Consider the following 449708-nt stretch of genomic DNA (forward strand, 5'->3'; position numbering starts at 1 on the left):
CAAATCCCCACCCATAATAAACAACACCCCCCAAAAAACCTTAACCACCCAGTGCCGCCCCTGACCCCCCACCCCATCGCGTCCGCTGACTGGCACGACTCTGAGATGAGAAGGTCCCCACCGCGCCCAGCGGGACACGACGAGCCCGCTGAGTGCGGCGAACCTGCCGCGGCGGCTCAGGCGCGCAGGGAACGGAAGACCTGTGTGAGCGGATGGCCTCGCCTGCCGCCTGACGCCCCCTCGTGGGATACTCTGCTCGGGAATCATCCTTCCGGCATGCGGATAACTCGCGCCCGGATCACAGCCGAGAGGATCCGCATGGCCGCTGAGGGCTCTACGGGCGTCAAGTCCGTCTCCCGCGTCTTCGACCTGCTCGAGCTCATCGCGGACGCGGGCGGCGACGCCACGATCAGCCAGCTCGCGGCCGCCGCGGAGCTGCCGCTGCCCACGATCCACCGCCTGCTGCGCACCCTGGTCTCCCAGGGGTATGCGCGCCAACTGGCCAACCGCCGCTACGCACTCGGCCCCAAGCTCGTGCGCCTGGGCGAGGTCGCGAACCGCCAGTTCGGCCAGATGGCGATGCCGCAGTTGAAGTCCCTCGTGGACCGACTCGGCGAGACCGCGAACCTGGCCACGATCGACGGCGACAACGTCGTCTACGTCTCGCAGGCGCCGTCGCCGCACGCCATGCGCATGTTCACCGAGGTGGGCGGGCGCGCGCATCTGCACTCCACGAGCGTGGGCAAGGCGATCCTCGCGCAGCTCGGCGACGACCAGGTCCGCGACATCATCGCCCGCACCGGACTGCCGCACTCCACGGACCGCTCCCTCGGCACCGTCGACGAGCTGCTCGCCGATCTCGCCGCCAGCCGGGAGCGCGGATACGCGATCGACGACGGTGAGCACGAGGTGGGCGTGCGCTGCTTCGCGATGGCGGTGCCGGACATGCCCGTGCTGACGGCCGTCTCGGTCTCCGGCCCCATGTCCCGCGTCGGCGAGGACTTCGCCGAGCGGGCGATCCCGGTGCTGCGGGACGTCGTCGCCGAGATCTCGGCCGCGACGAACGCCCGCTGAGCCCGAAGCCGACGGATCCCTCCTCACGAGCGCCGCTCGCTCCACGAACGCGGTCGGCAGGCTCCACGAACGCAGTCGGCAGGCTCCGCGGATGCGGTCCTGAGGATGTGAACCACGCTCATCTGCGGGGCTTTCGAGAGCAATGACCCGCAGCACTTGACCTGCACCGACCCGCCGCTTTACGATTTCCATGCTCCAGAACCACTATTCCGAATCTCGGAAACTTCTGGATCGCTGAAGGCGAGGAGAGGCGATGATGCCGAACCGTGCGAATCGTCGCGCCCCGCGCGATGCCCGACAGGACGTGCCCTCCATCCGCACCCGCGCCGATCCCGGCGCGCGCGACCTCCGCACCACCCGGCCGCACGGGTCCGGCGCCTTCCCCGCACGCCCCTTGTCCTGACCCTGCCCACGCGGCACGATCGCCTTAGGACAAGCGATCGAACGTGTCGCCGGATCCGAGGAGACCCATGCCTGACATCGCCGTCACCGTCAACGGACAACAGCGCCCGCTCGTGGGGACACCCGCGCACGCCACCGCCCTGGACTGGCTGCGCGACAGCGGCCTCTCCGGCAGCAAGGAGGGGTGCGCGGAGGGCGAGTGCGGCGCCTGCGCCATGCTGCTCGCCACGCCGACGGCGGACGGCGGCACCGCGTGGACGCCGGTGAACGCGTGCCTCGTGCCGGTGTATGCGCTCGATGGCCAGGAGGTCGTCACGGCCGAGGGTCTCGGCTCTCCGGAGGATCTGCACCCCGTGCAGGAGAAGCTCGCCGAGGCCGGCGGATCCCAGTGCGGCTACTGCACCCCCGGCTTCGCCTGCAGCATGGCCGGCGAGTACTACCGTGCCGACCGGGCACCGATCGAAGCAACCGATGCGGCGGACGGTCCGTGTCCCGTCCACGATCCGGAGCACGGACCGAACGGCTTCGACCTCCACGCGCTGAGCGGCAACCTGTGCCGCTGCACCGGATACCGTCCCATCCGCGACGCCGCCTACACGCTCGGCTCGCCCGAGGCGGACGACCCGCTGCAGCAGCGGCTCGCGCAGCCCGCCCCTGAGCCGGTGGCGACCGATGCCGAGGTCGACGGGGCGCGCTTCGTCCGCCCCGCGTCGCTCGTGGAGGCCCTGCGGATCCTGCAGGACGAGAAGGACGCGCTGCTCGTCGCCGGATCCACCGACTGGGGCGTCGAGGTGAACATCCGCGGGCGTCGCGCCCCGCTCGTCGTCGCGATCGAGCAGCTGCCCGAGCTGCGCACCCTGACCGTCGGCGACGAGGTCGTCGAGATCGGCGCCGCGCTCCCGCTCTCCGAGGTGGAGAAGCGCCTGGACGGACGGATCCCCCTGCTCGCGCAGCTGTTCCCGCAGTTCGCCTCGCGCCTCATCCGCAACCGCGGCACGTTCGGCGGCAACCTCGGCACCGGCTCCCCGATCGGCGACACCCCGCCGGCTCTGCTCGCCCTGCGTGCGAGCGTCGTGCTCGCCTCTCTGGCGGAGGGCGGATCCGGCGTCGTGCTGCGCGAGGTCGACCTCGCCGACTACTTCACCGGCTACCGGCAGACCGTCAAGCGCCCCGATGAACTCATCAAGGCCATCCGGATCCCGCTGCCGCTCGCGACCACGACCGCCTTCCACAAGATCGCCAAGCGCCGCTTCGACGACATCTCCAGCGTCGCCGTCGCGTTCGCGCTCGACATCGACGGCGGCATCGTGACCGGTGCGACCATCGGGCTGGGCGGCGTCGCCGCCACCCCGCTGCGCGCCCGTGCTACCGAGGACGCGCTGATCGGAAAGCCCTGGAACATCGCCACCGTGAAGGCGGCCGCCGAGATCCTCCGCGGCGAGGGCACCCCGATGTCCGACCACCGCGCCAGCAGCGAATACCGCTCGCTCATGCTCAACACCGCGCTGCTCAAGCTGTACAGCGCGACCGTCATCGAGTCGAAGGAGGTGTCGGCATGAGCACTCTCGCCGACCGCCCGGAGAACCCCGTCGTCGGCCTGCGGGCCGCGCACGAGAGCGCCGCCCTGCACGTCACGGGTGCGGCGATGTACACCGACGACATCGCGGAGCAGACCGCGGGCGTGCTCACCGCCTGGCCCGTGCAGTCCACGAACGCGCACGCGAGGGTCACGATCGACGTGTCCGGCGCCTACGAGGTGCCCGGCGTCGTGCGCGTGCTCACCGCCGAGGACGTCCCGGGTCTCAACGATGCGGGCATCCGCAACGACGAGCCGCTGTTCCCGAGCGAGGCGATGTTCTACGGGCACGCCCTGGTCTGGGTGCTCGGCGAGACGCAGGAGGCCGCGCGCCTCGGCGCGGAGCGCGTCACGGTCGAGTACGAGCCGCTGCCCTCGCTCATCACGGTGCAGGACGCGCTCGACGCGCAGTCGTTCCAGGGCACCCCGCGCACGGTGCAGCGCGGCGACGCCGCCGCGGGCCTCGCAGCCTCGGCGCACGTCTTCGAGGGCGTGACCGAGTTCGGCGGCCAGGAGCACTTCTACCTGGAGACGCATGCGTCGTTCGCGATCCGCGACTCCGAGGGGCAGTACTTCATCCAGTGCTCCACGCAGCACCCCACCGAGACCCAGGATCTGGTCTCGCACGTGCTCGGGATCCCGGCGAACGAGATCACCGTGCAGTGCCTGCGCATGGGCGGCGGATTCGGCGGCAAGGAGATGCAGCCGCACGGGTTCGCGGCGATCGCGGCCCTGGGCGCCAAGCTCACCGGCCGTCCGGTGCGGCTGCGCCTGAACCGCACGCAGGACATCACGATGACCGGCAAGCGGCACCCGTTCCACATCGCGTGGAAGGTCGGGTTCGACGAGAACGGGCTGCTGCAGGCGCTCGACACGACCCTCACCTGCGACGGCGGCTGGTCGATCGACCTTTCCGAGCCGGTGCTGGGCCGGGCGCTCTGCCACCTGGACAACTCCTACTGGATCCCCAACGTGCACGCCTACGGGCAGATCGTGAAGACCAACAAGACGTCGAACACCGCCTACCGCGGGTTCGGCGGCCCGCAGGGCGTCTTCCTCATCGAGGACATCCTGGGCCGGATCGCCCCCCAGCTGGGGATCGATCCGCTCGAGCTGCGGCGTCGCAACTTCTACAAGCCCGGCCAGAGCACGCCGTACGGCCAGCTCGTGAAGGACGCCGATCGGCTCGAGACGATCTGGGGCCAGCTCTCGGACGAGGCCGAGGTGGACGCGCGCCGCGAGGAGATCCGGACGTTCAACGCCTCGAGCCCGCACGTGAAGCGCGCCCTGTCGATGACGCCGATCAAGTTCGGCATCTCGTTCAACTTCGCCGCGTTCAACCAGGCCGGTGCGCTCGTGCACGTCTACAAGGACGGCTCGATCCTCGTGAATCACGGCGGCACCGAGATGGGCCAGGGTCTGCACACGAAGATGCTGCAGGTCGCCGCGACCGCGCTCGGCGTCGAGCTGCACCAGGTGCGCCTCGCGCCGACCCGCACCGACAAGGTGCCGAACACCTCGGCGACGGCGGCGTCGTCCGGCGCCGACCTCAACGGCGGCGCGGTGAAGAACGCGTGCGAGCAGATCCGCGAGCGGCTCGCGAAGGTCGCGGGACGCCTGCTCGGCGTCGACGAGCGCGACGTGCGCTTCGGCGGCGGCTTCGTGACCGCGCTCGGCGCACCGGTGAACCGCGTCTCCTGGGGCGAGGTCGTCAAGGCCGCGTACTTCCAGCGCGTGCAGCTGTTCGCCGCGGGCTACTACCGCACCGAGGGCCTGCACTGGAACCCGGAGATCATGCAGGGATCCCCGTTCAAGTACTTCGCCTACGGCGCCGCGGCGACCGAGGTCGAGGTGGACGAGTTCACGGGCGCCTACCGGGTGCGCCGCGTCGACATCGTGCACGACGTGGGCGACTCGCTCTCGCCGATGCTCGACATCGGCCAGATCGAGGGCGCGTACGTGCAGGGCGTGGGCTGGCTGACCCTCGAGGAGCTGCGCTGGGACACCAGCGACGGCCCGCACCGCGGTCGGCTGCAGACCCAGTCGGCATCGACGTACAAGCTGCCGAGCTTCTCCGAGATGCCGGAGGAGTTCCACGTGCGCCTCTTCGAGAACGCGCGCGAGGAGGGAGCCGTCTACGGATCCAAGGCCGTGGGCGAGCCGCCGTTCATGCTCGCGTTCAGCGCCCGCGAGGCGCTCCGCGACGCCGTGGCGGCGTTCGGTCCTGCCGGGCACTCGGTCGACCTGGGCTCCCCGGCGACCCCCGAGGCCGTGTTCTGGGCCGTCCGCGCCGCTCAGGAGGCCGCCTCCTCGTCGGGCGCCGCCTCGACCGACACGGTCGCCGGCGCCGGCGCGGGCACCAGCACCGGCGCCCCCGCGGGCTCACCCGGATCCGACCGCCCGCTCGTCTCCACCGCCGGCGACTGACCCCCTACTTCCGAGTCGTCCCCGTCAGCGCACGCCATGGGGTCCGCTGATGGGGACGACTCGAAAGTAGAAGAAGAGCAAGACCAGCAAGAAGAGCAGGAACAGCACGAAGAGCAGGAAGAAGAGGAGCATCGTGGACTGGCTGGACGCGCTGCAGGATCTGCGGACGCGGCGGATCCCCGCCGTGATCGTGACCCTGGCGACCGTCCGCGGCCACGCCCCGCGCAACGGCGGCGCGAAGATGGTCGTCGCCCCGGCCTCGGTGCACGGCACGGTCGGCGGGGGCAACCTCGAACAGACCGCGATCGAGCAGGCGCGGCGGATGCTCGCCGACGGGTCCGCCGAACCCGAGCTGCTCGCGCTCACGCTGAGCGACAAGGCCGTCACCGAGTACGGCGTGCAGTGCTGCGGAGGAGAGGTCACCATGCTGCTCGAGCCGATCAGGGTCACCCCGGCCGTCGCCGTGTTCGGGCTCGGTCACGTCGGCCTCGAGCTCGCGCGCATCCTCGCCCGGCACGAGCTCGACCTGGTGCTCGTGGACTCGCGCGAGGAGATGCTCGCGGAGGACCGGATCGGGATCCCGGGACAGCGCGGCCCGCTCGGCGATGCGGTGGCGCGCGTGCGCGTCGTGCATGCGCCCGTCCCCGAGGCGGCGCTCCTGGAGCTGACCCCCGGCACGCACGTGCTGGTCATGACGCACGACCACGTCGAGGATCTCGCGATCGTCGATCAGGCGCTGCGCACCGCGGATCTCGGATCCATCGGCCTGATCGGATCCGCCTCGAAGTGGGCGCGCTTCCGCAAGAAGCTGCACGAGCTGGGCCAGACCGACGACGATCTCGCCCGGGTGACGACCCCGATCGGGATCCCCGAGGTCGCCGGCAAGCAGCCGGCCGTGATCGCGGTGAGCGTCGCGGCGCGAATCCTGCAGCTCATCGACGAAGCAGCACCCGCCGAGTAGACGGCTCCGCCCGGCCGTCGCCCGCCGGCCGGAGGGAAGCTCCGTCGAAGTTTATTGAACATGTTCAGTTTATCCGCTATCGTCATCCCATGACCGATCTCATGCCCCGACCGGCCGTCGCGAACGCATCCGCCGAGGCCACCGCCGCGCTCTACGGCGCCGACCACGTGCGAGACCTTTTCGACCGCATGGCGACCTCGTACGACCGGATGAACATCACCCTCTCGCTGGGCTTCGCCGTGCTGTGGCGCCGGCAGCTGCTCCGCCTCATCGGCGCGACCGGATCCCCCCGCCGTGTGCTCGACCTGATGAGCGGGCGGGGAGAGACCTGGGCGGAGATCGAACGCCGCCTGCCGCAGGCCGAGATCACCGCGGTCGACTTCTCCGCGCAGATGATGGCGCACGCCGAGACGCGCAGCCGCACCCGCTTCGGCGGACGGGTGCGGCTGCGCCAGGAGGACGCGCTGAACGGAACGGCCGCGCGCGCGTCCTTCGACGTCGTCGTCAGCGCCTACGGGCTGAAGACGTTCGACGCCCCGCAGCTGGAGCGCCTCGCGTCCGAGGTCGCGCGGGTGCTGCGCCCCGGCGGATCCTTCGCGTTCATCGACGTCACCGAGCCCACCTGCGGAGCGCTGCGGATCGCCTACCTCGCCTACCTGCGATGGATCGTGCCGCTGGCGGGCGTCCTGCTGCTCTCCGAGACGACCGAGTACCGGATGCTGCACCGCTATCTCGAGGGCTTCGGCGACGGATCCCGCGCCGTCGAGGCGTTCCGCGCCCAGCCCGGCCTGCAGGTCGAGGTGCGACGGCACTTCTTCGGCTGCGCGACGAGCATCAGCGGCCGGCGGGCCTGACCGCCGGCCGGACCGCCGGCCTGACCGCGTGCCGGAGCTCCGATGTCGGCGGCCCTTCGCATACTTGTCGGATGACGCGCGACCGCTTCCTGCCGATCCATGACCCGGAGCACCTCGCGGCCGGCGAGCGCGTGCTGGGCGCGGAGTTCCGCGCGATGAGCGAGCGCGTGCTCGCGGTGAGCGCGCTGACCTCCCGCCTCAACCTGCTGCCCTTCGACGACGAGGCGGGGCGCGCGACTCTCCTCGAGCAGATCCTCGGGCGCCCCCTTCCACCGCGCCTCACGATCTATCCGCCGTTCTACACGGACCACGGACTCCGGCTCGAACTCGGCGAGCGCGTCTTCATCAACCAGGGCTGCACATTCCTCGACTTCGCCGGCATCCGGCTGGGCGACGGCGTGATGGTGGGCCCGAAGGCGACATTCATCACGGTCGGACACCCCGTCGACCCCGAGGAGCGGCGGCAGTACCTCTCCGGCGCGCCGATCCTCGTCGGGGACAACGCGTGGATCGGCGCGGGCGCGACGATCCTGCCGGGCGTCACGATCGGCAGGGACGCCGTGATCGCGGCGGGCGCGATCGTGGCCGACGATGTCCCCGCACGCTCGCTGGTTGCCGGGCCGAAGGCGACCGTGCTCCGGAGCTGGTGACGGACCCCCGCGCCCTCACCGCTGACCGCTGACCGCTGACCGCTGACCGCTGACCGCTGACCGCCGACCGCTCACGATCTCCGCACAGCGGAAATCAAGATCCGCCTGACGGACTTCATTCTTGTGCGTGCGGCCGAACCGCCGTAGAATCGTCGCAGGCCTAGGCGGGTTGCGACAGCAGAACCATCTACCGGGCATCCCAGGCGGTGACGCCGTGGATTGTGACCCGGGGTTCCTCCCTCGCCACAGGCCCGATGCACCGCCCTTGATCAGGCGCCGATGGCCGGCACCTGGATGAGGAAGGTGCCCCATGCTGGATCGCATCCACGAGTACGCCGAATGCCTCGCCGACCCGGATCGGTGGGCGATCGCGACGATCGTCGAGGTGTCCGGATCCGTCCCCCGCCCCGCCGGCACGTCGATGGCGGTGCGCGACGACGGGCGCACGATCGGATCCGTCTCGGGAGGCTGCGTCGAGGGCGCGGTCGTCGACGCCGCGCTCGCGTGCCTCGAGTCCGGCGCGACCGAGCTGCACTCCTTCGGCTACGCCGACGACGACGGCATCTCGATCGGCCTGATGTGCGGAGGCGATGTGCGCGTGCTGGTGCAGCCCCTGCGCACCCTCGGGGCTGCCGAGCCCGCGACCCGCGCGCACCTCGTGCGCGACCTCCCGCTGCACGACACGACGGCCGGGTCCCTCCTCACGGCGGAGGGCCTCGGGATCGCGCTCCGCGCGGACGCGCTCTGCGCGGCGTTCGACGGGGACGAGCTGCCCGACGAGCTCGCGCGCGCGGCCGGGCACGCCAGAGATCGGATCCGCGCGGCGCTGCGCGCGGGCGGCACGCACGTGGTCGACGTGACGGACCGTGCCGCGCCGGAGTGCCCTGTCGTACGGCGCCTGCTGATCGAGTCGACGACCGCGCCCGCGCGACTCGTCATCTACGGCGCGAACGACTTCTCCGCGGCGCTCGCGCAGGCAGCCGCTGCGCTGGGGCGGCACGTCACCGTGTGCGACGCGCGGCCCGTGTTCGCCACCCGTGCCCGCCACCCCGGCGCACATGAGGTCGTGCTGATGCACCCGGCCGAGCACTTCGCCCAGGAGCTCGCCGCCGGCCGCATCGACGGCCGGACCGCGATCGTGATGCTCACCCACGACCCGCGCTTCGATCTGCCGGTGCTCGACGCCGCGCTGCGCCGCGAGGTCGCCTATGTCGGCGCGATGGGATCCCGCGTCACCCACGACAAGCGCGTCCAGGAGCTGCGTGCCGGAGGGCTCTCCGCCGCGCACCTCGGCCGGCTGCACTCCCCGATCGGCCTGGATCTGGGGGCGCGCACCCCGGCCGAGGTCGCGGTGTCGATCCTGGCCGAGCTGATCCTCGTCGAGTCGTCCACACGGGCCGGATCCGGCGACGCTCCTGCGGCCGCGCGACGCCCCGCATCGCCCGCACGGCTGCGGGACACTGCCGGCGATGTGCACGACGACGCGCGGCGGAACGCCGCACGCACGTTCTGCGCCGCCGCCCCGGCGACGATGGCGGCGCCCGCAACCGCGACGGCGACGCTGCGACGCACGACGGCGACGGCGACGGCGACCAAGGAGGCTCTGGCATGGATGTGACGAGCGTCGATGAGGTGCTGATGTGCGCGGATCCGCGGCAGTGGCGTCAGGGGGATTCCTGGCTCGCCGGCGGCACCGTCCTCTACTCCTACGGCACCGACATCACCCGCGGCGCCCCCACCCGGCTCCTCGACATCACCGGCGCCGGCTGGCCCCCGCTCACGTGGCATCACCCACCTTCGAGTCGTCCCTATGAGCGCACCCCAGAGGGTCCGCTGACAGGGACGACGCGAGAAGTGGAGGGGGCGCCGGCGTTGGAGATCGCGGCGACCTGCCGGATCGCGGAGCTGCGCGCGCTCGCCGACGAGCCGTTCCCGGGGGGCGTGCCGCGAGCGACACTGCCGGGGCTCGACCTGATCCCGCCCGCGTGCGACGCCTTCGTCGCATCCTGGAAGATCTGGAACGTCTCGACCGTGGGCGGCAATGTCGCGACGGGCCTCCCCGCCGGTCCGATGATCTCGCTGCTGAGCGGCTGGGACGCGACCGCGGTGATCCTCTGCCCGGACGGCACCGAGCGGCGCACGCCCGTGGCCGAGCTCATCGTCGGCCCCGCCCGCACCAGGCTCGCCGACGGCGAGCTGATCCGCAGCTTCCTCGTGCCGGGCGACGCCCTCGCGCAGACCCCGGCGTTCCGCCGCATCTCGCTCACCGAGCGCGGGCGCTCCGCGGCCCTGCTGATCGGCCGGCGCACCTCGGCGTCGTCGCTGCGCCTCACCGTGACGGCCTCGACGTTCCACCCGATCCTGCTCGACGTGACCGCGGATCCGGGTGCCGTCACGGCCGCGGGAGCCGCCGCGCGCGCCGTCCGCACCGACCCGGCGCGCGCCGGCCGCACCGACCCCGCGCGCACCGTCCGCGCCGACGGCGCCGCCTGGCGCGACGCGATCGACGCCGTGGTCGCCCGCACGCGCGGCTGGTACGACGACATCCACGGCGAGCCGGCCTGGCGGCGGCTGATGACGCACCGCCTCGGCGAGGAGATCCTCGCCGAACTGCTGCCGGAGTCCGCGACCGGCATCGACGACGCGATCGGGCGGGTCACGGGCGACCTGCGCATCGAGAGGAGCACGCTGTGAGCGGTATTCCGACGACCCGCATGGATCATGAGACATCGGATCCGACACGAGACACCACGGCTGCCGTGGTGTCTCCCGCAGAAAGTGACGTCTCGCGAGCGCCCCACGCCTGCGGCCCGCACGCGACCCTGGACGAGCGCACGGTCGCCGTCGACCCCGAACCGGGGCAGTGCCTGCGCACCTGGCTGCGCGATCAGGGCTCCTACGGCGTGAAGAAGGGGTGCGACGGCGGCGACTGCGGCGCCTGCACCGTGATCGTCGACGGCGATCCCGTGCACAGCTGCGTGTATCCCGCCCACCGCGCCGCCGGCCGCGACATCGTCACCGTCCAGGGCCTCGGCACCCCCGAGGATCCGCATCCGGTGCAGGAGCGGTTCCGCCGCGCCGCCGGCTTCCAGTGCGGGTTCTGCACCGCGGGCATGGTCTGCACGGTCGCCTCGATGCCGCAGGGCGCCGAGGAGGACCTCGGCCGCACGCTCAAGGGCAACATCTGCCGGTGCACCGGCTACCGCGCGATCGAGGACGCGGTGCGCGGCGCCGTGAACATCGACGACCGCGCCGGCGGGGTGGGCCGTGCGACGGGCGCCCCCGCCGCGACCGGGGTCGTCACCGGCACCGTCCGTTACACGATGGACATCGACCCCGCAGAGCTCCCCGCGCCGCTGCTGTACGCCGCCGTGGTGCGCAGCCCCCACGCGCACGCCCGCGTGGTCGGGATCGATGCGACCCGCGCCCTCTCCGCCGACGGCGTCGTGCGCGTGCTCAGCCGCGACGACGCCCCGACGACCGTCTTCTCCACGGCGCAGCACGAGATCGAGGCCGACGACCCCTACGACACCCGCGTGTTCGACGAGTACGTGCGCTTCACCGGGCAGAGGGTCGCCCTGGTCGTGGCGGAGTCGCAGCGCGCGGCGGACCGCGCCGCGCGCCTCGTCGACGTCGAGTACGAGGTCCTGCCCGCGAACACGGATCCGGAGCTGGCCGATCACCCGGACACGGTCGCGCTGCACGGTGCGGCCTCCCCCGCCGGGCGGCGCGCGCGGGCGCAGGGCGGATCCGTGCCCGATCCCGAGGGCGTCGCCCGCGCCGAGGCCAACATCGTCATGGAGATGAGCTCCGAAGTCGGCGACCTCGCGGCCGCGCTCGCCGCCAGCGACGTCGTCGAGGAGCGCACCTTCCACACCCACCGCGTCTCGCACACGGCGCTGGAGACCCACGGATCCCTCGCCTGGCAGGATCCGGACGGCCGCTTCGTGGTGCGCAGCAGCACCCAGGTGCCGTTCCTCGCCCGGCGCACCCTGGCCCGGATCTTCGGCATCGAGAAGGAGCGGCTGCGCGTCTACTCCGCCCGCGTCGGCGGCGGCTTCGGCGGCAAGCAGGAGGTGTTCACCGAGGATCTGGCCCTGCTCGCGACGATGGCGACCGGCCGCCCGGTGCGCGTCGAGTTCTCCCGCAAGGAGGTGCTGACGGCGACGAGCGTGCGGCATCCGTTCCGCATCCGCGTGCGCATGGGCGCGACCGCGGACGGCCGGATCACGGGCATCGGCGTCGACGTGCGCTCCAACACGGGCGCCTACGGCAACCACGGCCCCGGCGTGATGTTCCACGGCGTGGGCGAATCGATCGCGGTCTACCGCGCGGCGGCGAAGAAGATCGACGCCGACGTCGTCTACACGAACACCGTGCCCTCCGGCGCGTTCCGCGGCTACGGCCTCAGCCAGATGATCTTCGCGATCGAGTCGACCGTCGACGAGCTCGCCCGCCGGCTGGGCAGGGATCCGCTCGCGTTCCGCGCCGCGAACCTCATCGGGCAGGACGACGCCATGATCGCCGCGCACGAGGAGCCCGACCTCATCATCGGCAGCTACGGCCTCGACGAGTGCGTCCGGATCGTGCGCGACGGGCTCGCGCGCGACCGGGAGGACGACCGTGCCGCGCTCGCGCCCGGATGGCGGCTCGGGGATGGATCCGCGGTCGCGATGATCGCCACGGTCCCGCCGCGCGGGCACCACTCGCACACCGTGATCCGGCTCGAAGCCGATGGGGCGTTCGGCCTCGACGTCGGCACGGCGGAGTTCGGCAACGGCACCTCCACCGTGCACCAGCAGATCGCCGCGACTGTGCTGCAGACCACGACCCGCGCCGTGCGGCTGCGCCAGTCCGACTCGGATCTGGTGCCGCACGACACCGGCGCGTTCGGCTCGACCGGAACCGTCGTCGCGGGGCGGGCCACGCACGCGGCCGCGACCGCGCTGGCCGAGCGCATCCGCGCCCGTGCCGCCGAGCTGCTGGACGCGCCGGTCGCCGAGTGCGTTCTTACGGGAGACCGCGTGATCCGGGGGGAGCAGTCGATCACGCTGGCCGACCTCGCCGCCGACGCGGAGCGCCGCGAGGAGATGCTCGAAGAGAAGGGGTACTGGGGCGGCACGCCGCGCTCGGTCGCGTTCAACGTGCAGGGGTTCCGCGTCGCGATCGACGAGGCCACGGGTGAGCTGCGGATCCTGCGGTCGATCCACGCCGCCGATGCGGGCGTCGTGGTCAACCCCGAACAGTGCCGGGGTCAGGTCGAGGGCGGCATCGCGCAGGGCATCGGCGCCGCGCTGCACGAGATCGTGCGGCTGGACGAGAACGGCACCGTGGTGTCGGACATCCTGCGGCAGTACCACGTGCCCACGTTCGCCGACATCCCGCGGTCCGAGGTGCACTTCGCGCAGACCTCCGACGTGCTGGGCCCCCTCGGCGCCAAGTCGATGAGCGAGTCGCCGTTCAACCCCATCGCCCCGGCGCTGGCGGCGGCGATCCGCGACGCGACGGGGATCCGGATGACCGCGACCCCTTTCACGCGCGACCGGATCCACGCCGCGGTCCTCGAGCGGGATGCGGCGGAGGCCGGCCGATGACCACGCGCTCCCGTCACGCGATCGTGCTCGCCGCCGGACGCGGCACCCGCCTCGGCCGCGGGCCCAAGGCGCTGCTCCCCTGGAACGGCGAGGTGCTCGTCACCAGGGCCGCCCGCGCGGCGGCGGAGGCCGGCTGCAGCGTCACGGTCGCGGTGGGCCCCGCCGCCCGCACGGCGCGCAGCTGGCTCCGCGCCCGCTGCCCGGCCGCGCACGTGGTCGAGGTGCACGACGCGCAGCTGGGCATGTCCGCGTCCCTGCGCGCCGCGGTGCTGCCCCTCGTGGTGACCGATGCCCCGCCGCACGCCGTGGTCGTGCTGCTCGTGGATCAGCCCGGCGTCGACGCGTCTGTGATCCGGCGGCTGTTCACGGCCCACGTGCCGGGACGCGTGACCCGTGCGACGTGGCACGGCGTACCGGGCAATCCGGTGGTGTTCGGCACGGGCGAGCTGTGCTCCGCCGCGGCCCTCGCCGAGGGCGACGCCGCGGCCCGGGCGTGGATCACCAGGAACCGTCACCTCGTGGACGACGTGGAGTGCGCCGATCTGGGCCGCGGCGACGACATCGACGAGCCGGCCGACCTCGCGTCCTGGCCGGAGCTGCGCATCCCCCGCTGACCGCCGCGCGACCCTGTCGCACCCGAGGCCGAAGCCTCACCCGGCGGTGTGCACGCCGAAGCCCCCGGCCCGCGCAGGCGGATCGGGGGCTTCGGACGAGTCCTCAGTGGCTGAGGATCTGCTCCACCGGCCCGCGCACGAAGTAGAGCGCGAACCCGGCGGCGACGACCCACATCAGCCAGTGCACCTTCTTCGCCCGCCCGGACAGCACGTTGATGAGCGCCCAGGAGATGCAGCCGACGCCGATGCCGTTGGCGATCGAGTAGGTCAGCGGCATCGTCACGATCGTGAGGAAGGCCGGGAGAGCGACCGCGAAGTTGGTGAACTTGATCTCGCGGATCTGTCCCATCATCATCGCGCCGACGATGACGAGCGCGGCGGACCCGACCTCGATCGGCACCACGAGCGTGAGCGGCGTCAGGAACATCGAGAGCAGGAACAGCACGCCGACCACGAGCGAGGCGAGACCCGTGCGGGCGCCCTCGCCGATACCGGAGGCACTGTCGACGTAGACCGTGTTCGACGAGGTCGAGGTCATGCCTCCCGCGACCGCGCCGAAGCCCTCGACCACGAATGCGGAGCGCAGCCGCGGGAACGTGCCGTCCTTGTAGGCGAGGCCCGCGTTCTTGGCGAGACCGGTCATCGTGCCCATCGCGTCGAAGAAGTTCGAGAACACCAGGGTGAACACGAGCATCGTCGCCGACAGCGCACCGACGCGGCCGAAGGCGCCGAACAGGTCGAACTGTCCGACCAGGCTGAAGTCCGGGATCGTGACGAGCGAGCTCGGCAGCTCGGGGATCGTCATGTGCCAGCCGTTCGGGTCCTTGAAGGAGGGACCGAGCTGCAGCACCGCCTGGGCGATGAGCGCGACGATCGTGGTCGCGACGATGCCGATCAGGATGCCGCCCGGCACCTTCCGCGCCACCAGGATGCCGATGACGACGAGACCCAGCAGGAAGATGAGGGTCGGGACCGAGGTGATGGATCCGTCGTTGCCGAGCTGCACCGGCGGACCGCCGGGGCCTGCGGTGCGGTTCACGAAACCGGAATCGACGAAGCCGATGAAGGCGATGAACAGGCCGATGCCGACGGTGATCGCCGCCTTGAGCGGCTGCGGCACGGCGTGGAAGATCGCGGTCCGGATGCCGGTGGCTCCGAACAGCACGATCAGGATGCCGTTGATGACCACGAGACCCATGGCCTCGGCCCAGGTGACCTGGCCGACGACCGCGACCGCGAGGAAGGAGTTGATCCCGAGGCCCGCCGCGAGCGCGAAGGGCAGTCGGGCGATCACGCCGAACAGGATCGTCATGACACCGGCGGTGAGGCCGGTCGCCGCGCCGATCTGCGCCGCGTCCAGGGCGTGGCCCGCGACGTCCTTGGTGCCGCCGAGGATCAGCGGGTTCAGGATGACGATGTAGGCCATCGTGACGAAGGTCACGATGCCGCCGCGGATCTCACGACCGACGGTCGAACCGCGGCGGGTGATGCTGAAGAACCGGTCGAAACCGTTCTTGGGCTCGGCCTCGATCGTCGAGGTGGCGCCGGTCTTCAAGGGAGGAAGTGCTTCCTCCTGACGGGAGAACAGCGCGGTGGCCTCGTTCTCGGGTGTTCCCTCGGCTTCGGGGGTGGGAGTGGGGGACGTCATTGTCTTCTCCTGGATTCGTCGGGTCGGGTCAGTACTCGATACGGGTGGTGGTGAGGCTCCACTCGGTAAAGGGTGCGATGCGCTCCTCCGCAGGCAGGGCGATGTCGGAGACGGGCATGAGCGCCTTATCCTCGGGCCCTCCCTCGAAATAGCGGTAGAACACCGCGTCGTCGAAGCCGGCGTCGGCGGCGTCGTCGCGGTTGGCCGCGAAGTACACGCGGTCGACGCGCGCCCACAGCGACGTGGCGAGGCACATCGGGCACGGCTCGCAGCTCGTGTAGAGGGTGGCGCCGGAGAGGTCGAACGTGCCGAGCTGCTGGCACGCGTTGCGGATCGCGGTCACTTCGGCGTGCGCCGAGGGATCGAGGTTCGCGGTGACCCGGTTGACGCCTTCGAAGACCCGGCCGTCGGCCGAGACGATGAGGGCGCCGAACGGACCTCCGGCGTTTCGGACATTGTCCGTGGCGAGGGCGACGGCCTGAGCCAGATACTCGGCGGGCGTCGCCTGCGCAGCGGACGAGGGCACACGGGTGCTGTTCATGGAGAGCTTCCTTGCTGTCGTCGCAGTGATACGGCTTCCGGTCGGGCCCTTCGTCGGGCCCTTCCTCGAGATAAGTACGTCGAACCGCTAGGTTGTCATCCCGCCTCCGGCCGTGGGTACGGCCTCGGGCTGGAATGACACTAACAGCGTTCCCCTGCCGCGTCTATCACTTTTTGGAACCTGGATTCCACATCGTGATATTCCGTGTTGCTTCTCCGCATTCGCGGCGCTATGGTCATCGCCATGACGCATTTTCGGATCCGCGAGGCAGCCGGTCTTCTGGGAGTCAGCGACGACACCGTGCGCCGCTGGGCCGCGGACGGCATCCTGACCCTGTCCACCGACGCGAGGGGGCACCAGGTCGTGCCCGGCGCCGAGCTCGCCGAACGCGCCCAGGCGCTGGCGAGCGAGCCGGATCCGGGCGACAACGTCCTGCGCAGTGCGCGCAACCGGTTCGTGGGGCTCGTCACAGCCGTGCGCGTCGAGGGGCTGATGGCGCAGATCGAGCTGCAGAGCGGTCCGCACCGCATCGTTTCGCTCATGAGCGCCGAGGCCGCTTCCGAGCTCGGACTCGAGGTCGGGAGCAAGGCCGTCGCCGTCACCAAAGCCACCATGATGATCATCGAAACCGAAAGGACCGAGTCCCGATGACCCGATCCCCGCTCCCGTTCCGCCTCTCCGCGATCGCCGCCACGGCTCTTGCCGCGGCCCTCGCCCTGACTGCGTGCTCCGGCTCCTCCCCCGCCGCGACTCCGACGCCGACGAGCACCGCCGCGGCCTCGACCGTGAGCGGTGAGCTCACCGTCTTCGCCGCCGCGTCGCTGAGCCAGGCGTTCGACCAGATCACGACCGCCTTCGAGGCGGAGAACCCGAAGGTGCACGTCAACCCGATCACGTACGACGGCTCCTCGACGCTCGCGACGCAGATCATCGAGGGCGCATCGGTCGACGTGTTCGCCTCGGCCGATCAGAAGAACATGGACAAGGTCACCCAGGCGGGTCTCGCCGGCGACGCCCCCGTCTTCACGACGAACGTGCTGCAGATCGCGGTCGCCCCCGGCAATCCGCTCAAGGTCAAGGACCTCGCCTCGCTCGCGGATCCGGGGCTGAAGCTCGTGCTGTGCGCCCCCGCCGTCCCCTGCGGCAACGCCGCGAAGACGCTGCTCGACGCGGCGAGCGTGACCGTGACGCCCGCCAGCGAGGAGCAGAACGTGACCGCGGTGCTCGCCAAGGTCAAGGCCGGCGAGGCCGATGCGGGGCTCGTGTACTCGACCGACGTCAAGGCCGCCGGATCCGCCGTGACCGGCATCGCGATCGCGGGCGCCGAGAAGGCGACCAACAAGTACCCGATCGCGGTGCTCAAGGCGTCGAAGAACGCCGAGGCCGCCACCGCGTTCCAGGCCTTCGTGCAGTCGGACAAGGGCCAGAAGATCCTCAAGGATCTGGGGTTCGGCGGCGCATGAGGACGGAGGGCCGGAGGGAACCGCGCGCGGCCGGGTCGTCGATGACGGCGGCCGCGCGCGGCGACTCCCCGACCCCGGATGCCGCACCCGTGCTCCCCGCGCCCGTCCTGCGACGGCGCGGGGAGCACCTGCCCGCCTGGCTGCTGGTCCCGGCGATCATCGCCGTGCTGCTGCTCGTGCTGCCCTTCATCGCCCTGCTGGTGCGGCTGGACTGGGCGACGGTTCCGGCGGCGATCACCTCTCCCGCAGCGCTGCAGGCGCTCGGGCTCTCCCTGTCCACGGCCGCGATCGCGACCGTGATCTGCGCGATCCTCGGGGTGCCGCTCGCGGTCGCGATGGCGCGCAGCCCCGGCTGGCTCGCCTCGGTGCTGCGCACGCTGACCACCCTGCCGCTCGTGCTGCCCCCGCTCGTCGGGGGCATCGCGCTGCTCGCCCTGCTCGGACGCAACGGCCTGCTCGGCGGAGCACTGGCCGTCGCGGGGATCAGGATCCCGTTCACGACCGCGGCCGTGGTGATCGCGCAGGCTTTCGTGGCGCTACCGTTCCTGGTGATCTCGATCGAGGGCGCGCTGCGCGCGATCGGCACCGAGCACGAGCGGGTGGCAGCGGGCCTCGGCGCGAGCCGCTTCACGGTCTTCCGCCGGGTGACGCTGCCGCTCGCGACCCCCGGGCTGATCGCCGGCACGGTGCTGTGCTTCGCGCGGGCGCTCGGCGAGTTCGGCGCGACCGCGCTGTTCGCCGGCAACGCCGCCGGGGTCACCCGCACCATGCCGCTCGCGATCTACACGGCCTTCAACGGCGCCGGGGTCGAGGAGGACACCGCGATCGCGCTGTCGCTCCTGCTGATCATCGTCGCCCTCGCGGTGCTCGTGCTGGTGCGCGGCTGGCGGGCGGGGGCCGTGCGATGAAGGTCGATCTGCGCGCGCGTCGCGGCGGTTTCGCGATGTCCGCGGCGTTCGAGGCGCAGCCGGGCGAGATCCTCGCCGTCATCGGACCGAACGGATCCGGCAAGTCGACGCTGCTCGACGCGATCGCCGGCCTCCTCCCCGTCTCCGGATCCGTCGCGGTCGGCGATCGCGTGCTCGACGCGCCCGCCCGGTCCGGCACGGCGCGCGGGATCCATGTCCCTCCGGCGCGCCGGCGCATCGCGCTGCTCGGGCAGCGCCCGCTGCTGTTCCCGCACCTGTCCGTGCGCGAGAACGTGGCCTTCGGGCCGCGCGCGCAGGGCGTCCCGCGCGCCGAGGCCCGTCGTCGCGCCGACCGGCGGCTGGAGGAGGTGGGGCTCGGCGGCCTCGCCGCGCGCCGCCCCGCCGAGCTCTCCGGCGGGCAGCAGCAGCGCGCCGCGATCGCACGCGCCCTCGCCTCCGAGCCCGACGCACTGCTGCTGGACGAGCCGTTCGCCGCGCTCGACGCGCAGTCCGCCGCGCAGGCCAGGCGCCTCATCGCCGCGCAGCACAGCGAGAGCCCCGCGATCCCGATCGTGCTCGTCACGCACGACCCGATGGACGCACTGATCCTCGCCGCCCGCACGCTCGTGATGCACGACGGAACGGTGGTGCAGGGCGGCAGCACCGCCGAGGTGCTGGGGCATCCGCGCTCCGAGTTCGTGGCAGCGCTCGCCGGCGTGAACCGCCTCGAGGCGGTCGGCGCCGGCGACGGCGTCGTCTCTGCGGGCGGGCTCCTGCTCCGCGGGCACAGCGATGCGCTGCGGGCCGGCGAGACGGGGAGCGCCGTGTTCGCGCCGGGATCCGTGCGCGTGGATCCGCTCGACGAATCCGGAGGCCTCGGCCGCACCGCGACCCCCGAATCCGCCCCGTCGCCGAACCGCTGGACCGGCCGCGTCGCACAGCTCGACCCGATCCCCGGCGGGATCAGGCTGCACACCGCGGAGCACCCCCGCGTCGCCGTGGACTGCCCCTCGACGCACGCCGTGAACCTCGGCCTGCGCCCCGGTCAGCACCTGTCGTTCCGCATCGAAGAGGCCGATGTCTCGATCCGCTCCGACCTCGGCTGAGCCTCGCGTCGGTCCCTGAGCGAGCGGAGCGAGACGAAGGGCGTCCCGCCGCCTCGCGTTGCGCCTCGCGGATCCCGCTCCCTCTCAGCGGTGCTACGGTTGCCCATCGAAAGGGGGCCGACCGATGACGATCTCGCCGCGATCACTCGAGACCGATGCCGCTCCGGCGCGTGCTGGCTCCCTCCTCGCCGTCCCCCGGGGTGCTCGGCGGCTGCCGTCGACCGGCGTCCTCGACGCCAGGGACCGCCCTCTGCGCGACCTGCGGATCTCCGTCACGGACCGGTGCAACTTCCGCTGCGTCTATTGCATGCCGCGGGAGGTGTTCGGCCGGGACTATGCATTCCTGGAACGGCATGAACTGCTCACCTTCGAGGAGATCGAGCGGATCGCCCGCGCCGCTCTCGCGAACGGCGTCCGCAAACTGCGCCTCACCGGAGGCGAGCCGCTGCTGCGCCGCGGCATCGAGGATCTGGTCGCGCGGCTCGCGGCCCTGCGCACGCTCGACGGCACGAAGCCCGAGATCGCGCTGACGACGAACGGATCCGCTCTCGCCGTCAAGGCCGAAGCGCTCAAGGCGGCGGGCGTCGACCGCGTCACGGTGTCCATCGATTCCCTCGACGATCAGCTGTTCCGTCGCATGAACGACGTGGAGTTCCCCGTCGCGCGCGTGCTGCAGGGCATCGACGCCGCACAGGCCGCGGGAATGCCCGTGAAGCTCAACACGGTCGTCAAGCGCGGGCTCAACGACGGCGAGATACTGAGCCTCGCGGAGCACTTCCGCGGGACGGGACACGTGCTTCGCTTCATCGAGTACATGGACGTCGGCGCGACCAACGGCTGGACCCTGGACGAGGTCGTCCCCTCCGCGGAGATCGTCGCGACGATCGACTCCCGCTTCCCGCTCGAGCCCGTCGCCCCCGCCGCCACCGGCGAGACCGCGAAGCGCTGGCGCTACGCCGACGGATCCGGGGAGATCGGCGTGATCTCGTCCGTCACGAACGCGTTCTGCGGCCCCTGCAACCGCGCCCGCCTGTCCACCGAGGGGCGCCTGTTCACGTGCCTGTTCGCCACAGAGGGGCACGACCTGCGCGCGCTGCTGCGCGGCGGCGCGGACGATGCCGAGCTCACCGCCACGCTCGCCCGGATCTGGGGCGTCCGCGACGACCGCTACTCGGAGATCCGGTCGAGCCTCACCCCCGAGCTGCGCGCCGCCCGCGACCGCATCGAGATGAGCTACATCGGCGGCTGAGGCGGGGACGCTTCAACGTCGGCCCTCCTTAGTTCGGCCTTCTTCCGTCGACGCCCCCTCTGCGTATCCACGCCCCCGCTGAGATACGTCCCTGCGAGGGGGCGTCGGTCATCAGAGGGGGCGTCGAGGCAGGTGGGGCAGCCGAGCCGTCAGAGCCCGACCCACTCCGAGACGCCGTCGGCGTAGTGCTGGCGCTTCCAGATCGGCACGCCGCGCTTGATCTCCTCGACCAGGCGCTCGCACGCTTCGAACGCCTCCTTGCGGTGCCCCGCGGATGCGGCCGCGAACAGGGCGACATCGCCGATCCGGAGGTCGCCGACGCGGTGCGCCGCCGCGACGAGCAGCCCGGTCTCGGCCGTCACGCGATCGACGATCTCCTCGAGGAACCGCTCCGCGTCGGGGTGGGCGCGGTAGTCCAGGGAACGCACGGCCTGCCCGCCGTCGTGGTCGCGCACGACGCCGCAGAACATCACGGTCGCACCGTGCGCCGCGTCGCCGACCGCCCCGCGGATGACCGACTCGTCCAGGGGCTGGTCGCTGATGATCGCGCGCTCGCTCATTCCGACTCCGTCCGCTCGCTCGGTGCAGCCGCTGCGCCCGTGCCCTCGGTCTCTCCGCCGACCGCCGCGAAAGCGCTGATCCCGCCGGCGAGATAGCGCGCGTCGACGCCGCGCTCGCGCAGCACGCGCACCGCACGCTGCGAACGCGGATCCTTCTCGCAGAAGACCACGACCGGGCCGTCGCCGAGAGTCTCGGGAAGCGGAGCGCCGCCTTCCAGCGCACCGAGCGGCAGCGCTGCCGCCCCCGGGATGCCTCGCAGCAGGGTCTCGTGCGGCTCGCGCACGTCGAGGAGCCGCACCTCGTCCTCCCGCCGCAGCCGCAGCACCTCGGCGGCCGACAGCGCGGAGGCGTCGCCGGCGGCAGCCGTGCCGCAGAACAGCTCGTAGTCGACCAGCTCGGTCACGGGCGGCGCGTCCGCGGCGCGCTCGAAGCCGATCTCGCGGGTGCTCGCCGTGAGCGCGTCGTAGAACAGTACGCGGCCGACGAGCGGCTCGCCGATCCCGGTGACGAGCTTGACGACCTCGGTCGCCATGAAGGATCCGATCGCGGTGCACAGGCTCGCGAGCACTCCGCCGAGCTCGCACGAGAGCACCTCGTCGGCGGCGGGCGGCACGGGGAAGAGGTCTCGGAACCCGACGTCCGGCACCGCGACGCCGACCTGCCCCTGGAAGCGCAGGATGGATCCCCAGACCAGGGGCTTCCCGGCGAGGCGCGCCGCGTCGTCGGCGAGGTAGCGGGTGGGGAAGTTGTCGCTGCCGTCGACGAGGAGGTCGTATTCGGCGAGGATTCCCGGCAGGGTCTCGGCCGTCGCACGCTCGCGATAGGGACGCACCAGGATCCCCGGATCGATGTCGCGCACGGTGTCGGCGAGGGAGCCGACCTTGGACCGACCGATGTCGTCCATGCCGTGGCTGAGCTGGCGGTGCAGGTTGGACAGCTCGACCACGTCGTCGTCGATCACGCCGATCGTGCCGACGCCGCTGCCGGCGAGCGCGGGGACGAGGGCGCTGCCGAGGCCGCCCGCGCCGATCACGAGCACCCTGGCCGCGCGCAGGCGCCGCTGCGCGGTCTCACCGAAGCCGGGCAGCATGAGCTGGCGGCTGTACCGGGCGATGTGTTCGGGCGGCAGTTCCGGCCCCGGCTCGACGAGCGCGATCATAGGATCGAGTGTACGCGGGGAATGGCCCGCGAGACGGTCAGATTTCCATGATGCGGATGCTGATTTCCGCAATACGGGCTAGATTGAGGACATGGCCACCATCACCGTGCGGTACTTCGCCGCAGCCGCCGAGGCCGCTGGACGCGATCAGGAGCAGCTGATCGTGGACGGCCCCGATGCCGTGTCTACGGTGGGAGCCCTGCGCGCAGAGCTGCTCGGACGCTACGGTGCGCCGATGGCGAAGGTGCTGAAGTCGGGATCCTTCCTCGTCGACGGCACGGTCAGCCGCGACGACGCCCGGCCGCTGGGATCGACCGTCGACATCCTGCCGCCCTTCGCCGGCGGTTGAGCAGGCACGAGTCTGGAGACGTGATGAGCGAGCTGACGCACCTGCGGGCCGACGGATCCGCGCACATGGTGGACGTGACCGACAAGGCCGTGACCCGGCGCGAGGCGCGCGCGCAGGCGGTGCTGCAGACGACCGCCGCCGTCGTGGCGCAGATCGCCGACGGATCGCTGCCCAAGGGCGAGGCGCTCGGCACCGCACGCATCGCCGGGATCATGGGCGCGAAGCAGACCTCGGCGCTCATCCCGCTCTGTCATCCGCTGCCGCTGAGCCGGGTCGAGATCGACCTCGTCCCCGAGGGCGACCGCGTGCGCATCGTCGCCACCGCCGTCACGAAGGGCGTGACCGGTGTCGAGATGGAGGCCCTCACGGCCGCGAGCATCGCGGCGCTCACGCTCTACGACATGATCAAGGCGGTCGACAAGCACGCCGTGATCGGCGACATCCGGGTGCTCGCGAAGTCCGGCGGCAAGAGCGGCGACTGGACCGCCGAGTGACCGCGGAGCCGTCGTCCGTCCGCTCCGCGACCGTGCTCGTGGTGTCCACGCGCGCCTCTGCGGGCGTCTACGCCGACGAGACGGGTCCGCTCATCCGCGCGTGGCTCGCCGAGCGCGGGTTCGCTACCGCGGATCCGGTCGTCGTCGCCGACGCCTCCGTCGCGGACGCCCTCGCGAACGCCCTCGACAGCGCCCCGGACCTGCTGCTCACGACCGGAGGCACCGGGCTCTCCCCCGACGACCGCACGCCCGAGGCGACCGCGGCGCTCCTCGACCGCGAGATCCCCGGCCTCATGGAGGAGCTGCGCCGCCGCGGCCTCGCGGCGACCCCGATGGCGCTGCTGACCCGCGGCGTGGCCGGAGTCGCCGGCCGCACGGTCGTGATGAACCTGCCCGGCTCACGGGGCGGGGTGCGCGACGGGCTCGCCGTGCTGGATCCGATCCTCGACCACCTGCTCGCCCAGCTCCGCGGCGCCGGCGACCACGGACGCGCCCCGTAGGCTGAGACGCCTATGGCTATCGGGGCGACGATCCACACCTTCGACGTGCAGCTGGCGGACACCGACCGCGGCGTCTACGAGGACTACTCGCTGCGCGTCGCGCGGCATCCCTCGGAGACCGACGCGTACATGCTGACCCGCCTCCTCGCCTACGGCCTGGAGTTCACCGAGGGCGTGGCGTTCAGCGAGGGGCTGTCGTCCACCGAGGAGCCCGCCGTCGTCGTGCGCGATCTCACCGGCCGCACCACGGTCTGGATCGAGGTCGGCGCCCCCGATGCCGAGCGCCTGCATTACGGCAGCCGCCTCGCCGACCGCACCGTCGTCTACACCCACCGCGACCCGGCCAAGGTCATGGCGCCGTGGGAGGGCAAGCGGATCCACCGCGCGGAGGACATCCGCGTCTACAGCTTCGACCCCGGCTTCATCGAGTCGGTCGTGCCGCTGCTCGAGCGGCGCAACACCGTGACGATGACCGTCACCGAGCGCGTGCTCTACCTCGACCTCAACGGCACGACGCTGACGACGACGATCCACGAGCACGAACTCGGCTGACCGTTCGGGGGCACGAGCGAGCGCGGCGGCCCCGAACGCGGTGCCGTCGCGGAATTCCTCCCGCGAGGGCACCGCGTTTCGTCTCAGTCGCCTGCGGCGTCTTCGCTCAACGACCCCTGGGGAGACCCTGCGGCGTCTACGCTCGACGGCCCCGTGGGGACATCGGGCTGACCGTGCTCGCGCAGTTCGCGGCGGGTCGGGTGGTGCGGCGGCATCGAAGCGCCGTCCGCGGAAGACGCCTCGGCCGAGGCCTCTCCGGCGAGCACCGCGCCCGCTCCGACTCCGGCCAGCACCGCGCCTGCCCCGTCAGCCTCCCCGGCCTTCGCCGCGCGCTTGGCGGCCCGGCGCTCCCTCGCCCCCTCGACGAGGTTGTAGAGCGTGGGCAGCACGAGCAGCGTCAGCACGGTCGACGACACCAGGCCGCCGATCACGACGATCGCGAGCGGCTGCGAGATGAAGCCGCCGTGCCCGGTGATGCCGAGGGCCATCGGGGTGAGCGCGAAGATCGTGGCGAGCGCGGTCATCAGGATCGGCCGGAGACGCCGGGATCCACCCGCGATCGTCGCATCGTGCGCGTTCATGCCCTTCTCGCGGTACTGGTTCACGAGATCCACGAGCACGATCGCGTTCGTCACCACGATGCCGATCAGCATCAGCACGCCGATGAGTGATGCGACGCCGAGCGGCACGCCGGTCGCGATCTGCAGCAGGATCGCGCCGGTCGCCGCGAACGGCACCGAGCTCAGCAGCAGGATCGGCTGGCGCAGCGACTTGAACGTCGCGACCATCACGATGTAGACGATGAGGATCGCCGCGAGCATCGCGAGCCCGAGCTGGCCGAACGCGTCCTGCTGCTGCGTGACCACGCCGCCGAGCGACGCATCGGCCCCGGACGGCAGCTTCGCGTTCGTGATCGCCTTCGACACCGAGGTCGAGGCGCTCGCGAGGTCGTTGCCCGCAGGCGACACCGAGACGGTCGCGGTGCGCTGACCGCGCTGGGTCGTGACCGAGGCCGGGCTCTCGCTCTGCTGCACGGTCGCGATCTGGTCCAGGCGGATCAGCCCGGCACGGCTCGGGATCGTGAGGGCCTTCAGCTCGTCCACCGTGGTCGGCGGGTTCGCGCTCTGCAGGTAGACCGTGAGCGAGGATCCGTCGATCTCCACGGATCCGATCTGCTGCGGCCGCATCGCCTGGGAGACGATGCCGCCGACCGCGACCTCGCTGAGACCGTGCTGCGCGGCGGCCGCGCGGTCGACCTGCACCGAGATGTACGGCAGCGAGGCCGAGAGGTTGCTCGTGACCTGGTTGACGCCGGCCGAGCCCTTGAGCTCCTTCACGAGCGCGTCGGTCGCGTCGGTCAGCGTCTTCTCGTCGGGCGCGGTGATCTTCACCTGGATGTCGCTGGATCCGAACCCCTGCGAGGCGGCGATCGTGATGTCGCCGACGCCGTCGAGCTTCTTCACCGCCGCACGCACGTCGGCCTGGACGGTGTCCTGGTTCGCCGACGGATCCGTCGTGATCGAGTAGGTGATGCCGGCGCCGCCGCCGGAGAACGCGTCGCGGAGGGCGGATCCGCTCGAGCCGATCGAGACCTGCACGGTCTTGATGCCCTTGATCCCCTTGATCGCCTCCTCGACCTTCTGCGCGGCCTTGTCCTCGGCGTCGAGGCTGGGCGCCTGGCCCAGCGACTGCGTCATGGTGAACGTGTTCTGCCCGCTGGATCCGAGGAAGTTCACCTTCATGAGCGGGGCGGCCGCCATCGTGCCGATGAGCACGACGACCGCGAGCACGAGCGTGATCCAGGAGTGCCGGAGGGTCCAGCGCAGGATCGGCAGGTACGCCTTCTGCAGCCGCGTCGGCGGGGCGTCCTCGTGCTCGGGGTCGATCGCGTGGCCGTCCGCGCCGATCAGCGGCTTGCCGGGGCGCAGGAACCAGTACGCGAGCACCGGAACGATCGTGAGCGCGACGAGCAGCGAGGCCGTCATCGCGATCGTCACGGTGAGCGCGAACGGCCGGAAGAGCTCCCCGGTCATGTCACCGACGAAGGCGATCGGCAGGAAGACCGCGACGGTCGTGATCGTCGAGGCGGTGACCGCCATCGCGACCTCGCGCACGGCGCTGATGATCGCGGCCTTCTTGTCGGCACCCTGCACGTAGTGCCGCTTGATGTTCTCGATCACGACGATCGAGTCGTCCACGACGCGGCCGATCGCGATCGTGAGCGCGCCGAGCGTGAGGATGTTCAGCGAGTACCCGAACGCCTGGATCCCGATGAAGGTGATGAGGACGCTGGTGGGGATCGAGATCGCCGTGACGAGCGTCGAGCGCACCGACAGCAGGAAGATCAGGATCACGATCACCGCGAAGACGAGGCCGAGCAGGCCCTCCTGCGCGAGCGACTCGATCGACTGCTGGATGAACGGCGCTTGGTCGAACACCGTCGTGAAGGTCGCACCCGGCAGATCCTTCTTGAGCTGCGGGATGAGATCGGTCACGGCCTTGGACACGTCCACCGTGTTCGCGGACGGCAGCTTGGTCACCGCGATCGTGAGGGCGGTCTTGCCGTCGACGCGCGAGAGCGAGGTGACCGGATCCCCGTCGATCTCGACCTTCGCGACGGATCCGACCGTGGCACCGGGCACCGTCGCGCCGATCAGCGGGATCGCCTGCACCTGCTCGACGCTCGTGAGCTTCTCACCGGTCTGCACCGTGAGCGTGTTGTCGTTCTCGGTGATGGATCCGCCGGGGAACAGCGTGCCGTTCTGCTGCAGCGCATCCTTGATCGCGCTCGAGGAGAGCCCCGCCGCCAGCAGGGCGGTGTTGTCGGGCGTGATCGTGAGGCGCTTGCCCTGTCCGCCGACGAGCGAGGCGGCGTTCACGCCCTTGAGCCGCTCGATCTTCGGGATGATCGTGTTCGTGAGGCGCTGCTGCGCCGCCTCCGCATCGGAGAACCCGGTGACGGCGAGCTGGATCACCGGGAAGTCGTCGATCGACGCGGTGATGACCTGCGGATCGACCCCGTCCGGCAGCTGCGACTTGATCCGCCCGATCGCCTGGTTGATCTTCTGCTCGGCGGTCGCGAGGTTGGTGCCGTAGGCGAAGGACGCCTGGATCACGGAGGAGTTGGTCGTGCTCGTCGCGGTGGACGTGTCGAGCCCGGGCACGCCCTGGATCGCCGTCTCGATCGGAGTCGACACGTCGTGCTCGACGACCTCGGGCGAGGCGCCGGGGTAGCTCGCGACGATCGCGAGCTGCGGGAACTCGATCGACGGGATCAGCTCCTGCTTCAGGTTCGTGAGCGCGAGGCCGCCGAACACCGCGGCGACGATCGTGATGAGCGCGATCAGGGCGCGGTTGCGCAGGCTCAGGACGGCGAGCTTCGACACGGGTCCCCCTTCGTACCCCGGTGCGGAGGATCGGGCGTACAGGCCAGATTCTAGAACGCCCGGGTATCGCCCTCGTCACAGGATCCCGGTTCGACGATCTGCACGGCAGGGGACGGTTCGCACACGTGGCGACGTGGATCCGTGTGCCGATCGTCGCACCGTGCGCTGATCGTCGCACCACGGGTTCCCGGCACCGAGGCTCAGGCGGTGAGGGCGGTGCCGAGCGCGAGCCCGGCGATGGCCGCGAGCACGCCGAGGATCAGCATCCCCACGGCGTTGAAGACGGCCGCGCGGGAGGATCCGTCCCGCCACAGCGCGACCGTGTCGAGCATGGCCGTGCTGAACGTGGTGTAGCCCCCGAGGAGGCCTGCTCCGACGATGAACGCCGCCCCGGGGAAGCCCCCCGTGACCACGCCGAGCGCGAAGGATCCGGTGAGGTTGATCACGAGCACGCCCCACGGGTACCGGGTGCCGACCAGCCGCGCGACGCCGAGGTCGACGAGGTAGCGCAGCCCCGCGCCGACGCCCCCGGCGAGCGCGGCGTACAGGAAGACCAGCGGGCTCATCCGTGCGCCTGCGTGTGCGAGGAGCGGGGACGCGCGAGGTCGAGACCGAGGGCCGCGGCGCCGAGGCCGAGCACGAGGCTGCCGATCGCGTAGGCCGCGGCGAGCCAGGGCTGCGCGTGCCAGAGCGAGACGCTTCCGACGGCGAACGCGCTGTAGGTCGTGAAGCCGCCGAGCACCCCGGTGCCGAGGAGGATCCGGACCCCGCTCGACGAGGGCAGCCGCGCGGCGAGCACCCCGATGAGGAACGCCCCCACGATGTTCGCGATGAGGGTTGCCCAGGGCACGGCGCCGAGGCCGCTCCCGCCGGGGGCCGGCAGCGCGAGCCCCAGTGCGAGCCGCGCGGCGGATCCGACCACACCGCCCGCGACGACCAGCGCGAGGCGGAGCGGCACGGGCGAGGTCACGTCCGCCAGCCTAGACCCGGGGCTTTCGGGCCGCGGCCGGGGCTGCCCCGCTGCGTTCTGGGGCGCATTTCCCGGTTTTGGGGCGCGCCCCGCCACGAAATCCCGGCCACACGCGCCCCAAAACGGAGAGGTGCGCCCCGAAACGGAAGAGTGCGCCCGGAACCCGGCCGAACCCGGCCCGACCTCGCACGGAAGGCCCCGGATCCGGACCGGGCACATCGGGGTTACGTAGACTCGGCCGGGTGGCGGGCGACCCGACCCGAGGGGCCGTCGAACAGCCCCGGCCGAGGAGGACGACGCGCGAGTGACCATGAGGATGGCCTTCGGCTGGTCGCGCCTGCTCACCGCGGGCGTGTGCGGAGTCGCCCTCGTGGACCGGCTGTTCTGGGGGCTGGGCTCGCAGACCATCGCCGGCCAGAACTACCTCGCGTACCTCACGATCGAGTCGAACATCGTGTTCGCGGTCCTCGCCCTCATCGCAGGGATCATCGCCCTGCGCACCCCGGAGGATCCGACCTGGCTCACCACCGCCAGGGCCGTCGTGCTCAGCTGGACCATCACGGCCGGCCTCGCATTCGCGCTGATCGTGTGGCAGGCGGGCCTGCACGGCATCCCCATCTGGGTGCCGTGGTCGGATGTCGTGCTGCACTTCGTGCTTCCTGCGTGGACGATCGTCGCCTGGGTGTTCGGCCCCGGCCGGCGTGCCGCGTCCTGGCGGATCGTGCCGTACGTGCTGCTGTACCCGGCCGTCTGGGGCGTGTTCACGATCTGGCGGGGCGGCGTCGTCGGCTGGTACCCGTACTACTTCCTGGATCCACGGCAGGTCTCCGGGACCCCCGAGATGGTCGTGACGTGCGCGATCGCCCTCGCGATCTTCGCGGCCGTCGCGAGCGGCCTGGTCGCGCTCAGCCGGCTGCACACCACCGCCAGGACGGATCTGCGCACGGCGCCGAGGGCAGCCCCGGAGGAGCCGGATCCGGCCTGAGCTCAGGGCGTGGGCGTCGCCGAGACGAAGAACCGGAGCGACTCCCGCACGGCCGCCTCCGCATCGCCGTCTCCGAGTTTCGCGAACGCCTCGGCATCCGGCCCGCCGACCAGGCCGACGAGCACGGGCCTGCCGGTCACCGGCTGCAGGTTCAGCCAGGTGCGGATGGGACCGTCGCCGCCGACGATGTGCCAGAGGTCGGCGTCGACCTTCCAGAACGCCTCGTCGAACTGCGCCCACACGGTCTCGACGTAACCGGAGGCGAGCGCGGCGATCGCACCCCGGTGGCCGAACGGCAGCGGAGGCGCGAACTCGATCGCCTGATGCTGCAGCACGCCGAGCGGCGCGGTCACGACGACGCGATCGAAGGAGAGCGACTCGCCCGTGCCCAGACGCAGACTCACCCCCGAATCGTCGTACGCGACGCGCGTCACGGGCGAGGCGAGAGTGACCTTGATGCCGTCGAGCGGCGAGTCCACCAGCACGCCGACATCGCCGTCGGCGCCGACGAGGGCGTCGGGGGCGAATGCGGGCGGGAACCAGCTCGACGCCTTCGCGACGTCGGCGCCCGTGGTCGCCTGCACCCAGGCGAGAGCTGCGGCGAGCGCGGGATCGGCGGGATCCGCGCCGGCGGCCGTGAGCGAGGCGTCGATCGAGACATCGGAGGGAGCGTTCGCCGCCTTGTCGACGGCGTTCCGCAGCGCTCCCGCGTCGATCGCCGGCGCCGCGCCGTCCTTCGACCAGCCGGTGGCCCTGTCGAACGTCACCCGGTGCACGCCCTGTGCGGCGAGCTCGCCGCCGAGGGTTCCCGCCCCCTCGCCCGCCGAGAGCCACGCGCCGAGCTGCACCGGGACCGGCCAGGCCTTGTCGGCGACCGAGCGGATCCGACCGCCGGTGCGCTCGCGCGCCTCGAGCACGGTCACCGTGCGCCCGGCAGCGGTGAGGGCGCGGGCGGCGGCGGCTCCGGCGGCGCCGGCGCCGACCACGGCGATGCGCTCGCCGCTCGCCGAGGCGGCGATGAGCTGGGCGGCGGCGCGCTGCCCGGAGTCGATCGCACCGGGAACCGTTCCGGGATGATCCGGATCCGTGGCCTCTCCGGCGAGGAACACGCGGGTGCCGATCGGCACGGCGAGATCCTTGCGCAGCTGGGGCGTCGCCCCGGCGGGCAGATAGCTCATCGCCCCGCGGGAGTACGCGTCCGTCGACCAGGTGCTGCGCATCCAGGCGGTCGGCTCCGGTGCGGCGCCCGGCGTCACGGTCGGCGTCGGGGAGGGCGGGGCGGTCGTCGGCGTCTTCGTGGGCTGCGGCTCCGGCGTGCAGGCCGCGAGCAGCACCGCGACGGCACCGGTCCCGGCGCCGACGAGCAGGGTTCGCCGCGAGATGCCCATCGTGGTGCCAGCCTATCCCGGCGCCGCGAGGGGGCATCGAGCGAGGCCACGCACGGTCAGACCGTGCATGGCCTCGCTCGATCCGCATCCGGATCCGGCCGACCTGCCGACCGGCGCGGCCTAGAGGTTGCCCTCCGCGTAGATGCGCAGGGCGTCGCGGACGAACTCCGCACCCGCGGTGCCGGCCGTTCCCGTTGCCGCCGCCGCAGCGCGGTCGGCGTCCGTGGCGTAGTTCGCCCCGAAGCGCGGATCCGCGACATACATCTCGCCGAGGCCGATGACGTAGGCCTTGCGATCTCCGGCCGCGCCGTAGGCGGGGGTGCCGGGGATGCCGGTGAGCCAGTCGACGTGGCGGCGTGCCACGTCCTGCGCCTCCGGCGATGCCGGATCCGTACCCGCCTCGGCGAGCGCGATCCAGCTCCGGTTGAGGTCGGCGACGACCGCCTTCCACGCGTTCTGCCCCTCGGCGCCGAGCCCGCGCCACCAGCGGTCGCTGTCGGCGTAGGCCTTGGTGCCCCAGCGGGACTCGACCTCGTCCTTGTACTGGGTGTGATCGAAGCCGTCGAACATGTCGTCAGGCATGAGTGCTCCTCCTTCTCTGAGTGTGGTGATGGTGTTCTCGACCGACGCGATCTGCCGCGTCAGCCTGGTCTGCTCCGCGCGCAGCAGCGCGAGGTGCTTCTCCAGGGCCGCCGCCTCGATCTCAGCGCTGGCCCTCCGGCCCGGCCCCGACGCAACGGCCGTGTCGGCCGTCTCGGCCGTCTCGGCTCCCGGACCCGGCGATCGGCCGGATCCCGGTGCCCCGACGACCTCGGCGATCGCCGGCAGGCCCAGCCCCAGCTCGCGCAGCAGCAGGATGCGCTGCAGGCGCAGGAGCGCGCCCTGGTCGTAGTGCCGGTAGCCGTTCGAGGCGACCCGCGTCGGCGGCAGCAGACCGATGTCGTCGTAGTGCCGCAGGGTGCGGCTCGTGGTGCCGGTCAGCCGCGCGATCTCCTGGATCGACCAGTCCCGATGCGTCATGGGATCCTCCTTCCGTCGTCGATAAGACCACCGTAGAAGTTGACGTTGCGTTAAGGTCAAGAAGATCGGGAGGATGCGATGGATCCCTGCGGTACGTTCGTCGCGTGACCTCCTCCGATGCCACCGCCCCGCACCCGCCCGTTCCCGCTCTCGAGCTTCCGCCGACCGTCGACGGCTTCACCGCGCAGTTCCTGCGCAACCTGAATTTCGAGGGCGGCGTGACGCTCGCCGATGCCAGCACGAACGACCGCTACCTCGCCCTCGCGCGCACCGTGCGCGACTATCTGATGCTGCACGCGCTGGCCGATCAGCACCGCCAGTCCGAGGCGCAGGCCAAGGCGGTCTGCTACCTGTCCGCGGAGTACCTGCTCGGCAACCAGCTCGACAACGACCTGCTGGCCGGAGACCTCGCCGGGATCGCGGCGGACGCCATGGCCGCGTGCGGCATCGACCTCGACGACCTGCGCCGGCACGAGATCGAGCCGGGTCTCGGCAACGGCGGCCTCGGGCGCCTCGCCGCCTGCTTCATCGACTCGCTCGCCACGCTCGGCGTGCCGAGCATCGGCTACGGGATCCGCTACGAGTACGGCATCTTCCGCCAGACGTTCGAGGGCGGCCAGCAGGTCGAGCAGCCCGACGCCTGGCTCACCCTCGGCGCCCCCTGGGAGCAGCCCCGCCCCGAGGCGGCGCAGACCGTATCTTTCGGCGGCCGCACCGAGACGGTCGACGACGACGGGACCGTCCGGTCGCGGTGGATCCCGGGATGGGACGTCAGCGCCGTGCCCTACGACTATCTCGTGCCGGGATTCCGGAACGGCCGCGTGAACACCCTGCGGCTGTGGCGCGCGAAGGCGACGGACGCCTTCGACCTGCGCATCTTCAACTCCGGCGACTACGAGCAGGCCGTGCGCGCGCAGACCTTCGCCGAGAACATCTCCAAGGTGCTCTACCCCGAGGACTCCACCCCGCAGGGCAAGGAGCTGCGCCTGCAGCAGCAGTACTTCTTCGTCGCCGCATCGATCCGCGACTTCCTCGACCGGCTGCCGGAGGACTTCGATCCCGCACGGCTGCCCGAGCGGGTGATCTTCCAGCTCAACGACACCCACCCGGTGATCGCCGTGCCCGAGCTCATGCGCGTGCTCGTCGACGAGCGGGGCATGGACTGGGACGCGGCCTGGGCGGTCACGCAGCAGTGCTTCGCCTACACCTGCCACACGCTCCTGCCGGAGGCGCTCGAGGTGTGGCCGGTCGAGCTGCTCGGCCGCCTGCTGCCGCGGCATCTGGAGATCGTCTACCGGATCAACGAGGAGTTCCTGGAGGCCGTGCGTGCGCGGTTCGGCGACGACGAGATGCGGATCCGCGACATGTCGATCATCGCGGAGTTCCCGGTGCGCGCCGTGCGCATGGCGTATCTCGCGACCGTCGCCGGCAGCAGGGTCAACGGCGTGGCCGAGCTGCACTCGCAGCTGCTGCGCGACAAGGTGCTGCCCGCGTTCGCGGAGTTCTTCCCGGAGAAGTTCACCAACGTCACCAACGGCGTCACGCCGCGCCGGTTCCTCCGGCTCGCGAACCCCGGCCTGTCCGGGCTCATCAGCGACGCGATCGGAGACGGCTGGGTCACCGATCTGGAGCGCCTGCGCGAACTCGAGCCCTTCGCCGAGGACGCCGCGTTCCGCGCGTCGTTCGCCGCGGTCAAGGCCGGCAACAAGCGCCGCCTGAACGAGGTGCTGCAGGCGCGCGACGGGATGCGGGTCGGCGACGGCCATCTCGTCGACGTGATGGTCAAGCGGCTGCACGAGTACAAGCGGCAGCTGCTCAAGGTGCTGCATGTGGTGAGTGAGTACGAGGGCGTCGTGTCGGGCCGCATCCCGCTCGCGGATCTGCAGCCGCGCACCGTGCTCTTCGGCGCGAAGGCCGCCCCCGGGTACGCGATGGCCAAGCGGATCATCCATCTGATCAACGCGGTCGGATCCGTCGTCAACACGGATCCGCGCCTCGACGGCCGCCTCCAGGTGCTGTTCCCGCCGAACTACAACGTCACTCTCGCGGAGAGCGTGATCCCCGCGGCGGATCTCAGCGAGCAGATCTCGCTGGCGGGCAAGGAGGCCTCGGGGACGGGCAACATGAAGTTCGCGCTCAACGGCGCGCTCACGATCGGCACCGACGACGGCGCGAACGTCGAGATCCGCGAACTCGTCGGCGACGACAACTTCTTCCTGTTCGGGATGACCGAGCCCGAGGTCTCGGAGCTCGCCCGCTCCGGCTATCAGCCGGCCGCGTTCTACCAGGCGGATGCGGGCCTCCGCCGCGCGATCGACCTCATCGCGTCCGGGGCGTTCTCCGGCGGCGACCGCTCGGTCTTCGAGCCCGTGGTCTCGAACCTCCTCTACGAGGACCGCTTCATGGTGCTCGCCGACTACTCCGCCTACATCGCCGCGCAGCAGCGCGTGGACGCGGCCTACGCCGATCAGGACGGCTGGACCCGCGCCGCGATCCTCAACGTCGCCCGCTGCGGCTTCTTCTCCTCCGACCGCTCGATCCGCGACTACATCGACCGGATCTGGCACACCCCGCCGACCGCCTGACGGCCTTCACCGGTCGTCGAGCGAGGACGCGCGCAGCGCGACCGAGACGAAACGGCGTCCTGTCGCGAGCGGTCTCGTTGGGGCCGTGGATCTCTCCATGCAGTTGCATCGACACCGGCCACCGGGTAGTAGTGGAGATCCGTGAAGAGCGGTGCTCGGCTGATCCGAGTCGCTCGTCATCGGCGCCCGGACGCCGATGACGAGGTGACGACCGAGGACCCCTATGGAGAGCATCGGAATACCCAGGCAACAGCGAACGGCCGAACTGCTTCGGCGCTTCGGATGGCGGCCCCGAGGCGGTGCCCCCCTCGAAGGATCGTGGATCGTCGACGGCATCACCCGCCCGGATTTCGGAATCGCCCGGGTGTGGGCGCCCTCGCTGGACATCGAGATGCTCGCTCCTGCCGAGATGCTGTATCTGAACGTCAACATCGACGGCGTCGGACTCTTCCGCGCTGAAAGCGGTGACCGCCCCGTCGCCCCGGGCGAACTCCTCATGACCCGCGGCGGCCACGACCTGACCGCGAGGACCACGCAGCCGTTCGCGAGCAACGCGTGGTACCTGCGGCCCCGGCTGCTCGCCGCCCCCGCGTTCGAAAGACTGCATCAGGAGCCGCTTCCGATCTCACGCGGATCGCTGCAGCTGCTCACGTCCGTCGTGAACACGATCGTGAACGACCGCCGAGGACGCGCCCGGCGTGGTGACCTCCATCCGCTGCTCGAGCACCTGCTCATCTCGGCGCTGGTGGACCGGGAGAAGTTCCAGCCCCTTGCTCGGGGCGGCAGGTCCGGCCATCTGCTGGATGACGCTCAAGCGCTCATCGAGAGCAGGTTCCGGGATCCTGCCTTCGACGTGGAGCAGATGGTGCGGACGCTGCGCACATCCCGCAGCGCCCTCTCCCGCGCCTATCGAGTGCTCGGCACGACGCCGTCCCGTGAGCTGGCCCTCCGTCGCCTGCGGGAAGCGGACCTCCTCCGTGGCGGCGGCCTCGGCGCCGGGAAGGTCTCGGCCTCCGAGCTCGCCACGATGTCGGGGTTCCGCTCCGCCCGGCACCTGCGCGACACGATCGCACGGCACGAGGACGGGACCGGATAGAGACCCGCCGGGCGACGTGTTTTCGCCGATCTGCGACGAGGATGTGCCACCGCCGCGGGGGCGCCGCAGCGCGCCGCCCAGAGTGGGAGCTTCCTGGGGGAACACGACCCCAGGTCGCCGCCCGCTTCCTCAGCCCTCGCGCATGCCGGGGCACCCCTGGAGACACACATGAGCACTGCAGACGCCCGCGATGACGACTCCGTCAGGCCGAGTTCGATGATCCGCCGACGCACACTGGTGAAGGGCGCGGCCTGGTCGATTCCCGTCATCGCCGTCGCCGTCGCCACGCCCGCGCAGGCGGCGAGCAACGTGCCACCGCCCGCCAACTACGCACAGGTCACGGCGATCACGAACCCGAAGGCCGGATCCAACCCGACCTTCAAGGCCACCGGTCAGGTCTACGACGGGGAGAACTACGGCGACGGCACCCTGAAGTCGGGAGAGCTGTTCACGATCGCCTTCGCCAACGGCGCGACCGCGGCGTCCATCACCAACCTGGTCGGCCTCACCTACGTGAGCGGGGACCCCGCGACCGGCGGCCCCGTCATCTACCAGGTGACGACGGACACGGCAGGGGTCGTGAGCCTGCGCTGCAACAACGTCCAGCCGGTCGGAGGCGCGATCACGGCCACGATTCTCGGCGGATCCGGCGGCTCGCAGATCAGCGCCTAGCCCAGGGCCGCACGCCTCGATCCGTGCGGCCCGACACGCCCCACTCGCGCGACGTCATCCGAGGACCACCGCGAGGCCGTGCGGGGAATCACTCTTCCCGGTCCCTGCGCAGCCTGCCGCTGGGGACGGCAGGACAAGACCCGGGAGAGCGCTCCATGCCTCTCCCGGGTCGCTCCTTTCCCTCCCGTCACGAACTGCCCGCACGGCGGGGGCGGCAGCAGGGATGCAGCCAGGTGCGCACTGCGAACTCCCAGGAAAGAAGTCTTGACGCGATCGAGATATATCGTGTTATTCTCTCAATCACGATATATCTCGATCAGCGGATCGGGATCACTGGACTCAGGAGAACAGACATGACCGAGAAGTGGCTCATCGCCCCCGGGCAGGAGCGCGTGATCGACATCGAGCGCGCGTCGAAGCTCAAGATCGGACTCGTCGGCGGACAGGTCGACGTCATCGCGCACGACGAACCGGGAATCCGGATCGAGGTGCACAACGTCACCATCAAGGACCTGCGCGTCGAGTCCGACGGCACCCAGATCGAGATCGACCACCCGCAGATCGGCTGGGACAACTTCCTCGAGGTGTTCCGCAACTTCGGCGCCGGCGGCCCCAAGGCCGAGATCAGCGTCGCCGTCCCCCGCGACATCGCCCTCAACCTGGGCGTCGTGAGCGCGGGAGCCCTCGTCTCCGGCCTCACCGAGGACGCCCGCCTGAACACGGTCTCCGGCGACCTCATCGTCGACACCCACACGGGCGACCTCAACGTCAACACCGTCTCGGGCGACGTGCAGGTGCGCGGCCTGTCCGGATCCGCCATGGCGAACACGGTCTCCGGCAGCGTCGCGCTGACCGGCGAGGTGCGCAAGGCGACGGTCGACAGCGTGTCCGGTGCGATGCTCATCGACGCGACCGGCCCCGTCAACACCGTCTCGCTCAACAGCGTCTCGGGCGATGCGACCGTCCGCCTCGACGAGAACCTGGCCGCGAACTACGTCGCCCGGGCGCTGAGCGGCCGGATCACGATCGACGGCGTGCCGCGCGGATCCTCCGGCCCCTCGAACTTCACGGGATCCCGGGGGGAGCTGTCCGGATCCTTCGCCGACGTGCGGGTGAACACCGTCTCCGGCGACATCACGGTGCTGCGCCGCGACGCCGCAGAGGCTCCCGTGTCGTTCACCTCCGACGGAGAGGATCTGCTGTGAGCCCCGCGGTCTTCTCCCACGGCGATCTGCGCCTGTACCTGCTCGCGCTGCTGGCCGAATCGCCGCAGCACGGGTACGGCATCATCCAGGCGCTGACCGACCGCACGGGAGGCACGTACACGCCGAGCGCCGGCACGATCTACCCCCGCCTCGCGAAGCTCGAGGAGGAGGGCCTCGTCACCAAGACCGTCGACGGCCGCACCACGATCTACGCGATCACCGAGGCCGGCCGCGCCGAGCTCGCCGCCCGCGAGGGCGACCTGCAGGGGATCGAGGCGGGGCTCAACGACTCGGTCCGTCTCATCGCGAACGAGGTGCGCCAGAGCGTGCAGGAGGCGATGAAGAGCCTCCGTGCGGATCTGGCGGCTGCCGCCCGCGAGGAGAAGAAGGGCGCCGCGTCCTCGTCCTACCGGGAGGCCTCCGCACGCGCCGACGAGCGGATCGCGAGCCGCGAGGAGCTGCGCCGCGCCGATGCCTCGATCAACGAGTTCCGCGCCAGGGTGCGCGCCGACCTGCGCACGCATGTCGCGAAGGGCGGCCTGCTGCCCTCCCACGTCGTGAGCGAGCTCGACACGGCTCTCGACACGGCGGCGCACGCCGTCACTGCGGCCCTCGCCGCCGCGGGGCTCGCCAACGGTCGTTGAGCGAGGCCGTTTCGGGGCGCGCGATGCCCGTTCGGGGCGCACCACGCCGGTGATCTGCGGCGGGAGGCGCCCCAAAACCACATCCCACCATCGCCCGGAAGGATCCCTGGGTCGTCACTCGGCCCAGGGATCCTTCTTGTCGTCCGGGATCGGCTCCTCGAGCGGGACGACGAGGATGGGCCGGGACTGGCGGTGCGAGAGGCGGGCCGCGACGGATCCGGTGAAGAACTCGCGGATCGACTCGCCGATCCCCCGGCTGCGGGTGCCGACCACGATGAGCTGCGCATCCAGCGCGCCGGCGAGGTGCTTGATCGCGAGAGCCGGGTCGCCGACGAGCTGGCGGGCCGTCCAGGTGAGACCGGACCCGGCCAGCACCTTCTCGACCTCACGGCGCAGCTCCGCGAACTCCTCCGCCCCGGTGTCGATGTTGAGGTCGATGGGCGCCGAGTGCACCATCCCGTCCGGATCCTCGAAGGTCACGAACCGGGTGACGTCGACGTGCACGACCACGAGCGCCGCCGAGAGCAGGCCCGCATAGCGGATGGCTTCCGAGAGCACGCGCGGGGGCTGCCCCGGACGCAGCGCCACGATCACGGCCTTCTGCAGCTGCGGATCCTGCAGCTCCTGATCCTCGGGGGTGGAGGCGGTGTCGCTCATCTCGTCGTTCCCTTCGGTGCGGCGGTATCGGGGACCCGTCACGGCGAGGTGAGGTGGCCCGCGTGCTATCCTGGATGCTACTCTTACCGGCCGCGAGCCGGTGCCGGAAATAGACAGCGAGCCCGTTTCGCCCGCTGCTTACAGTAAGGGGGTCTCGCGCATGGGCCGTGGCCGTCAGAAGGCAAAGCACACCAAGATTGCCCGCGAACTGAAGTCCTATAGTCCGTCGGTGAACTACTCCGCGCTGGAGCGCGAGCTGGGGCACCCGGAGAACGAGGACCAGTACGTCGACAAGTGGGCGGATCAGTACGCCGACGAAGACGAGGACGAGCTCGAAAAGGCCTGAGCCTCGTCGTTCGAAACCCCGCCCGAGTCCGCTCGCGGCGGGGTTCGTCGTTGATCTTCCGGCGCGGACGGTGGCTCCTGCTCTCGATCAGGGGACCGCTTCCGCGCCTTCGTAGTACCCGGCGAGGTTGAGCATGTCGACGGCATCGCCTCGGTTGACGACGCCGAGCTTGCGGTAGATCGAGGAGGCCTGGGACTTGACCGTTCCCGTCGACACATGCAGCCGCCGCGCGATCTCCGGAAACGAGAGCCGGCTCGACAGCATCCCCGCGATCTTCTGCTCTCGTTTCGTCAAGCGCGGCAGGCCCGGTGACGTCTTCGAGTCGAGAGCCGACCGCGAAACCTGAACACGATAGATCGCGGTCTGGCGCCGAAGGAGCGGAAACACGCGGTCGCTGGCGTCGAGCAGAGGACCGACGTCATGCAGAGGAACGATCCTCAGCGCGGCCGAGAAATGCTCGATGCCTCCGCCGACGAAGGCCGCACCGCCCTCGCGCAGTGCCGCCGCCGGGTTTCCGAGGCGAAGATGCGCGCATGCACGTACGAGGAGTATCAGAGGGAGACTCCATCGGCTATGGCGGGCTCTGCCGCGAATGCACTCGCTCGATACCGCCAGCACTTCTCGATAGTCCTGCCGCTGAAGAGCCGCCACCGCGAGAATGACATTCGGGCACAGCAGATGATTCCCCAGGACCGACTTGCCTCGCACGATCCCTTCGGCCCGCACCGGTTCCCTTTCGCACAGATAGAGATACCCCAGCAGATACCAGGCGAATTCCCGCACCAGTTCGGTCCCGATCAGCAGTGGAATGCCCTGGGCCGTCCTCGTCGCAAGGTCGATCGCGTGCGCGTTCTCCCCCTGCATCGCCAGCGCGACCGATTCCGCGAGATCCCCCAGCGGAGCAGCGACGGGCTCGGTATCGGCCAGACTCCGCAATTGCACCGCGATGCTCCGCGCTCGCTGCCCGTCCGTGCAGGCGAAGGCGAGGAGAAGCCCTGCCACGGCCTCCGAGTAGCCCGTGTCCTGCGGGCTCCAGCCCCTCTGCGCGGCGAGCTCTGAGCGCCGGGCCAGAAGATCCTCCGCGATCGCCCATTCCCCGTTGAGGGCGTTCGCCGCCGCGCCCACTCCGAGCACCCGGAGCTGCCATCGCGGATCCGGCACCTCCTCCGAGAGCCTCATCGCAAGGCTGGCGTATTCCAGGGCGTGCAGGGTCTCGGCGAAAGCCGCATAGGCCTCGGAGAGGGCGACGAACCGTGCGAGCGGAATCTCGGGCGCGAGGCCCCGATCCCTCGCGTCCGGCCAGGATGCCCTCATCTCGTCCGCCAGACGGCGAGCGTCGCCCTGACGATTCATCCGGACCATGCTCATCAGCCTCGCCGTATCGACCTCCTGGCGTGAGGCGTAGGCCAGCTCGCTCAGTTGTGCGGGACCGACCGCCAGCAGCGCGGGGCCGTCCAGCACAGCCGCCGCGGAACCGCCGCGGAGTGAGGACTCGATGACGCGTCGAGCGACCGCGAGCAATGACATGTTCCCTCCGCCCTCGGCGCGCACGGCGCGGCGATCCCGGTTCACAATCGCCGAGACTGCATCTCCATCGCCGGGATCCATGGCCGTCTCGATTGCTGACATTCTGGCGCGATCACAGCGTGCTGTCGCCCCGCGCTGGTTGGAAAACGGTTGAACTTCTCGGCCGCGGTTGAAGAGCGGTTGATTTCTCAGCGAACCGACGTTTCTGCACCATTTCGCCCCCGACCATAAGTCGAAAGCAGGCTTCGAGCGCCCCGAGGGAGAGCGACATGAATGGGACGGAATTGCACGCGAGAGGTGCGGACGCGGAGAGGATCGACCGCCGCATGTCACGGCGGACCATTGTCAAGGGGGCGGCGTGGAGCCTCCCGGTGATCGCCGCGGCCACGGCGCTGCCGGGTGCCGCGGCGAGCGGGCCGATCATCTCGGTGACGTGTTTCGATTCCCAGTGGACGACGATTCGGCCGGCAATGGCGTTCCCCTGGTCGACCGCCGCGCTCAGCAACGGCGACGGCACGTTCTCCACGGTGCTCGTGGCCTACACCTCGATCAACATGTCCTGTCCGGTCCCCGCCGGGGCGACGTTCGTGATCTATTCGTTCGAACCGGTCGTCTCCGGCGTCGTGGGGAACGCCTCGATCACGGTCCAGACCAGTGATCGTGGCACGGTGTCGGGACAGTGGAAGCCGAACGGCACGGTGCCGCCTGGTACGACCGTCCAGGCGCCTGTGGCAGGAGTCAAATATGCGGACCCTCTTCTGGCGGCATCGAACGTGAACGCCGTCGCCGCCCAGGTCATCTACCTGGACTACAGCTGGAGTCCGACGCCTGCCGACGCCTTCACCGGACCCGATGCGAGCCACCACATCACGGGCGTCACCGTCACCTACACCATGACGGTGACGCCGTACGGTCCCATGGGAGCCATGGCGCCCATCGCGTACCCGGTCACGATCACGCAGACGTTCGACCGCCCGCTCCTCGGATACGACCTCTACCAGAACGTGAACTATCTGTACTGGTATGCCGGATACCCCGGCACCGCCCAACTGCTTCCCGGAGCATGAGCTCGCGACCGCCGATGCGCCGCTTCCGTGCACGAGAGCACCCGCGAATGCCCCTCGCGAGAAGGTCGAGGAACCGCGACCCCTATTGGACCCCGTGGCTCCTCCGGGAGTATCGCGGCGCCCCGGTATGGGGCGCTGTGCTCTTCCTCGTCGTCATCCTGAGCATCGGGGTGCTGGCACTGACCGTGCGCTGAGCGCCCGCGCGGCCCTGCGAGGATGGATCCATGCCTCACGTCGTCGCGCTCTACCGCCACCCGGTCAAGGGGTTCACGCCCGAGAAGCTGCCCGCCCTCACGGTGCAGGCGGACGGACGGATCGCCGGCGACCGCGTGCTCGCGTTCCGCTTCGCGGATGCGGCGACGCCCGAGGAGCGCGACGGACTGGACCACTGGCCGAAGTCGAAGGGGCTCGCGCTGGAGACCTTCCCCGGGCTCGCCGCGCTGCGGCTGGAGTTCGACGAGACGGCGCAGCGCATCCGGATCGATCATGCCGGGGCGACGCTCGTGGAGGCGGGCCTCGACGAGGACGGCCGCGCCACGCTCGTCGAGGCGATGACGGCCTTCGTGCTCGACTCCCCCGACGGCAAGCGCCTGCAGCGCCCAGGGCGACTGCCGCTGGCCCTCGTCGGCGACGGCGAGAGCTCTCGCTTCCAGGACCGCGGCCGCGGCTACGTGTCCCTGCACAGCGAGGCCAGCGTCGCCGCGCTCGGGGCGGCGCTCGCGCAGGACGTCGATGACCGCCGGTTCCGCTCGAACGTCGTGATCGGCGGCGTCGACGCGTGGGACGAGCTGGACTGGCAGGGCGAGGTCACGATCGGGGATGTGCGGCTCAGGACAGCGGGCCCGATCGTGCGTTGCCTCGCGACGCACGCGAACCCGGACACCGGCGAGCGCGATGCGAGCGTGCTGAAGACGCTCACCGGATCCTTCGGGCAGGACGAGCCGACGCTCGGCCGGCTGCTGATCCTCCCCGGCGTGAGCGGCGCCGTCGGCGAAGACGCGGGCGTCGGCGGCACGATCCGCGTGGGCGACGAGGTCGTCGTGGGCTGACCCGCCGCCGGATCCTCCGATCCTCCCCGGCGGCGGGCGCGGACGTCAGTCCAGGGCCGTCGCGCGCAGGATCAGCGCCGTCTCCGGATGCACGGACGGCATCACCAGGCCGACGCGCGCGAGCATCCGCCCCGTCAGCACGATGCCGTCCTTCTGCCACGGCGCCGGATTGCCGTGCAATCCGCGCAGGCTGAGCGGCTCGATCTCGACCCGGTAGCGGCGCTCGTCCTCGAGGCCCGGCAGTCGGAACCGGCCCGAGCTCGCCGTCGTCGCGGCGGTGAGCGCCGTGCACAGATAGAGCGCCCTGCTCCGGTCCTCCGCGACGACGCCCTGCATCGCGAACGCAGGATCCGGCACGTCCACACGCACCATCGTGCCGCCGTGCAACAGATCCCGTTCGCGCTTGTGGAGGGCGATCCAGTCCGCGAGCTGCGCACGCTCGTCCTCGGTCCAGCCGCGGATGTCGGCCTCGACGCCCAGATGGCCGAAGAGTGCGACGGACGCACGGAAGGACAGCGTGTGCGAGCGGCCCGTGACATGCGACGGCGCCGAGGCGATGTGCGCGCCGATGAGCTCGGGCGGGATCAGCTGCGCGGTCCACGCATTGATCCGCTGCCGCTCGAGCGGGTCGTTGTCGTCGGATCCCCAGACGCGGTCGGTGCGCTCCAGCACCCCGAGGTCCACCCGTCCGCCGCCCGAGGAGCAGGACTCGATCTCGAGCCCGGGGTGGCGCTGCTTGAGCTCGTCGACGAGCCGGTAGAACGCAGCGGTCTGGCCATGCACCCCCGGCGTGCGGCGGGGCCCGGTGCCCGCCTCGACGAGATCCCGGTTGTGATCCCACTTGAGGTAGGCGATGTCGTACTCGTCGAGGAGCGCGAGCAGGGCGTTCCTGATGTGGGCGTAGCAGTCGGGGTTCGCCAGATCGAGCACCTGCTGGTTGCGGCCCGTGAGCGGCCATTCCCCGCGGGCCGACATGATCCACTCCGGATGCGCCCGGGCGAGGTCGGAGTCGGGGTTCACCATCTCCGGCTCGACCCACAGCCCGAACTGCATGCCGAGTCCGCGCACATGATCGACGAGCGGATGCAGTCCCTGCGGCCAGACATCGGCCGACACCGTCCAGTCGCCGAGACCCGCGTGGTCGTCGCGACGCGCGCCGAACCAGCCGTCGTCGAGCACGAAGCGCTCCACGCCGACCGCCGCGGCCGCGTCGGCGAGCTCGATGAGGTCCTTCGCGTTCTGCGCGAAGTAGACCGCCTCCCAGACATTGAGCGTGACGGGGCGCACCGTGCGGGGATGCTGCGGGCGGGCACGCATCATCCGGTGCGACTGCACCGCGAGCGCATCGAGTCCCCACCCGTAGAACCCGTACAGCCACGGGCTCGTGTACTCCTCGCCCGGTGCGAGGCGCCCCTCGCCCGGCAGCAGCAGCTCCCCGCCGGCGAGCACCTGCCTCCCCTCGGCGACCCGCTCGACCTGGTGCACATGATTGCCGGACCAGCCGACGTGGATCCCCCAGACCTCGCCCGAGGAGAAGTCGAAGCCGTGTCGGCCCACGATCAGGGCCATCGCCGCGCCGAGCCCCGTACGCCCCCGGCGGTTCTCCCGACGGTGCGCGCCGACGCCCAGTCGACGACGCTGCGGAACCCGCTCCACGGCCCAGCGCCCCGCGAAGTCGAGGGCTTCATCCGCCTCCAGCGGCACGGGGAGCGACGGCAGGAGCTCGTCGACCCGATACACGTCGCCGGCGGCGTTGCGCACGGCGGCGCGCATGCGGACGACCCCGGATCCGGTCAACTCGATCTCCAGCACGAGGACGAGCCCCGCCTCGGCATCGGCGGCCTCGACGCGCACGGCTGCCGGACCCGCCGAAAGGACCCGCCCTCGCCGGCCGGCGGAAGACCCCGCCGCATCGACCCCGTCGATCGCGACGGCCGTCACCCGGAACAGCGGGGACCAGTGCGCCCCGTCCCGGGATCCGCTGATCCCCGGGGTCCCGTTCCAGCCGCGGGCGAGTTCCGGGAGCACCGACACGGGCACGACCGCGTCCACCTCGCTGCCCGCGTCCGGGAAGACCCCCGCGAGCGCGAGCGCCTCGAACGAGGCGTCGTCGAGCGGTCCGCACGGGGCGCCCCAGTGCACGACGACGGGAAGCCCCCCGTCCCGGATGTCGAGGACCAGGGCGACGCCGCCGGCCTCCAGCGCGATGCCGAGATCCACGGATCCGGCGCTCACCGCGTCACCGGCAGTCATTGACGACATGATTCCTCTTCCTGAGCGGTTCGAGTATTGTTTACGTTGCCATGCAAGGGATCAACGTGCAAAGGATCAAGGACGGCGCGCCGCGCGCCTCGATCAAGGACGTCGCCCTCCGCGCGGGGGTGTCCCCGCAGACCGTCTCGCGCGTCGCGAACGGCTACGCGCACGTGCGGCCGGAGAAGCGCGAGAAGGTGCTCGAGGCGATGCGCGAGCTCGGGTACCGGCCGAACAGCGCCGCGCGCAATCTGAAGTCGGGCCGCTTCCGCAGCCTGGGCGTCGTCGCCTTCAACATCACGACGCTCGGCAATGAGCGGACTCTGGAGGCCGTCGCCGAAGCGGGCGCCGAGGCCGGATACACGACGACGTTGATCCCGGTCGCGGATCCGACGCGCCTGAACGTCGCGGGGGCCTTCGGGCGCCTCGAGGAGCAGGCCGTGGACGGCATCATCCTCATCATGTCGGCGGAGTTCGGCTCCCCCGACGACTACGCGCTCACCGCGGGGCTGCCGCTCGTGATCGTCGACTCGACCGCGACCGCGGAGCACACGCTCGTCGACACCGACCAGGAGCAGGGCGCCCGCACGGCCATGCAGCACCTGCTCGATCTCGGGCACCGGCGCATCGCGCACGTCGCCGGCCCGCTCAAGTCCTTCTCCGCACGCCGACGCGAGGACGCGTACGCGCGCGTCTGCCAGGAGCACGCCCTCGATCCCACCGGCCGGCACCGCGGCAACTGGACCGCGGACTCCGGCTACGCGGCCGGCCGCGAGATCCTCGCCGAGCAGCCGCGTCCCACGGCGGTCTTCGCCGCGAACGACCAGATGGCCCTGGGCGTGATGCGCGCCGCGCACGAGGCCGGCCTGCGGATCCCGGAGGACCTCAGCGTGATCGGCTTCGACGACAGCGATGACAGCGGGAGCTACTGGCCGCCGCTGTCCACGATCCACCAGCACTTCGACGTCGTCGGGCAGCGCGCGACCGAGCTGCTCATCGCGATGATCGACGGGGAGCCGCTGCCCGAGAATCCGCTGATCCCGACCCGGTTGGTCGTGCGGGAGAGCACGGGCCCCGCACCCGCCACGGCGTGAGCCCACGTCAGAACTCGGTCGGGCCGAGCCGGGGCTCCGCGGCGAACCGGGCCGTGAGGCGCTCCGAGCCGCGCAGCTCGAGCACGAGGATCTCGTTCCCCTCCTCGCGCAGCACGGGTGCGGGGACGTACAGGGTCTCCTGCGGCCCCCGGGCGGAGTAGCGGCCGAGCGCGAAGCCGTTGATCCAGACCATGCCCGACCCCCAGCCGCGCACGTCGAGGTGAAGGTCGCCCGAGGGATCGGCCTCGAAGCGGCCGCCGAGAAGGACCGGTCCGCCGAGGGGGGCGCCCGCCGGCAGCGCGGTCCCCCGCGCGTCGAGCGCCTCGCGGATCTCGTCCGCCGTCAGCTCGAGAGGCGCCGCACGCCAGCCGCGCAGCTCCTCGCCGTCCAGGCGCACAGGGCCGATCAGCCCCTTGGCCTCGCCGATCCGGGGGCCGTAGTTCACGCCGCCCAGGTGCTCGACGAGGATCGAGAGCTCTCCGGCCGCGGGCAGCGCGAGCACACGGTCGTGCGCCTCGCGATCCAGGACGCCGACCGGACGCCCGTCGAGCAGCAGGTGCGCCCGATCGCGCACCTCCCCCACGGTGAGCGCGCCGCCGTGCGGGATGTCGACGGAGTACCGCGAGAACCCGCGCGGAGAGCCGAGCGCCGTCGCCGCAGGAGCCGTGTCGTACGCGCCCCAGCGCTCCAGCCCGGCATCGACGAGCCCCAGGGCGCGCACGAGCGGCGTTTCGAGGATGCGGGACGGGATGCGCGCCGCAGGACGTTCGTCGGGCACGGGGGCGTGCGCCGCGATCACGTCGCGGAACGCCCAGTACTTCTCCGTGGGCGTGCCGTCCTCCGCGATCGGCGCGTCGTAGTCGTAGGAGGTGGCGATCGGCCGATAGACGCCCTTGTCATTGGCGCCGGCCGTGTAGCCGAAGTTGGTGCCGCCGTGCACCATGTAGATGTTCACGCTCGCCCCCGCCGCGAGGATCGCCGCCAGCTCGGCCGCACTGTCCGCCGCGGAGGTCGTGTGGTGGGGCTCCCCCCAGCTGTCGAACCAGCCGCACCAGAACTCGGCGCACATGAGCGGGCCGGACGGCTGGTGCCGGCGCAGCGCGGCGAGGCGCTCCTCGGCGCGCGATCCGAACGAGGCGGTGCTCAGGAGCTCGGGGAGAGTTCCGTCGTCGAGCATCGCGTCGGTGGGCTGGTCGACCGTGGTCAGGGGCACCGTGATGCCGGCCGCCCTGGTCATGTCCGTGAGGGCGCGGAGATAGGCCTCGTCCGCACCGTAGGCGCCGTACTCGTTCTCGATCTGGACCAGGATCATGCTGCCGCCCTGATCGATCTGCCGCGGCCGGACGATCTCGTAGACCGCGCCCAGATAGCGCTCGACCTCGGCGAGATAGCGCGGATCCCGGGAGCGCACCGCGATCGTGCCGTCCTCGATGAGCCACTCCGGGAGTCCGCCGTTGTGCCACTCCGCGCAGATGTAGGGCCCGGGGCGGACGATGGCGTGCAGGCCCGCGGCCTGCACCAGATCGAGGAAGCGCCCGAGATCGAGCCCGCCTGCGGCGGAGAACCCGCCCCGCTGCGGTTCGTGCGCGTTCCACGGCACGTACGTCTCGATCGTGTTCAGCCCCATCAGACGAGCCGTGCGGATCCGGTCCTCCCACTGGTCCGGGTGGATGCGGAAGTAGTGCATCGCTCCGGAGATCACCTGATACGGGGCGCCGTCGAGAAGGAAGTCGGTCTCGCCGATGGCGAAGGAGGGCATGAGGACTCCGGGAGCAGGTCGAGGGGTCGGAAGAAGGGGGTCGGCGGAAGGAGGTCGGCGGAAGGAGAGTGCAGGAGGGAGCGGATCCGGCCCGCGAGAATGATGCGGGCCGGATCCGTCGGTGTCACTTGTTGACCTGGAAACCCTGCTGGTTGCCGTAGTCGACGAGCGTCTTCTGCCACTCCACGAGGCCCGCGTTCAGATCGCCCTTGGCGCCGATCTGCTTGCCGACCGAGTCGCCGAAGACGTTGTTCGCGTAGCCCTGGTAGGGCAGGTACTGCCAGCCCGACATCACCGACTTGGCGGAGGCGGCGCCCACGCGGTTCGCCTTCTCGTCGCCGTAGGCCTTGAACGTGGCGTCGGCCCATGCCGGGTCGTCGAAGGTCTTGACCGTGGACGGGAAGCCGCCCTTGTTGATCAGGTCGCGGCCCTTGCCCTCGGTCATCCACTGCAGGACGCCCGCGGCGAGCGCCTTGTTCTTGCTCTGCGCGGTGACGCTCAGGCCGCTGCCGCCGTTCTCGGCGGAGCCGGGGGTGCCGTCCCAGGTCGGCATCGGAGCGACCTGCCACTTGCCCGCACCGTGGTCGTCCATGCCGCCGATCATCCAGGAGCCCATCATCAGGCTCGCGAGCTTGTCCTGGTTCAGCGCCTTGTTCCACTCGTCCGACCAGGTGGACAGCGGGGAGAGCTCGCCGCGCTGCAGCAGTCCGCCCCACATGTCGGCGAACTTCTTGCTGCCCTCGTCCTGCAGGTCGATCGTGACCTTCTCACCGTCCACGGTGAAGGGGTGACCGCCCGAGGCCCAGATCATGCTCGTGAAGAACCCGGCGTCGCCGCCGTTGGCGATGTACGCGTTCGGGTCCTTGGCGTGGATCGCCGCGCTGTCCTTGACGAAGTCGTCCCAGGTCTTGGGCGCCTCGGTGATGCCGGCGGCCGCGTAGAGGTCCTTGTTGTAGATGAACACCATGGGACCGGAGTCCATCGGGATGCCCACGAGCTTGCCGTTCACGTTGACCGCGTTCCAGGTCGACGCGGTGAACTGGTCCTTGTAGCCGTCGAAGCCGAACGAGGTCATGTCGGCGAGAGCGCCGGCCATGGTCAGCTGCGGCATGGTCTGGTACTCGACGGGCACGATGTCGGGAGCGCCGGAGCCGGCCTTCACGGCGTTCTGCAGCTTGGTCACGGCCGCGTCGGGATTGTCGAGCTTCACGACCTTGATGGTGACCTTCGGGTTCTCCTTCATGAAGGCGTCCGCCTGCTCCTGCGTGGAGTCGCTCCACGTCCACCAGGTGAGTTCGCCGCCCTTGTCGAGCGCGGCCTTGATGTCGCTCTTGGATCCGCCCGAGGCGGCGTCGCTGCCGCTCTGGCACCCGGCGAGGGCGCCGATCATGAGCGAGGTGGCGCCGACGACGACGGCGGCGCGCATCCAGATGTTCTTCTTCACTGCGGGTTTCCTTTCGGGAGGGTGATGCAGAGGTGTCTTGCGGGATCGGTGGGAGAGGGGGAAGGAACGAACGTGAGCGTCTATTTGACGGCGCCGGTCGCGAGGCCGGACTGCCAGTAGCGCTGCAGGTAGAGGAAGGCCGCGGAGATCGGCAGCACGGTCAGCAGGGATCCGGTGATGACCAGCTGCGGGATCGGCTGCGTGCCGATCGACGCCGAGGCGGACGCCCACTGGCTGAGCCCGACGGTGAGCGGGTACCACTCCGGGCTGGAGAGCATGATGAGCGGCAGGAAGTAGTTGTTCCAGGTGGCGACGACGGCGAACATCAGCACCGTGATGAAGGCCGGGGCGAGCTGGCGCAGCGAGATGGAGAAGAAGATCCGCAGCTCGCCGGCCCCGTCCAGGCGCGCGGCCTCGATGAGCTCGTCGGGGATCGCCTCGGCCGCGTAGACCCACACCAGGTACAGGCCGAACGCGCTCACGAGCGAGGGGACGATGACCGCGACGGGCGTGTTGGTGAGACCCAGCTTGCTGAACAGCAGGAACTGCGGCACGGCGAGCACGGATCCGGGGATCGCGAGCGCCCCCAGGATGATCGCGAACACCGCGCGTCGCCCGGGGAACCGGTACTTCGCGAGGCCGTAGCCCGCGAGCGTGGCGAGGAGCGTGGCGCCGCCCGCACCCACCACGACATAGAGCACCGTGTTGAGGAACCAGCGCAGGAAGACCCCGTCGCTGTAGCTGAAGACGTCCGCGATGTTCGTGAACAGCGAGAAGTTCGGTCCGAACCACAGCCCCGACGTGTCGTACAGGTCCTGACGGGACTTCGTGGAGTTCACGACGAGCCAGAACAGCGGACCCAGGCTGTAGATCAGCATCAGGGTCATCACGATCATCAGGGTGATCGAGGTGCGGGTGCGCCGCGCCGGGCGGCGGGCGCCGCGGCGGGACGGGCGGCTCTGGATCCGGCCGCTCGCGAGGCGGCTCGGGCGCCGTCCGGTGACGACGGCTTCGGTGTTCAGCTGCTCCGCGCTGTTCGAGACGACGACGCTCATCACTTCTGCTCCTTCGAGCCCATGGACTGCGCGAAGAACGCGATGATCATGGTGATCACGCCGGAGATGATCGCGATCGCGGCCGCATAGTTGAACTGGGATCCGGCGAACGACAGGTTGAACGCGTACATGTTCGGCGTGAAGTAGCTGGAGATCGCGTTCGGGGCGATCTTCTGCAGCACCGCGGGCTCGTTGAAGAGCTGAAAGCTGCCGATGATGGAGAAGATCGTCGCCACGACGATCGCACCGCGGATGGCGGGGAGCTTGATGCTGAAGACCGTGCGCAGGGCACCCGCCCCGTCGATCTCCGCGGCCTCGTACTGCTCCTGCGGCACCGCCTGCAGCGCCGAGAAGAAGATCAGCATGTTGTAGCCCACGAACTCCCAGGTCACGATGTTGCCGATCGCGGGCAGGATGAAGCTCTCCGAGAGGGGCGAGGGCACGATGTCGCCCAGCCAGCGGTTGAGGTCGGCCACGAGTCCGAACTGATCGCCGTACATGTAGCCCCAGATCATGACGGCCACGACACCCGGCACGGCATACGGGAGGAAGATGCTCAGCCGGTACAGCGGCACGAACCGTAGCCGCGCGCTGTCGAGGGCGAGCGCCGCCACGAGTGCGAGGGCCAGCATGATCGGCACCTGCACGCACAGGAACAGGACCACGCGCCCCGTCGCGTCCCAGAACTTCGGATCCACGAGCGCGGTCGCGTAGTTCTCCAGCCCGACGAAGCGCGTGCCGCCGATCAGGGAGTCGCGGAACAGGCTGAGATAGATCGCGTAGAGCAGCGGTGCGATGAGCACCAGCGCGAACACGAGCATGAAGGGACCGACGAACCACCACCCCGCCCAGGACCGGCGGGAGCGTCGGAGCCGCGTCATCGCGATCGACATCCGTGTCTCACTTCCTCGTGATTGTTTGCGTTATCAATTCACTATAGGCACACTATGGTTACGTAAACAACTCACGATTCCGCAACGGTCGTGTTTACGTCGCCAAGCCGCTTCCGGCCTGACCCGCGGGTGGGCCGGAAGCGACGGCGAGGCCGCATCCGATGGAGAGAGAACGAAGGAGTTTGATCCATGCAACGACGACGATGGACGAGGCTGATCACGGCGCTCGGCGCCGGCGCGCTGGCCGCAGGGCTGCTCGCACCCGCCCCCGCGGCCGCGCAGACGCGCCCCGCACTCATCCCGGCCCTCACCGGCGCCGAGCTCGCCGGATCCTGGGCGGCGCCCCTGAGCACCCGAGGACGATACGTCGTCGACGCCGACGGCGACCGCTTCAAGCTGATGTCCGCGAACTGGGACGGCGCACAGGGGCACTGGAACGGGAGCGGATCCAAGGACGATCCCGCCACGCACAACAGCGGGGACAGCTACGACATCCCCATGGGGCTCGACCGGGTCGCGCTGCCGTCCCTGCTCAGCGACTTCCACGGTCTCGGGATCAACAGCATCCGCCTGCCCTTCTCGAACGAGATGCTCGGCATGACAGCCCCCGTACCGGATGCGGCCGTCGCCGCGAACCCGCAGCTGCGGGGGAAGACGCCGCTCCAGGTGTTCGACGCCGTGATCGCAGCGCTCACCGCCGACGGGTTCGCGGTGATCCTGAACAACCACACCACGACATCGCGCTGGTGCTGCAGCCATGACGACGGCAACACCAAGTGGTACAGCAGCCAGACGACCGAGAAGTGGATCTCGGACTGGGTCGCGCTCACCGAGCGCTACCGGACGAACCCGCGGGTCGTCGGCATGGATCTGCGCAACGAGGTGCGTCGCGACCTGATGGACGATGCGAACTGGGGCGGCGGCGACGGCAACGACCTCTACAAGGCGTATCAGCAGGCGGCGATCGCGATCCAGCGCGCGAACCCCGACGTCCTGGTGATCATGGAGGGCATCAACTGGCAGGGCGTGCCGCTGGACGGCGTGTACCACGACCGGCCCATGCTGAAGCCGGTCGCGAACATCTCGAACACGATCCTGCGCCCCGACAAGCTCCTCTACGCGGCGCATGTCTACGGATTCACCGGCCCCCAGCACACCGGGGCGACGGGCCTGGGCGAGACGCACGACCTGCGGTACCGCGACATGACGGCGACCCAGCTCGCGGACGCGGTGCGCCAGGAGGCCCTGTTCGTCACGACGCCGGGTCAGCACTACACCGCCCCGGTGTGGATGAGCGAGTTCGGCACCCGCGGCGCCGGTCAGACCGATCAGAAGGAGATCGCCTGGTGGAACAGCTTCACCGATCTCCTGGTCGCGAACGACACCGACTTCGCCGCCTGGCCGCTGGTCACCCAGGCCGATGCGTCAGGGGCGTTCGCCGACACCTTCGCGCTCCTCGGCTATCGTCCGGACGGCAGCCGGATCAGCATCGCCGACGACTGGCGGTACGCCGGCTGGCAGAAGCTCGTGACGAGCGCCGGCAGAACCGGGCAGGTGCCCGTCGAGACGCGCTGGAACATGCTCGGCAGCAACAGCTACCTCCCCGACACGAACGCCTCCGCCCTCATGCAGACCCGGCCCGACTGGGACTCCGGGCAGTGGAAGGGCGTCTGCCCCGACACCGAACGCCTGCAGGGGGTGTCGCGCAGCATCAACCGCGGGCTGTGCACCGATGCCGCGCAGCCCGGCCTCACGGCCGAGCGCACTGTCGTCTCGAACGAGGCGAACGTGCAGCAGGACTGGGCCGGCGGTTACAGCAAACTGCAGTGCGCACCGGGGCAGATGGCCGTCGGCTTCAGCCTGACGATCGGAACGACCAATCGCTGGGCCGCCTCGAAGCTGCTGTGCGCGCCGAGCACGAGTGCGCTCCCGACGAGCCAGGGACGCACGCTCTGGTTCGATCAGGGCGACAACCGCCCCGCGAGCGGCGGATCCACCGCGAGCGACTGGGCTCCGGGGCACTTCAAGGGGCAGTGCGCTGATGGCGAGTACATCGCCGGAATCGCCTACACCTACCAGCGCCTCCAGGGCGGCGTGCCGAGCGCGCTGCTCTGCAAGCCCCTGCAGTGACCATCGTGCGGGCGGCGGTCCTCGCCGCCCGCACGATCCGCCCGCACCGCGCACGACCGCACAGCCCACGACCGCACCCGCACGACCGCAGAAGGAACCCCCGTGATCGACACGATCCATGTCGTCTTCAAGACCCACCTCGACATCGGCTTCACCGCCCTCGCCCGCGACGTGGTCGACGGCTACGTCGAGCAGTACCTCCCCCGGGCGATCGACCTGGCCGAGGAGCTCGAACGCCGCGACGGACCCGCCAGCTTCGTCTGGACGACCGGATCCTGGCTCATCGACCACGTGCTGCGCCACGGATCGCCGGATCAGCGCGAGCGACTCGACGCCGCCCTGCGCGCGGGGCGGATCCGCTGGCACGGCCTGCCGCTCACGACGCACACCGAGCTCATGGACCCCTCCCTCGCGGCCTTCGCCGCATCGCTGTCGCGGGGGCTCGACGCGCGCTACGGCCGCCGCACGATCGCCGCGAAGATGACCGACGTACCGGGTCACACGATCGGACTCGTGCCGGTGCTGGCCGAGGCCGGGATCGAGTACCTGCACCTCGGGGTGAACGGGGCCTCGGCCGTGCCCGAGGTGCCGGAGTTCTTCGTGTGGCGCGCTCCCGGCGGCGCGGAGGTCGTCGTGAACTACGCGCGCTCCTACGGCTCGGAGGGCCTCGACCTCGCCGTCGTGCCCGGCGGCTCCGATGCGCTGCACCTCGCGCACACCGGGGACAACAACGGACCTCCCTCCGCCGCCGAGGTCGAGGAGCTGTTCGCGGACCTCGCCGCCGCGCATCCCGGAGCGCGGATCGTCGCTTCGGGCCTGGACGACTTCGCGCGTGCGCTGCTCGCGCACCGGGATGCGCTGCCCGTGCTGACCGAGGAGATCGGCGACACCTGGATCCACGGCGCGGGCGCGGATCCCCTGATCACCGCCGGACTGGGCGTGCTGCAGCGGCTGCGGACGGCGTGGCTGCGGGACGGGGCTCTTGATCCCTCATCGGCCGAGCATCACGATCTCGGCGTCGCACTCCTGCGCATCGCCGAGCACACCTGGGGCGAGGACCTGAAGACCTACCTCCCGGACTACGTGAACTACGCGAAGGCCGACTTCGCGGCGGCCCGCTCACGGGATGTCGTGGATCCCTCGGCGAACCCCGCGGACACCCGCGTCTACGACTGGGCGTGGGCGGAGCATCCGGCACCGCACCCGCTGACCTACTCCGGGTTCGAGGCGTCCTGGGCCGAGCAGCGCGCGCATCTCGACACCGCGCTCGCCGCCCTGTCCCCCGAGCGGGCCGCCGAGGCCCGCGTCGCGCTGGCGGAGCTGCGCCCGGCCGCCGGCTCTGACGTCGCACCAACCGTGTCCCACTTTCGGCCCCATCATGTCCCCATTCCGGCGGCAGAACAGACCCGGGAAGAGCCAGAAGTGGGACGCGGTAGTTTCATGGTCGGCGAGGAGGTGACGCTCGGACGGTTCGCCGTGCGGTTCGGCGCGGATGGGGCCATCGTCGGACTGCGCGATGAGCGCGGCGCCGTGTGGGCCGACGCCGAGCACACTCTCGGTTCGTTCCGGCATCAGACCTTCGACGAGCGGGACGAGCAGCGCTGGCTGCAGCAGTACTGCCGCGACCTCGCGCACACGGGCGTCTGGGCGATCCCCGACCAGGCGAGCCCCGGGCTCGCGATCGCGGAGACGCTGCCCGCCCGCGTCACCGTCCCCGAGGTTCAGAACCTGCGCACCGGCGCAGGTGACGACGGCGCCGACACCGCGATCGTCGAGCTGACTCTCCCGGAGGAGCTCGTCGCCGAGACGGGCGCTCCGGCGCGGATCATGGTCGAGTACCTGTTCCCTCAGGGCCCGGGGCCGATCCGGATCGTGCTCGACGTGTGCGGGCGCGAGGCGTCCCGCCTGCCGGAGGCGAGCTGGTTCGGCTTCCGGCCGGCCCCCGGCGACACGGCGGCCGACGGCGAGTGGACGCTGCAGAAGCTCGGCGTCGCGATCGACCCGCGCCGCGTGGTGAGCCGCGGCAACCGCACGCTGCACGCGGCGACGAGCGCGGACCGCGCCGGGACGCGTCCGGTGCGCATCCGCACGCTCGACGCCCCGCTGGTCGCGGTCGGATCCCCTGCCCTGTTGCGCTTCGAGGACGCGCTGCCGGATCCCGCCGACGGCTTCGCCGTCAACCTGCACAACAATGTGTGGGGGACGAACTTCCGGATGTGGTTCGATGACGACCTGCGCTATCGGTTCGAGCTGGACCTCGGCAGCGCCTCCGCCCCCGACGAGGAGACCCGATGACCGAATCACGTCCGAGCGCCGCAGACGAGCCTCTCGTCACGAGCCCGCTCGTGATCATGGCGTTGCGCCCCGACGGCTTCGAGGCGGTGTGGGCGGTCTCGCGCCTCGCCAGGGGAACGCTCGAGTGGCGCACCGGCGACGCGCGCGGTGAAGCCAGGATGGACGCGTTCGGCATGACGCCGCAGAGCGAGCGCGTCCTGCGCGTGCGGGCCGACGGCCTTCCCGCCGGCGCCGAGGTGCAGGTGCGCGCGGTGACGGTCGCGGTCGCGCACCCCGGGGCGCGGCATGCGAGCGCATGGAAGACCGTGCGCCTGCCGGACGGATCCGCCGAGAGCGCGAGGATCGCCGTCTGGAACGACACCCACCAGCACGACGACACGATCCGCGCCCTCGACGATCAGACGCCGCCTGTCGACCTGCTGGTGTGGAACGGCGACCTCTGCAACGACTGGACCACGCCAGACCGGTTCGCGGACACCGTGCTCGCGCCGGCGCAGCGCGACATCAGCGCGGACCGGCCCCTCGAGGTGCTGATCGGGAACCACGACGTGCGCGGCGACTGGGCGTTCCGGCTGCAGGAGTACGTCGCGACCCGCGATGCGCGGCCCTTCTCCGCCGCACGGATCGGCCCCGTGGCCTGCATCTTCCTGCACACCGGCGAGGACAAGCCCGATGCGCACCCGACGTTCCGCGGCCGGGTCGCATTCGAGCCGCTGCGCGCCGAGCAGGCGCAGTGGCTGCGGGAGGCGACGGCGCGGCCCGAGATCCGCGACGCACCGTACCGGCTCGTGTTCTGCCACATCCCGCTGCGCTGGGTCGACGAGACCCCGGCGGACTACGACGACGAGGGCTACGACTGGTTCAGCCGGATGAGCCGCGATGCCTGGCACGACGCTCTGGCCGCCTGGGGCGCGCAGCTCATCGTCTCCGGCCACACGCACGAGCCCGCCCTGATCCCGGCCGACCGGGAGTTCCCCTACGCGCAGGTCGTCGCCGGCGGCCCCGACCTCGACGCGTCCTCCGCAGAGGCGGCGACCTGGATCGACATCCAGGCGGATCGGGGATCCCTGCGGCTCACGATGCGCACGCTCGACGGCGCGGTGCGCTTCGCCGAGACGCTCGCGCCGCTCTGAGGGCGTCCGGGGGTGCGCCTACCGGCGCCTTACCAGCGTCGGCCGTTGCGGCGCTCCCACGCGGCCTCGACCGTGCGCGGGCGCCCGACGACGACGCCCGCGGGGATCGACAGCACGAGCATGATCGCGAGCACCCAGAGCGGCACCTGCCAGCCGCCGGTCGTGGTGTGCAGGACGCCCAGCAGCACCGGGAAGACGGCCGCGACGGTGTAGCCGAGGCTCTGCACGAAGCCGCTCAGCGCCACCGCCGTCTCCGGCTCCCGCGCGCGGATGCTGATGAGCACGAGGGCGAGGGGGAACAGCAGGCCGACCAGCCCGAACAGGGTCACCCAGAGCCACGCCAGCTCCGGCCGGTTCCAGAGGATGAGCCCGAGCGCACCGATCAGACCGCCGAGCGCACCGACGATGTAGAGCGGCGTCGTGGCGCGGAACCGCACCACGAGCAGCGGGACGACCAGCGACGCGGGCAGGCCGATGAAGGCGAACAGCGACAGCAGCGGTCCCGCCGCCTGCGCGCTCACGCCCTCGTACTGCACGAGGATCGTGGGCAGCCAGGCGAAGGCGGCGTACGCCATGGTCGAGGAGGTCGCGAACACGGCCGCGAGCGCCCAGGCCAGCGGGATCCTCGGCATCCGCGCGAAGATGCGCCCGTTCGAGGGGGCCACGACGATCGGCCCGGTCGCGGCGGCGACCGCGTCCTCGAGCGAGACGTCGCGGCCTTCGCGGATCCGCTCCTCCTGCTCCGGCTGCTCCGTCGCGGGTTCCGGATCCGCGGCGGTCGCATCCCGCGATGCGCCGATCCGATCGCGCACGAGCATGACGATCCACGGGATCGTGCCGGCCAGCGCGAACACGGCCCACATCGAGAGCGAGGTGCGCCATCCCGCGGTCTCCGCGATCGGCACGGCGACGAGCGGCGGGAGGAAGGTCGAGAAGGCCATGACCGTCGTGTAGACCGTCATCATCAGACCCATGCGGTCCGCGAAGTACTTCTTCACGAGCGGCGGCATGAGGATGTTCGCCATGCCCACGCCGGCGAAGACGAGCGCGGTCGCGATCACGAGCGTCACCGCGTTCACCGCGACGCCCCGCGCGATGAGCCCGAGCGTCACGGCGCTCAGCGCGATGACCGCGACCCGCTCCAGGCCGAGCCGGCGCTCGAAGAGCGGGGTCAGCAGGCCGAACAGCGCGAAGCACACGGGAGGGGCCGTGCCGATCAGGCCGATGATCGCCGGGGAGAGCGGGAAGTCCCGCCCGATCAGGTCGACGACCGGGGACAGCGAGGCCACCGCGGAGCGCAGCGAGAACGCGCACAGCACGATCCCGAGCACCGCCAGGGTGCGCCCCTGCCAGAGCGGACGGGTCTGCAGTCCGCCCGCCGTCACGAGGTCTGCGACCCCTCGAGCCAGCCCAGATACTCCTCCGTGACGGTTCCGGTGACGTACCGGCCGTCGAACGGGCTCATGTCGAGGTCCGTGAGCGCGGAACCCTCGGTGATCGCCGCCTTGAGGTCTTCGACCTCCTGGTACACGAGACGGTCGGCGCCCAGGACCTCGGCGATCTCGGGGATCGTCCGGCCGTGCGCGATGAGCTCGTGCTTCGACGGCATGTTGATGCCGTACACGTGCGGGTGACGGATCGGCGGAGCCGCGGAGGCGAAGATCACGGACTTCGCGCCCGCGTCGCGCGCCATCTGGATGATCTGCTTCGAGGTGGTGCCGCGCACGATCGAGTCGTCGATGAGCAGCACGTTCTTGCCCTTGAACTCGGTCGACATCGCGTTCAGCTTCTGCCGCACGCTCTTCTTGCGCACCGCCTGGCCGGGCATGATGAACGTCCGGCCCACGTAGCGGTTCTTGTAGAAGCCCTCGCGATACTCGATGCCGAGCTTGCGGGCGACCTCCATCGCGGCGGGCCGCGAGGAGTCGGGGATCGGCATGACCACGTCGATCTCGTCGAGCGGCACGTGCGTCGCGATCGTGTCCGCGAGGCGCTCGCCCATGCGCAGGCGCGACTCGTAGACCGAGATGCCGTTCATGACCGAGTCGGGTCGGGCCAGGTACACGTACTCGAACGCGCAGGGCGCGAGGACCGGGGCCTTCGCGCACTGCTTGGAGAACAGCGTGCCCTCGTTCGTGATGAAGACGGCCTCGCCGGGCTCGACCTCGCGGACGACCTCGTAGTCGCCGTTCTCGAGCACGAGCGACTCGCTCGCGACGACCCACTCCTCCTTGCCGTCCCTGACGCGCTTGCCGAGGATCAGCGGGCGGATCCCGAACGGATCCCGGAAGGCGAGCAGTCCGTAGCCGGCGAGGATCGCGATGACGGCGTAGGCGCCCTCGATCCGCTCATGCGTGCGCGCGACGGCCTCGAAGATGCGCTCGGAGTCGAGGTCGACGGTCGAGGTCGTGGTCTGCAGCTCGTGCGCGAGCACGTTCAGCAGCAGCTCGGTGTCGCTCGAGGAGTTCAGATGACGGCGATCGCGGTGCGCCATGTCGGCGGTGAGCTCACGCGTGTTGGTGAGGTTGCCGTTGTGGATGAGGACGATGCCGTAGGGCGCGTTCACGTAGAACGGCTGGGCCTCCTCCTCGCTCGACGCGGTGCCCTTCGTGGCGTAGCGGACGTGGCCGAGGCCGACGTTTCCGAGCAGCGAGCGCATGTCGCGGGTGCGGAACGCCTCGCGCACCATGCCCTCCGCCTTGGCCATGTGCATGACGCCGCCGGGCTCGGCCGTGGCGATGCCGGTCGCGTCCTGTCCGCGGTGCTGCAGCAGGAGGAGCGCGTCGTAGATGTCCTGGTTGACCGGGCTGTGCCCGACCATTCCGACGATGCCGCACATGGGTGTCAGTTCGCTCCGTCCGCGTAGGCGCCGACCAGGCGCACGGCACCGCCGTCGACGCCCTTGGCGCCCTGTTCGAAGTCTCCGGCCGGGCGCGCGGCGACGGCGTCGAGCCGCACCGTCCCGACCTGCCAGGTGTCGATGCCGCCGGCCGTGAGGGCCTCGCCGATCGCGGGGGCGGAGGCGGCGTCGACGACCGCGAGGAAGCCGATGCCGAGGTTCCAGGTGCCCTCGCTGGACTCCAGCGTGGTGCCCGCCAGGTCGCTCAGCACGCGGAACACCGGAGCGGGCGACCACGTGGAGCGGTCGACCTCGGCCCAGGATCCCTGCGGCAGGACGCGCGCGAGGTTGGCCGCGATACCGCCGCCCGTGACGTGGCTGAGGGAGTGCACCGCGCCGTCGAACTGCTCCGCGATGCCGAGCAGCGGGGTCGTGTAGAGGCGGGTCGGGGTCAGCAGCGCCTCGCCCCAGGTGCTGCCCAGGTCGGCGGCGCGGTCGCCGTAGCCGATCCCGGCCTTCGCGAGGATGTGCCGCACGAGCGAGTAGCCGTTCGAGTGCAGGCCGCTGGAGGCGAGGGCGAGGACGACGTCGCCGTCCTGCACGCGCTCGGATCCGAGGATCCGGTCCGCCTCGACGATGCCGGTCGCCGCGCCCGCGACGTCGTAGTCGTCGACGCCCAGCAGACCCGGGTGCTCGGCCGTCTCGCCGCCGACGAGGGCGGTGCCAGTGAGCTCGCACGCCTCGGCGATGCCGCGCACGATATCGGCGATGCGCTCGGGGAAGACCTTGCCGCAGGCGATGTAGTCGGTCATGAACAGCGGCTTCGCGCCGACCACGACGATGTCGTCCACGACCATGCCGACCAGGTCGTGCCCGATCGTGTCGTGCTTGTCGATCGCCTGCGCGATCGCGACCTTGGTGCCGACGCCGTCGGTGCTCGACGCGAGCAGCGGCCGGCGGTAGCCGAGCAGGGCGGAGGCGTCGAAAAGCCCGGCGAATCCGCCGACCCCGCCGAGCACCTCGGGTCCGTGCGTGGCACGGACGGCGGACTTCATGAGTTCGACGGCTCGATCGCCGGCTGCCGTATCGACGCCGGCCTCAGCATAGGTGCGGGAGGACACCCGACAATCCTACCGGCGGGCGGCTGTGCGGTCGCCCGCCGGCCGGGGCCCGCGGAGGCGGACCGGCGCCCGGGATCCGCGTCCTCGATCGTGACCCGCAATCGGGCCCCGCGCGGCCCGGAAATCCGTACGATGGGCGCATGGTCGACAAGCCGCAGTGGCTGGTGCGCGAGGAGGCCGGGATCCCGGTGCTCATCGCGCTCGCGCTGCGCCAGCGGCTGGGGATCCGGATCCCGGCGGAGCTGCCGACGTTGAGGGACCACCCGCTGCGCGCCTTCGACGACGGCGGGGTGGACGACGCGCTCGAGCGGCAATGGCGGGCCTACTGGGACATGACGGTCGAACCCGAGTCGCATCCGTCCCGGTCTCCGCTCGAGCTCATCGACGGCTTCGACACGATCGTCGCGCTCCCCGCCGTGGGGGCGGAGCGGCTGCGCGCGGCGATCGCGCCGCTCGCGGCCGAGGTGGTGCGCTACGCGAACGAGGCCCAGAAGCGCTATTCGCGCTCGGTCTCCGGAACCGGCGACCCGTACCGCGCCTATGCCGCCGCGCTCGCCGAGTTCGAGCGCGACACCGGACGCCGCGCGCACTCCTTCGAGCTCAACGTGCACGTCCTGCCGCTCGCGCAGCGCGGGATCTGGCGCATCGGCGCCTTCAGCATCGCGGTGACCGACAGCCTCCGGCACGACCCCGTGGACTTCGACAGCGCGATCCGCCCCGTGATCGCCGAGGTGGCGTGACGGGATCCCCGGGTTTGGGGCGCGTCTGCTCCGTTCGGGGCGCGTCACCGCCGTCGAGCGCGGTCTGCTGCGCCCCAAAACGGGATGGTGTGCCCCGAAACTTGCGAACGGCGGGACGGCGCCCGGATCCCGGGCCCGGCGGATTACTCCGCGACGGTCTCGCGATCGACGCGCACCACTCGCTCGCTGCGGCGCGCGGCGCGCTCGAGGATGAGCGCGAGGACGCCGAGGAGGGCGATGCCGACCGGCACCGTCCACAGCAGCAGGAAGCCGAACACCTGACCGAACGGGTAGGCGACCTGCGTCGCCTCCGACGCGTCGAAGTTGCCGAACACGGTCAGCACGAAGGCGAGGACCACGCCCACGCCCACGCCGATGCCGAGGAAGACGCCCCAGCGCGGCGCACGACGGACGCGCGCCTCGACGATCTCGGGCGTGCGGTCCGGCTGCGGCGTGCTCATGCCTCCATTCTCCCACGCGCACCTGTGGGCCGCTCCGCGCGAGAGCGACCTTGCCGCGCGGTCAGGGGCGCAGCGGCAGCAGATCGGTGAGATCCGCGCGGGTGCCGGAGGCGTGGATCCGGCCCGCGTCGAGCGCGGACGCCCAGCTCTCGGATCCGGTCGCGACCGCGATCCACGTGGCCGGATCCAGCTCGACGACGTTCGGCGGGGTCCCGCGCGTGTGCCGCGGCCCCCGCACCACCTGCACGGCGCCGAACGGCGGCACGCGCACCTCGACGCTGTTGCCCGGCGCCTTCTCGTCCAGCAGCTGCAGCAGATACCGCACGGCCGTGGCGTAGTCGGAGCGGGCGGGCTTCCCGCCGGCGGCGAGCGCCGCACGGGCGGCATCGAGCGCTGCGCGCCCCGCGGTGGTGTCGATCCTGCTCGCCATAGGTCCATGCTAGGCACCACGGGCATAGGCTCGGCACGATGACTTCCTCCGCCGAGACACCCGCCACGGACACCGCCGGGGCGCGCGCCGACCTGCTCGCGGCGGCGGCGAAGGGCGCGCTCGGCCTCGGACGCTTCCCCGGGGTCGATGACGACGCGCACGCCGCGTCCGTGCTGATCCTGTTCGGACGCCTCGACGACGAGCCGTCCGACGCGGATGCGGTCACGGTGCCGGCCGATCTCGACGTGCTGCTGCAGCGCCGTGCGGCGACGCTCTCCTCGCATCCTGGTCAGGTCTCCTTCCCGGGCGGTCGCCGCGAGGACGAGGATCCGGATCCCGCCGCGACGGCTCTCCGCGAGGCGCAGGAGGAGACCGGGCTGGATCCCGCCGGCGTCGAGATCCTCGCGACACTCCCCGAGATCCCCCTCGCCGCCAGCAATCACCTCGTCACGCCGGTGCTGGGCTGGTGGCGCGAGCCGTCACGGGTCGTCGCGGTGGATCACGCCGAGACCGTGCAGGTGTTCCGCGTGCCGGTCGCGACGCTGCTGGATCCGGCGACCCGGTTCACCTCGACCCTCACCCGGATGGGGCAGACCTTCCGCGGGCCCGCCTTCGACGTCGACGGCACGATCGTGTGGGGCTTCACGGCGATGGTGCTCGACGGCGTCTTCGAGGCCGCCGGCTGGACCCTGCCGTGGGACCGCGCCGACGAGCGGCCCATCCGTCTCGAACTGTGACCGTCGCACGGCTTCACGACGGTCATCGACGGGCGGCCGCTCGGTAGGCTGACGGGGTGAAGATCCTCGTCCTCGGTTCCGGTGCCCGTGAGCACGCGATCATCCTCGCCCTGCGCGCCGAGCGGAAGGGCCACGAGATCCTCTGCGCCCCGGGCAACGCCGGGATCGCGCAGGACGCGACGCTGGTCGAGGTGGATCCGATGGACGGCTCGGCCGTCCGTGCCTTCGCCGACGAGCACGGCGTCGACCTCGTCGTCATCGGCCCGGAGGCGCCGCTCGTCGCGGGCGTCGCCGACGTGGTGCGCGCGCACGGGATCCCGGTGTTCGGACCCGGCCGCGCCGCAGCGCAGCTGGAGGGATCGAAGGCGTTCGCGAAGCGGATCATGGAGGCGGCCTCGGTGCCGACCGGCCGCGCCGTGCGCGCCGCGACCGCCGCCGAGGTCGAGGCGGCGTTCGACGACCTCGGCGCCCCCTACGTCGTGAAGGCCGACGGACTCGCCGCGGGCAAGGGCGTCATCGTCACCCCCGACCGCGCCGCCGCGCTCGCCCACGCCGAGCAGTACCTTCCGCACGGTCCCGTGCTCATCGAGGAGTTCCTGACGGGCCCCGAGGTCTCACTGTTCTTCCTCAGCGACGGCGACACGGTGCGCGCGCTGAGCCCCGCGCAGGACTTCAAGCGCGCCTTCGACGGCGACGAGGGCCCGAACACCGGCGGCATGGGCGCCTACTCGCCCCTGCCGTGGCTCGACGAGCAGTTCGGCAGCGAGGCGGCCTTCGTCGAGGAGGTCACCCGCACCGTCGCCCTCCCGGTCGTGAAGCAGCTCGACGCCGAGGGCACGCCGTTCATCGGCCTGCTCTACGCCGGCCTCATCCTCACGCCGAACGGCGTGCGCGTGATCGAGTTCAACGCGCGCTTCGGCGATCCGGAGACCCAGGTGGTGCTGCCGCGCCTGCGCACTCCGCTCTCGCAGTTGCTGCTCGCCGCCGCCACCGGCACGCTCGAGGACGAGCCGCAGCCCGAGTTCCGCGACGACGTCGCGATCACCGTGGTGCTCGCGAGCGAGGGCTACCCCGAGGCGCCGCAGACCGGCCGTCCGATCGAGGGCCTGGCCGAGGCCGCGGCCGTCGAGGGCGTCGGCATCGTGCACGCGGCGACCGCGGGTCCGGACGCACCGGGGGGCAACCTCATCGCGACCGGCGGCCGCGTGCTCAACGTCGTCGCGACCGGATCCGACTTCGCCGACGCCCGCTCCCGCGCCTATGAGGCCCTCGGCCGGATCCGCCTCGACGGCGCGCACCACCGCACCGACATCGCCGCCCGCGTCGCGCAGTAGTCCGCGGCGGCAGCCCGGGCGCGCGGCTCCCCCGCTCCGTGACGGGCCCGCGCACGCCGACGCCGCTCCGTGGGTGCACCCTTACGCGTCGACGCCCCCTCTGAGCATCCGCGCCCCCTCGTATTGACGTACATACGAGGGGGCGTCGGTGCTCAGAGGGGGCGTCGGCGCTCAGAGGGGGCGTCGGCGAGACTGCCGGCCGCGCGAGACTGCCGCGTGAGACAGCATCAACGAGGCTGCCGCCGCGTCAGCGCTTCACGAGGTGCGCCGGGCGCTGCATGAACAGGATCCCGATCACGCCGAGGAGCAGGACGGCGGCGGGCAGGATCATCGACTGCGCCATGGCCGTGGAGAATCCGGTCACGACGAACTCCGGCAGCTTGCCCGTGCCGAAGTCGCCGCCGTGGCTGGCGGCCCCCGGAAGGTTCGCCTCCAGACGGCCCTGCATGAGCGCGGCGATCGCGGCCGAGCCGAGCACCGAACCGATCGTCCGGGTGGTGTTGTAGATGCCCGCTCCCGCGCCCGCCTGGCGCGGCTCGAGGTTGCGCGTGGCCGTGGTGGCCAGCGGTCCCCACATGCCGGCCTGGCCGATGCCCATGAGCGCCGAGGGCAGCAGGAACATCCAGATCGGGGTGTCCGGGTTCATCAGCAGGCCGTACCAGATCAGGGCGACCGTGGTGAGGCCGAGGCCCGGCACGAGCAGGACGCGCGGATCGACGCGGTCGAGGATGCGGCCCGCGATCGGGGCGAGCACGCCCGACAGCACCGCCATCGGGATCAGCAGCAGCGCCGCCTCGGTCGGCGTGAGACCGCGGGCGAGCTGGTAGAAGAACATCATCGGCAGCGACATCGAGGTCACGGTGAACCCGACCGTGGCGATCCCGAAGTTCGCGACCGAGAAGTTGCGGTCCCGGAACAGTCCGAGCGGCACGAGCGGCTCGCTGCGGGTCTTCGCCTGCTGCCAGATGAAGACGGCCATCACCACGATGCCTGCCGCGATCATCGCCCAGATCCAGCCGGCCCAGTCGTAGTGCTGGCCCTCCTGCAGGCCGAAGACGATGAGGAACAGGCCGAGAGCGCTGAGAACGACGCCGACCATGTCGAAGCGGTGCTCGTGGGTCTTCAGGTGCGGGACGAGGATCCAGGCGAGCACGAAGCCGATCACGCCGACCGGCAGGTTGATGAAGAAGATCCACTCCCAGCCGAAGCCGTCCACGAGCAGACCGCCGGCGAGCGGGCCGACGAGCGTCGCCACGCCGGCCGTCGCACCCCACAGGCCCATCGCGGCGCCGCGGCGCTCGGCCGGGAAGGTGCGCGTGATGACCGCCATGGTCTGCGGAGTCATCAGCGCGGCACCGAGGCCCTGCACGGCGCGGAACGCGATCAGCATCCCGAGGGAGTTGGAGAGGCCGCAGCCGAGCGAGGCCAGCGTGAAGATCGTCAGACCGATCAGGTACATGTTCTTCGGGCCGAACCGGTCGCCGAGGCGTCCGGTGATCAGCAGCGGCACGGCGTAGGCGAGCAGGTAGGCGCTCGTCACCCACACCACGTTGTCGAGGTTGTTCGTGGACGGGTCGAGCGCCGCCTTGATCGCGGGGTTCGCGACCGAGACGATCGTGGTGTCCACGAGGATCATGAAGAAGCCGATGACCAGCGCCCAGAGGGCGGGCCAGGGGCTCTTCGGCTTGTGGCCGACGGCGTAGGCGCCGGTCGACGTACCGATGGTTTCAGCCATTCTGGTGTGCCTTTCGCTTGGCAAGAAGGTGGTCCGGATCCGGCCCCCACGCGAAGTCGGGGGATGAGATCCGGGGGATCAGGGTGCCGAGCCAGTCGATCTCCGCCTGCAGCATCAGGCGGTGCCGGATCGGCTCGAGGAGGTACTGCTCCGGCACGTCGCGGGTTCCGGCGCCGTCGAGCGCGGCGCCGATCGTCGCCAGCTCTTCGCGCAACAGCGCGAGCCGCTGCGTGAGCAGGTCGACCGCCTCGTCCCGGTCGAGGTTGTGCGCCTCGGCCAGGGCCACGCGGAACGGGGTCTGCCGCCGGCTGCCGCCGAGTTCGCGGCGCACCCATTCGCGCACCGCGTCCGCGCCGGCCGGCGTGACCGCGTACGTCGTGCGCTCGGGGCGGTTGCCGTCGCGATCGACGCCGACCTCCTCGAGCAGGCCCTGCCCGTTCAGGCGGGAGACGGTGTGGTACAGCGTGCCGTTGGAGATCGGGATGATCCGGTCGTCGCGTCGGGCGCGCAGCAGCCGCGCCATCTCGTACGGGTGCATGTCGCCCTCGCTGAGCAGCGCGAGCACCATCACCCCCAGAGAGGTGAGCGCCGGATCCTTCACCATCACTCCATCCCGACTAGTCCATGTGGACTAATCCGCTCACGACTATACGCCGCACCGGAGCCCCGCGCCAGCGTTTCTCGTGCCGGAGCACTCATCGCAGCGCCGCCGTGAGCTGGGCGGATGTCAGCGCGCGATCGGCGTAGACGAGGCGGAGGACCGCCGGATCCGGGTTGCCCAGATCCGGCGCGCGGTGCACGAGGCGGAGCCCGACCCTCTCCGCCACGGCGGCGGAGGCCCGGTTGTGCTCGACGAGGTAGGCGATGACCGGGACCTCGGGGGCGACCTGTGCGGCAGCCTCGACCGCGGCGCGGGCGACCTCCGTCGCGTAGCCGCGGCCGTGGTGGTCGGCGGAGATCCGGTAGCCGAGGTTCCACACCCGGGCGGGACCGTCCGGGCCGGCGTCCGGCGCGTCGGCGCCGAGCATCGTGCTGCCGCCGTTGCCGATGACCTCGCCGGTCTCGCGCAGCCGCACGATCCAGGATCCGAGTCCATGGGCCCGCCAGCTCGACTCCCAGCGCTCGATCATGGCGGCGACGCGTTCCGGCTCGGTCGGCCGCAGGCTCGGGAAGTGCGTCCACACGCGGGGATCGCTGTTGACGGCGAAGACGGCGTCGAGGTCGCCCGGCTCGGGGCGACGCAGGCTGAGTCGGTCGGTCAGGATCTCACGGGGGAAGTCGGCGCTCACCCGAGCACACTAGGCGGGACCTCGGACATCGCCGCCCGCTCCGTGCCCGAGCCGGCGGGACGCCCGCGATAATGGACGCGTGAGCACACCCCTCGAACTCTCCGGCTGGCGTCACCTCTACTCCGGCAAGGTCCGCGATCTGTACGCGCCGGAGGATCCGGCGGACAAGCGGCTGCTGGTCGTGGCGAGCGATCGGGTCAGCGCGTTCGACTTCGCGCTCGAGCCGCCGATCCCGGAGAAGGGCGCGCTGCTCACGGGCCTCAGCCGCTGGTGGTTCGACCGGCTCGCGGAGGGCGCGGATCCGATCCCCAACCACCTGGTGGACGGCGACGTGCCCGCCGAGGTCGCCGACCGCGCGATGCTGGCCCGGTCGCTCGAGATGCTGCCGATCGAGTGCGTGGTGCGCGGCTACCTGACCGGATCCGGCTGGCTCGAGTACCAGCAGAGCGGGACGGTCTGCGGGATCCCGCTGCCCGCCGGACTGCAGAACGGCGACCGGCTGCCCGAGCCGCTGTTCACGCCCGCGTACAAGGCGCCGATGGGCGAGCACGACGAGAACATCACCTTCGAGCGCACCGCTGAGATCGTGGGCGCCGAGCGCGCCGCCGAACTCCGCGACCTGTCGCTCGCGATCTACCGACGCGCCGCCGCGGTGGCGGAGGAGCGCGGCCTCATCCTCGCCGACACCAAGTTCGAATTCGGCGTCGACGCCGACGGCGTCCTCCGCCTCGCCGACGAGGTGCTGACCAGCGACTCCTCCCGGTACTGGGACGCCGCGTCGTGGCGGACCGGATCCACCCCCGCCGAGCGGATGGCGAGCTTCGACAAGCAGATCGTGCGGGACTGGCTGAGCGCGCACTGGGACAAGCAGGGCACCCCGCCCGTGCTTCCCGAGGAGGTCGTCGCGCAGACCGCCGCCCGCTATGCGGAGCTGCTCGGCCGCCTGACGGCCTGACCCGGCGGGGTGGCCCGGGGGCCGGTTCAGAACCGTGTCCCACTTTCGGCTGCAAAACAGGCCGTCTCGCCGCCGAATTCGGGACACGGCGCCACCAGAAGTGGGACACGGTCTGCAAGAACGGGGACACGGTCCGTCGCCACGACGCGAGCTCCCAGGGAACGCCCAGGATAGGGTTTCTCCAGCCCCCTCCCCCGATCCCGAGGAGTCCGCATGTCCCTGTGGAAGATCCACGGCGACGGACGCACCGTCGAACCCGGCGCCGTCGTCCGCCCCGATGAGCGCCTGAACTGGCCCGCCACGATCGCGATCGGCGTGCAGCACGTCGTGGCGATGTTCGGCGCGACGTTCCTGGTGCCGATCCTCACCGGCTTCCCGGTGCCGACGACCCTCCTGTTCAGCGGTGTGGGCACGATCCTGTTCCTGCTGATCACGCGGAACAAGCTGCCCAGCTACCTCGGATCCTCGTTCGCGTTCATCGCCCCCGTGACCGCCGCGACGGCCGCTCACGCCGCGGGCGGCGACAGCGGGATCGGCGCGGCCCTCGCGGGCATCGTCGCGGTCGGCGTGCTGCTCGCGATCATCGGCGTCGTCGTGCACGTCGCCGGCGTGAAGTGGGTGGACCGGTTCCTGCCGCCCGTGCTGGCGGGCACGATCGTCGCGCTGATCGGGTTCAACCTCGCCGGCGCCGCCTACGGCAACTTCGCCAAGGCGCCCGTCACGGCGACCTTCACCCTCGCGATCACGATCGTGTTCGCGGTGCTGTTCCGCGGCTTCCTGGGCCGGATCTCGATCTTCCTCGGCGTGATCGCGGGCTACATCTTCGCCGCCTTCCGCGGCGAGCTCGACTTCTCCGCGGTCGACAAGGCGGCCTGGGTCGGCCTGCCCACGTTCCACTTCCCCGACTTCGGAACGCCGAGCGTGTGGAGCGGGATCGCGATGTTCCTGCCGGTCGTGCTCGTGCTCATCGCCGAGAACGTCGGTCACGTCCGCGGCGTCGCGACCATGGTCGAGGATCCGGAGATCAACGCGCAGACCGGGAAGGCGCTCATCGCCGACGGCGTCTCGACCACGATCGCCGGCCTCTTCGGCGGATCCGGGACCACCACCTATGGCGAGAACATCGGCGTGATGGCGTCGACCAGGGTGTACTCGACCGCGGCCTACTGGGTCGCCGGCATCGCCGCGATCCTGCTCAGCCTCTCGCCGAAGTTCGGTGCGATCATCAACTCGGTGCCCCCGGGCGTGCTCGGCGGGATCACGACCGGGCTCTACGGCCTCATCGGCGTGATCGGCATCAAGATCTGGGTGGACAACCGCGTCGACTTCTCGCGCCCCGTGAACCAGTTCACCGCCGCGGTCGCACTGGTCATCGCGGTCGGCGGCTTCTCGATCGCGATCAAGGACTCGGGCTTCGTGCTCGGCGGCATCGTCATCGCGACGGTGGCCGCGATCGTGATCTACCACGGCGGCAACGCGATCGCCCGGCTGCGCAAGTCCGGGGCGGACGACCCCCGCCCGCTCGAGGCCGTCGGCCCGATGGGCGGCGACCCCGCCTGATCGGCGCCCCGATCAGCGCGAAGCCCGCGCGCGCGGCTCGGATCCCGAGCCCGGCGCGGGCTTCGTCATGCCGGGAAGGGGCGCCGCGGGCTCCGGCAGACCGTAGCGGCGGTGCACCCAGCGGCGCGCCTCCTCGAGCGGATACGAGTCGCCGTAGACGATGCACTGCCCGACGATCCCGTCGAGCGTGCTGCGGAGCATGATCTCCTCGAGCGCCGGATCCGCATCGCCGCGGTCGCGGAAGATCGATCGCACGGCGTCCTCCGCCGCGACGACCCCCGCCATGTGCCGCCGCTCCCCCTCCGCGAACAGCGCCCGCGTGGTGGGCTGCTGCTGCAGCGCGACCACCACCCGCTGCAGCGGGAGGGCGACCGCGGTCATGCCGAGTGCGGTGTCGATGATGGCGGCGAGCCGCACCTCGGGGGGAAGCGACGCCGCGGACGGCGGCAGGGCCTGCTCCTCGAGCGCGCGGCCCGGCACGGGCGGCGGCCCGCTGTGCGCGATGCCGAGCAGCATGTCGAACCAGCGGTCGATCACGGCCTGGACGAGTTGCTCCTTGCCGCCGAAGTAGTAGTTGACGAGGCCCTGCGCGACGCCCGCGCGCCCGGTGATGTCGGCGATCGTGGCGCCGTCGATCCCGCGCTCGGCGAAGACCCCGATCGCCGCCTCGAGCAGGCTCTCGCGCGAGCGCTCCCGGGCGATGCGGTTCTGCTCCGGGGAGCGAGCCATGCGCCGTGCCTTCCGGATCCGTTTTCCGGGTGACGGGTCCTTTCGCTACATTAATCACTGAATATTCATTCAACCTACAAATCCCCCCACACCGGAGGACCCTCATGCACGGCAGCGCCCGCGTCGATCTGAACGACCTCGGCAGCCTCATCGGCTGGCTCTTCGCGCAGTGGTGGGTATGGGTCATCGTGGGCGTCGTCGTCCTGTTCTTCCTGGTGATCTGGATCATGCCGGCCGCGAAGGTCAAGCCCTCGGAGGCGTACTCGACGGACGACCGCGAGGCGAACGAGATCGCCCTGGGCTTCCTGCAGATCGTGAACCAGCCCTCGGGCCCGTGGAACGACCCGACCGCGTCCGCGCTGAGCGCGGGCGAGAAGAAGCGGCTCGTCGAGATGTGGGGCGTGGCGACCCGTGAGGAATGGCTCGCCGGCATCGAGCGGCTCGTCACGGTCCGGCGCCGCCGCGATGTGTGGGTGACGTGCCTCGCCATCCGCGCGGAGCTCGCGGGACGCCTCGGCCGCGTGCCGAAGTCCAAGGAATGGACGTCCGCGATCATCGAGGCCGGGGGCGACAAGCGCGACGCCCGCACCTTCGTCGCCGCGATCGAGGGCGTCGAGGCGCAGGTGCGCAAGCTCGTCGGCAAGGACATCGTGACGCCCGACGTCTACGTCCGCACGCTCGACGGCTATGCGCTCGGCCAGGCCGTCGCCCTCGCCACCTGGGGCGTCGCCCTGGGTCACGCCGACGTGCCGGAGGCGCGCGCGATCATCCACCGCATCAACGAGGAGGGCCGCCCCGCGTTCTCCTCCTGGGCCGACTTCGGCCTGAGCTACATCACGGGCCGCGTGATGCACTGGAGCGACGGCGTGATCGGCGAGAAGACCTTCGACAAGTTCGGCGACGGCTGGTCCGAATTCCGGGCGGCGTCCACCGCGAAGCGCAACGGGCCGTGGGCGTCTCTGCCCTGGCGAGTCGGGTGAGCGACGGTCGCAGGAGCACGGATCCGCGCGCCGCGGATCCGATCCGGGTCGATCTCTCGGCTCTGCGGACCCCGCCGGGCATGCGCACGCTCCTCGCCTACGAGCGCGCGGCGCGCATCCCCCTGCACCGGCGCTTCTTCGCCGTGCTCGCCGGGGTGCTGCTGCTCACGGCGGCGATCGTGGCGGCGCTCTGGTGGCTGGGTTCGATCGGGATGCTCGCGCGCGTGCCGCTGCTCGCCGTGTTCGGCGTCTTCTACGGGGTGATGGGCGCAGCGGGCTTCGTCTGGTACGCCGTGGGCCTCTCCCGTCGCGCGCGCCTGGCGATGTTCGCGGGGGCCAACGGCTGGGCCTATGCGGATCTGCTGCAGGGCACCCGGCGCCCTGGTTCGGCGTTCACGCGCATGCGCCGTTCGGTCGAGCGCGGCGTGGTCGCCTCGGAGGATCCGCGCATCCCGTTCGAGCTGGGCCTCGCGCGCTCGGTCGGCGGCCGGGACGAGGCCGCGACCGTGCAGCGGCCCTTCGCCTTCATCGAGCTGCCGCTGCCCGCGAAGGTGCCGCACATCGTGCTGCGCAACCGCCGTCGCAGCATCGTGCCCACCCTGGGGCTGGGCGGCGCGCGGATGGACCTGGAGGGGCACTTCGCATCGACCTTCCAGCTGCTCGTGCCCGAGGGCTATCAGCGCGACGCCCTCTACATCTTCACGCCCGACCTCATGGCGCGGGTCCTGGACCTCGGCGCCGGCGCCGAGCTCGAACTGGTCGAGGACCGCGCCTACGTGTATCTGCCCGGCAGCACCCGGTTCGACCGACCGGACGTGATGCAGGGCACCGTGCAGCTCGCCGAAGAGCTGCACCGACGCTTCGCGGCGCGCACGGGCCCGTACCGCGACGAGAACACCGGCCCGATCGCACGACCGGAGGGCGTGGCGATCGGGCTGGGCGGACAGCGCCTCGGCGGACAGGGCGTGTCCCTGCTCGCCGTGGCCGGCGTATCGGCGGCGGTGATCCTGTCCGCAGGGATCACGGCGTTCGCGCTGTTCGGCGGGGCGATCCTGCGATCAGGGGGTTGACCGCAGGCGCCGGTCTCTTGGGGGGACCGGCGACCGACGCCCCGTCTCCTGCGCTGTGCACGGCAGGGAGGCGGGGCGCTTCGGCGTCTGCGGCGGTGGCTTCGGTCGCGGTCGGGGCTCCGCGGGGGCGCGCCGTTCGTGCGTCCTGCTCGCACCCGGGTCAGCGCCGGATGATCCGCTGCTCGATCGCGGCGGCGACGGCGCCCGCCCTGGTGTCGACCCCGAGCTTGGCGTAGATGTGCGAGAGGTGCGACTTCACGGTCGCCTCGGAGACGAAGAGCGCCTTCGCGAGCTCGCGGTTGACGAGTCCGTCCGCGAGCAGCTCGAGCACCTCGACCTCCCGCTCGGTCATGCGCGGCTCCGGTGAGGCGGCGCGCCGCATGAGCACGGCGGCGACCGAGGGGGCGAGCGCCGGCTCGCCCCGGTGCACCGCCCGGATTCCGGCGAAGAGCTGCTCCGGCGGAGCGTCCTTGAGGAGGTAGCCGGCCGCCCCGGCGTCCAGGGCGCGCAGGATGTCCGACTCGCTGTCGTACGTGGTCAGCACGAGCACGGCCGGCGGATCCGGCAGCGCGCGGATGCGCCCCGTCGCGACGATCCCGCCCTCGCCGTCGCCCAGGCTGAGGTCCATGAGCACCACATCCGGCCGGGCCGTCTCGGCCGCCAGGACGGCATCGGCGGCGTTCGACGCCTCTCCCACGACCACGAGGCCGTCCGTCGACTCGAGCAGGGCGCGCACGCCCGCACGGACGACGGGGTGGTCGTCCACCAGCACGATCCGCAGGGTCATCGGCTCTCCCCCTGCCCAGCCGGAGCGGATCCATCCTGCCCAGCCGGAGCGGATCCGTCCTGCTCCCGCGGATCCGACCCCGACCCGTCCCGGGCGAGGGGGAACACGAGCGACAGCGTGGTGCCCTCCCCCGGGGCGCTCTCGACCTGCAGCGCCCCGCCGAGCTGCGCGATCCGCTCCGCCATCCCCGGGATGCCCTGACCGCGGCCGGCCGTGCGGCGCTGCGCCGCCCTGGCCGACATCGCCGCGGGCCGGGCGTCGAAGCCGACGCCGTCGTCGCGGATGTCGAGACGCAGCTCATCGGGCTGCGCGGTGAGGCTCACCACGGCCCGGCTCGCGCGGGCGTGCTCCGCGACGTTCGCGAGTGCCCCGCGCACGGTCCGGATGATGGCCGACGCCACGGGAAGGGGCACCTCGGCGGCGGTGCCGTGACTGCGGAACTGCACGTCGACGCCGCGCCCCGAGGCCTCCTCGACCACGCGCGCGAGGGCGGCGGGAAGGGATCCGGCCGCGCCCTCGAGCTCACCGGGGGCGAGGTCGCGCACCACGCGGCGCACCTCGTCGAGCGCCGACCGCGCCGCGCCCGCCGCGGCGCGCACCTGCTCCCTGGCGGCCTCGGGACGGCGCTCCCACCCCTGTTCCGAGGCCTGCAGCAGGAGGTTGATGCTGGACAGGTCCTGTCCGACCGAATCGTGGATCTCGCGCGACAGCCTCGCCCGCTCGGCGAGCGCGCCGGCGCGATGCTGCGCGGCCGAGAGGTCGGCCTGCGTCGCGGTGAGCTCGTCGAGCAGCTGCTGGCGGGCGCGCGCCTCGCGATCCAGCGCGCGATAAGCGACGATCGTGGCGAACGCGATCCCGATCGGACCGGCGACGAGCGTCGGATCGAACAGCGCGGACAGGCGCAGCTCCGCGATGATCACGACGGCCGTCATCGCCGTGATCGCGGCGGTCGCCGGCCAGAACGGGAGGATCTGCAGCACCGCGAAGGCGAGCGGGACGGCGCACCATCCGAACGACGGGGCCACGAGCGTCAGGGCCGCCCAGAGCACGCACACCACGAGCGCCCAGGTCGCGGGCCACGCGCCGCGACGGGGGACGAGCCCCTGCAGCACGGCCGCCACGGCCAGCGCCGCGGCCCCGGCGAGGACCGGGACCGCGTTCTCGCCCTCGCCGTGCCGGAGCAGGTATCGGATCGCGCTCACGACGATCAGCGCGATGAGCACGACCTGAAGAGCGCGTCCGAACCGCACCGGCGCGAGGATCCCGCGCACGCCGTCGCCGAGGGACGCCTCGTGCTGCTGCACCTCCGACCGCGGCTCCATGGGCTCAGCCTACGAACGCCGCGGCCCGATCCGCATCAGCCGATCGGCTATCACCCGCCTGCCGCCGACCGCTCTCGCACCGCCCCGTTCGGCCTCAGGCCGAGCCCCGCACCACGAGCTCGGTGCCGAGGGTGGTGCGGCGCGGAGGGGCTGCTCCGGTGAGCCGGTCGATCAGCACGCCCGCGAGCTCCTCGCCCTGCGCGTGCATGGGCTGGCGGATCGTCGTGAGCGGCGGATCCGTCGAGAGTGCGACGGGCGAGTCGTCGAAGCCGATGATCGCGACGTCCTCCGGGATCCGCACGCCCGCGCCGCGGAGCGTGCGCAGCACGCCCCGGGCCATGAGGTCGCTCGCCGCGAAGACCGCATCCGGCAGCGCCCCTCCGGGTTCGGCGGCGCGCTCGAGCAGCTCCTGTGCCGCTCGCGCCCCGCTGGCCTCGGAGTAGTCGCCGGCGATCTCGGCGAACGGCTCGAGCCCGTCCTCGGCGAGCCGCGCGCGGAACCCGGCGAGCCGGTCCACGGCGCCCGCCATCGAGAGCGGCCCGGTCACGGTGGCGATCCGCCGCCGCCCGATGTCCCGCAGATGCTCGACGGCCTGTCTGCCGCCCGTGACGTTGTCGACGTCCACGTACCAGTCGTCCTCGGCACCGTTCGTACGTCGTCCGCCGAACACGACCGGGACCGCCTCGACGATGCGATCGACGAAGGCGTCGCTGTTGTGATGGGACAGGATGATGGCGCCGTCCACTCCGCCGTTGCGCACGAAGCCCGTCATCCGGCCGCCCGGATCGTCGCTCGCGATCAGCAGGTTCAGGATGTAGTCCGAGCGCGCGATCCGGTCGCTGATCCCCGCGACGACGGCGCCGAAGTAGGGGTCGCCGAAGAAGCGGCGGGTGTCCTCCGGCACGACGAGCGCGATCGCGTGCGTCTGCCGCAGGGCAAGCGAGCGCGCCGCCCGGTTGGGGACGTAGCCGAGGCGCGCGATCGCGTCCTGCACCGCCGCGAGCGCGTGCGGGCTCACCGCGGTCGACCCGTTCACGACCCGGGACACGGTCGACCGGGAGACGCCCGCCGCGGCGGCGACCTCCTCGATCGTGGCGCGCCCGACGCCGGACTCCATCCCCCCGACCATGTCTCAGACCGCCCTGGCCGCGATGATCCTGGCGTACTCGCGCCCGGAATCCTTCACGATCCGCTCCTGCGTGTCGTAGTCGACCCGCACGATCCCGAACCGCTTGCCATAGCCCCAGGACCACTCGTAGTTGTCCAGGAGCGACCACGCGAAGTAGCCGCGCACATCGACGCCCTCCTCGATCGCGTCGTAGGTCGCCGCGACGTGCTCCCGCAGGAACATGGCCCGCTCGGAGTCATGGACGACCCCGCCGGTCGTGGCCCCCGTCGCAGGGTCCGTCACGCGAGCGCCCTCGAGCTCGTCATCGTACGCCGCACCGTTCTCGGTCACGTAGAGCGGCAGCCCCGGCGCGTACTCCGTGCCGAGCCGGCGCAGCAGCCGGGTGAGCCCTTCGGGCTGCACCTCCCAGCCCATGCCCGTCCGGGGCAGCCCGCGCTCGACCCAGTGCACGTCGTCCGCGGCGGGGAACGGAGAGCGCGTGCGCCGCGCGTTCTCGCCCTCGACGCCGCCGTCGTGCGGCGTGCCCTCGCTGCCGGACTGCGGCGTCCCGGAGAGCAGCTCGCCGTGGTAGTAGTTGACGCCCAGGCAGTCCAGCGGCGCGGCGATCGTGTCGAGGTCGCCCTCGTGGATCGCGGCGGCCCAGCGGCGCACGGCGACCGGATCCACCTCGCGGATGTCGGAGACGACGTCTGCGGGATAGGCGCCGCGGAGCACCGGATCCAGGAACCAGCGGTTGAACTGCCCGTCGATGCGGCGCGCGGCGTCGACGTCGGCGGGATCACGAGCGTCGGCGGGATCGGCGACCGTGAGGTTGAGCGTGATCCCGAGGTCGAGCTGCGGATCCCGCTCCCGCAGCGCCCTGACGGTGCGGCCGTGCGCCAGCAGCAGGTGGTGCGCGGCGAGCATGCCGTCCTCGATGCCGACCCGGCCCGGCGCGTGCACACCCGCGGTGTAGGACAGGAACGAGGAGCACCACGGCTCGTTCAGCGTGGTCCAGTGCTGCACGCGGTCTCCGAGAGCGTCATGCACGCTGAGCGCGTACTCGACGAAGCGCTCCGCCGTGTCGCGGGAGGTCCAGCCGCCCTTCTCCTCGAGCGCCTGGGGCAGGTCCCAGTGGTACAGCGTGAGCCAGGGCACGATGCCGCCCGCGAGCAGCTCGTCGACGAGGCGGTCGTAGAACGCGAGGCCGGCGGGGTTCACCGCACCGCCGTCCGGGCGCACGCGCGCCCAGGAGGTGGAGAAGCGATAGGCCTGCAGACCCAGCTCGCCCATGAGCCGCACGTCATCGGCGTAGCGGTGATAGTGGTCGCACGCGACGTCGCCGTTCTCGCCGTTCAGAACGGCACCGGGTTCGCGGGCGAAGGCATCCCAGATCGACGCGGTGCGGCCGTCCTCGAAGGCGGCGCCCTCGATCTGGTAGGCGGCGGTGGCGGCTCCGAACAGGAAGCCGTCGGGGAAGCGGCGGACGGACGTGTTCAAGGGCGCTCCTTCGCTGGTGCGTCGTCGGGGCGGCGCGGTGGTGGATTCGCGGCGGGATTCACGGCGGGGCGCTCATCACGGACGCTCGTGCCGCATGAGGGCCTTCCCCGGCGATCCGGATCAGGCTATGGGAGCGCTCCCACGATGTCAACAGGCGGGGCGGACACCCACTCCCGCGTACCCTGGACCGGTGACCTCCTCGCCCGCGCTCGTCCGTGCCGAATCGCTCATCCGCTCGATCCCGGACCACCCGGAGCCGGGCATCCTGTTCCGCGACATCACGCCGCTGCTGGCCGACCGCGAGGCGCTGCAGGCGACGACCGAGGCGCTCGTCGCGCCGTTCCGCGGATCCTTCGACGTCGTCGCCGGGATCGAGGCGCGCGGCTTCATCCTCGCCGGGGCCGCCGCGATCGAGGCCGGGACCGGATTCGTCCCGATCCGCAAGGCGGGCAAGCTGCCCCTGCCTGCCGCGTCCGTGGACTATGCCCTCGAATACGGCACCGCCACGATCGAGATGCACGACGACCTGCCCGCCGGATCCCGGATCCTGCTGATCGACGACGTGCTCGCGACCGGCGGCACCCTGGCCGCGGGCCGGCGGATCGTCGAGCAGCTCGGCTATCACGTCGCCGGGATCTCGGTGCTCTTCGAGATCGACGGCCTGGGCGGCCGCGACGTCGTCGGCGACGTGCACACGGTGTTCCGCAGCTGACCGCGGTCCGGCCTCTCGCCGGACGGTAGACTTGACGCGCCCTCCCGCCCGCGACATCTCGGAGCCTCCAATGCCCACCATCGTCGTCGACGTCATGCCCAAGTCCGAACTGCTCGACCCGCAGGGGAAGGCCGTCTCCGGAGCGTTCGCCCGCACCGGCGTGACCGCGTTCAGCGACGTCCGCATCGGGAAGCGCTTCGAGCTCACGGTCGACGGCGAGGTCACCGACGAGGTGCTCGCCGAGGCCCGGCGGATCGCCGAAGAGGTGCTCTCCAACTCCGTGATCGAGGACGTCGTGGGCGTCGAGGTCGCCGAATGACGGTGCGGATCGGGGTCGTCACGTTCCCCGGTTCCCTCGATGACCGCGACGCCCAGCGCGCCGTGCGCATCGCCGGCGCCGAGCCCGTCGCGCTCTGGCACGGGGCGCACGACCTCGACGGCGTCGACGCCGTGATCCTGCCCGGCGGCTTCAGCTACGGCGACTACCTGCGCTCCGGCGCGATCGCCGCGCTCTCGCCGATCATGACCGAGGTCAAGGACGCCGCCGCCAAGGGCATGCCGATCCTCGGGATCTGCAACGGCTTCCAGATGCTCGTCGAGGCGCACCTGCTGCCCGGCGGCCTGATCCGCAACGACCACCAGCACTTCGTGCGCCGCGACCAGAAGCTCACGGTCGAGAACGCCGACACGGCCTGGACCCACGAGTTCGCGCGCGGCCAGGAGATCATCATCCCGCTCAAGAACGCCGAGGGCGGCTACATCGCCTCCGACGAGACGCTCGACCGCATCGAGGGCGAGGGGCTCGTCGCCTTCCGCTACGCGGGTGTGAACCCGAACGGATCCCTCCGCGACATCGCCGGCCTCACCAACCCCGGCGGCAACGTCGTGGGCCTGATGCCGCACCCCGAGCACGCGACCGAGCCCGGCTTCGGCCCCGACACCTCCGTCGCCATGCGCAGCGGCGTCGACGGCCTGCCCTTCTTCACGAGCGCGATCGCCGCGATCGCCCGCGTCGCCGCCTGACCCGCGTCGCCGCCTTAGCTTCTACTTCCGAGTCGTCCCCGTCAGCGGATCCCCTGAGGTCCGCTCACGGGGACGACTCCGTTGGTGAGGGTCACCACGAGGGGGCGTTGCGCCTGCGGAGGGCCGGGGTTAGCGTCGAGAGCGTCCCCGACGATGGGAGAGGCGCATGGCCGGCCGGTTCGTTTACTGGATGAACGTGTCCCTCGATCTGCGGATCGAAGCCGCTCCGGGCGAGGACGGCGACGGCGACTGGATGCGGATCGACGAGCCGCTGCATCGCGAGTTCAACCGCCGCGCCGCGGACCTCGCACTCATGGTGCAGGGCCGGCGGGTGTTCGAGATCATGGAGTCGTTCTGGCCCGCCGCGCGCGACGACGCCTCGCTGCCCGCGTTCATGCGGGAGTACGGCGCGATCTGGACCGACAAGCCGAAGATCCTCGTCTCGCGCACCCGCGCCGAGGCCCCTTTCCACACGCGGGTCATCGGCGAGGACGCCGTCTCGCGGCTCGCGGAGGTCCGCGCCGAGACCGAGGGCAGCATCGGCGTCGGCGGGGCGACGCTCGCCACGGCACTGCTCGAGGCGGGGCTGCTCGACGAGCTCCTGCTGTTCACGCATCCGGCGATCCTCGGACCCGGCCGCCCGTTGTTCGACGATCCGCGCCCCGGCGAGACGAGGCCCCCGGTGATCCTCGACCTGCTCGAGCAGGCCTCCTACGACCAGGGCGTCACCCTGCACCGCTACGCCATCCGCCGCTGACGCCCCCTCCGCAGCACTGCTGCGCTCGCCCCCTCCCTCTCGCTCGCGCCCCCTCGCTCTCGCCCCTCTGGGTGCCCCCATATCGCGGTCGTAGTGGATGGGACGCCAGAGGGGGCAAGCCGAATCGAGGGGCGGTGGAGAGGGAGCGATCAGCCGGCGCGGCGGCAGCCGAGGACGGCGCGGCGATCAGCCGAGGGCCGGGGGCCAGACGCCGATCAGGACGGCCATCACCACGACCGTGACGAGTTCGTGCGCGATGTTCAGGACGGTCAGCGAACTCGGGCGCCCCTCGAAGGCGTCGTGCGTGATGAACCGCGCCGCCGTGAATCCCATCCACAGCGTGATCGCGGTGACGAGCGCTGAGAGGAAGAAGGATCCGCCGTAGAAGTGCCAGGCGATCGCCGTGGCCCCGGCGAGCACCCAGGCCGTGAGGAAGCTCACGATCACGGTCGCGATGATGGCGAGCACCGGACTGCCCTTGGGGTTGTCGAGGTCGACCCCCGCGAGGCGGGCCCAGCGGGTTCCGAGCACGCCGCGGGCGTACCAGATGGATCCGACGACCATGCTCGACGCGGTCGCCAGCAGCACGGCCCAGTAGTTGATCTCGGGAACCATGACAGCCTCCTCGGTCGGTGCCGGACGCGGTCGGCGCCCCGGTGCGCTCAGAGTACCGCCGCGGATCCCCGGCTCGATGCCGGCCCGCCGAAGCGGTGCGCCCCTACGGGCCTCCCCACCTTGGAGTCGTCCCCATCAGCGGCGCCTATGGGCTCCGCTGACGGGGACGACGCGAAAGTGGGAGAAGCTGGAGAGGGGCGGGCGCCGCGGGCGCGCTCACCAGGGGCTGGGCTCGTAGTCCTTCAGGAACACGCCGTGGACGTCCTCGCCGGCCTCGCCGCGCACGATCGGGTCGTACACGCGGGCCGCGCCGTCGACGAGGTCGAGCGGGGCGTGGAAGCCCTCCTCAGCGAGGCGCACCTTCGTGTAATGCGGACGCTCGTCGGTGATCCACCCCGTGTCGACCGCGGTCATCAGGATCCCGTCGGTCTCCAGCATCTCGCCCGCGCTCGTGCGGGTGAGCATGTTCAGCGCGGCCTTCGCCATGTTCGTGTGCGGGTGCCCCGGCCCCTTGTACCGACGGGAGAACTGGCCCTCCATCGCCGAGACGTTCACGATGTGCTTGCGCCGCGCGGGCGAGGCGGCCATCGCCGGACGCAGCCGGCTGATGAGCAGGAACGGCGCTGTCGTGTTGCAGAGCTGCACCTCGAGCATCTCGAGCGGATCCACCTGGTCCACGCTCTGCACCCAGCTGTTCACCCGGTTCACGTCGGGCACGAGGCCGCCCGCGTCGATCGCCGTGCCGTCCGCGTGCTTCGCGAGGGAGGAGGATCCGGGCGCCATCGCGAGCCGGGCCAGCTCGTCGGCGGTGAGCGCCTGGCCGCCCTGCTCCGCGATCGTGCCGCCGAGCGACGCGATCGACAGCAGAGGGTGCGCGTCGACCGAGGCCTGCAGCGCCTCGGGGTGCGGATCCGCGGTGTGTCCGAAGGTCTCCATCTCGGGCAGCGGCCCGTTCGGGAGCGGCTGCAGCTCGGCGTCGGCGAGCAGCGAGTACGCACCGGGCGAGCGCCGCACGGTCTGCGCGGCGTTGTTGATGAGGATGTCGAGCGGCCCCTGCGCCGCGACCGAGTCGGCGAGGGCGATCACCTGGGCGGGATCGCGCAGGTCGATGCCGACCACGCGCAGCCGGTGCAGCCAGTCGGCCGAATCGGGCAGCGCCGCGAACCGGCGCACCGCGTCGCGCGGGAACCGCGTGGTGATCGTGGTGTGCGCGCCATCCCGGAGCAGCCGCAGCGCGATGTGCATGCCGATCTTGGCGCGACCTCCGGTGAGGAGCGCGCGCTTGCCGTCGAGGTCGGTGCGGGCGTTGCGCTTGCCGTGGCTGAACCGCGCGCAGTCGGGGCAGAGCTGGTGGTAGAACGCGTCGACCGTGGTGTACAGCTGCTTGCAGATGTAGCAGTTGCGGGGCTTCAGCAGCTCGCCCGCGGTCGCCGCATCCGTCACGCTGCTCGCGAGGTCGAGACCGCGCGTCTCGTCGTCGATCCGGTCGGGAGCACCCGTCGCGGTCGCCGCGATGACGGCCCGGTCGGCCTCGGCGATCGCATCGCGGATCTCCCGCCGGCGCACGCGCTTGGCGGCCTTGAACATGGCCGAGGTCGCACGCCGGACGGCGATGAAGTCGGGGTGGTCCTGATCGAGCCCGTGCAACTCGGCCAGCACCCGGAGGGTGGTCGCGAGGTCGGCCGGATCGATGCCGGATCCGACGGCGTCGCCGCCTGTCGTGGCGCTGCGGTCGCTCGGCGTCGACGGGGCGTCGGAGGGGGCGTCGGTCATTGTCACGATTTTACGCGAGCCGCCTGGATGGGAGCCCGGATGCGGGGGCACCCGGGCTCCCCGCCGAATGCACGGGACGTTGCCGAAGGCACCGGGCCTTCGCGTGAAGACGCCGTGCGCTCGGCGCGAAGCCGTGCGCTCGGCGCGAACCCGTGCGCTCGGCGCGATCCGCCTGACAGGATGCGGCGACCGGACTCAGGCGATGCCGCCGCCATCGACGACGAGGGCGGATCCGGTCACGTACGACGACTCGTCGCTCGCGAGCCAGACGACGGCCGCGGCGATCTCGGAGGGCTGCCCCATCCGGTTCAGCGGGCGCTCGGCGGCCTCGGCGAGGAAGCCGGCCTGGTCCTGACCGAGCTGGCGGGCCTCGTCGCGCAGCATCCCGGTGTCGACGTCGCCGGGGTTCACCGAGTTGACGCGGATCCCCTGCGGGCCGTGGTCGATCGCGAGCGCGCGGGTCATGTTGACGACCGCCCCCTTCGACGCGCAGTACGAGATCGCCTGCCCGCCACCCTTGAGGCCCCAGCCGGATCCAGTGTTGACGATGGATCCGCCGCCGTTCGCCGCCATGATCGGCACGACGTGCTTGCACATCAGGAAGATCGCCCGCACGTTCACGCCGAACACCCGGTCCCACTCCTCGACCGTGGTCTCGACCGCCGTGGTGCGCCGGATGATGCCGGCGTTGTTGAAGACCACGTCGACGCCGCCGAAGCCGTCGACGACCGCGGCGACGACGCGCTCGATCTCGGCCTCGCTCGAGACGTCGGCGCCGATCGCGACCGCGGATCCGCCGGCGGCGCGGATCTCCTCGGCCACCGCCTCGGCGGCCTCCGCGTTCAGGTCGACGACGGCGACGTTGGCGCCCTCGGCGGCGAAGGCGAGGGACGTGGCGCGGCCGATGCCGCCGGCGCCTCCGGTGACGATGGCGTTCTTGTTCTGCAGACGCATGGGGTGCTCCTTGCGGGTCGGGATGCGGTCGGGGTGGGTTCGGGATCCGGTCCTGTCGCGAAGCTCGGGACCGGCGGGACGGATCAGGTGACGAGGGCTTCGGGTGCGGCGACAGCGTAGAACGCGGAGGCCTCGGCGCCGGTGATGACGCGGATGTGTCCGGCGAGGGAGGCGTCGACGTCGGGATCGCCGGTGTCGACGAGGAGCGGGCGCCCGCCGAGGTCGACGAGCTTCTGCTCGGGGGCGACGACGAGGAGCGGATCCGCCCCGAGAGCGCGGATCACCCTCGGGGACAGCTGCTGGTTGCCGCGGCCGAGCAGGAACCCCTGCCCGCCGATCACCGTGATCACGGCCTGCGCCGGGCCGGCGGCGGCCTCGGCGAGCAGCCGTTGTTCGTCCGCTCCCGCGGCCACGAGGCGTCCGTCGAGCACGACGTCCACGCCGAGCGGGGTCTTCGCGAGGCCGAGCTGGGCGGCGATCTGCGCCGTGGTGCCGCCGGGGCCGAGCAGGTACCGGACGCCCGGTCGCATCGCCCGGACGGCTCCCTGCGAGGCGGCGGCGACCGCCTCCTGCTCCGAGACCGGCGTCGGCGCCTTGCGCGCCTGGGTGCGTCCGAGCCGCTGCGGCACGCGCAGGCTGCCGTAGAGCACGGGCTCGACCCTGGCCCGGCGAAGCGCCGCCTCGTCGACGTCGAGCACCTCGCGCACGGCAGTCGGCACGGTCTCGGATCCCAGCCAGTCCACGGCGAGGGCGCCCGCCGCGACGGGGCTCACGGCGAACACCGGCGAGTACATCTTCACGCCGGCCGGGATCCCGAGTACGGCCGGCTCGACACGTGCGCGGCGCACGGCCGATTCGGGGCGCAGATCCACGTTTTGGGGCGCGTCACGACCGTCAGCGCCGGCGTACGGCGCCCCAAACGGCACAGGTGCGCCCCAAACCGGACCCACCGGACCGACCGGACCCACCGGACCGACCGGACCGACCGGATCCACCGGCTCACCCGACCCCGAGAGGGAGGCCAGCCCCCGCACGGCGTCGCGCAGGGTCCCGTCGCCGCCGGCCACCAGCACGAGCGATGCTCCGGCGGCGGCCACGGCGGCGACCGCGGCGGAGGTGTCGTCGGGCGTGGTCGCGACCGAGGACGGGGTGAAGACCACGACCGGCTCGAGCCCGGCCTCCGTCACGACGGCGGCGCCCATGGCTCCGGCGGCGGTGAGGATCCGCGCCCCGGGGTGCGAGCGCGCGAGGACCGTCAGCGCCTGCCGGGCGCGGTCGTGCGCGCGCGGCACGGAGCCGTGCTCCGCCGCCTGCGCCTGCACGGCCGCGCCGTCGGAGCCGGCGAGGCCCGCGGGCCCGCCGACCCCGGCGACAGGGTTGACGATCAGACCGATCACGCGATCAGGCTCCGACCGCGACGGTCTCGGCGAGCGCGGGATCCGCGTCGCCGTTCCGCGGCAGCTCGCTCGCGGCGGGACCGGCCGGCACCTCTCCGAAGTACTTCCGGCGGTAGGCGCGCCAGGTGATCGCCCAGCGCTCGGGATCGTCCAGGTCGTCGTGGTGCGTGTGGTGCACGGTCTGGTTGTGCGGCGCCGTGCGCACGAGCTCCGGGTTCTCCCTGGCCTCCTGCGCGACCTGCGCCAACGCCGCCACGTACTCGTCGATCTCGGCCTTCGAGTAGCACTCGGTGGGTTCGAGCGTGAAGGGCTGCGGCACGACGTAGGGGTGGTGGCTCGTCCAGTAGTGGAAGCCGTAGTCGGCCATCCGGATGCCGATCTCCTCCGAGGTGATTCCGGTCTCCTCGAACAGCTCCTGCCACGAGTACCGCACCTGCTCGATGCGGCGGCGCCCCGTCGCATAGGGCGCGGACGCGCCCGGGATCTCGAGCACCTTCTTGAGCAGGTAGTTGTTGTTCAGCACCGCGACCTGCGAGGCCGCGAGCATGCCCTCGGCGCCGAGCGCCATGATCCAGGCGTACGCCCGCACCACGTGCAGGATGACGCCGTGAGCCGGCGCGACGTGCCCGATCGACAGGTCGCCGGGCTCGCGGACCACGAAGCGCCCCTCGACCTTCTCCACGCGCGGTCCTGGCAGGAACGGCGCGAGCGCCGCGCTCACCGCATTGGCCGCGGCACCGGGGCCTCCGCTGCCGTGCGGGGCGGAGAACGTCTTGTGCAGGTTGAACTGGCACACGTCGAATCCGGCGTCGCGGGCGCGCGTGATGCCCAGGATCCCCGCGGCGTTGGCCTGGTCGTAGGAGGCGAGCGCGCCGACCTCGTGCGCGGCATCGACCCACTCCTTGATCGCAGGGTTGTAGATGCCGGTGTCCTCGGGGTTGGTCACCATGATCGCCGCCGTGCGCTCGGAGAGCGCGGCCTTGAGCGCGCCGAGGTCGGGGTAGCCGTCCGCGTCGGGGTAGATCGTGATGACCTTGTATCCCGCGACCTTGGCGGCGGCCGCGTTGGACGGGTGGCTGAAGATCGTCGTGATGACCTCATCGCGCTGAGCCGCCTCGCCCCGCGACGCGTGATACGCCCGGATCATCGCGATGTTGGTCCAGATGCCGGCGGATCCGCCGGGCGAGGCGAGCGACACCGCGTCCATGCCGGAGATCTCGGCCATGAGCCGCTCGAGGCGCCAGATCGTCTCAAGAGCGCCCTGCGTGTCGGCCGGATCCTGCGCAGGGTGCAGCGCCCGCAGCTGCGGCACCTCGATGAGCTGATCGTTGATCTTCGGCGAGTACTTGATGGTGCACGTGCCCTGGCCGATGTCGACGTTGAGGTCGGATCCGAGGTTCTCCTGGGACAGGCGCAGGTAATGCTTGAGCACCCGCATCTGCGCGATCTCCGGCAGCGCGGGCGGGGTCGGACGGCGCATGCCCTCGGGGAGTGCGGCGACGACGTCGCCGACGGCCTCCCGCACGGCCGGCTCGACCGGCGTCACGAGGACGCCTCTCTCGCCGGGTGCGGACAGCTCGAAGACGATCGGCTCGTCCCAGCTGGCCTGCTGGAATCGGCGGGGGCTCTGCTTCGGGGCGACGGGAAGGCTCACTTCGTCTCCTCCTTGCCGTCGTCGCTCAGTGCGTCGCACGCGTGCTGCTCCTCGGTGTCGATGGCCGTCGCGAGCGCGACGGCGAGGCGGTCGATGTCGGATGCGGAGGTGGCCTCGGTCACGCAGACGAGCAGCGTGTGCTCGTCCACGACCACGCCGGGCTCAATGCCCTCTGCGCGCAGCGCCGTGACGAGGTCCGCCGCGCGGATCGCGTCGACGCGGATCGTGAACTCGCGCAGATGCAGCGCGTCGTCCCCGAGGGTCACCCCCGGGATCGCGGCGAGCCGCTGCTGCGCGTAGGCGGTGCGGGCGAGCAGCAGCTCGCCGAGGTCCGCCATGCCCTGCGGTCCCATGAGCGCGAGGTGCACGCCGGCGGCGATGCCCCACAGGGCGGCGGCCGTGCCGACCCACTCCTTCCCGTCCTCGCGGTGCGCGAACGACGTGCGGTCGTAGGCGACGTCGCCGAAGCCGTACTCGCCGGGCACATCGGTGGACTCCAGGCCGAACAGTCGGGAGGGCATCTCCGAGACGTACCGCGGCTCGTCGTGCACGGCGATGAAACCGGCATGCGCTCCGCCGAACCACTGGTGCAGCCCGAGCGACTGGATGTCTCCCGTGACGATGTCGGCGCCCTGCAGGGCGGGCGGGGTCAGCACCCCGTATCCGATCGGGTCGGTGCCCACGACGACGACCGCGCCGACGGCGTGCGCCGCGTCCGCGATCTCGCGCAGCCGCGTCTCGACGGCGCCGGTGAAGCTCGGCGTCTCGACCCACACGGCCGCGACGTCGCCGGCGAGCCTGGCCCGCAGCGCCGCGAGATCCGCGATGCCGCCCACGGCGGGGATCCGCTCGATCTCGAGCCCCGCGCGCGTGTAGTCGTGCACCTTCGAGTCCTTCTCCGGCAGCACGTCGCTCACGGCGAGCACGACACCGCGGCCGGTGAGCCTGCCCGCCATCGCGAGGCCCGTCGCCGCGGCCTGGTACCCATCGTAGGTCGGCACGTTCACGACATCCATCGCGAGCAGCTCGGCCATGAGCGACTGGTACTCGAACAGCGCCTGGAACCGGCCGTGGTCCTCGTACGGCTCACCGGCGTAGGCGGTGAGGAACTCGCTGCGGCGGATGACCTCGTCCACGACCGCGGGCACGTAGTGGTTGTAGGTGCCGGCCCCGAGGAAGCTCAGGCGCTCCTCGGTGGTGCGGTTCTGCGCGAGGATCCCGCGCACGTGGCGGGCGAGGTCCTGCTCGGCCGGCAGCGGCGCCGGCACGTCCAGCGCACGGCGCAGGCGCAGCTCCTCCGGCACGTCGGCGTAGAAGTCCTCGATCGAGGCGGCGCCGACGGCGGCGAGCATCTCGGCGTAGGTCTCCGGCGCCGTGTTCGGGATGTAGGGATGCACGAACGTCTGCGTCATGCCAGCTCCTTCGACGGGGTGGCCTGGGTGGGCCGGGGGTTATGGGCGAGGGTGAGGAAAGGGATGCGGTCGGTGCTCGGCGAGGCGATGACGGCGACGCCGTAGGCGCCCAGCGCGAGCTCTCCCGCGGCCTCGGATCCGGTGAGCAGATCCCGGCCGGAGATGGGCAGCCGGAAGGTCACGGGTTCGGCCGCGTGGTTCAGGAGGAAGGTGTAGTCGGTCGTCCCGTCCGAGCGCGTGACGGCCTCGGCGGCGACCGAGACCTCGTCGCGCGCGGGCAGACCCGCCGTGCGGACGATGTCGCGGAACACCGCGACCAGCCCCTCGGGCTGCAGCATCGCACTGACGTACCAGGCGGATCCCGCGGCGTGCGCGCGCCGGGTGACGGCGGGGCGACCGGCGAGCTCGCCGCTGGAGTACGCCCCGCGGATCTCGACATCGGGGTCGGCTTCGATCCACTCGCCCCAGTGCGGCACCGCGAGCTCGTCGTCGCCGTAGGAGAGGTGCTCCACGACGCCGTCCGCGATCGGCCACTGCTCGTCGACCTCGATGCCGAGCAGGTCGCGGAGCGGCCCTGGTGCACCGCCGTCGTGCACCTTCTCCGTGCTGTCCACGACGCCGGAGAACGGGCCGACCACGAGGGTTCCGCCGCGAGCGACGAAGGCGCGCAGCGCCGCCGTCTGCGACTCCTCGAGGATGTACAGGTTCGGCGCCACGATCACGTCGTAGCGGTCGAACGGAGTCCCGCTCGCCTCGCCGCCCACGCGCACGGCGTCGACCGCGTGGCCCAGCGTGTAGAGGGCGCGGTGCCAGGCACGGGCCTGCTGCGCCCACTGCAGCCGCTGCGAGGGCAGCGACTCGGCGGCGCTGGATCCCCACCACGAGTCCCAGTCCACGACCAGGCCCACGCGCGAGCGGACCCGGGTGCCGCGCACGGGTTCGAGCTTCTTCAGCTCGAGTCCCAGCGCCTTGGTCTCCTGGAAGCTGCGCGAACGCTCGCCGCGATGGCCGAGCATCGACGAGTGGAACTTCTCCTGGCCGTACTTGGCCTGGCGCCACTGGAAGAACATGACGGCGTCGGATCCGTGCGCCACGGCCTGCAGGCTCTCCACCCGGATCCTGCCGGGCGCCTTCGGCACGTTCACGTCGCGCCAGCTGGTCGCGCTCGCCGACGACTCCAGGAGCAGCCAGGGGCGCCCGCCCTTGAGCGCGCGCATGAGCCCGTAGTTGAGCGCGGCGCCCACGTGCGAGGTCGGATCCATCGGATCCGGATACGCGTCGTCGGTCACCACGTCCTCGCGCTCGGCGAAGCGCCAGTAGTCGAGGTCGCGGAACATGCTCATGAAGTTCGTGGTCACGGCGATGTCGGGGGTGACCTCGCGCAGCACGTCGATCTCGACCTGGAAGAGCTCGAGCATCGCGTCCGAGGAGAACCGCTCGAAGTCGAGCAGCTTGGTGGGGTTGATCGGCCCCGGCGCCTTCTTCGGCGTCTCGATGTGCTCCCACGACGTGTAGCGCTGACCCCAGACGTTGACGCCCCATGCCTCGTTGAGCCCGTCGAGGTCGCCGTAGCGGTCCTGCAGCCAGCGGCGGAAGTGCCGCGCCGACTCCGGGCACCAGCAGCGCGAGACGTGGTCGCCGTACTCGTTCGAGATGTGCCACATCGCGAGGCCGGGGTGCTCGCCGTAGCGCTCGGCGATCGCGCGGGTCATGCGTGCGACGTTCTCGCGCCAGATCGGCGAGGACGGGCAGTACGTCTGCCGGGAGCCGAACTCCAGGCGGTGGCCATCGGAGTCCCACGGCGCCATCTCGGGGTGCGCCCGCAGCAGCCAGGACGGTGGAGTGGCCGTCGCCGTGGCGAGGTCGATGCGGATGCCCGCTTCGTGCAGCAGCTCCACGATCCGATCCAGCCAGCTCCAGTCGTAGACGCCGGGCTCCGGCTCGAGCTGCGGCCAGCTGAAGATCGGCAGGCTCACCATGTTGACGCCCGCGTCGAGCATCAGCCGGATGTCCTCGCGCCACACGTCCTCGGACCACTGGTCGGGGTTGTAGTCGCCGCCGAACGCCAGGGCGTCGATGCGGACCTCGCGGATCCGCTCGTCGTCGAGATGCTGGGCCACGAAGGCTCCTCCCTGAGTCTTTTCGTGCACGTTCCGTGCGGATGACGACGATTCCCGCCGTCAGGTGTATTTTGTATACATAACACTATGGCGGGATCATGATCACGTCAACAGCCCGAGCCTTGAGCACTGTCGCTAAGGTTCCACTGGAGGGGAAAGATGGCCATCGAACGCAAGAACCTCCGTTCACAGGTGCGCGAGGAGCTTCTCGCGCGCATGCGCACGGGGAACGTCCGGCCCGGCGAGGGCATCAACGAGGTGCAGCTCGCCGCCGAGCTCGGCGTCAGCCGCACTCCGCTGCGCGAGGCGCTGATCGCCCTCGAGTCCGAGGGGCAGATCTCCAGCGAGAACGGCAAGGGCTTCCGCTTCGTGCCGCTCAGCGCCGGCGAGTTCGAGGACCTGGCGCCCGTCATGGCGACCCTGGAGAGCCTCGCGCTCGAGCTCAGCCCCGTCGACGAGCTGAAGGCCGTGGGCGCGCGGCTCGTCGAGCTCGCCGCGGCGTTCACGGACGAGCACGTCGAGCACTCCCTCGTGATGACGAAGGACGACGAGTGGCACACCGTCATGCTGTCGGCCTGCCCGAACCGGCGACTGCTCGACGTGATCGAGAGCGTGCGGGGATCCTTCCACCGCTACGAGGCCCTGCTCGTCGCCGAGGATGTGAAGATCGACCGCGTCGCCGCGGAGCACGCCGCGATCGCCCGCGCCCTCGCGGCCGGCGACGTGCCGACCGCGATCGAGGCGCTCAAGGTCAACTGGCTGCACGGCATGCGCCGGATCCTCGACAACTCGTCGAGCGCGTACTTCTCGGCCTGAGCCCTGCTCGGGCGCCGCGCACGCCTGCACGATCCGGGAACGGATGCACGACGGATCCTGCGATCGGATCGTGCATCCGTGACCGGGTCCTGCAAACGGCACGCAGGCACGGATCCGCCGTCACCCCTTGACGGCTCCGCCGAGCAGGCCCGCCACGAACTGCTTCTGGAACACCAGGAACAGCACGAAGAGCGGAAGCGTCGCGAGCAGGGATCCGAGCATCAGCCCGGAGTAGTCGACGCGGCTGAGACCGATCATGGTGTTGAGCGCGACGGGGACCGTGTACCTGTCCTCGGTGTTCAGCATGAGCAGCGGCCAGATGAACGAGTTCCACTGGCTGATGAACGTGTAGATCACGAGCGCCGCGATCTGCGGGCGGGCGACCGGGAGCACGATCCGGTAGAACGTGCGCAGCTCGCTCGCGCCGTCGATCCGCGCCGCCTCGACGAGCGTCACAGGGAAGTCCAGGAATCCCTGCCGCATGAGGAAGATGCCGAACGCGTTCGCGAGGAACGGCACGATGAGCGCCTGGTAGGTGTCGATCCATCCGGCGCTCGCCATCATCTGGAACAGCGGCACCAGCAGCACCTGCATCGGGATCATCATCGTGACGAGGATCACGCCCAGCAGCACGCCGCGGCCGCGGAACCGGTAGGTGGCGAGGCCGTAGCCGCACATGATGCTGATCAGCGAGCTGAACAGCGTGTAGACCACGGCGACGCCCACGCTGTTGAGCATCACCTGACCGAAGCCGATGCTCTCCTGCAGCCGGCCGAGGTTCTGCCAGAACTCCCCGCCGGGCAGGAGCGGCAGCGGCGTGACGAACAGGTCGCTGGTCTTGTGCGTGGACGCGATCACCATCCAGAGGAACGGGACGAGCGCGAGGACGCTCGCCACGACCATGACCGCATAGACCGGAGCCCGCAGCACGACCCGGCGCACGAGCGGCTCCCCGGATCGGGTCGAGGGCTGCCCGCTGCGCCGGCCCCGGCCGGTCGTGATCAGCTGGGTCGTCATGGCTTCTCCCTCATGATGCGGAACTGGATCACGGCGATGATCCCGGTGAGGATCACGAGCATCCACGCGATCGCACTGGCGTAGCCGAAGTCGAACTGCTGGAACCCGATCTTGTACAGGTACAGCACCGGCGTCAGGGTCGCGTTGTTCGGACCGCCCCCGGTGAGGATGAAGTTCTCGTCGAAGAGCTGCAACGCGCCGATCGTCGACGTCACGCTGGTGAAGATCAGCACGGGCCGCAGCTGCGGGACGACGATGTGCCGGAAGATCTGCCAGCGCCCTGCGCCGTCGATGCGCGCGGCCTCGTAGAGCTCGGGCGGGATCGCCTGGAGTCCCGCGAGGATGATGACCATGTTGTAGCCGGTCCAGCGCCAGGTGATCGAGGCGATCACGGCCACCCGCGCCCACCATTCGTTGTTCAGCCAGTCGATAGGCCCGGCGCCGAACAGCGCGAGGAACTGGTTCAGCAGGCCGCCGTCCGTCGTCATGATCACTCGGAACACGACCGAGTAGGCCACGAGCGTCGTGATGGCGGGCAGGAAGGTGAGCAGGCGGAACCCCGCCCGGAAGCGCAGCCACGCCTGGTTCAGCAGGTACGCGAGACCGACCGCGAGCGCCATCATGATCGGCACCTGCACGACGAGGATGAGCAGCGCGTTGCCGAGACTCTTGAGCACGAGCGGATCCCGGAACATCCGCGCGTACTGCTCGAACCCGACGAAGGTGCTCACGCCGCCCGAGGTGCGGAAGAGGCTCTGCAGCAGCGACACCGCGAGCGGGTATGCGAAGAACAGGGCGAGCAGCGCGGCCGCGGGCAGCGCGAACCACATCCCAGGACGCTGCATGCGCGCGGCGAGACGACGACCCGTGCGGGGGGAGCCGCGACGACTCTCGTCGCGGCTCCCCTCCGCCGGAGGACGCCGCACAGTGGCGACCGTCACGTCAGCCCGCGATCTTGCGGCCGGTCGAGTTCGCGATCTGGGCGGCCGCGTCGTCCAGCGCCTTCTTCGGATCCTCGCCGTTCAGCACCGCGGCGCCGACGGCGTTCGTCACGGCGTCGCTCGCGACCGACTGGTCCGAGGTGAAGGTGATGGAGGGGATCTTCGGCGTCAGCCCGGCGAAGGTCTGGAACACCTTCTGTCCGCCGAAGTAGTCGTTCGGCTGCTCGAAGAAGTCGGCCTTGAGCGCCGGCAGGTAGGCCGGGAAGAGCCCTTCCTTCTGCATCATGCTCGACTGATTGGCGCTGTTCGCCAGCACGTAGGCCATGAAATCGGCGGCGAGCTGCGGGTTCTTCGCCTGTGCGGGGATCGCGAGACCGGATCCGCCGTTGTTCGACGTGGGCGCGCTGCTGCCGTCGAAGACGGGGAGGTCCCGCACGGCGTACTTCCCGCTCAGCTCCGGGGCCTCGCCCTCGAGCGTCCCGATCCACCACACGGCCTCGGGCGTGACGGCGGAGTCGCCGTCCTTCGCGCTCGTGACGCTCGCGTCCCAGCCCTTGGCGTTCTTGATGAGCCCCTTCTGCTGCATGGTCTGCAGCAGGGTGAGCGCCCGCACGGCGTCGGGCGAGTTCACCGTGATGTCGCCCTTCTCGTCGAAGTATCCCGCACCCTGCTGCTGGAGGTACATCGAGAGGGATCCGCCCGAGGAGAGATCCGCGGTGAGCAGCGTGTGCCCGGTCGCGGCCTTGATCTTCTCCCCCGCCGCGACGAGGTCGTCCCAGGTCTTCACGGCGGAGGCGTCGACCCCCGCGGCCTGGAAGTAGTCCGTGCGGTAGTACAGGCCGACGGTGCCGGAGTCCCACGGCGCCATGCGCAGCGCGCCGTCCTTGCCGGTGCCGGTCGCCCACTTGAACGGGTCGAAGTCGGCCTTCTTGTCGCCGAGCACGGGCGAGAGGTCGGTGAAGCCCTTCGGGAACTGCGTGAGATAGCTCTGGTTGTGATCCGTCTCGAGCGTGATCATGTCGGGAAGCCCGGTGCCGGCCTGCAGGCCGACCGAGATCTTGTCGTAGGCGTTGTCGTAGCCGATGTCGACGACCTTGATCGTGGTGCCCTTGTGCGCCTTCTCGTAGTCGGCGCCGAGCCGCTTGAGCGCGGTCGCCGCGACGTCCCACGACCAGATGGTGATCGTGCCGGTGGCCGCCCCATCCGCCTTCAACGCCTCACCGCTCGTCGGCGCCCCGCCGCCGAACGCGCACCCGGACAGGGCGATGGTCGCCACCGCTCCCGTCGCCAGCGCGAGCATGCCGCGTCGCTTCATCATGACCTCCTCGTCAGAATTGGATATTGCATACAGTACACGCGTGGTTACGCAAACACCAGGGTTGTCGAGGCCGGCTCCACGGCCGCCCGCACCGACGCCGCAAGACGCCGAGACCCCCACAGAGAGTCGAGGCCCCCTCCTGATTGCGTACCTGGGAGGGGGCGTCGACTCTCTGTGGGGGTCTCGCGCGTCAGCGGCTGAGTTCGACCGCCAGATCGATGAACAGCGCCGCCGACCAGCCGAAGGCCGTCGTCGCGCGCTCGGCCTTCCGGCCCGTGAGCGGGTTGAAGTACTCCTGCGGGCCGCCGCCGTGGATCACCAGGCGCACGGTCTGCTCGCGCAGCGCCCTGGCGCGCTCCGGGTGGCCGGCGGCGTCCATGCCCTCCGCGATGAGCGCGCTGGTGTTGATCCAGATCGGACCGCGCCACATCCTCTCCGGGGAGAAGTCCGGATCCGCTGCCGACACGGTCGGCAGCCCCCACTCCAGGGCGTACCGTCGCGGGTCGTCGATCGCTTCGAGAAGGGCGGTCCGGGCGTCCTCGGGGAGCCCCTCGATGCGCAGCGGCATGAGCCCCACCACGGTGTCGCTGGCGATCCGGGTCCCGCCGGGGCCGCGGGCGAGGAAGCGCCGCTCGGCCGGATCCCACAGCCGCTCCAGGAGGAGCTGGGTGGTGCGCTCGGCACGGGCGAGGTGCGGCGCGACGGGGTGCTCCGGCAGATAGCGCGCGGCGAGCGCGGCGATCTCGCGGTCCTGCTGCACGAGGTAGGCCGCCAGATCGGGGGCCGTCGTGGGGATCGGCCCGTCGAACACCGGGCTGTCGTCGAGCCCGGAGGAGTACGGATGGCCGTACTCCGGGAGCCCGTCGCCGTCGAGATCGGATCCGTGCCGCTCCGGTCCCGCGAACCACCAGTCCTGGGAGCGGATCACCCGCTCGAGTTGTGTCGCGGCCCACTCCGGCGCATCCTCGATCTCGAGCACCTTGCGCAGCGCCCAGGCGGCGAGCGGAGGCTTGGTGAGCGGCACGGGAGCGTCCGGGTCCGCGACCTGCGATCCCGCGCGACGCAGCGTCGCGCGGTCGGACTCCGGCAGGTCGTCGCTCGTGGCGAGCACGCCCTGCTCGTGCACGACGTCGGGCAGCTGACCGTTCTCGCTCGGGAACCGGAACGCGAGCTCGAGCTGCTCCCTGGCGAGCTCGGGGTCGCCGTGACGCACGCCGACCGCGATGAAGTAGGCGTCCCACTGCCAGAGCCCGACGTAGCCGATCTTCGAGGGGACGATCGCCCGCGCGCCCTCGAGCGCGGGAAGCTCCACGATGTTCGCGCCGAGCACCCACCAGCAGAACGCGGCCATGTCCTGCAGATCCTCGCGGACGTGCGGGCAGCGGGCGAACCACTCCTCCCACAGCGCCCGCAGCGCCTCCTCGGTCGCGTCGTGGGCGCCGCGGCCCTGGACGGAGACCGCGACGCTCCGATCAGCGGCGACGTCGATGCGGATCCCGGATCCGATCCCCTGCTGGGCTGCGCCGCCGTCCGGACGCACGAGGCGCACGGAGGCCGCGGGGTCGCCGCCGATGCTGAGCGTGCGCAGTCCGTCGAACGTGAGCGTCACGGCGCCGAAGGAGATCCGGTGCGGCTGCACGTCGACGACCGGGAGGATCCGGCCGGACGCGTCGTGCACGACGAGCGCGTCCAGCACGCGGCACTCGTCGAGGCCCCGCTCGTACTCGGACGTGTGCACCCGCACGCCGTCGCCCTCGCGGAACACGAGCAGGCGCGAGCGCGGCATCGTGAACGGCGCGGTGACCAGGTCGAGATGCCGCCCCGCGGCGAGCGCGAGCTCCGCGGCGGACATGGCCTCGCGGGCCGCGATGGGATCCGTCACGTCAGCGCCCTCCGAGACCCGAGGCGGCCATGCTGTTCAGGATCCGCCGCTGCCCGATCACGAACACGATCAGCATCGGCACGGTCGAGATCGCCGAGGCGGCCATCACCAGCCCATAGTTCACCGAGCCGAACTGTCCCTGGAAGGACTGCAGCAGCAGCGGCACGGTGAACAGGTCCGGCGTGTTCAGCAGCACGAGGGGGAACAGGAAGGAGTTCCAGACGTCGAGCGCGACGATGATGCTGAGCGCGGCGAGGCCCGGCTTCAGGTTCGGCAGGATCACCTGGAAGAACGTGCGGATCCGGCCCGCCCCGTCCACGAGCGCGGCCTCCTCGAGCTCCCGGGGCAGCGACAGCACGAACTGGCGCATGAGGAAGACGGCGAAGGGGTTCGCGATCATCCCGGGGATGATCAGCGCGAGGTGGGAATCCACCCATCCCAGCTGCGACATCAGCAGGTAGAACGGGATGAGCGTGACCTGCTTGGGGATCATCTGGGTGGCGAGGAAGACGATGAAGAGCACCTTCGACCCGCGGAAGCGGATCCGCGCGAACGCGTAGCCGGCCATCGAGGCGGTGATGAGCGTGCCCACGACGACCAGCACCGCGATGTAGGCGCTGTTCAGGTAGGCCTGCGCGAAGGGCACCGCGTTCCACGCCTGGACATAGTTGTCGAACGTCCACGGGCTCGGCAGCACCGAGAGCGGGTTCTTCAGCAGCTGCGGCAGCGTCTTGAACGAGGTCAGCAGCATCCAGATGAACGGGAACACCATCGCGAGGCCTGCGACGACCAGCACGACGTGCAGGATCGTCGCGGACAGGCGACGGCGCCCCTTGCCTGCGACGCGCGGACGGATCCGCCGGCCGGGTGCGACGAGGGCGATCGTGGAATCGGTGGCGGGTGCGTGGCCGCCGGTCGTGATGCGCGTGGTGTCGACGCTCATGCGGGGTCATCCTCGTAGTGGACGAACTTCTTCTGCGCGGCGAACTGGATCCCCGTGATGACGAGGGTCAGCAGCAGCAGGATGATGCTCGCGGCCGATGAGAGGCCGAAGTTGAACTGCTTCATGCCGAGGTCGTAGATGTGGTAGACGATCGTCCGCGTCGCGTTGTCCGGCCCGGCGTTCTTGACCAGGACGTAGACCGTGTCGAAGGTCTGCAGCGATGAGATGAAGGCGATCACCGAGGAGAAGAAGACGATCGGCGACAGCAGCGGGAGCCGGATCGCGGTGAACAGCCGCCAGGCGCCCGCGCCGTCGATCCGGGCGGCCTCGATCACCGACGGCGAGATGTTCTGCAGGCCCGCGAGGAAGATGATGACGTTGAGGCCCAGGGACGACCAGATCGTCACGATGCACACGGCGATCAGAGCGAGCCGCGGATCCTGCAGCCAGTCCGGCGGTGCGACCCCGAAGACCTTCGAGATCGCCGAGGACAGCACCCCGTCCGCGCGGAACATCTGCTGCCACATCATCGCGACGGCCACGGTCGACGTGACCACCGGCGCGAAGAAGAGCACCAGATAGAGCGTGCGGGTCTTCAGCTTCTCGAGCGCGACCGCGATGATCACGGCCAGGGCGAGCCCGATCGGCACTGTGATGATCGCGATGAGGAGCGTGTTCAGGATCGCGCGGCCGAAGAGGGGATCCGTGAGCTCCGTGCCGAAGTTCTCGAAGCCCACCCAGCTGAGGTCGGTCAGGCCGTCCCAGTGCGCGAAGGCGAGCACGAGGCTCGCGAGGAACGGCACGACCACGAAGAGCCCCATGCCCACCAGCTGCGGGCCCACGAACGCGTAGCCCCAGCGTCGATCCCGGCGCCGCCAGGCGGCCTCGCGCCGCCACTCGGGCGCCGTGGTCGACGGCGCCCGAGTGCTGACAGCCTGCGTGCTCATCGTCACTTGCCGTCCTGGACCAGCTTGCCGACGGCGTCGAGCGTGGCCTGGGCGTCCTGCTTGCCCTGGTAGAGCGCGAGGAACTGGTCGCCGATGCCGCCGCGGATGCCGGGCAGGCGCGCCTCGGTCGGGTAGTTGACGAAGCCGATGTCACGCATGTCGAGGAACGTCTGCGCGTGCGCGGGGTAGCCGTCCAGCACGACCTTGTCCGCACCCTTGATCGACGGAACCGCGTTTCCGCCGCCCTGCAGGCGGAGGGTCTGCCCCTCGGCGGAGAGGAACTCGGTCCAGAACGTGAACGCCGCGTCCTTGACCTTGGTGCTCTTGTTGATCGCGAGGAAGGAGGTGGCGACGCCGGTGGGCGCGGCCTTGCCGTCGGGCGTCGGCCACGGGGCGATGTCGTAGGAGTCCTTGGATCCGGCCGCCTCGACGGTCCCGATCGTGTACCGGCCCTGGACGAAGAAGCCGGCCTTGTGCGAGACGAAGAGGCTGTCGGCGCCCGCGCCGTCGGGCAGGGTGTCGGCGACGAGGAACGTCTTGTCCTGGAACAGGGATCCGAGCTGATCCAGCGCCTTGACGGCGCCCGCGTCCTTGTTCGCGACGAACTTCCCGCTCTTGTCGTAGGGCGCGGAGACGCCCTGCGAGCTCAGCCAGCTCCACTGCGTGGACCAGTAGTTCCAGAACATCGTGCCGGTGAGCCCCGCGTCGCGGAGCTTCTTGTTCATGTCGAGGAACGCGCTCGTGGTCCACTTGCCCTCGCCGGCGAGGGTCGCCGGGTCCTCGGTGATGCCGGCGGCCTTGAGCGCCTCCTTGTCGTACCAGAACACGTCGGGGTTCGAGTCGTTCGGGGCGGCGTAGATCTCGCCGTCCTTCTCCGCCGCGCCGAACAGGCCGGGCGAGAAGTCGTCGACCTTGCTCTGGCTCTGCGATCCGTTCATGAGGTTCTTGAGCGGCATCAGTCGGTTGGACCCGACGAACTGCCCGATCATGTCGTCGCCGACGTAGAAGACGTCGGGCGCCGTGTTGCTGGTCAGCTGTGCGAGAAGCTTGGAGTGGTAGTCGTCGTAGCCGGCGACGGGCTGCAGCTTGACCGTGATGTCGGGGTGCCGCTTCATGAACTCCTTGTCGAAGTCCTGATAGCGCTTGAGCTCGTCGGCGCTGCCCCAGGTCGACCAGACCACGGTGGACTTGCCGCCGGCTGCGCTGCCGCCGCCGGAGGCGCCGCCGCTGCACGCGGCGAGGCCGAGCATCAGCGCACCGGCGGAGACCGCGGCGAGAGTGCGCAGGAGTCGAGGGTTCGTGCGGGGCATGACGCCACCTCTTTCGTCGTTGAAGGGCCCTTCGGGAGTGCGGGACGCACTCAGTATTATGTATACAGAGCGCGATCCTGTCAACGAGGCGAGCGTGAACAGGGCGGGCGCTGCGCGCAGCGCCGGTGCCTGCGGCTGGAGTGCACGGTCGGGTCCGCCGAGCCACATGCCGGCTCCCCCACCCCTGCCGCGTGACTGCACGGCTTGCCGTCGAACGCACGACTTGTTTGCGTCAAGAACCGCGCGCTCGGCAGGATCCCGTGCACTGGCCGGATCCACCCGGCAGGATCCCGTGCACCCGGCAGGATCCCGTGCGCTCACGACCCGGCCACGGCGTGTTCCCGTGCGCTCGCGACCCGGCCACGGCGTGTTCCCGTGCGCTCGCGACCCGGCCTCGGCAGGATCCCATGCACTCGCGGCTCCGCCGCAGCTCGGCGAGGTCCGCCCGGTGCGCCGGGGGCATACGCTCGAGGGGTGAGCCTGCTCGTCACCGTCCCCACCGCCGAACTCGCCGCCGACATCGCCGCCCAGGGCCCGCTGCCCGACGGCGTGGAGGTGCAGGTCTGGGACATGGCCGCGCCCGCGCCCGCATCGCGGATCGACATCGTCGTGCCGTCGTACCTCGGACGGCAGCGCTTCTCGGCCCTGGACGGCGTCGAGGTGGGTCTCGTGCAGGGGCAGATGATCGGCTACGAGGCCGTGATCGACCGCGTGCCCGCGGGGGTGCCGTTCGCGAACGCCGCCAGCGTGCACGAGCCGGCCACCGCGGAGCTCGCCCTCGCACTGACCCTCGCGGCGCAGCGCCAGCTGCCGCGATTCGTGCGCGCGCAGGATGCGGGCGTGTGGGACCGGGCGTTCACGTCGAGCCTCGCGGACCGGCGCGTGCTGCTGGTCGGCATCGGCGGCGTCGGCAAGGCCGTGGCCCGCCGACTCGCCGGCTTCGAGACCACGATCACCGCGGTCGCCCAGACCCCCCGCACCGAGACGATCGACGGCGTCGGCGCGATCGCCGTGCACGCGCTCGCCGACCTGCCCGACCTCCTGCCCGATGCGGAGATCGTCATCCTGTCGCTGCCCGGCGGATCCGCCACACACCGGCTCTTCGACGCGGCCATGCTCGCGCGCATGGCGGACGGCGCGCTGCTCGTCAACGTCGGCCGTGGCACGCTCGTCGACACGGACGCGCTGGTCGCCGAGAACGGCCGGATCCGCGCCGCCCTCGACGTCATGGATCCGGAGCCGCTGCCGGCGGGCCACCCGCTGTGGACCGCCCCCGGGGTGCTGTTCACCCCGCACGTCGGCGGCGCCTCGACCGCCATGAGCCCGCGCATCGCCGCGCTCGTGCGGACCCAGATCGACCGCCTGCTCGCAGGCCAGGATCCGGTGAACCTCATCCCGCGCTGAAATCCAACGGCGGGCCCCCACGAAGTCGCCGCGTTTCGTCTCGGTCGCCTCCGGCCTGTCCCTGAGTCTGTCGAAGGGCGCTCGACGACCGAGCCGCCCCGCTCGAACCGATTCGATCCCTGCGTTTCCGGGATCCGGCGGCGTCCCGGTACCCTGATCGCATGGCCGAGATCGAGCAGCAGTCCGCCCCCGGATCCGAGTGGTGGCGCACCGCCGTCATCTACCAGATCTACCCCCGCTCCTTCGCCGACGCGAACGGCGACGGCATCGGCGACCTGCCGGGCATCACCTCCCGTCTCGACGCGCTGCAGGAGCTCGGCGTCGACGCGATCTGGCTGAGCCCGTTCATGCCCAGCCCGCAGAAGGACGCGGGCTACGACGTCTCCGACTACCGCGGCGTCGATGCGCTGTTCGGCACCCTCGACGACTTCGACGCGATGCTCGCCGCCGCGCATGACCGCAGCATCCGCGTGATCGTCGACCTGGTGCCCAACCACTCCTCCGACCAGCACCGCTGGTTCCAGGAGGCGCTGAAGGCCGCCCCCGGCAGCCCGGAGCGCGCGCGGTACATCTTCCGCGACGGCAAGGGCGAGCACGGCGAGCTGCCGCCGAACAACTGGCAGAGCGTGTTCGGCGGCGGCATGTGGACGCGGATCACGGAGCCCGACGGCGCACCCGGCCAGTGGTACCTGCACATCTTCGACCCGAGCCAGCCCGACTTCGACTGGACGAACGAAGAGGTGCGCGAGGAGTTCCGCGGCGTGCTGCGCTTCTGGCTCGACCGCGGCGTCGACGGCTTCCGGGTGGACGTCGCCCACGGCATGATCAAGAAGGCCGGGCTGCCCGACTACACGCCCGACGACGGCGCGGACTCGATGGGCGGCGACCAGGAGGACGTGCCGTACTGGGGTCAGCCCGGCGTGCACGAGATCTACCGCGACTGGCATGACGTGCTCGCCGCGTACGACGGCGACCGCGCCCTGTGCGCCGAGGCGTGGCTGCCCACGCTGGACCAGATCGCGCTGTGGGTGCGCCCCGACGAGATGAACCAGGCGTTCAACTTCAACTACCTCATGACGCCGTGGAACGCGGAGGAGCTGCGCGCGGTGATCCGCGACTCCCTCGACGCGTTCGGGGCCGTCGGCGCGCCCAGCACCTGGGTGCTCTCCAACCACGACGTCGTGCGGCACGCCTCGCGCCTGGCCCTCACGTGGGACAACCCGCAGGGCGACGGCATCGGCCCGAGGGACGAACCCAAGCCCGACCGCGCTCTTGGCCTCGCGCGCGCCCGCGCCGCGACCACGGTGATGCTCTCGCTGCCCGGATCCGCCTACCTGTACCAGGGCGAGGAGCTGGGACTGCCGGAGGCGATGGAGATCCCGGACGAGTACCGGCAGGATCCCACCTGGTTCCGCACGAACGGCGAGCGCTACGGACGCGACGGCTGCCGCGTGCCGCTGCCGTGGAGCGGCACCGCGCCGTCCTACGGCTTCAACGACACCGGTGCCTCGTGGCTGCCGCAGCCCGCCGAATGGGCCGAGCACGCTCGCGCGCTCGAGGAGGGCGCGGACGGCTCCACCCTGGAGCTGTACAAGACGCTGCTGCGGCTGCGCAGCGAGCGCGGCCTCGGATCCGGATCGCTCGTCTGGGAGGACCTGGGATCCGACGCGGTCGCGTTCCGGCGCGGCGACCTGCACGTCGCGGCGAACCTCGGCGAGACGCCGCTGCCGCTGCCGGCGGGGGCCGCCGTCGTGGTGCACAGCGCCCCCGAGGCCGGGACCGTGCTGCCGGCGAACTCCGCCGCCTGGTACACGATCGGCTGATGCCTGTCCGGTCGTCGCACGGGGACGTGCGACGACCGGGACGAAACGCGGCGCGCTCTGAAGGACCGGCCCGGGCTCACGCCGGGTCGAGCGCCCCCACGGGCGGCTCGCCGGCGTCGATCGGCGCGATCGCCGCCGCGCGCCGACGGTGCGTCGCCGCGGTGACGAGCTGCACCCCGAGCGTCACCGCGAGCACGACGCCCGAGAGCAGCAGCAGCTGGTCCGGCGCGGCGCCCCCGGCGAGCGCGACACCGCCGAGCGCGCTGCCGAGCGCGCTGCCCAGCATCATGGCGCTGTTGTTGAGCGCGAGCACGAGGGCGGCCACCGCGGGCGGCACCATCGTGGCGAGCCGCGTCTGTGCCGCCACGCCGGATCCGCCGTTGAAGAAGGCGCACACCAGGAACCAGAGGAGTCCCGCCACGGCCCCGGCGATGCCGGGGAGCATGAGACCCGCCCAGCCGAGCAGGGCGGCGGCGAGCACGGTGGCGACGATGACCGTGAGCACGGCGACCGGGCCACGACGGTCGGTCACGCGCCCCGACACGATGTTGCCGGCGAGACTCACGATGCCGTAGCCGAACAGGGCGCCGATGATCGGGTACCCCTCGCCGATGCGCGGACCCAGGATGAGCGTCGCGTAGGTGAAGCAGAAGTAGCTCGCGCACATGAGGCCCATCGGCACGAGCAGCACCGCCAGGATCGCCGGGCGCGTGAGCGGGCTCAGGGCCTCGCGCAGAGACAGCGGTGGCAGGCGCAGCGGGCGCACCTTCCACAGGATGCCGACGAGCGCCGCCGTGCCGACGCCCACCACGAGGAACAGCGGGATCCGCCAGTCCGCCTGTCCGATCACGAGTCCGACCGGGACGCCGAGCGCGGTCGCGAACAGGAAGCCGCCCATCACGAGCGAGAGCGCCCTGCCGCGGTAGTGCTCCGGGGTGCGCGCGATCACGTAGGAGCCGATCACGGCGTTCAGCAGCGCCCCGCCGAGGGCGGACACCACCCGGCCGCTCATCGCCCAGAAGTAGGTGGGCGCGAGGCCCACCATGAGGTTGCCGAGCACGAAGACGCCGAGGGCCAGCACGATCGTCGACTTGCGCTCCCAGCGCCCGGTGAGGGCGCCGAGCACGGGACCTGCGATCGCGCCGGTCGCCGCGAACACGCTCATGAGCTGTCCGGCGGCGGCCGCGTCGACGTCCAGGTCCGTGGCGATCTGGGGCAGCAGCCCCGCCAGGACGTAGCCGTCGATCCCCATCGAGAAGGTCGCGACGGCGAGCCAGATCAGCGCTCCGGGCCGGAAGCCGGTGTCGTCAGCAGTCGTTCGCACCAGGTCATCCAACCAGAGCGGATCCGCTCCGCGCTCCCCTTTTGCGAGGATTCCGGACGAATCGTCGGACCCGCGGTCAGCCGACCACCTCGAAAGCCGCCGAGAGCAGCATCTCGTCGCGCGACGACGGCCCCACGAGCAGCTCGAACGCACCCGGCTCGACCCGGCGCACCCCGGCCGCATCGACGATCGTGCAGTCGGCGACCGGGAGGTCGAGCCGCACCCGGGCGGACTCCCCCGGCGCGAGCTCGACCTGTCGATACGCCTTGAGCTCCTTGTCGGTCCAGCTCGCGCTCGTGACGACGTCGCGGACGTACACCTGCACCGTCTCCCGGACGGGGCGCGCGCCGCGGTTCGCCACCGTGACCTCGGCGACGATCGTGTCATCCGCGGCGAGCGCCGAGGACACGAGCGCCAGCGCCGAGTACTCCACCGTCGTGAACGACAGCCCGTCGCCGAACGCCCAGGCCGGAGCCTGCGTGAGGTCCGCGTAGCGGGTGCCGTGCTGGCCCCGGATCTGGTTGTAGTACGTCGGCTGCTGGCCGACGTGCCGCGCGAACGAGATCGGGAGGCGTCCCGACGGCTCGATCGCTCCCGTGATGAGCTCGGCGATCGCGCGCCCGCCCTGCATGCCGGGGTTGGCGGCCCAGATCACCGCGGCGGCCTTCGCCGCCGAGGGCGGGAGGACGAGCGGCTTGGAGGCGAGGAGCACGAGCACCACGGGCGTGCCGGACGCGATCAGGGCGTCGATGAGGGCGTTCTGAGCGCCGATGAGCTCCAGGGTCGCCGTCGATCGGCCCTCGCCGACGAGCTCGATCCTGTCCCCGACCACCGCGACCACGACGTCCGCCGCATCGGCCGCGCTGACCGCCTCCGCGAGCAGCCGCGGGTCCGAGGCGGCCGGCACCACGACCGGCGGCCGGGGCTGCCCGTCCGGGAAGGTCGCGCCGAGCGGATCGTCCTCGAGGGTGAGGATGTCGGCACCGTGCGCGTGCCGCACGGCGAGGCCCTCGACCGCGCGCAGGCCGTCGAGCACGGTCGTGATCATCTCGCGGGGCTGCCCGTCGAGCCAGCCGGCCTGGCCCGATCCGCCGGCCCAGTCGCCGAGCTGCGTCTGCGCGTCGTCCGCGAGGGGTCCCACCACCGCGACGCGGACCGGATCCGTCTCCGCGAGCGGCGCGCCCCCGCCCAGCGGCAGCACCCCGTCGTTCTCCAGCAGCACGATCGAACGCCGGGCCGCCTCGAGGTTGAGGGCGGAGTGCGCGGCGCTGCCCACCACGGCCTCCAGCCCGGGCGACGGAAGACGCGGATCCTCGAACAGGCCGAGGTCGAACTTCAGCGTGAGGATGCGGGCCACGGCGGCGTCGAACGCCTCCGGCCCGAGCATGCCCTGCTGCACGGCCTCGAGCGCACCCTCATAGAAGTGCGGGGTGGTCATGACCATGTCGTTGCCCGCCGTGACCGCGGCCGCGGCGGCGTGCGCGTAGTCGGGCTGCACGCGCTGCTCCCAGACCATCCGGCCGACGTTGTCCCAGTCCGTGATGAGGGTTCCCGTGTAGCCCCACTCGCCGCGCAGCACGTCGCTGAGCAGCCAGTCGTTCACGGTGATCGGCACCCCGTCCGTGGTCTGGTAACCGAGCATGAACGTGCGGCAGCCCTCGCGTGCGACCCGCTCGAAAGGCGGCAGGAACCAGCTGCGCAGCTTCCGGCGCGAGATGTCCGCCTCGCTCGCGTCCCGCCCGCCCTGGGTCTCGGAATAGCCGGCGAAGTGCTTCGCGGTCGCCAGGATCGCGGTCGGATCCTCGAGCCCCTCGCCCTGGTAGCCGCGCACCATCGCGCTCGCGAGCTCGCCGATGAGGAACGGATCCTCGCCGAAGGTCTCGCTGATGCGTCCCCACCGCAGATCGCGCGCGATGCACAGCACGGGCGAGAACGTCCAGTGGATCCCGGTCGCGGCGACCTCCTCGGCCGTGGCGCGGGCGACGCGTTCGATCAGGGCCGGATCCCAGGTCGCGGCCAGGCCGAGCTGCGTCGGGTAGATCGTCGCCCCCGGCCAGAACGAGTGGCCGTGGATGCAGTCCTCGCCGACCAGCAGCGGGATGCGCAGGCGCGTCTCGGCGGTGAGCCGGTTGGCCTCAAGGATGCGCTCCGGCGAGGTGTGCAGGATCGAGCCGACGTGCCGCCGCCGCACGTGATCGTGCAGGTCGTCGCGCGCGTCGAGCTGCAGCATCTGACCGACCTTCTCCTCCACCGTCATGCGGCCGAGGAGGTCGGCGACGCGCTCGGCCGTGCCGAGGCTCGGGTCGCGGAAGGGCAGGGGGTCGCTCATGCAGGGGTGCTCTCTGGATCGGCGGCCGCTCCGGCCGCGGTGGTCGACGCCGGGGAGGCGACGGTGCGCACCGTGGTCACGGCGGCGTTCTGGTCGATGCCGCGCTTCTTGAGGGCGCGGGCGCGCTCTCCGGCGGAGCGCAGGCGGGGGTTGACGTACTCGTCGATGCCGAAGTTGATGAGCGACAGCGCGACGCCCAGCAGGGCGATGCAGAGCCCGGCGGGGACGTACCACCACCAGTAGTCCGGGAACGCGTTGTTCTGCTGCGCCCAGAACAGGATCGTTCCCCAGTTCAGGTTCGATACGGGGATGACGCCGATGAACGCGAGCGTCGTGAGCCCGAGCACGGCGGCGGTCATGGTGCCGACGAAGCTCGATGCGATGATCGCCATCAGGTTGGGGAGCATCTCGACCAGGATGATCCGGTGCAGCGGTTCGCCGTTCGCGCGCGCGGCCTGGATGAAGTCGCGGTTGCGCAGCGACATCGTCTGCGCGCGCAGCACCCTCGCACCCCAGGCCCAGCCGGTCAGCCCCAGCACCGCGGCGATGATCCACAGCGGCGGATCCTGGAACTGCGAGGCGACGATGATGATGAGCGGCAGTGCCGGCAGCACCAGGAAGACGTTCGCGAGGGCCGACAGGGCCTCGCTCTTCCAGCCGCGCAGATACCCGGCCGTGACCCCGATGACGATCGCCACGACCGTCGCCATGATCGTCGCCAGGAAGCCGACGATGAGCACGCCGCGGGTGCCGTAGACGAGCTGGCTGAACACGTCCTCGCCGATGTGCGTCGTGCCCAGCAGGTGCTGGAGCGACGGCGCCTCGAGCGTCTGATCCAGGTGCTGCGCGGTCGGCGGATACGGGGCGATCCACGGCGCGAAGAGCGCGACGAGCACGAACACCCCGAGGATGATGAGCCCGGTCGCCGACTTGGGGTTGCCGAACATGGCGAGCGAGGCGCGCAGCTGCGACCGGAAGGTGCGCCGGGATCCGGATCCGGCGCCGGCGGTCAGCACGGCGACGGTCTCGGGAGAGCCCGCGCCGGCGGCAGGGACGATGAGTTCTTGCTTCGTGGCGGGAGCGTTCATGCTCAGCCCTCCGTCTGTCGGGTGCGCGGGTCGAGGATGGCGTAGACGATGTCGGCGATGATGTTCGCCACGAGCACCGCCATCACCAGGACCAGGAAGATGCCCTGCATCAGGGCGTAGTCCTTGGCGTTGGTCGCGTTGAGCAGGAGCAGGCCGATCCCGGGGTAGGAGAAGACCATCTCCATCACGATCGTGCCTCCCACGATGAAGCCCAGCGAGAGCGCGAAGCTCTGGATCTGCGGCAGCACCGCGTTGCGCGCGGCGTACTTCCAGAGCACCCGCCGGTTCGGCATGCCCTTCGCCTGGGCCACCGTGATGTAGTCCTCGTCGAGCACCGTGAGCATCATGTTGCGCATGCCGAGCACCCAGCCGCCCAGCGACGCGATCACGATCGTCAGCACGGGCAGCGCGGCGTGCGAGAGCACCTGGCCGACGAACTCGGCGTTCCACCCCGGATCCACCCCGACCTCGTAGGCGTGCCCGGCGGGGAACCAGCCCAGGGTCGAGGAGAAGAGCGCGATGAAGACGAGCCCGAACCAGAAGTACGGCACCGTGCCGAGGAAGGTGGTCACCGGCACGAGGGCGTCGAGCGCGCTGCCGCGCCGCCAGCCGATCACGGCGCCGACACTCGTGCCGACCGCGAAGGAGATCACCGTGGCGACGCCGACCAGGCCGAGGGTCCACGGCAGGGCGGAGGCGATCGCCTCGCTCACCGGCGCCATGCCGGTCGAGATCGAGACGCCGAGGTCTCCGCGCAGCAGCATCCCCCAGTAGTCGAGGTACTGCTGCCAGAGCGGCACCGAGGAGTCGAGTCCGAACATCAGGCGCAGGGCCTTCTCCGCAGCGGGCGTGAGCTGGCCCTGGCTGCGGGCCATGAACGAGTCGACCGCGTCGCCCTTCATCATGCGCGGGATGAAGAAGTTGATCGTGATGGCGGCCCACGCGGTGAACAGGTAGAACGCAGCACGGCTCAGGATGAACCGCCACGGCACACGGATCCCTCCGCGTTCGGCGCGGGTCGCGGTCGTGCCGACGAGCGTCGGGTCGACGGCGGGGGCTGTCGTCGGTTCGGCGCTCACAGCGCACCTCCTGCCACGGGCACCGCGGCTCTGCCGAAGTGCTTCTCGGGATCGGGCGACGCGGCGCGCAGCTCGCGGGTGTACGGATCCTGCGGGTTCAGGATCACGTCATCGGCGGGACCGCGTTCGACGACGCGGCCCTGGTTGAGCACCATGATCTCGTCGCTGAAGTGGCGGGCGGTCGCGAGGTCGTGCGTGATGTAGAGCACGCCCAGCCCCTCCTCCCGCTGCAGCTCGGCGAGGAGGTTCAGCACTCCGAGCCGGATCGACACGTCGAGCATCGAGACCGGCTCGTCGGCGATCAGCAGATCCGGACGGGAGGCGAGCGCCCGGGCGATCGCCACGCGCTGGCGCTGTCCGCCGGAGAGCTCGTGCGGACGACGGTCGATCACGGCGCCGGGCTCCAGCCGGACGCGATCGAGCAGGCGACGCACTTCGGCGTCGACATCCTTCCGCGGGACGATCCGGTCCAGCAGCAGCGGGCGCTCGATGTGGTGCCGGATCGAGTGGGACGGATTCAGCGACGCGAACGGATCCTGGAACACCATCCGCAGCCGTTGCCGGTAGCGGCGCAGACCCGCGCCCCGGCGCGGGATCGCCTCGCCGTCCAGCAGCACCTCGCCGTGCGTGGGCGCCTCGAGCTGGGTGAGGATCTTCGCGATCGTGGACTTGCCGCTCCCCGACTGCCCGACCAGGCCGATGGTCTGGCGCGCGCCGAGCGTGAAGCTCACGTCGTCGAGCGCCTTGATCCGGCCGGCTCCGCGGACGTTGTAGATCTTCGTGACGTTCTTGACCTCGAGCGTCGTCATCGCCGCACCATCCCTCTCTCCCCCGTGAGCCTCGGGAACGAGCTCAGGAGGGTCCGCGTGTACTCGTGCTGCGGATCGGTCCAGATCTGCTCGGCCGTGGCCAGCTCGACGATCTCCCCGGCGCGCATGATCGCGATGCGGTCGCTGATCTCCAGCAGCAGCGGCAGGTCATGGGTGATGAACACGACCGAGAAGCCGAACTCGCGGCGCAGCTGCGAGATCTGGCTGAGGATCTCGCGCTGCACCAGCACGTCCAGCGCGGTGGTCGGCTCGTCCATGACCATGAGCTGGGGCCGCAGCGCGAGCGCCATCGCGATCATCACGCGCTGACGCATCCCGCCGGAGAGCTCGTGCGGGTAGGAGCGCCGACGCTGCCCGCCCACCTTCACGATCTCCAGCAGCTCGACGACCGCGTCGCGGCGCTCCGCACGGCTCATCGCCGGCCGGTGCACCCGGAACACGTCGTCCAGCTGGGCGCCGATCGTGGCGACGGGGTTGAGCGCGTTCATCGCGCCCTGGAAGACCATCGAGATCCGATCCCAGCGGAACCGGCGCATCTGCTCGACGTCGAGCGCGTTGACGTCGACGTCCTCGCCGGAGGCGTCGTGGAAGGTGACGCTGCCGCTGGTGATGACGGCCGGCGGCTTGAGCAGTCGCTGCACGCCGTAGGCGAGGGTCGTCTTGCCGCAGCCGCTCTCGCCGGCCAGGCCGACGATCTCGCCGCGGCCGATCTCGAGGGTGACGTTCTTGACCGCCGCGACGGGCGGATCCACGTCGTACACGACCGAGAAGTCGCGCACGGTGAGAAGGGTGTCTGTCATGGGGGCATGCTCCTGTCGCGGTCGTCGAGCGAGGCCGCGCACAGCGCGTCGCTCGCCCGACGACCGAGAGGGTCGGACGATTACTTGCCCGCAGGCTTCAGCTTCAGCACGACCTGGACCGCGGAGGGCTGGGTCGGGTCGGCCGTGGCGTACTGCTCGTCCTCGCTCGGCCACCCGGTGTACTTCCGGGTGTTGTACTCGCCCAGCTGCGGGTGCGTGCCGATCGGGATCGCCGGCACGTCCTCCACGAAGATCTTCTGCAGCTTGTTCAGGGCATCCGTGCGGGTCGCGTCGTCCGATGCCTGCGCGTACTGCGCCAGGAGCGCGGTCGCCTCGGGGTTGTCGTAGCGCCCGAAGTTGTCGGAGACCTTGCCGCCGGCCGCCTGCTCCAGGTACGCGCCGTTCATGACGTCGTCGTAGATGTGCCAGGGGTTCGTGCCCGAGCCCGTCCAGTGCAGCGCGGCGTCGAAGTTGCCGGTCGCGACGTTGCTCAGCCAGGTGTCCGCATCGGGGGTGGCGACCTTCGCGTCGGCGCCCAGCGTGCTCTTGACCTGCGTGGCGACGAGCTGGATCCCCGTGACGTAGTCGTTCCAGCCCTGCGGATCCTGCAGCGTGAACGAGACGGGAGTGCCGGACGGATCGATCAGCGCGTCCTTGTTCCAGGTGTAGCCCGCGTCCGTCAGCACCTTCTTGGCGCCGTCGACGTCGATCGAGAAGGTCTTGCCCTTGTACTCGGGGGCGATGTACTGGTCGCCCGTCGGCTGCGGGATGCCCGTCACGCTCGTCAGCTCGGGCCCGGCGTTGCTGCGCGCCTTCTCGGCGTGCGCCTTGCGGTCGATGACCATGTTCACGGCCTTGCGGAACGCGGGGTCGTTGAACGGCGCCTTCGTCGTGTTCACCAGGATCATGTCGGGGCTCAGCACGTTGGCGGCCCAGAACACGTTGTGCTTCGGATCCTTGTCGACCTAGTTCTTCTGGTAGTCGGTGATGAAGATCTGCGCCCAGTCGGTCTCACCGTTCTGCAGGCCGCGGAGCAGTCCGGTGTTGTCGTTGTACTCGAGGTACTTGAGCTGCGGGACGGGCACGTCGCCGCCCCAGTAGTCCTTGCGGGAGGAGAGCACGACACCCTGCGAGGAGAAGCTCTTGATCGTGTAGGGACCGGTGCCGACGGCCTCCTTCACCGGGTCCTTGGTCGGGTCGGCGATGTCCTTCCACTGGTGCTCCGGGACGATCCCGACCTGCAGCACGTCGCCCTGCTTGACGAACTTCGACTCGCTGAAGCTCAGCACGACGTTGTCCGCGTCCTTCTTGATGTCGGCGAGCTTGAGCCCGCCGAGATCCAGTGCCGGGGTGTTCTTGATCAGCGTGTAGGTGAAGACGATGTCATCGGCGGTGAACGGCTTCCCGTCGCTCCACTTCACCCCGGCCCGCGGGGTGACGGTCAGTTGCGTGTAGTCGGCGTTCCACTCGACCTTCGAGGCGAGCCAGGGCGTGGTCTCGTTCTTCCCGACGGGGTTCACCATCGCGAGGGGTTCGTAGATCATGCGGTCGTAGCCGAGCGACATGCCGGATCCGGTGCTGATGAAGGGGTTGTTGATCTGGGTGGCCAGCACGGCGGCCCCGTCGGGCTTCGCGATCGTGAGCGAGCCGCCGCCCGATCCCGAGGCGCTGCCGCCGCCCGTTGAACAGCCGGTCAGCGCCACTGCGCCGATCGCCGCGAACGCCGTCACCGCGATCAAGGTCTTCCTGAGCCTCATTGCTTCTCCTTCTGGTGGGGCACGGCCGTCGTGCGCCCATCTGGTGCGGGGTCCCGCTTCCTGGGGAATTTACTTACTAGCGGGAAAGTAAGTAAAGGTGAGGTTACCGATCAGTAAGCTGGATGACAAGCAGAGGAGGGGACACGAGATGGTCACGACCGCATCGAGCCGCGTGAAGTCGCGGCCGGAGACCGAGCGCAAGCGGACCGAGATCCTCAAGGCCGCGATCGAGATCTTCGGCGCCAAGGGATCCGCCAACGGCACCCTGGCCGACATCGCGGAGCAGGTCGGCATGACCCACGCCGGGGTGCTGCATCACTTCGGCTCGAAGCAGAAGCTGCTGCTCGAGGTGCTCGCCTACCGCGATGAGAGCGATGTCGCCGGACTCGCCGAGAAGCACATCCCCGACGGCCCCGCCCTCTTCCTGCACCTGGTCAAGACCGCGCTCGCGAACGAGCTGCGGCCGGGCATCGTGCAGGTCTACACCGTGCTCTCCAGCGAGTCGGTGACCGACGGCCATCCCGCGCGCGGGTTCTTCGAGCACCGGTACGCGAAGCTCCGCGAGGAGGTGTCCGCCGCCTTCCGGGAACTCTGCGCCCAGGAGGGCGTGACGGATACCGCGGCGATCTCGACCGCGTCCGCCTCGATCCTCGCCGTCATGGACGGCCTGCAGCTGCAGTGGCTGCTGGATCCCTCCGCCGTCGAGCTCGCCGAGGCCAGCTCGTTCGCGATACGGGCGATCGTGAACGGCGTGCTCCATCCGGGTCCTCCGCTCGAGACCTACGCTCCCCGCACGTCCGCCGAGCGACCGATCGCCCGACGGGTCCGCCGGAGCGCCGGATCCGCGTAGGCTCGGCGCTATGACGATCGACCTCGAAGCGCTCTTCATCGACCTGCACCGCAACCCCGAGCTCTCGTTCCAGGAGACGCGCACCGCCGCGATCGCCGCCGGGCACCTGCGCGACCTCGGGCTGGAGGTCACCGAGGGCGTGGGAAGGACCGGCGTGATCGGGGTGCTCGCGAACGGGGAGGGTCCCGTCGTGTGGGCGCGCGCCGACATGGACGCGCTGCCCGTGACCGAGCAGACGGGCCTGGACTACGCCAGCACCGCGACCGGCATCGACCCCGAGGGCCACGAGGTGGGCATCATGCACGCCTGCGGCCACGACATGCACGTGACCGCGATGATCGGCGCCGTCGAGGAGCTCGTCCGCACGAGGGATGACTGGGCCGGCACGCTCGTCGTCGTCATCCAGCCCGCCGAGGAGTACGGCGCCGGTGCCCGCGCGATGCTCGACGACGGCGCCCTGGACCGTTTCCCGCGCCCCGACGTCGTCATCGGCCAGCACGTCACGCCCTTCCCCGCCGGGATGATCGGCGTCCGCCCCGGCCCGCAGATGTCGGCCTCGGACGGCCTGCACGTCGTGCTGCACGGCCGTGGAGGGCACGGCTCCCGCCCGCACTCCACGATCGACCCCGTCGTCATGGCCGCCGCGACCGTCATGCGCCTGCAGACCGTGGTCTCGCGCGAGGTGGATCCGCACGACCTCGCCGTGGTCACCGTCGGCGCGATCCACGCCGGCACCAAGAACAACATCATCCCGGCCGAGGCCACGCTCGACCTCAGCCTGCGCTACCCCGACGAAGCACTGCGCGAGAAGGTGCTGGAGAAGGTCGAGCGGGTCATCAAGGCCGAGGCGATGGCGTCCGGAGCCCTCGAGGATCCGACCATCGAGACGCTGCACACCCTGCCGGCGACGATCAACGACGCCTCGGCCACCGAGCGGGCCACGGCCGCGTTCCGGGCCGCCTTCGGCGACGCGAACGTCATCGACCCCGGCCTGTTCACCGGCAGCGAGGACGTGTCCTGGTTCGCCCGCGACGCCGGCGTCCCGCTCGTGTTCTGGTTCTGGGGCGGGATCGACCCGGCCCGGTACGCGGCCGCCGTCGCGAACGACACGGTCGACAGCGAGATCGCCACGAACCACTCGCCGTTCTTCGCGGTCGAGATCCACCCGACGATCGAGATCGGCGTGCAGGCCCTGACGGTCGCCGCCCGCGAATTCCTGGACTGACAGCCGCCCGGATTCGCACGACGAACGGCAAACGCCGGACATTCTCATAGCCGGCTGATAGCACCCGGTGGAACGCTGAGCCCATTCCGAAGGGGTGGGCCATGACATCTCCGGCAGACCGCTCGCAGACCGTTCCCGGCGCAGCGGGCGAGAGCGTGCTCCGCGTCGACGACCTCGTCGTGAAATACGGATCCCGCACGGCGGTCGACGGGGTCGGCTTCGCGATCGCGCGCGGCGAGATCCTGGGCCTGCTCGGTCCGAACGGCGCCGGCAAGACGACGACGCTGAGCGTCATCGAGGGGCTGCGGCGCCCGGCGAGCGGATCCGTGACCGTCGACGGGATCGACGCGCTCCGCCATCCGATCGATGCCAGGGCCCGGCTGGGTGTGCAGCTGCAGAGCTCGGGATTCCAGCCCGAGCTGAGCATCGAACAGCTGCTGCGCCTGTACGCGGGGCTCTACGGCGTGCGGATGTCGCGCGCCGACGCCCGCGCCGCCCTGGATGACGCGGGGCTCGGGCAGGAGGCCTCCAAGCGGCTCAAGGGCCTCTCCGGCGGCCAGGGACAACGGTTCTCCCTCCTCATCGCCACGCTCCACGATCCGCTCCTGCTGCTGCTCGACGAGCCGACGAGCGGGCTGGATCCGCAATCACGGCGCAGCCTCTGGCAGCGCATCGAGGCCTCGCGCCGCCGCGGCGGCAGCATCCTGCTCACGACGCACTCGATGGAGGAGGCGCAGGCGGTGTGCGATCGCATCGTGATCATCGATCACGGCCGGATCGTCACGACGGGAAGCCCGGCCGAGCTCATCGCCACCCATCGGGAGGATCCGCGCGTGCTTGCGATCGCGCACGGCGAGCCGACCCTCGAAGACGTCTTCATCGCCCTGACGGGAAGTGATCTCCGTGACTGACACCGCCATCGCCCGCCCTCCGATCGGGCTGACCCTGCGCTCCCTGGTCGGCGCCGACCTGGCCGTGATCCTGCGCAGCCGGCAGACCCTGATCCTGAACCTCGCCGTGCCGATCATCATCCTGATCATCACGAACCAGGCCACGCACCGTGCCGGAAGCGCGATCGGAGCGGCCGGGCCGAGCCTGATGATCGCGATGGCGCTGACCTACGGCCTGCTCTCCTCCGCGCTCCTGGGCTACTCGATCACGGTCGCCCGCGACCGCGAAGCGGGCGTGTTCCAGCGGCTCCGCGTCACGCCGACGCCGACCTGGGCGATCATGCTGAGCCGGCTGATCGTGCAGTTCGCGGCCGCGATCGCGACGGCGATCGTCGTGATCGTCGTCGGCGGCATCATGCACGGCCTCAGCTACGACGCCGGCACCTATCTGCTCATCTTCGCCGTCGCGATCTACGGCGCCGCGATGTTCCTCGGGATCGGGCAGGCGGTCGTCGGGCTGATCCGCTCGTCCGGCGCGGTCAACGCGGTCGGGCGCGTGCTCTACATCGTGCTGATCCTGCTGGGCATCCTCGGCGTCTCCGGCGTGCTCGGCGACACCTTCACGAACATCGCGAAGTGGACGCCGGTCGGCGCCCTGATGACGCTGTTCACCGCAGTGCAGAGCACGGCGGCGTGGACGAGCGACGACGGCTGGGCCATCGTCGCGATCGGCGCCTACCTGGTCGTGTTCGCCGGGATCGGGATCCGCTGGTTCCAGTGGGAGGCGCGCTGAGCGGATCCGCGCTGGTCGTCGCGGATCCGTCCTCAGACGTCGACGCGGACGGGCGGCAGCGCGGCGAGCGGGGCGTGCGCCTCGTGGTGCAGCCGCTCCATGCGCTCGTCGAGCTCGCTCGCGGCGTCCGCCGCCGCGGTGAGGTCGTCCACGAGATGGGCCGGCACCTGCCCCTGGAACTTGTAGTGGATCTTGTGCTCGAGGCTCGCCCAGAAGTCCATCGCGATCGTGCGGAACTGCACCTCGACCGGCACCATGATGGGCCCGGAGGAGAGGAACACCGGCACCTCGAGGATCGCGTGCAGGCTGCGGTAGCCGTTGGCCTTCGGCGTCGCGATGTAGTCCTTCACGATGCGGACCGTGATGTCGTCCTGCGCGGCGAGCAGGTCGAAAAGCCGGTACACGTCGGCGACGAAGCTGCACGTCACGCGCACACCGGCGATGTCGGTGATGTTCGCGCGGATCGTGTCGAAGTCGGGCTCGATCCCCCGGCGCGCCACCTTCTCCACGATGCTGTCGGGCGTCTTGACCCGGCTCTTCACGTGCTCGATCGGGTTGTAGGAGTGGTGATGGGTGAACTCGTCGCGCAGGATCGAGATCTTCGTCTCGATCTCGCGCATCCCGAACTCGTACTCGTGCAGGAACCGCTGGAACTCGTCGCGCAGCTCGCGCGCCTCGGACAGGGTCTGGTTCAGCGCATCGTCGTCCAGGGGGGCCATGCTCATGTCAGAGACGCTACGCAAAAGGAGTTCGGATCTCCTGTGTGTTCGTTCTGAGCGCACCCCCGAGTCGAGGAGAGCGCTCTCCGCACCCGCGCGAATACCGGCTCCGGACACGCCCGGGATCGGATCCGGGCAAAGAGTGATGGAACAGTGATGCAACAACCCGCGTGCGAAATTGCATCCGCCCCGTTCCAGGCGTAATTTAGCCGCTCGTGGCAAATGACAGCCGTGAGAGCGCCGACGCCCCGCAGGTAGCCAAACGCATCCTGCTCGGGGAGCCGCTCAGCACAGAGAAGGCGAACGAACAGCTCCTCCCGAAACGGATGGCGCTGCCGATCTTCGCATCCGACGCACTCTCCTCCGTGGCCTACGGCCCGCAGGAGATGCTGATGACCCTGGGGCTCGGCGGCCTGGCGTTCCTGACCTTCGCCCCCTGGGTCGCCGCGGCGGTCGTGCTGCTGCTGATCGTGATCGTGCTGAGCTACCGCAAGCTCATCCAGGCCTACCCCTCGGGCGGCGGCGACTACGAGGTCGCCTCGAAGAACCTCGGCGAGATCCCCGGCGTCGTCGTGGCCGCGGCCCTCCTCGTCGACTACATCCTCACCGTCTCGGTGTCGATCGCCTCGGGCGTGGACAACATCATCTCCGCCGTGCCGCAGCTCGACCCCTGGCGCGTCGAGCTCGCGGTCGGCTTCGTCATCCTCATCGTGGTCGTGAACCTGCGCGGCGTGCGCGAGGCGTCCACCTTCTTCGCGATCCCGACGTACGTGTTCGTCGGATCCGTCGGCGTCATGATCGTCACGGGCCTGGTGCGCACCTTCCTCGGCGACGCCCCGGTCGCCGAGAGCGCGCAGTACGCGATGCACGGCGACCAGCTCGCGAACGCGGCGGTCATCCTCCTCGTGCTGCGCGCGTTCTCCAGCGGCTGTTCCGCCCTGACCGGCGTCGAGGCCGTCTCGAACGGCGTGCAGGCGTTCCGGATCCCGAAGATCGGCAACGCGCAGGCGACGCTCGCGATGATGGGCGGGATCGCGATCCTGCTGTTCACCGGCCTCACCGCGCTCGGCCTGATCACCCAGGTGCACTACGCGGAGAACCCGTGCCGCGATCTCGTCGGCTTCAACTGCGCGCTCCCCCAGCAGTCCCTCATGGCGCAGATCGCGTCGGCCGTGTTCGGCGGCGGGTCCCTGCCGTTCTTCATCATCCAGGCGGCCACCGCCTGCGTGCTGCTGCTCGCGGCCAACACCGCGTTCAACGGCTTCCCGCTGCTCGGCGCGGTGCTCGCCCGCGACGGCTACGCGCCCAAGGCGCTCAACACCCGCGGCGACCGCCTCGTGTTCTCGAACGGCATGATCCTGCTCGGCATCGCCGCGATCGGCGTGCTGGTGCTGTTCCAGGCCAACCTGACGAACCTGATCCAGCTCTACATCATCGGTGTGTTCGTGTCGTTCTCGCTCGGTCAGGTCGGCATGGTGCGGCATTGGCGGCGCCTGCTCGCCGGCACGAAGGTCATGAGCGTGAAGGATGCGCAGCCGGTGCGCCGCACGGCGTATACGGGCCTCGCGATCAACTCCCTCGGCGCGTCCATGACGATCGCCGTGCTCGTGATCGTCACGATCACCAAGTTCACGCACGGCGCCTGGATGGTGTTCATCGCGATCCCGCTCCTCGCTCTGCTCATGATGGGCGTCAAGCGGTACTACCGCGACGTCGAGCACGAGATCTCGATCGACGACACGACCCACTTCGGATCCGAGGGCGACGTCGCGATCATCCTCGTGAACCGGCTGCAAAAGCCGGTGATCAAGGCGATCGACTACGCGATCGCCGCCAAGCATCAGAAGACGATCGCGCTGCACGTCGCCGCGAACCCCGAGGACGGCGTGCAGCTGCAGAAGGACTGGCAGCAGCACCGGATCCCGATCCCGCTCGTGATCGTCGAGTCGCCGTTCCGCCACTACGCGGCGCCGGTCGAGGCATACATCAACAAGTACCGGCAGAAGCACGGCCCCGCGGTGGTCACCGTGTACCTGCCGCAGTACATCGTCGGGCACTGGTGGGAATCGATCCTGCACAACCGCCGCGCCCGCCGCGTGGCCAACCAGCTGATGCTGGTGCACGGCGTCACGATCACGCTCGTGCCGTGGCTGCTCGACTCCTCCGAGCTCATCTACGGACGCCGCTCCCGGCCCGTGCCCGGCCAGCAGCGCGCCGGGCGCCCCCTGTACGGCGACGCGAACGCCCAGCCCGGCCGCCGGGTGCAGCGCCCCGCCGGTCCGCCCGAGAAGGTCTGACCCGAGTTCGTCCGTCGCGTTCCGAAGCCAGATCCTTGGCGGGTCCTTGGTGACGCCTTCCTAGCGTCGAAGCATGACGACGACGAGCACCGCGCGCGCGGCGACCGCGGGACGCCTGCTGAACAAGGTCCCCGAGGTCACGATCTGGTTCTGGATCATCAAGATCCTGTGCACCACGGTCGGCGAGAGCTTCGCGGACTGGATCAACCTCACGCTCGGCGTCGGGCTCACGAACACGGCCTGGATCTTCACCGCGGTGCTCGCCGTCGTGCTGGCCGTGCAGATCAGCCTCCGGCGCTACTCGCCGTTCCCGTACTGGCTGACGGTCGTGGTCGTATCGATCACCGGCACGCTCTACACCGACATCCTCACCGACCAGCTCAACGTGCCGTTGTGGATCTCCTCGGCGGTGTTCGCCGCGCTGCTCGGGGTGGTGTTCTGGATCTGGTGGGCGCGCGAGCGCACGCTGTCGATCCACGCGATTGACACCCGCCCCCGTGAGGGCTTCTACTGGCTCACCGTTCTCGTCACGTTCGCCCTCGGCACCGCGACCGGGGACTGGACGCTGGAGCTGACCGGGTGGAGCCCCGGCGTCGCCGTGCTGCTCCCGCTCGGGCTGATCCTCGCGATCACCGCTCTGTGGCGCGGCGGCGCGAACCCGGTGCTGTCGTTCTGGCTGGCCTACATCCTCACCCGGCCGCTCGGTGCCAACATCGGCGACTTCCTCGGCTCCCCCACGCAGCCCGCGAACCCGGGCGACCCCGTCGGCCTGGGTCTCGGCACCTTCGCGACCAGCATGATCTTCCTCGGCCTGATCCTCGCCACGGTGATCTACCTCGCCGTCACCCGCCGCGACGTCGTGGAGACCTACGACGCCGCGCACGCCTCCCGGATCATCACGAGTCCTGGCCGCGAACGGGCGGGGCTCATCGGGTTCGTCGCCCTCGGCGTCCTCACGGCCGCGATCCTCACGATCGCCGCGCTCCTGCCGCACCAGACCGCGTCCGCGCAGGACGACGGCGCATCGAGCGGGCCTGTGACGCAGCTCACTCCGCAGCAGGTCACCGCGCATCTGCCGAAGGACGCGGTCGCCAAGTACGTGAGCCTCGCGCAGACCGCCGCACAGCAGGACAGGAGCGGGGACACGGCCGGATCCCACGCGACCGTGCAGAAGATGCGCGACGCCTGGGACGCCGACCAGAGCACGCTGCAGGCGGCGGACTCCACGGCGTGGACGTTCCTGGATCACGAGATGGACGCCGTGCTGCAGGTCTACGCGATCGATCACCCCGGAGTGAAGGCGGCCGCACCCGCGGCGCAGGAGGCCGAGCTCGCGGTGCTGCTGAAGGATCTCGGCGCCTGAGCCGGAGGACGACATCGTGAACCTTCTCGCCTCCGCCCTGGCCCCGGCCGGTCTCCTCCCGGACGCCTCCTCGATGCTGCACGCGTTCGGACCGTGGGTCCTCGCGGGCGTCGCCCTGCTGATCTTCATCGAGTCCGGGGTGCTGTTCCCGTTCCTCCCCGGCGACTCCCTGCTCGTCACGGCGGCGATCCTGGCCGGCCCCCTCGGGATCCAGCCGTGGCAGGTGATCCTGGTCGGCATCCCGGCGGCCGTGCTCGGCGACCAGGTCGGATACGTCCTGGGCAAACGCTACGGCCGGCGGCTGTTCCGCGACGACGCCCGCGTGTTGCGCACCAGCCGCCTGGTGGAGACCGAGCGCTTCTTCGAGCGCTACGGCCCGCTGTCCCTCGTGCTCGGCCGGTTCGTGCCGATCGTGCGGACCTACGTGCCGCTCGTCGCGGGCACCGCACGCCTGCCGTACCGCCGGTTCCTGCTGTGGAACGCGATCGGGGCCGTGGCGTGGGTGTGCGGGATGACGGCGATCGGCCTGCTGCTCGGCGGAATCCCGGGCATCGTCGACAACATCGACCTGCTCATGATCGCGATCATCGCCGTTTCGGTGGTCCCGGTCGTGATCGGCGGGGTGCGCGGGATGGTCCGCACCCGGCGGCAGCGGGAGGACGCGGCCGAGGTCTCGGAGAGGGACCCCGCGCAGACGTCGGCCGATCCCGATCAGGCCGGAGTGCCCAGCCGGTAGCCGGATCCGCGCACCGTCTGGATGAGGTCCCGATCGGTCTTGCGGCGGAGATAGTGCACGTAGGTCTCCACCGTGGTCGGGCTCTCCCCGCGCGCGAACACCGCCTCGAGCAGGTACTCGCGGGAGAAGGTGCGCTCGGGCTCGGAGGCGAGCACGGCCAGGAACGCCGATTCGGCCTCGGTGAGCAGGATCCGGCCGGCGTACGGCGAATCGATGCTGTGGTCGTCGGGATGGAACGTCCAGCTGCCGATCACGATCCCGGCGACGGGCGCCGCGTAATCGCGCGTGAGAGCGCGCAGCCGGGCGCTCAGCTCCTCGAACTCGAACGGCTTCACCAGGTAGTCGTTGGCTCCCGCATCGAGGCCCTGAACGCGGTCGCGCAGCTCCCCGAGCGCCGTGAGCATGAGGATCGGGGTGCCCACCCGGCGCCCGCGCAGCTCGCGCACCAGCTCCTCGCCGCTCATCCCGGGCAGCCTCCGATCGACGACGATCGCGTCGAAGCCGCGCGCCAGCACGGCCTCCAGCCCCTGCTCCGCCGCATCGCACAGCTGCACCGTCCACTCGGCCGAGAGCACGTCGCGCATGATCGGGCCGAGGCGGGGGTCGTCCTCGACGATCAGCAGCCGGCCGCTCATCGATCCGCCCCCTCGTCGGCGAACGGGAGCACGAGTTCGAACACCGTGCCGTCCGGGCCGGTCCGCGCCACGCGCACCGTGCCGCCGTGACGCTCGGCGAGCTCGGCGACGAGCGCGAGGCCGATGCCGAATCGGGTGCGGGATCCTCCTGCTCCTGCTCCTGCTCCTGCTCCTGCACCTGCTCCGCCGAGCCCGTCTCCGAGCCGCTCTCCTCCCACGGGCGATCCGTGCGCGAAGCGGTCGAACACCCGGCTCGGATCGATTCCGGTGATCCCGGACCCGTGGTCGGCCACGGCGACGCGAGCGGTGGCGCGCTCGGCGACGGCCGTCACGGACACGGTGCTGCCGGACGGCGCGTGGTCGATGGCGTTGTCGATCAGTGCGACCAGGCAGCGTCGCAGGTCGGCGGCGGGGAGCGCGACCTCCCTGGTCACAGGCGACGTGGAGATCCGCACCCCGCGGCCCTCCGCGAGCAGCGTCATGTCGGCGACCGCGGCGGCCATGACCTCGGTGAGCGCGCAGCTGCCGCGCTGCGGCGCCGTCCCGGTCGCGGCGGCGAGCATGTCGTCGACGATCCCGGACATGATCCCCGCATCCTCGCGCAGCGCACCGACGATCTCGCGCCTCGGGTCGTCCGCGGGGGTGCGCAGCGCGAGCTGCTGCAGGCGCGCGTTGAGCACCGCGAGAGGCGTGCGCAGTTCATGACTCGCGTCGGCGACGAAGCGCTCCTGGATCCGGGCGGCCTCCTCGAGGGGCCGCACCGCCCGCCGGGCGATGAGCCACGCGGCGGCACCCGCGCACACGATCGCCCCCAGTCCGACCACGACCCCGCCGAGCACCAGATCCGCCGGGTCCAGGAACACGCGCACGGAGCCCGGCTCCGGCGGCCCGTTCACCTCGGCCGGCCGGGTCTGCCAGAACATGTACGCGAGGGCGAGGCCTGCGCCCAGCAGCACCAGCGCGGCGCACACCGCCGCGACCTGCCAGCCGATCGCCCTGCTCGACCGCCGAAACTCCGCCTGCGTCTCCACGATCCCATCCTCGCGCCTGGGACGTGAGAATCGGCCTTCCGCGCGGGTTGTCATCCGGGTGGTGCGAGGGCGTGGGCGGGGGTGCGGGTGGGTCGGGGAGTGCCGTGGTGGGTGCGGGGTCGGTGCCAGCCGCGGTAGGGGTCCCACCAGTGGGGGCCTCGGATCTCGGGCACCCCGTGACGCATGCGGACCTGCCAGCCGGACACATCGAGGGTGCGGTGGTGGTGCCAGCACAGCGCCACACCATTGCTCGTATGCGTGGGCCCACCGCGCGCGTGCTCTTGGACGTGATGGATCTCGCACCAGGTCGCGGGCACATGGCAGCCGGGGATCACGCACTCCCGGTCGCGGAGGACGATCGCACGACGCTGCACCGCCGTGAAGACGCGAGCGGTCGTCCCGATCGACACGATCTGGCCCCGCTCATCGAACAGCACCCGCTGGACCCCACCCGCACACGCCGTATGCCGGGCAACAGAGACCGGCACATCCCCGCCGGTGCCCTCCAGGCGTGCCCGCCCGGTCCCGGAGACATAGTCCTCCGCGGTCACCGAGACCACCAGGGTCGGGGCGGCACCGCCGAGGTCGGGGAGACCCCCGGACGCGGCGGCCGCGTGCAAGATCATCGCGAGGTTGTCGTGGTTCCGTTGCGCGGGAGTACGGATGTCGTCCGGGACGGGAAGCCCGTCTACCGTGTCGGGCTCAGCATCGGTACGCTCACCCATCTCATCGCGCGTGATGCCGTCGGTGCTGAACGACACCGCGGCGCGCGCCGAACCTGACACCGACGATGGTGCCGCCCGCGACGGTGATCCGTTCGCCGCCGGATTGTTGAGCGCATCGTTCAGACGCTGCAACTGCGCGGCGACCTCGGGCAGCAGCCCGCCCGAGACCGGATGCACCCCATCCCGGAGCGCACCGACCCGCAACGCCCTGTTCCGTTCCCCCGCACGATCCTCCGGCTCCGCCCCGTCCGGATCCAACCGCAACATCAACACCCTAGAGAAATCCGCCAACTCCCCCGTCGACGGGGCGGGCCCCGGACGGCCCTGCTCATCCGGCAGATCCTCCCCCCGCGCCGTGCGCGCGAGCAACCCGTCCACCACCTCCCGCTCCTCCGCGGTGATCCGGTTCCCCGCCCGCTGCACCGGCCCGACCGCGGCCAGCAACCCCGCCACCGAGACCACCCCGTCCCGCAACACCTCCGCCATCGCCGGGAACGCCGCCGGACCCAGCACACCACTGGACAACATCACCTCCCGGTGCGTGACCCTAGCCGCACGCACAAACCCCCGCGCCGTGCCCACATCCGTCCGCAACGCCCGCCGCAACAACTCCGTCACATCCCGACACCCCGCCGCCGGCGACACCCGCTCCACCGCCAGCCGCCGATCCCGATCCGCGACCTGCCCGACCAGCCCCGTCAGCACCGCATCCACCCGCCGCCGCACCGACCCCGCCGTGATCACCGCCGACACCAGCCCCGTCGCGTCCACCCCGTCGAACCCCGCACCCGCCTCCGCCGACGCGCACAACCCCGCCAGCAGGTCATCCACCTGCCGCAGAACCTCCGCCGGACTCGATCGCACACCCCCATCCAACCCGGCACCACCGACATCCGAACCCCCAGATCAGCCCCCGATTCCGAACTGTGCAGAACTCCCCAGAAACGCGGCCTGTGGAGGACGAAACAACCACCTCGGCACCCCCTCACACAGGCCCCGCGCACGGCCCGGCGCCCTCCGAAGCCCCTTCACATCCGGCCCCGACCGGTCGGCCAGGCCGTTCCCCAGCCGGGCCGACGACATGGCTGAATGAGCATTCAGTTCACGGTATCCTGCGTTCGTGGACGATGAGACCGGGATCCTGATCTTCCTCGGCGCAGGCGTGCTGGTGCTCATCGGCATCATCGTGTTCGGTGTGCTGAGCACACGGCGGAAGCGCGTCGCCACACGGCGCACCTTCACCGTGCGCCAGGCGTCGATCGGCGGCCAGCCGTTCCTCGAGAGCTCCGACCTCGAGGCCTCGGACAAGCGCCAGGAGGAGCTGTTCCGGGCCGCCTATCCCGTCGGCGGAAGTCTCGTGCTGGCGTGGGCCGGGGTCGGCGGCGACCGGATCGAGCAGGAGGTCCACGTCTCGCGGATCTCGCGGAGCCTCCGCGCGGGGTGGCCGCAGGCGAAGCTCGGTCTCTCGGTCTACTTCCGGGAATGGGAGGGCAGCGAGTTCCCCGCTCGCTTCACGGTGAAGGGGCGCGGCACGGTAACGAGCGTCGAGCTCGACGCGACCGGCGTGCGTGCCGTCGACGCCGCCGGGAATCTCGTGTGGTCGGCCCCGTGGGAGAGGCTGCTCGTCTCGAACGGAACCGACATCGTGCTCGCGGACGGTGCGTCGAAGACGATCCGATTCGAGCTCGTGGAGGACGAACCCGAGCTGGAGGAGATCCTCATCAAGTACGGCACGATGAAGCAGATGCACTTCTGACGCGCCCGACGCGGATCCTGCCCGCCGTGTGTGGGACCCGCATGGGTTCCCGGTGCGGGGCGTGAGCAAAGCGTGAGGAACCCCCGCCGGCGGTGACGGAGCCGGTTCGATCGGATCCGTGCTCGACATCATCTACGCAGCCCTCATGCTCGCCGTGTTCGCCCTCGTCGCGCTGATCGCGAAGGGGGTGGAGAAGCTGTGATCGTCGTGGAGATCGTGGCCGCCGTCCTCGCCGTCGCCGCGATCGGCTACCTCGTGGTGGCCCTCGTCGCCCCGGAGAAGTTCTGATGGGCGCCGCGGACATCTGGCTCGGCGTGCTGCAGGCCGCCACCCTCATCGCCGTCCTCGTGCTGCTGTACCGCCCGCTCGGCGACTACATGGCCCGCGTCTACACCGGTGCGAAGGACCTGCGCGTGGAGCGCGGGATCTACCGCCTGATCGGCGTGGACGCCTCCTCCGAGCAGACCTGGCGCGCGTACGCCCGCAGCGTGCTCGCGTTCTCCGTGGTCGGCCTGCTGCTGCTCTATCTGCTGCAGCGCGTGCAGCAGATCCTGCCGCTCTCGCTGGGGCTGCCCGCGGTGCCGGAGGGGCTGGCGTTCAACACGGCCGCCTCGTTCGTCGCCAACACCAACTGGCAGTCCTACTCGCCCGAGCAGACCATGGGCCACCTGGTGCAGCTCGCCGGTCTCGCCGTGCAGAACTTCACCTCGGCCGCGGTCGGGATCGCGATCGCGATCGCCCTCGTGCGCGGCTTCGCCCGTCGCGGCAGCGCCACGATCGGCAACTTCTGGGTCGACCTCATCCGCGGCCTCATCCGGCTGCTGCTGCCCCTCGCCGTGCTCTCGGCGCTCGCCCTCATCGCGGGGGGCGTGGCGCAGAACCTCTCCGGCTTCACCGACCTGCACACGGTCGCGGGTGCCGCGCAGTCGCTCCCCGGCGGACCCGTCGCCTCGCAGGAGGCCATCAAGCTCCTCGGCACGAACGGCGGCGGCTTCTACAACGCCAACTCCGCGCACCCCTTCGAGAACCCGACCGCGTGGACCAACCTCCTCGAGATCCTGCTGATCCTGGCGATCCCGTTCGCGCTGCCCCGCACGTTCGGGCGGATCGTCGGCGACCACCGTCAGGGCTACGCGATCGCCGCCGTGATGGGCACGATCTTCCTCGCCTCCCTGGTCGCGCTGAGCGCCTTCGAGGTGAACGGCCAGGGCGCGGCGCCGCAGCTGGCCGGAGCCGCGATGGAGGGCAAGGAGCAGCGGTTCGGGATCCTCGGCTCCACGCTCTTCGGCACCGCATCCACGCTCACCTCCACCGGCGCCGTGAACTCGATGCACGACTCCTACACCGCTCTCGGCGGCATGATGCCGATGATCAACATGATGCTCGGAGAGGTCGCCCCCGGTGGCGTCGGATCGGGCCTCTACGGCATGCTCATCCTCGCCGTGATCGCGGTGTTCGTGGGCGGCCTGCTCGTCGGCCGCACCCCCGAGTACCTCGGCAAGCGCCTCGGCCCGCGCGAGATCAAGCTCGCGAGCCTCTACATCCTGGTGACGCCGACCCTCGTGCTCGCCGGCACCGCGCTGAGCTTCGCGATCCCGCCGATCCGCGCCGACGTCGAGAAGACCTCGATCCTCAACCCCGGTCCGCACGGACTCAGCGAGGTGCTGTACGCCTTCACGTCGGCGGCGAACAACAACGGATCCGCCTTCGCCGGCCTCACCGCGAACACCCCCTGGCTGAACACCGCACTGGGCGTCGCGATGCTGCTCGGCAGGTTCGTCCCGATCGTGTTCGTGCTGGCCCTCGCCGGATCCCTCGCCCAGCAGCAGCACGTGCCGGAGACGGCGGGAACGCTGCCCACGCACCGCCCGCAGTTCGTCGGGCTCCTCATCGCGGTCTCCGTCGTGGTCACCGCCCTCACCTACTTCCCCGTGCTCACGCTCGGGCCGCTCGCAGAAGGACTCGTCCGATGACCATCGTCGACACCCCGCTCACCCACCCGGCTCCGGAGCCGCTCCCCGGGTCCGGATCCCCGAAGCGCGCGCAGCGCGCGTTCGGCTGGTCCCAGCTCGTGCGGGCGCTCCCCGGCGCGCTGCGCCGGCTCAACCCCGCGACACTGCTGCGCAACCCCGTGATCCTGCTGGTCTGGGCGGGAGCCGCGCTCACCACCGTCCTGGCGATCGTCGAGCCGTTCCTCGGATCCGGTGCCGCCGAATCCGGCGGCACGCGCGTGCCGAACGGCTTCACCTGGTCGATCGCGGTCTGGCTGTGGCTCACCGTCCTGTTCGCGAACGTCGCGGAGTCGGTCGCCGAGGGTCGCGGCAAGGCGCAGGCCGCCACGCTCCGCAAGACCCGCACGAGCACGATGGCCCGCCGCGTGCTCCGCTACGACGACGCGACGGACTCCGCCGCCGAGCGCGCGGCGACCGAGGAGGTCTCCTCCTCCGACCTGCGCCGCGACGACGTGGTGATCGTGGTCGCGGGGGAGCCGATCCCCGGCGACGGCGACATCATCGCGGGCATCGCGACCGTCGACGAGTCGGCGATCACCGGCGAGAGCGCACCCGTGGTGCGCGAATCGGGCGGCGACCGCAGCGCCGTCACCGGCGGCACCCGCGTGCTGTCGGACCGGATCGTGGTGCGGATCACGTCGAAGCCCGGCGAGACCTTCGTCGACCGCATGATCGCGCTCGTCGAGGGCGCAGACCGGCAGCGCACGCCCAACGAGATCGCGCTCAACATCCTGCTCGCGAGCCTGTCGATCGTGTTCCTCGTGGTGGTGCTCGCGCTCAACCCGATCGCGTCCTACTCGGCGTCGCCGGTGAGCATCCCGGTGCTGATCGCCCTGCTCGTGTGCCTCATCCCGACCACGATCGGTGCGCTGCTCAGCGCGATCGGCATCGCCGGAATGGACCGCCTCGTGCAGCGCAACGTGCTCGCGATGTCGGGCCGCGCTGTCGAGGCCGCGGGCGACGTCACCACCCTGCTGCTCGACAAGACCGGAACGATCACCTACGGCAACCGCCGCGCCACCGACGTGCTGCCGGTCGACGGGGTCTCCGCGGAGGAGCTGCTGCACGCCGCGGCACTGTCCTCGCTCGCCGACCCCACGCCCGAGGGCGCCTCGATCGTCGAGCTCGCCGCCGCGCGCGGCATCACGGCCGCCGCCCCTGCGGGCGCGGAGACCGTGCCCTTCACGGCGCAGACGCGCATGAGCGGCGTGGACCTCGCCGACGGATCGCAGATCCGCAAGGGAGCAGGATCCGCGATCCGCACCTGGATCGAGACGTCCGGATCCGGCGCCGGCGCCGACGAGGCGGCCCGCTTCGCCGACGAGATCGCCGCCTCGGGCGGCACCCCGCTCGTCGTGGCCGTGGTCCCTTCGGGGGGAGAAGCCCGGATCCTCGGCGTCGTGCATCTCAAGGACGTCGTCAAGGAGGGCCTGTCCGAGCGGTTCCAGGAGCTGCGCAGCATGGGCATCCGCACCGTGATGATCACGGGGGACAACCCGCTCACCGCGAAGGCGATCGCGGCCGAGGCCGGGGTCGACGACTACCTCGCCGAGGCCACCCCGGAGGACAAGCTCGCCCTCATCCGCCGCGAGCAGGAGGGCGGCCGCCTCGTCGCGATGACCGGGGACGGCACCAACGACGCGCCCGCGCTCGCGCAGGCCGACGTCGGCGTCGCGATGAACACGGGCACCTCGGCCGCCAAGGAGGCCGGGAACATGGTCGATCTCGATTCGGATCCGACCAAGCTCATCGACATCGTCCGCATCGGCAAGCAGCTGCTCATCACCCGCGGCGCGCTCACCACGTTCTCGCTCGCGAACGACATCGCGAAGTACTTCGCGATCATCCCGGCGATGTTCATGGGCGCGTTCCCCGGGCTCGCAGCGCTCAACATCATGCAGCTGCACTCGCCCGCGTCCGCGGTCACGAGCGCGATCATCTTCAACGCGATCGTGATCGTGTTCCTCATCCCGCTCGCCCTGCGCGGCGTGACCTACAAGCCGGCGAGCGCCTCGCAGATCCTGCAGCGGAACCTCCTGATCTATGGCGTCGGCGGCGTCATCGCCCCGTTCCTCGGCATCAAGCTCATCGACCTCGTGGTCGCCCTGATCCCCGGCTTCTGACGCGCGCACGGCGTTTCGTCTCGGTCGCTGCGCGTCCTCGCTCAACGACCCCGCTCATCCCGAAAGGCACACCATGTCGAACCTCCGCGGCACCGTCCGCATCACCGGCGTCGCCGTCCGCGCGATGCTCGTGCTGACCCTCCTCCTCGGCGTCGGCTACACGCTCGCCCTCACCGGCGTCGGCCAGCTCGTGCTGCCGTGGCAGTCCAACGGATCCCTCGTCGACGCGAAGGGGAACGCCACGGGCGGCTGGACCGGCGGCGACGCCCCGGTCGGCAGCGCCCTCATCGGCCAGTCCTTCACCGACGCGAAGGGCGACGCCCTGCCGCAGTACTTCCAGCTCCGTCCGTCCGCCGCGGGCGAGAAGGGCTACGACCCCACCGCATCCGGCGGCAGCAACCTCGGCCCGAACAACCCCGACCTCGTGAAGGCGATCGCCGAACGCCGTGCCACGATCGCCGCCCGCGAGCACGTCGCCGAGTCCGCCGTGCCCGCCGACGCCGTCACCGCCTCGGCATCGGGCCTGGATCCGCACATCAGCCCGGAGTATGCGCTGCTCCAGGTGAACCGCGTCGCCGAGGCGCGCGGCCTGGAGGCGTCCGCCGTGCGGGCGCTCGTGGAGTCTAGGATTCAAACGCGCGATGCAGGCTTCCTCGGCGAGGAACGGGTGAACGTGCTCGCGCTGAACCAGGCCCTCGACGCCCTGCCGCGGTGAGACGCGACGACGAGAGGGCACCTGCAGTGAGCGAGGCGATGATGGGCGCGAGGCGCGAGGGCGGATCCGGAGCCCGCGGCCGGCTGCGCGTGCTGCTCGGCGCCGCGCCGGGCGTGGGCAAGACCTACGAGATGCTCGGCGAAGGGCGCCGGCTCGCCGAGGCCGGGCGCGACGTGGTCATCGGGATCGTGGAGACGCACGGCCGCGAGGCGACGCTCGCGCAGACCAGGGGCATCGAGCAGGTGGCACGCCGGACGGTGGCGCACCGCGGGGTGCAGCTCGACGAGCTCGACCTCGACGCGGTACTCGCCCGCCGGCCCGCCCTCGCGCTCATCGACGAGATGGCGCACACCAACGCGCCAGGATCCCGCAACGCGAAGCGCTGGCAGGACGTGCAGGAACTGCTGGACGCCGGCATCGACGTCATCACGACCGTGAACGTGCAGCACATCGAATCGCTCAACGCGGTGGTCGAGAAGATCACCGGGGTCGTGCAGCAGGAGACCGTGCCGGATGCGGTGATCCGCGGCGCCGACGAGGTGGAGGTCGTGGATCTCGCCCCGCAGACCCTGCGCGACCGCCTCTCGGCCGGTCAGGTGTATCCGGCCGAGCGGATCGACGCCGCCCTGTCGAACTACTTCCGCCTCGGCAACCTCACGGCCCTCCGCGAGCTGGCGCTGCTGTGGCTGGCCGACGAGGTGGACAGCGCCCTGCGCAGCTACCGCACCCAGCACGGCATCGACAGCGCCTGGCAGGCCCGCGAGCGCGTGGTCGTCGCCCTCACCGGCGGGCCGGAGGGCGAGACGCTGCTGCGCCGCGGCGCGCGGATCGCCGCACGATCGGCCGGCGGCGAGCTGCTGGCCGTGCACGTCACGACGCAGGACGGCCTGCGTGGAGACCGCCCCGGCGCGCTCAGCGCGCAGCGCGGCCTCGTCGAATCGCTCGGCGGCAGCTACCACCAGCTCGTCGGCGACGACGTGCCGGGCACGCTCGTAGAGTTCGCGCAGTCGGTCGATGCGAGCCAGCTCGTGATCGGCGTGAGCCGGCGCTCCCGCCTCTCCGCGGCGCTCACCGGACCGGGCATCGGCGCGGAGATCATCCGCCGCTCGGGCGACATCGACGTGCACATCGTCACGCATGCCGCGGCCGGGCGGCGGGGACCGCTCCCGTCGATCAGCGGCGGAGCCCTCGGGTGGCGGCGCCAGCTCATCGGCTTCGCCGTGGCCCTGGTCGGCGGGCCTCTCCTGTCGTGGCTGCTGTTCACGCTCAAGGCGCCGGGATCCATCACGAGCGACGTGCTGAGCTACCAGTTGCTGGTCGTCGTGGTCGCGCTCATCGGCGGGCTCAGGCCCGCCCTGTTCGCCGCCGTGCTGAGCGGGATCACGCTCGACTTCCTCTTCGTCGAACCGCTGTTCACGGTGACGATCGCGGATCCGCTGCACGCCCTCGCGCTCGTGCTGTACGTCGTGATCGCGGTGCTCGTGAGCATCGTGGTGGACCAGGCCGCCCGGCGCGCCCGCGCCGCCCAGCGCGCGGCCGGCGAGGCCGAGCTGCTCGCCGCGGTGGCCGGCAACGTGCTGCGCGGGGACAGCGCCCCCACGGCTCTCGTCGCCCGAGCGCGCGAGGCGTTCGGGCTGAGCGGCATCCGGCTGCTCTCCCCCGACGGCACGGTCATCGCCGCGGACGGCGAGCCGCTCGCCGGGCACGTCGACGGGAGGGATCCGGCCGACTCCGCCCCCGGCGGATCCGCGTCGACACGAGCGGGGTCTGCCGCGATGACAGGCCCCGAGGTGGAGACCGTGCCGGTCGGCGTGGGCGCGGACGGCCGCCCTCGCGCGGTCCTGGAGCTGCACGGCGCCGATCTCGACGCCGCCGGTCGTCGCCTGCTCGACGCGATCGTCGCGCAGCTCGCCGCGGCGATCGAGCATACCGACCTGCGCGAGACCGCGAGCCAGGCCGCGGTCCTCGCCGAAACGGATCAGGTGCGCAGCGCCCTGCTCTCCGCGCTCAGCCACGATCTGCGCCGGCCGCTCGCCGCCGCGGTCGCTGCGGTCGGCGGGCTCCGCAGCGCGCACCGGCTGTCCGCCGAGGACCGCGCCGAGCTCGTGGAGACCGCGGACGAGAGCCTCGCCACACTGTCGCGACTGGTGACGGATCTGCTCGACGTGAGCCGCGTGCAGGCGGGCGTGCTCGCCGTGTCGCTGGGCAGGGTGGACGCGGCCGGAGGCGTGGTCTCGGCGCTCGACGAACTGTCGCTCGGTCCCGCCGACGTCGAGCTCGCTCTGGATCCCGCACTGCCCGGCCTCCGCGCGGATCCGGTGCTCCTGCAGCGCGTGCTCGTGAACCTGCTCACCAACGCCGTGCGGCACTCGCCCGCAGGCGAGCGGGTGATCGTGTCGACGAGCCGCCTCGGCGAGCGCGCGGAGATCCGCGTGGCCGACCGCGGAGAGGGCATCCCCGAGGATCAGCGCGAGAGCGCGTTCCTGCCGTTCCAGCGGCACGGCGACACCGACAACACGACGGGCCTGGGTCTCGGCCTCGCCCTGTCCCGGGGTTTCGCCGAGGGCATGGGCGGTACGCTGACGGCCGAGGACACCCCCGGCGGCGGCCTCACCATGGTGGTGTCGCTGCCGCTCGAGACGACCCCGGCCGAGGAGGACCCGCGATGAAACTGCTCGTCGCCGACGACGATCCGCAGCTCGTGCGCGCCCTGCGGATCACGCTCGCCGCACACGGCTACGACGTGATCGCCGCCCCCGACGGCGCGGCGGCCATCGCGATGGCCGCGCAGGCGCACCCCGACATCGTGCTGCTCGACCTCGGCATGCCGAAGCTCGACGGGATCGCCGTGATCGAGGCGCTGCGCGGCTGGAGCGACGTGCCGATCCTGGTCGTGTCGGGACGGACCGGATCCGCGGACAAGGTCGAGGCGCTCGATGCGGGCGCCGACGACTACGTCACGAAGCCGTTCCAGGTCGACGAGCTGCTCGCGCGGCTGCGCGCCCTCGCCCGCCGTCGCGGCGGGGCTCCCGCGGAGTCGTCGGTCTCCTTCGGCGAGGTGGAGGTGGATCTGGCCGCCAAGGCCGTGACGCGCGGCGGATCCCGCGTGCACCTCACGCCGACGGAGTGGCAGATCCTGGAGCACCTGGCCCGGCATCCCGGCGCTCTCGTGACGCGGCAGGAGCTGCTGCGCGAGATCTGGGGCACCGAGCAGATCACCGACACCGGTTACCTGCGGCTGTACCTGTCGCAGCTGCGCAAGAAGCTCGAGCGCACCCCCAGCGCTCCCGAGCACCTGCTCACCGAGCAGGGCATGGGCTACCGCCTGGTCCTGGATCCGGCCTGACCCCCGGGTCGTTGCGCGAGGACGGCGGAGCCGGGCTCTTCCCCGGGATCGTTGAGCGAGGACGGCGGAGCCGACCGAGACGAAACGCGGTGCTCTCCCGAGCGCGCCGCGTTTCGTCTCGCGGAGACCCGCACTGAGCGAGCGCAGCGAGTCGAAGTGTCGCTCAACGACCCCGGGGTTTGGCCGGAGGCAGTGGTCCTCACACGTCGCGGGAGCGCCAGAGGAGCCAGACGAAGTACGGGGCGCCGAGCACCGCGACCACGAGTCCCGCGGGCAGCTGCGCCGGTGCGATGACCGTGCGGCCCACGGCATCCGCGAGGCCGACCAGCACCGCCCCCAGGAGCACGGCGACCGGGACCACGCGGGCGTGGCGGCCGCCGACCAGGGCGCGCGCCGCGTGCGGCGCGACCAGACCGACGAAGCCGATCACCCCGACCGCCACCACACTGAACGCCGCGAGCAGCGCCGCGACCGCGAGGATCAGCAGGCGCGAGCGCTCGAGCTTCACGCCGAGCACGCGCGGGGTGTCCTCGTCGAGCGCGAGCAGGTCGAGCTCGCGGCGGCGCAGCAGCACCACCGGCAGCGCGATCAGCAGCACCACGGCCAGCGGCACGACCTGGTCCCAGATCCGGCCGTAGGTCGTGCCGCTCAGCCAGGTGTAGATCCTCGGGGTGTCGAACGGGCTCGACCGCAGCAGCACGAACGACGTCAGCGCGACCGCGGCCGAGGAGACGCCGATCCCGATGAGGATGAACCGGTCCGCGCTGAGCCCGCCGCGCCAGGCCAGCAGGTAGACGAGCGCGAACGCCGCGATCGCGCCGACCACCGCCGCCACGAGCATGCCGAACGTCGAGGCCGCGGCGCTCGTGACGACGAGCACGGCGCCGAGCCCCGCCCCGCCGGTGATCCCGAGGAGGCCCGGATCCGCGAGCGGATTGCGGCTGACGGCCTGCGTGAGGCATCCGGCGAGCGCGAGCGCGGCCCCCGCGGTGACGGCGGCGATCACCCGCGGCGCCCGCTCGTCCAGCGCGAACGCGATCTGCGGTGGCGCCTGCCCCTGCAGCCAGAGCAGCACGTCCCCGGTGAGCAGCGGCGTCGCGCCGAGCAGCAGGCCGCCGACGACGACGGCGACCACCAGCAGGGCCGAGATCGTGAGCACGAGCCGGAAGCGCACCGGCCCTCGCGCCCCGAACCGGATCGACGGCGGGCGTCGCGTGGGTCCGGAATCGCGGAGCCTCCGCGCCATCACCACGAGCACGACGGATCCGAGCACGGTCGTCGCCACCCCGGTGGGCACGGTGATCGCCCCCGCGGCCCCGATGGCGAACCGCAGCAGGGCGTCGGCGAGGATCACCACGAGCGCGCCGATGAGCCCGGACGCGGGAAGCAGCAGCGCGTGCCGGCCGAGACCAGGCACGATCCGCACGAGCAGCCGCGCGAGCACCGGTGCACAGAGCCCGACGAAGCCGAGCGGCCCGGCGAGCGTGACGGCGGTCGCGGTCAGCACCACCGCCAGCAGGATCCCGAGGACGCGCGTCGAGCGGATCCGCACGCCGAGGGAGGCGGCCAGGTCGTCGCCGAGCGCGAGCACGTCCAGGCGGCGGGCGAGGAGCAGCGCCAGCAGTCCGGCGACCACGACGACCGGAGCCGCGCGCAGGAACGCCTCGAGGCCGAGCTGCGACAGGCTGCCGCTCCCCCACGCGAGCAGACCCTTGGTCTGCTCGCTGAACAGGATCAGCAGGGCGGAGGTCGCCGCCTGGAACGCCAGGGCGAGGGCGGACCCGGCCAGCACGAGCCGGGTCGTCGAGGACCCGGCCCCTCCCGCGAGTCCCAGCACGATCACCGCGGCCACGAGTCCGCCCGCGAAGGCGACGATCCCCGACGCCCAGAACGGGATCGAGATCCCGAAGGCGGCGACCGCGGTGATCGCGAGATACGCACCGGCCGTGACGCCGAGGGTGTCGGGCGAGGCGAGCGCGTTGCGCGCGAGGGACTGCATGAGCAGACCGGCCACGCCGAGCGCGACGCCGACCGCGACACCCGCCGCGAGCCGGGGCAGCCGCGCCCCGAGCAGGATGTCCGGATCGGCCCAGCCCGCACCGCTCGTCCCCTGCGTGAGGTGCCAGCCCGCGGCGGCGACGAGCACGAGCAGGAGGAGGACCAGCACCCCGACGGCGCCGAGGCGGGCGCGGACCCCGGTCGGCGGGGTCGTCGAGCGCGCCGACGTCTCGCTCGACGACCCCATGGGAGAGCTCTCGATCCGGCTGCGGCTCACTTGCGGAACGCGGCGACGTACGCGTCCGCGATCTTCTCGGCCGAACGGGGTCCGCCGAAGGTCCAGATGCCGGCCGGGAACGCGTGGATCCGCTTCTCGGCGACCGCCGGGATCGAGGCCCAGGCCGGGTTCTTCTCCGCCGCCGTGATGAAGCTGTCGCTCTGGGGGTCGTCGGTGCCGGTGTAGAGCAGCGTCGCGGAGCCGACGGTCGTCATGCCCTCGATGTCGGTGCTGCCGAGCCCGTACGCGGGATCGGTCTCGCCCTTCCACACGTTCGTGAGGCCCAGCTCGCCGCCGATCGCGCCGATGAGCGAGCCGGTGCCGAACGGACGCAGCGAGACGGTGCCTCCGTCGACCCAGCCGTCGAAGTAGACGAAGTCGGTGCTCTCCGGCTTCGCTGCGGCGAGGGTCTTCTTCGCCTCCACGAGGTGGTTCCTCATCTCGGTCGTGACGACCTCGGCGCGCTCGGTGCGGCCCGTGGCCTGCGCGATGAGGTCGAAGGTCGCGAGCAGCTGCTTCACCGGATCCTTGGCATCGGCGCCGACCGTCACGAGCACGGGCACCCCGTACTTCTCGAGCTGGCCGATGATCGCATCATCGCGGGTCTTCGCCTCGACGACCACGAGGTCGGGCTTGGTCTGGAACAGCGCGTCGAGGTTCGGCTCCTGTCGGGTGCCGAGGTCCTTGACACCCTCGGGCAGCGCCTCCGCCTTGTCCCACTGGCGATAGCCGGCGGCGTCCGCGACGGCGACGGGCGTCACGCACAGGGAGAGCGCATCCTCGACCTGCTGCCACTCCAGCACGGCGACGCGCTCCGCGGGCTTGTCGAGCTTCACGGTGCGCCCGAGGGCGTCGGTCACGCTGACCGGCCCGGTGGCCGTGGCCGTGGCGTCCTTGGCGCACTCCGCGCTGGCCGCCGGCGCGGCGCTGTCGGTGGGCGTCGCGACGGAGGTCGTTCCGCAGCCGGCGAGGGCGAGGGTGGTCGCCGCGAGCAGCGAGAGGACGACGAGGGGCTTGCGCATGGTTCTCCAGGGTGGGTGGGTCGGGGAGTATGAGGTCTGCATCGGGGATCGCGGATCCGGCCGAGCCGGCCTCGCGGGACGCCGTGGTGCGGTGAGTCCGCGGCAGCGCGGTGCGGACGGTGCCGTTCGGCGGTCAGGCGAGCTGCGGTTCTCGGGCGGGACGGCGGGCGGTGTGGCGGCCGCGCGGGATCACCCGTACCCGCCCGTCGTCGTCGAGCGTGGTGTCGATGTGCAGCCCGTAGGCCGCGGACAGGTTCTCGCCGGTGAGCACCTCGGCCGGAGTGCCGTCGGCCCGTACGCGACCGTCGTGGAGGAGCACGATGCGGTCGGCGACCGCGGCGGCGTGGTCGAGGTCGTGCAGCACGACGCCCAGGGCGGTGCCGGCGTCGGCGAGGTCGCGGATGAGGTCGAGCGTCTCGATCTGATAGCGCAGATCGAGGTGGTTGGTCGGCTCGTCGAGCAGCAGGATCGGCGTGGTCTGCGCGAGTGCGGTCGCGAGCCAGACCCGCTGCAGCTCCCCTCCGGAGAGTTCATCCACCGGACGCGCGGCCATCGCCCCGAGGCCGGTGAGGGCGAGCGCCCGGTCGATCGCGGCGCGGTCCTCGTCGCGGAGGCCCGAGAAGCGGCCGCGATGCGGGTGCCGGCCGAATCCGACGACGTCGCGCACCTCCAGGCCGGAGGGATGCGGCCGCGACTGCGACAGCATCGCCACGGTGCGCGCGAACTCCTTCGCGTCCAGCGCCGCGGCGTCGCGATCGGCGCCGTCGGCGTCGATGCGCACGGATCCGGCGTGGATGCGGTGCAGCCGGGCGATGGCCCGCAGCGCGGTGGATTTGCCGCTGCCGTTCGGGCCGATCAGCGCCGTGACGGACCCGGGCCGCAGCGTCAGCGCGACGTCGTGCACCACCGGTGTACGGCCGTAGTGCAGCGCCAAGCCTTCGGCCGCGAGCCCGGCCTGCGGGAGGGAGCCGGAGGAATCCCGATTCGTCATGTTAGGGGAGCCTAACCTATCCTTGTGAACGTGTCACATCATCCCTACCGGACCTACCGCACCACCGTCGCGCGTCGCGAGCAGCTGTCTCCGAACTTCCTGCGCATGACGCTGACCGGTCCCGATCTGGTGCATTTCGGCACCGCGGGCCTGGATCAGCGGATCAAACTCGTGCTGCCGCTGCCCGACGGATCCTTCACCGACGTCGGCCAGTTCGATGAATCGGTCGGCATGATGGAGTGGTATCGCCGGTGGCGGGAACTGCCCGATGAGACGCGCAATCCGATCCGCACGTACACGATCCGCGCCGTCCGTCCGGAGTCTCGCGAGATCGACGTCGACTTCGTGCTCCACGGCACCGAGGGCCCCGCGTCGGCCTGGGCCTCCGCCGCCGCCCCCGGGGCGCCGCTGGTCGTGATCGGCCCCGATGCGCGCGCCGACGAGACCGGCGGGCTGGAGTGGAACCCGGGCGATGCCGGCTCGGTCCTCATCGCCGGAGACGAGACCGCGGTGCCGGCGATCTGCGCCATCGTCGAGTCGCTGCCCGCGCACGTGACCGGATCCGTCTACATCGAGGTCCCCACCGAGGCCGATGCGCTGCCGCTCACTGCACCCGAGGGCGTGTCGGTCCGGTGGCTGGCGCGCGGAAGCGCCGCGCACGGGCTGCGGTTGAGCGCCGCTGTGCACGCCTGGGGCGAGACGCGGATCGCCGACGAGGAGCCTGCCACCACGACCGATGCCGCGCCGGGCTCCGCCGAGCTCGCGGACCCGCACGAGGACGAGGTGCTCTGGGAGGTGCCGGAGTCGTCGGTCGGATCCTGCTACGCGTGGCTGGCCGGCGAGGCGAGCACGATCACCGCGCTGCGCCGCCACCTGGTGCGCGGCCTCGGCATCGACCGCCGCTCCGTGGCGTTCATGGGGTACTGGCGCCGAGGAAGGGCCGAAGCGGCCTGACCGCGATGCCCAGGAGCCGCCCGCGTACCGCAAGCGGCCGGCTCAGTGCCCGTCGATGCCGGATCCGATCATCGCGACGCCCGCGAGGAGGAACACGACCGTCATGATCCCGGCGCCGTGCGCCAGCAGCACGCGCCGCAGGCGGTCGAGCGCACGGGCGGCTCCGCGGGGGAAGAAGCAGGCCGCGACGACGATCACCGCCATCACGCTGCACGACACCGCGACGAAGAGCGAACCCTCCGCGAGCATGGCGGTCGGCGATTCGGCGCCGGCGAGCAGAGTGCCCGCCACGACCACGATGGCGAGGTTCTTGACATTGACGATCGAGAACGCGGCACCGACGAGGACCGCATGACCGGGGCGCAGCTGTTCGATCCGGCCCATCATCCGTTCGAGGCGCCCCGACGTCGATCGGGAGCGCTGCATCCACGTCACGCCGCCGAGCACGATCAGCGTCAGGCCGAGCAGGACGCGCATCACCCCGAGGGCCGGGTTCTCCCCCGCGTCCGGTCCCTGCGGGATCGAGAGGGCGAATCCGGTCGCCGCGGCGGCGAGCCCTGCGATCGCAAAGGCGGATCCCGCGACGAAGCCGATGCCGTTCACCGTGCGGCGGCGGGAGAGGAGCACGATGATCAGCGCGAGGAGCGGCGTGAGGCCGAGCGCCACTGCCACTCCCAGCGGAAGCAGCGATCCGATGGCGTCGATCGCACCAGAATATCGGTTGCGGTGGGCCGCTGATCCTCCGCGACCGCGGCGGAAGGAGCGACGAGCATCATCGGATGCTCACCGCTCCCTCCACCGCTCAGCGCTCGTTCACCTCAGGGGAAGACGTACATGGCGCTGGTCTGGACGACGCCATTGGGTCCGTAGACCGTCGAGTAGAGGTTGTACCCCGTGTTGACCGCGGTGCCGGCCGCTACGCCGACCTGCAGGTATGCGACCCCGACGTCGCCGCTGCTGCAATTCGGCCGCAGGATCCCGTTCCAGGTGAGGGTCCAGCGCGTGTAGCCCGCGTGGTCCGGGCTGGCGCCCCACCATGCGAATGCGAAGCGGCCATCGCTTCCGGAGGCCAGCGACGGGGTCCACCCGTTCGGGAGGTCGACGTAGACGGTCTGAGGTCCGTTGAAGGGCGTGTTCCCGGGGTTGATCACCTGGTAGTACATCTGGAACGCGTCGGCCAGCAGGGTGCTCCCCGAGATCTGGTCGTAGTCCATCACGTGCTCGTTGGGGTAGTTGGTCACGCCCACTGGCCAGATCGTCGGGGCGTTGGGGCTCGTCGCCAACGTCAGCGCCGCCGCCGCACTGCTGGAGCCGTATCCGTACAGCGTCGCATTCGCGTAACCGGAGGGCGCGGGTACGGCGCAGTACGCCGTGTACTGCCCGAGCGTGACGCAGACCTCCTGGCCAGGGGCGAGGTCTGCGGCATACGTGAGCGGAATCTGCATGCGCCCGCCGGGGGTCGACTGGTACGACCCCATCACCCAGCCCGCGCCGTTCTGCAGGACCGTCGTCGACGTGTTGATGAGGCCATCCGCATAGTCGACCCACACGACGTTGTCCGCGGCGGGGGCCGTGGCAGTGCCCTGGTTCTTGATGCAGACCTGGGTGGTGAACCAGGAGTCGCGGTTCACCGTCGCCGCACTGGGCGCGATGCGCGTGACCACGACCTTGGGACCCGCCACCGACGCCGATGACGCGGGCACGGCGACCGCCGCCGCGACCACCGGCAACGACCACGCCGCACCTTTCACCAGCGTCCGGCGCGTGACGTTCTTGTGCTCGCTCATACTCGCTCTCCCCCCACGAGTCCGGCAACGGCCCCGCGGCATCGGTGTGTTCGCGAACGACCGGAGGGCGCCGCGGAAGATGTCCAGGCGGTAGTCCGTCGCATCCGTTGCACGGGCCTGACGCGCTCGACGTTACCGGCGCGATGGGCGCCGATCCGGGCCGAAGCGGGTGATCCTGAGGCTGAGAAATGAGGGTGAGGAGTGAGGGTGAGCTGCCCGCAGAATGTCTGTTCAGCGGGTGATTCGGGCCCCGATGGCAGCATGCGCCCGTCCGTCGGCATCGACGCCCCTCCCTTCCTCGCCGCGGCTACCACTCACCACGGCGTCGATGTAACGGCCCCGTCTCGACGCACATCGGACACCTGCGGGATCCGACTCCCGCGACGTGACGCGTCGGGGTCCTGGGAACCGGCAGACTGGGATATCACGTGACGGCACGGCGCCGCACCCGAAGCGCGCCGCAAAGAAGGGATTCCGCGTGGGCGTGTTGGATCCGCTGCGCGCGCTGCTCGCGCAGGAGCAACTCGACGAGTTCGTCGACCTCTCGGTCGAACGGTTCACGGCAATCTACAACGGGCCCTGGCGCGAGTATGCCGACCTGGTCGCGACCATCGATCGCGACGACCTCGCGCGCTTCCCCGAGATCATGGTCATCTCGTCCGCCGCCTCCTCCTGGTTCGAGCCGCACACGGCGCTCGGATGGGCACGCGTCGAGCACGCGGTCGACCTCATGAAGGCGATCGAGGTCATGCGCACGCACGCGGCAGAGGAGACGGATCCGCGCCGTCGTCTCCGCTCGGCCGGGGTGGAACTCGGCGCGCACCGGATTCTGAGCCGCTCGGCGGATGCCGCGCTCGCGGCGGAGCGGTGGGAGGCCCTGGTCGACGAACTGCCGGCGAAGGCGCTCCTCGCCTCCACCGAGACGGTGCACGTCCTCGGCACGCAGGTCGTCGCCGCCTACGCCCAGGAGGGCCGCTTCCCCGACGCGATCCGCGCTGCGGTGCGCATGCACGACGACACCAGCGTCTGGCGCCGGATGCACGTGCAGAGCATGGTGGCGATGTCGCAGGCCTTCTTCGGAGACGTCCCTTCGGCGCGCCGCACGCTGGACCGCATGGAGCACGAGCTCGAGGGCCTCGACGTCCGCTCCCGATACGGCGCGACAGGCCGGAGCATCGCGGCGGCACTGGTCGCCGTCGAGGACGGCGACGGCGCACGAGCGCACTCCCTGCTCGACGAGATCGATGAGCGGCTGTCGGCGGTGGACCACTGGGCGTACGCCCTGGCCGCCCGCGGTCGCGCGCTGCAGTTGACGCACCCGGCGGACGAGGCGGCCGACATCCTCCGCGAACTCACGACCGAGCACCGAGGACGCCGTGCGAGCGAGTACGCCCTCGACCTGCTCCGGAGCGTCTCCGGTGATCTGCTGGTCGCCTCCGGTCAGACGGAGCGCGCCCGGAAGCTGTTGCAGGACGCCCCCGAGACCGGGCCGAGCGCGCTCGCGGATTCACGCGCCCTGCTGCGGCACGACGTCCCGGCCGCCCGCCGCCGGGCCGCGGTCACGCTGGCCCAGCACGAGACGAGCCCGCGGCTGATCGCGGAGGCGCTCTTGACGATGGTGATCGCAGCGAATCGTCTCGGGCTCGCCGATGAGGCGCGACGGATGATGTCCCGGCTCGCCTCCTCCCTGAAGCGCAGAGGCAACATCTCGATCCTCCGGCACGCACCGCGATCCGAGCTGCTCCCGCTGATCCCGCCCGAGCACTCGGAGATGATCACGCTGGTACAGGCGCTGCCCGAGGATCACGACGCCGGCATCGGAAGGCCCATCGCGCTCACCGCCGCTGAACTCCGCGTCCTCGGCGCCCTCCTCGACGAGCCCGGCGCACGCGCGCTCGCCGAGCGGCTGTACCTGTCGCACAACACGGTCAAGACTCACCTGCGGAACGCCTATCGGAAGCTCGGCGCCACCGACCGTGCGTCCGCGATCGCGATCGCGACCCGGCAGGGTCTCCTGGACTGAGGCCGCGCGGCACTTCGGCGCCGTGCCGGGGTCGGTGCTCCGCGCTGTCCCGTGCGCGGAGCACCGTACCGGACCCCAGAACGGCCTCAGGGACGATTCCATCCGCACCGCGAGCGCGCCGGGGGGTGCACGCACTCAGCGCGGCGATCGCCATCCCCGGCGTACCGGGGGCGAGGCACGACGAAGCGTGTCCGGGCACGCCTCATTCTCAGTCAAGCAGACCCGAGGAGCACCGAGGCCGGATCCCGCCTCATCTCACCCCGCATTTCACCCGGACCCGGGGCCCGGGTTCGCATCAGGCGAGCATGCCCGTCGTCGGCGCAAGCGCCCAGTCCAGGGCGAGATCCGCGACGGCCTCCCAGCCGGGCTCGCCGCACGTGTAGTGGCTGCGGCCGGGGAACTCCCTGTACGCGGTGACCGCCGTTGAGTGCTTGACCCAGCGCTCGTAGTTCTCGCGCTGCACGACCGGGGGCAGGATGTGATCGTTTCCGCCGGAGAGGAACAGCAGCGGCGCCCGGTCGCCGTTCGCGAAGTCGACCGTCGTCGTGGCGTTCGGCGTGAAGTTCGCGAGCCCTCCCTGGAACAGCATCCGCCCTGATACCGGAACCGAGTAGCGGTCGTAGACCGCCTTCGACTCCTCGTCAGTCAGGTTGTTCGTGAAGGCGTAGTGGAACTCCTTCTCGGTGATGGGTACCGCGCGGTTCTTGTTGCCGGGGTTCCCCAGCACCGGCAGGGTCGCCTTGATTTCACTGAGGGGCAGCGCCTTGACGCCCTTGACTGCGGCGCCGTCGATCGAGACGCCCGCGGATCCGTACCCGGCGTCGAGCAGCAGCTGTACGAAAGCCCCGCCGAAAGAGTGACCCATGATGATCGGCTTCTCGTCGAGCTTCTCGATCTCCTGGGCGAGGTGGTCGAACACCTCGCGCACCCCGAGGCCGGCGAGCGGCGACGGATCCTCCCGCAGCGCCGCCACTCCGGATTCACCCTGCGGGATGCCCGGGTATCCGGGGGTGACCACGGTCATGCCACGAGCCTCGTAGCGCGGCACCCAGCGCTCCCACGACAGCGGGGTCATCCACAGTCCATGAATGAGGACCACCGTCTTCGTGCTCGTCTCGTCGCTCATGATCCGCTCCATTCCTCTCTCGGCGGCGGATCCGGGTGCCCGTCGCATCGTCGAGAAGAACGCTACGTGGACGCCGGGGCAAGGAGAATGTCTCGAACGCCGGAAGACTATGCCGGAACGCTTGCAGGAGGAAACGCGGATCTGTCGCTCCCCTGCCGCGCGGCCCGCCAGTCGCGCGGCGGCATCCCGTACCTGCGCGCGAATGCACGGGAGAAGGCCGCCTCCGAGACGTACCCCACTGAGGAGCTGATCAGGCCGATGGGATCCCTGGTCGCCGCGAGCTTCTCCGCGGCTCTCGCCAGCCGCAGCCGCACCAGATAGCGCCCCGGCGGTTCCCCCATGAACCGCGCGAACCGGGCCGAGAAGGCGGCGCGCGACAGCGCGGAGAGTCGTGCGAGTTCCTCGATCTCCCACCCTCGCTCCGGCTCGCGGTGCATCGCGCTGAGGGCGGGGCCGAGCGTGCGGTCGAGGGCGGCCGTGAGCCAGCCCGGTCGCGCGGCATCGTCACGGGCGCCCCAGACGCGGAGCGCCCGGACGAAGAGCAGATCGAGGATCCGCGACACCATCACCATCGACCCTGCGCTCGGACTGTCGAACTCCTCGGCGAGCAGGAACGCGCCCATCGGGATGATGTCTTGACCGACCTCGCTCGCGGGGATGACGACGACCGGCGGAAGCACGGCGAGCAGCGACCCGGCCATGGCCTCGTCGACGCGGAACCGGCCACTGAGCCAGGAGCTCTCCGGCGGCGCGAGCAGCCGGTGCGCGGATCCGGTCGCGAACAGAACGAGGTCTCCGGATCCGAACCGGTGCCGTTCGCCGCTCGGCAGGAAGAGCTCGACCGGACCGCGCTCGATGATGTGCAGCATCCGGACGCCGTCAGGGTGCCGCACCTCCACACCGGCGGTCGCGACGACGCGGCTCAGCTCACCGCCCTGCAGCCGCACCTGTTCGAGCACGTCGGAGAGGGCGTCCGCCGAGGCGTCAAGGGCAACCGTCGCATCGTCCATGCCGTTCTCCGTCCTCCCGATCCGGGACGAGATGACATTACTCCGCGGGCCCACGCCGGACCGGGCCTCCTTGCCGGTGCGCAGCGTCGCCCGAGGCCGACGCCCCGTCCGATTCCCGCCAGAACCGCGCCCGTGATCGGACGAGGCTGGACGCATGTCCGCCCCTTCCCGCTCCGCTCTCCTCACCGCATCGGCGTATCTTGCGCTGGCGCTCACCTGGGGATCGAGCTTCCTGCTGATGAAGGTCTCGCTCGACTCCTTCACGCCCGGGCAGATCGCGATCGGCCGCATCCTGATCGGCGCGCTCACCCTGGGCGGCCTGATGGCGCTCACGCACCGCCGCTGGCCTCGGGAACGACGGATCTGGGGGCACATGACCGTCGTCGCCGTATTCCTGTGCGTCCTGCCGTTCCTGCTCTTCGCCTGGGCGGAGACGCTGCTGCCCTCCGGCATCGCCGCCGTGATCAACGCGACCACGCCGATCTGGACGGCGATCGCGACGGCCTTCACCGTGCGCGGCGCGCGCCTGCACGCCGGACAGATCGTCGGAATCCTGCTGGGCTTCTGCGGCGTGGCCCTCGCGATGGGAGCCTGGCAGGTCGTGAGCGATCCGGCCTTCCTCGCCTCGTTCCCGGCGCAGCTCGCGTGCCTCGGTGCAACCGCCTCCTACGGGATCGCGTTCACGTGGATGCAGCGCTTCGTCGCGGGCCGCCACGATCACGACGCCCTCACGATCGCCGCCGTGCAGTTGACCGCGGCCGCGGTGATCGGCCTCCTCCTCGCGCCGTTCCTCGCCCTCGGCCCGATCCGCGGCGGTTTCGCGCCTGCTCCGGTGCTCGCGCTCGCGGCGCTCGGAATGCTGGGCACCGGGCTGGCCTACATCTGGAACACGCGGGTGCTCGCCGCCTGGGGCGCCATCGCCGCCGCGAGCGTCACGTACCTCACCCCGCTCGTCGGCATCGCGCTGGGCGTGATCCTGCTCGCGGAGCCCCTCACCTGGTACGAGCCCGCGGGCGCCGCGGTGATCATCCTCAGCGTGCTGCTCGTGCAGCGCAGGCTGGATGGGATCCTTCCCGGCCGTCGGCCCCGCTCGCGGGAAGCAGCGGCCGTGTGACCGGCCGACGCGTCGTGCGGCTCGCTCCGGTGCGGAGTTCCGCACCGTGCGCTGCCTCTCAGCCGCTGATGCCCATGCCGCGCTGGATGAGGCGGTCGAAGACGCGGGCCGGCAGGATCCGGTGCGCGAAGACGAGAGGCTTCGCGCCGAACCCGATGCGATAGCGGGCGCGCGGGCGGCGGGCGGTCGCGGCCGCCGTGATCGCCCGGGCGACGACCTCCGGAGAGGACGTCATCCGCGCGCCCGGCTGCGAGCTGTTGCCGAGAGCGGTCGCGACGGCCTCCGCCTGCGCCCGATACGGGCCGCGGGCGGACGTCTCCCGCACGTTGGCCGCGGCGATCGCGCCCCATTCCGTGCGGATGGATCCGGGCTCGACGACGACCACCTGGATGCCGAACGGCGCCAGCTCCATGCGCAGAGCGTCGCTGATCGCCTCGACCGCGTACTTGCTCGCGTGGTACCACGCACCCAGCGGGGTCGTGAAGTTGCCACCCATCGAGGAGATGTTGATGATCGTCCCGCTGCGCTGCGCGCGGAGCTGCGGCAGCACCAGCTGGGCCATCCGGGCGAGGCCGAGCACGTTCACGTCGAGCTGCGCCTGCGCCTCCGACAGCGGCACGTCCTCGAGCGCGCCATAGGATCCGTACCCGGCATTGTTCACGAGGACGTCGATCCGCCCCTGCTCCGCGAGGATCTGCGCGACCGCGGCCCGCGCCGAGGCGTCGTCCGTCACATCGAGGGCGAGCGTGTGCACGCCCGCGTCCCGGAGCCCCGCCATCCGGTCCACGCGGCGCGCGGCGGCGTAGACCGTGAAGCCCGCGTCCTTGAGGTGACGCGCGGCGGACTCTCCGATACCGGAGGATGCCCCGGTGACGAGTGCGACCTTCGTGGCCATGACGATCTCTCCTCCTGCTCCTGACGTCCGAAGCATTATCGGACCAATGGTCTTTAATCTAAAGAACCATCGGTCCGTTGTCAAGAGACCGCCAGTCTGTAGAATCGGAGCGTGACCACGTTCCAGCGCGCACGCAGTGAAGAGCAGCGGGAGATCCGCCGCCGGGCGATCCTCGAGACCACTGCCGCGATGCTGGCCGAGATGCCCCTGGCCGACATCAGCCTCAACGAGCTCAGTCGTCGCGTGGGTCTGGCGAAGTCCAACGTGCTGCGCTACTTCGAGTCGCGCGAAGCGATCCTGCTCGACCTGCTCTCCCAGCTCGCTCAGGACCTGTACGTCGAGGTGAGCGAGGGGATCCCCGCCGCGGTCGACGCCGAGGCCGGGGTCCGGCAGCGCGTCGCAAGCACCGCCGAGGCGCTCGCCGCCGCGTTCGCCCGGCACGGCATGCTCTGCGAGCTGCTCGCCGCCCAGGCCGGCGTCCTGGAGCGCAACGTCTCGACCGAGACGATCGCCCGGTACAAGCGCGAGGGATACGAGTCCCTGGCCCGGTTCAGCGCGCTGCTGAGGCAGGCCGTGCCCGAGCTGTCCGCGGCACAGGCGCAGGAGGCGGCGCGCGCTGTCCTGATCGCCGTCGGCGCGTACTGGACGCATGCGCATCCGCCCCGGGCCGTCCTCGATGCGTATGCGCTCGACCCGTCGCTGGTCTTCCTCCCGGAGCAGTTCCAGGGCGCCCTCGCCCGGGTCGTCGACGTGCTGTTCCTCGGCGTCCTCGCGGCCTGAGCCGCGGTGGCGGCATCGGTTCGGCGAGCGTGGTCGGTTCGGCGAGCGTGGTCGGCTCATCGCGCCGGGTCAGCTCGGCGGGCCGATCGGCTCAGCGGGCGGGGTCGGCTCAGCGGGCGCGCTGGGCGACCGCAGCCTCGGTGCGGGACGAGACGCCGAGCTTGCGCAGGATCGCCGAGACGTGCACGCTCGCGGTCTTCCCGCTGATGAACAGACGCTCACCGATCTGCCGGTTGCTGAGTCCCTCCGCGATGAGGTCGAGCACCTGCTGCTCACGCGCGGTGAGCTCGACGCCCTCCGCCGCGTGCGCCGCACGGGATCCCGCACGATGAAGACCCGCCGCATCGATGAACTCCGCGGTGCGACGGCGCAGCCGGTCGTGACCGAGCGCCTCCGCGGAGGCGGCGGCCTCGGCGGCCATGTCGATCGCCGAGCCTCTGTCGCCGTCCGCGACGAGCACCCGCGCCCGCTCCAGCCGGACGAGCGGCCGGAACACCGCCGGCACGTCGTCGCCGTCGGCGACGGCGATCGCCGCGTCGAGCTGCTCTCCGTCCGCGTCGAGCAGAGCGGTCAGCACGGCCGCCCAGTGCGGGTGCTGCAGCTCGTCGGGCAGCGAGGACCACGCGGAGCGCACGATCCCGGTCATCTCCGCGGCGAGCGCGGCGTGACCGTCGGCGCGCAGATCCGCGACCACCCGACCGCCTTCGAGCAGGATCCGAGCCAGCAGCGCGAGCCGCTGCCCCGGATCCTCGATCGTCTCGCGCAGCCCCGCCGCAGCACGGACCGGATCCCGGAGGCCGAGCGCGATGAGGATCTCGACGTCGTGCAGCGAGTACCAGACCTGTCGTTCGACGCCGGCGACGGCCTCCGCGGTCGTGCGCCACTCGCGCAGCAGCTGCGCGGCCTCGTCCATGCCGCCGCGCCAGACCAGCGTGCGGATCCGCGACATCGTCGAGTACATCCGGAAGACCTGCAGCGTGCGCATGGTCATGTCGTGCGCGGTCGCCTCCTCGGCGCGCGCGATCTCACCGAGCTCGATGAGCGGCTCGACCATGTTGTGGGACAGGATCGAGCCGGTCGCACGTTCGACGCCCAGCCGGCGGGAGTGCGCGACTCCGGCCTCGGCGACCTCGACCGCTTCGCGGAAGCGGCCGATCATGTTCAGCGTGTCGGCGTAATTGACCCGGTAGCGCAGCTGCGCGTCGTGGTCGGTCGCATGCTGCCAGGAGAGGCGGAAGTCGTCGAGCCCCGCCGCGACCTGCCCCAGGTGCACGCGGGCGCAGCCGCGGAGATTCCCCGCGACCGACATCGCTCCGTCGAAGCCGATCCGCTCGGCGACCCGGTACGCCTCATCCGCGGTGCTCACCGCCAGCTCCAGCTGCCCTCCCACGAGGTAGCGCCCGGCCAGGTAGCCGAGCAGGGTCGCCCGCAGGCGCTCCTCGCCCTCACGCCCCTCGATCACGGAGAGCGCCTGGGTCAGCAGCTCCACGGATCCATGCCGGCCGAGGTTCTGCAGATAGAGGCCCTTGTCGCGCAGCAGCCGGGCGTGCACCGCCGGCTCGACCTCGGCGGGGTCGATCTCGTCGAGCGCGAGCGAGACGACCGCGAGCGCCCGCTCGCCGTCGCCGCCGTTGCGCAGGATCGACCCGAACTGCGCGAGCAGCGGGATCCGTCCGATGCCGGCGACCTCCTGCGCATCCGGCACCTGATCCCAGAGCTCGAGCGCGAGTTCGCCGAAGCGCGCGGAGGTCGAGAACGCGTAGCTGTTCTTGGCCTGCAGCATCGCCGTGACCGCGGCGGCCAGCGCCCGCGGCGAGTCGTGCGACTGATGCCAGTGGAAGGCGAGGGCGGACGCGGATCCTCCCGCGGCCTCGAGGGCGTCGGCGTAGGCCCAGTGCAGGCGGGCGCGCTCACCCGGAAGCAGGTCGTCGTGCACCGCCTCGCGCAGCAGCGCGTGCCGGAAGCCGTATCCCGAGTCGCCGCGCACGGCGAGCACGCCCGCCGCCATCGCCTCACGCAGGGCGTCGTCGAGCCGCTCGCCGTCGAAGCCCGCGAGCGTGGTGAGGAGGTCGTGCGAGATCGGATCGTCGGATCCGGACGCCAGCCGCACGATGCGCTTCGCGTCATCGCCGAGCGCGTCGAAGCGCGAGAGCAGCACGTCGCGCAGGGTGTCCGGCATGGGGCCCTGCACGTTGCAGAGCAGTTCCTCGATGAAGAAGGGCACGCCCTCGCTGCGCTCCATGAGACGCGCGAGCCCCGCGTCGTCGACCGCGCCGCGCAGGCGCTGCACCAGGTCGCGCACCTCGATGGCGTCGAGCCGCTTCAGGGTGACCCGGTCGAGCAGCCTGGCGCGCTCCGCCTCGGCGAGGAAGGTGCGCACCCCTCCCCCGCGGCGCACCTCGTCGATGCGGCAGGTGAGCAGGAACAGCACGGGGCGGCCCGCGAGCGCGCGGAGCAGGAAGGAGAGCATCGACAGCGTCGCGGCGTCGGCCCAGTGCAGGTCTTCGATCACGACCACCACGGGCCGGGTCGCGGAGGCCGCCTCGAGGAGGTTCGCGATCGTCTCGCGCAGCCCCTCGGGACGGATCGCGGCCCGGTCCACCGGGCCGGTCGCGCGCTCGGGCAGCAGCAGCTGCAGGGCGTCGCGGCCTGGGCCTGCCGCCTCGTCGGCGCGGTCGCCGAGCTCGTCGAGCAGGCCGCGCAGGATCGCCGGGAGGGGCCCGAACGGCGCGGGCGTGGATCCATAGTCGAGGCACCAGCCCGTCAACACGGTGACCTCGTCCGCCACGCGGCGGCGGAACTCCGCAGTCAGCCGGGACTTGCCGATGCCCGCTTCCCCGCCCACGAGCACGGAAGCGGACTCGCCGGCACCGGCACGGCGCAGAGCGTCGTCGAGGAGCGCGAGTTCGGCATCGCGTCCGACCATGGCGGCCGACGTGGTGGCGAGGGACATGTCTTCATCGTGCCACCAGCCACGGACATCGGGCGCCGCGGCGGGCACGGCGCCGCTCTCGGCAGAACCGGCCGCCGAGTCGGCGAACGAGGAAGAGCCTCCCGACGGCCGCGGATCCGGGGTCGGATCCTTCGTCGGGAGGCTCTCTCTGTCGAGGTCGGGCGCGTTCTGCGCCGCGGCGGGTGCGGTGGTCGCGGTGCCGGGCGCCGACGCGGACGCCGGGGCGCTCATGCCGCGTGCGAGCCGCAGCCGACCAGCTCGCTCGCGCGGGCGTCGTCCTCGGCCGGCGCGGATGCGGCGGGCACGAGCGCGGCGATCGGCGCGGCGGGTGCGGACTCCGCGATCGGCGCGGGGGCAACGGGCTCCGCGATCGCCGCGGGGGCAGCGCTCGCGGGGGCGGCGCTCGCAGGGCTCGCGGTCGCCGGCGCGGCGGGCGCGACGGCCGTTTGCGCGGGCACGGCCTCGGCGCGGCGGGTCTGCAGACGACGGATCATCCGACGCAGGATCCCGTCGCGGCGCACGATCATGTCGGCGTGCTCCGCGGCCATCCTGGCGCGCTCGGCACGGATCGCGGCCTGCTCGATCTCCAGCGTGGTGATGCGGTAGCTCATCGCGTAGTTCAGTTCCATGATGTCTCCTTCTCCGGTACTCATACGCTCGTCGCTAAGGCCCCCTCCCCCCATCGGTCAGATGCCTTAACTTCCGCCCCCGACACCTCAGATCTGATCCGCGAGACTGCAACTGGGCGACGAGACAGCGCTCCAGAGGCGCAGTCTCGTCGCGGAGATGGAGTCTCGCGGTCGAGGAGGGCGGAGCGCGGAGCGCGGAGCAGCCGCAGCCGCAGCCGCAACCGCAAGCGCGACCCGGCCGCGGCGGCACAGGGTCGCGGACTAGCGTGGGAGCATGCGACCGCTCGCCGCCCTCCGCGCCGCCCGACGCGCGCCGCTGCTGCAGGTGGCGAAGTCGGCGGCGGCGACGATCGCGGCCTGGCTGATCGCGGGCTGGCTCGTTCCCGGGCACCTGCCCGTGTTCGCCGCGATCGCCGCGCTGCTGGTGGTGCAGCCGAGCGTGAACCAGTCCTTCGCGAAGGCCGTCGAGCGCAGCATCGGAGTGATCGCGGGCGTCGTGATCGCGGTGCTGCTGAGCCTCGCCCTCGGCGGGCTCAGCTGGGTCGTGCTGCTCGCGGTCGTGGTGGCGATGGTCGTGGCGTGGTCGTTCAAGGCCACACCGGGCACCGCGAATCAGGTCGCGATCTCGGCGATGCTCGTGCTTGCGCTCGGATCCGCCAGCCCCGACTACGCGGTCGACCGGATCCTGGAGACCCTGATCGGCGCGGCGATCGGCTTCGTGGTGAACGTCGCCGTGGTGCCGCCCGTGCTCGTCGCACCGGTGCGGCGCGACCTGGCCCTCCTCGGCGGGGAGCTCGCCGCGACCCTCGACCGCCTGGGCGATGCGATCATCGACGCGCAGAGCCCCGCGCGACTGCAGGAGCTCATGCTCGAAGCACGGCTGCTGCGTCCGATGAAGGACGCCGCCGACGCCTCGCTCACCGCGGGCGAGGAGTCGCTCACGCTGAACCCCCGCGGGTCCCGCCATCGTTCGGAGCTCGTCGCGATGCGCGCACTGCTCGAGCGTCTCGGCCCGATCGTGACGCAGGTGATCGGCATGACCCGCGCCTTCGTCGATCAGTACGACGACACGCTCCCCGCGGAGCCCTCGGTCGCCGCGATCGCCGAGCAGCTGCACCGCGCCGGCCACGACGTGCGGCTCGCCGTCCAGCTGGCCGAGGTGGTCCCGGAGCCCGAGGCGCTGACCTCGGCGATCCCGGCGCTGACCTCGCCGCTCGACATCCGCCCGCCCTCGTCGCGCAACTGGGTGCTGATCGGATCCCTCACCGAGGATCTGCGCCGCATCCGCGCCGGCCTGCGCGACGAGGACTGAACCGAGAGCCCCCCATCGGGGTCGTTGAGCGCCCTTCGTCTCGCTGCGCTCGCTCAGGGGCCGAACACAGACCGGTCCCTGAGCGAGGAGCGCAGCGACGAGACGAGGGGCGTCTCGCCTGCGGCTCGCTCAACGGCCCCGAGCGCGATGCGAGCCTCAGGCCCCGATGAACTCCTCGACCGGGCCGAAGTCGGGCTCCTCGCGGATCTCGACGACGGATCCGAGCGCGTCGGTGTCGAGCACGCGGATCTCGTTCCGCCCTGCGCGCCAGAGCGGCGCCGGGGCGTACAGGGTGACCTGCGGACCGACCGCACGATAGCGGCCGAGCAGGAACCCGTTCAGCCAGACCATGCCGTTCTCGCCGCCGGGGAACGCGAGCCAGGCGTCGGCGGGATCCGCGACGTCGAACACCGCCGCGGCGAGACCGTCGGCAGGGCCAGCGGTCGGCCCGGCAGCGACCGCAGCCCCCGCCGCGGCCCCGACTCGGCTCGGAGCGGCAGCAGCGGGATCCGCCGGCGCGTCCTGCGGAAGGACCCGGTGCGTCCAGCCGTGCGCGAAGCGGCGGCCGATCCGCACGCCCGCCAGGATGCCCTTGCCCTCACCGGTGTGCGGCCCGTAGTTGACCCGCCCCTGGCTCTCGACCACGAGTACGAGCAGTCCGGATCCGCCCGCCGCGGGAAGGTCGAGAGAGCGCACCCCGTCGCGCTCGAGCACGCCGAGGCGCACGCCGTCGAGGAAGACGACCGCGCGGTCGTGCAGCACGTCGACCGTCAGAGCGGCCCCCGGGGCGTAGGTGATCTCGGCCTCGTACGCGACCAGTCCGTCCTCGGCGCCGAGCTCCTCGAAGGAGAGCGGCATCGGTGCGGTGGCGCCCGACGGAATCGCCCGCGCGACGTCGAGCAGAGACACGACCGGGACCAGCGGCGCCGACGCGGCCGCCTGACGACGCGGGGCCTCCGGAACCGGCGGGAGGTCGCCGTTGTGGAACGGCGCGAACGCGGCGCGCAACGCGTGGAACTTGTCGTTCAGGGTTCCGTCCTCGCCGATCGGCGCGTCCGAGTCGTAGGAGGTGACCGTCGGCTGCAGCACGCCGTCGTGGTTCGCCCCCGCCCAGAGCCCGAAGTTCGTGCCGCCATGCGCCATGTAGAGGCTCACGGATCCGCCCGCGGCCAGCAGCTCCTCGACCGTGCCGATCATGCTCGCGGCGGACCGCACGTGATGCTGCTCGCCCCAGTGATCGAACCAGCCGCCCCAGAGCTCGGCGCAGAGGAGCGCCTGATCCGGAACGTGCAGGCGCTGCGCCTCGGCCACGCCGGTGCCGAACGTGAACGACCCCATCGCGCCCTCGACGCTGCCGTTGCGGACCATGTCGGCGGTCGTCCCGTCGGCCGTCGTGAGCAGCTCGACGATCCCGCGGGCGCGCAGTCCGTCGCGCAGGTGCACGAGGTAGTCGTGGTCGCTGCCGAAGGATCCGTACTCGTTCTCGATCTGCACGGCCGTGATCGGCCCTCCGTGCGACGCCTGCAGCAGCGCGAGCCGGGGGATCAGCTCGTCGTACCAGGCGTCGACCGCGGCGAGGAAGACGGGGTCGCTCGTGCGCAGGGAGCGGGTGCGGCCGCTCAGCCAGAACGGGATCCCGCCGTTCGCCCACTCCGCGCAGATGTAAGGGCTGGGGCGGACGAACACGTCGAGCCCCACCTCGCCCGCGAGCCGGATGAACCGCTCGGCGTCGCGCCAGCCCTCGAAGTCGACGACGCCCTCGACCCGCTCATGGAAGTTCCACGGGATGTAGGTGTCGACCGTGTTCGCCCCCATCGCGGCGAGGCGGCGCAGCCGGTCCTCCCACTGGTCGGGGTGGATCCGGAAGTAGTGCACCGCGCCGGAGAGCATCCGGAACCCACGGCCGTGGCGCCGCAGCGCGCCGTCCTCGTAGGTGAGCGCGGGGGACGTGGGCTCGGTCATTGCTCTCCTCGGGGCGCGGCACGATGTTTGCGTCACCATTGTCGCATCCCGGGCGCGCTCCGCACCCGCGATCTAGGCTGGCTGCATGTCCACGACCCTCGCCGAAGCCCTCGCCGACCTGGCCGCGCTGGAGGATCCGAAGTCCCGCGCCGTCAATGAACGGCACGGCGACGCGCACGGTGTCAACCTGTCCCGGATGCGCACTCTCGCGAAGCGGATCGGCCCGGATCCGGAGCTCGCCCGCGAGCTGTGGGCCTCGGGCGACGTGGCGGGGCAGCTGCTCGGGATCCTCGTGGCGAAGCCCCGCGCCCTGGACGCCGCCGACCTCGATCGGATGGTGCGGGAGACGCTGAGCGCCAAGGCGCACGACTGGCTGGTCGCGTATCTCGTGAAGAAGTCGCCCCACGCGGAGGAGCTGGGCACGCGCTGGCTGGACGATGCGGATCCCGACGCGCGCGCCGCGGCCTGGTCCCTCACCTCCGCACGGGTCGCGAAGAGCCCGGAAGGCCTCGACCTCGACGCGCTCCTGGACCGGATCGAGCGCGAGCTCGCGGGCGCCCCGGCGCGCGAGCAGTGGGCGATGAACGAGACGCTCGCCTACCTCGGCATCCACCATCCGGCGCTGCGCGACCGCGCGATCGAGATCGGGGAACGGCTGCAGGTGCTCGCCGACTACCCCACCCCGCCGAACTGCACCTCGCCCTTCGCGCCGCTGTGGATCGCGGAGATGGTGCGCCGCCAGGGCTGAGGCGCCACGGCTCGGCGCGCCCGACGCTCCGGGAGGTCACAGAGCCCGGGGCGCGCGCCGCTCAGCTCCGAGGGGTTCTCGGACGCCGATCGACCGGATCCGGCGCGGACGATCCGGAGCGCCTGCGGATCGTCCGGCCGGCGAGGTGCCCCACCCACGCCGCCAGGGCTCCGCAGCACAGTCCGAATGCGGCGGGGATCAGGATCACGAGGGCGAGCTGCACGAGTCGCGCGCCGGAGGGCAGCGCGCGATCGTCGAACCAGAGGAACGCGTACGCCGCGACGAAGCCGAACACCGCGCCGACCGCGAGCGCTGCCCTCGTGCTGCGGCAGGTGGCACCGAGGAGGAGCGCGGCGACACCCCAGGGGATCGTGACGAACGCGGTCCCCTGCGGCAGCCAGAGCGCGCTGCCGAGTCCGAGCGCAGCCGCGAGAGCGACCGCAGCGGCCAGGCGCCACAGAGTCGACGCGCGGGAATCCGCCTGCGTCGCACCCCCGGGGGCGCCGGTCATCGAATCATGCTTCATACCTAGACAGACTAGGTATGAAGCGCGAGCATTTCAAGGACACCGGCGAACCTCCTCGATACCCTGAGCGCATGAGCACCCACATCGCCGCCGCGCCCGGCCAGATCGCCCCCGTCGTCCTGTTCCCCGGGGATCCGCTGCGCGCGCGATGGATCGCCGAGACCTTCCTCGACGACGCGGAGTGCTACTCCGAGGTGCGCGGCATGCTCGGCTTCACCGGCACCTGGAACGGCCACCGCGTCTCCGTGCAGGGATCCGGAATGGGACAGCCGTCGATGTCGATCTACGCGAACGAGCTGTTCCGCGAGTACGACGTGCAGACGATCGTGCGGGTGGGCTCCTGCGGCGCGCTCACCGAGAAGGTCGGCATGCGCGACATCATCGTCGCGAACGGCGCATGCACCGACTCAGGGATCAACCGGATCCGCTTCCACGGCCAGGACTACGCGCCCGTGGCCGACTTCTCCCTGCTGCGCCGCGCCGTCGAGGCGAGCGAGCGGATGGACCTCGACCACGCCGTGCACGTCGGCCTGCTCTTCTCGAGCGACCAGTTCTACAGCACCCGCCCCGAGCTCACCGAGTCGCTCGTGCAGCACGGCGCGCTCGCCGTCGAGATGGAGACCAGTGCGCTCTACACGCTCGCCGCGTACTACGGTCGCCGTGCGCTCAGCATCTGCACCGTGTCCGACCACCTCGTCACGCATGAGGAGACCACGGCCCGGGAGCGCGAGCAGAGCTTCGGCGACATGGTCCGCATCGCGCTCGAGGCCGCCCTCGACGCCTGACCCCTCCTCCTTGACCGCGAGACTCCATCTGGGCGACGAGACTGCGCGCCTAGAGCGCAGTCTCGTCGCGGAGTTGCAGTCTCGCGGTCAGGGAGGGACGCCCGGAGCGAGGCGAGGGCGCCCACGGCGGGGCACCGGGGCGCGAGGCGGTCAGCCGCGCTTGTCGTCGTACATCGCCCGGTCGGCGCGGGCCAGCACGCTCTCGACCGTGTCCTCGGGGCCGACCTGCGCGACGCCCCATGACCACGGATGCCCCGCGAACTCCCGCAGCCGGACCATCCGCGCCCGCGCCTGATCGAAGCTCGTCTCCGGCATCAGCATGGCGAACTCATCTCCGCCGAGGCGCCCGACGATGTCCGTGCTGCGCGAGAGGGACATCCACTGCGAAGTGAGCGACTTGAGGATGTCGTCCCCTGCCGCATGACCCGCGCCGTCGTTGATCGACTTGAACTTGTCGAGATCGAGCACCGCGATGCTGAGCGGACGGCCGTGCCGGATGGCGCGGCGCAGCTCCATCTGCGTCTTCGCCATGAAGCCCCGACGGTTGAGGGCGCCCGTCAGCTCATCGGAGTGCGCCTCCAGGCGAACGCGATGCCGCATGAAGATCCCGGCTTCCAGGCACAGCCAGGCGAAGAGCGCCGCACCGAGCAGGTTGACCGGCCCGAACAGCCCCTCATCTCCCGTGAACGGCCCGACGATCGCCGCGACGCCGATCCCCACCAGGATGATCAGCATCCCGACGCGGGCCTTGCGTGCCGGGTAGAACCAGGAGAAGTACATCGCCATGATGGGCAGCTCCTGCAGCGCGGCGATCGCGTTCTGGCGTTCATCCGAGAACCCCAGGTAGTACCCCGAAACCATCGCGTGCACGATGAGCATCGCGATGCCCACCCACAGCGGGAGCTCGATGCCGAAGCCGGCGACGAGCACGAAGATCACGACGCACACGACGACGGTCGAGTACGAGAGGATCCGCTCGAAGAGAGTGATGTCGTCCTCGAGGACTTCGAGGATCCCGAGGATCCCGAAGAACAGCAGCAGCGTCGCCGTGACCACCGAGTACGTCGAGGTGCGCTCCCGCACCGACCTCAGCCAGGAGAACTGCAGCCAGCGGAGGTCCTCGGCATCGGCGGCACGGATGTCCTGGACGACCATGCGACCTCCCCCGCCTCGATATCCCAGTATCCCGTCTCACCCTACGACGTCCGCGCCCTGCAGGGCACGCGTGGATCACGGCGCTAAGGTGAACCGTGATGAACCCCGGGCACGACGACGCTGCCGAGATCCTCGACGCCTTCCGAAGCGCTTCGATCGTGTTCCAGCCGATCGTGGAGCTGCAGGGCTGGCGCGTCACAGGGTTCGAAGCTCTGGCCCGGATGACCGACGGAACGCCCCCGCCGCCGTGGCTCGACCGCGCAGAAGCGGCCGGCATACGGGAGCAGGCGGAGATCGTGCTGATCGACGCCGCTCTCCGCGCAGCCGCAGCCCTGCCCGCAGGCCTCTCGGTGACCTACAACGCGTCGGGCGCCACGATCCTGCTGCCCGCGCTGCACGACCTGTTCGCGTCGACGGACCGCCCCTGGGGGCTCGAGCTCTACGAAGGATCCACCGCGGCCGATCTCGGCGAGGTGCGGGCCGCCGTGACGCGCCTGGGCGGGCAGCTCCTGGTCGACGACGCGGGCGCGGCGAGCGCGGACGAGACGCGGATCACCACCCTGCGCCCCGATGTCGTCAAGATCGACCGCGCGCTGTTCTGGCAGATCTCCGAGGATGCCGATGCCCTGCGGCATCTGGAGCGGCTGCTCGTCGCCGCCCGCGCGACGGGTGCGAAGGTGCTCGTCGAGGGCGTCTCGGATCCGGAGCAGGTCGAACGCGCCCGCGAGCTCGGCGCCGACTACCTGCAGGGGTTCCATCTCGGCATGCCCACGCCCGCCGCAGGGATGCCCGCGCTGCTCGCCGACCTACAGCGGCGCGTCGGGGTGGATGCTCCGGGTCTCTGACCGTCTGCTCGCGCCCGAGTGCCGGCGGCGGATGCGGAACTTCGGCACGATCTTGATGACGCCCAGCACGACGTAGATCAGCGTGTTGATCGCGACGAAGGTGGCGAGCACGCTGAACCAGTCGCTCGCCAGCAGCGATTCGGGCAGCAGCAGCCCCGCCTCGACGGGATCCGCGGACAGAGGTCCGTCCAGCAGTGATGCACTCATGATGCCGCCGCCTTCACGGCGCCGTGCTCGACGTGCTTCCAGGTCGCACGACGGCCGAACGCGATCTCGAAGACCCCCTTGAGGAAGGCGAGGTCGAGGAAGCAGTCGTAGATGAGCTCCGGGAAGATGAGCAGCGCCACCACGCGCGCCCGCCAGCCGCCGCGCCAGGCCGTCACCGTGCGCTCCAGGGCGAAGAGGAGTCCGATCGCGAGCCAGAACGGGAACCACACCCAGGTGTCCATCGCGAGGATCATCAGCAGGATCAGCGCGAAGTAGCTGAACAGCGCCAGCACCCCGTAGCCGATCGCGACCTGCTGAGACCAGTACCGCAGCGTCTGCGGGGTGAGCCCGTAGGCGCCGAGATTCTCGAGCGCGCCGCGCTGCCACCGCAGACGCTGCGCCCAGAGCATCCGCCACGTCGGCATGAGCTCGGTCACCACCGAGCATCGTGTGGGCGAGATGGTCAGCGCGCCCAGCGACTTGAGGGCGATCGTGAGCTCGTTGTCCTCCGTCAGGGCGAAGGTGTCGTACACCTCGCCCTTGCGTCCGGGCAGTTCCCCGCCCCGGGCATCGGCCACCGCACGGAGGGCTGCCGCGCGGAAGACGGACGCGGTGCCGGTCAGCACGAAGACGCGCCCACGGCGGCGCCGGATCTCGCGCTGATAGCGGATGTACTCGTTGCGCTGGAACTGCCCGAGGATCCCGTGCCCCTCTTCGCCCTCGAAGAGCCCGCCGACCGCCATGAGCGCCCGGTCATCGGTGAAGCGCCGGACCGCCTCGGTCAGGAAGTCGTCGCCGATCTGACTGTCGGCATCCATCACCATGACGGTGTCGTTGTCGCCCAGCTGCGGCAGCAGATCCTCGAGGGCCTGGTTGAGCGCTCCGCCCTTCTTGTGCGTGTTGCCGACCGTCTCGAAGACGTCGGCGCCGTGCGCCCGCGCGACCGCGACCGTGCGATCGGTGCAGTTGTCGGCCACGACGAGCACGCGGTCGGGCGGTGTGCTCTGGTGCTGCAGGGAGATCAGCGTCGCGGGCAGCGACGCCTCCTCGTTGTGCGCCGGGATCAGCACCGTCACGGTGACCTCGCCGGCGAACACGCCGCTGGTCCGCTCCATGACCGCGCGCGGCGCGAGGGGCAGCTTCGTGACCTCCGATCCCGCCCGCCGATACCGTCCCGCGACGACGCGTTCGCTGATCACCACGAAGAGCACCATGAACATCGCGATGCCGAGTGCGACCGCGAGCACGCCGAGGTTCGGCAGCTCAGCGCTATAGAGCACGCGCCAGACGCCGGCGAGGGTCGCATGCGCGGGATCCCACAGCGTGGGCGGATCCGTCACGGCGATGCCCCACCACAGGAGCCCGGCCGCGAGCAGCACGATGAGGATCACCGCCAGCCCGACCGTGCGCTGGAAGAACCTGTTCACCACACCCTCCGTGTCCTGTCCTGCCCCAGCGCCCCGCCTGCAACGATGCCATGCGCCGCGCCGCGTGGCCAACCCTCGCGCTCGCTCGCCCCGCCGCCCGGCTCCCCGCCCCTCCTTGACCGCGAGACTCCATCTGGGCGACGAGACTGCACCTCTGGAGCGCAGTCTCGTCGCGGAGTTGCAGTCTCGCGGTCAAGAAGGGATGCCCGGGGGAGCGGGTCCGCGAGGTGGGATGATCGATGCATCATGTCTGCGCGCCTTGATCCGTCCGTCGTCCGCCCCGCCGAGGGGGATCCGGATCCGGATGCCGTCTACCTGGCCTTCGTGGAATGGGCCGAGTCGACGGGGATCTCGCTCTACCCGGCTCAGGACGAGGCGGTCATCGAGATCGTGTCGGGGCAGAACCTGATCCTCAGCACGCCGACCGGGACGGGCAAGTCGCTCGTCGCCGTCGCCGCCCATTTCGCGGCCCTCGCCGATGGGCGCCGCAGCTACTACACCGCCCCGATCAAGGCCCTGGTCAGCGAGAAGTTCTTCAGCCTGGTCGAGGTCTTCGGCGCCGAGAACGTCGGCATGGTCACCGGCGACTCCGCCGTCAACGCGGACGCGCCGATCGTGTGCTGCACGGCCGAGATCCTGGCGAATCTGGCTCTCCGCGAGGGACCGGACGCCGAGGTCGGCCAGGTCGTCATGGACGAGTTCCACTTCTACGGCGACCCGGATCGCGGCTGGGCCTGGCAGGTGCCGCTGCTGACCCTGCCGCAGGCGCAGTTCATCCTCATGTCGGCCACGCTCGGCGATGTGACCGAGCTCGCCGCCGACCTCACCCGCCGCACCGGCCGCGAGACCGCCGTCGTCACCGGCGTGGAGCGGCCGGTCCCGCTGCACTTCTTCTACGAGACCACCCCGATCCACGAGACGATCGAGGACCTGCTGCACACGGACCGCGCACCGGTCTACATCGTGCACTTCTCCCAGGCCGCCGCCATGGAGCGCGCCCAGGCGCTCGCGAGCGCGAAGGTCGCCACCCGCGAGCAGCGCGACGAGATCGCCGAGCTCATCGGCGGCTTCCGCTTCACGACCTCGTTCGGCAAGACGCTCGCCCGCCTGCTCCGGCTCGGCATCGGCGTGCACCACGCCGGCATGCTGCCGAAGTACCGCCGCCTCGTCGAACAGCTCGCGCAGCGCGGGCTCCTGCGCGTGATCTGCGGCACCGACACCCTCGGCGTCGGCATCAACGTGCCCATCCGCACGGTGCTGCTCACGGCGCTCACGAAGTTCGACGGCACCCGGATGCGCCAGCTCAACGCGCGCGAGTTCCATCAGATCGCCGGGCGCGCGGGCCGGGCCGGCTTCGACACGGCGGGCACGGTCGTCGCACAGGCGCCGGAGCACGAGAGCGAGAATATCGCCGCGATCCGCAAGGCGGGCGACGATCCGAAGAAGAAGCGCAAGATCATCCGCAAGAAGGCGCCGGACGGATTCGTTTCGTGGGGCGAGCCGTCGTTCCAGAAGCTCATCGCCGCGGAGCCCGAGACGCTGACCTCGCACATGCAGATCACGAGCGCGATGATGCTCAACGTGATCGGACGCGGCGGCGATGTCTTCGCGAATATGCGTGCGCTGGTATATGACAACCACGAACCGCGGGCGAAGCAGCGGATCCTGGCGATCAGGGCGCTCGGGATCTACCGGACGCTGCGGGAGTCGGGGATCGTCGAGCGCGACCCCGACGGCACGGTGCGGCTCACCGTCGATCTGCAGCCGAACTTCGCGCTGAACCAGCCCCTCTCCCCCTTCGCCCTGGCGGCGTTCGAGCTTCTGGACCCTTCCGCAGACTCAGGGACCGACGGATCCGCTCCCGCGGCTCCGCATTCCTCGACGTTCGCGCTCGACATGCTCTCGATCGTCGAGGCCACCCTCGACGATCCCCGCGCGATCCTCAGTCAGCAGGAGTTCGTCGCCCGCGGCGAGGCGGTCGCCGCCATGAAGCGCGAGGGCATGGAGTACGAGGAGCGCATGGAGGCGCTCGAGGAGATCACCTACCCGAAGCCGCTCGAGGAGCTGCTGTCCGCGGCGTTCGAGACGTTCAGTGCCGCGCAGCCCTGGATCCGCGACTTCGAGCTGCATCCCAAATCGGTCGTGCGCGACATGTACGAGCGGGCTATGTCGTTCGGGGAATATGTCGCGCTCTACAAGGTCGCGCGCTCCGAGGGCGTCGTGCTGCGCTACCTCTCGGACGCCTACCGGGCGGCCTCCCAGACGATCCCGGAGCACCTCAAGAGCGAAGAGCTGCGCGACCTCATCGAATGGCTGGGCGAGCTCGTCCGGCAGGTCGACTCCTCGCTGCTGGACGAGTGGGAGGAGCTCATCTCGGGCCACCCCGTCTCGCACGCCGACGAGCCCGTGGTGCCGCCCGCGCCGAAGCGTCTCACGACGAATGTGCGCGCCTTCCGGATCCTGGTGCGCAACGAGCTGTTCCGCCGCGTGCAGCTCGCCGCACGGGAGGACCTGGACGCCCTCGCCGAGCTGGATCCGGAGTTCGGCGCCGACGGCTGGGACGCGGCCCTCGATGCCTACTTCGCCGAGCACGACGAGATCCGCACGGGGCCCGATGCGCGCAGCGCCGCCCTGCTCATCATCGACGAGACGGGCGGGCCGGATCACGAGCGCCCCGCGCGGGCCTGGGCCGTGCAGCAGATCCTCGACGACCCGGCCGGGGATCACGACTGGCGGATCTCCGCGATGGTCGATCTGGATGCCTCCGACGAGGCGGGCGAGGCCGTCATCGCCGTGACCGGGGTGGCTCGGCTCTAGCCCTGCGGCGCCTCCGCGCCCTGCTCCCGCGGGTTCCCCGCGCTCCCGTGACGATGTCCGATGCCCGGCGTATCGTCGAAGACACGGGAGCGGAACGGAGGGCGTCATGACGATTCACGAAGGCCGCGGGGGGCCGCGGACACCGGCGCACCGGGCGAGCGCACGGCAGGCGAGCCAAGCGCGGCCCCATCAGGGCAAGGCGCTCCATCAAGGCATCGTGCCCTCGTATCTGCTGGCGAAGCTGGCCGAGTCCGAGCGCTACGCCCAGGCCGCCGAGGCGGCACGACAGACCCTGATCGCCCCGGCACCCGCCGAGCACCGCGCACAGCTGAGGCTGTCGATCGACGAGAACGGCTCGCTCGTGGCCACGGTCGAGGCGGCACCGGACCGCACGATCAGCGACGCGCACGGCACCGAGACGCTTCCCGGCGCCGTGGTGCGCACCGAAGATGAGCCGACGGTCGCCGACATCGCCGTGAACCAGGCGTACGACGGGCTCGGCGCGACCTTCCAGATGCTGCTCGACGCCTTCCAGCGCAACTCGATCGACGGGAACGGCCTGCCCCTGGACGCGACGGTGCACTACGGATCCGGATACGACAACGCGTTCTGGAACGGCGAGCGCATGGTCTTCGGCGATGGCGACGGTCAGGTCTTCCAGGGCTTCACCGGCTCGACCACGGTCATCGGCCACGAGCTCGGGCACGGCGTCATCCAGTACACCGCGGGCCTCGACTACGAGGGGCAGCCCGGCGCGCTCAACGAGTCCCTCGCCGACGTGTTCGGCGCCCTCACCGAGCAGCACCTGCTCGGCCAGACCGCCGACCAGGCGACCTGGCTCATCGGGGCCGGCATCTTCACCCCGACCGTCCACGGCAAGGCGCTGCGGTCGATGCTGCATCCGGGCACGGCGTACGACGACCCCGAGCTCGGCAAGGATCCGCAGCCGGCCGACATGAGCGGCTATGTGAAGACCACCGACGACAACGGCGGCGTGCACCTCAATTCGGGCATCCCGAACCGAGCCTTCGCACTGTTCGCGGTCGAGCTCGGCGGCTACGCGTGGGAGGCGGCCGGATCCGTCTGGTACCGCGCGCTGACCGGCGGGCTGCCGGCGTCCGCGACGTTCGCGCAGTTCGCGAAGGCGACGATCGCCGAGGCGGATGCGGTGAGCCCGTCCACAGGCGATGCCGCGCGCACCGCCTGGGCGTCGGTCGGCGTGATCAAGGCGACGGGCGATGAGCGAGCCGCCGGCTGATCCGCCCGTCGGGATCCCCGCCGACTCCGACGCCGCCGGTGACGACGGCGCCGGTGACGACGGCGTCGCGATCCGCGTGGCGCGCAGCGGCGGCATCGCTGGCATGACCCGGCGATGGAGCGTGCAGCCGTCCGGCGGCGAGGCCGCGCACTGGATCGTCCTCGTCGAGCAGTGCCCCTGGGATGAGAAGGTCCCGCGCGGCACCGGCGCGGATCGCTACTCGTGGCGGATCGAGGTGCGGATCCGCCGGGAACGCCACGAGCAGGTGATCCCGGAGGAGCACCTGCTCGGCCCCTGGCGCGCCCTCGTGGACGCGGTGCAGGAGGCGGATTCCGGCACGGCTCCGGGCTGATCCGCGCACGGTGGCATCGGGAGGACGCGCATCCGCGCCGGGTCTGCCTCCTGACGACGGCCGCCTACGACCTGCGCGACGTCACCCAACGGCGGCGGAGCCTGTGCAGCAGCGGCATGATCCCGTAGATCACGATCGGCACGGCGATCGTCACGGTGATGATCGTGCGCGGCGCCACGGGGATCCCCGCCATCAGCGGTCCCAGCAGCAGGTTGATCGCCAGCAGGGTGGGGGTCACGGCGATCCAGATCATCAACGCGAGCGTGTGCTGGCTCGGCGGAGCCGGAACCCGGACTGCAGCCGGAGCCGCCGTCCCCGGACCAGCCGCCGGGGCCGTAGCCGTGGCCGGCGCCGATCCGTCCGGAGCTGCAGAGTCGGATGCGCGGTTCATGCGGTTCGGCTCTCTGCGCGGCGCGAAGCGAGGAGTTCGCCGCGGACGTCGTCCTCGACGAGATCCGCGTTCACGTCCATCGCGACCGCGTTGGCGTGGCCGGCGGCGGTGATCACCTGCGCGCGCGGGTCCACGAGGTTCCCCGTGACCCATACCCCCGGCACGGAGGTGCGACCCGACGCGTCGAGCTGCGCGAACCCCGCAGCGTCGACGGTGCCGCCGAGGGCGGCGACCAGCTCGGTGCGGGGACGGGACTCCGGCCGGAGGAACACCGCCTCGACCGGGACCGCCTCTCCGCTCTCGAGCCGCACTCCGACGAACCGCTCCCCGTCGAGGAGCAGTTCGACGATCCGCCCCTCGTAGATCCGGATGTCTCGGGCACGGAGCAGCTGCGCATCCTCCTCCTCGACCGGACTCCCGTTCGCGAGGTAGGTGAGGTCCGACGACCATTGCCGGAGCAGGAGCGCGTGCTTCACGGCGCCCGGAACGCCGCCGAAGACGGCCAGGGGTCGATCCCGGACCTCGTAGCCGTGGCAGTACGGGCAGTGCAGGAGGAAGCGGCCCCAGGCCTCGCGGGCGCCGGGGATCGCCGGAAGCACATCCTCGACGCCGGTCGCGAGGATGATCCGGCGGGCGGCGATCTCCTCCCCCTCCACGGTCGTGAGCACGAATCCCGCCTCGGCATCGCCCGAGGCCGCGGCCACCGGCTGCGGAACCAGACGCGCCCCGTAGGAGGCGATCTCCTCGCGTCCGATCTCCAGCAGGCGAGAGGGCGGGAAGCCGTCGCGCGAGAGGAAGCCGTGCATGTGCGCGGCGGGGGCGTTGCGCGGCGCGCCGCCGTCCAGGATCACGACGGAACGGCGGGAGCGGGCGAGGACGAGCGCGGCGCTCAGCCCGGCGGCTCCGCCTCCGATGATCGCGGTGTCGAACAGTTCTCTGGTCATGCATCCAGGCTCTCAGCCGACATCGCGAATCGGCAATCCAGCTTGCGGAAACCGCAAGCGTCTGATGTTCTGGATCCATGAACACGAACGCCGATCTCGCGGCCGCGCTGGATGGCATCGGCCCCCGCCTGCAGCGGATCCGGACGGGCCGCGGCCTCACCCTCGCCGAGGTCGCCGAGCTCGCCGGCACGTCCGCCAGCACCGTGTCCCGGTTGGAGAGCGGCCTGCGCAGGCCCAGCCTCGAGCTGCTCTTCCCCCTCGCCCGCGCCTACGGGATGACCCTCGACGACCTCGTCGGCGCGCCGGAGTTCGGCGATCCGCGCGTGCAGCTGCGTCCGAGGCGCAGGAACGGGCGGATCGTGATCCCGCTCAGCCGTAACCCCGGCGGCGTACAGGCGTGGAAGGTCGTGATGCCCGTCGAGCACGGTCCCGGCCCGCTGCGCACGCATGACGGATCCGAGTGGATCTACGTCCTGAGCGGGCAGATCCGCCTCGTGGTCGGCAAGAGGGATCTCGTGCTCGGCCAGGGCGAGGTCGCCGACTTCGACACCCGCACCCCGCACTGGTTCGGCGCCACGGGCGATGCCCCCGCCGAGATCCTCAGCCTCTTCGACCGCAACGGTGCGCGCGTGCACATCCCCGAGGCGAACGACGCGGGCGAAGGGGCGACCGCGCGACCGTGACGTGCCCTGCGCTCAGGACTCGGGCTCGGCCTCGGCCTCGGCCTCAGCCGGCATCGGGATCGCGACGGTCGTCGCGGAGGTCGGCGCGCCCAGCCCCAGCCCGAGCGGATCCGCGACCGGGGCCTCCGGCAGGTCGGTCGCCTCGTCCCGGTCCAACGGCTCCCCGGGCAGCGCGGCCCAGGTGGCCTTCTCCTCCGGCTTCTGTGTGAACATGCCCATGCGTCCATTGTGCGCCCGGTATACGGGCGCGGCTTCGCGAGACACCGGATCCTGTGCGAGACACCAGCCCTGACGTGGCGTCTCGTGCAGGATCTGGTGTCTCGCCGTTCGCGACGCGTGCCCCCCTCACGCCCGCCAGAGCGTCGCCCTGGCCGACACCCGCGGAGCGTCCGGCACCAGCACGGCGAGCACGCGGACGAAAGTGGTCATCCACACCAGGCCCAGCCCGACCGCGATCGCCTCGAGTCCGGTCGAGGAGTACAGGCCGACCGGAACGTGGAGCAGCACGGCCACCACCAGCAGGACGCCGAGTCCGATCGTCGCGACCAGCAGCGCACGCGGCGGGCCGGGCAGCGCCTTCGTCGACATGGCCGCGGCGAGGGCGAACAGCACGAGCGTTCCGATCGCCGCGATCCAGTGCACGACCCGGTTGAGCTCGATCGGCACGAAGCCCACGACGGCCAGCGCGAGCCCGGTGGCGCCCCAGAGCGCGACCACCACGGCGATCCCGCGCAGGGCGCGGTCCCCGCGCAGCCGGTGCAGGTCGCGGCCGATGTAGGCGCCGACCGTCGCGAACAGCAGCCCCGCCACGACGAGCGTGCCGTTGAACGCCCAGCCGCGGGCGCCGAGGCCGAGCTGCGAGAAGTTCCGCTGCCACCACAGCGGATCCGCCGCGGTCGCCATCGCGAACAGCGTGCCGATCGTGAGGAAGCCGAACAGCAGCGCCGCCAGATCCCTCGTGCGGATGCCCACGCCCGCCGTGTAGGCGAAGCGGCCGCCGATCGCCGACGCGGCCCCGGCGATGAGCGCGCCGCCCAGTGCCGGCGCCGTGAAGTCGCGGAGCCCTGCGCCGAAGACGAGCCCGCCCAGCAGCACACCGAACGCGGTCACCGCCGCGAAGACCACGGTCAGCGCGACCGCCGAAGCGTGCGAGATCGCCGTCTGCCACGGCGGCATCCCCTGCGTCTCGCCGCGGCGGTGCTGCACCGTGCTGACGACGAAGGCGGCCGCCGCGACGATCCCGGCGATCACCGCGACCGGCTGGCTCAGCGATCCTGGTCCGGTCAGCGCGCGGGGCGGACCCTGCAGCACGACGAGGCCGACCACGGTGCCGAGGGCGAGGCAGAGCGCCGTCGCCCACACCGTCTGCGTCTCGTCCCGCAGCCGACGCGTGGTATCCATGCCGTCATCGAACCACGCCCCGCCGACACTTCGCCCCGCCCGCTCCGTGCAACCCGCCCCACCGAGCCTTCCCTCCCGCCTCCCCACTTGCGAGTCGTCCCCGTCAGCGGACGCCATAGGGTCCGCTGACGGGGACGACCGCACAGAGTGAAGAGGGCGCGGAAAGGGGGGCGGCGTCAGCGGGCGGGGCCTGACCCGCCGTGCAGCTCGCCGCGGAGGGGCCAGCGCCCGTTTCGCTGCCGGAACTCGTTCGCGCGCAGCAGCGGCGAGACGTCGAAAAGGCGCGGATTCAGCCGCAGCCGCGGGCCCGACGAGCCGCGCACGGTGAGCCGGAACTGCCCGCCCGAGGCCTGCACCGAGAAGTCGGTGATGTCGGCGTAGGCGATCACGGCCTCACGACCCCAGATCGTACGGAACGCGATCTCGTCGACCCGGGGCTCGACGTAGAAGTTCCGGTACATCAGGAGGAAGGCGGCGCCGGCGAGGGCGATCGCGATGGACGCGATCCGCAGCGGCCAGAGCATGCCGTCGGCGTTGTTCTCCGTGAAGGCGGCGAGGCCCATCAGGCCGCCGACCGCCACGAACAGAGCGCCCACGAGCGGGACGAACACCGGCATCCGCTGCCGCACGGGTCCGACCGAACGGCGCCCGCGCATCCTCGACACCGCTGCCGCCACGAGGATCAGGACGGCCAGCACGACGAGGACCTTCACCACGACCGCGGACACCCCTCGAAGGTACCGCCTCGCGGACCCGCCGACGTCCGCGCCCTCGAGCCCGCCCGCGCGGGACCTGGGAACCGCGGGGAGCAGGCGGGCGCCCCGCTCGGAACCCCGCAGGAGCGCGGAACGCAGGAGATCCCGGCCGGATCCGCTCCCGAGGCGGGAGGGACGGCCGGGATCTCCTGCGCGGCGACGACCCGTCAGGCCAGGACCAGATCCTCCATGCGGGCGTACGAGGCCTCCATGCCGTCGGCCATGCCCGTCGCGAGGATCATGTCGCGGGTCTCGAGGTCGGGGTACTCGATGAGGAGCGTGATCAGCGTCGCGCCGTCCTCCTCATAGAGGTTGAGGTCGTTGAGCGTGACCGGCCCGTCGGTGCCCTGCATCTTCTCGGTCGTGACCGCGCGGCGCGGGGCGTCGACGAGAAGCGCTTCGCCCTCGAACCCGAACGCCTGCCCCGGGGTGTCCCCGACCGGGGCCCAGGAACTGCGGTAGGTCTGACCGGGCTCGGTCGCGACCATGCACTCCGTCATCTCCCATCCGTCGGGTCCGAGCAGCCACTGCCTCATGAGCTCCGGCTCGTAGTGCGCGCGCCAGACGAGGTCGCGCGGCCCCTCGACCAGCCGCGTGATGCGCACGTGGGTGTCGTCGAGCAGTTCGACGCGGGTGCCCTTGCCCTGGGCGTAGTCGCGCAGATCCTGCAGGACCGCGTCGAGCTGGCTCATCGCCATCTTCGTGCCCTCGATCACGCCCATCGCGACGACCTGCTCGAGCGCCTCGGCGGAGTCGAAGTGGCTCGTGCCGACCATGCGGGTGCCCTCGGCGCTCGGCGAGAACTCGAGCGTCATCCGCATGGCCGCGAAGCCCTCGAGCGGCTCGCCCGCGTCGTCGACGAACGAGTCGAGCACCTCGAACAGCGAGGGCGCCTCGATCCGGGTGAACTCCCACCGCCCCGACGACTTCTCACCGCGCGGGCCGTCGAGCCGGTACTGCGCGATGCCGCCGACCGTGTGGTCGAAGGCGGTGAAGGTCGCGGGCCATCCGGGCGGGCCCCAGAAGCGCTCGAGCTGGCGCGGGTCGGAGTACGCCGCCCACACGCGCTCCACCGGGGCGGCGAAGTCGGCGTGGATCGTCAGCGTCAGGTTCTCGGGATCGGTGGTCACGTCGGTGACAGGCATGTCACCCTCCTTCTGTGTCGGTCAGGTGGTGGTGGATCCGCGCGGCGCGGATCCGGGATCGGAGTCGGTTTCGTCGGTGGCGGAGTCCTCGGCGAGCAGGTCGTCGAGGCGGGAGATGCGGCTCCGCCACAGGTCCTCGTAGCGGGCGAGCAGTGCCCGGGCACGCGCGATCATCTCGGGATTCGCGCGGACCAGCCGCTCGCGTCCCTCGGCGCGCTTGACGATGAGCTCGGCCGCCTCGAGCACGGCGACGTGCTTCTGCACCGCCGCGAACGACATGTCGTAGTCGCGGGCGAGCTCGGAGACCGATCGCTCGGCTTCGATCGTGCGGCGCAGGATGTCGCGCCGCGTGCTCGCCGCGAGGGCCTGGAACACACGGTCGATCTGTTCATCGCTGAGTTCATTTCGTACAACCATTTGGTTGTAGATTACGACGACCGGATCCCGGTGTCAAGAGGTGCGGGACGGAATCGCGACGCAGTCACAAGGACGCCCCTCGGCCGGTCATTCCTGACAGCGGCGGGCCCGCCGCACTCAGGACACGCGGAAGGCTCCCCCATGACCGAATCCACCGAGACGGCATCCGCCGATCTCACGACCCTGCACAGCGCGCTGGCGACCGAGCAGATGGTGCTCCAGTCCGTCGCGACCGCGACCATCGGCGAGGCCGGCGGGAGATCCACGATCTACCTCTCGACGCTTTCGAGCGGCCTCGTCGCGCTCGGGTTCTCCGCCTCGACCCCGGGACTCCTCGCCACGCTGACGTTCACGCTGCTGCCGACGATCTTCATGCTCGGCTGGTTCACGGTCGTGCGCCTCGTCGACAACACCGTCGAGAACATCGCGGTGCGGCACAGGATGGAGAACATCCGAGCGCACTTCGCCGGACTCCACCCTTCCGGTCCGGCTCTGCTCGTCAGCGGCGACGCCCGCACGGGCGAGTACGGCGTGCGCTACGGGCGCAGCTCCTTCCTGTTCACGATGGCCAGCATGGTCGCCGCCGTGAACTGCGTGCTCGGCGGCGCGCTGATCGCCCTCGCGCTGTCGGTGGGACTCGGCCTGCCCGCGCTCTCCGCGCAGCTGGCTGGAGCCGCGGTCGGCTTCGCCCTCCTCGTCGCGACCCTCGCCTACGAACGCCGCCGGATCCGCGGGGCGAGTCTGCCTCACGGCCCGGTCGGGCGCTAGGACGCCGACGGGCGGGGAGCGCCGCATCCGGCACACCCCGCCCGCGGCGGAATCGGCGCTACGCGCGCGGCGGGTTCAGCGGCAGCCACTCCTCGAGGGTGGTCGCGAAGAGGCGTGCTCCATCGATCGGGATCAGAGTCCGCTCCTCGATCTGCGCGCCGTAGTAGGGCGCGGCGTCGTCGCGGACGACGTGTCGCGGATCGTGACGGAACGCGAGGGCGCGGCGGGCGAACTCGTCCATGCCGAAGGCCTCCGGACCCGCGATCTCGATGTCGCCGACGGGCTCGCCGGCCGCGGCCTGCGCGACGGCGGTCGCGACGTCCTCGGCGGCGATCGGCTGGATCAGGGCGCCGGGGAGCGTGACCGTGTCGCCTTCTGTGGAGATGTCGGCGATGCTGCCGACGAACTCGAAGAACTGCGTGGCGTGCACGAGCGAATACCGGATGCCCGACTCCCGGATCAGCTGCTCCTGAGCCGTCTTCGCCGCGAAGTACGGGATGTTCTGCGGACGGTTCGTCCCGACGATCGTCAGCGCGACGTGATGGCCGGCGCCGGCCGCAGCCTCCGCGGCGAGCAGGTTCCGCGTGGAGACCGTGAAGAACTCCCGCACGTCGGCGGGGGCGAATGAGGGCGAGTTCGAGACGTCGACGACGACGTCCGCGCCCTCCAGCGCCGCGGCGACGCCCTCCCCCGTGACGGAGTTCACGCCGGTGTTGGGAGAAGCGGCGATGGCCTCGTGGCCGTGCGCGCTGAGCTTCGCGACGACCTTCGAGCCGATGAGGCCCGTGCCTCCGATGACGACGATCCTTGCCATGTCCAAGCCTTTCGTGCGGGGATGAGACGCCGGTTCCAGCGCCTGAAGGGATGACAGGACAGCCGGGCCGGCTGTGACATCCGCTCGATCCGTCACGGATCCGGGCGCTGCCCGGTCAGACCTGATGGGACCCGGCATTGCCGGAGACCGTCCCCGCAGAGGAGAGTGAGAACGTGGTGACGAGCGTCGAGGCCGAAGACCTGCGGATGGCCGCCGAGGTCTTCACCGGGCAACGGCGCCGCCTGTTCGGCATCGCCTATCGGATGGTGGGCACGGTCGCGGATGCGGAGGACATCGTCCAGGAGACGTGGATCCGCTGGCAGGGCGCCGACCGCGCTTCCGTGCACGAGCCCGCCGCCTTCCTCACGACCGTCGCCACGAGACTCTCGATCAACGCGCTGCAGTCGGCACGGACGAAGCGGGAGACCTACATCGGCCCCTGGCTGCCCGAACCGGTGAACACGGACGACGATCCCGCGCTGGGCGCGGAGCGCGCCGAGGCGCTGCAGTTCGCGATCATGCTGACGCTGGAGAAGCTCACCCCGACCGAGCGCGCCGCGTACATCCTGCGCGAGGCGTTCGACTACCCGTATCCGCGGATCGCCGAGATCATCTCCTCGAGCGTGGTCAGCGCGCGCCAGCTGGTCAGCCGCGCGCGCTCCCACCTCGCATCGGATCGACAGGCCGCCGTGGAGCCGGGGCACCAGCGCCGACTGCTCGAGGCCTTCCTGGTCGCCGCTCGGAACGGCGATGCGCAGGAGCTCGAGAGGCTGTTCGCCGACGACGTGATCAGCTACACCGACGGCAACGGCGTCAAGCTCGCCGCTCGGATCCCGGTGATCGGCCGCGGCCGGGTCGCGAAGTTCGTGGCCGCGTTCGCGCATCACTTCTGGATCGGCAAGTCCATCGGATGGGTCGAGGTCAACGGGCAGCCCGCTGCGGCGCTCGTGCAGGACGGCGAAGTCACCACGCTCGTGACCGTGACGACCTCGGCCGCCGGTATCGCGCAGCTGCTGTGGGTGATGAGCCCCGACAAGCTCGGCGCCGTGACCGCGGCCATCGCATGAGCGACGGCCGCCGCCCTGCCTGGTCGCGTCGACGCGGACGCGGCGCCGCAGACCGGGATCTCATGGACGAGCTCGCGACCGCGCTCCTGAACCGTTCCGAATCCACCGCGCGAGCGCTGCTGCACCGCGATGTCGCGATGCTCGTCGACAGCGGCGGGATCGCACCGGTGGCGGATCCGCTCCGCGGACCGGGCGAAGTGGCGGCGGCCTTGCGGACGCTGACGACCGAGACCTCGATCACCGCAGCGTCCATCAATGGAGCACCCGGGTTCGTGCTGGCCCGTGACGGCGTCGTGATCGGGGTCGTCACGGCCGAGATGCGCCGCCGGCTGCTGACGAACATCTGGGTGGTGTGCAGCCCGGAGAAGCTGCGGCACTGGAACCGTCGGTGACAGGAGCGCAGACCCGACGACGGCTCAGGCTCCCGGCGAGCTCAGCACGGCGTCGAGCAGGCCGGGGAACCTCGCGTCGAGGTCTTCCCGGCGCAGAGTGAGGAGGCGGCGCCTGCCGTGGGGCTCGTTGCGGATCACGCCCGCCTCGCGCAGCACCTTCATGAAGTGCGACTTGGTCGACTTCGGCAGGTTCGGATCCGTCGCGTGGCACGCGGCCATGTCGAGCGGGCCATCGATCAGCTGGCGGGCGATGGACAGACGTTCCGGATCGCTGAGCGCGAAGAGCACCGCGGTCAGCTCGATCTCGGAGCGCTCCGGATGCGGGAGGTCGGTGGCGCCTGGCATGGTTCGATAATACTTGTACCTTCCACGTGAGGCGAGTAGTCTGCTCAACGTTCGAGAATTCTCGAACGGATGAGGAGCAGCCGATGACCACCCAGCCGATCGCCGTGCCGCGGATCCCCGACCCCGGCGCGCTGCCCGCACGGTCCGCCCGCGCCCGCTTCGGCTTCGTCCTCGCGATCGTGGCCCAGGTCCTCATGATGGCGGGGGCCAGCGCGCCGTCGCCGTTCTATCCGGTGCTCGCGCAGCACCTCGGCTTCGACGCGATCGTGATCACCGCGGTGTTCGCCGTCTACGCCGTGGCTCTGCTCCTCACACTGCTCACCGCCGGGTCGCTCTCGGACCACATCGGACGGCGCCCGGTGATCGCCGTCGGCCTCGTCCTGCTCGCGGCCAGCATGGTGCTGTTCGGGAACGTCGGATCCGTGATGCTCCTCGTGCTCGCCCGGATCCTGCAGGGCGTCGCGAGCGGACTCCTCATCGCGTCGCTCTCGGCGACCGTCCTCGACCTCGCACCGCCCGCACGCCCCGCGACGGCGGCGCTCTGGAACGCGCTGAGCCCCGGGGTCGGCCTCGCCGCGGGCGCGTTGATCGCCGCACTCGCGCTGGACGCGACGACCGACGCCCTGCGCGACGTGTTCCTCCCGCTCGCCGTCGTCTACCTCGTGCTCGCCGCGCTGGTCGCGATCGCCCCGGAGACCGCGCCGCGGCTGCCCGGCGCCTGGGCCTCGCTGCGCTTCCGGCTCTCGGTGTCCTCGGGCATCCGTGCCGAGTTCTGGCGCGCCGCACCGGCGGTCATCGCCGGCTGGGCGACCGGCGGGCTGTTCCTCTCCCTCGGCGCCACGATCGTCCGCAGCGAACTGGGCGGAACCGCGCACCTCTGGCAGGGGCTCGCGGTCGCCCTCCTGGCAGGCGTCGGCGCCGTCACGGCGTTCGCGATCCGCCGCCGCAGCGCCCGGACGATCGTGCTCTTCGGCACCGCCGCACTCGCTGCCGGCACCGCGCTCTCACTGCTCGCGCTCGGACTCGGCTCCCTGCCCGCCTACCTGGTGGCGGCGTCCGTGACGGGCATGGGCTTCGGCACGGCGTTCTTCGGGGTCGTCGGATCCCTCGCTCCGCGCATCCCCGCGACCCAGCGCGCAGACGCCTTCGCCGTGCTGTACGTGCTCGCGTATCTCGCCTTCGGCGTTCCCGCGGTCGCTGCCGGGGTGCTGGTGGCGCCACTGGGGCTCGGGACGGTGTGCCTCGCCTACGGGGTCGTCGTCATCGCGCTGTCGCTGATCGCGCTCGTGCTCCGCGCCCGTCGACGCGCCTGAGCCGCGGATGCCGGCCGGGCGACCCGCCCGGCCGCGGATGCGCCCATCGACGCGCCGGAACCGCGGATGCGGGCCCGCGAACCGCCCGGCCGCACGAGTCACCGACTGTTCATCCGCGGGCAACCCGGTGTCCGCCTGGGGTGGCCAGTGTCGAATCGGATCCCGCGCGCGGACGGTCGACGTCCGGATCGAGGATCCGCACCCGCCCACGCATCCCCTGGAGACCCCCGTGCCCCTGCTCCCCCCGCGTCGCACGCTCGCCGTCGCGCTCGCCTCATTCCTCGCCCTCGGCGGATCCGTCGTCTCGGCGCTTCCCGCCGCGGCCGCCGACAGCCCCACCGATGTCAAGGACGCCTCCTGCGTCGCCGGAGACGCCCGCGCCCTGTGCGCGCCCGTGGGCGAGCTGCTCGACGTGCGCGTCGGCGATGTGCACCCGACGCAGCCCTCGCTCGGCTACGACGAGGTCTACTACAAGCTCGGCCGCTACGACACCGAGCTGTCGAAGGACGCCGTCAACAAGAAGTTCGCGGACTGGTGCGAGGCCAACGGCCAGCAGGACGCCGCGAGCGCGCAGCCGAACGCGACCCTCCTGGATCCGTCCTCCTTCACCTGCACGGTGCCGGTCGGCAGCGAGACGGCCGACACGATCGCCCCCATGAAGACCGTGGTGATCGGCCCGCAGGGCGTGCTGTACCTCACCGACGGGCACCACACCCTCACCTCGTTCCAGGAGAACAGCGGCCCCGACGTGCACGTGCGGCTGCGCGTGCTCGGCAACCTGTCCGGCCTCTCGGACGCCGACTTCTGGGCCGCGATGCAGGCGAACAAGTGGACCTGGCTGCGCGACGTGAACGGCGACGCGATCACGCCCGCCCAGCTGCCGTCGAACGTCGGACTGTCGAAGTTCGAGGACGACCGCTTCCGCAGCATCCTCTACTTCGCGCGCGACATCGGCTACTCCGCCGACGGCGCCGTGCCGTTCCAGGAGTTCTACTGGGGCACCTGGCTGCGCACCCGCACGGACATCCCCGTCGCGGGCTGGAACCAGGACGACTGGGCCGGATCCCTCGCGCTCGTGAAGCAGCTCACCCAGGCGCAGGTCGCGCTCGGCGCCGGCACCGTCGTCGATCCGCAGTCCGGCTACACCGCGGGCGACCTCAGCGTGCTCGGCGCCTGGAACGACGGCAAGGCCGAGTCGAAGGGCGAGTGGGCCAAGCTCGCGAAGCCCTACTCCGACGCCAAGCCCGGCAAGCTCGCCTACATGACCGAGTACCGGCTGCGTCACGTGACGCCCGCGCCGACCGCGCCTGCGGCGCCGGCCGCGCCCGCCGCGGTCGTCTCCGGCGCCTCGCCCGCCGGCTCCCACGTCGCGACGAGCTGGTCGGCGCCCGCCGACGGCGGCTCGGCGATCACCGGCTACACGGTGTCCCTCGGTGCCGGCCTGTCGTCCGAGGTCGACGCCCGCAGCACGTCGTTCACGTTCGACGCAGTGCCCCCCGGGTCCTATTCGCTGACGGTCACCGCCCACAACGCGATCGGATCCACCGCCTCCGCCGCGACGCCCGTGACGGTCGCCGACCCCGCCGCCGTGCAGGGATCCGTCGCCATCTCGGGCGACCTGCGCCCGGGCGGATCCGTCACCGTCACCGCGAACGGCCTCGCCGCCGACGTGGCGGGCTTCGCGGTCGAGGTGCACTCGGACCCGGTCTCGCTCGGCACCGGATCCACGGACGCGTCCGGCACGTTCGCGCTGCAGGCAGCGCTGCCCGCGTCCCTGCCCGCAGGGGCGCACACGGTCACCGTCTCCTTCCACGGGACCACGGTCGCCTCGGCCGCGTTCACGGTCGCGGGCGCGGGCGGATCCGGCACCGGTCCCGGTTCGGGTTCCGGTTCTGGTTCGGGTGGCTCGGGTTCGGGTTCGGGTGGCTCCGGTTCGGGCGCGCTCGCGACGACCGGATCCGCCGCGCCGATCGGCCTCGGCATCGCCGGCGCGGTCGTCGTGGCCGCGGGCGTGCTGCTGCTCGCCCGTCGCAGGGCCGGTGTCGCGCAGGACTGACGCACCACCGCGCCGCGCTGAACAGACCTGAACAGTGCCACGAGGGCGCACGGCCGGATCCGGTCGTGCGCCCTCGTGGTTCGGTCGTGGTTCCCTCGTGGTTCCCTCGTGGTTCCCGTCGCGGCCGGTTCGGGGCGCACTTCCCCGTTTTGGGGCGCCCCACACCCGTCACCACGCTCGTGACGCGCCCCAATCCGCCGAACACGCCCCAAAACCGAGGGCACAAGCCCGGAACGTTCAGACCGGGAACTGCCACCTCATCGGCGCAGCCCGGCACTCAAACCCCGTTCGGGGCGCACCCTCCCGTTTTGGGGCGCCCCACGCCAGGATCCACGGACGTGACGCGCCCCAAAACGACGGAACACGCCCCAAACCGGGGGGGCACAAGCCCGGAACGTTCAGACCGGGAACTGCCACCTCGTCGGCGCAGCCCGGCACTCAAACCCCGTTCGGGGCGCACCCTCCCGTTTTGGGGCGCCCCGCGCCAGGATCCAAGGACGTGGTGCGCCCCAAACCGACGGAACACGCCCCAAAACAGGCCGAGCCCGCCACATGACAGGCCGAGCCCGCCACGAGCACGGACCCAGCCCGAGGGCGTCAGCGCGGGCCGCGGCGGAAGAGCCCCGCGAACAGGGTGTGCAGCAGCGGCAGCACGGAGACGCTCATCAGCACCGTGCCCAGCACCGGGTTCGCCGCGAGCACGAGTGCGCCGCCGATGAGCAGCGCCGCGAAGAGCAGGCCCGAGACGCCGCGGCGGATGAGGCCGTCGATGCGGTCCAGGCGTCGCTCGATGCGCGAAGTGTCGAACGTGACGGATCCCTCGTCGACGCGCGTGACGAGGTCGTCGATCCGCTTCGGCAGCCGCCACAGGATGCCCGCGTTCGAGACGGCCTGCCGCGCGAAGTCCTGCACGAGGTTGCCGCTCTCGTCAGCCAGCAGCCTGGTCGCGTAGGGCTCGATGGACTCCCAGATGTTGAACTTCGGATCCAGCCCGCTGCACATTCCGGAGGTGAGCGAGACGGCGCGGATGAGCAGCAGCAGCCCCTCCGGCAGCTGCACCGGCAGCGACCGCATCGTGTCGCCGAACTCGACGGCGAAGCCCTGGAACTCCCGGGGATCCACGTCGCGCAGCTCGGCGAAGCCCATTCCGCCGAAGCGCGCGAACAGCGCGGAGAGCGCCCGCTCCAGCTCGCGGTTCTCGGCCGAGGGCATGAGCACGCCGATCTCCTGCGCGGCGGCGACCATGCCCTTCCCGTCGCGGGACGCGGCCGCGATGAACAGCGTCCGCAGCCCGTGCCGGATCCCTTCCGGCACCTCCGCCATCATCCCGAAGTCGATGAAGGTGAGCCGCCAGGCGGGGTGGACAGCGCCCGGCGTGTGGGCAGCGCCCGGCGTCGAGGACCCCGAAGCGGAGGAGGACGCCGAGGACGCGCCCGGCATCCCCGCTCCGCCCGCACGGTGCGGGGTCACGAAGATGTTCCCGGGGTGGGGATCCGCGTGCACGAATCCGTGCGTGAAGAGCTGATCGAACATGACCTCGGCGAACACGCGGGCCACGTCCGCGGGGTCGATCCCGGCCGCGCGCAGGGCGTCGACGTCGTTGATCTTGATCGCCGTGACGTCGGAGAGCGTGAGCACGCGGCGCGTGGTCCGTTCCCAGGCGACCCGGGGCGCGTCGACCCTCGGGTCGTGCGCGAAGTTTTCGGCGAACCGCTCGGCGGCAGCAGCCTCGTGCAGGTAGTCGATCTCCTCGAGGCTGGTCTGCGCGAACTCCTCGACGAGGGCAGGGGCGTCCACGCGATCGGCGATGAACCGGATGCGCCGCAGCCATCCCGCGACCCGGCGGAGCGCCGCGAGGTCGGTTGCGACGACCTGGTCGATCCCCGGCCGCTGCACCTTGACCACGACCTCATCGAATCCCGCGTCGGCGGCATCCGCCTCGGACAGCCGCGCCCGATGCGCCTGACCGAGCGAGGCCGCGGCGAGCGGGGTGTCGTCGAAGGAGGCGAACGCGCGCGAGAGCGGAACCCCCAGCTCGGCTTCGGCGAGCGCGCGGATCTCCGCGATCGGGACGGGTGGGACCTCGTCCTGCAGGCCGGCGAGCTCGGTCGTGATCTCGGGCGGCAGCACGTCGAGGCGCGAGGACATGAACTGGCCGACCTTGATCATCAGGCCGCCGAGTTCGACCGCGAGCACGTGGAAGCGCTGCGCGAGCACACGCATCCGACGCTCGCGGGAACTCTCCGCGACGCGCGTGAAGCCGATCCGCGGCAGCACGAGCTCGAACCACCAGGTCTGCATGAGCACGCGCGCGGCGAATCCCAGGATCCGCCGGTAGCGGGCCCGCAGCGGAGGGCCCTGATCCTCGGCCGCGCTCGGGCGCATCGCCGGCGACGCCGGATTCCGATCGTTGACCATGACGATGTGCCTCCTATCCCATCTTCCTGCGCCGGATCCGGCCGAGCGACCCCCACGCGACCGCCGCGCCGAGCACGAGGCACAGGGGCCGGTAGACGAGGCGATCGAGATCGCGGAAGCGCGCACTCGGATCCGGGAGCCGGAGGACCCGCGTCGCCACGACACCACCGGCGAGTCCTCGAGCTAGTAGCGCGGCGGCGGCGCCCGCGCGGATCAGCCGTGCGACCGGCCGGTCGCCGCCCGCACCGCTGACGATTGCGGCACCGCCGAGAGCCAGCGCCGCCACTCCCGCCGTGGGGCCGGCGGCCGGGACGTGCGCGGATCCCACGACCGCGTCGGCCAGCGCATCCGCATCCCGCGCCGGCCACGAACTGCCGGCGGCCCAGAGGACATGAAGGAGGCCGACGGCGGCGAGCCCGGCCGCACCGACGACCCGACCCGCGATCCCGGACGCGCCGAGCGCGCCGATCACCGGTTGCGGGGACAAGGCCGCGGAGTCAGCCCCGGCCCCGAGTTCTGCTGACTCCGCCGAACCGGCCGCCATCAGTCGGCGAGGATCGCGTACAGACGGCGGCGCGCTTCGTCGAGCACGTCGATCGCCTGCTGCACCTGCTCCGGAGTGCCGGTGCGCGCGACCTGCGCCGCCGCGCCCGCGAGGTCGACCCCCGCCTTCGGCAGCGCGCCGAACGATGCGGCGCCCGCACGGGCGCCGGAGCTCTCCCACGGCGGCGTGCCCGCCTCATCGGCGACGGCACGACCGGCCTCGGTGAGCGAGTAGGTCTTGCGTCCGCCCTGCTCGGCAGCCTCGATCAGTCCCTCGTCCGCGAGCAACTGCAGCGTCGGGTACACGGATCCGGCGCTCGGCTTCCACGAGCCGCCGCTGCGCTCCTCGATCTCCTGGATGATCTGGTAGCCGTGCATCGGCTGCTCGGCGAGCAGGGCGAGCACCGCGGCCCGCACGTCGCCGCGCGCCATGCGCGGGGCCTGAGGGCGCTGGTCGAAGGCGGAGCGCAGGTGCTCCATCGCCTCCCAGAGGCCTGCGGTCGGGTTCATCCCCGGGCGTCCGCCGAAGCCGCGTCCCCCGCCGGGTCCGAACCCCGACCCACCGAATCCACGCGGTCCGAATGTGTTGTCCATGACGACCTCCTCGATTCCTGCTCGTCCCGAGCGATAGTTAACGATATGTCGCTATGTATCGGAAGGGAAGAGCGGATCCGGATCCGTTCGCACGATGCTGGGCGAGGAGAATCACCTCGCGCGTCGACCGGGCCCCCACGTGTGGACGCACTCTCAGCAGATCGATAGGATTCGGGCACCCGATGCCGACAGACCCGAACGGCGACTGCAATGACTGATGCCCCTCCTCCTTCGTGGTACCCCGATCCTCAGGACAGCGCGCTTCTGCGCTGGTGGGACGGCGCTGCGTGGACCGCGCAGACTGCTCCCGCCAACGCCACCGCCGACCCCGCGACGGCGAAGACACCGCCCCGGCGTCATCCCTGGTGGGTCATCGCACTCGTGCTGGTGGGCGTCATCCTGTTCGGTGGCGTGCTGGCACGGGTCACGCCGGTGCTACTTGCTCTCGCGGTTCTGGGAGCGATCGGCCTCGCTGTCTACGTCTTCATCCGCGGCGGTGCACCGCGACTCTTTCTGCGTTCCCGCACCTCCGGCCTTCTTGCGCTGGGAGCGGCACTGCTCCTGATGATCGGCGGCGGCGCCGCCAACGGGGCCACTCGGCCGGCGACGGAGACCGCCGCGGTCTCGACGACCGAGACACCGCACGCGTTCGCGGCTTCGAAGGCGACGCCCACTCCCACCCCGACCGCATTCGAGGAGATAGACGTCGCGACAGCGATCCCGTTCGAGCGTTCGACCGTGGACGACGCCACGCGCGACCTCGGCACCACCGAAGTCGTCACCGCGGGCGTCGACGGTACGAAGGTAACGACCTACCGCGTGACGAAGGTCGGCGGGAAAGAGACAGGGCGGACCCCAGTTCGGGAAGCCGTCACCGTCGCGCCGATCACCGAGGTCACCGCCCGCGGCACGCGCGAACAGCAGGCTGCGGCGCCGGCACCCCTCGTCGCGCAGGAGCCTTCGAGGGACTGCGACCCGAACTATGCCGGCGCGTGCGTTCCCATCGCCAGCGACGTCGACTGCGCCGGAGGCAGCGGCAATGGTCCGGCTTACGTCAGAGGGCCCGTACGTGTGATCGGCACGGACATCTACGACCTCGACCGCGACGGAGACGGTATCGGCTGCGACAAGTAGCGCCACGCCCGGCCCTCGTCCCGCCACGCCCTACGGTGGAAGCATGACGATCACCGCCGCGGCAGACGGTTCCGCCCTGGGCAATCCCGGACCCAACGGCTGGGCCTGGTACATCGACGACGACAACTGGGCCGCCGGCGGATCCCCCCACGGCACGAACAACCAGGGCGAGCTGCGCGCCGTGCTCGAGCTGCTGCTCGCGACCGCGGACGCCGCGGACGAGAAGCTCGTGATCGAGTGCGACAGCCGGTACGTGATCGACTCCGTGACGAAGTGGATGCCGGGGTGGAAGCGCAAGGGCTGGCGCAAGTCCGACGGCGGTCCCGTGCTCAACCGCGATCTGCTCGAGGGCATCGACGAGGCGCTCCGGGGGCGCGACGTGTCGTTCACGTGGGTCAAGGGCCACGCCGGGCATCCCCTGAACGAGGCCGCCGACCACCGCGCGAACGCTGCGGCGACCGCGTATCAGAAGAAGCGGGATCCGGACCGGGGTCCGGGCTTCTCGCGCGGCGCTGCGGCGGCAGCCGCTTCGGCGCCTGCCCCCGCCACGGCTGCGACCTCGGACGCCGTCGCGGCGCCTTCCGCCGGATCCTTCGCCCTCCCGGTCGTGGCGCCCTCCGCCGCCCCTGCACCGGCGCTCTGGGCCGAGGCCTCCGACCTGCTCGACGGCCTCGATCTTCCTGCCGACACGGCCCCGACCGAGCTGCGCGTGACGCTCAGCGCCGAGGAGCACGCCCGACTCCGCGACCGCGCCGACGCGCAGGGCGTGCCCCTGGAGGAGGCGCTTCGTCGCCTAATCTGACTAGAGGTAGCGGCGAACGGCTTCTCTGATGCTCTCGGAATAGGCATAGATACCGTCAACGTCCTCGATCGGATGACGAGTTTCTACCTTGTCCTCATCGAGAAGTCCCAAGTACTTCTGTTTCCCATTGAAGTGAAGCCGCGCGATCGGCTTGCGGTTGTTGTCGTCGAGAAGGATCGCGAAGTAGCTCTTCGAGTCACGCTGAGCGATCCGGTGGGGCTTCACCTCGCCGCACGCAATCGCCTTGACGATCTGGTATCCCTCTAGCTCTTCCAGAGTCGTGACCACATCTGTGTCCCGATCCAAGTCCCGGTCGGAAGCTTGCTCACTCATCGACTGAGGTGGGCTTGCCGGCACCGCACCTCCGCCGACAACAAGCGCAGTCTTTAGGCGATCGTTGACCCGTTCCGTCAGGAATTGCTGTGCCGCTTTGCCAACCAGTCCGGTGAACTGCTGCCGCACTCTTTGAGTGAACGCCCCCTCGTAGACGCGGGACGTGAAGAACTTCACCCACTCATCACTCGGTTCACGGAACTGGGCAGCAATCTCGCGTTTGAGGGCACCAACGTACTTCAGTTCCTCGGCTGCGTTCACAATCGATTCGACATCAAAGCTTTCCTTGCTGAGCTTCTGAATCTCAGGGATGAGCGTCTCGTCAATATCGAGCATGTCAAGCACAAGGAATGGCTTGGCATCCATCCGGTTGGGCGCATCCAAATCAGTGTAGAAGTGCCACTCGATTCCGTTGGTCAGCACAGCGATCCGCGCGTTCGTAACGGCGAAGTATCGGAAGAGTTGCGAAGCGTGCTCAAGCCGGAGAGCGCCGGTCGAAACCTTGCACTCGATTAGGATCTGCGCTTCGTTCCCGCGAACGATCGCGTAGTCAATCTTCTCGCCGCGCTTTACGCCAACGTCGGCGGTGAACTCGGGAACCACCTCCATGGGGTCGAAGACGTCATAGCCCAAGATGGCGGAGATGAAGGGCATCACGAAAGCGTTCTTCGCCGCTTCCTCGGTCTGGATGACCCCCGCTTGATTCTTGATCTTCGCTGCCAGCGAATCGAGGCGCTCACTGAAGTCCATGATTCCCATTCCGATCGTCATTGATCCGACATGTGCATCCGAGATTAGCGGAACCTCCGCAGTCGACCGCAAGCAGGCCGAACCGGCACGACAGAGAGGACTGATGATGGTTCCCTCGTCCGTTTTGGGGCGTGTCCCACCGTTTTGGGGCGCCCTAGACCACGGATTCGTGGCGGGACGCGCCCCAAAACCGGGAGGTGCGCCCCAAACGAGGCTTACACCCCAGGCCGCACCCCGATCCCGGAGCTACCGCCCCGCGAGCAGATCGCGCAGCCGCGCGGCCTCGTCCGCGGGCATCGAGTACGCGTGCTCCGGAGCCGGATACACGTGCTCGCGCACTTCGTCGGCATAGGCGGTCACACCGTCGATCGCGGCGGATCGCAGGTCGGCGTAGCGCTTGACGAACTTGGCCGCGCCTCCGTCGTAGATCCCGAGCAGGTCGTGGAAGACGAGCACCTGGCCGTCCGTGGCGGATCCGGCGCCGATCCCGATCACCGGGATGTCGAGCAGCGGCATGAGCGCCGCCGTGACCTCGCTCGGCACCGCCTCGACGACGAGCAGCGAGCATCCCGCGTCCTGCAGCGCGATCGCGCTGTCGATCACCGCGAGGGCGGCCTCGGCCGTGCGGCCCTGGGAGCGGTATCCGCCGAGCGAGGTCGCCGTCTGCGGGGTGAGGCCCACGTGGCCGACGACGGGGATCCCCGCGGCGACGAGCGCCCGCGCCCGGTCGACCGAGGTGCCGCCGCGCTCGATCTTGACGAGGTCGCAGCCGGTCTCCTTGATGAAGCGCTGGGCCGTGGCGAGGGCCTGCGCGTCCGAGGTCTCGTAGGATCCGAACGGCAGATCCGCCACCAGCAGGGGCTTCGTGAGTCCGCGGCGCACGGCCTTCGTGAGCATGATCATCTCGTCGACCGACACCGGCACCGTACTGTCGTAGCCGAGCACGGTCATCGCGGCGGAATCGCCGACCAGCACCATGTCGACGCCGGCCGCCTCGACGATCTGCGCGCCGGGGTGGTCGTACGCGGTGACCATCACGATCGGCTCGCCCGCGGCCTTCTTCGCCGCGAGGTCGCCGAGCGTGAGCCGGCGCGTGGGGGCGGCGTGCGCGCTCATGCGAGGGCCTCCGTCAGCAGCACATCGACGGCGTCGTCGACCTGGAGGATGGCGTTCGACCGGTCGACATGCACCACGGTCGGCGCATAGTCGGCGAGGTCCGCGGGCGAGTAGTCGGCATAGGAGATGACGATCACCGTGTCGCCGGTGTGCACGAGGCGGGCGGCGGCGCCGTTGACCTGGATCACGCCGGATCCCCGCCGTCCGGCGATCGTGTAGGTCTCGAACCGGGATCCGTTGTCCACGTCGACCACGTGCACCTGCTCGTGGGGGAGGATGTCGGCCGCCTCGAGCAGGTCGGGGTCGATCGTGATGGATCCCACATAGTGCAGGTCGGATCCGGTGATCGTCGCGCGGTGGATCTTCGACTTCAGCATGGTGCGTCGCATCAGGCGTCGCCTCTCCCGTCGGCAGAACGAAGGATGTGGTTGTCGATCAGTCGTGCGGCACCCACGCGGGCGGCGACGGCGAGCAGCGCTTCGCCGTCGAGCCGGGTGACGACCTGCAGGTTCTCCGCGTCGCGGAGTTCGAGGTACTCGGGGGCGATGCCGGCGTCGGCGAGGACGGCGCGGGCGGCGGCGATGAGGGCATCGGCGTCGCGCTCCCCCGCGTCGGCGAGCTCCTGCGCGGCATCGAGCGCCCGGTTGAGCGCCGTCGCCTGGGCCCTGGCCTCGGCGTCGAGGTAGATGTTGCGCGAGCTCATCGCGAGACCGTCGTCCTCGCGGACGATCGGGCACGCCTCGATGCGCACGTCGAGGTTCAGGTCACGCACGAGCCGGCGGACCACGAGCACCTGCTGCGCATCCTTCTGCCCGAAGTAGGCGACGTCGGGCGCGACGATGCCGAACAGCTTCGCGACGACCGTGGCGACGCCGTCGAAGTGGTGCGCGCCGCGGCTCGCTCCGTCGAGCACGTCCGTGATGCCGGCGATGTGGATCGTCGTGGCGAAGCCGTCCGGGTAGATCTCGGAAGGCTCCGGGGCGAAGAGGATGTCGACACCGCTCTGCTCGGCGAGGGCGGCGTCGCGCTCCTCGTCCCGCGGGTAGCTGCTGAGATCCTCGTTCGCACCGAACTGGGTGGGGTTGACGAAAAGCGACACCACGACGAGGTCGTTGTTCGCCCTGGCCTGCTCCATGAGCGACAGGTGACCGGCATGGAAGGCGCCCATGGTCGGCACGAGACCCACGGTCTTATCCTGTCGCTTCGCGTCACGGACGATCCCACGGAGTTCGGCGATCGTGCGGATGATCCTCATGCGCGGTTCCTCTCGGAGTCGGTCGTCGGCCCCGGGGTCGTTGAGCGAGCGAAGCGAGACGAAACGCGATCGCCCGCCTCCGCCTCATCCGGGGTCGTTGAGCGAGCGAAGCGAGACGAAACGCGGTCACCGGCGGTCGCGGCAAGCGCACGGGTCCGGTCCGTCAGCGCGTCGAAGAGCGGCGCAAGCTCAGGCACGCCCTCCACGACGGCGGCGCGCTGCCGGGCGACGGTCTCCTCGTCCCCTCGGGCGATCGGCCCGGTGAGCGCTCGAGCCGCGCCGACCCCGACCCAGTTCTCGACGGTCTGCCGCACGAGCGGGGCGAGGATCGTGCGCGCCTCCGCCGAGGGGATCCCCGCCGATCCGGCGACCTGCTCGGCCGCGTCGAGCACAGCGAGCAGCAGATTCGAGGCGATCGACGCAGACGCGTGATAACCCGCACGATGCGCGTCATCGACCCGGAACGGGTGCGCTCCGAGCGCTCGCGCGATGCCCTCCGCGGCGGCGAGCGCTTCCGCCGTGCGCCCGTCGATCGCCGCGCCGATGCCGTGGAAGACGTCCGGCGCCTCAGATCCTGTGAACGTCTGCAGCGGATGGATGCTGAAGTCGACGTCGTCGAGACCCGTCGCTCCCGAGACGTGGCCGATCAGCCGCGCATGCGGGCGGGCGGCCGATGCCGCGTCGTGGATCGCCGCATCGGGGACGCAAAGGATCACGACGTCGACGGCGGGGATCTCGTCACCCCGCCCGAACGGGCCGCGCACCTCGAATCCCGCTTCGCCGAGCGCACGCGCGAGCACACCACCGAGCCGGCCGGCACCGACGACGGCGATGCTGCGGTCCGGAGCGGACGACGTGGAAGAGACGGCTTCGTTCATTGTTGGACCCGGTCGGGATCGACGTCCGGGACGGGTCGAGTATCCGCCCACGGACGGATCCGCGCCAAATCAGAGAGCAATCAGACAACCATTTGTGTAATTTGAGCGTGCATTGTGTAGCAAGATTGCGTCCTCTGATCTCCGTTACGACCTGCGGGGTTCGACACACGCTACCGGATCGGGTGACCTGCATGCATACTGTAAGCATGCCGAACGTGCTTATTCGCGACCTCGACCCGGCGGTGCACTCCGTTCTGTCGGCGCGCGCGGAAGCGCGCGGACAGTCCCTTCAGCAATACCTGACCGCGGAGCTCACGCACCTGGCCGAGCGGCCGACGCTGACGGAAGCGCTCACAGAGCTGAGTCAGCGCCCGCCCCGGCACGTCCCTCGCGAAGCGATCCTCAAGGCGATTCGGGACGGCCGGCGCGGTCGATGATCGTCATCGACGCCTCGACGGTCGTCGAACTGCTCGTCGATCACGGATCCGCTCCGCGATTGCTCGACCTCCTCGTGGGCGAGACGCTCATCGCCCCCGATGTCCTGCCCATCGAGGCCGCCTCGGCGCTCCGCGGGTTGAATTTCGGAGGACATCTCGACAGTCACGACCTCGACGTCGCGTGCAGCGATCTTCTGCGCCTCCCCATCGACCTTCACCCCACCCTGCCGTTGGTCCCGAGAGTGCTGGCGCTTCGAAGCAACTTCTCCACCTACGACGCGAGCTACGTCGCACTCGCAGAGGCGTTCCGATGCCCCCTGCTGACGCTCGACCGGCGGTTGGCGAAGGCAGTCCGACTGCACTGCGATGTGGAAGCGGTGGAGTGGTGACGCCCCGGCCGCCCGCACCCGATGCGCGAGTATGGATCCATGACTGCTCGAACCGTCCTGCTGCATGTGTCGGATCGGCCGGAGGATATCACGCGCGCGATCGGCATGGCCGGGATCCTGCACGGGCATCGCCCTGAGACGCGGATCCGGATCATCGTGAACGGGCCGGCGATCCCCGGCGTCGCCGCCGACGCCGCGCCGCTGCCGACGACGGACGTCGCCACGGTCGAGGCCTGCGAGGGCGGCCTGCGCAGCCATCGGATCTCGGTCGATGCGCTCCAGCCCGGCGTCATCACGGTTCCGGCCGCCGTCGTCGCACTGAGCGACGCCCAGTTCGAGGGTGCGGCCTACGTGCGCGTCTGACGCGCGCACCGCCCGGGTGCATCTCACCGACTCCTGGCGTCGTTTGCAGATCTGCAACAGGACTCGCACAGAGTGCTTCCGGCGTGGTTCGTTGTCGGCATGAACACCGCATACGACGCGATCATCGTCGGCGCCGGCCCGGCCGGGCTCAGCGCCGCCCACATGCTCGGAAGGGCCCGCCGCTCCGTCCTCGTCATCGACGGCGGCGAGCCGCGCAACAGATTCGCGAGCGCCATGCACGGCGTCCTCGGCATCGACAACCTGCCGCCCGCGGAGCTGCGCGCCCGGGGACGCGCCGAGCTCGAACCCTACGACGTCACCTTCCTCGATGGACAGGTCGACCGGGTCACCGCATCGGACGACGCCGTCACCGCCCACCTGACTCACCGCACGTTCACCGCCCGCGCGCTGATCGCCGCCACGGGCGTGACCGACGGCCTCCCCGACATCCCCGGCCTCGCCGAACACTGGGGCACCCGCGTCCTGCACTGCCCCTACTGCCACGGCTGGGAGGTGCGGGGGCAGCGGCTCGCGGTCATCGCGACGAGCACCATGAGCCCGTTCCAAGCGCAGCTCGTCCGGCAGTGGAGCGACCGGATCACCGCCTTCACCGCCGCCGCGGAGCCGCTCGACGCCGAGACCGCACAGCGGCTCAGCGCCCGCGGCACCGCGATCGTCTCCTCGCCTGTGACATCCGTGACGGTCTCCGACGACGACGAGCTCCTCCTCCGCACCGCGGACGGCGCCACGACCGCCGCGGACGCGATCTTCCTCGGAACCGCCCTCCACCCGCGCGACGGATTCCTCCCGGGAGACCTCGTCCGCGTCGACACCGAGCACGGCCCCCTCCTCCGCACCGACCCGTCGGGCCGTACCAGTCACCCGCGGATCTGGGCCGCGGGCAACATCACCAACCTCGCCGCCAACGTCCCGATGTCCATGGGCGCCGGCTCGGCGGTCGGCGGGGCCGTCAACGCCTCGCTCATGTTCGAGGACACCCAGCGCGCCATCGCCGACCAGCGCTGACGATCGGAAAATCGGATCCGTCCGGCGCGCAGTCGGCTGCCGGGAAATGTCCGCCGCGCCTGATTGGCTGGACCGATGGAGACATCCGCCCTCGCCCTGATCGTCACCGCCGCGGTCCTCTTCGTCGCCCTCGTCGTCACCACGTGGGTGATGAGCCGGCGCACCCGGCGCGCCAAGGACGAGCTCGCCGCGGTGCGCCAGGAGCATTCCTCGGAGGAGGGTGCGCTCACCGCTCGGCACGCCGGTGAGAAGCGAGAGCTCCAGGAGCAGCACGACGCGACACTCGCCGAACTGACCGTCCGGAACGATTCCCAGGCGCAGCAGCTCCTGGCCGCGCACGCGACCGAGATCTCCCGCCTGCAGGCCGAGCGCGATGCCGCGGTCAAGGCCGGGACCGAGTCCCAGCAGCTCGCGGGTCAGGGCATGCGGTGGGAGCTCGCCTCGCGCGAACTGCTCGTCGACGCGTGCACCGCCGCAGGGCTCGACGCGATCATCGCGACGAACATCGTGTTCTCCCCGCACGACGACGAGGCGACTGCCCCGTACTGCGTGCAGCTCGACCATCTGGTGATCACCGAGAAAGCCGTGGTCCTGGTCGACAGCAAGAACTGGAAGGGGCTCATCTTCGACGGCAAGAAGCCGTCATCGATGGCCGGCGCGCTGTCCATCCTGTTCGACGAAGCCGTCCTGCCGACGTCGTACGCAATCGCACTGAAGCGCGACAGCGCCGGATCCGTCTCCGTGCGTTCGAAGCTCGAGGGCGAGTCGCCGGCGTTCCAGGTGCGGCGGCAGGCCCGGCGGTTCCACGGTCACCTCGCGACCCGGCACGGATCGGCCCCGTACGTGCAGACGTGCGTCTTCTACTCGCATCCGGACGCGCGGGTCTGGACGAACGGACTCGACGAGGGCGAGCGCGGCCGGGCGACGCGGATCGCCTCGGCCCGCACGATCCAGAAGGCGCTCATCGATGTGCAGGCGAACGGATCCGCAGCACCGACGTCGCATCAGCTCACCCAGCTGGTCGCGACCGTCCGCGAGCTCGGCGCCGACCTGCACGGCACGGGCCGGTTCGCCTCCGAGTTCTCCAGCCCGGTGCCGCTCACGTTCCGGGTGCCGCCGCGGTCGGCGCGGACGACCGATTCCGCACCGACGCCGACGCAGGACGGACCGCGGATGGCGGCCCGTCGGCGCGCGGTGGCCTGACCGGCCGCGTCGCGCTTAAGCCGCGCCGCGCTTACAGCCCGTCGTCGAAGACCTGCGCCGACGTGTCCTTGGTGGCGTCGGTCTTCGCGAGCCGCTCACCGCGGAAGAACGCCGGATCCGCCTTGGCCTGCACGAACATCAGGATCACGCCGATCCCGAGGACGGTCACGCCGATGATCCCGACCAGCCCCACTCCGGCGATGTTGCTGCCGGATCCGGCGGACGGGTCCATCGCGTCGATCGTCGTCTTCACGAACACGATGAGCAGCAGGATCCCGCCGATGCCGGGAAGGACGATCTTCGAGATGACGGATCCCAGGCCCTCGCGGAACGCCGACTTGCGGAAGTACCAGGGACTCGCGAGCGCCGTGATGCCGTAGTAGAAGCAGACCATCATGCCGAGCGCGGTGATCGTGTCCCACAGCACGTCTTCGCTGATGAAGCGCATCACCGCGTAGAACACGGACGCGACCAGCGACGAGAGCAGCAGGGCGACGTGCGGCGACTTGTACTTCGGGTGGACCTTCTTGATCGCCGGCGGCAGCGCCCCGTAGTGCGACATCGCGAGCAGCGTGCGGGCGGGCGAGATCGCCGTGGAGTTGATCGACGCCATCGCGCTCACCAGGATCGCGAGCGAGAGCAGGATCGCCGCCGGCCCCATGACCGGGTGCGCGAGCGCCGCGAAGACGTTCTCGATGATCTCCGGGTTGCCGAGGCCGGTCGGCCCGTCGCCGAGCCCGGCGAAGGCGACGGTGGCCGTCGCGGTGCCGACGTAGAGGACGACGAGGATCCCGACCAGGATCATGGCCGCCTTGCTCTCGGTCGACAGGCGCCCCTTGGACGGCTTCGTCTCCTCGCCCATGGTCAGCACGGTGTCCCAGCCCCAGTAGACGAAGATCGAGACCGCGATGCCCGCCGCGAAGGCGCTGAAGCTCGACACTTCGAACGGGTTGAACCAGCTCAGCTCCGGCATCTTGGCCTGCTTGTTGGCGGGGTCTCCCGCGCCCACGAACATCGCGACGACGAACCAGACCATGACGGCCATCTGGAAGATCACGGTGATGTACTGGAAGATCTTCGTCGACGTCATGCCACGGTACGAGATCAGCGTCGCGAGCGCCATGAAGGCGAGGCAGACGAGGATGTTGATGAACTTGTTCGCCGCCAGATCGGCGATCGACGGATCCCCGACGAGGATGCTGATCGACTGGAACAGGAACTCCACCGCGATGCCGGCGAGGTTCGAGAGCACGAGCACCGTGGCGGCGACGAGGCCCCATCCGGCCATCCAGCCGACCCACGGCCCGAACGCCCGGGTGGCCCAGGTGAAGGACGTTCCCGAGTCGGGCATCGCGGAGTTGAGCGCGCGGTAGCCGAGCGCGACGAGCAGCATCGGGATGAAGCCCATGAGGAAGATGGCGGGTGTCTGGTAGCCGACCTCGCTCGCCGCGGGGCCGACCGCGGCCGTCAGGGTGTAGGCGGGCGCGCAGGTCGAGATGCCGATCACGAGCGCACCGAGCACGCCGACGGTTCCCGTCGGAAGGCCCTTCTTGCTGATCCCGGTGACCGAGTCGAGGGTTCGCGTCGCCGGATCCGATGTGGCCTGGTCGTACTTCTCTGCCATGAGAGTCCTGCTTTCCTGCGTGGGTAGCGCGTGTGCGGCGGCGGTGAGCGGATCGGGAGCTCGTGACCGCGTGCCGCGATGTAACGACCTTATGGGTTGGCTGAATGGTTGTGGAATCCACTTTCAACAGCCGGGCGCCGATGGGCGCTCCTGACAGGTACCCAGCACGAGTGCCGTGTGCGCCTTGACGACACGGATCTCCTGGCCCGCGGGCGGACCGTCCAGCGTGCCGCGGATCGGGATCCAGCCACTGCCGAGATCGACGTCCGCGGCGTAGGTGACGGTGACCGTGACGGTGTATCGGCCCGCCTCCTTGTAGACGTGGCTCGTGCTGGTGGGTGTGAACTGCGCCTGGCGGTTGGCATCCCACGCAGTGCCGGGCCCTGCGCTGTCTCGGCGTTCTCCGTCGCCGTAGTCGAAGGCGTAGTTCACCGGAGTGAAGCGGATGCTCAGCGCCCGGCCGAGAATCGTGCCAGGGATGGTCTCGGTCCTCGCACCGCTGAGGAAGTTCGCCGGCAGGCCGACGACCGCGACGTTGCCGGGCTCACCGCCGACCGTGGCGGCGGACGGGACGAATCGGGCGAGATCGGTGATGGTGACGCTCCAGCTGCGGCCGCCGGGTATCCGTACGGCGTCCACTGCACCCACGGGCCTGAGCGAGCGGCAATAGGCGCTCGGCGGCCCTGGGGTTGCCGCGCAGGCTTCCTGCGGGGACGGTGTTGGAGTGTCACCACCCGGGTTGGCGTCGCCACCCCCGTTCGTTTGGGTCTCGCTGTCGTCAGTCTCGGAACCTCCGACGATGACATCGCCTCCGCCAGCGACACAATCACCGTGGAGGATCTCCTCGTACGTGCAGACCCGACCCTGCACGACAGAAGGGACATCGACGGTGCAGATTGCTAGGACGGACAACACACTGAGGAGCGCCCCTACATGCGCCGTGCCCGACTTGATGGTCCGACCGAATGTCATGTGCATGGCACAGCACCCGGGGACATCGCGATGATCTTCAGATCGATCCCCACGGAGAGGAACCGGACATCGAGACTGACAAGAGTAGGCCTGGAGCCGGGTGTGATGTCCTCCCCTTGAGAGCTAAGAATCTTGGTTGTCGAAACGTCTAGACACACTGCAGCACGAACAGCCCCGTTGGCGAGTCCAGCGCTTTCCCCAGTGAATCTGGCTATCTTCGTTGCACCTTCAACCTTGGTTCCGTTGGCCTTTGAGGCGCGCTTCGACTCGATATCTCGACTGAGGGCGTCGCCAGTCAGATACAGCTCGGGCTTCGCGGACTGGTCGCCGCCCTGCAGCGCATTCTCGGCTGTGACGTAGTCGCGAAACACCCGCTCCGCCGCCTTGAACGCTTCCGCTTCGCTTGCGAACAGCGGGGTTGGTGTCGGTTCGGGAGCCGGGACGGGCGTGCAGGCCGAGAGCCCGATCACGCCCGCGACGACGGCCGTGGTGAGGAGAGCACTGCGCCGGGGAATCATCCCGACACCGTAGCCAGATCCGCCGGAGCGCCGCAGAAGTTATCCACTGGCCGGGCGAAGGACGGGATTCAGCGCACCGCGAGCCCGTGCATCACCAGATCCACGAGTGCATCCACGCGGTCCGCGGAGAGCGGGCGACCGAGCAGCGCGGCGTACGACGTCGCCGCGACGAACTGGTCTGCGACGGCGGCGGGGTCCGCGTCGGCGCGCACCGCGCCCTCCTCCTGCGCGCGGAGGATCCGGGCGACGATCCACGACACGATCGGATCCGCGAACCGATGGTTCAGGGCCGCGCCCAGTTCCGGATCCGTCGCGGTCACGGCGATCAGCGCTCGGGCGAGCTCCACGTTCTCGGACCGGGAGAGGTGCTCACCCGCGGTGGCGAACCACGCGCGCAGATCCGCGGCGAGGTCTGCCGAGAACGGCAGGGCGACGTCCGCTCCCGGGAGCGATCCTTCGAGCAGCGCCTCGCCGAGGATCGCCGCCTTCGACCCCCACCACCGGTAGATCGTCTGTTTAGAGACCCCCGCCTCGGCGGCCAGCCCCTCGATCGTCACGGCGTCGTAGCCGTCAGCGGCGAGCGCGCCACGCATCGCCGCCAGCACGGACTGGCGGGCATTCTCACTGCGCGGACGAGGCACCCTCCGAGGGTAGCGAGGTGTACGCTCATGAATAAGTGGACGCGCCGTTGCGAAACTCGATCGCAGCCGGACCGACCGGATCCACGAGCGAACGAAGGAGACACCCATGGCCCTGACCGCGAATTCCTCCATCGGCGACTGGCTGGCCGATGCGACCGGCGGTGAACTGATCCGCGGGCTGCTCGCGCAGTCCGGTGCGAGCGCCGACTCGCTCACCCCCGTGCTCGGCCTGCCGCTGCAGCAGCTCGTCGTGATGAGCCAGGGCGCCATGCCGCAGTCCGTGGTCGACGATCTCGTGCGCGCGGCGAACGGCGGAGTGATCCCCGAGGACGCCGCCCCGCAGGGCTGGACCGAGCAGGTCACGCCCGGACGCTTCGCCGGAAAGACCGTGATCGTGACGGGCGCCGCATCGGGCATCGGCAAGGCCACCGCCTCGCGCATCGCCCGGGAGGGCGGTCGCGTCATCGCCTGCGACATCGCGGCGGACAAGCTCGACGCCCTGAGCGCGGAGCTGCCCGGCATCGTGACCGTGGCGGGCGACCTCACCCAGCAGGATGCGATCGACCGCGTCGTCGCCGCGGCGGGCGACCGCATCGACGGCCTCGCCAATGTCGCCGGCATCAACGACGACTTCTCCCCGGCCGGCGAGACGCCCGACGCCGTCTGGGACCGTGTGATCGCGATCAACCTCACCGCGCCGTTCAAACTCATGCGCGCGGTGCTGCCCTTCATGGAGGCGGCGGGACGCGGATCCGTCCTCAACGTCTCGAGCGAGGCCGGCCTGCGCGGCAACGCGTCCGGCAACGCCTACACGGCCAGCAAGCACGGCATCATCGGCGTGACCAAGTCGGCGGCCTTCATGTACGGCCCCAAGGGGATCCGCGTGAACTCCGTCGCCCCCGGCGGCGTCGCGACCGGGATCCCGATGCCGCCGCACATGTCCGAGTACGGTTCCGGCCGGCTCGCGCCGTTCCAGCAGGCGATCCCCACAGTGGCCACGGCCGAGCACCTCGCCGCGTCGATCACGTTCCTGCTCTCGGACGATGCCGTGAACATCAACGGCGCGATCCTCGCCTCGGACGGCGGGTGGTCGGTGCAGTAGTCCGTCGCAACCGCCGCACGGGCTGGCACCGGGACACCTGCACGACGCGGGAACACCTGCAGGGCTGGATCGCCGGATCCATCGTGCAGGTGTGTCGCGATCATGCCGGTGTCACCCGGCGGGCAGGGCCCGGGGCGCAGGTGAGCGAGGCTCGCTACTTCCGGCGGCGCACCACGAGCACGATGAACAGCGCGACGAAGACGGCGACGAGCGCTCCTGCGGTGATCCCCATGGTTCCTCCCCCGGGCGATGCGGCCCGGCCCGGGCCGCGGGCTTGGATTGTCGCACACGGACTTCGGCGCGAGCACGACCGCCCCGCTCGGCGGATCCGGCCTCGCAAGGCGCGACGATCCGCACACCGTGGCACGATCTGCACACGATTCGGCCGGATCCGTGTGCGGATCGTCGCGATGTGTGCGGATCGTCGCGGCGGGACGAGGACGGTCGGCCCCCGAACGGGCGGCGGACCGACCAGCCCCACCGCACGTAGACTGGATCCTGCCCCGCCTCCCCTCGCTCCAGGAGCCCGCGTGACCTCTCCGAACACCCCCACCGACCACGTCCCCGACTCGGTCGCCAACGCAGAAGCGACCCCGGAGAAGGAGCAGCCGTACGCGGCGCTCGGCCTCAAGGACGACGAATACGCGCGGATCCGCGAGATCCTGGGCCGCCGTCCCACGTCGGGCGAGCTGGCGATGTACTCGGTCATGTGGAGCGAGCACTGCTCCTACAAGTCCTCGAAGAACTACCTGCGCCGGTTCGGCCAGAAGGTCTCGGATGAGATGAAGAAGCGCCTCATGGTCGGCATGGGTCAGAACGCGGGCGTCATCGACGTCGGCGAGGGCTGGGCGGTCACGTTCAAGGCCGAGTCGCACAATCACCCGTCCTTCATCGAGCCGTTCCAGGGCGCCGCGACCGGCGTCGGCGGCATCGTCCGCGACATCATTTCGATGGGCGCCCGCCCGGTCGCGGTCATGGATGCGCTGCGCTTCGGCGCGATCGACGACCCCGACACGGCCCGCGTCGTGCACGGCGTCACCGCCGGCATCAGCTTCTACGGCAACTGCCTCGGCCTGCCGAACATCGGCGGCGAGACGGTCTTCGACGCCGTCTACCAGGCGAACCCGCTCGTGAACGCGCTCGCCGTCGGCGTGCTGCGCCACGAGGACCTCAAGCTCGCGAACGCCACCGGCGTCGGCAACAAGGTCGTGCTCTTCGGCGCCCGCACCGGCGGCGACGGCATCGGCGGCGCGTCGATCCTGGCCTCCGACTCGTTCGACTCGACCGGCCCGACCAAGCGCCCCGCCGTGCAGGTCGGGGACCCGTTCGCCGAGAAGGTGCTCATCGAGTGCTGCCTCGAGCTGTACCGCGAGGAGCTCGTCGAGGCGATCCAGGACCTCGGCGCGGCCGGCATCTCCTGCGCCACGAGCGAGCTGGCCGCCAACGGCAACAGCGGCATGCACGTCTCGCTCGACAACGTGCTGCTGCGCGACCCCACGCTGACCGCTGAGGAGATCCTCATGTCGGAGTCGCAGGAGCGCATGATGGCGATCGTCGCCCCCGAGAAGCTCGACGCGTTCCTCGCCGTCGTGAAGAAGTGGGACGTGGAGACCTCTGTCCTCGGCGAGGTCACGGGCGACGGCCGCCTCATCATCGACTGGCAGGGCGAGCGCATCGTCGACGTGGATCCCTCCACCGTCGCCGTCGATGGCCCGGTCTACGACCGCCCCGTCGCGTACCCGACCTGGATCGACGCGCTGCAGGCCGACGCCGCGGAGCTGCTCCCCCGCGACAACGACCCCGAGGCGCTCAAGCAGCAGTTCCTCGCGCTGCTGGAGAGCCCGAACCTCGCCGACACCCGCTGGATCACGAACCAGTACGACTACTACGTGCTCGGCAACACCGCCCTCGCCTTCCCCGATGACGCCGGCATGATCCGCGTCGACGAGGAGTCCGGCCTCGGCTTCTCGATCGCGACCGACGCGAACGGCCGCTACAGCCAGCTCGACCCCTACGCGGGCGCCCAGCTCGCCCTCGCCGAGGCGTACCGCAACGTCGCCGTCACGGGCGCGGAGCCCACGGCCATCACCGACTGCCTGAACTTCGGATCCCCCGAGAACCCCGAGGTCATGTGGCAGTTCGGCCAGACGGTCGACGGACTCGCGGACGGCTGCTTCGAGCTCGGGACGCCGGTCACCGGCGGCAACGTCTCGTTCTACAACCAGACCGGCGACGTGCCGATCCACCCGACCCCGCTGGTCGGCGTGCTCGGCATCATCGACGACGTCTCGCGCCGGATCCCGTCCGGCTGGCAGGACGAGGGCCAGAACATCTACCTGCTCGGCACCACCTCGACCGAGCTTTCCGGATCCGCCTGGGCCGACGTCGTCCACGGCCACCTCGGCGGTCTGCCTCCCAAGGTCGATCTCGCGGGCGAGAAGCGCCTGGCCGGCCTGATCGGCGCGGCGCGCGACGAGTGGCTGATCTCCTCGGCGCACGACCTGAGCGAGGGCGGCCTCGGCCAGACGCTCGCGGAGGGCGTCATGCGGTTCGGCGTCGGCGCCCGCGTGTGGCTGACCGAGCTGATGGAGCGCGACGGCGTGGACGCCACGACGGCGCTCTTCTCCGAGTCGGCCGGCCGCGTGATCGTGACCGTGCCCCGCGAGGACGACGTGAAGTTCCAGGGCCTCTGCGAAGGCCGCGGCTACCCGGTGCTGCGCATCGGCGTGACCGACAGCGCTCCGCAGCTCGAGGTGCAGGACGTCTTCACCGTCTCCGTCGACGAGCTGCGCGCGACCGCCCAGGCGACCCTGCCGGCCGCATTCGGCCCGACCGTGGCGGAGCCCGTCGGGGCCTGACCGCTCCGCGAGGAAGCTCATGAACAGCACCCCTGACGAGACCGAGGACCTCTCGATCTACAGCACCCGGCGGCAGCGCCGGATCCGCATCACCGCGTGGGTCGTGATCGTCGCTCTCATCCTGGTGGGCGGCGGATCCACCGTGCTCGCGGTTCTGCTCGGCTGAGACGCCGCCCGTGCAGGGCGCCGGGGTTCACCCCGGGCGCCCTGCGGCGTACCCTCGGGCAGGGAACGGAGGCGCCATGACCGTCCAGCCCATCGACATCGCCCTCGATGCGAGCATCGAGGGATTCCTCATCGGATCCCCGGTGAGCATCATCCGCGAGTACGCATCGACGCCCGGATCCGGACCGCGACTGCACCGGCATCCCTACGTCGAGACGTTCGTGATCCACCGCGGCCGCGCCCTGTTCACCGTCGGCGAGGAGCAGGTCGTGGGCGCGGGCGGGCAGATCCTCGTGGTGCCGGCGCTCGTCGCGCACCGGTTCGAGGTGCTCGACGGCGGCACCTACGAGGCCACGCACGTGCACGCGAACGACCGGTTCGTGACGGAGTGGCTCGAGTAGCGGTCCGCGGATGTCGGATCCGGCGGCTACCGTGACGGCATGACCGCCGACGCCCGCGCGCTGCTCGAAGAGCTCCGCGTGCGCGCCGCGGCACGGTCGGCCTCCGCCTCGCACGCCCTCGACGAGCTCGTGCACGACCGGGAGGGCTCGAACGATGACGACGAACACGACCCCGAGGGCGTGACGCTGTCATCCGAGTGGTCGCGGCTGTCCGCGCTGGCGGAGGACGCCGCCGCTCAGCTGCAGCAGGTCGATGACGCTCTCGCCCGTCTGGAGGCGGGCGGCTACGGCGTCTGCACCTCCTGCGGGCGACCGATCCCCCTTGCGCGGCTCGAGGTGCGCCCTTTCGCCGAGCACTGCGTCGCCTGCGCCGAGCGGCTGGGGCGCTGAGGGCGATACCCTGCCGCGCTCTCGCGGGACCCGCCGGCGGGATTCTCAGCGCTCGCCGTCGTCCAGGAGGCCCTGCGCGCGTCCGACCGCGATCGCGTCCTCCCTGTTCGTCACTCCGAGCTTGCGATAGATGCTTCTGACCTGGGACTTGACGGTGTTGGACGAGACGTAGAGGGTGGACGCCACGGCTCTGATCGATGACGTGCGGACCAGCTCGCCGAGCACGACCGCTTCGCGCTCGGTCAGGTTCGCCCCGGTCTCGCCATGGAGCAGGAGCGATCGCGCCGGAACGCTCTGGGCGATGTCGGCGCGACCGGCGTCCGCAAGCGCCCTCCTGACCCTTTCCAGGTCGGATGACGGGATCAGCACGAGTGCCAGACGTTGACCGCTGTGCTCCAGGACGGCGGCGAGCTGGCGCGCGAGCCCCGAGGTCCGGGCCGACGGCGCGGCGCGGAGAAGAGCGGCCAGCTCGATCGTCAGGCGTTCGGCCTCCGAGCGGGCGGAGAGCCCTGCGCCGACGGCGCGCCTCGATTCGCTGAGAACCGTGTCGATCCGCCCGAGCACCAGAGCCACACGCGCGCGCTGCACGTGCGCGTCGGCGCCGACGCCCAGATCGCGGCGGAGGGCCACCGAGGCGGCGTGAGGGTCGCCGAGCGCGAGATGGATCACTCCGCGGATCCCCGCGAGCCGGTGCCGGGCGTCGACGGATCGCCCTTCGGCGCCCCGCCTCGCGACGAAGGCGTCGAGCCGCGCGATCGCCTCTCCCGCTCGCCCGTCGACGAGCTCCGTCCACGCTTCGACGATCGCGATCTCCGCCCAGAACTCGATCGTGTCGCGATCGTTGACCATGCTCGCCAGCTGCGCGCGCGCCGCGGCGGTGTCGAAGCGCTCGAGGGCGATCATCGCTTCGGCCAGTCGGTAGAAGGTGCCGGAGTACATCGATCTCTGGACATCCGTCCAGAGGCCGTCGCGCGCGAGCTCGGCGTATCGCGCGGCCTGCCCCATCTCGCCGCGGAGGGCATGGATGCCCGCCAGCATCGAGATGTTCCCGAACCCGTTGTGCGGGCGTTCGGGCGCCGCTTCGGCGTAGCCCTTCGCCAGCGTTCCGAGCGCCTCCTCGACGTTTCCGGCGTAGTAGAACGACGTCCCGATCTGGCTGTAGATCCGAGGGATGTCGCCGACCTCGTCGCGCCGGTCATCGCTCAGGCCGTCGAGCGCGCGCACCGCCGCTCGCGCGGAGCGGATCCCGAGGCGAGGACGGCCGAGGAGGCGATACGCGACCGCTTCACTGGCCCGGATGAGGGCGCGATCGATCGCGGGGAGTTCGCGCTTCTTGCCGTGCGCCGCCCGCAGGACGAGGAGGAGGAGGCGCGCGGACCGGAGGCGGTGGTGCGGGAGGCCGTAGAAAGACAGGCCGTACACGAAGCCGAGAAGCGGACGGCTCTGGAGATCGGACGGCGGCAGGTCGCGGAGAAGTTCGCGGAGATCGTCCGAATGGGCGGCGATCAGCGCGAACCATTCGGCGCGGAGCAGCTCCATGACGGCGTCGTAGTCCTCGATCGCGACGGCGTCCGAGATCTCCTGCACGGTCGCCGGCACGGCCAGCTCGGGAGGGTTCCGGAAAGGGGTTCCTCCGCTGTGTGCGTCGGTCTTCTGTCCGTCTCCCAGAGCCGGCATGCTCTCCATATCCGATATTCTGCCGGAGCCGTCACCTCCCGATCGACCGCGGGTACGGCCATGCTCCGGGGAGCCGATGCGCCCGCCCGGTCACCCCGCCGGGAGAAGGCGGGCACTCCGGATGAGAGGCCGTCATGACGCATGTCGCGGGAGACCCGATGCCCCGTGATCGCCAGGACGCCCCCGCCGCCGACACGCGATTTCTGGGCCTGAAGGCGAACCTCGCGAAGTTCTTCCTGCTCGCCGCCCTCGTTCCTCCGGCGACCGTGGCGATCGCCCGACGGGCGTCGGAGGTCGAGGGCGCCGACGCGGCGGCGGGCTGGACCACGGCCGGCATCGCCGTCGGCTCCGGCAGCGCGATCGTGGGCGCCCTGGTGGCGGGGTGGGCCGCCGACCTCGGGACGCGGTCGCTGCGCAGCCGCTGGTGGGTCCTCTTCGGGGGCACCGCACTGGGAGTCCTCGCGCTCGTGTGGATGAGCCTCGCCCGTTCCGGATGGGAGCTCGCCGCGGGCTGGGGCCTGGCACAGGCAGGCATGTCGGGAGCGATCGCCGTGTCCCGGGCCCTGCTGACGCACGTGCCGGCCGTGCGGCGGGAGCGCAGCGCGGTCGTCATGATCGCGGTGTCATCGGTGGGACTGCTGGTGCCCATCGCGATGCTGATGCTGCTTCCCGGATCCGCATGGGGGACGTCGATCTGCCTCGCGCTGTGCGCGGCGGCCGTGCCCGCGATCGCACTCGCGCGCACCTCTCGGCGGGCGGCGGATCCCGGCAGCACACAGACCCCCGAGCCCGCGGCCGAAGCGGACCGCGCGGCGCCGCGGATGTCGTGGGCCGCGGTTCTCGTGCTCGGCTTCAGTTCGCAGGTCGCGCTGTCGGCCTATCTGACGTACCACCCGCTGGATATCGTGGCGCGTCTCGGCCTCGACTGGGATCGGGCGACGCAGGCGGGAACCCTCGTCCTCGCCGTGGCGCTCCTCGGTCTCGTCGGGGCGGCCGCCGTCATGCTGATCCTCCCCCGCGTGCTCGGACGCACGCTTCCCCTTCTCTCCCTCGCGGGCGTGCTGCTGGTGGCGGGCTTGATCCTCCGGGCGACGACGGCCTCCCTCGCGATGCTGGCGGTCGCAGGCCTTCTCAGCGGGATCGCGATCGGCATCAGCACCACCCTGCTCTTCACCGCGGCACTGGCGCTCACGACCTCGGAACGAGCCGGCCGGAGGCTGGGCGCGTACAGCGCCGTCATCGGCATCGGCCAGCTCCTCGGCCCGTCGCTCGTCCTCGGGGCCGTGATCGCGATCAGAGGCGTCCCGGACTACTCCGCGCTCTTCCTGCTGCTCGCCCTCATCCCGCTCGGCTGGATCATCATCGCGGTCGTGTCGATGCTCCGTCAGCGGCGCAGGGATGCGCTGCGGTCCTGCTGACCGGCCCGAGGCTCCCTCGGCGCGCGTCAGCGGCGCGATGTCCCGTTTCACCCCCGTTTCACCCCGGAATCGATCGCATCCTCCCGACCGCTCGGACAGGCTGTTGGGTATCCGATACCTGCCCGGCGCGGAGAGCGGAGCAGCGCTCCGCCGGCGCGAAGGCGGGACACCGGACCTGGCTGCGACACGCGACCTTCGCGGCCGTCACCCGCGCCTTGACGCTGTATCCAGCGCATGACCACGAAGGAGACACACCACGATGCTGCAAGGACGCCCGGCCGAATCACCGGAGGCCACGGAGGGCGGCGACGCCGTTCGGAACGACCGGGTCAGCCGACGCACGGTGGTCCAGGGCGCGGTATGGAGCCTCCCCATCATCGCGGCGGCGGCGGCGACACCGCTGGCCGCCGCGTCCGTGGCTGCACCGGCCCTGAAGTTCGTCAACGGCCCGTACACGGCGACCGGATGCGGGCCCCTGGGTGATGTGGTTCTGAATCTCACGTCGAACGGCACGACACCCGACGCCGGGAAGACCGTGACCGTCTCACTGCCCGCCGGACTGCGGTGGGCGGATGGGTCGACCGCCCCCAAGTCCTTCTCCCCGACGGACACGACCGGCCGCATCACGATTCCTTCCGGACAGATCCTCGGCGTGACCGCCACCAGCGCGGTGCTGACCGCGACATCCAGCACGGGTGCCACGGCGACCGCCCCGGTGGTCGTGACACCGAATCTGGTCGCCCGCGATTGGCGGGCCGGCGACGGGGTGATCCTGACCTTCACGCCTCCTGCAAGGAGGTCGGTGGGCTGGAACTTCTTCCTCGGCGCCGACGGTGGGCTGTACCACGGCGACAATCTCATCGCTCCGAACGTCACCAGCGCCGTCGGCGATACGCAGATGAACAGCGCAGGCACCACGCTCGACGGTGTCGCGTACATCGATGAGAACGGCGTCGCGAAGACCTGGCTGTGGGATCCCGCCACGAATGGCACCGCGGCGACGTCTTCCGCCGTCCCTGCCGGGGCGACGGCCGTGGGCTGGAACTTCTTCCTCGCCTCGAGCGGCGACCTGTACCACGGCAACGATCTGGTCGACACCGGTGTCACGAGCGCCGTCGGCGAACAGATCAGCGGCCAGGCCGAATCCGTCACGTATGTGTCCAACGGGCAGGCCAAGGTCTACGTCGTCAACCCGGCGGATCCCGCGAATCCCGCGCGCGGAGACTTCACCGCCGTGCCGACCGGCGTGCGGGCAGTCGGGCACAACTTCCTCCTGGCACCGAACGGTGACCTGTACCACGGCAGCGGGCTCCTCATCGCCAGCGGTGTGACCGCTGCTGTCGGAGACCAGCTGAAAACGGGTGTCGCGGTGACGGACGGAGTCTCGTTCATTCAGGGTGGTGTCGCGAACACGTACGAGTGGTCCGCCGACGGCACGATCCGTCAGCTGACGACGTACTCGACGGTTCCCGCAGGCGCGACCCCTGTGGGCTGGAACTTCTTCCTCGCGCCGGACGGCGGGCTCTATCACGGCAACGACCTGATCGCCTCGAACGTCTCCAGCGCGGTCGGAGGCGAATTCACTCCCGGCGTGGACGGCGTCACCTACATCGAAGCCGTCGCCTGTTGATGCCCGCGAGACGGTGACAGCCGAAGCGTCTGTCAACCGCACGAAGGATCCCCGTTCGGTCGGACCGGGATCCTTCGTCGCCGAGAAGGCGAAGCCAAAGAGATCGAAAACGAAAGGACACATCGAATGGTGCAAGGACGCGCAGGGGGAGAGACTCAGGGGCCGAGCGCGCCGGAGGGCAGACCGTCGACGGTCGCGGCGAGACGGATCAGCCGCCGCACGATCGTTCGAGGCGCGGCGTGGAGCGTGCCCGTGATCGCGACGGCCGCGGCCATGCCGCTGGCGGCAGCGTCCGTGGGCGCTCCGACGCTGGCGTTCATCAACGGCCCCTACTCCGTGGGCGGCTGCAGCGATCTGACCGGCGTGACTCTCGCCGCGACGACGAACGGCACGACCCCCGCGGCGAGCACGACGGTGAGCGTCGTCCTGCCGAGCGGCCTCACCTGGGCGGACGGGTTCACCGGCCCCCGCAGCTTCACCACCGACCCGAACGGCAAGGTCGTCCTGCCCGCGATCACCGCGAAGCCCAACGCGGCCTCCACCCCGTCGATGGGTGCGTCGATGACCGGGGCGAACGCAACGGCACCGGTGGTCGTGACGGCTCAGGTCGGCGCGAAGATCTATGACGTCGTCTCCAGCGGGAACCCGCCCGCGACCGGGATCCCGCTCGGATCGGTCGCCGTCGGCCACGGAACCTTCCTCAACCCCGACGGCAGCCTCGTGTACTTCAACACCGTCGCGGGGAAGGCGATGCCGCTCGCGACGAACGTCACCAGCGGCACCACCGTCCTCATCGGCGGCACCCAGTCGTACTCCACGTACGTGTCGGGCGGGGTCGCCACGGTTCAGGATGTCGCGACGGGCACCACGATCACGGCTGTCGGCGTGCCGAACGGATCCACCGCGGTCGGCCACGCGACCTTCCTCGCACCCAACGGAGACCTGTACTACTTCAACTCCGCGACCAACACGTCCGTCCTCGTCGCCTCCGGGGTGTCGAGCGCGAAGGTGTCGCTCTTCAGCGGCACGCAGCCCGTGCTGACCTTCGTCGCGGGCGGCGTCGCGAGGGCGTACAACGCCACGACCGGGAGCTACGTCACCGCGACCGGCGTCCCCGCCGGCACCACCGCCGTCGGCCATTCCACGTACCTCGCGCCCGACGGCCTCCTCTATTACTACCGGGTCGCCGACGGCACGGCGGTCGTCGTCAGCTCCGGGGTGTCCAGCGCGACGACGGCGCTCTACGGCGGCACCGACCCCTACGTGACGTATGTGACCACCGGCATCCCCGCGGTCTACGGCGTCACCAACGGGACCTACCAGACGGCGACCGGCGTTCCGGCGAATTCGGTCGTCGTCGGCCACGCGACCTATCTCGCCCCGGACGGCCGGCTGGTCTACTACAACGCGGGAGCGAACGCCCCGATCGTCCTCGACACGGGCGTGACGAGCGCCGTCGTCCACCTCTACGGCGGCACCGACCCGATCGCGACCTACACGCACAACCTCGTCTGCTGACGCGCCGACGGAATGGCGGCACGCACGCGTACGCCGCCATTCCGTCGGCGCCCGGTCGGGCGGCGAGGCGCCTCGCCAACCGTCTGGGGAACGGCCAGCCGTCTGGGGAACGGCCACTGAAGGTCGAGGCGCCCCGCCCGGCCACAGTCCTGCTGGGCCGATCGGAGCCGTGCACTGCTCCGTCCGATGATCATGCAACCGATATACCAGCAGGACAACCCCGTCGTGCCAGATGGTCGCTTCGCGAACGGGCGCCCGAAGCGCCCGGCAGAATGGATCCATGACCGCCGACGCCGACGTCCTCGCCCGCGCCCTCTCCGCCGACACCCCGCTCACCTGGGTGCTCACGGGGGATTCGATCACTCATGGGCTCGTGCACACGCAGGGCGGGCGCACCTACGCGGAGCACCTGCACGAGATCGTCCGCGGCGAGCTCGGCCGGGTGCACGACGCGGTCATCGACACGGCGATCAGCGGCTGGCGGATCGTGCAGATCCTGGAGGACTTCGACCGGCGGGTCGCGACCTGGCGCCCGCAGGTGGTCACGCTCATGATCGGCACGAACGACTGCTCCGACGGGGGCGTGTTCCCCGTGATCGGCCCGGCGGACTTCGCGCTCTCGCTCAGAGAGTTCGTGCAGCGCGTCCGCGCCCTCGGCGCGATCCCGGTGCTGCAGACGCCGCCCGCGGTGGACGTGCCGAACGCTCCGGAGCGCGGCCGCATCGCCGCCTTCGCCCAGGCCGTCCGCGATGTCGCCGCGGCCGAGGACGTGATCCTCGTCGACCAGTTCGCGCGCTACGACGAGCTCGGCGGCGGCGGGGTGCCGTGGGGGCTCATGAACGACCCGTTCCACCCCAACGCCGCGGGGCACGAGGCCCTCGCCCTCGAACTCGCCACCGTGCTCGGACTGGATCCGGCCGGATCCCGCGTGCTCCCGAAGCTCCGCGCCGACGTCGCCGCCGCGCGACTCGACTGAGCCGCACAGCACTCGCGGTGCGCTGTCCGATTTCCGCCAGAACCATGGAGCGGATCCGCGAAGACTGAGGGCATGGACTTCCTCACGGCGCTCGACCCGCACACGACGATCTCCCCGGCGATCCTGTACTTCGGCACCCCCGTGTCGCTGCTGTCGACCGTCGACGATCAGGGGCACGCGAATCTCGCGCCGAACTCATCGCTGTGGTGGCTCGGCCAGAACGCGGTGATCGGCATCGGATCCCGCAGCCAGACGGCGCAGAACCTGCTCGCGACGGGCGAGGTCGTGATCAACCTGCCCTCCGAGCGCGAGGTCGACCACGTGGACCGGCTCGCGCTGACCACCGGACGCCCGGAGGTCTCGGCTCGGCGGCAGGCGGCCGGCTACCGGCACGTGCGCGACAAGTTCACCGAAGCGCGGGTCACGCCGCTCGATTCCGAGACCGTCGCCCCGCCGCGCATCGCGGAGTTCCCGGTGCACGTCGAGGGCGTCGTCGCGAAGGTGCATCCGCTGGGCGGCGCCACGAGTCCCGTCGAAGCCGACCTGCTCGCGGTCGAGATCGCCGTCACGCGCGTGCACGTGCGCGAGTCGCTGCGGCTCGCGGGACATGCCAACCGCATCGATCCGGAGCGGTGGGAACCGCTCATGCTGAGCTTCCAGCGCTTCTTCGGACTGGGCGCCGAGACGCGGCCCTCGCGCCTGGCCACGATCGACGAGGAATGGTACCGGGGGTCATCGGCACCGGCGACCGCGAGCTGAGGCGCGCGGCGGCGCTGACGAGAGTGCTGTGACTGCCTCCCGGCCGATGACGAGGCGGTTCCGACCGGCATAGGCTGAGGGTCATCATGGACGCTCTCAACCAGATCTTCACGTGGTTCGGTGGCCACTGGTGGATCATCTTCCCCCTCATGGGCGTGGGTGGCGCCATCGTCGGGCGACTGCAGGCCCTCTCCCGTCAGCACCACAAGCAGAAGCTGGAGACGCTGCGGGTGAAGGGCGAGATCAAGGCCGCCCAGCTCGCCGCGAGGGGCCAGATCGCGCCGACGATGTCCCCGCGCGAGGCCGCGCGACAGCAGGCGAACTCCTCCAAGGAGCTGCTCGAGCGCCTGTTCGCCGAGCACGACGAGGTCACCGCCCGCTGGCTCGACTACGAGCTCGACGTGGCGAAGATGATCGCGTTCCCCGCCATGAGCGACGGGCGCCAGCCGCTGACCGCCGCGTTCCTGCGTGCGAAGAAGACCGCCGACGCGCTGCGTCCGAGCACCGCCGACGCGAAGATCACCGAGCAGCAGGTCACCGAGTACCTCGACGCGGTCGGCAACTACGCCGTCGCGTTCGAGATCGCGGAGAAGGACGCCCGCCGCCTGCGCGACTCGACCTTCACGGACGACGAGCGCAAGCGCCTCGAACGCGCGCAGCACATGCTCAAGGTCGCCGTCGACCAGTCCGCCACGCCCGCCGAGCGGCAGACCGCGTACCGTCGCGTGCGCGAGGAGCTGGACGGCCTCATCGACCTCTCGGACGCCGCCGTCGAGAACCTCGAGAAGAAGGTCGCCCTGCAGCTCGAACAGGGTCGCGCGCCAGAGCCCGCGACGACGACGGATCCGTCTGCCGCTGCGGATCCGGTCGCCGCGACCCCGGCTCCGCAGCCGGTCGCGGATCCGCTCCCGGCGCGGGATCCTCTCGCGAAGGCCGATCCGCTGCGGCAGACCGCGCCGTTGCACAACCCGGAGCGCTGAGCCCGTGACCGCCGAGGGCGCGCCGCGCGTCGGGCTGATCGGCGCGGGCGCCATCGCTGCCGCGCACCTAGACGCCTGGCAGGCGCTCGGCGCGGAGTGCGTGATCTCGTCGCGCACCCGCCCGACCGCGCTCGCGGAGCGGTTCGGCGTGGAGATCGCGGACGACGCGGACGCGCTCATCGACCGGGTCGACATCGTGGGCATCCTCGCTCCCACGCCGACGCACCTCGACCTCGCTCTGCGCGCGATGGCCCGCGGACGCCACGTCGTGTGCGAGAAGCCACTCGCCCTGACGGCACACGACGCGCAGCGCCTGGCCGATGCGGCGGATGCGGCCGGTGTCCGCATGTTCCCGGCGCACGTGGTGCGGTACTTCGCGGCCTACCGGCGGATCCAGCAGGCCGTGGTCGCCGGCGGGATCGGGGCGCTACAGACGCTGCGCCTGAGCCGTGCCGGCGCAGGTCCGACGACCGCGTGGTTCTACGACGAGAACGCCGGCGGCGGGCTCATCCGCGACCTGCTCATCCACGACCTCGACCAGGCGCTCTGGCTCGCCGGGCCCGTGACCACGGTGAGCGCGAGACAGGATCCGCCCAGCGTCGGCGGGCGACTGTCCGCCCCCGTGACGGCGGCCGTCGAGCTGACCCATGCGAGCGGCGTCACCTCCCGGATCGACGGCGGCTGGCTGGGCGAGGGCGTGCCGTTCCGCACCACGATCGAGGCGGTCGGCACCGCCGGCGCACTCGCGCACGACAGCCTCGCGCACGACAGCGCCGCGGCGACGGCCGGCGCGTCCGGCGACTCGGCGTCCGACGCGGCTCCCGCCGACCCCGGCTACCTCCCGCCGCAGACCGACGACCATCCCTACCGCGCTCAGATCGCCGACTTCGCGGAGGCGATCCGCACGGGGCGGGACGCACGGGTGACGCCCGCCGACGGCGTCGCCGCGGTCGCCGTCGTGGACGCCGCCTACGCCTCGCTCGCGGCGGACGGAGCACCCGTCTCCGTCTAGGGCACCGCGATCGCGCCGTCGGGGCCGACGCGCACCGCGGCCTCGCGGAAGTCACGGTGCCCGCGCTGATCCATGAGCCGAGCGGCGGCGCCCTCGGGATCCGGCATCGGAATCCCCTCGGGATCGTCGAATCGCACGGACTGCACCCTGCCCGCGACCACGGTCCCGTCGGCGCGCAGCCGCACCGAGAGGTAGGCGCCGTAGCGCGTGGCCGGATCCTTGCCGAAGACGCCGCCACCGCCGAAGTTGCCCAGGCTGTAGGCGATCAGCCGGCCGTGGTACCACTCCATCCCGCGCAGCACGTGCGGCCCATGGCCGAGCACCAGATCCGCCCCGGCATCGATCGCGGCGTGGGAGAACGCGACGGGATCCCCGCGGTCCTCGCCGTACATGGTCTCGGTGCCGGGGGCGACCGCATCGGCGTTCGGCCCCTCGGCGCCCATGTGCGCCTGCACGATCACGACATCGGCGTGCGCCGCGGCGGTCCGCACGATCGCGCGCACGCGCCGCAGGTCGGTGACCCGGTTGAACTCGCCGTAGGGCGCGAAGCCGATCATCGCCACGGTGATCCCGCCGATCCGCGTGTAGACGATCTCGTCTCGCCCGCCCACCGCGCGGATCCCCGCCCCGGCGAGCGCGGCCCTGGTCTCGTCATAGCCGGCCTGTCCGAAGTCGCGGCTGTGGTTGTTCGCGAGGTTGAGGATGTCGAACCCCGCGAGACCCGCGACGGAGTCGGGATCGCTGCGGAAGGCGAGGCACTCCGCGTCCTTCCCGCATTTGTCGTGTCCGGTGTCGGGCGAGATCGCCTGCTCGAGGTTGCCGGTGACGAGATCCTGCGTGAACCAGGGGCGCACCCGGTCGAAGTGTCCTGCGGCGTGGTCCGCGGGCACCGTCCGGCTCGCGTCGTAGAGCAGGATGTCGCCGGTCGCGCCGATGCTGACCTCCCCGGCGTGCTGCGCGGACTGCTGCGGGATCCGCGCCGGCGTCGCGGGGAGCGCCGCGGCCCCGGTCGCGGCGAGGCCGACCGCCGCGAGCGTGACGACCGCGACCGGGGTGCGCCAGGGGATGCGACGACGGGCGCCGACGGGCGTGCGCCGACGGGGCAGATCGAACAGCCAGGACAGCCGGTCGCGCGTGATGAGTTCGCCGATCGCCAGGCTGACCGCGATCACGATGGCCGTGAGGACGACCGGGAGCACCACGGCGGCGACCAGCTGCACCGCCCTCCCGGCGTCCGACACCCACCCCGCCACGAGGGCGTCGGCGAGCGCGAGCACAGGCATGTGGATCACGTAGATCTGCAGCGTGCGCGCACCGAGCTGGCTCAGACCGGTGCCGAGCCGCGGCGTCCTCGCCAGCAGTGGCGCCACGGCGATCCCCGCCCCGAGCCCGGTCAGGGCGAGGGCGGGCCACACCCCCGGGATCTCCTCGGCCCCGGTGGCCCTCACGGCCGCGAACGCGGCCAGGTACAGCACGACCCACCCCGTCGCGAGCAGAGGGCGCGGCCGGGCGGCGAACCCGATGATCTGCCGGGAGAAGGACGTGCCGAGGAGGAAGTAGAGCAGGTTGGCCAGCAGCGATCCGCGGTTGCTCACGACGTCGACGAGTCCCGCTCCGACGGCGGTCGTCAGCGCGGCGGCGGCCGCCAGCGGGATCCAGACGGGCAACCGGCGCAGCCCCTTGGCGACGAGGAAGTAGAGCGCGAGGGCGTACAGGTACCAGGCGTTCGGAGGGCTGATCGTGATCGCTTCGACGAACTCCGCGACGGATCTCGGCACGAGCGTCGGGAAGTCGGGGAACGCCCACATCGTCGCCATGTGGATGAGCGTCCAGAGCAGATACAGATACAGGAAGCGCAGGACACGGCTGCGGAACACGACGGCCCACGGCCGCGCGACCGCGTTCGCGGCGAAGCATCCGGAGATGAGGAAGAACAGCGGCATCCGCACCGGGTAGGCGAGGTCGGAGATCAGGCCCCAGGCGCCGGGGATCGGCAGGCCGATGCGCCAGTCGATCGTGAGGTAGCTCTTCATCACCACGTGCCAGAACACGACGAGGACGATCAGCAGCCCCTTGGCGGCGTCCGCCCAGGCCAGCCGGGTCTTCGGTGCGGGCTCGGCGACCGTCATGCGGTCGCCCCGGTCCGCTGCGGCGCCTCCTCCTGGGCAGGCGACAGCACCGCGTCGAGGAGCTCCGCGACCAGGCCGGTGTAGTCGAGACCGATCGCCGCGTACATCAGCGGCACCTGCGAGCGCTCGGTCATCCCGGGCGCCGTGTTCACCTCGTTGAGCACGGGACCGTCCGCGGTCACGAAGAAGTCGAAGCGGGCGACTCCCGCGCATCCCAGCGCCGTGTAGAGCCGCACCGCCGCCGAGCGGACGGCCGCGCCCTCGGCGTCGCCGATCCGGGCGGGCACCGTGAACACGGCGCTGCCGTCGTACTTCTCCGTCGCGCCGAACACGCCGCCGGACGACACTCCGATCTCGAGCGCGGCGCCGAGGCACAGCGCTCCGTGCCGATCGCGGAAGACGGCGACGTCCACCTCCCGCCCCGCGACGTACTCCTCGATCAGGACCGGATCCCCGAACGCCCTGGCGCGCTCGACCGCGCCGGCGACGCCGTCGAGGTCGGAGACGAGGAAGACCCCGTTGCTGGATCCGCCGCTCGCGGGCTTCACGACGAGGGGCGGCGTCAGGCCTGTGGTCACCGCCTCGGATCCGGACGCGACGAGACGCCCGCTCGCCGTCGCGATGCCCAGCGATGCGGCGACCAGCTTCGTCGCCTGCTTGTCCATCCCCAGCGCGCCCGCGCGCACCGGGGAGCCGGCGGAGGGCACTCCGCAGAGCTCCAGCAGACCGGCGATCGCGCCGTCCTCGCCCCGGACGCCGTGCAGCATCGGGATCGCCGCATCGCAGCCCGTCAGCAGCTCGATCGCGCGATGGGCGGGCAGCACCGTGCCGCGCTCGTCCTGCCACGCGCCGTCCTCGCCGATCGTGAGGGGGACCGCGGTGTGGCTCAGCGCGCGGACAGCGTGCGCGACGGCGGCCGCAGAGGCGAGGGAGACCGTGTGCTCGTCGTTCGCGCCACCTCCGATGACGGCGATCCGGCGGGTGTGCTGAGGCATGCGGTCTCTCCAGGGAGCGAGGTCGTGGGGTGGTTCGAGGTATCGAGGGCGCGGTGGATCCGGGAGCTCCGGGAGCCGACCGCGGTGACGATCTCGTGCTCGATCGTGTGCGACCAGGCCGCCCAGTCGGCGACCGTCGGCTCGCCGTCCCTGCCCGGGCCGAAGACCGTGACGCGCTCCCCCGGTCGCAGGAGCATGTCCCCGGTGTCGACGACGACCATGTCCATCGAGAACCTGCCCACGAGCGGCCGGCGCGTGCCGCGCACGAGCACCTCCGCCCGTCCGGACGCCGCACGGGGCAGCCCGTCGGCGTAGCCGAGCGGCAGCAGCGCGAGGTGCGTGCGCTCCGGGGTGACGAAGTCGTGACCGTATCCGACGCCGGTGCCCGCCGGCGCCTCGCGGGACGAGACGACGGTCGAGGTCAGGGTCAGCGCGGGCCGCAGCACCTCCGTCGTGTGCGAAGGGTCGATGCCGAACAGCCCGGCCCCGATCCGGTGCGGGCCATACCCGGCACCCGCGCCCGTGATCGTCGCGGCCGTGGCCGCGAGATGCAGGAGGTGCGGGCGCAGACCGCGACGACGCGCCGTGCGGATCGCGTTCTCGAACACCAGGCGCTCGCGCACGTTCTGCCCGCTCCCGGGGTCGTCGGCGCAGGACATGTGCCCCATCACCCCGACCACGCGGATCGCGCCCGCCGCCTCCTGCGCGCGGGCGAGCGCGCACAGGGTCGCCCAGTCCGGCGGCGGGCAGCCGTCGCGGCCGGTGCCGACATCGATGTGCAGGTGCACGCAGGCGACCCTCCCCGCGGCCCGCGCGGCGCAGGCGATCTCGAAGAGCAGCTCGAGGCTGGGGACGGCGAGGTCGATGCGCTCGCGGACCGCCGTCTCGAAGTCGGCGCCCGGCGGGTTGAGCCAGCTCAGGATCGGCGCGTCGACGTCCGCCTGGCGCAGCGCGAGCGCCTCGTCGACGCTCGTCACCCCGATGGACTCCGCCCCCGACTCGAGCACCGCGGAGGCGACGTCCCCATGGCCGAACGCGTCCGCCTTGAGGACGGCCATCAGCCTTCCGCCGGACAGCGCTCGCAGGCGAGCGGTGTTCTCGCGGAGCGCGTCCTCGTGGACGACGAGTTCCGAGGCGGGTGTTCGCATGGGATCGAGTCAAGCGAGCGCCGGGTTGCCGGAGCGTATCCGGATTTCGATACGGGCACGATATGGACGGATTCCGGTGCCTGCGCGGCGGCGGCCTTTGCCAGGATGGGATCCATGCCCGCCACTCCGCACCGCAGCACCGGGATGAACGTCGAGAACGTGACCGGCCCCGTCGCGCACCACGCGGAGGGCCCTGTCTGGTGGCCGGGATGGGGCGGGCTGCGCTGGGTCGACGGCGAGGCGGGCGACCTGCTGACGCTGTCCGACGAGGGCGTGCATCGGATGCACGTGGACGACGGGTATCTCGCGTTCCTGCGCCCGCGGAGGAACGGCGGATTCGTGGCCGTCGGCGCGCACGACCTGTATCTCGCGGGGGCCCCGGAGGAGACCCCGCGCCCCGTCGCGCGCCTCGTCGGCGATCCCGCGGTGCGGATGAACGACGGAGGCTGCGATCCACAGGGACGTCTGCTCGCCGGATCCATGGCGTACGACGCCTCCCCCGGAGCCGGCGCCCTGCTCCGCGTCGACGCCGATCTCGCGGTGGCACCGCTGCTGCCCTCGGTCACCGTCTCCAACGGCATCGCGTTCTCTCCCGGCGGCGAGCGCGCGTACTACGTCGACAGCATGTCTCACCGCGTCGACGTGCTCGAGTTCGAGGACGGGGAGCTGGTCGAGCGCCGCGTGCTCGCCGAGGTGCCGGCGTCGGACGGCGTTCCGGACGGACTCACGGTCGCCGCCGACGGCAGCGTCTGGGTGGCGGTCTGGGGCGCGGGCCGGGTGATCGGCCTCGACGCCTCCGGTGCCGAGATCGCCCGCATCACCCTTCCCGTCCCCCAGGTGAGCGCGTGCACGTTCGGCGGGGACGACCTCGGCACGCTCTTCATCACGACCTCGGCCCAGGGGCTGGCCTCGGGCCACGGGACCGAGGCGGGGAGCGTCTATGCCGCGCGCCCCGGCGTGCACGGACTGCCTGTCCTCCCGTTCGCAGGATGACCGGGGCGGGATCCGCTCAGCCCTCCCGCGCCCGCAGGACGCGCTGCCGCTGGGACCCCAGCCCGTCGATCTCGATCCGCATCTCGTCGCCCTCGCGCAGGTAGGGGAACCGGCCCGAGAGCGCCACCCCCTGAGGCGTGCCGGTGTTGATCACGTCTCCGGGCTCCAGCACCATGAACCGGCTGATCTCGTGGACGAGCCGCAGCACGGGGAAGATCATGTCGGCCGTGGACGAGTCCTGCCGGGGTTCGCCGTTCACGAACGAGCGGAGCCGCAGAGCCTGCGGCTCGACCTCCTCGGCGGGCACGAGCACCGGCCCCAGCGGGTTGAAGGTCTCCGCGCACTTGCCCTTCGACCATTGCCCGCCGGATACGTCGAGCTGATAGGCGCGCTCGGAGACGTCGTTCGAGACCGCGTATCCGGCGATCACGGCGCGCGCTTCCTCGGGCGAGGAGAGGTATCGCGCCGTGCGCCCGATGACGACGGCGAGCTCGACCTCCCAGTCGACCTTCTCCGCGCCGGGCGGGAGCAGCACCACGTCGTCGGGCCCGACGATCGTGTTCGGGTGCTTGAAGAACAGCACCGGATCCGACGGCGGCAGGGATCCCGACTCCGCGGCGTGCGCGGCGTAGTTCTGCCCGACGCAGATCACCGCGGTCGGCCGCGCGACCGGAGCCCCGACGCGGAGACCGCTCACGTCGACCGCCGCGAGCGTGCCGGCGGCGAGGGCGGCGCGCACGCGGGGGATCCCCTCCGCGGCGAGGAAGGCGCCGTCGATGTCGGCCGTGAGCGAGGAGAGGTCGCGCACGACGCCCTCGTCATCGCGGACGAACGGCCGCTCGGCTCCCGGTGCTCCGAGGCGCATCAGCTCCATGAGGGTCCTCTCCGTTCTCCGGCGCGTCAGCGCGCCGCGTAGGCACGGTCGACGATGGCGGGCACGTCGTCCCCGGCGAGGAAGCGGATCACGTTGTCGGCGGCGTGCACCGGAAGGTCCTCCAGCGCCTCCGGCGAGTACCAGGCGGCGTGCGGGCTGAGCAGCACATGCGGTGCGGCGCGCAACGGGGAGTCCGCCCCCAGCGGCTCGCTCTCGAAGACGTCCAGCGCCGCGGCTCCGACCTGGCCCGACCTCAGCGCGTCGACCAGGGCCGCCTCGTCGATCAGCGGCCCGCGGCAGGTATTCACCACGACGGCTCCCTCCTTCATGCGCGCGAGCGCAGCGGCGTCGATCAGATGCCTCGTCTCCTCCGTGAGCGGAACGTGCAGCGTGAGGATGTCGGCGGCGGCGATCGCGTCATCGAGAGACACCGGCTCGCAGCCCGCGTCCCGGACGGCCTCGGACGGGGCGTACGGGTCGGCCACCAGGACGCGGAAGCCGAGACCCCGCAGGCCCCGCGCGACCAGCGATCCGATCCGGCCGAATCCGAGCACCGACACCGTGGTCTGCGATGGGCGCACCGCGAACGGCCGGGCGTCGACCGGCTTCCAGACGCCCGCACGCAGCGCCTGGTCGTACGCGGGCAGCCCTCGCCCCTGCGCCATGATCATGGCGACCGTGTGCGCGGCGACCTCCTCGATGCAGTATCCGGGAGTGTTCGCGACCGCGATCCCGCGCTCGGTCGCGGCAGCGACGTCGATCATGTCGTATCCGATGCCGAGCCTGCTGATGACGCGCAGCCGGGGCATCCGATCCATCAGCGCGCCGTCGATGCGGCGCCACTGCACGATCAGGGCCTCGGCGTCGGCGCCGAGCGCCGCAAGCGCATCGTCGCTCGTATCGGTCGCGCGGACCGCGCTGATTCCGGCGGAACGCAGCGTCCGCTCCGCGGCGTCACCGGGCAGGTCGCAGTCGGTGATGAGGGTCAGGGGCTGAGTCATGTCGTGAATGCTATAGCATCTAGCAATCGCCGAGCCAGAGTTTCTTCACGCACAGATTTGCTATAGCGTTTTCCCATGACTGCTCGCCGTGCCCTCATCACCGGCGCGAGCTCCGGCATCGGAGCCGCGGCCGCCCTCGAACTCGCCCGCGCCGGAGACGCGATCTGGATCACCTACGCCGGACGTGCGGCGGAGGCTTCGAGGATCGCGGAGGAGTGCCGCGCCGCCGGTTCCCCCGACGTGCACGTCTCGCGCCTGGACCTGCGGGATCCGTCGTCGATCGAGGAGCTGATCTCTGAGATCGAGGAGTCCTGGGGTGCGCTCGAGGTCCTCGTCAACAACGGCGGCGTCTGCCCCTACATCCCGTTCGAGGACATCGAGATCGACGACTGGGATCTGGTGCTCGAGACCAACGCGCGCGGCACGTTCCTGCTGACCCGCGCCGCCCTCCCGCTGCTGCGAGCCACGGGCGGCGACAGATCCGTCGTCAACATCTCCTCGATCGCCGGGCAGGTCGGCGCCCTGCAGACCGGCATGCACTACGCCGCGAGCAAGGGGGCCCTGCTCGCGATCACTCGCAGCTTCGCCCGTCTGCTGGCCGGCGAGGGGATCCGGGTGAACGCGGTGACGCCCGGCCCCGTCGCGAGCGCGATCACCGATCAGCTCCAGGGCGAGGGCCGCGAGAAGCTCGCCGGATCCATCCCTCTCGGCGACTTCGGCGAGCCGCAGGACGTCGCCTGGATCATCGCCTCACTCGCCTCGGAGCGCGCCCGTTTCATCACCGGCGCCACCTACGACGTCAACGGAGGAGTTCGCATTGACTGACCGCATCCGCACGGCCCTGGACACCGTCCACGCCCAGCTCGACGCCTTCAACGCGCACGACCTGGACGCCTTCGTCGCGACCTATGCGGCCGATGCCGTCATCGTCGGCGTCGCGCCGGAGCCGATCATCGGGGCCGCGGCCATCCGCGCCTTCTACGAGCCTCGGCTGCGAAACCCCGAGCTCTCCTGCACGATCGACGACAGCGTCCTGTTCGGCACGCGCTGGGTCGTCGCCCAGGAGCAGGTCGTCAACGCGGGCGTCGCCACCGAGACGATCGCGACCTTCGACGTCGTGGACGGCCTGATCTCCCGGGCCTCGATGCTGAAGGCCTGACCCCGCCCCTCAGCGCCCCCTGCCGAAGCGGGCCCGCAGCGCGGGGTCGACGGAGACGTCGCCGAACGACGACGTCCATCCGCCGTCGACCGCGATCGACTGTCCGGTGAGGTACGGGACCTCATCGGACAGCAGGAACGCGGTCAGCGCCGCCACCTCCTCCGCGCGGGCGATCCGCGCCATCGGCGGGCCCTCGGCGAGCGCCCGCTCGGCCGCATCGGGGTCGGTGGACGCGGCGATCTGCGCCTCCAGATGCGGAGTGCGCACGCCGCCGGGGGCCACGGTGTTGGCCCGGATGCCCAGCCCGCCGTAGCTGACGGCGATGCTGCGGGTGAGCGCGTCGATCCCGCCCTTGGTGAACTCGTACGCGGCGTGATCGGGGTGGCTCGCCCGCCCGTGGATCGACCCGATGTTGACGATCGCGCCGGCGACCCCCTGATCGACGAACGCGGAGACCGCCGTGCTGCAGCCCCATACGTAGCCGAAGCCGTTGATCCCGAGGATCTCGCGCACGACGTCCTCGTCGAGCTCGTGCAGCCTGGTCCGCTTCGTGATCCCGGCGTTGTTGACCCAGCCGGCCAGCGGTGCACGCGCGAGCGCGGCCTCCGCGGCCCGTCGGTGCGCGTCTCGTTCGGCGGCGTCTCCGAGCACGACCTCGGTGCAGGCGCCGGCCTCGACGCTCCCGGATCCGGCGGAGCGCTCCAGGCCGATGACGATCCAGCCGTCCGCCGTGAGCCGCTCGGCGACGGCTCTGCCGATGCCCTTGCCGCTGCCCGTCACGACGACGCTGCGTGCAGTGCTGAGACTCATGGCGTGCTCCTGTCGAAGTCGAAGACCTGCGGATCGAGGCCGAAGCCCAGCCCCGGATCCCGGCTCGGGGCGATCCGCGCCGCGTAGTCCGGGCCGCCGAGGATGAAGGCCGGTGCGGGATCGTACGGGTTGCCGTCGCGCGCGAACGTCTCGACCCCGATGCCGAGATGCGCCGTGACCTCCGAGTAGACATGCCCCGAGACGGGCACGCCGCGCTCGCCGGCCCACGCGATGATCTCGAGCGCCGGGGTCACTCCGCCGATCGCGACCACGTCGAGGCGCAGCACGTCGACCGCGTCCTCCTCGACGAGCGCGCGCAGCACGGCGGGATCCGTGACCTCGTCTCCGGCCGAGAGCGGCAGACCCGACTCCCGGCGGATCCGCGCGCAGCCCGCGACGTCCTCCGGCAGCAGCGGATCCTCGAGCCACGCGAGCCGCGGGTCGCCCCACTGCGCGATCTCGGCGAGCGCCTCGTCGGCGTCCCGCCAGCCGAAGCCGACATCCACGACGAGGCCCGTGGCGTCCGGAAGCTCGCGGTTCAGGATCCCGATGAGCTCGCGCATGTAGGACGGATCGGGCAGCCGGGAGATCTTGACCTGGGCCCACCCGTCCGCCTGCGCGAGCACCTCGTCGGCGACGGCGCGCGGGGTGCGATCCGGCGTCGGATAGGCCGCGACGAGCATCGAGGCCCGCGGTGCGTCCCCGGTTCCGAGCAGCCGCCAGAGCGGCTGAGCGGCGCGGCGGGCCGCGATGTCCCAGAGCGCGATGTCGACGAGCCCGATCGCACGGCGCACGAGCCCGACCCTCCCGACGATCGCGCTGCCGCGCAGCATCCGCTCCCAGGTCGCGGCCGGATCGTCCGGATCGGCGCCGACGGCGTGGTCGGCCACGAGACGTCGCACGATCTCCGCCATCGGCGCCTCCCGCGACAGGCAATAGGCGACGCCCTGCGTGCCGTCCGACGCGACGGCGCGCACGGCGCTGTACTCCCGCCGGGTCACGGTCATGGCCCCCAGCCGCAGCGGCGCGGGCAGGGGCAGCACGGCCGTGGCCGTGTCGATGTGCGCGATCCTGGTCATTCGGGCTTCTTCGCGAGGGGGACGCCGTAGTCGACCATGAAGCCGCCGTCGACGTAGAGCGTCTGGCCGTTCATGTACGACGCCTGATCGGACACCAGGAAGCTCACGGCGGCACCGATCTCGCTCGCATCGGCGAGGCGCTTCGCGGGGATGCGGGAGAGGATCGTGTCGAGGCTGAGCGTGCCGGCCTCGACGCCCTGCCGGAACACGCCGGTGTCGACATAGCCCGGCGCCACGGCGTTGACGCGCACGCCGCGCGCGGCCCACTCGGCTCCCGCGGTGGCGGTGAGTCCGATCACGGCCGCCTTGGTCGTCGCGTAGGGCGCACGCCCGGCCGAGCCGCGGGAGGAGACGGACGAGATGTTGACGATCCGTCCCTCTCCGCGCGCGAGCATCCGGCGGCCGGCCGCCTGCAGGCAGGCGAAGACGCCGTGCAGGTTCACGTCGACGACGGCGGTCCACTCGTCCCAGGCGAGGTCCTCGATGCCGCGATGGCGCTGGATCCCGGCGTTGTTGACGAGCACCGCGATCGGGCCGAGCTCGGCCTCGATCGCCGAGAAGACGCGATCGACCGCCTCGTGGTCCGTGACGTCGAGCTCGCGCCAGAGTATCCCGGCGGGGTTGTCCCCCGCGGCGAGCGCGGGCACGCGATCGACGGCGACGACGAGGTGGCCGTCGGCCGCGAGGCGCTGTCCGATCTCCCAGCCGATGCCGGCTGCTCCTCCGGTCACCACGGCGACGGGTCTCTGAGCGTTCATGGTTCTCCTCATGTCGGGGGACTGCGACGTCGGGGCGGGCCGCATCAGCGGCCGAGCAGCTCGGCGACCACGCGGGACGCGTGCTCCTCGAGCAGGTCGAGGGCGCCGGGCGCGAGCGGCGTCTGCCAGGCCTGGTACGCGCCGCGGTCATAGGCCTCGCGCGTGGGCAGATAGACGAACCCCGGTCCGTTCGTGAGGTTCATCACGACGATCGGGACGCCCGGGAACCTCGCGCGCAGGGTGCGCTGGAGTCGCGAGTAGGCCTCACCCGGATGGCCGAGGAGCACCGCGTCGCCGACCCGCCACGCCCACACCGGGTGCCGGACGGTCGGGCCGTCGATGTAGCCCTCGCGGAGATTGCGCGCGCGTCCGAGCCGCTCCTCGCGCGAGCGGGGATCGATGTCCTTCCACTCCTCCGCGAGTTCGTCGAGGGTGGGCAGATCGCGCAGGGGCAGATCCACGCTCGTCGTCGTGCCGGAGGCGGAGCCGTCGGCCTCGGCGGGGCGTCCCGCCCAGATCGCGAGCGGAGCCCCCGACTCGACCACGCCGTCGAGGGTGACCTCGTCGCCGGGCGCGGGCAGCGCGTCGAGCGCGGCGAGCACCGCATGTCCGAGCGAACGTCCGTGCCGGTCGGCCACCGACACGTCGCCCGTGTACTGCTCGCGCGGCGCGAGCTCGCCGGAGGCGCCCTGCACGAACAGGCATGGCGCATCCGTGGCGCTCTCGACGATCTCACACATCGCACCCACGTAGTCGGGCGAGACCTCGCGGCTCTGCCAGGCGAGCGTCGTCGGGTGGCAGGCGTAGTTCACCAGGGTGGCGCGCACGCGGCCGCCCACGCTGATCCGCCCGATCACGACCGTGTCGTCGGCGTCGCCCGCGGGGTTGAAACCGACGAGGGCGCGCCCGTCCAGGACCAGTTCACGATCCGCGGCCAGCGCGCATCGTCCCTGCGCCCACTCGATCAGCCCCGGCTCCGCGCCGTCCAGCGCCTCCCGGCCGGCGGCGATGCCCGCGGCGGCGAGCGCCTCGAGGTATCCGGGGATGAGCTCGCCCCCCGGCAGGTGTGCATCGGCCGCGCACAGCACTGCGCCGGCGTGCGTGTGCGAGAGGGACAGCATGAGCTGATCCGGTTCGAGTCCCAGACCGTCGAGGATCGCTCCGCGCACGCCCTGCTCGTCGGCGACGCGGCGCCACCATGTGCCGTCCACGGCGAGCAGCAGGCGTGGACGACCGTCGTCGCCGATCAGCGCGAGAGCCGTGAGCGCGAACGGGCGATGCACGCCCTCGGAGCGCTCCCAGTCCGCCGGACCCCAGTTCTTCGCCCGGATTCCGACCGGAGGGGTGATGTCGCGCCGCGAGACGCCGACCGTGGTGCGGGTGCGCGGCACGCGGATGCGATCCCCGATCATGGTGCCCACGGGTGCGGCCTGCTGAGCCATTCTTCCGTCTCCTCCATTGCTATAGCAAAACCCTACCCTCGCGCGAGGGTCAGTCCCCCGCTCCGATCGGCACCGGCTTCGAGAACTCGGGCCGGCGGCTGAGCACGAACCCGATCGCCGCGCCCATCACGGTGAGGGCCGCGACCGGAAGCAGGCCCCACACCGCCGATCCCGTGCTCTCGGTGATCCATCCGATCGCGTACGGCCCGGCGAACCCCGCGAGGTTCCCGACGGAGTTGATGAAGGCGAGCCCTGCGGCTGCCGCCGTGCCCGTCAGCACCATCGGCGGCAGGCTCCAGAACAGCGGCGTCGTCGCGAACAGCGCCGACATGCCCACGCACAGGGCGGCGAGCGCGAGAACCGGCACATCCCTGGCCGCCACCGCCGCGAGCAGCGACAGCGCCGTGATCGACAGCGTGATGCCGACCTGCAACGGGATGTTGCCCTGCTTGCGGGCGGCCCGCTCCCACGGCAGCATCAGCAGCGCCGCGCAGATGTTCGGCACGGCGACGAGCCAGCCGATCGTGGCGGTGGAGAAGTCGCCCATGCCCTTCACGATCGTCGGCAGCCAGAGGCCCAGGCCGTAAGCCCCGAACACCACCCCGAAGAACAGCAGGATCAGCAGCCACAGCCGTCCGTTCCCGAAGACGGCGGCGAGCCGGACGCGTCCGTGCGCCCGCTCCGTGGCCGCGGTCTCCTCGGCGACCGTGTCGGAGATCCATCGCTGCTCCGCCGCGGTCAGCCAGCGGGCGTCCTGCGGGCGGTCCGGCAGCCAGAAGAACACGACGAAGGCGAGCAGCACGGCGGGGACGCCCTCGAGCAGGAAGACCAGCTGCCACCCCTCCATGCCGAGGAATCCGTGCAGGCCCATGATCCACCCGGACAGCGGTGCCGCGATCGCGTTCGCCAGCGGGTTCGACAGCGCGAACACCGCGAGCACCTGCGTGCGGTACTGCCGCGGGAACCAGAGCGTGAGGTAGAGCAGGACGCCGGGGAAGAATCCGGCTTCGGCGATGCCGAGCAGGAATCGCGCGATCGCGAACTGCGTCGCATCCTGCACGAAGGCGGTCAGCACCGCGACGATCCCCCAGGTGATCATGATCCGCGCGATCCACTTGCGCGCACCGAACCTCTCGAGCAGCAGATTGCTCGGCACCTCGAAGAGCAGGTACCCGATGAAGAAGATCCCTGCCGCGAGACCGAAGGCGGCCTCGGTCATCTGCAGCGCCTGGGTCATCTCGAGCTTGGCGAATCCGGCGTTGTTCCGGTCGATGTATGCGACGAGGTACAGCAGGCCGAGGAACGGACCGAGCCGCCAGATGGCCTTCTTCATCGCGCTCGCGCCGACGTCGGACGAGGTGCGGGCGAGGTGGGCGGGGGACGACATGATTCTCCTTCGACGGCGTTTCGGGATGTTCGGGGTGCGGGACGGCGTCCCGTCAGGGGGCGCCGACGGCGGCCTTCGGCGTGCCGGCAGATTCCCAGAGCGCGGCGGCCTCGGCCCTGCGCCGACGTTCGGCGACCGGATCCGCGATCGGGATCGCCGCCATGAGACCCCGCGTGTACTCGTGCTGCGGGTTCGCGAAGAGCTGGTCGCGCGCCGCCATCTCGACGATCCGACCCTGCTGCATGACCGCCACGGTCGAGGACATGTACCGGATCACGGCGAGATCGTGACTGATGAACAGATAGGTCAGGCCGAGCTGGGACTGCAGGTCACGCAGCAGGTTGAGCACCTGGGCCTGGATGGACACATCCAGGGCCGAGACGGACTCGTCCAGCACCAGGAACTCCGGCTCGAGCACGAGCGAACGCGCGATGGACACGCGCTGGCACTGCCCGCCCGACATCGACCGGGGCAGCCGCGACGCGAACTCCCCGTCGAGTCTGACCCGGTGCATCGCCTCCCGCACCTTCTCCGCCCGGGTCGCGCGGGTGCCGATGCCGTGGGCGCGCAACGGCGCCTCGATGATCTCGGCGACCGTCTGCCTCCGGTTGAGCGCGGAGAACGGGTCCTGGAAGACCATCTGCATCCGGCGCCGCAGCCGGCGCAGCGGCTCCGCCCGCAGCTCGTGCGGGCGGACGCCGTCGAAGACGACGGATCCACCGTCGATGCCGCCCAGGGCCAGCACGGCCTTGGAGACCGTGGACTTCCCCGATCCCGACTCCCCGACGAGGCCGAAGGTCTCGCCGCGTCGGATCTGGAACGAGACGTCGTCGACCGCGGTGACCCGCCGGCCCGATCCGAGGGCGAAGACCTTCCGCAGGTCGCGGACGTCGAGAAGGACATCGCCCGACTGTCGCGCCCTGTCCACGGCGCCGGCGCCTCCGCCCCCCTCCTCGGGAGCAGCGGGACGTTCGAGCACCTCCCCCGTCGTCCGGATCGGCCGGTGCACGTCCACGGTGAGGTCGACGACGGCGCCCAGCAGCGCACGGGTGTACGGATGCTGCGGCTCCGCGTAGAGCCGTTCGACCGGAGCCTCCTCGATGATCCGGCCCTGCCGCATGACGTGGATGCGCTCGCAGAAACCCGCCGCGACGCCGAGGTCGTGCGTGATCAGCACGACCGCCGTGCCATGCTCCTCGGCCAGCCGATCGAGGAGGTCGATGATGCGGGACTGGGTGGTGACATCGAGCGCGGTGGTCGGCTCATCGGCGATGAGCACCTTCGGGCGCGACGACATCGCCATCGCGATCATCACGCGCTGGCGCATGCCGCCGGAGAACTCGTGCGGATACTGGGAGAGGCGCTCCTCCGGGAACGGCACGCCGACTTCGGTGAGCAGTTCGACAGCACGCTCACGGGCGGCCTCCTTCGGCATGCGCTCATGCAGGCGGATGGCTTCGACCAGCTGATGGCCGATCGTGCGCACGGGGTTGAGCGAGCTCATCGGATCCTGGTAGACCATCGCGATCTCACCGCCGCGCACGCGCGTCATCTCGCGCTCGCTGAGGTCGAGGAGCTCGCGGCCCTCGAGCCGGATGCTGCCGCCGAGGCGGGCGCCCTCCGCGAGCCGCATGATCGACAGCGCGGTGAGCGACTTGCCGGATCCGGACTCGCCGACCAGGCCGATCCGCTCTCCCGGCCGCACGGCGAAGCCGATGCCCTTGACCGGCGTCGCCTCTCCATAGGCGACGGTCAGGTCGCGCACCTCGAGCACGGCGTCCTCCGCAACCGACGTCATCGGCGCATCCCCTTCCTGTCGCCGCCGAACTGGTCGGCGAGCACGTTGAGCAGCCAGATCGTCACGAAGATGAACAGTGCAGGGAACAGCACGTATCCGATGGACTGGTACATCTTCTGGTACCCCTGTTGCATGAGCGTGCCCCAGGTCGCCTGGGGCGGGGCGATGCCCAGTCCGACGAAGCTCATCGACGCCTCCAGCAGGATGGCGTTGGCGGCGTTGATCGCCGTCTGCACGATGATCGACCCGCGGGCATTGGGCAGCACCTCGGCGAAGAGCAGCCTGCGGCGCGTGGACCCGAAGGCCACCGCTGCGGTGAAGTAGTCCTCCTGCAGCTCGCTCAGCACCGCCGAGCGCACGAGGCGCGCCGTGGTCGGGGTGAGCAGCACGCCCACGATCACGGCGAGCTTGACGGGGTCGGCTCCGAACGCCGAGATGAACACCAGCGCGAAGAGGATCTGCGGGATCGCCATGACGGTGTCGGCGAGACGCATGAGCAGTTCGTCGACGACGCCGCGCCGGAAGGCCGCCGTCATCCCCCACGCGATGCCGAGCACCATCGCCACGAGCGTCGCGCCGCCGGCGATGAAGACCGTGAGCTGACCGCCGTACAGCACCCGGCTGAAGAGGTCGCGCCCCAGTTCGTCGGTGCCGAAGAGATGCGCGCCCGAAGGCGGGGCGAATCGCTGGGGCGACTGCGCCGCGGGATCGTAGGGCGAGAGCACCGGCGCGAGGACGCAGGCGAGCACGATCAGCGCGATGACGCCGACCGAGAGGACCGACGCGGGGGATGCCCGGCGCGCACGGGTGCGCGGCGGCGTCACGAGGGTCGACGTCGGATCAGCCATGGATCCTCCTGGTGCGAAGGCGCGGGTCGAGGACGCCGTAGAGCAGATCGACCACGAGCGTCGTGAGGATGAACAGCGCGGAGATCAGCAGCACGACCGACTGCAGCACCGCGTAGTCGCGCTTGAACACCGCGTCGATCGCGAGGGAGCCGAGTCCCGGGATGCCGAAGACGTACTCCACGATCACCACGCCGCCGAGCGTGTAGCCCACGATCAGCCCGAGCATGGTCAGGCCGGGGATGAGGGCGTTGCGCAGCGCATGACCGAGGACGACGCCCGACCCCGACTGCCCCTTGCCCTTCGCGGTGCGGATGTACGGAGCGTCCAGCACCTCGATCATGGATGCCCGCAGGAACCGCATCAGCAGCGGCGCCGCGGCGAACGCGAGGGTGAGCGACGGCAGGATCATGCGCACCAGGTTCGACGCCGGATCATCGGCGAACGGCGTGAATCCACGGGCAGGGAGGATTCTCAGCTGCACCGCGAACACGACGATCAGCACGATGCCGATGAGGAATTGCGGCAGCGCCATCCCCGCCGTGGAGATCGCGGTGAGGATCCGGTCCACCGCGCCGAGCGGCCGGAGCGAGGCGATGACCGCGGTCGGGACGGCGATGATGATCGCCAGCACGATGCCGATGAGGGTGAGCTCGACGGTCGCCGGGAACCGCTGCGCGATGAGCTCGGTGACGGAGAACTGGTTGAAGTAGGACTGCCCGAAGTCACCGGTGAAGATCCCTCCCATCCAGCGGAGGTACTGCTCGATGATCGGCGCGTCGAGGCCGGCCTCCTCGCGGAGGCGCTTGATCGTCTCGGCATCGACGCCGGGCGTGGAGCCGAGCCGGGTGATCACCGGATCCCCCGGGAGCAGCCGCAGGACCACGAAGACGAGGATCGAGGTGGCGATCAGCATCGCGATGCTGATCGCCACCCGTCGAAGGAGGGAGAGCGCCACGTCAGCCCTTCAGCCGCGCGCCCTCGAGGTGCAGCTGGCCGCCGCCCTCGACCCACACCCCCGACACCTTGGTGCTGGTCGCGGAGACGACCGTGGACTGCAGCGGGACGATGAGCGGCACCTCGCGGTTGATGATCTCCTCCGCCTTGCCCCACTTCTCCTTGCGCGCCTTCTCGTCGGGCTCGGCGATCGCCGCCGCGAAGGCCGCGGTGAACTCCGGATCCTGCCAGTTGCACTCGCAGCGGCCCGGCAGGTAGAAGTTCAGCGAATACGCGGGCTCGGGCGGGGTGGACTGGAAGTTCGGCACGATGTAGCCGGGGTAGCTCTTGCCCGCGGGGTAGAAGGAGTTCACCCAGGTCCCGATGTCGTTGTTGTCGATCTTCAGGGTGATCCCGATCTTCTTCAGACTCGCCTGCAGGATCTCGCCGCTCGTGTTCCACTCCGGATACTGCCCGGCGACGCCCCACCAGGTCAGCGTGCTGCCCTCGGTGACCCCCGCCTCGGCGAACAGCTTCTTCGCCTTGTCGAGGTCGTAGGAGTAGTCGGTCAGATCGCCCGCGAACCACGGGTTCTTCGCGCCGAGGGCGTTGTTGGTCGGCGAGACCTGCCCCTGACCGGAATAGGCGGCGTCGAGGATCGCCTTCCGGTCGGTGGCATAGGCGAGCGCCTGGCGCGCGCGGACGTCGTTGAACGGCGCGGAGGTCGTGTCGACCTCCCAGGACGGCCACTGGCTGGGGCTGTCCGGACGCACCAGGGAGATGTCTCCGCCCTCGAGGCCCGCGACGTCGCCCTGCGGCACCGACCACAGCACGTCGATGTCGCCCGATCGCAGACCCGTCACCGCGGCGGTCGACTCGGCCGCCTTGACGACCTTGATCTCGCTCAGGCCCGGGGCCTTGCCGAAGAACTTCTTGTTGGGAACCAGCGTGACCGAGTCGTCGGGGGTGAACTTCTGCACGACATAGGGGCCCGTGCCGATCGGCTGCTTGTCGATCGAGCCCAGCGCGTCGACGTCGATCATCTTGACCCACACGATGCCGGCCGGGAAGGTGGCGATCGGCTCGGAGAGCGTGATCACGACCGTCTTGTCATCCGGTGCGGAGACATCGGTGACCATCGAGATCTTGTTCTTCTCCTGGGTCGCCGTCTTGTCGTCGAGGTAGTACCGGAAGGCCGCCACGGCGGATGCCGCGGTGAAGGGATCGCCGTTCGAGAACGTGACGCCCTGCTTCAGCGTGAAGGTCCAGGTCTTCTGATCGGCCGACGCATCCCAGCGTTCCGCGAGGTCGCCGACGACCTTTCCGGACGCATCCGTCTTGGTCAGCCCGTTCCAGAGCAGGGGGAACAGCACCTCCTCCCAGGCGAAGGTGCGAATCGCAGGGTTGAGCTGAGGGATGCCCTGCGCAGCCGCGACCGTCAGGGTCCCGCTCTGTTGAGCGCTTCCGCCGGGCTTCGCCGCGGAACCGCAGCCGCTGATGATCAGTGCGGCCGCGACGAGCGCCGCTCCGCTCAGCCAAGCACGTCGTCGTGACATGGTGCCTCCTCCATCGGGTGCATCGGGTAGGTCATTCGCTATAGCATCTAGCAAAATCAGGATTTCGTCCAGCCCTTTCCTCTCGATCGGATGCCATAGCATCGGAGGACGGTGCGCGGAAGCCGCGACCCGCGAGAGGGAGCCATGCGCACGGTGACGGACCAGAACATCGCCGAACAGGTGGCAGACGAGCTGCGCGCCGCGATCCACTCGGGCGAGCTGATGCCCGGTGAGCGCCTCGTCGAACGGCGTCTCGCGGCGTCGCTCGGCGTCAGTCACATCCCGGTCAGGGAGGCGCTCACCCGCCTCGCCGAGGAGCGGCTGGTCGTCCGCGAGCCGCGGCGCGGAGCCCGCGTCGCCGAGCTCACGGCCCGGGATCTCGAGGAGATCTCGAGTCTGCGCATCGTGCTCGAGCAGTTCATGGCGATCCGCGTGCAGCAGCGCTGGAACGAGGCGTCCGCACTCCGGCTGCAGGGGATCCTGGCGGCGATGGACGCGGCCCCGATCGGCGACATGGCCGAGGTGCTGCGGCAGGACCGCGCCTTCCACGAGGCCCTCGCCGAGCTGTCGGAGCACCGGTTCGTGACCGAGCTGAACGCCCAGTTGCGCGGACGCATCGCCGGGTTCATCCATGCCGCCAATGCGGCGCTCCCCCCGGCCGAGCAGGCCGAGCACGTCCGCAGCCACCGGCTCATCTACGAGGCGATCGCCGGAGGCGACCCCGAGGCCGTGCGGGACGTCATCGCCGCACACGTCACCCAGGCGGTCGACCGGATCGCCCCGCTCACGGGCGGCCGTCCGGAGGCGGGCACCGCGGCGGAGTGACGCGCAGCCCTCAGAAGTAGTCGGCCGCCCCGAAATGCCGCACACCGGTGAGGCGAGGCGCCCGTCCGACCGCTCGGGTCATCCCGGTCGTGTCGGGCACGGGTGCCGCCCCGGGCGCGAACTCCTGCATGATCGCGAGGTCCGCGAGGCGCGCCGGCACGGCGATCTCGCACCGGTCGACGCCGGCGGCCCGCCAGTCCTCGGCGACCGCGTCCAGCAGCGCCGTGCGGATCCGATCCGGAGCGGCGGAGGGCACGGCGAACTCCACGAGCTCGCCGCGGCCTCCGCGCACCTCCGCGACGGCGTAGCCGAGCACGGATCCCTCCCGCTCCACGGTGAAGGTACGCAGGCCCGCGAGCCGCACCTCTGCCATGATCCAGTCGATCTCGGAACGCACCGGGGCGAGGGCGACGCCCTCGCGGGAGTCCTCGTAGACGCGCCGCCAGAGCGTGCTCGCGCCCGGACGGACCGTGCCGCGGCGCACGTCCGCACCGCCGGTCGCGCCCTGCGCCTGCCACGGGCCCGCAAGGACCCGCGCCATCGCGAAGGTCTCGAATCCCCTGGAGCGGTAGACGCCGGGGGTCCCGGTGAACAGCAGCGCCCAGTCCGCGCCGGAACGCCGCGCGGCCGAGAGCGTCGCGGACACCAGGCGCCGGGCGACGCCGTGCCCGCGCGCCCGGTCGGCGACGGCGACGCTGCCGATGGCGTGCACCTGCGCGAGGCCGCCCGCCTCCTCGCGCAGGTGCTTGATCCGTCCATGAATCGAGCCGACCAGACCCGACGCGTCCTCCGCGACGATCGTGTGCGCGAACCGCTCGGGATCCGCCTCCCACTGATCGGGCGCGAGCGGGGGCGTGAACGCGTGCGCCCAGAGCGCGGCGAGCGCCGCGGCATCCCCGGGCGCAGCGGTGCGGATGGTCGGCCCGGCGGTCATACGACGACGTTCCCGGAGAGCACCACGTTCGCGGCCTCCTGCGGCATCGTGCGCTTCACACCGCTCTCGACGTTGCCCGAGTGCAGCAGCGTGCTCTTGTCCCCGAAGCCGTCGGCCGGGAGCTCGAGCGCACCGCCGACGAACCGGCAGCCCGTCGCCCGGTAGTGATTGACACCGGATCCGAGCGACACGTGCGTGCCGTCGCCGGTGAAGGTGCTGTCGCCGAGGAGGACCGTGAGATCGCCGGCGCCGCTGCGCGAGAGTCCCGCCCCCTTCGTCGTCGACAGCACGGTTCCGCCGAGGACCTCGACGGCCTGCGGATCCTTGCCCGCCGCGTCGATCCGCACGTCGTCGAGATCGGTCCCGTCGATGCGGAGCCGTGCGGAGAGCGTGCCGAAGGCGGCGTCGCGGTCTCCCCCGACGAGCCGTCCGCCGCGGAACGTCACCGCGCCGGCGCCGCCGATCCGCATCCCGTTCACGCCGGAGAGGACGGTGTCGACGAACGTGACCGGAACCGTGACGGAGGCGTTCGTGAGGTCCCCCGCCGCGGCGAACGCGAAGTCCGACGCCTCGATCACGGTCGGACGCTTCGACGCGCTCGAGGACTGCGTGATGACGAGGGTGTCGGTCGCGGAGCAGCCGCGCAGCTGGGCGCCGTCCGCGTTGATCCAGAGCATCCCGGATCCGTCCAGCCCCTTCTTGCCGATCACGCGGACGTCCTCGAGGGTGAGGTCGGTGACCTTGACCCGCGCCACGAACCACGAGCAGACGTGCTTGCGGACGGTGATGCGCTTGGCGGCGGATCCCCAGGCCGCGCCCGAGTTCGCGAAGGTCATCAGACCCGAGTTGCCCACATAGGTCAGGTCGTGCTCGTACTGGCCGTGCGTCACGAACGGCCCCTGGTCGTCGCCGTCGCCGTGACAGTTCTCGACCAGGCAGTACGCGCTCGCGGTGAAGTCGTTCAGGTGCCGCGCGTTCGAGGTGTGGCTGTTCGCGACGTATCCGTAGAGGCAGTAGATCTGCTGGGTCAGATAGCCCGCGCCGCCCCAGGTGACCGACGTGGGGTTCTTCAGGGAGCAGCTCTCCGTCGTGTACGACGTGTTCCAGCGGCGCATGATGAGCGGCCAGAACGTCGCGGTGCCGTCGATGTGGTCGACGTCGCAGCGCACCGCGTACTCGAAGGCCAGCGGATGGGATCCGGTGAACTCGTCCGTGCCCTTCCCGAGGAACCGGAGGCGCGAGACGACCACGTCCTGCACCGGCTTGATGTGCCGCCACGTGATCGAGCGGTCGGATCCGAGCGGCCAGCCGATCTGGTAGTTGATGCGCACATGGGATCCGTCCACGATCTGCGTCACCTGGACGAGCTTCTGCAGCTCGCGCTCCCAGCGGCCGGAGCGCGCGTTCACCTCGGCCGCGTACCACTCGCCGACGGCGAAGAACGAGGAGTCGCCCACCGGCAGCACGTCGGCGAGGTCGGGGACGTCCTCGCCGAGCGCGGCCGTGTGCTCCTCCCCCGTGACCTCGCCGCAGAAGTACATGACCGCCGCGAATGGATCGTCCTTGCCGGCGTTCTCGATCCCCTCCGTCGTCATCAGATGGTCGCCGAAGTCGAAGGCGATGCCGGAGCGGCCGAACTTGTGCCTGCGCACGAAGTTGAGATCGGTGTGCGCCTCGATGCGCACCACCGCGGCGTCGCCGACCAGGGCGTCGAGCGCGTCGTCGGCCGGCGTCTCGGGGCCGAAGATCCCGAAGGCCCGGAAATCGACCGTGCCGGCGTGGACGCGCGCCCACACGGCACCGCCCTTGCCCGGCACGACCGTGCCGCCGTTCGCCGCCGGCGGATCCGCGGTGATGCAGCGGAAGAGACCGCCGCCGCCATCGCCCGGGCGGGCGTAGCCGGCCACGGCGACGATGTCATCGGCCTTGGCGTTCAACGATGCGAGCGCCGCGACGGTCGCGGCCGACGCCGCATCCCGTGCCGTCGGCACCGTCACGGCGTTCGCCGGGGCGGCGGCTGCGACGGCGGTCAGGCCGCCCAGCGCGGCGGCCCCGAATCCTGCGAGCACGAGACGGCGGGACCGTCCCTCGGCCCTCTGCGCGCTGTCCTGCGGAATCGTGTCGGTCATGTCGTCTCACTTCCGGCGTCATCGCCATCGGTGCGGGCGTGCCCGCGTGGAAGGCGCGGTTCTGCGCCCGTCTCTCTCCCCAGGAATCCTTCGTCTCGGCGGGCGGCCTCGGCGGCGGCGATCGCGTTGCGGTACACGGCGGAGGTGCGCGACGGATCGACCGGCACGACACCGCGGGCCAGGGCGCACACGGCGTCGGCCGTGGCTCCGTAGCCGAGACCGTCCGCGTCATCCGGCAGGACCAGCTCCCGCGTGCCCCGGTCCGTCCAGACCCGCACGGCGTAGCGGTCGGCGCCGCCGACGCCCGCGATCGTCACCGACACGGGGACCCCGTCGACCACGGCGTGCACGGAACCCAGCACCTCGGAGGCGGTCCGCGAATCCCCCGTCGTGCGCACGGCGGAGCGGATCTCCGCCCGCCCGCCGGGGAGGACGACGTCGAGCATCTCCCAGGCGTGCACGCCGATGTTGACGAGCGTCCCGCCCGCCCCGGACGGCTCGTCCTGCCAGCGCCGGTCGGCGGAGAGGAAGCCCGCGATGTCATGCTGCGCGTGCACCTCGACGGCATGCACGCGCTCGCCACGGAGGGTCGTCGCGAACGTCCCGAGACCCGGCGCGAAGCGCAGCACCGAGGAGGTGAACCGCGCTCCGGCCGGCAGCGCGTCCCAGCGCGCGAGTCCGGCGGCGTCGGCGGCGATCGTCTTGTTCGCGAAGACCGGGATCCCCGCCGCGGCGCACGCCCCGGCGACCTCGGCGGCGCGCGCCGTGCGCGGCGTCGCCACCACGACGTCGGGGTTCAGCGCGAGCAGATCCGCGAGTCCGGGGAGCTCCGGTGCTCCGAACCGGGCGGAGAAGTCCCTGCGGCGCTCCGGATCGTCCCGGTCCCAGACGCCCGTGATCTCGGCGCCACGGGCGACGAGCCCCGCGGCGTCGGAGAACGGGTGCGAATGCGCGACCCCGGCGAACGCGACCCGCATGGGTCAGGCCATCAGGGCGAGCTGGTCGCGCGTGACGCCGTGCTGCAGCGGCCGCCCTGCCGCGAACGCCTCGACCTCGTCGGCGACGATCCTGCCCTGCTCCAGCCGGCCTTCGACCGTTCCCGCCGCCCGATGCGGGGTCAGCAGGGCGTTCGGAAGGGTGCGCAGCATGTCGGCCGCCGGAAGCGGCTCCTCGTCGAAGACGTCCAGCGCCGCGGAGATCCTGCCCGTGCGGAGCTCGGCCTCGAGGGCGGCTCCGTCGACCAGCCACGAGCGTGCGGTGTTGACCAGGCCGGCCCCGTCCGGCATGAGTGCGAGCTCGCGGGCGCCGATCATCCGGTGCGTCTCGGGAAGGGTCGGCGCGTGCAGAGCGACGATCCTGGCGCGGCGGAGCGCGTCGTCGAGCTCGGCCTTCTCCGCCCCCAGCGCCTCCGCGTCGGCGGCGCCGACCGTCGGGTCGACGAGCAGCGGGCAGGCGCCGAGCGCGCGGATCAGCGTGAGGTAGGCGCGTCCCGTGCGGGAGGCCCCGATCACGGCGATCGGCGCCCCCAGGATCTGATGCTGCGCGCCCACGGCCGGGTCGTACCAGCCGCTCCGCTCGCGGAGTGCGAGCGACATCTCCGGGATCCGGTGCAGGAGGGCGAGCGTGAAGGCCAGCGAGACCTCCGCCACGGGACGGGCCATCGCCTCGCCGGCCTGCGTGATCCTGACCCCGCGGGCGAACAGCTCATCGGTGACGAAGGGCTTGACCGTGGCGCCGGTGTGCGCCACCAGCCCGAGCCGCGGCATCCGGTCCAGCACGGCGGCGTCGAAGGGGGGCGCGCCCCAGCTGGTGACGACGATCCGCGTGCCGCTCGGATCGGGGACGTCGACGAGCCGGTCCACGCGGAGGTACTCGCCGCCGAGAGCCGCCGCCGTCGCCCGCAGCCGCGCCTCGTCCTCCACGGAGAAGAACTCCGCCATCAGGTCGGTGCCGACCACCGCCACGAGGATCGGGGAGGTCATCGCAGCCACTCCTCACGATGGGCCGCGATGAACGCGTCGTCGTTGAGCTCCGGGTAGTCCCGGCGCACGCGGGCGATCTCCTCGGCCTGGCCCGGCGAGAGCCCTTCCGCGGGGTCCAGGCACCAGATGCCCTCCAGCAGCCCCTGCTGGCGCAGCATCTCGTGCACGCCGGCGATGACGCCGTGGAAGTCGTTCCCCGGGTCGAACACCGCCTGGTTCACGTCGACGAGATCCGATGCCATCCGGCCGAGCGCGGCGTAGGCCGCGACGTCTCCGCCGGCCGCCTCCCGCGACAGGTCCAGCACCGAGACCGCCGCGCGCGTGCCGACCGCCCACTGGCCGAGCAGCCCCCCGACGAATCGCAGCGTGCGCGGCCCGTCCGGCGAGGCGACGTGGAACTCCGAGAGCAGATCCGCGACGATCGCATCGTCGTTCCCGGTGTACAGCGCGATCTCGTCCGCCCGCCCTGAGGCGGCGACGCCCCGCACCAGTTCGAGGGTGCGGTAGCGGTCGAACGGGGCCGCCTTGACCGCCACGACCGAGGGGATGGATGCGAACTCGCGCCAGAACGCGCGGTCGAGCACGGGCCCGCCGATCGCCGTCTGCAGGTAGAAGCCGACCACGGGGAGCACCTCGCCGACCGCCCGCGCCCGCTCCAGCAGCGCGCGCTCGTCGGCGCCGGCGACCCGCGGGCTGACCAGCACGGCGTCGTAGCCGAGGGACCGGGCGAGCTCGGCCTCGGCGACCGCCTGCCCCGTACCGCCCGCGACCCCGGCGATCCGGACCACGTCGGGATCCCCGTGCGCGTCGAGCTCCTCGGCGGCGAGCGCGAGCACCGGCTCGAACAGCGCATGCTCGGGATCGCGGATCTCGAACTGGGTCGTGTGCACGCCGACCGCGACACCGCCGGCGCCTGCGGCGAGGTAGTAGCGGGTGAGCGCGCGCTGACGCCGCTCATCGAGCCGGCGGGTGGCGGTCAGCGCGAGCGGATGAGCGGGGATCACGGCGCCGCGTGCGAGCGTGCGGGCCGCCTCCTCACGCAGCGCGGGGACGGCCGCCATCAGAAGCGCCCGTCCCGGACGGCCCATTTGGTGGGCTTCGCCGACATCGGGTGCCCGGCCTCGATCCAGGCCGCCTGCAGCTCGATGAGCCTGTCGGCCGAGACCGACGGGTAGCCGAACAGCGCCATGCAGCGCCGGGAGTCGTTCAGCAGCGCGGTCGGCTGCGGATCGTCGACGAGGTGCACCTCGCGTCCGAGGAGCGCGCCGAACCGCTGAGCGACCGCGGCGACGCTGAGCGTCTCGGGGCCGGTGAGGTTCACCGTGAACACGTCGGAGGAGGCATGGCCGAGACTGCGCAGCACCACCTCGTTGGCGTAGCCCTGCCAGATCACGTTGACGTTCGCGGTCGCGACCGAGACCGGCTGCCCGGCGTGCACGGCGCTCCCGACGTCGGCGAGCACTCCGTAGCGGAGATCGATCGCGTAGTTCAGCCGGACGATGGAGATCCGCGTCCCGCGCTCCTGCGCGCCGAACTCGAACACGCGCTCGCGCCCGAGACAGGACTGCGCGTACTCCCCGATCGGCGCCGGTGCGACGTCTTCCGTGGCGCCGCCGGACGACGCAGGCAGGAACGGGTAGACGTTGCCGGTCGACATCACGGCGATCGCGCTGTCCCGGTAGCGCCGCGCCACCCGGTCGGGGAGCGCGGCGTTCACCTCCCATGCCCAGGACGGGCTGGTGGCGGCGCCGAACTTCGCCCCGACCATGAACACGACGTGGGGCGCGTCGGGGAGCCCGGCGAAGTCGTCGTTCTCGATGAGGTCGAAGGGCACGACCCGCACGCCGGCATCCTCGAGCCGGCGGCGGACCGCGGCGTCGCCGAAGCGCGAGACCGCGTGCACCTGATCCCCGGTGCGTCCGGCGGCGTCGAGTCCGCGCCGCGCGAGCACGGCGAGCGTCGGACCCATCTTGCCGCCGGCGCCGAGGATGACCAGATCGCCGGCCCCCTTCGCGAGATCGGCCACGAGGGCCGGGCTCGGGGTGGTGAGCGCGTCTTCCAGCTCGGTCTCGCCGGAGAATGCCTGAGGTGTCACGTGTGTGCGTCCTTTCCGAGGTATGTGGGTGCGGGCCGGTCAGCCCTTGATGCCCGTGCCGGTCACGCCTTCCTGCACGTAGCGCTGAGCGATCAGGTACGCGAGGAAGATGGGCGCGAGGGCGACGACGCTGCCGGCGAGCATGGTGCTGAGCGGCACGTTCTGCTGCTGGAGCGACGAGATGCCGACGGTGAGGGTGAACATCGCGTTGGACTTGCCGATGATGAGCGGCCAGAGGAAGTCGTTCCAGTGCCAGAGGAACACGAAGATGCCGAGCGTGGCGAGGATGGGCTTGCACAGCGGCAGCACGATCCGCAGGAAGATCCGGAACTCTCCCGCGCCGTCGATCCTGGCCGCCTCGAACAGGTCGTCCGGGAGCCCCTGGATGAACTGCCTCATGAGGAACACCGCCTGGGCGTTGGCGAGCGTCGGCAGGATCAGGCCCCAGTAGGTGTCCACCCCGCCGAGCGTCGCCATGAGGAGGAACGTCGGGATGAGCGTCACGTGGAAGGGCACCATGACCATGGCCAGGAAGGACCAGAACATGACCTCCTTCCCGGCGAACCGCTTCTTCGCGAACGCGTATCCGGCGAGCGCGGAGAGGAACAGCACGGCGACCACGGAGACGAGGGAGTAGATCAGGGTGTTGCCGAGCCAGCCGAGGATGTTCTGCCCCGAGAGGACCTTCGTGTAGGCGTCGAAGGAGATGTCCGTCCACGGCAGCAGGGATCCGGGCAGCTCGACGACCTTGCCGGGTTTCAGACTCAGCACGATCATCGCGTAGAACGGGAAGAAGCTGAAGATGCCCGCGATGGTCAGCCAGATCCACCGCAGCACGACGCCGAGCCCCGTGGGCTCGAGTGCCCGGTATGAACGGCGGCCTCTCGCCGGGGCCGCACCCTGCGTGCGGGACTGCGTCACAGCGGTCATTTCTGCTTTCCGATCACGAGGCGCTGGATGAGCGCGACGACGAGGGTCATCACGAACAGGGCGACGCCGACGGCGGCCGCGTAGCCGTAGTCGAAGTACTTGAAGCCCTGGTCGTACAGCAGGTACACGAGCGAGTAGCTGGCGTTGGCCGGACCGCCCTGCGTCATCACGTAGATCACGTCGAAGACCTGGAAGGCGGCGGTGGTCTCGATGACCGCGAGGAAGAAGACGGTGGGGCGCAGGTACGGGAGGATGATCCATCGGAAGCGCTGCCAGGCGTTCGCGCCGTCCATCAGCGCGGCCTCCTCCAGCTCGCGGGGGATGTCCTGCATCGCCGCGATCATGATCATCATCCCGTAGCCGAACCGGGACCAGACCCCGACGACGATGATCGCGGGGATCACCAGGATCGTGCTGCCCAGCCACGAGCCGCCGAGGCCCAGCGGCGCCATGAGCTTCGACCACGGGCCGTCGCCGGAGAAGATCCACACGAAGATCGATCCGGCGAGGACCAGCGAGGTGATCACGGGCAGGAAGAAGATCGAGCGGAAGAACCGCGAGCCGCGGAACGCCCGGCGCACGCCGAGCGCCATGACCGTGGACAGGACGAGCGAGATCGGCACGGCGAAGACGGTGTAGATCACGGTCGTCCCGAGCGCCCGCCAGAACAGCGGATCCGCCACGAGGCGCTGGAAGTTGTCGAGTCCGCGCCACGCCACGTCGCCGGAGATGTCGTACTGGAAGAAGCTCAGCGCGACGCCGACGAGGCTGGGCCCGAACCGGAAGGCGAGGAAGAGCAGGAACGCGGGCAGCACGAAGAGGAGCGCCACCCTGGCCTCTCGCCGGGCCAGAACGCGGCCCACGCGGCCGGGGGACCGGCGGGTCTGAGTCGTCGTCATCGCATCGCACCTCAGGGTGGGGCGGGGGTGCGCGGTCGAGGTCCGCGCACCCCCGGGGGCTTACTTCTTCAGGAGGGGTGCCGCCGCGTCCGCGGCCGACTTGAGCGCGTCGGCCGGGGCCTTCTGCCCCAGCAGCGCGGCCTGGATCTCCGGCGCGAGCACGCCCATCAGCGCACGCGAGCTGGTGGCGAGCTGGCCGACGGTCGTGTCGGGCACGTACTTCTCGACCTCGCCGAGCAGCGGGTCGTCGGCGTACAGCGATCCGGTGCCGCTGAGGGCGGAGAAGTAGCCCGCCTCCTTCAGGTAGGGCTTCACGACGTCGGCGCTGGTGGCGTACTCGGCGAACTCCGCCGCGGCCTGCGGGGCCTTCGACCCCTTGAGCACGGACAGGGATCCGACGGTGCCGTAGGCGACGGACTTCTTCTCCGTGAGCGGCGGAAGCACCTTCACGTTGTCCTTGCCCCAGAACGGCTCGACCTCGGTCACCGCGTTGTTCCAGGTGCAGCCGACCTTGCCCTGGGCGATCGCGGTCTGCTCGAGCGGCACGTTGGTCGTCAGCGCCTCCGGGTCGAGCGCCTTCTCCTTCGCGAGGTCGCTGAGGAAGGTGAGCGCCTTGGTCCCGGCGGCGCTGTCGAAGCCGACGCCGCCGGACTTGTCGTAGACCGCGCCGCCCGCCTGCCACAGCAGCGGATAGAAGGTGAGGTTCAGGGTGTTCTCGGCCGACGCGGGGTAGTTCAGGACGTACATGCCCTTGGCGGCGAACGCCGGGGCGAGCTTCTTGATGTCGTCCCACGTCTTCGGGTAGTCCGTCACGCCGGCCGCCTTGAACGCGGCGGCGTTGCAGATCAGCGGCTGGGCGCTGGTGAGGATCGGGGCGCCGAGCAGGTGGCCGTCGAGAGTGACGGAGCTCTTGACGTTCGGGAGGATCTGCTTCTGCCGGTCCTTGCTGAGCAGGTCGTCCAGCGACTGGATCGACTTCTGGTAGGCCGCGAGCTGGTCGGGGATGAGGTAGACGACGTCCGGCCCCTTCCCCGCGGCGATCGCCGTCTGCAGCGACTGATCGCGGTTCGCCCACGGGAAGATCTCGTACGAGACCTTGATGTTCTTGTGGTCCTTCTCGAACGCGGCGACCGTCGAGTCCCAGAACTGCTTGTGCTTGGTCTCGTCGGCGACGACCGGGTAGAGCCAGACCGTGACCTTCTGCTCGCCGCCCGCGGAGGCGGCGGCGCCTCCCGACCCGGCGGAACAGCCTGCCAGGGCGGCGATCGCGGCGATCCCCGCCGCGATCGAGGCGAACTTTCTGACGCGCATGGTGCTCCTTTGCTAAAACCGTGCAGGGTAGTGGCCCTATTATGACATCACGATGTGATAATTAGTCAAGCGGCACTTCACGAAGAATCACGAGAACCAAGATCATGGTCTGCGACCATCTCGACGGAACTTCTGAATTTCGTGAGGACGTTGTGCTATTTTGATCGCTACCACCGGCGCCGAGGACGAGAGGAAGCAGAGTGACCACTCCTGCACCGTCGTCGATCATCGCCCGCTCCGCGCTCCAGCTGAGAGACAGCGGCCCCGCGACGGTCAACGACCTCACGCTCACCCTCGGCCTGTCCCGCACCTCCGTCGAGAATGCCGTGACGGCTCTCGGCGATGCCGGCCTGATCGTCGAGGCGCCGGCCGCCGCTGGGCGCGGCGCGGGTCGCCCCGCCCGCCGTTACGCGTTCGACGCGAACGCCGGGGCGGTCGTCGGCGTCGACATCGGCGTCGCGAGCGTGCGCGTCATCATCGCCGACCTCGCGGGGGCGGTGACCCTGCAGCGCACGTTCCCCGGCATCAGGGACGAGCAGGACGGCGCCTCCAAGCTCGCGGCGGTCATCGCCGACATGAACACGACGCTCGCCGATGCGCGGATCCCGATCGCCCGCGTGCGCGCGATCGGGATCGCCCTGCCCGGAATCGTCGACGATCAGGGGCGGGTCACCGCCTCGGTCGTCATCCCCGAGTGGTCGGGCATCGACATCGGATCCCACATCCGCCAGGTGTTCGACTGCCCCGTCGCCGTGGACAACGGCGTGCGCCTCGCCGCCGTCGCCGAGCATCATCTGGGCGTCGCGCAGCTCGTCGACGACGTGCTGTACCTGTCGGTGGGCAACCGCATCGCCATGGGCCTGCTCCTGGGCGGACGACCGCGCCGCGGCATCCACAACGCGGCCGGCGACATCGGCAGGCACGCGTTCCGCGGGCTCGGATCCGAGACCGGGCAGATCACCTGGCGGACCGGGCAGACCGCCGCAGAGGTGTTCGGGCGCGCCAGAGACGGCGACGACGAGGCGCAGCAGGAGATCGGCCGCTTCGTGACCGAGCTCGCACACGGCATCGCGACCCTCGTGATGACGGTCGACCCGGCGATGATCGTGATCGGCGGCGGGCTCTCCGCCGCACACGGCCAGCTCCTGGATCCGCTGCGGGAGAAGCTCGCGCAGCACATCGCGCTGCCGTTCACGGTCCCGATCGCGGAGGCGAGGATGGGCGCGGAGGCCGCGGCGCACGGCGCCCTGGTGCACGCCTTCCGCCGGCACGCGACCGCCGTCTACGGCATCGAGGGCCTCGCGGTGCCGTCGATCACCCCGCTCCCCCATGACGGATCCGCCGCTCCGGCCGATCCCCGACTCCCCGAGGAGGAACAGTGAGCACGCTCCGTGTCGGACTGATCGGCGCCGGCGGCATCTCCCGCGTGCATGCGGACGCCTGGCGCGCCCTCGGCGCCGAGGGCAGCGTGACCTCCCTGGTGGGCGCGGCCGCGATCGCCCAGGAGTACGGCTTCCGCGAGATCGCGGACGTCGACGAGCTCATCGACGCGGTCGACATCGTCGACATCGTCACGCCGAGCAGCACGCATGCGGACCTCGCCCTGCGGGCGATCGCCCGCGGACGCACGGTGATCTGCGAGAAGCCGCTCGCCGCGACCGCCGCGGAGGCCCGCGTGGTCGTCGCCGCGGCCGAGGCCGCAGGCGTGCGACTGTTCCCCGCGCACGTCGTCCGCTACTTCGGCGAGTACGCGCGGATCAAGCAGGCCATCGACAGCGGCCGTCTCGGCACGATCGCCGTGCAGCGCTTCAGCCGCGCCGGGTCCGCCCCGCAGACGCCCTGGTTCTTCCGCGAGAGCACCGGGGGCGGCCTCATCCGGGATCTGATGATCCACGACATCGATCAGGCCATCTGGTTCGCCGGTCCTGTCGCGTCCGTGTTCGCGGTGCAGAACCCGCCGACGGTCGACGATGTGGTCCCCTCACCGGTCACCTCGCATGTCGTCCTGACCCACCGCAACGGCGTGATCAGCCAGTTGCACGCGAGCTGGGTCGCACCGGGCATGCCGTTCCGGACGAGCGTCGAGGTCTCCGGATCCGAGGGGCGGATGCGGCACGACAGCGCGGAGGACCGCACGACCAGGACCGACGCGGTCCTCACCGATGCGGCGACCGACTACCTGCCGCCGATGTCGCCGCAGGAGAGCCCCTACTTCGCCGAGATCGCGGACTTCCTGGACGCGCTCGCGACGGGAGGGCCGAGCAGGATCCCGCCGGCCGACGGCGTCGAAGCCGTGGCCGTCGCCGAGGCCGCCTATGCATCCATCGCGACCGGCTCCCCCGTCGCGCTCACCGACCAGGAGGTCACCCGATGACCGGCGCCGCCCCGCTCCGCATCGCCGTGCTGTCGTTCGCGCACACCCACGCGCTGAGCTATGTGCACGCGCTGCGCGCCATGCCGGGCGTGGAGGTCATCGCGACCGACCCCGACGGCGCGTCCGCACCGGACGACGCGCCCCGGGGCGCCGCCCTCGCCGCCGAGCTCGGCGTCGCGTACGTGGACGACTACGAGGAGGCGTTCGCCTGGAAGCCGGATGCGGTCGTGATCGCCTCCGAGAACTCCCGCCATCGTGCGCTGGTCGAGCGGGCCGCGGCCGCCGGCGCGCACGTGCTGTGCGAGAAGCCCCTCGCCACGTCCGTCGAGGATGCGACCGCCATGCGCGCGGCCTGCGAGGCGGCCGGCGTCACCCTGATGGTCGCCTACCCCGTGCGCTTCGCCCCGTCCTACCGGGACGCCCTGGCGCAGCTGCGCAGCGGCCGCCTCGGCGCCGTGCTCGGCGTCGTCGGCGCCAACAACGGCAAGCTCCCGCAGGACCGCGCGTGGTTCACGGATCCGGTCCTCGCCGGCGGCGGCGCGCTCGTCGACCACGTCGTGCACTGCGCCGACCTGCTGGACGAGCTCCTCGGCGAGCGTCCGCGCACGGTGCGCGCGGTCGCCAACCAGGCGCTCTACGGCGATCGGGGCCTCGCGGTGGAGACCGGCGGCATGGTGACCCTGCAGTACCCGAGCGGCGTGATCGCGAGCATCGACTGCTCGTGGAGCTGGCCCGTCTCGTCCCCGACCTGGGGCGGGCTGACGCTGCAGATCGTCGCCGAGCGCGGGACGATCACCGTGAGCCCGTTCGCGCAGGGGGTCGCCGGCCACGACGCGCTGGGCGAGACCTGGGATGCGGTGGGCGCCGACCTCGACGCGCTGCTGCTGACCGAGTTCGTCGCGGCGATCCGGGAGGGGCGCCGCCCGCAGCCCGACGGCGACGTCGGCGTGCGCACGGTCGAGATCGTCACGGCCGCTCAGGCGTCCGCGGCACGCGGCGGCGAGGTCGTCGCTCTGGCCTGAGCCCGATCACCCGCCGGCGTCCGGCGCGCGCAGACCATCGCCCAGCGACAGCGGACGCACCACCACTCTGCGACCGTCGCGGATCCAGACGCGTCCGCTCTCCCGATGCTGGGCGCGCGTCGTGAACCGGTAGCGGTAGGCGACGGCCCGCACCTGGCGCGGCCGCTCCCCCGCGAAGGGGTCGTGGCGCAGCAGCCGCAGCGTGGGCGCGTCCGCCTCGAGCAGCCGGACGAGGAGCATCGCGAACCAGTCCTCGTGGATCCGCCCCAGCGGCAGGAACCACATCAGCCAGTCCAGACGCAGGTGGTACGGCGCGAAGAGGCCGGGTACGCGGCGCAGCTCGCCCGGCTTGCCTCGGAAGCCGTACTCGCGCCACTCGCCCGCGAGCGGATCCGGGTCCGCGTCCTGCTGCATCGATCCCTCCACGACGATCTCGATCCGCTCCTTCGTGACGGTTCCGAAGGCGCCGTACGCGTTCGCGAGCTGCCAGCGGTTGAACGACGCGTTCATCGCCTGGTTGCGCGAGAACAGGTTCCGCACCGCCGGCACCGAGAGCCATAGGGAGAGCACGGCCACGGCCGAGGTCACGACGAACCAGGGCAGGGGCAGGCCGTCGATCGTCCAGGGCAGGACTGTCGAAGGGGGATGCGGTGCGCCCGTCGGGATCCCGACCGCGGAGAAGGCGATCACGATGGTCGCCCAGTTCAGCCAGGCGAAGTTGCCGGTGAGGACGAGCCAGAGCTGGGTGGCGATGACCACGGCTGCGCCCGCGGCCCCCACGATCGCCGGCCAGGTCGCCGAGCCGGGCGCGGCGCCGGGGATCCACAGACCCAGGATCGGCGCGAGCAGGAGCCAGGGCGCTCCGAGCTGCGCGATGTGGTTCCCGATCACCTCGAGGCGGTGGAACCACCGCGGCAGCAGGTGCGCCTGCCGGCTGAGCGGTCCCGGCATGGGCTGCGTCTCGTGGTGGTACATGAGCGCGGTGAGGTCTTGCCACTCGCGACCGCCGCGGATCTTGATCATCCCCGCACCGAACTCGAGCCGGATCAGGAGCCACCAGAACAGCACGATGATCAGGGTCGGCGGCGGCTGCGACGCGGATCCCAGGAACGCGGCGAGGAACCCCGCCTCGAGCAGCAGCATCTCCCAGCCGAAGCCGTAGAAGGCCTGCCCGATCGAGGAGATCGACATGTAGCCGAGCCACAGCAGCAGGAAGCACGCCATCGGCACCCACGGCGGCGCGAGCTGCGGCAGGCCGGCCACGAGCGCGGCCGAGACGACGATCCCCGCGATGCACAGGGCCGCGAGCCGTCGATCCGTGTACCGGACGCGCAGGAACAGCGTCGGCCGCAGGAGCCGGCGGGCGCGCGAGGAGGATCCGGCCCAGGCGAGGAGCTCGGGCGCCGGCAGCAGGCCGTGCTCGCCGAGCAGCGCGCGGAACTGGTTCAGCGTGCTGACGAAGGCGACCAGGTACAGCGCCGCGATGCCCCGCTGGAGCACCTCACGCGCGAAGCCGAAGTCGACCGCCGCGAAGCCGTCCATACCGGAAGGCTACGCGCGGCTCCCGGATCCGACCAGCCGCTCTCCCCCTGTCCTTCGGCCCTCCGCCACCCACTTTCGAGTCGTCCCCATGAGCGCACCCCACGGGCTCCGCTGACGGGGACGACCCGAAAGTGAGGGGCGCTGAGACCGGGATGGCGCAGCCCGATCTCCGGCTCGTCCCCAGGAGCGGATCCCAGAGGCTCCGCTGATGCGGACGACCCGAAGGTGGAGGACGGACTCGAACGCGGGGACGCCGCGCACCGAGCCCGGGCGGCCCGGGTCAGAGCGTGGCGAGCAGGCTCTTCATCTCGGCGATCTCGGTGGTCTGGGCGTTGATGATCGTGGTCGCGAGGGTGAGGGCCAGCGAATCGACACCGTCCTTCTTCTCGGTGCGGGCCATCGCGACCGCGCCCTCGTGGTGCACGATCATCTGCTGCAGGAACAGCTTCCCCGCCTCGGCACCAGGGGCCGCCTCGAGCGCCGCCATGTCGGCCTCGCTCATCATGCCGTCGCCGTGACCCATGGATCCGGCCGAGGCGGACGGCACGCCCCAGTCGGCGAGCCAGCCGCGCATCTTCGCGATCTCGGGCGCCTGGGCGTCCTTGATCCTGGTCGCGAGGTCGATGACGCGCGGATCCACGCCGGTCTTGGCGAGGAGCGTGTCGCTCATGTCGATCGCCTGCTGGTGATGATCGATCATCATGGTCGCGAACATCGCGTCGGCGTCGTTCGCGGATCCCTGGGCGGACCCGGTCGCGGGGGCGGTCGCGCCGTGCGACATCCCGGGCATCCCGGAGTGGTCGGTCGTGGGCGCGCAGGCGGTGAGGACGGCCCCGGCGAGGGCGATGGTCCCGATCGCGAGGGCGCGGTGGAGGGTGCGGATGGTCATGTCGTTCTCTGCTTTCGTCGTCGATGACGCGCACCGCCGGACGGCGGGGCGCGGAGCCTTCCGATGCGTCCGCCCGCGAGCGGGCTGCGGGACGCACCGGGCGTCGGCTCATCTGCGGCTGATGCAGAGCTCGGAGATGCGGGGAGGGCGCGGATCCGCCGGATCGTTCGCCGCGGAGGCGGCGGCCCAGGAGCCGATCGCAGGGCGGAGATCCTCGGCGGGCGGCCCCGGCAGCACGGCGGGCGCGGCCGGGGCGAGTACGCAGGCCTCGGCCATCGCGGCGTGCTCGGCGCAGTCCGCACACCCGTGGCCGGGACCGGCATCGTCGTCCGTCCTGGCCGGGAGCACGGCCGCACCGGCCCCGCGCACGGTCGCATCCACCGCGAGCATGGTCGCCTCGGCGGGGAGCACGGCCGCATCGACAGTCATCCCCGCCATCGGCGCCCCGGGCATCGCGGCATGAGACGCCGGATCCGCTCCCGCGGCCGGGGACCCGTGCCCGTCGAGCACGTGCATCCCGAGGAGTCCGGCGATCAGCGCCGCGACGAGGAGCAGGATCGCCCGCGACCGCGTCGACGACGCCCCCGCGACTCGGATCCGATACCCCATGGGGGTACAGCATACCGGCCCCGGTCCGGGAAGGACCGAGGCCGGTGGCAGCGGGCGGAGGTGCTCGCTCGGGTTACTTCTGCACCCAGTCGAAGTCGCCGCCGTGCTCCTTGATCCATTCGTCGATCGCCTGGGGCTCCTTGCCCTCGCCGTACCGGTTGACGACCATGTCCTCGAGCGAGCCGTACTGCGCGTCGTCGAGCTTGATCTTCCCGATCATCTCGGCGACGTCCGGATGCTTCTCGGCGAAGCCCTTCGCGCCGAGGAAGTGCAGCCCCTCCGGCTTGCCCATCGCGCCCTTCGGGTCCTTGAGGTCCTTCACGGGGAACGCGCTGTTGGCCCAGAACGGACGCCACAGGGTGACCGCGATGTCCTGCTTCTTCTCGGTCGCCGACTTCAGCTCGGTGAGCATCGCGGCGGTGGACGAGGTGACCAGCTGGTACTCGCCGTTCAGGCCGTACTCCGGCATCATCTTCTGGGTCTGGGCGGTGAGGCCGGCGCCGGGCTCGATGCCGATGATCTTGCCGCCGAACTCGCCGGCGCTGCCCTTGAGCTGGTCGATCGAGTCGATGTCGGAGTAGGTCGGCACGGCGATCGTGAGACGGGCGTTCCCGTAGTAGGTTCCGAGGTCCTCGATCGAGCCCTTGTACTGGTCCATGTACGCCTTCTGCGTGACCTCGGGCCACGCCGACGGGAAGATGTCGACGTCTCCCTGCGAGAGCCCCGCGTACAGCGGGCCCGCGTCGGAGAGCGTCTGCATCTTGACGTCGTAGCCCATCTTGCCGAGCTGGTCCTGCAGCAGGTACGCGGTGCTCAGCCCGTCGGTCCAGCTGGGCAGGAAGCCGATCGTGATCGATCCCTTGTCTCCGGATCCGGCATTGTTCGACGGAGCCTTGCCCGCCATCTCGAGAGTGCCGCCGGCGCCGTCGCTCGCGCATCCGGCCAGGGTGAGGACGGCCGCGACGCCGAGCGCCGCGAGGGCGGTGATCCTGCTCTTACGCATTCTGCAGCTCCTTCTCTTCGACGGACGGTTCCGGGGTGGTGACGGCGGCGGCCGTGGTCGCCGCGAGGCGCCGCGCGGTGCGCCGGCGCGCCATCATCCCCAGCAGCGAGGCCGGGTGCTCTCCGAGCGACCCGAGCGAGGCGGTGACCCGGTCCAGGAAGACCGCGATCAGCACGACGCCGAGACCGGCCTCGACGCCCTTGGCGATGTTGACGGTCGAGATCGCCTCGACCACGAGCTTTCCGAGCCCGTCGGCACCGGCCATTCCGGCGATGACGGCCATCGACAGCGAGAGCATGATCACCTGGTTGACGCCGGCGAGGATCGTCGGCATCGCGAGCGGCAGCTGGATCCCGCGCAGGATCTGGCCCGGCGTGGCGCCGAACGACTGCCCGGCCTCGACCGTCTCGGCGTCGACGCCGCGGATGCCGAGCTCGGTGAAGCGCACGCCGGGGGGCAGCGCGAAGATGACCGTGGCCACGAGGCCCGGCACGACGCCGATGCTGAAGAACACGATCGCGGGGATGAGGTAGACGAAGGCGGGCATCGTCTGCATGAAGTCCAGCGCGGGCTTGAGCACCGCGCGCACGGTGGCGTTGCGGGCGGACCAGATGCCGAGCGGGATCGCGATCAGCACCGCGACAGCGCCGGCCACGAGCACCAGCGCGAGAGTCTGCATCGCGGCGACCCACAGGCCCATCGCGACGATCAGCCCGAACGAGATCACGGTGCCGATCGCCAGGCGCCAGGACCGCACGAGCCAGGCGATGAGCGCGGCGATGATGATGACGACGTAGAACCACGGCATCAGCAGCACGAAGCTCAGGCCGTCGACGAGGAACGACACCACGGTCGAGATGACGTGCAGCAGGCCGTCGAGGTTGGCCTTGATCCAGTCGACCGCGACGGAGACCCAGGATCCGATGGGAAGGACGTTCATCGGGTGACCTCCTCGGTCGACGCATCCGGCTCGGCCGGCGAGGTGACGGCCGCGGGCTCGGCGGTCCAGCCGTCGTCGAGGACGGCGTCGACCTCCGCTTGCGGCAGCGGCAGCACCGGCAGGTTGATCTCGCCCGTGGCGCCGGGACCGGGGCCGAGGGCCGCGAGCAGGGTGATGCGCGGGATGACGCCGACGAGGCGGCCCTCCGCGTCTGCCACGGCGAGCGGCAGCGGCGACTCGACCGCCGGGATGAACAGGTTCATCAGGATCTCGTCCTCGTCGACCACCTGGGCCGCGGGCTTGAGCACCGACGTCAGGGTGCTCTCGCCGCGGCGGATCAGCTTGACGACGTCGCGATCGGTGACGATGCCGATGAGCTTGCGGTCGCGGCCGACGACGTACGTCGCGGACATGAACGCGTCGCGCATCTGCTTGAGCGCGGTGCGGGGGCCCGCGTTCTCGGAGACGACCGGACGCGGACGCTCCATGACGTTCGCGGCGGTGAGCACGCGGGCGCGATCGACGTCCTGCACGAACTGCTCGACATAGCTGTTGGCCGGGTCGGTGAGGATGTCCTCCGGCGTGCCGATCTGCACGATGCGGCCGTCGCGCATCACGGCGATGCGATCGCCGAGGAACATGGCCTCGTTCAGATCATGCGTGATGAACACGATGGTCTTCTGCAGCTTCTGCTGCAGCTCGAGCAGCTGCTCCTGCATCTCCCGGCGGATGAGGGGATCGAGCGCGCTGAACGCCTCGTCCATCAACAGGATGTCGGTGTCGGCGGCGAGCGCACGGGCGATGCCGACGCGCTGCTGCATGCCGCCGGAGAGCTCGGAGGGCAGCTTCTCGCCCTGGCCCTCCAGACCGACGAGGCCCAGGATCTCCTCGGCCTTGGCCAGGCGCTCGGCGCGGCCCGTGCCCTTGAGCTCGAGCGGGTACGCCACGTTCGCGGCGACGGTGCGGTGCGGCAGCAGGGCGAAGTGCTGGAACACCATCGAGACCCGATCGCGACGGATCTCGCGGAGCCGGGACGCCGGAATGCCGGTGATCGGATCCCCCGCGACGAGGACGGAGCCGTCGGTCGCCTCGTGCAGGCCGTTGAGCATGCGGATGATGGTGGACTTGCCGGATCCGGACAGTCCCATGATGACGAAGATCTCGCCGCGGTTGACGGTGAAGCTCGCGTCGATGACGGCGGCGGTGCCGGCGTCGGCGACGGCGGATCGGCTCTCGCCGGCCTTCAGCCGGCGGATGGCCTGGTTCGGGTTCTTCCCGAACACCTTGAACAGATGACGCGCTTCCAGAGCGGTTTCGGACACGTTTCCCCCGCGGCCTCACCCCGGTGGGGAGGCCTGCATCGGTCTCGCCCGGGTGATGATCACAGGGCCGTTTCGAAGGTCGCAATGCGGCGGCGCAGGAGGAGGATTTCGGATCCTCGACAGAGATCATCGACCGTACGCCCACGCCTCTTCGTGCACAGCAGAATCGAAAGAAGGACGCGGCCGCGGACTGGTCTTGGGGCCGTCGGGCCCGCATTCCAACGTAACGAGAACCTGATCCCGTGGCAAATCCGAGGGCGATGGCCTAGGGTGTGCGGGCTCGGTATCCGCCCCGTGGCCGCGGCATAGAGTGAGCGCATGAGCACCGTGCGCGTGTGGTTGTCGGGGTGGGAATGGTCCTGCTGCGGGGATCCGTTCACCGTGGGTGAGACAGTCTCCTTCACGTGCCGCCCGCCGCGGGGGACGTGGCTCGTCGATCAGTTCGGTGCGGAGTTCGCGGCCTCGATCGCATTCGTCGAGGAGCACCACGACGAAGGAGACGACGACCGGCCCGCGCAGACCGTCGCGGGGACCGTGCGCGCCATCCACGACGTGACCGTGCGGGAGAGAGTCGTCCGCGTCCCGAGACCGCCGCGGCCCGCACCGGAGCCGATCGATCTCGGCGGCGGCGTGTCGCTGGGAACGGGGCCCGTGCCGCCGTACCTGCTCACGTCCGAGCCCGTCCCCGGCACCGTGCGGCTGCGGAGCGCGCCGCGCGTGCCCGCGATACAGGCGCGCGAGCGGATCGGCTCCGCGGAGCCCGGTCCACGCGCGGATCCCGGTCCACGGCAGGATCCTGGTCCACGGCAGGGTCCGGATCCGACGCAGGATCCCGAGGACGGCGCGGTCGTCACCCGCTGCCCAGGGTGGGTCGTCGATGTCGAGGTCTGACATCCGGATCGCGTGACCTTCAGAGCTCTCCGCGTGCCACCCTGTCCCGCGCCGGCTGTGAACGGAGCGGGTTCTGGGACCGTGCGGGTCGCGGCTGGCTCGTTCGTCGCGGGTCGTGGCGGGCGCGATTCGGGGCGGGTCGCGGCGGGCTCGATTCGCGGCGGGTCGCGGCGGGCTCGATTCGCGGCGGCGTTCGGGCTGCTGCGCTCAGCGCCGGACGGACCGCGTCACCGTGAACTTCGGGGTGCGCGCGAGCTGTTCCGTCACGCCGACGGAGGCGGCGAGCGCGCGGCGGTGATCGAGGTGCGAGTTGAACACGGTCCAGACCTCGCCGCCGGGGCGGAGGATCCTCGCGGCCGCGTCGATGAGGCGGCGCCCCGCCCCCTCGTGCACGCTCGCGCCGAGGTGGAACGGCGGGTTGAGCAGCACGAGGTCGACGGATCCGTCGGGGATCTCGGATCCGGCGTCGTCGAGCATCACGGTCACCCGGTCGGCGATCCCGTTCGCGACCATCGTGGCGCGTGCCGAGCGCACCGCGGCGGCGGAACGGTCGGTCGCGATGACGCGGGCATCGGGAATCGCGAGCGCGAGGGATGCGGCGAGCGCACCCGTGCCGCAGCCCAGATCCACGGCCGTGAAGCCGTCGCGCCGGGAGAGGGCGGCGAGTTCGGCGGCGCGATCGCGCAGCATGTCGAGCAGTACGCGCGTTCCGATGTCGATGCGGTCGCCGGCGAACGCCCCTCCGTGCGCGCACAGTGTGAGACCGTACTCGGGATGCGCCGTCGACACCGGGAAGGGCGGATCCTGCGGCACGGGCAGCGGATCCGTCGCGACGATGAGGCGCGACTTCCGCTCGGCGCGCTGCGGCTGCACCTGGCCGAAGCGCGCCCCGAGCAGGTCGTTCTGGGCCAGGGTCATGTGCTTCACGCGTCCGCCCGCGAGCAGCACGACATCGGGCGCCGCCGCGCGCGCGACCGCGTCTGCGATCTCCTCGAGCTCGGCGAGGCCCTTCGGAAGCTGCAGCAGCACGAGCCGCGCCCCGCGCAGCAGCTCGGCATCGAGCTCGTGCTCGGCGAAGCCCGTCACCCCGAGCCCTGCCGTGACCCCGAGCTCTGCCGTGACCCCGAGCTCTGCGGCGTTGCGGGCGAGCGCCCGCCGTCCGGTCACGAGGTCCTGGTGCACGCGCACGCCGGCGAGGCCGGCCGCGGCCAGGGGCAGGGTGAGTGCGCCGTATCCGTCGCCGATGACCGCGATCTCGGATCCGTCGATCCCGTGCTCGGCCGCGATCGTGAGCGCCCGCGCGACGAGCAGCTCGTCCGTCGCGTCCCACGCCTGCAAGTTCGGCGCCTCCACGTCCGGGAACCGGCGCAGTCGCGCATACGGGAACTCGGGCACCCGCCCAGCGTACGCGGCTCCACCCCTCCCCCCTCTCCGGGTCGTCCCCATGAGCGCACGCCAGGGGCTCCGCTGACCGGGACGACTCGGAAGTGCGGGAAGGGCAATTCCGGGTCGTCCCCATGAGCGCACGCCATGGCGTCCGCTGGCGGGGACGACTCGGGGATGAGCGGGCAGCTCGGGTCCGCGCTCGGCCCCGGGCCGGCGGCCCCGCTACTCCCGGTCGTCCCCTTAAGCGCACGCCAGAGGCTCCGCTGACAGGGACGACTCGAAGATGAGGGAACGGCGGATCCGGGTCGTCCCCGTGAGCGCACGCCAGAGGCTCCGCTGACAGGGACGACCCGAAGATGGGGCGAGGACGGGGACGGCCCGAAGATGGGGCAAGGACAGGCACGACCCGAAGACGGGGACGAACCGAAGACGGGGGAACGCTGGATCCGCGGGAGGGGGTTACCGGGGCACAGGCGGAGCGGGGATACTGGTCCACGATGAGCGCAACGTTGACCGTCACCCAGGTCGTCCTCCCCACCGCCCCCGTCGGATCCTCGAACCCCCTCCCCGCGATCGCGGCGATGCCGCAGGCGCCGTACGAGGCCGCCACGGAGGGCCTTCCCGCCGAGATGGCGGCGAACATCCGCTACGGGCAGGTCACGTCGATCCATCCGTACCTGCTCCAGGACGGCTATGACCGCGAGCGCACTCCGGCGCCGATGCGCGTCGCCGTGCTGGAGAACGAGCAGCTGCGCGCGGAGTTCGCCCTCGACCTCGGCGGGCGCCTCGTCCGCCTCTTCGACAAGACGACGGGGCGCGACCTCGTGTACCGCAACGCGATCCAGCAGCCGGCGAACCTGGCCCTCCGCGACGCCTGGTTCTCCGGCGGGGCGGAGTGGAACATCGGCATGCGCGGGCACTGGCCGCTGACCTGCTCCCCGCTGTACGCCGCTGAGATCACCGGTGCCGATGGCGAGCCGATCCTGCGGATGTGGGAGTACGAGCGCGTGCGCGGGCTGATCCTGCAGATCGACGCGACGCTCGACGGCGCCGCCCTGCACGTGCGGGTTCGGGTGCGCAACCCCCGCGAGCGCGAGACCGGGATGTACTGGTGGACCAACATCGCCGTCGCGCAGACCGAGGGCAGCAGGGTGTTCGCCCCGGCGACGCACGCGTACATGACCGGCTACGACGGCACCCTCGGCCGGGTGGATCTGACCGAGACGGATCCGCGCCTCCCCGCGTCGGCACCCGCCGCCGCCGACTACTTCTTCGACCTCGCTCCGGGGCTCGCGGCCGGCGCCGCCGACGCCGCCACCGGCACGGCGCCGTCGCCGCGCCCCTGGATCGCCGCCGTCGACGCGGAGGGATCCGGCCTCGCGCATGTCTCGACCGCACGTCTGCTCGGCCGCAAGCTCTTCGTCTGGGGCGACACGGCCGGCGGGAGGAACTGGTGCGACTGGCTCGGCGGGGAGACCGGCGCCTACTTCGAGATCCAGGCCGGGCTCGCCGCCACGCAGTACGAGCACCTGCGCATGCCGGGAGGGGCGACGTGGGAGTGGACCGAGACGTTCCTGCCGCTGCAGCTCGCGGATCCGCGCCTCGACGGGGCCTGGACCGAGGACGTCGCGGTGGTCGGCGCCCAGGTGCTGCAGGCCGCGGATGCCGCCGGGTCTGCGGGCATCGAGCGGCTCGAGGCCGCCGCGGACCTCGCCCCGGACGCGCTGCTCTCGGTCGGCTCCCCCTGGGGCGCGCTCGAGCAGCAGCTCGCCGCGCGGACGGGCTCGGCGTTCGCACCTCTCGCCGGTGTGCGGTTCGTCCGCGACGGCGAGGAGGGCGCGTACTGGGCGGCGCTCCTCGACGGTGCACCGGGTGCTCCCGACGCGCCCGCGGGTGTCGCCGAGCCCGATGCGTCCGAGGCCCCGGTCTCCTATGTCACAGGAGACGAGTGGGATCACCTGCTCGCCGAGGTCCCTGCCACCTGGCTGACGCACTACCACCGCGCCGTCGCCGCTCAGGCGCGGGGAGAGCACGGCACCGCGATCTCGCACTACGAGGCGTCGCTCCGCCATCGTCGCAACGCCTGGGCTCTGCGCGGGCTCGCCCTCGCGCTGCGCGAGTCCGACGGCGGCGGCACCGCGGCGCAGGAGCAGGGCGTCAGCCGCCTCGCCGAGGCGCGCGAGCTGGCCCCCGACCTCGTGCCGCTCACCCTCGAGCTCGCCGAGGCGCTGCTCGCCGACGGACGGGCGGACGAGGTCCGCACCCTGCTCGGGACCCTTCCCACGGAGATGCGCGAGCTCGGACGGTTCCGGGTCGTCGAGATCCGCGCCGCCCTCGCCGCCGGGGACCGGGAGACGGCGGGCCGGATCCTCGAAGGCCGCTTCGAGGTGCCCAACCTCCGCGAGGGCGAGCTGAGCATGTCGGCGCTGTGGCACGAGGCCTTCCCCGGGCGCCCGGTGCCGGCCTGGTACGACTTCGAGATGGCCCCGGAGGGCTGAGCCGCAAGCCGTCCGACGAGCCAGATCGCGGCGCCAACTGGCTCCGGCCTGAATCCCGACCCCGGCGTCAGCCCCGGTCGAGATCCCGGTCGAGGTCGTCCAGCAGCTGCACTGCGGCCTCGGCGTACGCGCCGATCCAGCGATCGTGGATCCGCTTGATCGGCAGCGGCGCGAGCCTGAGGTGCCGCTCCCTGCCCTCGCGCCGGCCGATCACGAGCTCGGCCCGCTCCAGCACCTTGAGGTGCTGGAGCACCGTGGTGCGGTCGAGTTCGGGGAAGCGCGCGCACAGCTCGCCCGTGGTGCGCGGCGCCTCGCGAAGGGCGTCGAGCATCCGGCGGCGGATGGGGGCGGCGAGCGCCTTGAAGACGAGATCGTCATCGCCGGTTCCCTCCGCCGAATTCATGTTGTAATCTTACAACATGTCTCAGATCGAAATCGCTGCGGACATGGCTCCGCTCACCGAACTGTCCTTCTCCGTCTCGGGTCGCGTCTCGCGCCCGCAGGCGGAGGTCTACGAGGCCGTCGCCGATCCGGCGCAGCTCTCCCGCTACTTCACCACCGGCGGCGCCCGGGGGCGCCTCGAACCCGACACCGACGTCAGCTGGGACTTCGCGGACTTCCCCGGGCGCTTCCCGGTCGTCGTGATCGAGGCGAAGGCGCCGGAGCGCATCGTGATCGAGTGGGCGGCCGCGCCGGGCAGCAACGACAGCGGCACCACGCGCACGGTGTTCGAATTCGCCTCGATCGACGACGGAGCGCGCACGCTCGTCACCATCACCGAGTCCACCTGGCGGGCGACCGCGGGCGGTGCGAAGAGCGCCTTCGGCAACTGCGAGGGGTGGACCGGCATGCTCGCGGCCCTCAAGGCCTGGCTCGAGCACGGCATCAACCTGCGCGACGGCTTCTACAAGTAGCGGCTCCGGCAGACCGCGCCGGCCCGCGCAGTCAGCCCTTCATCCGCGGATCCTCGGTCGGATCGCGGAACATCGGCGGGCAGCCCTGGTCGATCGCGGAGGGGCTCAGCTCGAAGTGCCAGGCCTCGTTGTCGTAGGTGCGGCAGAGCCCGAACTGCGCTCCGTGGCGGTTCAGCCAGTCCGCCGCATCGTACGGTCCGATGTCGACCGCCTGCCCCTTGACGTGCAGCGAGGTTTCGGGCGTGCCGACCCAGCGCGCGGCCTCCGCCTCCGATCCGTAGGTGCGCACGGCATCGCGCAGCAGCCACGCCTGATACGCCTTCGACCGCCAGCCGCTCGCGACGCGCAGCTCGAGCCCGTCCTCCTCGGCCGCCGCGAGCGCCTGCCCCAGGGCGTCACGCAGCGCGGGGTCCAGCTGCGTCACCGCCGGCACCGGATCCGACAGCGGCACCGATGCGCCGTCCGCGAGGAAGCCGTCCTCGACGGTCGGCATCCCGCCACCGCGCGCTGACGCTGATCCGTCGCCCCCGGCCGCCGCGACGGGCCCCGGATAGTCCGGCCGCGACGCGACGGCCGCCGTGATCACCGCGGCCGCGGTGCCGGCGCCCAGCGTGGCGAGGACCGTGAGCGTCACGGCGATCCGGAACAGGCGGGGCCGCCGTCGAGGCTTCGCGTGCTGCGGTCCAGGGGCGGGCACCGCGGTGCGGGCCCGATCGCCGTCCGCATCCCGGTGCAGGATCCATTCCGGCGCGGAGCCGGGTCGCAGCGGAGCAGTGGTGTTCGTGTCCATGCCTCCACTCCATCGAGGGCGACGTTGCCGGGCCGTACGAGATTTCGCATACGCCCGCGATATGCCGGTGTGCTTAGGCTTCTGGCATGCGCGTGCTGATCGTGGAGGACGAACCCGCCCTGGCCGGAGCGGTCCGTGATGGACTGCGTCTCGCGGCGATCGCCGCGGACACCGCCGGAGACGGGCACGTCGCCCTGGAGATGCTGGACATCAACACCTACGACGTGGCGGTGCTCGACCGGGACATCCCCGGGCCCAGCGGCGATGCGATCGCACAGGCGATCGTCGCCTCCGGATCCGGCCTGCCGATCCTCATGCTCACGGCCGCCGATCGCCTCGACGACAAGGCGAGCGGTTTCGAGCTCGGCGCCGACGACTACCTGACGAAGCCCTTCGAGATGCGCGAGCTGATCCTGCGGATCAGGGCGCTCGCGCGGCGCGCGCCCAGGTCGACACCGCCGGTGCACGAACTGGCGGGGATCCGGCTCGACCCGTTCCGCCGTGAGGTCTACCGCGACGGACGCTACGTCGCCCTCACACGCAAGCAGTTCGCCGTGCTGCAGGTGCTCGTCGAGGCCGGCGGCGGGGTGATCAGCGCCGAGGAGCTGCTCGAGCGCGCCTGGGACGAGAACGCGGATCCGTTCACGAACGCGGTGCGCATCACCGTGTCGTCGCTGCGCAAGCGGCTCGGCGAGCCCTGGGTGATCCTCACGGTGCCGGGCGTCGGCTACCGGATCGGCACCGAGGCAGCGCCCGGCGACGACGGCGCCGGCGACGACGACGAGATCGCGGCCGAGGACGCGACGATGCCGGGGCGTGCGGGGAATGCCTGACGCGTCGCGGCTCCCCGCCGTCCCGCCGAGACCGGCGCTCCCCTCGGCCCCTGCGCTCCCGCCGCGCCCCGCCCGCCCCATCGGCTTGTCGGTGCGCTGGCGCCTCACCCTCAGCTACGTCGCGCTCGTCGCGGTGGCGGGCGCCGTGATGCTCGGCGTCGTCGCGCTGTGGCTGCTGCGCTATGTGCCGGAGGGAACGGTCTACAGCACCGACCCGATCGCCGGCACCACCTGGGAGCCGAACCGCACGGACATCATCCGCGCGTTCGTGCCTCCTGCCACCTGGGCGCTCATCGGGCTCATCGCGCTCGGGGTGCTCGGCGGCTGGTTCCTCGCCGGCCGGGTGCTGCGCCCCCTCACCGTGATCGGCGCGACGGCACAGGCCGTCGGCGACGGCGACCTCGACGCGCGGATCTCCCTGCCGGGTCGCGACGACGAGTTCCGCCGCCTGGCCGACGTGTTCGACGGGATGCTCGACCGGATCCAGCACGACCTGGAGCGCGAGCGCCGGTTCGCGGCCAACGCGTCGCACGAGCTGCGCACGCCGCTCGCCATCACCCGCGCCGTGCTCGACGTCGCCGCAGCGGATCCGGACCCGGATGTGCCGCAGCTGCTCGCGCGCCTGCGCGCCGCGAACGAACGGGCCATCGCGCTCACCGAGGCGCTCCTGCTGCTCACGCGGCTGGACGCGCGCCCGCCGGCGCTCGCCCCGGTCGACCTCTCGCTCGCCGCGGAGGGCGCGGTCGAGCTGCTGCACGAGGTCGCGGCCTCCCACGATGTGCGGCTCGACGTGGTCGGCGATCCGGTCATCGTGCACGGGGATGCGGCGCTGCTCGACCAGCTCGCCCTGAACCTCGTGCAGAACGCGCTCGTGCACAACCTGCCCTCCGGCGGATCCGCGACCGTGCGCACGGTCAGCCTCGGCGGCCAGGGCGCGCTCGTCGTGGAGAACACTGGAGACCGGCTCGACCCCGCGGTCGTCGCGACCCTGGTCGAGCCCTTCCAGCGCGGCGCCGGCCGCACGCGTGACGGGGCGCACGGCGGATCCGGTCTCGGCCTCGCGATCGCGGGCTCGATCGTCGAGGTGCTGGGCGGATCCCTCGTCCTGACCGCACGACCGGAGGGCGGCCTGCGCGTCGAGGCGACGTTCCCGCTCGCGTGAAGGACCGCGTCAGCGCCCTTCGGCCGCCGCCGGGAACCTCTCCGCGCCGATCACGGACAGCAGTTGCAGCTTCTGCCAGCCCTCCGTGCGCGGCGGGGCGGTGAGCACGAGGAGGGCCTGCGACTGGTCCTCGGTGAAGAGCGCCTGGCAGTCGAGCTCGATCGGCCCGAGCTCAGGGTGCACCAGGGTCTTGTGATCCTCGAAGCGGACGGCGACCTCGTGCCGCTCCCAGAGCTCGGCGAACTCGGGGCTCTCGGCCTGCAGCGCGCGCACGAGCTCGCCCGCCCGCGACCGCGCTCCCCTCGCGCCGTAGGCGGCGCGCAGTCCCGCGACCTGGGCACGGGCGTGCCGCTCGTGGTCCGCCTCCGGATACACCGCGCGGGCGGCGGGATCCGTGAACCAGCGGTAGACGTCGCTGCGGGCGAGTCCGGTGCGCTCGGACGGGTCGCCGAGCAGCGCCTGCGCCATCCGGTTGGACACGAGCGTCTCGCCGAGGTTCGACAGGACGAGCGCCGGGGTGTCCTCGAGGCGGTCGAGCACTCTGAGCAGGGCGGGGGCGACGTGCGGCAGTGTGCTGTGCCGATCGGGCGCCGAGTGTCCCGCCGTGCGGAACAGGTAGTCGCGCTCGTCGGCGGTGAGCCGCAGGGCGCGGGCGAGAGCGGCGAGCATCTGCTCGCTCGGCTGGGGTCCTCGTCGCTGCTCCAGGCGCGTGTAGTAGTCGACGGACATGCCGGTGAGCTGGGCGACCTCCTCCCTGCGGAGGCCCGGAGCGCGGCGGCGCGCGCCCTCGTGCAGGCCGACGTCGCCGGGGCGCAGCGCCTCCCGGCGGCGGCGCAGGAAGTCGGCGAGCGCGATGCGGTCCATGGATCCATTGTCCGGCGGGAGCGGATCCGCAACCAGGGATCGCGGATCCCCCGATCACCCGGTCTCTTATCGTCGGCTCGGATCCCGCCGAGCCTGGAGCCATGAACATCTCCGGAAACACCGTCTTCATCCCCGGCGCGACGAGCGGCATCGGCCTCGCCCTGGCGCTGCGCCTGCAGTCCGCGGGCAACACCGTGGTCATCGGAGGGCGCCGCGCCGAGCTCCTCGACCGGCTCGCCGCCGAGCACGGCTTCGGCACCGTGCGCATCGACACCGCCGATCCCGAGAGCATCCGTGCGGCCACCGCCGAGGTCGTCTCGTCGTACCCCGCACTCGACGTCCTCGTCGCGATGGCCGGCATCATGCGCGTCGAGGACTGGCGCGGCGACGGGTTCCTCGCCGACGCCGAGGAGATCGTGACGACCAACCTGCTCGGCCCGATCCGGCTCATCGCGGCGCTCATCGGGCATCTGCAGAGCCGCCCGGCCGCGACCATCGTCACGGTCTCGAGCGGGCTGGCGCACACGCCGCTCCGCGTCACGCCGACCTACAACGCGACCAAGGCCGCGATCCACATGCTGTCCGAGTCGATCCGGCTGCAGCTCGACGGCACGAGCGTCTCGGTGCTCGAACTCGTCCCGCCCGCCGTCGCGACCGAGCTCATGCCCGGCCAGAGCGAGAGCCCGTTCGCGATGCCGCTCGACGACTTCGTGGATGAGACGATGGCTCTCATCGAAGCCCAGCCCGACGCGCACGAGATCCTCGTGGAGAACGTGAAGCTGCTCCGTTTCGGCGAGGTGCGCGGCGACTACCCGCAGACCGTCGCGACCCTCAACCGGCTGGATCCGCACGGCGACGCCTGAGTTCGCCCCGACCCGCGTTCGATCCGGTCAGGCGATCGTGCGGGCCACGGCGTCGAACGCCTTGACGGTCCACAGCAGGCGCTCCGCATCCTGCGGCGTCGGCCAGCTCGAGAGCTTGGCGGCGACGACGCCCGCCGCCCGGTTCACGTAGACCATCTGGCCGTGGATGCCGAGGGCGAGGAAGACGTCGGAGCCGGGGTACGGGAACCAGAAGCCGTTGCGGTACATCCCGCCCGGCATGAGCGTGGGCTCCGCGGCGTTCGCGAACGCCGCGCGGGAGTCCGGACCGCCTGCGACGGTCTCCGCGATCCAGGCCGGAGGCAGCACCTGACGCCCGTCCATCGCCGCACCGTCGCGCAGGAACAGGGTGCCGAAGCGCAGCAGATCGCGCAGCGACGCCGAGACGCCACCGTCGAACATGCCCGCGCCGACCGCGTCCACGCCGACGTTGGCGCTGAACTCGGCGCCCATCGGCGCCCACAGCCGCTCGGACATGAGATCGGCTGCGTGGACCCCTGTCGCGCCCTCGATCACGAACGCGAGCGCGTCCGTCTCGCAGGACTTGTAGTCGAACCGGCCGCCGTGCGGGCCGTTCGCGCCGAGGGTCGCGAGGAAGTCGCGAAGGGTGCCGGGGGTATCAGGGTGCCGGCGCGGCGCCCAGCCGATGGCCTCCTCGAGCAGGCGCACCTCGGCGTTCTCATCGAGATACGCCTCCGAGAAGCGCACGCCGGTGCGCATGTCGAGCAGGTCGCGGACGCGCGCGCCGTCGTAGCCGGATCCGATCAGGGCAGGGACGTAGGCGGTGACCTGCGCCCCGGCGTCGAGCGCGCCGGCGCCCATGAGCGTTCCGGCGACCGCCGTCGTCAGGGACTTGCTCACCGACATCAGCAGGTGCAGCACACCGGGCGACATCGTGCCGAGGTACTGCTCGCCCATCACCGCTCCGTCGCGCGCGACGATCCAGCCGTCGGTGTAGGTCGAGGCCATGACATCCTCGAACGGCGCCGAGCGCGGCTCCCACGGATGGGGGACGTCGATGTGGCCGAGGTCGGCGGGCACCGAGGGCAGCGCGAGCGTGCGTCCCAGGGAGGAGATCTGGTGCACGGGCAGGAAGTCCGCCATGTGCTGCATCGACCAGCGCAGGTTGGGCTCCTGCTGCCAGGCTTCGAGCGGAGGGACGAAGCCGTCGAGTCGCCGCGGGCCCTCGGGCGCACCGCCCGTCGCCGGGCCGGTGCTGTTCCAGGTGCTGGTCGACGGAGGTGTCACATCACCGCTCATGGTGCCGGTTCGGTTCCGATCTGCTCGTACTGATCGATCTCCGCCGCGGGCGGCAGCGGCGTGGCCGCGTACATCGCCCGGATGGACTCGATGAGATGCTTCGCGCGGATGGACAGTCGCCCCGTGGGCGTCTGCAGCCGGCCCTTGGTGACCAGGATCCCCAGATCCGCGCCCTTCCAACGGTAGTCGCCCGGGCCGTAGATCCGCAGGAAGAACGATTCCGACTCGCTGCCGAGCAGGTGCCAGTCCAGGTCGCCCTGCGAGAACGCGAGGCGTCCGTAGGCGTCGAGCACGTACCGTCCCGTGGGAGGGGCGACGTCGATGTGCTCCACGACCGCATCCGTGTGCTTGATGATCATGTGGCTCCACTGGTCGGCGGCGGCCAGCTCCTCCCAGCGGTCGTTGATCTCGTCGACGTCGAGTTCGAAGTCGACTCCCGCGTATTCGAGCAGGTGGAACACGAACAGCGGCACGTCGGCGTAGGCTCCGGCGGTCACGTTCGTGATGGCCGACGCACCCGAGATGCGCGGGTTCAGCTCGCCCAGGTAGACGTCGCCGGTGTCCGTGTCCAGCAGCACGTCCACCTCGAAGAACCCGCGGTACCCCTCCGCCCCGAGCCGGTCGCCGAGGGTGCGCACGAGCCGCGTCGCGGTGCGGCGGGTGACGTCGTCGAGCACGTCGGGGAACATCTCGTTGCCGGCCCAGCCGCCGCGGTACGGCGTGAGCTCCTTGTGCCCGGTGATCTCGGTCATGAACGGGCCGACGATGGTGCCGTGGCGCGTGAGCACGGCCTCGACGGCGATCGGACGGTTGTTGATCCGCTTCATGACCTTGAGCTCGTGCCCGACGATGTCGTCCCTGTTCTTCGCGAACGAGGAGGCGTCGGCGACGAAGTAGGTGGTCTTGCCGGAGTCGCCGTATGCGGTCTGCACGACCAGGTCGGATCCGAGCCCCGCCTTCTCCGCCTGTTCCTGAAGATCCTCGTAGGAGTCCACGGTCGTGATCACGTTGGGGACGCTCGGGACGCCGACCGACTCGGCGATCCGGGTGGTGACCATCTTGGAGTCCAGGTGTTCGCGGAGTGCCGCGGCGGGGAGGATCAGCTCGTAGCCGAGCTCCTCGCAGATCGCCTCCGTCTCCTCGTCGAAGAACACCATCGCGATCTTCGGGCGCTCGCCGGCCGGAGTGAGACGGGCGATGTGCGCGCGCACCTCGTGGTGGCGCAGCAGCCAGTTGTTGATCTCCTCGCCGCTCTGCCACTCGATGTAGGGCTTGTGGATCGGGCTGAACACGCGCGGATGCGCGCCCTGCCAGCTGTCGTAGTACGTGATGTAGGAGAATCCGCGCACCCAGCGGTCAAGACCCAGCAGGTTGAAGGCGGAGGCGCCGACGAAGAAGATCGGGGTGCGGTTGGTGCGGAAGTAGTGCCGGATCTCCGACATGTTCCGCAGACCGTGCCGGCGGGCAGGGCGCTCGCCGGACGCGATCTCGGGGTCCAGGGTCGGTGCGGCCACGGGGAGCGGTCCGGTGTTCGCGGTCGTGGCGGGTCTCGGCACGGGCTTGCGCGCACGGGATCGGGCCGTGCTCGCGGCCTTGACCGCGGGCTTCACCGGGTCGCCGTTCACGGCAGGCGGATTCGCTGATCGGCGCCGGGACGACGGCTTCGCGGTCGCGGTGGTGTCGCGGTCCGGATCCTGCGCGGATCCCTTGTCCTTCTGAGTGCGTGCCACGATGGTCCTCTCCATTCACGGTCGTGCGGCGCCTTCGCCGTGCGATCTCAGTTGCGCAGTGGTTCGTTCTCTCGTCGGTGCGCGGCGGTCACCGCGTCACCTCGTCGTCGTACTCCCCGTCCTCGAGGACGTCGACGGCGTCCGTGGGCACCTTGTTGTAGCCGGTGACGGCGTCGTTCTCGTCGAACGAGGCGACCTTGCGGCGGAACCCCCTGGTCAGCACGAGCAGATAGACGATGCCGAGAAGGGTCCACACGGATCCGCCGATGAGAGCGTCCGCGCTCAGGTTCACCCAGAGCAGCCCGGTGAGAGCCATGCCGATGAGCGGCATCACGATGTAGCGGAACACATCGCGCGGGGTGTGCCGGAGACCCTTGCGCCACGCGAACCAGGCGATGACGGAGATGTTCACGAAGGTGAACGCGATCAGCGCGCCGAAGTTGATGAACGAGGCGATGAGATCCAGGCTGAACGACATCGCGAGCAGGCAGATCGCGCCGACGAGGACGACGTTGAACGTCGGGGTGTGCGTGCGCGGGTTGATGTAGCCGAACATGCGCTTCGGCAGCACATCGTTGCGCCCCATCACGAGCAGCATCCGGGACACGGACGCGTGCGAGGCGAGGCCTGAGGCGAGGGTCGCGGCGAAGCCGGCGGAGGTCAGGATGATCTGGAAGGTGCGCCCGCCGACCACGTCGCCGATCTGAGTGAGCGAACTGTCCGTGAGCGACGCGTCGTTGAACTGATGCCAGTCGGGGAACCGCAGCTGGGTGAAGTAGCTGGAGACGAGGAAGATCGCCCCGCCGAGGATCACGGTGTAGAGGATGGCCTTCGGCATGATGCTCGGGTGCTTGGCCTCCTCCGCATACATCGTCACGGCGTCGAAGCCGATGAAGGAGAAGCACACCACGGTGGCGCCGGCCAGGACGGCGCCGAAGGCGACGCCGTCGTGGAAGAACGGGGTGACCGAGACCACGGTGCCCGCGCCCTCGCCGCGGACCAGCTGCACCCAGACCAGCACCACGAACACGAGGATGACGATCCCGGCGAACACGATCAGCACCATGTTGAGATTCGACGTGCCCCGCATCGTCAGGTAGATGATCGAGGTCACGATCACGCAGTAGAGGATCACCCAGACCCCGGGCCAGATGCCGGGGATCAGCTGCTCGAGGTAGTTGCGGATGATGAGGCAGTTCACCATCGGCAGCAGGATGTAGTCGATCAGCGAGGTCCAGCCGACCATGAAGCCGAGGTTGGGGTGGATCGACTCCCGCACGTACGTGTACGCGGATCCCGCGCTCGGGATGGCGCCGGCGATCTTGCCGTAGCTGATCGCCGTGAACATCATCACGACGAGGGCGAGCACATAGGCGAGCGGCACGACGTTGTTCGTCTGATGCGACACGATGCCGAAGGTGTCGAACACGATGGTCGGGGTCATGTACCCGAGGCCGAGGCCGACGATCGCCCACAGTCCCAAGTTGCGCTTCAGCGTGCCGCCGCCTTGCGCGAGCGGCTGGATCTTGGGTGCCACGATTCACTCCTTCGGGAACATCAGCGTTCTTTCAGGATCGGGGGGAGTCAAGTAATACCAGGTCCGCAATCGATGCGCCAGAACATTTCCTCATCGGGCGCCCGTTCTCCGCTCGATCGATGAGTTGACAGCGTGGAAACGCTCTAGTAATTAAATTACTATTCATTATTAACTCGACGAGGAGTGACATGAAGGCCTTGAGAACCCTGACCGCGGCGAGCGCGGGAGCCGTCGTCGCCGGCGCCTTGCTCTGGGCACCGGCTGCGGCGTTCGCCGTCACCGGCACGACGTACTACGTCGATCCGGGCGGCAGCGACTCCGCGGACGGCCTGTCGCCGTCCACCGCGTGGAAGAGCCTCGCGAAGGTGAACGCGCAGACGCTCTCCCCCGGCGACGCCGTGCTGTTCGAGGCGGGCGGGCAGTGGTCCGGCCAGCTCGCCCCGCACGGCTCGGGCGCCACCGGCTCCCCGATCACGATCGGCGCCTACGGATCCGGCGCGAAGCCGCGCATCGACGGCGGCGGCACGGTCGACGCGGCGGTGAAGATCGCGAACCAGCACGACGTCACGGTGTCGGGTCTGGAGGTGACCAACACCGGATCCGGCGCGACCCCGCGGATCGGCATCCAGGTCACGGCGAGCGACTACGGCCCGGTGGACCGGATCTCGGTCACGGGCACGTATGTGCACGACATCCAGGGTGCGACGAGCGGCAACGACAGCTCGAACCCCTCGGTCGGCGGGATCGTCGTCTCGGCCCTGGGCGGCACCACCCCGACCTACTACCGGGATCTGTCGATCACGGACAACGAGGTCGCGAACTCCCGCTCGTACGGCATCGTGACGTGGTCGTCGTGGATGCAGCGCGAGGGCTGGACCAGCCTCTGGGACTTCATGCCCGTCCCGGCCGGCGGCTACCGCGCCTGGACGCCGAGCACCGGCGTCGTCGTCAGCGGCAACAACGTGCACGACATCTCGGCGGGCGGGATCACGGTCATGCAGGCGCAGGGCGCCCGCATCGACCACAACCGCGTCGACAAGACCGCGCAGAACCACGGCAACGTCGGCATCTGGTGGGCCGGCGCCGACGACACCGTCGTCGAGTACAACGAGGTGTCCGGCACGAAGTACTGGGGGCTCTCCAGCGACGGCAACGGCTTCGACGCGGACGCCTCGGTGCACCGCAGCCTCATCCAGTACAACTACAGCCACGACAACGAGGGCGGCTTCTTCATCGCCGTCTCCACAGGCACCGGGCCCGCGGAGGCCACGATCCGGTACAACGTGAGCCAGGGCGACGGGAACCAGATCTTCGCGCTATCCACGAACGCGAAGAACATCGACGTGTACAACAACACGATCTGGACGCCGCTCACCCCGTTCATCGCCAACAACCCCGATCGGGCCAGCTTCAGCCTGGTCAAGGTGTGGAACACCTCGGTGTCGAACGTGTCGTTCCGCAACAACATCATCTACAACGGCGCCGGCCTCGCCTACCGCGACAGCGCCGCCGTGAGCTACGACCGGAACCTGTACTTCTCCGGCCCCGTGCCGAGCAAGGACGCGGCGGCGATCGTCACGGATCCGCAGCTCACCGCCCCGGGGGCGGCGGCGGGCATCGGCGACCTCGGCGGGTACCTGCCGACCGCCGCGTCGCCCGCGATCGCCGCGGGACTCACCATCCCGCTCAACGGCGGCAAGGACGCGGTCGGCACGCCGCTGCCGTCGGGGATGCCCGACCTCGGCGCCCTGCAGCGCACCGCGGGTCAGGGGCGTAACGAGGCGGCACCCGTCGTCACGGCCTCGCTCGGCAACGGCCAGTCGACGGTCCCGGCGAGCATCGCGGACGGGCGGGACAGCACCCCGTGGGCGAGCCCGTCCAGCGGTGTCACGTTCCCGCAGACGATCACGCTCGAGTTCCCCAGCGACCGCGTGGTGTCGGGTATCGAGTTCGCGACCACGTTCGGCACCGGTCAGGGGATCAAGACCCTCGACGTGCAGGCCTGGCAGAACGGGGCCTGGGCGACCGTCCTGACCGGCGGCTCGCTCACCTGGACGGGCAGCAGCGCGACGGTCGAGCGCCGCGCACTGAGCCTGCCCGCCGCCGTGACGACGGCGAAGCTGCGGATCGTGGTGAAGTCGGCGAACCTCACCTGGGGCAACATCGCGGTGAGCGAGATCTCCACCCGATGACCACTCTGCCGGGGCGGTGTGAGGGCCGCCCCGGCAGGGTTCCGGAGTCTCCTCGTCGCGGTCAGCCCCGCGGCGAGATCTCGACGATGAGCGGCTCATGATCGGACGGGGTGGGCACGAGCGAGCCGACGCGCGCGCTCGCGATCGCCGCACCGCGGACGAGCACGTGGTCGATGCGCGCGCCGCTCCCCGATTCCGGATCCAGGAAGGTGCGCCCTGGCCCGGTGCCGGCGATCACCCAGGCGTCCGCGAAGCCGGCATCCAGGAGCACCCGATGACCGCCGCGCCCGGGCTCGGCGTTCAGATCGCCGAGCACGACCTCGGGCGCCTCGGGCGCGGCCTCGTCGGCCGCCAGCCGTCGAAGCACCTCCTCGGCCTGTCGGACGGAGACGGCGTCGTCGCCGTCGTGGAGATGCACGCCGGCGACCCGGATCGGGACCCCTCGTACATCGATCAGCGCCACCTGCACGCCCCGGGGCTCCGCGCCGAGAGGGACCGGCAGGGGATGGTGCGCCGCTCGGAGGATCGGATGCCGCGTGAGCAGGACGGTGCCGTACTCCCGCACCGCGCCGCGAGAACCCCGCACCGCGCCGCCCCGAGCCGGATCGTCCTCCGCGGGGAGGCGCAGGTTCGCGGCGAACAGCGCCGTGCCGCCGAGTCCTTCGGCGTAGCGGGCGGGTTGATCGGCGAAGCCGCTGCGCCGCCACCCCCGATCCACCTCCTGGAGCGCGATCACATCCGGGGCGAGGTCGTCGAGCAGCCGGAGGCACGCGTCCAGAGCCGGGCGCCCATCGGGAGCGGTGCCGTGGTGCGTGTTGAAGGTCGCGACCCGCACGGACGCCGCCGACTGTTCGCGGAGGGTCACGCCTGCCACTCGACGTAGTCCGTGACCGGTCCGAGATCGGCACGATCGCGGATCCCGACGGCATCGCCGCGGTGCGCGGCCTCGAGCAGCAGGATCTCGTTCTCCCCCTGACGCCACAGCCCGGCCGGTGCGTAGTAGGTGCGCTGGGGCCCGGCCTCGTCGTAGCGGCCGAGCAGGAAGCCGTTCAGCCACAGCAGGCCCCTTCCCCAGCCGGGCAGCTCCAGGTGCGCGTCGAGCGGTTCGCCGATCACGGCCACCGCGCGGGAGAGGCCGGTCGGACCCGGATCGCCGAACGGCGTGAACGACGGCGCCGCCTCGGCATTCGGGTCGAGCCCTCGATGCTCCCATCCGAAGACCGACCGGATGACGCCGTGCGCCTCGATGCCGACGCCGCCGAGGATGCCCTTCCCCTCCCCGAGCAGCGGACCGTAGTTGATCCGGCCGAGGCTCTCCACGGCGAGCACGAGGCGGCGCGAGGAGCCGTCGCCGTCCAGGGCGATGGTCGCGTCGGGGTCGTTGCGGTGCAGCACGCCGCGGTGCTCCCCGTCGACGAAGACCTCGGCCCGGTCCGCGAGGCCGCGGACCCGCAGCGCGGCTCCGCCCTGCGGGATGCGCACGGACGTCTCGTAGAGGACGATGCCGGAGCTCTGCCCCAGCTCCTCGAAGCTGAGCGGTCGCGGCGCGGTCACCGGTGCTCCCGCGAGTCCCTCGAGAGTCTTCAGGAGCCCCGCACCGTGTTCGACGGCAAGGTCGCGCGGCGTCTGCCGCCGCGGCGGCGCGGGCTCCGGTCGCGGCTCGGCGCCGGCCGCGGCGAACACCGTGCGGAACGCGGCGAACTTCTCCGTCAGCGTTCCGTCCTCCGCGATCGCGGCATCGGAGTCGTAGGAGGTCACCGTCGGGTGCAGGCGCTCCTCGTAGTGGTTCGCGCCGGCCCAGAGCCCGAAGTTCGTCCCGCCGTGCGCCATGTAGATGTTGATCGAGCCCCCGGCCTCGACGATCTCGCGAAGCGGATCCGCCGCGCTCGCCCCGGAGCGGCGATGATGCTGCTCGCCCCAGTGATCGAACCAGCCGGCCCAGAACTCCCCGCCGAAGAAGGGCGTGGCGGGGAAGCGCTGCTCCAGGAACGCGCGCGTGGCAGCGGCGCGGCTCCCGAAGTTCATCGTCGGCGTGACGCCCGGCAGCGTCCCGGCGTCGACCATGAGGTCGGTCGCTCCATCCGAGGTGAAGAGCGGCACGGTGATGCCCCCGGCCCGCAGTCGCCGCTCGAGCCAGGCGAGATACTCCGCGTCGTCGCCGAAGGAGCCGTACTCGTTCTCGACCTGCACGGCGATGACGGGTCCGCCGCGGTCCGCCTGCAGAGGCGCCAGGCGCGGCAGCAGCGCGGCGAACCACTCGTCGACCGGGGCGAGGAAGGCGGGATCCGAGGTGCGCAGGCCGATCGGCCCGTCGAACTGGAGCCAGGCGGGAAGACCTCCGGCGTCCCACTCCGCGCAGATGTACGGCCCTGGACGGACGATCGCGTCCAGCCCCGCCTCGGCGGCGAGCTCCAGGAACCGCGGCAGGTCGCGCCACCCGTCGAACCGGTGCTCTCCGCGTCGGTACTCGTGGAAGTTCCACGGCACGTACGTCTCGACCGCGGTGAGGCCCATCGCGGCGAGCCGCGCCAGCCGGTCCGCCCAGTGCTCCGGGTGCACGCGGAAGTAGTGCATCGCGCCGGCGAACACCTGGCCCTCGTCGATCCAGCGGCCGCGCGGGGCGGGCGTCATTTTCCGATCCCCGCGGTCATGCCGTCCACGATCCTCCGGCCCACCCACAGGTAGAGCACGATCATCGGGTACACGAGGATCACGATCCCCGCGAACAGCCCGCCCCAGTCCGCGCTGTACCGCATCGCCGACTGCAGATTCAGCAGCGCGACCGGCAGGGTGCGCTGGGACGGATCCGAGATGATCAGCATGACCAGCAGCGCGGAGTTCCACAGGCCGATGACGTTCAGCACGAACACGGTCATGATCCCGGGCCGCGCGAGCGGGAGCACGACGGAGCGGAACAGCCGCACCGGACGGGCTCCGTCGATCTCGGCCGCCTCCTCGACCTCGGTCGGCAGTGAGCGGAAGAACCCGGTGAGCACGAACACCGCGAACGGCAGGGAGAGCACGACCTCGGCGACGAGCAGCGTGATCCGGTCGTCCCACCAGCCGGTGACCCAGTCGACCATGAAGCTGCTGACGCCGAGCTTGGCCACGACGATCGGCACGGCGAGCGTCTGCAGCGGGATCGACAGGCCCATGGCGAAGAAGCCGATCAGCGGGCTCGCGATCCGCCGGGTGGAGCGGGCGAGCGCATAGGCGGCGGGCGCGGCGAGGGCGACGATGAGGACGGCGCCGAGCACGGTGATGACGACGCTGTTCAGGGCGGCCTGGGCGAACTGGCCGACCCGCCACACGGTGTCGTAGTTCTGCCACTGCGGCGAGGAGGGCAGGCCGAACGGGTTCTGAACGATGTCCTTCGACGTCTTCAGCGACTGGAGGCCGATCCACGCCACGAACGCCAGGTTGAAGATCACCCAGATCCAGAGCAGGGCGACTGTGACCGAGGGGAGGAAGACGCTCCCGAGGACGTCGCGGACGCGTTTCATGACAGCTCCACTCGGTCGCGCCGGGTGATCCGGCGCACGAGGACGATGAGGATCACGGTGAGCACCGTGACGATGATGCCCATGGCGGCACCCGAGCCGAGGTCCGGGACGCCGCCGGTGACGACGGCGTTGTACTGCTGCACCGCGACCGTCCTGGCTTGGATGGGCGGGACGCCGGCGGCTCCTCCCGTGGTGAACGCGATCACGATCTCGAACACCTTGAGGCTGTTCACGACCCAGAGCACGGCGGCGACCGCGAACACGTCCCACGACAGCGGCAGGGTGATGTGCCGGAACTTCTGCCACCGGTTCGCGCCGGCGAGGTCGGCGGCCTCGTACAGCGTGTCCGGGATCGCGTCCATGGCGGAGAGCATGAGGGCGATGTAGAGCCCGGTGGACGACCACACGACTCCGCCGATGATGCAGCCGAACACCAGATCGGGCCCGAGGAATCCGATCGGCGCGATGCCGAAGACACCGAGGATCTTGTTGACGACGCCGTCCGGGTTGAGCAGGAACCCGACCGCCGCCCCGACCGCGATCGGCGAGACGATGACGGGGAGGAACACGACGGACTGGATGAACGCGCGCCCCTTCAGACCGCGCAGCGCCATCATGCTGAGGAACGTGACGCCGAACACGAGCAGGCCGCTCACGGAGGCGAGCACGAAGGTGTTGCCGAACGAGCGCAGGAACGCCTCGTTGTGGAACAGCGAGACGTAGTTGGCGACGCCTCGCCAGGACATGTCCGACCCGGGACCCGCCCAGCGGGTGAAGCTCACCCACAGACCGAACAGCGAAGGCAGTACGAACAGCAGCGCGTACAGCGCGAGAGCCGGCGTGAGGAACGCCCAGAACACGCGCTCCCGGGACGGGCGCAGCCCCGTGCGGGGCCGGCCCGTCGCGGGGTCGGTCGGGGCGACCCGGGTGGTCCGGGTCGCCCCTTCCGCGGGAGCCGTGAGGGTCACTTCTGGCTCGCCAGGTATTGCGCCGTCTTGTCCTTGCCCTGGCTGAGGAACTCGTCGGCGGAGATCTGCCCGCTCAGCAGCTGGTCGTCCAGCGGCAGGAACAGGTCGTTCCACCAGGCCTTCACACCCGCTGCCGCGTCGTACGTGAGATGCACGCTCTTCGCGCCGGCAAGGCTCTTCTGCAGGCCCGCGAGCGCGTCCGGGGCGGGCACGTCGCTGCGGGCGGGGATGTTCTTCGCCTCGGAGCCGATCAGTTCCTGGTACTTCTTCTGCTCGAAGAACGCGAGGAACTTCTTGGCCAGCTCGATGTGCTTGCCCTTCGCGTTCACGCCCAGCCCGAGGGCCCCGGCCTCGATCGACTGCTCACCGCCGACCGGCAATTGGAACGAACGGATCTCAGCCCCCGCCGGCGTCGCGGGCGCGACCTCGCTCGCGAGCCAGGTGCCGTTGATGTTCAGGTCGCACTTCCCGGCGATCCAGTCGTTCTGCGCGGCCGGGTACTTCGTGGCCATGAAGTTCGACTCGAAGTAGCCGCCCTTGGCGAGCTGCGCCACCTGCTCGGCCGCCGTGCGGATGTCCGCGCCGTCCCACGCCTTCGCGTCCTTCTGCAGGGCGAGCAGCGACCCGGCGCCGTTCGCGTTCACGATCGCCGAGGAGAGCCAGTACACGTTGTAGAAGGGGATCGTGCCGTCCTGGCAGATCGGCACCCGGCCAGCCGACTTGGCGGAGTCGAGGTAGGCGATGAACTCGTCCCAGGTCTTCGGCGGGTTCGCCTGCAGCTCCGGGTGCGCCTTGGCGTCGAACCAGACGGCGGTGGAGATCGCGGTGTGCGGCAGGAACCCGAGGCCCTTGTCGTCGGACGCCGCGGTGATCACCGCCTTCGGGATGACATCGCCGACGGTCGTGCCCTTCTCTCCCGGCACCTCCATCTTCAGGACGTCGTCGATGGGGGCGGCGAGGTTCTGCGCGCGCCAGGCCGGAAGGTTGTCCGAACCGGCGTCGAACAGGTCGGGCCCCTGGCCTGCGGCCATCTCGGTGGTCAGCGCGTCGCCGCCGGAGCGGCCCAGGAACTTCACGTCGACCTTGACGCTGTTCTCCTTCGCGAAGTCGTCGAGGGCGGCCTGCAGGATCTTCGCCTGCGGCTCCTCGGCGCTCCAGATGGACCGGTAGACCAGGGTGTCCCCGGTCGACGCGGATCCGCCGCCGTTCTTCTGCCCGCAGCCGGCGAGCCCGGCGGCGATGAGTCCTGCGGCGAGTCCGACGGTGACGACACGGATGGTCGTGCGCTTCATTGCTGTGTTCCTCTCAGGGGATGGTCACGACGACGCCGTCGCGACGGGAGTCCTCGGCTGCCCACACCACACGGTGCGTGTCGAGGCTGTCGTGGCCGCTGGTGAGGACCTTCGTGGGGTCCCCGTCCCGGATCGCGGCGAAGAATGCACGGGCGAGCTCTCCGTCGGCGCCGCCATGGCCGCCGGCCATGGATGCGTCATCGCCCAGCCCGGTGTCGACCTCGGTGATCGTGTCGGTCGTGAAGTCGTGGATCCGCAGCATGCGCCCGTCGCCCTCGATCGATCCGCGGGTGCCGAACAGGCGCGTCTTGCGGTGCTCGAGCGCGGCGAACGCGGTCACGGTGACGGTGGCGGTCGCACCGTCGTCGAACTCCATGGAGACGACCTGGGTGTCGACGACGTCGTTGTCGGAGGCGTACACGCAGCGGCCGTAGGGGCCTTCGCGCAGCGCCTTCTCCACGCCCGCCTCCGTCGCGTCGGTGGTGACGGCGGACAGAGGCCAGAACTCCTTCTCAGGGTCCCCCAGGCAGTCGAGGTAGATGCGGCGGGCCGAATACGGGCAGGAAGCCCGCACCGGGCACTCCCAGCAGCGATCGGCGGCGCCCTCGGGGCGCTCCTCGGCCCGGAAGTGGTTGAGCGAGCCGAACGACGACACCCGGGTGGGGATCCGCCCCATCATGTACGACACCCAGTCGATGTCGTGACAGGCCTTGGCCAGGAGCATCGTGGTGGACTCGTCCTCGCGACGCCAGTTGCCGCGGACGAAGGAGTGGGCGAAATGCCACCAGCCGACCTGCTCGAGGTGCTGGATGTCGACCACCCGCCCGATCGCGCCCTCGCGGATCAGGCGCAGCAGGTGCTGCGTGTAGGGCGAATACCTCATCACGTGGCAGACCGCGAGGATCACCTCGTTGCGCTCCGCGGCCTCGACGATCCGCGTCGCCGCCTCCTCGGTGGGCGCGATCGGCTTCTCGAGAAGGATGTGGTAGCCGCGCTCGGCGGCGGCGACGGCGGGGTCGAGATGCAGGTGGTCCTGGGTGCCGATGATCACCGCGTCGGCGAGGCGCTCCTGCGCGAGCAGATCCCGCCAGTCCTCGAAGAGGCCCTCCTCGGGGATCCCGTGCCGCACTCGGAACGCCTCGCGCCGGGCCGGATCCGGCTCGGCCACGGCGACTATCCGCGCCATCGACGTGCCGGTAGCCTCGGACGCATAGACCGAGCTGCGCAGCCCCGCCCCGATCACCGCGATCGTCGGCACCCGCTCCTGCATCCCTGCTCCCTCACCATTGAGTAATAAAAGAATATTTCATTAATATAATCGTGAGAGCTCGGTTGTCAAACGGACTCGGGGCCGAAGGTGGAAAGGACGTCAGGATGCGCTCAGGCGACACCTCACTGCTGCGCCGGCAGAACACGGTCGCGGTCATGACGCTGCTGCGCGACGGCGATCCGAGGAGCCTGACCGATCTCGCCGCCGAGGCGGGCCTCTCCCGTCCGACGGTCGAGGGCATCGTCGAATCCCTCGACGCCGCCGGGTGGATCACGAGCGTCGCGGCCCCCGCGGGGCAGCCCGGCCGCCCCGGCCGCCTCTACGGGTTCCGCGACGACGGAGGGCACGTCCTCGGCATCGACATCGGCTCCGCCACGATCCGCGCCGCGGTGGCCGATCTCTCCGGCCGGATCGTCGGCGAGACCACCCGAGCCGTCTCCCCCGAAGACGGCAGGGCGGCGCGCCTGTCGGCGATGCACAAGACCGCGCGGGCGGCGCTGCGAAAGGCCGGGGTGACCGCCGACCGCATCGGCGCCGTGTGCGTCGGAACCACCGGCACCGTCGATGCGGACGGGACGGTCGGCCTCTCCGATGCGCTGCCGGACTGGTCCGGGGTGGATCTCGCCGGCGCCATCCGCGAACAGTACGACGGCGCGGTCGTCATCGAGAACGACTGCCACCTCGCCGCGACCGCCGAGGCCTGGAAGGGCGTCGCCACCGGGCTCGGGAACGTCGTCTACATCCACTGCGGGCACCGCACCGGCGCGGGGATCCTCATCGACGGACGCCTCTACCGGGGCGCGCACGGCATGTCCGGCGAGATCGGCGCGCTCCCGGTGATCGGGTGGCATCGCGCCGCGGCACACCTCACCGAGTACGGCCGGGCCACGGGGGCCAAGGGCTTCGACGCGAAGGCCGTGTTCGCGGCGGCCGCCGCCGGCGACGCCGATGCGGAGCGGGCCGTCACCCGGTACGCGGCCGACCTCGCCGAGGGCGTCGCCGCGCTCGTGCTGACACTCGATCCGCATCTCGTCGTGCTGGGCGGCGGCGTCTCCGCTGCGCAGGACGACCTCGTCCGACCGCTCGCGGCAGCGCTGAAGCCGCTCTGCCTGCGCGTGCCGGAGCTCGCGATCTCCACCCTGGGCGAACGCACCGTGCTCGTCGGCGCCCTCAAGCACGCCCTCGACACCTTCGACGCGGAGCTTTACCGCCTCGACGAGCCGCTCGCCCGCCCTCGGGGATGACCGCCCTGCGCAGCCTGCGCATCGCCGGCGGACGGGTCGAGGTCGATCCGCGTTCGGGCGCCCCGCTGGCGTTCCTGAGCGACGCGGATCCCGGGATCCGGTACCTCCTGCGCGAGGGACTCGATGCCTGGCACACCGCGGAGCATCGCTGGGGCACCGGGTTCGTCATCGGCTCCGTGTCGGCCCGATGGGCCGCCCCGGACACGATCGAGGCGACGGAGCGCGGATCCCGCTCGACCACCCTGCTCGGCTCCCGCCTCGGGGTGGAGATCGTGCGGGATGCGGCCGAGGAGTTCCGTGAGCGGTATGTCTTCACGAACCGCTCGGCCGAGCCGCTGACCATCGCGTCCCTGGGTGTGGTCACCCCGTTCCGGGACGTGTACGACGACGCCGCGACCTCGCTGGCGCACGGGGTGCACGCCCACGTCTGGACCGGCGGGCGGAACTCCTGGGTGCTGGGGCAGCCGATGTCGGGCCGCGGCCCGGTGCTCACGCTCCAGCTGACGGAGGGGCGTCTGGACGCGTACTCGGTCGAGTCGCGGAACCAGAGCACGTCGTCGAACGTGCGCGGCCACCTCGTGCTGCATCCGACCGACGCCGGGCGCAGCCCCGCCGCGTTCGGCGGGCAGACGCCGATCGTGCTCGCTCCCGGCGAGGAGTTCGCGCTCGCCTGGTCCGTGCGCTGGCACGACTCGACCGACGACGCGCGCACGGCGGTGCGGGCGGGGTGGGAGCCCGCGTCGCTCTCCGGTCCGGCCGGCGAGGGGATCATGCTCCCCGGCCTCCGCGCGACCGAGGTCGAGGCCGAAGAGAACGCCATCGTCGAGGCGTCGGCCGGGGGAGCCGTGGTGCGCGCGGACCGGCATGGGATCGTGCACGTGCGCGTCGGCGAGGATCGCACGGCCCTGTTCTTCCACGCACCCGTCGAGGCCCTGACCAGGGCGCGCACGCGCTTCATCCTGGATCGGCAGCGCACCGGCTACCGGGGCGGAGCGGACGCGCACGCGTTCGTGCCGTTCGACACCCGCACCGGGCTGCCGCAGCTGACGAGCGGCTGGCCGGACTGGTCCGACGGCGCCGAGCGCGTGGCGATGCCGACCCTGCTGCAGCAGGCGCGGATCCGCGGGTGGATCGGCGCCGAGGCGGATCGGCCGCTGGCCGACTGGGCGCGGTTCGCCCGCGCACGGCTGCTCGACGACACGGGAGCCCCGCGCTGGGGCAGCGTCACCGCCGTCTCCACGCCTCGGCTCTACAACTCCCCCTGGCTCGCGCAGTTCTTCGCCGACCAGTTCGGGCTCTCCGGCGCCGATGCGGATCTCGAGCTCGCCGCCACGATCCTCGAGCGCAGCTACGAGCTCGGGGCCACCCGGCATCTCTCGATCGGACAGCCCGAGGCCGCCCTCCACATCGCCGCGCTGCTGGACGACGCGGGGCAGGCGCACCGTGCCGATCGCCTCCGGCGGGCGCTGCTCGAGACCGCCCGGCACTTCGCCGCGCTCGGACCGGACCTGCCCGGCCACGAGGTGAACTACGAGCAGTCGATGGTCGCACCCCTCGTCTCCCTCTACGCGCTGGCCGACCGGCTCGAGCCCGGGGCGTTCGACGAACCGCTGCGCACGAGCGTGCGCTGGCTGCGCGCGTTCGCCGGTCCGCAGCCACACGCGCGGATGCGGCACATCGGGATCCGCCACTGGGACGGATTCTGGTTCGGCGCCCTGCGCCGCTGGGGCGATGTCTTCCCGCACCACTGGAGCGTGCTCAGCGCGGTCGCCCTGACGCAGCTGCCCGACCGCCTGCGCACGGCCGAGATGGATGCGGAGGCCGAGGAGATCTTCCGCGCGAACCTGGTGAGCTTCCACCCCGACGGATCCGCGACGAGCGCGTTCGTGCTCCCGAGCGCGGTCGACGGAAACCCCGCGTACAGCGAGGATCCGCTCGCGAACGACCAGGACTGGGTCCTCACCCTGCTGCTGCGCACCGGCGCGGCCGTCGTCGACCCGGCGTAGCCCCGATCCGCGCGCCTGCGCGCCGCGCGGGCCGGGACTCGTAGGTTCCGGCGGAGGCGCTCGACAGAGTCCGGGACGGTTGGCGGCCGTTGACTTCACCTTTGGTTCAAGTTCTACGCTCTCCCGAAGTAGCCGGAAAGCCCCGCGGAAGCTCTTGTCGCGACCGAGGACTCGGCACACGAGAGTGGAAGGAGAGGCAACCACGCTCGAACTCGAGGCCGCATCGTCGACGATGACCTCGAAACGGTGCCGCCACCGCCTCGAGACCGCGCGGCGGAACCAGACGATGACAAGTCCATCGTCTCCGGCTGGATCGATGGTCCGCTCGGCCGACAATGCCGCGAATCCGGACATGGTGTCGTCTCGGATTCGCGGTCGCCGACGTCGCACCGCCCGCATCACCGAACAATCTGAGGGGGACGGATCACCATGCTCACCACACTGCGCAAGCGCCGACAGCCGACCATGGCTCTGGCCGTCAGTGCGCTCCTGTGCGCACTGACGGCCACCGCGGGTTGCGCACCTCAGCCCGTGAAACGTGACGACAGACCGCTTGTCGCCCAGAAGATCAGCGAGTACACGGATCGCCTGACGCAGCTTCATCTCATCGACGGCGCCGAGAAGCCGTCGTTCAGCGCTTGCTCCAACGGTCAGGGGTATCTGCATTCGTGGACGGTCAGGATCATTCCCCCCACCGGCGCGACCGACACGGAGATCACCTTCCTCGTACTCAACGATGCCCAGAGCAAGGATTCGCCGTTGCAGCTCGACAATCACAAGGAGATCCCTTCCGGTGCAGGGGACGCTCCCATCGTCTTCTTCAACACGAGCGACGGGAGAACCACCCTTGCCCTCACGGTCCGCAGCAGCCGGACGATTCAGATCACGGGAAACGTGGCGTGCTGACCACCCGACCGGATCTACGCCGCCTTCTCTCGTGAGAACGATCATCCTGACGTGCCGCCTGTCAGCCGGCGTTGACTTCACCTTTGGTTCACGTCCTACCATCCCGATGTCATCGGGCAGTCCCACGGGTTCGGTTGTCCGGGGCCTCATCATTCGGCAAGCGGAAAGGAGCGCACTGTGGAGATAGAACGTATCCAGCGCACGGTGCAACAGGCGTGGAGTCGGCAGCATTGGGATGATTGGCGCGCCACCTGTGATGACTCGTATCAGTTTCGACTCACCTCGACGATGCACCTCGATCTGGGCCAGACGCTGGAATGGAGCCGGGCCTGGTTCGCTGCTTTCCCTGACTACACCGAGGAAGTTCGGGGCGTGTACGTCTCAGCCGGGTCTGTGGCGTACGAAGTAACCGGCCGGGGCACCTCTTCGGCTGATCTCACGTTCTCCGGCCGCACACTCATTCCCCTTGCGCGAGGCCGGACTTTCACTGTGGACTACGCCAAAGTGCTCGTCGCGAACGCTGCAGGCAAAGTCACACATGACCGTCAGTACTTCGACGCTGACGCGCTGCGGCGCCAACTCCTCTCATGACAGCTCTTCTGGACGCCACCGCCCAGGTCTTGGGCGCGAGCACAGCGACCGCACCCGCAAGGGCTGGGGCTCAGCGATGACGGACGTCAGCCGGCCTCACTCCCTCCACCCCTGGGTGGTTCGGACTATCGCCGGGTGCGTCGCAGGGGTCGCCGTGCTGCTGCTTCCGATGTGGTATCTGGCCGGAGTCGGTGTCGCGATGTGTACTGACGCGGGAACCACCGCGCAATGCGAAACCGTCACCGCATGGTGGGGTTTCAGCGGGCTCACACTGGCCGTTACCGCACTTTGCGCATTGGCACTGTTTCTGACGGCCGCTCGACCTGGCATTCTCCAACAGGTCGCCACGTGGTGCACCGCTCTGTCGACCTTGGGCACGATTGTCGTCATCACTGTCTTCATCGGCACCGTGGCCAAAGTGACCTGAACCCTGGACTGGCGCCGCTCTCCACTGCCGACCGTGCTCTGCTCTGCACCGTCAGGCCTCTCCGTGCCGACGACTCACCCCGCCACCGCGCAATAGCCCTCATCACCTGCGCTGACTTCGCGAGGGCAGTTCACAGAGCATCCGCCCGGAGGCGATCTCCTGAAGCGTCGTCTCAAGTCGCGCGATGCGGGTGCGGGCGTCGACGATCAACGCGGTCGCGATGACCCGCCAGTCCTCCGGGGTGGGTTCAACAGGCAGGGCGACGAACAGCTCAGCGATCTCGCGGACCGTGAGCCCTACCTGTTGGGCGACTTTCGCGACGAGGATCCGGCACGCCGCGGAGTCCGTGAAACGTCGTTGATTGCCGTACGACCTCTCGCTGTCGATGAGGCCGTGACGTTCATAGAACCTCACGGCGGAAGGCGTAACGCCTGCCCGTTCAGCGACCTCCCCGACGGTCAGAACTGCAGACCCATGTGTCGACGTGGAAGATCCGACCCCGCTCATGTCGTCACGTGTCACTTTGGACCTCCCCAAGCCCGCTTGGAAGAACGTATCCGACCCGCGTCCCCTCGCAAGGCCCACATGACGACATTTGCCGCGTAGTCAGTGCGCAGCTGGGGCATCATCCTGGGTTCCTTCGAACGACAACACGGTCTCTGCTGAGACGGCCCGCCTCGGCAAACCCAGCGCTGAGGAACGTAGGAAGCACGCCAGGAAAACGGTTCTGCGTTGCTCCGTCCACACCGGGGTCGATCGGGTATGCCTCCACCACCTCACCATGCTCCTCGCCCCAGCGCCCGGCAAAGTCCACCAGGGCACCCATCACTCCTGTCCCTCGCGCAACGCGCGCAGTGAAGAAGCAGGAGAGCGACCAAGGATCATCCGCACTGAAGCCGTAGCGGGGGAATCGCTTAGGCAGCCATGACAGCGCAGAACGCGGCGTAAGTCGTGCCCATCCCACCGGCTTACCGTGACGGTACGCGATCAAACCAGCCCGCTGAGCATGTACTTGCGCCCCGAAGTCACGACGATTCCCCGCACGATCACGGCGATGGTACTCGGCGCCGAGCAGCCAATACTGGCACCAACACCCATTCGAAGCGCCCGACGCACCGAAGAGCTCCTCAACATCGCTCCACGACTCTGCGGCGGCAAACCGGACCTGCACATCCGCGCTACCGTCGCCGCTCACTGTTCCCCCATGTCCTGTCACTGAAGCCTCCTCAGCCGATCGGACGAGCCACACGGATCATCGGCGCTCGACCATGTCGCTCAGCCTTTCCAGGTCGTCGGCGACCGCTGCGCAATCCCGTTCGAACTCATCGTCGGTGAGCTCGATCTGCCGCACCGTGAACACGACTTCACTCCCGTTCGGGTGAGCCAATACGCGGAGTGGATTGTTCACTGTGGTTCCCGACGGCAGAGTCACGTCATGGTCGGCGATTCGATACGGATTCCGTGGGACGAAATGAACTCGCACCTCCCCCATCGGAGAATCGACGAGGAGGTCGGCTCCGTCTCGCCGGACCTCAGAGCTCGCGAGGCCTCGAGCCCACTCGGGTAGATTGCCGGGATCCGCCAGCACGTCATAGACGTCGTCGGGTGCAGCGTCGATCACGCGGCTGACGTGCCGGCTCTGGATGTGCGAGTTAGTGTTCATTGTCAGTGCTTCCCTTCATTGGAGCTTTGCAAGCCGTGTTCGAAGAATGGCTGGATGCGCGGACCGGCCTGACCGTGTGGGTGTCCGCCGGCTCCGGTGAGACGCGGGTCCTTCCTGATCTGGCGTCCGACGTGATGTTGTGGCGAGGCGCCATCTTCCTGGCCGGATTCGACACCGCAGCACAGCACTTTGACCGCCGCGCAGGCAGCACGACGATCGGTGTACGCCTTCCGCCGGGGACCTTGGCTTCCTTGGCCGGGGACTCGGCATCGCTGATGCTGAACCAGCGAAGAGAACTGGGGCCGGCCCCGGAAGAGCTCATCCTCTCCGCCCAGCACAAGCCTGTGTTCGCCGCCACGTATCTCGCCGCCTGGACTCGTCTCCGGCTCGCGAGCCTCACTCCCGACAAGCACGGTCGCCTGGCTGCACAGACGGTGCTGCGCCGCGCCCTGGCCGGTGAGCGAATCGACCTCATGGCCCGACAGCTTGGATGGTCTCCCCGCAAGCTGCAACGCTTCACAGTCGAGCAGTTCGGGATGCCGCCCGTGCAACTCCGATCGATTGCGCGGTTCCACAAGGCCAGCGCGCTCGTCGCCGCCGGCGCGCCGCTGGCGGACGCCGCCGCGAAGGCCGGCTACTCCGACCAGGCCCACTTCACTCGCGCGGTCCACCAGATCGCCGACACGACACCTCGGCTCCTTCACAATGCTCATCGTGTCGCGACAGCAAGCCGCGTGGATTGAAGCAATCGGCCACAGGTCCCGGTCTCTGCCCGAGTACCGCCGGACGCCCGAGTCAGCGAGTGGCGGGCTCACCGGAAATCTTCCGCATGATCGATCGTCCAGCGCCGGAAGTCGCGTGCGGCCCGTCCTGTGATGTCGAAGAAGTCGTCGGTCGGAACCTCCGGATTGTCGATCGTGTGGGCCCAGGCCCGCAAAGCGCCGTCCGCCATGGCTCGTGACCACCCGGAAGCCATCAGCCTGTCGCGCGCATCATCGATCGGAACTTCGAACCACGTGACCGGCCGACCGATGGCACTGCCGATCTGGGCAGCCTGCTCTCGCTGCGTCAGGACGGACGATCCCGTGATCTGGGGCGCGGCGCCGATGAGACGGTCGGTCACCAAGGCGGTCTCCGCGATCTCTGCGAGATCCGCTTCGTGGGTCAACGCACGCGCTGCGTCCCCATAGACCCAGCGCACGGTCGACGACGCGCGCACTTGACCGGCCCAGCCGAGCGTGTTCGTGGCCATCCCACCCGACCTCACGAACGTCCATTCCATCTGTGTCGCCCGAAGGGTCCGTTCGATGTCGGTGTGGAACTGAAGAATCGGATCCGGCGCCTCGGCGCTGTCGTCCCGGACTCCGATCGCTGAAAGGTAGACAACGCGTCGGACGCTTCGGGCGATCACGCTCACGACGGCGTCCGCGGACTCGGCGTTCCCCAGCGGCCAGATGAGGAAGACACGGCCGACACCGGCGAGCGCCGCCTCCAGGCTGTCGAGATCTGTGAGGTCGCCGGCGACGACCTCGACGCCCGCCGAAAATTTCGCCGCGGAGGGGCGACGCACCAGCGCCCGCAGCGGCGACTGGTTCACGCTCTTGCCGAGACGATCGATCAGCGCTCTTCCGATGTGCCCCGTCGCGCCGATCACCAGGATCTTGTCATCGTTGTTCTCCATGAGGCTGATCGTGCAACTTCGAGTCGACGCGAAGTCAACGTGTCTTCTCCGCATACGCGGGGCTACCCTCGTCCCATGGATGCCGGTCAGCACGATCAGCGGTCGGAGATGAGCGTCGGCGAGCTCGCCATGCAGGGCGGAGTCAAAGCCTCCTCGGTGCGCTTCTGGGATGATCAGGGACTGCTGACGAGCCACCGTTCAGCAGGGAACCAGCGGCGCTTCACCCCTCTCGCGCTGGCTCAGGTGCGATTCATCCGCTGGTCGCAGGAGTTCGGAGCATCGCTGCCGACGATTCGCGACGTTCTCCAGCAACTGCCCGAAGGAACCGCTCCCGGCGATGCCGTCATGATCCGCGCCGCGCAATGCTGGCGCCGGATCCTCGATCAACAGTCTCGAGAACTGGGGAACCGCTACGTGCTTCTGTCCGAGACGGTTCCCGTGCCCCGAATCTCCGCGGACTTCACCGGGGTCTGTTCAGGAGCTCCGATGCCCGAGCAGAACGGCATCACGGAGGAGGATCACGTCGCAGAAGGGATCGCACGCGAACTCTAGGCCGCACCGCTCCCGGCTCAGAGGTTCTTCGCCATGAAGACGCGCGAAACGCCGTCCGGTCCGCTCGAGATCGTTCCGAACCCCTCGTATCCCCGCTCCTGAGAGGACTCCGGAGCTTGGACCGCGCTTGACACTTCCCAGGTTCAGTGGTTACTTAGTCAAGTAACTAACCAACTGACCACAGCGAGGACATCCGTGATCGACGAAGGCCGTCCGCTCTTCCTCCAGATCGCCGAGGCGATCGAGGACTCCATCGTCGACGGCACGCTCTCCGAAGACGCGCAGGCTCCGTCCACGAACGAGCTCGCCGCCTTCTACCGGATCAACCCCGCGACCGCCGCGAAGGGAGTGGCCATGCTCACCGACAAGGGAGTGCTCATCAAGCGCCGCGGCATCGGCATGTTCGTCGCCGTCGGCGCCCGCGACATCCTGCTCCGCGAACGCCGCACCGTGTTCGCCGACCGCTTCATCGACCCGCTCCTCGCCGAGGCCCGCACGCTCGGGCTCGACGCCGACGACCTCGCCGCTCTGCTGCGCGAACGCGCCGCGAACGGCGCACCGACCGCACTCACCGAAGGGAACCGCGCATGACCGCCGTCATCGAGGTGTCGAACCTCGTCAAGCGCTACCGCGACAAGCTCGCACTCGACCAGGTCTCGCTCGAGATCGAGGCCGACACCATCTACGGTCTGCTGGGCCGCAACGGCGCCGGCAAGACCACGCTCATGTCGATCCTCACGGCGCAGAACTTCGCGACCTCGGGCGAGGTGCGCGTGTTCGGCGAGGATCCGTACGAGAACGCGCACGTGCTGAGCCGCGTGTGCTTCGTGCGGGAGAGCCAGAAGTACCCCGACGACGCCGCACCGATCCACGCGCTCGGCGCCGCCAAGCTGTTCTTCCCGAACTGGAACCAGGAGCTGGCCGATCGGCTGGTCGCCGAGTTCCAGCTGCCGATGAAGCGCCGGATCAAGAAGCTGTCCCGCGGGCAGCTCTCGGCGGTCGGCGTGATCATCGGCCTCGCCTCGCGGGCGGAGATCACGTTCTTCGACGAGCCGTATCTCGGGCTCGACGCCGTCGCCCGGCAGATCTTCTACGATCGGCTCCTCGAGGACTACGTCGAGCACCCGCGCACGATCATCCTCTCCTCGCACCTGATCGACGAGGTCTCGAACCTCATCGAGCGCGTGCTCGTGATCGACGACGGACGCATCCTCCTCGACGAGGAGACCGACGCCGTGCGCGAGCGCGCGTCGACCGTGGTCGGCGATGCGACGGCCGTGGACGACTGGGCCGCCGGCAAGGAGATCCTGCATCGCGAGTCGCTCGGCAGGGTCGCCTCGGTGACCGTGCTGGGCCGCCTCACCGAGGCCGATCGCGCGGCCGTGCTCGACGCCGGTCTCGATCTCGCCCCGGTATCGCTGCAGCAGCTCGTCGTGCGGCTCACCCAGCGCGAGCAAGGCGGATCAGGATCAGGATCCGAAGCCGTTCCGGCTGCCGGAACTCTCACGAAGGAGGCGCGCTGATGTCCCGGATCCTCAAGGTGGTCAGGCTTCAGCTGGTCAACAAGATGACCTGGGTGTGGATCCCGCTGATCATCCTGGGTGCGGCGAGCGCCCTGTCGATCGTGATCTTCGCGATGATCCCGGTCGACGGGCCGAAGTACAGCGGCGCCGGCCAGGCTCCGCTCTGGTACTTCTTCGCCCTCGGCCTGCAGGCGCTCACCCTGACCTTCCCGTTCTCGCAGGCGCTCAGCGTGACCCGGCGCGACTTCTTCCTCGGGACCCTGTCGACGGCGACCCTCGGATCCGCGGCGCTGGCCGCCGTGTTCCTGCTGGGCGGCTGGATCGAGGATGCGACGAACGGCTGGGGCACGAACGGCTTCCTGTTCCGTGTGCCGTGGATGTGGCAGGCGGGTCCTCTGACCGTGTGGCTGTCGTACTTCGCGCTCGGGCTGCTGCTGTTCCTGCTCGGCTTCACCGGCGCGACGATCTTCAAGCGCGCGGGCACTCTGGCGGTCACGCTCGTGGGCGTCGGAGCGGCGCTCGTCCTGGTCGGGCTGGTGTTCCTCGTCACCCGGCTCGAGCTGTGGCGGCAGGTCGGCGAAGGATTGGCCGCGATGGGCGTGCTCGGGCTGGCGCTGTGGGGTCTGGTCGCGGTCGCCGCGCTCGCCGGGATCTCGTACCTGGTGCTGCGTCGCGCGACCCCGTGAGCACAGGGGCGCGGAGCGGAGAGACGCGTCGTCGTCCCGCTCCGCGCCCCTTGTCGTGAACCGGCTCTGCCATCCACCGTCCGCCGTCGCTACGCTCCAGGCATGACGACTCAGGATCCGTCAGCGAAGCGGATGCGGCTGCGCCATGCAGGCCATTGCCGGGTCTGCGGAACGGCCCTGCCCGCCGGCACCGAGGCAGTGTACGAGCCGGACGCCAAGACCGTGTGCTGCCTCGTTTGTCTGGAAACGGTGAGGACGCCGGACGGACCTGCCGTCGTCGGCGAGGAACGCGCGGGGGAAGAGCCGCGGCCTGCAGTCCGCGAGGTTCCCGGACATCCACCGATCGGCGCAAGCGCTGTCCTCCCCGATGCGCTGCGGTTCCGCACACCTGGCTCCGCGGTGATCGCCGAGGCGTTGCGTGTGCAGGCGGCGACGCCTCCGAGGACCAGGGTGCAGCGGCTGTTCGGAAGGACGCCGCTCTCGCCGGACGCCCAGAGTTGGTATCTCGGCGCGATCGGCGAACTCGAGGTCGGCCGGATCCTCGACCGGCTCGGCCCCGAGTGGCGCACTCTGCATGCCGTGCCGGTCGGGAAGCGCGGCAGCGACATCGACCATGTGGTGATCGGTCCCGGCGGCGTCTTCACAATCAACACCAAGCACCACGACGGCGCGAAAGTCTGGGTCGGCGGGCATCGCATCCTCGTGAACGGACAGCGCACCGACCACCTGCGCAACGCGGATTTCGAGGCGACACGCGCCGCGAAGATTCTCGGCGCGGCGACGCATCAGACAGTCGACGCGACGCCGATCCTCGCGATCGTCGGCGCGAAGAGCATCCAGATCAAGGAGAAGCCGCCGCGTGTCGAGGTGCTGCGCGCCGAGGCCTTGGTGCGGCGGCTGGAGCACGCCCCGCGGATCCTGACGCCGGCGGACGTCACGATGCTGGACCGGGTCGCCGTCGTCCCCGAGACCTGGGGCTCGTCGCCACCCCCGGAAGCCGACCTCACGGCGTTCGCAGCGCTGCGCACCGAGGTCGTGTCGGCGTTCCGGCGTCGGCAGGCGTGGGCAGCGGGCGGGATCCTCGCGGTGATGGCCGCGCTCATCACGCCGGGAGCGATCGTGCTGCTGTCACGCTAACCGCCTGGTGAAGGCGCGCTCTTCAGGAGCGCCAGAACCGCTCGGCGAGTGTCGCGACTTCCCTGTCGAGCGTCGAGAACTTCACGTCCATCGTGTCGAATCGCGCGTTCATCTCCACGCGAAGGGTTTCGATCCGGCTGTCGGCGGCGTCGGACTTCGCGGAGATCGTGCGCGTCAGCAGCGTCGTCATGAGCGTCATGCCCCCGAGCATGACCGCCGCGAACACTCCGATCAGCGTCCACACCTGCGGCTCCGTCATGATCATGCCCCCATTCTGGCTCGCGGGATCCACGTTGTCACGACCATGCCTCAGGTGGTGAGCGCCTTCTGCAATCTGTGCAGGACTCCGGTTTTCCGGCCGGTGGTGAGGGACGACCGCCGAACGCAGGTCGAAGCCACTCATGACAGACTGGGGGCGTGTTCGCGTCCCGGAAGCCTGCGGTCGTCCGCGGCTTTGCGGCGGCGACACTCTCGATCTTCATCGCCCTGGCCGGTCACGTCACGGGCGGCGGCGAGATGCCGGGCCCTCTCGGGCTGCTCGTGCCCTGGCTGCTGTCGCTCATGGTGTGCGTCCTGCTCGCCGGGCGGAAGCTCTCGCTGGTCCGCCTCGGACTGTCGGTGGCCGCGAGCCAGCTCCTGTTCCACACGCTCTTCGTGCTCGGCACAATCACGCCGTCGAAGGCTCCGCGGCCGCATGTGCACGGGATGCCGCAGATGCTTCCCGAAGCCTCGGGGATCCTCCCGGAAGCGGTCGCCGCGGACGGGACGATGTGGGCCGGGCACGCCGTCGCCGCGGCGATGACGGTCGCCGCACTGCACTGGGGCGAGCGACTCGTCCTCGCGATCCGTGAGCTGGCTGCGCAGGCCGTCCGCTGGCTGCGCCGCCGGGCCGTCGTGGTCGTCGTCACGCCGCCGCAGGAGACGAAGCCCGCCCTGTGGGGCGCGTTCCACGTCGTGCGTCCTGCGGATGCCCCTCACCTGACAACGCTGCGCGGGCGCGCCCCGCCTGCCCTCTCCGCGATCTGATCCGAACCGCGCTGACGACGGCCTCCGTCGTGCAGTGCGTCCTGCCCGCGCGCGAACTCGTGCGCGGGGATCCGAACGTACGAACGGCGCCCTGTGGGCGCCTGTCGAGAGGTCCTTGACTCATGTCCCCTTTCCGCAGATATGCGGCGGGGCTGGCGCTGGCCGCCGTCGTCGTGCTCACGACGGCGGCGCCCGCGTCCGCCCATGACCAGCTCATCTCGAGCACTCCCGGCGACGGTGAGCGACTCGCCACCGCGCCGACGAGCATCTCGATGACCTTCTCCGGCAATCTCCTCATGCTGGACGACTCGGGGCTGGGCGCCGTGGTGCTCGTCGTCGACGAGTCCGGCACGGACTGGGTGGCCGGACGGGCCGAGGTGCTCGGGAACATGCTGACCGCCGAGCTGAAGCCTGGCATGCCGACCGCCGGGTACCAGCTGCGGTGGCAGGTCGTGTCCGCGGACGGACACCCGATCGCGGGCGTCGTCCCGTTCACGATCGGCGACGCCGACCCGATGGCCACAGGGAGAACCCCGGCCCTGGGGAGCACCGCCGGCGCGGGGAGCGCGTCGGCACGGCCGGAGATCAGGACGAACACCTCGGATCAGATCGCAGACGAATCCAGCGGCGCCCTGCGGGTGCTGCTCATCGGCGGAGTCGGGGCGGCGATCGCTGTGCTCGGCTTCGTCCTCTTCCGATTCCTTCGCCGTCCCCGGACGGCCGCCGCGGCACCGGACACCGGTGAAGACGCGGCAGATGATCTGCAAAGGCACAACGAATGAACACCACCACCACGCGGCTGGCCCGCCTCACCGCTTTCGCCGCTGTCGCACTGATCGCGCTGACCGGATGCAGCGCGCAGACGGCGCCCGCCGCGGTCACGACCGCACCCGCAGGCGAGGTCGTCACGATCGAGAACGCCTGGGTGAAGTCGGCCGAGGACGGCATGTCCGCGACCTTCGGGACCCTCACCAACAGCAGCGGCGACGACGTGACGGTCGTCTCGGTCGCCTCGGAGGCGTCGAACATGCTGCAGCTGCATGAGACCGTCGCGAACGAGTCGGGCGAGATGGTCATGAGGGAGATCAAGGGCGGATTCGTCATCCCCGCGCGCGGAGAGCTCGCTCTCGAGCCGGGAGGCAACCACATCATGCTGATGGATCTCACCGCGCCGCTGAAGGCGGGATCCGAGGCGACCTTCACGCTCACGTTCTCCGACCACTCGACGTACCGCTTCACGGCGCCCGTGAAGGACTACTCGGGGGCGAACGAGAACTACGACGACGGCCACAAGGGCGCGGGCCACTGATGCCCGCGCCCGTTGAGGGCGCGCACCCCCGTCGCACACGGCCGACCCGGCGGCAGTTCCTCCTCGGAGGGGCTGTCGCCGGGGCCGGCGCGGTCGCCGCGGTGGGCGCGGACCTCGTCCTCAACCGTCGATCGGAGGCGCCCGCGCCCGCCGCCGCACCCATGAACGGCGAGAAGACCGTGCCGTTCTTCGGCGTGCATCAGGCCGGGATCGACACGGATGCGCAGGCGCACGGCCTGTTCCTCGCGCTCGACCTCCACGAGGATGTCGACCGTCTCGCGCTCACCCGTCTGCTGCGGATCCTGACCGACGACGCGGCCCGGCTCACCCAGGGGAATCCCGCCCTGGCGGACTCCGAACCAGAGCTGTCGCAGTCGCCGGCGCGCCTCACGGTCACGTTCGGTTTCGGTTCCGGCCTGGTGGCGCGGACGGGCGGATCCGGCCCGGGATGGCTGGCCCCGCTGCCCGCCTTCCGCGTCGATCAGCTGCGGCCGGAGTTCTCCGACGGGGACCTGCTGCTGCAGATCGCCGGAGACGATCCCCTCACGGTGGCCCACGCCGCCCGGATGCTGCTCAAGGACGCCCGCGGCTTCGCGGACCTCCGCTGGACCCAGCAGGGGTTCCGGCGCGCATACGGCACGGAACGCCCGGGCACGACGATGCGCAACCTGTTCGGGCAGGTCGACGGGACCACGAACCCCCGGCCCGGAACGGACGACTTCGACGAGGTCGTCTGGGCAACGGACGGCTGGCTCGCGGGCGGCACCGGCATGGTCGTGCGCCGCATCCGGATGGACCTCGACAAATGGGATCGCCTCGACCGCTCCGGTCGCGACGCGGCCGTCGGGCGCACCCTCGCGAACGGGGCGCCGCTCACGGGCACCGCCGAGTTCGACGAACCGGATTTCGAGGCGAAGACCTCGATCGGCTTCCCCGTCATCCCGCAGTTCGCGCACGTGCGCCGGGCGCGCGGCGACGGATCCGAGCGCATCTTCCGCCGCGCGTACAACTACGACGAGCGGCCGACGGGGACGCAGGTCTCCGAGTCGGGCCTCCTCTTCGTCTCCTTCCAGGCCGACATCGAGCGCCAGTTCACCCCCATGCAGCGTCGGCTGGACGAGCTCGATCTCCTCAACGAATGGACGACGCCGATCGGATCCGCCGTCTTCGCGATTCCGCCCGGATGCACAGAGGACGGATTCATCGGCGACACCCTGCTCGCCTGACGTCACCAGGCCCCGTCAGGGGTCCGCCGCCCGGGACCTCGCGCGGCGGCCCCCGTCGGCTCAGTCCGCGAGGACGACGTCGAAGCCGGCGTCGGCGAGCGAGCGGCGGTCCGCGGGGGCGAGGCCGTCGTCGGTCAGCAGCGTCGGGAAGAGGTCGGATCCGCCGACCGCGGCGAACGCGGAGGCGCCGATCTTCGAGGAGTCCGCGACGATCACGGCGCGGCGGGCCCGGCTCGCCATCATGCGGTTCACGGCCGCCTCGCGCTCGTCGTGCGTGCTCGCCATGCCCTCCGCGGACACGGCGTTCACGCCGATGAACGCGATGTCGAGCGCGATGCCCGCGAGCAGCTGCTCCACGAACGGGCCCACGAGCTCGTAGCTGCGGGAGTGGATCACCCCTCCGGTCACGACGACCTTGATGTCGGGGCGGGTGGCGAGCTGGGCCGCGATGTTGACGGCGTTCGTCACGACCGTGAGCCCCTGGTCGGCGAGATCCTCCCTCGCCGCGAGAGCCGTCGCGATCGCCGTCGTGGTGGTGCCGCCGGAGAGGCCCACCACGGACCCGGGCGCGACCAGCGCCGACGCGGCCTGCGCGATGCGCTCCTTCTGCGAGGTGCGCTGGTGGCTCTTGTACCGGATCGGCAGCTCGTACGCGACGGACTGCGCCACCGCGCCGCCGTGGGTGCGGGTGAGCAGCCGCCGCTCGGACAGGCTGTCCAGGTCGCGGCGGATCGTGGCGGCGGAGGCGTCGAAGCGCTCCGCGAGCTCCTCGACCGAGACGTCCCCCCGCGCCGCGAGCAGGTCGAGGATCGCGGTCAGCCGGTTCGCCCGGTTCACCCGGCGTCTCCGGATCCCTCGTTCGAAGCGCGCAGATGACGGCATTCCGGGCGAAGATCGGGCAAAGTGCGCGCTTCGAAACGGAACCCGGTCACGACTGGTCCGATCCGGCGAACAGGCGCAGCAGGCGCGCCGCCTCGCCGGCCACGGCGTCGCGGGCGGGGGCCAGGTACTTCCGGGAGTCGACGAGTCGGGGATCCGCCTCGAGCCTCTCCCGGATCGCGCGCGTGAAGAAGCCGTTCAGATGCGTGGAGACGTTGATCTTGGTCATGCCCGCGCGCACCGCCGCCGCGATCGCGTCATCCGGCACGCCGCTCGACCCGTGCAGCACGAGCGGCACGTCGACGCCGTCCTCCCCGGCGCCGCGCAGGGCCTCGCGCAGGCGCCCGATGAGGTCGAGGTCGAGCGCCGCGGTCCGGTCGGTCATCGCATGCGAGGATCCGACCGCCACGGCGAGGGCGTCGACGCCGGTCTCCGCGACGAAGGCCCGCGCCTCCTGCGGATCCGTGCGGACACCCGGCGCGTGCGCGCCGTCCTTGCCGCCGACCTCGCCGAGCTCGCCCTCCACGTACACCTCGGCGGCGTGGGCGCGCTCGACGACCTGCGCGGTGAGCGCGACGTTCTCGGCGTAGTCGAGCGCGCCGCCGTCGAACATGACGGAGCCGAAGCCCAGACCGATCGCCTCGTCCACGAGCTCCGGACGCTCGGCGTGGTCGAGGTGCACGGCGACCGGGGTGGCGGCGCGCCGGGCGACCGCGAGGGTCGCGAGCGCGATCGGCTCGAGGCCGCCGTGGTAGTCGGCGCAGTTCTGCGAGATCTGCAGGATCACCGGCAGCTCGGCCTGGGCGGATGCGGCGACCAGGGCCTCGGCCGTCTCCAGGTGGATCACGTTGAACGCGCCGACGCCGGTGCCGCGGCGGGACGCGTCGTGCACGAGGTCGCGGGCGGAGACGAGGGTCATCGGGGTGTCCTTTCGGTGGACGGTCGGCTCAGCGCCGTCAGAGACGGGCTGTCGATGAGCAGGGAGGACTCGAGGTCGGGCCAGGTCGGGTGGATCTCGCCGGCGAGGGGCATCAGCACCGCGGCGGCGGACCAGGCGGTCGCCCGGCGCAGCAGCGCGGTCGGATCCTTCTCGCCCTGCGCCATCAGCACGGCGACCGCGGCGACCGCGGCGTCGCCCGCACCGGTCGGGTTGCCGGCGAGGGGGTGGGCGAGCCGGGCGCGGACGACCTCGTCCGCGGTGACCGCCAGCATCCCGTCCGCCCCGCGGGAGAGCAGAACCAGCGAGGCTCCGCGGTGCAGCAGTTCGCACGCCCCGGCGATGGGATCCTCGATGCCGGTGGCTTCGGCGAGTTCGGCGGCATTGGGCTTGAGGACGGTCGCGCCGGCCTCGGCGGCGGCCAGCAGCGCCGGCCCGGACGTGTCGGCGATCACGATCGCGCCGGCGTCGCGACCGATCCGGATGAGCGCCGGCAGCAGGTCGTCGGGGGCGCCGGGAGGCAGGGATCCGGAGAGCACGAGGACGGGCTTCGACGCCTCGGCCGTCGAAGCTCTCAGCGCACGCACCACGGCGGCCTTCAGCGCGTCCCACTCCTGCACCGTCGGGTTGATGCCGCGCTCGTTCACGATCGTGGTGTCGCCGAGATGCTCGTCGACCAGGGCGACGCTGCGTCGGGTCGCGCCCTCGACGGGGACGAGTTCGTGCGGGACCGGAGAGGAGGCCAGCTCGGCGGCGAACTCGGCGCCGGTCTCCCCGCCCGAGGTCGCGAGAGCGAGGACGACAGCCCCTTGCGCGTGCGCCACCCGCGCGACGTTCAGGCCCTTGCCGCCCGCCCGAGCGACGCCGGTGTCGGCGCGATGCGTCCCGCCCGGCACGATCCGATCGACGTGCCAGGTGAGATCCAGCGCAGGATTCGGCGTGACGGTGACGATCATCCGAGACTCCTCGCGCGCAGAGCCGCGCCCAGGATCCCCGCGTTGCCCAGCAGCTGCGCCGGGACCAGGTCCGGGATGCGGTGGAAGCTGAGGCGCGCCCTCAGCCTCGTCTCCAGCTCGTCGAACAGTGCGCCGCCCGCACGGGACAGCCCGCCCCCGATCACGATGGCCTGCGGTGCGATGACGGCGGTGAGCTGCGCGAGAGACAGGGCGAGCGCGTCGAGCGCCTCGTCCCAGACCTCGGCGGCGGCCTCATCGCCCTCGGCGGCGAGTGCGATGACCTCCTTCGCGCCCTCGACGGCGATCCCGCTGCGCGCGGTGTAGCGACGGGCGATCGCCCCCGCGGAGGCGATCGCCTCGAGGCAGCCGCGCGCGCCGCAGGGGCACAGCGGCTCGTCGGCGACCGGGGAGTGGCCGACCTCGCCGGCATAGCCGCCCGAGGTGAACGGCACGCCGCCGAGGAGCAGCGCCCCGGCGATCCCCGTGCCGATGATGAGCACGATCGAGTTCGGATACGGGCGCGCACCGCCGAGCACGTGCTCGGCCCAGCCGCCCGTGCGGACGTCGTGGTCGAAGGCGACCGGCAGGCCGAACGCCTCCTCCGCGAGCGCGCGGATCGGCGCATCGCGCCAGCCCATGTTGCTCGCGAAGACGCCGACGCCGGCGACCTCGTCGACGATGCCGGGGACGACCAGTCCGACCGCGGCTGGATCCGCCCCGGGATGCTCCTCGCGCAGCTGCGCACCGAGCTCGACCAGCCGGGCGATCAGCCGCTCCGGGAGGTCGGCGCCCGGACCCGGGGTCGGCGTGCGCCGCAGTCCGAGCATGACGCCCTCGGCGTCGAACAGGGCCGACTTGATGTCGGTGCCGCCCACGTCGAACGCCAGCACGGGGGCGCCCGCACCGAGCTCGGCCGCCGTCCCGGAATCCAGGCGCGGGACCAGAGGGTCCCCCGAGGCATCGGTGACCACATCGAGCACGGCACGGGCGGCTTCCGCCGCTTCGTGCGCGCGGGCGTCGCCCACGGTGGCGCCGCCGGAAGGGATCGTCATCGCCTGCTCTCAGTCCTCGAGGATGACCGAACGGGTGAGGTTGCGCGGCTCGTCGGGATTGAGCCCCTTGGCCAGAGCGCGGTCGAGCGCGACGCGGTGCAGGCGCGCGAGGTCGGCCATCGGGTCGATCGCGTGCTGCACCCAGCGGCCGCCGGTCGCGGCGACCTGGGCGTCCAGCCCCTCGGGGGCGGCGCCGAACTGCCAGGTGATGCGGCCGGGGGCGGCGATCGCGATCGGGCCGTGGCGGTAGTCCATGGACGGGTACGACTCGGTCCACGACTGCGACGACTCGCGCATCTTCAGCGCCGCCTCGTGGGCGAGCCCGATGGTCCATCCGCGTCCGAGGAAGGTGTACTGGTCGGCGCCCGCGAGGGTCGGATCCACGTCGGCGAGCGCGGTGCGGGCATCGGCGATGGCGGCGGAGAGGTCTTCGCCGAGCGAGGCGCGGAACAGCGCGAGCGCGGTGGTCGCGAAGCGGGTCTGCACGACGGACCGCTCATCGGCGAACGGCAGCAGGATCGCGTCGTCGACCATGCCCACGAGCGGCGAGGTCTCATCGCCGATGACGCCGATGACGCGGGGCGCGGATCCGGATCCGGTGAGCTCGTCGACGAGCTCGAGCACCTCGGTCGTCGTGCCGGAGCGGGTCAGGGCGACGACGGCGTCGTAGCCGCGGTCCATGAACGCCTCGCTCGCGGCGTAGGCGTCGGTGATGCCGAAGCCCGCGCGCTCGCGCAGCGCGGCATAGGACTGCGCCATGAACCACGACGTGCCGCAGCCGATCACGGCGACGCGCTGGCCCTTCGCGGGCAGCAGGGCCTGCTCGGCCGCCATGCCGGCCGCGCGCTCCCACATCTCGGGCTGCGAGTCGAGCTCGGCGCGCATGTGGGCGCCGGGGGCGAGGTTCTCGTTCGGGTCGGTCATGCGTCCTCCTCGGCGGGCTTCAGTCACAGGAATGCGTGACCGTGATTGATCTTACGGCAAAACGCGCACTTTCCGTCATGAAGTCTGAAACTGCTCGCATCGTCGAAACTCGAACACCACTAGGCTTTCGCCATCCGAATACTTAACGTCGTATGGCTTTCGGATTCCACCCATCAAAGGAGATGACATGCCCGACCTTTCCCGTCGCACCGCCCTGCTCTCGCTCGGTGGCGCCGCCCTGACCGGCACGCTCGCGCTGGCCGGTGCCGCTCCTGCCGTCGCCGCACCGAGCGCGCAGCCCAACCGCGCCATCACCGTGTACCTCGTCCGCCACGGCAGGACCTGGCTCAACCAGACGGGCCGGATCCAGGGGTGGTCCGATTCGCCGCTCACCGATGCGGGCCGCGCGACCGCCGAGGCCGTCGGTCGCAATCTCGCCGCCGAGATCGGCGGGTTCGACGCCGCGTACTCCGCCGACATGATGCGCCACTTCGAGACGGCGAGCGGGATCCTCTCGGCGGCGGGCTCGTCCCTCACTCCGACGCGCGTCGCCGGCCTGCGCGAGGTCGCGTACGGCGGCTGGGAGGGCGAGAAGCAGTCGACCGCGTTCCCGCAGCTCGCCGCCGCAGGCCCGCTCGACACGCTCGCGCACATCATCGACGCGTTCGTCGCGAGCAACCCCGACAAGTCCCTCGCCGCGGAGACCTGGGCCCAGGTCGCCGCACGCATGAAGGATGCGCTCACCGCGGCCGCGACCGATCGCACGCTGCCGATGCGGAACGGCGGCAGCATCCTCGCCGTCTCGAGCGGGATGTCGATCACGTGCCTGCTGGAGTCCCTCGGCGCGACGGTGGACGGCGCCATGGAGAACGGCGCGGTCAACAAGCTCCGCTACGCGCGCGGATCCTGGACCGTGCTGTCCGTCAACGACACGAGCTACGCGGGCTGACCCGCCGGTGGGGCCGCCGGGTCAGCGCGACTCGGCGGCCTCAGTGTGGTGCCGGATGACCTCGGCGACCACGAAGTTGAACCACTTCTCGGCGAACTCCGGATCCAGGTGGGCCTCCTCGGCGAGGGCTCGCAGGCGCGCGACCTGCTGCTCCTCGCGGCCGGGATCCGAGGCGGGCATGTCGTGCTCGGCCTTGAGCACCCCGACCTGCTGCGTGCAGCGGAACCGCTCGGCCAGCATGAAGATGAGCGCGGCGTCGATGTTGTCGATGCTGGCGCGCAGTCGCAGGAGTTCGGTGCGGGGATCGGGGGCGGACATCGGGGCTCCTCACCGGGCGGCGGACGTGCGATCCCTCCGACGATAGCTCGTCCCGCCCCCGGACGGATCCGCCGTGACGCGTCCGGGATCCTCGGAAGCGCGGGATCGGCACCCCCGGTGGCGCGCGCCCCTCCCCTAAAGTGAAGCCATGACCAGCGACGACTCCGGGCTCGACAACAGCGCAGTCGCAGAGGCCGAGGACGCCGAACGCGCTGCCACGACGGCCCAGGCCGACACCATCGCGGCCGACGACGACGCCGAGGGCGGCTACAGGCCCCGGCCGGTCGCGGAGCCGGGCACGCCGCGCGCCTCGTTCTGGACCCGGATCGACCGTCCGTTCGCGTTCGGCTTCCTCGTCACCCTGGGCGGTCTCGCCGCGATCCTCCTCGGGCTCGCCCTGACGAGCCTGTCCACCGTGCTCATCTACATCGCGTTCGCGCTTTTCGCCGCGCTCGGCCTCGACCCGGCCGTCCGGTGGCTGGAGCGGCGCGGCGCCTCGCGCGCCTGGTCGGTCGTGATCGTGATCGTCGGGTTCGCGATCGCGCTCGTGCTCGTCATCCTGGCGATCGTCCCCGTCGTGGTCACGCAGATCGCGGAGTTCGTCAAGTCCATCCCCGCGACGATCCAGGAGTTCCTGCACAGCGATCTGTACCGCTGGATCCAGGGGCAGTTCGGCGGCGGCGTGAGCGACCTCATGGGCGAGGTGCAGAAGTTCCTCAGCGACCCGAACAAGCTCATGCAGCTCGGCGGCGGCGCCCTGCAGGTCGGCAACGCGGCGCTGCAGGTCGGTGCGGCGATCGCGACCGGCATCTCCGGCGGCCTCATCGTCATCGTCCTCACACTGTACTTCCTCGCCACGCTCCCGTCGATGAAGAGCGGTCTGCTGCAGCTCGCGCCCGCACGCGACCGCAAGAACGTCTCTCGGATCACCACCCAGATCACCGACTCCGTCGGCGGCTACGTGATGGGCATGGTCGTGCTCGCGCTCATCAACGCGGCCCTCGTCTTCGTGCTCTACCTCGTGCTCGGACTTCCATTCCCGCCCCTGATGGCGACGGTGGCCTTCCTCATCACCATGATCCCGCTCGTCGGTCCGATCCTGTTCTGGATCATCGGCACCGGCATCGCCCTGTTCAGCTCGCCCCTGATGGCGCTGATCTTCGCGCTCATCTACCTCGTCTACATGCAGGTGGAGGCATACGTCATCACCCCGCGCGTGATGAACCGTGCGATCTCCATCCCCGGATCCCTCGTCGTGATCGGCGCCCTCGTCGGCGGCACGCTGCTCGGCCTGCTCGGCGCGCTCATCGCCGTCCCGGTGACCGCGTCGATCCTCATCATCATCAAGCAGGTGTGGATCCCGCGGCAGGACGCCCGCGTGTGATCGGCGCCGGCGCCTGATCTGCCGCCTCCTCTGACCGGCGCACCGGCGCTGGTCTGTTGCCTCGTTTGTCGACGCCCCTCCGCACGTCCAAGCTGTGATGTGTTTGTGATGTTTCGCCTGGTGAGGGGGTGGTTTTCGGGGTGGGAATGTCGGTGGTCCCGTGTTGACTTGAGGTATGAGGAACACGGTGGGTGCGGTGGTGGATCCCGGGGTCGATCCGGTGGATCCGGTCGCGGTGCTGCGCCTGTTGAGGGAGGGTGTGGCCGCGGCGGAGGCGACGATCATCCGGTTCCAGGCGTTGCGGGACGCGCAGCTCGGGGCCGCGCAGCGCGTGGCGGGGGAGATCGCCACCCGGGACGCCCGGGACGCGGGTGCAGGGCCGGTGCGGGGGGAGTCGGTGGATCTCGCGACGAGGTCGGTCGCGGCGGAGCTGGCCGGGGTGCTGCACATGTCGGATCGGGTGGTGCAGGCGCGGATGGCGCGGGCGGCGGATCTGATGGCCCGGTTCCCGGAGGTGACGCGCGCGTTCGGGGAGGCGCGGATCAACGCCGCGCATGTGCGGGTGATCCAGGACGCCGGTGCGCGTCTCGATGAGACGGTGCGTGCCGAGTTCGAGCAGATCGCGGTCGCCGCTTCGGAGGGCGAGACACCGCACCGGGCCCGGCGGATCGTGGAGCGCGTCGCGGAACGGTTGGCTCCGCGGAGTCTCACGGACCGTCACCGGGACGCGCAGCAGGACCGGCGGGTGTGGCGGGAAGACCTCGGCGATGGGCAGAAGGCCCTAGGGGTGATCCACTCCGCCGCGATCGTGGACGGGATCTACGACCGGCTCACCCAGCAGGCGCGCGCGGTGAGCGTCGCGAACGTGCAGGCCGCGAAGGATGCGGCCGGTGGGGTCGCGCCGGATCCGCGTGGGCTCGGCGACCCCGGTGACGACCGGACCATGGATCAGCTGCGCGCGGACCTCTGCGCGGACACCCTCCTCACCGGAGCCGCGTCCGGGCACGACACCACCGCCGGGCTGCTGTCCGCGATCCAGGCGCGGGTGGAAGTCACGGTTCCCGTGCTCACCCTCCTCTCCACGGACACTGCGGGCAACACCGACGCCACGGGCAGCACCAACGACGCGGACGCGGCCGACGCCGGCACTTCAGCCACCGCCGATGCCTCGGACACCACTGGCACGGCCGACACCGACACCTCGGGCGCACCGGTCGTCGACACTGCCGCCGCTGGTGCCGGTGGACGCGCGGCACGGGTCGGATCCGCTTCCCGGTTCGGCGTCCGCACCGAGCAGCCCGGAGAACTCGCAGGCGGGCAGCCCATCGACACCAATACCGCGCGCACCCTCGCCGGGAACGCCACCGCCTGGGAACGGGTCCTCACCCGCCCGGTGACCGGGGCGATCCTCGCCGTCGACCGGTACCGACCCAACACCGACCTCCGCCGCCTGCTGCACGCCCGGGACTCCCGGTGCCGGTTCCCGACCTGCGGACTCCCACCCGCCGCGCAGGATCTCGACCACACCATCGACGCCGCCCACGGCGGGTCCACCGACGAAGGAAACCTCGGCGGGCTCTGCCGACGCCACCACGTCCTCAAACACCAAACCCCCTGGACAGTGACACAACGCGGCGCCGGCATCCTCGAATGGACCAGCCCCACCGGCGCCACCTACACCGACCGGCCACCCACACCCGTCACCTTCACCGTCGAAGACCCCGACCCACCCCCGGAACCCGACCCCGAAACCCCCGCATTCTGACGGGGAGACCGCCGGCGCCGGGTTCCCCGCTCGCGGCGGAAGCGAGCAGGTCCGTCTGGCGCGCTGCCACGTTCCCGCAGATCGGCACTCGCCCAGTCGCCGTAGGCTGAAGCCCGGAGACCCGGAGACCCGGAGACCCGGAGACCCGGAGACCCGGAGACCCCGAGACCCCGAGACGAGGAGAGACGCATGTCGGCCGAAGCCGCCCCCGCCGTGCTGTTCGTCTGCGTGCACAACGCGGGCCGATCCCAGATGGCCGCGGGCTTCCTGCGCGAGATCGCGGGCGATCGCATCGAGGTCCGCTCCGCCGGATCCCTCCCCGCCGGGCAGATCAACCCCGTCGCCGTCGCCGCGATGGCCGAGCTCGGCATCGACATCGCGACGGAGCAGCCCAAGATCCTCACCACCGAGGCGGTGCAGGACTCCGACGTCGTCATCACGATGGGCTGCGGTGACGCGTGCCCGTTCTTCCCCGGCAAGCGCTACGAGGACTGGACGCTCGACGATCCGGCAGGCCAGGGCATCGAGGCCGTGCGGCCGATCCGCGACGAGATCCGCCGGCGGATCCAGCAGCTCGTGGGCGAGCTCCTCCCCGCCTGAGACAGGCGACAGACGCCTGACGACAGACGACGGGGCTCTCAGACGACGGCCTCTCAGCCGATCCGGTGCACCCGGTAGCGGACCTCGGATCCGTCCCGGCGGCAGACCGCGACGAAGAGCGTGCGCTGCAGCTCCGCGAACTCGGGAGCCGCCGCCTCGACCTCGAACGTCGTCCGGAAGTAATACGCGCCGGGATCCACCGACTCGCCACGCCCCAGCCGAGCGAGGATCTCGGCCGACCCGCTGCGCACCCCGCGCGTACGGATCAGCAGGGGCCCCGCGGCGGCGAGGGCCGAGTACTCGGCGTCGATGCCTATCGTGCCGTCGGGCCCGATGAGCTGCCGGTCGGATCCACCGGCGAGGATCTCGGCATCGAGGGCCCCGGTGATCCGACCGCCGAGAATCGGGATCACGCGCCGATGGCCGGCGGAGGTGACCCCGTGATCGCGAGGCGGGCCGACCTGCACGGTGACCTCGAGCGCCGGCTCGAGCCGGGGCTCCGGAAGCTCCGCGAACAGGTCGCTCATCGCGCTCCCCCTCTCAAGGCCTCCGTGAGCCTCTCCAGGGCCGGGACCGCCGCGGCCACGGCCGCGCGATCGCCCGGATCCAGGGCCGCCAGCGCGTCCCGCAGAAGCTCGCCCGCGGCTTGATCGAACCGGCCGAAGAGGTCGAGCGCACGCGTCGACAGGACCACGACGACGCGGCGGCCGTCCCCTTCGGCCCTGCGCCGCTCGACGAGGCCGTCGGCCTCCATCGCACCGAGCAGGTTGCTGACCGTGGACCGGTTGAGATGCAGCGCCTCCGCGAGTTCGGCGGGACCGCGCTCCGCACCGCCCGAGGACGGCAGCAGCGCACGCACGACCTCGATCTGCGCGTCGGGGATGTCGGGGAGATCGCCGCGCTCGCGCGCCGCGGCCAGCAGGGTGCGCCGCAGCGGCGAGATGACCGCGGCGAGGCGGCTCTCGGCGTCGCCCGCGGGGTCGGCAGCCGGCGGGGATCCGGCCGCGGCTCGGCCGCTCATGCCGGATCCCCCACGCTGAGCGAGGCGCGCTCGTTGAGGATCGACGGCGCGAAACCCGCGGCGCGCTTGTAGGCGTTCGCGATCTCCTCGCGCTCGCTCCGCGGGATGACGTCGTCGATGCGCGCGAAGCCCTGCGGCGCGCGCTCGGCCGCGAGCAGCATGACCCGTTCCGGACCGGTCGCCCTGGTTCCTGCCAGCAGCGCGGTCATCGCAGGACGGCGCGCCTCCTCGTAGGCCGCGAGCGCCGCGTCGATCGCCGCGCCCTGGGCCGGGTCGCCCGCGCCACCGGAGGCACCCGCCCGCACCGCCGTGCCGAGGTGGAAGGCGAGGGTGCGCGCGTCGAGGATGGCCTGGGATCCGCCGTTCGAGCCGTTCGGGTACATCGCGTGCGCGGCGTCGCCGACGAGCGTGGTGCGCCCGAACGTCCACTGCGGCAGCGCATCGCGGTCGACCATCGGGTACTCCAGGATCTCCTCCGCGTTCGCGATGATCCCGGGTACGTCCAGGCCGTCGAACCTCCAGTCCGCGAAGAGCTCCGCGATCGGACCCGGATCCACGGCGCGGTTCCAGTCCGCACGATCCTTGAGGCTCTCGAAGGGGCCGGTCCCGCGCTTCTCCGCGATGAAGTTCAGCCTCTGACGCCCGCCCTCCGGCGCACCGAGCGGGTACGCGACGAACTTCTGCTCGCCGTCGCCCGCCATGATCATGGTGCGCCCGTCGACGAGCACGGGTGCCTCGGCCACCCCGCGCCAGAGCGTGAGCCCGCTCCACGGCGGGGCTCCCTCGGCGGGATAGCGCAGCGCCCTCAGGGCGGAATGGATCCCGTCCGCCCCGATCACGAGGTCGTAGGCCGCGGTGGTCTCGCCGTCGCCGGTCGCGAACCGGACCGTCTCGGATCCGTCGTCCTCTCCCTGCACATCCACGAGGCGATGACCGAGCCGGATCACGTCGCCGAGGCGCTCGACGACCGCGTCGCGCAGGGCGAGCTGCAGCCGGCCGCGGTGCACGGAGAGCTGCGGCCAGCGGTAGCCCGCGGCGAGTCCGCGCGGTTCGCTCCAGATGTGCTGGCCGAAGCGATTCATGTAGACGAGGGTCTCCGGAGCGACGCCGAGCGCCTCGACGCGGTCGCGCAGGCCGAGCTCGGTGAGCTCGCGGATCGCGTGCGGGAGCAGGTTGAGCCCGACGCCGAGGCCACGGATGGCGTCCGTCCGCTCGTGCACCGTGATGTCCCGGAAGCCCGCGGCCTCCAGGCTGAGCGCGGTGGCGAGCCCGCCGATCCCCGCGCCGATGATTCCGATCCGCATCGACCTGCTCCTGTCCCCGGCGTCCTCGCCGTCGGGAATTAGTTTTGTCACAAAACCAGATCGGATGCAAGCCCGAAGCGCAACTCTCGGAAGCAGGACAGGCGATCAGCGGGCGGCGCGCTCCGCGGACTCCAGGACGAGGTCGACCCCGAGGAAGAACAGGTCGCGGTCGCGCAGCGAGGCGAGCGCGACCGTGTGCGCCGCGATGCGGGGGTGGCTGCGCGGATCCGCGAGCGGCGGCTCGTCGAACCAGGGCCCGTCGAGATCACCGTCGCCGCGGTCGGCCCTGGCGCGCGCGATGCCCGCCGCGGTCGACAGCACATGCGAAGCCATCAGCGCGTAGTGCCGGACGATATCGGCCTCGTCGAGACCCGCGGTCGTGAACGCCTCGAGCATGAGCTCGATCGCACCGAGCTCGCCGGGACCGTGCGTCGTGAGCGTCGTCGCCTCCGCACCCACAGCCGGGTACTGCGAGTACAGGTCGAGCGTGGCGCCCGCCAGGGCGCGCAGGCGCCCCCGCCAGTCCTCGACGGGCAGGTCGACGCTCAGGACGGCGCGCAGCGTGATGTCGTCCAGCAGCGCCCGCATGAGGTCGTCCTTGCTGCGGAAGTGCCGGTAGATCGCGGTCGGATCCGCGCCGAGCCGGGTGCCGAGCTCGCGCACCGAGATCGACGCCGCGCCCGAGGCCGCCAGCTCCAGCCCCGCGGACACGATCACGCCCGCATCCAGTCGCGCGCGCATCGGCAGCGCCTCGTCGATGTCCCCGCCGCGACGGGCCCTCTTCGGTGGCATATCCCCTCCTGCCTCTATCGTGCCATGCGCGCAACGCGCTGTCATCGGTTCAGTCAACACTGTTGACATCACTCTTGACGCTGGCTAGCGTTATCCCATCCTGCGGCCGTTCGGCCTGCTTCAACGACGAAAGGCGGATGATGACGACGCGCGTCTTCCACGGCGGATCGGTGTTCACCGGATCCGGATCCCCCCTGCTCGGCCAGGCCGTCATCGTGCGCGATGAGCGCATCGACCGGATCGTGCCGGAGTCCGAGCTGGCCGCATTCCTCGGCGCCGAGCCCGCCGATTCCGTCGAGCTCATCGACCTGCGCGGCGCCCTGCTGAGCCCGGGCTTCCAGGATGCCCACATCCACGCGGTCGGCGGCGGTGTCGAGCTGCTGCAGTGCGACCTCACCGGCACCGAGACCGCGGAGGAGGCGGTCGCCGCCGTGCGCGCCTACGCCGACGCGAACCCCGACGAGGAGTGGATCCTCGGCGGCGGGTGGTCGATGGACTGCTTCCCCGGCGGCAACCCGACCCGCGACCTGCTCGACGCCGCCGCCCCGGGACGACCCGTCCTGCTGGCCAGCCGCGACCACCACAGCGTCTGGGTCTCGACACCCGCGATCGAGCGGGCCGGCATCACGGGCGAGACCGTCGATCCCGCGGACGGCGTGATCATCCGGGAGGCCGACGGCTACCCCGCCGGCACCTTCCACGAGGGCGCCGGTGAGCTGTTCAACACCGTGCGCCCCGTGACCGACGAGGACCTGCGCTATCGCGGACTGCTGCGCGCCCAGGAGGAGCTCATCGCGCTCGGCATCACCGGCTGGCAGGACGCGATGGTCGGATCCAGCGCGATCGGCGTCCCGGATCCGCTCACCGCCTACGAGCAGGCCCTCGCCGAGGGGGCGCTCGCGGTGCACGTCACGGGTGCGCAGTGGTGGGAGCGCGACGGCGGCATCGAGCAGGTCGAGCGCATGGTGGCGCAGCGCCACCGCATCGCCGCGCTCGGATCCCCCGAGCGCCTCGAGCTCGGCACCACGAAGATCATGGTCGACGGCGTGGCGGAGAACCACACGGCCGCCATGCTCACGCCCTACCGCGATGCGCACGGTCACGATACGCACAACCACGGGCTGAGCTTCATCGACCCGGAGCGCCTGCGCGAATACGTCACCGCGCTCGACGCCGCGGGCCAGCAGGTGCACATGCACGCCCTCGGCGACCGCGCCGTGCGCGAGGCGCTCGACGCGCTGCAGGACGCCCGCGACGCGAACGGCCCCACCGATGGCCGCCACCACCTCGCGCACCTGCAGATCGTGGCGGAGGAGGACGTGCCGCGCTTCGCCGAGCTCGGCGCGATCGCGAACCTCCAGGCCCTGTGGGCCACGCACGAGGACCAGCTCGACGAGCTGACCCTGCCGTTCCTTCAGGACGGCCAGGAGGCGCGGCAGTATCCGTTCGGCGACTTCGTGCGCGCGGGGGTCCGTCTCGCGGCCGGCAGCGACTGGCCGGTCTCGAGCGCCTCCCCGGTCGACGCGATCCACATCGCCGTCAACCGCACGACCCCGGGATCCGACCGGGAGCCCCTCGCGGGCGCGCACCAGCGCCTCGACCTGGAGACCGCGATGGCCGCGTACACCTCCGGCTCCGCCTACGTGAACCACCGCGATCACGACACCGGCAGCATCGCCCCGGGCTTCCGCGCCGACCTCGTGGTGCTCGACCCGTCGCCCTTCGACCTCCCCGCCGAGGAGATCTTCCGCAGCCGGGTCGTGCAGACCTGGATCGACGGACGTCGCCTTTACGCCACTTCCACAGATGACACCACCCGCACCGAGCTCGAAGGAGAGCTGTCATGACCCGAACCCGTCTCTCCCGCGCCCACGCGCGTCGCCGTTCCGCGGTCGCGGTGGCGGCCGCAGTCCTGATCGCCGCGACGTCACTGACCGCCTGCTCCGGCAGCGCGAGCGGCACCTCCAGCGGATCCGCCGGGTCCGACTGGAAGCTGACCACCACCACCGCCGCCGCCACCGGCGACCTCGACTCCTACTCCTTCGCGCTGTACGCCGAGCCCGCGACGCTCGACTACGCCTACGCGTTCGACTACCCCGACAACCAGGTTCTCGCGAACGTCTGCGAGTCGCTGCTGCGACTGAATCCCGACTACTCGCTGAGCCCAGGGCTCGCCAAGTCCTTCTCCAACCCCGACCCGCTCACCTGGGTGTACGAGCTCCGCGACGGCGTCACGTTCCACGACGGGACCCCGCTGACCGCCGCCGACGCGGTCGCCTCGATGCAGCGGATCATGGATCCCTCGGTCGGATCCGCGTGGTTCTCCGTCTATCAGAACGTCGACTCGATCACGCAGACCGGGCCGATGGAGGTCACCGTCAAGACGAAGATCCCGGACTCGCAGTTCAACCTCGGCATGGGCGGATCCGCCGGTGTCATCGAGTCGGCCGCCACGCTCGCCGCGAAGGGCAAGGACTACGGCAACTCGACCGGCGGCGTGAACTGCACCGGCCCGTTCCAGCTCCAGCAGTGGAAGTCGGGGGAGTCGCTCACCCTGACCCGCTACGACGGCTACTGGGACAAGGACCTGCGCGCCAAGTCCGCGAAGATGACGTTCGCGATCATCCCGGACGCCACGGCGCGCGTGAACGCACTGAAGTCGGGCAGCGTCGACGGATCCTGGATGATCCCGCTCGAGGCCGCGTCGCAGCTGCAGGCCTCCGGCAAGGGCGACGTCCTGTACGCGCCGTCGAGCGCCACGAGCAACCTCGTCGTGAGCAACATGAACGGCCCGCTCGGCGACAAGCGCGTGCGCCAGGCGCTGATGCTGGCGCTCGATCGCAAGGGCATCCTCAAGGCCGCCTCGCAGAACATCGGCGAGGTCAGCGACGTGCTCACCACGAAGCTCGTGTGGGGATCCGCGTCCGACACCGCGAAGAAGACCGCGTTCGACGACGTCACGCACTACCAGCAGGACGTCGCGAAGGCGAAGAAGCTCGTCGAGGAGGCCGGCGCCACGGGCAAGGAGCTCGTCTACGTGACCGCGCCGATCGGCAACGACTTCTCCGTGGTGTCGCAGGCCACCATGGCCGCCGCGCAGTCGATCGGCCTGAAGCTGACCATCAAGACCGTGACGCCCGCCCAGTACACCGCGCTGTTCAGCGACCCGACCGCACGAGAGGGCGTGGACCTCTTCTACACGGTCTGGTACCTCTCCAGCCCCGACGCCCTCGAGATGTACGGCGTGCTGCGCACCGGCGACTTCAGCAACTACGGCGGCTGGAGCGACAAGGAATTCGACGACACCGTGAACAAGGCGGTCGGCACGTTCGATCCGGCGGAGCGCAGCGCGCTCACCGCGAAGGCGCAGCAGATCGCGAACGAGGAGCTGCCCTGGCTGCCGCTCGCCGCGGGTCCGCTGCCGCTGTTCCTCGGCAAGCGCATCACCGGGCTGCAGCCGTCGATGGCCTTCCTGTACTACCCCTGGGCCGCCCAGATCGGCAAGCGATGACGCGCCCGGCACAGGCCGAGCACGGCGCCGAGACAAGGACAGCACGGATCCGATGAGCACCGTTCGTCGCGTCGCGGGGAAGCTGGGCGGGCTCCTGCTCACCCTCTTCCTCGCCTCGCTCCTCGTCTTCTTCTCCCGGTTCCTCGTCCCGGGAGATCCGATCCGGTTCCTCCTGCGCGGACGCAAGCCCTCGCCGGAGGCGATCGTCGAGGTCACCGCCCAGTACGGGCTCGACCTGCCGCCCTGGCAGCAGTACCTGCGCTGGATCGGGGGCGTCCTGCACGGCGACTTCGGACGCTCGCTGCAGTTCCGCCAGGACGTCACGGCGGTGCTCGGCGACCGCCTCCCGGTCACGCTCATGCTCGTCGTGATGGCCGGGGCGATCATCGCGGTCGTCGGCCTCGCCGGCGGCGCGGTCGCCGCTCTGAACAAGGGGCGCGCATCGGATCGCGGCATCCTCATCGGCCTCACCGTGCTCGGCGCGATCCCGTCCTTCGTCGGATCCATCGTGCTCATCGCGGTGTTCTCGGTGCAGCTCGGCTGGTTCCCCTCCTTCGGGTCCGGATCCGGGTTCTGGGACATGGCCTTCCACCTCGTGCTGCCGTCGATCGCGCTCGCGATCGTCTTCATCGTCCTGGTGGGCAAGGTCACCCGGTCGGCGATGGTCGACCAGCTGAACCGCGAGCACGTCGAGGTCGCCACCTCGCGCGGCGTCACGCGGATCGCGGTGGTGCGCCGGCACGTGCTGCGCAACGCGCTCGGCCCGATCCTCACCGTCTCCGGTCCGCTCGTGGCGGGGCTCATCGTCGCGAGCTCGATCGTGGAGCAGGCCTTCGGGCTCTCCGGGATCGGATCCCTCCTGGTCGGCTCCGTCGACCGCCTGGACTTCCCCGTCGTGCAGGCGATCGTCCTGCTCGTGGTCACCGCCTTCGTCGTGGTGAACGCGATCATCGACATCCTCGAACCCTGGATCGACCCCCGGTCCGCTGCCGGAGCAGGAGCACGATGACCTCCTCAGCCCCCACCCTCGCCGTGCGCGTGCTGCGCATGCCGAAGAAGATGCGCGGACGCGGCATCGTGATCACGAGCATCGTGGTGCTCGCGATCGTGACGCTCGCCGCGATCCTCGCCCCCTGGGTCTCACCGTACGATCCCGACGCGGTGGACTTCACCGCGTTCTACGCCCCTCCGTCCGCCGCGCACCTGCTCGGCACCGACTCGCTGGGCCGGGATCTGCTGAGCCGGATCATCTGGGGCGGACGCACGGCCCTGCTCGGCCCGCTGCTCGTCGTGGTGTTCTCGACCGTCCTCGGAATCCTGCTGGGCCTGATCGCCGGCTGGCGCGGAGGCTGGGTCGATGCCGTGCTGGGTCGCATCTTCGACGTGCTGTTCGCGTTCCCGTCGCTGCTGATCGCGATGATGGCCGTCGCGCTGTTCGGCAAGGGCCTGATCGCGCCGGTGATCGCGATGAGCATCTCGTACGCGCCGTTCGTGGCGCGGCTCACCCGCTCGCTCGTGGCGGCAGAGCGCACCCGCCCGTACGTCGCGGCGTACCGCGTGCAGGGCTTCGGCGGCGCGTGGATCGCGCAGCGCAGGGTGCTGCCGAACGTCGCGCCGATCGTGGGCGCGCAGTCGACGCTGAACTTCGGCTACGTGCTCGCCGAGCTCGCGGGCCTGTCGTTCCTCGGACTCGGGGTGCAGGCGCCCACCGCGGACTGGGGCGCCATGATCAACGAGGCCCAGGCCGGCATCGCCGCAGGGCAGTTCCTCCCGGCGATCGCGCCCGCCATCGTGGTGGTGCTCGTGGTCGTCGCCGTCAACATCGTCGGCGAGGACCTCTCCGACCGCATCGGAGGGGAGATCCCCGCATGACCGGATCCGCACTTCTCGACACCTCGGCGCCGTCGTCCGCGACCGCTCTGCTCGACATCCGCGAGCTCACGCTCGACCTCGCCGACGGCACGCGCCTGCTGCACGGGATCACGCTCTCGGTCGCGCCCGGCGAGACCGTGGGCCTCGTCGGCGAATCCGGATCCGGCAAGTCGCTCACCGCGCGCACCGTGCTCGGGCTCACCCCCGACCGCGCGGAGATCGGCGGATCCGTCTCGGTCGACGGCCGCTCGCCGCTCTCCCCCGCGTCGCTGCGGAGCATCCGTCGCGCCGACGCCGCGATGGTGTTCCAGGATCCGAGGGCCGGCATCAACCCGATGCGCACGATCGGCGATCACCTCACCGAGGCGCTGCGGCTGAATGAGGGGTGGAGCCGGTCGCGGGCGAGAGCCCGCGCCGCCGAGCTGCTCGCGGACGTGCGCCTCCCCTCCCCCGCCGAGCACCTCGGCCAGCACCCGCACGAACTGAGCGGCGGCATGCTGCAGCGCGTCATGATCGCGGGCGCGCTGACGACCTCGCCCCGCCTGCTCGTGTGCGACGAGCCCACCACGGCGCTCGACGTGACCACGCAGGCCGAGATCGTGCAGGTGCTGCGCGAGCTCTGCGCCGAGCGCGGCATGGGCATGCTGTTCATCACGCACGACCTCAACCTCGCCGGATCCCTGTGCGACCGCCTCGTCGTCATGAAGGACGGCGCCGTGGTCGAGGAGGGCCCGGCCCTGGAGGTCCTGCGCGCCCCGCAGGCCGAGTACACCCGCCGCCTCGTCGCCGCGACCCCCCGCCTGACGGACGACGGGGCGGGGTCCGGCGGGGCTGGCTCCGCTGGGGCCGGCTCCGGCCCGGCCGGCTCCGGCCCGGATCGAGCCCTCCCTGACCGCGAGACTGCAACTGGGCGACGAGACAGCGGTTGGGAAGCGCAGTCTCGTCGCGGAGATGGAGTCTCGCGGTCAGGGCGGGAGGCGCGGGACGGGGAGGACCCGCGAGGCGTCGAAGTCGCGGGAGTCTCGAAGACCTACCGGGTGCGCGGGCGCGGCGAGGTGCGCGCGGTGGCCGACGCGACACTGCGGATCCCGGCCGGCGGGGCGCTCGCGGTCGTGGGCGAGTCCGGATCCGGCAAGTCCACGCTCGCCCGCATGGTCGTCGGACTCGAGCAGGCCGACACCGGCACCATCCGGATCGGCGGCCGCGATGCCGGCAGCGTGCCGAAGGGGCGCGAAGAGCGCCTCGCCCGCGCCAAGAGCGTGCAGATGGTGTTCCAGGATCCGTACCTGTCCCTGGATCCGCGCATCCCCGCCGGTCGAGCCGTCGCTGACGTGCTGCGACTGCACGCCGGCCTCGACAAGGCCGCCGCGGCCGCGCGCGCTCTCGAGCTGCTGACCGCCGTCGGGCTCGGCGACGAGCACGCGGCGGCGCGACCGAAGACGCTCTCCGGCGGGCAGCGGCAGCGCGTCGCGATCGCCCGCGCGCTCGCGATCGAGCCCGACCTCCTCGTGATGGACGAGGCGACCAGCGCCCTGGACGTCTCGGTGCAGGCGCAGGTGCTGGACCTGGTCGCAGACATCCGGCGCCGCCAGGGCCTGACCCTGCTGTTCATCAGCCACGATCTCGCCGTGGTCCGCCGCGTCTGCGAGCAGACCCTCGTGATGCGCCGGGGCGAGATCGTGGAGCGCGGGGCGACGACCGAGATCCTCACGAATCCGCAGCACGAGTACACCCGCCTGCTGCTCGATTCGGTGCCGGTACCTGTCTGAGCGGGCGGGCGGGCGGGCGGGCGGGCCGGTCTGAGCCTGCCCGGCGGGCCGGGCGGGCCGGGCGGGCGGGCCCGCGGCGGGCCGGGCTGAGCCTGCCGGCAGGGCCGGGCGGGCGGGCGGGCGGGCTGACCATGTCCCACTTCTAGCCCGCCCGTGTCCCACTTCCGGCCTGACGATGTCCCACTTTCGGCACTCAGGAAGCGCATTCCAAGACCAGAAGTGGGACACGGTCAACACCGCCCCCACGGCCAAGCACCGCCACCCCCCGGACAAAGGAGATCCATGGAACTGCACCACATCACCGCCACCGACGCCGCCGCGCGCTTCCGCCGCCGCGAACTCTCGCCGGTCGAGCTGCTCGACGCGGCCGTCGCACGCACCGCGGCCACGGAACCCGTGATCAACGCGGTCACGGAGCAGTGGCTCGACGAGTCGCGCATCGCGGCGGAGGCCTCCGAGCGGCGCTTCGCCCGCGGCGAGGCCACGGGCGCGCTTGAAGGCATCCCGCTCATGCTCAAGGAGGAGCAGCCGATCGCGGGCCGCACCGCGGAGGAGGGCAGCCTGCTCGAGCGCGGGCACATCGCGGACGAGACGCACCCGATCGTGGACCGGATCCAGGCCGCGGGGGCGGTGGTGCACGGCCGCACGACGACACCCGAGTACTGCTGCGCCCCGGTCACCCACTCCGCATTGTGGGGCGTGACGCGGAACCCGTGGAACACGGCGTTCACGCCGGGCGGATCCTCGGGCGGCTCCGGCGCCGTGCTCGCGGCCGGATCCACGATCCTCGCGACCGGTTCCGACATCGGCGGATCCATCCGGATCCCGTCGTCGTTCTGCGGCGTCGTCGGGTTCAAGCCGCCGTTCGCCCGCGTCCCCGGCCTCGCTCCGTTCAACTCCGACACCTACTGCGCCGACGGCCCGATGGGCCGCAGCGTCGCCGACGTGGCGCTGCTGCAGAACGTCATCTCGGGACCGTGGGCGGGAGACGCGGCCTCGCTCCGGGAGGTCGTCGCGGTGTCGGGCGCGGTGTCCTCGCTCGCGGGGATGCAGATCGCGGTGTGCCTCGACCTCGGCGGGTACGACGTGGATCCGGTGGTCGTCGAGAACACCCTGGGAGTGGTCGTGGCCCTGCGCGCCGCCGGCGCCGAGGTGGAGCAGGTCGAGCTGCCCTGGGGTCCGAAGCGAGTGCTGGAGACGAGCTGGCCGCACTTCGGCGCCGTCATGGGACCGTTCATCGAGGGCATAGCGGCCGGAGATCCGCAGCGGACGGCGCAGCTCATGCCCTACACCCGCGCATTCGCGGAGGCCGCGGCGAACGGGGGCGACTATGTGGCAGGGCTCGAAGCGGAGTCCGCGTTCTACCGGCCGTTTGGGGAGCTCATGCAGCGCTTCGACGCGCTCGTCTGCCCCACGATCGCGACCACCGGCCTCGACGCCGAGGAGCCGTGCACGGACAGCGACGCAGTGTTCGCGCAGCTCATGACCCTGCCGTTCAACGTGATCGGGCGGGTGCCCGTGCTAGCGGTGCCGTCCGGCATCGCCCCGAACGGCGTGCCCACGGGCGCGCAGATCGTCGGCCGCACCTTCGACGATGCGACGGTGTTCCGCGTGGGCGCCGCACTCGAGCAGGAGCTCGGGCTGTGGACGGATCCGGCCTGGTGGCCCGCGCTCTGATCGCGAACGGACCTAGCGAGGCCCGGCCTGTGGTTGGCGGGGCCCCGCCTGAGCGTGGCGGGGCCCCGTGGAACACGACCCCGGGTTTGGGGCGCGTTCCCCGGTTCGGGGCGCGCACCCCGGGTTTGGGGCGCGTCCCGCCGCCCGAGCACGGCAGGATCCGCCCCGAAACGGCTGGATCCGCCCCAAAACGGCAGGATCCGCTCCGAACCCAGCGCACAACACAACTCCGTTCCGGGGCGCGTTCCCCGGGTTCGGGGCGCGTCCCGCCGCCCGAGCGCGGCAGGATCCGCCCCGAAACGGCCGGATCCGCCCCGAAACGACTGGATCCGACCCGAAGCTGGTCGACCTAGGCTGAAACCATGACGCGGATCTGGGTGGTGCGGCACGGGCAGAGCATGCTGAACGAAGCGGAGCGGATGCAGGGCTGGTCCGATGCGCCGCTCACGGCGCTCGGCCGCGAGCAGGCGACGACCCGCGGGCTCGACCTCGCCGCAGCCGGGATCCGGTTCGACGCCGCGTTCTCCGGCGACGGCATCCGGCACCGCGAGACCGCGGCGCGGCTGCTCGACGCGGCCGGATCCGACCTGCAGGCGCAGCCGGATCCGCGCTGGCGCGAGCTGTGCTTCGGACGACTCGAAGCCGTCCGCGCCCGCAAGTTCTTCCGGCTCATGCAGGCGCACGCCGCGGCCGACAACCCGTTCATCGCGACGCTGGACGCCCTCGCCGCGAAGGATCCGCTCGCCGAGGCCCCTGCGGACGTCGCCCGGCGCGCGACCGCGGCGCTGCACGACGTGGCCGGTGCCGGATCCGAGGTGCTCGTGGTGACCAGCGGCATCACGATCCTGACCCTGCTGCACGGCCTCGGCGCCGACCTCGAGCACCTCGCCACCGGCCCCCAGAACCTGTCGGTCTCGACGGTGCACCGCATCGACGACGGCTGGCGGGTCGATCGCGTCGCGGATCCGGATCCCGTCGCGGTCTGACGACAGGGATCCGGCGGGACCCCGGTCCTGGTACCTCGGTTTCGGGGCGCGCCCTCCCGTTTTGGGGCGCACCACGCCGGCAGAACCCGGCGTCGCGCGCCCCAAAACGGTGAAACGCGCCCCAAAACGGAGATACTCCGCGCGACTCAGTCCGTGTACGAGTCGGCGACGTCGAGGGCCTCGTCGAGCACCGCGAGGCCGCGGACCAGCTCGTCCTCGGTGATGACGAGCGGCGGCGCGACGTGCATGCGGTTGAAGTGCGTGAACGGCCAGACGCCGCCCTTCTTCGCGGCCGCGGCGAACGCGCCCATCGGCGCCGCGTCCGCGCCGGCGGCGTTGAACGGCACGAGGGGCTCGCGGGTCTCCTTCGAGCGCACGAGCTCCACGGCCCAGAACAGGCCCTGTCCGCGCACCTCGCCGACGCTCGGGTGCTTCTCGACCCAGGCCTCGAGCGTGGGCTGCACGATCCGGGCGCCGAGGTCGCGCACGTGCTCCAGGATCCCGTCGCGGCGGAACACCTCGAAGGTCGCGACGCCGGCCGCGCAGGCCAGCGGGTGACCCGAGTAGGTGAGCCCGCCCGCGAACGAGACGTTGTCGAACGCCGCCGCGATCCGGTCGGAGATCACGACGCCGCCGAGCGGCACGTACCCGGAGTTCACGCCCTTCGCGAAGGTGATGAGATCCGGCTTCGCGTCGAACGCGTCGATGCCGAACCACTCGCCGAGCCGGCCGAAGCCGACCATGACCTCGTCCGCGATGTAGACGATGCCGTAGCGGTCGCACAGGTCGCGCACGCCCTGCAGGTACCCCGGCGGCGGCACGAGCACGCCGTTCGTGCCGACGACCGTCTCGATGATGATCGCCGCGATCGTGTTCGGGCCCTCGAGCTGGATCGTCTGCTCCAGGTGCTCGAGCGCGCGCTGCGACTCCTCGGCGAGCGTCGTCGAGTGGAACGCCGTGCGGTACAGGTACGGCCCGAAGAACCGCACCGTGCCGTTGTCGACCGAGTCGTTCGCCCAGCGCCGCGGGTCGCCGGTCAGCGAGATCGCGGTCGCCGTGGAGCCGTGGTAGCTGCGGTACATCGACAGCACCTTGCGGCGGCCGGTCGCGGTGCGCGCCATGCGCACCGCGTACTCGTTCGCGTCCGCGCCGCCGTTCGTGAAGAACACCTTCTCCATGCCCTCGGGGGCGACCTCGGCGATGAGCCGGGCCAGCTCGCCGCGCACGTCGTTCGCGATCGACGGCTGGATCGTCGCCAGGCGTCCCGCCTGCTGCTGGATCGCGGCGACGAGATCGGGCTGCTGGTGACCCAGGTTCAGGTTCACCAGCTGGCTCGAGAAGTCGAGGTAGGCGTTGCCCTGGTAGTCCCAGAACGTGGAACCCTCGCCCGCGGCGACGGGCACCGGGTCGATGAGCGCCTGGGCGCTCCAGGAGTGGAACACGTGCGCGCGGTCGTCGGCGCGCACCTGCGCCTCGGCCTCGGCGGCCGGCAGGGCGTGCACGGCGCCGTGCCGGTCGGTGAAGCGGGCGGTGTCGGTGAGAGTGCTCATGGCTCGGATCCTTTCCGCGTCAGTGGTTGCTCGGGAAGCCCAGGTCCACCTGCGCCGGCGTGTTGTCGGGCCAGCGCGTGGTGACGACCTTGGAGCGCGTGTAGAAGTGGATCGACTCGGGGCCGTAGATGTGCGAGTCGCCGAACAGCGAGGCCTTCCAGCCGCCGAACGAGAACGCCCCCACCGGGACCGGGATCGGCACGTTGACGCCGACCATGCCGACCTCGATGTCGAACTCGAACTGGCGGGCGGTGCCGCCGTCGCGCGTGAAGATCGCGACGCCGTTGCCGAACTGGTGGGCGTTGATGAGCTCCACCGCCTCCGCGTAGCTGTCGACACGGACGACGCCGAGCACCGGGCCGAAGATCTCGTCCTCGTAGAGCTTCATGCCGGGCTTCACGCCGTCGATGAGACTGATGCCGGTGAAGAAGCCGTTCTCGTCGAGACGCTCGCCCGCGGCGATGCGCTTCGTGCCGTCGATGAGCACCGTGGCGCCCTCGCCCGCGGCGCCCGTGACGTAGGACTCCACCCGGTCGCGGTGCTCGCGCGTGATGAGCGGGCCCATCTCGCTCGCGGCGTCGGTGCCGTCGCCGATGCGCAGGTTCTGCACCTTCTCGGTGATCGACGCGATCAGCGGATCCGCGACCTCGCCGACGGCGACGAGCACCGAGACGGCCATGCAGCGCTCGCCGGCCGAGCCGTAGGCGGCGGAGACCGCGGCGGCCGCGGCGCCGTCGATGTCGGCGTCGGGCATGACGACCATGTGGTTCTTCGCGCCGCCGAGGGCCTGCACGCGCTTGCCGTTCGCCGAGGCGCGCTCGTAGATCGACTTCGCGATCGGGGTGGATCCGACGAAGCTGACCGCCTTGACGTCCGGCGAGTCGAGGAGGGTGTCGACCGCGACCTTGTCGCCGTTGACGACGTTGAGCACGCCGTCGGGCAGCCCCGCCTCCTGGAAGGCCTTCGCGAGCCAGATCGCCGCGGACGGGTCCTTCTCGCTCGGCTTCAGCACGACCGTGTTGCCGCAGGCGATCGCCGAGGCGACCATCCACAGCGGCACCATCACTGGGAAGTTGAAGGGCGTGATGCAGGCGACGACGCCGACGGGCTGCTTGACCGAATGCACGTCGACGCCGCGGGCGACCTGCTCCGCGCGCTCGCCCTTGAGCAGGTGCACGAGTCCGGCGGCGAACTCGACGTTCTCGATCCCGCGGGACACCTCGCCGGCGGCGTCGGAGAGCACCTTGCCGTGCTCGCTCGTGACGATCGCGGCGAGCTCGGGCGTGCGCTCGGCGAGGATCTGACGGAGCCGGAAGAACACGTCGGCGCGCTTGATGAGGCTCGTCGCACGCCAGGCCGGCAGCGCGGCCTTGGCCGCGGCGATGGCCTGCTCGACCTCCGCGACGCTCGCGAACGCGACGCTGCGGTGGGCCTCGCCGGTCGCGGGGTTGTAGACCGGGCCGGTGCGCTCGGTCTCGCCGGGCTGCGCCGTCGATTCGGTCAGGGCGCCGTCGATGAAGTGGCGGATCACGGTCACGTGATGCTCCTCGGGTCGGGGGTTTCGATGAGATCAGGACGCGGATCCGGACACTCTGATCGGACGCGTCCGCGGGCTTGCTCTCCCATGCTGGCAAAGGGGAGGATGGATCCGTGCCCGCAGATCGTCTGAACTTCGCCGCCGATCGAACAGATCGTCCGGACCGTCTCCCCAGCGATCGCGACCCCGGACTCCCGACGGTCGCCGACGCCCTCGACGTCGCCTCGCTGCAGGCCGGGATCCCCGAGGTGCTGGCCGGATCCGTCGACGTCCCGGTGCGCTGGGTGCACGTGTCCGACAGCGACCGGGTGGCTGCCCTGCTCGACGGCGGGGAGCTGCTGCTCACGACGGGCGCCGGCTGGCCCGGTGCCGCCGACGCCCTCGCCCGGCTCGTCGACGAGCTGGCGGATGCGGGCCTCGCCGGCATCGTGCTGGAGCTCGGCACGCGGTTCGCCGTGGTGCCGCCGCCGCTGGTCGCCGCCTGCCGCGCGCGGGACCTCGCTCTCGTGACCCTCGACCGCGAGGTGAAGTTCGTCGCGGTCACCGAGGAGGTGCACCGCCGCATCATCGCGGGCCAGGTCGAGGCGCTGCAGGAGCGTCAGCGGCTGCACGAGCTGTTCACCGGGCTGAGCCTGCGCGGTGCGCCGGTCGAGGTGGTCGTCCGGGAGACCGCGCGGGCGCTGCGGGCGCCGGTCGTGCTGGAGGACCTCGCGCACGAGGTCGTCGTCGCCGACCCGTTCGACCTCGCCGAGGCCGAGGTGCTGGACGGCTGGACGGGACGATCGCGCCGCCTGCCGCAGGAGTGGACGCGCGTGCCGGTCGCCGCCCGTGGCACGCGTTGGGGTGAGCTGATCGCGCTGCCGGGACCGCCGCACCCCGCGGGGCCCGCGACGGTGCTGGAGCAGGCCGCCACGGCGCTCGCGCTCTCCCGGCTCGCGGACGGCGAGGGCGCCTGGGCGCGACTGCGGGCGGAGGGACTGATCGGCGCGCTGCTCGGCGAGCGGTACGTGACGGTCGCCGACATCGAGGCGCGACTGGAGTCGTCCGGCTTCCCGGTGCGCGGGCGCGCGCTGTACGCGGTCGTGTCGATCGCGGGAGGGGCCACGGCCCGTTCCGGGCGCGACGATCCGCACAGGTCGCGACGATCCGCACACGACTCCGCCGAGAACCTGCGCGCATCGTCGCAGGCTGTGCAGATCGTCGCGGAGTCCCAGGCACAGGCGGACCCGGCGACGCGGGCCGACGTCCGCACCCTGACGGCCGACGTCGGATCCGAGCGGATCCTGCTGGTGTCGCTGCCCGCCGGGGCGCGGCTGCCGGATCCGGTCATCGCGGAGCTGGAGTCGGGCGCCGTCGGCGATCCCGCAGCGACGACCGCGGAACTGCTCGCCGCGATCCCGGTCGTGCGGCGCCTCGCCCGCCAGGCCGCGCCCGGCTCCGTGCTGCGCGTGGCGGACCGGCCCCTCGCGCGCCTCGCCGCCGAGCTCAGCGGCGACCACCGGCTCCAGGAGCACAGCGCACGCCTGCTCGCGCCGCTCATCCGCCACGACGACGCGACGGACGGCGACCTGCTCCGGGTGCTGCGCGCCGTGGTGGCGCACCCGGGGAACCGCACCGCGGCGGCGAACGCCTCGCACCTGTCCCGCTCGGTGTTCTACCAGCGCCTCGGCCTCATCGCGGATCTGCTCGGCGCCGATCTCGAGGACGGCGAGACGCTCTCGGCCCTGCACCTGGCGCTGCTCGCACACGGGCGGTGACGGGCCGCCGCCACCGCCCGTGGCCCGTGGCCCGTGGCCCGTGGCCCGTGGCCCGTGGCCCGTGGCCCGTGTCAGCCGACGGCGCGCGCCCCTCCCATCACGCGCTCCCTCATCTCGGGCGAGGGCTCGCCGAGCGCGATGATGTTGTCCTCGGTGTCGCTGAACCAGGCGCCGCGCAGGCCGCCGAGATCCGCGATGCCGTCGACCGTCTTCAGCCCAGGGAAGTCGTAGTCGTGGAACTCGACCCCTCGTGAGCGCAGCTCCGCCACGTCGCGGTCGATGTCGTCCGTCACGAGGTTGAGGGCGGTGTTCTTGGCCGTGCCGGCGAAGTCGGTGCGGTACACCAGCACGACGGCGCCTCCGACGTCGTAGAACAGGTTCTCCGCGGCGGCGTCCGTGTAGATCGGGTCGCGATCGAGCACGTCGTGCCACCAGCGCTTGGCGCGATCGAGATCCGTCACCGGAAGGACGGCCGTCGCCATGAGTTTCTCGAACATGATGAGCCCCAGCCCAGGGGGTTGTCATCCCCGCGTCGGCCCAGCACAACGCCGCGCCGCTCGGGCGCGCGGATGAGGTCCCCGCGCTGATTCTATTCCCGTGCTCCCCCGTCGAGAAGGCCTCCGGCGCTCAGGCGATGTAGACCTTGCGCAGGGTCTCGGTCACGATCCAGGTCGTCCGCATGCCCTCGGCGAGTCGCACGACGGATCCGGGACCGATCTCGAGATCCGGCAGCGCGGGATCCTCGAAGACGACGGTCGCACGCCCCGAGAGCACGATGAAGAGCTCGTCGACCTCGGTGTCGCACGCGGTGCCGGGCGTCATCTCCCAGATGCCGATCTCGCGGTCGCCGGTGTCGTCGAGCACGGCGCTCGCGGTGCTCGGCGCGCCGGACACGACCTCCTCCGCGGGCAGCGGCTCGTGGGCGAGGACGAGATCGGTCACGGCGGTGCCGGCAGCAGGCAGAGCGGTCATGAGTCGAACCCCATTCCGACGGCGTCGAGCGTCTTCAGGAACAGGTTGCGCCTGCCCCGGTTGTGATCGGCCTGGTTCATCGCGGCGCGCACGAGGTTAACCCCGATCGAGGCGGCCGGCTCAGGCGGGAACGGGATGGGCTTCGTGCGCACCATCTCGAGCCGGGTGCGCTCGGTGGTGAGCCCCGCGAGCTCGTCGAGCATGACGTCGGCCGCGAACCGGGTGGCTCCGACGCCGAGGCCGGTGAAGCCGGTCGCGTACGCGACCCGGCCGCCGCGCGCGGTGCCGAAGAACGCGCAGAACCGGCTGCACGAGTCGATCGCACCGGCCCAGCGGTGCGTGAAGCGCAGCCCTTCGAGCTGCGGGAACGTAGTGAAGAAGTGCGAGGCGAGCTTTCGGAAGCTCTCCGGCCGCTCCTCGTACTCCTCGCGCACCTTGCCGCCGAAGTGGTAGACGGCGTCGTAGCCGCCGAACAGGATCCGATTGTCGGCGCTCAGCCGGTAGTAGTGGAACTGGTTCGCGCTGTCGGCGAGGCCCTGGCGGTTCTTCCAGCCGATCGCGTCATACTGCTCGGCCGTGAGCGGCTCCGTCATGAGCGCGTAGTCGTAGACGGGCACGGTCATGAGGCGGTTGCGCTTGAGCAGGGAGGGGAAAACGTTCGTGGCGAGCGCGACCTGGTCTGCCACGACCGAGCCGTTCTCGGCGGTCAGGGTCTGCGCGCCCTTGCCGCTCAGTCCCGTGATGCGCGTGCGCTCGAAGATCCGCACGCCGAGCTCGGTCGCGACGCGGGCGAGCTCGAACGCCAGCTTCGCCGGATGCACCATCGCGCATCCGGTGCGGTCCCAGGATCCGGCGAGGTACGTCGGGGAGGCGACCTCGGCCTGCACGGCCGCCTCGTCGAGGAAGTCGTCGCCCTCCATCCACTCGACCTGATGCGGCTCGACGGCCACGGCCATCTGGCCGGTGCGCTCCCAGTCCACGTCCATGCCGTAGCGCTCGATCGTGTCCTGGATGCCGTCGAGATTCTCCAGCCCGAGGCGCTCGAGCTGCTCCATCTCGTCCGGCCAGCGGTTCATGCCGTTCTCTTCGCCGTGCGTGAGGCTCGCCTCGCAGAACCCGCCGTTGCGGCCCGACGCCGCCCAGCCCACCCGGTTGGCCTCGAGCAGCGCCACGCTGCGCTGCGGGTCGCGCTCCTTGGCGCGGATCGCGGTCCAGAGGCCCGCGTACCCGCCGCCGACGATCGCGAGATCGGCGCGCTCCTGCCCCGACAGCGCCGGATAGGCGGGGCGCTCGACGTCGTCGAGCCAGAACGCGGCATGCGCGGTGTTCTCGAGAGAGCGCTCGATGACCGAGGCGCTCGGCTGCCGTCGTTCGAAGACGGTCGTTCCCATGATGATTCCTTGTCCGGGAGGGTGGGGTGGTCTTTCGCCGGGGCGCGACGCAGCGCCCCGGGTGCCGCGGGGCGGCCGGGTTCGGGAGAGCGGCAGGCTCAGCGGATCAGCGCGTGCCCCAGTTGTAGAGGTCCTTGTGGAGCCCCGCGTAGAGGAAGCACTCGGTGTGCGAGACGCCCTCGATGGTGCGGATCCGCGTCGCGATCAGCTCGAGCAGGTCCTCATCGCTCTCGCAGATGGCCTCGGCGAGGATGTCGAAGGATCCGAGCGTCACGTTGACATATGCGATCTCGGGAATATTCGCGATCGCCTCCGCGGCGACACGCGGATCCCCGTCGACGCGGATGCCCAGCATCGCCATGCGGGAGAATCCGAGTTGACGAGGATCGGTCACCGCGACGATCTGCACCACGCCGCTGTCGGTGAGGCGCTGCACGCGCTGTCGGACGGCGGCCTCGCTGAGACCCACGGCACGCCCGATCTCGGCGTAGGGTCGACGACCGTCCTCCTGCAGCAGTTCGATGATCCGCTTCGAGACGTCGTCAAGAACCGGCACCTTCGGCTTGTCGCTCATGTGACGATCTTGACACTCCTGGCGATGTCCTGCAACTGATTTCGCAGAATCTGATCCAGATTTCTTCCGATTCCGTCGATTCTGGCCTATTCTTTTCACCATGCAGAGCAACCCGTCTGAAACAGCACTGTTGCAGAACTTCATCGGCGGCCGCTCCGTCGCCGCGCACGGCGAGGGCCGCATGGACCTCATCGACCCGGTCACGGAGCAGGTGTACGGCCGGGCCCCGATCTCGGATCAGAGCGACGTCGACGCCGCCTACGCCGCCGCGGCCGCCGCCTTCCCGCTCTGGCGCGACACCACTCCGGCCGCGCGTCAGCTCGCGCTGTTCCGGATCGCCGATGCGATGGCCGCGCGTGCCGAGGAGTTCGCCGACCTGGAGTCCCAGGACACCGGAAAGCCGCGCGCGAACCTCGTGGCCGACGAGATCGACCAGTCGGTCGACCAGCTGCGCTTCTTCGCGGGAGCGGCGCGGAGCCTCGAGGGCCGGGCCGCCGCGGAGTACATGGCGGGGCACACCTCCTACGTGCGGCGCGAGCCGATCGGAGTGATCGGCCAGGTCACCCCGTGGAACTACCCGCTGAACATGGCCGTGTGGAAGATCGCCCCCGCGCTGGCCGCCGGGAACACCGTGGTGCTGAAGCCCGCCGAGGCCACTCCGCTCACGACCCTCCTGCTCGCGGAGATCGTCGCCGAGCACACGCCCGCGGGAACCCTCAACGTCGTGCTGGGCGACCGCAGCACGGGCGCCGCCCTCGTCGCGCACAAGACGCCGCAGATGGTCGCGATCACCGGATCCGTCCGGGCCGGAATGGCCGTCGCCGAGTCGGCCGCGGCCGACGTCAAGCGCGTGCATCTCGAGCTCGGCGGCAAGGCCCCCGCGATCGTGTTCCCGGATGCGTCGATCGAGAAGGCCGCGGAAGGCATCGTGACCGGCGCGTTCTTCAACGCCGGGCAGGACTGCACCGCCGCGACGCGCGTGATCGTGCACGCCTCGGTGCACGACGCCCTCGTGAAGGCACTCGTCGAGCGGGTGCACACCCACGCCCGCACGGGCGCCCCGCAGGAGGAGGGCGTGTTCTTCGGCCCCCTCTCGAGCGCCGCGCAGCTCGCCCAGGTGCAGGGCTTCGTGGACCGCCTGCCCGCGCACGCCACGGTCGAGACCGGCGGCAGACGACAGGGCGACGTCGGCTACTTCTTCGAGCCGACGATCGTGTCCGGCATGCGCCAGGACGATGAGGCCGTGCAGAGCGAGATCTTCGGACCGGTGCTGACCGTGCAGTCCTTCGAGGACGACGACGAGGCCCTCGGCTTCGCGAACGACGTGCCCTTCGCGCTGGCCGCGTCGGTGTGGACCACCGATCACACCCGGTCGCTGCGCTTCTCCCGGGATCTGGACTTCGGCTGCGTCTGGATCAACACGCACATCCCGTTCGTGTCGGACATGCCGCACGGCGGTTTCAAGCACTCCGGCTACGGCAAGGACCTGTCGCAGTACGGCTTCGACGACTACACGCGCATCAAGCACGTGATGAGCGCGCTCGACTGATCGGGGCCGAGGTGCTACTGTCGCCTACGCCGTGCCGGCACGAGAGAAGGAGGTGATACCCATGAACGAATCGACGTGGGTGCTCCTCCTCGGGGTCACGGTCGGGCGATAGGTCGTCCGGGAGCGCCGTCCATGCGCACTCCCGAAAGGCACGACCATGAACATCACCCCTGAACTGATCTTCACCGCTGAGAAGCAGATGGCTTCTGCGCCGTCCGCATCCGCGCAGTCCGCTCCTGCAGCGGCTGCTCCTGCAGCGCCTGCTTCTGCACCGCACCGCGACGACATCGTCGAGCGCGACTTCACCCTGGACGGGATCGACGGCATCCTCTGGATGCCCGGATCCGCCTCGGCCGAGCATCCCGTCCCGCTGATCCTGCTCGGGCATCCGAGCGGGCCGGGCCTGGCCCGGATGCGGCCCCGCCTCGAAGGCCGAGCCCGCGCCGCCGCCGGGCTCGGCTTCGCCTCCGTGGCGATCGAGATGCCCGGCAACGGCACCCGACCGCGGCTGCCCGAGCTGGAGGGCGCTCGCGTCGAGCTGATGCGGGCTCTCGACGCCGGCGAACGTCCGAGCGAGGACGTGATCGATCGTCTGGTGCTCCCGCTCGTCGACCGGACGGTGCCCGAATGGCAGTCCGTGCTGGACGCGATGCTCGCCCTTCCCGAGATCGGCGGCCCCGTCGCCTACTCGGGCGGCGTGCTCGCCATCGGCATCCGGCTCGCCCTGACCGAGCCGCGGATCGCGGCCGCCGGGCTGTTCGCCGGAAGCTATGTTCCGCTGAGCATCCTGGACGAGGCCCGGCGCGTCACGATCCCGCTGCACGTGCTGCTGCAGTGGGACGACGAGGGCAACGACCGGCAGCGGTCGCTCGATGTGTTCGACGCGTTCGGATCCGCCGAGAAGACCCTGCAGGCCAACCTCGGCGGGCACACCGGCGTTCCAGCGCATGCGGGCGAGGACGCCGGGCGGTTCTTCGCGCGGCACCTCGGGTAGTCCGCGCCTCCGGGGGCGTTGAGCAAGGACACGCAGCGCCCCCGAGACGAAACGCGGTGCTCCGGCAAGAGCGCCGCGTTCCGTCTCGCTCGGCCTTCGGCCGGGCTCGCTCAACGACCCCGAAAGGACGGTCGTCGCGTCAGCTCAGGCCCTGCGCGGTGAGCCAGGCCTTGGCGATGTCGGCCGGCTGCTTCTTGTCGACCGTGCTCTGCACGTTGAGCTTGACGAGCTCCTCCGTGGTGAGCTTGGCGCTCACGGCGTTGATCGCCTTCGAGATCTTGTCCGAGACGGTCTCGCTCGCGATCGGCACGACGTTCGACGACAGGATCATGTTCTTCGGATCCTTGAGGGCCACCAGATCGCCCTTCTCGAACGCGGGATCGGCCGAGTAGATGTCGGCGACCTGCACGGTGCCGGCGCGCAGCGCCTCCAGTGTCGTCTGCCCTGTCGCCGAGAACGCCAGGTCGACGCCGTAGTCGGTCTTCGCCGCGGCGGGGCCGTACGGGCGCTTCTCGAACTCGGGTGCACCGCCGACGGTGACCGTGCCGGTCATCTTGGACAGGTCCGCGATGGACTCGAGACCGAACTTGTCGGCGTTGGACTTGAGCACCGTGTAGGTGTCCTGATCCGCGGCCTTGGCGTAGTCGAGCGCGACGAGGCCCTTCGGCAGGGCCTTCTTGAGCGCCGCGTAGACGTCGTCCGGGCTGTTCGTGTCGGCCTTGCCGCCCAGGTACTCGAGCAGGTTGCCGGTGTACTCCGGGAACAGGCTGATCGCGCCGGACTTCACATCGGGCATGTAGGCGTCGCGCTGGCCGATGTTGAACTGGCGCTTGACCGTCATGCCGTCCTTCTCGAGCGCCTGCGCGTAGATCTCGGCGATGATCTCGTTCGAGTAGTAGGCCTGGGATCCGATCACGATCGTGTCGGAGGATCCGGATCCGCTGCTCGCGCTGGGCTTGTCGAGCGGGTTGCTGGATCCGCACGCGCTCAGTGTGAGCGCAACGGCGACCGCGGCCGTTGCTGCGGCGGCGATCCGGGTGATGCGAGCGGTGAACATGGTGTTCCTCTCTTGGGCGATCTGTGTGGTCTGCGATGGGCGGGACGGCGGGGCGATCAGCTGCGGGCGGGGCGCAGGGCGCGCGCACGGCGGCGCGGTCCGCCCTCGGTGCGGCTGCCTGCGGAGGCCCGCACTCCGGCGGGCACGGCCGCGCGCTGCGCGAGCGCGAACAGGAGATCGGCGATCAGGGCGAGCATCGCCACGAGGAGTGCGCCCGCGAGCACCTGATCGAACTGGTTCAGCTGGATGCCCTGGATGATCGGGAAGCCCAGGCCGCCCAGGTTCACCCAGGCGGCGATCGTGACCGTGGCGATCACCTGCAGGGTCGCGGCGCGGAGTCCGCCGATGAGCAGGGGCAGGCCGAGCCGGAACTCGACCTTCCAGAACACCTGCCACGGCGTCATGCCCATCGCCTTCGCCGCATCGAGGACTCGGGGCTCGATCGCCTCGATGCCGGTGTACGCGCCCGCGAGCAGGGAAGGGATCGCGAGGAGCACGAAGGTGACGAGCGCCGCGGCCGGGACCTGCAGCACGCCGAACAGCAGCACGAGCAGGATCAGCAGGCCGAACGAGGGGATCGCCCTGGCGGCTCCGGAGATCGCCACCGCGACCTCCCTCCCCCGCCCGGTGTGGCCGATCAGCCACCCCGCGGGGACGGCGATGACCGCGGCGATGAGCACCGAGAGCACCGTGTAGAGCAGGTGCTGGCCGAGCAGGACGGGCAGCGCGTACGTGCCGGTCCACTGCGCGGGGTCGAGCATCCAGCGGATCGCGTCGATGAAGAGGTTCATGCGGCACCCCCCGTGACGACGGCGGGCCTGGCGCCGGCCGTGACCCGCTTGGGCGCGCGCTGCCAGGGCATGAGGACGCGTCCCAGCAGCACAAGGAGCACGTCGACGATGAGGGCGAGCACGACCACGGCGAGCACTCCCGCGAAGACCTCCTCGATGAGCCGGCGATCCAGCCCGTTGGTGAAGAGATAGCCGAGGTTCGTGACGCCGATCAGCGTGCCGACCGTCGCGAGCGCGATCGTGCTGACCGCGGCCACCCGCACCCCCGCGAGGATCACGGGACCCGCGAGAGGCAGCTCGACGGTCCAGAACCGGCGGCCGGATCCGTAGCCCATCGCGGTCGCCGCCCGGCGGACATCGGCATCGACCGAATCGAGCCCGTCCGCGACCGAACGCACCAGGATCGCGATGTTGTAGATCGTGAGCGCCGCGACGAGGTTCGGCTCGAGCGTCGCCTGGTAGCCGAACAGTGCCGGCATCAGCATGAGGAGAGCCAGCGAGGGGATCGTGTAGAGGAGGCCGGTGAGCACGATGATCGGCCCGCGCACCAGCCGGAACCGCCAGGCGATCCAGCCCAGCGGCACCGAGGCGACGATCCCGAGCACGAGCGCGATCAGGCTCTGCCGCAGGTGGGTTGCGGTCAGATCGAGGATGAGCCCGAGATTGTCGATGATCCAGGTCATGTCAGTCGGCGGTCCCTGCGTCGACGGCGACCTCGTCGGCCGCCCGCGGCGGATGAGCGTCCAGCAGCGAGGCCGGCGACTGCACGAGAGTGCCCTGTGCGCGACCGTCCGCGTCGACGATCAGCGTGCCGTGCGGCGTCTGCTTGAGGTGCAGGGCGCGCTTTCCGCGGTCGGCGCCGACGAACGCCGCGACGAAGTCGTCGGCCGGGGCGGACAGGATGTCCTCGGGGGTCCCCTTCTGCACGACGCGGGCCGATCTGTCCAGGATCACGATCTGGTCGCCGAGCAGGAACGCCTCCTCGATGTCGTGCGTGACGAACACCACGGTCTTGTCGAGCTCGCGCTGCAGGCGCAGCAGCTCCTGCTGCAGTTCGGTCCGCACGATGGGGTCCACCGCGCCGAAGGGCTCGTCCATGAGCAGGATGTTCGGATCCGCGGCGAGCCCTCGCGCGACGCCGACGCGCTGCTGCTGGCCGCCCGAGAGCTGGCTGGGGTAGCGATCGGCGAGGGCCTGGTCCAGCCCCACCGTGTCGAGCAGCGCCCGCGCGCGGACGTGCGCGTCGCGGCGCGGGATCCCGTTGAGGCGCAGCACCGTGGCGACGTTGTCGATCACGGTGAAGTGCGGCATCAGGCCCGAGTTCTGCATCACGTAGCCGATGCTGCGGCGCAGCGCCACGGGATCCTTGTCGAGCACGCTCTCGCCGTCGATCTCGACGGCGCCGGAGGTGGGCTCGACCATGCGGTTGATCATGCGCAGCAGCGTGGTCTTGCCGGATCCGGACGAGCCGACCAGCACGGTGGTCTTCCGGGCCGGAATGACAAGGCTGAAGTCGTCGACGGCGCAGGTGCCGTCGGGGAAGGTCTTGGTGACGGAGCGGAACTCGATCATCGGCGGTCCGCCCCTCAGGGGAGCGCCCCCTCCTGCGGGACGACGCCCTCGCGCACCGTCACCCTCGGATCGAACGCGACGTAGCCGGAGAAGTCGACGCCGACCCGCTCGATCGCGGTGGGGTACGGGTGCGGGTAGGCCCAGGCCAGATCCTTGTGGTCCTGCTCGTCCACGCGCACCGAGTAGTACTGGCACTCGCCCTTCCACGGACACGTGTACGGCGTGGGGCTCTCCTGCAGCACGCCCTCCGTGATCGCAGTCGGCGGGAAGTACCGGTTCCCCTCGATCACCACCACATCGGCGTCATCCGCGTTCGCGATGACGGTTCCTTCGAATACTGCTTGCATGCTCGTCCCTCCGGGGAATCGATGCGACTCGCTTCTTCTCGGCCTGCGGCGTGGCGACACGGCGCCTTACCGACAGTACGCGGGCCCTCCGACATCGGGAACAGCCATGCCGTTCCCCGGATTCCCGGAACGTCGTCCCTTTCCCCGGTTCGAAGGGCGCAGATGGCGGGATCCGGGGTCGGGATGGAACCATCTGCGCACTCTGGATCCGGGGAGAGAGTCCCTCAGGCCGACGCGCGGCCGTAGGCCTCCAGGAGGCGCAGCCAGACCTCGCTCATGGTCGGATACGACGGCACCGCATGCCAGAGCCGGGCGAGCGGGACCTCCCCGACGACCGCGATCGCGGCGGCGTGGATGAGCTCGGCGACGTCGGATCCGACCATGGTCACCCCGAGCAGCACCTGCCGATCCTCGTCCACGACCATGTGCGCGCGACCGGTGTAGCCGTCGGCGTGCAGCGAGGCGCCGGCGACCGAGGAGAACTCGACCGCGACCTCCCGCACGCGGTGGCCGGCCTCGCGCGCCGCCGCGGCGGTGACGCCGACGGCCGCGACCTCGGGCTCGCTGAAGACGACCTGCGGCACGGCGGCGTGGTCGGCCGTCGCGACGTGCCGTCCCCAGCGGTCGTCGTCGACGGGCTCCCCCTTCGCGCGCGCCGCGATCACGTCGCCCGCGGCGCGGGCCTGGTACTTCCCCTGGTGCGTGAGCAGCACCCGGCCGTTCACGTCGCCGACCGCATAGAGCCAGTCCACACCGGGCACCCGCAGCGTGTCGTCGGTGCGGATCGACCGGCCCGCCGGAAGTCCCACGGTCTCCAGGCCGATGTCGCCGCTGCGGGGCGCGCGTCCGGTCGCGACGAGGATCTCGGCGGCGCGCACGTCGCCGGCGTCTGTCGTCACGGTCACCCCTTCGGCGTCGCGCAAGACGCTCTTGGTCGCGACTCCCGTGCGCACCTCGACCCCGAGCGCGCGCAGGCCCTCGGCGACGAGCTCCCCCGCGAAGGGCTCGACGGATCCGAGCAGCCCGCTGCGGGCGAGCACGGTGACCTCCGCCCCCAGCGCGGCGTAGGCGGTGGCCATCTCGACGGCGACGACTCCGCCGCCGATCACCACGAGGGAGTCCGGGATCTCCTCGGCGCTCGTCGCCTCGCGGCTCGTCCACGGGTTCGCCTCGTGCAGGCCGGGGATCGGCGGGATCGCGGCGTCCGATCCGGTGCTGACCGCGACCGCATGCCGGGCGGTGAGGGTGCGCACTCCGCCGTCGGGAGTCGTGACCGCGACCCTCCGCTCGCCGCTCAGGCGCCCGTGCCCTCGGACGAGGTCGATTCCGGCCGAGTCCAGCCACGCCACCTGCCCGTCGTCCTGCCAGTGACTCGTGAAGGAGTCGCGCCGGTCGAGCACCGCGCGCACGTCGAGGTCGCCGGTGACGGTCTCGGCCGCGCCGCCCACCCGCTGCGCCGCACGCAGGGCCTGCGGCGAGCGCAGCAGCGCCTTCGACGGCATGCACGCCCAGTACGAGCATTCGCCGCCGACGAGCTCGCTCTCCACGATCACGGCGGTGAGGCCCGACTGGACCGCGCGATCGGCCACGTTCTCTCCCACCGGGCCGCCGCCCAGCACGATCAGGTCGTATTCATCGGTCATGCGATCCGCCTCTCGATCCCGGGTGGTCGCGGGGCCCAGCGCCCCCCGACCTCGTCCACCCTCCCAGAACAGCCGGGATCCGGCATGGATTCCGGCGAAATCGTCAGACGGGATCCGCGGCGGGCGACACGACGGACGGATCCCGGACTTCGATCACGAGCGGAGCGTCGGCGTCCGCATCCTGGATGCGCCAGATCCGCGCACGAGCACCGACGCCGGGGACCTGCGTCTGCAGGAGCATCGGCGCCCGGGCCGTCGCGCGCTCCCACGTCGCGGCGAGCGCGCCTCCGGCCGCGCCGACCACGAGCTCGAAGCGGTCGACGCCGCCGTCCTCGATCGTCGACACCGTGCGCGCGAGGACCGTGCCGTCGAGGCGCTCGATCCGGCCGGCCGCTCCGCGCCAGCGCGCGTGGGCGCGGACGCGTTCCGCGCTGTGCACCACGGAGCCGATGTAGCCGACCCAGAGCACGACGACGAGGACCGCGGTGACCACGGTGAAGAGGAGGGAGAACCAGACGCCAGGAGTCGGCGTGATCCAGAGCGGGACGATCGCCCCTGCGCCCACGACCGAGGCGAGCACGAGAAGCACCACGAGGACGACTCTGGTGCCGGGGCGCATCGCGCCCCGCAGCGGAAGCTCGGCCGGCGGGGCCGGATCCGGCCAGCGCTCCACGAGCACCACGACCTGGCCGACGGACGCCGAGGGCGGAGGGGTCATAGCCGGGAGTCTAGGGCGTGGATCCGAACGCGCGGGGGCGGTCCGGACCTCCGTTCCGCCGTCGCGCGGCGGAGTGACGGCTCCGAGTGCTCAGCGGCAGGCCATCGCCTGCTGCACGACGGAGTCCGGCGGAGGCCCGTACGCCTGCGTGCCGTTGCCCGGATCCGTGAAGCCCATGCCGATGGCCCAGGCCGTCGCCCACGCCTCCGCCGAGGCCGAATCGGTGTTGTCGACCATCGATCGGCATTTCGTCGCGATCGCGTGCCCTGCCTCGTGCGCCACGAGCGCTCTGCTGGAATCGCCCGGCCAGTCCTCGGCGACGGAGTTGGACAGCAGGATCGTCGCGTACTGGCCCGACTCGATCGGCGTGCGCGTCTCGCCGGACAGGTAGCCGTTGTCCCCGCCGAGGTCGTTCACCCTGTCCGCCCATTGGAAGTCCAGCAGCACCCCGGGGACGAGGGATCGCGCGAAGTCCTCGATCTGCTGTCGCGCTGCCTGCAGCGGGCCGGCCTCGGCCGCGAGGGTCGCCGCGTGCCCGTCGCGCACCTGCTGCACGGTCGTCGCATAGTCGCGGAACCCCTGAGCGACCTGCTCGTCGAAGGAGGTCGTGGCGACCAGTCTCGCGGACAGTTCGCGCAACGTCAGGACGCCCTCGTTCGGCGAAGGCGTGTTCTCGGTCTCGATCTGTGCCGCGAGCCCGCCCGCGGTCTTCACCACGGCGAGACCCGCCTGACCGATCGCGCCGGTCGCGGAGCCGAGTTCCTCGGAGGAGCGTCCGAGCTCCGAGGTCTGCGTGCGCACCGCGCGCGCATCCGCTTCGAGCCGTGCGGTGCGGCCGTACAGCTCCCAGAACCAGGACGGCTTCGTGCCGGGTTCGGGGACAGGGGCGGCGGTCAGCGACATGGCCTCCGCGGACGCCTTCTGCGCGCGGTCCCGCGCCGTGGTGAGGCCCGCGCGGTCCGCATCGCTGACGAGCGCGGGATCGGTCACGCCCAGCAGCACGTCGGCGGCGCGCGCGGACTCGTCGCCGACGGCGCGGGTCCGCTCGTTGCGCGACGCCTCGTCGCTCTGCGTCGTCAGCGCCGCGGTGAACTGCGAGCGGGCCTGGTCGTAGCCGAGGTTCGCCGTCAGCTGCAGCACCGCCCCGAGACCCGCGAGCAGCAGCACCCCCGCGATCGACAGCGACCAGGCGAGCACGGCCCGACGCCGCCGCCGGGGAGCCGGTGCAGGGGACGAGACCGACCCGGGCGCGGATCCGCCCAGAGAACCCTCGGAAGAGAAGGTCGCGGCGATCTCGTGGCCGCCATCCCGCGTCAAGCCGACGGGATCCGGCCCGCCGGGCGCGGGTATCAGCTGGTCATCGGCCACGTTCGTCCCCCTGCGTTCGCGTCGCTGCGTCCTGCGCGGTGACCGTCGGCCCCGCTGCGATCAGACTAGGGCCTGGCGGGATCCGGCACACGACTGCGGGATCGGATCCGGATCCGGTCCCGGATCCGCGAGCGGGGCGTTCCGCGGGAGACGGCCGGCTCAGCGCGCGAGCAGCAGGTGCGTCGGCGCGGGGGCCGGCGTGCGGTGCCGGACGCGACCGGGGGCTCCGGTGCGGTCGTCGAGGTCGAGCACGCTGATCTCGTCCGAGCGTTGGCCCGCGACGAGCAGCGCGCCATCGTGCACGAGGTGGTGGCGCGGCCAGTCCGCGCCGGCGTCGGCGAGCGCGAGCGGCTCGACACGGTCGCCGGATCCGCGCACGCGGAGCGCCGCGATCGTGTTGCTGCCGCGCACCCCGGCGTAGAGCGTCTCGCCGTCGCGGGAGCGGCTGAGCTCGGCCGGATAGTCGTGGCCCGGCGTCACGATCGCCGAGACGGGGACGCCCGAGACCAGGCCCCAGCGGCCCTCGCGGTCGGCGGCCAGGGTGAACAGCTCGCAGGAGTACTCGGTCACCACGTGCAGGTGCCCGCTGGGATGCACGACCATGTGCCGCGGTCCGGATCCGCGCGGCAGCACCACCTCGTGATCGAGCGCGAGTCCCGACGGCGAAGGGCGCCAGATCCGCACGAGGTCGTAGCCGAGGTCGGTGGTCGCGATCCGGCCGTCGGGCAGGAACGCCGCGGCATGCGCGTGCGAGACGCGGGGATCCCCGTTCGGATCCAGACGGTTCGGATCCGCGGCGTAGGGATCCGCAGCGGCCATCGGATCCGCACGTTCCCGGGACGCGTCGTCCGCGTCGCGCTCCTCGGCCTCGCGGTCGCCGAACAGCGCCGCCCGCAGCTCCGCCGCCCTGTCGCGCGCATCGGGCACCAGGCCGCCCTCCGCATCCAGTCCGATCCGGACCACGCGGCCGTCGCCGTAGCAGCTCGCGACGAGGAAGCGCCCGTCCGGCGCGACGGCGAGGTGGCACACGTACTGTCCGGCCGCGACTGGGCGCCCGAGCGGGCGCAGCGCGCTCTCGCCCGTGCGCGCGAACGCGGCGACCTCCCCTGACCCCTCGAGCGCGGCGTAGACGACGTCGAGCGTCGGATGCTGCGCGAGCCAGGACGGCGAGGGGGCGGGCGCCACGGCGCCGCGGTAGGCGAGGGTCGTCGGCCCGTGTCCCTCGTCGACCGCCAGCGCCCCGATGCCGTCGGCCGGGCCCTCCATGTCGACGCCGTAGCCGCCGACCCAGAATCGCGTCATCGCATCCTCACTCTCCTAGCGAGTGCACGCCTTGCGGTCGAGTGCACGAGTCGTTCACGCCGAAGGCCCGTGCATTCGACAGCATCCCGTGCACTCGGCACGCCGACCGCCCCGCGGCGTCAGTCGACGAGGTCGTGGCGCACGACGACTTGGTCGCGCTCCGGGCCGACGCCGATGACCGAGATGCGGGTGCCGCTCATCTTCTCCAGCGCGAGCACGTAATCCTGCGCGTTCTTCGGCAGATCCTCGAAGGTGCGGGCGGAGGAGATGTCCTCCTGCCAGCCCGGGAAGTACTCCAGGATCGGCTTCGCGTGGTGGAAGTCGCTCTGGTTCACCGGCACGTCGTCGAAGCGCACGCCGTCGACGTCGTAGGCGACGCACACGGGGATCTGCTCGAGGCCGTCGAGGATGTCGAGCTTGGTGAGCACGAGGTCGGTGATGCCGTTCACGCGCGTCGCATAGCGGGTGATCGGCGCGTCGTACCAGCCCACCCGGCGCGGACGCCCGGTGGTGGTGCCGAACTCGAAGCCGCGCGCGCGCAGCCAGTCGCCCTGCTCGTCGAAGAGCTCGGTGGGGAACGGACCCGATCCGACCCGGGTCGTGTACGCCTTCACGATGCCGACGATGCGGTCCAGGCGGCCGGGGCCGACGCCGGATCCGGTCGCCGCCCCGCCGGCGGTCGCCGAGGAGGAGGTCACGAACGGGTAGGTGCCGTGGTCGACGTCGAGCATCGTGGCCTGGCCGCCCTCGAACACGACGACCTCGCCGCGCTGCAGCGCGTCGTCGAGCAGGTGGCTCGTGTCGGCGACCATCGGGCGCAGCCGCTCGGCGTAGGAGAGCAGGTCCTCCACGATCTCGTCGCACGTGATGGCGCGGCGGTTGAAGACCTTGACGAGCAGGTGGTTCTTCTGGTCGAGGGCGCCCTCGACCTTCTGGCGCAGGATGTTCTCGTCGAAGAGGTCCTGCACGCGGATCCCCACGCGGTTGATCTTGTCGGCGTAGGCCGGGCCGATGCCGCGGCCGGTCGTGCCGATCATGCGCTTGCCGAGGAAGCGCTCCGTGACCTTGTCGAGCGTGCGGTGGTACTGGGTGATGATGTGCGCGTTGGCGCTCACCTTGAGGCGCGAGGTGTCGATGCCGCGGGATCCCAGGGCCTCGAGCTCGTGGAACAGCACCTCGAGATCGATCACGACGCCGTTGCCGATCACCGGGGTGACGCCGGGCGAGAGGATGCCGGAGGGCAGCAGGTGCAGGGCGTACTTCTCGTCGCCGACGACGACCGTGTGCCCCGCGTTGTTGCCGCCGTTGAACTTGACGACCCAGTCGGTGCGCTCGCCGAGCAGATCCGTGGCCTTGCCCTTGCCCTCGTCGCCCCACTGGACGCCGACGATCACGATTCCTGGCATGGGTGTTCCCCCTTTTCAGTGGCGTGCGGGCCCTTGGGGGCGGCCGCATCCGCCGCCGTGCTTTCGCCGGGTTTGCACCGGCTGATGAGCTGGCCCGATCGGGCGGAGCCAGTCTATCGGAGGGGACGGACGGGCCGCGGGGGCGCTCGATGGGCGGGCGGGCGTTCGGATATCGTGAGGCGCACGCCCCTGCGGGGGACCGCCGCCGAACGGATCAGGACATGACGCAGGAGACGGATCCCGGATCCGCGACCCCGGGCGCTCCGCCCGCGGGGTCGCCGCGTCGCGCCGCGCGGCTCGGGCACCAGCCCGCGACGGTCCTGCCCACGGCGACGCCGGTCGCGCACGCCGGTTCCGGAGCCGGCACCGGAACCACGGGCCTCGGCCGGCGCAGGGCGCTCGTGCTGGTCGGCGGGGCGGCCGCCGTTCTGCTCTGCGCGGCCGGGGGCGTTCTCGTGGTCGGCCTTCGGACCGCCCCCGCGGCGCACACGACGACCGCGGCCTCGGACATCTCGGTCGCCGCCGGCACCCCGAATCCGGCGAACGCACTCCTCGGCGAGGGCGGCGGTGCGCCCGGCCCCCTTCCCCGCACGGATCCGACCGCGCCTCCCGCGACGCCCGGTCCCACGGCACCGGCCCCCGCGACTCCCCCGGAGGAGCCGTTCGCGGATCCCCCGGCCGGCGGCGGCGCCTCATCGGAGTCCGAGGGCGACGGCACGGCGCCGGGCGGCCCTGCTCCCGGAACCGGCACGCCCTCGACGCCCACCGTCCCCGGCGCGCCCTCGCAGCCGACGCCGCCGGCCGCCGCACCGAAGCCGCTCGCCTTCGCGGGACTGACGCGGAACTCCACGATCGGACTGCTCGGCATCCGGATCCTCTCCAGCGACACCCTCGCACTCACGGGGGAGCCGGGGGCGACGGCGACCGTGAGCTACGGATCCTCGCCCGCCGGATCCGTGACCTTCGACGGATCCGGCCGTGCGACGCTCACGGCCGGCGGATCGCTGATCGACCTGGGCGACCCCGTGATCACGGTCGCCTATTCGGACGGCACGGCGGGCACGGCGATCCACGCGCGCCGCAGCGCTCTCTGAGCGCGAGCACCACGTCGGAGTCGCGCCGGTCCCCGCGGAGCATGGCGGGATACCGCTGTCGGATGGCGGTCGCCGTGCTCGACCGATGTCCGTGGCCCCTGCGACGATCGAAGGATGACGGAGACCACGCAGGGACGGACGCGAGAGCCCGCGGACACGGGCGGCGCGAGCGCGCCGGCCCCGCGCCGCAGGGGAGCGCTCGTCCTGATCGCGGCCGTGGTCACGGTCGTGCTCTGGGCCTCGGCGTTCATCGGCATCCGGGGCGCCGGCCCGCACTTCGACCCCGGCGCGCTGGCGCTGCTGCGCATGGCGGTCGGAACGGTCGCGCTCACCGCGATCGCGCTCAGGCGCGGCATCCGCCTGCCGGCGCGGCGGCACTGGCTGCTGGTCGTGGTGTGGGGCGTCGGCTGGTTCTGCGTCTACAACCTGGCGCTCAACGCGGCGGAGCACACCCTCGACGCCGGCACCGCCGCGATGGTGGTCAACCTCGCGCCGCTCATGGTGGTCGTCTTCAGCGGGCTGTTCCTGCGCGAGGGCTTCCCGAAGCCGCTGCTGATCGGAGCCCCGATCGCGTTCGCGGGCGTCGTGCTCATCGGACTGAACTCGTCGACGAAGAGCGGGGCCATCGACATCGCGGGGCTCCTGCTCGCGCTGCTCGCCGCGGTCATGTACGCCGGGTGCACCCTGCTCCAGAAGCATCTGCTGAGCGCCGGCACCGACGCGACAACGCTCACCTGGCTCGGCGCCGCGGTCGGAACGGTCGCCCTGCTGCCCTGGACGGGCAGCCTCGTGGGGGCGCTGCAGGCCGCGCCGCTCGATGCGACGCTCTGGGTGGTCTACCTCGGCATCTTCCCGACCGCGATCGCCTTCACCACCTGGGCCTATGTGCTGCAGCGCAGCACGGCGGGCCAGACCTCCGCGACCACCTACGTGGTCCCGGCGATCGCGATCCTGCTGTCCTGGCTGATCCTCGGCGAGGTGCCGACGCCGCTCATGTTCCTCGGCGGCGCACTGTGCCTGCTCGGGGTGCTCGTCACGCGACTGCGCGGCCGCCGACGCGACCGCGCGGCCTGACCCCGCGCCGGCCCGGCCCGCTCCGCCTGACCGGGGCATCAGCGCGGGCGGATCTCCCCCCGGGGCAGGCCCAGGGCCGCGATCGCCTCGGCGGCCGCGGCGCGCTTGAGCTCGAGCGACTCGCCGATCTCGGCCGCCAGACGCGGGTGCACCCGGATCAGCTCGTCGATCACGACGAGCGGGATCCGCAGCACGGTCAGCACCTCGGCCGCGGAGATTGTCACGGTGGTCCGCTCGCGGGTGAGCGCGGTCTGGCCGATCAGCTCGCGCGCGCCGGCCTCGCCCACGGGGACCCTCGCGTCCCCGGTCTCGAACTGCATCACGACCCGTCCGGACAGGATCAGGCGCACCTCGTTCGGAACGATGCCTGCGGGCAGCACGACCTCGCCGATGCCGTACCGCTGCAGCTGCGCGCCGCCCCGCACCAGCTCCCGGCCCTCCTCGTCGAGATGCAGCACGGGCGCGGCCTCTTGGATCGCGGCGTCGAGCATCGCGGGTTCGGCGATCGGATCCGTCCCGTCGCCGTCGAGGGCGAATCCGCGCCTCCGCGCCGCGTACCAGAGCCAGGAGAGATAGAGGGAGAGCGCGCCGGAGGCCTCGGCGGGGGCCGCGATCGGGATCGACACCGTGTACTTCGCCGAACCGGCGTACTCGGCGGTCGCCCGCTCTTCGCGCCACCGCATCGGCAGCCCGTCGGCCAGCTGCACGAGCAGTGCCATGACCTCCTGCGGCGGATCGTCGGTGCTGAACGACATCGACGCCGTCGCGTAGTACGGTCCCGCCGGCTCGCTCAGGTTCGTGAAGGAGGCGCCGGAGAGCGTCGAGTTCGGGACGATCTGGATCCCGGATCCGGTGTCGATGTGCACCGCACGCCAGTTGACGCCGACGACGCGTCCCTTGACGCCGCCGGTGTCGAGCCAGTCCCCGATCTTGAACGGCTGCTCGAACAGCAGCAGCAGACCGGAGACGACGCCGCCCGCCGCGTTCTGCAGCGCCAGGCCGATCACGATCGAGGTCACCCCCAGGGCGGTGAAGAGCCCGCCCACATCGGCGTCCCACACCCAGGAGAAGAGCATCGCGAGCCCCACGACGACCAGCACGAGCCGCGCGATCTCGACGAAGATCGAGGGCACGCGTCGCCGCCAGGATCCCTCCTCGGCGTTCGCGAACAGGACGACGTTGAAGGCGGAGAGCACGAGCAGAATGAGCAGGAAGCCGAAGATCGTCGCGACGACCCGCACCCAGACGTAGCCGTCGTCCTTCTGCCCGATCGCGAAGACGAGCAGGGCGAACAGCGCCCCGGCGGGGATGACGGCGTTGCGCAGCAGCGCGACCGGCTTGGCCATCGGGTTACCGCGGCGCCGGAGCGCTCCGAGCAGCTCGGTCAGGCCGACGAGGAGCACGGGCACCCCGACCGCGAGCGCGATCAGCCACCAGGTCCAGCCCTGCTGGAACAGGCCGCCCATGTCAGGCCACCTTCCACACGGTCTCGGCCTTGCCGCGCACTTCGACGGTCCCCGCCTCGATGTAGTCCACGAGCTCCGCGGTGCGGTCGCGCACCTCCTGGCTCACGTAGATGCCGGGATCGCCGCTCACCGAGCGCACCCGGTAGGCGAGGTTCACGGCGTCGCCCCACAGGTCGTAGGCGAGGCTCGTGCGCGCGACCAGGCCGCTCGTCACGGCGCCGGTGTCCACGCCGGCGCGCAGTCCGATCCCGGTGCCGTACTGGGCGTTGAACCTCTCCAGCACCTCGCGCAGACTGCGGGCGAACTCGACCGCCCGGCGCACGTTGTCGACCCGGGGGACGATCAGTCCGGAGGAGGCCAGGTAACCGCCGTGCAGCGTGCGCACCTTCTCCACCCCCGCCCGCTCGGCGGCCTCGTCGAAGCCGCGCATGAGCATGTTGAGCTGCGCGATCTCCTCCTCGGCCGTGAGGCTCCTGCTGTGGTCGTCGAAGCCGATGAGCTCGGCGAACACGACCGAGACGTTGTCGTGCGCCTCGGTGATCGCCTCATCACCCTGTTTGTACCGCTCCGCGACGCTCTGCGGCATGAGCGTATGCATGAGACGCTCGTTCTCCTCGCGCTGGTCGTCGATCAGCTGCTGCTTGATCCGCAGGCTCGACGCCATGTCGTTGAACGCGCTGCCGAGATCGCCGAACTCGTCCCGGGATCCGGCCGGGACCTGCACGTCCAGGTCGCCCTCGGCGACCTGGTGCACCGCGGTGACGAGGCGGTTGATCGGCCGCGTGAACACCTGGGCGAGCACGAGCGAGAGGAGGGCGACCGCGAGCATGATCCCGAGCAGCGAGATCAGCACGATCCGCGTGAAGTCGTCCACCGGCGCGAACGCCTCGCTCGAGTCGATGCGCGCGATGACGACCCAGTCCAGGCCGTCCACGTCGAGCGGGCCGTAGCTGACCACGCTCGACCCGCTGACGTAGTCGGATCCCTCCAGCGTGCCGCTCTTGCCGCTCTGCGCTCTGCTCACCGCGTCGCCCGTGATCGGCTGGATCAGGACGGTGCCGGCGACCTCCGCGGCCCGCTTCGCGGCCGCGGGAGGCGTGCCGTGATCGACGACGGTCTGCACGTACTGCTTCGGATGCTCGACGACTTCGCGCGAGATGCTGCGCATGAGACCGTCCCGCCCGACGAGGTAGACCTCGCCCGTGGTCCCGAGGCCCTGGCCCTTCCAGCCGTTGCTGCCCGTCATCACGTCGTTCACGAACGAGAGCGGGAGCTGGATCGCGAGCGCGCCGGTGATGCCCGTGTCGTTGCCGATCGGCGAGACGATCCACATGTTCGGGGTGCCCATGGACGGCACCCAGCGCTCGAAATCGGTGAGCACGACGGTGTCGACCGAGTTCGTCGCGATCGCCTCGCGATACGCGTCGGCGAGCTTGGAGTCGCGGAGCGGGCCGGTGTCGATGTTGCTGCCGAGCTCGGGCCCCTTGTATGCGGAGTAGACCACGTCGCCGCTGAGGTTGAGCAGCAGCACGTCTTCGTAGCCGGCCTGATTCACGAGCCGGGAGAAGTAGTCGCCGTAGCGGACCGCTGCCGCGGAGTAGGTCGTGCCGTCGCCGCCGTCGTCGGTCGTCAGCGCCTTCGCGTAGCCGGCGTCGTCGAGCGTCGTGTTCCGCGCCGTGTAGTGCGCCTGCACCCACTTGCCCGCGGCGGATTCGGGCACGAACGCACCCGCTCCGTAGTGGTCCCCGGTCCTCTTCTCGAGTTCGGGGATGAAATGGTCTGCGTAGAAGCCGTCGAGCGCCGTGGCCTGGTCTGCGGGCAGCGCCTGACTCTGCAGCTCGTCGAAGCCCGCGTTGAGCGCCTTGGACATGTTCTGCGCGCTGAGGTTGCGCGAGTTCAGCGCCGCGGTGCGCTTGACGTCGTCGAGCGCGACCGTCATCTCGTGGGTCCGCATCTCACGGATCGTGGTGAGCTGGTCGATCGAACTCGCGTGCAGGGAGTTGCGACCGTTCACGAACCCGATCGCGCCGATGATCAGCGCCGAGACCAGGCTCACGCCGAGCAGCATGATCAGCAGCTTCGACTGGATGCTGAGGCCCCGACGTCCCCCGCCCCGGCGCCTGCGCCCCGCTCTCGCCACCGCCGACATGCTCTCCATGCGAACCCCCTCGATCCGGATACGACACTGCGAACGTAGCGGTATACCGGTATCCACGGGAAGAACGGAAGCTGTCATCGTGTCATCGGAGCGGCCGGTGCGGATCGCCCCGCCCCGGCCCCATGCCCGCCACGTCCGATCAGCCGGCCCGGAGGCTCCCGCCTGCCAGCCGCACGGCCGCGAGGATCAGAGCCGCACCGAGCACCCAGCCGGAGGGCGCGGATCCCGCGACGAGGATCGTGACGACGCCGGCCACACCGAGCAGCGCGGAAACGGTCGCGCGCCCCGTGCCGACCGGGATCGCCCTGGGCTCGCGGGCGGCCTCGCGCCGGCCCACGCGGGCGACGACGAGCGCCACCGCGATCAGCACGGCCGCGAACCAGAGCGGGCGGCTCGCCCACCATCCGGCGCTGAGCGGCACCGGCAGGGACAGCGGCGAGAGCAGGAGCGCCCCGGCGAGCGCGACCACCACGAGCATGTGCCAGGAGTAGATCGTCATCGCCCTGGCGTTGATCCATCCCACCGCGGCCGCCGTCCGCGGCCCTGCGGCCCAGGTGCGCAGCCGCGGGCGCAGGAGGAGGAACAGCGCGGTCTGCGCGATGCCGGCCACCACGAGGATCGCCATCGGCGGGTTGAGCGCCGTGATGAGGTCGGCCGGCGCGGCGCCGGTGAGGATCAGCACGCCCGCCACGGCGATCGCGGCGCCCGCGGTCGCGAGCAGCGGTCCTCGGCGCACGCGGTCGAGGGATCCGTCCGCGACCGCGAAGCCGATCTGCTGCAGCAGCAGCCACACGAACGCCATGTTCACCAGCCCGATCGCGGTGAGGCCGGTCGCCCCGCGCACGATGTCGACCGCGACGACCCCCGCGGCCAGCGCGGCGACGGTGAGGATCCTGTGACGCTCGTGCATCCGCACCATGAACGGCACGAGCGCCGAGCAGCCCAGGTACACGCCGAGGAACCAGAGGGGCTGGCTGATCCGGAATCCGGCGGTGGCGACCACGTCGGCCGGCACCCCGGCGATCACGAGACCGGCCAGCAGCACGGCGGTCGCCAGGATCGCACCGGATGCGGGGATCAGCAGCCGCCGCATCCGCGCGGCCACGTACTCGCCGGTCGTCGCACCACGCGCCCTCTGCCGCGTCCACTGCGTGTACGACGCGAAGCCCCCGAGCACGAAGAACAGCGGCATGATCTGCAGCACCCAGGTGAGCGGGGCGAATCCGTCCCAGCCCTCCATCGCGTTGCGCAGGACCGGGGATCCGTCGGCGGCGACGCTCACTCCGACCATGAGCGAGTGCAGGAGCACCACGACGCCCAGCAGGATCGCCCGCACGCCGTCGACAGCGGTGTCGCGGGCGGTCTTCGCCGGGGCGGAACCGGGGGCGACGGGGGGCGCGGGAAGCGCCGGCGCGGGAGCGAGGACGGGGGTGAGGAGTGCCATGCCCCTACGGTCGCCGTCGGGTCATGCCCTCCGCGTCCCGCTGCGGTGCCGGATCCACCCCCTACCGCGGTATCACGACGATCGGGGCGGCGCCGTCGGCCGGGCTGCGCTAGGAAGGTAAGGGGGCGCCTCGCCCCGATCAGACCAGGGGGAAGACATGACCTATCCGCAGGACCCGCAGTCGGGGCCACCGTATCCGATGACCCAGCGTCCGGCGAACGGGCCGGCGTACTATCCGATGCCGACGTATCTCGCGGTGCCGGAGCCCAAGGGGATGAGCATCGCCTCGATGGTGCTCGCGCTCGTCTCGATCCTGTTCGGGTTCACCTTCCTCGTCCCCATCGCGGCGCTGATCCTGGGCATCGCCGGGCTGAGGAAGGAGCCGGCCGGGCGCGGCATGGCCGTGACAGGCGTGATCATCTCGAGCCTGATCCTGGTGGTGTGGGCCCTGATCGTGGTCGTGATCCTCGCCGTGGGCCTGTCGGTGTTCGGCGTCGCCGTCTCGCAGACGGCCTGAGCCGGCTCAGCCCGCGGGGGCGACCAGCCCGGCGTCGTAGGCGAGGATCACGGCCTGCACCCTGTCGCGCAGCCCGAGCTTGGAGAAGATCCTGCTCACGTGCGTCTTGACGGTCTGCTCGGCGAGGAACAGCTCGGAGGCGATCTCGCGGTTCGAGAGGCCCCGACCGATCAGCACGAGGATCTCGTGCTCCCGCTCGGTCAGGCCCTTCAGCCGCAGCTCCGCGCTGTTCGAGCGCGGACGGCTCTCCGCGAAGCGCTCCAGCAGCCGCCGGGTGATGCGCGGTGCGAGCAGGGCGTCGCCGGCCGCCACGACCCGCACCGCCTGCACCAGCTCCTCGGGCAGCGCGTCCTTGAGCAGGAATCCGCTGGCGCCCGCCTGCAGCGCCTCGTGCACGTACTCGTCGGCATCGAACGTGGTCAGCACCAGCACCGCGGGCGGAGTGCGGCCATCGCGCTCGGCGGCGGCGATGATGCGGCGCGTCGCCTCGATGCCGTCGAGATTCGGCATGCGCACATCCATGAGCACGACGTCGGGGCGCAACCGGCGCGCCTCGTCGACGCCCTCGCTCCCGTCGGAGGCCTGCCCGATCACGTCCAGCCCGTCCTGCGACTGCAGGATCGCGGCGAAGCCGGCCCGCAGCATCGCCTGGTCGTCCACGATCAGCACCGTCGTCATTCCCGCTCCTCCCGGGGGATGCGCACCTGCAGCACGTATCCGCCATCGCCCGTGACCGCGGCCGCCACCGTGCCGCCCATCGCCTCGACGCGCTCGCGCATGCCGCGCAGCCCGTGCCCGCCGCCGTCCGCGCGCGGAGCGATCGCCCTGGTCGGAGGGGCGTTGCGGATCCGGATCCCCCGCTCCGCAGGCGTCTCGGTCCAGGCGATCTCGGTCGCCGCGCCCGGAGCGTGCCGGGCGACGTTGCTCAGCCCCTCCTGCACGACGCGGTAGGCGGTGAGCCCCAGCAGCGGGTTGCTCTGCTCGTCGGCCGTGAGCTGCCAGGATCCGGTCTCCGTCACCGGCGCGAGGTCGTTCGCCCGGGCGAGGAGCGCGGGAAGGTCGTCGAGCCCCGGCTGCGGGGCATGGTCGGCCTCGCCCTCCTCATCGCGGAGCAGCCCGAGGATCACGCGCATCTCCTTCATCGCCGACCGCGCGGTCGCGGCGACCTCGTCGAACTCGGCCGCCGCATCCGCGGGCAGATCCGGCATCCGATAGCGCGCACTCGCCGCGCGGACCTGGATCGCCGACATGCCGTGCGCGACGACGTCGTGCAGTTCGCGGGCGATGCGCGCCTTGTCCTGCACGGCCTCCCTGCGAGCGAGCTCCGCTGCGGTGGCGGCGCGCTCCGCACGCAGCTGCGCGCGCAGCAGGGACCAGTTGCGGATGCCGATGCCGACGAGCACGGCGCCGAGCGTGACCGCGGCGAACACGATGAGGTCGGCGATCACGAGCCCGTCATCGGCCCGGGTGGGCGCGTCCACGGCGACCATGACCGCCGAGAGCACGCTGAACGACCAGCCGGCGACCGGCAGCCACCAGCGCGCCCGCAGCGAGACGCCGATCCAGACCAGGGTGTACGCGACGATCGTCGAGGCGGCGATCGGCCACGGCCGGTCGGGGCCGGCCTGGGCGAGACCGGACAGCGCGTTGCCGGCGATCAGCGCGAGCAGGGTCGCCCAGACCGGCGCGAACAGGGCGAGCACGATGGCCGCCGCCTGGACGAGCGACAGGATGAGCGCCGCGGCGAGCGGGATGCGATAGATCGTGACGCCCAGCGACGCCGCGACCGCGAGCTGCGCGAGCGCGCAGATGATCGCGAACGTCCAGATCGCGAGGTTGCCGCGCCCCGGCACGACGCGCAGCGGCAGGATCCCGAGGCGACGCAGCCCGGGGTGCGCTGCGGACTGCAGGCCCGGATCGGCCATACGGGATCCTCTCCACGATCGGCGGGTGGTCGGTTCCACCGTACGGGGTCTCTCTCCGCCGATGGGCAGTCCTCCCCATCCGATCCGCGTCGCGCGGTCAGCCTCGGCGGTTACGCTGGCAGGGTCGCGCGCGGCAGGATCGCGCGGCACCAGAGCTGCAGGGGGATCCGCACGTGAGCCAGAACAACGACGCCGCCGCCTTCACCGCGCAGACCCCGCCTCCGCCGGCGGGCATCGTCACTCCGCCGCCCGCGATGCCGCCCGCGCCGCCGATGCCGCCCGCGCCGAGCCTTCGCCGTGAGCAGCTCGTCGTGCAGGCCCCTGCGGCGAGCGCTCCGCCCGTGACAGCCCCTTCGGCAGGTTCAGGGAGCGCGGCGCCCACGACCCAGGTGGCGCCCGCCGACGCCAAGCCCGCCCCGACCGAGGCGGAGATGGCGCGCGCCCGGCAGATCCTCGACACCGTGTCGCAGGCGTACTCCGCCCGCATGGTCGGACAGGAGCGACTGCGCACGAGCCTGCTGCTCGCCCTCATGGCCGGCGGGCACATCCTGCTCGAGTCGGTTCCCGGTCTCGCGAAGACCACGGCCGCGAGCACCCTCGCCGACACGGTCAAGGCCGACTTCAAGCGCATCCAGTGCACGCCCGACCTGCTGCCGAGCGACATCACCGGCACGCAGATCTACGACGCCGCGAGCGGCACGTTCCGCACCGTGCTCGGCCCCGTGCACGCCAACTTCGTGCTGCTCGACGAGATCAACCGCTCGAGCGCGAAGACCCAGTCCGCGATGCTCGAGGCGATGCAGGAGCGGCAGACCACGATCGGCGGCGAGATCCACCGGGTGCCGCGCCCCTTCCTCGTGATCGCGACGCAGAACCCGATCGAGCAGGAGGGCACCTACGAGCTGCCCGAAGCGCAGATGGACCGCTTCCTGCTCAAGGAGATCGTCGAGTATCCGAGTCCGGCCGACGAGCTCGAGGTGCTCGCGCGCATCGATTCCGGCGCGCTGGATCCCGACCGGCACGCCGGCACGACGATCTCGCTCGCCGACGTCGAGCAGCTGCAGGACATCTCCTCGCGCGTCTACGTCGACCCCGCGATCCGCAACTACATCGTCTCGCTCGTGTACGTCACCCGGAATCCGGTGCCGTACATCGGGGAGACGCTCGGCGGCTACATCAAGTACGGATCCAGCCCGCGCGGATCCATCGCGTTCCTGCAGGCCTCGCGCGCGCTCGCCCTGCTCGCCGGCCGCTCCTACGTGATCCCCGAGGACGTGCGGAACCTCCGCCACCTCGTGCTCCGCCACCGCGTGCTGCTGACGTTCGAGGCCGAGGCGGAGAACGTGCGCAGCGAAGACGTCATCGACGCCGTGTTCGGCGCCGTGCCGACCCCCTGACCCTCGACAGGCTCAGGATCGGAGGACACATGGCCAGCCTGCTGACGCCGGTGAAGGGCAAGCTCTTCATCGACTCGACGCGCAAGTCGACGCACGCGCTCGACGGCGCCTACGCGTCGCTGCTGCGCGGGCACAGCCTCGACTTCGACGACCTGCGCGCCTACGAGTACGGCGACCAGATCCGCGACATCGACTGGAAGGCCACCGCCCGGCTCGGCTCCCCCGTGGTGAAGCGCTCGCTCGCGACCCGCATGCACACGGTGCTGTTCGCGGTCGACACCGGTCTCGCGATGACCGCCCTCGCGCACGATGAGAAGCCGAAGAAGGATCTGGCACTCCTCGCGGTCGGCGTGCTGGGGCTGCTCGCGCTGCGGCACGGCGACGACTTCTGCCTGATCAACGGTGATTCCCGCGGCGTCCGCCGGCGCGAGATCGGGCGCAGCGAGGCCGCGCTCGAGCACACCCTGCGCACGATCGATCGCGCGGTCGACGCCGCCTCCGCCCCGAGCGACCGCGACGCCCTGCTGTCGTACATCGCGCGCACGATCGCGCGACGCATGATCGTCGTCGTGGTCACCGACGACGCCCCCGTCACCGACGAGACCGAGCGGCTGCTGCGCCGCCTGCGCGTGCAGCACGACGTGCTGTGGATCACGCTGCGCGACGCCGAACCCGTGCTGGACTCCCGGCCGGGCCCTTCATCGGGCTCAGGGACCGATCCGCAGCGCGCCCGCCGCGACGTCGCCACGCGCTGGGCGATCCCCGAGTTCCTGCAGGGCGATCCTGAACTCGCCGCCGAGCTGCATGCGGCCGACGCGGCCGACATCGCGCACACCGAGGCGCTGCTGCGCCGGCTGGAGATCACGCACACCCCCCTCGCCGAGCAGGACGAGGCGGTCGGCGACCTCCTGCGGATGCTGGATGCGAGGTCGCATGTCCGGCGTGGATGAGCTGTACCCGCCCGCCCAGTACGGCTGGGGCTGGATCCTCCTCGCGATCGGGGTGCTCGCCCTGATCGCCGCACTCGCCTGGCTCGTCGTGCTGACCCGGCCGCGCCGCGCGATCCCCCTCGCCGCCGCGCCCGCCCCGGTGCCGGGTCTCACCATGGACGTCGCGACCGTGCTGCGCGAGGAGTACCTCGGCACGATCGCGCAGATCGAGGCGGACTACCGCGCCGGCCTCACCGACGCCCGCCGCGCCAACCTCGACCTCAGCCGCGCGGTGCGCGGCTTCGTGAACGAGTACAGCGGCATCGAGGCTCCGGTGCTCGCGCTCGACGACCTCGTGCGCATGGGCGTGCACCCCGCGCTCATCGACGCGATCGGCCGCAACTACTACCCGAGCATCTTCCGGCGCAGCGCCCCGGTCGACCCGCTCGTCGGCGCCGACGCCGCCCGGACGGTGGTGACGACGTGGTACTAGCCGGCATCTGGATCCTGCTCGCCGTCGTGGGCGCCGTGCTCGTCGCGATCGTGCTCGGCGTGCTGCTCGGCCTGCGCCGCCGGGGCTCCGGATCGGCGACGAGCGGCGCCCCGATCGCGCGCGCCGAACGGATCCGCTCGCTGCCGGCGTTCCAGCGCGCGGTGCGCCGACGCCAGGCGGCGCTGGCGGGCATCGTCGCCCTCGGCGTGCTCGCAGCCGTGCTGGGAGGCGTGGTGGCGGCGCGTCCGATCGCTCAGAAGACGATCCAGCCCGTGTCCACGAACCGCGACATCATGCTGTGCCTGGACGTCTCCGGATCCATGACCGATGTCGACAAGGAGATCGTGTCGATCTTCGACAAGCTCGCCGACGGCTTCAAGGGCGAGCGCGTCGGACTCACGATCTTCAACAGCTCCGCCGTGCAGGTCTTCCCGCTGACCGATGACTACGCCTTCGTCCAGGAGCACCTGCGCAGCCTCATGAAGGGCCTCGACTACTCGACCGACGTCCCCGAGCAGTGGGTCGGCACGATGAACGGGGTCGGTGCGTCGCTCATCGGGGACGGCCTCGCCTCCTGCGCCCTGCGCTTCGATCACGCCGACCAGCAGCGCGCCCGCTCGATCATCCTCGCGACCGACAACGAGCTGAACGGATCCCCGATCGTCACGCTGCAGGAGGCCGCCGATTACGCGGCCTCGAAGAAGATCCGGCTCTACACGATCAACCCGGTCGACGGCATCGACCAGCCGGACAGCAAGACCCTCGCCGATGCGGCCGCGGCGACGGGCGGGAAGGCCTACGCGCTGCGCGCGACCACGACGGTCGGCGACATCATCGCCCAGGTGCAGAAGCAGGAGGCGACCCAGCTCAAGGGGCAGGCGACCGTGATCTGGGCCGACGTGCCGCAGCTGTGGATCGCGGCGCTGATCGTGATCGCGCTCGGATTCGTCGTGCTGCTGTGGAGGGTGCGCCTGTGATCCTTCAACCCGTCCTGGCACCACTGCTGGTGATGCTGCTCGTGCTGCCCGTGCTGGGCGCGGCGGTCTGGATGCTCGTGAGCGCGACCCGCCGCGGCCCGTCCGCACGGGCCGGCGCCGGACCCGTGATCTGGGCGCTGCGCGTCGTGCTCGTGCTCGCGTGCGGCGTGCTGCTCCTCCGCCCCGGCGTGCCGGGAGGGCACGTGCGCACCCTCGCCTCCGCCACCGACGTCGTGATCGCGATCGACACCACCGCGAGCATGGTCGCCGAGGACTGGAACACAGGCGGCTCGACGAAGGGCGGTGCCGCCGATCAGCGCATGACCGGCGTCCGGGAGGACGTGCGCCGCATCGCCGAGGCCTACCCCGGGGCGAGGTTCGCGCTCATCACCTTCGACGCGAACGCGGTCCTGCGGCTCCCGCTCACCACCGACACGGGTGCGCTCGTCTCGGCCGTCGAGGTGCTGCAGCCCGAGGTGACCCGGCAGTCCAAGGGCAGCTCGATCGGCATCGCGAACACGCTGCTCACGCAGACCCTGCAGAACGCGCAGAAGGCCTCGCCGGATCGGGCGCGGATGGTGTTCTACCTGGGCGACGGCGAGCAGACGGTCTCGACCGAGCCCGAGCCGTTCGACAGCGCGAAGAAGCTGCTCTCCGGGGGCGGGGTCCTCGGCTACGGCACCGACGAGGGCGGACCGATGCGGGAGACGACCGGCGCGGTCGGCCCTTCGACGGGCTCGGGGACCGGTTCTGCGGGCGCCGGACAGTACATCCAGTACCAGGGCTCCGACGCCCTCAGCCGCATCGACGAGAAGAACCTGCAGCGGATCGCGACGGAGCTCGGCGTGACCTACGAGCACCGCACGGCCGGCGCGAAGCTCACGCTGCCTCCCGCACCGACCTCGACCACGGCGTACCGCGAGGACGACCCGCTCACGCAGCCCACCGATCTGAGCTGGATCGTGGCGCTCGTGATCGTCGCGCTGCTGTGCACCGAGATCGCCCGCGCGACGATGCTGATCGTGCGGATGCGCGGACTCTCGGTGCGGCCGGCCTCGCCGGGAGGTGACTCATGACGGTCATCGACGACCCCCGCCTCGGGTCATCGAGCGAGGACGCCGCCGCGCACGCGCTGCTCGCCGCGAACCGGCGCCGCCGTATCGTGCGCCGGTGGATCGCGTGGGGCTCGCTGCCGCTGCTGCTCGTCGCCGCGCTCTTCGTCGGCAAGGTCGTGAGCCTGTACGCCTTCGCGTACCAGTCGATCGTCTCGTACGTCGCGGGCGACTACACCGGATCCGTGAGCGCTGCCGAGGGCCTGAACCCGGCGAACTGGTTCGAGCCGTACAAGGCCCCGTTCGACCAGGGCGTGGGTCTCGCCGAGTCCGGAGAGCTCGCGGCAGGGCAGAAGAAGTTCGAGGAGTCGCTGAAGCTCGCGCACGGGCTCGAGGTCTGCGCCGTGCGCTTCAACCTCGCCCTGGTGCTCGAGCGCGAGGGCGATGCGGCCGCCGACGCGCAGCAGCACGCCACCGCGCTCGAGTTCTACGCCCAGGCCCTGCAGGTGAACGCGGACCGGCCGAAGGAGTGTGACAGCGCTCAGGCGCAGGAGCAGTCGCCGGATCCGCAACGGGACATGAGCCAGTCGAACAAGGACCAGCAGGATCGCCTGCAGCAGAAGCGGCAAGACCAGCAGCAACAGCAGCAGAACCCCGACCCGCCGCAGCAGGATCCGCAGAGCCCGCAGCCGAAGCCCGATCAGGGCAAGCTCGACGAGCTGCAGCAGAAGCTGCAGCAGGGCGAGCAGGACCGCCAGCAGAACCAGAAGGGCGACCAGGGGGGCGGCAGCAGCGGGACGGACAAGCCATGGTAGAGCGCAACGACCCACCCCGGTACGTGTCGGATTCCGCCGGAGCACCGCCCGTGCCACCGCCCGGCGGATACCGCGGCGCGCGGCGCGCCCTGCTCGGCTCCGCGGTCCCGCTCGCGCCCTCGGTCGCCCCGTCGGGGCCGCCGAGCGCCCTGCGAGAGGCCCAGGGACCGGCCGCCGACGACCGAGACGCCACCCGGCGACCCGGCGAGAACGCCCCGCTCCCGACCAGGAGGAGCCCGCTCGGCTGGATCGCCCTGTGCGCCGCGATCGCCTTCGCGGTGCTCATGGTGATCCTGCTCGCGATCGGCGCCGCCGACGCGTTCTTCGGGGCGACCATGCTCGTGCTGCAGCTCGTGGTGCTGGGCGTCGTGATCGCCGCGCTGGCGACCAAGGCCGGACGCGTGCTGGGCGCCGTCGCGCTCACGATCGCCCTCGTCCTGAACGTCGGCACGATGGGCGCGCTGAGCGCGATCCGCGTCGCCGCGACCGGATCCTACGACGGGCACAAGACCGACAAGCAGAAGCTCTGGGAGGCCTACCCCGGGGTCAAGGGCCAGGATCCGAACCAGTACCTGCACCAGCAGTCCCTCGAGCAGCTGCAGCTGCTGGCCGACGAGACCATGGCGGATGTGCGCGCGCGCCTGACCGCCGCATACGGCCTGCAGTGGGTGAAGTCCGCCGACGCGCAGGAGCGCCCGGAGCGCAACGGCTACGGCGGCGAGTCGATGCTGGTGCGCTTCACCTCCGACACCTGGGCCACGACGACCCCGGTGACCGGCTATGCGCACAAGCTCGAGGTCATGCAGACCGTCGAGTCGGTCATCGCGCAGCACGGCTGGCGGAGCATGGTCGCGTTCAACGACCCGAGCAGCGGAGTGGATCCCGCGATGATCTCGAAGATGTACGGGGGCGCCACCCCCGAGTCGCAGGTGGACTGGGAGTGGTTCAGCGACGACCAGCCCGATCCGGGCTGGTTCTACGCCGACATCACCGACCTCGCGAACGACACGACCGGCGAGTACCGCACCTCGCGGGAGCAGACGTCCCAGCGCACAGGCGAACCTCTGGAGGGTCTGCGGCTCACAGTCGTCGGGCGCTACATGCTGAGCGAGAAGAAGGTCGACGATTTCAGCAAGGCGCTGACCCGCTACCCCTGAACCGCAGACGGCGCCTCGCCGACGGGTCGCGGATCCGCGGGATCGCCGTCGGGGAGGTCAGCGGGCGTGACGTGCAGCCGGCCGATCGCCCGCAGGACCACCTGGAGCCGGTCGCGCACGCTCCACTTGACCATGACCCGGCCGAGGTGGGTCTTCACCGTCCCCTCGGACACGTGCAGCGCCGCCGCGATCTCGCGGTTGGTCATCCCCGTGCTCAGCAGCCGGACGATGTCGCGCTCGCGCGGTGCGAGCGATTCCGTGTCGTGCAGGTGCGCGGCTGCCCGGTCGACCGGGCAGCGGGCGACGTGCGCGAAGAGCAGATCCATCATCCCGCGCGACAGGAAGACGCGTCCGCCGGCGACCTCGGTGACGGCCGCGACGAACTCGTCCGCATCCGCGTCCCGTCCCACGATCCCCCGAACGCCGGCCTCCAGGAGTGCGGGCACGACCTCGAACCTCTCGCTCGTCGTGAGCACGACGACCGGGGCCTTCCGCCCTCGCGCGGTGAACGCGGCGATCGGGCCGGGATCGAACGGCCCCGAGCCGGAGCCGGAGAGGTCGTAGACGACCGCGGACGGCCGATCCGGGACTCCAGGAGGGATCTCCTCGAACGACTTCGCCGCGGAGACGTCGAGCACGCCCTTCTCGCCGAGGAGGGTCGAGAGCGCCGCGGCGAGCAGGGTGTCCGCGGACACGATCGTCACGTGCGGCGACGCCGCCCGCCCGTCCGAGAACACGCTCACGGACGGATCCCCTTGTTTCTGGACACCGGTCACTAATACCCCCCGCCTCAATGTAGCGTGTGCCGTCCGATATGTTGCGGCTCCCCTGTCCCCTCTTCGGAGGACAACCGCCTCGCGGCTCGATCGCCGTGCTCACTCGGCGCGCGCGGCGCGTCGGCCCGCGAGCTCGCGGAGCGCGGCCCCGTCGCCCGCGGGGAGGACGAGTCCGACGACGTGCCCGAGCGCGACGAGCGTGACGAGGAGGACCGGCACCGGCGCGACCGGGAACAGCACCCACAGCGGCAGCGCCGCGACCACCGGGGCGATCGGCCCCGCGACGACGACGACGGCATCGCGCGCGCTCGTGCCGGTCAGGCGGACGAGCCGGCAGGACGCCCCGCGGACGACCATGACCGCCGGTGCGCGCCGACCCATCAGGAGGCGATAGGCGACGACGTGCCCGACCTCGTGCACGAGGACCGAGCCGAGCAGCACGAGGCCCATGATCCCCACCGCGGCCAGCCCCAGATATCCGGTCGCGACGCCGATCACGAGAGCGCCGCCGAGCGCGCAGAGGAACAGGCCCATCCCCGCGCCGAAGTGCCCCAGACTCGCGAGAGCCGCGGCGAAGACTCCCGCCGGAAGCGGCTTCGCGCCGGTCGTGAACCACGGCGGCACCCGCCACGCTCTCGTGCCGATGGAGACGAGCAGTTCGTCGCTGCACAGCCCGAAGGCGGCGGCCTCGGGCGAGGAGGCCTCCCGCCGCAGTCCGAGTTCCGGACACTCGAAGTCCCCGTCCACGAGGCGGACTCCCCGACGGCGGACCCGGCGGATCCTATGCACGGCCGGGCTCGCGGGAGGCATGACGTCCTGCGACCACGGCGAACAGTCCGGCGAAGACGATCGCGACCGCCAGGATCAGCAGCCGATCGGTCCCCGGCGCCGCGCCGCCGGTCGCCCAGCCGATCACGAGCGTCGAGGACATGTAGAGCAGCGCGAGCAGGAACCCGCCCACGGTGGCCGAGAGCGGCTGCTCCTCGCTGTACGGGATCACGGCCCCGCAGAGCAGGGCGGCCACGAGCCCCAGCAGGCAGCGCAGCAGGACGTCGGGCAGCTGCGAGACCGGGATCAGCCCTATCGCCAGAACGGCGATCAGCACCGGCACGGCGAGGCCGGCTCCCGCTGCCGCCGCGGCGAGCGCCTTCGGCCACCGCCACGGCGCCCTTGCCCCTGCGGAGAGCGTCGGGACCCAGTGCACCGCCATCGTCCGCCCCACCGACTGCACGGCCAGCACGAACGGCAGCACGGGAAGGGCGCCGGCCAGCGCGGGCACGATCAGCATGGCCGCCGGGGCCTGCCGGAGGGCGGCGACCGCGACCACGCCCAGCGGAAGCAGCAGGGCCGTGGTGAGGTACTGCGGATTCCGGACGGCGACGAGGAGCTCGACCCACAGCCGCCCGCACCAGGCGTTCCTGGCGAGCGGCCGGGAACCGCGCAGCACCGGCGTGCCGGCGCGAGCCCCCTCGGGGCCGCGCTGACGGGAGCCGGCCCAGAGCACGAGCGCGGCGAGCAGCATCCAGACCGCGACCGCGACCGCGGCGCCGATCTCGAAGGAGACCGCCGCCCGGGCGAAGATCCGCGCGGGCAGGAGCTCGGCGGGCGACCATCCCGCCACGACCTCCGCCGGCGGCGCGAGGATGTCCGGCACGGTCGCAGCGAGCACCACGGCGAGCGAGAGCGCGCCCGCGAAGGTCGAGGCGTACGGTGCCGGCAGCCGCACCCCGGCACGACCCGCGGTCTGCAGCAGCGCGAAGAGCCCGACCGTCAGCAGGAGCACGGCCGAGAGAAGGAGCACGTAGGAGACCAGCCCGAGCGCGATCCCGCCCGCGCCGGGACTCGTGCGGACGATCACCACGACCGAGGTGCTCGTGAGCGCGGCGCTGTACAGCAGCCCCGCGGCGAGCACGGGAACCAGCTGGCCGATCCTGGCCTCCGCGCGGCTGACCGGAAGCAGATCCAGGAGGTTCTGCAGCGCCGTCCGGGCGGGTGCCGACACGCACAGCACCACCGCCACCAGGCCGGCGGTCAGCGCGGCCGCGGCGAAGGACGTGCGCAGCATCGAGGACCGGAGCTCCGCGGGGACCTCCGCGGTCAGCTGCTGCCCTGCCACCACGGCGAGCGCGAGTCCGAAGAGGGCGGCGACGACCCCGCCGAGCGACGCCCCGATCCGCACCGCGCGTGTGGTGGTCCCCAGGATGCGCGCGACCTCCCTCGTCCACAGCACCAGCGAGGCGGCGCCGACCGCCCCGATGCGGCGGAGGCCGTTCACCCGGACGCCCTCACTCGGCGACGCGCGCTCGACGCGTGCGGCGACCGACGAGCATCCGCACGAGGACGTACACGACCGCGATGGCGACGGCCGCGACGATCATGCCGACCGCATCCGGCACGAAGTTCAGGGCCACGGCGCCGTTCTCCCTCGATCTCCAGATTCGGATGATCCCCGGTACGGCGACGTCGCCGCTGGTGAAGAAGGCCATCACCAGCGCTCCGACGATGGCGAAGAAGACGGTGCACACGCCGATGGTGCCGCCGGCGAGGCAGTGCAGGAGGAATCGGATGCCCGCGGTCATGGGGGCCCTTTCGTTCGATGTGGATGTCAGGGGAAGATCGTGGCGATCCGCTCCGCCCGCCGTTCGGCATCGTCCCGACGGCCGGTGACGTGCAGGAAGAGGTCCTCGAGCGAGTGGCAGGCCGGCGCGTCCGCGATCAGCCGGGCCGGTGGGCCGGCTGCGACGACCCGACCGCGATCGATGATGGTGACCTCGTCGCAGTCGCGTTCCGCGCGGATCATGTCGTGCGTGGCGACGAGCACGGCGCGTCCCCCTCGCGCATAGGCGAGGAGGAGGCGCCGCACCGCCGCGGCCGCGTCGGGGTCGAGACCGCGGAACGGCTCGTCGAGCAGGAGCAGGGAGGGCTCGTGCATGACGGCCGCGATGAGCTGCAGCTTGCGCTGCATCCCATGGGAGTACTCCGCGACCGCGGAGGGGAGATCGGCATCGATCCCCAGCGCCTCGGCGAGTGCGAGGGCGCGCCCCTCGTCGTCCCTGCCTCGCAGCGCATCGTGGAGGCGGAGATATTCGCGCCCGGTCAGCACGCCGGGGAGCGGGAGGTCGTCCGGCGCGAAGCCCAGTTCCCTCCGGCTCCTCTTGTCCGCGACGTCGACCCCGGCGATCCGGACGCTCCCCCGGCTGGCCGGCACGAGGCCGGCGACGATGTGGAGCGCGGTGGTCTTGCCCGAGCCGTTCGGTCCGAGCACGCCGTGGATGCGTCCCGGCGGCAGCGTGAGCGAGACGTCCTGGAGCACCGTCTTCGCCCCGTAGCTCTTGGTGAGCGCCTGCGCGCTCAGCACCGCCGTCCCCATGGTCTGCGCCGTCCTTCTAGGAGTGGCAGTACATCTTCCAGGTGCCGCCCTTCTGCCACGCGGGCATGTCCACGGCCGGCCATCCGCCCTGGCTCCGGCAGTAGATGAACCACGCCGTGAAGAGTCCCAGGGCGATCACCACGGCGATCGCGATCACGATGATCCACCAGAAACCGTCCTGACGGACCGTCAGCGACTCGTTGAGCCGCTCCCTCCCCCTCTCGATCGCGCCGGCCAGGTTGTTCTGCATCGACACGGTCGCAGCTGTCAACGACATGCGGCCTCCTTCTCTCGTACGGACCAGGGCCCCGGAGCGGTCGGATCCGATCCGGGGTGCTCCGATGCTAGGAACGGGCGCGGCGCGGGCGCGTCTGCCTTTCGTCTCGACCTGCGGCGCCGTTCGCCCACATCCGGCGCGACCACCCGCCACCCCGGAGGCGCCCCTGAGTCCCGGGGGATGCGCCGACCGTCCCGGCACGATCTTCTGCTCGGACGGGCGCGCCGATATCTTCGAGGAATGCACACGCCTCTGCCGGAGCAGACCTTGACCCGCCCCGCCCGCTTCGCGATCGGCACGAGGACGTGGTCGATCGTGCGCCTGGTCGTAGCGATCGCGATCCTCGCCGCCGTCGTAAACCAGCTCATCGTGACCCTGGGCATCGCGCTGCAGGCGACCACCCCCTACGCCGCCCATGTGCCGACGGTCGTCGCGAACTTCCTCAGCTTCTTCACGATCGAGTCGAATGTGTCGTCCGCGATCGCGCTCATCCTCGCCGCGATCTGGGGGCTGCGCGTCGCCGCGTCGTCCACGACCGGCGGAACCCCCGCGGTCGAGCCGCGCTGGCTCGCGATCCTGCTCGCGTGCACCTCGACCTACATGATCGTCACCGGCATCGTCTACAACACCCTGCTGCGCGGCATCGAGCTGCCGCAGGGCTCCACGGTCGCGTGGGCCAACGAGATGATGCACGTCATCGGGCCGCTCATCCTGCTCGCCGACGTGCTGCTCGCCCCGCGCCGGCGCTGCCTCGGCTGGGGCGTGCTCGGCGTCATCGCCGCCTTCCCCATCGTGTGGGCCGTGTACACGCTCGTCCGGGCGAACCTCGTGATCAGCCCGCGCACGGGCGAGACCGGCTGGTACCCCTACCCGTTCCTGGATCCGCGCCTCGTCCCCGGCGAGTACCTCGGCGTCGCCGGCTACATCGTCGGGATCGCCGTCGCGATCCTGGCCGTCGGCGCCGGGGTGATCTGGGTCTCCCGCAAGCGCGGGAGCTGACAGAGGGGCGCGGACTGCATTCAGACCGCGTGCCGGTCCAGTGGCATTCCGTCCCGTCGAAACCCGCGAAACGCCGCCGATAGACTGGATCCCATGTCCAAGGTCCTCCAGTCCCTGCCCGTCGGCGAGCGCGTCGGCATCGCCTTCTCGGGAGGTCTCGACACCTCCGTGGCCGTCGCGTGGATGCGCGACAAGGGTGCTGTCCCGTACACGTACACGGGCGACCTCGGCCAGCCCGACGAGGACGACATCGCCTCGATCCCGGGGCGTGCGCTCGAGTACGGCGCCGAGGACTCGCGCCTCATCGACTGCAAGACCGCGCTCGTCGAGGAGGGCTTCGTCGCCCTGTCCTGCGGCGCGTTCCACATCCGCTCCGGCGGCAAGACCTACTTCAACACGACGCCGATCGGCCGCGCCGTCACGGGCACGCTGCTCGTGCGCGCCATGAAGGAGGACGGCGTCGACATCTGGGGCGACGGCTCCACCTACAAGGGCAACGACATCGAGCGGTTCTACCGCTACGGCCTGCTGGCCAACCCGCGCCTGCGCATCTACAAGCCCTGGCTCGACGCCGACTTCGTGACCGAACTGGGCGGACGCCAGGAGATGAGCGAGTGGCTCGTCGCGCACGGCTTCCCGTACCGCGACTCCGCCGAGAAGGCCTACTCGACCGACGCCAACATCTGGGGCGCCACGCACGAGGCGAAGACCCTCGAGCACCTGGACGTGTCGCTCGAGACCGTCGACCCGATCATGGGCGTGAAGTACTGGGATCCCTCCGTCGCGATCGAAGCCGAGGACGTCACGGTGACCTTCGCCGGCGGCCGCCCCGTCGCGCTCAACGGCGTCGAGTTCACGGATCCGGTGGAGCTCGTGTTCGAGGCGAACCGCATCGGCGGCCGGCACGGCCTCGGCATGAGCGACCAGATCGAGAACCGCATCATCGAGGCGAAGTCGCGCGGCATCTACGAGGCCCCCGGCATGGCGCTGCTCTTCATCGCCTACGAGCGCCTCGTCAACGGCATCCTCAACGAGGACACCCTCGCGACCTACCACGAGCAGGGCCGGCGCCTGGGCCGCCTGATGTACGAGGGCCGCTGGCTCGAGCCGCAGTCGCTCATGCTGCGCGAATCGATCCAGCGCTGGGTCGGATCCACGATCTCGGGCACCGTCACGATCCGCCTGCGCCGCGGCGACGACTGGACGATCCTCGACACCGTCTCCCCCAACCTCTCCTACGGCCCGGAGAAGCTGTCCATGGAGCGCGTCGGCGACGCCGCCTTCGGCCCGGTCGACCGGATCGGCCAGCTCACGATGCGCAACCTCGACATCGCCGACTCCCGCGCACGCCTCGAGCAGTACGCCGGCCTCGGCCTCGTCGGCGGTGCGACGGGCGAGCTCGTCGGCCGTGTGACGGCGGGCGAGTCCGCCGAGATCGCGGCCTCGGCCGAGGGCACGGCCCTCGCCGGCACCGAGGAGGCCCTGGCCGACGCGGTGGACGCGGCGAGCGAGGGTGCCGCATTCGACGCCGGCACGGACTGAGCGCGCAGGGCGCATCAGCCCTCGACGAATCGATCCAATCAAAAAGCAAAAAACTTATCTTTATAAAAGATCAGTGATAGGCTTTTGCCCATGATCGCCGTGATCCTCGACATCGTCGGCTCCCGCAGCCTCGACGACCGCTCGGATGCCCAGCACGCGCTCGATGACGCGATCTCTCGCGTCGAGGCCGACAGACCTCTCGCCACGACTCCGCTCCGGCCCACCGTGGGGGACGAGCAGCAGGGCCTCTATCCCACGCTCGACACCGCGCTCGCGGCGCTGACCCTGCTGCGGCTCGCGCTGCCGGAGGGGATCGACTGCCGTTTCGGCGTGGGCATCGGCCCTGTCGAGGAGATACCCACCGCTTCGGGAGCACTTCCGGAGGGGCCGGGGTGGTGGGCGGCGCGGGCCGCGATCGAGCGCACCCACGCCCTCCAGCGCCGCACCGTGCCGGGCGCGCGCACCTGGGTGGTCGCGCACGACGCCGAGGACGAGGCGACGCACCTCCTCGCCCGCCAGGCGAACATCGCGCTGCTCACCCGCGACCAGCTCATCACCGACATGAGCGCCCGCACCCGCCGGCTCACGTACGGCCGCTGCCTGGGCGTCATGCAGCGCGAGCTCGCCGCCGCCGAGGGCATCACCCAGCCCGCGGTCTCGCAGGCGCTCGCCTCCTCCGGCGCCGGTGCGGTGATCGAGGGGCTCCGTCTGCTCCTGGCCTGAGCGCCCACCTCAGGGACCGCGCGTCTCTTCGCGTTCGCCACCCCGGAACGCTCCTGGGGTGGTTCCGGTGCGATGCCGGAAGTACTTCGAGAAGTTCGCGGCATCGTCGAAGCCGAGCCGTGCGGCGATCGCGGCGACCGCGATCTGTTCATGGGCCAGGAGACGTTTCGCCTCGAGGATCACGCGACGGTCGATGAGTCCCTTCGCGCTGATTCCCGCGTGCGCCCGCGCGAGCCGGTTGAGCGTGCGCTCCGAATAGCCGAGGCGCCGCGCGTACCAGGCCGTCGTGCGATGCTCCGCGAAGCTGCGCTCGACCTCGTCGAAGAACCAGTGGAATGCCTCCGGCGGCTCCGCCTCCGGCACGGCGCGCGTCGAGGTCGTACCGGCGAGGGCGAGCAACACCGCTGCGAGCGTGTGCCTCGCGGCGTCGGTCGACGCCCGCGGGGCGATCGCCGGGGCGCCGGGAGGTTGCGTCGCGAGTGCGGTGAGACCTGCGAGCAGGACGGCGAACGCCCCGCCCCCGGACGCCGCGCCCGGCCAGTGGTTCCGGGAGAACCCGCCGAGGGATCGGAGCAGCGCGACGGTCTCCGGGGGGAGCGCGATGGGGCTGAACATGACGACGGCCCCTTCGAGTCGCCGCATGTCTCCCCAGAGCTGCACCTGCCCGAGATGCACCCAGAGGACGTCGCCGGCGGAGAGCGCGTATCGGGCGAAATCGACCTCGTGCGTGCTTTCGCCGCGGTCGATCGCGAGCAGCAGCTCGAAATCGGGGCGTTGCAGTGCGGCGAACTCGGCAAGGCCCGCACGGGTGCGGATCCGGTCGATCGTGGTCACCTCGATCGACGAACGCTGCGGATCCGCCGGACTGTACGGGATCCGCCTCACCCCCGATGTCCGAAATTCACCATGTTCTGTCCCAGTTGGACCGTGTTCTCCGCCCGCCATGAGCATAGTTTTACAGCAAAGGGAGTGACGGGTCCCAGACATTCACCGCCATTCCCCTTCCCCCTCGAAGAGAAAGCTACGCAGAGAAACGACATGACCGAGCTCACCATCACCGTCCTGGACGCACCGGCGTCGTCCCTGCACAAGACGAGCGTGCTCGTCACGGGAGACACCGAGGCGGTGCTCGTCGACGCGGGGTTCACTCGCGCGGATGGGCACCGGATCACCGCGGCGATCCTCGACGCCGGCAAGACTCTGACCACCGTCCTCGTGACCGGCGGCGACCCCGACTTCTACTTCGGCGCCGAGGTCATCGCGGACGCGTTCCCTGACGCCCGGTTCCTCGCTCCGAGCGACGTGATCGCGCACATCCGGCACAGCTATGAGGGCAAGCTGCAGGCCTGGGCGCATCTGGGTGCGAACCTGCCCACCCGCCTCGTCGAGCTGACCGCTTTCGACGGCGGCGAGATCGCCATCGACGATCGCAGCATCGAGTTGCGCAGCGCCGGCGACGACCTCGGTGATCGCCGCTGGTTCGTTTACGACGCCGCGCAGCGCGCGGTCTTCGGCGGGATCCTGCTGTTCGAGGGCCTGCATGTGTGGACCGCCGACACCGCGACCTCCGAAGCCCGCAGCCGCTGGCTCCGCGCGCTCGACGCACTCGAGTCGCTGGACCCGGTCCTCGTCGTCGCCGGCCACCGCGTCGCGGACGCGCCGACCGACCGCACCGCGATCGAGTACACCCGCGCCTACCTGAAGCGCTTCGAGGACGTCATCGCCGCGTCCGCCGACGCTGCGACGGCCGAGCAGACACTGCTCGCCGAGTACCCCGAAGCCGGGTTGCAGATCGCCGCGTCGCTCGGCACCAAGGTCGCGAAGGGAGAGATGTCATGGGGCTGAACGAGCCGGCCGACCCCGCGGACGTCGTTCGCCGGCAGTACCTCGCGTCGGCCGCGGGCGATCTCGCGGCCCTGCGGGCAACGCTCGCTCCCGACGTGGAGTGGACCGAGATGGCGAGCTTCCCGCTCGCCGGCACCTATCGCACGCCCGACGGCGTCACCGCGAATGTGATGGAGGTGCTGGGACGGGACTGGACCGGCTGGACCGCGCACGACGACACCTACGTCGTCGACGGCGAGAACGTCGTCGTCCTGGCCCGCTACACCGCCCGCAACAACGCCACCGGCAAGGATCTGAACGTGCGAGTCGCCCACCACTTCGTGGTGCGAGGCGGACTGATCGTGCGCTTCGAGCAGTTCGTCGACACCGCCCTCGTCCGCGACGCGATGGGCTGACCTCAGCCATCTCCCCGTGGAGGGCGCCTCGTCGCTCTCCACGGGGATCCGCCGCACTCAGCTAACTTGCACACTCATGTGCAGGTTAGGCGTACACTGATCCAGTGACAGACACCACCGCACCTCGCCGCCAGCGCAGGGACGCCGCCGAGAACCGGGCCGGCATCCTCGCCGCGGCCTCGCAGACCCTGGCCGTGGATCCGCACGCGTCCGTCGACCAGATCGCCCGCGCCGCCGGTCTCAGCCGCCGCGCCCTGTACGGCCACTTCGACGACCGCACCGCGCTCGTGCACGCACTCATCTCCGCGGGCGCGGCGCGCTTCAACGCCGTCGCACAGCGGGTCGACGACGCCGACAGCCGCATCGCACTGGCCCGGCTCACCGCCGATCTGTGGCGCGAGGCGGCGCACGTGCAGGTGGCCGCGGCGATCGCGCTCGACGAGGCGCACGTCGAGGAGACCGCCGCGGCGCTCGCACCCCTGCGACGCGTGCTCGCCGCGCTCGTCCGCCGCGGTCAGGAGGACGGCGAACTGCGCCAGGACCTGACCGCGCCGACGCTCGCCCGCCTCATCGAGGAGAGCGCCCGCACCGTCGTCACCCGCACCGACGCCTCCTCCCCCGTCGCGGGGGACATCGCGGTGCGCGCCGTGCTCAGCATCGCGGGGCTCGGCTGGCGCGAGATCGACACGCTGCTCGCCGCGCACCCCGAGCTCGCGGCGCCCGGTGCGCCGGATACGCTTGCCACGATTCCCGCCGAGGAGGGCCGCGCATGAGGATCGCCGTGCACGACGTCAGCAAGGGCAAGAAGGGCCACGCGCTGCCCACGACCTCGCTCGAGATCGAGACGGGCCACGCCCGGTTCGTGCTCGCCGAGACCGAGCTGCGCCCCACCGTGCTGGGGCTCATCGCCACCGGCCGCATGCGCCCCGACACGGGCGAGGTCACGATCGACGGCGCGCGCAACGACCGCGACCTGCGCCGCCGCATGGCGCTCGTCGACGCGCCGGAGGTCAGCGATCCGCACCCCGGCGTCACACTCGCGGCGGTCGTCGGCGAGGAGCTCATGTTCGCGGGCCTCCCCGCGACCCCGCTGCATGCCCGGCGCTGGCTCGAGCAGATCGGCTTCGCCGAGCTCGCCGCGCAGCCGATCGGCACGATCAAGCCGTCCGTGCGCGTGCGCGTCATGGCGGAGCTCGCCGTGCTGCGCGACGACGTGGAGGGTTTCGTGCTGGTCTCCCCCGACCGTCACGGCGGGCGCCCGGAGGGCTGGTGGCGCATCGCCACCGAGTTCGCCGAGCGCGGCTTCGCGGTGCTCGTGATCGTCGGCGGATCCGCGGCCGCCGTCATCGAGCGGCTCCCCGAGGCGCTTCAGACCGACTACCCGCCCAATGCCACGGTGCCGGTGCGGCCGCTCGCCGACGTGACCGGATCCACGACCGTGCGGGATGCGGATCCGGAGCCCGAACCGGAGCCGGTCCCCTCCGAGGTCGTTGAGCGAGCGGAGCGAGACGAAACGCCGCAACCCGATGAAGACGCCCCCACCCCGGACGTTGAGCGAGCGGAGCGAGACGAAACGCCGCAACCGGATGAGCACCGCGTTTCGTCTCAGTCGCCTGCGGCGTCTTCGCTCAACGACCCCGTGCCGGACGACGTCCCTGCGGCGAGCACCGGGATCGACGACACGACCGCCGACACCGGCACCCCCACCCCCGAAGACACCGAGACCGAGAACGGAGCCGCGCGATGAAGATCCCCGCGATGATCGGCGCCGAACTGCGCCGCCTGACCGCGAGCCCCATGGCCGTGATCGCCCTGATCGCCCTCATGGCCGTGCCGATCCTCTACGGCGGGCTCTACCTGTGGGCGAACCAGGATCCCTACGGCAAGTTCAGCGAGGTGCCCGTCGGCCTCGTCGTCGAGGACACCGGAGCCACCTCGAACGGCACCACGACGAACTACGGCGAGAAGGTCGCCGACAACCTCGTCGAGGGCAAGGCGTTCGACTGGACCCGCATGAGCGCCGGCGCCGCGCGTTCCGCCCTCAAGAACGGCGACGTCGACTTCACGGTGACGATCCCGAAGACGTTCTCCGAGGCGCTGCTGTCCGCCTCCGGCACGACCCCGCACCAGGCGAGGATCGAGCTCGAGACCAACGACGCCAACAACTACCTCGCATCCTCGATCGGATCCGGCGCGGTCGAGAAGATCCGCCGGTCGGTCGCCGAGATGGTCGGCCAGGAGGCCGCGGACAAGCTCCTCACCGGGCTCAGCGACGTCCGCGGCAAGCTCGGAGAAGCGGCAGACGGCGCCTCCCAGCTGTACGACGGCGCGAACACCGCCGTCTCGGGCAGCGGCCAGCTCGCCGACGGCACGTCCCAGCTGGCCGACGGCGCCGCGCAGCTCGCCGGCGGCACCGCGCAGATCGCGGACGGCTCGCAGCAGCTCGCCGCGGGCGCGGCCACCCTCGCGAACGGCGCGCAGCAGGTGAGCGCCGGCAATCAGCAGATCGCACAGTACGCGAATGAGGCCGGATCCCTGGTGCAGCAGGCGACGAACGCGCTGCCTCAGGCGCGCAGCGACATCGCCGCCGCCCTCGCGGCCCGCGGCATGTCCCAGGCCGACATCGACGCGATCCTGGCGAAGCTGGATCCGCTCGGCGACAAGCTGCGCAGCGGCAACGACACCGTGCAGGGCGCGGTCGGCAAGATCGACCAGCTCGCCGACGGCAGCGCCCAGGTCGCGTCCGGCAGCGCCACGCTCGCCGACAAGTCGCAGCAGCTGGCGAACGGCGCGCAGACCGCCGCGACGGGTGCCGCGACCCTGAGCACCGGTGCGGCCACCGCCCGCGACGGCGCCAAGAGCCTGCACGACGGCCTCGGAACGCTCAGCACGGGCATCGGCACCCTGCGCGACGGCTTGAAGTCGGGCGTCGACGCGATCCCCTCGTCCACCCCCGAGCTGCGCGAGCAGCAGGCGAAGACGATCGCGAACCCGGTCGACGTGTCGAGTGACAAGGTCGCCGCGGCCAAGGACTACGGCCAGGGCCTCGCGCCGTTCTTCGCCGCCCTGGCCGGGTGGATCGGCATCTACGCCCTGTTCCTCATCATCAAGCCGATCTCGCGCCGCGCGGTCACGGCCCTGCACTCGCCGATCCGGATCACCCTCGCCGGCTGGCTCACGCCCGCGGCGTTCGGCGCCCTGCAGATGGTGGGCCTGCTCGGCGTGCTCGCCTGGGCGCTCGGGTTCACCTTCCAGAACGGCTGGGGCGCGCTCGGGATCATGGTGCTCGCCTCGGCGACCTACGCCGCGATCATCCTCGCGCTGAACGTATGGCTGGGATCCGTGGGCCAGTTCATGGGCCTCGTGCTCATGGTGCTGCAGCTCGTGACCGCGGGCGGCACATTCCCCTGGCAGACCCTGCCCGCCCCGCTCGCCGCGCTGCACCACGTGCTGCCGATGGGCTACGTGGTCGACGCGATGCGCCAGCTCATGTACGGAGGCCAGGTGGGCCGGGCGATGACCGACCTCGCCGTGCTGGGGATCTGGATGGTCGGCTCGCTGCTCATCGCGATGATCGGCGTGACGAGGATGACCCACAAGCGCACGCTGCGCGACCTGCAGCCCAGCCTGATCGGCTGAGACGCGGGTACCCCTTTCCGGGTCGTCCCCGTCAGCGGAGCCTATGGCGTGCGCTGACGGGGACGACCCGGAAAGCAGGGGCCGCGCTGCGCGCTAGGATGCGAGGACGTCTCGCGGTGCTGCGACCCGATCCTCCCGACCGTGAGACTCCGTGTCACTCGAAGGAGCAGCGATGTCGTCAGCCGCACCCGTCGCGAGAACGCGCCGCACCGGACGGATCATCGGCCGGATCGCCTTCGGCGTGATCGCGGGGATCGTGGTCCTCGCCACGGCGGCCGCGCTGTTCCTGGTCTGGACCGCGCAGCGCTCCTTCCCGCAGACGTCCGGGGAGCTCGCGCTCAAGGGGCTGAAGGCGCAGGTGACCGTGCAGCGGGACGACCGCGGGATCCCGACCGTGACCGCCGAGAACAGCCATGACCTGTTCTTCGCGCAGGGCTTCGTGCACGCGCAGGACCGGTTCTGGGAGATGGACTTCCGCCGGCATGTGACGAGCGGCAGGGTCGCTGAGCTGTTCGGATCCTCCCAGGTCGCCACCGACGAGTTCCTGCGCGCGCTGGACTGGCACGGCATCGCGGAGAAGGAGGTCGCGGCGATGGATCCCACCACCCGCGGCTACTACGAGGCCTATGCCGAAGGCGTGAACGCGTACCTCGCCGACCACAAGGGCGCCGAGGCGTCCTTCGAGTATGCCGTGGTCGGCATGAACAATCCGGGCTACCGGATCGAGCCGTGGACTCCTGCCGACTCGGTCGCGTGGCTCAAGGCGATGGCCTGGGATCTGCGCGGCAACGTCGAGGACGAGACCACGCGCGCGCTGCTCGCCCCCACGGTCGACGCCGCGACCATGAACGAGATCTACCCCGCGTATCCGTTCGACCGGCACCCGGTGATCGTTCCGACCATCACCCCCATGGACCAGGTCGCGAACGGGGCGGCGAGCGCACCCGGCACGAGCGGCTCCGACACGACGACGGGGAGCGCATCCAGCCCCTCGCCGACGGAGCCCGCCGGCCCCGCCACGACGGAGCCCCCCACGACGAGCGCCCCCGCGGCTGCGGCGAGCGCCCCCGCGACCGACGCTGCCCCCACGGCATCCGTGCGCTGGACGACCGCCGGCAGCACCCTCGAGGCCGTGCAGACGCTGCTCGGCAATCCCGGCGAAGGCATCGGATCCAACTCCTGGGTGGTCTCGGGCTCCCTCACCGCCAGCGGCAAGCCGCTGCTCGCGAACGACCCGCACCTGGGTGCGGCACTGCCCTCGGTCTGGTACCAGATGCAGCTGCGCTGCCGCACGGTGAACGCCGATTGCCCGTTCGACGTGAGCGGGTTCTCGTTCTCCGGGCTGCCGAGCATCGTGATCGGGCACAACGCCGACATCGCCTGGGGCTTCACGAACCTCACCACCGACGTCACCGACCTGTACATCGAGAAGGTCGACGGGGACGCGTACTGGCGCGACGGCGTGCGCGTGCCGCTGCAGACCCGCACCGAGAAGATCAAGGTCGCCGGCGGCGCCGACATCACGCTCACGATCCGCTCGACCGTGCACGGCCCGATCGTCTCCGGCCTCACCGACGACTTCACGGCGCTCGCGAAGACGCCGATCGTGGGTCAGGCTGATCCGGGCTCGCCGGGCGGGGAGACCGGCGTCGCTCCGGGCGCGGCCGTGGACGCCCTCCCCGGTCGGTACGCCGTGAGCCTGCGCTGGACCGCACTGGATCCCGGCACCACCTCGACCGCGATCTTCGCCATGAACACGGCGAAGGACTTCGCGGGCTTCCGGCATGCGGCATCCCTGTTCGACGTGCCCGCGCAGAACCTCATCTACGCCGATCAGAAGGGCGACATCGGCTACCAGACGCCCGGCCGGCTGCCGATCCGCGGATCGGGCAACGGGTACTTCCCGCAGCCGGGCTGGACGAGCGCCTCCGACTGGACCGGATACATCCCCTTCGAGAAGCTCCCCGTCTCCTACAACCCGGACGAGGGATACATCGTGACCGCGAACAACGCGATCGTGGCCGACAGCTATCCGTACTTCCTCTCCCGGGACTGGGACTACGGCTACCGCGCCGCCCGGATCGCCGAGCTCATCACCCGCACCGCGAAGCAGCATCCGCTCACGGCCCAGGACATGCGCGACATCCAGTTCGACCAGCAGAGCTGGATCGGCAAGCAGCTCGCCGCCGAGATGCAGGAGCTCCCGCCGGCGAAGGACGCCGGAGTGCGCACGGCCGTGGGGCTGCTCAAGTCCTGGGATGCGCAGGCCACCGCCGACTCCCCCGCCGCGGCCTACGCGAACGTGCTCTGGCAGCACCTGGCGCTGAACCTGTTCGCGAACCGCGAGCATCCGCTCCCGATGGACGGGCAGGGGCGTCTGTTCACGGTCGTGGGCCCCATGCTCGAGAACCCCGACGACCCGCTGTGGACCAACGAGAAGATCGGCGTCACGGGCCGGGACCAGATGCTGGCGCTGTCGGCGAAGCAGGCGTACGACGAGCTCGTGAAGGCGCAGGGATCGGACCCGAACCGGTGGAACTGGGGAGATCTGCACGCGATCACGCTCACCCACCAGACCCTCGGCAAGAGCGGCATCGCACCGATCGAGTGGCTGTTCAACCGCGGGCCGTATCCGGTCGGCGGCGGGTCCTCGCTCGTGGATGCCACCGGCTGGACGCTCGGCGGCTCCTACGCGACGACCACGGTGCCGTCGATGCGGATGGTGGTGGATCTCTCCGACTTCGACGCCTCCACGTGGAACCACCTCACCGGAGCGAGCGGCCACGCGTTCAGCCCGCACTACACGGATCAGACCGAGAACTGGTCGAAGGGCGTCCAGTCCCCCTGGCCGTTCTCCGCGAAGGCCGTCACCGCCGCCACCGTCGACACCCTGGTGCTGAAGCCCTCCGCACGCTGACCCCTCCGGCCGCACGTTGCCCCCCGTGCGTTGCCCTCATGTGTTGCCCCCGTGTGTTGACCCCACTGCGTTGACACCCACTTCCGAGTCGTCCCCACCAGCGGAGCCCCTGGCGTGCGCTGACAGGGACGACCCGCAGAGCCGGGGTCGGCATCGAACCGGGGTCGCACCTCGTCTTCGCCTCGTCCCCGTCAGCGGAGCCCCTGGGGTGCGCTGACGGGGACGACCCGGATGTGGGAGCCGCGGGTGCGGGTTCCGTCGGCGGCCAGATGTGGTGGAGTGGTTCGGTGAGCGAACCCGACCTGACCCCGGCCCTGGGCGGATCCGTCACGGCCTTCACCGTCGGATCCGCGACGCTGATCGCGGAGCGCGTCGGATCCGGCTCGGAGGTGTTCCTGCTCCTGCACGGACTCGGCATGGGGCGCAGCGTCTTCGTCGATCTGGCTGGGCGACTGGATGGGGTCGTCGTGGCCCTGGATCTCCCCGGCTTCGGGGCCGCACCGGAACCCGACGTCCCTCTCGCCATGCCCGAGCACGCCGACCTCGTCGCCGCGCACCTGATCGCCGCGGGGCTGCCCGCGGTCACTGTGATCGGGCATTCGATGGGAACCCAGGTCGCCGCCGAACTCGCCGTCCGCCACCCCGACCTGGTGCGCGCCGTGGTGCTCGCGGCGCCCACCGTCGACGCCGGGGCTCGGCGCGTGGCGCGGCAGGCGCTGCGGTTCCTGCAGGACACGGCCTCGATCGACCCGCGCGTGGTCGTCCGGGGCGTGCGCGAGTACCTCCGCGCCGGGCCGCAGCTGGTCCGCAAGATCCGGGCCACGATCGCGCACCATCCCGAGGACCTCTATTCGCGGATCGCCGCGCCCTCCCTCGTCTTGCGCGGCTCGCGGGATCCGGTCTGCCCCGCGGTCTGGACCCGGGCGGTCGCGGACGCGATCCCTCGCGCGGAGCTGGCCGAGATCCCCGGATGCGGGCACGAGACCATGATCCGCGACGCCGCCCCGGCCGCGGCCCGCATCGCGGACTTCCTCACGCGCACCTGACCCGCGTCCCCCGCCCCCCACTTCCGAGTCGTCCCCGCCAGCGGAGCCCAGAGCGTGCGCTCACAGGGACGAGGCGAAGGTGGAGGGGCCAGCACCGAACCAGCACCGAACCTCGTATCCGAGTCGTCCCCGCCAGCGGAGCACAGAGCGTGCGCTCACGGGGACGAGGCGAAGGTGGAGGGGTCAGGCCTGCTGCTCCTGCCGTGCCGCGCGGAAGGCGATCGCGGCGATGCCGAGCGCGGATCCGAGGAAGACCACGGCGAGGATCGCCCAGCCGGCGAACCCGAGGGCGATCGCCGTCGCGTTCACGAGGAGCGGCGCGACGAGCGAGCCGATCGAGAACGTCATCCCGAAGACGCCCTGGTACGCGCCCGCGCGCACGGGATCGGCGAGCTCGAAGCTCAGCCCCCATCCGCCGGCCTGGGACAGGATCTCGGCGAAGGTGTGCGCGATGAGCGCGATCAGCAGCACCGCGATCGCCGCCACGACGGGCAGCCCCGCGGCCGACGCGTAGACGAGGCACGCGCCCGCCATGAGCACCCCGGCGATCAGTGAGACCCTGCCCGCGACGCGCAGGTCGTGCGTGTTGCGCGAGAGCCGCACCTGGAAGAGCACCACGAGCACGGTGTTGGCGATCAGCAGCGCGGAGACCGTCGCGTCGGGCGCCGCGGTGGCGTGGGCGATCCACAGCGGCACGCCGACCTCTGCGACGCCGAACTGCATCCCGAACGCGGCGGAGAAGAGGGTGAGCAGCAGATAGCGCGGATCGCGCCAGGGCGAGCGGGCGCGCCAGTCGCGCCGCAGCTCCCGCTCGGCCGCAGCCGTCGCCGCCGTGTTCACGGATCCGGTCTCGGTCGTGATGGTCTCGGCCACTCGCCGCGCGGCATCGACGGAGGAGGGCAACCGCAGCAGCGGGATCGCGCCGACCGCGCAGATCACCCCGGCGATCACGATCACGGTCCGGTACGCCAGGGGGGTTCCGATCGCCAGCGCGATCGCGGCGATCCCGGATCCTGCCGCGATCGAGAGGTTCGTCACGGTGCGCAGCACGGCCCGGGCGTGCACGCGGTTGTCGCCGGTGAAGCCGCGCGCGATCACCGCCGACCGGGACGACTGCGCCAGGGCGTCGAGGAAGCCGCTCGCGACGGCGAGGACGATCGCCGTCGCGAACGAGCCGACGAAGGCGTAGGCGACGAGGAAGAGACCCGCCGCGACCTCGAACACGAGCGAGAGCCGCCGCGCGCTCCACCGATCCGCGAGCCAACCGCCGAGGAAGGAGGCGAGGATGCTGCTGCCGCTCGCCGCGGCCAGCACGATCGCCGCCTCACCGCCGCTGAGACCGACGACGCGGATGAAGTAGAGCACCGTGATCGACAGGAACACCCCGCGCCCGATGCGCGCGACGGCCGTCGCGGTGACCAGGGCTCGCAGGACGGGATCGTCGAGCGATCCGATGACGCGGCGAATCGGCCCCGGGCGGCGCATGGTCTGGGTGCCCGCCGGATCCGAAGTCATAGGTTTCGATCCTAGGCGTGCGGGGAATCCGACGCGCCCGGGGCCCCCACCCCACTTCCGAGTCGTCCCCGCCAGCGGAGCCTCTGGCGTGCGCTGAGGGGGACGACGCGGAGAGTGGGGACAGACATCGATCCTGGCCGCACCGCATCTCCAGGTCGTCCCCGCCAGAGGAGCCCAGAGCGTGCGCTCACGGGGACGACTCGGAGATGGGGCGCCAGGGCGCGGGCGCGCTCTACGCTGGGGGCGTGCGAGGAGCGACAGCCGGAGGCGCGCGAGGAGCGACGGTGGAGGGCGTGCGGATCGCGTGGGCGCGCACGACGCCCGAGGAGCGGCGGGACACCGGCCGCGCCCTCATCCGGGCGCTGGCCGCCGAACTCGCGCCGGGTTCGGACGTGCGGGTCGAACAGCGCTGCCCGGTCTGCGGCGGGCCGCACGGACGCCCGCTGCTCCCGCAAGCTCCACTGCTCGCGAGCGCGGCCTACGCGGATCCCTGGGTCGTCGTCGCGGTCGCCCGCGAACAGGACGCGGCCGCGATCGGCATCGACGTGGAGCTCGAGGGAGCGGCGCCAGACCTCGCACTCCTGTTCGCCCCGGAGGATCCCCCGGATCTGCGCGGCTGGACGGCGATCGAGGCGGCGCTCAAGGCCGACGGACGCGGCCTGCTGGTCCCGCCCGACCAGGTGCGCCTTTCCGCCGACGGTCGCGCGACGGTGCCGGACGGCGGCGAGTTCCTGATCCTCCCGGTCGCCGCCGCGCCCGGCACGATCGTCACGCTCGCGCTGCGGCGTCCGAGTTCAGGCCGGCCGCCCACGCGTCGACCGTGACCACGTCGGCCTGACGCGGGAACACCTTCTCGAGCAGCACCCTGTGCACCTCGGGATCCTGATCCGCGCACGCATCCGCCAGGACGATGAGCCCGAAGTCGTGGTCGGCGGCGTGGCGGACCGTGCTCAGCACGACCCCGCTCGTGGAGACGCCGGCGAGCACGAGGTCGGTCACGTCCAGCCCGCGCAACAGCACGTCGAGGTCGGAGGCGAAGGCGCCGTACCGCCGCTTGACGACGACCGGCTCCCCCGGGAGCGGGGCGAGGGCGGCGACGATCTGCGTGGCCTCGGCGCCCTCCCCCATGTACGGAGCCGTGGGCGACTGGCTGATCGCGCCGAAGGCCTTGTTGCGCGCGGCCGCCTCCGGGAAGCCCTCGCGGAACGCGACGCGGACGAAGACGACGGGGATCCCCGCGGCACGGGCGGCGGCGAGCGCGCGCTGCGCATGCACGATCACGTCGGAGCCGCCCTCCGCGTAGCGCCCGGCGATGCCGTTCTGGAAGTCCATGAGCAGGAGTGCGGTGGTCATCGCTACGCCCTTTCGACGTAATAGACAGGTACGACTGTGCAGTCTAGGCTGTTGATATGCCTGAGACCTCGCCCGGGACCGATGCATCCGCTGTGAGTGCGCGACAGACCGCGCTCGACCTCCGCACGGTCGTCGCGCGGCTCCTCCGCCAGTTCCGCGAAGCCGGCGCCGACGAGACCATCACCCCGTCCCAGGCGTCGGCGCTGGCCCGGCTGGGCAAGGGCGGCGTCTCGACCGTGAGCGCCCTCGCGACGGCGGAACGCGTGCGGCCGCAATCCATGGCGGCGACCGTCGACGCGATCGAGGCGCTCGGGCTCGTCACCCGCAGCCCCGACCCGGGTGACGGCCGCCGCCAGATCATCGACCTCACGGACGCCGGACGCGCCAGGATCGAGGGCCAGAAGGACGCCGCCGCGACCTGGCTCGAGCATGCCCTGGACGCGCTCGACGAGGACGAGCTGCGCGCGATCTCCACCGCGACCGGACTCCTGGAGCGGATGCTCCCGTGATCCGGAAGCACTCGGCGCCGATCGGCGGTCCCGCGCCCGAGGGGCGCTTCGACCGGCGGCTGCTCGCCCCGATGATGGTGGGCTCGATCCTCAACCCGATCAACACCGCCATCATCGCCGTCGCGCTCACCCCGATCGGCCTCGCACTCGGCGCCCCCGCCCGCGAGACCGTCTGGCTCGTCTCGAGCCTCTACCTGGCCACAGCGATCGGACAGCCGCTCGTCGGCCGTCTCGTCGACATCTTCGGCGTGCGCTCGCTCTACCTGCTCGGCGCGGTGCTCGTGACCGCGGCGGGCGCGATCGGACTCCTCGCGCCGGAGAACCGCGACAGCATCTGGTGGCTCGTCGCGGCGCGCGTCATCCTCGGCCTCGGCACCTGCGCGGGCTACCCGGCGGCGATGCACATGATCCGCGCAGAGGGGGATCGCACCGGGCTCGCGTCGCCGGCCGGGATCCTCACGCTGCTCAGCGTCACGACCCAGACGATCGCGGTGATCGCGCCCGCGCTCGGCGGCGTGCTCGTCGGCGCATGGGGCTGGCGCGCCACGTTCGCCGTGAACGTCCCCCTCGGGCTCGCCACACTGCTGCTCGGCGCCCTCTTCCTGCCCCGGTGGACGGGCCTCGAGCCCGCGGTGGAGGATCGGCCGCGGATCGACGGGATCGGGATACTGCTCTTCGCCGTCACCATGCTCGCCCTGCTCGTCTTCCTGCAGAACATCGCGCCGTCCCTGATCTGGCTCCTCGTCCTCGCCCTCGGCGCGGGGGTCGCCTTCGTGTGGTGGGAGCGCCGGACCCCGGATCCCTTCATCGACGTGCGGGTGCTCTCGGGCAATGCGCCGCTGCTGCTCAGCTATGTGCGATCCCTGCTGACCGCGACCATCTCGTACACGTTCGTCTACGGCTTCACCCAGTGGCTCGAGGACGGCCGCGGCCTCACCCCGACCGTTGCGGGACTCGTGCTGCTCCCGGTGTTCGCGGCCGGGATCGCGGTCGCGCTCGCGTTCGGGCGCCGGCCCGAGGTGGTCGGCAAGCTCCTCGTCGGATCCGCCGCCCAGCTGATCGCCGGGATCCTCGTGCTGTTCATGACCGGCTCCTCGCCGATCTGGTTCCTCGTGCTCGCGATGCTCGTGCTCGGCATCCCGCAGGGCCTCAACAACCTCGCGATCCAGAACTCGCTGTACTACCAGGCCGAGCCGGAGCGGATCGCGTCCTCGGCCGGCCTGCTGCGCACGTTCTTCTACCTCGGCGCGATCGTCTCCTCGGTGATCTACGGCAACGTCTACGGCGCGCGGGCGACCACGGAGGGACTCCACGTGCTCGGCTGGGTCGTGGTCGGGATCGCCGCGGTGTTCCTCCTCCTCACGGTCTTCGACCGGTCGCTCGCACGGATCGGGAGGGACGCGCCTGGCACCGGAGACTGAGGCCCTCAGCGCCCGGCGAGGTGCCGCCACCAGGTGATGCCGGTGCCCACGCGTGTGAAGCCGCACCGGGAGTAGAGCGACTCGCCCTCCGGCGTCGCGTTGAGCACCGCCTCCCGCGCCCCGGACCGCGCCGCGGCCGCGCAGACGGCGGCGAGAAGGCCCGTACCGAGGCCGCGGCGGCGGAACGGCGGCCAGACCGCCATGTCGAAGATGCCGGCGTGCGCACCGCTGCGGAACGACCAGGCGCGCCCTGCGAACCGGGCCGACTCCGCATCGCGCGCCACCGCGCACCACGCGATCGGGGGCTCGATGCGGGCGAGGCCGAGCCGCTCCTGCTCGAAGTCGCCGGCGATGGATCCGGGTTCGCGGACCAGCACGACCCGCGGGTCATCGGCGACGGGAGTCTCGGTGAGCTCCGCGGACATCCAGCACGGTGCCCAGCCGCGCTCGAATCCGGCTTCCGCCAGCGGCCTCTCGTCGACCTCCGCTCCGAGCCAGGCCCCGACGAGCCCGCACCCCCTGCCCTGCGCCCGCGCGACGCCTCGCCGCAGCGCATCGACCGTCGGATCCTCCGGGAACATCAGGTTCATCCCGTCCGGTCCGTCGGTCCAGACCAGGCCGTCCTCGATCAGGCACTCGCCTCCCAGCGTCTCCGCCCGCGCACGGAACCACGCGGTCTGCACGCGTTCGCACTCCGCCACGGTGGCCATGGCGTCCAGTGTGGCGGTTCGCCGTCGCGGAGGACAGCCCGGTCGGGCAGAGAGGTCAGATCCGCTGCGCGACCTCGCGGACCGCGGCCCGCGCACGCTCGCGAGAGGCGTCGGCGTCGTCCGTCGCGAGGTTCGGATGGAAGCCGACGCTCTCGATGTCGGTGATGCCGGTCCAGCGGAGCCAGTCCTCGAAGAACGGCTGCTGGAAGTCGCTCCCGAACGCCGGGCCGCGACCAGGACCCCACACGGCCCCCGTGTAGATGATGGCCGCCTTCTTCCCGTGCAGCAGCCCTCGATACCCCTCCACCGGATCGAAGGCGAAGACCGCCCCCGGCTGGGACACGACATCGATGAACTGCTTCAGGATGTAGGGCACTCCGGCGTTCCACATCGGCACGGTGAAGAGATACCGGTCCGCCGCATCGAAGCGGGCGAAGGTCGCCAGCGCGGCCCGCCACGCCGAGGCCTCCTCGCCGCTCGGGTCCGCGCCCGCGAACACGTCCATCTTGGCCGTCGCCGCCGCCGGGCCGAACTCCGGCAGCGTGCCGTCCCAGAGATCGAAATGCTCGATCGCGGCGTCTGGATGGGCGTCACGATACGACTCGAGGAACGAGGCCGCGAGCCCGAGGGATTCCGATGCCCCGCCACGGGGTGAGGCGCTGATGTGCAAAAGTCTTGTCATGGTTGGCTCCGAATGCGGTCGACCGGGAAACAGGAAACGGAATGTGTTCCGCTTCTGAGGAAGGTTACCGGAATGGATTCCGATTCGCCAGACGCGCCCGCACTGGTGCTCCTCGGTCACGGCGCCCCCGAACCACGACGGGCGGATGCCGTCCGCAACCGCGGCAAGGCGCTCGAGGCGGCGCAGCGCGTGTATCGCCGCGAGGGCATCGAGGGGCTGACCATGCAGAAGGTCGCCCTTGAAGCGGGAGTGGGCGTCGGCACCCTCTACCGGGGCTTCACCGACAAGGCCGGCCTGGCCATGGCGCTGCTCGACGAACGGGAACGGCAGCTCCAGGAGCTCATGATCTCCGGTCCCGCCCCCCTCGGGCCGGGCGCCGAGCCCGTACCGCGGCTCGTCGCGTTCGTCACCGCGTACGTCCAGCTCGTGGCCGATCAGCTCGATCTCGTCCTGATGTCCGAGACCTCAGCCGTCGGTGCGCGGTTCCGCAGCGGCGCGCACAACGTCTGGCGCGCTCATTGCCGGCATCTCATCCAGCTCGCGGGCGCGCCTTCGGGGGACTACCGGGCCGAGGCGCTGCTCGCCGCGCTCTCCGGCGAGATGATCGCGCACGGGCTTCGCGAGCAGGACAAGAGCCGGACGCAGCTCGCGGACGACGCCGTCGGCCTCGCCCGCGCGCTGGTGGTCGCCGGCCCCGATCACGACAGAGGACCGGACGGTCGCTCCTAGACCTCGGTCGCGGCCCTCGGGTTCACATTCAGGGCGGCGGTGACCGGCGCCGGCTCCACGTCCGCGAGGGCGGCGGGCGCCTCGGGCAGCGGCGGAAGGGCTTCCACGTCGAGCCAGGCGTCGAAGAACGCCTCCAGCCGGCGGCCGGCGACGGAGGCCGCGAGCGTGCGGAAGTCCTCGGTCGTGGCGGTCGCCCCGGCGTGCTGAGACGTCCATGCGCGGATGATGCGGAAGAACGCGTCCTCGCCCACCGTGAGCCGCAGCGCATGCAGGGCGAGTGCGCCGCGCTTGTAGACCCGATCGTCGAACATGAGCTCGGGACCGGGATCCGAGAGCACGAGATCCTGCGGCTCTGCCGCGAGCGCGGCCCAGTGGCCGAGAGCCTTCGCATGCGCGCTGCGTCCGCCGCTGCGCTCCGACCAGATCCACTCCGCGTAGCAGGCGAAGCCCTCGTTCAGCCAGATGTCGCGCCACCGTGCCAGCCCCACGCTGTTGCCGAACCACTGGTGCGCGAGCTCATGCGCGATGAGGCGCTCGAGGCTGCCCCTGCCGTCGATGTGATTCGCGCCGAACACGCCCATGCCCTGCGCCTCGAGCGGGATCTCCAGGTCGTCCGCCGTCACCACGAGCCGGTAGGAGGGCAGCGGATACGGCCCGAACGCCTCGGCGAACACGGCCATCATCTGCGGCAGCGGCGACAGGTCCGCGTCCACGCGCGCGGCCAGCCCCGCCGGGTGCAGCACCTGCCCCTCGACCCCGGAGAGATCCATGCCGCGTGAGACATATTTCCCGATCTGCACGGTCGCGAGGTACGTGGGCGTGGGCGCTGCGCGTTCGAAGACCCACGTCGTTCGCCCGCCCTTGGTCGTGGTGGACACCGGCTCGGCCGCTGCGACCGCGTAGCCGGGATCCGTCGTGATCACGAGCCGGTAGGTCGCCTTGTCGGAGGGGTGGTCGTTGCACGGGAACCACGATGGCGCGCCGACGGGCTGGGAGGCGACGATCGCACCGTCCTCCAGCTCCTCCCAGCCGAGCGTGCCCCAGCGGGTGCGCCGCGGACGAGGCGCACCGCCGTAGGTGATCGTGAGCTCGAACGGATCCCCCGCCGCGAGCTGCCGGCCGAGCGCGACCTTGACCTTGCGATCGGTCTGAGTGAAACCGATCCGGCCGCCGAGGTCGCTGCGCACCTTGGTCGCACGCAGCCCCGCGAGATCCAGCGAGATCGCCGAGGTCGCCTCGATGGCGCGCCCGCGCACGATCGCGACGCCGTCCAGCCGGTTGGTGCCGAGCCGGTAGTCGATCCTCAGGTCGTAGTGCTCGACGCGGTAGCGGCGGTCTCCGGAATGCGGGGTGTAGTCGTCGGGGCTCACGGTTCCATGCTCACAGATCCCGGCACGACGGATGCACGACACTCACCGCAGTCCCGGCGCTCACTCCGCCGCCTGGTAGCTGCGCACCTTCACGACGCGCCAGGGCCCGATCGGGTTGCCGCTCCAGCGGCTGCCGACCGGCACGCTCTCACCCCGCATGACGAGCGAGGCAGGACCGACCGTCGCATCGGATCCGATCGTCGCGGCAGGCAGGATCACGCTGTGCGGGCCGAGGGTCGCACCCGCCTCGAGCGTGACCGTGTCGATGCTCATCACGCGGTCGTGGAAGAGGTGCGTCTGCACCACGCAGCCGCGGTTGACCGTCGCCCCGTCGCCGAGCGTGACCAGATCCGGCTCCGGCAGCCAGTAGCTGTCGGTCCAGACGCCCTTGCCGATCGTCGCGCCCAGCGAGCGCAGCCACACGGCGAGCGCGGGCGTGCCCGCCGCCGCGTTCGCGAACCATGGAGCCGCCATCATCTCGGTGAACGTGTCGGCGACCTCGGTGCGCCACACGAAGCTCGACCACAGCGGGTGCTCCCCGGGGCGGATCGGCCCGACGAACGCCCACTTCGCCGCGGTCGCGAACGCCGCCGCGACCGCACCCGCGATCAGCAGCACGAGTCCGGAGAGCACCACGGTCCACACCAGTCCGATGCTCGTGGCCAGCGCCGCGAGCGCGAGCAGGACGGCGAGTCCGAGCGCGCAGGAGAGGATGACGGGGACGATGCGGCACAGCTCCCACAGGCCGCGGGCGACCCGCAGGGCCGTGCGAGGGCGGTAGGTGCGCTCGAGATCCGACTCATTCACGACCCGGCGCAGACGCACCGGCGGGGATCCGAGCCAGGAGGATCCGGCCTTCGCCTTGTCGGGCGCCACCGAGAGAACGGCGACGAGGCCGTCCTTGGGCACCTTGTGCCCGGCGCCGGCCATGCCCGAGTTGCCGAGGAACGCGCGCTTGCCGATCCTCGCCGCGGCCAGGCGCATCCATCCTCCGCCGAGCTCGTAGGACGCGACCATCGTGTCGTCCGCGAGGAAGGCGCCGTCGTCGATCGTCGTCATCGAGGGGATCAGCAGCACGGTGGAGATCTCCACTTCCTTGCCGACCTTCGCCCCGAGAAGACGCAGCCAGGTGGGGGTGAACAGGCTCGCGTACAGCGGGAAGAGCAGCGTGCGGGCGGAGTCGAGCAGGCGCTCCGTGGTCCACGCCTGCCACGCGATCCTGCCGCGGACGGGGTGGATCCCCTCGCGCAGTCCGATCGACAGCAGTCGGGTCCCCGCCACGACGAGCGCGGCGAACACGAGCCCGGTCACGAGCACGGACGGCACGAGCCAGATCGCCAGTCCGGGGAGCGCGGCAGCGAGCGAGGAGGCTCCGCGCGCGCCCTGCACGAGCACGAGCGCCCCCAGTGCGAAGGCCAGCACCGGAAGAAGTCCGAGAGCCATGCTCGATGCGGCATACGCCCACAGCCAGCGGCGCGGTGCGGGCGGGCGCTCCGGCGCGAGCGGAGCGGACTTCCCGCCGACGCGAACGGCGGGCGAGCCCGCCCAGCGCTGCCCGGCGCGCACACGGCCGAACACGGCGGATCCGGGCGCCACCTCCGCCGCGCGGCCGATCCGCGTTCCGGGGGCGAGCGTGCTGCGCGCGCCGACGACCGCACCCGCGCCGATGCGTATCCCGCCGACGCGCACCGTGTCGCCGTCGATCCAGTATCCGGAGAGGTCGACCTCGGGCTCGATCGCGGCTCCGGCGCCGATGTCGAGCATGCCTGTCACGGGCGGCAGCGTGTGCAGGTCGACGTCGGGGCCGATCTTCGCCCCGAGCGCCCTGGCGTAGTAGCTCACCCAGGGTGCGCCGGCGAACCCGACGGGGTCGATCTGGTGGCTCACCTGCTCCGCGAGCCACAGCCGCAGGTGCACGCCTCCCCCGCGGGGGTAGTCGCCCGCCCGCACGCCGGCCAGCAGGATGCGCGCGGCGATCGCGGCGATCGCCATGCGCCCGAACGGCGTCGCGAAGACCACGAGCCCCGCGATCAGCAGCCACAGCGGCGCGGTCGGCAACCAGTCGAACCCCGGCACGAGGTGCAGGATCGCGCTCCCGGTCAGCAGCCACAGCACCCACCGGATGCCGCCGAGCACGAACAGCGGCACCCCCAGGATCGTCTGGATCCACTGCATGCGCCGCGGGGTGGGCCGGGACTCGTGGAAATCGCCGGGTTCGGGCTCGTCGTCGCCCGCCTCGGCCTCGACCGCGTCGGCCATGCGCCGCAGACGAGGCAGGTCGTACACGTCGGCCATCGTGAACTCGGGCGCGCGGGCGCGGATCCGGCTCACCAGCTGCGCGGCCGCGAGGGATCCGCCGCCGAGCTGGAAGAAGTCGGCGTCCTCGTCGAGCGGCCGGGTGCCGAGCACGGCGAACCACTGCTCGGCGAGCCAGGCCGCGGTGCCGGTCAGCGTGGAGTCGTCGGCGTCCGGATCCGTCAGCGGCCACGGCAGCGCCGCCTTGTCGACCTTGCCCGAGGTGCGCACGGGCAGGTCGTCCATGACCGCGAGCAGCGGGATGAGCGGGGCCGGGAGCGTCTCCGCGAGTTCGGCGCGCGCGGTCTGCCGGTCGAAGCCCTCGGTCGGCACCACATAGCCGACGAGCAGCGGAATACCGCCCTCGCTGCGCTGCACGACGACGGTCGCCGCCGTGACCGCGGTGAGGTTCTGCAGCGCGGCCTCGACCTCGCCGAGCTCGATGCGCCGACCGCCGATCTTCACCTGGTCGTCCGCGCGGCCCTGGAACACGAGGCCCGCCTCCTCGTAGCGGACGAGATCGCCGGAGCGGTAGGCGCGGTCCCAGCCCAGGGACGCCATCGGCGCGTACTTCTCCGCGTCCTTCGCGGGGTCCAGGTACCGCGCGAGGCCGACGCCGCCGATCACGAGCTCCCCGACCTCGCCCTCGGCGACCCTGTTGCCCTCGGCGTCGACGACGGCGAGCTCCCAGCCGTCCAGCGGCAGGCCGATCCGCACCGGCTCCCCGGCCCGCAGCGCCTCGCCGTCCATCTCGGCCGCGCACGCGACCACCGTGGCCTCGGTGGGGCCATAGGTGTTCCAGACCTCGCGGTCCTCGCCGACCAGCCTCGCGGCGAGCTCGGGCGGCAGCGCCTCGCCGCCGAAGATGAGCAGCCGCAGGTTCTCGATCGCGTCCTGCGGCCAGAGCGCGGCGAGCGTCGGAACGGTCGACACCGCGGTGATGCCGTGCCCGAGCAGCCAGGGTCCGAGATCCTCGCCCGAGCGCACGAGTGCGCGCGGCGCCGGCACGAGACAGGCGCCGTAGCGCCAGGCCAGCCACATCTCCTCGCACGAGGCGTCGAACGCGACCGAGAGCCCTGCCAGCACCCGGTCGCCCGGACCGAGCGGCGCATCCTGCAGGAAGAGGTTCGCCTCGGCGTCGACGAACGCGGCCGCCGACCGATGCGTCACGGCGACGCCCTTGGGCACCCCGGTCGAGCCGGAGGTGAAGATGATCCAGGCGTCGTCCAGCGGCATCGGATGCGGCACGGTCGTGATCGAGACCGAGCTCGGGTGCGGATCCTCCCCGTCGAAGAGTCCCGATCCGGCTCGCTCCCCCGCCGTCACCCCGGCCGTCCCGGCCACCCCGGCCGTCCCGGCCACCCCGGCCACCCCGGTCACCGGGTCCGTTTCGGGGCGCGCGGGGTCCGTTTGGGGCGCGCCCTGCCCGGATTCGACGGCGTGGTGCGCCCCGAACGGGGAATCTGCGCCCCGGAACACCCCTCCGGCGCCGATCACGCCGCGCACCTTGGCCTCGCCGAAGACGAGGTCGGCGCGCTCCTGAGGGTCGTCTGCGTCGACCGGGACGTATGCCGCACCCGCCGCGAGGGTGCCCAGGATCGCGAGGTAGAGCTCGCGCCCGCCCGAGGGCATCCTGATGCCGACCCTGTCGCCGCGCATGACCCCGTGCGCGCGCAGCCGCGCGGCCGTGCGCCAGACCTGGGCGAGCAGCTCGCCGTAGCTGAGCGCTCCCGCCGCGTCCTCGATCGCGGAAGCGTCCGGGTGCCGGCGCGCCGTGTCGACGAGGATGTCGATCAACGTGCGCGGTGTCGCGGCGAGCGCGGCGCGGTCGAGGATGTCTTGCATCGGGTTCCGTTCGAGCTGCTGTCACGCCGGGGCGCGTGCGCGCTCAGGGTACCGCGGGCGGGGAAACAGCAGGTGAAGCATCGCTCTGGGACGACGCACCGCGTCATCGGGCACGGACCTGTGTCCCGTGCCGCGGCGGGATCCGGGGAAAAAGATTCGAGGATGGCGCGCCTCTGGTGCCAAGATGCTTGTGACGAAGCGCTGTTCCCGGAACGGGACCCGACCCGTGACCGATGCGCTCGAGCCGCCTCCGGCCCGGAGCCGCGGCGTGGTGCGCCTCGTCAGGAGGCCGTCCGTGGAGGTGTCATGACCGAGGTGCGAAGCGATGCGGAGCTGCTCCGCGACGTGCGCGCCGGCGATCGCGGCGCCTATGACGCGCTGTGGCGCAGGCACTACGGCGCCGGGATCCGCTACGCGGGACGACTGGCGCCGACGCGGGCCGAGGATCTCGTGTCCGAGTCCTTCCTCGCCATCTACCAGCAGGTGACCACGACCCCGAACGGACCCACGTTCGCATTCCGCTCCTACCTCAAGGCCGTGATCCGCAACACGTCGATCCGCTGGCACAAGGATGCGGAGCGTCTGCTCGATTCGGACGACGTCGACGACGTGGAGCACCGCGACGCCCTGAGCTATGCGGAGCAGGAGTCGGAGTCCGCCGACGTGCTCGCCGCCTTCCAGGAGCTCCCGGACCGGTGGCAGCGCGTGCTCTGGCTGGCCGAGGTCGCCGACGCGAGCCGATCCGACATCGCGCGCGAACTGCAGATCAGGCCCAACGCGGTCTCGGCGCTGCAGCGCCGCGCGCGCTCCGGACTGAAGTTCCAGTGGCTGAGCAGGCAGATCCCCGTCGCGCTGCGCGAGGAGACGGCCCATGTCGCCCGGCTGCTCCCCCAGTACCTCACAGAGCCCCGCAATGCGATGCTCGCAGCGGAGGTCGGTGCGCACACCTCGGACTGTGCGGACTGCCGCGAACTGCTGGGCAGCCTCCGCGGCGGCGCCGCACGCCTGCAGGGCACCACGCTCGCCGTGCTGCTGGGGTCTGCGGGGCTCTCGGTCCCCGCGGCCGCATCGATGACCACGGGGACGGCGGCCGCTGCCGCAGCGGTCTCCGCCGCGGGGATCGGCGCCTCCGGATGGTTCTTGGTGGGAGGCGGCCTGATCGTCGCCGGATCCCTCGCCCTCGCGCCACTGGTGATCGTGGCGCCCGCCCTCCCCGATCCTGGGCCGACCTCCGCCCCCGCGGCGATCACGGCGCCTCTGCCCGCGCTCCCCCTCCTTGCGGTCCCGCCGCTGACGTCGGCGGTCGACGAGGTGGTGGACACGACGCCCATCCCGATCGGGACGATCGAGCTCGGCAGGCTGGTCAGCGATCCGTCGATCCCGGTGATCGACCTCAGCACCGACCCGGTCTCGCGGTACCTTCCGCCGCAGCCGCTGCCCGCAGGCCCCGATACGCCCGGCCCTGGATCCGGCACCGGCGGAACCCCGGGCCTCGACCCCGGTGTCACCACTCCGGCCGATGTCACGGCCTACGTCGCGCCGATGATCACCGGGCAGACCGCCCCGGGCAACTCGGTCGCGATCGACTTCGCCTCCCAGAGGTATCCGGTCGACGTCGCCCCCGACGGATCCTGGACCTTCGACACCCGCCCGCTGGCCTTCGACATCGGGACCTACGACTACTCCGTCTGGGCCTTCACCCCCACGGAGCAGTCCCTCGCGACGACGGGCACGGTCACGGTGCAGGCGCCGACCGTGCAGGGATTCGAGCAGCTCAGCGGACCGATCCCGCTCGAAGAAGCACGCACCACCGGACTCGTGATCTCGATCACGGGTCCGGCGAACGGCACCGTGTGGGTGTCCACCACGAAGACCGACGCGACCGTGACTCTGGACAGCACCGGCCACGCGATCCGTCGCATCAGGATGCTCGCCGACGGGTGGTACCCGTTCGGCTTCGCGGTGATCGACGCGGACTGGTATTCCGGGCCGGCCTTCGCCGCGGACGTCGACGTCCTCGACGCGAGCCGCGGGCCGAACTGGCCGCGCGGCGGCGGCGGTGTGTTCGAGATCGTCGACCCCTGATCCCCCGGATCCGGCCAGGCCGAAGAGGCGCGGATCAGCCTGCGCCGGGCGGGGTGCGCTTGGAGTCGGCGAGCTCGTCGACCACGAGCGAGCGCTCGTCGATCGTGCCGTTGCGGTAGGCCTGGCGGCCTACCATGTGCGCAGACAGCGGGGCGGTCGCGAACTGCATGAGCACGACCGGCGCCACGAGCAGCAGCCCCAGCGCGACGCCGATCACGGAGCGCTGCGAGAGCGCGATCGCCAGGCAGATCAGCAGCAGGCCGAGGACCTGCGGCTTGGTGGCGGCGTGCAGCCGGTTCGGCACATCGCGCAGGCGCAGAAGTCCGATCGCGGCGATGAGGCACAGCAGCGCGCCGATCAGCACGAGCACCCATACGGCGGTGTCCACCACGACATCGGGGATCCGCAGCTCGAAGACGTTCATCGCTCTCCCCCGTCCTTGCGGGTGCGGCGGGCGAAGGCCTGGTTCCTGGTGGCGGCGTTGCTGGTGGCGGCGTTCATGACGGCGTGTTGTCCCTCCGCGCGACATAGCGGGCGACCGAGATGGAGCCGAACACGCCGACCGCGGCGACGACGATCAGCACCGGCAGCGTGCGGGTGTGGTGGTTGATCGCCATGTCGGCGCCGAGCACGCACATGACCTCGGTGAGGAGCACGTCGGCGGCCACCGCCCGGTCGAGGATCGACGGCCCGATGACGATGCGGATCACCGCGAGCACGGCGGCGACCGCGAACACGATCATGATGACGAGCAGCAGCGGATTCATCGGCGACCCTCCTCTGATCCCTGTGCAGGGCCCGATCCGGTCGACGGACCGGATCCCTTCGGCCGGTGCGGCGTCGGCGAGCTCCCGGCCACCGTACCCCCGAGACGCTCCGCCTCGGCGCGTTCATCGGCGCGCAGCTGCGCCGCCTGCGCCGGGGATCCGAGCGCGCGCACGATGCGGCGCTCCCAGCGCAGCACGCCCGCGCGCTGGCGCTCCACGTCCTCGAGCGAGCGCACGCCGATCACGTGCAGGTACAGCGTCCTGGTGTCCCGGTCGGCCTCGACCACGAGGGATCCCGGGATGAGCGACGACGTGACGGCGACGTGCGTCATGACGAGATCGTCGGCGTAGCGCAGCGGCACGGCGATGATCGCGGCCCCCGGTGCGCGCCGCGGGTTCAGCACCTGCACCGCGACGCTGAGCGAGCCGTGCACGACGGCCGCCAGGAACTGGACGACGAGGATCGCCGCCCACCACAGGTTGATCCGCCCGGAGAGCTCGATCGTGGGCAGCCGGAACACGCGCGTCACGAACAGCGCGACCGCGATGCCGGTCACGGCGGAGAGCACCGTGAACTGTCCCCAGAGCAGCATCCACAGCACGACGAGCCAGAGCAGGAACGGCAGCTGCAGGCCGATCTCACGCCAGAGTCCGCGCTTCGCGGCGGCGCTCATGAGGAGGCCTCGTCCCCGTCGAGCATGTCGAGGTGCACGGGCTGCAGCAGGTTCGCGCCGATCCGCTCGCAGAGACCGTAGATGGGACCAGCGAACACGGTCAGCGCGAGGGTGACGGCGACCATGCCGCCGGTCGCGAAGGTCATGATCGTCGGGATCCGGCGCCGCTCCTGCTGCTCGTCCGCGGCCGGCGCGCTGCCGAGATGGGCGATGCGCTCGTTCTCCTGCTCCTCGGGGGTCTCGTCCTTGTCGCGCCAGAACGCGAGGTTCCATGCGCGCATGAGCGCGTAGAGCGTGAGCAGAGAGGTGAGCACGCCGCCGACGATGAGCACCCAGATCAGCGGGGTCGCGACCTGCGCCGCCGCCTGGAACAGCGCGAATTTGCCGATGAAGCCGGAGAACGGCGGCAGGCCGCCGAGGTTGATCGCGGGCACGAAGTACAGCACGGCGATGAGCGGCGCCGCCTTCATGAGCCCGCGCACCTTGAGGATGGACGTGCTGCCCGCCCGGCGTTCGACGAGTCCCACCGCGAGGAACAGGGTCGTCTGCACGATGATGTGGTGCACGATGTAGTACACGGTGGCGCCGATCGCGGCGGGCGTGGCGATCGCCAGTCCGAACACCATGTAGCCGACGTGGCTGACCAGCGTGAACGACAGGATCCGCTTCAGCTCCGCCTGCGCGACGGCGCCGAGTATGCCGATCACCATGGTCGCGAGCGCCACGATCATGAGCAGCGTGTTGATGCTCGACACGTTGAACAGCTGCGTCTCCGTGCGGATCAGCGCGTACACGCCGACCTTCGTCAGCAGGCCCGCGAATACGGCAGTGACCGGCGCGGGCGCCGTCGGATAGGAATCCGGCAGCCAGAACGACATCGGGAACACGGCCGCCTTGATGCCGAACGCGACCACGAGCATGAGGTGCAGCACGAGCTGCGTGCTGGGCGGGATCTCGCCGATCCGCTCCGCGATCTGCGCCATGTTCACGGTGCCCAGCGCCGCGTAGATGAGCGCGATCGCGACCAGGAACAGCACGGAGGACACGAGCGAGACGACGATGTAGACCGCGCCGGTGCGGATGCGCGATTCGGTGCTCCCGAGCGTGATGAGCACATAGGACGCGACGAGCAGGATCTCGAAGCCGACGTACAGGTTGAACAGGTCGCCCGCGATGAAGGCGTTGAAGATGCCCGCGGCCAGGATCAGGTACGAGGGGTTGAAGATCGAGATCGGGGTCTCCTCGGCCCCGTCCGCGGCCCCCTGGCCCACCGAGAAGAGCAGGACCGCGACCAGCACGATGCTCGACACGAGCACGAGCAGCGCGGCGAGCCGGTCGACGTAGAGCACGATGCCGAACGGGGCAGGCCACCCGCCCACCATGACGGCGATCGGCTTGGTCTGGTCGACCACGACGAGGAGGGTCGCGGCGATCACCGAGACGGCGGCGAGGGTGGCGACCGTGACGATGACCTGCACGCGCGTGTTGCGGCCGAACACGAGCGTGATCGCGGCGCCCAGCAGAGGGAGGGCGACGAGCAGCGGGACGAGGGCGTTCATCGCGGCTCCTCCCCCGGGTTGCGGTCGTCGTCTGTCTCGGTCGCGGCGTCGGGGGCCGGGTGGTCCGGTGCGCGGAACGGCCGCGGATCCGGGCGGTCCACCGGCGCGTCGTCGACGAGGCCGTCCAGGTCCTTCGCGTGCAGCACGCGGATCGGGGAGGTCGCGACGCCCACGAAGTCGGTCGTGGCGTCCTCGTCCTCGAGGTCGACCTCGTCGTCCATGAGGTCCTCCTCGATCTCCGTCCGCTCGCGCAGCGAGATGTCGGTCTCGTCGTCCTCGACCGTGTCGGCCTTGCCGAGCTGCCAGGAGCGGTAGATGAGCGCGAGCAGGAAGGCGGAGACGGCGAAGGTGATGACGATCGCCGTGAGCGTGAGCGCCTGAGGCAGCGGGTCGCTCATGTCACCGTCGATGCCGTAGAAGGGCGCCCGCCCCGGCCTGCCCATCACGATCAGCAGCAGCAGGTTCACGGCGTTGCCGAGCAGCAGGAATCCGATCAGCACGCGGGTCAGGCTGCGCTCGAGCATCGCGTACACGCCGCAGCCGAAGAGCACCGCCATGACGATGATGAGCACGAGGGAGACGTCCATCAGATGTCCACCCCCCGCGCGCGCATCTCGAGCGTCTGCCGGTCGACCTCGGCGCCGAGGCTGCGCAGCACGTCGAGCACGAGCCCGATCACGACGAGGTAGACGCCGATGTCGAAGAACGTCGAGCTGACGAACTCGATGTGTCCGATCACGGGGATCTCGGCCTCCCACACGGCGCTGGACAGCGGTGCGAGCCCGAAGAACAGGGGCACCACCGCGGCGCCGACGGCGAGGATGAGCCCCGCGCCGAGCAGGCGCCCGGCGTCGGTGGGCGCCGCGGCGCCGAGCTCCCAGCGCCCGCCCGCGATGTAGCGCATGACGAGGGCCATGCCCGCGACGAGACCACCCGCGAAGCCGCCGCCGGGGGCGTTGTGGCCCGCGAAGAGCAGGTAGATCGACACCACGATGATCGTGTGGAACAGGATCCGCACGATCACTTCGAGGAGGATCGAGCGATTCTCCGGCTTGACGTTGCCGCCGCCGACGAGCCACGCGCGCGGCGCCGTGTCACCGGCCGTCTGCACGCGCACGCCCTCCGTCGTCTCGACGAGCGGCCGGCGGCGCGCCTGCCGCGGCCCCTCGGGCAGCGCCTTCGTGGCGGACAGGCGATCGGCGCGATGCGTGACGAACACGAGCGACGCGACACCGGTGGCGGCGAGCACGAGCACCGACAGCTCCCCCATCGTGTCCCAGCCGCGCAGGTCGACCAGCGCGACGTTCACGACGTTCTTGCCGTGGCCCAGCTCGTAGGCGAGCTTCGGGAAGGCCTCGGAGATGGGCGCGGCGACGCGGGATCCGGTCGCCACGATCGCGACGCACGCCATCATCACACCCGCCGCGATGCCGAGGATCGCGCGTGGCACCCGGCCCACGGAGGCGTTGTGCTCCCCCATCCGGGCCGGCAGCCGGCGCAGCACGAGCGCGAAGGTGACGAGCGTCACGGTCTCGACGAGGATCTGGGTGAGCGCGAGGTCGGGGGCGCCGCTGGTGCCGAACAGCACGACCATGCCGAGCCCGGTCACGGAGACCAGGACGACGCCGGTGTAGCGCTTCTGCGCCCGGATCGCGAGCAGGCCCGCGAAGATCATGATCGGCGCGACCACGAGCTGCACCGGCGTGTGCCAGGCGCTCAGCTGCGCGTTCGCGGGGCCGCCCGCGATGAGCGCCGTGGTCTCGGCGGCGATCACGACGACGAAGATCGTGCCGACGTAGACGGGCAGCGAGCCGCGCTGAGTGAGCGACGTCGTCACCACGGAGAGCCGGTCGACGCTGCGCATGGCCAGGTAGTACACGTCCTGGGCCGTGAACCGCAGCAGACGGGGGCGGCGGTCCCAGCCGAGGCGGCGCGTGAGCGGGAACAGGGCGAGGCCGAGAAGCACAGCTCCCAGCGACAGGAACAGTGCGGGGGCCAGGCCGTGCCAGAGCGCGAGGTAGCCGGGATCCAACGGCGAGCCGTCGTAGCCGGGCGCCTTCGCGTCGTCCGCGTAGCCGTAGAGGACCACGGTGACGGCCGAGGCGAGCGGGCCGAGCACGAGGGTGGCGAAGGCGAGGATCACCGGCGAGACCAGGAAGCCGAAGGGCGGCGATGGCCATTCCGTATCGGGCATATATGCGCCCGCGGCATCCTTCTTCCGCCAGAACGCGCCCCAGAGGAACCTCGCACCGTATGCCGCGGTGAGAATGGATCCCAGGATCACACCCACGAGCGCGACGATCCCCCAGGGGGATCCGCGCTGGGACTCCTCGAAGAGCGCCGCGAGCGTGGACTCCTTCGCCGCGAACCCGATGGTCGGAGGGATCCCCATCATGGATCCGACCGCGAGGAAGCCCGAGATCGCGAGCAACGGAGCCTGGCGTCCGACCCCGCTGATCTCGGTGACGTCGCGCGTGGAGAGCTGGCGGTCGATGACGCCCACGATGAGGAACAGCGAGGACTTGAACAGGGCGTGGCTGATCACGAGCGCGAGCCCGGCCAGCATCGCGTCCGGCGTGCCGTAGCCCAGCACGACGGTGAAGAAGCCGAGCTGGCTCACGGTGCCGAAGGCGAGGATGCGCTTGAGGTCGGTCTCGCGCAGCGCCTGCACGCCGCCGAGCAGCATCGTGAAGACGCCGAGCGTGATCGTGATCGGACGCCACGGTCCGGACAGCGCGAACACCGGGGCGAACCGCGCGATGAGGTAGATGCCCGCCTTCACCATGGCCGCGGCGTGCAGGTAGGCGCTCACCGGGGTGGGCGCCGCCATGGCGCCCGGCAGCCAGAAGTGGAACGGGAAGATCGCGGACTTGCTCAGTGCGCCGACCAGCAGCAGCACGATCGCGGCGTCGACGAGCGGACCGGTCGGTGCGAGCTCCAGGATCCGCGACATGCTCGAGGTGCCGGCATCGACGGCCAGGAACACCACGCCGATGAACATCGCGAGGCCGCCGAGCGTCGTCACCAGCAGCGCCTGCAGTGCGGCGCGTCGGCTCGCACCACGGCGGTGATAGTGCCCGATCAGCAGGTAGGAGAGGATGCTGGTCAGCTCCCAGAACATGACCAGCAGCACCAGGTCGTCGGTGGTCACCAGCCCGTACATCGCGCCGGCGAAGGCCAGCAGCACCGCGGCGAACTGCCCGATGCCCTCTTTCGATCCGCGGAAGTACCACCGGCAGTAGAGCAGGACGAGCGCGCCGACGCCGGTGACGATGAGGGCGAGCAGCCAGCTCAGCTCGTCGAGCCGGAAGGAGAGCGAGAGTCCGAGCTGCGGGATCCAGTCGACCGATTCCCGCGGCACGAGGGCGGGATCCTCGGATCCCGCGAGCACCTGCGGCGTGAGAACCACCAGGTGCACGAACGCGGCGGCGGGGACGAGCGCCGCGACCGCGAACGCGCGTGCTCCGATCCAGGAGACCAGCAGCGGCAGCAGCAGGGACGCGAGGGCGAACACGGCGAGGAGTGTCAGCACGGCGGTCTCCTCTGGCTCGTCGGTCTCTGCGGACTCAGCGCGTGAGCGTGCAGGTCGACACAGGCGGGCGGGTTCGGATCCAGTTTACGTGCCGAAACCGGCATCCACCGCCGCGAACCTCACGAACGGGGTCCGACGACCGGGGCCGGGCCCGTCGTCGTGCCCTCGCGGAACGTGCACGTGAAGCGGATCGAAGCGGCTTCCTCCCCCGCCAGCATCCGCGCGACGGCATCCCCGGCGGCGCGCCCCTTCTCGACCGCGGGCTGCACGGCGGTCGTGAGCACGTGATCGCCCAGGCCGTCCACCGCGATGCCGTCGAAGCCCGCCACGCTGACGTCCTCCGGCACGCGCAGGCCCGCCTCCTCCGCCGCACGGATCACACCGGCGGCGAGGAGGTCGCTCTGCGCGATGACGGCGGTGGGGCGGGTCTGGTGATCCGCGAACAGCAGGCGCCCCGCGATGAGCCCCTCGTCGATGAGGCTGCCGCCGGCGGAGACCACGCGCGCATCGGGGAACACGGACAGCGTCCCGTCCAGGCGCGCGCTCGTGACGGGGGTCGTGATGGACGCGATGCGCGCGGGTGTCGCGTCCCCGCGCACCCTCCCGCCGTCGAAGGGAAGGGTGACCACGGCGACGTCGCGGTGTCCGAGCGCGCGCACATGGTGCGCGATCTGCGCCGCGGCCTCGCCGTTGTCCAGCTCCATCCGCGGCACGTCGTCGCCGGCGTCCCCCTCGATCACGACGACGGGCAGGCCCCGATTGCGCACGGCCCGAAGCGTCTCGCGCATGCGTCCGCTGCAGCCGATCAGCACCGCGGCGTCGATGGGCGCCGTGGCGAGCGTGGGAGCGTCCGACCCCGCCTCTGGATCGTCCCGCAGCAGGAGCACCCCCGCGCCGAGCGCGGCGAGGCCGTCGGTGAGACCGTCCATGGTCGCCGTCTTGATCGGATCCAGGAAGGCCGTCCGCAGGTGCTCCTCGAGCGCGACCGCGACGATGCCGCTGCGCCCCCGGCGCAGCGAGGCGGCACGGGGATCAGGACCGGTGTACCCGAGCTCGGCCGCGACGGCGAGCACCCGCTCCCGGGTGGCGCCGGCGACCGGCGCCTTCCCGCTGAACACGACCGACGCCGTGGAGGGGCTCACCCCCGCCGCGCGCGCCACGTCTGCGATCGTGGCGCGGCGCCGCACGGCCGAAGGATCGGGATCCGAGCTCATGTCTCGACAATAACATCGCGGGGAACACGCGGGTCGAATCGATTCGATACACTGGGCGGATGGACACCGCCCTCACCCGCTCCCAGTTCGTGCGCTGGCGTGCCGCGATCTTCGCGATCTTCCTCGCCAGCGGTCTGTCCATCGCCACCTGGGCCTCGCGCGTGCCGGACATCAAGGCCGCGCTGCACATCGAGAACGGTCAGATGGGCCTGCTGCTGCTGGGCATGGGGGTCTCGTCGATCATCGGCATCTCGACGAGCCCCGCGGTCATGGCACGCACCGGGGCGCGCCTCGGCATGCTCGTCACGATGCTGAGCTTCGCCGTCGGCGTGGGCCTCGTAGGCCTCGGCACGAATGTGCTCGGATCCATCCCCGTGGTGGTCGTGGGGCTCGTGCTGTTCGGCCTCGGCAACGGATCGCTCGACGTGATGATGAACGTCGAGGCGACCGCGATCGAGCAGCAGATGGGCAAGACGATCCTGCCGGTGTTCCACGCCTTCTTCAGTTTCGGCACCGTGATCGGCGCGGGGATCGGCGCCCTCGTGGTGCATCTCGGACTGAACGTCGCCGCGCACACCCTGCTCATCGCCGCGATCATCGCGGTGCTGGCGGTCGCCTGCTGGCTCAACGTTCCCGACCGCGAGGCGACGCTCGACCCGCAGCCCGCGGAGAAGCCGCACTGGCGCGAGCGCATGCACGTCGCACTCGAGGCCTGGCGCGAGCCGCGCACATACTTCCTCGGCATCGTGATGCTGGGCATGTCGTTCGCCGAGGGCGGCGCGAACGACTGGCTCGCGCTCGGCGTCTCCGAGGACCATCAGGCCGGCCCCGCCCTGGGCGCCGCGGCCCTGGCGACGTTCTCCGTCGCGATGACCGTCGTCCGGCTCTTCGGCGGCCCGCTCGTCGACCGCTTCGGCCGCGTCATCGTGCTGCGCGTGCTGGCGATCACGGCCGCCGCCGGGATCCTGCTGTTCATCCTCGCGCCGAGCACCCCGCTGGTGTTCGCCGGCGCGGCGCTGTGGGGGATCGGGGCCTCGCTCGGCTTCCCGCTGGGCATGTCGGCCGCGGCCGACGACCCGGCCAAGGCCGCCGCCCGCGTGAGCGCGGCCGCCACGATCGGCTACATCGCCTTCCTCGGCGGCCCGCCCGTCCTGGGCTTCATCAGCGACCACATCGGCCTGCTCAACACGCTCTACGTCCTGGTCGTGCTGGCGGCGCTCTCCGGCCTTTTCTCGGGGGCGGCCCGCCCGCTCCGGGAGGAGGAGAAGGTCAGCGCCGGCTGAGCGGCGCCGCGCGCAGGCTCCACGACGATCAGCGGTGTCGGACGATCGCGGCCGCGTGCGAACGGCTGCGCGCTCCCAGCTTCGCGAGCACATTCGACACGTGCGTCTTCACGGTCGTCACCGAGATTCCGAGGTGCTCCGCGAGCTGCGCATTCGACCAGCCGCGCAGTATGCCGTCCAGCACGTCCTGCTCGCGGGCCGTGAACGCGCCGCCCACCGGCGCCGCGGCGGAAGGCGGCTCCCGGTCGGCCACGGCACCGGCCCGCGCCGCGGCGAGCGCACGGCGGGTCACCCTCGGGTCGAGCACGCCGTCTCCTGCGGCGACCGCGCGGATCGCCTCGACCAGCGTCGCCGCATCGGCCGTCTTCAGCAGGAAGCCGGCGGCACCGGCGAGGATCGCGCCGTCCACGAGGTCGTCCTCATCGAAGCTCGTGAGCACCAGGACGTCGGCCAGGGCTTCGTCCACGATCTCCCTGGTGGCCGAAATCCCATCGCGGCCGGGCATCCTCAGGTCCATGAGCACGACATCCGGCCGCAGCGCACGGGCGTTCCGCACGGCCACCGCGCCGTCCGAAGCCTCGCCGACCACGTCGATCCCGTGCGCCTCGAGCATGATCCGCAGCGCGCTGCGGATCGCGCCGTGATCATCGGCGAGGAGCACCCGCGGCGCCGGGCCGGTCACGGCGCCTCTCCTCGGGGGAGCTCGGCGCGCACCGACCAGCCGTCGCCCGTCGGGCCTGCCGAGAACTCGCCGCCCAGGGCGCGCACGCGCTCGGCGAGCACCGCGAGACCCGTGCCGGATCCGGCGAGCGCCGGGCCGGACGCGCCCCGCCCGCCGTGCGAGTCGATCCGGATCAGAAGCCGATCCACACCGTCCGAGAGCCGCACCCGCACCTCGGCGCCGACCGCGTGGCGCGCTCCGTTGGCCAGGGCTTCGCGCACGACACGGGCGGCGGTCTGGTCGACGAGCAGGGGGAGCGCACCGGTCCGCCCGCCCATCTCGCGCTCGTCGGCTATGCGCTCGTCGTCGCGCTCGTCGGCGATGCGCTCGTCGCTGATGCGCACGCTGAGGCCGCTCCGCTCCGCCGCGCGCACGAGCTCAGGGATGTCCGCCAGCGTCGGCGCCGGTGCCGGTGCTTCGCCGCCGTCGCGCAGCACGGCGATCATCGAGCGCAGCGCCGCGTGGGCGTCGAGGCTCGCATCGCGCACGGCACGCAGCGCGGCGCGATCCCGCGTCTCGTCCGGGAGGGTGGACAGCGCCGCCTCCGAGCGGATCGCCATCGCCGACACATGTCCCGCGACGAGGTCGTGCAGCTCTCTCGCCATGGTCTCGCGCTCATCGCGCACGGCCTCCCTCGCGGCGTCCGTCGCCCTGCGCCGCTCGAGCGCGGCGACCTCCTCCGCCCGTCCGACCGCGACCGCCCACCAGTAGTCGGTGCCGAGGAGGGTCGCGATCTGCAGCGTCACGAGCATCGCGATCCTGGGGTCGGAGGTGCGCAGCAGCGCGAAGACCAGGAAGGCGCAGGCGACGATCACGAGCGCGACCGCAAGCCCCCGGCGCACGCGGGCCGTGGCCCGATGCACGGCGTGCCAGAGCACGTCCAGCAGCACGACGAGGGATCCCAGCCCTCCCACGGTCGCCGCGTCGCCGGCGAACAGGGCCGCCGCCACCGGGAGCGCGAGGAGGGGAGGGATCCGGTCACGGAGCGCGATGAGGACGCAGCCGGGTAGCGCGAACGCGAGCGCCCACCAGGGCGAGATCGGGAAGGGCGTGACGCGGAACAGATCCCAGAGCCCGGCGAAGCCGAACGCCGAAGCGACCACGCTGAGCAGTGCGGTGCCCGCGGCGTCGGCGATCGGCCGGGAGATCCCGTCGAGCATGCGGGGGAGGAGGGAGGGAGGACCCGGCACGGCGACGCGATCGAGCGTGCGCGGACTGTCCATCGCCCTATCGAACCATGCGGCGCTCCGCAGACGCATCGGCCGAAAGGAGGAGCGCCGCCCGCGGCTTTCCGCCCTTCGCCCGATCCGCGACGGCCCGGCGGACGGGAGCCTTGGGGGCATGGACCTCTCGCCGGAAGCCCCGCTCGCCCTCACCCTCGCCGTGCTCGCACTCCTGGACGGGCTGAGCGTGGGCACCCTGCTCATCCCGGTCTTCCTGCTGCTGCCGCCCGGACGCGTACGGGTGCGGCGGATCCTGCTCTACCTCGGCACCATCACCCTCTTCTATCTGCTGGTTGGGCTGCTGTTCCTCTGGGGCCTCGTGAACGTCGTCGACGTCGCCGCCGACTTCCTCTCCTCGGATGCGGGGCGGATCGCGCGCCTCGTCGTCGGAGCCGCCCTCCTCGTGGGCGCCTTCCTGGTCCCCGGTGCGAAGAAGAAGGAGGCCGTGCTCGTCGACAGCGTCGTAACGGGCGAGGCTCGGGGCGGCCCCGGCCCGTTCCCTCCGGTCGCCCCCGATGCGGCCGAGCCCGCCCCGGGGCGGATCGCGCGGTGGCGCGATCGGCTCCTCGACCCCGCGACCCCGCCGCTGGTGGTCGTCGGTCTCGCGATCGCCGCCGGCCTGGTCGAGGTCGCGACGATGCTGCCCTACATCGTCGCGATGACGATGCTCGCCGATGCCGGCATCGGCATCCCGCTCCGCATCGCCGCACTCGCGGGCTACTGCCTGCTCATGATCGCGCCGGCGCTCTTGCTGCTGGTCCTGCGCGTGATCGCCGCCCGGGCCGTCGAGGGGCCGCTGCGGCGGCTCGGCGCCTGGCTCAGCCGCACCGGCGCGGAGAACACGGCCTGGATCGTCGGCATCGTCGGATTCCTCATCGCGCGCGGCGCCGCCTCCGAGCTCGGGCTCTTCTCCGGCGTCGGCGCACTCTTCGGAACCGGCGGGAGCTGAGGCGCGGCCCGGCGGGCTAGGCTCTTCGGGTGCGTCTCGTCATCGCCCGCTGCGCCGTGGACTACTCCGGCCGGCTCAACGCCCACCTGCCCCTCGCCACGCGTCTGCTCGTGCACAAGGGCGACGGCAGCCTGCTCGTGCACTCGGACGGCGGCAGCTACAAGCCACTGAACTGGATGAGCCCGCCGTGCCGCCTCGAGCCCGAGCAGCCGGGGGAGGAGGAGGCGTCCGCGGGCGTCACCGAGGTGTGGCGGGTCACGCATCAGAAGACCGGCGATGCGCTGCGCGTGCAGATCTACGAGATCCTGCACGATTCGGCCCACGAGCTGGGCGTCGACCCCGGCCTGCAGAAGGACGGCGTCGAGGCGGATCTGCAGCGCCTGCTCGCGGAGCAGGTGGATCGGATCGCCGAGGGCGCGACGCTGGTGCGCCGCGAGTATCCGACCGCGATCGGGCCCGTGGACCTCATGGTGCGCGACGCGGACGGTGCGGCGATCGCCGTCGAGATCAAGCGCCGCGGCGACATCGACGGCGTGGAGCAGCTCACCCGCTATCTCGAGCTGCTCGGCCGGGATCCGCACCTCGCCCCCGTGCAGGGCGTGTTCGCCGCCCAGGAGATCAAGCCGCAGGCGCGCGTGCTCGCCGAGGACAGGGGCATCCGCTGCCTCATCCTCGACTACGAGGACATGAAGGGCATCGAGTCCGGTATCCCGCGGCTGTTCTGAGCCGCATTCCCCGAGAGGCATGAACATGGCCGCGTCCTGCGTCCTCTGGGACGTCGACGGCACGATCGCCGACGCCTCGGCGGGGATACTGCCTCGTCTGGTCGAGGTGTACGCGGCGTTCGGCCTTCCGGAGCCTGCGCAGAGCGAGCTGGCCCGCTGGATCGGCCCGCCGATGTTCGAGTCGTTCCGCGACCTGGCCGGCCTGTCCGAGGAGGACGCGCACCTCGCGGTGCGGAAGTACCGGGAGCTCGCCATGCGCGACGGCTACGCCGCGAGCGTGCGGATCTACCCCGGCGTGGCCGAGGCGCTGCAGGCGGTCAAGGCCGCGGGCATCCCGCAGGCCACCGCGAGCTCGAAGCCGGAGAATCAGGTGCTCGCGATCCTCGAGCACTACGGACTGATCGACGACTTCGTCATCGTCGCCGGAGCACTGCCCGACGCCTCGGGCCTGCATGACGGCAAGGAGGCGGTCCTGCGGCGCGCCCTGCACCGGCTCACCGAGGCGGGCGTCGACGTCAGCCGCCCGGTCCTGATCGGCGACCGCCTGCACGACATCGAGGGCGCCGCTCCCCTCGGCGTGCCCGTGATCTTCGTCACCTGGGGTTTCGGCGAGCCGGGGGAGTCCGCCGGCGCCGTCGCCGAGGTCGCGACCCCCGACGAGCTGCTGCGGATCCTGCTGCCGCAGGGCTGACCTCTGCGGACACGCGACCTCCCGCCCGTGAGAAACCACTTCTGACACGAGACATCACGCCTGACGTGGTGTCTCGTACGGGATCTGGTTTCTCGCGCCGCGCCGCCGAGCCACCCGCGCAAAAGAGACTCCCCCGGTGCCGAAGCACCGGGGGAGTCAGAAGTCCGTGTCGCTCAGAGCGGACGGATGTTCTCGGCCTGCAGGCCCTTGGGGCCCTGCGCCACATCGAACTCGACGCGCTGGTTCTCGTCGAGCGAGCGGTAGCCGGAGGATGCAATGGCGGAGTAGTGCGCGAACACGTCAGCTCCACCGTCGTCGGGGGAGATGAAGCCGAAGCCCTTCTCCGAGTTGAACCACTTAACCGTGCCCTGAGTCATGTACTGCCTTCTTGCTTGGGCTTACGCCGGCGCAGACGCGCCGACGATGCTAACGCTATCCGAGTCGACCCGCATAGCAACACCCCGGATGACAAGGTGACGAAAATGTTGCAACTCGCGTGACGAGCGGGATCCGCTCGCGGAGAGACGGGAGCCAGGGGCGCCTCCCGAGGTGCGTCCCGGAAATGGAGCGGGTCCCCACCGCGGGGGGAGCGATGGGGACCCAGGACGACCGGAGGGTGCGTCTGAAACCAGCATAACCCATGTTCGGGGGTTCTGTCCCCCAAAAGGGGGACAAAATATCGATGGCGGCGCTATCATCTCAGTACATCGGAATACTGGGGATGAAGCGGCCCCCCCGGGGGATCCATTGGGGACTGGATGCGCCGAGGGGGCCATTGCACGCACTGACTGCCGGTCTCTGGGGAAGACCTTCCACCCTCGCTGGGGACGTCGGGTGGGAGCAGCCGTCTTCGCGTGCGCGCGGTCCACACTAGGCGAGGCCGCGCGCCCGTGTCCAGGACACACGGGGGCACCGATCGGAAAACGCTCTCATTCGGTCAGAGAGCGCCATTCCTCGGCGAGAAGGCCGTAGTTCATGCCATCCATCCACTCTCCGCTGCGGTGCAGGGCGGTCTGCCGGCTGTGCTCTTCGCGCCGCATGCCCAGGCGCTCCATCATCCGCCACGACGGCTCGTTCGCCGCGAAGCAGCCGGCGCTGACACGGCGCAGCCCGAGCTCGGTGAAGCAGGCGGCCATCACCGCGCGCACGGCCTCGGTCGCGTATCCGCGTCCCTGCTGCGCGGGATCCATGGCCCAGCCCAGCTCCGCCTGCACGCCTGCGGCCTGCGGGCGCACCTCCGTCTGAGCCCAGGCGTCCTCGACGCGCAGCATGATGTCGCCGATCACGCCGACGCCCGGAAGCTCCACGAGCAGGGTGAGCGCGAGACGCTCCGGATCCGTGAAGTGAGCGCGGAACGCCTCGGCGTCGGCGGGTGCCGTGCTCAACCAGCGGCCCACCTCGTCGAGGCGCCGGTAGTTCCACACGGCGTCGGAGTCGGCCGCCGTGCTCGCACGCACGATGAGCCGCTCTGTGCGCAGCGGGAGGGCGATCCGGTCGAACGCGGGGGAGGTCATGCCTCCAGGCTAGAGTCCGGATCCGACATCCGGGCGCCGCGCACCTGGACGAGTCCGTCCAGGGCCTGCAGCAGGCGTGCAGCGCCGGGGCGATCCGGCGTGGTGCGGGTGTGCACCAGCACGTTCATCGCGGCGAGCACGAGGGACACCGCGCGCACGGCCTCGTCGTGATCGGCGGCACGGCGCTCGGCGAGCTCGATCAGCTGCTCCCGCACGGATCCCATCCACTGCGAGAACGCGGGCAGCAGCTCGGGCCGCCGGATGAGCAGCTGCTTGATGCGGTGGCGGTCCATGCCCTCGTCCATCGAGGATCCGACCACTTCGCAGAGCGCGGGCACGAGCTCGCCGCGGGCGCGCAGGAATCGCGCCACGACCTCGCCGCCCGCACCCGACTCCGGCAGCTTCAGGGCCGCGGCGGCCTTGGAGGGGAAGTAGTTGAAGAAGGTGCGCGGCGAGACGTCGACGGCCTGGCAGATCTGCTCGATCGTGGTGCCGTCCAGCCCCTGCTCCTCGACGAGGCGCAGGGCGGCCTCGTGCAGAGCCTGTCGGGTCTGCTGCTTCTTGCGCTCTCGCCGGCCCTCGCCGGCGGCGTTCGCGATGCTCATCTTCTTCTCCTCGTACGCGAAGCCGGGACGGGACGTGCCCGCCCCGGCTGCATCGCTCAGGCGCTCTGGACCCTGATCGTACCGGTCTCGCTCACTCCGCCCTCATCGGCCTGCTCCTGCAGGGCCGAGCGGGTGCGCAGCGGCGGCGCCTTGAAGAACCAGCTCAGCACGAACGCGAGCATCAGCACGCCGAAGCCGACCCAGTAGATGATGTCGATCGCCTGCGTGAAGCCGACCATGAACGGCTTCGTGAGCACGGGGTCCGCGCCGTTCAGGAACGACGTGTCGCTGACCGAGCTGCTGGATCCGTTCGACGCCTTCGAGGTGCCCTTGTCGATCTCCTTGACGATGTTCGGCACCAGCTGGCCGACCCAGTACGTGCGCTGATCCTTGTTCGACCAGTCCACGACGACCTTGCCGTCCTGCACCGTGGCGTGCGCCTTGTCGGCGACCGCCTGCAGCGCCGCGGCCTCCGCGGCCGGAGTCGCCTCCGCGACCTTCTGGTCGATCACGGTCTGCGCAGCGGCGGCCGGGATCTGACCGGCTGCGACGGCCTGGTTCACCCCATCGGTGACCTTCTGCGTCACGGCCTGACCTGCGGCGGCCTTCGCCGCGGTCGCACCCTTGTCGAGCTGCGACTGGATGTTCTGCTCGAGCGGACCCGTGATCGGCGTCCACAGCTGCTTCATGACGGCCTTGTTCTCGGCCTTGCCCGCCACGGCGGGGTCGAGAGCCGCGTTCAGCGCCGCGGTCAGCGTCGGCTTGTCGGCCATGCTGTGCGTGATGTTCAGCGGCAGCAGCGTGAACAGGATCGAGAGCATGATCGCCGTACCCAGCGTTCCGCCGATCTGGCGGAAGAAGGTCGCGGCGCTCGTGGCGACGCCCATGTCGGGCGCGGCCACCGCGTTCTGGCTCGCCATGGTGAGCGACTGCATGAGCTGGCCGAGGCCGAGACCCACGACGAACATGCCGATCATCATGAACCACACCGGGGTGCTGGACGACACGAACGTGAGCAGCAGGAAGCCGAGAGCGGTGAACAGCGTGCCCGTGCGCGGGAAGATGCCGTACTTCCCGGTGCGCGCCGTGATCTGACCGGCCGCCATCGACGACGCCATGAGTCCGACGACCATCGGCAGCATGGCGAAGCCCGACTCGGTGGGCGTGAGGCCCGCGACGATCTGCATGTAGAGCGGGATGGTCATCATCGCGCCGAACATGCCGAAGCCGACGAGCACGCCGATGACGGTCGCCATCGAGAACGTGTTGGAGTGGAACAGGCGGATCGGGATGATCGCATCGTCCTTCATCGCGATCTCGATCAGCACGAACGCGATCGCGCCGAGGCCGCCGATCACGTAGCAGGCGATCGCGGCGAACGAGGCCCAGCCCCACTCGCGGCCCTGCTCGGCGACCAGCAGCAGCGGAACGAGCGCGACGATCACAGCCGTCGCACCCCACCAGTCGATGCGCGGGTTCTTGTGCGTGCCGACCTTCGGCAGGTGCAGGAACGCGATCACCATGCCGAGCGCGATGAGGCCGATCGGCAGGTTGATGAGGAACACCCAGCGCCATCCGGAGATCCAGAGGATCTCGTGCGCGCCCGCGAACAGTCCGCCGACCAGCGGGCCGATCAGCGAGGAGACGCCGAACACGGCGAAGAAGTAGCCCTGGTACTTGGCGCGTTCGCGCGGGGCGAGGATGTCGGCCATGATCGCGAGCGGGAGCGACATCAGCGCACCGGCGCCGATGCCCTGGAAGGCACGGAATCCGGCCAGCATCAGCATCGAGGTCGAGAACGTCGACAGCACGGATCCGATGATGAACACCGAGATGCCGAAGATGAACAGCGGGCGCCGGCCGAAGATGTCGCTGAGCTTGCCGTAGATCGGCACCGAGATCGTCGAGGTGATCAGGTAGGCCGTGGTGACCCAGGCCTGCTGATCGAGGCCGTGCAGGTCGTCGCCGATCGTGCGGATCGCGGTTCCCACGATCGTCTGGTCGAGCGACGAGAGGAACATGCCGGCCATGAGGCCGTAGATGACGAGCAGGATCTGCCTGTGCGTCATGATCGGGGCGTTCTGCTTGCGCTCCGTGCGCGTCGCCCCTGTGGTTGCTGTCGCGGTGGACATGGAGTCCCTTCAAATGGATCGAGGACGCCGTCGCCCGTCGTCGACACCCGTCGCTTCGAGCGCCGACGTTGGCGGCAAGAATGTTGCAGCCATGCAAGATTACACGAAAGGAAAGGTTGCGCAAACGCAGATTCGCTATGAGGTTGCTGGAATCTGCGACCGGGGGTCACCGGGGACCGGGGGAGGCGTCGCGAACGGATCGGCCTACGCCGCGAGGGGCGCCTCAGGCCGCGTCGCGCAGCAGCGCGCCCCGCGCCGCCACCAGGTCTTCCACGGCCTCGAGCAGGCGCGCGGCGCCCGGCCGCTCGCCGCCCGCGGTGCCGTCGTGCACGATCACGCTGAGCGCCGCCATGGTGAGGGCGACCGCGGCCATGGCGTCCGCGTCGTCCGCGCGCTCGCGGACCAGGAGGTAGTACTGCTCGCGGATGCCGCCCATCCACTGCGCGAACGCGGGCATGAGCTCGGGGCGGCGCACGACCAGCGCCTTCATGCGCTTGCGCTGCTGCGCGTCGTCCATCGAGGCGCCGATGAGCTCGCAGAGCGCCGGCACGAGCTCGCCCTCGGCCGCGCGGAACGCGTCGGCGCCCTCGGGGGAGATCCCGGTGTCGGGCAGATCGAGGGCGGCCGCCGCCTTGGACGGGAAGTAGTTGAAGAAGGTGCGCGGCGACACGTCGACCGCCTCGCAGATCTGCTCGACCGTGGTGCCGTCCAGGCCCTTCTCGTCGACCAGGCGCAGCGCGGCCTCGTGCAGCGCCTGCCGCGTCTGCTGCTTCTTGCGCTCGCGCCGGCCGCAGTTCTCCGCGTGCGGATCCGCCGCGGTCAGCTCCTCTGTGTTCGTCATCTCGCTCTCCTCGAGAGCCGGGGCGGGTCTCCCCGCCCCGGCTCCGCTCAGGCCTGGTGGGTCCTGATGCTTCCGGTTTCCGTCATGCCGACCTTGTCCGCCTGCTCCTGGAGCGCGGATCGGGCGCGCAGCGGCGGCACCTTGAAGAACCAGGTCAGGATGAAGGCGAGCAGGATCACGCCGAAGCCGACCCAGTAGAGCGTCACGAGGCCCTGGATGAACCCGATCATGAACGGCTTGCTGAGCGCGGCGTCGGCCCCGGTCAGGAAGGAGGTGTCGTTCACCGCCGTGCCGGAGGAGCCGGATCCGGAGGCCTCGCTCTCCTTCTTCTTGATCTGGTCCTGCAGCGTCGGGACCAGCTGGTCGACCCAGTAGGTGCGCTGATCGTGGTCGGCCCAGTCCACCGCGACCTTGTCGCCCTGGACGCCGGCGTGCGCCTTCTCGGCGACCGCCTTCAGCACCTGCTCGTGCGCGGCGGACTCGGCCGCGGGCGTGGCCTCGGCAACCTTCTGCGCGATCACGGCGGGCGCGGCGGCTGCGGGCAGCTGACCCGCGGCGACGGCCTGCTCCACGCCTGCGGTGACCTTCTGGGTGACGGCCTCGCCGGCCGCCGCCTTCGCCTTGGCGTCTCCCTCGGCCACGCCCTTGTCGAGCTGCGCCTGGATGTTCTCGGTCAGCGGGCCGACGATCGCGCTCCACTGCTTCTTCATGATGGCGGCGTTCTCGGCCTTGGACGAGGTCGCAGGGTCGAGCGCGGCATCGAGCGCGGCCGAGAGGTTGGCCTTGTCCTCGGTGGCGTGCAGGACGTTGGCGGGCAGCATCGAGAACAGCACCGAGAGCATGACGGCCGTGCCCAGCGTTCCGCCGATCTGGCGGAAGAACGTGGCCGCGCTCGAGGCGACGCCCATCTCGTGCGGGTCGACCGAGTTCTGGCTCGCGAGCGTGAGCGGCTGCATGAGCTGGCCGAGGCCGAGGCCCAGCACGAACATGCCGACGAAGATCTGCCACAGCGGCGTCTCGTACCGGATGAGCGTGAGCGAGAAGAAGCCGACGGCGGTGAAGAGAGTGCCGAGGACCGGGAAGATGCGGTACTTGCCCGTGCGGGCCGTGATCTGGCCCGAGGCGAGCGACGCGATCATGAGGCCGACGATGAGCGGCAGCATGGACAGGCCGGACTCGGTCGGGTTCATGCCGACGACGATCTGCATGTAGAGCGGGATGGTCATCATCGCGCCGAACATCGCGAAGCCGACGAGGAAGCCCAGGACCGTGGCCATCGAGAAGGTGCCCGAGCGGAACAGCTTCAGCGGGATGATCGCGTCATCCTTCATGAGGGCCTCGATCACGACGAACGCGACGAGGCCGATGCCGCCGATCACGTAGCAGGCGATGGAGGCGACGGAGTCCCAGCCCCAGGCGCGGCCCTGCTCGACGACGATGAGCAGCGGAACGAGCGCCACGATGACCGCGGCGGCTCCCCACCAGTCGATGCGCGGGCCCTTGTGCCGGCCCACCTTGGGCAGGTGCAGGAACGTGATGACCATGAAGAGCGCGAACAGGCCCAGCGGGATGTTGATGAGGAAGGTCCAGCGCCAGCCGTCGATCCAGAGGATCTCCTTCGCGCCGGCGAACAGGCCACCGACGAGCGGGCCGATCACGGTCGCGACGCCGAACACCGCGAAGAAGTAGCCCTGGTACTTGGCGCGTTCGCGCGGGGCGAGGATGTCGCCCATGATCGCGAGCGGAAGCGCCATGAGGGCGCCGGCGCCGATGCCCTGGAAGGCGCGGAACGCGGCGAGCATCATCATCGAGGTCGAGAACGCCGAGAGCGTGGAGCCCAGGATGAAGATCACGATGCCGAGGATGAACAGCGGGCGGCGGCCGAAGATGTCGCTGAGCTTGCCGTAGATCGGCACGGCGATCGTCGAGGTGATGAGGAACGCGGTGGTGACCCAGGCCTGCTGATCGAGGCCGTGCAGGTCGTCGCCGATCGTGCGGATCGCGGTGCCGAAGACGGTCTGCGCGAGCGAGGACAGGAACATGCCGCTCATCAGGCCGTAGATCACCAGCATGATCTGCTTGTGCGTCATGATCGGCTTCGCGGCGAGCGGGGCGGGCGCCTCGACCGTCGTGACGGTGTCGGTGGCGGTTGCCATAGAGGTCCTTCCAGGAGAACGGGGGATGGAGCGGTGCGGATCCCGCTCGCGGACTTCGTCGATCGACACGAGCGCCGACGCCGGCGCAAAACTTGCAATTCTGCAATGTTACACGTTTGCAAGCTTTCCTGCACGCACGGATTCTGGATCCGCCTGGTGACAGTGTCGGAGGCGTCCGTCACGATGGAGGCATGACGGACGGCTACGGGCCCGGCTTCCTCTCCACCTCCATCCCTCTCCCGCACCCGGAACGCGAGGTGCGCGAGCTCGCGTATCCGCGCTTCACCGTGCTGCTCGATCCCGCCCGCCGACTGGCGGTGGTGACGGGCGTGAACATCGACGGCACAACGCTGCGCGATCTGCCGCGCACGGGCGCATGGCGGCTCGACCCCCGGGTCGGGGAGGGCGAGCAGACCGGCCCCGCCGTGTACGCGCGCAACGACCTCGACCGCGGGCACCTGGTGCGGCGGCGCGATCCGGGATGGGGGGACGTCGCGGCGGCGCGCGCCGCGATGGAGGCCACCTTCGTCTACCCGAACGCCGCTCCGCAGGCGGCGCGTTTCAATCAGGGTCCCGAGCTCTGGCTCGGCCTCGAAGACCACGTGCTGACCTATGCCGAGGCCACCGCGCAGCGCATCTCCGTCTTCACGGCCCCGGTGCTCGCCGAGGACGACCCGCCCTACCGCGACATCCGGATCCCCCTGCGCTTCTGGAAGATCGCGGCCTGGGAGGCAGCGGGTTCCCTCGCGGCGGCCGGCTTCGTCCTCGACCAGAGCGACCTGGTCGACACCAGGGACGGCCTGCTCGCCGCCGCACCGCTCGGCGGGTTCCGCACGTTCCAGGTGCCCATCGCCGAGATCGCCGCACTCGCCGGGGTCGACGTCGGACCCCTCGCGTCCGCCGATGTGCTGACGACCCGGGGGATCCGCCCTGTCGAGTGGCGCCCGCTCCGCAGCGCCGAGGACATCGTGCTCTGAACCGCGGCGACGAGACGGCGCGGGTGCGGTTCAGCCCGCGGGCAGGTGATCGCAGTCCGGGGTCGGGGCCTTGCCGTCCCAGCGGTCCAGGGTCCACTGCTCGAGCTGCGGCGTGAGCGGGGAGTCCGGCCCGACGAGCTCGACGTGACCGAGCCCGGGGTAGGTGCGGTAGTCGATGGGGATCCCGGCATCGCAACGGGCCTTCACCCACTCGTCCTGGATCGCGGGCTTCACGAGCGGATCCGCCAGTCCCTGCGCGACCAGCACGGGGGCGGGGAACGGCCCGGTGGGCTCCTGCTCCTTGAGCGTGTCGCCGAACGGGCCGTCGAGCAGCGCATCCGGGAAGATCTGGTTCGGCACCTGGCTGCCGCGCAGGATCGCGGCGAGGCCGTCGTGCCCGTTGAAGCAGAGCCCGCCGATGCGCTCGACCGGCCCCGCGGATCCGGGGGTGAGGCTCTTCTCGACCTTCAGCTCGGGGAACACCTTGTCCCAGGTCGCCGCGATGTAGGCCGACACCGTCTTGCCGGCCGTCTCCGACTTGATCGCCTCGGCGAGCGCATACAGGTTCGAGGCCGGCGCGAACGCCGCGACGCCCTTGACTGTGAACTCCGGCGCATAGGACGAGGCGATCTGGCCGGTCCAGAGCGATCCCTGGCCGCCCTGGGAGTGCCCCCAGATCACGGTGTCGGTGGATACCTTGAGCTCGCGGAAGCCGAGCACGGCCTTCGACGCGTCCCACACGTTGCGGGCCTCCGCATCGCCGACGAGATAGGGGTGCGGGCCCTTCGTGCCGAGGCCGATGTAGTCGGACGTGACGGCGACCCAGCCGTGCGCGGTCACCATGTCTGCCATCGCCGTGCCCGCGCCGTCCGCGAAGGGTGCGGCGCTCAGCGACGGCGAGCAGCCCGGCACCACGCCGACCGTGCCGTGGGAGACCGTGAGGAGCGGGAGCGGATCCGGTCCGGCGTCCTCCGGCGCGAGCACCGTGCCGCTCGACACGGCCGGCGACCCGTCCGGGTTCGTGGTCGTGTAGAGGATCCGCCACGCCTTCGCACCGGCGGGCACGCCCACCGTCATCGGTTCGGAGCGGATCAGCGTGCCGGGCTTCGACGGCACGACCGCGGGCGGCGTGTAGAACGCGTCGGGCACCGGCAGCGGCGTACCCCCGAGCAGTGCGCCACTGCCCCCGGCGAGCGCGACAGCGAGCACGAGAGCGGCGCTCGCGCCGATCGTGCGGAGCCAGCGCACCCCCGGGCGGCGCGTGGTGCTCTTCGCGGGGGAGCGCCGCACGACGGCGCGCAGAAGCAGCTGCAGTCCGAGGAAGACGAACCACGCGCCGACGCCGAGCCGGAACACGACGAGGGTCAGCACCGGCCAGAACACGGTGATCGCGGCCACCGCGAGCGTCGCGACCGCCGCGATGATCCCCGTGACGCGCTGGTCCGCGCCGGGACGGAAGGCGCGCACCGCGGTGGCCAGCGCGAAGGCGACCAGCGCGATCGTGAGGAGGAGGGCGAGCAGGGGAGCACCCGCCACCGGCCACAGCGCCATGCCGGCCCCGAGCAGCACGAGCAGCCCGCCGAGCACGCGCGCGACGATCGCGGCGACCGGGCGGGATGCGGATCCGCCGTCTTCTCCGGGGTCCTTGTGCTCGCCCGCGGTGAGGAGCACCGCGATGCCGGCCAGCAGTATTCCGATCCCGGTGACGAGCGCGATCATCTGCACGGTCATCGACACGAGGAGGAAGACGACGCCGACCGCGAGGAGCGCGAGGCCCAGCACGACGCGGATCGGCGTGCTCCCGCGCGCGACCGTCGCGGTCAGGCGGCGGAACGGGCCCGTCCGCGGCTCCGGAGCCTCCGGCGCGGCCCCGTCGGCGGCGGGTGCGGACTCGTTCGGAACCACGACGTCTCCTTCGGCACGCGCCGCGGTCCGCGGCTGACGCCAGATTAGCGGCGGGCCCGCACGGGTCAAGGAAATGAAGAAGGCCCGGATCTCTCGATCCGGGCCTTCTCCTCACTGTGCGCCTCCTGCGCTCCTACTGCAATCGAGAGCGAGCTACCTCTCACCTCAAGAAGTTGCTGATCCAGGCCCAAGGGGAGAACGTGACGCGGATTCCGTCGCTCAAGGTCACCAAAACAGGGACGAAGCGGCTCAGTCCAGAAACGAACGCTGCCATTGCCGTGGACTACCGCACCGGGATGGGTGTCCGCGAGATCGCCCGGAAGTATGGCATCAACGAGACCACGGCGCATCGACGGCTTGAGCGGGTTGGTGTTGAGAAGCGGCCGTACGCTATCGGTCAAGACACCATCAACGCGATCCTGGCGCTTAAGGCGACCGGGCTGTCTTACAAAGAGATTGGGCTTCGCGTTGGCGTATCGGACAGCTCGGTCCGGAACATGCTCATCCGTCACGGCGTCTGAGCACATCTATCGCGCTTGCGACGCCGTTGCTCAGAACGCTGAACTTCTCCGCGCCACGGTCCACCAGGTTCACGCCTTACATTCAGCTCAAGTTGTCCGGGGCAAACACTGCGTACATTCCACAGTCATAGCCTTTGCCACAGTGGTAGAGCATTTCTGATGAGAAATTGGTATATAGCCTCGCCATCCCCTTCTCTGCTTTCGGGGCCTTGTGGTACCTCACATAGCCTTCAACGGGGTGGCTGCATCCCCTGCGCGGCTCTCCGAACCTGTCGAACGGAGCTCCTGAGCTCTTCTCTTTGCGATGAAACACGCGCTCGCCAGGCTTGAGCTTGCGTGCACGAGGAGCGGGCCCCGATGCTGCCCGCTCAACGATACGGCCGATCAGCACCTTAGCCATTTCAAGGCAGCTCTCACGGAACTCCCTACCGGTCACAGCGGTGACCGTGAGGGACTGGTTCGATTCCACTCCCTTGGCAGCGCTCACGAACGCAGGATCTAGGACGAAGATGTCGGATGTCGTACCGGGGAGAGAGTCCTTCGCCGATTGCTGGTCCGCCACGATCCGGATCTGGATGTCGAGCACCCTTCCTAGCGACTTCAGAACCGTGTTCCACGGATGCATGCCCGCGACGCCGCCTTGAGGCTTTCCGAACACAGCAGCGCTCATCTTGCGCACGTTGGGAGAGTTCGGCGTCGGATAGTCGATCGCTTCCTCGGCAAGTTCAACCGCAACAGCCGCCAGCTCGTCGATACTTTCATGATCGAACGGCATCGCGGCGATGACGAGGTCACCCACAGTTCGTTGAGTACGTTCTCGCAGGACGCGTGCGCGGAGAGTGACCCTCATGCACTCAAGATCATCCGGATTCTGCACGAGAGCGGCCTGGAGGATGCGACCGTCACGCCCTTGAAGGCTGATCGTCGGAGACGCGAGCACCACGCCGATGGCTCGGTTAGCGTCCTCATGTGCCACGCCGAAGCCCTCCAGCTGCGCGACCGCCTCATTGACGAATGAGATGTCGGACAGGTCGCGGCCCAGCGCCACCCGCATCGGGGTCTGAGCGCTCCCCTGAGAGGTAAACGCATCGATCGCCTGGACTCCGGGCACCCCGAAGACCGGCGCAAAATGATCGATCGCATCCACCGAAAGGCGGGCGGACTTACCCCCCATATCTCAGTGGTCTCTGTAGGCGAGGAAGCGCGCGGGGACCGAAATTACTGACAGCTCACCGACGGTCATGTCGTCGATCACCTTATGGAGGAGCAAGCGAAGGTCGGAGTCAGATTCGTTTCGGCTCGGATTCGGCTTACGGGGGTCGCTCCTGGCGCTAGTCGCTACTCCGCGAGTTCCCGCCTGACGGGATGAGCCGGCCTCATCCACGGCTTTGCCCGAGTCAAACAAGTGCCGACGCGAAACGCTTGCCGCCGTTGCCCAGTTGGCAACGTGAGTGTTCACGTTGCGCTGGAGCTCCACCGCCCATTTGCCAGCCAGGTCCAAGTTCTCAAGCTGCTGTCGGAACGCTCCGAGAGGCGCATCCGGAGCGAGAGCCAGCAAGAGCTCCCGAGAGACAGCCGAAGACTGTGCGACGGCGAACTCGCGCATCCATTGGATCTGATGCTCCTGGGCGACAACCGGAAGCTCAAGAAAGCGGTCAGGATCTACTGCCCAAGGGGACTTCTCGGCTCCGGCCTTCGGTGCCATGAACACACGACTGGTGGTGCGATCCCAGCCGCGCCAATAGTCAGCAGGCTCCCAATCAACACATGCACGCCAGACCTCGCGTCGGAGCCTCAAGTCCTGCCCACCATTGGGCACAGCGGAACGAACAATCGCCTCAACGCGGGCGATGTCCGCGGAGGAGGGGTAGATCCGTGGATGATGGTTGGGATCGCGCAGCACACCGACCCGACCATCACGCACGGCTGCTTCCAGAAAATCGATGAACCGCCGGAAACCAACGGCACGCTCGCTGAAGCCAGGATCACGCAAAAGGAGCGCAGACTTGACAGCGGCGGCGGAGGGAACCTTGCCTCGTTGGTTCAGGTCAGTGACCACCTCAAGCAACAGTCTGAAAGCGATCTCAAGCTCTGTCTGCTGTTCAGCCTCGGACACGTCAGTCTCCTCCATAAGATGAAGATAGCCGCCCTTCAGGGGCGGCTAAGCTTCACAATTTTGGTTACTTCGTCTCCTGCGGTTCGCTGGCAGTGACCGCATCCGATTAGTTGCCCGCTCGGATTCCCTCAAGGTACGACAGACCGCCTGACATCAAGACCGCTTTCAATGCCAGACCGATTGCCCTCGGTGTGCCCTCATAGCCGTTTAGGCTGGATGAAGTTATCATCGCCGGATGCCTCCGGCTTCCTTCATGCTAGCGAGCGTCTCGCCATAGTTGCAAATCTTGTTCCGGTTCTCGGCGTGTCGAGCTTGCGAGATCTCAGCAAGACATCCGGCCTGGCCTCCGCGCACCTGTCATGCACCCGCGATCGGAACTCGGACCGCCAAGCGCGATGGGCGACCTTCCGATCCAGCGTCAGTGACCGATGAGTATCGCTTTCGGGTACGCAGGACCGAGTGCAGCAGAGATCCTTTCAGCGATGACGCCTGCTGGCTCGTGTTCCCAAAAGCGGAGAACCGTCCATCCCGCCGCTCGCAGCGCATCGTTGACTTCGCTGTCTCGCTCACGGTTGCGCGCAAGCTTCGGCAGCCAATAGTCAGTGTTGCTCTTTGGCAAGGTGGCGTGGACCGGACATCCGTGCCAGAAGCAGCCATCGACGTAGACGGCGACTCGGGCACGCGGGAAGACGATGTCCGCTCGGGAGCGCACCGTGTTGAGCGGGGCGAAGTCGACTCTGTACCGAAAGCCGCGTCGGTGCAGCTCGCGCCGCACCGCGAGTTCGATGGTGGTGTCACGACGCTTGTTGCTGCGCATCGATCTCGCCGTGCCGGGACTCGATGCCCAAGACTCCGTCGCGCTCATGCAACCACGTTATGCCTTGAAGGTGTTCTGTCAGCGATCACGTCTGATACCCTGGCGGCGAACAGATAGCCCTGCTCGTGCCGTACTGAGGTCAAAGCGGGTTCCTATGCAGCCACTAAAGCTGTTGCGGTGCTCGAGATCGAAGGTTCCGGTTCGAATGGAGGAAGTTTCGTGTTCAACGCGTCTGACTTCTCAGGCGGCGGTGGATGCGCGTCTTCTGACGATCGACCAGCACGGGCCCGAATGACCCGGAGGTCAGATCGTGGCACGCACCACAACCAGCAAGAGCTCTAAGACCGGCGCAGGAGTTCTGCGCCCACTCGCGGATCCGGAGACTGCGCCGCCCGTCACTCGACTTGAGGACCGTAAGCTCCTCCCCGTTCCGTTCCGCCCAGAGTCCGGTCGGACTGAGGAGCGCGACGGCGCCCCGCTGAGTCGCCTCGGCGCACGGTTCCGTGATGTCTTCGCCGAAGAGCACGGCATCGCCGCTGCTGAGGTCGACCTCGGCATCGTGCGCCAGGTCGAAGCCCTCAACGCCGACACCGATCGGAATATGAAGGCACTCGGCGAGATCCAGACCAAGCGCACTGAGAGCGGAACTCTCCGCTTCGTCCGCTTCACCGTGAACACTCCGCTGATCTTCCCCTGGATGCTGAACGGCCGCGCGCTTCGTCGCATGGGCTCGGAACTGCGAGGCAGCGACGTGCACCTGGTCACGACCGCCGAGGATCACCCTCTGTTCTCGCTCCCCACAATGGATGTCGACGGGCCAGAGAGCGTCATCGAGATCGTCTCGGCGCAGCGCCGCCTGCTCGGCCTCTCCAACTACACCTCAGCCGACGGCCCGAAGAAGGGGCGCATCGACAGCATCATCCAGTTCGGTGTGCTCGATCCGCCAGACGTTGTCCTGACGCAGCTCAACTCGGCGACTGGAAGCGCCTGGGTCGCTCAGGCAGCTGAGGGTGCGCAGCGCCTGTTCTCCGCGCTCGCAGCGATGGACGTGCTCGCCAATCGGAACGTCGCCAGCGTCGCGACGGAACGCTGGCTGCGCAGCGCCCAGCCGCGACTGCGTGATCTCACTGCCGAGGATCTCACAGTCCTTTCAGAGAGCCTCAAGTTCTCCTCCACCGCCGCCGCGGGGTACTTCCCTAGCGCCACCAACATCGAAGGGTGGGTGAATTCTGTCGCCGCGGTGACGCCGGCAGCGGTCGCGTTCCAGCTCATCCGGACGATGGAAATTAACCTGATCGTCGCAGTCAACCCTGATCCGGTCATTGCCGAACGTCGCGGGCTCGCGCACCCGGTGTCGGACACGGTTCAGGAGCTCATTCGGAGCTATCACATGCCGGGTAAGGCAAAGGAGCGCTGGAACGACGCCGACGTCCTCGGCCTGATTGCGATCGGCGCCGTGGATGACCTAGTGGCCGACTCGCGCGTCAGCCAGACGGAACGCTCGATGTGGCTCGGCGAGTCACTCGCCGAATGGAGTGGACCGCCGCGGACTGACGATGGCGATCCCGGCAACCTGCTCGTCTCGACGACAAAGCTCCTCGCCGCGCTCACCGCGCAGTCAGCGATGCCTCCAGCTGACGAAAGTTCGCCGGTGGACTCGCTCGAGATCGTCAACCAGCGGCTGCGCCTGAACAGCACGCGTGTGCATTCGGACGATAGGGCGAAGGTGGCTGCCGCTCAGGCGATCGCGGCCCTCGGCCTCAACGGCTCCGGTTGGGAGGGAACGATCCAGGCTGCCATCTTCGGAACCTTCCGACATGGCTGGTTCTGGAAGACGAGCGAGCACCAGAACGAGGTGATCTGGCCGTCGCTCCTGTCGCTGCCGCTCGCCAAGCTCACTGCGCAGGCCCAGGAGGAACGGAGCGCCCGTAGCGCTGACGACGACCCTGACAATGCCGGGCCTGCCCAACGCGCGATCGCCGCGCTCGGTGGCCTCGCTCTCATGGCCAATCCGGGCCTCATCGCGAAGCGAGCAGCGCTTTCGCGGACCGGTCTCGGTGCCGGCGGTAAGTCGAACGACATCTCTGCAAGCGACCCGAGCATTCTGCTTCGTATGATGGCGCAGCACGAGGTGGGGATCACCGAGTTGTCTGACGCCATCGCCGCACTCACGGTGTCAGCGACACCCACGATTCCCCTCGACCGTGATGACGACCAGGAACTCACGGACGTGTACCTCCGCCAGCGGTGGCTGGGTGCCCGGCCGACGTCGGACAACCCGCAGACTGAGTTCGCACGACTGGTTCAGGAGCTGGTCGATTCGCTTAAGCGCGCCCGCGATGGCGAGTTCGGATCTGAGCGCCTCAAGGAGATCCTGCCGGGTGAACTGCTCGGTCAGACCCCGCCGGACGACGAGCTGCCCCTGGACACTGACTACGCGCCGGACCTCTGGGGCGAGCCGGTGTATGAGGAGATCGGTATCAACGAGGTTCTCGTCGATGAGGTGATTCCTGTCCTGCAGTCGCTGGTCGACTTCTTCCAGGTAGGCAAGGCATACGCCCGGGCCGCGAGTCGCGCATCGCGCTGATCAGCATGGAAGAGAACACGCTCGAACCGCGGTCTGGCAGTGTGTCCCGTCGGGGCGGCGATCTCATCGTCGTCGCCCCGACTGGTATGCCTCGATCTGCGTGGCTTTCTCTCGCCCAGGAGTTCTTGCTTCAGACCGGTGCCAGCGACGACGGAGAACGACGTCTCGTGGTGCCAGTAGAAAACGCCGCCGACGTCGCAGATATCCTCGGCCGCCCGTGGCCTGCTGGACGGTGGAAATGGGACTGGACGCTCGATGCTCGCGCCGCCGCCGGGTCAGCGTCGACAGTGCAGGATGCCGTCGATCGAATCCTTGCGACTCCTCCGGTGCGTGACCAAGGAGATCTGGACTCAGCGCTTCTGGAAGCTGGATTTGCACGACAGTTGCTTCCGGCTCAGCGTGACGCCGTCGCACAGCTCGTCTCGAGCGGTGGCGGCGGGAACTTCTCGGTGCCCGGGAGCGGAAAGACCACGATGACCTACGCCGTCTACACGCTCCTGCGTGCGGCCGGGCTTGTGGATCGCATGCTCGTGATTGCTCCGCAAAGCGCCTACGAGGCATGGGAGAACGAGGCCCGCGACTGTTACGCGATCGACAGGGTGCCCACGGTAGAGCTCGCCCCAGCGTCGCCTTCGCGGCGAAGCGAGGTTCTGATCTTCAACTACGAGCGAGCGGCGCAGCCCGGTACGCGCGCAGCTATCGATGCGTGGTCGCACGGGCATCGCTTCGCGGTCGTGTTCGACGAAGCTCATCGAGCGAAGCGTGGCAAGGATGGTCTCCACGGTTTCGGTGCAGCTGACCTAGCGGGGATCGCAGCTGCTCGGCTTGTACTTACCGGCACGCCGATGCCGAACGGACCTGAAGACCTCGTGGCGATCCTCGAACTCGCGTGGCCCGGTCAAGGTGCGCGACTCGCGAGCATGCACACTCCTCACGCCAACCGATCATGGACGCGCATTACCAAAGATCAGCTTGGGCTTGAAGAGGCCGTCATCGAGATCGAGCCAGTGCGCCTCGATGACGCCCACATGCGCCTCTACGAGGCGCTGGTCGGTCGACTCAAGGACGACCCCGAGTTGCAGGCCGACCACCCCGAGTACACGCGGTCAGCAGTGACACGTATCATCGCGTGCGCATCGAATCCGGCGCTCCTGGATTCAGCAGTGGGCGGTGAGCTGGTGTGGCCGCGCGACATCGACGCGGGTCGGCCCCTGCCCGAGCTGATTGCCGATACTCGTGCAGCCACGAGGCCGGCCAAGCTGCTCGCTGCAGCTCGGTACGCCGCCGACTACGCGTCCCGCGGAGAGAAGCTACTGATTTGGACCAACTTCATCGGGAATATCAACGAGCTCGAGCGGCTGCTGGACCCGTACCGGCCCGCGGTAATCACCGGAGCGACCCCCCGTCACGAGCCGAGCGCTCCCACCGACCGCGAGCGTGAACTGCGGCGGTTTCGTCAGGACCCGGAGTGTGCGGTCTTACTGGCCACTCCGCAGACACTCGGCGAGGGAGTGAGCCTGCACCATGCGTGCCAGACCCAGCTGCATGTCGACCGCACGTTCAACGCTGGGCTCTTCCTACAGGCGCTTGACCGGACGCATCGCGTTGGGATGCCGGAGGGAACCAGGGCCAAGGCAATCGTCCTGCAGGCGATCGGGACGATCGACGAACGGATCGATGAAGCCATGCGCCAGAAGCTCCAAGCGATGGACGAGATGCTCAACGACCCTACGCTCGCGCGCCTAGCCCGAGTGAAGGCTGGGCCCGCCGCGGGAGGATTTAGCCGCGCCGAGCTCGCCGACTTGCTTCGACACCTGGCATGAGCCTCCCTCCACAACTGACGATTTGGCGGCGCCTTCCACAGACCCCCTAGCCGCTCGAGTTTTCCTGAGAGCGGAGCTAAACTCGAGCGAGATGCCAGCCTCGCCCGAGAATCCAGCCGCCCCCTCCCCGCTTCGGGAGAAGACCCGTCCCGACTTCGACTCGGGCGAGCCCGCGCTGCGCATCGTGGACCTCTTTTCAGGCTGCGGGGGCCTCACGCTCGGAGCAGCCCAGGCAGCCAACCATGCCGGGCTTGCCCTTGACATCCGCCTTGCTGTCGATTTCGAACAGGCCGCCGTCGATGTGTACAAGGAGAACTTCCCCAAAGCCAACGCTGTGATGGCGCCCGTTGAGGACTACTTCGATGGTGAACTGAGTGACGAAATCACCGAAACCGAGGTCAAGACGCGGGAATCAGCGGGGAAGACCCACCTCCTCTTCGGCGGCCCGCCGTGCCAAGGGCATAGCGACCTGAACAACCGAACGCGTCGCGACGATCCGAAGAACAAGCTCTACCTCAAGATGGCACGAGCAGCGCGTGTTCTCGAGCCTTCAATTGTCCTGATCGAGAACGTGCCCGCAGTTCGGCTCGACACTGCAGGCGTTGTCAAGACAACCTTCGACTACCTTGAGCAGCTCGGGTACGAGGTGGCAACAGCGACGGTCGGCATACATGCGCTTGGCGTGGCGCAGAAGCGCCGGCGTCACGTCCTCCTCGCGTCGAACGTGGACTCCGTCGATCCGAAGAAGATTCTTGCGGACCTCGCTTCGCGTGCTGACGACGCAGCCTTCAACCTCGAATGGGCCATAGGTGACCTGCGGTCGCTGGCTAACCCGGATGGTTACGACAGCCCTCCGAAAGCAAGCCCGGCGAACGTCAAGCGGATGGAGTACCTACAGGCGTCGGGAGACTTTGATCTGCCCAACTCGCTCCGCCCGAAGTGCCATCAGGACGGCAATCATTCCTATAAGTCGATGTACGGACGCCTCAAGTGGACTGACCCCGCCCAAACGATCACGAGTGGTTTCGGAAGCATTGGACAAGGACGTTATATGCATCCGGGTGCGGTGCGAGCGCTTACCGCTCACGAGGCTGCTCGCATCCAAGGGTTCCCCGACTACTTCACTTTCGGGTCCGTGACGAAGCGCGCCGACCTCGCCACCATGATCGGTAACGCGGTACCACCGGCGTTGATGCGTGAAGTCGGAGCGGCCGTGATCCCTTCTCTGGGGGTGCAGCAGGACGAGGTGTCGCTGAAGATTGAAGAATCGACGGCACAAACGGAGCTCGCGCTCGTCGGCTGAGCGGCATCGATGAACGGGGTTGGCTGGTACCCGTCCCGCTGCTAGTTTCGAAGTCTCGGCGCAGAGGGGCGGAGCATCGTATGGCGCGAGTCAGGTGGATCGGTTGGGGTACACAGGCCGTAAGGCCACATCCGACTGAAGTGGACTGCTTCGTCCAAGTCGTGGACGGGAACGAAAAGCTCCTGCACATCACTACTTTCGGCTCGGATGCACGCATCTCTGCATCCAAGAGCAGCCAGTCGATTCAACTGAACCGCGAACAGGCCGAAGCGTTGCGCGCGATCATTGACGAGGTTTTCCGCGGGTAGAAGCGAGCCTTCGATATGTTGCGCACGCGGAAACCACCCCACGTCCCGCTGGAATGCCGGCGACTTGCTACTCCCGCGCGCGTAGTCTGCTCGCCGATCCATACGAGCTCTACCGACGCGCGTCGGACTACACCCGCCTGAAGCTCAACCAGGCCTTCTTCGCCCGCATCTACGTCGTCAACGACGAGGTCATCGGAGACGAGCTCACATCGCCTCTGTCCGAGCTTCTTGCCGCTGAACGCGGCTGGAGCGCACTGGAGGCCGGACAACCCCTCGAGACGGCCGCATCCCTAGCCGAGGCAGAACAAGCCCACAGAAGCCCGGACAAACAAGAACAGGCCACCCCGAAGGGTGACCTGTTCTCTGTTGTTCCCGTAGGTGACCTGCTGCCTGCCCTGCAAGTACAGGGCGATTGCAGTAAGCCTCCTATGGTGCGCGAGGGGGGACTTGAACCCCCACGCCCTTGCAGGCACTGGCACCTGAAGCCAGCGCGTCTACCTATTCCGCCACTCGCGCATGTCGGTCCTCGCGAACCAACCTCCCGAGAATATCACGCCCCGACGCCCACTCCGAACCGACGCCGCACCCGGCCGTGTCGAGCGCACGGCAACGCGTCGGACGCACGGGCTGCGCACGCGAACGTCCCGTGCGCTCGGCGGGATCCGGCGCGTTCGCCGTCGAACCCCGCGCCCGCACGGCATCCGGATCGCGCCGTCCGGGGGATCATTCAGGCCTTGTCGCTACGATGTGCGTACCGATCGGTGAGCCATGGGAGCCCAGTGGGACTACTAGACAGCTTTGAGAAGGGTCTCGAGCGCGCAGTGAACAGCGCGTTCGCGAAGACCTTCCGCAGCGGCATCCAGCCCGTGGAGATCGCTTCGGCACTGCGTCGCGAGATGGACACGAAGGCGGCCGTCGTCAGCCGCGACCGCATCATCGTGCCGAGCACCTTCCTCGTGCACCTGAGCGGCGAGGACGCGACCGCCATGCACGGACTCGGATCCGCCCTCCTCGACGAGCTGCACGTCCTGGTCAAGGAGCACGCCCGCGCGCAGGGCTACAGCTTCTCCGGTCCCGTGAACATCGCCCTCGAAGCCGACGACAAGCTCGCGACGGGCACCGTGCGCGTCGAATCCGCCTCCACGCGGAGCAGCGGACGCGTCACCTGGCAGGCCGTCGTCACCACCGGCGGCACCCGTCACCCCGTCATCAAGGCGCGCACGGTCATCGGCCGGGGCAGCGACGCCGACATCACCATCAGCGATGCCGGATCCAGCCGCAAGCACGCCGAGGTGCTGTGGGACGGCGATCACGCCATGCTCCGCGATCTCGGCTCCACCAACGGCACCAAGCTCAACGGCCAGCGCGTGCGCGAGGCCCAGCTGGAGAGCGGCATGGTCATCACGATCGGCCGCACCGACCTGATGTTCGAGGTCGTGCCCGTCTCCGAGCCGGCCCGCGGCGGCCGCGGCGACGACGCCACCCGCGCGTTCGGGGTCAATCCGTGATCGCGGCCCGCGGCGGGCGCGCCATCGTGAGGAGCAGCCGTCATGAGTGAACTGACGCTCCTCCTCCTCCGCATCGGCTTCCTCGTGCTGATGTGGTTCTTCGTCTTCGCCGTCGTCTACTCGCTCCGCGCGGACCTGTTCGGCGTGCGCGTGCGCAAGCTGCCCCAGGCGGAGGCCGCGGCGAGCGCCCCCGCGGCCAAGCCCGCCCCGCCCGCGAAGACCCCGGCCGCGCCGAGGAGCAGGCCCGGCGGACCCGCCACCACGTCCACCGTCGCCAAGCTCGTCATCACCTCCGGCCCCAAGGCCGGCCTCGAGGTGCCGCTGGGATCCGAGCCGATGTCGATCGGCCGTTCGAGCGAGTCCGGGCTGGTCATCCGCGACGACTACACGTCCAGCCATCACGCGCGCCTGCTGCTCTGGGGCGATCAGTGGATGCTCCAGGATCTCGACTCCACGAACGGCACATTCCTGAACGGCGAGCGCGTCGGCGCCCCCGTCGCCGTGTCGATCGGCGCGCCCATCAAGGTGGGCGCCACGACGTTCGAGCTGCGGGCGTAACCGGCGACCATGGTCTTCGAGGGCTCGAGCGCCGCGATCTCCCACACCGGGAAGGTCCGCTCCAACAACCAGGACTCCGGCTATGCCGGGGCGAACCTGTTCGTCGTCGCCGACGGCATGGGCGGCCACGCGGGCGGCGACGTCGCCAGCAGTCTCGCGATCCACCGGCTGCAGAACCTCGACCACGCGTACCCCTCGACCATGGACGCGGAGGCCTCGCTGCAGGCCGCCGCCACGACCGCAGCGGGCGACATGATCCGCGCCGTCAAGGACCGTCCGGAGCTCGCCGGCCTCGGCACCACGCTCGACGCGATCATCATGGTCGACGACTACGCCGTCATCGGCCACATCGGCGACTCCCGCATCTACCTCTACCGCGACGAGACGCTGACCCAGATCACCACCGATCACACCTTCGTGCAGCGCCTGGTCGACTCGGGCCGCATCACGCCGGAGGAGGCGCGCTATCACCCGCGCCGCTCCGTCCTCATGCGCGTGCTCAGCGACATGGACGCGGATCCCGAGCTCGACATGTTCGTCATGCCGACACTGCCGGGGGACCGCTGGCTGCTGTGCTCCGACGGCCTCTCCGGCGTCGTCGACGAAGTGCACATGGAGAAGACGCTGCGCCTCGGCATGGCCCCCGGACGCACCGCGGACGGTCTGCTGAAGTATGCGCTGGACGGCGGCGCCCCCGACAACGTCACGATCGTGATCGTCGACGTCGGCGGCCAGCACCCCGTGCTCTCCGGATCCGCGACCGTCGTCGGCGCCGCGGCGAACCCGCAGGGCATCATCGTGCCCGCTGCGCGCCCGGCGCGCCCGAGCTGGCTGCACCCCGTGCGCCAGGCGGCGAACGAGCCCACGCACTTCGAGCCCGCCGCCGACTACCTCGAGGAGCTCATCGAGGAGGACCACCGCCGCTCAGTGCGGCGCCGCGTCGGTTGGATCACCGGACTCCTCGTGGTCATCGCGCTCATGGCGGCCGCGCTGTTCGGCGCCTATGCGTGGACGCAGACCCGCTACTTCGTAGGGGTCTCCTCCGACACCGACACAGTCGCCGTGTTCCAGGGGATCCAGCAGGATCTCGGCCCGATCTCCCTCTCGCACGTGTACGAGGACACCGGCATCAAGATGTCGGATCTGCCCAGCTTCAACCAGTCGCTCGTGCAGCAGACCATCACCGCACGCTCCCTCGACGACGCGACGGCCATCGTCGGGCGCCTCCGCGCCTCGGCCGGGACGGGGAAGACGCCATGACCGCCACCGCACCCGCCCCCGACGCCGGAGACGTCGCGGCCGACACGGCCGTGCTGCGCGCGCTGCGCCGGATCCGCGGCCCGCAGACGCAGCGCAACCGCGAGTTCTGGCTCCTGCTCTTCGCCGTGGTCGTGGCAGGCTCGGCCCTCACCCTCGTGCAGCTGGGCGCGCTCGGCCACATCGACCCGATGATCCTGCTCATCGGCGGCGGGCTCGCCGTGCTCGTGTTCGCCCTGCACATCGTGCTGCGCTTCGTCGCCAGCGATGCGGATCCGTTCGTCCTCCCGATCGCGACGCTCCTCACCGGCGTCGGCATCGCCGAGATCTACCGGATCGACATCGCCAATCACGACACGGGCTGGAACGCGTCCTCCAACAAGCAGCTCATGTGGATGGCGATCTCGGTCGCCGGTGCGATCGCCCTCGTGATCTTCCTGCGCAACTACCGCGTGCTGTACAAGTACACGTACCTCTCCGGGCTGGCGGGCCTGGTGCTGCTGATCCTGCCCTTCATCCCCGGCCTCAAGGCCGACGCGAACGCCGACGTCTGGATCTCGATCGGCGGGCTCGGCTTCCAGCCGGGCGAGCTCTCGAAGATCTTCCTGGCGATCTTCTTCGCGGGCTACCTCGTGCGCACGAGAGAGAGCCTGTCGTCCGTGGGCAAGAGGTTCGCCGGCATCACCTGGCCGCGCATGCGCGAACTGGGACCCGTGATCGTGGTCTGGCTGATCTCGCTCGCCATCATCGTCGCGCAGCACGACCTGGGCACCGGCGTGCTCATCTTCGGCATGTTCATCGTGATGCTCTACGTCGCCACCGGGAAGACCAGCTGGGTGCTCATCGGCGTCGTGGGCGTGGTGATCGGCGTCGCGGTCGTGGCGCAGTTCCTGACCTACGTGCAGAACCGCTTCAACACGTGGATCAACGCCTTCAACCCCGACCTCATGGAGGATCAGAGCTACCAGCTCACGCAGGGCATCTTCGGCCTCGCGCACGGCGGCCTGCTCGGCACCGGCCTCGGCCAGGGGCGCCCGCAGATCACGCCGGTCGCCGAGAGCGACTTCATCATCACCAGCCTGGGTGAGGAGATCGGCCTGATCGGCCTGTTCGCCGTGCTGTGCCTGTACATGGTCTTCGTCAGCCGCGGCCTGCGGATCGGCGTCGCCGGTCAGGACGACTTCGGCAAGCTGCTCGCGGTGGGCGTCTCGTTCACGATCGGCCTGCAGGTCTTCATCATGGTCGGAGGCGTCACCCGCGTGATCCCGCTGACCGGCCTCACCACGCCGTTCCTCGCGGCGGGAGGCTCCTCCCTCATCGCCAACTGGCTCATCGTCGGCCTGCTGCTGCGGATCTCCGACGGCGTGCGCCGCCAGCCCAGGGTGGTGATCGGATGACCAAGGAACTCCGAAGGATCAGCATCCTCGTGCTGGTCATGTTCCTCGCCCTGTTCGGCTCGGTGAGCTGGATCCAGGTCGTGCAGGCGGATGCGCTCGCGCAGAACGACGCCAACCGGCGCACCCGGCTGGACAGCTACGAGATCCAGCGCGGATCCATCCTCGCCGGGGACACCCCGATCGCCACGTCGACCCCGTCGGGGGACATGTACTCGTTCCAGCGCGTGTACACGGATCCGCAGATGTGGTCCTCGGTCACCGGCTACTACAACCCCGCACTGGGCAGCGCGACCGGCATCGAGAAGGCCATGAACAGCGAGCTCAGCGGCACCGGGGGCTCGAACTTCCTCTCGACGATCGAGCGCATCGTCTCGGGCCAGCCGCAGAAGGGCGCGAACGTCCGCCTCAGCCTCGACCCCGTCGCGCAGAAGGCCGCCTACGACGCGCTGCAGGGCCTCCAGGGCGCCGTCGTCGCGATCGAGCCGAAGACGGGGCGGATCCTCGCGATGGTCTCCACCCCGGGCTACGACACGAACAGCCTCGCCGTGCACGACTCGAAGGCCGCCAACGCCACCTACGACGGCCTCGTCGCCGACCCGAACAAGCCGCTGTCGAACCGGGCGATCGGGGGGAACATGAACCCTCCCGGGTCCACGTTCAAGCTCGTCGTCGCCGCCGCGGCGCTCGACTCCGGCAAGTTCACCATGCAGTCGACCTTCCCGAACCCCGCCGCGTTCACGCTGCCGGGCACCACCACCGCCGTGCACAACTCGTGGGGCGGCACGTGCCCCGGCGGCGACGGGCAGACCGTGAGCCTCGCCGATGCGATCCGGTACAGCTGCAACATCCCGATGGCCGAGCTCGCGGTGCAGCTCGGGGACAAGGCGATCCGCTCCTCAGCGGAGAAGTTCGGCTTCGGCAAGGAGTTCTCGCTCCCGCTCGAGTCGACCGCGTCCACATACCCGAAGAGCCTCTCGCCCGACAAGACGGGTCTCACGGGCTTCGGGCAGGGCGACGTGCGGGCGACGCCTCTGCAGATGGCCATGGTCTCGGCCGGCATCGCGAACAACGGCATCGTGATGAACCCGCGCATGGTGGATCAGGTGCTCGGCGACGACCTGTCCGTGCTGAAGCAGATCGACAACAGCGAGTTCGGGCAGGCGATGAGCTCCGACCAGGCCGCGGCGATCACCGCCGCCATGCAGGCGTCGGTCTCAAGCGGCGCGGCGCAGGGTGCAAGAATAGACGGAGTCGACGTGGCCGGTAAGACGGGCACAGCGGAGAACGGTGACACGAACCCTTACACGCTGTGGTTCACCGGCTTCGCGCCCGCTTCGAACCCGGAGATCGCCGTTGCGGTCGTCGTCGAAGACGGCGGTGGGCAGGGACAGTCCGGATCCGGTGATGCGATCGCATCACCGATTGCCAAGAAGGTCATGGAGGCGGTGCTGAAGAAATGAGGCCGACGCAGGGTGTGCATTTCGGCGGTCGCTACGAGCTGCAGTCTCGGATCGCCATCGGTGGCATGGGCGAGGTATGGGAGGCGACCGATCACGTCATCGGACGGACCGTCGCCATCAAGATCCTCAAGGACGAGTACATGGGGGATCCCGGGTTCCTCGAGCGCTTCCGCGCCGAGGCCCGCCACGCGGCCCTCGTGAACCACGAGGGCATCGCGAGCGTCTTCGACTACGGCGAGGAGAACGGCTCGGCCTACCTCGTGATGGAGCTCGTCCCCGGCGAGGCCCTCTCCACGATCATCGAGCGCGAGGGATCCCTCAGCGCCGACAAGACGCTCGACATCGTCGCCCAGACCGCCTCCGCGCTGCAGGCCGCGCACGCCGCGGGCCTCGTGCACCGCGACATCAAGCCCGGCAACCTGCTGATCACCCCGGACGGCCGCGTCAAGATCACCGACTTCGGCATCGCCCGGATCGCCGACCAGGTGCCGCTCACGGCCACCGGCCAGGTCATGGGCACCGTGCAGTACCTCTCGCCCGAGCAGGCCTCGGGACACGCCGCATCGCCGGCCACCGACATCTACTCGCTCGGCATCGTCGCGTACGAGTGCCTGGCGGGGAAGCGCCCGTTCACGGGCGAGTCCCAGGTCGCGATCGCCATGGCGCAGATCAACGACACCCCGCCGCCGCTGCCCGCGACCGTGCCGCAGCCGGTGCAGAACCTCGTCATGGCCATGATCGCGAAGAAGCCGGCCGACCGGCCGAGCTCCGCGGCCACGGTCGCGCGCGCCGCGCAGGCGCTGCGCCGCGGCGACCTGAACTCCGCGGCGATCGCGGTGCCGGCCGTCATCGCCGGCGTCGTGGGCGCCGGTGCCGTCGCGGGTGCGGCGGGCGACGACGCCATGACCCAGCTCCTGGGCGCGACGCAGGGCGCGACCACGATCATGCCGACGACCGCGCAGATCCCGACCGAGGCCGATGAGGCCCCGGAGAAGAAGAAGCGCAGCCCGTGGACCTGGCCGCTCATCGCACTCATCGCGCTGCTGATCATCGTGCTCGGCGGCACGTTGGCCGCGCTGCTGTCGAACCAGAAGGCGCCGGAGCCCGCTCCGTCGAGCTCCGCGGTCTCGACGCCGCCCAAGACGCCGACACCGACGCCCACGCCCACCCCGACCTCCGACACGGTCGCGCTCGGCACGCTCAACCTGATCGGGCAGACCTGCGACGCCGCCGTGCAGACGCTCAAGGGCGCCGGCCTCGACGGCACCTGCTCCACGGGCGACCACGCCTCGTCGCAGGACAAGGTCGGCACGATCTACAGCACCGATCCGAGCGGCGGCAACGTCAAGAAGGGCACCGTGGTGCAGCTCACGGAGTACGGCGACCTCGTCCCGATCGGCGCACCCGACTCCGCTCCGAAGCTCGCCGGCAACGCGACCGCGGGCGGAACCGTGCAGTTGAGCTGGGCCGGCTTCGTGTGCCCGAGCGGCACCGGCAACGTGTCCGGCTACGTGGTGACCCTCACCAACGCGACGTTCGTCGGCGACGGCTCCCAGAAGACCTTCGACGCCAACACGCTCAACGCGGAGATCTCGATCGCCAATCAGCCGGGAGCGCAGGTCACCGCGACCTACCTGGCGCTGTGCGGCGACAGCAAGCGCGAGAGCGGACCGTCGCCGCAGATGGCGCAGCCGATCCTGCCGGGCACCGGCCCGGTCACACCCGCTCCGACGCCCTGAGCGGCCCGAAAGCACATCCAACAAGAGAACCAGGGGGGTCCTCTGTGGCGACGATCACGCGCGTCATGGCCGGTCGCTACCGCGTCGATGACCTCATCGGCCGCGGTGGCATGGCACATGTGCACCGGGGATACGACCTGACCCTCGGGCGCGAGGTCGCGATCAAGATCCTGGACCGGGAACTCGCTCGCGACGCCGCGTTCCGCACCCGGTTCCGGATGGAGGCGCAGGCGGCCTCGCGCATGTCGCACCCCTCGATCGTGCGCGTGTTCGACGCGGGCGAGGACAGCACCGCGGAGGCCGGCGGGACTCCCGCCGAACCGGTCCCCTTCATCGTCATGGAGCTCGTGCCCGGCGACCTGCTGAAGGACATCATCGCGCGAGGCCCCGTGGCGACCGTCGATGCCGTGCGCTACGCGGACGGCATCCTCGAGGCGCTGGAGTACTCCCACCGCGCCGGCGTCGTGCACCGCGACATCAAGCCCGGCAACGTCAAGGTGACCCCGGACGGCACGGTCAAGGTGATGGACTTCGGGATCGCCCGCGCCGTCTCGGACTCCTCCTCCACGGTCGCCGAGACCACCCAGATCATCGGCACCGCCGCATACTTCTCCCCGGAGCAGGCCAAGGGGGAGCAGGTCGACGCCCGCACCGACCTGTACTCCGCGGGCATCGTGCTGTACGAGATGCTGACGGGACGCCAGCCGTTCCGCGGAGACTCGCCGGTCGCCGTCGCCTACCAGCACGTCAGCGAGACGCCGCTGCCGCCGAGCGAGGTGCACGACGAGGAGCACTCCGCCGCCGAGCTCGAGCGCATCCGCGCCCTGGATCCGGTCGTGCTCCGGGCGATGGCGAAGGATCCGTTCCAGCGCTTCCCCGATGCGGTCTCGTTCCGCACCGCGCTCGACGACGCCGTGACCGGCGCCGTGCCCACGAAGAAGCAGCTGTCCTCGCTCACCAGCGAGCTCTACGGCCCGAGCCCGCGGCACGCGCAGGAGACCGCGCGCACGCTGCGTCAGCTCTCGACCGACACGACCATGACGCGCACGCAGTCGGGGCCTCCGGTGGCCTGGATCTGGGCGGGCGTCGCGCTGCTCGTCGTGCTGATGGCCTCGGTGCTGATCTGGGTGCTCGCGATCAAGCCCACCGCGGATGTGCCGACCGCCACGCGATCGGTGCCGAGTCTTGCGGGTCAGACCTACGAGTCGGCGGTCGCGCTGCTCGCGAAGAGCGACCTGCGCGCGATCCGCATCGATCAGGCGGATGCGACCGTCGACAAGGGCAAGGTCGTCAGCACGGAGCCCGAAGCCGGCGCGCACATGGACAAGGGGCAGTCGGTCACCGTGTACGTCTCCTCCGGCGCCGCCGATGTCGCCGTACCCCAGCTGGTCGGCCTCAGCGCCACCGCCGCGAAGGACACGCTGTCCAAGGCCGGTCTGCAGCTCGGGTCCGTGACCCAGAGGAACGATCCGCGCACGCAGCACGACATCGTGCTGTCGTCGAGCGTGCAGGCCGACACCAAGGTGGCACCGGGCACCGTCATCGATCTCGTCGTGGCCAGCGGCGTCGTGACCCTCAACGACCTCACCGGCTGGACGCTCGAGTCCGCCACCCAGACCCTGCAGCAGCTGGGGCTGACCGCGAACCCGATCGAGAACCCGCAGTGCAAGGCCACCGACCCCAAGACCGTCGCATCGATGTCGGCGCCTCCGGGGGACGTGCCCGTGCTGTCCACGATCGACCTGACCTACTGCACCGGCAAGTAGCTGCCGGGCCGCGACCGGGGCTCTTGAAGAGCCCCGGTCCCGCTCAGGTCGCGGTCGGCGTGGGTTCGATGCTGACGTCGCCCGGCGAGATGAACGGGCTCACCCAGGGGAACACCCAGAACATCAGGCCGTAGAGCACGGCCGCGAGCAGCGCGAGCACGATGATCACCCGCACCCACCAGGGGCCGGGGAGGATCCGCCACAGAGCGCCGTACATCAGCTCACCGCCTTCAACGATGCCGGGGCGCCCAAGGCCCGCGGCTGGAAGCTCTCGAACACCCCGTACGCCACGATGCGCTCGGCCAGCGAGTACAGCGGCGAGCACGCGGTGAGGGTGATGTACCGGCCCCCGGCGGCGACGCCCGGCTCCTGCGGAACGGGATCCAGCACGTCGACGCTGTCGGGTGTCACGTACTCCAGGGTCCGGAACCGGTAGGTGTACCACCCCTGCTCCGTCTCGATCACGATCGCGTCGTTCAGGTGCAGCTTGTCGAGCTGGTTGAAGGGCTTGCCCCAGGTGGTGCGGTGCGCGGCCATCGTGAAGTTGCCGGGCTGTCCGGGCATCCCGGAGGTGGGATACACACCGATCCAGCCGTGGTCGAGGGTGTCGGGCCTGGTCACCCCGCCCGCGATCTGCACGTTGTAGTCGGATCCCCACCGCGGCACGTGCATCTGCGCGCCCCAGGGGACGCCGTTCGCGGGCGGGGTCATCACGGGCGGCTCATACCGGGGATGGGCGCCGTCGACGCCGTTCCCGTCGTCGATCACGGGCGGCAGGGCCGGCGCGGGCGCCTTGGCCCAGGCCTGGGAGATCTGCTGCCCCTTGTCGTTCGCGGACGCGCTCATGATGATGTCGCCGATCCACATCTGCCAGGCGGCGTACAGCAGCACCACCACGCCCGCGGTCAGCAGCAGCTCGCCGAGCACGCTCACGACCGTGGCGCGCCGGCGCGGGCGTCGGCCCCGGGCGGCACGGCGCGTGGCGGCTCGCGGGGCGTCGGTCATCCCGCGATCCTACCGAGCGGACCTTGCCGCCGGAGGTCAGCCTGATGTCGGGAGGGTCCGTTGGGTAGACTGTGCGCATGGCACGATCCCGCAAGCCCGAAGAAGCCGTCGCAGAGAAGGTCGACGGCGAAGCCGCACCCAACGCCGTGTGGTTCAAGCCGGTCATGGTCGGCTTCATGCTGCTGGGCCTCGCCTGGATCCTGGTCTTCTACATCACCGGCATGCAGTACCCGATCCCGGGTCTGCAGTCCTGGAACCTGCTGATCGGCCTCGGCATCGCCCTGATCGGCTTCCTGATGACCACGCGCTGGCGCTGACGTCGCCCTCCTGTTCTCCGAAACGCCCCCGCTCTCCGCGGGGGCGTTTCTGCATTCCACCCTTCGACAGGCTCAGGGACCGACCGGTTCAGGGACCGCCGTAGCCCGTCATCCGCAGGGTTGTCCACGGATCTGAGGGGTTATCCACATTCTGGGGATGGATATGCACACCCCGTCCCCGAAGTTATCCACAGATCTATCCCCATGTGGGGAGAATTACACGCCTGTCATTCACACCCTCGGCAGAACGACGAACGGCCCCCGCCCGAAGGCGAGGGCCGTTGTGCGGCTGGGGTCAGTGACCGGCGGTGATCAGCAGAGGCGGAACGATCGCGACCACGGCGAGCAGTACGAGGACGAGCGCGGAGACGAGCCCGATCCACCAGAACTTGGTCGTGCCGCGACCGCTGGTCCGGACGTAGATGAGCGCGACCAGGGCGCCGGCGACCGCGCCGCCGATGTGCGCCTGCCAGGCCACCCCCGGGACGATGAAGCCGTACACGAAGTTGATCACGAGCACGACGAGGATGCCGATGACGTTCGCGCCGAGATGCCGGCCCACGACGAGCAGCGCGGCGAGGAGTCCGAAGATCGCCCCGGAGGCGCCGACCGTCGGGGTGCCGGGCGACATCAATGCGACGCCGACGGACCCGGCGAGGCCGCTCACCAGATAGAGGGTGAGGAACTTCGCGCGGCCGATCAATGGCTCGAGGCTCTGGCCGACCATCCACAGAGCGAGCATGTTGAGGCCCAGGTGGATGAAGTTGCCGTGCACGAGCAGCGTGGTCAGCAGACGCCAGGGCTCGAACGGCGCCCCCGACAGGGACGGATAGAGATTGCCGGCCCAGAACTGCAGGTTGCTCGTGAGGAACCCGCCGATCCCGGGCACGAACTGCAGCAGGCTAACCGCCGAGGTGATCGCGAGGATCCAGTACGTCACGAGCGGACGACCGCCGACGGCGGTCATCGAACGCGCGCCCCAGCGCCGGTTGGCCCGGCGCTGGGCGGGCGTCTGATTGCGACGCTGCTCCTGCATGCACTCGGGGCAGATCACCCCGACCGGAGCCTGGGTCTGGCACTCCGGGCAGATCGTGCGCATGCACCGCTGGCACAGCACGAAGCTCTGCCGGCCGGGATGCCGGTAGCAGAAGTTGTCGGGATTCGCGTGGAACTCCGAAGTCGTCATCCGTGCGCTCCGGAGTCCGGGGGCGGGGTCAGTTCGCGACGATGTCGACGGACTGCAGCACGACGTCCTCGACCGGACGGTCGCCCGCTCCGGTGCGCACGGCCGCGATCTCGTCCACGACGGCCTTGGAGGCGTCGTCCGCGACCTCGCCGAAGATCGTGTGCTTGCCCTGCAGCCACGGGGTCGGGTCGGTCGTGATGAAGAACTGCGAGCCGTTGGTGCCCTCGGCCTGACCGGTGATGGCGTTACGGCGCAGGCCGGCGTTGGCCATCGCGAGGATGTAGGGCTCGTTGAAGTTCAGCTCGCCGTGGATCTCGTCGTTGAAGGTGTAGCCGGGGCCGCCGACGCCCTGTCCGAGCGGGTCGCCGCCCTGGATCATGAAGTTCGGGATGATGCGGTGGAAGATGACGTCCTTGTACAGCGCGCCCTCGCCGGGCTTGCCGGTGGCCGGGTGCGTCCAGGATCCGGTGCCGTCGGAGAGTTCGACGAAGTTCTTCACGGTGCGGGGAGCGTGGTCACCGAAGAGGTTGATGACGATGTCTCCGTGGTTGGTGTGCAGCGTGGCGACGTGAGTGGCGTGAGGCATGGGTCCATTCTCGCATCGGATCCCCTGCAGTCTCCGATTCCCCCAGGAACTTCTCCGACGCACACCCGCCACTCAGGAGCTTGTCTGGCAAGATGGTGAGTCCGAACCCCGTTTCGATTGGGAGGGCATCGTGAGCCTGAGCCGCAAGCGTCAGAAGGAACTCCGCCAGCTGCAGAGCGAGGCCGCCAAGCTGTGGGCCGCCCAGCAGGTCGTCGTCGGCGAGGCCGCGAACGTCGCCCGTGAGGCGGGTCGTCAGCTCGACAACTTCCGCCGCGAGCAGGTCGTGCCCACGGTGCAGGACGTGTACGAGCACCGCGTGGTGCCCGCCGTCGACAAGGGGGTCAAGTTCTCCCGCGACGTCGTCGACCACAAGGTCGTCCCGGCGATCGGCGGCGTCGTCGGATCCGCCCTCACCGCGTGGGACATCGCGAACGCCAAGCGCACCGGAACCGCGCACACGCCCCGCGCCGTCCTCGCCGCGCCGGCCGAGCGCAAGAGCGGCCTCGGCATCGGCGCCGTGATCGCGATCATCCTCGGCGCCGCGGCAGCCGTGGGCGTCCTGGTGGCGGCCTGGCAGGCGCTGCGCGCCGACGACGAGCTCTGGGTCGCCGACGACCCGCTGAACGCCCCCGAGGCGTGAGCACCTCCGCGTCGCCGGTCCCCGATCCCGCGGAGGAGTCCGCCGAGGGATCGGATCCGCACGCCCGCGTGCGCGATGCCGCGGCCGAACGCGGCCTCGACATCGAGATCCGGCAGCGCCCGGCCGCCCACAGCCTGCAGGAGGCCGCGGCTCTGCTCGGCCTGGACCCGTCCGGCATCGTGAAGACCCTCGTGGTCAAGCGGAGCGACGACACGTTCCTGTTCGCGCTGATCCCCGGCGGGCGCAAGATCTCCTGGCCCAAGCTGCGCGCCCTCGTCGGTGTCAATCGGCTGAAGCTGCCGGATCCGGCCGTCGCGCTGGCCGCGACCGGCTATGAGCGCGGCACGATCGTCCCGATCGGCAGCACCACCGCGTGGCCGGTGTTCGCGGACGAGACGATCCGCGGTCGTCGGATCGCGATGGGCGCGGGCGCGCACGGCTACAGCCTGTTCGTCGACGGCGACGCCCTCATCACCGCGTACGACGCGACCGTCGCCGACATCTCAGAGCCGGAGTAGCCGCAGGCAGACGGATCAGGCCGCCACGCCGGCCATGCCGAGGGCGATGTCCACGAGCCGCACGCGCTGCAGGCCGGCGACCTCGTCGAGCCCGTACCAGGCGGCCATGTCGGTGGATCCGTTCTTCTCGAAGCGGAGCTTCCCGCTCGTGATCCGCGCGCGGTAGACGATGCGCAGGGTGTGCAGAGGCTCGGTCGCGCCCGGCGTGACCCGGCGGCGGGCGGGGATCACCCGGGAGTGGATCCCGAGCAGCTCGTCGACGACCACCTTGTAGCCGGTCTCCTCGCGCACCTCGCGGCGGACGGCGGCCTCGGGGTCCTCACCCGGTTCCAGCCCGCCTCCCGGCATGGTCCACGACACCCGGCGGCCCTCGGTCCACCGCGCCAGCAGCACCCGCCGGTCATCGTCGAGGATGACCGCGTATGCCGCGACCCGCATGTCCATGGTTCACACCCTAGGACGTCGCAGCCGGTATGGCGCGGTCAGCTCACGCGCCGCCCGCCGAGGTGCACCTCTCGCACCACCGCCTCGGCCAGCTCCTCCGCCGGAACCGTCAGCGGATCCCGGTCCAGAACGACGAGATCGGCGAACAGGCCGGGCGCCAGGGATCCGACCTCGTGCTCGCTGAACAGCTGCCACGCCGCGTTGGTCGTGTGCGCGGCGAGCGCCTGCGCGCGCGAGACCGCGGTGCCGGCGGGCATGACCCGCCCGGAGCGCGTGCGCCGGGTCTCCGCCACCGCCATGTTGCGCAGCGGTTCGGCGGGCGTGACCCATCCGTCGTTGTGGAAGGTCGCGCGATGACCGGCCGCGAACGCGGCGCCCGCGTCCGCCCATGCTCCGCCCCGCTCCGGACCGAACAGGTCGTCCACGAGCACCTCGCCCCAGTAGGTGATGTGGTCGACGAACAGGCTGACGGTCACGCCGAGCTCCGCCGCGCGGGCGAACTGCGCCGCGGTCATCGCCCCCACGTGCTCCAAGCGGAAACGGTGATCGGTCAGACCGTGCTTCTCGATCAGCCGCTCGTAGACGTCGAGCGTCTCGTCGATCGCGAGGTCGCCGTGCGCATGACAGGCGAGCTGCCAGCCGGCGGCGGCGTAGGGCTCGGCGATCCCGTGCAATTCCTCGGCCGTGTAGTTCGAGGATCCCCGGTGGTGCGGCTCGAGGCCGAGCGACCTGGTCGCCGCCGTGTCGAGGTACGGGAAGCTCGTGGCGATGTTGCCCACCCACGGGGAGCCGTCGGTCCAGGTCTTGACGCCGATCTGGCGCACGATACCGTCCTCGGCGTCTGCGGCCCCGTCGACGGGGTCGCTCGCGTTCGACGGACGTGCGGCGGGCGTTCCTCCGGGGCGGGACATCTCGTACCACCGCAGCCGGAGCGGCATCCGGCCGGCGGCGCGCAGCGCATCGACGACCGGGTTCAGCGCCGGGTTCCAGCTGAGGTCGGAGACGGTCGTGATCCCGCGACGGGAGAGATCTGCGAAGTGCGCCCCGAGCAGCTCGACGATGTCGGCCTGGGCCGACCGCAGGAGCGGAGCCACGACCTGCTCCACGGCCGCGGCCTCGAGAGCCACACCGCTCAGCTCGCCGTCCGCGGTACGACCGAACGACGCGCCCGCCGGATCGGGGGTCTCCCTGTCCAGTCCCGCCATCCGTGCCGCGGCGGCGTTGAAGTACGCCGAGTGGCCGGAGTTGTGCACGATCGCGAGGGGAGTGGATCCGGCGAGGTCGTCGAGCAGCCGCATGTCGGGATCCGGGAGCCCGCGCTGGAGCAGGGCGTCCCACCCGCTCGCGTACACCGGGCGTCCCTCGGCGGCGGCGAGCGCGGCGCGCAAGGCCGAAATGACGCTCTCCGCATCCGGCAGGACGACGGGCCGCAGGTCGAGCACGCGGTCGGACAGCAGCACGGCCGCGGTTCCGGGGTGCCCGTGCGGCTCGATGAGCCCCGGCATCGTCCAGCCGTCCAGCGCCACGCGCTCCGCGGAAGGGTCCTGCGCCGCGAGGTCCGCGGTCGCGCCGACCGCGATGATGCGTCCTTCGTCGTCGACCAGGAGCGCCTCGACGAGGTCGGCGGCGGCGGGGGAGAGCGGTCGGATCCGGCCCGTGAACAGCGTCGTCATGAAGCCCATCGTGGCAGGTCCTGCGTCGCGGCGAGGCTTCTCGTCGATCGATCAGTTCTGAAGAAGCGCCCGTGCGCACGCGTTCGTAGGCTGACGATGTCCCCGGATCCGCGGGGCGCTGACAGGAGGATGCCATGACCGAGAACACCGCTCCCGTGCTGACCGAGTTCGAGCGCGCCGCCGTCAAGGAGGCCGCGAAGGAGAGCCGCACCCGCGTCGCGCGGAAGAAGATCTCCGCCGAGGAGGCCCGCGCGGCCGGAGAGGCCGACGTCCTGGCCAAGATCGCCGAGATGGACGCCGAGGACGCCACGCTCGCCGAGGCCCTGCACCGGCTGGTCGCCGAGAACGCCCCGCACCTCGTGCCCCGCACGTACTACGGCATGCCGGCCTGGGCCAACGCCGCCGGCAAGGTCGTCTGCTTCTTCAAGCCCAAGGCCAAGTTCAAGGTGCGCTACGCCACCTTCGAGTTCGAGTGGCCCGCCCGGCTCGACGACGGCGCCGTGTGGCCGGTCTCCTATGCCGTGACCGCGCTCTCGGCCGCCGACCTCGCGTTCCTCGGCGACCGCATCCGCACGGCCGCGCCCGCGGAGTGACGAGGAGCGGATCCGGCTCCCGCGCCGGATCCCTCACTCCCCGCGCAGGTGCGCGGCGGTGAGCTCCGCCATCTCCTCGTCGCTGAGCTCATCCATGCTGCGCGACTCGCGCCGGTCGGAGCGGATCCATCGCATCATCAGGATCACGAGGATCGGCACATCGACGATCTCGGCGATGAACCACAGGAAGTCGCCGGAGAGCTGCTGATCGCGCAGCGGATTCGGGAACCAGACCGGCAGCGCGCCGGGCCAGGCGCCCGCATGGTCGAAGACGACCGTCCCCAGGCGCAGCAGCACGCCCGGGATCGCGTCGAGCACGAGCTCCACGAACGCGAACATGAACTCGGCCACGATGAACAGGCTCGTGCGCGCGACGGTGTGCGCGGCCATCGGCAGGATCATGAGCAGTCCCAGCAGCGGCACGATCGCCGATGCCACGCCTTCCGCGATCGGATTGATCCGCAGCACCGCGGACAGCGGCGTGAAGAACAGGGCGAACACGAGGCACGTGAACACCGGCGCCATGATCGCGTTGCCGAAGAACTTCGCGAGCCAGGAGCGCAGGAAGCCGTTCACCCGGGCGCGGGGCCGTGAGGAGAGCACCGCGCGAGCCAGCGACACCGGCCGTCCGAGCGTGACCAGGACCGGCACGACGAACATGAGCAGGGCGATCCGCGTCGAGAAGGCCCAGCGCAGCGCCGGGCTCCAGGTGCCGAGGAACCCGAAGGACACGACGGCGTAGGAGCCGAGACCGAGCAGCAGGTACATCAGCGTGAGTCGCAGCGGCCAGCGGTGGCCCCTTCGGCGCAGCACCTCCACCCCGCCGAGGTAGAGACCGGCTGCGACGATCAGCACCACGAGAGCGGTGGGATCCAGGCTCCAGGTGCTGAGGAAGACGGGGATGGGAGGCGTGGCGGGTTCCGATCTGCTGTGCGGCCGCCGTGAGGCTACGCCCGACGGCTATGCGGACGGTGAAGGCCCTCCTCGATCGCTCGCGGCGGGTGCGCTTAACGCCCGATGAACTCTCGCCGTCGAGTGCACGACACCGCCCGTTCGCGCTTCCGCAACGCGGAATGCTGACGGTCATGAGCGCCGAAGTGATGATCCTCATCCTGGTGGTCGTGACCGCACTCGGTTTCGACTTCACCAACGGATTCCACGACACCGGGAACGCGATGGCCACCTCCATCGCCACGGGGGCGCTCACGCCGAAGGTCGCGGTGGCCCTCTCGGCGATCCTGAACCTCGTGGGCGCCTTCCTCTCGGTCGAGGTCGCGGCGACCATCACGAAGGACGTGCTCACGATCCAGGGCCCGAGCGGCGATCTCGTGCCGGGCCTGAACCCCGAATCGGCGATGATCATCATCTTCGCCGGCCTCGTCGGCGGGATCCTGTGGAATCTGCTGACCTGGCTGCTCGGCCTGCCGTCCAGCTCCTCGCACGCCCTGTTCGGCGGTCTCATCGGCGCCGGGATCGCGGGGGCCGCGACCGTCAACTGGGCCGGCATCGTCGGGAAGATCATCGTCCCCGCCGTGCTCTCCCCGCTCATCGCCGGCATCGTGGCGGCGGTCGGAACCTGGCTCGTCTACCGCCTCACCCGGTCCGTGCACGCCAAGCACCGCGAGGCGGGATTCCGCTGGGGACAGATCGGCACCGCGTCGCTCGTCTCGCTCGCGCACGGCACGGGCGATGCGCAGAAGACCATGGGCGTGATCGCCCTCGCCCTCATCGCGCACGGCACGCTCACCGGCGATCAGATCCTGAACGAGGGCCTGCCGATCTGGATCATCGTGACCTGCGGCGCGGCGATCGCACTCGGCACGTACCTCGGCGGCTGGCGGATCATCCGCACCCTCGGCAAGGGCCTGGTCGAGATCGAGTCGCCGCAGGGGCTCGCCGCGGAGGCGTCCTCCGCCGCCATCATCCTCACGTCCAGCTCCATGGGCATGGCGCTGTCCACCACGCACGTCGCCACCGGATCGATCCTCGGATCCGGCGTGGGACGCCCCGGTGCGCAGGTGCGGTGGGGGATCGCGGGCCGCATGGTCACGGCCTGGCTCATCACGATGCCCGCCGCGGGCGTCGTGGGCGCTCTCTGCTTCTTCCTCGCCCACGGCATCGGCGGGCTCGCCGGCGCCGTCACCGTGTTCGTCCTGCTGCTCGCGGCCGCCGCCCTCCTCTATCTGCGCAGCCGCCGGCAGAAGGTCGACCACAACAACGTCAACGCCGAATGGGACGGCTCCGTCGTGCCCGAGGGCGCGGCGGCCTGAACCGAAGGACGGATGAGATGAACTTCGACATCGCGCAGATGGCGCTCTCCGCGGGCCGCGTGCTGCTGGTCGGCCTGCTGTTCGGCGCGGGTCTTCCCGCCCTGTTCGCGATCGGCATGCGGCTGCAGTCGGCCGGCACCGGGGAGGTCGACGGCGAGGCCCCTGGGACGCGCCGTCCGCTGCTGACCGCGGCGGGCTGGATCCTGTTCGCCCTCGTGATCGCCGTGGTGCTCACCGGAGTGCTCTTCATCACGCGGCTCAGCATCTACCACTACTTCGGCATCTCGCTGTTCGGAGTGGGCAAGTGAACGGCAACGTCCTCTCCCGCGTACTGGACTGGCTGCGCGCCGGCTATCCGGAGGGCGTGCCGCCCAAGGACTACTCGCCGCTGCTGGCCCTCCTGCAGCGGACGCTCACCGCCGAGGAGCTCGCGGAGGTGGTCGCGGCGCTGGCCCGGCAGGAGACGGATCCGGTGCGGGTGTCGCAGATCCGGGCGGCGATCGCCGACGTGACCTCGGCGAGTCCGGGCGCCGACGAGGTGCGCCGCGTGGCCGTCCTGCTCGCCGACCGCGGAGTGCCGCTGAGCACCAAGGCGCAGCGGATCGTGGGCGATCGGACGATCCTCGCCGCGGCGGCCGCGGGCGGCTCCGGTGCGGAGTCGCCGGAGGACTCCGGTGCGGGATCCGCCGGCGCTGAGCCGTCGGACGCCAACCCCATCGCCCAGGCGCTGCGCTGGCTGGGGGCGGGCTATCCGGAGGGGATCCCGGCGCAGGACCGCGTGCCGATCCTCGCGCTGCTGCGCCGCCGCCTCACCGATGACGAGGTGCAGGAGGTCTGCGAGGCCGTCGCCGCGCAGAGCGGAGCGGATCCGGAGATCTCCCTCGTCGACGCGCAGGTGCTCATGATGAAGGTGCTCGGCGACCTCCCCGGCGACGACGACGTGGACCGCGTCCGCACCCGCCTGGAGCAGTCCGGCATCACCCTGACCTGACCGCCCCCCTTCTTTGACCGCGAGACTCCAACTGGGCGACGAGACTGCACTCTAGAACCGCAGTCTCGTCGCGGAGTTGGAGTCTCGCGGTCAGGCGAATCGTCTGGGCGGGAGGGGCGACGGAGCGGATGCGGCGGACGATTCGCCGGGGATCCGCGAGTGGGCGGCGGTTCATCTCGATCCTGGAATATGTCCCGCCGAACCCCTGGCGCGGCCGGGTGGCGCGGACGTAGCGTGGAGGGGTGAGCACGCCCTTCCCCGCCTCCGTGTACGCCGCCCGCCTCGACCGCGCCCGCGCCCTGACCGCTGATGCCGGACTCGACGCGATCGTCGTCGGACCCGGTCCCGACCTGACCTACCTCGCGGGCGTCGAGGGGGACACGATCGAGCGGCTGACCGCTCTCGTGATCCCGGCCGCCGGGGATCCGACCGTCATCGTGCCGCGCATGGAGCTCGCCAAGGTGCGCGACACCGCCGTCGGTGCGCTCGGCCTCGCCGTGGCCGACTGGGTGGACGGGCAGGATCCCTATGCGCTCGTCACCGCCGCGATACCAGAGGCCCCCGCGCGGCTCGGCGTCTCGGATGCGCTGCCCGCCCTGCACGTGATCCCGCTCGCGGACCGTCTCGGCCTGCGCCCCGAGCTCGCCACGCCCGTGCTGCGCGAGGGACGGATGATCAAGGACGACGCCGAGATCGCCGAGCTGCGCCGCGCCGGCGACGCGATCGACGCGGTGCACCGTCGCGTGCCCGGCCTGCTGCGCGCCGGCCGCACCGAGCGCGAGGTCGGCGCCGACATCGCCGCCGCGATCGTCGAGGAGGGGCATCGCACGGTCGAGTTCGTGATCGTCGCCTCCGGACCCCACGGCGCGGATCCGCACCACGAGGTCTCGGACCGGGTGATCCAGGACGGCGACATCGTGGTCGTGGACATCGGCGGCGCCGTGCCGGCCGGCTACAACTCCGACAGCACCCGTACCTACGCGGTGGGCGAGCCGGATCCCGAGGCCGCCCGACGGATCGCCGTGCTCGTGCGCGCCCAGCAGGCGGCCGTCGACGCGGTGCGCCCCGGCGTCACCGCCGAGCAGGTCGACGCGGCCGCCCGCGAGGTGCTCGCCGCGGAGGGCCTGGCCGAGGCCTTCCTGCACCGCACCGGCCACGGTATCGGCGTCACGACGCACGAGGAGCCGTACATCGCACCCGGCAACGACCTCCCGCTGCGCGAGGGCATGGCGTTCAGCATCGAGCCGGGGATCTACTTCCCCGGCGAGTGGGGATCCCGGATCGAGGACATCGTGGTCGTCACCGCCGACGGCTGCGTGAACCTCAACACCACCCCGCACGAGCTGACGCCCGCGGGTCGCTGACCGAGGGCGCCCTTCGTCTCGTCGCTGCGCTCCTCGCTCAGGGACCGGTAGGCACCCGCACGTGGGTCTCCCGGCGCGGGCGCAGGGGGGCGAGCCCGCGCCGGGAGGTCTGTGGGGCGTGCTCAGCGCACGCGGTCGAGCGCCTCGGGGATCTCGACGCGCCAGGACGAGGGCGCCTCCGAAGCAGGGGCGGCGGGCAGCACGCCCTCGCCGTCCGGGTGGGGGATGGCATCGAGCAGCGCCGCCGTGTACGGGTGCACGGGCTGGGCCCACACCACGGGAGTCGCGCCCGACTCGACGATCCGGCCGCGGTACATCACGGCGACGCGGTCGGCCATGAGCCGCACCACGGACAGGTCGTGCGAGATGAACAGCATCGCCGCGCCCGAGGCCACGCACAGTTCGCGCATCATGCCCGCGACCGAGGCCTGGGCGGAGGCGTCCAGCGCCGAGATCGGCTCGTCCGCGACGATGAGATCCGGCTTCGCGGCGAGCGCGCGGGCGATCGCGACCCGCTGCCGCTGACCGCCGGAGAGCTGGTACGGATACCGGTTCTCGAGAGCGGGCGAGAGGCCGACGGCCTTCAGCCAGTGCGATGGCGCCTCGGTGTCGACGCCGCGGGCGATCGCCGCGCGGGATCCCTCGGCGATCTGCTGCGCGATGCGGATCCGCGGGTTCAGCGAGGAGTTCGGATCCTGGAACACCATCTGGATCGCGGTGAGCTCCGCAGGGCGCGTGCGCATGCCGAGGGGCTGCACCGAGCGGTCCCGGTAGAGCACCTCACCGGCCCGCGGCTTCTCCATCCCGATCACGGCCCGAGCCGTCGATGACTTCCCGCAGCCGCTCTCTCCGACGAGCGCGAGCACCTCGCCGGCGGCGATGTCGAAGGAGACGCCGTCCACGGCGCGGAACGCGGCCCGGCCGCCGTACTCGACGACGAGGGAGTCGACGTGCAGGACCGGCTTCTGAGCACTCATCGGGTCTCCTCGGAATCGTCGGCGTCCGTCATCCCGGGCGTAGAAGCGGACGGATCGCCGGACGGATCGGTCGCGGATCCGGCCTCCACAGGAGCATCCACGAGGGAATCCTGCGCGTCGGGCATCGCGTCCAGCAGCTCGCGCGTGTAGGGATGCTGGGGGTCCTGGAAGATCTGCTGCCGGGATCCGGACTCGACGATCAGCCCGCCCCGCATCACGGCGACCTCGTCGGCGACCGCGCTCATCACGCCGAGGTCGTGCGTGACCAGCAGCACAGCCAGGTCACGCTCGGTCGCGAGATCGCGCAGCAGGTGCAGGATCCCCGCCTGCACCGTCACGTCGAGCGCGGTGGTGGGCTCGTCGGCGAGCAGGACCTCGGGTTCGCAGGCCAGCGCGATCGCGATCGCGATGCGCTGCCGCTGACCGCCCGAGAACTGGTGCGGGTACTTCTGCAGCGCTTCCTCGGGGTTCGGCACGCGCACCAGTGCGAGCAGCTCGGCGGCGCGCTTCCTGGCCTCGGCGCGGGACAGGTTGAGATGCGTGCGGATGCCGTCGGCGAGCTGGGATCCGACCGTGATCTGCGGATGCAGGCTGGCGGAAGGATCCTGGAAGACCATGCCGATCCGCTTGCCGCGCACGGTGCGGTAGGCCTTGCCCGTCATGCCGACGAGCTGGACGTCGGCCTTGCCCGCGCCACCGAGGACGATGGATCCCGACGCCGTGCCGCCCGCGGGCAGCAGCCCGAGGATCGCCATCGCGGTCATGCTCTTCCCGGATCCGGATTCGCCGGCGAGGCCCTGGATGCGTCCGGGGACGAGATCGAGCGAGATGCCCTTCACGACCTCGGTGCGGTTGCGACGGCTCTGGCCGAGCTCGACGTGCAGATCGCGGATCGCGAGCGCGGCGGTCACTGTGCCACCTCCCCGGTCGATGCGGCGGCGGAGACCGCCGTGGGCGATTCCGCCTCGCGCTCGCGGGCGGCGAGCGGGTCGAGGGCGTCGCGCAGCGAGTCGCCGATGAAGTTGAAGGCCATCACGATGCTGAGGATCGCGATGCCGGGGAACAGGCCCAGCCACCAGGCCGAGGGATTCTGCATGGCCGCGGCGATCATCGTGCCCCACTCGGGCGTCGGCGGCTGGGCGCCGAGACCGAGGAAGGACAGACCGGACAGCAGCAGGATCGCGGTGCCGATGTCGAGCGACGCGAGCACGAGCACCGGGCCGGCGATGTTCGGCAGCACGTCCCGCAGGAGCGAGCGCAGCGGGGACGAGCCCAGCAGGCGGCCGGCGATCACGTAGTTCTGCGTGCGCAGGCCGAGCACGAGCGACCGCGTGATGCGGGCGTACGGCGGCCAGGCCACGATGATTCCGGCGATCACGGCGTTCATGATCGACGGGCCGAGGGATGCGGCGATGACCATGGCGAGGATCACGGTCGGGAACGCCATGACCATGTCGGTGATGCGCATGAGCACCTCGTCGAACCAGCCGCCGAGGTAGCCGGCGACGGCGCCCACGACGGTGCCGACGATCATCGCGCAGACCACGAGCATGAGGGCGAGCGGGATCGTCGCCTGCGCTCCGAGCAGCAGGCGCGAGAACATGTCGCGGCCGTTGACGTCGGTGCCCATGATGGCCTCGCCGCTGGGCGGTGCGAGACGGGGGAGGTCCTGCGCGAGCGGGTCGTGCGGGGCGATCCAGGGCGCGAGGATCGCGACCACGATCCACATCAGCGCGATCACGGTGCCGACGATGGCCAGCGGGGTGCGCCAGGCGCGCGGCAGCCAGGGGCGGCGGCGCTTCGGGGCGACCTTCTCGGGGATGACGAGGTTCACGACAGCCTCACTCGCGGATCCAGGACGCCGTAGAGCACGTCGACGACGAGGTTGATGACGAGGTAGATCACGCCGACCACGAGCCCGACGCCGGTCACGGCGAGCAGGTCGAGGTTCTTCGACGCGTTGTACGCGTAGGTGCCCAGACCGGGCCACGCGAACACCGCCTCGACGAGCACGGTGCCGGAGAGCAGGCTGCCGAACGCGATGCCGACGAGGGTGAGGATCGGCAGCGCCGCTCCTCGCAGCACGTAGCCGACGACGACCCGGCGGCCGCTCAGGCCCTTCGCCCTGGCCGCCCTGGCGTAGTCCATGTCGAGCACCTCGAGCACCGAGGTGCGCACGAACCGGGTGAGGGTGGCGATCGTGAACAGGCTCAGCACGAGCACCGGCAGGGCCAGGTGGCCGATCGCGTCGACGAAGCCGACCGAGTCGCCGTTCAGGAGGTAGTCGATCGTGTAGAAGCCGGTGATGCGCGGCGGCGGGGTGATCGTGGGGGAGATCCGGCCGGATCCGCTGACCCAGTGCAGGTTCATGAAGAACAGCTGGTAGCAGAGGATCGCCATCCAGAACGTGGGGATGCTGAGGCCGATCAGGGTGACCACGCGCACGACCTGGTCGGTGACCTTACCGCGACGGTAGGCGGCGAGGGTCCCGAGCACGATCGCGACGGCGAGGCTGATGATGATCGCGTAGAAGGCGATCTCCGCGGTCGCCGGCACGGCCTTGGCGAGGTCGGCGGAGACCGGCTGCCCGGACTTCAGCGAGGTGCCGAGGTCGCCGCGCAGCAGGTTGCCGACGTAGATGAAGAACCGGATCCACACCGGCTGATCGAGTCCGTACTTCTGCCGGAACGCCTCGACCGTGGCGGGGTTCGACGCGGCGCCCTCGCCGAGGGCGGCGCGCACAGGGTCGCCGGGCACGATCACGGTGAGGGAGAAGGTGACCAGCACGATCCCGAACAGCAGGATCACGCTCGTCACGGCCCGCCGGGCGAGGAAGCGCAACAGGGTGTGCTGCGCCTTCCGCGACGTGCGGGTGGCGATGGCTTTCGTCTCGGACACAGGGGGCTTCCGGGTCTACGGGGCGGAGAGGGCGTGGTGCTGCGGGGGCCGGAACCTCGTGGCTCCGACCCCCGCAGGGCTCACTTCGCGGGGTGCAGCGTCCGCAGGTCGAGGGTCCAGGTCACGTTGTACTCGAGCCCGGCCACCTTCGAGGAGCTGGCGAGGTTGATGCCCGGGACGATCAGCGGCACGAACGGGCCGGACTCCTGCATCGCCTTCGCGTAGTCGCTGAACGCGGAGTTGCGGGCGTCGACGCTGGTCGCATTCTGCGCCTTGGTCACCAGGTCGGCGATCGAGGAGTCGGCCTCGGCGGCCCAGCCGGCGCGCAGGCCGACCTTCTGACCCGGGCCGAACGGCAGGAACGAGGAGGTGTCGGCGTAGTCGGGGCCCCAGTACCAGAGCGAGAAGGCCTCCTGCGCCTTGACGTAGGGCTGGACCTCGGTCGCGAACGGGGCCGGAGCCAGGGTCACGTTGATGCCCGCGGCCTTGAGCTGCTCCTGGACGCGCTCGGCGACCGGCGTGAACTCCACGCCGCCGACGGGGTTGTCGTTCGGGAACTGCAGCTTGATCTCCTGGCCGGTGTAGCCGGAGGCGGCGAGGGCGGCCTTGGCCTTCTCGAGGTCCTGCTTCACGCCGGACTTGTTCGCGCCGGGGAACATCGGCGGGATGACGCCGGTGGCCTGCACGGATCCGGATCCGGCCAGCTCCAGCAGCTTGTCGTAGTCGAGCGCGTAGCGCACCGCCTCGGCGAACTTGGGGTTCGCGGTCGCGCCGCCGACGTTCTTGTCCTGGTTGATGAGGAGGAAGAGGGTCTCCGCGGACGGGGCCGAGTTCACCGTGAAGCCGTCGCCGAGGTTCTTCACCTGGTCGCCGGAGAGGTCGACCGCCACGTTGGAGTCGCCGCCCTTGAGGTTGGTCAGCTGCGTGGAGGACTGCGAGATGTTGCGCACGACGATCTTGTCGTAGGCGGGCTTGTCGTCGCCGTCGTACTTGTCGTTCTTCACGAGCACGACCTGCGAGGTGAGGTCCAGCGACTGCAGCTTGTACGGACCGGATCCCGCCGAGTTCGCGTCGAGCCAGGTCTTCGCCGCGTCCTTGTCGTCGGTCGTGCCGCCGTTCTTCTCGACGAGCTTCGAGTTGAGGATCGCGAGGGAGGGGTTGGTGACGATCGCGGGCAGCTGCAGCGAAGGGGTCTTCGTCGACAGCTTCACGGTCTTGTCGTCGACCTTGGCGACGGTGATCCCCGCCATCAGGAAGTTCGCCTTGGAATCGGTGATCCCGGCGACGCGGTCGAGCGAGAACACGACGTCGTCCGCGGTGACCGGGGTGCCGTCGGAGAACTTCCGGCCGTCCTGGATCGTGAAGGTGAACTCGGTCGCATCCGAGTTCTGCTTCATGGTCGCGAGATCGGGCTTCGGCGTGGTCGAGTCGGCGCCCTGGAAGGTCAGCAGGGTGTCGTACACCGCGTGCAGCACCATGTTCCCGGTCGGCACGTAATTGCGCCCGGGGTCACCGGTCTCGAGCGAGAACGCGGTGTCGACCACGAGCGTGCCGCCCGAGGAGGAGCTGCTGGAATTGTTCGCGGAATTGCCGCCGGAGCAGCCGGCGAGCGCGATGGCGGCCACAGCGATGAGCGCTGCGGCGACGTGGCGGTAGGAACGGGCCACGGCTTCCTCCTCATTGAAGATGGACAGGTCAGACGACCGGATCGGGTTTTCCGGCACTATATCCGACTGAACGGCTCGATTTCGATCATTCGATTGTCACGCTTCCGTCACTACGGCATTATGTCCAGCATGAGCGACGATCAGCCTCCCGTCTCTGGACGATCCGCGCCCGTGATCGACGAAATCGCCTACGACATCCTTCGGGCGATGCGCCGCAATGGTCGGATCTCCATCGCCGCCCTCGCTCAGGAGGTCGGGATCTCCCGCGCCAGCGCGTACTCCCGGGTCGAGTCCCTCACCCGCGCCGGGATCATCACGGGCTACACCGCGGAGGTGGACACGACCCGCCTCGGCCTCGGGGTGAGCGCCCTCGTGTTCTGCACGATCCAGCCCCAGTCGTGGAGCTCGTTCCTCCAGGCGATCGGGGATATGCCCGATGTGGAATCGGCGATGGTGATGACCGGGGAGCACGACGTGATGCTGCTCGTGCGCAGCGTCGACATGGAGCGCATGCAGTCGCTCGTGATCGGCACGATCGCCGACCGTCCCGAGGTGACCAAGGTCGAGACCGCGATCGTGATGGGCGAGGTCTTCCGCCGGCCTTTCGTGCTCCCGGACGAGATCCCGGAGCGCGCGGCGATCGGGGTCGACAGCGGCCTGATGCGGTTCACCCGCACCGACGGGAGCCGCGGGACCCGCGTCTGAGCGCGGTCCGGAGCACGGGCGTCGAGCCGGGTGTCAGACCTGCAGGCAGACGCTCACGTGGTCGATGCCGTCGACGGCGAAGTCCTCTATGAGGCGGATCCGGCCGTCATCCTCCTGCTCGGCGCGGCTCACCGCGTCGCCGCGCACGACGGAGCCGTCGCTGACCAGCGCGTGCGCGAAGGAGACCCGCACCTCCGCGCCGGCGATCTCGCCGACGAAGCGGCCCTCTGTGACGGTGTCGCCGGTGTACTCGCCCCAGATCAGGCGGCCGTCCTGGTGGTAGTCGAAGGTCGTCGGAGCGTCGGAATCGACCTTGCTGGCGGTCGAGGAGACCATGGCGAAGCGCAGTCCGTCGAGAAAGAGCGTGGAAGGCATGACGACGAGTATGGACCCGGGAACGGGCTTCGACGCAATCCCCGCATCGTTCGACGGGGGCCGGAGACCCGGTCCGCGGCGGTGTCGCGCACACGGTTCTGGCCGCTCCGGAATGACAATTCCCGGAGCGCCGGAATCTATTAACAGGTTCATCCACATGTGGATTACTCGGTGAATGCGGAAATCGTCCCGCGACCCGGCATCCATCCGCCTCCATCGTCGCGATACCGGCTGTTCAACGGTTGTTTTCCCGCATCCGGCCGTACCCCGCGGCACGCGCCCAACCGGTATTCCGGAAGGGCCGACGCCGGCCTTGGAATTCGCCCTGAGCCGGCTCAGGAAATCCTGCGGAAGATCGCATTCCCCGCGGCCGCCAGGGCGCTCCCGACGGCGAGGATCGCCGCGCCGCCGCCCGCGTACGCGATCTGGAGGTGGCTGCCGTGGTTCTGCACGGTGATGAAGATGATGACGAACGCGATGCCGGAGGCGAGCGCACTCGCCCCGGCGATCCACCACAGCGCCGGCAGCGTGCGGGCGGGCGGGACGGCCTCCGGCACACGCCAGAGCAGCAGAGCGATCCCGCCGAGACAGCCGCATGCCGCGACGAGCATGAATGCCGCGACGACATCGCTCGGGCGGTGCCACTGCTGGATCACGAGCAGCACCCCGGTGAGCACCGCGAATGCGCCGCCCAGCACCGCCGCGAGAGGGCGCCACCGCGGGGGAGACACGACGAAGATCGCGAACGCCGCAGCGGCGGCGACCGTCGCATGCCCGGAAGGGAATGAATTGCTCAGCAGGTCGGTCGCGCCGGTCGCTGCGCGCTCCAGGAACACATGCTTGGCGAGTTCCGCGGCGATCACGGCGATCCCTCCCACCGCGAGGGCCACCAGCAGATGCCGGAAGCGACGCGTCACCAGGCCGATGACGAGCGTGAGCAGGATCCCTCCGCCGATCGCGACGGTCGGCACATTGCCCAGCACCATGCCGGTCAGCCGGTAGACCAGGTCGTGCTGCGAGGAGGCCCCCACGAAGGCCCTCTCATCGACGATCTGCCCGACATAGGTGCGCACGAAGAAGACGTAGGTCGCCACGAACGCAGCCGCCAGGATCACGGCGGCTATCGCGAAGGACCACACTCCACGTCTCGCCGCCATGCACCCATCATGCAGGGTCGAACTGTGCGATCGCTCACCAGTCGCTGCGATCGCGCGCGGCACGCAGGTCGTCGAGGGCGCGGGAGTCGTCATGCGTCGCGACCGCGCCTCGCTGAAGGATCGGACGGGGAAGGCCGGCATCCTCCGGGCTCCGCGGACGGCTCGCGGCCGTCTCCGTCTTCTCCGCATCGCCCCGACCCGTCCGCGCGGTGTCGAGCAGGGGGAGGGCGATGTGCACGAGAGGGCCGATCCCGAGCGCGAACACGACCGTGCCGATGCCGACGGTGCCGCCCAGCAGCCACCCGATCGCGAGCACGGTGAGCTCCACCGAGAGCCGGGCCGCCCAGATCGGCCAGCCGAGACGCCCGTGCATCCCGGTCATCAGGCCGTCGCGCGGCCCTGGTCCGAAACGCGCGCCGATGTAGAGCCCGCTGGCGAGGGCGACCACGACCACCCCGGCGACGAGCACGAGCACCTGAATGAGCAGGCCGTGCACCGGGGGGATGACCGTCACGGTCCCCTGGATCGCGGTGCCCACGAGAAGCACGTTCAGGAGCGTGCCGACTCCCGGCTTCTGCCGCAGCGGGATCCACAGCAGCAGCACGAGCAGCCCGACGATGTTGGTGATCCACCCGACGCCGATGCCGGTGCGCAGCGAGAGGCCCTGCGCGAACACGGTCCACGGGTCCACGCCCAGTCCGGCCACGATCGTGAGCCCGCACCCGAAGCCGTAGAGCACGAGCCCGATGAGCAGCTGCAGCACACGTCTTGTCATGGATCCATGATGATCCTCAACTGGACTGTTGTGACCAGTCCAATCGTTCTAGGCTGGCCTCATGGACTCCCGACTCTCCGCGCGCGCCCTCGTCGAGCTGCTCGGTCTGTGGCGCACCAGCGAACCCGCGTTCGACGCCCTCGCCGATGCCATCCGCCTGCTCTGCCTCGACAACCGGATCGCCCCGGAGACCGCGCTGCCTGCCGAGCGAGAGCTCGCGACGGCCCTCGGCGTGAGCCGCACCACGGTCGCGGCGGCCTACCGCGCCCTCCGCGCCACCGGGCACATCGTGAGCCGGCAGGGGTCGGGCAGCGTCACCCGGCCGCTCGGGCGCACCATGTCGGCGCGCTGGTTCGACCGCGAGGGCATCGACCTGCAGCAGGCCAGCCCTCCCGCCTGGCCCGGCCTGCCCGGGGTGATCGCCGAGACCGCGGCGTCGATCACGGCGCTCGTGTCGCGCGCGGGATACGACATCCTCGGCCACGCCGAGCTGCGCGCCGCGATCGCCGACCGGTACACCGGGCTCGGGATCCCGACGTCGCCCGAGCAGATCATGGTCACCACCGGCGCGCAGCAGGCGCTCAACCTCATCGCGTCGACCCTGCTGCGCCGGGCCGACCGGGTGCTCATCGAGACGCCCAGCTACCCGCACGCCATGGAGACGTTCCGTCGTGTGGGCGCCCGCCTCGTCGGCGTTCCCGTCGAGACCGCGCACGGGTGGGACCTGGATCGCGCCGCGCAGGCCTTCGCCCGCGCAAGGCCCGTGCTCTCGTACCTGATGCCGGAGTTCCAGAACCCCACAGGGCGCACGATGACGCTCGAGGAGCGCGCCGTGTTCGAGCGCGCCGCGCATGACGCGGGCTCCTTCCTGCTCGTGGACGAGACGACGGCCGACCTCGACATCGACGGCCTTCCGCGTCTGCAGCCGCTCGGTGCGGCGGACACCGGGACGATCCGGGTCGGTTCGCTGGGCAAGTCGGTCTGGGGCGGACTGCGGATCGGGTGGATCCGCGCGGCGGACGACGTGATCCGCAGGCTGCGTGCCGCCCGCCCGACGCACGACCTCGGAACACCCGACCTGGAGCAGGCCGTCGCGACGCGCATCGTGCACCGCCTCGGCGAGATCCTGCCGCAGCGTGCGGCTCTGCTCGGCGCGGGCAGGGACGCGCTGACGGCAGCACTCCGGCGGGAGCTGCCCGACTGGTCTGTGCCGGAGGTGCATGGCGGGGTCGCGATCTGGGCGGGCCTGGGCATGCCGCTCAGCTCGGCGCTCGTGATCGACGCCGCCGCGCACGGGCTGCACCTGAGCGCGGGCCCACGGTTCGCCGTGGAGGGCGGGCACGAGCGTCATCTGCGCATCCCGTTCACCACCGAGCCGCGGGAGCTCGAACGGGCCGTGGAGATCCTCGCCGGCTCATGGCAGCGCGTCACGGCCGGCACGCCGCGCACGACCGGGTCCGCGACGCTCGCCGAAGCGGTCGTGTGAACGGAAACGGACCCGGTCGTGAAGACCGGGTCCGTTCTGGTTCCTGTGGAGCCTAGGAGATTCGAACTCCTGACATCCTGCTTGCAAAGCAGGCGCTCTACCAACTGAGCTAAGGCCCCGTGTCGAATTCGACGGGTTTCGACCGAATGAGCGGATCCGATTTCTCGGATCCGCTCACATGTCGGTGGGGCTACCAGGACTTGAACCTGGGACCTCTTCATTATCAGTGAAGCGCTCTAACCGCCTGAGCTATAGCCCCGTATCAACCTCCAAGACTTTACCGGACGTTGACACGATCGCGAAATCGAGCGCGGCTCGGCGTCGCTCAGCTCCCCTCGCGGAGGGTGATGCTGCCCGCCGACAGGCGGGCGCCGATGCGGTGGGTCGAGGACGGATCCGTCTGGATCCTCGCGTCGATGGTGCCCGCCGACGAGTCCCTCATGAGCGCGTAGCGCCCCGTCGGCACCGTCACGTCCATGGATCCGGCGCTCACGTCCAGGCGGACATCGTCGGGCTGGCGGCCCGAGATCGTCGCGTTCAGCTCCCCCGCCGACATCGACAGATCCGCGGTGGTCACGTCGTTCAGGCGCAGCGTCGCCGATCCCGCGTTCACCGTGGTGGTCACGGTCTTCGCGCCGCCGTCGAGCGTGAGCGAGCCGGCGTTGACCTTCGTGGTCAAGGTGTCGAAGCGGCCCTCGGTCGTGAGCGCGCCGGCGTCCAGCTGCAGATCGGCGGTCAGCTCGCCCTCCAGGTCCCTGGGCAGGGTGAGCGTCATCTGCGGATCGATCCCGAACCATCCGCCGATCCACCAGCCGAACGGGCCGTTGGGACGATCGACCCGCAGGACGTCGCCGTCGCGACGCATCGTCCAGTCGCTGCTGCCGGTGCCGCTGACGCGCATGGTCGCCTCGCTCACGTCGTCGAAGCGGATCGTGGCGGAGCCGCGCCCCACCTCGACCTTGAGGCCCGTGACCCCGGTCGTGTCGACGCTCGTGCTGCGCGCCGTCGAGCCGTCGCTCGCGGCGACCTGGGTGACGGCCGCGAGAGCGGATCCGCCGCCGACCGTGACCAGCGCCCCGCCGCCGATGATCGCCGCGGCGATGGTGATCGCGGTCAGCGTGCTCCGGCTCGGGCTCGACGCGGGTGCGGGGCAGGACGCGACGGGATCAGGGCCGTGCGGCGCCGATGCACCGGCCGGATCCTGCTCGGGTGCGCTCGGAGGGGTGAGGTTCGTCATCGGTTCGTTCCTGTCTGCGGGCCGTTCAGGCCGGCATTGGAGAGATGGGCGATCGTGGCGAGCACCCGGCGGTTGCCGGACTCGTCGGGCTCGAGCCCGAGCTTCTGGAAGATGGCGGTGATGTGCTTCTCGACGCTGGCCTCGGAGAGGAACAGCGTCGCGGCGATGGCCTGGTTCGACTTGCCCTCCGCGATCAGCGCGAGCACCGTGCGCTCCCTCTCGGTGAGGCTCTGCATGCGGTCGTCCTGGTTGCGTCGGGTGAGCAGCTGCGCGACCACCTCCGGATCCAGGACCGTGGATCCGGACGCGATGCGCGCGACCGACTCGATGAACTCCGACACGTCGGCCACCCGGTCCTTCAGCAGGTAGCCGAGCGGCCCCGCCGAGCCCTGCGCGATGATCAGGTCGCTCGCGTAGCGCTCCTCCACGTACTGGGAGAGGACGAGCAGCGGGAGCTGCGGGAGCCTCTTCCGCAGCGAGAGCGCCGCACGGATCCCCTCGTCCACGAACGTCGGCGGCAGGCGGACGTCGAGGATGCAGAGTTCGGGATCCGTGGCGTCGACGGTCTCGTCGAGGTCGGTCGCGTCGGGGAGCGCCGCGACGACCGTGTGGCCGGCGTCTTCGAGAAGCCGCACGAGCCCTTCGCGGAGCAGGACCGAGTCCTCGCAGATCAGGATCCTCATGAGATGCGCTCCTTCCGGTCGGCGTCGTCGTGCTGGTCGCGAGGCGAGCAGATCAGGATGCGCACGGGACGCTCACCTCCAGGCTGGTCGGACCGCCGGCAGGGCTGTCCAGGCGGAACGTGCCGCCGGCGGCGAGCACGCGGTTGCCGATCCCGTCCAGGCCGCCGCCGGGAAGCACGGTCGCACCGCCGATGCCGTTGTCCTCGACCCGGGCCCAGAGCGTGCCTCCGTCACGCACCCGCACGACGACCCGGCATTCGCTGGCCCTGGAGTGCTTGGCCGCGTTGGTGAGCGACTCCGCGATGGTGAAGTACACCGCCGCCTCGGCATCGCGCGAGCACCGCCCACTGAGCCGCACATCGAGGACGACCGGCACGGGGGAGCGCCCCGCCAGCGCGGAGAGCGCCGCGTCCAGTCCGCGGTCGTCGAGCACCGAGGCGTGGATTCCTCGCGCGAGCTGGCGCAGCTCGGTGATCGCCGCCTTCGTCGAGGTGTGCGCCTCGGCGATGAGCGCCTTGGCGGCCTCCGGATCCGAGTCGATCTTCTGCTGCGCCATCCCGAGGGTCATGCCGACGGAGACGAGACGGGGCTGGACGCCGTCGTGCAGATCACGCTCGATGCGGGTGCGTTCGACGTCCGCCGCTCGCACCGCGCCCGCGCGCTGGGCGGTGGTCGTGCGCACCTGCTCGCTGAGGTCGAGGTTGCGATCGGGGGTGGCCACGATGCCCCGGGAGATCACCCGGTGCAGCAGCGCCACGCTGATGATGCCGACGATGCCCGCCGCAGCCCCCGCGCCGCCGATGAGCGGAGCCCAGGCGCTCGGGTACCTCGTGCCCCAGCCGGTGTCGACCTCGCCCGAGGTGAAGAGCGGAGCGAACGCCGTGACCGCCGACCACCCGAACCACGCCATGAGCCGCAGCACCAGGGATCCGAGCGCGCAGGCGATCGCGAAGTTCGCCAATGCCCGCCACATCCGTCCGTTGTAGGCCTGACGCCACAGGGAGAGCAGCCAGCCACCGAAGCCGGGGCGGTCGACCGCACGCCAGCGAAGGGGCGGGAGGTCGAACCCGTACAGACCGTTCAGCCGGGCGATCTCGAACCAGGCGACGCCGAAGACCGCATAGACCAGGCCGACGAGGACGACCAGGCCGACGCCGATGAAGCTGAGACCGAAGCCGAGCCCCAGGCCTCCGCCGAGGATGCCCATCACACCGGATCCGACCACGCCGAGGGCGGCGAGCTCGAGGATCGTGAGGAAGAGGCGCACCGGTGTGCGTGCCGCCGCCGCGACGGGACCTGTCGCGGGAGGAGGGGAGAAGGACGGTGCTGTGGTCATGGCTCCACGCTAGGGGCGCGTCCGGGCGCGCGGAACGGAGGAACCCGGGTGATCCGGTTCGGGGTTTCCGTAAGGACCGCGGTTATGCATGCCTAGCCTTGATGGACGCCGGTGCGCGCAGGTGCTTACGTGGACCCAGGGAGTGTCCTCGGCGAACGGAGAGAGACGACGTGACTGCACTGCATCCGCACGAACCGCACGGCACGGGCCTCGGACAGCGTCTGAACTGGCTCCGCGCCGGAGTCCTCGGCGCGAACGACGGCATCGTCTCGGTCGCCTCGCTCGTCGTGGGCGTCGCCGGCGCGACGACCGACAACGCCGCCCTGCTGGTGGCGGGACTCGCCGGCCTGATCGGCGGCGCGATCTCGATGGCGCTCGGCGAGTACGTCTCGGTGAGCAGCCAGCGCGACAGCGAGCACGCCCTCATCGCGAAGGAGCGTGAGGAGCTGCGCACCATGCCCGAGGCGGAGCTCGCCGAACTCACCGAGCTGTACCGTCAGCGCGGTCTCAGCGACGACACCGCGCACCGGGTCGCCGTCGAGCTCACCGCCCATGACGCGCTGGCCGCGCACCTGGAGGTCGAGCTCGGCATCGACCAGGACGACCTCGTCAATCCCTGGCACGCGGCGATCTCCTCCGCGATCGCGTTCACGGTCGGCGCCATCCTGCCGCTGCTCGCGATCCTGCTGCCGCCCCCGGCCTGGCGCGTGCCGGTCACCTTCGTCGCGGTGCTGATCGCCCTCGCGGCGACGGGCTTCGTCTCGGCGCGGATCGGCGGCTCCAACCCTGTGCGCGCCTCGATCCGGCTGGTCATCGGCGGGGCGCTGGCGCTCGTCGCGACCTGGCTCATCGGCACGCTGCTCGGGGCCACCGGGGTCGTCTGACCGCGACCCGCGGCAGGGACGCAGAAGGCCCGGATCCGAGGATCCGGGCCTTCTGCGGTGAAAAGCGTCAGTTCGAGGTGAAGCCGACCAGCAGTCCGCCGGTGACCTTGACCGCGAGGTTGTAGATGCCGGCGACGATCGCGCCGAGCACCGTGAACACGATGAGGTTGAGGATCGCGACGACGGATCCGAACGCGAGCACCTGCGGCAGGCCGATGACGGCGCTCAGCTTGGCGCCGTCGGCGATGCCCGAGACGAACTCGTCGGCCTTGGTCATCAGGCCCGTGGCATCGATCACCAGGTAGATGAGCAGGAACGAGACGAGCGTCACGATCGCGATGGCGACCGCCCCCAGGAAGGACAGCTTCACCGCCGACCAGAAGTCGATGTAGACCAGGCGCAGGCGCACCTGCTTGCTGGAGGTCTTCCGGGAAGACTTCTTCGCGAGCTTGTCGGCTACCGTGCTCATGCGTCAGTTCCTTCGGGGGCTTCGGGGGATTCTGTCTCGGGTGCCGCGCCGGAGTCCTCGGACTCGTCGTTGTCGGCCAGGCCGCGCTCGGTGTTCCGAGCGATCGCGAGGATCCGATCGTCCTCGGCGGCCCTCGCGAAGACGACGCCCATGGTGTTGCGACCCTTCGCCGGGACCTCGGCCACGGCAGAGCGTACCACCTTGCCGCTGGCAAGAACCACAAGGACCTCATCGTCCTCCTGGACGATCAGACCCCCCGCCAGAATGCCCCGGTCATCGTTCAGTTTCGCGACCTTGATGCCCTGGCCGCCGCGGCCCTGCACCCGGTATTCGTCGACCGACGTGCGCTTCGCGTAGCCTCCGTCGGTGACGACGAAGACGAAGCCGTCGCCGGTGACGAGCGAGGCGGAGAGCAGGCTGTCATCGCCGTTGAACCGCATGCCCTTGACGCCCTCGGTCGCGCGTCCCATCGGACGCAGCGCCTCATCGGTGGCCTGGAAGCGCACCGACATCCCGTGCCGGCTGATCAGCAGGACGTCGTCGGTGGCGTCGGCGAGGAAGGCACTGACGAGCTCGTCCTCCTCGCGGAGACGGATCGCGATGACCCCGCCCTGACGGTTGGTGTCGTAGTCGCCGAGGCGGCTCTTCTTCACCAGCCCGCCGCGGGTGGCGAGCACCAGATACTGCGCCGCGTCGTAGTCGCGGATGTCGAGGATCTGGGCGATCTTCTCGTCCGGCTGCAGCGCGAGCAGGTTGGCGACGTGCTGTCCCTTCGCGTCGCGGCCGGCCTCGGGGATCTCGTACGCCTTGGTGCGG

Annotated in this window: 410 protein-coding genes, 3 tRNA genes and 3 pseudogenes (1 of these 416 running past the window's edge); 192 read left to right on the forward strand and 224 right to left on the reverse strand. The window is 70.8% G+C overall.

Annotation, left to right across the window (positions count from 1 at the left end; genetic code table 11):
- The first annotated feature begins 318 nt into the window (after nucleotides 1-318).
- The 10 genes from ACIPY5_RS07125 (at nucleotide 319) to ACIPY5_RS07170 (ending at nucleotide 14152) form a co-directional block, all read left to right on the forward strand.
- Nucleotides 319-1074, forward strand: a complete 756-nt coding sequence (locus ACIPY5_RS07125; protein WP_400968536.1) for an IclR family transcriptional regulator — start codon at nucleotides 319-321, stop codon at nucleotides 1072-1074.
- Nucleotides 1075-1544: 470 nt separating this feature from the next.
- Nucleotides 1545-3035 carry a xanthine dehydrogenase small subunit gene (locus ACIPY5_RS07130; protein ID WP_400968539.1) on the forward strand — a complete coding sequence of 497 codons (1491 nt, stop codon included), beginning with the start codon at nucleotides 1545-1547 and terminating at the stop codon, nucleotides 3033-3035.
- Nucleotides 3032-5479 (forward strand): xanthine dehydrogenase molybdopterin binding subunit, encoded by a 2448-nt coding sequence (gene xdhB / locus ACIPY5_RS07135; RefSeq protein ID WP_400968542.1) that lies wholly within the window; start codon nucleotides 3032-3034, stop codon nucleotides 5477-5479. Before ACIPY5_RS07130 ends, xdhB begins: the two co-directional genes overlap by 4 nt.
- A gap of 133 nt (nucleotides 5480-5612) precedes the next feature.
- Nucleotides 5613-6440: a xanthine dehydrogenase accessory protein XdhC gene (xdhC, locus tag ACIPY5_RS07140; RefSeq protein ID WP_309342452.1), complete on the forward strand. Its 828-nt coding sequence runs from the start codon at nucleotides 5613-5615 to the stop codon at nucleotides 6438-6440.
- An 89-nt stretch (nucleotides 6441-6529) separates the two neighbouring features.
- On the forward strand, nucleotides 6530-7294 hold the full coding sequence (locus ACIPY5_RS07145) for a class I SAM-dependent methyltransferase (RefSeq protein ID WP_400968546.1): 765 nt from the start codon (nucleotides 6530-6532) through the stop codon (nucleotides 7292-7294).
- Nucleotides 7295-7365: 71 nt separating this feature from the next.
- Nucleotides 7366-7944, forward strand: coding sequence for a DapH/DapD/GlmU-related protein (locus ACIPY5_RS07150; protein ID WP_400968549.1), 579 nt, complete (start codon nucleotides 7366-7368; stop codon nucleotides 7942-7944).
- Nucleotides 7945-8254: 310 nt separating this feature from the next.
- Nucleotides 8255-9562 (forward strand): XdhC family protein, encoded by a 1308-nt coding sequence (locus ACIPY5_RS07155; RefSeq protein WP_400968552.1) that lies wholly within the window; start codon nucleotides 8255-8257, stop codon nucleotides 9560-9562.
- Complete coding sequence (locus tag ACIPY5_RS07160) at nucleotides 9553-10638, forward strand: FAD binding domain-containing protein (RefSeq protein ID WP_400968555.1); 1086 nt, start codon at nucleotides 9553-9555, stop codon at nucleotides 10636-10638. The genes ACIPY5_RS07155 and ACIPY5_RS07160 overlap by 10 nt, the downstream gene beginning before the upstream one ends.
- Nucleotides 10635-13538, forward strand: a complete 2904-nt coding sequence (locus tag ACIPY5_RS07165) for a molybdopterin-dependent oxidoreductase (protein WP_400968558.1) — start codon at nucleotides 10635-10637, stop codon at nucleotides 13536-13538. Before ACIPY5_RS07160 ends, ACIPY5_RS07165 begins: the two co-directional genes overlap by 4 nt.
- Nucleotides 13535-14152, forward strand: a complete 618-nt coding sequence (locus tag ACIPY5_RS07170; protein WP_400968561.1) for an NTP transferase domain-containing protein — start codon at nucleotides 13535-13537, stop codon at nucleotides 14150-14152. The genes ACIPY5_RS07165 and ACIPY5_RS07170 overlap by 4 nt, the downstream gene beginning before the upstream one ends.
- A 103-nt stretch (nucleotides 14153-14255) precedes the next feature.
- Here ACIPY5_RS07170 and ACIPY5_RS07175 read toward each other — a convergent pair whose 3' ends face one another.
- Entirely contained in the window at nucleotides 14256-15800 is a 1545-nt protein-coding gene (locus tag ACIPY5_RS07175) for an NCS2 family permease (protein WP_309341660.1), read from the reverse strand.
- A gap of 28 nt (nucleotides 15801-15828) precedes the next feature.
- The gene (locus ACIPY5_RS07180; RefSeq protein ID WP_309341659.1) at nucleotides 15829-16341 is read right to left on the reverse strand and encodes a nucleoside deaminase; all 513 of its coding nucleotides are present in this window, start codon (nucleotides 16339-16341) and stop codon (nucleotides 15829-15831) included.
- A gap of 243 nt (nucleotides 16342-16584) precedes the next feature.
- On the opposite strand from ACIPY5_RS07180, the gene ACIPY5_RS07185 reads away from it, so the two are divergent.
- The 5 genes from ACIPY5_RS07185 to moaA all read left to right on the forward strand — a co-directional run bounded on the left by ACIPY5_RS07185 (nucleotide 16585) and on the right by moaA (nucleotide 21067).
- Entirely contained in the window at nucleotides 16585-16992 is a 408-nt protein-coding gene (locus ACIPY5_RS07185; RefSeq protein WP_400968565.1) for a molybdopterin-binding protein, read from the forward strand.
- Nucleotides 16989-17804, forward strand: a complete 816-nt coding sequence (modA, locus tag ACIPY5_RS07190) for a molybdate ABC transporter substrate-binding protein (RefSeq protein WP_400968568.1) — start codon at nucleotides 16989-16991, stop codon at nucleotides 17802-17804. Before ACIPY5_RS07185 ends, modA begins: the two co-directional genes overlap by 4 nt.
- A gap of 41 nt (nucleotides 17805-17845) precedes the next feature.
- Nucleotides 17846-18712, forward strand: coding sequence for an ABC transporter permease (locus ACIPY5_RS07195; RefSeq protein ID WP_400968571.1), 867 nt, complete (start codon nucleotides 17846-17848; stop codon nucleotides 18710-18712).
- Complete coding sequence (locus tag ACIPY5_RS07200; RefSeq protein ID WP_400968574.1) at nucleotides 18709-19818, forward strand: sulfate/molybdate ABC transporter ATP-binding protein; 1110 nt, start codon at nucleotides 18709-18711, stop codon at nucleotides 19816-19818. Before ACIPY5_RS07195 ends, ACIPY5_RS07200 begins: the two co-directional genes overlap by 4 nt.
- Before the next feature lie 124 nt (nucleotides 19819-19942).
- Complete coding sequence (gene moaA, locus ACIPY5_RS07205; protein WP_400968577.1) at nucleotides 19943-21067, forward strand: GTP 3',8-cyclase MoaA; 1125 nt, start codon at nucleotides 19943-19945, stop codon at nucleotides 21065-21067.
- A 149-nt stretch (nucleotides 21068-21216) separates the two neighbouring features.
- On the opposite strand, the gene ACIPY5_RS07210 is transcribed toward moaA, so the two are convergent.
- Together ACIPY5_RS07210 and ACIPY5_RS07215 are read right to left on the reverse strand one after the other, a co-directional pair.
- On the reverse strand, nucleotides 21217-21627 hold the full coding sequence (locus ACIPY5_RS07210) for a molybdenum cofactor biosynthesis protein MoaE (protein WP_309341651.1): 411 nt from the start codon (nucleotides 21625-21627) through the stop codon (nucleotides 21217-21219).
- Nucleotides 21624-22787, reverse strand: a complete 1164-nt coding sequence (locus ACIPY5_RS07215; protein WP_400968581.1) for a ThiF family adenylyltransferase — start codon at nucleotides 22785-22787, stop codon at nucleotides 21624-21626. Before ACIPY5_RS07215 ends, ACIPY5_RS07210 begins: the two co-directional genes overlap by 4 nt.
- A gap of 91 nt (nucleotides 22788-22878) precedes the next feature.
- On the opposite strand from ACIPY5_RS07215, the gene ACIPY5_RS07220 reads away from it, so the two are divergent.
- The 4 genes from ACIPY5_RS07220 to ACIPY5_RS07235 are packed head-to-tail and all read left to right on the forward strand — an operon-like array spanning nucleotide 22879 to nucleotide 24682.
- The gene (locus tag ACIPY5_RS07220) at nucleotides 22879-23136 is read left to right on the forward strand and encodes a MoaD/ThiS family protein (protein ID WP_309341649.1); all 258 of its coding nucleotides are present in this window, start codon (nucleotides 22879-22881) and stop codon (nucleotides 23134-23136) included.
- Nucleotides 23137-23159: 23 nt separating this feature from the next.
- On the forward strand, nucleotides 23160-23630 hold the full coding sequence (gene moaC / locus ACIPY5_RS07225) for a cyclic pyranopterin monophosphate synthase MoaC (RefSeq protein WP_400968584.1): 471 nt from the start codon (nucleotides 23160-23162) through the stop codon (nucleotides 23628-23630).
- On the forward strand, nucleotides 23627-24130 hold the full coding sequence (locus ACIPY5_RS07230) for a molybdenum cofactor biosynthesis protein B (protein WP_400968587.1): 504 nt from the start codon (nucleotides 23627-23629) through the stop codon (nucleotides 24128-24130). The genes moaC and ACIPY5_RS07230 overlap by 4 nt, the downstream gene beginning before the upstream one ends.
- Before the next feature lie 12 nt (nucleotides 24131-24142).
- A complete protein-coding gene (locus ACIPY5_RS07235; protein ID WP_400968590.1) occupies nucleotides 24143-24682 on the forward strand; it encodes a YaeQ family protein in 540 nt (179 codons plus the stop codon).
- An 83-nt stretch (nucleotides 24683-24765) separates the two neighbouring features.
- Here ACIPY5_RS07235 and ACIPY5_RS07240 read toward each other — a convergent pair whose 3' ends face one another.
- From ACIPY5_RS07240 to ACIPY5_RS07250, 3 genes are all read right to left on the reverse strand, one after another.
- Nucleotides 24766-28068 (reverse strand): efflux RND transporter permease subunit, encoded by a 3303-nt coding sequence (locus tag ACIPY5_RS07240; RefSeq protein ID WP_400968593.1) that lies wholly within the window; start codon nucleotides 28066-28068, stop codon nucleotides 24766-24768.
- A gap of 200 nt (nucleotides 28069-28268) precedes the next feature.
- Nucleotides 28269-28634 carry a fluoride efflux transporter FluC gene (locus ACIPY5_RS07245; protein WP_400968596.1) on the reverse strand — a complete coding sequence of 122 codons (366 nt, stop codon included), beginning with the start codon at nucleotides 28632-28634 and terminating at the stop codon, nucleotides 28269-28271.
- Nucleotides 28631-29038, reverse strand: coding sequence for a fluoride efflux transporter FluC (locus tag ACIPY5_RS07250; protein WP_400968599.1), 408 nt, complete (start codon nucleotides 29036-29038; stop codon nucleotides 28631-28633). The genes ACIPY5_RS07245 and ACIPY5_RS07250 overlap by 4 nt, the downstream gene beginning before the upstream one ends.
- 310 nt (nucleotides 29039-29348) lie before the next feature.
- On the opposite strand from ACIPY5_RS07250, the gene ACIPY5_RS07255 reads away from it, so the two are divergent.
- A complete protein-coding gene (locus ACIPY5_RS07255; RefSeq protein WP_400969848.1) occupies nucleotides 29349-30023 on the forward strand; it encodes a Pr6Pr family membrane protein in 675 nt (224 codons plus the stop codon).
- 2 nt (nucleotides 30024-30025) lie between these two features.
- Here ACIPY5_RS07255 and ACIPY5_RS07260 read toward each other — a convergent pair whose 3' ends face one another.
- Both ACIPY5_RS07260 and ACIPY5_RS07265 read right to left on the reverse strand, forming a co-directional pair.
- The gene (locus tag ACIPY5_RS07260; RefSeq protein WP_400968601.1) at nucleotides 30026-31411 is read right to left on the reverse strand and encodes an FAD-dependent oxidoreductase; all 1386 of its coding nucleotides are present in this window, start codon (nucleotides 31409-31411) and stop codon (nucleotides 30026-30028) included.
- A gap of 120 nt (nucleotides 31412-31531) precedes the next feature.
- Entirely contained in the window at nucleotides 31532-32431 is a 900-nt protein-coding gene (locus ACIPY5_RS07265) for a TipAS antibiotic-recognition domain-containing protein (protein WP_400968604.1), read from the reverse strand.
- A 104-nt stretch (nucleotides 32432-32535) separates the two neighbouring features.
- On the opposite strand from ACIPY5_RS07265, the gene ACIPY5_RS07270 reads away from it, so the two are divergent.
- From ACIPY5_RS07270 to ACIPY5_RS07290, 5 genes are all read left to right on the forward strand, one after another.
- A complete protein-coding gene (locus tag ACIPY5_RS07270; protein ID WP_400968607.1) occupies nucleotides 32536-35016 on the forward strand; it encodes a glycogen/starch/alpha-glucan phosphorylase in 2481 nt (826 codons plus the stop codon).
- A gap of 391 nt (nucleotides 35017-35407) precedes the next feature.
- Complete coding sequence (locus ACIPY5_RS07275; RefSeq protein ID WP_400968609.1) at nucleotides 35408-36112, forward strand: hypothetical protein; 705 nt, start codon at nucleotides 35408-35410, stop codon at nucleotides 36110-36112.
- Nucleotides 36113-36280: 168 nt separating this feature from the next.
- Entirely contained in the window at nucleotides 36281-36784 is a 504-nt protein-coding gene (locus tag ACIPY5_RS07280) for a hypothetical protein (protein ID WP_400968612.1), read from the forward strand.
- 353 nt (nucleotides 36785-37137) lie between these two features.
- Complete coding sequence (locus tag ACIPY5_RS07285; RefSeq protein WP_309342403.1) at nucleotides 37138-37989, forward strand: DUF4097 family beta strand repeat-containing protein; 852 nt, start codon at nucleotides 37138-37140, stop codon at nucleotides 37987-37989.
- Complete coding sequence (locus tag ACIPY5_RS07290; protein ID WP_309342405.1) at nucleotides 37986-38633, forward strand: PadR family transcriptional regulator; 648 nt, start codon at nucleotides 37986-37988, stop codon at nucleotides 38631-38633. Before ACIPY5_RS07285 ends, ACIPY5_RS07290 begins: the two co-directional genes overlap by 4 nt.
- A 114-nt stretch (nucleotides 38634-38747) precedes the next feature.
- On the opposite strand, the gene ACIPY5_RS07295 is transcribed toward ACIPY5_RS07290, so the two are convergent.
- Nucleotides 38748-39290 (reverse strand): universal stress protein, encoded by a 543-nt coding sequence (locus ACIPY5_RS07295; protein ID WP_309342407.1) that lies wholly within the window; start codon nucleotides 39288-39290, stop codon nucleotides 38748-38750.
- 160 nt (nucleotides 39291-39450) lie between these two features.
- Between ACIPY5_RS07295 and ACIPY5_RS07300 the strand changes: the two genes are divergently transcribed.
- Nucleotides 39451-39636: a DUF3073 domain-containing protein gene (locus ACIPY5_RS07300; RefSeq protein WP_045271809.1), complete on the forward strand. Its 186-nt coding sequence runs from the start codon at nucleotides 39451-39453 to the stop codon at nucleotides 39634-39636.
- Nucleotides 39637-39723: 87 nt separating this feature from the next.
- Here ACIPY5_RS07300 and ACIPY5_RS07305 read toward each other — a convergent pair whose 3' ends face one another.
- Entirely contained in the window at nucleotides 39724-41244 is a 1521-nt protein-coding gene (locus ACIPY5_RS07305; protein WP_400968618.1) for a LuxR C-terminal-related transcriptional regulator, read from the reverse strand.
- Between the two features lie 245 nt (nucleotides 41245-41489).
- On the opposite strand from ACIPY5_RS07305, the gene ACIPY5_RS07310 reads away from it, so the two are divergent.
- Entirely contained in the window at nucleotides 41490-42230 is a 741-nt protein-coding gene (locus tag ACIPY5_RS07310; protein ID WP_400968621.1) for a hypothetical protein, read from the forward strand.
- Nucleotides 42231-42454: 224 nt separating this feature from the next.
- On the forward strand, nucleotides 42455-43279 hold the full coding sequence (locus ACIPY5_RS07315) for an MOSC domain-containing protein (protein WP_400968624.1): 825 nt from the start codon (nucleotides 42455-42457) through the stop codon (nucleotides 43277-43279).
- Between the two features lie 45 nt (nucleotides 43280-43324).
- On the opposite strand, the gene ACIPY5_RS07320 is transcribed toward ACIPY5_RS07315, so the two are convergent.
- Entirely contained in the window at nucleotides 43325-45532 is a 2208-nt protein-coding gene (locus ACIPY5_RS07320; protein ID WP_400968627.1) for an alpha-galactosidase, read from the reverse strand.
- A 50-nt stretch (nucleotides 45533-45582) separates the two neighbouring features.
- Here ACIPY5_RS07320 and ACIPY5_RS07325 point away from each other — a divergent pair, with 50 nt between their 5' ends.
- Complete coding sequence (locus ACIPY5_RS07325; protein ID WP_400968630.1) at nucleotides 45583-46626, forward strand: LacI family DNA-binding transcriptional regulator; 1044 nt, start codon at nucleotides 45583-45585, stop codon at nucleotides 46624-46626.
- Between the two features lie 7 nt (nucleotides 46627-46633).
- Here the strand turns inward: ACIPY5_RS07325 and ACIPY5_RS07330 are convergent, their stop codons facing one another.
- The 4 genes from ACIPY5_RS07330 to ACIPY5_RS07345 all read right to left on the reverse strand — a co-directional run bounded on the left by ACIPY5_RS07330 (nucleotide 46634) and on the right by ACIPY5_RS07345 (nucleotide 51777).
- A complete protein-coding gene (locus ACIPY5_RS07330) occupies nucleotides 46634-48385 on the reverse strand; it encodes a beta-galactosidase family protein (protein WP_400968633.1) in 1752 nt (583 codons plus the stop codon).
- 124 nt (nucleotides 48386-48509) lie between these two features.
- Nucleotides 48510-49829: an ABC transporter substrate-binding protein gene (locus ACIPY5_RS07335; protein WP_400968636.1), complete on the reverse strand. Its 1320-nt coding sequence runs from the start codon at nucleotides 49827-49829 to the stop codon at nucleotides 48510-48512.
- Nucleotides 49830-49909: 80 nt separating this feature from the next.
- Complete coding sequence (locus tag ACIPY5_RS07340) at nucleotides 49910-50884, reverse strand: carbohydrate ABC transporter permease (protein WP_396652883.1); 975 nt, start codon at nucleotides 50882-50884, stop codon at nucleotides 49910-49912.
- On the reverse strand, nucleotides 50884-51777 hold the full coding sequence (locus tag ACIPY5_RS07345; RefSeq protein WP_400968640.1) for a carbohydrate ABC transporter permease: 894 nt from the start codon (nucleotides 51775-51777) through the stop codon (nucleotides 50884-50886). The genes ACIPY5_RS07340 and ACIPY5_RS07345 overlap by 1 nt, the downstream gene beginning before the upstream one ends.
- A gap of 189 nt (nucleotides 51778-51966) precedes the next feature.
- Between ACIPY5_RS07345 and ACIPY5_RS07350 the strand changes: the two genes are divergently transcribed.
- From ACIPY5_RS07350 to ACIPY5_RS07360, 3 genes are all read left to right on the forward strand, one after another.
- Entirely contained in the window at nucleotides 51967-53907 is a 1941-nt protein-coding gene (locus tag ACIPY5_RS07350) for a glycoside hydrolase family 5 protein (RefSeq protein WP_400968643.1), read from the forward strand.
- 102 nt (nucleotides 53908-54009) lie between these two features.
- Nucleotides 54010-56202, forward strand: a complete 2193-nt coding sequence (locus tag ACIPY5_RS07355; protein WP_400968645.1) for a DUF5054 domain-containing protein — start codon at nucleotides 54010-54012, stop codon at nucleotides 56200-56202.
- Complete coding sequence (locus ACIPY5_RS07360) at nucleotides 56199-57335, forward strand: metallophosphoesterase family protein (protein ID WP_400968648.1); 1137 nt, start codon at nucleotides 56199-56201, stop codon at nucleotides 57333-57335. Before ACIPY5_RS07355 ends, ACIPY5_RS07360 begins: the two co-directional genes overlap by 4 nt.
- 29 nt (nucleotides 57336-57364) lie before the next feature.
- On the opposite strand, the gene ACIPY5_RS07365 is transcribed toward ACIPY5_RS07360, so the two are convergent.
- From ACIPY5_RS07365 to purM, 3 genes are read right to left on the reverse strand one after another with little or no spacing between them, the layout of a single operon-like run.
- Nucleotides 57365-58720 carry a CynX/NimT family MFS transporter gene (locus ACIPY5_RS07365; RefSeq protein WP_400968651.1) on the reverse strand — a complete coding sequence of 452 codons (1356 nt, stop codon included), beginning with the start codon at nucleotides 58718-58720 and terminating at the stop codon, nucleotides 57365-57367.
- Nucleotides 58717-60174, reverse strand: coding sequence for an amidophosphoribosyltransferase (gene purF / locus ACIPY5_RS07370; protein ID WP_400968654.1), 1458 nt, complete (start codon nucleotides 60172-60174; stop codon nucleotides 58717-58719). The genes ACIPY5_RS07365 and purF overlap by 4 nt, the downstream gene beginning before the upstream one ends.
- A 5-nt stretch (nucleotides 60175-60179) precedes the next feature.
- Nucleotides 60180-61295: a phosphoribosylformylglycinamidine cyclo-ligase gene (gene purM / locus ACIPY5_RS07375; RefSeq protein ID WP_400968657.1), complete on the reverse strand. Its 1116-nt coding sequence runs from the start codon at nucleotides 61293-61295 to the stop codon at nucleotides 60180-60182.
- A gap of 140 nt (nucleotides 61296-61435) precedes the next feature.
- Between purM and ACIPY5_RS07380 the strand changes: the two genes are divergently transcribed.
- Nucleotides 61436-62035 carry a zinc-binding alcohol dehydrogenase gene (locus ACIPY5_RS07380; protein ID WP_309338812.1) on the forward strand — a complete coding sequence of 200 codons (600 nt, stop codon included), beginning with the start codon at nucleotides 61436-61438 and terminating at the stop codon, nucleotides 62033-62035.
- A 143-nt stretch (nucleotides 62036-62178) separates the two neighbouring features.
- On the opposite strand, the gene ACIPY5_RS07385 is transcribed toward ACIPY5_RS07380, so the two are convergent.
- Entirely contained in the window at nucleotides 62179-62496 is a 318-nt protein-coding gene (locus ACIPY5_RS07385; protein WP_309338810.1) for a potassium transporter Trk, read from the reverse strand.
- 61 nt (nucleotides 62497-62557) lie between these two features.
- Nucleotides 62558-62926, reverse strand: coding sequence for a sterol carrier family protein (locus tag ACIPY5_RS07390; RefSeq protein WP_400968661.1), 369 nt, complete (start codon nucleotides 62924-62926; stop codon nucleotides 62558-62560).
- Between the two features lie 38 nt (nucleotides 62927-62964).
- On the opposite strand from ACIPY5_RS07390, the gene ACIPY5_RS07395 reads away from it, so the two are divergent.
- Together ACIPY5_RS07395 and purD are read left to right on the forward strand one after the other, a co-directional pair.
- Nucleotides 62965-63663 carry an NUDIX hydrolase gene (locus ACIPY5_RS07395; protein WP_400968664.1) on the forward strand — a complete coding sequence of 233 codons (699 nt, stop codon included), beginning with the start codon at nucleotides 62965-62967 and terminating at the stop codon, nucleotides 63661-63663.
- 56 nt (nucleotides 63664-63719) lie between these two features.
- Nucleotides 63720-64997: a phosphoribosylamine--glycine ligase gene (gene purD / locus ACIPY5_RS07400; RefSeq protein ID WP_400968667.1), complete on the forward strand. Its 1278-nt coding sequence runs from the start codon at nucleotides 63720-63722 to the stop codon at nucleotides 64995-64997.
- Nucleotides 64998-65244: 247 nt separating this feature from the next.
- Here purD and ACIPY5_RS07405 read toward each other — a convergent pair whose 3' ends face one another.
- The 3 genes from ACIPY5_RS07405 to ACIPY5_RS07415 all read right to left on the reverse strand — a co-directional run bounded on the left by ACIPY5_RS07405 (nucleotide 65245) and on the right by ACIPY5_RS07415 (nucleotide 68021).
- Entirely contained in the window at nucleotides 65245-66732 is a 1488-nt protein-coding gene (locus ACIPY5_RS07405; RefSeq protein ID WP_400968670.1) for a DHA2 family efflux MFS transporter permease subunit, read from the reverse strand.
- The gene (locus ACIPY5_RS07410) at nucleotides 66725-67336 is read right to left on the reverse strand and encodes a PadR family transcriptional regulator (RefSeq protein WP_400968673.1); all 612 of its coding nucleotides are present in this window, start codon (nucleotides 67334-67336) and stop codon (nucleotides 66725-66727) included. Before ACIPY5_RS07410 ends, ACIPY5_RS07405 begins: the two co-directional genes overlap by 8 nt.
- Before the next feature lie 91 nt (nucleotides 67337-67427).
- A complete protein-coding gene (locus ACIPY5_RS07415; protein WP_400968676.1) occupies nucleotides 67428-68021 on the reverse strand; it encodes a GNAT family N-acetyltransferase in 594 nt (197 codons plus the stop codon).
- Between the two features lie 79 nt (nucleotides 68022-68100).
- Between ACIPY5_RS07415 and ACIPY5_RS07420 the strand changes: the two genes are divergently transcribed.
- Nucleotides 68101-68976, forward strand: a complete 876-nt coding sequence (locus ACIPY5_RS07420) for a phosphoribosylaminoimidazolesuccinocarboxamide synthase (protein ID WP_400968678.1) — start codon at nucleotides 68101-68103, stop codon at nucleotides 68974-68976.
- Nucleotides 68977-69189: 213 nt separating this feature from the next.
- The gene (locus tag ACIPY5_RS07425; protein WP_400968681.1) at nucleotides 69190-70536 is read left to right on the forward strand and encodes a uracil-xanthine permease family protein; all 1347 of its coding nucleotides are present in this window, start codon (nucleotides 69190-69192) and stop codon (nucleotides 70534-70536) included.
- A 12-nt stretch (nucleotides 70537-70548) separates the two neighbouring features.
- Here ACIPY5_RS07425 and ACIPY5_RS07430 read toward each other — a convergent pair whose 3' ends face one another.
- Nucleotides 70549-71265: a TetR/AcrR family transcriptional regulator gene (locus ACIPY5_RS07430; protein ID WP_400968683.1), complete on the reverse strand. Its 717-nt coding sequence runs from the start codon at nucleotides 71263-71265 to the stop codon at nucleotides 70549-70551.
- A 104-nt stretch (nucleotides 71266-71369) separates the two neighbouring features.
- Between ACIPY5_RS07430 and ACIPY5_RS07435 the strand changes: the two genes are divergently transcribed.
- Both ACIPY5_RS07435 and ACIPY5_RS07440 read left to right on the forward strand, forming a co-directional pair.
- Complete coding sequence (locus ACIPY5_RS07435; protein WP_400968686.1) at nucleotides 71370-72245, forward strand: DUF1266 domain-containing protein; 876 nt, start codon at nucleotides 71370-71372, stop codon at nucleotides 72243-72245.
- Nucleotides 72242-73315, forward strand: a complete 1074-nt coding sequence (locus tag ACIPY5_RS07440) for a hypothetical protein (protein ID WP_400968688.1) — start codon at nucleotides 72242-72244, stop codon at nucleotides 73313-73315. The genes ACIPY5_RS07435 and ACIPY5_RS07440 overlap by 4 nt, the downstream gene beginning before the upstream one ends.
- A gap of 160 nt (nucleotides 73316-73475) precedes the next feature.
- On the opposite strand, the gene ACIPY5_RS07445 is transcribed toward ACIPY5_RS07440, so the two are convergent.
- From ACIPY5_RS07445 to ACIPY5_RS07460, 4 genes are all read right to left on the reverse strand, one after another.
- Complete coding sequence (locus ACIPY5_RS07445) at nucleotides 73476-74102, reverse strand: response regulator (RefSeq protein ID WP_400968691.1); 627 nt, start codon at nucleotides 74100-74102, stop codon at nucleotides 73476-73478.
- Nucleotides 74099-75424 carry a sensor histidine kinase gene (locus ACIPY5_RS07450; RefSeq protein WP_400968694.1) on the reverse strand — a complete coding sequence of 442 codons (1326 nt, stop codon included), beginning with the start codon at nucleotides 75422-75424 and terminating at the stop codon, nucleotides 74099-74101. The genes ACIPY5_RS07445 and ACIPY5_RS07450 overlap by 4 nt, the downstream gene beginning before the upstream one ends.
- A 94-nt stretch (nucleotides 75425-75518) precedes the next feature.
- A complete protein-coding gene (locus tag ACIPY5_RS07455) occupies nucleotides 75519-76541 on the reverse strand; it encodes a LacI family DNA-binding transcriptional regulator (RefSeq protein ID WP_400968697.1) in 1023 nt (340 codons plus the stop codon).
- 15 nt (nucleotides 76542-76556) lie between these two features.
- Nucleotides 76557-78032 carry a glycoside hydrolase family 1 protein gene (locus tag ACIPY5_RS07460; RefSeq protein WP_400968700.1) on the reverse strand — a complete coding sequence of 492 codons (1476 nt, stop codon included), beginning with the start codon at nucleotides 78030-78032 and terminating at the stop codon, nucleotides 76557-76559.
- A 190-nt stretch (nucleotides 78033-78222) separates the two neighbouring features.
- Between ACIPY5_RS07460 and ACIPY5_RS07465 the strand changes: the two genes are divergently transcribed.
- From ACIPY5_RS07465 to ACIPY5_RS07480, 4 genes are all read left to right on the forward strand, one after another.
- Nucleotides 78223-78744 carry an adenine phosphoribosyltransferase gene (locus ACIPY5_RS07465; protein ID WP_235281709.1) on the forward strand — a complete coding sequence of 174 codons (522 nt, stop codon included), beginning with the start codon at nucleotides 78223-78225 and terminating at the stop codon, nucleotides 78742-78744.
- A gap of 70 nt (nucleotides 78745-78814) precedes the next feature.
- Complete coding sequence (gene purS / locus ACIPY5_RS07470) at nucleotides 78815-79063, forward strand: phosphoribosylformylglycinamidine synthase subunit PurS (protein ID WP_309338763.1); 249 nt, start codon at nucleotides 78815-78817, stop codon at nucleotides 79061-79063.
- Nucleotides 79064-79065: 2 nt separating this feature from the next.
- The gene (gene purQ / locus ACIPY5_RS07475) at nucleotides 79066-79767 is read left to right on the forward strand and encodes a phosphoribosylformylglycinamidine synthase subunit PurQ (protein WP_400969851.1); all 702 of its coding nucleotides are present in this window, start codon (nucleotides 79066-79068) and stop codon (nucleotides 79765-79767) included.
- 166 nt (nucleotides 79768-79933) lie between these two features.
- Nucleotides 79934-80524, forward strand: coding sequence for a dihydrofolate reductase family protein (locus ACIPY5_RS07480; protein ID WP_400968704.1), 591 nt, complete (start codon nucleotides 79934-79936; stop codon nucleotides 80522-80524).
- A 186-nt stretch (nucleotides 80525-80710) separates the two neighbouring features.
- Here the strand turns inward: ACIPY5_RS07480 and ACIPY5_RS07485 are convergent, their stop codons facing one another.
- From ACIPY5_RS07485 to ACIPY5_RS07515, 7 genes are all read right to left on the reverse strand, one after another.
- The gene (locus ACIPY5_RS07485) at nucleotides 80711-81139 is read right to left on the reverse strand and encodes a DUF1761 domain-containing protein (protein ID WP_309338757.1); all 429 of its coding nucleotides are present in this window, start codon (nucleotides 81137-81139) and stop codon (nucleotides 80711-80713) included.
- 216 nt (nucleotides 81140-81355) lie between these two features.
- Nucleotides 81356-82912, reverse strand: a complete 1557-nt coding sequence (locus ACIPY5_RS07490) for an SDR family NAD(P)-dependent oxidoreductase (protein WP_400968707.1) — start codon at nucleotides 82910-82912, stop codon at nucleotides 81356-81358.
- Nucleotides 82913-83107: 195 nt separating this feature from the next.
- Nucleotides 83108-83866, reverse strand: coding sequence for an SDR family NAD(P)-dependent oxidoreductase (locus ACIPY5_RS07495; RefSeq protein ID WP_400968710.1), 759 nt, complete (start codon nucleotides 83864-83866; stop codon nucleotides 83108-83110).
- A gap of 83 nt (nucleotides 83867-83949) precedes the next feature.
- Nucleotides 83950-85263: an ATP-NAD kinase family protein gene (locus tag ACIPY5_RS07500; RefSeq protein WP_400968714.1), complete on the reverse strand. Its 1314-nt coding sequence runs from the start codon at nucleotides 85261-85263 to the stop codon at nucleotides 83950-83952.
- A 4-nt stretch (nucleotides 85264-85267) separates the two neighbouring features.
- Nucleotides 85268-86917: an aminomethyl-transferring glycine dehydrogenase subunit GcvPB gene (gene gcvPB / locus ACIPY5_RS07505; RefSeq protein ID WP_400968717.1), complete on the reverse strand. Its 1650-nt coding sequence runs from the start codon at nucleotides 86915-86917 to the stop codon at nucleotides 85268-85270.
- The gene (gcvPA, locus tag ACIPY5_RS07510; protein WP_400968719.1) at nucleotides 86914-88329 is read right to left on the reverse strand and encodes an aminomethyl-transferring glycine dehydrogenase subunit GcvPA; all 1416 of its coding nucleotides are present in this window, start codon (nucleotides 88327-88329) and stop codon (nucleotides 86914-86916) included. The genes gcvPB and gcvPA overlap by 4 nt, the downstream gene beginning before the upstream one ends.
- A complete protein-coding gene (locus ACIPY5_RS07515) occupies nucleotides 88326-90449 on the reverse strand; it encodes a beta-galactosidase (protein ID WP_400968721.1) in 2124 nt (707 codons plus the stop codon). Before ACIPY5_RS07515 ends, gcvPA begins: the two co-directional genes overlap by 4 nt.
- Nucleotides 90450-90608: 159 nt before the next feature.
- On the opposite strand from ACIPY5_RS07515, the gene ACIPY5_RS07520 reads away from it, so the two are divergent.
- Nucleotides 90609-91265 (forward strand): GntR family transcriptional regulator, encoded by a 657-nt coding sequence (locus ACIPY5_RS07520; protein ID WP_400968724.1) that lies wholly within the window; start codon nucleotides 90609-90611, stop codon nucleotides 91263-91265.
- 120 nt (nucleotides 91266-91385) lie between these two features.
- On the opposite strand, the gene ACIPY5_RS07525 is transcribed toward ACIPY5_RS07520, so the two are convergent.
- The 7 genes from ACIPY5_RS07525 to ACIPY5_RS07555 all read right to left on the reverse strand — a co-directional run bounded on the left by ACIPY5_RS07525 (nucleotide 91386) and on the right by ACIPY5_RS07555 (nucleotide 99623).
- Complete coding sequence (locus tag ACIPY5_RS07525; RefSeq protein WP_400968727.1) at nucleotides 91386-92282, reverse strand: carbohydrate ABC transporter permease; 897 nt, start codon at nucleotides 92280-92282, stop codon at nucleotides 91386-91388.
- A complete protein-coding gene (locus ACIPY5_RS07530) occupies nucleotides 92279-93127 on the reverse strand; it encodes a carbohydrate ABC transporter permease (protein WP_400968730.1) in 849 nt (282 codons plus the stop codon). The genes ACIPY5_RS07525 and ACIPY5_RS07530 overlap by 4 nt, the downstream gene beginning before the upstream one ends.
- A 97-nt stretch (nucleotides 93128-93224) precedes the next feature.
- On the reverse strand, nucleotides 93225-94541 hold the full coding sequence (locus ACIPY5_RS07535; RefSeq protein ID WP_400968734.1) for an ABC transporter substrate-binding protein: 1317 nt from the start codon (nucleotides 94539-94541) through the stop codon (nucleotides 93225-93227).
- Nucleotides 94542-94731: 190 nt separating this feature from the next.
- Complete coding sequence (locus tag ACIPY5_RS07540; RefSeq protein ID WP_400968737.1) at nucleotides 94732-96423, reverse strand: amylo-alpha-1,6-glucosidase; 1692 nt, start codon at nucleotides 96421-96423, stop codon at nucleotides 94732-94734.
- 1 nt (nucleotide 96424) lies between these two features.
- Nucleotides 96425-97366, reverse strand: a complete 942-nt coding sequence (locus ACIPY5_RS07545) for a carbohydrate ABC transporter permease (protein ID WP_309357593.1) — start codon at nucleotides 97364-97366, stop codon at nucleotides 96425-96427.
- Nucleotides 97363-98313: a sugar ABC transporter permease gene (locus ACIPY5_RS07550; RefSeq protein WP_309357592.1), complete on the reverse strand. Its 951-nt coding sequence runs from the start codon at nucleotides 98311-98313 to the stop codon at nucleotides 97363-97365. Before ACIPY5_RS07550 ends, ACIPY5_RS07545 begins: the two co-directional genes overlap by 4 nt.
- A 2-nt stretch (nucleotides 98314-98315) precedes the next feature.
- Nucleotides 98316-99623 carry a sugar ABC transporter substrate-binding protein gene (locus tag ACIPY5_RS07555; protein ID WP_309357591.1) on the reverse strand — a complete coding sequence of 436 codons (1308 nt, stop codon included), beginning with the start codon at nucleotides 99621-99623 and terminating at the stop codon, nucleotides 98316-98318.
- A 474-nt stretch (nucleotides 99624-100097) separates the two neighbouring features.
- On the opposite strand from ACIPY5_RS07555, the gene ACIPY5_RS07560 reads away from it, so the two are divergent.
- Both ACIPY5_RS07560 and ACIPY5_RS07565 read left to right on the forward strand, forming a co-directional pair.
- The gene (locus tag ACIPY5_RS07560) at nucleotides 100098-101027 is read left to right on the forward strand and encodes an NAD(P)-dependent oxidoreductase (RefSeq protein WP_400968742.1); all 930 of its coding nucleotides are present in this window, start codon (nucleotides 100098-100100) and stop codon (nucleotides 101025-101027) included.
- Nucleotides 101028-101188: 161 nt separating this feature from the next.
- Nucleotides 101189-102850 (forward strand): glycoside hydrolase family 13 protein, encoded by a 1662-nt coding sequence (locus ACIPY5_RS07565; RefSeq protein WP_400968745.1) that lies wholly within the window; start codon nucleotides 101189-101191, stop codon nucleotides 102848-102850.
- Between the two features lie 76 nt (nucleotides 102851-102926).
- Here the strand turns inward: ACIPY5_RS07565 and ACIPY5_RS07570 are convergent, their stop codons facing one another.
- The 7 genes and pseudogenes from ACIPY5_RS07570 to ACIPY5_RS07600 all read right to left on the reverse strand — a co-directional run bounded on the left by ACIPY5_RS07570 (nucleotide 102927) and on the right by ACIPY5_RS07600 (nucleotide 112057).
- A complete protein-coding gene (locus tag ACIPY5_RS07570) occupies nucleotides 102927-104174 on the reverse strand; it encodes an MFS transporter (protein ID WP_400968748.1) in 1248 nt (415 codons plus the stop codon).
- Between the two features lie 76 nt (nucleotides 104175-104250).
- Complete coding sequence (locus ACIPY5_RS07575) at nucleotides 104251-106503, reverse strand: glycoside hydrolase family 3 N-terminal domain-containing protein (protein ID WP_400968750.1); 2253 nt, start codon at nucleotides 106501-106503, stop codon at nucleotides 104251-104253.
- A complete protein-coding gene (locus tag ACIPY5_RS07580; protein WP_400968753.1) occupies nucleotides 106500-107591 on the reverse strand; it encodes an ABC transporter permease in 1092 nt (363 codons plus the stop codon). The genes ACIPY5_RS07575 and ACIPY5_RS07580 overlap by 4 nt, the downstream gene beginning before the upstream one ends.
- Nucleotides 107592-107593: 2 nt before the next feature.
- Complete coding sequence (locus tag ACIPY5_RS07585; RefSeq protein WP_400968755.1) at nucleotides 107594-108670, reverse strand: ABC transporter permease; 1077 nt, start codon at nucleotides 108668-108670, stop codon at nucleotides 107594-107596.
- Nucleotides 108667-109377, reverse strand: a pseudogene (locus tag ACIPY5_RS07590) (ABC transporter ATP-binding protein); the annotation flags it as partial. The gene ACIPY5_RS07585 and the pseudogene ACIPY5_RS07590, both read right to left, overlap by 4 nt.
- A 98-nt stretch (nucleotides 109378-109475) precedes the next feature.
- Nucleotides 109476-110300 (reverse strand): ABC transporter ATP-binding protein, encoded by an 825-nt coding sequence (locus ACIPY5_RS07595; protein ID WP_309357584.1) that lies wholly within the window; start codon nucleotides 110298-110300, stop codon nucleotides 109476-109478.
- 80 nt (nucleotides 110301-110380) lie between these two features.
- Nucleotides 110381-112057 (reverse strand): annotated as a pseudogene (locus ACIPY5_RS07600) (ABC transporter substrate-binding protein).
- A 148-nt stretch (nucleotides 112058-112205) separates the two neighbouring features.
- On the opposite strand from ACIPY5_RS07600, the gene ACIPY5_RS07605 reads away from it, so the two are divergent.
- The 4 genes from ACIPY5_RS07605 (at nucleotide 112206) to ACIPY5_RS07620 (ending at nucleotide 115815) form a co-directional block, all read left to right on the forward strand.
- On the forward strand, nucleotides 112206-112907 hold the full coding sequence (locus ACIPY5_RS07605; protein WP_400968757.1) for a TetR/AcrR family transcriptional regulator: 702 nt from the start codon (nucleotides 112206-112208) through the stop codon (nucleotides 112905-112907).
- Nucleotides 112908-112917: 10 nt separating this feature from the next.
- Nucleotides 112918-114132, forward strand: a complete 1215-nt coding sequence (locus ACIPY5_RS07610) for an amidohydrolase (RefSeq protein WP_400968760.1) — start codon at nucleotides 112918-112920, stop codon at nucleotides 114130-114132.
- Nucleotides 114133-114233: 101 nt separating this feature from the next.
- Nucleotides 114234-115043: an ABC transporter ATP-binding protein gene (locus ACIPY5_RS07615; RefSeq protein WP_309357580.1), complete on the forward strand. Its 810-nt coding sequence runs from the start codon at nucleotides 114234-114236 to the stop codon at nucleotides 115041-115043.
- Complete coding sequence (locus ACIPY5_RS07620; RefSeq protein ID WP_309357578.1) at nucleotides 115036-115815, forward strand: ABC transporter permease; 780 nt, start codon at nucleotides 115036-115038, stop codon at nucleotides 115813-115815. Before ACIPY5_RS07615 ends, ACIPY5_RS07620 begins: the two co-directional genes overlap by 8 nt.
- Nucleotides 115816-115847: 32 nt before the next feature.
- On the opposite strand, the gene ACIPY5_RS07625 is transcribed toward ACIPY5_RS07620, so the two are convergent.
- Nucleotides 115848-116540 carry a GTP pyrophosphokinase family protein gene (locus tag ACIPY5_RS07625; protein ID WP_045271749.1) on the reverse strand — a complete coding sequence of 231 codons (693 nt, stop codon included), beginning with the start codon at nucleotides 116538-116540 and terminating at the stop codon, nucleotides 115848-115850.
- A gap of 209 nt (nucleotides 116541-116749) precedes the next feature.
- On the opposite strand from ACIPY5_RS07625, the gene ACIPY5_RS07630 reads away from it, so the two are divergent.
- The 3 genes from ACIPY5_RS07630 to ACIPY5_RS07640 all read left to right on the forward strand — a co-directional run bounded on the left by ACIPY5_RS07630 (nucleotide 116750) and on the right by ACIPY5_RS07640 (nucleotide 120930).
- Nucleotides 116750-118831, forward strand: a complete 2082-nt coding sequence (locus ACIPY5_RS07630; RefSeq protein WP_396652929.1) for an APC family permease — start codon at nucleotides 116750-116752, stop codon at nucleotides 118829-118831.
- Nucleotides 118832-118904: 73 nt separating this feature from the next.
- Complete coding sequence (locus tag ACIPY5_RS07635) at nucleotides 118905-120194, forward strand: hypothetical protein (protein ID WP_400968768.1); 1290 nt, start codon at nucleotides 118905-118907, stop codon at nucleotides 120192-120194.
- Nucleotides 120195-120267: 73 nt separating this feature from the next.
- The gene (locus tag ACIPY5_RS07640) at nucleotides 120268-120930 is read left to right on the forward strand and encodes a DedA family protein (RefSeq protein ID WP_400969854.1); all 663 of its coding nucleotides are present in this window, start codon (nucleotides 120268-120270) and stop codon (nucleotides 120928-120930) included.
- Here ACIPY5_RS07640 and ACIPY5_RS07645 read toward each other — a convergent pair.
- Genes ACIPY5_RS07645 through ACIPY5_RS07655 form a run of 3 tightly spaced genes read right to left on the reverse strand, consistent with a single transcriptional unit; the run spans nucleotide 120906 to nucleotide 124152 of the window.
- Nucleotides 120906-121565, reverse strand: a complete 660-nt coding sequence (locus ACIPY5_RS07645; protein WP_309357573.1) for a response regulator transcription factor — start codon at nucleotides 121563-121565, stop codon at nucleotides 120906-120908. The two genes, ACIPY5_RS07640 and ACIPY5_RS07645, sit on opposite strands and share 25 nt — an antisense overlap.
- Entirely contained in the window at nucleotides 121562-122596 is a 1035-nt protein-coding gene (locus ACIPY5_RS07650; RefSeq protein WP_400968772.1) for a sensor histidine kinase, read from the reverse strand. Before ACIPY5_RS07650 ends, ACIPY5_RS07645 begins: the two co-directional genes overlap by 4 nt.
- Nucleotides 122597-122646: 50 nt before the next feature.
- Nucleotides 122647-124152 (reverse strand): DUF222 domain-containing protein, encoded by a 1506-nt coding sequence (locus tag ACIPY5_RS07655; RefSeq protein WP_400968775.1) that lies wholly within the window; start codon nucleotides 124150-124152, stop codon nucleotides 122647-122649.
- Between the two features lie 289 nt (nucleotides 124153-124441).
- Between ACIPY5_RS07655 and ACIPY5_RS07660 the strand changes: the two genes are divergently transcribed.
- The 7 genes from ACIPY5_RS07660 (at nucleotide 124442) to ACIPY5_RS07690 (ending at nucleotide 133273) form a co-directional block, all read left to right on the forward strand.
- A complete protein-coding gene (locus tag ACIPY5_RS07660; RefSeq protein WP_400968778.1) occupies nucleotides 124442-125077 on the forward strand; it encodes a hypothetical protein in 636 nt (211 codons plus the stop codon).
- Between the two features lie 198 nt (nucleotides 125078-125275).
- Complete coding sequence (locus tag ACIPY5_RS07665) at nucleotides 125276-125365, forward strand: potassium-transporting ATPase subunit F (protein ID WP_309357539.1); 90 nt, start codon at nucleotides 125276-125278, stop codon at nucleotides 125363-125365.
- Nucleotides 125365-127050, forward strand: coding sequence for a potassium-transporting ATPase subunit KdpA (kdpA, locus tag ACIPY5_RS07670; protein ID WP_400968782.1), 1686 nt, complete (start codon nucleotides 125365-125367; stop codon nucleotides 127048-127050). The genes ACIPY5_RS07665 and kdpA overlap by 1 nt, the downstream gene beginning before the upstream one ends.
- A complete protein-coding gene (gene kdpB, locus ACIPY5_RS07675; protein ID WP_400968785.1) occupies nucleotides 127047-129212 on the forward strand; it encodes a potassium-transporting ATPase subunit KdpB in 2166 nt (721 codons plus the stop codon). Before kdpA ends, kdpB begins: the two co-directional genes overlap by 4 nt.
- Before the next feature lie 73 nt (nucleotides 129213-129285).
- Nucleotides 129286-129927: a potassium-transporting ATPase subunit KdpC gene (gene kdpC, locus ACIPY5_RS07680; RefSeq protein ID WP_400968788.1), complete on the forward strand. Its 642-nt coding sequence runs from the start codon at nucleotides 129286-129288 to the stop codon at nucleotides 129925-129927.
- A 41-nt stretch (nucleotides 129928-129968) separates the two neighbouring features.
- Nucleotides 129969-132596 carry an ATP-binding protein gene (locus ACIPY5_RS07685; protein WP_400969857.1) on the forward strand — a complete coding sequence of 876 codons (2628 nt, stop codon included), beginning with the start codon at nucleotides 129969-129971 and terminating at the stop codon, nucleotides 132594-132596.
- Nucleotides 132593-133273 (forward strand): response regulator, encoded by a 681-nt coding sequence (locus tag ACIPY5_RS07690; protein WP_292718468.1) that lies wholly within the window; start codon nucleotides 132593-132595, stop codon nucleotides 133271-133273. Before ACIPY5_RS07685 ends, ACIPY5_RS07690 begins: the two co-directional genes overlap by 4 nt.
- A gap of 199 nt (nucleotides 133274-133472) precedes the next feature.
- On the opposite strand, the gene ACIPY5_RS07695 is transcribed toward ACIPY5_RS07690, so the two are convergent.
- The 3 genes from ACIPY5_RS07695 to ACIPY5_RS07705 all read right to left on the reverse strand — a co-directional run bounded on the left by ACIPY5_RS07695 (nucleotide 133473) and on the right by ACIPY5_RS07705 (nucleotide 137561).
- Complete coding sequence (locus ACIPY5_RS07695; RefSeq protein WP_400968792.1) at nucleotides 133473-135518, reverse strand: iron ABC transporter permease; 2046 nt, start codon at nucleotides 135516-135518, stop codon at nucleotides 133473-133475.
- Between the two features lie 26 nt (nucleotides 135519-135544).
- Nucleotides 135545-136570, reverse strand: coding sequence for an ABC transporter substrate-binding protein (locus ACIPY5_RS07700; RefSeq protein ID WP_400968795.1), 1026 nt, complete (start codon nucleotides 136568-136570; stop codon nucleotides 135545-135547).
- 133 nt (nucleotides 136571-136703) lie between these two features.
- Nucleotides 136704-137561 (reverse strand): ABC transporter ATP-binding protein, encoded by an 858-nt coding sequence (locus ACIPY5_RS07705; protein ID WP_400968798.1) that lies wholly within the window; start codon nucleotides 137559-137561, stop codon nucleotides 136704-136706.
- Nucleotides 137562-137591: 30 nt separating this feature from the next.
- On the opposite strand from ACIPY5_RS07705, the gene ACIPY5_RS07710 reads away from it, so the two are divergent.
- Nucleotides 137592-138515, forward strand: a complete 924-nt coding sequence (locus tag ACIPY5_RS07710) for a siderophore-interacting protein (protein WP_400968801.1) — start codon at nucleotides 137592-137594, stop codon at nucleotides 138513-138515.
- Between the two features lie 42 nt (nucleotides 138516-138557).
- Here ACIPY5_RS07710 and ACIPY5_RS07715 read toward each other — a convergent pair whose 3' ends face one another.
- Nucleotides 138558-139220 carry a GAP family protein gene (locus tag ACIPY5_RS07715; RefSeq protein WP_400969860.1) on the reverse strand — a complete coding sequence of 221 codons (663 nt, stop codon included), beginning with the start codon at nucleotides 139218-139220 and terminating at the stop codon, nucleotides 138558-138560.
- A 113-nt stretch (nucleotides 139221-139333) separates the two neighbouring features.
- On the reverse strand, nucleotides 139334-140302 hold the full coding sequence (locus ACIPY5_RS07720) for a hypothetical protein (RefSeq protein ID WP_400968804.1): 969 nt from the start codon (nucleotides 140300-140302) through the stop codon (nucleotides 139334-139336).
- Nucleotides 140303-140780: 478 nt separating this feature from the next.
- On the opposite strand from ACIPY5_RS07720, the gene ACIPY5_RS07725 reads away from it, so the two are divergent.
- Nucleotides 140781-142325: a LuxR C-terminal-related transcriptional regulator gene (locus ACIPY5_RS07725; RefSeq protein ID WP_400968807.1), complete on the forward strand. Its 1545-nt coding sequence runs from the start codon at nucleotides 140781-140783 to the stop codon at nucleotides 142323-142325.
- 295 nt (nucleotides 142326-142620) lie between these two features.
- On the opposite strand, the gene ACIPY5_RS07730 is transcribed toward ACIPY5_RS07725, so the two are convergent.
- Nucleotides 142621-143451 carry an alpha/beta hydrolase gene (locus ACIPY5_RS07730; protein WP_400968810.1) on the reverse strand — a complete coding sequence of 277 codons (831 nt, stop codon included), beginning with the start codon at nucleotides 143449-143451 and terminating at the stop codon, nucleotides 142621-142623.
- Between the two features lie 107 nt (nucleotides 143452-143558).
- On the reverse strand, nucleotides 143559-144461 hold the full coding sequence (locus ACIPY5_RS07735; protein WP_400968812.1) for a cupin domain-containing protein: 903 nt from the start codon (nucleotides 144459-144461) through the stop codon (nucleotides 143559-143561).
- Between the two features lie 154 nt (nucleotides 144462-144615).
- On the opposite strand from ACIPY5_RS07735, the gene ACIPY5_RS07740 reads away from it, so the two are divergent.
- Nucleotides 144616-145575 carry a DMT family transporter gene (locus ACIPY5_RS07740; RefSeq protein WP_400968815.1) on the forward strand — a complete coding sequence of 320 codons (960 nt, stop codon included), beginning with the start codon at nucleotides 144616-144618 and terminating at the stop codon, nucleotides 145573-145575.
- Between the two features lie 58 nt (nucleotides 145576-145633).
- Here the strand turns inward: ACIPY5_RS07740 and ACIPY5_RS07745 are convergent, their stop codons facing one another.
- The gene (locus ACIPY5_RS07745) at nucleotides 145634-146470 is read right to left on the reverse strand and encodes an oxidoreductase (RefSeq protein WP_400968818.1); all 837 of its coding nucleotides are present in this window, start codon (nucleotides 146468-146470) and stop codon (nucleotides 145634-145636) included.
- A gap of 111 nt (nucleotides 146471-146581) precedes the next feature.
- On the opposite strand from ACIPY5_RS07745, the gene ACIPY5_RS07750 reads away from it, so the two are divergent.
- Nucleotides 146582-147250 (forward strand): TetR/AcrR family transcriptional regulator, encoded by a 669-nt coding sequence (locus tag ACIPY5_RS07750; protein ID WP_400968821.1) that lies wholly within the window; start codon nucleotides 146582-146584, stop codon nucleotides 147248-147250.
- Nucleotides 147251-147359: 109 nt separating this feature from the next.
- Here ACIPY5_RS07750 and ACIPY5_RS07755 read toward each other — a convergent pair whose 3' ends face one another.
- Nucleotides 147360-150434 (reverse strand): AAA family ATPase, encoded by a 3075-nt coding sequence (locus ACIPY5_RS07755; RefSeq protein ID WP_400968824.1) that lies wholly within the window; start codon nucleotides 150432-150434, stop codon nucleotides 147360-147362.
- Nucleotides 150431-150832 carry a hypothetical protein gene (locus ACIPY5_RS07760; RefSeq protein ID WP_400968827.1) on the reverse strand — a complete coding sequence of 134 codons (402 nt, stop codon included), beginning with the start codon at nucleotides 150830-150832 and terminating at the stop codon, nucleotides 150431-150433. Before ACIPY5_RS07760 ends, ACIPY5_RS07755 begins: the two co-directional genes overlap by 4 nt.
- Nucleotides 150833-151106: 274 nt before the next feature.
- Between ACIPY5_RS07760 and ACIPY5_RS07765 the strand changes: the two genes are divergently transcribed.
- Nucleotides 151107-152144 carry an aromatic acid exporter family protein gene (locus ACIPY5_RS07765; protein ID WP_400968830.1) on the forward strand — a complete coding sequence of 346 codons (1038 nt, stop codon included), beginning with the start codon at nucleotides 151107-151109 and terminating at the stop codon, nucleotides 152142-152144.
- A 156-nt stretch (nucleotides 152145-152300) separates the two neighbouring features.
- Here ACIPY5_RS07765 and ACIPY5_RS07770 read toward each other — a convergent pair whose 3' ends face one another.
- Nucleotides 152301-154106 carry a beta-galactosidase family protein gene (locus ACIPY5_RS07770; RefSeq protein ID WP_400968833.1) on the reverse strand — a complete coding sequence of 602 codons (1806 nt, stop codon included), beginning with the start codon at nucleotides 154104-154106 and terminating at the stop codon, nucleotides 152301-152303.
- An 85-nt stretch (nucleotides 154107-154191) separates the two neighbouring features.
- On the opposite strand from ACIPY5_RS07770, the gene ACIPY5_RS07775 reads away from it, so the two are divergent.
- Nucleotides 154192-154854 (forward strand): DNA alkylation repair protein, encoded by a 663-nt coding sequence (locus ACIPY5_RS07775; protein ID WP_400968836.1) that lies wholly within the window; start codon nucleotides 154192-154194, stop codon nucleotides 154852-154854.
- Between the two features lie 61 nt (nucleotides 154855-154915).
- Here the strand turns inward: ACIPY5_RS07775 and ACIPY5_RS07780 are convergent, their stop codons facing one another.
- Nucleotides 154916-155380 (reverse strand): hypothetical protein, encoded by a 465-nt coding sequence (locus ACIPY5_RS07780; protein WP_400968839.1) that lies wholly within the window; start codon nucleotides 155378-155380, stop codon nucleotides 154916-154918.
- Nucleotides 155381-155451: 71 nt separating this feature from the next.
- Between ACIPY5_RS07780 and deoD the strand changes: the two genes are divergently transcribed.
- Nucleotides 155452-156165, forward strand: coding sequence for a purine-nucleoside phosphorylase (gene deoD, locus ACIPY5_RS07785; protein ID WP_400968842.1), 714 nt, complete (start codon nucleotides 155452-155454; stop codon nucleotides 156163-156165).
- Between the two features lie 150 nt (nucleotides 156166-156315).
- Here the strand turns inward: deoD and ACIPY5_RS07790 are convergent, their stop codons facing one another.
- On the reverse strand, nucleotides 156316-157320 hold the full coding sequence (locus ACIPY5_RS07790; protein WP_400968845.1) for a diguanylate cyclase: 1005 nt from the start codon (nucleotides 157318-157320) through the stop codon (nucleotides 156316-156318).
- Between the two features lie 98 nt (nucleotides 157321-157418).
- Here ACIPY5_RS07790 and ACIPY5_RS07795 point away from each other — a divergent pair, with 98 nt between their 5' ends.
- On the forward strand, nucleotides 157419-158165 hold the full coding sequence (locus ACIPY5_RS07795; protein WP_400969864.1) for an EAL domain-containing protein: 747 nt from the start codon (nucleotides 157419-157421) through the stop codon (nucleotides 158163-158165).
- Here ACIPY5_RS07795 and ACIPY5_RS07800 read toward each other — a convergent pair.
- Together ACIPY5_RS07800 and ACIPY5_RS07805 are read right to left on the reverse strand one after the other, a co-directional pair.
- The gene (locus ACIPY5_RS07800; protein WP_400968847.1) at nucleotides 158127-158372 is read right to left on the reverse strand and encodes a hypothetical protein; all 246 of its coding nucleotides are present in this window, start codon (nucleotides 158370-158372) and stop codon (nucleotides 158127-158129) included. The two genes, ACIPY5_RS07795 and ACIPY5_RS07800, sit on opposite strands and share 39 nt — an antisense overlap.
- The gene (locus ACIPY5_RS07805; RefSeq protein ID WP_400968850.1) at nucleotides 158369-159799 is read right to left on the reverse strand and encodes a glycosyltransferase; all 1431 of its coding nucleotides are present in this window, start codon (nucleotides 159797-159799) and stop codon (nucleotides 158369-158371) included. The genes ACIPY5_RS07800 and ACIPY5_RS07805 overlap by 4 nt, the downstream gene beginning before the upstream one ends.
- A 246-nt stretch (nucleotides 159800-160045) precedes the next feature.
- Here ACIPY5_RS07805 and ACIPY5_RS07810 point away from each other — a divergent pair, with 246 nt between their 5' ends.
- The 3 genes from ACIPY5_RS07810 to ACIPY5_RS07820 all read left to right on the forward strand — a co-directional run bounded on the left by ACIPY5_RS07810 (nucleotide 160046) and on the right by ACIPY5_RS07820 (nucleotide 164226).
- Nucleotides 160046-162616 (forward strand): DEAD/DEAH box helicase, encoded by a 2571-nt coding sequence (locus ACIPY5_RS07810; RefSeq protein WP_400968853.1) that lies wholly within the window; start codon nucleotides 160046-160048, stop codon nucleotides 162614-162616.
- Nucleotides 162617-162830: 214 nt separating this feature from the next.
- The gene (locus ACIPY5_RS07815; RefSeq protein ID WP_400969867.1) at nucleotides 162831-163874 is read left to right on the forward strand and encodes a M4 family metallopeptidase; all 1044 of its coding nucleotides are present in this window, start codon (nucleotides 162831-162833) and stop codon (nucleotides 163872-163874) included.
- Nucleotides 163855-164226 (forward strand): protealysin inhibitor emfourin, encoded by a 372-nt coding sequence (locus tag ACIPY5_RS07820; protein WP_400968856.1) that lies wholly within the window; start codon nucleotides 163855-163857, stop codon nucleotides 164224-164226. The genes ACIPY5_RS07815 and ACIPY5_RS07820 overlap by 20 nt, the downstream gene beginning before the upstream one ends.
- Nucleotides 164227-164290: 64 nt before the next feature.
- On the opposite strand, the gene ACIPY5_RS07825 is transcribed toward ACIPY5_RS07820, so the two are convergent.
- Both ACIPY5_RS07825 and ACIPY5_RS07830 read right to left on the reverse strand, forming a co-directional pair.
- The gene (locus tag ACIPY5_RS07825; RefSeq protein ID WP_309357503.1) at nucleotides 164291-164479 is read right to left on the reverse strand and encodes a hypothetical protein; all 189 of its coding nucleotides are present in this window, start codon (nucleotides 164477-164479) and stop codon (nucleotides 164291-164293) included.
- Between the two features lie 134 nt (nucleotides 164480-164613).
- Nucleotides 164614-165561, reverse strand: a complete 948-nt coding sequence (locus tag ACIPY5_RS07830) for an NAD(P)/FAD-dependent oxidoreductase (protein WP_400968860.1) — start codon at nucleotides 165559-165561, stop codon at nucleotides 164614-164616.
- Between the two features lie 77 nt (nucleotides 165562-165638).
- Here ACIPY5_RS07830 and ACIPY5_RS07835 point away from each other — a divergent pair, with 77 nt between their 5' ends.
- Entirely contained in the window at nucleotides 165639-166244 is a 606-nt protein-coding gene (locus tag ACIPY5_RS07835) for a helix-turn-helix domain-containing protein (RefSeq protein ID WP_400968863.1), read from the forward strand.
- A gap of 12 nt (nucleotides 166245-166256) precedes the next feature.
- Here the strand turns inward: ACIPY5_RS07835 and ACIPY5_RS07840 are convergent, their stop codons facing one another.
- The 5 genes from ACIPY5_RS07840 to ACIPY5_RS07860 form a co-directional block, all read right to left on the reverse strand.
- A complete protein-coding gene (locus ACIPY5_RS07840; protein WP_400968866.1) occupies nucleotides 166257-166463 on the reverse strand; it encodes a hypothetical protein in 207 nt (68 codons plus the stop codon).
- A gap of 126 nt (nucleotides 166464-166589) precedes the next feature.
- Nucleotides 166590-167645 carry a DUF998 domain-containing protein gene (locus ACIPY5_RS07845; protein ID WP_400968869.1) on the reverse strand — a complete coding sequence of 352 codons (1056 nt, stop codon included), beginning with the start codon at nucleotides 167643-167645 and terminating at the stop codon, nucleotides 166590-166592.
- 176 nt (nucleotides 167646-167821) lie between these two features.
- Nucleotides 167822-168373, reverse strand: coding sequence for a hypothetical protein (locus tag ACIPY5_RS07850; protein WP_400968872.1), 552 nt, complete (start codon nucleotides 168371-168373; stop codon nucleotides 167822-167824).
- 194 nt (nucleotides 168374-168567) lie between these two features.
- Nucleotides 168568-169545 (reverse strand): SRPBCC domain-containing protein, encoded by a 978-nt coding sequence (locus ACIPY5_RS07855; RefSeq protein ID WP_400968875.1) that lies wholly within the window; start codon nucleotides 169543-169545, stop codon nucleotides 168568-168570.
- A gap of 21 nt (nucleotides 169546-169566) precedes the next feature.
- Entirely contained in the window at nucleotides 169567-169962 is a 396-nt protein-coding gene (locus ACIPY5_RS07860) for an ArsR/SmtB family transcription factor (RefSeq protein WP_400968878.1), read from the reverse strand.
- 141 nt (nucleotides 169963-170103) lie between these two features.
- Between ACIPY5_RS07860 and ACIPY5_RS07865 the strand changes: the two genes are divergently transcribed.
- On the forward strand, nucleotides 170104-170730 hold the full coding sequence (locus tag ACIPY5_RS07865; RefSeq protein WP_400968881.1) for a hypothetical protein: 627 nt from the start codon (nucleotides 170104-170106) through the stop codon (nucleotides 170728-170730).
- Between the two features lie 58 nt (nucleotides 170731-170788).
- On the opposite strand, the gene ACIPY5_RS07870 is transcribed toward ACIPY5_RS07865, so the two are convergent.
- Nucleotides 170789-171544, reverse strand: a complete 756-nt coding sequence (locus ACIPY5_RS07870; protein WP_400968884.1) for an SDR family oxidoreductase — start codon at nucleotides 171542-171544, stop codon at nucleotides 170789-170791.
- A 173-nt stretch (nucleotides 171545-171717) separates the two neighbouring features.
- On the opposite strand from ACIPY5_RS07870, the gene ACIPY5_RS07875 reads away from it, so the two are divergent.
- A complete protein-coding gene (locus ACIPY5_RS07875; RefSeq protein ID WP_400968887.1) occupies nucleotides 171718-172611 on the forward strand; it encodes an RNA polymerase sigma-70 factor in 894 nt (297 codons plus the stop codon).
- The gene (locus ACIPY5_RS07880; protein WP_400968890.1) at nucleotides 172608-173003 is read left to right on the forward strand and encodes a hypothetical protein; all 396 of its coding nucleotides are present in this window, start codon (nucleotides 172608-172610) and stop codon (nucleotides 173001-173003) included. Before ACIPY5_RS07875 ends, ACIPY5_RS07880 begins: the two co-directional genes overlap by 4 nt.
- 24 nt (nucleotides 173004-173027) lie before the next feature.
- Here the strand turns inward: ACIPY5_RS07880 and ACIPY5_RS07885 are convergent, their stop codons facing one another.
- Nucleotides 173028-173348, reverse strand: a complete 321-nt coding sequence (locus ACIPY5_RS07885) for a transcriptional regulator (protein WP_309357489.1) — start codon at nucleotides 173346-173348, stop codon at nucleotides 173028-173030.
- Nucleotides 173349-173431: 83 nt separating this feature from the next.
- On the opposite strand from ACIPY5_RS07885, the gene ACIPY5_RS07890 reads away from it, so the two are divergent.
- A complete protein-coding gene (locus ACIPY5_RS07890; protein WP_400968894.1) occupies nucleotides 173432-174661 on the forward strand; it encodes an MFS transporter in 1230 nt (409 codons plus the stop codon).
- A 229-nt stretch (nucleotides 174662-174890) separates the two neighbouring features.
- Nucleotides 174891-176717 (forward strand): ParB-like protein, encoded by a 1827-nt coding sequence (locus ACIPY5_RS07895; RefSeq protein WP_400968897.1) that lies wholly within the window; start codon nucleotides 174891-174893, stop codon nucleotides 176715-176717.
- A 597-nt stretch (nucleotides 176718-177314) separates the two neighbouring features.
- Here ACIPY5_RS07895 and ACIPY5_RS07900 read toward each other — a convergent pair.
- The 3 genes from ACIPY5_RS07900 to ACIPY5_RS07910 are packed head-to-tail and all read right to left on the reverse strand — an operon-like array spanning nucleotide 177315 to nucleotide 180272.
- A complete protein-coding gene (locus ACIPY5_RS07900) occupies nucleotides 177315-179102 on the reverse strand; it encodes an ABC1 kinase family protein (RefSeq protein WP_400969870.1) in 1788 nt (595 codons plus the stop codon).
- 46 nt (nucleotides 179103-179148) lie between these two features.
- Nucleotides 179149-179622, reverse strand: coding sequence for a DUF3995 domain-containing protein (locus ACIPY5_RS07905; RefSeq protein ID WP_400968900.1), 474 nt, complete (start codon nucleotides 179620-179622; stop codon nucleotides 179149-179151).
- Between the two features lie 56 nt (nucleotides 179623-179678).
- Nucleotides 179679-180272, reverse strand: a complete 594-nt coding sequence (locus tag ACIPY5_RS07910; protein ID WP_309357430.1) for a PadR family transcriptional regulator — start codon at nucleotides 180270-180272, stop codon at nucleotides 179679-179681.
- A 210-nt stretch (nucleotides 180273-180482) separates the two neighbouring features.
- On the opposite strand from ACIPY5_RS07910, the pseudogene ACIPY5_RS07915 reads away from it, so the two are divergent.
- From ACIPY5_RS07915 to ACIPY5_RS07925, 3 genes and pseudogenes are all read left to right on the forward strand, one after another.
- Nucleotides 180483-180584: pseudogene (locus tag ACIPY5_RS07915) on the forward strand (DUF2510 domain-containing protein); the annotation flags it as partial.
- A 75-nt stretch (nucleotides 180585-180659) separates the two neighbouring features.
- A complete protein-coding gene (locus ACIPY5_RS07920) occupies nucleotides 180660-181406 on the forward strand; it encodes a G5 domain-containing protein (RefSeq protein ID WP_400969873.1) in 747 nt (248 codons plus the stop codon).
- A 43-nt stretch (nucleotides 181407-181449) separates the two neighbouring features.
- Complete coding sequence (locus ACIPY5_RS07925; RefSeq protein WP_400968904.1) at nucleotides 181450-182208, forward strand: ribonuclease H; 759 nt, start codon at nucleotides 181450-181452, stop codon at nucleotides 182206-182208.
- On the opposite strand, the gene ACIPY5_RS07930 is transcribed toward ACIPY5_RS07925, so the two are convergent.
- The 5 genes from ACIPY5_RS07930 to ACIPY5_RS07950 form a co-directional block, all read right to left on the reverse strand.
- The gene (locus ACIPY5_RS07930) at nucleotides 182209-183291 is read right to left on the reverse strand and encodes a type I restriction endonuclease (RefSeq protein WP_400969876.1); all 1083 of its coding nucleotides are present in this window, start codon (nucleotides 183289-183291) and stop codon (nucleotides 182209-182211) included.
- Nucleotides 183292-183537: 246 nt separating this feature from the next.
- Nucleotides 183538-184407: a 3-methyl-2-oxobutanoate hydroxymethyltransferase gene (gene panB / locus ACIPY5_RS07935; RefSeq protein ID WP_400968907.1), complete on the reverse strand. Its 870-nt coding sequence runs from the start codon at nucleotides 184405-184407 to the stop codon at nucleotides 183538-183540.
- Complete coding sequence (gene panD, locus ACIPY5_RS07940) at nucleotides 184404-184796, reverse strand: aspartate 1-decarboxylase (protein WP_400968910.1); 393 nt, start codon at nucleotides 184794-184796, stop codon at nucleotides 184404-184406. The genes panB and panD overlap by 4 nt, the downstream gene beginning before the upstream one ends.
- Complete coding sequence (panC, locus tag ACIPY5_RS07945; RefSeq protein ID WP_400968913.1) at nucleotides 184796-185662, reverse strand: pantoate--beta-alanine ligase; 867 nt, start codon at nucleotides 185660-185662, stop codon at nucleotides 184796-184798. Before panC ends, panD begins: the two co-directional genes overlap by 1 nt.
- Nucleotides 185659-186540, reverse strand: a complete 882-nt coding sequence (locus tag ACIPY5_RS07950; RefSeq protein WP_400968916.1) for a DUF2520 domain-containing protein — start codon at nucleotides 186538-186540, stop codon at nucleotides 185659-185661. Before ACIPY5_RS07950 ends, panC begins: the two co-directional genes overlap by 4 nt.
- Nucleotides 186541-186746: 206 nt before the next feature.
- Here ACIPY5_RS07950 and ACIPY5_RS07955 point away from each other — a divergent pair, with 206 nt between their 5' ends.
- The 5 genes from ACIPY5_RS07955 to ACIPY5_RS07975 all read left to right on the forward strand — a co-directional run bounded on the left by ACIPY5_RS07955 (nucleotide 186747) and on the right by ACIPY5_RS07975 (nucleotide 189958).
- Nucleotides 186747-186977, forward strand: coding sequence for a FitA-like ribbon-helix-helix domain-containing protein (locus ACIPY5_RS07955; protein ID WP_400968918.1), 231 nt, complete (start codon nucleotides 186747-186749; stop codon nucleotides 186975-186977).
- On the forward strand, nucleotides 186974-187366 hold the full coding sequence (locus ACIPY5_RS07960; protein ID WP_400968921.1) for a type II toxin-antitoxin system VapC family toxin: 393 nt from the start codon (nucleotides 186974-186976) through the stop codon (nucleotides 187364-187366). Before ACIPY5_RS07955 ends, ACIPY5_RS07960 begins: the two co-directional genes overlap by 4 nt.
- A 39-nt stretch (nucleotides 187367-187405) precedes the next feature.
- Complete coding sequence (locus ACIPY5_RS07965) at nucleotides 187406-187729, forward strand: hypothetical protein (protein WP_400968924.1); 324 nt, start codon at nucleotides 187406-187408, stop codon at nucleotides 187727-187729.
- Nucleotides 187730-187828: 99 nt separating this feature from the next.
- Nucleotides 187829-188755, forward strand: coding sequence for an NAD(P)/FAD-dependent oxidoreductase (locus ACIPY5_RS07970; RefSeq protein WP_400968927.1), 927 nt, complete (start codon nucleotides 187829-187831; stop codon nucleotides 188753-188755).
- A 75-nt stretch (nucleotides 188756-188830) separates the two neighbouring features.
- On the forward strand, nucleotides 188831-189958 hold the full coding sequence (locus tag ACIPY5_RS07975) for a nuclease-related domain-containing protein (RefSeq protein ID WP_400968930.1): 1128 nt from the start codon (nucleotides 188831-188833) through the stop codon (nucleotides 189956-189958).
- Between the two features lie 31 nt (nucleotides 189959-189989).
- Here ACIPY5_RS07975 and ACIPY5_RS07980 read toward each other — a convergent pair whose 3' ends face one another.
- The 4 genes from ACIPY5_RS07980 to ACIPY5_RS07995 all read right to left on the reverse strand — a co-directional run bounded on the left by ACIPY5_RS07980 (nucleotide 189990) and on the right by ACIPY5_RS07995 (nucleotide 193713).
- On the reverse strand, nucleotides 189990-191582 hold the full coding sequence (locus ACIPY5_RS07980; protein ID WP_309356847.1) for an APC family permease: 1593 nt from the start codon (nucleotides 191580-191582) through the stop codon (nucleotides 189990-189992).
- A 123-nt stretch (nucleotides 191583-191705) separates the two neighbouring features.
- A complete protein-coding gene (locus ACIPY5_RS07985) occupies nucleotides 191706-192230 on the reverse strand; it encodes a PKD domain-containing protein (protein WP_400968934.1) in 525 nt (174 codons plus the stop codon).
- Nucleotides 192231-192550: 320 nt separating this feature from the next.
- Complete coding sequence (locus tag ACIPY5_RS07990; protein ID WP_400968937.1) at nucleotides 192551-193072, reverse strand: hypothetical protein; 522 nt, start codon at nucleotides 193070-193072, stop codon at nucleotides 192551-192553.
- Nucleotides 193073-193140: 68 nt separating this feature from the next.
- Nucleotides 193141-193713, reverse strand: coding sequence for a TetR/AcrR family transcriptional regulator (locus ACIPY5_RS07995; protein WP_400968940.1), 573 nt, complete (start codon nucleotides 193711-193713; stop codon nucleotides 193141-193143).
- Nucleotides 193714-193819: 106 nt separating this feature from the next.
- On the opposite strand from ACIPY5_RS07995, the gene ACIPY5_RS08000 reads away from it, so the two are divergent.
- The 5 genes from ACIPY5_RS08000 (at nucleotide 193820) to ACIPY5_RS08020 (ending at nucleotide 198629) form a co-directional block, all read left to right on the forward strand.
- Nucleotides 193820-194815 (forward strand): SDR family NAD(P)-dependent oxidoreductase, encoded by a 996-nt coding sequence (locus tag ACIPY5_RS08000; protein ID WP_400968942.1) that lies wholly within the window; start codon nucleotides 193820-193822, stop codon nucleotides 194813-194815.
- A 530-nt stretch (nucleotides 194816-195345) separates the two neighbouring features.
- Nucleotides 195346-197673, forward strand: a complete 2328-nt coding sequence (purL, locus tag ACIPY5_RS08005; protein WP_400968945.1) for a phosphoribosylformylglycinamidine synthase subunit PurL — start codon at nucleotides 195346-195348, stop codon at nucleotides 197671-197673.
- Between the two features lie 19 nt (nucleotides 197674-197692).
- Nucleotides 197693-197839 (forward strand): hypothetical protein, encoded by a 147-nt coding sequence (locus ACIPY5_RS08010; RefSeq protein WP_309342518.1) that lies wholly within the window; start codon nucleotides 197693-197695, stop codon nucleotides 197837-197839.
- 76 nt (nucleotides 197840-197915) lie between these two features.
- Complete coding sequence (locus ACIPY5_RS08015; RefSeq protein ID WP_400968949.1) at nucleotides 197916-198239, forward strand: cupin domain-containing protein; 324 nt, start codon at nucleotides 197916-197918, stop codon at nucleotides 198237-198239.
- Nucleotides 198240-198278: 39 nt separating this feature from the next.
- On the forward strand, nucleotides 198279-198629 hold the full coding sequence (locus ACIPY5_RS08020) for a TraR/DksA C4-type zinc finger protein (RefSeq protein ID WP_309342520.1): 351 nt from the start codon (nucleotides 198279-198281) through the stop codon (nucleotides 198627-198629).
- Nucleotides 198630-198674: 45 nt separating this feature from the next.
- Here the strand turns inward: ACIPY5_RS08020 and ACIPY5_RS08025 are convergent, their stop codons facing one another.
- Nucleotides 198675-200315: a LuxR C-terminal-related transcriptional regulator gene (locus ACIPY5_RS08025; protein WP_400968952.1), complete on the reverse strand. Its 1641-nt coding sequence runs from the start codon at nucleotides 200313-200315 to the stop codon at nucleotides 198675-198677.
- Between the two features lie 125 nt (nucleotides 200316-200440).
- On the opposite strand from ACIPY5_RS08025, the gene ACIPY5_RS08030 reads away from it, so the two are divergent.
- A complete protein-coding gene (locus tag ACIPY5_RS08030) occupies nucleotides 200441-201724 on the forward strand; it encodes an MFS transporter (protein WP_400968955.1) in 1284 nt (427 codons plus the stop codon).
- A gap of 259 nt (nucleotides 201725-201983) precedes the next feature.
- Nucleotides 201984-203354, forward strand: a complete 1371-nt coding sequence (locus ACIPY5_RS08035; RefSeq protein ID WP_400968958.1) for a hypothetical protein — start codon at nucleotides 201984-201986, stop codon at nucleotides 203352-203354.
- Nucleotides 203355-203509: 155 nt separating this feature from the next.
- On the opposite strand, the gene ACIPY5_RS08040 is transcribed toward ACIPY5_RS08035, so the two are convergent.
- Nucleotides 203510-203674, reverse strand: a complete 165-nt coding sequence (locus ACIPY5_RS08040) for a hypothetical protein (protein WP_400968961.1) — start codon at nucleotides 203672-203674, stop codon at nucleotides 203510-203512.
- Here ACIPY5_RS08040 and ACIPY5_RS08045 point away from each other — a divergent pair.
- The 5 genes from ACIPY5_RS08045 to ACIPY5_RS08065 all read left to right on the forward strand — a co-directional run bounded on the left by ACIPY5_RS08045 (nucleotide 203649) and on the right by ACIPY5_RS08065 (nucleotide 208599).
- Nucleotides 203649-204872 carry a hypothetical protein gene (locus ACIPY5_RS08045; protein ID WP_400968964.1) on the forward strand — a complete coding sequence of 408 codons (1224 nt, stop codon included), beginning with the start codon at nucleotides 203649-203651 and terminating at the stop codon, nucleotides 204870-204872. The genes ACIPY5_RS08040 and ACIPY5_RS08045 overlap by 26 nt on opposite strands.
- Before the next feature lie 280 nt (nucleotides 204873-205152).
- A complete protein-coding gene (locus tag ACIPY5_RS08050; protein ID WP_400968967.1) occupies nucleotides 205153-205848 on the forward strand; it encodes an SGNH/GDSL hydrolase family protein in 696 nt (231 codons plus the stop codon).
- Between the two features lie 72 nt (nucleotides 205849-205920).
- Nucleotides 205921-206607 (forward strand): flavin reductase family protein, encoded by a 687-nt coding sequence (locus ACIPY5_RS08055; RefSeq protein ID WP_400968970.1) that lies wholly within the window; start codon nucleotides 205921-205923, stop codon nucleotides 206605-206607.
- 86 nt (nucleotides 206608-206693) lie between these two features.
- Nucleotides 206694-207587 carry a hypothetical protein gene (locus ACIPY5_RS08060; protein WP_400968973.1) on the forward strand — a complete coding sequence of 298 codons (894 nt, stop codon included), beginning with the start codon at nucleotides 206694-206696 and terminating at the stop codon, nucleotides 207585-207587.
- Between the two features lie 4 nt (nucleotides 207588-207591).
- Nucleotides 207592-208599 (forward strand): Gfo/Idh/MocA family protein, encoded by a 1008-nt coding sequence (locus ACIPY5_RS08065; RefSeq protein WP_400968976.1) that lies wholly within the window; start codon nucleotides 207592-207594, stop codon nucleotides 208597-208599.
- Here ACIPY5_RS08065 and ACIPY5_RS08070 read toward each other — a convergent pair.
- Genes ACIPY5_RS08070 through alr form a run of 3 tightly spaced genes read right to left on the reverse strand, consistent with a single transcriptional unit; the run spans nucleotide 208596 to nucleotide 212871 of the window.
- Nucleotides 208596-210728 (reverse strand): CapA family protein, encoded by a 2133-nt coding sequence (locus tag ACIPY5_RS08070; protein WP_400968979.1) that lies wholly within the window; start codon nucleotides 210726-210728, stop codon nucleotides 208596-208598. The genes ACIPY5_RS08065 and ACIPY5_RS08070 overlap by 4 nt on opposite strands.
- Nucleotides 210725-211723, reverse strand: a complete 999-nt coding sequence (locus tag ACIPY5_RS08075) for an ATP-grasp domain-containing protein (RefSeq protein ID WP_400968982.1) — start codon at nucleotides 211721-211723, stop codon at nucleotides 210725-210727. The genes ACIPY5_RS08070 and ACIPY5_RS08075 overlap by 4 nt, the downstream gene beginning before the upstream one ends.
- Entirely contained in the window at nucleotides 211615-212871 is a 1257-nt protein-coding gene (gene alr / locus ACIPY5_RS08080; protein ID WP_400968985.1) for an alanine racemase, read from the reverse strand. Before alr ends, ACIPY5_RS08075 begins: the two co-directional genes overlap by 109 nt.
- A 114-nt stretch (nucleotides 212872-212985) precedes the next feature.
- Between alr and ACIPY5_RS08085 the strand changes: the two genes are divergently transcribed.
- Nucleotides 212986-213864 carry an SMP-30/gluconolactonase/LRE family protein gene (locus tag ACIPY5_RS08085; RefSeq protein WP_400968988.1) on the forward strand — a complete coding sequence of 293 codons (879 nt, stop codon included), beginning with the start codon at nucleotides 212986-212988 and terminating at the stop codon, nucleotides 213862-213864.
- Between the two features lie 16 nt (nucleotides 213865-213880).
- On the opposite strand, the gene ACIPY5_RS08090 is transcribed toward ACIPY5_RS08085, so the two are convergent.
- Together ACIPY5_RS08090 and ACIPY5_RS08095 are read right to left on the reverse strand one after the other, a co-directional pair.
- Complete coding sequence (locus ACIPY5_RS08090; RefSeq protein WP_400968991.1) at nucleotides 213881-214738, reverse strand: fumarylacetoacetate hydrolase family protein; 858 nt, start codon at nucleotides 214736-214738, stop codon at nucleotides 213881-213883.
- 26 nt (nucleotides 214739-214764) lie between these two features.
- Nucleotides 214765-215739: a C-terminal binding protein gene (locus ACIPY5_RS08095; RefSeq protein ID WP_400968994.1), complete on the reverse strand. Its 975-nt coding sequence runs from the start codon at nucleotides 215737-215739 to the stop codon at nucleotides 214765-214767.
- A gap of 75 nt (nucleotides 215740-215814) precedes the next feature.
- On the opposite strand from ACIPY5_RS08095, the gene ACIPY5_RS08100 reads away from it, so the two are divergent.
- The gene (locus tag ACIPY5_RS08100; RefSeq protein ID WP_400968996.1) at nucleotides 215815-216564 is read left to right on the forward strand and encodes an SDR family NAD(P)-dependent oxidoreductase; all 750 of its coding nucleotides are present in this window, start codon (nucleotides 215815-215817) and stop codon (nucleotides 216562-216564) included.
- Nucleotides 216557-216898 carry a nuclear transport factor 2 family protein gene (locus tag ACIPY5_RS08105; protein ID WP_309357459.1) on the forward strand — a complete coding sequence of 114 codons (342 nt, stop codon included), beginning with the start codon at nucleotides 216557-216559 and terminating at the stop codon, nucleotides 216896-216898. The genes ACIPY5_RS08100 and ACIPY5_RS08105 overlap by 8 nt, the downstream gene beginning before the upstream one ends.
- Before the next feature lie 9 nt (nucleotides 216899-216907).
- On the opposite strand, the gene ACIPY5_RS08110 is transcribed toward ACIPY5_RS08105, so the two are convergent.
- Genes ACIPY5_RS08110 through ACIPY5_RS08150 form a run of 9 tightly spaced genes read right to left on the reverse strand, consistent with a single transcriptional unit; the run spans nucleotide 216908 to nucleotide 227509 of the window.
- Nucleotides 216908-217708 carry an SDR family NAD(P)-dependent oxidoreductase gene (locus ACIPY5_RS08110; RefSeq protein WP_400968999.1) on the reverse strand — a complete coding sequence of 267 codons (801 nt, stop codon included), beginning with the start codon at nucleotides 217706-217708 and terminating at the stop codon, nucleotides 216908-216910.
- Nucleotides 217705-218787: an enolase C-terminal domain-like protein gene (locus ACIPY5_RS08115; protein ID WP_400969002.1), complete on the reverse strand. Its 1083-nt coding sequence runs from the start codon at nucleotides 218785-218787 to the stop codon at nucleotides 217705-217707. The genes ACIPY5_RS08110 and ACIPY5_RS08115 overlap by 4 nt, the downstream gene beginning before the upstream one ends.
- Nucleotides 218784-219545, reverse strand: a complete 762-nt coding sequence (locus ACIPY5_RS08120) for an SDR family NAD(P)-dependent oxidoreductase (RefSeq protein ID WP_400969005.1) — start codon at nucleotides 219543-219545, stop codon at nucleotides 218784-218786. The genes ACIPY5_RS08115 and ACIPY5_RS08120 overlap by 4 nt, the downstream gene beginning before the upstream one ends.
- 44 nt (nucleotides 219546-219589) lie before the next feature.
- Complete coding sequence (locus ACIPY5_RS08125; protein ID WP_400969008.1) at nucleotides 219590-220987, reverse strand: hypothetical protein; 1398 nt, start codon at nucleotides 220985-220987, stop codon at nucleotides 219590-219592.
- A gap of 49 nt (nucleotides 220988-221036) precedes the next feature.
- Nucleotides 221037-222374 (reverse strand): MFS transporter, encoded by a 1338-nt coding sequence (locus ACIPY5_RS08130; protein WP_400969011.1) that lies wholly within the window; start codon nucleotides 222372-222374, stop codon nucleotides 221037-221039.
- Nucleotides 222375-222426: 52 nt separating this feature from the next.
- Nucleotides 222427-224172: a dipeptide ABC transporter ATP-binding protein gene (locus tag ACIPY5_RS08135; protein ID WP_400969014.1), complete on the reverse strand. Its 1746-nt coding sequence runs from the start codon at nucleotides 224170-224172 to the stop codon at nucleotides 222427-222429.
- Nucleotides 224169-225020, reverse strand: a complete 852-nt coding sequence (locus tag ACIPY5_RS08140) for an ABC transporter permease (protein ID WP_400969017.1) — start codon at nucleotides 225018-225020, stop codon at nucleotides 224169-224171. Before ACIPY5_RS08140 ends, ACIPY5_RS08135 begins: the two co-directional genes overlap by 4 nt.
- A complete protein-coding gene (locus ACIPY5_RS08145) occupies nucleotides 225013-225975 on the reverse strand; it encodes an ABC transporter permease (RefSeq protein WP_400969020.1) in 963 nt (320 codons plus the stop codon). Before ACIPY5_RS08145 ends, ACIPY5_RS08140 begins: the two co-directional genes overlap by 8 nt.
- Before the next feature lies 1 nt (nucleotide 225976).
- On the reverse strand, nucleotides 225977-227509 hold the full coding sequence (locus ACIPY5_RS08150; RefSeq protein ID WP_400969023.1) for an ABC transporter substrate-binding protein: 1533 nt from the start codon (nucleotides 227507-227509) through the stop codon (nucleotides 225977-225979).
- A gap of 144 nt (nucleotides 227510-227653) precedes the next feature.
- Here ACIPY5_RS08150 and ACIPY5_RS08155 point away from each other — a divergent pair, with 144 nt between their 5' ends.
- Nucleotides 227654-228334, forward strand: coding sequence for a GntR family transcriptional regulator (locus ACIPY5_RS08155; protein ID WP_309357470.1), 681 nt, complete (start codon nucleotides 227654-227656; stop codon nucleotides 228332-228334).
- Between the two features lie 10 nt (nucleotides 228335-228344).
- Here ACIPY5_RS08155 and ACIPY5_RS08160 read toward each other — a convergent pair whose 3' ends face one another.
- The 9 genes from ACIPY5_RS08160 to ACIPY5_RS08200 are packed head-to-tail and all read right to left on the reverse strand — an operon-like array spanning nucleotide 228345 to nucleotide 238614.
- Nucleotides 228345-229268 (reverse strand): GNAT family N-acetyltransferase, encoded by a 924-nt coding sequence (locus ACIPY5_RS08160; protein ID WP_400969027.1) that lies wholly within the window; start codon nucleotides 229266-229268, stop codon nucleotides 228345-228347.
- Nucleotides 229265-231397 (reverse strand): peptidase C14, encoded by a 2133-nt coding sequence (locus ACIPY5_RS08165; protein ID WP_400969030.1) that lies wholly within the window; start codon nucleotides 231395-231397, stop codon nucleotides 229265-229267. The genes ACIPY5_RS08160 and ACIPY5_RS08165 overlap by 4 nt, the downstream gene beginning before the upstream one ends.
- Complete coding sequence (locus ACIPY5_RS08170; protein WP_400969033.1) at nucleotides 231394-232374, reverse strand: hypothetical protein; 981 nt, start codon at nucleotides 232372-232374, stop codon at nucleotides 231394-231396. The genes ACIPY5_RS08165 and ACIPY5_RS08170 overlap by 4 nt, the downstream gene beginning before the upstream one ends.
- A 3-nt stretch (nucleotides 232375-232377) precedes the next feature.
- On the reverse strand, nucleotides 232378-233379 hold the full coding sequence (locus ACIPY5_RS08175; RefSeq protein WP_400969036.1) for a hydroxyacid dehydrogenase: 1002 nt from the start codon (nucleotides 233377-233379) through the stop codon (nucleotides 232378-232380).
- Nucleotides 233376-234440 carry a dihydrodipicolinate synthase family protein gene (locus ACIPY5_RS08180; protein WP_309357476.1) on the reverse strand — a complete coding sequence of 355 codons (1065 nt, stop codon included), beginning with the start codon at nucleotides 234438-234440 and terminating at the stop codon, nucleotides 233376-233378. The genes ACIPY5_RS08175 and ACIPY5_RS08180 overlap by 4 nt, the downstream gene beginning before the upstream one ends.
- On the reverse strand, nucleotides 234440-235474 hold the full coding sequence (locus ACIPY5_RS08185) for an NAD-dependent epimerase/dehydratase family protein (RefSeq protein ID WP_400969040.1): 1035 nt from the start codon (nucleotides 235472-235474) through the stop codon (nucleotides 234440-234442). Before ACIPY5_RS08185 ends, ACIPY5_RS08180 begins: the two co-directional genes overlap by 1 nt.
- A 39-nt stretch (nucleotides 235475-235513) precedes the next feature.
- Nucleotides 235514-236404, reverse strand: a complete 891-nt coding sequence (locus tag ACIPY5_RS08190) for a carbohydrate ABC transporter permease (protein ID WP_309357478.1) — start codon at nucleotides 236402-236404, stop codon at nucleotides 235514-235516.
- Nucleotides 236401-237303 (reverse strand): carbohydrate ABC transporter permease, encoded by a 903-nt coding sequence (locus ACIPY5_RS08195; protein WP_400969044.1) that lies wholly within the window; start codon nucleotides 237301-237303, stop codon nucleotides 236401-236403. The genes ACIPY5_RS08190 and ACIPY5_RS08195 overlap by 4 nt, the downstream gene beginning before the upstream one ends.
- Before the next feature lie 60 nt (nucleotides 237304-237363).
- Nucleotides 237364-238614 carry an ABC transporter substrate-binding protein gene (locus ACIPY5_RS08200; protein ID WP_400969046.1) on the reverse strand — a complete coding sequence of 417 codons (1251 nt, stop codon included), beginning with the start codon at nucleotides 238612-238614 and terminating at the stop codon, nucleotides 237364-237366.
- Between the two features lie 200 nt (nucleotides 238615-238814).
- Here ACIPY5_RS08200 and ACIPY5_RS08205 point away from each other — a divergent pair, with 200 nt between their 5' ends.
- The 3 genes from ACIPY5_RS08205 to ACIPY5_RS08215 are packed head-to-tail and all read left to right on the forward strand — an operon-like array spanning nucleotide 238815 to nucleotide 242010.
- A complete protein-coding gene (locus ACIPY5_RS08205; protein WP_400969049.1) occupies nucleotides 238815-239996 on the forward strand; it encodes an ROK family protein in 1182 nt (393 codons plus the stop codon).
- Nucleotides 239993-240988 carry a Gfo/Idh/MocA family protein gene (locus ACIPY5_RS08210; RefSeq protein ID WP_400969052.1) on the forward strand — a complete coding sequence of 332 codons (996 nt, stop codon included), beginning with the start codon at nucleotides 239993-239995 and terminating at the stop codon, nucleotides 240986-240988. The genes ACIPY5_RS08205 and ACIPY5_RS08210 overlap by 4 nt, the downstream gene beginning before the upstream one ends.
- Nucleotides 240985-242010: a Gfo/Idh/MocA family oxidoreductase gene (locus ACIPY5_RS08215; protein ID WP_309357483.1), complete on the forward strand. Its 1026-nt coding sequence runs from the start codon at nucleotides 240985-240987 to the stop codon at nucleotides 242008-242010. The genes ACIPY5_RS08210 and ACIPY5_RS08215 overlap by 4 nt, the downstream gene beginning before the upstream one ends.
- A 6-nt stretch (nucleotides 242011-242016) precedes the next feature.
- Here the strand turns inward: ACIPY5_RS08215 and ACIPY5_RS08220 are convergent, their stop codons facing one another.
- From ACIPY5_RS08220 to ACIPY5_RS08245, 6 genes are all read right to left on the reverse strand, one after another.
- Nucleotides 242017-243552, reverse strand: a complete 1536-nt coding sequence (locus ACIPY5_RS08220; RefSeq protein ID WP_400969056.1) for a lipase maturation factor family protein — start codon at nucleotides 243550-243552, stop codon at nucleotides 242017-242019.
- Between the two features lie 280 nt (nucleotides 243553-243832).
- Nucleotides 243833-244441, reverse strand: coding sequence for a DUF305 domain-containing protein (locus ACIPY5_RS08225; protein WP_400969059.1), 609 nt, complete (start codon nucleotides 244439-244441; stop codon nucleotides 243833-243835).
- Between the two features lie 108 nt (nucleotides 244442-244549).
- Entirely contained in the window at nucleotides 244550-245050 is a 501-nt protein-coding gene (locus ACIPY5_RS08230; protein ID WP_400969062.1) for a hypothetical protein, read from the reverse strand.
- Between the two features lie 73 nt (nucleotides 245051-245123).
- The gene (locus ACIPY5_RS08235; protein WP_400969065.1) at nucleotides 245124-246053 is read right to left on the reverse strand and encodes a glycine betaine ABC transporter substrate-binding protein; all 930 of its coding nucleotides are present in this window, start codon (nucleotides 246051-246053) and stop codon (nucleotides 245124-245126) included.
- Complete coding sequence (locus ACIPY5_RS08240) at nucleotides 246046-246993, reverse strand: ABC transporter permease (RefSeq protein ID WP_400969068.1); 948 nt, start codon at nucleotides 246991-246993, stop codon at nucleotides 246046-246048. Before ACIPY5_RS08240 ends, ACIPY5_RS08235 begins: the two co-directional genes overlap by 8 nt.
- Entirely contained in the window at nucleotides 246990-248315 is a 1326-nt protein-coding gene (locus ACIPY5_RS08245) for a glycine betaine/L-proline ABC transporter ATP-binding protein (RefSeq protein ID WP_400969071.1), read from the reverse strand. The genes ACIPY5_RS08240 and ACIPY5_RS08245 overlap by 4 nt, the downstream gene beginning before the upstream one ends.
- A 318-nt stretch (nucleotides 248316-248633) precedes the next feature.
- Here ACIPY5_RS08245 and ACIPY5_RS08250 point away from each other — a divergent pair, with 318 nt between their 5' ends.
- Nucleotides 248634-249206, forward strand: a complete 573-nt coding sequence (locus ACIPY5_RS08250; protein WP_400969074.1) for a DUF6578 domain-containing protein — start codon at nucleotides 248634-248636, stop codon at nucleotides 249204-249206.
- Nucleotides 249207-249413: 207 nt separating this feature from the next.
- Here the strand turns inward: ACIPY5_RS08250 and ACIPY5_RS08255 are convergent, their stop codons facing one another.
- The gene (locus ACIPY5_RS08255) at nucleotides 249414-250601 is read right to left on the reverse strand and encodes a class I SAM-dependent methyltransferase (protein ID WP_400969077.1); all 1188 of its coding nucleotides are present in this window, start codon (nucleotides 250599-250601) and stop codon (nucleotides 249414-249416) included.
- A 488-nt stretch (nucleotides 250602-251089) separates the two neighbouring features.
- Here ACIPY5_RS08255 and ACIPY5_RS08260 point away from each other — a divergent pair, with 488 nt between their 5' ends.
- On the forward strand, nucleotides 251090-253090 hold the full coding sequence (locus tag ACIPY5_RS08260) for a DUF5107 domain-containing protein (protein WP_400969080.1): 2001 nt from the start codon (nucleotides 251090-251092) through the stop codon (nucleotides 253088-253090).
- Nucleotides 253091-253157: 67 nt separating this feature from the next.
- Here ACIPY5_RS08260 and ACIPY5_RS08265 read toward each other — a convergent pair whose 3' ends face one another.
- Entirely contained in the window at nucleotides 253158-253493 is a 336-nt protein-coding gene (locus ACIPY5_RS08265) for an ArsR/SmtB family transcription factor (protein ID WP_400969083.1), read from the reverse strand.
- A gap of 16 nt (nucleotides 253494-253509) precedes the next feature.
- On the opposite strand from ACIPY5_RS08265, the gene ACIPY5_RS08270 reads away from it, so the two are divergent.
- On the forward strand, nucleotides 253510-254004 hold the full coding sequence (locus ACIPY5_RS08270) for an SRPBCC domain-containing protein (protein ID WP_400969086.1): 495 nt from the start codon (nucleotides 253510-253512) through the stop codon (nucleotides 254002-254004).
- A gap of 31 nt (nucleotides 254005-254035) precedes the next feature.
- Here the strand turns inward: ACIPY5_RS08270 and ACIPY5_RS08275 are convergent, their stop codons facing one another.
- Nucleotides 254036-254794: a M15 family metallopeptidase gene (locus tag ACIPY5_RS08275; RefSeq protein ID WP_400969088.1), complete on the reverse strand. Its 759-nt coding sequence runs from the start codon at nucleotides 254792-254794 to the stop codon at nucleotides 254036-254038.
- 86 nt (nucleotides 254795-254880) lie between these two features.
- Here ACIPY5_RS08275 and ACIPY5_RS08280 point away from each other — a divergent pair, with 86 nt between their 5' ends.
- Together ACIPY5_RS08280 and ACIPY5_RS08285 are read left to right on the forward strand one after the other, a co-directional pair.
- Nucleotides 254881-255627: a response regulator transcription factor gene (locus ACIPY5_RS08280; RefSeq protein WP_400969091.1), complete on the forward strand. Its 747-nt coding sequence runs from the start codon at nucleotides 254881-254883 to the stop codon at nucleotides 255625-255627.
- A gap of 91 nt (nucleotides 255628-255718) precedes the next feature.
- Nucleotides 255719-256789 (forward strand): sensor histidine kinase, encoded by a 1071-nt coding sequence (locus tag ACIPY5_RS08285; protein ID WP_400969094.1) that lies wholly within the window; start codon nucleotides 255719-255721, stop codon nucleotides 256787-256789.
- Nucleotides 256790-256798: 9 nt separating this feature from the next.
- Here the strand turns inward: ACIPY5_RS08285 and ACIPY5_RS08290 are convergent, their stop codons facing one another.
- Nucleotides 256799-257653, reverse strand: coding sequence for a helix-turn-helix transcriptional regulator (locus ACIPY5_RS08290; protein WP_400969097.1), 855 nt, complete (start codon nucleotides 257651-257653; stop codon nucleotides 256799-256801).
- Nucleotides 257654-257754: 101 nt separating this feature from the next.
- Between ACIPY5_RS08290 and ACIPY5_RS08295 the strand changes: the two genes are divergently transcribed.
- Nucleotides 257755-258516: an SDR family oxidoreductase gene (locus tag ACIPY5_RS08295; RefSeq protein WP_400969100.1), complete on the forward strand. Its 762-nt coding sequence runs from the start codon at nucleotides 257755-257757 to the stop codon at nucleotides 258514-258516.
- Between the two features lie 27 nt (nucleotides 258517-258543).
- Here ACIPY5_RS08295 and ACIPY5_RS08300 read toward each other — a convergent pair whose 3' ends face one another.
- The 3 genes from ACIPY5_RS08300 to ACIPY5_RS08310 all read right to left on the reverse strand — a co-directional run bounded on the left by ACIPY5_RS08300 (nucleotide 258544) and on the right by ACIPY5_RS08310 (nucleotide 263001).
- Nucleotides 258544-259794: a serine hydrolase domain-containing protein gene (locus ACIPY5_RS08300; RefSeq protein ID WP_400969102.1), complete on the reverse strand. Its 1251-nt coding sequence runs from the start codon at nucleotides 259792-259794 to the stop codon at nucleotides 258544-258546.
- Nucleotides 259791-261524, reverse strand: coding sequence for a biotin carboxylase (locus ACIPY5_RS08305; RefSeq protein ID WP_400969104.1), 1734 nt, complete (start codon nucleotides 261522-261524; stop codon nucleotides 259791-259793). Before ACIPY5_RS08305 ends, ACIPY5_RS08300 begins: the two co-directional genes overlap by 4 nt.
- Before the next feature lie 88 nt (nucleotides 261525-261612).
- Nucleotides 261613-263001 carry an APC family permease gene (locus tag ACIPY5_RS08310; RefSeq protein WP_400969878.1) on the reverse strand — a complete coding sequence of 463 codons (1389 nt, stop codon included), beginning with the start codon at nucleotides 262999-263001 and terminating at the stop codon, nucleotides 261613-261615.
- A 248-nt stretch (nucleotides 263002-263249) separates the two neighbouring features.
- Here ACIPY5_RS08310 and ACIPY5_RS08315 point away from each other — a divergent pair, with 248 nt between their 5' ends.
- Nucleotides 263250-265253, forward strand: coding sequence for a right-handed parallel beta-helix repeat-containing protein (locus tag ACIPY5_RS08315; protein WP_400969107.1), 2004 nt, complete (start codon nucleotides 263250-263252; stop codon nucleotides 265251-265253).
- A gap of 61 nt (nucleotides 265254-265314) precedes the next feature.
- On the opposite strand, the gene ACIPY5_RS08320 is transcribed toward ACIPY5_RS08315, so the two are convergent.
- Genes ACIPY5_RS08320 through ACIPY5_RS08345 form a run of 6 tightly spaced genes read right to left on the reverse strand, consistent with a single transcriptional unit; the run spans nucleotide 265315 to nucleotide 272286 of the window.
- Nucleotides 265315-266118 carry an endonuclease/exonuclease/phosphatase family protein gene (locus tag ACIPY5_RS08320; protein ID WP_400969110.1) on the reverse strand — a complete coding sequence of 268 codons (804 nt, stop codon included), beginning with the start codon at nucleotides 266116-266118 and terminating at the stop codon, nucleotides 265315-265317.
- The gene (locus ACIPY5_RS08325) at nucleotides 266115-267884 is read right to left on the reverse strand and encodes a beta-galactosidase family protein (protein ID WP_400969113.1); all 1770 of its coding nucleotides are present in this window, start codon (nucleotides 267882-267884) and stop codon (nucleotides 266115-266117) included. Before ACIPY5_RS08325 ends, ACIPY5_RS08320 begins: the two co-directional genes overlap by 4 nt.
- Nucleotides 267881-268756 carry a carbohydrate ABC transporter permease gene (locus ACIPY5_RS08330; protein ID WP_309341310.1) on the reverse strand — a complete coding sequence of 292 codons (876 nt, stop codon included), beginning with the start codon at nucleotides 268754-268756 and terminating at the stop codon, nucleotides 267881-267883. Before ACIPY5_RS08330 ends, ACIPY5_RS08325 begins: the two co-directional genes overlap by 4 nt.
- Nucleotides 268753-269724 carry a sugar ABC transporter permease gene (locus ACIPY5_RS08335; RefSeq protein ID WP_309341308.1) on the reverse strand — a complete coding sequence of 324 codons (972 nt, stop codon included), beginning with the start codon at nucleotides 269722-269724 and terminating at the stop codon, nucleotides 268753-268755. Before ACIPY5_RS08335 ends, ACIPY5_RS08330 begins: the two co-directional genes overlap by 4 nt.
- The gene (locus ACIPY5_RS08340) at nucleotides 269721-271016 is read right to left on the reverse strand and encodes an extracellular solute-binding protein (protein WP_309341306.1); all 1296 of its coding nucleotides are present in this window, start codon (nucleotides 271014-271016) and stop codon (nucleotides 269721-269723) included. The genes ACIPY5_RS08335 and ACIPY5_RS08340 overlap by 4 nt, the downstream gene beginning before the upstream one ends.
- Nucleotides 271017-271029: 13 nt before the next feature.
- Nucleotides 271030-272286, reverse strand: a complete 1257-nt coding sequence (locus tag ACIPY5_RS08345) for a Gfo/Idh/MocA family protein (protein WP_400969119.1) — start codon at nucleotides 272284-272286, stop codon at nucleotides 271030-271032.
- Between the two features lie 104 nt (nucleotides 272287-272390).
- Between ACIPY5_RS08345 and ACIPY5_RS08350 the strand changes: the two genes are divergently transcribed.
- The 5 genes from ACIPY5_RS08350 (at nucleotide 272391) to ACIPY5_RS08370 (ending at nucleotide 277460) form a co-directional block, all read left to right on the forward strand.
- Nucleotides 272391-273530: an ROK family protein gene (locus tag ACIPY5_RS08350; RefSeq protein ID WP_400969122.1), complete on the forward strand. Its 1140-nt coding sequence runs from the start codon at nucleotides 272391-272393 to the stop codon at nucleotides 273528-273530.
- Entirely contained in the window at nucleotides 273527-275536 is a 2010-nt protein-coding gene (locus ACIPY5_RS08355) for a hypothetical protein (protein WP_400969125.1), read from the forward strand. Before ACIPY5_RS08350 ends, ACIPY5_RS08355 begins: the two co-directional genes overlap by 4 nt.
- Nucleotides 275537-275965: 429 nt before the next feature.
- Entirely contained in the window at nucleotides 275966-276442 is a 477-nt protein-coding gene (locus ACIPY5_RS08360; RefSeq protein ID WP_400969128.1) for a hypothetical protein, read from the forward strand.
- Nucleotides 276443-276619: 177 nt separating this feature from the next.
- Nucleotides 276620-277033 carry an ester cyclase gene (locus tag ACIPY5_RS08365; protein ID WP_400969131.1) on the forward strand — a complete coding sequence of 138 codons (414 nt, stop codon included), beginning with the start codon at nucleotides 276620-276622 and terminating at the stop codon, nucleotides 277031-277033.
- 154 nt (nucleotides 277034-277187) lie between these two features.
- The gene (locus ACIPY5_RS08370; RefSeq protein ID WP_400969134.1) at nucleotides 277188-277460 is read left to right on the forward strand and encodes a hypothetical protein; all 273 of its coding nucleotides are present in this window, start codon (nucleotides 277188-277190) and stop codon (nucleotides 277458-277460) included.
- A 102-nt stretch (nucleotides 277461-277562) separates the two neighbouring features.
- On the opposite strand, the gene ACIPY5_RS08375 is transcribed toward ACIPY5_RS08370, so the two are convergent.
- On the reverse strand, nucleotides 277563-277967 hold the full coding sequence (locus ACIPY5_RS08375; RefSeq protein ID WP_400969881.1) for a MerR family transcriptional regulator: 405 nt from the start codon (nucleotides 277965-277967) through the stop codon (nucleotides 277563-277565).
- A 745-nt stretch (nucleotides 277968-278712) separates the two neighbouring features.
- Nucleotides 278713-279123, reverse strand: a complete 411-nt coding sequence (locus ACIPY5_RS08380; protein WP_400969137.1) for an SRPBCC family protein — start codon at nucleotides 279121-279123, stop codon at nucleotides 278713-278715.
- A gap of 35 nt (nucleotides 279124-279158) precedes the next feature.
- Here ACIPY5_RS08380 and ACIPY5_RS08385 point away from each other — a divergent pair, with 35 nt between their 5' ends.
- On the forward strand, nucleotides 279159-279866 hold the full coding sequence (locus ACIPY5_RS08385) for a helix-turn-helix domain-containing protein (protein WP_400969884.1): 708 nt from the start codon (nucleotides 279159-279161) through the stop codon (nucleotides 279864-279866).
- Between the two features lie 68 nt (nucleotides 279867-279934).
- Here the strand turns inward: ACIPY5_RS08385 and ACIPY5_RS08390 are convergent, their stop codons facing one another.
- The gene (locus ACIPY5_RS08390) at nucleotides 279935-280804 is read right to left on the reverse strand and encodes an NAD(P)H-binding protein (RefSeq protein WP_400969140.1); all 870 of its coding nucleotides are present in this window, start codon (nucleotides 280802-280804) and stop codon (nucleotides 279935-279937) included.
- 75 nt (nucleotides 280805-280879) lie between these two features.
- On the opposite strand from ACIPY5_RS08390, the gene ACIPY5_RS08395 reads away from it, so the two are divergent.
- From ACIPY5_RS08395 to ACIPY5_RS08415, 5 genes are all read left to right on the forward strand, one after another.
- On the forward strand, nucleotides 280880-281356 hold the full coding sequence (locus ACIPY5_RS08395; protein ID WP_400969143.1) for a MerR family transcriptional regulator: 477 nt from the start codon (nucleotides 280880-280882) through the stop codon (nucleotides 281354-281356).
- A 195-nt stretch (nucleotides 281357-281551) separates the two neighbouring features.
- Entirely contained in the window at nucleotides 281552-281947 is a 396-nt protein-coding gene (locus ACIPY5_RS08400; RefSeq protein WP_400969146.1) for a GntR family transcriptional regulator, read from the forward strand.
- Complete coding sequence (locus tag ACIPY5_RS08405; RefSeq protein ID WP_309341296.1) at nucleotides 281944-282879, forward strand: ABC transporter ATP-binding protein; 936 nt, start codon at nucleotides 281944-281946, stop codon at nucleotides 282877-282879. Before ACIPY5_RS08400 ends, ACIPY5_RS08405 begins: the two co-directional genes overlap by 4 nt.
- Nucleotides 282879-283565, forward strand: a complete 687-nt coding sequence (locus ACIPY5_RS08410) for a hypothetical protein (RefSeq protein ID WP_309341294.1) — start codon at nucleotides 282879-282881, stop codon at nucleotides 283563-283565. The genes ACIPY5_RS08405 and ACIPY5_RS08410 overlap by 1 nt, the downstream gene beginning before the upstream one ends.
- A 450-nt stretch (nucleotides 283566-284015) precedes the next feature.
- Nucleotides 284016-284702, forward strand: coding sequence for a nuclease-related domain-containing protein (locus ACIPY5_RS08415; protein WP_309341292.1), 687 nt, complete (start codon nucleotides 284016-284018; stop codon nucleotides 284700-284702).
- A 22-nt stretch (nucleotides 284703-284724) separates the two neighbouring features.
- On the opposite strand, the gene ACIPY5_RS08420 is transcribed toward ACIPY5_RS08415, so the two are convergent.
- Nucleotides 284725-284967 carry a hypothetical protein gene (locus ACIPY5_RS08420; protein ID WP_258133200.1) on the reverse strand — a complete coding sequence of 81 codons (243 nt, stop codon included), beginning with the start codon at nucleotides 284965-284967 and terminating at the stop codon, nucleotides 284725-284727.
- A 152-nt stretch (nucleotides 284968-285119) separates the two neighbouring features.
- Here ACIPY5_RS08420 and ACIPY5_RS08425 point away from each other — a divergent pair, with 152 nt between their 5' ends.
- From ACIPY5_RS08425 to ACIPY5_RS08440, 4 genes are all read left to right on the forward strand, one after another.
- A complete protein-coding gene (locus ACIPY5_RS08425) occupies nucleotides 285120-285728 on the forward strand; it encodes a hypothetical protein (protein WP_400969152.1) in 609 nt (202 codons plus the stop codon).
- A 122-nt stretch (nucleotides 285729-285850) separates the two neighbouring features.
- Nucleotides 285851-286510, forward strand: coding sequence for a copper resistance protein CopC (locus ACIPY5_RS08430; protein WP_400969155.1), 660 nt, complete (start codon nucleotides 285851-285853; stop codon nucleotides 286508-286510).
- Complete coding sequence (locus tag ACIPY5_RS08435) at nucleotides 286507-287037, forward strand: copper chaperone PCu(A)C (protein WP_400969158.1); 531 nt, start codon at nucleotides 286507-286509, stop codon at nucleotides 287035-287037. The genes ACIPY5_RS08430 and ACIPY5_RS08435 overlap by 4 nt, the downstream gene beginning before the upstream one ends.
- The gene (locus ACIPY5_RS08440) at nucleotides 287037-288263 is read left to right on the forward strand and encodes a Dyp-type peroxidase (RefSeq protein WP_400969161.1); all 1227 of its coding nucleotides are present in this window, start codon (nucleotides 287037-287039) and stop codon (nucleotides 288261-288263) included. Before ACIPY5_RS08435 ends, ACIPY5_RS08440 begins: the two co-directional genes overlap by 1 nt.
- Nucleotides 288264-288323: 60 nt before the next feature.
- Here the strand turns inward: ACIPY5_RS08440 and ACIPY5_RS08445 are convergent, their stop codons facing one another.
- The 5 genes from ACIPY5_RS08445 to ACIPY5_RS08465 form a co-directional block, all read right to left on the reverse strand.
- On the reverse strand, nucleotides 288324-289100 hold the full coding sequence (locus ACIPY5_RS08445) for a DeoR/GlpR family DNA-binding transcription regulator (protein WP_400969164.1): 777 nt from the start codon (nucleotides 289098-289100) through the stop codon (nucleotides 288324-288326).
- Between the two features lie 91 nt (nucleotides 289101-289191).
- The gene (locus ACIPY5_RS08450) at nucleotides 289192-290061 is read right to left on the reverse strand and encodes a ketose-bisphosphate aldolase (protein WP_400969167.1); all 870 of its coding nucleotides are present in this window, start codon (nucleotides 290059-290061) and stop codon (nucleotides 289192-289194) included.
- Nucleotides 290058-291035, reverse strand: coding sequence for a 1-phosphofructokinase family hexose kinase (locus ACIPY5_RS08455; protein WP_400969170.1), 978 nt, complete (start codon nucleotides 291033-291035; stop codon nucleotides 290058-290060). Before ACIPY5_RS08455 ends, ACIPY5_RS08450 begins: the two co-directional genes overlap by 4 nt.
- A complete protein-coding gene (locus tag ACIPY5_RS08460) occupies nucleotides 291032-292087 on the reverse strand; it encodes an ROK family protein (RefSeq protein WP_400969174.1) in 1056 nt (351 codons plus the stop codon). The genes ACIPY5_RS08455 and ACIPY5_RS08460 overlap by 4 nt, the downstream gene beginning before the upstream one ends.
- Nucleotides 292088-292096: 9 nt before the next feature.
- On the reverse strand, nucleotides 292097-293011 hold the full coding sequence (locus ACIPY5_RS08465; RefSeq protein WP_400969177.1) for an SIS domain-containing protein: 915 nt from the start codon (nucleotides 293009-293011) through the stop codon (nucleotides 292097-292099).
- Between the two features lie 187 nt (nucleotides 293012-293198).
- Here ACIPY5_RS08465 and ACIPY5_RS08470 point away from each other — a divergent pair, with 187 nt between their 5' ends.
- Nucleotides 293199-293960, forward strand: a complete 762-nt coding sequence (locus tag ACIPY5_RS08470; RefSeq protein ID WP_309341276.1) for a histidine phosphatase family protein — start codon at nucleotides 293199-293201, stop codon at nucleotides 293958-293960.
- Between the two features lie 21 nt (nucleotides 293961-293981).
- On the opposite strand, the gene ACIPY5_RS08475 is transcribed toward ACIPY5_RS08470, so the two are convergent.
- Entirely contained in the window at nucleotides 293982-294278 is a 297-nt protein-coding gene (locus ACIPY5_RS08475) for a chorismate mutase (RefSeq protein WP_045271589.1), read from the reverse strand.
- Between the two features lie 148 nt (nucleotides 294279-294426).
- On the opposite strand from ACIPY5_RS08475, the gene ACIPY5_RS08480 reads away from it, so the two are divergent.
- The 3 genes from ACIPY5_RS08480 (at nucleotide 294427) to ACIPY5_RS08490 (ending at nucleotide 298027) form a co-directional block, all read left to right on the forward strand.
- Nucleotides 294427-295662, forward strand: coding sequence for an AI-2E family transporter (locus tag ACIPY5_RS08480; RefSeq protein WP_309341275.1), 1236 nt, complete (start codon nucleotides 294427-294429; stop codon nucleotides 295660-295662).
- A gap of 175 nt (nucleotides 295663-295837) precedes the next feature.
- Nucleotides 295838-297427 carry an HNH endonuclease gene (locus tag ACIPY5_RS08485; protein WP_400969183.1) on the forward strand — a complete coding sequence of 530 codons (1590 nt, stop codon included), beginning with the start codon at nucleotides 295838-295840 and terminating at the stop codon, nucleotides 297425-297427.
- Nucleotides 297428-297616: 189 nt separating this feature from the next.
- The gene (locus ACIPY5_RS08490) at nucleotides 297617-298027 is read left to right on the forward strand and encodes an arsenate reductase ArsC (RefSeq protein WP_400969186.1); all 411 of its coding nucleotides are present in this window, start codon (nucleotides 297617-297619) and stop codon (nucleotides 298025-298027) included.
- A gap of 53 nt (nucleotides 298028-298080) precedes the next feature.
- On the opposite strand, the gene ACIPY5_RS08495 is transcribed toward ACIPY5_RS08490, so the two are convergent.
- The 4 genes from ACIPY5_RS08495 to ACIPY5_RS08510 form a co-directional block, all read right to left on the reverse strand.
- Nucleotides 298081-298554, reverse strand: coding sequence for a DUF3237 domain-containing protein (locus tag ACIPY5_RS08495; RefSeq protein ID WP_400969189.1), 474 nt, complete (start codon nucleotides 298552-298554; stop codon nucleotides 298081-298083).
- Complete coding sequence (locus tag ACIPY5_RS08500; RefSeq protein WP_400969192.1) at nucleotides 298551-299048, reverse strand: MarR family winged helix-turn-helix transcriptional regulator; 498 nt, start codon at nucleotides 299046-299048, stop codon at nucleotides 298551-298553. Before ACIPY5_RS08500 ends, ACIPY5_RS08495 begins: the two co-directional genes overlap by 4 nt.
- Nucleotides 299045-300352: an FAD-dependent monooxygenase gene (locus tag ACIPY5_RS08505; protein WP_400969195.1), complete on the reverse strand. Its 1308-nt coding sequence runs from the start codon at nucleotides 300350-300352 to the stop codon at nucleotides 299045-299047. Before ACIPY5_RS08505 ends, ACIPY5_RS08500 begins: the two co-directional genes overlap by 4 nt.
- Nucleotides 300353-300457: 105 nt before the next feature.
- Nucleotides 300458-301144, reverse strand: coding sequence for a TetR/AcrR family transcriptional regulator (locus ACIPY5_RS08510; protein WP_400969198.1), 687 nt, complete (start codon nucleotides 301142-301144; stop codon nucleotides 300458-300460).
- A 137-nt stretch (nucleotides 301145-301281) separates the two neighbouring features.
- On the opposite strand from ACIPY5_RS08510, the gene ACIPY5_RS08515 reads away from it, so the two are divergent.
- From ACIPY5_RS08515 to ACIPY5_RS08545, 7 genes are all read left to right on the forward strand, one after another.
- Complete coding sequence (locus ACIPY5_RS08515; RefSeq protein ID WP_400969201.1) at nucleotides 301282-302991, forward strand: amidohydrolase; 1710 nt, start codon at nucleotides 301282-301284, stop codon at nucleotides 302989-302991.
- The gene (locus ACIPY5_RS08520; RefSeq protein WP_400969204.1) at nucleotides 302988-304655 is read left to right on the forward strand and encodes an ABC transporter substrate-binding protein; all 1668 of its coding nucleotides are present in this window, start codon (nucleotides 302988-302990) and stop codon (nucleotides 304653-304655) included. Before ACIPY5_RS08515 ends, ACIPY5_RS08520 begins: the two co-directional genes overlap by 4 nt.
- 52 nt (nucleotides 304656-304707) lie before the next feature.
- Nucleotides 304708-305664 (forward strand): ABC transporter permease, encoded by a 957-nt coding sequence (locus ACIPY5_RS08525; protein WP_400969207.1) that lies wholly within the window; start codon nucleotides 304708-304710, stop codon nucleotides 305662-305664.
- Nucleotides 305661-306527 carry an ABC transporter permease gene (locus ACIPY5_RS08530; protein ID WP_400969210.1) on the forward strand — a complete coding sequence of 289 codons (867 nt, stop codon included), beginning with the start codon at nucleotides 305661-305663 and terminating at the stop codon, nucleotides 306525-306527. The genes ACIPY5_RS08525 and ACIPY5_RS08530 overlap by 4 nt, the downstream gene beginning before the upstream one ends.
- Complete coding sequence (locus ACIPY5_RS08535; protein WP_400969213.1) at nucleotides 306524-308296, forward strand: dipeptide ABC transporter ATP-binding protein; 1773 nt, start codon at nucleotides 306524-306526, stop codon at nucleotides 308294-308296. The genes ACIPY5_RS08530 and ACIPY5_RS08535 overlap by 4 nt, the downstream gene beginning before the upstream one ends.
- Before the next feature lie 282 nt (nucleotides 308297-308578).
- The gene (locus ACIPY5_RS08540; protein ID WP_400969216.1) at nucleotides 308579-309973 is read left to right on the forward strand and encodes an amidase; all 1395 of its coding nucleotides are present in this window, start codon (nucleotides 308579-308581) and stop codon (nucleotides 309971-309973) included.
- Between the two features lie 362 nt (nucleotides 309974-310335).
- Nucleotides 310336-310959 (forward strand): histidine phosphatase family protein, encoded by a 624-nt coding sequence (locus ACIPY5_RS08545; RefSeq protein ID WP_309341671.1) that lies wholly within the window; start codon nucleotides 310336-310338, stop codon nucleotides 310957-310959.
- A gap of 146 nt (nucleotides 310960-311105) precedes the next feature.
- On the opposite strand, the gene ACIPY5_RS08550 is transcribed toward ACIPY5_RS08545, so the two are convergent.
- Together ACIPY5_RS08550 and ACIPY5_RS08555 are read right to left on the reverse strand one after the other, a co-directional pair.
- Entirely contained in the window at nucleotides 311106-312509 is a 1404-nt protein-coding gene (locus ACIPY5_RS08550; protein WP_400969220.1) for an aspartate aminotransferase family protein, read from the reverse strand.
- A gap of 19 nt (nucleotides 312510-312528) precedes the next feature.
- Nucleotides 312529-314046: a CoA-acylating methylmalonate-semialdehyde dehydrogenase gene (locus ACIPY5_RS08555; protein WP_400969223.1), complete on the reverse strand. Its 1518-nt coding sequence runs from the start codon at nucleotides 314044-314046 to the stop codon at nucleotides 312529-312531.
- A 113-nt stretch (nucleotides 314047-314159) separates the two neighbouring features.
- On the opposite strand from ACIPY5_RS08555, the gene ACIPY5_RS08560 reads away from it, so the two are divergent.
- Complete coding sequence (locus ACIPY5_RS08560) at nucleotides 314160-315803, forward strand: PucR family transcriptional regulator ligand-binding domain-containing protein (protein ID WP_400969226.1); 1644 nt, start codon at nucleotides 314160-314162, stop codon at nucleotides 315801-315803.
- Between the two features lie 71 nt (nucleotides 315804-315874).
- Here ACIPY5_RS08560 and ACIPY5_RS08565 read toward each other — a convergent pair whose 3' ends face one another.
- The 4 genes from ACIPY5_RS08565 to ACIPY5_RS08580 all read right to left on the reverse strand — a co-directional run bounded on the left by ACIPY5_RS08565 (nucleotide 315875) and on the right by ACIPY5_RS08580 (nucleotide 318740).
- Nucleotides 315875-316300: a VOC family protein gene (locus ACIPY5_RS08565; protein WP_400969229.1), complete on the reverse strand. Its 426-nt coding sequence runs from the start codon at nucleotides 316298-316300 to the stop codon at nucleotides 315875-315877.
- Between the two features lie 130 nt (nucleotides 316301-316430).
- Nucleotides 316431-316775, reverse strand: coding sequence for a cupin domain-containing protein (locus tag ACIPY5_RS08570; RefSeq protein ID WP_400969232.1), 345 nt, complete (start codon nucleotides 316773-316775; stop codon nucleotides 316431-316433).
- Nucleotides 316772-318166: an NAD(P)/FAD-dependent oxidoreductase gene (locus ACIPY5_RS08575; protein ID WP_400969235.1), complete on the reverse strand. Its 1395-nt coding sequence runs from the start codon at nucleotides 318164-318166 to the stop codon at nucleotides 316772-316774. The genes ACIPY5_RS08570 and ACIPY5_RS08575 overlap by 4 nt, the downstream gene beginning before the upstream one ends.
- 106 nt (nucleotides 318167-318272) lie before the next feature.
- On the reverse strand, nucleotides 318273-318740 hold the full coding sequence (locus ACIPY5_RS08580) for an Lrp/AsnC family transcriptional regulator (protein WP_045271571.1): 468 nt from the start codon (nucleotides 318738-318740) through the stop codon (nucleotides 318273-318275).
- Between the two features lie 100 nt (nucleotides 318741-318840).
- Between ACIPY5_RS08580 and ACIPY5_RS08585 the strand changes: the two genes are divergently transcribed.
- Together ACIPY5_RS08585 and ACIPY5_RS08590 are read left to right on the forward strand one after the other, a co-directional pair.
- Nucleotides 318841-320289, forward strand: a complete 1449-nt coding sequence (locus tag ACIPY5_RS08585; RefSeq protein ID WP_400969237.1) for a gamma-aminobutyraldehyde dehydrogenase — start codon at nucleotides 318841-318843, stop codon at nucleotides 320287-320289.
- A 157-nt stretch (nucleotides 320290-320446) separates the two neighbouring features.
- Nucleotides 320447-321283, forward strand: a complete 837-nt coding sequence (locus tag ACIPY5_RS08590; RefSeq protein ID WP_309341679.1) for an alpha/beta hydrolase — start codon at nucleotides 320447-320449, stop codon at nucleotides 321281-321283.
- Nucleotides 321284-321422: 139 nt separating this feature from the next.
- On the opposite strand, the gene ACIPY5_RS08595 is transcribed toward ACIPY5_RS08590, so the two are convergent.
- The 10 genes from ACIPY5_RS08595 to ACIPY5_RS08640 form a co-directional block, all read right to left on the reverse strand.
- Entirely contained in the window at nucleotides 321423-322340 is a 918-nt protein-coding gene (locus ACIPY5_RS08595) for an ABC transporter substrate-binding protein (protein WP_309341680.1), read from the reverse strand.
- Nucleotides 322341-322396: 56 nt separating this feature from the next.
- Nucleotides 322397-323131: an ABC transporter permease gene (locus ACIPY5_RS08600; RefSeq protein ID WP_400969240.1), complete on the reverse strand. Its 735-nt coding sequence runs from the start codon at nucleotides 323129-323131 to the stop codon at nucleotides 322397-322399.
- Complete coding sequence (locus ACIPY5_RS08605; RefSeq protein WP_309341682.1) at nucleotides 323128-323814, reverse strand: ABC transporter permease subunit; 687 nt, start codon at nucleotides 323812-323814, stop codon at nucleotides 323128-323130. Before ACIPY5_RS08605 ends, ACIPY5_RS08600 begins: the two co-directional genes overlap by 4 nt.
- A gap of 1 nt (nucleotide 323815) precedes the next feature.
- Nucleotides 323816-324703 carry an ABC transporter ATP-binding protein gene (locus ACIPY5_RS08610; RefSeq protein WP_400969242.1) on the reverse strand — a complete coding sequence of 296 codons (888 nt, stop codon included), beginning with the start codon at nucleotides 324701-324703 and terminating at the stop codon, nucleotides 323816-323818.
- Between the two features lie 14 nt (nucleotides 324704-324717).
- Nucleotides 324718-325050 carry a DUF427 domain-containing protein gene (locus ACIPY5_RS08615; protein ID WP_309341684.1) on the reverse strand — a complete coding sequence of 111 codons (333 nt, stop codon included), beginning with the start codon at nucleotides 325048-325050 and terminating at the stop codon, nucleotides 324718-324720.
- 224 nt (nucleotides 325051-325274) lie between these two features.
- Nucleotides 325275-326693 (reverse strand): dihydrolipoyl dehydrogenase family protein, encoded by a 1419-nt coding sequence (locus ACIPY5_RS08620; protein WP_400969246.1) that lies wholly within the window; start codon nucleotides 326691-326693, stop codon nucleotides 325275-325277.
- Between the two features lie 103 nt (nucleotides 326694-326796).
- Nucleotides 326797-327411, reverse strand: coding sequence for a hypothetical protein (locus ACIPY5_RS08625; protein WP_400969249.1), 615 nt, complete (start codon nucleotides 327409-327411; stop codon nucleotides 326797-326799).
- 90 nt (nucleotides 327412-327501) lie between these two features.
- A complete protein-coding gene (locus ACIPY5_RS08630) occupies nucleotides 327502-328608 on the reverse strand; it encodes a hypothetical protein (protein WP_400969252.1) in 1107 nt (368 codons plus the stop codon).
- 330 nt (nucleotides 328609-328938) lie between these two features.
- Nucleotides 328939-330081 (reverse strand): lactonase family protein, encoded by a 1143-nt coding sequence (locus ACIPY5_RS08635; protein ID WP_400969255.1) that lies wholly within the window; start codon nucleotides 330079-330081, stop codon nucleotides 328939-328941.
- Nucleotides 330082-330200: 119 nt separating this feature from the next.
- Entirely contained in the window at nucleotides 330201-331487 is a 1287-nt protein-coding gene (locus ACIPY5_RS08640; RefSeq protein WP_309341689.1) for an adenylosuccinate synthase, read from the reverse strand.
- Between the two features lie 221 nt (nucleotides 331488-331708).
- Here ACIPY5_RS08640 and ACIPY5_RS08645 point away from each other — a divergent pair, with 221 nt between their 5' ends.
- Complete coding sequence (locus tag ACIPY5_RS08645; RefSeq protein WP_400969259.1) at nucleotides 331709-332581, forward strand: hypothetical protein; 873 nt, start codon at nucleotides 331709-331711, stop codon at nucleotides 332579-332581.
- 114 nt (nucleotides 332582-332695) lie between these two features.
- Nucleotides 332696-333655 carry a DMT family transporter gene (locus ACIPY5_RS08650; protein ID WP_400969262.1) on the forward strand — a complete coding sequence of 320 codons (960 nt, stop codon included), beginning with the start codon at nucleotides 332696-332698 and terminating at the stop codon, nucleotides 333653-333655.
- Nucleotides 333656-333693: 38 nt separating this feature from the next.
- Here the strand turns inward: ACIPY5_RS08650 and ACIPY5_RS08655 are convergent, their stop codons facing one another.
- The 3 genes from ACIPY5_RS08655 to ACIPY5_RS08665 all read right to left on the reverse strand — a co-directional run bounded on the left by ACIPY5_RS08655 (nucleotide 333694) and on the right by ACIPY5_RS08665 (nucleotide 338723).
- Nucleotides 333694-335121, reverse strand: coding sequence for a mechanosensitive ion channel domain-containing protein (locus ACIPY5_RS08655; RefSeq protein ID WP_400969265.1), 1428 nt, complete (start codon nucleotides 335119-335121; stop codon nucleotides 333694-333696).
- Nucleotide 335122: 1 nt separating this feature from the next.
- On the reverse strand, nucleotides 335123-337279 hold the full coding sequence (locus tag ACIPY5_RS08660; protein ID WP_400969268.1) for an adenylate/guanylate cyclase domain-containing protein: 2157 nt from the start codon (nucleotides 337277-337279) through the stop codon (nucleotides 335123-335125).
- A gap of 139 nt (nucleotides 337280-337418) precedes the next feature.
- Nucleotides 337419-338723 (reverse strand): acyltransferase, encoded by a 1305-nt coding sequence (locus ACIPY5_RS08665; RefSeq protein WP_400969271.1) that lies wholly within the window; start codon nucleotides 338721-338723, stop codon nucleotides 337419-337421.
- Between the two features lie 157 nt (nucleotides 338724-338880).
- Here ACIPY5_RS08665 and ACIPY5_RS08670 point away from each other — a divergent pair, with 157 nt between their 5' ends.
- Nucleotides 338881-339240, forward strand: a complete 360-nt coding sequence (locus tag ACIPY5_RS08670; protein ID WP_400969273.1) for a DUF4190 domain-containing protein — start codon at nucleotides 338881-338883, stop codon at nucleotides 339238-339240.
- Between the two features lie 6 nt (nucleotides 339241-339246).
- Here ACIPY5_RS08670 and ACIPY5_RS08675 read toward each other — a convergent pair whose 3' ends face one another.
- Nucleotides 339247-339918: a response regulator transcription factor gene (locus ACIPY5_RS08675; protein ID WP_309337995.1), complete on the reverse strand. Its 672-nt coding sequence runs from the start codon at nucleotides 339916-339918 to the stop codon at nucleotides 339247-339249.
- Complete coding sequence (locus ACIPY5_RS08680) at nucleotides 339915-341165, reverse strand: histidine kinase (RefSeq protein WP_400969278.1); 1251 nt, start codon at nucleotides 341163-341165, stop codon at nucleotides 339915-339917. Before ACIPY5_RS08680 ends, ACIPY5_RS08675 begins: the two co-directional genes overlap by 4 nt.
- A 431-nt stretch (nucleotides 341166-341596) precedes the next feature.
- Between ACIPY5_RS08680 and ACIPY5_RS08685 the strand changes: the two genes are divergently transcribed.
- The 7 genes from ACIPY5_RS08685 to ACIPY5_RS08715 are packed head-to-tail and all read left to right on the forward strand — an operon-like array spanning nucleotide 341597 to nucleotide 347985.
- Nucleotides 341597-342562: an AAA family ATPase gene (locus tag ACIPY5_RS08685; protein WP_400969887.1), complete on the forward strand. Its 966-nt coding sequence runs from the start codon at nucleotides 341597-341599 to the stop codon at nucleotides 342560-342562.
- A 29-nt stretch (nucleotides 342563-342591) separates the two neighbouring features.
- Nucleotides 342592-343512, forward strand: coding sequence for a DUF58 domain-containing protein (locus ACIPY5_RS08690; RefSeq protein WP_400969281.1), 921 nt, complete (start codon nucleotides 342592-342594; stop codon nucleotides 343510-343512).
- Entirely contained in the window at nucleotides 343496-343984 is a 489-nt protein-coding gene (locus ACIPY5_RS08695) for a hypothetical protein (RefSeq protein WP_400969284.1), read from the forward strand. The genes ACIPY5_RS08690 and ACIPY5_RS08695 overlap by 17 nt, the downstream gene beginning before the upstream one ends.
- Nucleotides 343975-344961 (forward strand): VWA domain-containing protein, encoded by a 987-nt coding sequence (locus ACIPY5_RS08700; RefSeq protein ID WP_400969287.1) that lies wholly within the window; start codon nucleotides 343975-343977, stop codon nucleotides 344959-344961. The genes ACIPY5_RS08695 and ACIPY5_RS08700 overlap by 10 nt, the downstream gene beginning before the upstream one ends.
- The gene (locus ACIPY5_RS08705; RefSeq protein WP_400969289.1) at nucleotides 344958-346037 is read left to right on the forward strand and encodes a VWA domain-containing protein; all 1080 of its coding nucleotides are present in this window, start codon (nucleotides 344958-344960) and stop codon (nucleotides 346035-346037) included. The genes ACIPY5_RS08700 and ACIPY5_RS08705 overlap by 4 nt, the downstream gene beginning before the upstream one ends.
- Nucleotides 346034-346828, forward strand: coding sequence for a hypothetical protein (locus tag ACIPY5_RS08710; protein WP_400969292.1), 795 nt, complete (start codon nucleotides 346034-346036; stop codon nucleotides 346826-346828). Before ACIPY5_RS08705 ends, ACIPY5_RS08710 begins: the two co-directional genes overlap by 4 nt.
- Nucleotides 346822-347985, forward strand: coding sequence for a hypothetical protein (locus ACIPY5_RS08715; RefSeq protein WP_400969295.1), 1164 nt, complete (start codon nucleotides 346822-346824; stop codon nucleotides 347983-347985). Before ACIPY5_RS08710 ends, ACIPY5_RS08715 begins: the two co-directional genes overlap by 7 nt.
- On the opposite strand, the gene ACIPY5_RS08720 is transcribed toward ACIPY5_RS08715, so the two are convergent.
- The 6 genes from ACIPY5_RS08720 to ACIPY5_RS08745 all read right to left on the reverse strand — a co-directional run bounded on the left by ACIPY5_RS08720 (nucleotide 347976) and on the right by ACIPY5_RS08745 (nucleotide 352408).
- On the reverse strand, nucleotides 347976-348728 hold the full coding sequence (locus ACIPY5_RS08720; protein WP_400969298.1) for a LuxR C-terminal-related transcriptional regulator: 753 nt from the start codon (nucleotides 348726-348728) through the stop codon (nucleotides 347976-347978). The two genes, ACIPY5_RS08715 and ACIPY5_RS08720, sit on opposite strands and share 10 nt — an antisense overlap.
- Before the next feature lie 132 nt (nucleotides 348729-348860).
- Complete coding sequence (locus ACIPY5_RS08725) at nucleotides 348861-349508, reverse strand: hypothetical protein (protein WP_400969301.1); 648 nt, start codon at nucleotides 349506-349508, stop codon at nucleotides 348861-348863.
- 34 nt (nucleotides 349509-349542) lie between these two features.
- Nucleotides 349543-351036 carry a hypothetical protein gene (locus ACIPY5_RS08730; RefSeq protein WP_400969304.1) on the reverse strand — a complete coding sequence of 498 codons (1494 nt, stop codon included), beginning with the start codon at nucleotides 351034-351036 and terminating at the stop codon, nucleotides 349543-349545.
- Nucleotides 351037-351046: 10 nt separating this feature from the next.
- Nucleotides 351047-351340, reverse strand: a complete 294-nt coding sequence (locus ACIPY5_RS08735; RefSeq protein ID WP_400969307.1) for a hypothetical protein — start codon at nucleotides 351338-351340, stop codon at nucleotides 351047-351049.
- Between the two features lie 26 nt (nucleotides 351341-351366).
- Nucleotides 351367-352131, reverse strand: a complete 765-nt coding sequence (locus tag ACIPY5_RS08740) for an ABC transporter ATP-binding protein (protein ID WP_400969309.1) — start codon at nucleotides 352129-352131, stop codon at nucleotides 351367-351369.
- Between the two features lie 16 nt (nucleotides 352132-352147).
- Entirely contained in the window at nucleotides 352148-352408 is a 261-nt protein-coding gene (locus ACIPY5_RS08745; protein ID WP_309341432.1) for a hypothetical protein, read from the reverse strand.
- A 240-nt stretch (nucleotides 352409-352648) separates the two neighbouring features.
- On the opposite strand from ACIPY5_RS08745, the gene ACIPY5_RS08750 reads away from it, so the two are divergent.
- From ACIPY5_RS08750 to ACIPY5_RS08760, 3 genes are all read left to right on the forward strand, one after another.
- Nucleotides 352649-353407 carry a Pr6Pr family membrane protein gene (locus ACIPY5_RS08750; RefSeq protein WP_400969312.1) on the forward strand — a complete coding sequence of 253 codons (759 nt, stop codon included), beginning with the start codon at nucleotides 352649-352651 and terminating at the stop codon, nucleotides 353405-353407.
- A gap of 93 nt (nucleotides 353408-353500) precedes the next feature.
- A complete protein-coding gene (gene argG / locus ACIPY5_RS08755; protein ID WP_309341430.1) occupies nucleotides 353501-354949 on the forward strand; it encodes an argininosuccinate synthase in 1449 nt (482 codons plus the stop codon).
- A gap of 90 nt (nucleotides 354950-355039) precedes the next feature.
- Entirely contained in the window at nucleotides 355040-355672 is a 633-nt protein-coding gene (locus tag ACIPY5_RS08760; RefSeq protein WP_309341429.1) for a SatD family protein, read from the forward strand.
- A gap of 9 nt (nucleotides 355673-355681) precedes the next feature.
- Here ACIPY5_RS08760 and ACIPY5_RS08765 read toward each other — a convergent pair whose 3' ends face one another.
- Entirely contained in the window at nucleotides 355682-356557 is an 876-nt protein-coding gene (locus ACIPY5_RS08765) for a helix-turn-helix transcriptional regulator (protein WP_400969315.1), read from the reverse strand.
- A gap of 153 nt (nucleotides 356558-356710) precedes the next feature.
- Between ACIPY5_RS08765 and ACIPY5_RS08770 the strand changes: the two genes are divergently transcribed.
- From ACIPY5_RS08770 to ACIPY5_RS08800, 7 genes are all read left to right on the forward strand, one after another.
- Complete coding sequence (locus tag ACIPY5_RS08770; protein ID WP_400969317.1) at nucleotides 356711-357517, forward strand: MBL fold metallo-hydrolase; 807 nt, start codon at nucleotides 356711-356713, stop codon at nucleotides 357515-357517.
- Nucleotides 357508-357912, forward strand: a complete 405-nt coding sequence (locus tag ACIPY5_RS08775; RefSeq protein WP_400969320.1) for a nuclear transport factor 2 family protein — start codon at nucleotides 357508-357510, stop codon at nucleotides 357910-357912. The genes ACIPY5_RS08770 and ACIPY5_RS08775 overlap by 10 nt, the downstream gene beginning before the upstream one ends.
- Before the next feature lie 104 nt (nucleotides 357913-358016).
- Nucleotides 358017-358685 carry a TetR family transcriptional regulator gene (locus ACIPY5_RS08780; RefSeq protein ID WP_309341421.1) on the forward strand — a complete coding sequence of 223 codons (669 nt, stop codon included), beginning with the start codon at nucleotides 358017-358019 and terminating at the stop codon, nucleotides 358683-358685.
- Nucleotides 358682-359659 (forward strand): hypothetical protein, encoded by a 978-nt coding sequence (locus ACIPY5_RS08785; protein ID WP_400969323.1) that lies wholly within the window; start codon nucleotides 358682-358684, stop codon nucleotides 359657-359659. The genes ACIPY5_RS08780 and ACIPY5_RS08785 overlap by 4 nt, the downstream gene beginning before the upstream one ends.
- On the forward strand, nucleotides 359656-361551 hold the full coding sequence (locus tag ACIPY5_RS08790; RefSeq protein WP_400969326.1) for a YhgE/Pip family protein: 1896 nt from the start codon (nucleotides 359656-359658) through the stop codon (nucleotides 361549-361551). Before ACIPY5_RS08785 ends, ACIPY5_RS08790 begins: the two co-directional genes overlap by 4 nt.
- Nucleotides 361552-361723: 172 nt before the next feature.
- The gene (locus ACIPY5_RS08795) at nucleotides 361724-364468 is read left to right on the forward strand and encodes a penicillin acylase family protein (protein WP_400969329.1); all 2745 of its coding nucleotides are present in this window, start codon (nucleotides 361724-361726) and stop codon (nucleotides 364466-364468) included.
- A 287-nt stretch (nucleotides 364469-364755) separates the two neighbouring features.
- Nucleotides 364756-365514 (forward strand): alpha/beta fold hydrolase, encoded by a 759-nt coding sequence (locus ACIPY5_RS08800; protein ID WP_400969332.1) that lies wholly within the window; start codon nucleotides 364756-364758, stop codon nucleotides 365512-365514.
- Nucleotides 365515-365697: 183 nt separating this feature from the next.
- Here the strand turns inward: ACIPY5_RS08800 and ACIPY5_RS08805 are convergent, their stop codons facing one another.
- Nucleotides 365698-367029 carry an MFS transporter gene (locus ACIPY5_RS08805; RefSeq protein ID WP_400969335.1) on the reverse strand — a complete coding sequence of 444 codons (1332 nt, stop codon included), beginning with the start codon at nucleotides 367027-367029 and terminating at the stop codon, nucleotides 365698-365700.
- A 245-nt stretch (nucleotides 367030-367274) separates the two neighbouring features.
- Here ACIPY5_RS08805 and ACIPY5_RS08810 point away from each other — a divergent pair, with 245 nt between their 5' ends.
- Entirely contained in the window at nucleotides 367275-367853 is a 579-nt protein-coding gene (locus ACIPY5_RS08810) for a 4'-phosphopantetheinyl transferase family protein (protein ID WP_400969338.1), read from the forward strand.
- Here ACIPY5_RS08810 and ACIPY5_RS08815 read toward each other — a convergent pair.
- On the reverse strand, nucleotides 367798-368382 hold the full coding sequence (locus ACIPY5_RS08815; protein ID WP_400969341.1) for a cysteine hydrolase family protein: 585 nt from the start codon (nucleotides 368380-368382) through the stop codon (nucleotides 367798-367800). The two genes, ACIPY5_RS08810 and ACIPY5_RS08815, sit on opposite strands and share 56 nt — an antisense overlap.
- A 56-nt stretch (nucleotides 368383-368438) precedes the next feature.
- On the opposite strand from ACIPY5_RS08815, the gene ACIPY5_RS08820 reads away from it, so the two are divergent.
- Together ACIPY5_RS08820 and ACIPY5_RS08825 are read left to right on the forward strand one after the other, a co-directional pair.
- Nucleotides 368439-368891 (forward strand): MarR family winged helix-turn-helix transcriptional regulator, encoded by a 453-nt coding sequence (locus ACIPY5_RS08820; protein ID WP_400969343.1) that lies wholly within the window; start codon nucleotides 368439-368441, stop codon nucleotides 368889-368891.
- On the forward strand, nucleotides 368888-370312 hold the full coding sequence (locus tag ACIPY5_RS08825) for an MFS transporter (protein ID WP_400969346.1): 1425 nt from the start codon (nucleotides 368888-368890) through the stop codon (nucleotides 370310-370312). Before ACIPY5_RS08820 ends, ACIPY5_RS08825 begins: the two co-directional genes overlap by 4 nt.
- A 5-nt stretch (nucleotides 370313-370317) precedes the next feature.
- Here ACIPY5_RS08825 and ACIPY5_RS08830 read toward each other — a convergent pair whose 3' ends face one another.
- Both ACIPY5_RS08830 and ACIPY5_RS08835 read right to left on the reverse strand, forming a co-directional pair.
- Entirely contained in the window at nucleotides 370318-371022 is a 705-nt protein-coding gene (locus ACIPY5_RS08830; protein WP_400969349.1) for a GNAT family N-acetyltransferase, read from the reverse strand.
- Between the two features lie 55 nt (nucleotides 371023-371077).
- Nucleotides 371078-371704: an FMN-dependent NADH-azoreductase gene (locus ACIPY5_RS08835; protein WP_400969352.1), complete on the reverse strand. Its 627-nt coding sequence runs from the start codon at nucleotides 371702-371704 to the stop codon at nucleotides 371078-371080.
- A 72-nt stretch (nucleotides 371705-371776) separates the two neighbouring features.
- Here ACIPY5_RS08835 and ACIPY5_RS08840 point away from each other — a divergent pair, with 72 nt between their 5' ends.
- A complete protein-coding gene (locus ACIPY5_RS08840) occupies nucleotides 371777-372433 on the forward strand; it encodes a TetR/AcrR family transcriptional regulator (protein ID WP_400969354.1) in 657 nt (218 codons plus the stop codon).
- Here the strand turns inward: ACIPY5_RS08840 and ACIPY5_RS08845 are convergent.
- Both ACIPY5_RS08845 and ACIPY5_RS08850 read right to left on the reverse strand, forming a co-directional pair.
- Nucleotides 372430-373803 (reverse strand): M1 family metallopeptidase, encoded by a 1374-nt coding sequence (locus ACIPY5_RS08845; RefSeq protein ID WP_400969357.1) that lies wholly within the window; start codon nucleotides 373801-373803, stop codon nucleotides 372430-372432. The genes ACIPY5_RS08840 and ACIPY5_RS08845 overlap by 4 nt on opposite strands.
- Before the next feature lie 60 nt (nucleotides 373804-373863).
- Nucleotides 373864-377943 (reverse strand): Pls/PosA family non-ribosomal peptide synthetase, encoded by a 4080-nt coding sequence (locus tag ACIPY5_RS08850; RefSeq protein ID WP_400969360.1) that lies wholly within the window; start codon nucleotides 377941-377943, stop codon nucleotides 373864-373866.
- 306 nt (nucleotides 377944-378249) lie between these two features.
- Between ACIPY5_RS08850 and ACIPY5_RS08855 the strand changes: the two genes are divergently transcribed.
- Nucleotides 378250-380028 (forward strand): RNA polymerase sigma factor, encoded by a 1779-nt coding sequence (locus tag ACIPY5_RS08855; protein ID WP_400969363.1) that lies wholly within the window; start codon nucleotides 378250-378252, stop codon nucleotides 380026-380028.
- 34 nt (nucleotides 380029-380062) lie between these two features.
- Here the strand turns inward: ACIPY5_RS08855 and mnhG are convergent, their stop codons facing one another.
- The 7 genes from mnhG to ACIPY5_RS08890 form a co-directional block, all read right to left on the reverse strand.
- Nucleotides 380063-380452 carry a monovalent cation/H(+) antiporter subunit G gene (gene mnhG, locus ACIPY5_RS08860; RefSeq protein ID WP_309342006.1) on the reverse strand — a complete coding sequence of 130 codons (390 nt, stop codon included), beginning with the start codon at nucleotides 380450-380452 and terminating at the stop codon, nucleotides 380063-380065.
- A gap of 73 nt (nucleotides 380453-380525) precedes the next feature.
- A complete protein-coding gene (locus tag ACIPY5_RS08865) occupies nucleotides 380526-380795 on the reverse strand; it encodes a monovalent cation/H+ antiporter complex subunit F (RefSeq protein WP_045271280.1) in 270 nt (89 codons plus the stop codon).
- Nucleotides 380792-381469: a Na+/H+ antiporter subunit E gene (locus ACIPY5_RS08870; RefSeq protein ID WP_400969367.1), complete on the reverse strand. Its 678-nt coding sequence runs from the start codon at nucleotides 381467-381469 to the stop codon at nucleotides 380792-380794. The genes ACIPY5_RS08865 and ACIPY5_RS08870 overlap by 4 nt, the downstream gene beginning before the upstream one ends.
- Nucleotides 381466-383028: a Na+/H+ antiporter subunit D gene (locus tag ACIPY5_RS08875; protein ID WP_400969370.1), complete on the reverse strand. Its 1563-nt coding sequence runs from the start codon at nucleotides 383026-383028 to the stop codon at nucleotides 381466-381468. Before ACIPY5_RS08875 ends, ACIPY5_RS08870 begins: the two co-directional genes overlap by 4 nt.
- Nucleotides 383025-383615, reverse strand: a complete 591-nt coding sequence (locus ACIPY5_RS08880; protein WP_309342000.1) for a Na(+)/H(+) antiporter subunit C — start codon at nucleotides 383613-383615, stop codon at nucleotides 383025-383027. The genes ACIPY5_RS08875 and ACIPY5_RS08880 overlap by 4 nt, the downstream gene beginning before the upstream one ends.
- The gene (locus ACIPY5_RS08885) at nucleotides 383615-386560 is read right to left on the reverse strand and encodes a Na+/H+ antiporter subunit A (protein ID WP_400969374.1); all 2946 of its coding nucleotides are present in this window, start codon (nucleotides 386558-386560) and stop codon (nucleotides 383615-383617) included. The genes ACIPY5_RS08880 and ACIPY5_RS08885 overlap by 1 nt, the downstream gene beginning before the upstream one ends.
- 119 nt (nucleotides 386561-386679) lie before the next feature.
- Nucleotides 386680-387774 (reverse strand): LacI family DNA-binding transcriptional regulator, encoded by a 1095-nt coding sequence (locus ACIPY5_RS08890; protein ID WP_400969377.1) that lies wholly within the window; start codon nucleotides 387772-387774, stop codon nucleotides 386680-386682.
- Nucleotides 387775-387833: 59 nt separating this feature from the next.
- Here ACIPY5_RS08890 and ACIPY5_RS08895 point away from each other — a divergent pair, with 59 nt between their 5' ends.
- Nucleotides 387834-389057 carry an MFS transporter gene (locus tag ACIPY5_RS08895; RefSeq protein ID WP_400969380.1) on the forward strand — a complete coding sequence of 408 codons (1224 nt, stop codon included), beginning with the start codon at nucleotides 387834-387836 and terminating at the stop codon, nucleotides 389055-389057.
- 28 nt (nucleotides 389058-389085) lie between these two features.
- Here the strand turns inward: ACIPY5_RS08895 and ACIPY5_RS08900 are convergent, their stop codons facing one another.
- A complete protein-coding gene (locus tag ACIPY5_RS08900; RefSeq protein WP_400969383.1) occupies nucleotides 389086-389739 on the reverse strand; it encodes a response regulator in 654 nt (217 codons plus the stop codon).
- The gene (locus ACIPY5_RS08905; RefSeq protein ID WP_400969386.1) at nucleotides 389736-391001 is read right to left on the reverse strand and encodes a sensor histidine kinase; all 1266 of its coding nucleotides are present in this window, start codon (nucleotides 390999-391001) and stop codon (nucleotides 389736-389738) included. The genes ACIPY5_RS08900 and ACIPY5_RS08905 overlap by 4 nt, the downstream gene beginning before the upstream one ends.
- A 118-nt stretch (nucleotides 391002-391119) precedes the next feature.
- On the opposite strand from ACIPY5_RS08905, the gene ACIPY5_RS08910 reads away from it, so the two are divergent.
- From ACIPY5_RS08910 to ACIPY5_RS08920, 3 genes are read left to right on the forward strand one after another with little or no spacing between them, the layout of a single operon-like run.
- Nucleotides 391120-391950: a GAP family protein gene (locus ACIPY5_RS08910; protein WP_400969389.1), complete on the forward strand. Its 831-nt coding sequence runs from the start codon at nucleotides 391120-391122 to the stop codon at nucleotides 391948-391950.
- Nucleotides 391951-391979: 29 nt separating this feature from the next.
- Entirely contained in the window at nucleotides 391980-392675 is a 696-nt protein-coding gene (gene nucS / locus ACIPY5_RS08915) for an endonuclease NucS (protein WP_309341986.1), read from the forward strand.
- Between the two features lie 25 nt (nucleotides 392676-392700).
- A complete protein-coding gene (locus ACIPY5_RS08920) occupies nucleotides 392701-393366 on the forward strand; it encodes an HAD hydrolase-like protein (RefSeq protein ID WP_400969393.1) in 666 nt (221 codons plus the stop codon).
- A 173-nt stretch (nucleotides 393367-393539) separates the two neighbouring features.
- Here ACIPY5_RS08920 and ACIPY5_RS08925 read toward each other — a convergent pair whose 3' ends face one another.
- From ACIPY5_RS08925 to ACIPY5_RS08950, 6 genes are all read right to left on the reverse strand, one after another.
- Nucleotides 393540-393743, reverse strand: a complete 204-nt coding sequence (locus ACIPY5_RS08925) for a cold-shock protein (protein WP_045250254.1) — start codon at nucleotides 393741-393743, stop codon at nucleotides 393540-393542.
- 552 nt (nucleotides 393744-394295) lie between these two features.
- Entirely contained in the window at nucleotides 394296-394880 is a 585-nt protein-coding gene (locus ACIPY5_RS08930) for a GNAT family protein (protein WP_309341981.1), read from the reverse strand.
- Complete coding sequence (locus ACIPY5_RS08935; protein WP_309341979.1) at nucleotides 394877-395485, reverse strand: TetR/AcrR family transcriptional regulator; 609 nt, start codon at nucleotides 395483-395485, stop codon at nucleotides 394877-394879. Before ACIPY5_RS08935 ends, ACIPY5_RS08930 begins: the two co-directional genes overlap by 4 nt.
- Before the next feature lie 56 nt (nucleotides 395486-395541).
- Entirely contained in the window at nucleotides 395542-397617 is a 2076-nt protein-coding gene (locus tag ACIPY5_RS08940; RefSeq protein ID WP_400969398.1) for an MDR family MFS transporter, read from the reverse strand.
- Nucleotides 397618-397840: 223 nt separating this feature from the next.
- A complete protein-coding gene (locus tag ACIPY5_RS08945; protein WP_309341976.1) occupies nucleotides 397841-398458 on the reverse strand; it encodes a TetR family transcriptional regulator in 618 nt (205 codons plus the stop codon).
- Nucleotides 398459-398505: 47 nt separating this feature from the next.
- Complete coding sequence (locus ACIPY5_RS08950; protein ID WP_400969402.1) at nucleotides 398506-400614, reverse strand: MDR family MFS transporter; 2109 nt, start codon at nucleotides 400612-400614, stop codon at nucleotides 398506-398508.
- Between the two features lie 191 nt (nucleotides 400615-400805).
- Here ACIPY5_RS08950 and ACIPY5_RS08955 point away from each other — a divergent pair, with 191 nt between their 5' ends.
- Nucleotides 400806-401591: a DNA/RNA non-specific endonuclease gene (locus ACIPY5_RS08955; RefSeq protein ID WP_400969405.1), complete on the forward strand. Its 786-nt coding sequence runs from the start codon at nucleotides 400806-400808 to the stop codon at nucleotides 401589-401591.
- A gap of 30 nt (nucleotides 401592-401621) precedes the next feature.
- Here the strand turns inward: ACIPY5_RS08955 and ACIPY5_RS08960 are convergent, their stop codons facing one another.
- On the reverse strand, nucleotides 401622-403496 hold the full coding sequence (locus ACIPY5_RS08960; RefSeq protein ID WP_400969408.1) for a lipase family protein: 1875 nt from the start codon (nucleotides 403494-403496) through the stop codon (nucleotides 401622-401624).
- 173 nt (nucleotides 403497-403669) lie between these two features.
- Here ACIPY5_RS08960 and ACIPY5_RS08965 point away from each other — a divergent pair, with 173 nt between their 5' ends.
- Nucleotides 403670-404017 (forward strand): helix-turn-helix domain-containing protein, encoded by a 348-nt coding sequence (locus ACIPY5_RS08965; RefSeq protein ID WP_400969411.1) that lies wholly within the window; start codon nucleotides 403670-403672, stop codon nucleotides 404015-404017.
- Nucleotides 404018-404099: 82 nt separating this feature from the next.
- Here the strand turns inward: ACIPY5_RS08965 and ACIPY5_RS08970 are convergent, their stop codons facing one another.
- The 3 genes from ACIPY5_RS08970 to ACIPY5_RS08980 form a co-directional block, all read right to left on the reverse strand.
- Nucleotides 404100-405191 carry a hypothetical protein gene (locus tag ACIPY5_RS08970; protein ID WP_400969413.1) on the reverse strand — a complete coding sequence of 364 codons (1092 nt, stop codon included), beginning with the start codon at nucleotides 405189-405191 and terminating at the stop codon, nucleotides 404100-404102.
- A 3-nt stretch (nucleotides 405192-405194) separates the two neighbouring features.
- Nucleotides 405195-406133, reverse strand: coding sequence for a hypothetical protein (locus tag ACIPY5_RS08975; RefSeq protein WP_400969416.1), 939 nt, complete (start codon nucleotides 406131-406133; stop codon nucleotides 405195-405197).
- Nucleotides 406134-406551: 418 nt separating this feature from the next.
- On the reverse strand, nucleotides 406552-406998 hold the full coding sequence (locus tag ACIPY5_RS08980; RefSeq protein WP_400969419.1) for a very short patch repair endonuclease: 447 nt from the start codon (nucleotides 406996-406998) through the stop codon (nucleotides 406552-406554).
- A 262-nt stretch (nucleotides 406999-407260) separates the two neighbouring features.
- Between ACIPY5_RS08980 and ACIPY5_RS08985 the strand changes: the two genes are divergently transcribed.
- The 3 genes from ACIPY5_RS08985 (at nucleotide 407261) to ACIPY5_RS08995 (ending at nucleotide 412663) form a co-directional block, all read left to right on the forward strand.
- On the forward strand, nucleotides 407261-409537 hold the full coding sequence (locus ACIPY5_RS08985) for a hypothetical protein (RefSeq protein WP_400969422.1): 2277 nt from the start codon (nucleotides 407261-407263) through the stop codon (nucleotides 409535-409537).
- Nucleotides 409538-409542: 5 nt separating this feature from the next.
- Entirely contained in the window at nucleotides 409543-411360 is a 1818-nt protein-coding gene (locus ACIPY5_RS08990; protein WP_400969425.1) for an SNF2-related protein, read from the forward strand.
- 91 nt (nucleotides 411361-411451) lie between these two features.
- Entirely contained in the window at nucleotides 411452-412663 is a 1212-nt protein-coding gene (locus ACIPY5_RS08995) for a DNA cytosine methyltransferase (protein ID WP_400969428.1), read from the forward strand.
- A gap of 737 nt (nucleotides 412664-413400) precedes the next feature.
- Here ACIPY5_RS08995 and ACIPY5_RS09000 read toward each other — a convergent pair.
- Nucleotides 413401-413487, reverse strand: a tRNA-Leu gene (locus ACIPY5_RS09000).
- Between the two features lie 263 nt (nucleotides 413488-413750).
- Here ACIPY5_RS09000 and ACIPY5_RS09005 point away from each other — a divergent pair.
- From ACIPY5_RS09005 to pknB, 7 genes are all read left to right on the forward strand, one after another.
- The gene (locus tag ACIPY5_RS09005) at nucleotides 413751-414479 is read left to right on the forward strand and encodes an FhaA domain-containing protein (RefSeq protein WP_400969431.1); all 729 of its coding nucleotides are present in this window, start codon (nucleotides 413751-413753) and stop codon (nucleotides 414477-414479) included.
- 42 nt (nucleotides 414480-414521) lie between these two features.
- Nucleotides 414522-415037, forward strand: a complete 516-nt coding sequence (locus ACIPY5_RS09010) for an FHA domain-containing protein (protein ID WP_309341969.1) — start codon at nucleotides 414522-414524, stop codon at nucleotides 415035-415037.
- 9 nt (nucleotides 415038-415046) lie between these two features.
- Nucleotides 415047-416297: a PP2C family protein-serine/threonine phosphatase gene (locus ACIPY5_RS09015; RefSeq protein WP_400969435.1), complete on the forward strand. Its 1251-nt coding sequence runs from the start codon at nucleotides 415047-415049 to the stop codon at nucleotides 416295-416297.
- Complete coding sequence (locus ACIPY5_RS09020) at nucleotides 416294-417691, forward strand: FtsW/RodA/SpoVE family cell cycle protein (protein WP_400969438.1); 1398 nt, start codon at nucleotides 416294-416296, stop codon at nucleotides 417689-417691. Before ACIPY5_RS09015 ends, ACIPY5_RS09020 begins: the two co-directional genes overlap by 4 nt.
- Nucleotides 417688-419151, forward strand: a complete 1464-nt coding sequence (locus ACIPY5_RS09025; RefSeq protein WP_400969441.1) for a peptidoglycan D,D-transpeptidase FtsI family protein — start codon at nucleotides 417688-417690, stop codon at nucleotides 419149-419151. Before ACIPY5_RS09020 ends, ACIPY5_RS09025 begins: the two co-directional genes overlap by 4 nt.
- Nucleotides 419148-420890, forward strand: coding sequence for a protein kinase (locus tag ACIPY5_RS09030; RefSeq protein WP_400969444.1), 1743 nt, complete (start codon nucleotides 419148-419150; stop codon nucleotides 420888-420890). Before ACIPY5_RS09025 ends, ACIPY5_RS09030 begins: the two co-directional genes overlap by 4 nt.
- Before the next feature lie 65 nt (nucleotides 420891-420955).
- Nucleotides 420956-422656 carry a Stk1 family PASTA domain-containing Ser/Thr kinase gene (pknB, locus tag ACIPY5_RS09035; RefSeq protein ID WP_400969890.1) on the forward strand — a complete coding sequence of 567 codons (1701 nt, stop codon included), beginning with the start codon at nucleotides 420956-420958 and terminating at the stop codon, nucleotides 422654-422656.
- Between the two features lie 43 nt (nucleotides 422657-422699).
- Here pknB and ACIPY5_RS09040 read toward each other — a convergent pair whose 3' ends face one another.
- Together ACIPY5_RS09040 and ACIPY5_RS09045 are read right to left on the reverse strand one after the other, a co-directional pair.
- Nucleotides 422700-422873, reverse strand: coding sequence for a hypothetical protein (locus ACIPY5_RS09040; protein WP_400969447.1), 174 nt, complete (start codon nucleotides 422871-422873; stop codon nucleotides 422700-422702).
- Complete coding sequence (locus ACIPY5_RS09045) at nucleotides 422873-423661, reverse strand: class E sortase (RefSeq protein WP_400969450.1); 789 nt, start codon at nucleotides 423659-423661, stop codon at nucleotides 422873-422875. Before ACIPY5_RS09045 ends, ACIPY5_RS09040 begins: the two co-directional genes overlap by 1 nt.
- A 77-nt stretch (nucleotides 423662-423738) precedes the next feature.
- Between ACIPY5_RS09045 and ACIPY5_RS09050 the strand changes: the two genes are divergently transcribed.
- Nucleotides 423739-423978 (forward strand): cell division protein CrgA, encoded by a 240-nt coding sequence (locus ACIPY5_RS09050; protein ID WP_309341958.1) that lies wholly within the window; start codon nucleotides 423739-423741, stop codon nucleotides 423976-423978.
- Nucleotides 423979-424273: 295 nt separating this feature from the next.
- Here the strand turns inward: ACIPY5_RS09050 and ACIPY5_RS09055 are convergent, their stop codons facing one another.
- On the reverse strand, nucleotides 424274-425164 hold the full coding sequence (locus ACIPY5_RS09055) for a rhomboid family intramembrane serine protease (protein WP_400969453.1): 891 nt from the start codon (nucleotides 425162-425164) through the stop codon (nucleotides 424274-424276).
- Nucleotides 425165-425192: 28 nt separating this feature from the next.
- The gene (locus tag ACIPY5_RS09060; RefSeq protein ID WP_400969456.1) at nucleotides 425193-425750 is read right to left on the reverse strand and encodes a peptidylprolyl isomerase; all 558 of its coding nucleotides are present in this window, start codon (nucleotides 425748-425750) and stop codon (nucleotides 425193-425195) included.
- Nucleotides 425751-425880: 130 nt separating this feature from the next.
- Between ACIPY5_RS09060 and ACIPY5_RS09065 the strand changes: the two genes are divergently transcribed.
- On the forward strand, nucleotides 425881-426390 hold the full coding sequence (locus ACIPY5_RS09065) for a DNA helicase (protein WP_309341954.1): 510 nt from the start codon (nucleotides 425881-425883) through the stop codon (nucleotides 426388-426390).
- A 68-nt stretch (nucleotides 426391-426458) separates the two neighbouring features.
- Nucleotides 426459-426908 carry a YbaK/EbsC family protein gene (locus ACIPY5_RS09070; protein ID WP_309342017.1) on the forward strand — a complete coding sequence of 150 codons (450 nt, stop codon included), beginning with the start codon at nucleotides 426459-426461 and terminating at the stop codon, nucleotides 426906-426908.
- A gap of 15 nt (nucleotides 426909-426923) precedes the next feature.
- On the opposite strand, the gene ACIPY5_RS09075 is transcribed toward ACIPY5_RS09070, so the two are convergent.
- Together ACIPY5_RS09075 and ACIPY5_RS09080 are read right to left on the reverse strand one after the other, a co-directional pair.
- A complete protein-coding gene (locus tag ACIPY5_RS09075; protein WP_309341952.1) occupies nucleotides 426924-427352 on the reverse strand; it encodes an NUDIX domain-containing protein in 429 nt (142 codons plus the stop codon).
- A 38-nt stretch (nucleotides 427353-427390) separates the two neighbouring features.
- Nucleotides 427391-429025 carry an amidohydrolase gene (locus ACIPY5_RS09080; protein WP_400969461.1) on the reverse strand — a complete coding sequence of 545 codons (1635 nt, stop codon included), beginning with the start codon at nucleotides 429023-429025 and terminating at the stop codon, nucleotides 427391-427393.
- Nucleotides 429026-429159: 134 nt separating this feature from the next.
- Here ACIPY5_RS09080 and ACIPY5_RS09085 point away from each other — a divergent pair, with 134 nt between their 5' ends.
- A complete protein-coding gene (locus ACIPY5_RS09085; protein WP_309341948.1) occupies nucleotides 429160-429618 on the forward strand; it encodes a hypothetical protein in 459 nt (152 codons plus the stop codon).
- A gap of 33 nt (nucleotides 429619-429651) precedes the next feature.
- On the opposite strand, the gene ACIPY5_RS09090 is transcribed toward ACIPY5_RS09085, so the two are convergent.
- Nucleotides 429652-430473, reverse strand: coding sequence for a cytochrome c oxidase assembly protein (locus ACIPY5_RS09090; RefSeq protein WP_400969464.1), 822 nt, complete (start codon nucleotides 430471-430473; stop codon nucleotides 429652-429654).
- A gap of 230 nt (nucleotides 430474-430703) precedes the next feature.
- Between ACIPY5_RS09090 and ACIPY5_RS09095 the strand changes: the two genes are divergently transcribed.
- From ACIPY5_RS09095 to ACIPY5_RS09110, 4 genes are all read left to right on the forward strand, one after another.
- On the forward strand, nucleotides 430704-431888 hold the full coding sequence (locus ACIPY5_RS09095; protein ID WP_400969467.1) for an anion permease: 1185 nt from the start codon (nucleotides 430704-430706) through the stop codon (nucleotides 431886-431888).
- Between the two features lie 17 nt (nucleotides 431889-431905).
- On the forward strand, nucleotides 431906-432196 hold the full coding sequence (locus ACIPY5_RS09100; protein WP_309341944.1) for a hypothetical protein: 291 nt from the start codon (nucleotides 431906-431908) through the stop codon (nucleotides 432194-432196).
- Nucleotides 432193-432879, forward strand: a complete 687-nt coding sequence (locus tag ACIPY5_RS09105; RefSeq protein WP_400969470.1) for a DUF3349 domain-containing protein — start codon at nucleotides 432193-432195, stop codon at nucleotides 432877-432879. The genes ACIPY5_RS09100 and ACIPY5_RS09105 overlap by 4 nt, the downstream gene beginning before the upstream one ends.
- A gap of 242 nt (nucleotides 432880-433121) precedes the next feature.
- Nucleotides 433122-434243, forward strand: coding sequence for a M24 family metallopeptidase (locus ACIPY5_RS09110; protein WP_400969473.1), 1122 nt, complete (start codon nucleotides 433122-433124; stop codon nucleotides 434241-434243).
- 122 nt (nucleotides 434244-434365) lie between these two features.
- Here the strand turns inward: ACIPY5_RS09110 and ACIPY5_RS09115 are convergent, their stop codons facing one another.
- The 5 genes from ACIPY5_RS09115 to ACIPY5_RS09135 form a co-directional block, all read right to left on the reverse strand.
- Nucleotides 434366-435220 carry an ABC transporter ATP-binding protein gene (locus ACIPY5_RS09115; protein ID WP_400969476.1) on the reverse strand — a complete coding sequence of 285 codons (855 nt, stop codon included), beginning with the start codon at nucleotides 435218-435220 and terminating at the stop codon, nucleotides 434366-434368.
- The gene (locus tag ACIPY5_RS09120) at nucleotides 435217-436131 is read right to left on the reverse strand and encodes an ABC transporter ATP-binding protein (protein WP_400969479.1); all 915 of its coding nucleotides are present in this window, start codon (nucleotides 436129-436131) and stop codon (nucleotides 435217-435219) included. Before ACIPY5_RS09120 ends, ACIPY5_RS09115 begins: the two co-directional genes overlap by 4 nt.
- Nucleotides 436128-437054 carry an ABC transporter permease gene (locus ACIPY5_RS09125; RefSeq protein WP_400969482.1) on the reverse strand — a complete coding sequence of 309 codons (927 nt, stop codon included), beginning with the start codon at nucleotides 437052-437054 and terminating at the stop codon, nucleotides 436128-436130. The genes ACIPY5_RS09120 and ACIPY5_RS09125 overlap by 4 nt, the downstream gene beginning before the upstream one ends.
- Nucleotides 437051-438118, reverse strand: a complete 1068-nt coding sequence (locus ACIPY5_RS09130; protein WP_309341932.1) for an ABC transporter permease — start codon at nucleotides 438116-438118, stop codon at nucleotides 437051-437053. Before ACIPY5_RS09130 ends, ACIPY5_RS09125 begins: the two co-directional genes overlap by 4 nt.
- Nucleotides 438119-438198: 80 nt before the next feature.
- Complete coding sequence (locus ACIPY5_RS09135) at nucleotides 438199-439785, reverse strand: ABC transporter substrate-binding protein (RefSeq protein ID WP_400969486.1); 1587 nt, start codon at nucleotides 439783-439785, stop codon at nucleotides 438199-438201.
- Nucleotides 439786-439914: 129 nt separating this feature from the next.
- Between ACIPY5_RS09135 and ACIPY5_RS09140 the strand changes: the two genes are divergently transcribed.
- Complete coding sequence (locus ACIPY5_RS09140) at nucleotides 439915-440490, forward strand: Lrp/AsnC family transcriptional regulator (protein WP_400969489.1); 576 nt, start codon at nucleotides 439915-439917, stop codon at nucleotides 440488-440490.
- Between the two features lie 33 nt (nucleotides 440491-440523).
- Here ACIPY5_RS09140 and ACIPY5_RS09145 read toward each other — a convergent pair whose 3' ends face one another.
- The 3 genes from ACIPY5_RS09145 to ACIPY5_RS09155 form a co-directional block, all read right to left on the reverse strand.
- Nucleotides 440524-440865, reverse strand: coding sequence for a hypothetical protein (locus ACIPY5_RS09145; RefSeq protein WP_309341926.1), 342 nt, complete (start codon nucleotides 440863-440865; stop codon nucleotides 440524-440526).
- Nucleotides 440866-441200: 335 nt separating this feature from the next.
- The gene (locus ACIPY5_RS09150; RefSeq protein ID WP_400969493.1) at nucleotides 441201-442022 is read right to left on the reverse strand and encodes a phosphatase PAP2 family protein; all 822 of its coding nucleotides are present in this window, start codon (nucleotides 442020-442022) and stop codon (nucleotides 441201-441203) included.
- 34 nt (nucleotides 442023-442056) lie between these two features.
- Nucleotides 442057-442797, reverse strand: coding sequence for a YitT family protein (locus ACIPY5_RS09155; RefSeq protein ID WP_400969496.1), 741 nt, complete (start codon nucleotides 442795-442797; stop codon nucleotides 442057-442059).
- Between the two features lie 61 nt (nucleotides 442798-442858).
- Here ACIPY5_RS09155 and ACIPY5_RS09160 point away from each other — a divergent pair, with 61 nt between their 5' ends.
- The gene (locus ACIPY5_RS09160) at nucleotides 442859-444283 is read left to right on the forward strand and encodes a PLP-dependent aminotransferase family protein (RefSeq protein ID WP_400969499.1); all 1425 of its coding nucleotides are present in this window, start codon (nucleotides 442859-442861) and stop codon (nucleotides 444281-444283) included.
- A gap of 46 nt (nucleotides 444284-444329) precedes the next feature.
- On the opposite strand, the gene ACIPY5_RS09165 is transcribed toward ACIPY5_RS09160, so the two are convergent.
- The 5 genes from ACIPY5_RS09165 to ACIPY5_RS09185 all read right to left on the reverse strand — a co-directional run bounded on the left by ACIPY5_RS09165 (nucleotide 444330) and on the right by ACIPY5_RS09185 (nucleotide 447539).
- A tRNA-Ala gene (locus ACIPY5_RS09165) sits at nucleotides 444330-444402 on the reverse strand.
- A 66-nt stretch (nucleotides 444403-444468) separates the two neighbouring features.
- Nucleotides 444469-444542: transfer RNA gene (locus ACIPY5_RS09170), tRNA-Ile, on the reverse strand.
- Between the two features lie 66 nt (nucleotides 444543-444608).
- On the reverse strand, nucleotides 444609-445520 hold the full coding sequence (locus ACIPY5_RS09175; protein ID WP_400969501.1) for a DUF4097 family beta strand repeat-containing protein: 912 nt from the start codon (nucleotides 445518-445520) through the stop codon (nucleotides 444609-444611).
- Entirely contained in the window at nucleotides 445517-446203 is a 687-nt protein-coding gene (locus ACIPY5_RS09180) for a LuxR C-terminal-related transcriptional regulator (RefSeq protein ID WP_400969504.1), read from the reverse strand. Before ACIPY5_RS09180 ends, ACIPY5_RS09175 begins: the two co-directional genes overlap by 4 nt.
- 52 nt (nucleotides 446204-446255) lie before the next feature.
- Nucleotides 446256-447539 (reverse strand): sensor histidine kinase, encoded by a 1284-nt coding sequence (locus tag ACIPY5_RS09185; RefSeq protein WP_400969506.1) that lies wholly within the window; start codon nucleotides 447537-447539, stop codon nucleotides 446256-446258.
- Between the two features lie 170 nt (nucleotides 447540-447709).
- Between ACIPY5_RS09185 and ACIPY5_RS09190 the strand changes: the two genes are divergently transcribed.
- Complete coding sequence (locus ACIPY5_RS09190) at nucleotides 447710-448423, forward strand: VIT family protein (RefSeq protein WP_400969509.1); 714 nt, start codon at nucleotides 447710-447712, stop codon at nucleotides 448421-448423.
- A 67-nt stretch (nucleotides 448424-448490) separates the two neighbouring features.
- Here ACIPY5_RS09190 and ACIPY5_RS09195 read toward each other — a convergent pair whose 3' ends face one another.
- Entirely contained in the window at nucleotides 448491-448892 is a 402-nt protein-coding gene (locus tag ACIPY5_RS09195) for a DUF3566 domain-containing protein (protein WP_309341910.1), read from the reverse strand.
- On the reverse strand, nucleotides 448889-449708 hold the 3' portion of the coding sequence (gyrA, locus tag ACIPY5_RS09200; protein ID WP_400969513.1) for a DNA gyrase subunit A. 1748 nt of this gene lie beyond the right edge of the window; 820 of the gene's 2568 nt are visible here — the last part of the coding sequence; its start codon lies beyond the right edge, outside the window; it ends in the stop codon at nucleotides 448889-448891. The genes ACIPY5_RS09195 and gyrA overlap by 4 nt, the downstream gene beginning before the upstream one ends.

The organism is Microbacterium sp. NPDC089698, from assembly GCF_044749045.1.
GTDB lineage: Bacteria > Actinomycetota > Actinomycetes > Actinomycetales > Microbacteriaceae > Microbacterium.

What these genes read in the sequence shown, in the direction of transcription:
- deoD (WP_400968842.1), top strand. Translation starts at nt 155,452, where the DNA reads ATGAGCACCCACATCGCCGCCGCGCCCGGCCAGATCGCCCCCGTCGTC.
- ACIPY5_RS09140 (WP_400969489.1), top strand. Translation starts at nt 439,915, where the DNA reads ATGAGCGACGATCAGCCTCCCGTCTCTGGACGATCCGCGCCCGTGATC.
- ACIPY5_RS07720 (WP_400968804.1), bottom strand. Translation starts at nt 140,302, where the DNA reads ATGAGCGAGCACAAGAACGTCACGCGCCGGACGCTGGTGAAAGGTGCG.
- ACIPY5_RS07160 (WP_400968555.1), top strand. Translation starts at nt 9,553, where the DNA reads ATGGATGTGACGAGCGTCGATGAGGTGCTGATGTGCGCGGATCCGCGG.
- ACIPY5_RS08090 (WP_400968991.1), bottom strand. Translation starts at nt 214,738, where the DNA reads ATGGAGCTGATGCGCCTCGGAGCACCGGGAGCCGAGCGGCCGTTCGTC.
- ACIPY5_RS08260 (WP_400969080.1), top strand. Translation starts at nt 251,090, where the DNA reads ATGAGCGCAACGTTGACCGTCACCCAGGTCGTCCTCCCCACCGCCCCC.
- ACIPY5_RS08805 (WP_400969335.1), bottom strand. Translation starts at nt 367,029, where the DNA reads ATGACTTCGGATCCGGCGGGCACCCAGACCATGCGCCGCCCGGGGCCG.
- ACIPY5_RS08785 (WP_400969323.1), top strand. Translation starts at nt 358,682, where the DNA reads ATGAGGATCGCCGTGCACGACGTCAGCAAGGGCAAGAAGGGCCACGCG.
- ACIPY5_RS08085 (WP_400968988.1), top strand. Translation starts at nt 212,986, where the DNA reads ATGCCCGCCACTCCGCACCGCAGCACCGGGATGAACGTCGAGAACGTG.
- ACIPY5_RS08875 (WP_400969370.1), bottom strand. Translation starts at nt 383,028, where the DNA reads ATGAACGCCCTCGTCCCGCTGCTCGTCGCCCTCCCTCTGCTGGGCGCC.
- ACIPY5_RS08250 (WP_400969074.1), top strand. Translation starts at nt 248,634, where the DNA reads ATGAGCACCGTGCGCGTGTGGTTGTCGGGGTGGGAATGGTCCTGCTGC.
- ACIPY5_RS07885 (WP_309357489.1), bottom strand. Translation starts at nt 173,348, where the DNA reads ATGCCAGGCGCCACCGACCTCCCGCATCCGGAGCGCTCCGAGATCGAG.
- ACIPY5_RS08380 (WP_400969137.1), bottom strand. Translation starts at nt 279,123, where the DNA reads ATGAACACTAACTCGCACATCCAGAGCCGGCACGTCAGCCGCGTGATC.
- ACIPY5_RS08030 (WP_400968955.1), top strand. Translation starts at nt 200,441, where the DNA reads ATGACGCATGTCGCGGGAGACCCGATGCCCCGTGATCGCCAGGACGCC.
- ACIPY5_RS07640 (WP_400969854.1), top strand. Translation starts at nt 120,268, where the DNA reads ATGCTGCACGCGTTCGGACCGTGGGTCCTCGCGGGCGTCGCCCTGCTG.
- ACIPY5_RS09010 (WP_309341969.1), top strand. Translation starts at nt 414,522, where the DNA reads ATGAGTGAACTGACGCTCCTCCTCCTCCGCATCGGCTTCCTCGTGCTG.
- ACIPY5_RS08135 (WP_400969014.1), bottom strand. Translation starts at nt 224,172, where the DNA reads ATGACGTCGGTTGCGGAGGACGCCGTGCTCGAGGTGCGCGACCTGACC.
- ACIPY5_RS08515 (WP_400969201.1), top strand. Translation starts at nt 301,282, where the DNA reads ATGATGACGACGCGCGTCTTCCACGGCGGATCGGTGTTCACCGGATCC.
- ACIPY5_RS08015 (WP_400968949.1), top strand. Translation starts at nt 197,916, where the DNA reads ATGACCGTCCAGCCCATCGACATCGCCCTCGATGCGAGCATCGAGGGA.
- ACIPY5_RS08470 (WP_309341276.1), top strand. Translation starts at nt 293,199, where the DNA reads ATGCCCGACCTTTCCCGTCGCACCGCCCTGCTCTCGCTCGGTGGCGCC.
- ACIPY5_RS08665 (WP_400969271.1), bottom strand. Translation starts at nt 338,723, where the DNA reads ATGGCACTCCTCACCCCCGTCCTCGCTCCCGCGCCGGCGCTTCCCGCG.
- ACIPY5_RS08535 (WP_400969213.1), top strand. Translation starts at nt 306,524, where the DNA reads ATGACCGGATCCGCACTTCTCGACACCTCGGCGCCGTCGTCCGCGACC.
- ACIPY5_RS07615 (WP_309357580.1), top strand. Translation starts at nt 114,234, where the DNA reads ATGACATCTCCGGCAGACCGCTCGCAGACCGTTCCCGGCGCAGCGGGC.
- kdpB (WP_400968785.1), top strand. Translation starts at nt 127,047, where the DNA reads ATGACCATCGTCGACACCCCGCTCACCCACCCGGCTCCGGAGCCGCTC.
- ACIPY5_RS07200 (WP_400968574.1), top strand. Translation starts at nt 18,709, where the DNA reads ATGAAGGTCGATCTGCGCGCGCGTCGCGGCGGTTTCGCGATGTCCGCG.
- ACIPY5_RS07800 (WP_400968847.1), bottom strand. Translation starts at nt 158,372, where the DNA reads ATGAGTGCATCACTGCTGGACGGACCTCTGTCCGCGGATCCCGTCGAG.
- ACIPY5_RS08605 (WP_309341682.1), bottom strand. Translation starts at nt 323,814, where the DNA reads ATGACCTGGATCATCGACAATCTCGGGCTCATCCTCGATCTGACCGCA.
- ACIPY5_RS07760 (WP_400968827.1), bottom strand. Translation starts at nt 150,832, where the DNA reads ATGGAACTGAACTACGCGATGAGCTACCGCATCACCACGCTGGAGATC.
- ACIPY5_RS07565 (WP_400968745.1), top strand. Translation starts at nt 101,189, where the DNA reads ATGGCCGAGATCGAGCAGCAGTCCGCCCCCGGATCCGAGTGGTGGCGC.
- ACIPY5_RS07185 (WP_400968565.1), top strand. Translation starts at nt 16,585, where the DNA reads ATGACGCATTTTCGGATCCGCGAGGCAGCCGGTCTTCTGGGAGTCAGC.
- ACIPY5_RS07255 (WP_400969848.1), top strand. Translation starts at nt 29,349, where the DNA reads ATGAGGATGGCCTTCGGCTGGTCGCGCCTGCTCACCGCGGGCGTGTGC.
- ACIPY5_RS07980 (WP_309356847.1), bottom strand. Translation starts at nt 191,582, where the DNA reads ATGGCAGAGAAGTACGACCAGGCCACATCGGATCCGGCGACGCGAACC.
- ACIPY5_RS08100 (WP_400968996.1), top strand. Translation starts at nt 215,815, where the DNA reads ATGACTGCTCGCCGTGCCCTCATCACCGGCGCGAGCTCCGGCATCGGA.
- ACIPY5_RS07955 (WP_400968918.1), top strand. Translation starts at nt 186,747, where the DNA reads ATGCCGAACGTGCTTATTCGCGACCTCGACCCGGCGGTGCACTCCGTT.
- ACIPY5_RS07605 (WP_400968757.1), top strand. Translation starts at nt 112,206, where the DNA reads ATGGTCACGACCGCATCGAGCCGCGTGAAGTCGCGGCCGGAGACCGAG.
- ACIPY5_RS08645 (WP_400969259.1), top strand. Translation starts at nt 331,709, where the DNA reads ATGACGCAGGAGACGGATCCCGGATCCGCGACCCCGGGCGCTCCGCCC.
- ACIPY5_RS07320 (WP_400968627.1), bottom strand. Translation starts at nt 45,532, where the DNA reads ATGACTGCCGGTGACGCGGTGAGCGCCGGATCCGTGGATCTCGGCATC.
- ACIPY5_RS08660 (WP_400969268.1), bottom strand. Translation starts at nt 337,279, where the DNA reads ATGGAGAGCATGTCGGCGGTGGCGAGAGCGGGGCGCAGGCGCCGGGGC.
- ACIPY5_RS08935 (WP_309341979.1), bottom strand. Translation starts at nt 395,485, where the DNA reads ATGAGCATCGCGAACGCCGCCGGCGAGGGCCGGCGAGAGCGCAAGAAG.
- ACIPY5_RS07930 (WP_400969876.1), bottom strand. Translation starts at nt 183,291, where the DNA reads ATGGACTTCAGTGAGCGCCTCGATTCGCTGGCAGCGAAGATCAAGAAT.
- ACIPY5_RS07130 (WP_400968539.1), top strand. Translation starts at nt 1,545, where the DNA reads ATGCCTGACATCGCCGTCACCGTCAACGGACAACAGCGCCCGCTCGTG.
- ACIPY5_RS08405 (WP_309341296.1), top strand. Translation starts at nt 281,944, where the DNA reads ATGACCGCCGTCATCGAGGTGTCGAACCTCGTCAAGCGCTACCGCGAC.
- ACIPY5_RS07215 (WP_400968581.1), bottom strand. Translation starts at nt 22,787, where the DNA reads ATGATCGCGCTCGTCGAGCCGGGGCCGGAACTGCCGCCCGAACACATC.
- ACIPY5_RS07345 (WP_400968640.1), bottom strand. Translation starts at nt 51,777, where the DNA reads ATGTCGATCGCGATGACGCGGCTCCGACGCTCCCGCCGGTCCTGGGCG.
- ACIPY5_RS07900 (WP_400969870.1), bottom strand. Translation starts at nt 179,102, where the DNA reads ATGCGCCCGAGCGCGGCCGAGGATCAGGGCCCTCCGCTGCGGGCCCGC.
- ACIPY5_RS07260 (WP_400968601.1), bottom strand. Translation starts at nt 31,411, where the DNA reads ATGGGCATCTCGCGGCGAACCCTGCTCGTCGGCGCCGGGACCGGTGCC.
- ACIPY5_RS07870 (WP_400968884.1), bottom strand. Translation starts at nt 171,544, where the DNA reads ATGGCAAGGATCGTCGTCATCGGAGGCACGGGCCTCATCGGCTCGAAG.
- ACIPY5_RS07595 (WP_309357584.1), bottom strand. Translation starts at nt 110,300, where the DNA reads ATGACAGACACCCTTCTCACCGTGCGCGACTTCTCGGTCGTGTACGAC.
- ACIPY5_RS09155 (WP_400969496.1), bottom strand. Translation starts at nt 442,797, where the DNA reads ATGACAAGACGTGTGCTGCAGCTGCTCATCGGGCTCGTGCTCTACGGC.
- ACIPY5_RS07300 (WP_045271809.1), top strand. Translation starts at nt 39,451, where the DNA reads ATGGGCCGTGGCCGTCAGAAGGCAAAGCACACCAAGATTGCCCGCGAA.
- purS (WP_309338763.1), top strand. Translation starts at nt 78,815, where the DNA reads ATGCCCACCATCGTCGTCGACGTCATGCCCAAGTCCGAACTGCTCGAC.
- purF (WP_400968654.1), bottom strand. Translation starts at nt 60,174, where the DNA reads ATGTGCGGCATCGTCGGAATGGTCGGGCACAGCCCGGTCAACCAGGAC.
- ACIPY5_RS08740 (WP_400969309.1), bottom strand. Translation starts at nt 352,131, where the DNA reads ATGGGGACGGCGGTGCTGAGCGCGCAGGCGCTCACCAAGAGCTACGGG.
- gcvPA (WP_400968719.1), bottom strand. Translation starts at nt 88,329, where the DNA reads ATGACGCAGACGTTCGTGCATCCCTACATCCCGAACACGGCGCCGGAG.
- modA (WP_400968568.1), top strand. Translation starts at nt 16,989, where the DNA reads ATGACCCGATCCCCGCTCCCGTTCCGCCTCTCCGCGATCGCCGCCACG.
- ACIPY5_RS07525 (WP_400968727.1), bottom strand. Translation starts at nt 92,282, where the DNA reads ATGACGACCCAGCTGATCACGACCGGCCGGGGCCGGCGCAGCGGGCAG.
- ACIPY5_RS07545 (WP_309357593.1), bottom strand. Translation starts at nt 97,366, where the DNA reads ATGAGCGTCGACACCACGCGCATCACGACCGGCGGCCACGCACCCGCC.
- moaC (WP_400968584.1), top strand. Translation starts at nt 23,160, where the DNA reads ATGAGCGAGCTGACGCACCTGCGGGCCGACGGATCCGCGCACATGGTG.
- ACIPY5_RS07175 (WP_309341660.1), bottom strand. Translation starts at nt 15,800, where the DNA reads ATGACGTCCCCCACTCCCACCCCCGAAGCCGAGGGAACACCCGAGAAC.
- xdhB (WP_400968542.1), top strand. Translation starts at nt 3,032, where the DNA reads ATGAGCACTCTCGCCGACCGCCCGGAGAACCCCGTCGTCGGCCTGCGG.
- ACIPY5_RS08290 (WP_400969097.1), bottom strand. Translation starts at nt 257,653, where the DNA reads ATGGACCGCATCGCGCTCGCCGACTTCCTGCGCCGCCGCCGGGAGGCG.
- ACIPY5_RS08180 (WP_309357476.1), bottom strand. Translation starts at nt 234,440, where the DNA reads ATGGCGGCCGTCCCCGCGCTGCGTGAGGAGGCGGCCCGCACGCTCGCA.
- ACIPY5_RS09195 (WP_309341910.1), bottom strand. Translation starts at nt 448,892, where the DNA reads ATGAGCACGGTAGCCGACAAGCTCGCGAAGAAGTCTTCCCGGAAGACC.
- ACIPY5_RS08360 (WP_400969128.1), top strand. Translation starts at nt 275,966, where the DNA reads ATGCTCACCACACTGCGCAAGCGCCGACAGCCGACCATGGCTCTGGCC.
- ACIPY5_RS08570 (WP_400969232.1), bottom strand. Translation starts at nt 316,775, where the DNA reads ATGACCGCTCTGCCTGCTGCCGGCACCGCCGTGACCGATCTCGTCCTC.
- ACIPY5_RS07285 (WP_309342403.1), top strand. Translation starts at nt 37,138, where the DNA reads ATGACCGAGAAGTGGCTCATCGCCCCCGGGCAGGAGCGCGTGATCGAC.
- ACIPY5_RS08295 (WP_400969100.1), top strand. Translation starts at nt 257,755, where the DNA reads ATGAACATCTCCGGAAACACCGTCTTCATCCCCGGCGCGACGAGCGGC.
- ACIPY5_RS08230 (WP_400969062.1), bottom strand. Translation starts at nt 245,050, where the DNA reads ATGGGGTATCGGATCCGAGTCGCGGGGGCGTCGTCGACGCGGTCGCGG.
- ACIPY5_RS07410 (WP_400968673.1), bottom strand. Translation starts at nt 67,336, where the DNA reads ATGGTGAAGGATCCGGCGCTCACCTCTCTGGGGGTGATGGTGCTCGCG.
- ACIPY5_RS07700 (WP_400968795.1), bottom strand. Translation starts at nt 136,570, where the DNA reads ATGCGCAAGCCCCTCGTCGTCCTCTCGCTGCTCGCGGCGACCACCCTC.
- ACIPY5_RS08475 (WP_045271589.1), bottom strand. Translation starts at nt 294,278, where the DNA reads ATGTCCGCCCCCGATCCCCGCACCGAACTCCTGCGACTGCGCGCCAGC.
- ACIPY5_RS08390 (WP_400969140.1), bottom strand. Translation starts at nt 280,804, where the DNA reads ATGGAGAACAACGATGACAAGATCCTGGTGATCGGCGCGACGGGGCAC.
- ACIPY5_RS08340 (WP_309341306.1), bottom strand. Translation starts at nt 271,016, where the DNA reads ATGAAGCGCACGACCATCCGTGTCGTCACCGTCGGACTCGCCGCAGGA.
- ACIPY5_RS08215 (WP_309357483.1), top strand. Translation starts at nt 240,985, where the DNA reads ATGACCGGCGCCGCCCCGCTCCGCATCGCCGTGCTGTCGTTCGCGCAC.
- ACIPY5_RS07845 (WP_400968869.1), bottom strand. Translation starts at nt 167,645, where the DNA reads ATGGATACCACGCGTCGGCTGCGGGACGAGACGCAGACGGTGTGGGCG.
- ACIPY5_RS08655 (WP_400969265.1), bottom strand. Translation starts at nt 335,121, where the DNA reads ATGGGCGGCCTGTTCCAGCAGGGCTGGACCTGGTGGCTGATCGCGCTC.
- ACIPY5_RS08525 (WP_400969207.1), top strand. Translation starts at nt 304,708, where the DNA reads ATGAGCACCGTTCGTCGCGTCGCGGGGAAGCTGGGCGGGCTCCTGCTC.
- ACIPY5_RS07950 (WP_400968916.1), bottom strand. Translation starts at nt 186,540, where the DNA reads ATGAACGAAGCCGTCTCTTCCACGTCGTCCGCTCCGGACCGCAGCATC.
- ACIPY5_RS08095 (WP_400968994.1), bottom strand. Translation starts at nt 215,739, where the DNA reads ATGACTCAGCCCCTGACCCTCATCACCGACTGCGACCTGCCCGGTGAC.
- ACIPY5_RS07840 (WP_400968866.1), bottom strand. Translation starts at nt 166,463, where the DNA reads ATGGGCATGTTCACACAGAAGCCGGAGGAGAAGGCCACCTGGGCCGCG.
- ACIPY5_RS08930 (WP_309341981.1), bottom strand. Translation starts at nt 394,880, where the DNA reads ATGACCTCCCCCGCGTTCGACCGGATCGCCCTCCCGCTGCGCACAGAG.
- ACIPY5_RS08075 (WP_400968982.1), bottom strand. Translation starts at nt 211,723, where the DNA reads ATGCCTCAGCACACCCGCCGGATCGCCGTCATCGGAGGTGGCGCGAAC.
- ACIPY5_RS08775 (WP_400969320.1), top strand. Translation starts at nt 357,508, where the DNA reads ATGGGGCTGAACGAGCCGGCCGACCCCGCGGACGTCGTTCGCCGGCAG.
- ACIPY5_RS08735 (WP_400969307.1), bottom strand. Translation starts at nt 351,340, where the DNA reads ATGACCGCGGGCATCCGATTCCTCCTGCACTGCCTCGCCGGCGGCACC.
- ACIPY5_RS09160 (WP_400969499.1), top strand. Translation starts at nt 442,859, where the DNA reads ATGGACTCCCGACTCTCCGCGCGCGCCCTCGTCGAGCTGCTCGGTCTG.
- ACIPY5_RS08600 (WP_400969240.1), bottom strand. Translation starts at nt 323,131, where the DNA reads ATGAACCTCTTCATCGACGCGATCCGCTGGATGCTCGACCCCGCGCAG.
- ACIPY5_RS08550 (WP_400969220.1), bottom strand. Translation starts at nt 312,509, where the DNA reads ATGAGCACTCTCACCGACACCGCCCGCTTCACCGACCGGCACGGCGCC.
- moaA (WP_400968577.1), top strand. Translation starts at nt 19,943, where the DNA reads ATGACGATCTCGCCGCGATCACTCGAGACCGATGCCGCTCCGGCGCGT.
- ACIPY5_RS08460 (WP_400969174.1), bottom strand. Translation starts at nt 292,087, where the DNA reads ATGACGATCCCTTCCGGCGGCGCCACCGTGGGCGACGCCCGCGCGCAC.
- ACIPY5_RS08770 (WP_400969317.1), top strand. Translation starts at nt 356,711, where the DNA reads ATGACCGAGCTCACCATCACCGTCCTGGACGCACCGGCGTCGTCCCTG.
- ACIPY5_RS08690 (WP_400969281.1), top strand. Translation starts at nt 342,592, where the DNA reads ATGGCCAGCCTGCTGACGCCGGTGAAGGGCAAGCTCTTCATCGACTCG.
- ACIPY5_RS09045 (WP_400969450.1), bottom strand. Translation starts at nt 423,661, where the DNA reads ATGACCGACGCCCCGCGAGCCGCCACGCGCCGTGCCGCCCGGGGCCGA.
- ACIPY5_RS08455 (WP_400969170.1), bottom strand. Translation starts at nt 291,035, where the DNA reads ATGATCGTCACCGTCACGCCGAATCCTGCGCTGGATCTCACCTGGCAC.
- ACIPY5_RS09030 (WP_400969444.1), top strand. Translation starts at nt 419,148, where the DNA reads ATGAGGCCGACGCAGGGTGTGCATTTCGGCGGTCGCTACGAGCTGCAG.
- ACIPY5_RS07275 (WP_400968609.1), top strand. Translation starts at nt 35,408, where the DNA reads ATGCTCGCTCCTGCCGAGATGCTGTATCTGAACGTCAACATCGACGGC.
- ACIPY5_RS07310 (WP_400968621.1), top strand. Translation starts at nt 41,490, where the DNA reads ATGTCACGGCGGACCATTGTCAAGGGGGCGGCGTGGAGCCTCCCGGTG.
- ACIPY5_RS08240 (WP_400969068.1), bottom strand. Translation starts at nt 246,993, where the DNA reads ATGAACGTCCTTCCCATCGGATCCTGGGTCTCCGTCGCGGTCGACTGG.
- ACIPY5_RS08595 (WP_309341680.1), bottom strand. Translation starts at nt 322,340, where the DNA reads ATGTTCACCGCTCGCATCACCCGGATCGCCGCCGCAGCAACGGCCGCG.
- ACIPY5_RS08610 (WP_400969242.1), bottom strand. Translation starts at nt 324,703, where the DNA reads ATGATCGAGTTCCGCTCCGTCACCAAGACCTTCCCCGACGGCACCTGC.
- ACIPY5_RS08500 (WP_400969192.1), bottom strand. Translation starts at nt 299,048, where the DNA reads ATGAGCGGCCGAGCCGCGGCCGGATCCCCGCCGGCTGCCGACCCCGCG.
- argG (WP_309341430.1), top strand. Translation starts at nt 353,501, where the DNA reads ATGTCCAAGGTCCTCCAGTCCCTGCCCGTCGGCGAGCGCGTCGGCATC.
- ACIPY5_RS08220 (WP_400969056.1), bottom strand. Translation starts at nt 243,552, where the DNA reads ATGGACGGCTTCGCGGCGGTCGACTTCGGCTTCGCGCGTGAGGTGCTC.
- ACIPY5_RS08130 (WP_400969011.1), bottom strand. Translation starts at nt 222,374, where the DNA reads ATGTCGTCCCCCGCCCACCTCGCCCGCACCTCGTCCGACGTCGGCGCG.
- ACIPY5_RS07730 (WP_400968810.1), bottom strand. Translation starts at nt 143,451, where the DNA reads ATGAGCGACGAGACGAGCACGAAGACGGTGGTCCTCATTCATGGACTG.
- ACIPY5_RS08235 (WP_400969065.1), bottom strand. Translation starts at nt 246,053, where the DNA reads ATGCGTAAGAGCAGGATCACCGCCCTCGCGGCGCTCGGCGTCGCGGCC.
- kdpC (WP_400968788.1), top strand. Translation starts at nt 129,286, where the DNA reads ATGTCGAACCTCCGCGGCACCGTCCGCATCACCGGCGTCGCCGTCCGC.
- ACIPY5_RS08950 (WP_400969402.1), bottom strand. Translation starts at nt 400,614, where the DNA reads ATGGCAACCGCCACCGACACCGTCACGACGGTCGAGGCGCCCGCCCCG.
- ACIPY5_RS09150 (WP_400969493.1), bottom strand. Translation starts at nt 442,022, where the DNA reads ATGGCGGCGAGACGTGGAGTGTGGTCCTTCGCGATAGCCGCCGTGATC.
- ACIPY5_RS08190 (WP_309357478.1), bottom strand. Translation starts at nt 236,404, where the DNA reads ATGACCGCTGTGACGCAGTCCCGCACGCAGGGTGCGGCCCCGGCGAGA.
- ACIPY5_RS07975 (WP_400968930.1), top strand. Translation starts at nt 188,831, where the DNA reads ATGGAGACATCCGCCCTCGCCCTGATCGTCACCGCCGCGGTCCTCTTC.
- ACIPY5_RS07755 (WP_400968824.1), bottom strand. Translation starts at nt 150,434, where the DNA reads ATGAGCGCCCCGGCGTCCGCGTCGGCGCCCGGCACCGCGACCACCGCA.
- ACIPY5_RS08165 (WP_400969030.1), bottom strand. Translation starts at nt 231,397, where the DNA reads ATGACCGACACGATTCCGCAGGACAGCGCGCAGAGGGCCGAGGGACGG.
- ACIPY5_RS07740 (WP_400968815.1), top strand. Translation starts at nt 144,616, where the DNA reads ATGTCCGCCCCTTCCCGCTCCGCTCTCCTCACCGCATCGGCGTATCTT.
- ACIPY5_RS08520 (WP_400969204.1), top strand. Translation starts at nt 302,988, where the DNA reads ATGACCCGAACCCGTCTCTCCCGCGCCCACGCGCGTCGCCGTTCCGCG.
- ACIPY5_RS07990 (WP_400968937.1), bottom strand. Translation starts at nt 193,072, where the DNA reads ATGATTCCCCGGCGCAGTGCTCTCCTCACCACGGCCGTCGTCGCGGGC.
- ACIPY5_RS08750 (WP_400969312.1), top strand. Translation starts at nt 352,649, where the DNA reads ATGCACACGCCTCTGCCGGAGCAGACCTTGACCCGCCCCGCCCGCTTC.
- ACIPY5_RS08410 (WP_309341294.1), top strand. Translation starts at nt 282,879, where the DNA reads ATGTCCCGGATCCTCAAGGTGGTCAGGCTTCAGCTGGTCAACAAGATG.
- ACIPY5_RS08650 (WP_400969262.1), top strand. Translation starts at nt 332,696, where the DNA reads ATGACGGAGACCACGCAGGGACGGACGCGAGAGCCCGCGGACACGGGC.
- ACIPY5_RS08050 (WP_400968967.1), top strand. Translation starts at nt 205,153, where the DNA reads ATGACCGCCGACGCCGACGTCCTCGCCCGCGCCCTCTCCGCCGACACC.
- ACIPY5_RS08590 (WP_309341679.1), top strand. Translation starts at nt 320,447, where the DNA reads ATGAACATCACCCCTGAACTGATCTTCACCGCTGAGAAGCAGATGGCT.
- ACIPY5_RS07860 (WP_400968878.1), bottom strand. Translation starts at nt 169,962, where the DNA reads ATGGTTGTACGAAATGAACTCAGCGATGAACAGATCGACCGTGTGTTC.
- ACIPY5_RS08925 (WP_045250254.1), bottom strand. Translation starts at nt 393,743, where the DNA reads ATGACTCAGGGCACGGTTAAGTGGTTCAACTCGGAGAAGGGCTTCGGC.
- ACIPY5_RS08795 (WP_400969329.1), top strand. Translation starts at nt 361,724, where the DNA reads ATGTCGTCAGCCGCACCCGTCGCGAGAACGCGCCGCACCGGACGGATC.
- ACIPY5_RS07790 (WP_400968845.1), bottom strand. Translation starts at nt 157,320, where the DNA reads ATGGTCGTCCAGGACATCCGTGCCGCCGATGCCGAGGACCTCCGCTGG.
- ACIPY5_RS09085 (WP_309341948.1), top strand. Translation starts at nt 429,160, where the DNA reads ATGACCGAGAACACCGCTCCCGTGCTGACCGAGTTCGAGCGCGCCGCC.
- ACIPY5_RS08675 (WP_309337995.1), bottom strand. Translation starts at nt 339,918, where the DNA reads ATGACGACGGTGCTGATCGTGGACGACCAGGCGATGCTGCGGGCCGGC.
- ACIPY5_RS08640 (WP_309341689.1), bottom strand. Translation starts at nt 331,487, where the DNA reads ATGCCAGGAATCGTGATCGTCGGCGTCCAGTGGGGCGACGAGGGCAAG.
- ACIPY5_RS07645 (WP_309357573.1), bottom strand. Translation starts at nt 121,565, where the DNA reads ATGAGCGGCCGGCTGCTGATCGTCGAGGACGACCCCCGCCTCGGCCCG.
- ACIPY5_RS08275 (WP_400969088.1), bottom strand. Translation starts at nt 254,794, where the DNA reads ATGGACACGAACACCACTGCTCCGCTGCGACCCGGCTCCGCGCCGGAA.
- ACIPY5_RS07610 (WP_400968760.1), top strand. Translation starts at nt 112,918, where the DNA reads ATGACGATCGACCTCGAAGCGCTCTTCATCGACCTGCACCGCAACCCC.
- ACIPY5_RS08000 (WP_400968942.1), top strand. Translation starts at nt 193,820, where the DNA reads ATGGCCCTGACCGCGAATTCCTCCATCGGCGACTGGCTGGCCGATGCG.
- ACIPY5_RS08680 (WP_400969278.1), bottom strand. Translation starts at nt 341,165, where the DNA reads ATGGCCGATCCGGGCCTGCAGTCCGCAGCGCACCCCGGGCTGCGTCGC.
- ACIPY5_RS07445 (WP_400968691.1), bottom strand. Translation starts at nt 74,102, where the DNA reads ATGACCCTGCGGATCGTGCTGGTGGACGACCACCCCGTCGTCCGTGCG.
- ACIPY5_RS08865 (WP_045271280.1), bottom strand. Translation starts at nt 380,795, where the DNA reads ATGAATCCGCTGCTGCTCGTCATCATGATCGTGTTCGCGGTCGCCGCC.
- ACIPY5_RS08150 (WP_400969023.1), bottom strand. Translation starts at nt 227,509, where the DNA reads ATGTCACGACGACGTGCTTGGCTGAGCGGAGCGGCGCTCGTCGCGGCC.
- ACIPY5_RS09095 (WP_400969467.1), top strand. Translation starts at nt 430,704, where the DNA reads ATGAGCGCCGAAGTGATGATCCTCATCCTGGTGGTCGTGACCGCACTC.
- ACIPY5_RS08790 (WP_400969326.1), top strand. Translation starts at nt 359,656, where the DNA reads ATGAAGATCCCCGCGATGATCGGCGCCGAACTGCGCCGCCTGACCGCG.
- ACIPY5_RS09075 (WP_309341952.1), bottom strand. Translation starts at nt 427,352, where the DNA reads ATGGACATGCGGGTCGCGGCATACGCGGTCATCCTCGACGATGACCGG.
- ACIPY5_RS07330 (WP_400968633.1), bottom strand. Translation starts at nt 48,385, where the DNA reads ATGCCCTCCTTCGCCATCGGCGAGACCGACTTCCTTCTCGACGGCGCC.
- ACIPY5_RS07145 (WP_400968546.1), top strand. Translation starts at nt 6,530, where the DNA reads ATGACCGATCTCATGCCCCGACCGGCCGTCGCGAACGCATCCGCCGAG.
- ACIPY5_RS07305 (WP_400968618.1), bottom strand. Translation starts at nt 41,244, where the DNA reads ATGGATCCCGGCGATGGAGATGCAGTCTCGGCGATTGTGAACCGGGAT.
- ACIPY5_RS08495 (WP_400969189.1), bottom strand. Translation starts at nt 298,554, where the DNA reads ATGAGCGACCTGTTCGCGGAGCTTCCGGAGCCCCGGCTCGAGCCGGCG.
- ACIPY5_RS07380 (WP_309338812.1), top strand. Translation starts at nt 61,436, where the DNA reads ATGGTCGACAAGCCGCAGTGGCTGGTGCGCGAGGAGGCCGGGATCCCG.
- ACIPY5_RS08970 (WP_400969413.1), bottom strand. Translation starts at nt 405,191, where the DNA reads ATGGGGGGTAAGTCCGCCCGCCTTTCGGTGGATGCGATCGATCATTTT.
- ACIPY5_RS08140 (WP_400969017.1), bottom strand. Translation starts at nt 225,020, where the DNA reads ATGGCTGATCCGACGTCGACCCTCGTGACGCCGCCGCGCACCCGTGCG.
- ACIPY5_RS08615 (WP_309341684.1), bottom strand. Translation starts at nt 325,050, where the DNA reads ATGCAAGCAGTATTCGAAGGAACCGTCATCGCGAACGCGGATGACGCC.
- ACIPY5_RS07245 (WP_400968596.1), bottom strand. Translation starts at nt 28,634, where the DNA reads ATGAGCCCGCTGGTCTTCCTGTACGCCGCGCTCGCCGGGGGCGTCGGC.
- ACIPY5_RS08695 (WP_400969284.1), top strand. Translation starts at nt 343,496, where the DNA reads ATGTCCGGCGTGGATGAGCTGTACCCGCCCGCCCAGTACGGCTGGGGC.
- ACIPY5_RS09060 (WP_400969456.1), bottom strand. Translation starts at nt 425,750, where the DNA reads ATGCCTCACGCCACTCACGTCGCCACGCTGCACACCAACCACGGAGAC.
- ACIPY5_RS08760 (WP_309341429.1), top strand. Translation starts at nt 355,040, where the DNA reads ATGATCGCCGTGATCCTCGACATCGTCGGCTCCCGCAGCCTCGACGAC.
- ACIPY5_RS08350 (WP_400969122.1), top strand. Translation starts at nt 272,391, where the DNA reads ATGCGCTCAGGCGACACCTCACTGCTGCGCCGGCAGAACACGGTCGCG.
- ACIPY5_RS08940 (WP_400969398.1), bottom strand. Translation starts at nt 397,617, where the DNA reads ATGTCCACCGCGACAGCAACCACAGGGGCGACGCGCACGGAGCGCAAG.
- ACIPY5_RS07910 (WP_309357430.1), bottom strand. Translation starts at nt 180,272, where the DNA reads ATGGACAACACATTCGGACCGCGTGGATTCGGTGGGTCGGGGTTCGGA.
- ACIPY5_RS07960 (WP_400968921.1), top strand. Translation starts at nt 186,974, where the DNA reads ATGATCGTCATCGACGCCTCGACGGTCGTCGAACTGCTCGTCGATCAC.
- ACIPY5_RS08035 (WP_400968958.1), top strand. Translation starts at nt 201,984, where the DNA reads ATGCTGCAAGGACGCCCGGCCGAATCACCGGAGGCCACGGAGGGCGGC.
- ACIPY5_RS08545 (WP_309341671.1), top strand. Translation starts at nt 310,336, where the DNA reads ATGACGCGGATCTGGGTGGTGCGGCACGGGCAGAGCATGCTGAACGAA.
- ACIPY5_RS09115 (WP_400969476.1), bottom strand. Translation starts at nt 435,220, where the DNA reads ATGAGTGCTCAGAAGCCGGTCCTGCACGTCGACTCCCTCGTCGTCGAG.
- ACIPY5_RS08465 (WP_400969177.1), bottom strand. Translation starts at nt 293,011, where the DNA reads ATGACCGACCCGAACGAGAACCTCGCCCCCGGCGCCCACATGCGCGCC.
- ACIPY5_RS08575 (WP_400969235.1), bottom strand. Translation starts at nt 318,166, where the DNA reads ATGGGAACGACCGTCTTCGAACGACGGCAGCCGAGCGCCTCGGTCATC.
- ACIPY5_RS07520 (WP_400968724.1), top strand. Translation starts at nt 90,609, where the DNA reads ATGGCCATCGAACGCAAGAACCTCCGTTCACAGGTGCGCGAGGAGCTT.
- ACIPY5_RS07220 (WP_309341649.1), top strand. Translation starts at nt 22,879, where the DNA reads ATGGCCACCATCACCGTGCGGTACTTCGCCGCAGCCGCCGAGGCCGCT.
- ACIPY5_RS08905 (WP_400969386.1), bottom strand. Translation starts at nt 391,001, where the DNA reads ATGGACAGTCCGCGCACGCTCGATCGCGTCGCCGTGCCGGGTCCTCCC.
- ACIPY5_RS07925 (WP_400968904.1), top strand. Translation starts at nt 181,450, where the DNA reads ATGACGATCACCGCCGCGGCAGACGGTTCCGCCCTGGGCAATCCCGGA.
- ACIPY5_RS07385 (WP_309338810.1), bottom strand. Translation starts at nt 62,496, where the DNA reads ATGAGCACGCCGCAGCCGGACCGCACGCCCGAGATCGTCGAGGCGCGC.
- ACIPY5_RS08510 (WP_400969198.1), bottom strand. Translation starts at nt 301,144, where the DNA reads ATGCCACCGAAGAGGGCCCGTCGCGGCGGGGACATCGACGAGGCGCTG.
- alr (WP_400968985.1), bottom strand. Translation starts at nt 212,871, where the DNA reads ATGCGAACACCCGCCTCGGAACTCGTCGTCCACGAGGACGCGCTCCGC.
- ACIPY5_RS08625 (WP_400969249.1), bottom strand. Translation starts at nt 327,411, where the DNA reads ATGACCCCTCCGCCCTCGGCGTCCGTCGGCCAGGTCGTGGTGCTCGTG.
- ACIPY5_RS08175 (WP_400969036.1), bottom strand. Translation starts at nt 233,379, where the DNA reads ATGACCTCCCCGATCCTCGTGGCGGTGGTCGGCACCGACCTGATGGCG.
- ACIPY5_RS08685 (WP_400969887.1), top strand. Translation starts at nt 341,597, where the DNA reads ATGGCGCGCGCCCGGCAGATCCTCGACACCGTGTCGCAGGCGTACTCC.
- mnhG (WP_309342006.1), bottom strand. Translation starts at nt 380,452, where the DNA reads ATGAACGTCTTCGAGCTGCGGATCCCCGATGTCGTGGTGGACACCGCC.
- ACIPY5_RS07690 (WP_292718468.1), top strand. Translation starts at nt 132,593, where the DNA reads ATGAAACTGCTCGTCGCCGACGACGATCCGCAGCTCGTGCGCGCCCTG.
- ACIPY5_RS08270 (WP_400969086.1), top strand. Translation starts at nt 253,510, where the DNA reads ATGTCTCAGATCGAAATCGCTGCGGACATGGCTCCGCTCACCGAACTG.
- ACIPY5_RS08910 (WP_400969389.1), top strand. Translation starts at nt 391,120, where the DNA reads ATGGACCTCTCGCCGGAAGCCCCGCTCGCCCTCACCCTCGCCGTGCTC.
- ACIPY5_RS08855 (WP_400969363.1), top strand. Translation starts at nt 378,250, where the DNA reads ATGACCGAGGTGCGAAGCGATGCGGAGCTGCTCCGCGACGTGCGCGCC.
- ACIPY5_RS07555 (WP_309357591.1), bottom strand. Translation starts at nt 99,623, where the DNA reads ATGCCCCGCACGAACCCTCGACTCCTGCGCACTCTCGCCGCGGTCTCC.
- ACIPY5_RS08450 (WP_400969167.1), bottom strand. Translation starts at nt 290,061, where the DNA reads ATGACCCTCGTCTCCGCCCGCGACCTCGTGCACGACGCGTCCCGCCGC.
- ACIPY5_RS08745 (WP_309341432.1), bottom strand. Translation starts at nt 352,408, where the DNA reads ATGTCGTTGACAGCTGCGACCGTGTCGATGCAGAACAACCTGGCCGGC.
- pknB (WP_400969890.1), top strand. Translation starts at nt 420,956, where the DNA reads ATGGCCGGTCGCTACCGCGTCGATGACCTCATCGGCCGCGGTGGCATG.
- ACIPY5_RS07405 (WP_400968670.1), bottom strand. Translation starts at nt 66,732, where the DNA reads ATGGCTGAAACCATCGGTACGTCGACCGGCGCCTACGCCGTCGGCCAC.
- ACIPY5_RS07735 (WP_400968812.1), bottom strand. Translation starts at nt 144,461, where the DNA reads ATGGACGATGCGACGGTTGCCCTTGACGCCTCGGCGGACGCCCTCTCC.
- ACIPY5_RS07825 (WP_309357503.1), bottom strand. Translation starts at nt 164,479, where the DNA reads ATGATCTGGATCGCCGTGACCCCCACCCTGCTGGCGATCAACCTGCTG.
- ACIPY5_RS09100 (WP_309341944.1), top strand. Translation starts at nt 431,906, where the DNA reads ATGAACTTCGACATCGCGCAGATGGCGCTCTCCGCGGGCCGCGTGCTG.
- ACIPY5_RS07265 (WP_400968604.1), bottom strand. Translation starts at nt 32,431, where the DNA reads ATGACGCATCGGGACTGGTCGATCCAGGAGATCGCGCGGCTGACCGGC.
- ACIPY5_RS08870 (WP_400969367.1), bottom strand. Translation starts at nt 381,469, where the DNA reads ATGAGCGCCGCCGCGAAGCGCGGACTCTGGCGTGAGATCGGCCTGCAG.
- ACIPY5_RS07455 (WP_400968697.1), bottom strand. Translation starts at nt 76,541, where the DNA reads ATGGAGTCCGGCGTCGGGCGCGCCACGATCGAGGAGGTCGCCGCCGCG.
- ACIPY5_RS07835 (WP_400968863.1), top strand. Translation starts at nt 165,639, where the DNA reads ATGAACACGAACGCCGATCTCGCGGCCGCGCTGGATGGCATCGGCCCC.
- ACIPY5_RS07480 (WP_400968704.1), top strand. Translation starts at nt 79,934, where the DNA reads ATGGCCGGCCGGTTCGTTTACTGGATGAACGTGTCCCTCGATCTGCGG.
- ACIPY5_RS08225 (WP_400969059.1), bottom strand. Translation starts at nt 244,441, where the DNA reads ATGACCATCCGCACCCTCCACCGCGCCCTCGCGATCGGGACCATCGCC.
- ACIPY5_RS08440 (WP_400969161.1), top strand. Translation starts at nt 287,037, where the DNA reads ATGCCCGCGCCCGTTGAGGGCGCGCACCCCCGTCGCACACGGCCGACC.
- ACIPY5_RS07765 (WP_400968830.1), top strand. Translation starts at nt 151,107, where the DNA reads ATGCGACCGCTCGCCGCCCTCCGCGCCGCCCGACGCGCGCCGCTGCTG.
- ACIPY5_RS07575 (WP_400968750.1), bottom strand. Translation starts at nt 106,503, where the DNA reads ATGAGCGACCCCCTGCCCTTCCGCGACCCGAGCCTCGGCACGGCCGAG.
- ACIPY5_RS09050 (WP_309341958.1), top strand. Translation starts at nt 423,739, where the DNA reads ATGGCACGATCCCGCAAGCCCGAAGAAGCCGTCGCAGAGAAGGTCGAC.
- ACIPY5_RS07810 (WP_400968853.1), top strand. Translation starts at nt 160,046, where the DNA reads ATGTCTGCGCGCCTTGATCCGTCCGTCGTCCGCCCCGCCGAGGGGGAT.
- ACIPY5_RS07685 (WP_400969857.1), top strand. Translation starts at nt 129,969, where the DNA reads ATGGGCGCGAGGCGCGAGGGCGGATCCGGAGCCCGCGGCCGGCTGCGC.
- ACIPY5_RS08345 (WP_400969119.1), bottom strand. Translation starts at nt 272,286, where the DNA reads ATGCAGGAGCGGGTGCCGACGATCGCGGTGATCGGGGCGGGGCTGCGC.
- ACIPY5_RS09145 (WP_309341926.1), bottom strand. Translation starts at nt 440,865, where the DNA reads ATGCCTTCCACGCTCTTTCTCGACGGACTGCGCTTCGCCATGGTCTCC.
- ACIPY5_RS08580 (WP_045271571.1), bottom strand. Translation starts at nt 318,740, where the DNA reads ATGAGCGACAAGCCGAAGGTGCCGGTTCTTGACGACGTCTCGAAGCGG.
- ACIPY5_RS09015 (WP_400969435.1), top strand. Translation starts at nt 415,047, where the DNA reads ATGGTCTTCGAGGGCTCGAGCGCCGCGATCTCCCACACCGGGAAGGTC.
- ACIPY5_RS08435 (WP_400969158.1), top strand. Translation starts at nt 286,507, where the DNA reads ATGAACACCACCACCACGCGGCTGGCCCGCCTCACCGCTTTCGCCGCT.
- ACIPY5_RS07180 (WP_309341659.1), bottom strand. Translation starts at nt 16,341, where the DNA reads ATGAACAGCACCCGTGTGCCCTCGTCCGCTGCGCAGGCGACGCCCGCC.
- ACIPY5_RS07395 (WP_400968664.1), top strand. Translation starts at nt 62,965, where the DNA reads ATGACTTCCTCCGCCGAGACACCCGCCACGGACACCGCCGGGGCGCGC.
- ACIPY5_RS08265 (WP_400969083.1), bottom strand. Translation starts at nt 253,493, where the DNA reads ATGAATTCGGCGGAGGGAACCGGCGATGACGATCTCGTCTTCAAGGCG.
- ACIPY5_RS08850 (WP_400969360.1), bottom strand. Translation starts at nt 377,943, where the DNA reads ATGCAAGACATCCTCGACCGCGCCGCGCTCGCCGCGACACCGCGCACG.
- ACIPY5_RS07965 (WP_400968924.1), top strand. Translation starts at nt 187,406, where the DNA reads ATGACTGCTCGAACCGTCCTGCTGCATGTGTCGGATCGGCCGGAGGAT.
- ACIPY5_RS07880 (WP_400968890.1), top strand. Translation starts at nt 172,608, where the DNA reads ATGAGCGACGGCCGCCGCCCTGCCTGGTCGCGTCGACGCGGACGCGGC.
- ACIPY5_RS08120 (WP_400969005.1), bottom strand. Translation starts at nt 219,545, where the DNA reads ATGAACGCTCAGAGACCCGTCGCCGTGGTGACCGGAGGAGCAGCCGGC.
- ACIPY5_RS08300 (WP_400969102.1), bottom strand. Translation starts at nt 259,794, where the DNA reads ATGAGCGGTGATGTGACACCTCCGTCGACCAGCACCTGGAACAGCACC.
- ACIPY5_RS07235 (WP_400968590.1), top strand. Translation starts at nt 24,143, where the DNA reads ATGGCTATCGGGGCGACGATCCACACCTTCGACGTGCAGCTGGCGGAC.
- ACIPY5_RS07170 (WP_400968561.1), top strand. Translation starts at nt 13,535, where the DNA reads ATGACCACGCGCTCCCGTCACGCGATCGTGCTCGCCGCCGGACGCGGC.
- ACIPY5_RS08710 (WP_400969292.1), top strand. Translation starts at nt 346,034, where the DNA reads ATGACGGTCATCGACGACCCCCGCCTCGGGTCATCGAGCGAGGACGCC.
- ACIPY5_RS07530 (WP_400968730.1), bottom strand. Translation starts at nt 93,127, where the DNA reads ATGCAGCGTCCTGGGATGTGGTTCGCGCTGCCCGCGGCCGCGCTGCTC.
- ACIPY5_RS07210 (WP_309341651.1), bottom strand. Translation starts at nt 21,627, where the DNA reads ATGAGCGAGCGCGCGATCATCAGCGACCAGCCCCTGGACGAGTCGGTC.
- ACIPY5_RS08505 (WP_400969195.1), bottom strand. Translation starts at nt 300,352, where the DNA reads ATGCGGATCGGAATCATCGGCGCGGGGATCGGCGGGCTCGCCACCGCG.
- ACIPY5_RS08125 (WP_400969008.1), bottom strand. Translation starts at nt 220,987, where the DNA reads ATGGCTCAGCAGGCCGCACCCGTGGGCACCATGATCGGGGATCGCATC.
- ACIPY5_RS08585 (WP_400969237.1), top strand. Translation starts at nt 318,841, where the DNA reads ATGCAGAGCAACCCGTCTGAAACAGCACTGTTGCAGAACTTCATCGGC.
- ACIPY5_RS07350 (WP_400968643.1), top strand. Translation starts at nt 51,967, where the DNA reads ATGCAACGACGACGATGGACGAGGCTGATCACGGCGCTCGGCGCCGGC.
- ACIPY5_RS07125 (WP_400968536.1), top strand. Translation starts at nt 319, where the DNA reads ATGGCCGCTGAGGGCTCTACGGGCGTCAAGTCCGTCTCCCGCGTCTTC.
- ACIPY5_RS08955 (WP_400969405.1), top strand. Translation starts at nt 400,806, where the DNA reads ATGACGGACGGCTACGGGCCCGGCTTCCTCTCCACCTCCATCCCTCTC.
- ACIPY5_RS08170 (WP_400969033.1), bottom strand. Translation starts at nt 232,374, where the DNA reads ATGCGGGTCGCGTTCGCCGGGGTCGCGCATTCGCACCCGTTCTCCGAC.
- ACIPY5_RS07435 (WP_400968686.1), top strand. Translation starts at nt 71,370, where the DNA reads ATGCACGGCAGCGCCCGCGTCGATCTGAACGACCTCGGCAGCCTCATC.
- ACIPY5_RS07705 (WP_400968798.1), bottom strand. Translation starts at nt 137,561, where the DNA reads ATGACGAATCGGGATTCCTCCGGCTCCCTCCCGCAGGCCGGGCTCGCG.
- ACIPY5_RS07625 (WP_045271749.1), bottom strand. Translation starts at nt 116,540, where the DNA reads ATGAGCATGGCCCCCCTGGACGACGATGCGCTGAACCAGACCCTGTCC.
- ACIPY5_RS08155 (WP_309357470.1), top strand. Translation starts at nt 227,654, where the DNA reads ATGCGCACGGTGACGGACCAGAACATCGCCGAACAGGTGGCAGACGAG.
- ACIPY5_RS09080 (WP_400969461.1), bottom strand. Translation starts at nt 429,025, where the DNA reads ATGACGACGCTGTTCACGGGCCGGATCCGACCGCTCTCCCCCGCCGCC.
- ACIPY5_RS07855 (WP_400968875.1), bottom strand. Translation starts at nt 169,545, where the DNA reads ATGCCTGTCACCGACGTGACCACCGATCCCGAGAACCTGACGCTGACG.
- ACIPY5_RS07890 (WP_400968894.1), top strand. Translation starts at nt 173,432, where the DNA reads ATGACCACCCAGCCGATCGCCGTGCCGCGGATCCCCGACCCCGGCGCG.
- ACIPY5_RS08055 (WP_400968970.1), top strand. Translation starts at nt 205,921, where the DNA reads ATGGACTTCCTCACGGCGCTCGACCCGCACACGACGATCTCCCCGGCG.
- panC (WP_400968913.1), bottom strand. Translation starts at nt 185,662, where the DNA reads ATGAGGATCATCCGCACGATCGCCGAACTCCGTGGGATCGTCCGTGAC.
- ACIPY5_RS08325 (WP_400969113.1), bottom strand. Translation starts at nt 267,884, where the DNA reads ATGACGCCCGCCCCGCGCGGCCGCTGGATCGACGAGGGCCAGGTGTTC.
- ACIPY5_RS07155 (WP_400968552.1), top strand. Translation starts at nt 8,255, where the DNA reads ATGCTGGATCGCATCCACGAGTACGCCGAATGCCTCGCCGACCCGGAT.
- ACIPY5_RS09180 (WP_400969504.1), bottom strand. Translation starts at nt 446,203, where the DNA reads ATGAGGATCCTGATCTGCGAGGACTCGGTCCTGCTCCGCGAAGGGCTC.
- ACIPY5_RS08420 (WP_258133200.1), bottom strand. Translation starts at nt 284,967, where the DNA reads ATGATCATGACGGAGCCGCAGGTGTGGACGCTGATCGGAGTGTTCGCG.
- ACIPY5_RS07425 (WP_400968681.1), top strand. Translation starts at nt 69,190, where the DNA reads ATGTCCCTGTGGAAGATCCACGGCGACGGACGCACCGTCGAACCCGGC.
- ACIPY5_RS08195 (WP_400969044.1), bottom strand. Translation starts at nt 237,303, where the DNA reads ATGACGACGACTCAGACCCGCCGGTCCCCCGGCCGCGTGGGCCGCGTT.
- ACIPY5_RS07550 (WP_309357592.1), bottom strand. Translation starts at nt 98,313, where the DNA reads ATGAGCACGCAGGCTGTCAGCACTCGGGCGCCGTCGACCACGGCGCCC.
- ACIPY5_RS07430 (WP_400968683.1), bottom strand. Translation starts at nt 71,265, where the DNA reads ATGGCTCGCTCCCCGGAGCAGAACCGCATCGCCCGGGAGCGCTCGCGC.
- ACIPY5_RS07830 (WP_400968860.1), bottom strand. Translation starts at nt 165,561, where the DNA reads ATGACCAGAGAACTGTTCGACACCGCGATCATCGGAGGCGGAGCCGCC.
- ACIPY5_RS08160 (WP_400969027.1), bottom strand. Translation starts at nt 229,268, where the DNA reads ATGACCGCCGGGCCGACCATCCGCACCGCTGCGCCCGGGGATGCCGCG.
- ACIPY5_RS07485 (WP_309338757.1), bottom strand. Translation starts at nt 81,139, where the DNA reads ATGGTTCCCGAGATCAACTACTGGGCCGTGCTGCTGGCGACCGCGTCG.
- ACIPY5_RS08480 (WP_309341275.1), top strand. Translation starts at nt 294,427, where the DNA reads ATGACCAGCGACGACTCCGGGCTCGACAACAGCGCAGTCGCAGAGGCC.
- ACIPY5_RS08835 (WP_400969352.1), bottom strand. Translation starts at nt 371,704, where the DNA reads ATGACAAGACTTTTGCACATCAGCGCCTCACCCCGTGGCGGGGCATCG.
- ACIPY5_RS07360 (WP_400968648.1), top strand. Translation starts at nt 56,199, where the DNA reads ATGACCGAATCACGTCCGAGCGCCGCAGACGAGCCTCTCGTCACGAGC.
- ACIPY5_RS08980 (WP_400969419.1), bottom strand. Translation starts at nt 406,998, where the DNA reads ATGAGCGCGACGGAGTCTTGGGCATCGAGTCCCGGCACGGCGAGATCG.
- ACIPY5_RS08115 (WP_400969002.1), bottom strand. Translation starts at nt 218,787, where the DNA reads ATGACCAGGATCGCGCACATCGACACGGCCACGGCCGTGCTGCCCCTG.
- ACIPY5_RS08920 (WP_400969393.1), top strand. Translation starts at nt 392,701, where the DNA reads ATGGCCGCGTCCTGCGTCCTCTGGGACGTCGACGGCACGATCGCCGAC.
- ACIPY5_RS07150 (WP_400968549.1), top strand. Translation starts at nt 7,366, where the DNA reads ATGACGCGCGACCGCTTCCTGCCGATCCATGACCCGGAGCACCTCGCG.
- kdpA (WP_400968782.1), top strand. Translation starts at nt 125,365, where the DNA reads ATGGGCGCCGCGGACATCTGGCTCGGCGTGCTGCAGGCCGCCACCCTC.
- ACIPY5_RS07535 (WP_400968734.1), bottom strand. Translation starts at nt 94,541, where the DNA reads ATGATGAAGCGACGCGGCATGCTCGCGCTGGCGACGGGAGCGGTGGCG.
- ACIPY5_RS08890 (WP_400969377.1), bottom strand. Translation starts at nt 387,774, where the DNA reads ATGAGCTCGGATCCCGATCCTTCGGCCGTGCGGCGCCGCGCCACGATC.
- ACIPY5_RS07280 (WP_400968612.1), top strand. Translation starts at nt 36,281, where the DNA reads ATGAGCACTGCAGACGCCCGCGATGACGACTCCGTCAGGCCGAGTTCG.
- ACIPY5_RS07195 (WP_400968571.1), top strand. Translation starts at nt 17,846, where the DNA reads ATGACGGCGGCCGCGCGCGGCGACTCCCCGACCCCGGATGCCGCACCC.
- ACIPY5_RS07295 (WP_309342407.1), bottom strand. Translation starts at nt 39,290, where the DNA reads ATGAGCGACACCGCCTCCACCCCCGAGGATCAGGAGCTGCAGGATCCG.
- ACIPY5_RS07340 (WP_396652883.1), bottom strand. Translation starts at nt 50,884, where the DNA reads ATGAGCGTCGTCGTCTCGAACAGCGCGGAGCAGCTGAACACCGAAGCC.
- ACIPY5_RS08025 (WP_400968952.1), bottom strand. Translation starts at nt 200,315, where the DNA reads ATGGAGAGCATGCCGGCTCTGGGAGACGGACAGAAGACCGACGCACAC.
- ACIPY5_RS08815 (WP_400969341.1), bottom strand. Translation starts at nt 368,382, where the DNA reads ATGACCACCGCACTCCTGCTCATGGACTTCCAGAACGGCATCGCCGGG.
- ACIPY5_RS09040 (WP_400969447.1), bottom strand. Translation starts at nt 422,873, where the DNA reads ATGTACGGCGCTCTGTGGCGGATCCTCCCCGGCCCCTGGTGGGTGCGG.
- ACIPY5_RS08070 (WP_400968979.1), bottom strand. Translation starts at nt 210,728, where the DNA reads ATGACGGTCGCCGAGCCCGCACCGAAGACCCGGCTGGCCTGGGCGGAC.
- ACIPY5_RS09025 (WP_400969441.1), top strand. Translation starts at nt 417,688, where the DNA reads ATGACCAAGGAACTCCGAAGGATCAGCATCCTCGTGCTGGTCATGTTC.
- ACIPY5_RS08280 (WP_400969091.1), top strand. Translation starts at nt 254,881, where the DNA reads ATGCGCGTGCTGATCGTGGAGGACGAACCCGCCCTGGCCGGAGCGGTC.
- ACIPY5_RS07490 (WP_400968707.1), bottom strand. Translation starts at nt 82,912, where the DNA reads ATGACCGACGCCCCCTCCGACGCCCCGTCGACGCCGAGCGACCGCAGC.
- ACIPY5_RS09055 (WP_400969453.1), bottom strand. Translation starts at nt 425,164, where the DNA reads ATGACGACTTCGGAGTTCCACGCGAATCCCGACAACTTCTGCTACCGG.
- ACIPY5_RS08990 (WP_400969425.1), top strand. Translation starts at nt 409,543, where the DNA reads ATGGAAGAGAACACGCTCGAACCGCGGTCTGGCAGTGTGTCCCGTCGG.
- ACIPY5_RS07780 (WP_400968839.1), bottom strand. Translation starts at nt 155,380, where the DNA reads ATGAAGCATGATTCGATGACCGGCGCCCCCGGGGGTGCGACGCAGGCG.
- ACIPY5_RS07315 (WP_400968624.1), top strand. Translation starts at nt 42,455, where the DNA reads ATGCCTCACGTCGTCGCGCTCTACCGCCACCCGGTCAAGGGGTTCACG.
- ACIPY5_RS08040 (WP_400968961.1), bottom strand. Translation starts at nt 203,674, where the DNA reads ATGAACGCCAGCGTCGGAGCGCCCACGGACGCTGCCGCCAGCGGCATG.
- ACIPY5_RS08830 (WP_400969349.1), bottom strand. Translation starts at nt 371,022, where the DNA reads ATGGCCACCGTGGCGGAGTGCGAACGCGTGCAGACCGCGTGGTTCCGT.
- ACIPY5_RS07745 (WP_400968818.1), bottom strand. Translation starts at nt 146,470, where the DNA reads ATGGCCACGAAGGTCGCACTCGTCACCGGGGCATCCTCCGGTATCGGA.
- ACIPY5_RS07390 (WP_400968661.1), bottom strand. Translation starts at nt 62,926, where the DNA reads ATGGCGAGCAGGATCGACACCACCGCGGGGCGCGCAGCGCTCGATGCC.
- ACIPY5_RS08010 (WP_309342518.1), top strand. Translation starts at nt 197,693, where the DNA reads ATGAACAGCACCCCTGACGAGACCGAGGACCTCTCGATCTACAGCACC.
- ACIPY5_RS08315 (WP_400969107.1), top strand. Translation starts at nt 263,250, where the DNA reads ATGAAGGCCTTGAGAACCCTGACCGCGGCGAGCGCGGGAGCCGTCGTC.
- ACIPY5_RS07695 (WP_400968792.1), bottom strand. Translation starts at nt 135,518, where the DNA reads ATGGGGTCGTCGAGCGAGACGTCGGCGCGCTCGACGACCCCGCCGACC.
- ACIPY5_RS08530 (WP_400969210.1), top strand. Translation starts at nt 305,661, where the DNA reads ATGACCTCCTCAGCCCCCACCCTCGCCGTGCGCGTGCTGCGCATGCCG.
- ACIPY5_RS08635 (WP_400969255.1), bottom strand. Translation starts at nt 330,081, where the DNA reads ATGACGCGATTCTGGGTCGGCGGCTACGGCGTCGACATGGAGGGCCCG.
- ACIPY5_RS07970 (WP_400968927.1), top strand. Translation starts at nt 187,829, where the DNA reads ATGAACACCGCATACGACGCGATCATCGTCGGCGCCGGCCCGGCCGGG.
- ACIPY5_RS08060 (WP_400968973.1), top strand. Translation starts at nt 206,694, where the DNA reads ATGGACGCTCTCAACCAGATCTTCACGTGGTTCGGTGGCCACTGGTGG.
- ACIPY5_RS09185 (WP_400969506.1), bottom strand. Translation starts at nt 447,539, where the DNA reads ATGACCACAGCACCGTCCTTCTCCCCTCCTCCCGCGACAGGTCCCGTC.
- ACIPY5_RS08540 (WP_400969216.1), top strand. Translation starts at nt 308,579, where the DNA reads ATGGAACTGCACCACATCACCGCCACCGACGCCGCCGCGCGCTTCCGC.
- ACIPY5_RS08620 (WP_400969246.1), bottom strand. Translation starts at nt 326,693, where the DNA reads ATGACCGATGAATACGACCTGATCGTGCTGGGCGGCGGCCCGGTGGGA.
- ACIPY5_RS08565 (WP_400969229.1), bottom strand. Translation starts at nt 316,300, where the DNA reads ATGTTCGAGAAACTCATGGCGACGGCCGTCCTTCCGGTGACGGATCTC.
- ACIPY5_RS07770 (WP_400968833.1), bottom strand. Translation starts at nt 154,106, where the DNA reads ATGACCGAGCCCACGTCCCCCGCGCTCACCTACGAGGACGGCGCGCTG.
- ACIPY5_RS07795 (WP_400969864.1), top strand. Translation starts at nt 157,419, where the DNA reads ATGAACCCCGGGCACGACGACGCTGCCGAGATCCTCGACGCCTTCCGA.
- ACIPY5_RS08490 (WP_400969186.1), top strand. Translation starts at nt 297,617, where the DNA reads ATGTCGGCCGAAGCCGCCCCCGCCGTGCTGTTCGTCTGCGTGCACAAC.
- ACIPY5_RS07325 (WP_400968630.1), top strand. Translation starts at nt 45,583, where the DNA reads ATGCAAGGGATCAACGTGCAAAGGATCAAGGACGGCGCGCCGCGCGCC.
- ACIPY5_RS07580 (WP_400968753.1), bottom strand. Translation starts at nt 107,591, where the DNA reads ATGAACGCTCCCGCCACGAAGCAAGAACTCATCGTCCCTGCCGCCGGC.
- ACIPY5_RS08020 (WP_309342520.1), top strand. Translation starts at nt 198,279, where the DNA reads ATGACCGCCGACGCCCGCGCGCTGCTCGAAGAGCTCCGCGTGCGCGCC.
- ACIPY5_RS07775 (WP_400968836.1), top strand. Translation starts at nt 154,192, where the DNA reads ATGTCCACGACCCTCGCCGAAGCCCTCGCCGACCTGGCCGCGCTGGAG.
- ACIPY5_RS08330 (WP_309341310.1), bottom strand. Translation starts at nt 268,756, where the DNA reads ATGAAACGCGTCCGCGACGTCCTCGGGAGCGTCTTCCTCCCCTCGGTC.
- ACIPY5_RS07635 (WP_400968768.1), top strand. Translation starts at nt 118,905, where the DNA reads ATGACGACGACGAGCACCGCGCGCGCGGCGACCGCGGGACGCCTGCTG.
- ACIPY5_RS08945 (WP_309341976.1), bottom strand. Translation starts at nt 398,458, where the DNA reads ATGACGAACACAGAGGAGCTGACCGCGGCGGATCCGCACGCGGAGAAC.
- ACIPY5_RS08485 (WP_400969183.1), top strand. Translation starts at nt 295,838, where the DNA reads ATGAGGAACACGGTGGGTGCGGTGGTGGATCCCGGGGTCGATCCGGTG.
- ACIPY5_RS08820 (WP_400969343.1), top strand. Translation starts at nt 368,439, where the DNA reads ATGCCTGAGACCTCGCCCGGGACCGATGCATCCGCTGTGAGTGCGCGA.
- ACIPY5_RS08880 (WP_309342000.1), bottom strand. Translation starts at nt 383,615, where the DNA reads ATGGACGTCTCCCTCGTGCTCATCATCGTCATGGCGGTGCTCTTCGGC.
- ACIPY5_RS08670 (WP_400969273.1), top strand. Translation starts at nt 338,881, where the DNA reads ATGACCTATCCGCAGGACCCGCAGTCGGGGCCACCGTATCCGATGACC.
- ACIPY5_RS08840 (WP_400969354.1), top strand. Translation starts at nt 371,777, where the DNA reads ATGGATTCCGATTCGCCAGACGCGCCCGCACTGGTGCTCCTCGGTCAC.
- ACIPY5_RS08995 (WP_400969428.1), top strand. Translation starts at nt 411,452, where the DNA reads ATGCCAGCCTCGCCCGAGAATCCAGCCGCCCCCTCCCCGCTTCGGGAG.
- ACIPY5_RS08395 (WP_400969143.1), top strand. Translation starts at nt 280,880, where the DNA reads ATGGATGCCGGTCAGCACGATCAGCGGTCGGAGATGAGCGTCGGCGAG.
- panB (WP_400968907.1), bottom strand. Translation starts at nt 184,407, where the DNA reads ATGAGCGCGCACGCCGCCCCCACGCGCCGGCTCACGCTCGGCGACCTC.
- ACIPY5_RS08430 (WP_400969155.1), top strand. Translation starts at nt 285,851, where the DNA reads ATGTCCCCTTTCCGCAGATATGCGGCGGGGCTGGCGCTGGCCGCCGTC.
- ACIPY5_RS08200 (WP_400969046.1), bottom strand. Translation starts at nt 238,614, where the DNA reads ATGCGCGTCAGAAAGTTCGCCTCGATCGCGGCGGGGATCGCCGCGATC.
- ACIPY5_RS09020 (WP_400969438.1), top strand. Translation starts at nt 416,294, where the DNA reads ATGACCGCCACCGCACCCGCCCCCGACGCCGGAGACGTCGCGGCCGAC.
- ACIPY5_RS08895 (WP_400969380.1), top strand. Translation starts at nt 387,834, where the DNA reads ATGGACACCGCCCTCACCCGCTCCCAGTTCGTGCGCTGGCGTGCCGCG.
- ACIPY5_RS08375 (WP_400969881.1), bottom strand. Translation starts at nt 277,967, where the DNA reads ATGAGCGGGGTCGGATCTTCCACGTCGACACATGGGTCTGCAGTTCTG.
- ACIPY5_RS07820 (WP_400968856.1), top strand. Translation starts at nt 163,855, where the DNA reads ATGAGCGAGCCGCCGGCTGATCCGCCCGTCGGGATCCCCGCCGACTCC.
- ACIPY5_RS08355 (WP_400969125.1), top strand. Translation starts at nt 273,527, where the DNA reads ATGACCGCCCTGCGCAGCCTGCGCATCGCCGGCGGACGGGTCGAGGTC.
- panD (WP_400968910.1), bottom strand. Translation starts at nt 184,796, where the DNA reads ATGCGACGCACCATGCTGAAGTCGAAGATCCACCGCGCGACGATCACC.
- ACIPY5_RS08715 (WP_400969295.1), top strand. Translation starts at nt 346,822, where the DNA reads ATGGTAGAGCGCAACGACCCACCCCGGTACGTGTCGGATTCCGCCGGA.
- ACIPY5_RS07450 (WP_400968694.1), bottom strand. Translation starts at nt 75,424, where the DNA reads ATGGAGCCGCGGTCGGAGGTGCAGCAGCACGAGGCGTCCCTCGGCGAC.
- ACIPY5_RS07495 (WP_400968710.1), bottom strand. Translation starts at nt 83,866, where the DNA reads ATGCGTCTGCAGAACAAGAACGCCATCGTCACCGGAGGCGCCGGCGGC.
- ACIPY5_RS09175 (WP_400969501.1), bottom strand. Translation starts at nt 445,520, where the DNA reads ATGACGAACCTCACCCCTCCGAGCGCACCCGAGCAGGATCCGGCCGGT.
- ACIPY5_RS07865 (WP_400968881.1), top strand. Translation starts at nt 170,104, where the DNA reads ATGACCGAATCCACCGAGACGGCATCCGCCGATCTCACGACCCTGCAC.
- ACIPY5_RS08110 (WP_400968999.1), bottom strand. Translation starts at nt 217,708, where the DNA reads ATGAGTCTCAGCACTGCACGCAGCGTCGTCGTGACGGGCAGCGGCAAG.